This is a genomic window from Vibrio sp. dhg (assembly GCF_003443775.1).
In the GTDB taxonomy this organism is placed as follows: Bacteria; Pseudomonadota; Gammaproteobacteria; order Enterobacterales; family Vibrionaceae; genus Vibrio; species Vibrio natriegens.
Genome location: NZ_CP028943.1, coordinates 1,499,205 through 1,960,577 on the forward strand (window position 1 = coordinate 1,499,205; position 461,373 = coordinate 1,960,577).

Annotated in this window: 408 protein-coding genes, 2 pseudogenes and 1 riboswitch (2 of these 411 running past the window's edge); of the genes and pseudogenes, 201 read left to right on the top strand and 209 right to left on the bottom strand. The window is 44.6% G+C overall.

The window, feature by feature from the left end; all coding sequences use genetic code 11:
• From DBX26_RS06940 to DBX26_RS06980, 9 genes are all read left to right on the top strand, one after another.
• Positions 1-269 carry the final stretch of a chromate transporter gene (locus DBX26_RS06940; protein WP_118118442.1) on the top strand. 316 nt of this gene lie to the left of the window's left edge, so only the last 269 of its 585 coding nucleotides appear in the window; its start codon lies off the left edge, out of view; its stop codon occupies positions 267-269.
• 2 nt (positions 270-271) lie between these two features.
• Positions 272-799, top strand: coding sequence for a chromate transporter (locus tag DBX26_RS06945; RefSeq protein WP_014231723.1), 528 nt, complete (start codon positions 272-274; stop codon positions 797-799).
• Positions 800-1,372: 573 nt separating this feature from the next.
• The gene (locus tag DBX26_RS06950) at positions 1,373-3,058 is read left to right on the top strand and encodes a bifunctional 3-(3-hydroxy-phenyl)propionate/3-hydroxycinnamic acid hydroxylase (RefSeq protein ID WP_216826653.1); all 1,686 of its coding nucleotides are present in this window, start codon (positions 1,373-1,375) and stop codon (positions 3,056-3,058) included.
• Position 3,059: 1 nt separating this feature from the next.
• On the top strand, positions 3,060-4,049 hold the full coding sequence (locus DBX26_RS06955; protein WP_118118445.1) for a 3-carboxyethylcatechol 2,3-dioxygenase: 990 nt from the start codon (positions 3,060-3,062) through the stop codon (positions 4,047-4,049).
• Positions 4,042-4,905 carry an alpha/beta fold hydrolase gene (locus DBX26_RS06960; RefSeq protein ID WP_118118447.1) on the top strand — a complete coding sequence of 288 codons (864 nt, stop codon included), beginning with the start codon at positions 4,042-4,044 and terminating at the stop codon, positions 4,903-4,905. Before DBX26_RS06955 ends, DBX26_RS06960 begins: the two co-directional genes overlap by 8 nt.
• 10 nt (positions 4,906-4,915) lie before the next feature.
• The gene (gene mhpD / locus DBX26_RS06965; protein WP_118118449.1) at positions 4,916-5,716 is read left to right on the top strand and encodes a 2-keto-4-pentenoate hydratase; all 801 of its coding nucleotides are present in this window, start codon (positions 4,916-4,918) and stop codon (positions 5,714-5,716) included.
• Positions 5,713-6,648, top strand: coding sequence for an acetaldehyde dehydrogenase (acetylating) (locus DBX26_RS06970; RefSeq protein ID WP_020333215.1), 936 nt, complete (start codon positions 5,713-5,715; stop codon positions 6,646-6,648). Before mhpD ends, DBX26_RS06970 begins: the two co-directional genes overlap by 4 nt.
• A gap of 11 nt (positions 6,649-6,659) precedes the next feature.
• The gene (gene dmpG, locus DBX26_RS06975) at positions 6,660-7,673 is read left to right on the top strand and encodes a 4-hydroxy-2-oxovalerate aldolase (RefSeq protein WP_118118451.1); all 1,014 of its coding nucleotides are present in this window, start codon (positions 6,660-6,662) and stop codon (positions 7,671-7,673) included.
• Positions 7,674-7,765: 92 nt separating this feature from the next.
• Positions 7,766-9,124 carry an MFS transporter gene (locus DBX26_RS06980; RefSeq protein ID WP_118118453.1) on the top strand — a complete coding sequence of 453 codons (1,359 nt, stop codon included), beginning with the start codon at positions 7,766-7,768 and terminating at the stop codon, positions 9,122-9,124.
• A 216-nt stretch (positions 9,125-9,340) separates the two neighbouring features.
• Here DBX26_RS06980 and DBX26_RS06985 read toward each other — a convergent pair whose 3' ends face one another.
• On the bottom strand, positions 9,341-10,159 hold the full coding sequence (locus DBX26_RS06985) for a DNA-binding transcriptional regulator (RefSeq protein WP_020333219.1): 819 nt from the start codon (positions 10,157-10,159) through the stop codon (positions 9,341-9,343).
• Positions 10,160-10,254: 95 nt separating this feature from the next.
• Positions 10,255-10,503 (bottom strand): protein phosphatase, encoded by a 249-nt coding sequence (locus DBX26_RS06990; RefSeq protein ID WP_254063517.1) that lies wholly within the window; start codon positions 10,501-10,503, stop codon positions 10,255-10,257.
• A gap of 190 nt (positions 10,504-10,693) precedes the next feature.
• Between DBX26_RS06990 and DBX26_RS06995 the strand changes: the two genes are divergently transcribed.
• Complete coding sequence (locus DBX26_RS06995) at positions 10,694-11,302, top strand: alpha/beta hydrolase (RefSeq protein ID WP_118118455.1); 609 nt, start codon at positions 10,694-10,696, stop codon at positions 11,300-11,302.
• Positions 11,303-11,378: 76 nt separating this feature from the next.
• Here the strand turns inward: DBX26_RS06995 and DBX26_RS07000 are convergent, their stop codons facing one another.
• Positions 11,379-12,281: a response regulator gene (locus DBX26_RS07000; RefSeq protein WP_118118457.1), complete on the bottom strand. Its 903-nt coding sequence runs from the start codon at positions 12,279-12,281 to the stop codon at positions 11,379-11,381.
• The gene (locus DBX26_RS07005; RefSeq protein WP_118118459.1) at positions 12,259-15,570 is read right to left on the bottom strand and encodes an ATP-binding protein; all 3,312 of its coding nucleotides are present in this window, start codon (positions 15,568-15,570) and stop codon (positions 12,259-12,261) included. Before DBX26_RS07005 ends, DBX26_RS07000 begins: the two co-directional genes overlap by 23 nt.
• A gap of 381 nt (positions 15,571-15,951) precedes the next feature.
• Here DBX26_RS07005 and urtA point away from each other — a divergent pair, with 381 nt between their 5' ends.
• The 16 genes from urtA (at position 15,952) to DBX26_RS07085 (ending at position 30,966) form a co-directional block, all read left to right on the top strand.
• Positions 15,952-17,226: an urea ABC transporter substrate-binding protein gene (urtA, locus tag DBX26_RS07010; RefSeq protein ID WP_014231736.1), complete on the top strand. Its 1,275-nt coding sequence runs from the start codon at positions 15,952-15,954 to the stop codon at positions 17,224-17,226.
• A gap of 152 nt (positions 17,227-17,378) precedes the next feature.
• Positions 17,379-19,043 (top strand): urea ABC transporter permease subunit UrtB, encoded by a 1,665-nt coding sequence (gene urtB / locus DBX26_RS07015; RefSeq protein WP_118118461.1) that lies wholly within the window; start codon positions 17,379-17,381, stop codon positions 19,041-19,043.
• A 41-nt stretch (positions 19,044-19,084) separates the two neighbouring features.
• Positions 19,085-20,131 carry an urea ABC transporter permease subunit UrtC gene (gene urtC / locus DBX26_RS07020; RefSeq protein ID WP_301951777.1) on the top strand — a complete coding sequence of 349 codons (1,047 nt, stop codon included), beginning with the start codon at positions 19,085-19,087 and terminating at the stop codon, positions 20,129-20,131.
• Positions 20,128-20,964 (top strand): urea ABC transporter ATP-binding protein UrtD, encoded by an 837-nt coding sequence (gene urtD / locus DBX26_RS07025; RefSeq protein WP_014231739.1) that lies wholly within the window; start codon positions 20,128-20,130, stop codon positions 20,962-20,964. The genes urtC and urtD overlap by 4 nt, the downstream gene beginning before the upstream one ends.
• Entirely contained in the window at positions 20,961-21,656 is a 696-nt protein-coding gene (gene urtE / locus DBX26_RS07030) for an urea ABC transporter ATP-binding subunit UrtE (protein ID WP_118118463.1), read from the top strand. The genes urtD and urtE overlap by 4 nt, the downstream gene beginning before the upstream one ends.
• 4 nt (positions 21,657-21,660) lie before the next feature.
• Positions 21,661-22,518 (top strand): urease accessory protein UreD, encoded by an 858-nt coding sequence (locus tag DBX26_RS07035; protein ID WP_118118465.1) that lies wholly within the window; start codon positions 21,661-21,663, stop codon positions 22,516-22,518.
• 104 nt (positions 22,519-22,622) lie between these two features.
• Positions 22,623-22,925, top strand: a complete 303-nt coding sequence (gene ureA, locus DBX26_RS07040; protein WP_014231742.1) for an urease subunit gamma — start codon at positions 22,623-22,625, stop codon at positions 22,923-22,925.
• Positions 22,926-22,933: 8 nt separating this feature from the next.
• A complete protein-coding gene (locus DBX26_RS07045) occupies positions 22,934-23,239 on the top strand; it encodes an urease subunit beta (RefSeq protein ID WP_065296798.1) in 306 nt (101 codons plus the stop codon).
• 59 nt (positions 23,240-23,298) lie between these two features.
• Positions 23,299-25,005: an urease subunit alpha gene (gene ureC, locus DBX26_RS07050; protein WP_065302536.1), complete on the top strand. Its 1,707-nt coding sequence runs from the start codon at positions 23,299-23,301 to the stop codon at positions 25,003-25,005.
• A gap of 28 nt (positions 25,006-25,033) precedes the next feature.
• On the top strand, positions 25,034-25,522 hold the full coding sequence (gene ureE, locus DBX26_RS07055) for an urease accessory protein UreE (protein ID WP_065302535.1): 489 nt from the start codon (positions 25,034-25,036) through the stop codon (positions 25,520-25,522).
• Positions 25,522-26,184: an urease accessory protein UreF gene (locus DBX26_RS07060; RefSeq protein WP_118118467.1), complete on the top strand. Its 663-nt coding sequence runs from the start codon at positions 25,522-25,524 to the stop codon at positions 26,182-26,184. Before ureE ends, DBX26_RS07060 begins: the two co-directional genes overlap by 1 nt.
• A gap of 2 nt (positions 26,185-26,186) precedes the next feature.
• Positions 26,187-26,828, top strand: a complete 642-nt coding sequence (gene ureG / locus DBX26_RS07065; RefSeq protein WP_014231747.1) for an urease accessory protein UreG — start codon at positions 26,187-26,189, stop codon at positions 26,826-26,828.
• Positions 26,829-26,839: 11 nt separating this feature from the next.
• Complete coding sequence (locus tag DBX26_RS07070) at positions 26,840-27,370, top strand: HupE/UreJ family protein (RefSeq protein WP_118118469.1); 531 nt, start codon at positions 26,840-26,842, stop codon at positions 27,368-27,370.
• A 376-nt stretch (positions 27,371-27,746) separates the two neighbouring features.
• Positions 27,747-29,165, top strand: a complete 1,419-nt coding sequence (locus tag DBX26_RS07075) for a DASS family sodium-coupled anion symporter (RefSeq protein WP_014231749.1) — start codon at positions 27,747-27,749, stop codon at positions 29,163-29,165.
• A 3-nt stretch (positions 29,166-29,168) separates the two neighbouring features.
• Positions 29,169-30,506, top strand: a complete 1,338-nt coding sequence (locus tag DBX26_RS07080; protein ID WP_118118471.1) for an ATP-binding protein — start codon at positions 29,169-29,171, stop codon at positions 30,504-30,506.
• On the top strand, positions 30,493-30,966 hold the full coding sequence (locus DBX26_RS07085; protein ID WP_118118473.1) for a response regulator: 474 nt from the start codon (positions 30,493-30,495) through the stop codon (positions 30,964-30,966). Before DBX26_RS07080 ends, DBX26_RS07085 begins: the two co-directional genes overlap by 14 nt.
• Before the next feature lie 729 nt (positions 30,967-31,695).
• Here the strand turns inward: DBX26_RS07085 and DBX26_RS07090 are convergent.
• Positions 31,696-32,634, bottom strand: a complete 939-nt coding sequence (locus tag DBX26_RS07090) for a LysR family transcriptional regulator (protein ID WP_118118475.1) — start codon at positions 32,632-32,634, stop codon at positions 31,696-31,698.
• A gap of 357 nt (positions 32,635-32,991) precedes the next feature.
• Between DBX26_RS07090 and DBX26_RS07095 the strand changes: the two genes are divergently transcribed.
• The 4 genes from DBX26_RS07095 (at position 32,992) to DBX26_RS07110 (ending at position 36,869) form a co-directional block, all read left to right on the top strand.
• Complete coding sequence (locus DBX26_RS07095; protein ID WP_118118477.1) at positions 32,992-33,594, top strand: 2OG-Fe(II) oxygenase; 603 nt, start codon at positions 32,992-32,994, stop codon at positions 33,592-33,594.
• 387 nt (positions 33,595-33,981) lie between these two features.
• Positions 33,982-35,187, top strand: a complete 1,206-nt coding sequence (locus DBX26_RS07100; RefSeq protein ID WP_118118479.1) for an aromatic amino acid transport family protein — start codon at positions 33,982-33,984, stop codon at positions 35,185-35,187.
• A gap of 245 nt (positions 35,188-35,432) precedes the next feature.
• The gene (locus DBX26_RS07105) at positions 35,433-36,548 is read left to right on the top strand and encodes an HD-GYP domain-containing protein (RefSeq protein WP_118118481.1); all 1,116 of its coding nucleotides are present in this window, start codon (positions 35,433-35,435) and stop codon (positions 36,546-36,548) included.
• Between the two features lie 102 nt (positions 36,549-36,650).
• The gene (locus tag DBX26_RS07110; protein ID WP_014231756.1) at positions 36,651-36,869 is read left to right on the top strand and encodes a hypothetical protein; all 219 of its coding nucleotides are present in this window, start codon (positions 36,651-36,653) and stop codon (positions 36,867-36,869) included.
• Between the two features lie 74 nt (positions 36,870-36,943).
• Here the strand turns inward: DBX26_RS07110 and DBX26_RS07115 are convergent, their stop codons facing one another.
• The 4 genes from DBX26_RS07115 to DBX26_RS07130 all read right to left on the bottom strand — a co-directional run bounded on the left by DBX26_RS07115 (position 36,944) and on the right by DBX26_RS07130 (position 42,356).
• A complete protein-coding gene (locus DBX26_RS07115; RefSeq protein WP_014231757.1) occupies positions 36,944-37,492 on the bottom strand; it encodes a hypothetical protein in 549 nt (182 codons plus the stop codon).
• Positions 37,493-37,765: 273 nt separating this feature from the next.
• Positions 37,766-39,544 (bottom strand): ABC transporter transmembrane domain-containing protein, encoded by a 1,779-nt coding sequence (locus DBX26_RS07120; RefSeq protein ID WP_118118483.1) that lies wholly within the window; start codon positions 39,542-39,544, stop codon positions 37,766-37,768.
• Positions 39,545-41,287, bottom strand: coding sequence for an ABC transporter transmembrane domain-containing protein (locus DBX26_RS07125; protein ID WP_118118485.1), 1,743 nt, complete (start codon positions 41,285-41,287; stop codon positions 39,545-39,547).
• Positions 41,288-41,669: 382 nt separating this feature from the next.
• The gene (locus tag DBX26_RS07130; RefSeq protein ID WP_162889676.1) at positions 41,670-42,356 is read right to left on the bottom strand and encodes a DNA-3-methyladenine glycosylase I; all 687 of its coding nucleotides are present in this window, start codon (positions 42,354-42,356) and stop codon (positions 41,670-41,672) included.
• A gap of 86 nt (positions 42,357-42,442) precedes the next feature.
• Between DBX26_RS07130 and DBX26_RS07135 the strand changes: the two genes are divergently transcribed.
• On the top strand, positions 42,443-42,637 hold the full coding sequence (locus DBX26_RS07135; RefSeq protein WP_014231767.1) for a hypothetical protein: 195 nt from the start codon (positions 42,443-42,445) through the stop codon (positions 42,635-42,637).
• Between the two features lie 87 nt (positions 42,638-42,724).
• Here the strand turns inward: DBX26_RS07135 and DBX26_RS07140 are convergent, their stop codons facing one another.
• The 3 genes from DBX26_RS07140 to DBX26_RS07150 are packed head-to-tail and all read right to left on the bottom strand — an operon-like array spanning position 42,725 to position 48,199.
• The gene (locus DBX26_RS07140; protein ID WP_118118490.1) at positions 42,725-45,547 is read right to left on the bottom strand and encodes an Hsp70 family protein; all 2,823 of its coding nucleotides are present in this window, start codon (positions 45,545-45,547) and stop codon (positions 42,725-42,727) included.
• A 55-nt stretch (positions 45,548-45,602) separates the two neighbouring features.
• Positions 45,603-47,567: an Hsp70 family protein gene (locus DBX26_RS07145; RefSeq protein WP_162889677.1), complete on the bottom strand. Its 1,965-nt coding sequence runs from the start codon at positions 47,565-47,567 to the stop codon at positions 45,603-45,605.
• Entirely contained in the window at positions 47,567-48,199 is a 633-nt protein-coding gene (locus DBX26_RS07150) for a DUF2760 domain-containing protein (protein ID WP_065302524.1), read from the bottom strand. The genes DBX26_RS07145 and DBX26_RS07150 overlap by 1 nt, the downstream gene beginning before the upstream one ends.
• A gap of 437 nt (positions 48,200-48,636) precedes the next feature.
• On the opposite strand from DBX26_RS07150, the gene DBX26_RS07155 reads away from it, so the two are divergent.
• A complete protein-coding gene (locus tag DBX26_RS07155; protein ID WP_118118492.1) occupies positions 48,637-49,167 on the top strand; it encodes a 3'-5' exonuclease in 531 nt (176 codons plus the stop codon).
• A gap of 184 nt (positions 49,168-49,351) precedes the next feature.
• Here DBX26_RS07155 and DBX26_RS07160 read toward each other — a convergent pair whose 3' ends face one another.
• The 3 genes from DBX26_RS07160 to DBX26_RS07170 form a co-directional block, all read right to left on the bottom strand.
• On the bottom strand, positions 49,352-49,792 hold the full coding sequence (locus DBX26_RS07160; protein WP_020333242.1) for a TerB family tellurite resistance protein: 441 nt from the start codon (positions 49,790-49,792) through the stop codon (positions 49,352-49,354).
• A 121-nt stretch (positions 49,793-49,913) separates the two neighbouring features.
• Complete coding sequence (locus DBX26_RS07165; protein ID WP_118118494.1) at positions 49,914-51,854, bottom strand: alkaline phosphatase D family protein; 1,941 nt, start codon at positions 51,852-51,854, stop codon at positions 49,914-49,916.
• Between the two features lie 9 nt (positions 51,855-51,863).
• Positions 51,864-52,208 carry a hypothetical protein gene (locus DBX26_RS07170; RefSeq protein WP_118118495.1) on the bottom strand — a complete coding sequence of 115 codons (345 nt, stop codon included), beginning with the start codon at positions 52,206-52,208 and terminating at the stop codon, positions 51,864-51,866.
• A 448-nt stretch (positions 52,209-52,656) separates the two neighbouring features.
• Here DBX26_RS07170 and DBX26_RS07175 point away from each other — a divergent pair, with 448 nt between their 5' ends.
• Positions 52,657-52,962 (top strand): hypothetical protein, encoded by a 306-nt coding sequence (locus tag DBX26_RS07175; RefSeq protein WP_231113050.1) that lies wholly within the window; start codon positions 52,657-52,659, stop codon positions 52,960-52,962.
• 118 nt (positions 52,963-53,080) lie between these two features.
• On the opposite strand, the gene DBX26_RS07180 is transcribed toward DBX26_RS07175, so the two are convergent.
• On the bottom strand, positions 53,081-53,665 hold the full coding sequence (locus tag DBX26_RS07180; protein WP_118118499.1) for an FMN-dependent NADH-azoreductase: 585 nt from the start codon (positions 53,663-53,665) through the stop codon (positions 53,081-53,083).
• Positions 53,666-53,851: 186 nt separating this feature from the next.
• Between DBX26_RS07180 and hrpA the strand changes: the two genes are divergently transcribed.
• The 6 genes from hrpA to DBX26_RS07210 all read left to right on the top strand — a co-directional run bounded on the left by hrpA (position 53,852) and on the right by DBX26_RS07210 (position 62,675).
• Positions 53,852-57,823 (top strand): ATP-dependent RNA helicase HrpA, encoded by a 3,972-nt coding sequence (hrpA, locus tag DBX26_RS07185; protein ID WP_174234188.1) that lies wholly within the window; start codon positions 53,852-53,854, stop codon positions 57,821-57,823.
• A gap of 183 nt (positions 57,824-58,006) precedes the next feature.
• A complete protein-coding gene (locus tag DBX26_RS07190; protein WP_014231778.1) occupies positions 58,007-58,486 on the top strand; it encodes a porin family protein in 480 nt (159 codons plus the stop codon).
• 229 nt (positions 58,487-58,715) lie between these two features.
• The gene (locus tag DBX26_RS07195; RefSeq protein ID WP_014231779.1) at positions 58,716-59,231 is read left to right on the top strand and encodes a porin family protein; all 516 of its coding nucleotides are present in this window, start codon (positions 58,716-58,718) and stop codon (positions 59,229-59,231) included.
• Positions 59,232-59,580: 349 nt separating this feature from the next.
• Positions 59,581-61,164: a BCCT family transporter gene (locus DBX26_RS07200; RefSeq protein WP_065296814.1), complete on the top strand. Its 1,584-nt coding sequence runs from the start codon at positions 59,581-59,583 to the stop codon at positions 61,162-61,164.
• Between the two features lie 120 nt (positions 61,165-61,284).
• Positions 61,285-61,674, top strand: a complete 390-nt coding sequence (locus DBX26_RS07205; protein ID WP_065302518.1) for an ATP-binding protein — start codon at positions 61,285-61,287, stop codon at positions 61,672-61,674.
• Positions 61,675-61,832: 158 nt separating this feature from the next.
• Positions 61,833-62,675: a DNA ligase gene (locus tag DBX26_RS07210; protein WP_014231782.1), complete on the top strand. Its 843-nt coding sequence runs from the start codon at positions 61,833-61,835 to the stop codon at positions 62,673-62,675.
• 13 nt (positions 62,676-62,688) lie between these two features.
• Here DBX26_RS07210 and DBX26_RS07215 read toward each other — a convergent pair whose 3' ends face one another.
• Both DBX26_RS07215 and DBX26_RS07220 read right to left on the bottom strand, forming a co-directional pair.
• Positions 62,689-63,696 carry a DUF3080 domain-containing protein gene (locus DBX26_RS07215; RefSeq protein WP_118118503.1) on the bottom strand — a complete coding sequence of 336 codons (1,008 nt, stop codon included), beginning with the start codon at positions 63,694-63,696 and terminating at the stop codon, positions 62,689-62,691.
• 101 nt (positions 63,697-63,797) lie between these two features.
• Positions 63,798-65,168, bottom strand: coding sequence for an MATE family efflux transporter (locus tag DBX26_RS07220; protein ID WP_118118506.1), 1,371 nt, complete (start codon positions 65,166-65,168; stop codon positions 63,798-63,800).
• Between the two features lie 289 nt (positions 65,169-65,457).
• On the opposite strand from DBX26_RS07220, the gene DBX26_RS07225 reads away from it, so the two are divergent.
• The gene (locus DBX26_RS07225) at positions 65,458-66,069 is read left to right on the top strand and encodes a riboflavin synthase subunit alpha (protein ID WP_118118508.1); all 612 of its coding nucleotides are present in this window, start codon (positions 65,458-65,460) and stop codon (positions 66,067-66,069) included.
• 62 nt (positions 66,070-66,131) lie between these two features.
• Here the strand turns inward: DBX26_RS07225 and DBX26_RS07230 are convergent, their stop codons facing one another.
• Together DBX26_RS07230 and DBX26_RS07235 are read right to left on the bottom strand one after the other, a co-directional pair.
• Positions 66,132-66,326: a CPXCG motif-containing cysteine-rich protein gene (locus tag DBX26_RS07230; protein ID WP_014231786.1), complete on the bottom strand. Its 195-nt coding sequence runs from the start codon at positions 66,324-66,326 to the stop codon at positions 66,132-66,134.
• Positions 66,327-66,557: 231 nt separating this feature from the next.
• A complete protein-coding gene (locus DBX26_RS07235) occupies positions 66,558-67,424 on the bottom strand; it encodes a fructosamine kinase family protein (protein WP_118118510.1) in 867 nt (288 codons plus the stop codon).
• A gap of 224 nt (positions 67,425-67,648) precedes the next feature.
• Here DBX26_RS07235 and DBX26_RS07240 point away from each other — a divergent pair, with 224 nt between their 5' ends.
• The 3 genes from DBX26_RS07240 to DBX26_RS07250 all read left to right on the top strand — a co-directional run bounded on the left by DBX26_RS07240 (position 67,649) and on the right by DBX26_RS07250 (position 70,087).
• On the top strand, positions 67,649-68,623 hold the full coding sequence (locus DBX26_RS07240) for a response regulator (RefSeq protein ID WP_024372671.1): 975 nt from the start codon (positions 67,649-67,651) through the stop codon (positions 68,621-68,623).
• Positions 68,623-69,585: a GGDEF domain-containing protein gene (locus DBX26_RS07245; protein WP_014231789.1), complete on the top strand. Its 963-nt coding sequence runs from the start codon at positions 68,623-68,625 to the stop codon at positions 69,583-69,585. The genes DBX26_RS07240 and DBX26_RS07245 overlap by 1 nt, the downstream gene beginning before the upstream one ends.
• Positions 69,586-69,742: 157 nt before the next feature.
• Positions 69,743-70,087: a DUF3802 family protein gene (locus tag DBX26_RS07250; RefSeq protein WP_014231790.1), complete on the top strand. Its 345-nt coding sequence runs from the start codon at positions 69,743-69,745 to the stop codon at positions 70,085-70,087.
• Positions 70,088-70,139: 52 nt separating this feature from the next.
• Here DBX26_RS07250 and DBX26_RS07255 read toward each other — a convergent pair whose 3' ends face one another.
• Positions 70,140-70,631, bottom strand: coding sequence for an NlpC/P60 family protein (locus DBX26_RS07255; RefSeq protein ID WP_014231791.1), 492 nt, complete (start codon positions 70,629-70,631; stop codon positions 70,140-70,142).
• A gap of 140 nt (positions 70,632-70,771) precedes the next feature.
• Here DBX26_RS07255 and DBX26_RS07260 point away from each other — a divergent pair, with 140 nt between their 5' ends.
• Positions 70,772-72,778 (top strand): methyl-accepting chemotaxis protein, encoded by a 2,007-nt coding sequence (locus DBX26_RS07260; RefSeq protein ID WP_118118512.1) that lies wholly within the window; start codon positions 70,772-70,774, stop codon positions 72,776-72,778.
• A gap of 311 nt (positions 72,779-73,089) precedes the next feature.
• On the top strand, positions 73,090-73,470 hold the full coding sequence (locus tag DBX26_RS07265) for a hypothetical protein (RefSeq protein ID WP_118118514.1): 381 nt from the start codon (positions 73,090-73,092) through the stop codon (positions 73,468-73,470).
• 46 nt (positions 73,471-73,516) lie between these two features.
• On the opposite strand, the gene DBX26_RS07270 is transcribed toward DBX26_RS07265, so the two are convergent.
• Positions 73,517-74,350 (bottom strand): sterol desaturase family protein, encoded by an 834-nt coding sequence (locus tag DBX26_RS07270; protein ID WP_118118516.1) that lies wholly within the window; start codon positions 74,348-74,350, stop codon positions 73,517-73,519.
• A 139-nt stretch (positions 74,351-74,489) separates the two neighbouring features.
• On the opposite strand from DBX26_RS07270, the gene DBX26_RS07275 reads away from it, so the two are divergent.
• The 3 genes from DBX26_RS07275 (at position 74,490) to DBX26_RS07285 (ending at position 76,996) form a co-directional block, all read left to right on the top strand.
• Entirely contained in the window at positions 74,490-75,239 is a 750-nt protein-coding gene (locus DBX26_RS07275; protein WP_065297656.1) for a tRNA-uridine aminocarboxypropyltransferase, read from the top strand.
• Between the two features lie 175 nt (positions 75,240-75,414).
• Entirely contained in the window at positions 75,415-76,323 is a 909-nt protein-coding gene (gene nagK, locus DBX26_RS07280; protein WP_118118518.1) for an N-acetylglucosamine kinase, read from the top strand.
• Positions 76,324-76,510: 187 nt separating this feature from the next.
• Positions 76,511-76,996, top strand: coding sequence for a DUF6515 family protein (locus tag DBX26_RS07285; protein WP_118118520.1), 486 nt, complete (start codon positions 76,511-76,513; stop codon positions 76,994-76,996).
• Between the two features lie 70 nt (positions 76,997-77,066).
• On the opposite strand, the gene DBX26_RS07290 is transcribed toward DBX26_RS07285, so the two are convergent.
• The 6 genes from DBX26_RS07290 to DBX26_RS07315 all read right to left on the bottom strand — a co-directional run bounded on the left by DBX26_RS07290 (position 77,067) and on the right by DBX26_RS07315 (position 82,123).
• Positions 77,067-77,333, bottom strand: coding sequence for a DUF2960 domain-containing protein (locus tag DBX26_RS07290; RefSeq protein ID WP_014231798.1), 267 nt, complete (start codon positions 77,331-77,333; stop codon positions 77,067-77,069).
• 163 nt (positions 77,334-77,496) lie between these two features.
• Entirely contained in the window at positions 77,497-79,275 is a 1,779-nt protein-coding gene (locus tag DBX26_RS07295) for a bifunctional molybdopterin-guanine dinucleotide biosynthesis adaptor protein MobB/molybdopterin molybdotransferase MoeA (RefSeq protein WP_118118522.1), read from the bottom strand.
• Positions 79,272-79,859, bottom strand: a complete 588-nt coding sequence (gene mobA, locus DBX26_RS07300; protein WP_020333260.1) for a molybdenum cofactor guanylyltransferase MobA — start codon at positions 79,857-79,859, stop codon at positions 79,272-79,274. Before mobA ends, DBX26_RS07295 begins: the two co-directional genes overlap by 4 nt.
• The gene (locus DBX26_RS07305) at positions 79,837-80,556 is read right to left on the bottom strand and encodes an energy-coupling factor ABC transporter ATP-binding protein (protein WP_020333261.1); all 720 of its coding nucleotides are present in this window, start codon (positions 80,554-80,556) and stop codon (positions 79,837-79,839) included. The genes mobA and DBX26_RS07305 overlap by 23 nt, the downstream gene beginning before the upstream one ends.
• Positions 80,557-80,599: 43 nt before the next feature.
• A complete protein-coding gene (locus tag DBX26_RS07310) occupies positions 80,600-81,298 on the bottom strand; it encodes an ABC transporter permease (RefSeq protein ID WP_014231802.1) in 699 nt (232 codons plus the stop codon).
• A 6-nt stretch (positions 81,299-81,304) separates the two neighbouring features.
• Positions 81,305-82,123 (bottom strand): substrate-binding domain-containing protein, encoded by an 819-nt coding sequence (locus DBX26_RS07315; protein ID WP_014231803.1) that lies wholly within the window; start codon positions 82,121-82,123, stop codon positions 81,305-81,307.
• Between the two features lie 320 nt (positions 82,124-82,443).
• On the opposite strand from DBX26_RS07315, the gene DBX26_RS07320 reads away from it, so the two are divergent.
• The 3 genes from DBX26_RS07320 (at position 82,444) to DBX26_RS07335 (ending at position 87,661) form a co-directional block, all read left to right on the top strand.
• Entirely contained in the window at positions 82,444-83,895 is a 1,452-nt protein-coding gene (locus tag DBX26_RS07320; RefSeq protein ID WP_014231804.1) for a sigma-54 dependent transcriptional regulator, read from the top strand.
• Positions 83,885-85,927, top strand: a complete 2,043-nt coding sequence (locus DBX26_RS07325; RefSeq protein ID WP_014231805.1) for a cache domain-containing protein — start codon at positions 83,885-83,887, stop codon at positions 85,925-85,927. The genes DBX26_RS07320 and DBX26_RS07325 overlap by 11 nt, the downstream gene beginning before the upstream one ends.
• A 141-nt stretch (positions 85,928-86,068) precedes the next feature.
• A complete protein-coding gene (locus DBX26_RS07335; protein ID WP_014231806.1) occupies positions 86,069-87,661 on the top strand; it encodes an ABC-F family ATPase in 1,593 nt (530 codons plus the stop codon).
• 317 nt (positions 87,662-87,978) lie between these two features.
• Here the strand turns inward: DBX26_RS07335 and DBX26_RS07340 are convergent, their stop codons facing one another.
• A complete protein-coding gene (locus DBX26_RS07340) occupies positions 87,979-88,809 on the bottom strand; it encodes a formate dehydrogenase accessory sulfurtransferase FdhD (protein ID WP_118118525.1) in 831 nt (276 codons plus the stop codon).
• Positions 88,810-89,136: 327 nt separating this feature from the next.
• Between DBX26_RS07340 and DBX26_RS07345 the strand changes: the two genes are divergently transcribed.
• From DBX26_RS07345 to DBX26_RS07390, 10 genes are all read left to right on the top strand, one after another.
• Positions 89,137-89,604, top strand: coding sequence for a DUF3305 domain-containing protein (locus tag DBX26_RS07345; protein ID WP_014231809.1), 468 nt, complete (start codon positions 89,137-89,139; stop codon positions 89,602-89,604).
• Positions 89,594-90,208, top strand: a complete 615-nt coding sequence (locus DBX26_RS07350) for a DUF3306 domain-containing protein (protein WP_118118527.1) — start codon at positions 89,594-89,596, stop codon at positions 90,206-90,208. The genes DBX26_RS07345 and DBX26_RS07350 overlap by 11 nt, the downstream gene beginning before the upstream one ends.
• Before the next feature lie 304 nt (positions 90,209-90,512).
• Positions 90,513-92,174: a 4Fe-4S dicluster domain-containing protein gene (locus tag DBX26_RS07355; RefSeq protein ID WP_014231811.1), complete on the top strand. Its 1,662-nt coding sequence runs from the start codon at positions 90,513-90,515 to the stop codon at positions 92,172-92,174.
• 9 nt (positions 92,175-92,183) lie between these two features.
• Positions 92,184-92,810, top strand: coding sequence for a molecular chaperone (locus DBX26_RS07360; protein ID WP_118118529.1), 627 nt, complete (start codon positions 92,184-92,186; stop codon positions 92,808-92,810).
• Positions 92,811-92,883: 73 nt separating this feature from the next.
• Positions 92,884-93,084 (top strand): transcriptional initiation protein Tat, encoded by a 201-nt coding sequence (locus DBX26_RS07365; protein WP_020333268.1) that lies wholly within the window; start codon positions 92,884-92,886, stop codon positions 93,082-93,084.
• Positions 93,085-93,094: 10 nt separating this feature from the next.
• Positions 93,095-95,950 (top strand): formate dehydrogenase subunit alpha, encoded by a 2,856-nt coding sequence (locus DBX26_RS07370; RefSeq protein ID WP_014231814.1) that lies wholly within the window; start codon positions 93,095-93,097, stop codon positions 95,948-95,950.
• Between the two features lie 11 nt (positions 95,951-95,961).
• Positions 95,962-96,570 carry a formate dehydrogenase FDH3 subunit beta gene (gene fdh3B / locus DBX26_RS07375; protein ID WP_118118531.1) on the top strand — a complete coding sequence of 203 codons (609 nt, stop codon included), beginning with the start codon at positions 95,962-95,964 and terminating at the stop codon, positions 96,568-96,570.
• 14 nt (positions 96,571-96,584) lie between these two features.
• On the top strand, positions 96,585-97,637 hold the full coding sequence (locus tag DBX26_RS07380; protein ID WP_014231816.1) for a formate dehydrogenase subunit gamma: 1,053 nt from the start codon (positions 96,585-96,587) through the stop codon (positions 97,635-97,637).
• Positions 97,621-98,037 (top strand): hypothetical protein, encoded by a 417-nt coding sequence (locus DBX26_RS07385; RefSeq protein ID WP_014231817.1) that lies wholly within the window; start codon positions 97,621-97,623, stop codon positions 98,035-98,037. Before DBX26_RS07380 ends, DBX26_RS07385 begins: the two co-directional genes overlap by 17 nt.
• A 295-nt stretch (positions 98,038-98,332) precedes the next feature.
• Positions 98,333-98,947 (top strand): sugar O-acetyltransferase, encoded by a 615-nt coding sequence (locus tag DBX26_RS07390; protein WP_118118533.1) that lies wholly within the window; start codon positions 98,333-98,335, stop codon positions 98,945-98,947.
• Here DBX26_RS07390 and DBX26_RS07395 read toward each other — a convergent pair.
• Entirely contained in the window at positions 98,908-99,789 is an 882-nt protein-coding gene (locus tag DBX26_RS07395; protein ID WP_162889679.1) for an AraC family transcriptional regulator, read from the bottom strand. The two genes, DBX26_RS07390 and DBX26_RS07395, sit on opposite strands and share 40 nt — an antisense overlap.
• Positions 99,790-99,922: 133 nt before the next feature.
• On the opposite strand from DBX26_RS07395, the gene DBX26_RS07400 reads away from it, so the two are divergent.
• The gene (locus tag DBX26_RS07400; protein WP_118118538.1) at positions 99,923-101,341 is read left to right on the top strand and encodes an MATE family efflux transporter; all 1,419 of its coding nucleotides are present in this window, start codon (positions 99,923-99,925) and stop codon (positions 101,339-101,341) included.
• A 314-nt stretch (positions 101,342-101,655) separates the two neighbouring features.
• Positions 101,656-102,876, top strand: coding sequence for an ammonium transporter (locus tag DBX26_RS07405; RefSeq protein ID WP_118118540.1), 1,221 nt, complete (start codon positions 101,656-101,658; stop codon positions 102,874-102,876).
• A 79-nt stretch (positions 102,877-102,955) separates the two neighbouring features.
• Here DBX26_RS07405 and DBX26_RS25435 read toward each other — a convergent pair whose 3' ends face one another.
• On the bottom strand, positions 102,956-103,132 hold the full coding sequence (locus DBX26_RS25435) for a hypothetical protein (RefSeq protein ID WP_014231823.1): 177 nt from the start codon (positions 103,130-103,132) through the stop codon (positions 102,956-102,958).
• Between the two features lie 120 nt (positions 103,133-103,252).
• Between DBX26_RS25435 and cobB the strand changes: the two genes are divergently transcribed.
• On the top strand, positions 103,253-103,975 hold the full coding sequence (gene cobB, locus DBX26_RS07410; RefSeq protein WP_118118542.1) for a Sir2 family NAD+-dependent deacetylase: 723 nt from the start codon (positions 103,253-103,255) through the stop codon (positions 103,973-103,975).
• A gap of 66 nt (positions 103,976-104,041) precedes the next feature.
• On the opposite strand, the gene DBX26_RS07415 is transcribed toward cobB, so the two are convergent.
• The 5 genes from DBX26_RS07415 to potA all read right to left on the bottom strand — a co-directional run bounded on the left by DBX26_RS07415 (position 104,042) and on the right by potA (position 109,240).
• On the bottom strand, positions 104,042-105,079 hold the full coding sequence (locus DBX26_RS07415; protein WP_065296835.1) for an extracellular solute-binding protein: 1,038 nt from the start codon (positions 105,077-105,079) through the stop codon (positions 104,042-104,044).
• A gap of 236 nt (positions 105,080-105,315) precedes the next feature.
• Positions 105,316-106,347, bottom strand: coding sequence for an extracellular solute-binding protein (locus DBX26_RS07420; protein WP_118118544.1), 1,032 nt, complete (start codon positions 106,345-106,347; stop codon positions 105,316-105,318).
• Positions 106,348-106,453: 106 nt separating this feature from the next.
• The gene (gene potC / locus DBX26_RS07425) at positions 106,454-107,224 is read right to left on the bottom strand and encodes a spermidine/putrescine ABC transporter permease PotC (protein WP_065302498.1); all 771 of its coding nucleotides are present in this window, start codon (positions 107,222-107,224) and stop codon (positions 106,454-106,456) included.
• Positions 107,224-108,084: a spermidine/putrescine ABC transporter permease PotB gene (potB, locus tag DBX26_RS07430; protein WP_118118546.1), complete on the bottom strand. Its 861-nt coding sequence runs from the start codon at positions 108,082-108,084 to the stop codon at positions 107,224-107,226. Before potB ends, potC begins: the two co-directional genes overlap by 1 nt.
• Positions 108,065-109,240 (bottom strand): spermidine/putrescine ABC transporter ATP-binding protein PotA, encoded by a 1,176-nt coding sequence (gene potA, locus DBX26_RS07435; protein WP_162470574.1) that lies wholly within the window; start codon positions 109,238-109,240, stop codon positions 108,065-108,067. The genes potB and potA overlap by 20 nt, the downstream gene beginning before the upstream one ends.
• 340 nt (positions 109,241-109,580) lie before the next feature.
• Here potA and DBX26_RS07440 point away from each other — a divergent pair, with 340 nt between their 5' ends.
• The 3 genes from DBX26_RS07440 to ttcA all read left to right on the top strand — a co-directional run bounded on the left by DBX26_RS07440 (position 109,581) and on the right by ttcA (position 112,384).
• The gene (locus tag DBX26_RS07440; protein WP_065296836.1) at positions 109,581-110,381 is read left to right on the top strand and encodes a hypothetical protein; all 801 of its coding nucleotides are present in this window, start codon (positions 109,581-109,583) and stop codon (positions 110,379-110,381) included.
• Positions 110,382-110,638: 257 nt separating this feature from the next.
• Positions 110,639-111,298: a DUF2987 domain-containing protein gene (locus DBX26_RS07445; RefSeq protein ID WP_118118548.1), complete on the top strand. Its 660-nt coding sequence runs from the start codon at positions 110,639-110,641 to the stop codon at positions 111,296-111,298.
• A 192-nt stretch (positions 111,299-111,490) separates the two neighbouring features.
• Positions 111,491-112,384, top strand: coding sequence for a tRNA 2-thiocytidine(32) synthetase TtcA (ttcA, locus tag DBX26_RS07450; RefSeq protein WP_020333282.1), 894 nt, complete (start codon positions 111,491-111,493; stop codon positions 112,382-112,384).
• Between the two features lie 112 nt (positions 112,385-112,496).
• Here ttcA and uspE read toward each other — a convergent pair whose 3' ends face one another.
• The 10 genes from uspE to ccoN all read right to left on the bottom strand — a co-directional run bounded on the left by uspE (position 112,497) and on the right by ccoN (position 121,496).
• A complete protein-coding gene (gene uspE / locus DBX26_RS07455) occupies positions 112,497-113,444 on the bottom strand; it encodes a universal stress protein UspE (RefSeq protein ID WP_014231833.1) in 948 nt (315 codons plus the stop codon).
• Between the two features lie 180 nt (positions 113,445-113,624).
• Positions 113,625-114,371, bottom strand: a complete 747-nt coding sequence (locus tag DBX26_RS07460; protein WP_014231834.1) for an FNR family transcription factor — start codon at positions 114,369-114,371, stop codon at positions 113,625-113,627.
• A 90-nt stretch (positions 114,372-114,461) separates the two neighbouring features.
• On the bottom strand, positions 114,462-115,139 hold the full coding sequence (locus DBX26_RS07465) for a sulfite exporter TauE/SafE family protein (RefSeq protein ID WP_065296839.1): 678 nt from the start codon (positions 115,137-115,139) through the stop codon (positions 114,462-114,464).
• 8 nt (positions 115,140-115,147) lie between these two features.
• Positions 115,148-115,312: a cbb3-type cytochrome oxidase assembly protein CcoS gene (gene ccoS / locus DBX26_RS07470; protein ID WP_014231836.1), complete on the bottom strand. Its 165-nt coding sequence runs from the start codon at positions 115,310-115,312 to the stop codon at positions 115,148-115,150.
• Positions 115,313-115,327: 15 nt separating this feature from the next.
• The gene (locus DBX26_RS07475) at positions 115,328-117,691 is read right to left on the bottom strand and encodes a heavy metal translocating P-type ATPase metal-binding domain-containing protein (RefSeq protein WP_118118550.1); all 2,364 of its coding nucleotides are present in this window, start codon (positions 117,689-117,691) and stop codon (positions 115,328-115,330) included.
• Positions 117,692-117,695: 4 nt separating this feature from the next.
• Entirely contained in the window at positions 117,696-118,172 is a 477-nt protein-coding gene (locus tag DBX26_RS07480; protein ID WP_014231838.1) for a FixH family protein, read from the bottom strand.
• A gap of 105 nt (positions 118,173-118,277) precedes the next feature.
• A complete protein-coding gene (ccoP, locus tag DBX26_RS07485; RefSeq protein WP_014231839.1) occupies positions 118,278-119,252 on the bottom strand; it encodes a cytochrome-c oxidase, cbb3-type subunit III in 975 nt (324 codons plus the stop codon).
• Entirely contained in the window at positions 119,252-119,425 is a 174-nt protein-coding gene (locus DBX26_RS07490; RefSeq protein WP_014231840.1) for a CcoQ/FixQ family Cbb3-type cytochrome c oxidase assembly chaperone, read from the bottom strand. The genes ccoP and DBX26_RS07490 overlap by 1 nt, the downstream gene beginning before the upstream one ends.
• Before the next feature lie 9 nt (positions 119,426-119,434).
• A complete protein-coding gene (ccoO, locus tag DBX26_RS07495; RefSeq protein WP_020333286.1) occupies positions 119,435-120,055 on the bottom strand; it encodes a cytochrome-c oxidase, cbb3-type subunit II in 621 nt (206 codons plus the stop codon).
• Between the two features lie 13 nt (positions 120,056-120,068).
• Positions 120,069-121,496 carry a cytochrome-c oxidase, cbb3-type subunit I gene (gene ccoN, locus DBX26_RS07500; protein ID WP_020333287.1) on the bottom strand — a complete coding sequence of 476 codons (1,428 nt, stop codon included), beginning with the start codon at positions 121,494-121,496 and terminating at the stop codon, positions 120,069-120,071.
• A gap of 258 nt (positions 121,497-121,754) precedes the next feature.
• Between ccoN and DBX26_RS07505 the strand changes: the two genes are divergently transcribed.
• The 3 genes from DBX26_RS07505 to DBX26_RS07515 all read left to right on the top strand — a co-directional run bounded on the left by DBX26_RS07505 (position 121,755) and on the right by DBX26_RS07515 (position 125,126).
• Positions 121,755-122,111 carry a hypothetical protein gene (locus tag DBX26_RS07505; protein WP_014231843.1) on the top strand — a complete coding sequence of 119 codons (357 nt, stop codon included), beginning with the start codon at positions 121,755-121,757 and terminating at the stop codon, positions 122,109-122,111.
• A 113-nt stretch (positions 122,112-122,224) separates the two neighbouring features.
• A complete protein-coding gene (locus DBX26_RS07510; protein ID WP_118118552.1) occupies positions 122,225-123,406 on the top strand; it encodes an FIST signal transduction protein in 1,182 nt (393 codons plus the stop codon).
• On the top strand, positions 123,396-125,126 hold the full coding sequence (locus DBX26_RS07515; protein ID WP_118118554.1) for an ATP-binding protein: 1,731 nt from the start codon (positions 123,396-123,398) through the stop codon (positions 125,124-125,126). Before DBX26_RS07510 ends, DBX26_RS07515 begins: the two co-directional genes overlap by 11 nt.
• 167 nt (positions 125,127-125,293) lie before the next feature.
• Here DBX26_RS07515 and DBX26_RS07520 read toward each other — a convergent pair whose 3' ends face one another.
• On the bottom strand, positions 125,294-125,650 hold the full coding sequence (locus DBX26_RS07520) for a DUF3693 domain-containing protein (protein WP_118118556.1): 357 nt from the start codon (positions 125,648-125,650) through the stop codon (positions 125,294-125,296).
• A gap of 134 nt (positions 125,651-125,784) precedes the next feature.
• On the opposite strand from DBX26_RS07520, the gene DBX26_RS07525 reads away from it, so the two are divergent.
• The 9 genes from DBX26_RS07525 to DBX26_RS25440 all read left to right on the top strand — a co-directional run bounded on the left by DBX26_RS07525 (position 125,785) and on the right by DBX26_RS25440 (position 131,647).
• The gene (locus DBX26_RS07525) at positions 125,785-126,009 is read left to right on the top strand and encodes a hypothetical protein (protein ID WP_118118558.1); all 225 of its coding nucleotides are present in this window, start codon (positions 125,785-125,787) and stop codon (positions 126,007-126,009) included.
• Positions 126,002-127,258 carry a replication initiation factor domain-containing protein gene (locus DBX26_RS07530; RefSeq protein WP_118118560.1) on the top strand — a complete coding sequence of 419 codons (1,257 nt, stop codon included), beginning with the start codon at positions 126,002-126,004 and terminating at the stop codon, positions 127,256-127,258. Before DBX26_RS07525 ends, DBX26_RS07530 begins: the two co-directional genes overlap by 8 nt.
• 5 nt (positions 127,259-127,263) lie before the next feature.
• Complete coding sequence (locus tag DBX26_RS07535) at positions 127,264-127,590, top strand: hypothetical protein (RefSeq protein ID WP_029803952.1); 327 nt, start codon at positions 127,264-127,266, stop codon at positions 127,588-127,590.
• Entirely contained in the window at positions 127,587-127,832 is a 246-nt protein-coding gene (locus DBX26_RS07540; protein ID WP_118118562.1) for a hypothetical protein, read from the top strand. Before DBX26_RS07535 ends, DBX26_RS07540 begins: the two co-directional genes overlap by 4 nt.
• 29 nt (positions 127,833-127,861) lie before the next feature.
• On the top strand, positions 127,862-128,053 hold the full coding sequence (locus tag DBX26_RS07545; protein ID WP_031812170.1) for a hypothetical protein: 192 nt from the start codon (positions 127,862-127,864) through the stop codon (positions 128,051-128,053).
• Between the two features lie 133 nt (positions 128,054-128,186).
• On the top strand, positions 128,187-129,707 hold the full coding sequence (locus tag DBX26_RS07550) for a chemotaxis protein (protein ID WP_118118564.1): 1,521 nt from the start codon (positions 128,187-128,189) through the stop codon (positions 129,705-129,707).
• Positions 129,707-130,039 carry a DUF2523 domain-containing protein gene (locus DBX26_RS07555; RefSeq protein ID WP_118118566.1) on the top strand — a complete coding sequence of 111 codons (333 nt, stop codon included), beginning with the start codon at positions 129,707-129,709 and terminating at the stop codon, positions 130,037-130,039. The genes DBX26_RS07550 and DBX26_RS07555 overlap by 1 nt, the downstream gene beginning before the upstream one ends.
• A 5-nt stretch (positions 130,040-130,044) precedes the next feature.
• Entirely contained in the window at positions 130,045-131,478 is a 1,434-nt protein-coding gene (locus DBX26_RS07560; protein WP_118118569.1) for a zonular occludens toxin domain-containing protein, read from the top strand.
• Positions 131,479-131,488: 10 nt separating this feature from the next.
• On the top strand, positions 131,489-131,647 hold the full coding sequence (locus DBX26_RS25440; protein ID WP_162889680.1) for a hypothetical protein: 159 nt from the start codon (positions 131,489-131,491) through the stop codon (positions 131,645-131,647).
• A gap of 342 nt (positions 131,648-131,989) precedes the next feature.
• Here the strand turns inward: DBX26_RS25440 and DBX26_RS07570 are convergent, their stop codons facing one another.
• Complete coding sequence (locus DBX26_RS07570) at positions 131,990-132,367, bottom strand: phage protein (protein WP_118118572.1); 378 nt, start codon at positions 132,365-132,367, stop codon at positions 131,990-131,992.
• 1,279 nt (positions 132,368-133,646) lie between these two features.
• Between DBX26_RS07570 and DBX26_RS07585 the strand changes: the two are divergent.
• Positions 133,647-133,777 (top strand): annotated as a pseudogene (locus DBX26_RS07585) (DUF3653 domain-containing protein); the annotation flags it as partial.
• Between the two features lie 38 nt (positions 133,778-133,815).
• On the opposite strand, the gene DBX26_RS25635 reads toward DBX26_RS07585, so the two are convergent.
• From DBX26_RS25635 to matP, 7 genes are all read right to left on the bottom strand, one after another.
• Positions 133,816-135,303 (bottom strand): FKBP-type peptidyl-prolyl cis-trans isomerase, encoded by a 1,488-nt coding sequence (locus DBX26_RS25635; protein WP_254063521.1) that lies wholly within the window; start codon positions 135,301-135,303, stop codon positions 133,816-133,818.
• A 345-nt stretch (positions 135,304-135,648) separates the two neighbouring features.
• Positions 135,649-136,026, bottom strand: a complete 378-nt coding sequence (locus tag DBX26_RS07595; RefSeq protein ID WP_014231871.1) for a PH domain-containing protein — start codon at positions 136,024-136,026, stop codon at positions 135,649-135,651.
• 9 nt (positions 136,027-136,035) lie between these two features.
• Positions 136,036-136,506: an N-acetyltransferase gene (locus tag DBX26_RS07600; protein ID WP_118118574.1), complete on the bottom strand. Its 471-nt coding sequence runs from the start codon at positions 136,504-136,506 to the stop codon at positions 136,036-136,038.
• Between the two features lie 76 nt (positions 136,507-136,582).
• Positions 136,583-137,059, bottom strand: a complete 477-nt coding sequence (locus DBX26_RS07605; protein WP_065299677.1) for a GNAT family N-acetyltransferase — start codon at positions 137,057-137,059, stop codon at positions 136,583-136,585.
• A gap of 421 nt (positions 137,060-137,480) precedes the next feature.
• Positions 137,481-137,801, bottom strand: coding sequence for a hypothetical protein (locus DBX26_RS07615; protein WP_065296847.1), 321 nt, complete (start codon positions 137,799-137,801; stop codon positions 137,481-137,483).
• A 120-nt stretch (positions 137,802-137,921) separates the two neighbouring features.
• On the bottom strand, positions 137,922-138,233 hold the full coding sequence (locus tag DBX26_RS07620) for a DUF3634 family protein (protein ID WP_014231877.1): 312 nt from the start codon (positions 138,231-138,233) through the stop codon (positions 137,922-137,924).
• 10 nt (positions 138,234-138,243) lie between these two features.
• Entirely contained in the window at positions 138,244-138,693 is a 450-nt protein-coding gene (gene matP / locus DBX26_RS07625) for a macrodomain Ter protein MatP (RefSeq protein ID WP_014231878.1), read from the bottom strand.
• Between the two features lie 211 nt (positions 138,694-138,904).
• Here matP and DBX26_RS07630 point away from each other — a divergent pair, with 211 nt between their 5' ends.
• Both DBX26_RS07630 and fabA read left to right on the top strand, forming a co-directional pair.
• Entirely contained in the window at positions 138,905-140,545 is a 1,641-nt protein-coding gene (locus tag DBX26_RS07630) for a Lon protease family protein (protein ID WP_118118576.1), read from the top strand.
• Positions 140,546-140,615: 70 nt separating this feature from the next.
• Entirely contained in the window at positions 140,616-141,134 is a 519-nt protein-coding gene (gene fabA / locus DBX26_RS07635; RefSeq protein WP_014231880.1) for a bifunctional 3-hydroxydecanoyl-ACP dehydratase/trans-2-decenoyl-ACP isomerase, read from the top strand.
• A 169-nt stretch (positions 141,135-141,303) separates the two neighbouring features.
• On the opposite strand, the gene rmf is transcribed toward fabA, so the two are convergent.
• From rmf to DBX26_RS07705, 14 genes are all read right to left on the bottom strand, one after another.
• Positions 141,304-141,477, bottom strand: a complete 174-nt coding sequence (gene rmf, locus DBX26_RS07640; protein WP_014231881.1) for a ribosome modulation factor — start codon at positions 141,475-141,477, stop codon at positions 141,304-141,306.
• 171 nt (positions 141,478-141,648) lie between these two features.
• A complete protein-coding gene (locus DBX26_RS07645) occupies positions 141,649-143,370 on the bottom strand; it encodes a DUF3466 family protein (RefSeq protein WP_118118578.1) in 1,722 nt (573 codons plus the stop codon).
• Between the two features lie 7 nt (positions 143,371-143,377).
• Positions 143,378-145,297: an ABC transporter ATP-binding protein gene (locus DBX26_RS07650; RefSeq protein ID WP_014231883.1), complete on the bottom strand. Its 1,920-nt coding sequence runs from the start codon at positions 145,295-145,297 to the stop codon at positions 143,378-143,380.
• Positions 145,275-145,517 carry a glutaredoxin family protein gene (locus DBX26_RS07655; RefSeq protein ID WP_014231884.1) on the bottom strand — a complete coding sequence of 81 codons (243 nt, stop codon included), beginning with the start codon at positions 145,515-145,517 and terminating at the stop codon, positions 145,275-145,277. The genes DBX26_RS07650 and DBX26_RS07655 overlap by 23 nt, the downstream gene beginning before the upstream one ends.
• A 14-nt stretch (positions 145,518-145,531) precedes the next feature.
• Positions 145,532-147,655 carry a bifunctional 23S rRNA (guanine(2069)-N(7))-methyltransferase RlmK/23S rRNA (guanine(2445)-N(2))-methyltransferase RlmL gene (rlmKL, locus tag DBX26_RS07660; RefSeq protein WP_014231885.1) on the bottom strand — a complete coding sequence of 708 codons (2,124 nt, stop codon included), beginning with the start codon at positions 147,653-147,655 and terminating at the stop codon, positions 145,532-145,534.
• Positions 147,656-148,151: 496 nt separating this feature from the next.
• Positions 148,152-148,694 (bottom strand): cell division protein ZapC, encoded by a 543-nt coding sequence (locus tag DBX26_RS07665; protein WP_014231886.1) that lies wholly within the window; start codon positions 148,692-148,694, stop codon positions 148,152-148,154.
• Between the two features lie 166 nt (positions 148,695-148,860).
• The gene (gene pyrD / locus DBX26_RS07670) at positions 148,861-149,871 is read right to left on the bottom strand and encodes a quinone-dependent dihydroorotate dehydrogenase (protein WP_014231887.1); all 1,011 of its coding nucleotides are present in this window, start codon (positions 149,869-149,871) and stop codon (positions 148,861-148,863) included.
• Between the two features lie 309 nt (positions 149,872-150,180).
• Positions 150,181-155,022, bottom strand: a complete 4,842-nt coding sequence (locus tag DBX26_RS07675; RefSeq protein ID WP_118118580.1) for an NAD-glutamate dehydrogenase — start codon at positions 155,020-155,022, stop codon at positions 150,181-150,183.
• 201 nt (positions 155,023-155,223) lie between these two features.
• Positions 155,224-155,442: a DUF2835 domain-containing protein gene (locus DBX26_RS07680; protein ID WP_014231889.1), complete on the bottom strand. Its 219-nt coding sequence runs from the start codon at positions 155,440-155,442 to the stop codon at positions 155,224-155,226.
• A gap of 58 nt (positions 155,443-155,500) precedes the next feature.
• Positions 155,501-158,107, bottom strand: a complete 2,607-nt coding sequence (gene pepN / locus DBX26_RS07685) for an aminopeptidase N (protein ID WP_118118582.1) — start codon at positions 158,105-158,107, stop codon at positions 155,501-155,503.
• A gap of 229 nt (positions 158,108-158,336) precedes the next feature.
• Positions 158,337-159,002 carry a hypothetical protein gene (locus DBX26_RS07690; protein ID WP_014231891.1) on the bottom strand — a complete coding sequence of 222 codons (666 nt, stop codon included), beginning with the start codon at positions 159,000-159,002 and terminating at the stop codon, positions 158,337-158,339.
• A gap of 195 nt (positions 159,003-159,197) precedes the next feature.
• On the bottom strand, positions 159,198-161,204 hold the full coding sequence (prc, locus tag DBX26_RS07695) for a carboxy terminal-processing peptidase (protein ID WP_014231892.1): 2,007 nt from the start codon (positions 161,202-161,204) through the stop codon (positions 159,198-159,200).
• 17 nt (positions 161,205-161,221) lie between these two features.
• Complete coding sequence (gene proQ, locus DBX26_RS07700; protein WP_014231893.1) at positions 161,222-161,848, bottom strand: RNA chaperone ProQ; 627 nt, start codon at positions 161,846-161,848, stop codon at positions 161,222-161,224.
• Between the two features lie 98 nt (positions 161,849-161,946).
• Entirely contained in the window at positions 161,947-162,420 is a 474-nt protein-coding gene (locus DBX26_RS07705; protein ID WP_014231894.1) for a GAF domain-containing protein, read from the bottom strand.
• A 92-nt stretch (positions 162,421-162,512) separates the two neighbouring features.
• Between DBX26_RS07705 and DBX26_RS07710 the strand changes: the two genes are divergently transcribed.
• The 4 genes from DBX26_RS07710 to rsmF all read left to right on the top strand — a co-directional run bounded on the left by DBX26_RS07710 (position 162,513) and on the right by rsmF (position 169,803).
• Positions 162,513-164,309, top strand: coding sequence for an ABC transporter ATP-binding protein (locus DBX26_RS07710; RefSeq protein WP_118118584.1), 1,797 nt, complete (start codon positions 162,513-162,515; stop codon positions 164,307-164,309).
• A gap of 27 nt (positions 164,310-164,336) precedes the next feature.
• Entirely contained in the window at positions 164,337-165,584 is a 1,248-nt protein-coding gene (locus tag DBX26_RS07715) for a paraquat-inducible protein A (protein WP_020333306.1), read from the top strand.
• Positions 165,577-168,225: an MlaD family protein gene (locus tag DBX26_RS07720; RefSeq protein ID WP_020333307.1), complete on the top strand. Its 2,649-nt coding sequence runs from the start codon at positions 165,577-165,579 to the stop codon at positions 168,223-168,225. Before DBX26_RS07715 ends, DBX26_RS07720 begins: the two co-directional genes overlap by 8 nt.
• A 141-nt stretch (positions 168,226-168,366) precedes the next feature.
• Positions 168,367-169,803, top strand: coding sequence for a 16S rRNA (cytosine(1407)-C(5))-methyltransferase RsmF (gene rsmF / locus DBX26_RS07725; RefSeq protein ID WP_118118586.1), 1,437 nt, complete (start codon positions 168,367-168,369; stop codon positions 169,801-169,803).
• A gap of 318 nt (positions 169,804-170,121) precedes the next feature.
• Here the strand turns inward: rsmF and DBX26_RS07730 are convergent, their stop codons facing one another.
• Complete coding sequence (locus DBX26_RS07730; RefSeq protein WP_014231899.1) at positions 170,122-170,955, bottom strand: S1 RNA-binding domain-containing protein; 834 nt, start codon at positions 170,953-170,955, stop codon at positions 170,122-170,124.
• 184 nt (positions 170,956-171,139) lie between these two features.
• Here DBX26_RS07730 and DBX26_RS07735 point away from each other — a divergent pair, with 184 nt between their 5' ends.
• Positions 171,140-172,492, top strand: coding sequence for a hypothetical protein (locus DBX26_RS07735; protein ID WP_118118588.1), 1,353 nt, complete (start codon positions 171,140-171,142; stop codon positions 172,490-172,492).
• 16 nt (positions 172,493-172,508) lie between these two features.
• On the opposite strand, the gene DBX26_RS07740 is transcribed toward DBX26_RS07735, so the two are convergent.
• Positions 172,509-173,006 (bottom strand): PaaI family thioesterase, encoded by a 498-nt coding sequence (locus DBX26_RS07740; protein ID WP_014231901.1) that lies wholly within the window; start codon positions 173,004-173,006, stop codon positions 172,509-172,511.
• Positions 173,007-173,428: 422 nt separating this feature from the next.
• Here DBX26_RS07740 and DBX26_RS07745 point away from each other — a divergent pair, with 422 nt between their 5' ends.
• Complete coding sequence (locus DBX26_RS07745; RefSeq protein WP_020333311.1) at positions 173,429-174,481, top strand: 3-deoxy-7-phosphoheptulonate synthase; 1,053 nt, start codon at positions 173,429-173,431, stop codon at positions 174,479-174,481.
• A gap of 28 nt (positions 174,482-174,509) precedes the next feature.
• The gene (locus tag DBX26_RS07750) at positions 174,510-174,992 is read left to right on the top strand and encodes a YajQ family cyclic di-GMP-binding protein (RefSeq protein WP_118118590.1); all 483 of its coding nucleotides are present in this window, start codon (positions 174,510-174,512) and stop codon (positions 174,990-174,992) included.
• Positions 174,993-175,061: 69 nt separating this feature from the next.
• Here DBX26_RS07750 and DBX26_RS07755 read toward each other — a convergent pair whose 3' ends face one another.
• The gene (locus tag DBX26_RS07755; protein ID WP_118118592.1) at positions 175,062-175,982 is read right to left on the bottom strand and encodes a bifunctional precorrin-2 dehydrogenase/sirohydrochlorin ferrochelatase; all 921 of its coding nucleotides are present in this window, start codon (positions 175,980-175,982) and stop codon (positions 175,062-175,064) included.
• Positions 175,983-176,443: 461 nt separating this feature from the next.
• On the opposite strand from DBX26_RS07755, the gene DBX26_RS07765 reads away from it, so the two are divergent.
• On the top strand, positions 176,444-177,472 hold the full coding sequence (locus DBX26_RS07765; protein ID WP_014231906.1) for an amino acid ABC transporter substrate-binding protein: 1,029 nt from the start codon (positions 176,444-176,446) through the stop codon (positions 177,470-177,472).
• A gap of 44 nt (positions 177,473-177,516) precedes the next feature.
• Here DBX26_RS07765 and DBX26_RS25730 read toward each other — a convergent pair whose 3' ends face one another.
• Positions 177,517-177,645: a hypothetical protein gene (locus tag DBX26_RS25730; RefSeq protein WP_257739719.1), complete on the bottom strand. Its 129-nt coding sequence runs from the start codon at positions 177,643-177,645 to the stop codon at positions 177,517-177,519.
• A 53-nt stretch (positions 177,646-177,698) separates the two neighbouring features.
• Here DBX26_RS25730 and DBX26_RS07770 point away from each other — a divergent pair, with 53 nt between their 5' ends.
• The 4 genes from DBX26_RS07770 (at position 177,699) to DBX26_RS07785 (ending at position 181,692) form a co-directional block, all read left to right on the top strand.
• Entirely contained in the window at positions 177,699-178,904 is a 1,206-nt protein-coding gene (locus DBX26_RS07770) for an amino acid ABC transporter permease (protein ID WP_014231907.1), read from the top strand.
• Between the two features lies 1 nt (position 178,905).
• Entirely contained in the window at positions 178,906-180,003 is a 1,098-nt protein-coding gene (locus tag DBX26_RS07775; RefSeq protein ID WP_020333315.1) for an amino acid ABC transporter permease, read from the top strand.
• A 23-nt stretch (positions 180,004-180,026) separates the two neighbouring features.
• Positions 180,027-180,776 (top strand): amino acid ABC transporter ATP-binding protein, encoded by a 750-nt coding sequence (locus DBX26_RS07780; RefSeq protein ID WP_020333316.1) that lies wholly within the window; start codon positions 180,027-180,029, stop codon positions 180,774-180,776.
• 253 nt (positions 180,777-181,029) lie between these two features.
• Positions 181,030-181,692 (top strand): Bax inhibitor-1/YccA family protein, encoded by a 663-nt coding sequence (locus DBX26_RS07785; RefSeq protein ID WP_118118594.1) that lies wholly within the window; start codon positions 181,030-181,032, stop codon positions 181,690-181,692.
• Positions 181,693-181,766: 74 nt separating this feature from the next.
• Here the strand turns inward: DBX26_RS07785 and DBX26_RS07790 are convergent, their stop codons facing one another.
• Entirely contained in the window at positions 181,767-182,141 is a 375-nt protein-coding gene (locus DBX26_RS07790; protein WP_020333317.1) for a hypothetical protein, read from the bottom strand.
• A 369-nt stretch (positions 182,142-182,510) separates the two neighbouring features.
• Here DBX26_RS07790 and DBX26_RS07795 point away from each other — a divergent pair, with 369 nt between their 5' ends.
• The gene (locus DBX26_RS07795) at positions 182,511-182,840 is read left to right on the top strand and encodes a TusE/DsrC/DsvC family sulfur relay protein (RefSeq protein ID WP_014231912.1); all 330 of its coding nucleotides are present in this window, start codon (positions 182,511-182,513) and stop codon (positions 182,838-182,840) included.
• On the opposite strand, the gene yccX is transcribed toward DBX26_RS07795, so the two are convergent.
• The gene (gene yccX, locus DBX26_RS07800; RefSeq protein ID WP_014231913.1) at positions 182,841-183,113 is read right to left on the bottom strand and encodes an acylphosphatase; all 273 of its coding nucleotides are present in this window, start codon (positions 183,111-183,113) and stop codon (positions 182,841-182,843) included.
• 277 nt (positions 183,114-183,390) lie between these two features.
• Here yccX and DBX26_RS07805 point away from each other — a divergent pair, with 277 nt between their 5' ends.
• Entirely contained in the window at positions 183,391-184,584 is a 1,194-nt protein-coding gene (locus DBX26_RS07805; protein WP_014231914.1) for a class I SAM-dependent methyltransferase, read from the top strand.
• A 63-nt stretch (positions 184,585-184,647) separates the two neighbouring features.
• Here DBX26_RS07805 and DBX26_RS07810 read toward each other — a convergent pair whose 3' ends face one another.
• Positions 184,648-193,674, bottom strand: a complete 9,027-nt coding sequence (locus DBX26_RS07810; RefSeq protein ID WP_118118596.1) for a Calx-beta domain-containing protein — start codon at positions 193,672-193,674, stop codon at positions 184,648-184,650.
• 401 nt (positions 193,675-194,075) lie between these two features.
• Between DBX26_RS07810 and DBX26_RS07815 the strand changes: the two genes are divergently transcribed.
• The 4 genes from DBX26_RS07815 (at position 194,076) to DBX26_RS07830 (ending at position 198,655) form a co-directional block, all read left to right on the top strand.
• Complete coding sequence (locus DBX26_RS07815) at positions 194,076-195,392, top strand: TolC family outer membrane protein (RefSeq protein ID WP_024372964.1); 1,317 nt, start codon at positions 194,076-194,078, stop codon at positions 195,390-195,392.
• A 2-nt stretch (positions 195,393-195,394) separates the two neighbouring features.
• Positions 195,395-196,015, top strand: a complete 621-nt coding sequence (locus tag DBX26_RS07820) for an OmpA family protein (RefSeq protein ID WP_065296866.1) — start codon at positions 195,395-195,397, stop codon at positions 196,013-196,015.
• Between the two features lie 137 nt (positions 196,016-196,152).
• A complete protein-coding gene (locus DBX26_RS07825) occupies positions 196,153-196,506 on the top strand; it encodes a DUF2750 domain-containing protein (RefSeq protein WP_014231917.1) in 354 nt (117 codons plus the stop codon).
• 187 nt (positions 196,507-196,693) lie between these two features.
• On the top strand, positions 196,694-198,655 hold the full coding sequence (locus DBX26_RS07830; protein WP_118118600.1) for a tetratricopeptide repeat-containing diguanylate cyclase: 1,962 nt from the start codon (positions 196,694-196,696) through the stop codon (positions 198,653-198,655).
• 31 nt (positions 198,656-198,686) lie between these two features.
• On the opposite strand, the gene queC is transcribed toward DBX26_RS07830, so the two are convergent.
• On the bottom strand, positions 198,687-199,382 hold the full coding sequence (gene queC, locus DBX26_RS07835) for a 7-cyano-7-deazaguanine synthase QueC (RefSeq protein ID WP_014231919.1): 696 nt from the start codon (positions 199,380-199,382) through the stop codon (positions 198,687-198,689).
• Positions 199,383-199,396: 14 nt separating this feature from the next.
• The gene (gene queE, locus DBX26_RS07840) at positions 199,397-200,047 is read right to left on the bottom strand and encodes a 7-carboxy-7-deazaguanine synthase QueE (RefSeq protein WP_162889681.1); all 651 of its coding nucleotides are present in this window, start codon (positions 200,045-200,047) and stop codon (positions 199,397-199,399) included.
• 213 nt (positions 200,048-200,260) lie between these two features.
• Between queE and DBX26_RS07845 the strand changes: the two genes are divergently transcribed.
• Positions 200,261-201,070 (top strand): Cof-type HAD-IIB family hydrolase, encoded by an 810-nt coding sequence (locus DBX26_RS07845; protein WP_118118604.1) that lies wholly within the window; start codon positions 200,261-200,263, stop codon positions 201,068-201,070.
• Between the two features lie 119 nt (positions 201,071-201,189).
• On the opposite strand, the gene DBX26_RS07850 is transcribed toward DBX26_RS07845, so the two are convergent.
• Positions 201,190-201,672, bottom strand: coding sequence for a c-type cytochrome (locus DBX26_RS07850; RefSeq protein ID WP_118118606.1), 483 nt, complete (start codon positions 201,670-201,672; stop codon positions 201,190-201,192).
• A 238-nt stretch (positions 201,673-201,910) separates the two neighbouring features.
• Here DBX26_RS07850 and DBX26_RS07855 point away from each other — a divergent pair, with 238 nt between their 5' ends.
• Complete coding sequence (locus DBX26_RS07855; RefSeq protein ID WP_118118608.1) at positions 201,911-202,471, top strand: sugar O-acetyltransferase; 561 nt, start codon at positions 201,911-201,913, stop codon at positions 202,469-202,471.
• 136 nt (positions 202,472-202,607) lie between these two features.
• On the opposite strand, the gene DBX26_RS07860 is transcribed toward DBX26_RS07855, so the two are convergent.
• The 5 genes from DBX26_RS07860 to DBX26_RS07885 all read right to left on the bottom strand — a co-directional run bounded on the left by DBX26_RS07860 (position 202,608) and on the right by DBX26_RS07885 (position 208,065).
• Positions 202,608-203,084: a GNAT family N-acetyltransferase gene (locus DBX26_RS07860; protein ID WP_118118610.1), complete on the bottom strand. Its 477-nt coding sequence runs from the start codon at positions 203,082-203,084 to the stop codon at positions 202,608-202,610.
• Positions 203,085-203,099: 15 nt separating this feature from the next.
• The gene (locus DBX26_RS07865) at positions 203,100-203,585 is read right to left on the bottom strand and encodes a GNAT family N-acetyltransferase (protein WP_118118612.1); all 486 of its coding nucleotides are present in this window, start codon (positions 203,583-203,585) and stop codon (positions 203,100-203,102) included.
• Positions 203,586-204,126: 541 nt separating this feature from the next.
• On the bottom strand, positions 204,127-204,483 hold the full coding sequence (locus tag DBX26_RS07875; protein ID WP_118118615.1) for a DUF6404 family protein: 357 nt from the start codon (positions 204,481-204,483) through the stop codon (positions 204,127-204,129).
• A gap of 216 nt (positions 204,484-204,699) precedes the next feature.
• Positions 204,700-206,637, bottom strand: coding sequence for a bifunctional diguanylate cyclase/phosphodiesterase (locus DBX26_RS07880; protein WP_118118617.1), 1,938 nt, complete (start codon positions 206,635-206,637; stop codon positions 204,700-204,702).
• 297 nt (positions 206,638-206,934) lie between these two features.
• A complete protein-coding gene (locus DBX26_RS07885) occupies positions 206,935-208,065 on the bottom strand; it encodes an amidohydrolase (RefSeq protein ID WP_118118619.1) in 1,131 nt (376 codons plus the stop codon).
• 276 nt (positions 208,066-208,341) lie between these two features.
• Here DBX26_RS07885 and DBX26_RS07890 point away from each other — a divergent pair, with 276 nt between their 5' ends.
• Both DBX26_RS07890 and DBX26_RS07895 read left to right on the top strand, forming a co-directional pair.
• Positions 208,342-209,298 (top strand): FCD domain-containing protein, encoded by a 957-nt coding sequence (locus DBX26_RS07890; protein ID WP_118119770.1) that lies wholly within the window; start codon positions 208,342-208,344, stop codon positions 209,296-209,298.
• A gap of 462 nt (positions 209,299-209,760) precedes the next feature.
• A complete protein-coding gene (locus DBX26_RS07895; RefSeq protein ID WP_118118621.1) occupies positions 209,761-211,917 on the top strand; it encodes a TonB-dependent receptor in 2,157 nt (718 codons plus the stop codon).
• Between the two features lie 89 nt (positions 211,918-212,006).
• Here DBX26_RS07895 and DBX26_RS07900 read toward each other — a convergent pair whose 3' ends face one another.
• The 9 genes from DBX26_RS07900 to DBX26_RS07940 all read right to left on the bottom strand — a co-directional run bounded on the left by DBX26_RS07900 (position 212,007) and on the right by DBX26_RS07940 (position 224,001).
• Entirely contained in the window at positions 212,007-213,458 is a 1,452-nt protein-coding gene (locus DBX26_RS07900) for a bifunctional NUDIX hydrolase/phosphatase PAP2 family protein (protein ID WP_162889682.1), read from the bottom strand.
• Positions 213,459-213,861: 403 nt separating this feature from the next.
• The gene (locus DBX26_RS07905) at positions 213,862-214,338 is read right to left on the bottom strand and encodes a GNAT family N-acetyltransferase (RefSeq protein WP_020336336.1); all 477 of its coding nucleotides are present in this window, start codon (positions 214,336-214,338) and stop codon (positions 213,862-213,864) included.
• Between the two features lie 192 nt (positions 214,339-214,530).
• The gene (locus tag DBX26_RS07910; RefSeq protein WP_162889683.1) at positions 214,531-216,408 is read right to left on the bottom strand and encodes a propionyl-CoA synthetase; all 1,878 of its coding nucleotides are present in this window, start codon (positions 216,406-216,408) and stop codon (positions 214,531-214,533) included.
• Between the two features lie 34 nt (positions 216,409-216,442).
• Positions 216,443-217,639: a 2-methylaconitate cis-trans isomerase PrpF gene (gene prpF, locus DBX26_RS07915; protein ID WP_118118625.1), complete on the bottom strand. Its 1,197-nt coding sequence runs from the start codon at positions 217,637-217,639 to the stop codon at positions 216,443-216,445.
• 9 nt (positions 217,640-217,648) lie between these two features.
• The gene (acnD, locus tag DBX26_RS07920) at positions 217,649-220,240 is read right to left on the bottom strand and encodes a Fe/S-dependent 2-methylisocitrate dehydratase AcnD (protein ID WP_020336339.1); all 2,592 of its coding nucleotides are present in this window, start codon (positions 220,238-220,240) and stop codon (positions 217,649-217,651) included.
• Positions 220,241-220,431: 191 nt separating this feature from the next.
• A complete protein-coding gene (gene prpC / locus DBX26_RS07925) occupies positions 220,432-221,574 on the bottom strand; it encodes a 2-methylcitrate synthase (protein ID WP_020336340.1) in 1,143 nt (380 codons plus the stop codon).
• Positions 221,575-221,706: 132 nt separating this feature from the next.
• The gene (gene prpB / locus DBX26_RS07930; protein WP_014231937.1) at positions 221,707-222,603 is read right to left on the bottom strand and encodes a methylisocitrate lyase; all 897 of its coding nucleotides are present in this window, start codon (positions 222,601-222,603) and stop codon (positions 221,707-221,709) included.
• Positions 222,604-222,615: 12 nt separating this feature from the next.
• Positions 222,616-223,335, bottom strand: coding sequence for a GntR family transcriptional regulator (locus DBX26_RS07935; protein WP_014231938.1), 720 nt, complete (start codon positions 223,333-223,335; stop codon positions 222,616-222,618).
• Positions 223,336-223,602: 267 nt separating this feature from the next.
• A complete protein-coding gene (locus tag DBX26_RS07940) occupies positions 223,603-224,001 on the bottom strand; it encodes a GFA family protein (protein ID WP_020336342.1) in 399 nt (132 codons plus the stop codon).
• 235 nt (positions 224,002-224,236) lie between these two features.
• Here DBX26_RS07940 and DBX26_RS07945 point away from each other — a divergent pair, with 235 nt between their 5' ends.
• From DBX26_RS07945 to DBX26_RS07960, 4 genes are all read left to right on the top strand, one after another.
• Positions 224,237-225,208 (top strand): tripartite tricarboxylate transporter substrate binding protein, encoded by a 972-nt coding sequence (locus tag DBX26_RS07945; protein ID WP_014231940.1) that lies wholly within the window; start codon positions 224,237-224,239, stop codon positions 225,206-225,208.
• A 247-nt stretch (positions 225,209-225,455) separates the two neighbouring features.
• Positions 225,456-225,950, top strand: a complete 495-nt coding sequence (locus DBX26_RS07950; protein ID WP_020336343.1) for a tripartite tricarboxylate transporter TctB family protein — start codon at positions 225,456-225,458, stop codon at positions 225,948-225,950.
• A gap of 19 nt (positions 225,951-225,969) precedes the next feature.
• Positions 225,970-227,496 (top strand): tripartite tricarboxylate transporter permease, encoded by a 1,527-nt coding sequence (locus DBX26_RS07955; RefSeq protein WP_014231942.1) that lies wholly within the window; start codon positions 225,970-225,972, stop codon positions 227,494-227,496.
• 142 nt (positions 227,497-227,638) lie between these two features.
• Positions 227,639-228,409, top strand: a complete 771-nt coding sequence (locus tag DBX26_RS07960) for a sulfite exporter TauE/SafE family protein (RefSeq protein ID WP_118118629.1) — start codon at positions 227,639-227,641, stop codon at positions 228,407-228,409.
• A 70-nt stretch (positions 228,410-228,479) separates the two neighbouring features.
• Here the strand turns inward: DBX26_RS07960 and DBX26_RS07965 are convergent, their stop codons facing one another.
• Together DBX26_RS07965 and DBX26_RS07970 are read right to left on the bottom strand one after the other, a co-directional pair.
• Positions 228,480-229,451, bottom strand: a complete 972-nt coding sequence (locus tag DBX26_RS07965; RefSeq protein WP_014231944.1) for a TAXI family TRAP transporter solute-binding subunit — start codon at positions 229,449-229,451, stop codon at positions 228,480-228,482.
• A gap of 211 nt (positions 229,452-229,662) precedes the next feature.
• On the bottom strand, positions 229,663-231,183 hold the full coding sequence (locus DBX26_RS07970) for an aldehyde dehydrogenase family protein (protein ID WP_014231945.1): 1,521 nt from the start codon (positions 231,181-231,183) through the stop codon (positions 229,663-229,665).
• A gap of 257 nt (positions 231,184-231,440) precedes the next feature.
• Between DBX26_RS07970 and DBX26_RS07975 the strand changes: the two genes are divergently transcribed.
• Positions 231,441-233,198, top strand: coding sequence for a sigma-54-dependent Fis family transcriptional regulator (locus tag DBX26_RS07975; RefSeq protein ID WP_118118631.1), 1,758 nt, complete (start codon positions 231,441-231,443; stop codon positions 233,196-233,198).
• Between the two features lie 68 nt (positions 233,199-233,266).
• Here the strand turns inward: DBX26_RS07975 and DBX26_RS25445 are convergent, their stop codons facing one another.
• Positions 233,267-233,404 (bottom strand): hypothetical protein, encoded by a 138-nt coding sequence (locus DBX26_RS25445; RefSeq protein WP_014231947.1) that lies wholly within the window; start codon positions 233,402-233,404, stop codon positions 233,267-233,269.
• 491 nt (positions 233,405-233,895) lie between these two features.
• Between DBX26_RS25445 and DBX26_RS07980 the strand changes: the two genes are divergently transcribed.
• Positions 233,896-234,099 (top strand): hypothetical protein, encoded by a 204-nt coding sequence (locus tag DBX26_RS07980; RefSeq protein WP_118118633.1) that lies wholly within the window; start codon positions 233,896-233,898, stop codon positions 234,097-234,099.
• Between the two features lie 81 nt (positions 234,100-234,180).
• Here DBX26_RS07980 and gnd read toward each other — a convergent pair whose 3' ends face one another.
• From gnd to zwf, 3 genes are read right to left on the bottom strand one after another with little or no spacing between them, the layout of a single operon-like run.
• Complete coding sequence (gene gnd, locus DBX26_RS07985) at positions 234,181-235,629, bottom strand: decarboxylating NADP(+)-dependent phosphogluconate dehydrogenase (RefSeq protein ID WP_014231949.1); 1,449 nt, start codon at positions 235,627-235,629, stop codon at positions 234,181-234,183.
• A gap of 35 nt (positions 235,630-235,664) precedes the next feature.
• Entirely contained in the window at positions 235,665-236,384 is a 720-nt protein-coding gene (pgl, locus tag DBX26_RS07990; RefSeq protein ID WP_014231950.1) for a 6-phosphogluconolactonase, read from the bottom strand.
• Positions 236,381-237,883 carry a glucose-6-phosphate dehydrogenase gene (gene zwf, locus DBX26_RS07995; RefSeq protein ID WP_014231951.1) on the bottom strand — a complete coding sequence of 501 codons (1,503 nt, stop codon included), beginning with the start codon at positions 237,881-237,883 and terminating at the stop codon, positions 236,381-236,383. Before zwf ends, pgl begins: the two co-directional genes overlap by 4 nt.
• Before the next feature lie 504 nt (positions 237,884-238,387).
• Here zwf and DBX26_RS08000 point away from each other — a divergent pair.
• Complete coding sequence (locus tag DBX26_RS08000) at positions 238,388-239,332, top strand: AraC family transcriptional regulator (protein WP_014231952.1); 945 nt, start codon at positions 238,388-238,390, stop codon at positions 239,330-239,332.
• A gap of 120 nt (positions 239,333-239,452) precedes the next feature.
• Entirely contained in the window at positions 239,453-241,588 is a 2,136-nt protein-coding gene (locus DBX26_RS08005; RefSeq protein WP_118118635.1) for a TonB-dependent siderophore receptor, read from the top strand.
• An 83-nt stretch (positions 241,589-241,671) separates the two neighbouring features.
• Here the strand turns inward: DBX26_RS08005 and DBX26_RS08010 are convergent, their stop codons facing one another.
• Positions 241,672-242,358: a response regulator gene (locus DBX26_RS08010; RefSeq protein WP_014231954.1), complete on the bottom strand. Its 687-nt coding sequence runs from the start codon at positions 242,356-242,358 to the stop codon at positions 241,672-241,674.
• Entirely contained in the window at positions 242,355-243,974 is a 1,620-nt protein-coding gene (locus tag DBX26_RS08015) for a sensor histidine kinase (protein WP_065296889.1), read from the bottom strand. The genes DBX26_RS08010 and DBX26_RS08015 overlap by 4 nt, the downstream gene beginning before the upstream one ends.
• A 480-nt stretch (positions 243,975-244,454) precedes the next feature.
• Between DBX26_RS08015 and DBX26_RS08020 the strand changes: the two genes are divergently transcribed.
• The 5 genes from DBX26_RS08020 to DBX26_RS08040 all read left to right on the top strand — a co-directional run bounded on the left by DBX26_RS08020 (position 244,455) and on the right by DBX26_RS08040 (position 249,550).
• Entirely contained in the window at positions 244,455-244,682 is a 228-nt protein-coding gene (locus DBX26_RS08020; protein WP_118118637.1) for a hypothetical protein, read from the top strand.
• A 132-nt stretch (positions 244,683-244,814) separates the two neighbouring features.
• On the top strand, positions 244,815-246,230 hold the full coding sequence (locus DBX26_RS08025) for a TolC family protein (RefSeq protein WP_118118639.1): 1,416 nt from the start codon (positions 244,815-244,817) through the stop codon (positions 246,228-246,230).
• Between the two features lie 3 nt (positions 246,231-246,233).
• On the top strand, positions 246,234-247,214 hold the full coding sequence (locus DBX26_RS08030; protein WP_118118641.1) for an HlyD family secretion protein: 981 nt from the start codon (positions 246,234-246,236) through the stop codon (positions 247,212-247,214).
• A gap of 21 nt (positions 247,215-247,235) precedes the next feature.
• Positions 247,236-248,402, top strand: coding sequence for an ABC transporter permease (locus tag DBX26_RS08035; RefSeq protein ID WP_118118642.1), 1,167 nt, complete (start codon positions 247,236-247,238; stop codon positions 248,400-248,402).
• Positions 248,399-249,550, top strand: coding sequence for an ABC transporter permease (locus tag DBX26_RS08040; protein WP_118118644.1), 1,152 nt, complete (start codon positions 248,399-248,401; stop codon positions 249,548-249,550). The genes DBX26_RS08035 and DBX26_RS08040 overlap by 4 nt, the downstream gene beginning before the upstream one ends.
• 151 nt (positions 249,551-249,701) lie before the next feature.
• Here the strand turns inward: DBX26_RS08040 and DBX26_RS08045 are convergent, their stop codons facing one another.
• The 4 genes from DBX26_RS08045 to ectA all read right to left on the bottom strand — a co-directional run bounded on the left by DBX26_RS08045 (position 249,702) and on the right by ectA (position 253,453).
• Positions 249,702-251,126, bottom strand: coding sequence for an aspartate kinase (locus DBX26_RS08045; RefSeq protein WP_014231961.1), 1,425 nt, complete (start codon positions 251,124-251,126; stop codon positions 249,702-249,704).
• A 90-nt stretch (positions 251,127-251,216) separates the two neighbouring features.
• A complete protein-coding gene (locus DBX26_RS08050; protein WP_014231962.1) occupies positions 251,217-251,603 on the bottom strand; it encodes an ectoine synthase in 387 nt (128 codons plus the stop codon).
• A 15-nt stretch (positions 251,604-251,618) separates the two neighbouring features.
• The gene (gene ectB / locus DBX26_RS08055) at positions 251,619-252,884 is read right to left on the bottom strand and encodes a diaminobutyrate--2-oxoglutarate transaminase (RefSeq protein WP_065296895.1); all 1,266 of its coding nucleotides are present in this window, start codon (positions 252,882-252,884) and stop codon (positions 251,619-251,621) included.
• 35 nt (positions 252,885-252,919) lie between these two features.
• Positions 252,920-253,453: a diaminobutyrate acetyltransferase gene (gene ectA / locus DBX26_RS08060; protein WP_162889684.1), complete on the bottom strand. Its 534-nt coding sequence runs from the start codon at positions 253,451-253,453 to the stop codon at positions 252,920-252,922.
• Between the two features lie 716 nt (positions 253,454-254,169).
• On the opposite strand from ectA, the gene proV reads away from it, so the two are divergent.
• The 12 genes from proV (at position 254,170) to DBX26_RS08120 (ending at position 266,838) form a co-directional block, all read left to right on the top strand.
• Entirely contained in the window at positions 254,170-255,357 is a 1,188-nt protein-coding gene (proV, locus tag DBX26_RS08065; protein WP_014231965.1) for a glycine betaine/L-proline ABC transporter ATP-binding protein ProV, read from the top strand.
• Between the two features lie 4 nt (positions 255,358-255,361).
• The gene (gene proW, locus DBX26_RS08070; protein ID WP_118118648.1) at positions 255,362-256,441 is read left to right on the top strand and encodes a glycine betaine/L-proline ABC transporter permease ProW; all 1,080 of its coding nucleotides are present in this window, start codon (positions 255,362-255,364) and stop codon (positions 256,439-256,441) included.
• Positions 256,434-257,441 carry a glycine betaine/L-proline ABC transporter substrate-binding protein ProX gene (gene proX, locus DBX26_RS08075; RefSeq protein WP_014231967.1) on the top strand — a complete coding sequence of 336 codons (1,008 nt, stop codon included), beginning with the start codon at positions 256,434-256,436 and terminating at the stop codon, positions 257,439-257,441. The genes proW and proX overlap by 8 nt, the downstream gene beginning before the upstream one ends.
• Positions 257,442-257,683: 242 nt before the next feature.
• Positions 257,684-258,295, top strand: coding sequence for a thermostable hemolysin (locus tag DBX26_RS08080; protein ID WP_014231968.1), 612 nt, complete (start codon positions 257,684-257,686; stop codon positions 258,293-258,295).
• A 7-nt stretch (positions 258,296-258,302) separates the two neighbouring features.
• On the top strand, positions 258,303-259,838 hold the full coding sequence (locus DBX26_RS08085) for an AMP-binding protein (RefSeq protein ID WP_118118650.1): 1,536 nt from the start codon (positions 258,303-258,305) through the stop codon (positions 259,836-259,838).
• A 10-nt stretch (positions 259,839-259,848) separates the two neighbouring features.
• A complete protein-coding gene (locus DBX26_RS08090) occupies positions 259,849-260,532 on the top strand; it encodes a TenA family transcriptional regulator (RefSeq protein WP_065299724.1) in 684 nt (227 codons plus the stop codon).
• An 8-nt stretch (positions 260,533-260,540) separates the two neighbouring features.
• A complete protein-coding gene (locus tag DBX26_RS08095; protein WP_118118652.1) occupies positions 260,541-261,335 on the top strand; it encodes an SDR family oxidoreductase in 795 nt (264 codons plus the stop codon).
• A gap of 14 nt (positions 261,336-261,349) precedes the next feature.
• Entirely contained in the window at positions 261,350-261,985 is a 636-nt protein-coding gene (locus DBX26_RS08100; protein WP_065296901.1) for a tetratricopeptide repeat protein, read from the top strand.
• Positions 261,986-261,988: 3 nt separating this feature from the next.
• Positions 261,989-262,645: a response regulator gene (locus DBX26_RS08105; RefSeq protein WP_014231973.1), complete on the top strand. Its 657-nt coding sequence runs from the start codon at positions 261,989-261,991 to the stop codon at positions 262,643-262,645.
• Positions 262,635-264,047, top strand: coding sequence for a HAMP domain-containing sensor histidine kinase (locus DBX26_RS08110; RefSeq protein WP_162889685.1), 1,413 nt, complete (start codon positions 262,635-262,637; stop codon positions 264,045-264,047). Before DBX26_RS08105 ends, DBX26_RS08110 begins: the two co-directional genes overlap by 11 nt.
• A gap of 199 nt (positions 264,048-264,246) precedes the next feature.
• Positions 264,247-266,187 carry an LTA synthase family protein gene (locus DBX26_RS08115; protein ID WP_118118656.1) on the top strand — a complete coding sequence of 647 codons (1,941 nt, stop codon included), beginning with the start codon at positions 264,247-264,249 and terminating at the stop codon, positions 266,185-266,187.
• A gap of 267 nt (positions 266,188-266,454) precedes the next feature.
• Positions 266,455-266,838 carry a hypothetical protein gene (locus DBX26_RS08120; protein ID WP_118118658.1) on the top strand — a complete coding sequence of 128 codons (384 nt, stop codon included), beginning with the start codon at positions 266,455-266,457 and terminating at the stop codon, positions 266,836-266,838.
• Positions 266,839-266,925: 87 nt separating this feature from the next.
• Here DBX26_RS08120 and DBX26_RS08125 read toward each other — a convergent pair whose 3' ends face one another.
• From DBX26_RS08125 to DBX26_RS08135, 3 genes are all read right to left on the bottom strand, one after another.
• Positions 266,926-267,660: a hypothetical protein gene (locus DBX26_RS08125; RefSeq protein WP_014231977.1), complete on the bottom strand. Its 735-nt coding sequence runs from the start codon at positions 267,658-267,660 to the stop codon at positions 266,926-266,928.
• Between the two features lie 32 nt (positions 267,661-267,692).
• A complete protein-coding gene (locus tag DBX26_RS08130) occupies positions 267,693-267,851 on the bottom strand; it encodes a hypothetical protein (protein ID WP_014231978.1) in 159 nt (52 codons plus the stop codon).
• A 478-nt stretch (positions 267,852-268,329) separates the two neighbouring features.
• Positions 268,330-270,975: a S8 family serine peptidase gene (locus DBX26_RS08135; protein ID WP_118118660.1), complete on the bottom strand. Its 2,646-nt coding sequence runs from the start codon at positions 270,973-270,975 to the stop codon at positions 268,330-268,332.
• A 551-nt stretch (positions 270,976-271,526) separates the two neighbouring features.
• On the opposite strand from DBX26_RS08135, the gene DBX26_RS08145 reads away from it, so the two are divergent.
• Positions 271,527-272,498 carry a LysR family transcriptional regulator gene (locus tag DBX26_RS08145; protein ID WP_118118664.1) on the top strand — a complete coding sequence of 324 codons (972 nt, stop codon included), beginning with the start codon at positions 271,527-271,529 and terminating at the stop codon, positions 272,496-272,498.
• Between the two features lie 36 nt (positions 272,499-272,534).
• Here DBX26_RS08145 and DBX26_RS08150 read toward each other — a convergent pair whose 3' ends face one another.
• Positions 272,535-273,194, bottom strand: coding sequence for a nitroreductase family protein (locus DBX26_RS08150; RefSeq protein ID WP_118118666.1), 660 nt, complete (start codon positions 273,192-273,194; stop codon positions 272,535-272,537).
• Positions 273,195-273,790: 596 nt separating this feature from the next.
• Positions 273,791-273,891, top strand: a riboswitch (glycine riboswitch).
• A gap of 115 nt (positions 273,892-274,006) precedes the next feature.
• Between DBX26_RS08150 and DBX26_RS08155 the strand changes: the two genes are divergently transcribed.
• The 4 genes from DBX26_RS08155 to DBX26_RS08170 all read left to right on the top strand — a co-directional run bounded on the left by DBX26_RS08155 (position 274,007) and on the right by DBX26_RS08170 (position 278,587).
• Positions 274,007-275,380, top strand: a complete 1,374-nt coding sequence (locus DBX26_RS08155; protein ID WP_118118668.1) for a sodium:alanine symporter family protein — start codon at positions 274,007-274,009, stop codon at positions 275,378-275,380.
• Positions 275,381-275,677: 297 nt separating this feature from the next.
• A complete protein-coding gene (locus tag DBX26_RS08160) occupies positions 275,678-276,691 on the top strand; it encodes a DUF2817 domain-containing protein (RefSeq protein ID WP_118118670.1) in 1,014 nt (337 codons plus the stop codon).
• The gene (locus tag DBX26_RS08165; protein ID WP_118118672.1) at positions 276,679-277,440 is read left to right on the top strand and encodes an alpha/beta fold hydrolase; all 762 of its coding nucleotides are present in this window, start codon (positions 276,679-276,681) and stop codon (positions 277,438-277,440) included. Before DBX26_RS08160 ends, DBX26_RS08165 begins: the two co-directional genes overlap by 13 nt.
• A 145-nt stretch (positions 277,441-277,585) precedes the next feature.
• On the top strand, positions 277,586-278,587 hold the full coding sequence (locus DBX26_RS08170) for an LLM class flavin-dependent oxidoreductase (protein ID WP_118118674.1): 1,002 nt from the start codon (positions 277,586-277,588) through the stop codon (positions 278,585-278,587).
• A 54-nt stretch (positions 278,588-278,641) separates the two neighbouring features.
• On the opposite strand, the gene DBX26_RS08175 is transcribed toward DBX26_RS08170, so the two are convergent.
• Complete coding sequence (locus DBX26_RS08175; protein ID WP_024373076.1) at positions 278,642-279,277, bottom strand: LysE family translocator; 636 nt, start codon at positions 279,275-279,277, stop codon at positions 278,642-278,644.
• A 209-nt stretch (positions 279,278-279,486) separates the two neighbouring features.
• Between DBX26_RS08175 and DBX26_RS08180 the strand changes: the two genes are divergently transcribed.
• Complete coding sequence (locus tag DBX26_RS08180) at positions 279,487-280,968, top strand: carboxypeptidase M32 (RefSeq protein WP_118118676.1); 1,482 nt, start codon at positions 279,487-279,489, stop codon at positions 280,966-280,968.
• A 190-nt stretch (positions 280,969-281,158) separates the two neighbouring features.
• A complete protein-coding gene (locus DBX26_RS08185; RefSeq protein WP_118118678.1) occupies positions 281,159-282,121 on the top strand; it encodes a ketopantoate reductase family protein in 963 nt (320 codons plus the stop codon).
• Between the two features lie 156 nt (positions 282,122-282,277).
• On the opposite strand, the gene DBX26_RS08190 is transcribed toward DBX26_RS08185, so the two are convergent.
• The 5 genes from DBX26_RS08190 to DBX26_RS08210 all read right to left on the bottom strand — a co-directional run bounded on the left by DBX26_RS08190 (position 282,278) and on the right by DBX26_RS08210 (position 287,363).
• Positions 282,278-284,329 carry an FUSC family protein gene (locus DBX26_RS08190; protein ID WP_118118680.1) on the bottom strand — a complete coding sequence of 684 codons (2,052 nt, stop codon included), beginning with the start codon at positions 284,327-284,329 and terminating at the stop codon, positions 282,278-282,280.
• A 2-nt stretch (positions 284,330-284,331) separates the two neighbouring features.
• A complete protein-coding gene (locus DBX26_RS08195) occupies positions 284,332-285,198 on the bottom strand; it encodes an HlyD family secretion protein (protein WP_014232004.1) in 867 nt (288 codons plus the stop codon).
• 6 nt (positions 285,199-285,204) lie between these two features.
• Positions 285,205-285,405: a DUF1656 domain-containing protein gene (locus tag DBX26_RS08200; RefSeq protein ID WP_014232005.1), complete on the bottom strand. Its 201-nt coding sequence runs from the start codon at positions 285,403-285,405 to the stop codon at positions 285,205-285,207.
• A gap of 274 nt (positions 285,406-285,679) precedes the next feature.
• Entirely contained in the window at positions 285,680-286,630 is a 951-nt protein-coding gene (locus tag DBX26_RS08205; protein ID WP_118118682.1) for an LpxL/LpxP family Kdo(2)-lipid IV(A) lauroyl/palmitoleoyl acyltransferase, read from the bottom strand.
• A 376-nt stretch (positions 286,631-287,006) separates the two neighbouring features.
• On the bottom strand, positions 287,007-287,363 hold the full coding sequence (locus DBX26_RS08210) for a hypothetical protein (protein ID WP_014232007.1): 357 nt from the start codon (positions 287,361-287,363) through the stop codon (positions 287,007-287,009).
• A gap of 363 nt (positions 287,364-287,726) precedes the next feature.
• Here DBX26_RS08210 and metA point away from each other — a divergent pair, with 363 nt between their 5' ends.
• The 5 genes from metA to DBX26_RS08235 all read left to right on the top strand — a co-directional run bounded on the left by metA (position 287,727) and on the right by DBX26_RS08235 (position 294,452).
• Complete coding sequence (gene metA, locus DBX26_RS08215; protein WP_118118684.1) at positions 287,727-288,668, top strand: homoserine O-succinyltransferase; 942 nt, start codon at positions 287,727-287,729, stop codon at positions 288,666-288,668.
• Between the two features lie 149 nt (positions 288,669-288,817).
• The gene (gene pilW, locus DBX26_RS08220) at positions 288,818-289,540 is read left to right on the top strand and encodes a type IV pilus biogenesis/stability protein PilW (RefSeq protein ID WP_065296917.1); all 723 of its coding nucleotides are present in this window, start codon (positions 288,818-288,820) and stop codon (positions 289,538-289,540) included.
• A 166-nt stretch (positions 289,541-289,706) separates the two neighbouring features.
• Positions 289,707-292,871 (top strand): response regulator, encoded by a 3,165-nt coding sequence (locus tag DBX26_RS08225; RefSeq protein WP_118118686.1) that lies wholly within the window; start codon positions 289,707-289,709, stop codon positions 292,869-292,871.
• Between the two features lie 11 nt (positions 292,872-292,882).
• The gene (locus DBX26_RS08230) at positions 292,883-293,359 is read left to right on the top strand and encodes a hypothetical protein (RefSeq protein WP_118118688.1); all 477 of its coding nucleotides are present in this window, start codon (positions 292,883-292,885) and stop codon (positions 293,357-293,359) included.
• Between the two features lies 1 nt (position 293,360).
• Positions 293,361-294,452, top strand: coding sequence for a sulfate ABC transporter permease (locus DBX26_RS08235; RefSeq protein WP_118118690.1), 1,092 nt, complete (start codon positions 293,361-293,363; stop codon positions 294,450-294,452).
• Here the strand turns inward: DBX26_RS08235 and DBX26_RS08240 are convergent.
• The 4 genes from DBX26_RS08240 to DBX26_RS08255 form a co-directional block, all read right to left on the bottom strand.
• Positions 294,449-294,775: a hypothetical protein gene (locus DBX26_RS08240; protein WP_020336389.1), complete on the bottom strand. Its 327-nt coding sequence runs from the start codon at positions 294,773-294,775 to the stop codon at positions 294,449-294,451. The two genes, DBX26_RS08235 and DBX26_RS08240, sit on opposite strands and share 4 nt — an antisense overlap.
• A gap of 225 nt (positions 294,776-295,000) precedes the next feature.
• Positions 295,001-295,435: a DUF962 domain-containing protein gene (locus DBX26_RS08245; protein WP_020336390.1), complete on the bottom strand. Its 435-nt coding sequence runs from the start codon at positions 295,433-295,435 to the stop codon at positions 295,001-295,003.
• 160 nt (positions 295,436-295,595) lie between these two features.
• Positions 295,596-295,952, bottom strand: a complete 357-nt coding sequence (locus DBX26_RS08250; RefSeq protein ID WP_118118692.1) for an MmcQ/YjbR family DNA-binding protein — start codon at positions 295,950-295,952, stop codon at positions 295,596-295,598.
• Between the two features lie 20 nt (positions 295,953-295,972).
• Positions 295,973-296,455 (bottom strand): MarR family winged helix-turn-helix transcriptional regulator, encoded by a 483-nt coding sequence (locus DBX26_RS08255; RefSeq protein WP_118118694.1) that lies wholly within the window; start codon positions 296,453-296,455, stop codon positions 295,973-295,975.
• Between the two features lie 119 nt (positions 296,456-296,574).
• On the opposite strand from DBX26_RS08255, the gene DBX26_RS08260 reads away from it, so the two are divergent.
• Entirely contained in the window at positions 296,575-297,441 is an 867-nt protein-coding gene (locus DBX26_RS08260; protein ID WP_118118696.1) for a DMT family transporter, read from the top strand.
• A gap of 96 nt (positions 297,442-297,537) precedes the next feature.
• On the opposite strand, the gene gabT is transcribed toward DBX26_RS08260, so the two are convergent.
• The 8 genes and pseudogenes from gabT to DBX26_RS08300 form a co-directional block, all read right to left on the bottom strand.
• Positions 297,538-298,809, bottom strand: coding sequence for a 4-aminobutyrate--2-oxoglutarate transaminase (gene gabT, locus DBX26_RS08265; RefSeq protein ID WP_065296923.1), 1,272 nt, complete (start codon positions 298,807-298,809; stop codon positions 297,538-297,540).
• An 11-nt stretch (positions 298,810-298,820) separates the two neighbouring features.
• A complete protein-coding gene (locus tag DBX26_RS08270; protein ID WP_118118698.1) occupies positions 298,821-300,248 on the bottom strand; it encodes an NAD-dependent succinate-semialdehyde dehydrogenase in 1,428 nt (475 codons plus the stop codon).
• Between the two features lie 71 nt (positions 300,249-300,319).
• Positions 300,320-301,402, bottom strand: a complete 1,083-nt coding sequence (gene aguA / locus DBX26_RS08275) for an agmatine deiminase (protein WP_014232020.1) — start codon at positions 301,400-301,402, stop codon at positions 300,320-300,322.
• A 12-nt stretch (positions 301,403-301,414) separates the two neighbouring features.
• On the bottom strand, positions 301,415-302,281 hold the full coding sequence (gene aguB / locus DBX26_RS08280; RefSeq protein ID WP_118118700.1) for an N-carbamoylputrescine amidase: 867 nt from the start codon (positions 302,279-302,281) through the stop codon (positions 301,415-301,417).
• A 17-nt stretch (positions 302,282-302,298) separates the two neighbouring features.
• The gene (locus DBX26_RS08285) at positions 302,299-303,576 is read right to left on the bottom strand and encodes an FAD-binding oxidoreductase (RefSeq protein WP_014232022.1); all 1,278 of its coding nucleotides are present in this window, start codon (positions 303,574-303,576) and stop codon (positions 302,299-302,301) included.
• A 48-nt stretch (positions 303,577-303,624) separates the two neighbouring features.
• Positions 303,625-305,109 (bottom strand): aldehyde dehydrogenase, encoded by a 1,485-nt coding sequence (locus DBX26_RS08290; protein ID WP_065296926.1) that lies wholly within the window; start codon positions 305,107-305,109, stop codon positions 303,625-303,627.
• A 35-nt stretch (positions 305,110-305,144) separates the two neighbouring features.
• On the bottom strand, positions 305,145-305,702 hold the full coding sequence (gene puuR, locus DBX26_RS08295; protein WP_014232024.1) for an HTH-type transcriptional regulator PuuR: 558 nt from the start codon (positions 305,700-305,702) through the stop codon (positions 305,145-305,147).
• Positions 305,680-306,466: pseudogene (locus DBX26_RS08300) on the bottom strand (gamma-glutamyl-gamma-aminobutyrate hydrolase family protein). The gene puuR and the pseudogene DBX26_RS08300 overlap by 23 nt, the downstream one beginning before the upstream one ends.
• 339 nt (positions 306,467-306,805) lie before the next feature.
• On the opposite strand from DBX26_RS08300, the gene DBX26_RS08305 reads away from it, so the two are divergent.
• The 4 genes from DBX26_RS08305 (at position 306,806) to DBX26_RS08320 (ending at position 311,154) form a co-directional block, all read left to right on the top strand.
• Positions 306,806-308,149 carry a glutamine synthetase family protein gene (locus DBX26_RS08305; protein ID WP_118118701.1) on the top strand — a complete coding sequence of 448 codons (1,344 nt, stop codon included), beginning with the start codon at positions 306,806-306,808 and terminating at the stop codon, positions 308,147-308,149.
• A gap of 18 nt (positions 308,150-308,167) precedes the next feature.
• Entirely contained in the window at positions 308,168-309,643 is a 1,476-nt protein-coding gene (locus tag DBX26_RS08310; protein WP_118118703.1) for a Na+/H+ antiporter NhaC family protein, read from the top strand.
• Between the two features lie 389 nt (positions 309,644-310,032).
• Complete coding sequence (locus DBX26_RS08315) at positions 310,033-310,587, top strand: DUF3750 domain-containing protein (protein WP_014232028.1); 555 nt, start codon at positions 310,033-310,035, stop codon at positions 310,585-310,587.
• A gap of 366 nt (positions 310,588-310,953) precedes the next feature.
• Complete coding sequence (locus DBX26_RS08320) at positions 310,954-311,154, top strand: hypothetical protein (RefSeq protein WP_014232029.1); 201 nt, start codon at positions 310,954-310,956, stop codon at positions 311,152-311,154.
• Positions 311,155-311,248: 94 nt separating this feature from the next.
• Here the strand turns inward: DBX26_RS08320 and DBX26_RS08325 are convergent, their stop codons facing one another.
• The 18 genes from DBX26_RS08325 to DBX26_RS08410 form a co-directional block, all read right to left on the bottom strand.
• Positions 311,249-311,644 (bottom strand): ACT domain-containing protein, encoded by a 396-nt coding sequence (locus DBX26_RS08325; RefSeq protein ID WP_118118705.1) that lies wholly within the window; start codon positions 311,642-311,644, stop codon positions 311,249-311,251.
• Between the two features lie 37 nt (positions 311,645-311,681).
• Positions 311,682-312,011 (bottom strand): zinc ribbon domain-containing protein YjdM, encoded by a 330-nt coding sequence (locus DBX26_RS08330; RefSeq protein ID WP_020336411.1) that lies wholly within the window; start codon positions 312,009-312,011, stop codon positions 311,682-311,684.
• 67 nt (positions 312,012-312,078) lie between these two features.
• A complete protein-coding gene (locus DBX26_RS08335) occupies positions 312,079-312,729 on the bottom strand; it encodes an alanyl-tRNA editing protein (protein ID WP_118118707.1) in 651 nt (216 codons plus the stop codon).
• A gap of 79 nt (positions 312,730-312,808) precedes the next feature.
• Entirely contained in the window at positions 312,809-313,525 is a 717-nt protein-coding gene (locus tag DBX26_RS08340; protein WP_065300455.1) for a TSUP family transporter, read from the bottom strand.
• A gap of 30 nt (positions 313,526-313,555) precedes the next feature.
• Positions 313,556-313,975 carry a GFA family protein gene (locus tag DBX26_RS08345; RefSeq protein WP_118118709.1) on the bottom strand — a complete coding sequence of 140 codons (420 nt, stop codon included), beginning with the start codon at positions 313,973-313,975 and terminating at the stop codon, positions 313,556-313,558.
• 16 nt (positions 313,976-313,991) lie between these two features.
• On the bottom strand, positions 313,992-314,306 hold the full coding sequence (locus tag DBX26_RS08350; protein ID WP_118118711.1) for a hypothetical protein: 315 nt from the start codon (positions 314,304-314,306) through the stop codon (positions 313,992-313,994).
• Between the two features lie 132 nt (positions 314,307-314,438).
• On the bottom strand, positions 314,439-314,864 hold the full coding sequence (locus DBX26_RS08355; RefSeq protein ID WP_118118713.1) for an N-acetyltransferase: 426 nt from the start codon (positions 314,862-314,864) through the stop codon (positions 314,439-314,441).
• 24 nt (positions 314,865-314,888) lie between these two features.
• Complete coding sequence (locus DBX26_RS08360; protein WP_065296933.1) at positions 314,889-315,251, bottom strand: VOC family protein; 363 nt, start codon at positions 315,249-315,251, stop codon at positions 314,889-314,891.
• Positions 315,252-315,318: 67 nt separating this feature from the next.
• Positions 315,319-315,936 (bottom strand): HAD family phosphatase, encoded by a 618-nt coding sequence (locus tag DBX26_RS08365; RefSeq protein ID WP_118118715.1) that lies wholly within the window; start codon positions 315,934-315,936, stop codon positions 315,319-315,321.
• Between the two features lie 131 nt (positions 315,937-316,067).
• Positions 316,068-316,484 carry a VOC family protein gene (locus DBX26_RS08370; RefSeq protein ID WP_065299810.1) on the bottom strand — a complete coding sequence of 139 codons (417 nt, stop codon included), beginning with the start codon at positions 316,482-316,484 and terminating at the stop codon, positions 316,068-316,070.
• Between the two features lie 148 nt (positions 316,485-316,632).
• Positions 316,633-316,983, bottom strand: coding sequence for a hypothetical protein (locus DBX26_RS08375; RefSeq protein WP_118118717.1), 351 nt, complete (start codon positions 316,981-316,983; stop codon positions 316,633-316,635).
• Positions 316,984-317,090: 107 nt separating this feature from the next.
• Positions 317,091-317,630, bottom strand: coding sequence for a GNAT family N-acetyltransferase (locus DBX26_RS08380; RefSeq protein WP_014232040.1), 540 nt, complete (start codon positions 317,628-317,630; stop codon positions 317,091-317,093).
• 54 nt (positions 317,631-317,684) lie between these two features.
• Positions 317,685-318,203: a GNAT family N-acetyltransferase gene (locus tag DBX26_RS08385; protein ID WP_014232041.1), complete on the bottom strand. Its 519-nt coding sequence runs from the start codon at positions 318,201-318,203 to the stop codon at positions 317,685-317,687.
• Between the two features lie 83 nt (positions 318,204-318,286).
• Positions 318,287-318,724, bottom strand: a complete 438-nt coding sequence (locus tag DBX26_RS08390) for a GNAT family N-acetyltransferase (protein ID WP_118118718.1) — start codon at positions 318,722-318,724, stop codon at positions 318,287-318,289.
• An 89-nt stretch (positions 318,725-318,813) separates the two neighbouring features.
• Positions 318,814-319,275: a hypothetical protein gene (locus tag DBX26_RS08395; RefSeq protein WP_014232043.1), complete on the bottom strand. Its 462-nt coding sequence runs from the start codon at positions 319,273-319,275 to the stop codon at positions 318,814-318,816.
• 16 nt (positions 319,276-319,291) lie between these two features.
• On the bottom strand, positions 319,292-319,987 hold the full coding sequence (locus DBX26_RS08400) for an aspartate/glutamate racemase family protein (RefSeq protein WP_118118720.1): 696 nt from the start codon (positions 319,985-319,987) through the stop codon (positions 319,292-319,294).
• A 34-nt stretch (positions 319,988-320,021) separates the two neighbouring features.
• Complete coding sequence (locus DBX26_RS08405) at positions 320,022-320,600, bottom strand: DJ-1/PfpI family protein (RefSeq protein WP_118118722.1); 579 nt, start codon at positions 320,598-320,600, stop codon at positions 320,022-320,024.
• A 34-nt stretch (positions 320,601-320,634) separates the two neighbouring features.
• Positions 320,635-321,087, bottom strand: a complete 453-nt coding sequence (locus DBX26_RS08410; RefSeq protein WP_020336427.1) for an HPP family protein — start codon at positions 321,085-321,087, stop codon at positions 320,635-320,637.
• A 95-nt stretch (positions 321,088-321,182) separates the two neighbouring features.
• Here DBX26_RS08410 and DBX26_RS08415 point away from each other — a divergent pair, with 95 nt between their 5' ends.
• Positions 321,183-321,737: a TetR/AcrR family transcriptional regulator gene (locus DBX26_RS08415; protein WP_118118724.1), complete on the top strand. Its 555-nt coding sequence runs from the start codon at positions 321,183-321,185 to the stop codon at positions 321,735-321,737.
• 102 nt (positions 321,738-321,839) lie between these two features.
• On the opposite strand, the gene DBX26_RS08420 is transcribed toward DBX26_RS08415, so the two are convergent.
• Positions 321,840-322,130 carry a YkgJ family cysteine cluster protein gene (locus tag DBX26_RS08420; protein ID WP_014232048.1) on the bottom strand — a complete coding sequence of 97 codons (291 nt, stop codon included), beginning with the start codon at positions 322,128-322,130 and terminating at the stop codon, positions 321,840-321,842.
• Between the two features lie 232 nt (positions 322,131-322,362).
• Between DBX26_RS08420 and DBX26_RS08425 the strand changes: the two genes are divergently transcribed.
• The gene (locus tag DBX26_RS08425; protein WP_065299817.1) at positions 322,363-322,602 is read left to right on the top strand and encodes an RNA-binding protein; all 240 of its coding nucleotides are present in this window, start codon (positions 322,363-322,365) and stop codon (positions 322,600-322,602) included.
• Between the two features lie 174 nt (positions 322,603-322,776).
• Here DBX26_RS08425 and DBX26_RS08430 read toward each other — a convergent pair whose 3' ends face one another.
• Both DBX26_RS08430 and DBX26_RS08440 read right to left on the bottom strand, forming a co-directional pair.
• On the bottom strand, positions 322,777-323,157 hold the full coding sequence (locus tag DBX26_RS08430) for a VOC family protein (RefSeq protein ID WP_014232050.1): 381 nt from the start codon (positions 323,155-323,157) through the stop codon (positions 322,777-322,779).
• A gap of 380 nt (positions 323,158-323,537) precedes the next feature.
• Positions 323,538-324,044, bottom strand: coding sequence for a CPBP family intramembrane glutamic endopeptidase (locus DBX26_RS08440; RefSeq protein ID WP_254063468.1), 507 nt, complete (start codon positions 324,042-324,044; stop codon positions 323,538-323,540).
• Positions 324,045-324,960: 916 nt separating this feature from the next.
• On the opposite strand from DBX26_RS08440, the gene DBX26_RS08450 reads away from it, so the two are divergent.
• From DBX26_RS08450 to DBX26_RS08460, 3 genes are all read left to right on the top strand, one after another.
• On the top strand, positions 324,961-327,627 hold the full coding sequence (locus DBX26_RS08450) for a beta-N-acetylhexosaminidase (RefSeq protein WP_118118728.1): 2,667 nt from the start codon (positions 324,961-324,963) through the stop codon (positions 327,625-327,627).
• Positions 327,628-327,716: 89 nt separating this feature from the next.
• Positions 327,717-328,379 carry a response regulator transcription factor gene (locus tag DBX26_RS08455; RefSeq protein WP_065299822.1) on the top strand — a complete coding sequence of 221 codons (663 nt, stop codon included), beginning with the start codon at positions 327,717-327,719 and terminating at the stop codon, positions 328,377-328,379.
• Complete coding sequence (locus DBX26_RS08460) at positions 328,366-329,559, top strand: HAMP domain-containing sensor histidine kinase (RefSeq protein ID WP_014232075.1); 1,194 nt, start codon at positions 328,366-328,368, stop codon at positions 329,557-329,559. The genes DBX26_RS08455 and DBX26_RS08460 overlap by 14 nt, the downstream gene beginning before the upstream one ends.
• Positions 329,560-329,651: 92 nt before the next feature.
• Here DBX26_RS08460 and DBX26_RS08465 read toward each other — a convergent pair whose 3' ends face one another.
• The 6 genes from DBX26_RS08465 to DBX26_RS08485 all read right to left on the bottom strand — a co-directional run bounded on the left by DBX26_RS08465 (position 329,652) and on the right by DBX26_RS08485 (position 335,633).
• Entirely contained in the window at positions 329,652-330,131 is a 480-nt protein-coding gene (locus DBX26_RS08465; protein ID WP_118118730.1) for a GNAT family N-acetyltransferase, read from the bottom strand.
• Positions 330,132-330,994: 863 nt separating this feature from the next.
• Positions 330,995-332,509 carry a CoA-acylating methylmalonate-semialdehyde dehydrogenase gene (locus tag DBX26_RS08475; RefSeq protein ID WP_014232078.1) on the bottom strand — a complete coding sequence of 505 codons (1,515 nt, stop codon included), beginning with the start codon at positions 332,507-332,509 and terminating at the stop codon, positions 330,995-330,997.
• An 840-nt stretch (positions 332,510-333,349) separates the two neighbouring features.
• Entirely contained in the window at positions 333,350-333,568 is a 219-nt protein-coding gene (locus DBX26_RS08480; RefSeq protein ID WP_065296962.1) for a hypothetical protein, read from the bottom strand.
• Between the two features lie 10 nt (positions 333,569-333,578).
• Positions 333,579-333,743 carry a hypothetical protein gene (locus tag DBX26_RS25450; RefSeq protein ID WP_020336440.1) on the bottom strand — a complete coding sequence of 55 codons (165 nt, stop codon included), beginning with the start codon at positions 333,741-333,743 and terminating at the stop codon, positions 333,579-333,581.
• 11 nt (positions 333,744-333,754) lie between these two features.
• Positions 333,755-333,919 (bottom strand): hypothetical protein, encoded by a 165-nt coding sequence (locus tag DBX26_RS25455; RefSeq protein WP_162889686.1) that lies wholly within the window; start codon positions 333,917-333,919, stop codon positions 333,755-333,757.
• Positions 333,920-334,463: 544 nt separating this feature from the next.
• A complete protein-coding gene (locus tag DBX26_RS08485) occupies positions 334,464-335,633 on the bottom strand; it encodes an iron-containing alcohol dehydrogenase (protein WP_014232080.1) in 1,170 nt (389 codons plus the stop codon).
• Between the two features lie 280 nt (positions 335,634-335,913).
• Here DBX26_RS08485 and DBX26_RS08490 point away from each other — a divergent pair, with 280 nt between their 5' ends.
• Positions 335,914-337,293, top strand: coding sequence for a GntP family permease (locus tag DBX26_RS08490; protein WP_014232081.1), 1,380 nt, complete (start codon positions 335,914-335,916; stop codon positions 337,291-337,293).
• 139 nt (positions 337,294-337,432) lie between these two features.
• On the opposite strand, the gene DBX26_RS08495 is transcribed toward DBX26_RS08490, so the two are convergent.
• Both DBX26_RS08495 and iolB read right to left on the bottom strand, forming a co-directional pair.
• A complete protein-coding gene (locus DBX26_RS08495; protein WP_014232082.1) occupies positions 337,433-337,888 on the bottom strand; it encodes a methylglyoxal synthase in 456 nt (151 codons plus the stop codon).
• 178 nt (positions 337,889-338,066) lie between these two features.
• Positions 338,067-338,891 (bottom strand): 5-deoxy-glucuronate isomerase, encoded by an 825-nt coding sequence (gene iolB / locus DBX26_RS08500; protein ID WP_118118733.1) that lies wholly within the window; start codon positions 338,889-338,891, stop codon positions 338,067-338,069.
• Positions 338,892-339,707: 816 nt separating this feature from the next.
• On the opposite strand from iolB, the gene DBX26_RS08505 reads away from it, so the two are divergent.
• The 3 genes from DBX26_RS08505 to DBX26_RS08515 all read left to right on the top strand — a co-directional run bounded on the left by DBX26_RS08505 (position 339,708) and on the right by DBX26_RS08515 (position 343,418).
• Complete coding sequence (locus DBX26_RS08505; protein ID WP_118118735.1) at positions 339,708-340,730, top strand: Gfo/Idh/MocA family protein; 1,023 nt, start codon at positions 339,708-339,710, stop codon at positions 340,728-340,730.
• Positions 340,731-340,887: 157 nt separating this feature from the next.
• A complete protein-coding gene (locus DBX26_RS08510) occupies positions 340,888-342,363 on the top strand; it encodes a sugar porter family MFS transporter (protein ID WP_020336445.1) in 1,476 nt (491 codons plus the stop codon).
• A 149-nt stretch (positions 342,364-342,512) separates the two neighbouring features.
• Positions 342,513-343,418, top strand: coding sequence for a sugar phosphate isomerase/epimerase (locus DBX26_RS08515; RefSeq protein WP_020336446.1), 906 nt, complete (start codon positions 342,513-342,515; stop codon positions 343,416-343,418).
• A gap of 66 nt (positions 343,419-343,484) precedes the next feature.
• Here DBX26_RS08515 and DBX26_RS08520 read toward each other — a convergent pair whose 3' ends face one another.
• The gene (locus DBX26_RS08520) at positions 343,485-344,501 is read right to left on the bottom strand and encodes a LacI family DNA-binding transcriptional regulator (protein ID WP_118118738.1); all 1,017 of its coding nucleotides are present in this window, start codon (positions 344,499-344,501) and stop codon (positions 343,485-343,487) included.
• Positions 344,502-344,746: 245 nt separating this feature from the next.
• Between DBX26_RS08520 and DBX26_RS08525 the strand changes: the two genes are divergently transcribed.
• From DBX26_RS08525 to grxB, 8 genes are all read left to right on the top strand, one after another.
• Positions 344,747-345,685 carry a sugar phosphate isomerase/epimerase gene (locus DBX26_RS08525; RefSeq protein ID WP_118118740.1) on the top strand — a complete coding sequence of 313 codons (939 nt, stop codon included), beginning with the start codon at positions 344,747-344,749 and terminating at the stop codon, positions 345,683-345,685.
• Positions 345,686-346,024: 339 nt separating this feature from the next.
• Positions 346,025-347,932, top strand: a complete 1,908-nt coding sequence (gene iolC / locus DBX26_RS08530; RefSeq protein ID WP_118118742.1) for a 5-dehydro-2-deoxygluconokinase — start codon at positions 346,025-346,027, stop codon at positions 347,930-347,932.
• Positions 347,933-348,381: 449 nt separating this feature from the next.
• Complete coding sequence (gene adhE, locus DBX26_RS08535) at positions 348,382-351,078, top strand: bifunctional acetaldehyde-CoA/alcohol dehydrogenase (RefSeq protein ID WP_118118744.1); 2,697 nt, start codon at positions 348,382-348,384, stop codon at positions 351,076-351,078.
• 568 nt (positions 351,079-351,646) lie between these two features.
• A complete protein-coding gene (iolD, locus tag DBX26_RS08540) occupies positions 351,647-353,578 on the top strand; it encodes a 3D-(3,5/4)-trihydroxycyclohexane-1,2-dione acylhydrolase (decyclizing) (RefSeq protein ID WP_118118746.1) in 1,932 nt (643 codons plus the stop codon).
• Positions 353,579-354,004: 426 nt separating this feature from the next.
• Complete coding sequence (iolC, locus tag DBX26_RS08545) at positions 354,005-355,912, top strand: 5-dehydro-2-deoxygluconokinase (RefSeq protein WP_118118748.1); 1,908 nt, start codon at positions 354,005-354,007, stop codon at positions 355,910-355,912.
• Positions 355,913-356,023: 111 nt separating this feature from the next.
• Complete coding sequence (locus DBX26_RS08550; protein WP_118118750.1) at positions 356,024-356,764, top strand: sulfite exporter TauE/SafE family protein; 741 nt, start codon at positions 356,024-356,026, stop codon at positions 356,762-356,764.
• A 346-nt stretch (positions 356,765-357,110) separates the two neighbouring features.
• The gene (locus tag DBX26_RS08555; protein WP_014232094.1) at positions 357,111-357,953 is read left to right on the top strand and encodes a MurR/RpiR family transcriptional regulator; all 843 of its coding nucleotides are present in this window, start codon (positions 357,111-357,113) and stop codon (positions 357,951-357,953) included.
• A 188-nt stretch (positions 357,954-358,141) separates the two neighbouring features.
• Positions 358,142-358,792 (top strand): glutaredoxin 2, encoded by a 651-nt coding sequence (gene grxB / locus DBX26_RS08560; RefSeq protein WP_118118752.1) that lies wholly within the window; start codon positions 358,142-358,144, stop codon positions 358,790-358,792.
• A gap of 53 nt (positions 358,793-358,845) precedes the next feature.
• On the opposite strand, the gene DBX26_RS08565 is transcribed toward grxB, so the two are convergent.
• Together DBX26_RS08565 and DBX26_RS08570 are read right to left on the bottom strand one after the other, a co-directional pair.
• The gene (locus DBX26_RS08565; protein WP_065296968.1) at positions 358,846-359,733 is read right to left on the bottom strand and encodes a DMT family transporter; all 888 of its coding nucleotides are present in this window, start codon (positions 359,731-359,733) and stop codon (positions 358,846-358,848) included.
• A 38-nt stretch (positions 359,734-359,771) separates the two neighbouring features.
• Positions 359,772-360,623 (bottom strand): MurR/RpiR family transcriptional regulator, encoded by an 852-nt coding sequence (locus tag DBX26_RS08570; protein ID WP_065296969.1) that lies wholly within the window; start codon positions 360,621-360,623, stop codon positions 359,772-359,774.
• A gap of 539 nt (positions 360,624-361,162) precedes the next feature.
• On the opposite strand from DBX26_RS08570, the gene DBX26_RS08575 reads away from it, so the two are divergent.
• Positions 361,163-361,984 carry a sugar phosphate isomerase/epimerase gene (locus DBX26_RS08575; RefSeq protein ID WP_118118754.1) on the top strand — a complete coding sequence of 274 codons (822 nt, stop codon included), beginning with the start codon at positions 361,163-361,165 and terminating at the stop codon, positions 361,982-361,984.
• A gap of 92 nt (positions 361,985-362,076) precedes the next feature.
• Here DBX26_RS08575 and DBX26_RS08580 read toward each other — a convergent pair whose 3' ends face one another.
• The 5 genes from DBX26_RS08580 to DBX26_RS08600 all read right to left on the bottom strand — a co-directional run bounded on the left by DBX26_RS08580 (position 362,077) and on the right by DBX26_RS08600 (position 368,712).
• Positions 362,077-363,117 (bottom strand): LacI family DNA-binding transcriptional regulator, encoded by a 1,041-nt coding sequence (locus DBX26_RS08580; protein WP_118118756.1) that lies wholly within the window; start codon positions 363,115-363,117, stop codon positions 362,077-362,079.
• Between the two features lie 225 nt (positions 363,118-363,342).
• Positions 363,343-364,797, bottom strand: a complete 1,455-nt coding sequence (locus DBX26_RS08585; RefSeq protein WP_065299835.1) for a sugar porter family MFS transporter — start codon at positions 364,795-364,797, stop codon at positions 363,343-363,345.
• A 955-nt stretch (positions 364,798-365,752) separates the two neighbouring features.
• Entirely contained in the window at positions 365,753-366,763 is a 1,011-nt protein-coding gene (locus DBX26_RS08590; protein WP_014232101.1) for a Gfo/Idh/MocA family protein, read from the bottom strand.
• 201 nt (positions 366,764-366,964) lie between these two features.
• Positions 366,965-367,861: a myo-inosose-2 dehydratase gene (gene iolE, locus DBX26_RS08595; RefSeq protein ID WP_118118758.1), complete on the bottom strand. Its 897-nt coding sequence runs from the start codon at positions 367,859-367,861 to the stop codon at positions 366,965-366,967.
• Positions 367,862-367,908: 47 nt separating this feature from the next.
• Positions 367,909-368,712: a TIM barrel protein gene (locus DBX26_RS08600; RefSeq protein ID WP_014232103.1), complete on the bottom strand. Its 804-nt coding sequence runs from the start codon at positions 368,710-368,712 to the stop codon at positions 367,909-367,911.
• A gap of 426 nt (positions 368,713-369,138) precedes the next feature.
• Between DBX26_RS08600 and DBX26_RS08605 the strand changes: the two genes are divergently transcribed.
• The 19 genes from DBX26_RS08605 (at position 369,139) to DBX26_RS08695 (ending at position 391,772) form a co-directional block, all read left to right on the top strand.
• A complete protein-coding gene (locus DBX26_RS08605) occupies positions 369,139-370,149 on the top strand; it encodes a LacI family DNA-binding transcriptional regulator (RefSeq protein ID WP_118118760.1) in 1,011 nt (336 codons plus the stop codon).
• A gap of 235 nt (positions 370,150-370,384) precedes the next feature.
• Complete coding sequence (locus tag DBX26_RS08610; RefSeq protein WP_014232105.1) at positions 370,385-370,705, top strand: STAS domain-containing protein; 321 nt, start codon at positions 370,385-370,387, stop codon at positions 370,703-370,705.
• Between the two features lie 28 nt (positions 370,706-370,733).
• Positions 370,734-371,564, top strand: a complete 831-nt coding sequence (locus tag DBX26_RS08615; RefSeq protein WP_118118762.1) for an OmpA family protein — start codon at positions 370,734-370,736, stop codon at positions 371,562-371,564.
• On the top strand, positions 371,561-373,654 hold the full coding sequence (locus DBX26_RS08620; RefSeq protein ID WP_118118764.1) for an SLBB domain-containing protein: 2,094 nt from the start codon (positions 371,561-371,563) through the stop codon (positions 373,652-373,654). The genes DBX26_RS08615 and DBX26_RS08620 overlap by 4 nt, the downstream gene beginning before the upstream one ends.
• Positions 373,654-374,349 (top strand): chromosome partitioning protein ParA, encoded by a 696-nt coding sequence (locus DBX26_RS08625; protein WP_118118766.1) that lies wholly within the window; start codon positions 373,654-373,656, stop codon positions 374,347-374,349. Before DBX26_RS08620 ends, DBX26_RS08625 begins: the two co-directional genes overlap by 1 nt.
• Positions 374,350-374,357: 8 nt before the next feature.
• Positions 374,358-375,158, top strand: a complete 801-nt coding sequence (locus tag DBX26_RS08630; protein ID WP_065296978.1) for a phosphate/phosphite/phosphonate ABC transporter substrate-binding protein — start codon at positions 374,358-374,360, stop codon at positions 375,156-375,158.
• A 12-nt stretch (positions 375,159-375,170) separates the two neighbouring features.
• Complete coding sequence (locus DBX26_RS08635; protein WP_118118768.1) at positions 375,171-377,483, top strand: response regulator; 2,313 nt, start codon at positions 375,171-375,173, stop codon at positions 377,481-377,483.
• A gap of 23 nt (positions 377,484-377,506) precedes the next feature.
• Entirely contained in the window at positions 377,507-378,967 is a 1,461-nt protein-coding gene (locus DBX26_RS08640) for a sigma-54 dependent transcriptional regulator (protein WP_118118770.1), read from the top strand.
• Complete coding sequence (locus DBX26_RS08645; protein ID WP_118118772.1) at positions 378,948-380,003, top strand: glycosyltransferase family 4 protein; 1,056 nt, start codon at positions 378,948-378,950, stop codon at positions 380,001-380,003. Before DBX26_RS08640 ends, DBX26_RS08645 begins: the two co-directional genes overlap by 20 nt.
• 137 nt (positions 380,004-380,140) lie before the next feature.
• Positions 380,141-381,346, top strand: coding sequence for a glycosyltransferase family 4 protein (locus DBX26_RS08650; RefSeq protein WP_118118774.1), 1,206 nt, complete (start codon positions 380,141-380,143; stop codon positions 381,344-381,346).
• Positions 381,339-382,520 carry a glycosyltransferase family 4 protein gene (locus tag DBX26_RS08655; RefSeq protein WP_118118776.1) on the top strand — a complete coding sequence of 394 codons (1,182 nt, stop codon included), beginning with the start codon at positions 381,339-381,341 and terminating at the stop codon, positions 382,518-382,520. The genes DBX26_RS08650 and DBX26_RS08655 overlap by 8 nt, the downstream gene beginning before the upstream one ends.
• 25 nt (positions 382,521-382,545) lie before the next feature.
• Positions 382,546-383,973, top strand: coding sequence for a lipopolysaccharide biosynthesis protein (locus DBX26_RS08660; RefSeq protein ID WP_118118778.1), 1,428 nt, complete (start codon positions 382,546-382,548; stop codon positions 383,971-383,973).
• 32 nt (positions 383,974-384,005) lie between these two features.
• Positions 384,006-385,355 carry an O-antigen ligase family protein gene (locus tag DBX26_RS08665; RefSeq protein WP_174234197.1) on the top strand — a complete coding sequence of 450 codons (1,350 nt, stop codon included), beginning with the start codon at positions 384,006-384,008 and terminating at the stop codon, positions 385,353-385,355.
• 87 nt (positions 385,356-385,442) lie between these two features.
• The gene (locus DBX26_RS08670; RefSeq protein WP_118118782.1) at positions 385,443-386,156 is read left to right on the top strand and encodes an acyltransferase; all 714 of its coding nucleotides are present in this window, start codon (positions 385,443-385,445) and stop codon (positions 386,154-386,156) included.
• 10 nt (positions 386,157-386,166) lie between these two features.
• Positions 386,167-387,282 (top strand): glycosyltransferase, encoded by a 1,116-nt coding sequence (locus DBX26_RS08675; RefSeq protein WP_118118784.1) that lies wholly within the window; start codon positions 386,167-386,169, stop codon positions 387,280-387,282.
• Positions 387,279-388,709: a chain-length determining protein gene (locus tag DBX26_RS08680; RefSeq protein WP_118118786.1), complete on the top strand. Its 1,431-nt coding sequence runs from the start codon at positions 387,279-387,281 to the stop codon at positions 388,707-388,709. The genes DBX26_RS08675 and DBX26_RS08680 overlap by 4 nt, the downstream gene beginning before the upstream one ends.
• Positions 388,710-388,846: 137 nt before the next feature.
• A complete protein-coding gene (locus DBX26_RS08685; RefSeq protein ID WP_118118788.1) occupies positions 388,847-389,938 on the top strand; it encodes a glycosyltransferase in 1,092 nt (363 codons plus the stop codon).
• Positions 389,935-391,137: a glycosyltransferase family 2 protein gene (locus DBX26_RS08690; protein ID WP_118118790.1), complete on the top strand. Its 1,203-nt coding sequence runs from the start codon at positions 389,935-389,937 to the stop codon at positions 391,135-391,137. The genes DBX26_RS08685 and DBX26_RS08690 overlap by 4 nt, the downstream gene beginning before the upstream one ends.
• Positions 391,134-391,772 carry a sugar transferase gene (locus DBX26_RS08695; RefSeq protein ID WP_014232122.1) on the top strand — a complete coding sequence of 213 codons (639 nt, stop codon included), beginning with the start codon at positions 391,134-391,136 and terminating at the stop codon, positions 391,770-391,772. The genes DBX26_RS08690 and DBX26_RS08695 overlap by 4 nt, the downstream gene beginning before the upstream one ends.
• Positions 391,773-392,004: 232 nt before the next feature.
• Here the strand turns inward: DBX26_RS08695 and DBX26_RS08700 are convergent, their stop codons facing one another.
• The 12 genes from DBX26_RS08700 to DBX26_RS08775 form a co-directional block, all read right to left on the bottom strand.
• Complete coding sequence (locus DBX26_RS08700; protein ID WP_118118792.1) at positions 392,005-392,301, bottom strand: antibiotic biosynthesis monooxygenase; 297 nt, start codon at positions 392,299-392,301, stop codon at positions 392,005-392,007.
• A 113-nt stretch (positions 392,302-392,414) separates the two neighbouring features.
• A complete protein-coding gene (locus DBX26_RS08705; protein ID WP_118118794.1) occupies positions 392,415-392,936 on the bottom strand; it encodes a GNAT family N-acetyltransferase in 522 nt (173 codons plus the stop codon).
• 285 nt (positions 392,937-393,221) lie between these two features.
• Positions 393,222-396,194, bottom strand: coding sequence for a polysaccharide lyase family 8 super-sandwich domain-containing protein (locus tag DBX26_RS08710; protein WP_254063470.1), 2,973 nt, complete (start codon positions 396,192-396,194; stop codon positions 393,222-393,224).
• Positions 396,195-396,679: 485 nt separating this feature from the next.
• Positions 396,680-397,015 carry a 5-carboxymethyl-2-hydroxymuconate Delta-isomerase gene (locus tag DBX26_RS08725; protein ID WP_020334675.1) on the bottom strand — a complete coding sequence of 112 codons (336 nt, stop codon included), beginning with the start codon at positions 397,013-397,015 and terminating at the stop codon, positions 396,680-396,682.
• Between the two features lie 134 nt (positions 397,016-397,149).
• On the bottom strand, positions 397,150-397,557 hold the full coding sequence (locus DBX26_RS08730; protein WP_118118798.1) for an OsmC family protein: 408 nt from the start codon (positions 397,555-397,557) through the stop codon (positions 397,150-397,152).
• 163 nt (positions 397,558-397,720) lie between these two features.
• Positions 397,721-398,188 carry an ASCH domain-containing protein gene (locus tag DBX26_RS08735; RefSeq protein WP_118118800.1) on the bottom strand — a complete coding sequence of 156 codons (468 nt, stop codon included), beginning with the start codon at positions 398,186-398,188 and terminating at the stop codon, positions 397,721-397,723.
• 686 nt (positions 398,189-398,874) lie between these two features.
• On the bottom strand, positions 398,875-399,291 hold the full coding sequence (locus tag DBX26_RS08750; RefSeq protein WP_118118804.1) for a hypothetical protein: 417 nt from the start codon (positions 399,289-399,291) through the stop codon (positions 398,875-398,877).
• A gap of 556 nt (positions 399,292-399,847) precedes the next feature.
• Positions 399,848-399,994 carry a DUF3265 domain-containing protein gene (locus DBX26_RS08755; RefSeq protein ID WP_118118806.1) on the bottom strand — a complete coding sequence of 49 codons (147 nt, stop codon included), beginning with the start codon at positions 399,992-399,994 and terminating at the stop codon, positions 399,848-399,850.
• Positions 399,985-400,524 (bottom strand): histidine phosphatase family protein, encoded by a 540-nt coding sequence (locus DBX26_RS08760; protein WP_118118808.1) that lies wholly within the window; start codon positions 400,522-400,524, stop codon positions 399,985-399,987. The genes DBX26_RS08755 and DBX26_RS08760 overlap by 10 nt, the downstream gene beginning before the upstream one ends.
• A 156-nt stretch (positions 400,525-400,680) precedes the next feature.
• Positions 400,681-401,160 carry a hypothetical protein gene (locus tag DBX26_RS08765; protein ID WP_025613315.1) on the bottom strand — a complete coding sequence of 160 codons (480 nt, stop codon included), beginning with the start codon at positions 401,158-401,160 and terminating at the stop codon, positions 400,681-400,683.
• A 142-nt stretch (positions 401,161-401,302) separates the two neighbouring features.
• Positions 401,303-401,740 (bottom strand): hypothetical protein, encoded by a 438-nt coding sequence (locus DBX26_RS08770; protein ID WP_118118809.1) that lies wholly within the window; start codon positions 401,738-401,740, stop codon positions 401,303-401,305.
• A 119-nt stretch (positions 401,741-401,859) separates the two neighbouring features.
• The gene (locus tag DBX26_RS08775; RefSeq protein ID WP_118118811.1) at positions 401,860-402,336 is read right to left on the bottom strand and encodes a hypothetical protein; all 477 of its coding nucleotides are present in this window, start codon (positions 402,334-402,336) and stop codon (positions 401,860-401,862) included.
• A gap of 236 nt (positions 402,337-402,572) precedes the next feature.
• Between DBX26_RS08775 and DBX26_RS08780 the strand changes: the two genes are divergently transcribed.
• Positions 402,573-403,535: an integron integrase gene (locus tag DBX26_RS08780; RefSeq protein ID WP_118118813.1), complete on the top strand. Its 963-nt coding sequence runs from the start codon at positions 402,573-402,575 to the stop codon at positions 403,533-403,535.
• A gap of 51 nt (positions 403,536-403,586) precedes the next feature.
• On the opposite strand, the gene DBX26_RS08785 is transcribed toward DBX26_RS08780, so the two are convergent.
• The 8 genes from DBX26_RS08785 to DBX26_RS08820 all read right to left on the bottom strand — a co-directional run bounded on the left by DBX26_RS08785 (position 403,587) and on the right by DBX26_RS08820 (position 411,399).
• A complete protein-coding gene (locus tag DBX26_RS08785) occupies positions 403,587-404,060 on the bottom strand; it encodes a DUF2947 domain-containing protein (RefSeq protein ID WP_065299863.1) in 474 nt (157 codons plus the stop codon).
• A 13-nt stretch (positions 404,061-404,073) separates the two neighbouring features.
• The gene (locus tag DBX26_RS08790) at positions 404,074-404,661 is read right to left on the bottom strand and encodes an HD domain-containing protein (RefSeq protein ID WP_118118815.1); all 588 of its coding nucleotides are present in this window, start codon (positions 404,659-404,661) and stop codon (positions 404,074-404,076) included.
• Position 404,662: 1 nt separating this feature from the next.
• Positions 404,663-405,247: a ribosomal protein S5-alanine N-acetyltransferase gene (gene rimJ / locus DBX26_RS08795; protein ID WP_118118817.1), complete on the bottom strand. Its 585-nt coding sequence runs from the start codon at positions 405,245-405,247 to the stop codon at positions 404,663-404,665.
• Between the two features lie 36 nt (positions 405,248-405,283).
• The gene (tyrR, locus tag DBX26_RS08800; protein WP_118118819.1) at positions 405,284-406,828 is read right to left on the bottom strand and encodes a transcriptional regulator TyrR; all 1,545 of its coding nucleotides are present in this window, start codon (positions 406,826-406,828) and stop codon (positions 405,284-405,286) included.
• Between the two features lie 100 nt (positions 406,829-406,928).
• Positions 406,929-407,969: a YcjF family protein gene (locus DBX26_RS08805; protein WP_118118821.1), complete on the bottom strand. Its 1,041-nt coding sequence runs from the start codon at positions 407,967-407,969 to the stop codon at positions 406,929-406,931.
• Complete coding sequence (locus DBX26_RS08810; protein ID WP_118118823.1) at positions 407,966-409,342, bottom strand: YcjX family protein; 1,377 nt, start codon at positions 409,340-409,342, stop codon at positions 407,966-407,968. The genes DBX26_RS08805 and DBX26_RS08810 overlap by 4 nt, the downstream gene beginning before the upstream one ends.
• 178 nt (positions 409,343-409,520) lie before the next feature.
• The gene (locus DBX26_RS08815) at positions 409,521-409,706 is read right to left on the bottom strand and encodes a hypothetical protein (protein ID WP_014232347.1); all 186 of its coding nucleotides are present in this window, start codon (positions 409,704-409,706) and stop codon (positions 409,521-409,523) included.
• A 175-nt stretch (positions 409,707-409,881) separates the two neighbouring features.
• Positions 409,882-411,399: a fumarate hydratase gene (locus DBX26_RS08820; RefSeq protein ID WP_014232348.1), complete on the bottom strand. Its 1,518-nt coding sequence runs from the start codon at positions 411,397-411,399 to the stop codon at positions 409,882-409,884.
• A gap of 288 nt (positions 411,400-411,687) precedes the next feature.
• Between DBX26_RS08820 and pabB the strand changes: the two genes are divergently transcribed.
• The 4 genes from pabB to DBX26_RS08845 all read left to right on the top strand — a co-directional run bounded on the left by pabB (position 411,688) and on the right by DBX26_RS08845 (position 416,924).
• Positions 411,688-413,049, top strand: coding sequence for an aminodeoxychorismate synthase component I (gene pabB, locus DBX26_RS08830; RefSeq protein WP_118118827.1), 1,362 nt, complete (start codon positions 411,688-411,690; stop codon positions 413,047-413,049).
• Positions 413,050-413,245: 196 nt separating this feature from the next.
• The gene (locus tag DBX26_RS08835; RefSeq protein WP_020335522.1) at positions 413,246-413,845 is read left to right on the top strand and encodes a CoA pyrophosphatase; all 600 of its coding nucleotides are present in this window, start codon (positions 413,246-413,248) and stop codon (positions 413,843-413,845) included.
• A 365-nt stretch (positions 413,846-414,210) separates the two neighbouring features.
• A complete protein-coding gene (locus DBX26_RS08840; RefSeq protein ID WP_014232351.1) occupies positions 414,211-415,464 on the top strand; it encodes an aromatic amino acid transport family protein in 1,254 nt (417 codons plus the stop codon).
• Positions 415,465-415,562: 98 nt separating this feature from the next.
• Positions 415,563-416,924 (top strand): L-serine ammonia-lyase, encoded by a 1,362-nt coding sequence (locus tag DBX26_RS08845; RefSeq protein ID WP_014232352.1) that lies wholly within the window; start codon positions 415,563-415,565, stop codon positions 416,922-416,924.
• A gap of 134 nt (positions 416,925-417,058) precedes the next feature.
• Here DBX26_RS08845 and queD read toward each other — a convergent pair whose 3' ends face one another.
• Positions 417,059-417,421 carry a 6-carboxytetrahydropterin synthase QueD gene (gene queD / locus DBX26_RS08850; protein ID WP_014232353.1) on the bottom strand — a complete coding sequence of 121 codons (363 nt, stop codon included), beginning with the start codon at positions 417,419-417,421 and terminating at the stop codon, positions 417,059-417,061.
• Positions 417,422-417,934: 513 nt separating this feature from the next.
• Between queD and asnS the strand changes: the two genes are divergently transcribed.
• A complete protein-coding gene (gene asnS / locus DBX26_RS08855) occupies positions 417,935-419,335 on the top strand; it encodes an asparagine--tRNA ligase (RefSeq protein ID WP_014232354.1) in 1,401 nt (466 codons plus the stop codon).
• Positions 419,336-419,407: 72 nt separating this feature from the next.
• On the opposite strand, the gene DBX26_RS08860 is transcribed toward asnS, so the two are convergent.
• Both DBX26_RS08860 and DBX26_RS08865 read right to left on the bottom strand, forming a co-directional pair.
• Positions 419,408-419,626, bottom strand: a complete 219-nt coding sequence (locus tag DBX26_RS08860) for a hypothetical protein (protein WP_020335524.1) — start codon at positions 419,624-419,626, stop codon at positions 419,408-419,410.
• Between the two features lie 86 nt (positions 419,627-419,712).
• Entirely contained in the window at positions 419,713-421,110 is a 1,398-nt protein-coding gene (locus tag DBX26_RS08865) for a PLP-dependent aminotransferase family protein (RefSeq protein ID WP_118119776.1), read from the bottom strand.
• A 172-nt stretch (positions 421,111-421,282) separates the two neighbouring features.
• Here DBX26_RS08865 and DBX26_RS08870 point away from each other — a divergent pair, with 172 nt between their 5' ends.
• Both DBX26_RS08870 and DBX26_RS08880 read left to right on the top strand, forming a co-directional pair.
• Complete coding sequence (locus DBX26_RS08870) at positions 421,283-421,540, top strand: hypothetical protein (protein WP_174234189.1); 258 nt, start codon at positions 421,283-421,285, stop codon at positions 421,538-421,540.
• 692 nt (positions 421,541-422,232) lie between these two features.
• Positions 422,233-423,423 (top strand): amino acid aminotransferase, encoded by a 1,191-nt coding sequence (locus tag DBX26_RS08880; RefSeq protein WP_014232358.1) that lies wholly within the window; start codon positions 422,233-422,235, stop codon positions 423,421-423,423.
• Between the two features lie 68 nt (positions 423,424-423,491).
• Here DBX26_RS08880 and DBX26_RS08885 read toward each other — a convergent pair whose 3' ends face one another.
• Positions 423,492-424,133, bottom strand: a complete 642-nt coding sequence (locus DBX26_RS08885) for an outer membrane beta-barrel protein (RefSeq protein ID WP_014232359.1) — start codon at positions 424,131-424,133, stop codon at positions 423,492-423,494.
• A 206-nt stretch (positions 424,134-424,339) separates the two neighbouring features.
• Between DBX26_RS08885 and DBX26_RS08890 the strand changes: the two genes are divergently transcribed.
• On the top strand, positions 424,340-426,229 hold the full coding sequence (locus tag DBX26_RS08890; protein ID WP_020335529.1) for a DUF294 nucleotidyltransferase-like domain-containing protein: 1,890 nt from the start codon (positions 424,340-424,342) through the stop codon (positions 426,227-426,229).
• A gap of 8 nt (positions 426,230-426,237) precedes the next feature.
• Positions 426,238-426,957 carry a 3'-5' exonuclease gene (locus DBX26_RS08895; RefSeq protein WP_014232361.1) on the top strand — a complete coding sequence of 240 codons (720 nt, stop codon included), beginning with the start codon at positions 426,238-426,240 and terminating at the stop codon, positions 426,955-426,957.
• 70 nt (positions 426,958-427,027) lie between these two features.
• On the opposite strand, the gene DBX26_RS08900 is transcribed toward DBX26_RS08895, so the two are convergent.
• On the bottom strand, positions 427,028-428,911 hold the full coding sequence (locus DBX26_RS08900; protein ID WP_065299870.1) for a methyl-accepting chemotaxis protein: 1,884 nt from the start codon (positions 428,909-428,911) through the stop codon (positions 427,028-427,030).
• 208 nt (positions 428,912-429,119) lie between these two features.
• Positions 429,120-430,691, bottom strand: coding sequence for a BCCT family transporter (locus DBX26_RS08905; RefSeq protein ID WP_020335534.1), 1,572 nt, complete (start codon positions 430,689-430,691; stop codon positions 429,120-429,122).
• Between the two features lie 392 nt (positions 430,692-431,083).
• Between DBX26_RS08905 and cosR the strand changes: the two genes are divergently transcribed.
• Positions 431,084-431,572, top strand: coding sequence for a MarR family transcriptional regulator CosR (cosR, locus tag DBX26_RS08910; protein WP_014232364.1), 489 nt, complete (start codon positions 431,084-431,086; stop codon positions 431,570-431,572).
• A 37-nt stretch (positions 431,573-431,609) separates the two neighbouring features.
• Here cosR and DBX26_RS08915 read toward each other — a convergent pair whose 3' ends face one another.
• From DBX26_RS08915 to DBX26_RS08940, 6 genes are all read right to left on the bottom strand, one after another.
• Complete coding sequence (locus DBX26_RS08915) at positions 431,610-432,248, bottom strand: response regulator transcription factor (RefSeq protein ID WP_020335536.1); 639 nt, start codon at positions 432,246-432,248, stop codon at positions 431,610-431,612.
• Positions 432,241-433,596, bottom strand: coding sequence for a cache domain-containing protein (locus DBX26_RS08920; protein WP_118118833.1), 1,356 nt, complete (start codon positions 433,594-433,596; stop codon positions 432,241-432,243). The genes DBX26_RS08915 and DBX26_RS08920 overlap by 8 nt, the downstream gene beginning before the upstream one ends.
• Before the next feature lie 97 nt (positions 433,597-433,693).
• The gene (locus DBX26_RS08925; RefSeq protein WP_014232367.1) at positions 433,694-434,980 is read right to left on the bottom strand and encodes a TRAP transporter large permease subunit; all 1,287 of its coding nucleotides are present in this window, start codon (positions 434,978-434,980) and stop codon (positions 433,694-433,696) included.
• A 12-nt stretch (positions 434,981-434,992) separates the two neighbouring features.
• A complete protein-coding gene (locus tag DBX26_RS08930; RefSeq protein ID WP_014232368.1) occupies positions 434,993-435,532 on the bottom strand; it encodes a TRAP transporter small permease subunit in 540 nt (179 codons plus the stop codon).
• Positions 435,533-435,651: 119 nt separating this feature from the next.
• Positions 435,652-436,740 carry a TRAP transporter substrate-binding protein gene (locus DBX26_RS08935; protein WP_020335537.1) on the bottom strand — a complete coding sequence of 363 codons (1,089 nt, stop codon included), beginning with the start codon at positions 436,738-436,740 and terminating at the stop codon, positions 435,652-435,654.
• Positions 436,741-437,270: 530 nt separating this feature from the next.
• On the bottom strand, positions 437,271-437,672 hold the full coding sequence (locus tag DBX26_RS08940) for a hypothetical protein (protein ID WP_014232370.1): 402 nt from the start codon (positions 437,670-437,672) through the stop codon (positions 437,271-437,273).
• 335 nt (positions 437,673-438,007) lie between these two features.
• Here DBX26_RS08940 and DBX26_RS08945 point away from each other — a divergent pair, with 335 nt between their 5' ends.
• Positions 438,008-438,688: a DUF2982 domain-containing protein gene (locus tag DBX26_RS08945; RefSeq protein WP_014232371.1), complete on the top strand. Its 681-nt coding sequence runs from the start codon at positions 438,008-438,010 to the stop codon at positions 438,686-438,688.
• A gap of 57 nt (positions 438,689-438,745) precedes the next feature.
• Here DBX26_RS08945 and DBX26_RS08950 read toward each other — a convergent pair whose 3' ends face one another.
• The 10 genes from DBX26_RS08950 to gyrA form a co-directional block, all read right to left on the bottom strand.
• Positions 438,746-439,402 (bottom strand): MBL fold metallo-hydrolase, encoded by a 657-nt coding sequence (locus DBX26_RS08950; protein ID WP_118118835.1) that lies wholly within the window; start codon positions 439,400-439,402, stop codon positions 438,746-438,748.
• A gap of 122 nt (positions 439,403-439,524) precedes the next feature.
• Positions 439,525-440,073, bottom strand: coding sequence for a DUF882 domain-containing protein (locus DBX26_RS08955; RefSeq protein WP_014232373.1), 549 nt, complete (start codon positions 440,071-440,073; stop codon positions 439,525-439,527).
• A 172-nt stretch (positions 440,074-440,245) separates the two neighbouring features.
• Complete coding sequence (locus DBX26_RS08960) at positions 440,246-441,787, bottom strand: murein L,D-transpeptidase (RefSeq protein WP_118118837.1); 1,542 nt, start codon at positions 441,785-441,787, stop codon at positions 440,246-440,248.
• A 152-nt stretch (positions 441,788-441,939) separates the two neighbouring features.
• Complete coding sequence (locus DBX26_RS08965; RefSeq protein WP_118118839.1) at positions 441,940-443,022, bottom strand: DUF1513 domain-containing protein; 1,083 nt, start codon at positions 443,020-443,022, stop codon at positions 441,940-441,942.
• Entirely contained in the window at positions 443,003-444,040 is a 1,038-nt protein-coding gene (locus DBX26_RS08970) for an imelysin family protein (protein ID WP_118118841.1), read from the bottom strand. The genes DBX26_RS08965 and DBX26_RS08970 overlap by 20 nt, the downstream gene beginning before the upstream one ends.
• A gap of 10 nt (positions 444,041-444,050) precedes the next feature.
• Entirely contained in the window at positions 444,051-445,451 is a 1,401-nt protein-coding gene (locus tag DBX26_RS08975) for a di-heme oxidoredictase family protein (RefSeq protein WP_162889688.1), read from the bottom strand.
• A 93-nt stretch (positions 445,452-445,544) separates the two neighbouring features.
• Positions 445,545-446,807, bottom strand: a complete 1,263-nt coding sequence (locus DBX26_RS08980; RefSeq protein ID WP_118118845.1) for an imelysin family protein — start codon at positions 446,805-446,807, stop codon at positions 445,545-445,547.
• Positions 446,808-446,983: 176 nt separating this feature from the next.
• Positions 446,984-447,631, bottom strand: a complete 648-nt coding sequence (ribA, locus tag DBX26_RS08985) for a GTP cyclohydrolase II (protein ID WP_014232379.1) — start codon at positions 447,629-447,631, stop codon at positions 446,984-446,986.
• Between the two features lie 217 nt (positions 447,632-447,848).
• The gene (locus tag DBX26_RS08990) at positions 447,849-448,025 is read right to left on the bottom strand and encodes a hypothetical protein (RefSeq protein WP_024372911.1); all 177 of its coding nucleotides are present in this window, start codon (positions 448,023-448,025) and stop codon (positions 447,849-447,851) included.
• Positions 448,026-448,721: 696 nt separating this feature from the next.
• Entirely contained in the window at positions 448,722-451,355 is a 2,634-nt protein-coding gene (gyrA, locus tag DBX26_RS08995) for a DNA topoisomerase (ATP-hydrolyzing) subunit A (RefSeq protein ID WP_014232380.1), read from the bottom strand.
• A 310-nt stretch (positions 451,356-451,665) separates the two neighbouring features.
• Here gyrA and ubiG point away from each other — a divergent pair, with 310 nt between their 5' ends.
• The 4 genes from ubiG (at position 451,666) to DBX26_RS09015 (ending at position 456,652) form a co-directional block, all read left to right on the top strand.
• Positions 451,666-452,373, top strand: a complete 708-nt coding sequence (ubiG, locus tag DBX26_RS09000; RefSeq protein WP_014232381.1) for a bifunctional 2-polyprenyl-6-hydroxyphenol methylase/3-demethylubiquinol 3-O-methyltransferase UbiG — start codon at positions 451,666-451,668, stop codon at positions 452,371-452,373.
• Between the two features lie 489 nt (positions 452,374-452,862).
• Positions 452,863-455,145 carry a class 1a ribonucleoside-diphosphate reductase subunit alpha gene (gene nrdA, locus DBX26_RS09005; protein ID WP_065297023.1) on the top strand — a complete coding sequence of 761 codons (2,283 nt, stop codon included), beginning with the start codon at positions 452,863-452,865 and terminating at the stop codon, positions 455,143-455,145.
• Positions 455,146-455,237: 92 nt separating this feature from the next.
• The gene (gene nrdB / locus DBX26_RS09010; RefSeq protein WP_014232383.1) at positions 455,238-456,371 is read left to right on the top strand and encodes a class Ia ribonucleoside-diphosphate reductase subunit beta; all 1,134 of its coding nucleotides are present in this window, start codon (positions 455,238-455,240) and stop codon (positions 456,369-456,371) included.
• On the top strand, positions 456,371-456,652 hold the full coding sequence (locus DBX26_RS09015; protein ID WP_014232384.1) for a 2Fe-2S iron-sulfur cluster-binding protein: 282 nt from the start codon (positions 456,371-456,373) through the stop codon (positions 456,650-456,652). The genes nrdB and DBX26_RS09015 overlap by 1 nt, the downstream gene beginning before the upstream one ends.
• Before the next feature lie 109 nt (positions 456,653-456,761).
• On the opposite strand, the gene DBX26_RS09020 is transcribed toward DBX26_RS09015, so the two are convergent.
• The gene (locus DBX26_RS09020) at positions 456,762-457,754 is read right to left on the bottom strand and encodes an NAD-dependent epimerase/dehydratase family protein (protein WP_118118848.1); all 993 of its coding nucleotides are present in this window, start codon (positions 457,752-457,754) and stop codon (positions 456,762-456,764) included.
• Positions 457,755-457,788: 34 nt separating this feature from the next.
• Positions 457,789-458,853: an MBL fold metallo-hydrolase gene (locus tag DBX26_RS09025; protein ID WP_174234190.1), complete on the bottom strand. Its 1,065-nt coding sequence runs from the start codon at positions 458,851-458,853 to the stop codon at positions 457,789-457,791.
• Positions 458,854-458,958: 105 nt separating this feature from the next.
• Here DBX26_RS09025 and DBX26_RS09030 point away from each other — a divergent pair, with 105 nt between their 5' ends.
• Complete coding sequence (locus DBX26_RS09030) at positions 458,959-459,585, top strand: TetR/AcrR family transcriptional regulator (RefSeq protein ID WP_162889689.1); 627 nt, start codon at positions 458,959-458,961, stop codon at positions 459,583-459,585.
• A 60-nt stretch (positions 459,586-459,645) separates the two neighbouring features.
• Here the strand turns inward: DBX26_RS09030 and DBX26_RS09035 are convergent, their stop codons facing one another.
• The gene (locus tag DBX26_RS09035) at positions 459,646-460,878 is read right to left on the bottom strand and encodes a CinA family nicotinamide mononucleotide deamidase-related protein (protein ID WP_118118850.1); all 1,233 of its coding nucleotides are present in this window, start codon (positions 460,876-460,878) and stop codon (positions 459,646-459,648) included.
• Between the two features lie 369 nt (positions 460,879-461,247).
• Between DBX26_RS09035 and DBX26_RS09040 the strand changes: the two genes are divergently transcribed.
• Positions 461,248-461,373 carry the 5' end (the start) of a DUF3943 domain-containing protein gene (locus DBX26_RS09040; RefSeq protein WP_024372913.1) on the top strand. It continues 777 nt past the right edge of the window, so 126 of the gene's 903 nt are visible here — the first part of the coding sequence; it begins with the start codon at positions 461,248-461,250; its stop codon lies off the right edge, out of view.

Here is a 461,373-nt window from a genome sequence, read left to right on the forward strand (position 1 = left end):
CTTGGGTTGCCGGTATGGCTCAAGGGGTATTGCCAGTAGTTTCCTGGATGATGGCCAAGCTTACCTATGACTTCTTACTGAAGGGCTACAAATCACTTGGCGCAATTGCGACGGGTATTGGTATTGCGCTTTCTATTTTGTTTATCGTGGTATTGGGTGTACACCCGGGTCTGGTTGTCGCAGCAGTACTTCTTGCCGTATTGGTGAAACCTGACCCAAAGCCTAGTACGGCTGAGCAAAGTCTAAAACCAGAAAATAAAAAGGGATAAGCATGCAACTTTATATCGATATCTTCTTAGCATTTTTTATTCCTAACATCGTCGGTTATGGCGGTGGTCCTGCAATCATTCCTCTAATCGAGGCACAAGTTGTTGGCCAGTATGGTTGGATGAATGCCAGCCAGTTCGCCGAAGTACTAGCATTAGGCAACGCGCTACCAAGTCCGATTGCGACGAAAATGGCGGGTTACATCGGTTATGAAGTCGGTGGAACGCTTGGTGCGTTTATCGCCGTGTTCGCGACGGTTGCGCCTACCATCATCATCATGGTGCTTGCGATGAGTGTGCTGTACAAATACCGTAACTCGCCAAAAGTAAAAGCGTTAGGCGCGTGGGTTCTACCAATCATTTTCACGTTGATGCTATTGCTGAGCTACAAACTGATCATGTCTGGTGGCGAAGCGGGTTGGGGACATTTTGCCTTCCTATTTGTCGTCGCGGGTCTGTGTCTGGAAAAATTCAAAGTGCACCCAACTTATGTAATTTGCGCAAGTTTAGCCTACGGCGCATTCTTGCTGTAGTTTCCACTTTTTTAAACAGACGGTGTAAGTCTTTAACTGGGCCGATACAAAATGTATCGGCCTCGTTTTTTAAGCTTTAGCCCTGGAGTTTTTCGCGTTGTTATTATTTTTAACGCATCCTTAATTCTTATCTTCATAACTCACTTCATCAGCAATCAGACCAGCTTTTTCACGACTTCTACTCCTTTCTAACAAAATCGATACCTCCCTTTGCTTTACAACTTTTCACAACTATCTGTCGCCTCACTGTTACAGAGGTGTAACTTTGCCGTTTAAAAAATCGAGATTTGCATCACTAAATATTGGCGAAATCTGCTCAATTTAGCTGTGCTCACAGCCCAATTTATCGAGGTGTAATTATATAAAAACAAGTTAAAACAACTATGTGCACTATGTGCACCTAAAGTTGAGTTGCGGTTGTGGATATAACCGCTCTGGATGTACGTTTCAGTAACAAAATAAAAACATTTATACAGCCTGACTCCTTCAGAACGCGAATGAGTAGGCCTTTCCCTAGCGATCTACGTGATCAAATAGGGTTCCCATAACTTGAACGTACCTGGAGAATTCAAAGTGACAGTATCCACTTCCCCGAAAACGGTCTCGACTGCCCATTATGATTCAGAAGTCATGATTATTGGGGCTGGTCCAGTCGGTTTAATGATTGCAAACTATCTCGGCGCCCAAGGCATTAACGTCACTGTGATTGAACAACTGCCGACGCTAATCGATTACCCTCGCGCTATTGGTATTGATGACGAGAGTTTAAGAACGTTTCAGGCTGTAGGGTTAGCTTCAGAAGTTGTGCCTTACACAACGCCATATCATGCCATGCGCTTCCTAACCCCTAAAGGCCGTTGTTTCGCAGATATTCAACCGAATACTAACGAGTTTGGTTGGTCGAGAAGAAACGCTTTTATTCAGCCAAAGGCCGATCGAGCGCTTTATGATGGATTAGACCGCTTCTCGAATGTCAAAGTGCTGTTCTCACGTGAACTGGTTAACTTTGGCCAAGATAACGAACAAACCTGGGCTAACTTCACTAACGAGAAGGGTGAAGAAGAGCGAATTTTAGCAAAATACATGATTGCGTGTGATGGCGGTAATAGCTTTGTCCGTCGTAATTTGAACATCTCGTTTGATGGTGAAACCGCACCAAACCAATGGATCGTAATGGATCTGGAAAACGATCCAATTGGTACCCCTAACATCTACTTATGTTGCGACGCTGAACGCCCATATGTATCAGCGGCTCTACCACAAGGTATTCGTCGATTTGAGTTTATGGTCATGCCGGGTGAAACCGAAGAGGAACTCAGCAAGCCAGAAAATATGGATCGTCTGTTGAGCAAAGTGCTGCCATCAACGGAAAACATCAAATTTATCCGTCAGCGTGTTTATACCCACAATGCCCGTCTTGCTGGTAAGTTCCGCGAAGGTCGAATCCTGCTAGCAGGCGATGCGGCGCACATTATGCCAGTTTGGCAAGGACAGGGTTACAACTCCGGTATGCGCGATGCAAATAACCTAGCGTGGAAACTCTCTCTGGTGGTTAAAGGGCTGGCGGATCCAAGCCTGTTAGACACGTATCAACAAGAACGTCGTGACCATGCGAAAGCGATGATCGATCTGTCAGTTTTAGCCGGTAAGGTACTGGCACCACCTAAAAAATGGCAGGCAACGTTGCGTGACGGCGTATCTTGGCTGTTGAACTATGTTCCGCCTGTTAAGCGTTACTTTGTTGAAATGCGCTTTAAACCAATGCCTAAGTATCATCAAGGCGTTCTTGTTGAACCTAAACCTGCACTCAAAGACTCTCCAGTGGGCAAACTGTTTATTCAGCCTATGGTGCGAGTGGGTAATGAGATCAGCAAGCTTGATGATGTCATCGGGCAAAACTTCGCAATCATCGCATGGGGCACCGACCCAATGCAGGGGTTGAGTGAAGCTGAAATCCAGTATTGGCAGCAACTCGGTACCAAGTTTATTCAAGTGGTTCCGTCAGTACAGCTCAAGTCACAGATTCAGACGCATCCAGATGTGCTGTGTGTTGGTGATGAAACCCACGCACTAAAAGATTGGTTTGGTCGTTACCCAGCATCAGTAGCCATTATCCGACCTGACCGATTCGTTGCAAGTATCGCTATTCCACAGTCGATCAACACCATTTGCCAACAAGTACGTAAGGCACTGAGCGCCACAACTAAGCACAGCGACGCGGCTCCTAAACTTGATACCAATGACAAGAAGGTAGCTTGATATGAGTAAAGCCTATTTGCACTGCTTGTCGCATACACCATTAGTTGGTCATTTTGATCCCCCTCAGGAGGTTATCAATGAAGTTAACAGCGTTATCGCTGACGCCAAAAAGCGCATTGATGAATTTGACCCAGAGTTGGTGATCCTGTTTTCACCTGATCATTACAACGGATTTTTCTACGATGTTATGCCGTCGTTTTGTATCGGAATGGCCGCTCATGCGATTGGTGATTTTGGCACTTTAGCTGGCCCGTTAAACGTCCCTCAAGATCTTGCTGAAGAGTGCGCACAATACGTGCTGGCTAAAGGGGTGGACGCAGCGGTTTCTTACAACATGCAAGTAGACCACGGTTTTGCTCAACCTCTCGAGTTTCTGTTAGGCAGTCTGGATCGCGTTCCGGTTATCCCGGTGTTTATCAACGGTGTTGCGCCCCCAATGCCCGGTTTTCAGCGAGCCCGCTTACTGGGTGAAGCCATCGGTGAATACGCCAAGAGCTTAAACAAGCGCGTGTTATTTCTGGCTTCCGGCGGTTTATCACACCAGCCGCCAGTACCTGAGCTAGCCACTGCCAACGAGCATATCGCAGACCGATTAAAAGGCAGCGGTCGATGTCTTCCTGAGGATGAACGTATCGCTCGCACCCAAAGAGTGATCAACGCTGCGGTTGAATTTACCTATGACCAAAACACGTTACATCCACTAAATCCGGAATGGGATCGCGCCTTTATGCACGATCTGGCCAACGGGCAAATAAGCAAGCTGGATGCAATGAACAATCAGGACCTGTCAGATATTGCCGGAAAGTCCACTCATGAAGTGAAAACCTGGGTGGCGGCATGCGCGGCGCTATCTGCTTACGGACCTTACAAAACTGAAGGTTGCTATTACCGCGAGATACCAGAGTGGATCGCCGGATTTGGATCTATGAGTGCAACCAAGACAAAGAACACAAAAACTAAAGCTGTAAACGAGGAGTATAGGAATGTCTAAACTAATTTTTACTGAACAAGAGACAAGCAAATTTGTTCAAATTGAGGAAGGAGACCTCAACCTCAAACTGCATTACAACGATTGCGGTGAAGGGAGTGAAGTCGTAGTGATGCTACACGGTTCAGTACCGGGTGCTACGGGCTGGGCTAACTTTAACCGTAATATTGAGCCTTTAGTCAATGCTGGTTATCGCGTCATCCTTCTTGACTGTCCGGGTTGGGGAAAGAGTGACTCAATAGTCTCTACTCAATCTCGTTCCGACCTAAACGCAACCGCATTAAAAGGTGTGTTAGACGCGTTGGATATTGAGCGAGCGCATTTAATCGGCAACTCCATGGGTGGGCACTCGGCTGTCGCATTCACTCTTTCCTACCCAGAACGCGTAGGTAAATTGATTCTGATGGGTGGCGGCACTGGCGGTGCGAGCTTGTTCACACCAATGCCGGCAGAAGGTATTAAGCGCCTAAATCAACTTTACCGCGAGCCAACTATCGAAAACCTAAAAGCGATGATGGATATCTTCGTCTTCGATACCAGCGATCTTACCGAAGAGTTGTTCCAGACTCGTTTGAATAACATTCTTGCTCGTCAGGATCACCTCGACAATTTTGTGAAAAGTCTGGAAGCCAATCCAAAACAATTCCCGGATTTCTCTGCGCGATTAGGCGAGATCAAAGCCGATACATTGGTCATTTGGGGTCGCCAAGACCGCTTTGTTCCGTTTGATACCAGCTTACGTTTGATGGCAGGCATTCCACAGGCGCAACTGCACGTTTTCAACCAGTGCGGTCACTGGGTGCAGTGGGAACATGCTGACACATTCAACCGTTTGGTTGTCGACTTCATTCAGCATTAAGGAGAGAACCATGTCTGACAAGATAGAACAACTGGCACAGAGACTGCGTGAAGCGGAACTGCATAATCTGCCAATCTCACCACTGCGTGACGAGATCGAAGGCGCTGGTGTACAGCAAGCCTACGCTATCCAACGTATGAATGTATCCGTAGCGGTCGACCAAGGTCGTCGTATCGTCGGGCGCAAAATCGGTCTGACTAACCCTAAAGTTCAGGCGCAGTTAGGGGTTGATCAACCTGACTTCGGCACGCTCTTCGCTGATATGTGTGTCGGTGACAATGAAGTAGTGCCATATGAAGCGGTCATGCAGCCGAAAATTGAAGCGGAAATCGCACTGATTTTGGCGAAAGACTTACCGCAAAGTGACCCGACTATAGGCGAAGTAATGGATGCGATTGGTTGGGTAGTACCCGCTTTAGAAATTGTTGGTAGCCGTATTCGTGACTGGGATATTAAGTTCGTTGATACCGTCGCAGACAACGCTTCGAGTGGTTTGTATGTACTAGGCGGGCCAGCTCGAACTGTTGACGGCTTAGATTTTCGCGGCGCAACCATGACGATGTCACGCAACAACGAAGTCGTATCTCAAGGAGATGGTTCGGAATGTCTTGGTAACCCATTAAATGCAGCAGTTTGGCTGGCTCGTACCATGAACGCATTTGGAGAGCCATTACGTGCTGGTGATGTGGTATTAACAGGCGCGTTAGGTCCGATGGCAGCGGTGCAGCCGGGTGACCGTTTCGATGCCGAAATTACAGGAGTTGGTCGTGTGTCAGTCTCCTTTACAGAACAAGAGGAGAGTGAAAAATGAAAACCATGAAGGTAGCGATTATTGGCTCAGGCAATATCGGCACTGACTTAATGATAAAAGTGCTGCGCAATAGCCAACATTTGACCATGAGTGTCATGGTTGGGATTGACCCAGAATCGGATGGCCTGGCCAGAGCACGTCGAATGGGGGTTACCACCACTCATGAAGGTGTGGAAGGTTTGATTAAATTGCCAGAGTTTAATGACATCGATATCGTTTTTGATGCGACGTCGGCTAACGCGCACATCAGTAATGATGCCCTTCTGCGTGAGGCAAAACCAGGCATTAAGCTGATTGACTTAACACCGGCAGCGATTGGTCCTTATTGCGTTCCAGTCGTGAATCTGGAGCAAAACCTTGCGAAGAATAACGTCAATATGGTCACTTGTGGCGGTCAGGCAACCATTCCTGTTGTTGCGGCTGTAGCGCAAGTCGCCACCGTGCATTATGCAGAGATTATTGCGTCGATCAGCAGTAAATCGGCAGGACCAGGTACGCGCGCGAATATCGACGAGTTTACCGAAACCACTTCTAAAGCCATTGAAACGGTAGGCGGCGCGAAGAAAGGTAAGGCGATCATCATTCTGAATCCGGCAGAGCCACCTCTGATGATGCGTGACACTGTCCACGTACTATGCGACAGCAAAGATGAAGACAAAGTCCGCGCATCAATCGAAGAAATGGTCAGCGCGGTTCAAAGCTACGTGCCGGGTTATCGTTTAAAACAAGCGGTGCAGTTTGAATCGATTGGCGAAGACAAGCCAGTTACGCTTCCGGGTTACGGTGAGTTCAGTGGGCTCAAAGTGTCTGCTTTTATTGAGGTCGAAGGGGCTGCCCATTATCTCCCTGCTTATGCTGGCAACCTCGATATTATGACTTGTGCGGCTATGGCGACCGCAGAACGTATCGCTCAATCTTGTCTGAACCAATAAGGAAGACCCTCATGAATGAACAAAAACTGTATATCTCAGATGTGACATTGCGTGATGGTTGCCATGCGGTTCGTCACCAGTACTCCATTGAGCAAGTTAAGTCGATAGCGCGTGCGCTTGATCATGCCAAAGTTGACTCAATCGAAGTTGCTCACGGTGACGGCTTACAAGGCTCTAGTTTCAACTATGGCTTTGGCGCTCACACCGATCTCGAGTGGATTGAGGCGGTTGCTGAAGAACTGAGTCACGCTAAAGTCGCGACATTATTACTGCCGGGAATTGGTAGTGTTCACGATCTCGATAACGCCTATAACGCAGGTGCGCGAATCGTACGTGTTGCGACTCACTGTACCGAAGCCGATGTATCTCGTCAGCACATTGAGCATGCCCGCAAGCTAGGTATGGATACGGTTGGCTTTTTAATGATGAGCCACATGACCTCGCCACAGAACTTAGCACTGGAAGCGAAAAAAATGGAAAGCTACGGCGCTACCTGTATTTACGTGGTGGACTCAGGCGGTGCGATGACCATGCAGGATATTCGTGATCGCTTCCGCGCACTGAAAGAGGTGCTGGACCCGCAAACTGAAACGGGTATTCATGCTCACCACAATTTGAGCTTGGGTGTTGCCAACAGTTTGGTGGCGGTTGAAGAAGGCTGTAACCGTATCGATGCGAGTTTATCAGGTATGGGCGCGGGGGCAGGAAATGCGCCACTAGAAGCCTTTATCGCTGCAGCAGACAAACTTGGCTGGAATCATGGCACCGATTTATACGCATTGATGGACGCTGCAGATGACATTGTTCGACCACTGCAAGAGCGCCCGGTTCGTGTAGACCGTGAAACGCTTGCACTTGGCTATGCCGGTGTTTACTCGAGTTTCTTACGTCATGCTGAGCGTGCAGCAGAACGTTACGGTTTAAATACCGTAGATATTCTGGTTGAGCTTGGTAAGCGACGCATGGTCGGTGGTCAAGAGGATATGATCGTCGATGTTGCGCTTGATTTGCTGAAAAACCGATAGTCGTTCTCTCTGTAAAAACACTCATTAAATAATAAATATTAAGAGCCGGTATCCCACGCCGATACTGGCCATCCCTACATGGAGTGAGGAATATGTCTAATCCAATACGTGAAGCAGAGTTGAAACAGAAAAAGCGTGAGAGCCGCCGAGCGGTCATTTCAAGTTATCTTGGCTCAACCGTCGAATACTATGACTTTCTGTTATACGGAAGTGCAGCAAGTCTGGTGTTTCCTGCATTGTTCTTTAGCGACTTAGACCCAGGTCTGGGAATCATTCTGTCGTTTCTTACCTTAGCAACCGGTTATATTGCGAGGCCAATAGGCGGCCTGCTTTTTGGTCACTTCGGCGACAAATATGGCCGTAAACAGATCTTATTTATTACCCTGATGGTAATGGGAATCGTGTCGATATTGATCGGTTTGCTACCGACTTACCAAACTATTGGTATCGCAGCGCCCATCGCGCTTCTTGCATTAAGAATTTTGCAGGGTCTTGCAGTCGGTGGGGAATGGGCTGGCGCAACCCTGATGGCGATGGAGCATTCGGGTAAAAAGTCCAAAGGTTTGGGCGCAAGTATCGCAGTGTCAGGTGGGCCTTCAGGCGCTGTACTTGCGACTCTGGTTTTGGGTGGATTCTCGTTAATGCCAGAAGAGCAATTTATGAGTTGGGGCTGGCGTATACCTTTCCTATTGTCGGCATTGCTGGTAGTGATTGGCTTGTATCTACGTCACAGGGTAACGGAGTCGCCTGACTTTGAACAGGCAAAAGCCAAAGAAGCACAACAATCTGAATCCGCCAGCGTGCCAATTGTTGAGCTGTTTCGTAGTTCATCAAAAGAGATTGGTTTAGGTACTTTATCTGGTATTGCGCCACTTTTTATTCAATCTCTGTTAGCGACCTTTGCTCTTACTTACGCGGTGTCCATTGGCCACAGTCGCAGCGATGCCTTATTAATGCTGACAATTGCTAATACGCTGCACATATTCACCATTCCTTTGATGGCCGCTATTTCCGACCGCTATGGCCGTCGTCCAGTTATGCTTACTGGTGTTGTACTGGGTATGATTTTGATTTGGCCAATGTTCGAATTAATCAGTCACGAAAATCCGTGGATGATGTTATTGGGCTTTATCATCGGTAACCCGATCATCCAGGCAGTCATGTATGGACCAATGGGCGCTTTTATCAGTGAGAAGTTTACTACTCGTACTCGTTACACCGGGTTGTCGCTAACGTATCAATTAACTTCACTCATTGGTGCTGGCTTTACGCCAATTATCGCACAGGCCTTACTTGAGCAAGCCGATGGTGGGACGAATACACACTACATTGCGATGTTGTTTTGTGTGTTGTGTGCAGTAACGGGTATTGGTGTTTACTTGTCCAAAGAAACCGCTGCCGTTAAACAAGAGACAGTATCGCTTCACGCAAAGGCGAAACAAGCGATATAAACCATCGCTGAGTAATTTGAGTACTTAAAAACCAGTCTTGCGACTGGTTTTTATACCAATCACAGTAAGTAAGTGTTCAGAAATAGCGTAGGGAAAATGCTTGAGAACAAGGCGAAATTTTTTGATAAGTAGTTATTCTACAATCAAAAATTTTAACGCCGTTATCGAGTGTTTTAACAAGCTAGAATGATCAGTTATTTACTACGATTGGTATTATTACTGTACAGGATACCCAAAGCGGATAGTATTTTCTGAAACACCTGATTCAATTTGCTTAGCAACATCTTGTAAATCAGCCAAATAGTTTTCTGCGGCTTTATCTAAAGACATAGCTTTAGCAATGTAAACCAGGTTCAGACAGCCAAGTAAGCGGTCCTCGTCATGGATTGGAACGGCGATAGCCGCGATTTTATTCTCTTGCTGCCAGCTCTGGTTATTCTCGCCATAACCTTTTTCTCTGATGTGTTGCAGTATCTTGTCTAATTCTTGTGGTTCTCTGGCCAGCTGATACTCGGGTTCATCTCGCTCAGCGAGAATGGTCAGGATATTGCTACGTTCGTTTTGCGGACAAAAGGCGAGATAGGTCAGTCCACATGCAGTTTGTAAGATAGGTAAGCGGCGTCCTACCATCGCACGGTGAAATGATAACCGGCTGTAACGGTGGGTCGTTTCGCGGACTACCATCGCATCGACATCCAAAGTTGTGATGTCGGTAGGCCAGACCACTTTTTCTAACAAACCTCCAAGTAACGGAGCGGCTACCGCAGAGATCCATTGTTCATCTCGAAACCCTTCACTTAACTCTCGTACTTTCATGGTCAAGCGAAAGCTATTGTCAGAATCACTGTAACGTACATAACCCTCACTTTTGAGGGTTTCAAGTATACGTTTGACCGTTGTCCGGTGAATACCACTTAACTCTGATAACTGACGCACACTCGCACCACCATCAAGGCGATTAAGTATATTGAGTAAATACAGCCCGCGGGTTAAACCCTGTACAGTTTTGTAATTCGATGATTGATCTTGGCTCATGGAAGAACGCAGCTTGTTTGACGTTGCGGAATAGAATAAACGATTTCACTGGATAATACGTTGCGCTACGTGGTGTTAATTCCTCTACGCGTTACTTATTCTCCAAACTTGAGCATTTTAAGCTCAAACATTTCGGAAGACCCCAGCAAGGTAACAACGGTATGGGCTTCCCAGAGTTTAATGGTATCTAAATCAACATCGAGGTTTCTTTCCCATATACTTGCGATGGCTATTCGATCGTGTTTACCTCTGCAGAATGTAATACCAATTCGACCATAACTTGAATGGGTTTTGACTTCAGCTATTTGTAAAGGATGAGTGTGACTTGTGAGTACGGTTGTCATGCAGGATTCCCTGAAAGAGTCACTCAACGATACCTGACACCAGCGTAAAGTAATAAATCAGGATGTCATTGGCGGATATCAAGTTTAAGAAATACGAATTGTGTTGTTAACCATGGTGTTAAACACAATTTAATTATTGCATTGGCTCAGGTTAGTATGGGCTCTAAAACTGTATAAAGGATTAATCGTTATGTCGAAACAAGTGGTGATTTTGCTTCATGGTGTTGGAAGCAATGGTAAAGATTTAAGTGCGCTGGGTGATTTCTGGAAGCCTGCACTGCCGGATACGGTATTTTTGTCTCCTGACGCGCCGTTTCATTTTGATCAGGGTGGCGAAGGGTTTCAATGGTTTAGTCTGATTGGAGTGACGAATGAAAATCGCCCGCAACGAATTTATCAAGCCAGAGAAAGTTTTGATGAGACGATTAGTCAGATTTTCTCAGAGCAAGGCATTGATCCGGACAGAGACAAGATTGTGTTTGTTGGCTTTTCGCAGGGTTCGATTATGTCTTTAGATGCGTTAGTGCGTAGTCGCTATCCGCTGGTGGGAGTTGTCGCGTTCTCAGGGCGTCTATCTTCTCCTCAACCTTATGAAAAAAATTGCGAGACACCCGTGTTTCTTGTGCATGGAAAAAGTGATCCTGTTATTCCATGGTCAGAAAGTGAAAAAGCGAAGGAGCAATTGACGGACTTAGGTTTTACCGTGGAAGCTCGTTATGAAGATCACACACAACATACAATTTCCCCAGAGGGGGCGATGGCTGCAGCGGAATTTATTAAGAAGTGTTTTAGCGAATAACCCGTCAATTCCCAGACAACGTAAGCACTTTTACTGCTTTAGTAAAAGTGCTTAAGGGTAGGATAGTCAGACTGACTTATGCCCGCTCTAATAATCTGATTGATACGCTTGCTGCTGAGGTACGGTTATCGACGTCGAGCTTCTTATAAACCTGTTCGAGATGCTTGTTCACTGTTCGAGGGCTCATCTCTAAAATTTGGGCAATCTCCCAGTTTGTCTTTCCAAATGAAAGCCAGTAGAGCACTTGTGATTCTCTTCTGGTTAAACCCAGATGGGTTTGAAGATCTTTCTCTGAACCGTTTTGCTTGGGCGTCGAAATACGCACTAGCGAGTGAATACGGTTGTAATCGCCCGCGTAACTGGCTTCTAGCGGAGGAGAAAACTGTTTTAAGGTTAGTGGGGTATCTGCCGGGGACTGCATCAACCAAATGGCGATATCTTGTTGGATTTTTTGCCATGTTTCAGAAAAGTCGTCACCCAGTGAAGAAAGTAACTCTTGAGCATGAGGCGTCGCCCATTCCAGATTACCGTTACTGGAGACACAAAAAATATATTGCCCCGCGTAATCTAAAGCCGCTTGTGCCGATTTTGCCAGACGGGCAGATTGACTATGGACTTTGATTCGGGCGAGTACTTCATCAGGAACGACGGGTTTGGTGATGTAATCGGTGCCGCCGGATTCAAAACCACGCATAACATGTTTCGAGTCATTTAAGCCAGTCATAAAGATAATGGGTGTTGAAGGCAAAAGCTCTTTCAGTCGAACACAGGTATCAAACCCGTCCATCTCAGGCATGATGGCATCAAGCAAGATCACGTCGGGCTGCACTTTCTCTACAATAGTGAGAGCCTGAACGCCATTGAGCGCGACGAGTACCGTAAGCCCAGCCTGATTCAACGTGGCGTTTAACATGCTGAGAGATTCAGGTGAGTCATCCACGACCAACACTGTGATGTTATTGCTTGTTATAATGCTCATTAATCATTCCATTTATTTGCAAGATAATATTGTTGAAGTTACATTCCTGCAGGTGTTGTTTCAGCTTCTCAACCCAATCGCCACTTCCAGCTAAACCCTGTTCGATTTTCTCTAGTTCGCCGCTCACCCCAGACAAAAAACCAATTTCTGCGTATTCACGTAGCTTCACCAATTGCTCATAAGCCGGGATCGTTTGGCGCGGAACGTGAACGGTCTCGGTTTTGAGGTCTGATGCTTGATTACTGGTTTCATCATAAAGCCAATCAATGTCGAGTAAGCGATTGAGCTTGGCAAGCAACATAGGCACAGAAACGGGCTTGGTTAAATAGTCATTATGGTAGCGTTGGAGTTGGTTATTGGTTTCCAGTTCTTGAATGTTAGCGGATAACATCAGGATTGGTTGGCGGAAGTCTTCCTTGCGCAATTGGATCGCCAGTTGCCAGCCATTTACTTGTGGCATAAAAATATCCAGCATAAACAGATCGACATGATGCTGTTTTACTAGCTTGAGAGCTTGTGGCGCATTCTCTGCCAACAAAACATTAAAGCCCAGAGGCGTCAGTATTCGAGACATCAATTGACGTTGATCTTCGATATCGTCAACGATCATGATCGTTTTTCGGTCCCCGTTGTACCCAATCACGGCATCGCTTAATAGCTCCGGTTCAGGTCGTCCATCTTTTACTTCAGGGAGCATCAGCTTTAATACGAATGCACTGCCGTAGTCGACTTTACTGGTGCAGGAAATTTCGCCGCCCATGATCTCCGCTAAAGCATTCGAAATGGTTAACCCCAGCCCGGAGCCATGAATCGCTTCGGTCTTTTGGTTTTTAATCCGTTCGAATGGTTTAAATATCAGCCCCAAATCTTGTTCGGATAAACCAATGCCTGTGTCTTGCACCGTAAAATGCACCACCTGATTGCGATAGCTCACTTTAAAAATGATGGTGCCTGTTTCGGTATATTTGATCGCGTTGCCCAGCAGATTGATGAGTATCTGGCGTAAGCGTTGTTTGTCTGTTGCAACGAACGTCGGTAAGTAACCGGAGGTTTCAAATTCAAACTCCAGCCCTTTACGTTTTGCTTGCATGGAAAACATATCGACGAGCTGTTCCAGCAGTGCGGTGAGGCTAAATTCATCTCGGTGAAGTTCTAAGCGTCCCGCTTCAATTTTTGAAATCTCTAACAAGCCTTCGATCATGTCCGACAGGTGTTTGCCATTACGCTTTAAAACCTCAGCATACTGTCTCGTTTGTTTGTCCAGCTTGTTGTCTGAACTCAATAATTGCGCATACCCAAGCAGAATGTTTAACGGAGTTCGCAGCTCGTGACTTAGGCTCGCGAGGTATCGGCTTTTGGCGTTATTCGCCGTTTCTGCTGAACGCTTCGCTTGCTGCAATGCCTGAGAGGTTTTGTGGTGCGCGTTCACCTCTTTAGTCAGCAGCGCGGTATGCGATTTTAACTCTTTGACTGCCGTTCGGTTACTCGTACGAGCTAGAACGAACAACCAACTGATGATGCCAATAGGGATAAGAAGAAGAGCAAACGCATTAATTAATCCATTTGAAATGGAATCCATGTGCACTTGTTCTAGTTGGGGGATTTGAGAATATGCCAGTGCCAGAATACTTCCCATCGCTAAGCTTACTGTCAGCATCACAATGACGAAGTGCGCAATTGTGGATGAAAGCCGATTAACCCAGGTTGAGGAAAAGTAGGGCGACAGTATCTGTTTTAATTGTGCGCTAAAGGTTGCATCAGGACGGCAGTTATCATGACAGCGCACATCCAACGAGCAACATAGTGAACAGATATGACCCCCATACGCTGGGCATAGTGCCATATCTTCATGCTCAAAGGTGTGTTCACAGACTGAGCATTGGTGCTCCTCATCTCCGCTGGTTACGATGACATCATTGCGGACCAAGTAATAACGGCTTTTGGTAAGCAATGCGATGATGGGTACGGTCAGAAACGGCAACGCAAAAGCGATGTATGAGGCAAAGGCTCTGGCTACTTCTCCGTAAAAATCCAGATGTGCTGTAATGCCAATAGCGGAGGCTATCAGCATGGAACCCACACCGACTGGATTAATGTCGTAGAGTTTAGAACGCTTGAATTCGATGGTTTTTGGACTCAACCCCAAAGGTTTGTTAATGACCAAATCTGCGACAATGGACCCTATCCAGGCCAGTACCAGCACGGAGTAGACTTGTAAGGTCTGTTCGATAAGCTGATACACGCCAAGCTCCATCAGAAGTAGGGCGATCAATACGTTGAACACCATCCAAACCACCCGGCCGGGATGGTGGTGAGTTAGGCGTGAAAAGAAGTTTGACCAGGCGAGCGAGCCAGCGTAGGCATTTGCCACATTGATTTTTAACTGGGAAATGATCACAAACAGGCCCGCAGCCAGTAAAGCCAGTTGCGTGTTGTCCGAGGTATAACTGAACACAGTAAAATACATGTGTGCAGGATCGCCGGCAAGATTCGGCAGCACGCCGTGACTGATGGCTAACCAGGCTAAAAAGCTGCCTAACACGAGCTTCATTGATCCAAAAATCATCCAACCGGGGCCGCCTAACAGCATGGCGCTCCACCATTTTAATTTACCGCAACGCTCTTTAGCGGGAAGGAAGCGTAGAAAATCGACTTGCTCGCCGATTTGAGCCACAACCGCAAGCAATACTGCTGAAGCAGAGCCAAAAAGTAGCCAGTTGAAGTCAGGACCAACATCGTTTACGCCTGTGTAACTTAGCCATTCATCAATCTTGGCGTCTTCATGAGTAAAAACGTAGATCAACGGTATGATTTGCAGCATCAGCCAAATAGGTTGAGACCACATTTGAAAGCGCCCGATATTGGTAATCCCAAGTACGACAAGGGGAATAACGAGGACGGAGCTGATCACGTAAGCGATAGCCAAAGGTATATCAAACAACAGTTCGATAGCCATCGACATGATCGCCGCTTCCAGAGCAAAGAAGATGAACGTGAATGAGGCGTAAATGAGCGAGGCGATGGTAGAGCCGATATAGCCGAAACCCGCCCCTCGGCTAAGTAGATCAATATCGACTCCGTGCTTCGCGGCGTAATAACAGATGGGTATACCAGAAAAAATGACGACCAAAGCAACGGCGAGAATCGCCCACAGTGAATTGGTGACACCGTAATTGAGTGTGATCGTTCCACCAAGTGCTTCGAGCACCAAAAACGAAACGATACCGAGTGCCGTATTCGCGATCCAACTGGCCGACCATTTTCGTGCACGCTTAGCAGTAAAGCGCAACGCGAAATCTTCGAGTAGCTCGTTACCGACTAATTTATTGTATTTGCGTCGGGTTACGGTGACTTTTTGTATAGAGATAACTCTTCATCCTTGAGAATTAACAGTGTCGTTTGAGTACAAGTACTTTTCAATTTGGTGGCTCAAACTATCAAATGCACGTCCTGTGCACCTTGTACGCGCGCAATTATAGCTCGCATTTATTTTTCCACCTATGCGTAATTATACGTAGTTTTTATGCACGAACCGCGCATATTCAAACTTTCCATTCTGGTCAATACTCAAACTCGTTCATTTAGTCAGCAGGATTTATCCATTGGATAAGTAACATCGCGACGTGAATTAGTATTTGTTATCAACAAATTATTGAAAGGAAGAAGACAAATGAAACGGAATTTCTTGGCGACTTCGGTATTAGCGGCATCATTACTGAGTGGGTACGCAATGGCAGAAGACACCATCAAGGTCGGTGTACTTCACTCTTTATCCGGCACCATGGCAATCAGTGAAACAACACTCAAAGACACGATGTTGATGCTGATTGATGAACAAAATAAAAAAGGTGGCTTACTAGGTAAAAAGCTTGAAGCGGTGGTTGTGGACCCAGCTTCTGACTGGCCACTGTTCGCTGAAAAAGCGCGTGAGCTCATTTCAAAAGACAAAGTCGACGCAGTATTTGGCTGCTGGACATCTGTGTCTCGTAAGTCTGTCCTTCCTGTTTTTGAAGAGCTCGATAGTCTATTGTTCTACCCAGTTCAGTATGAGGGTGAAGAGTCCTCGAAAAACGTATTCTACACGGGTGCCGCGCCAAACCAGCAAGCCATTCCAGCGGTTGACTACCTACTTGATCAAGGCGTAGAGCGTTGGGTTTTAGCTGGAACAGATTACGTTTACCCGCGCACTACCAACAAAATTCTTGAAGCATACTTAAAAGAAAAAGGCGTGGCTGAAGCGGATATTATGATCAACTACACGCCGTTTGGTCATTCTGATTGGCAGTCAATCGTTTCAGATATTAAAAAATTCGGTTCTACAGGTAAGAAAACAGCAGTGGTTTCTACCATCAACGGTGACGCTAACGTACCGTTCTATAAAGAGCTAGGTAACCAGGGTATCTCAGCAGATGACATTCCAGTAGTGGCATTCTCTGTGGGTGAAGAAGAGTTGTCCGGTATGGATACCTCTGCTTTGGTTGGCCATTTGGCGGCATGGAACTACTTCATGAGCGTTGAATCTGACGTGAATGACGAGTTCATCGAAAAATGGCACAAGTTCATCAAGAACGATGAGCGCGTAACCAACGACCCAATGGAAGCGCATTACATTGGCTTCAACATGTGGGTTGAGGCGGTTAAGAAAGCAGGCACAACCGATCCAGCGGTTGTTGGTGATGCGCTTGTCGGCGTGACCGTTCCTAACTTGACTGGTGGTTACTCCGCAATGATGCCTAACCATCACATCACCAAACCCGTTCTTATCGGCGAAATCCAAGACGATGGCCAGTTTGAAACCGTATGGAAAACGTCGGGATTAGTGGCTGGTGATGCATGGTCAGATTTCCTACCGGGTTCAAAAGACCTTATCTCGGATTGGCGTCAACCGTTATCTTGCGGTAACTACAACACCAAAACTGGCAAATGTTCTGGTCAAAACTTCTAAGTTGACCATCACGCTCTCATAGCAGAGTTCAATCGTTAAACGTTAGTGACAGTGCCTTTAATTCATACGTGGCACTGTCACTTATTCGAGTCTTTTGTTTATTTTTCCGTTCACTCGAGAAGAATATTCGTTTAACCAGAGGTTTGCCTACGATGTTTTACGCATCCATTTTTCAGCGACTAACTCAATGTTGCCATGGGATATTTTCCTCGGCTTCGCATGTTACCGTTGTTCTTTTTAGCCTATTTATATCTGCTCAAACTCTAGCCTCAACAACAGGGTTAGAGAGCGAGCTACAACGCCTAGCGACACGCGACTATGATCAAATCAGCCAGGCTGTTATCAACATTGGAGAGAGTGGCGACGAGCGTTCAATTCAAGTTCTCGAGCTCTTATTCAGCGGTGATATCTATCTTGATAAAGAGTCCAAGCAACTGGTCAAAATTGTCGAGAAAAAGGGCAGTCAGTATTTAGTCACCCCTCTTTTTGCCGAAGCGTCGGCAGAGCCACAGCTCGTCAAACGCCGTTCCGTTAAAAAAATCGGGATTAACAACCAGATTCGCGGCGAAATTAAAGCGCAACTTGCCGCGCTTAATATCCGTCATCCAGATTCAGGCACCCGTATCAACGCGGTGACGCAGCTTATGGGTGACCTGAACGAACAAACGTATACCTTGCTAGAAAAAGCGAGACTTAGTGAAGAAGACTCGGATGTCCAACAAGTTTTAGATACAGCACTAGCGATATATCAACTAGAACATTCGAGCGACCAAGTGGCACAAGAACAAGCGATAGCAACTCTGGGGAATAGCTATCAGCCAACCGCGCGCAATGCACTTACCCAATTTTTAGCGACAGAACCAAATGAGGAACTGACCAATGCGACAAACAAAGCGCTCGGTTTGATTGAGCAGCGCGTCAGTCTGGCACATTTTGGTGAAACTCTATTTTTTGGTCTGAGCTTAGGTTCCGTTCTGGTGCTTGCCGCAATTGGTCTGGCGATTACGTTTGGTGTTATGGGCGTGATTAACATGGCGCATGGTGAACTTATCATGCTTGGCGCTTACACCACGTACGTGATTCAAACGTTGATGCCGAATCATATTGGCTGGTCAATCATAGTTTCGATACCTGTGGCATTTTTGGTTTCTGGTGCAGTAGGCATATTGATCGAACGAGGTGTAATTCGTTTCTTATACGGACGACCGTTAGAAACTTTGTTGGCGACGTTTGGTATCAGCCTGGTTTTGCAACAGACCGTACGCACGATTTTCTCTCCACTGAACCGTTCGGTATCAACACCGGACTGGATGCAAGGTGTGATTGAAATTAACCCGCTGCTAAGTCTGACCCTGAACCGTTTCTACATCATCATCTTCTGTTTGATCGTCTTTGCTCTGTTGTTTGCAGTATTACGTTACACCCGTTTAGGCATTGAAGTTCGCGCCGTTTCGCAAAATCGCAGTATGGCGAGAGCAATGGGCGTGAAATCGGAATGGGTTGACGCAATGACCTTTGGGCTTGGTTCTGGTATTGCAGGTATTGCTGGTGTCGCGCTCAGCCAACTTACCAACGTCGGGCCAAACCTAGGTCAGGCGTACATTATCGACTCATTTATGGTCGTGGTGTTTGGTGGTGTCGGTAACTTGTGGGGAACTCTCGTTGCTGGTATGTCGCTTGGTATCGCAAACAAAGTGATGGAGCCATGGGCTGGTGCCGTTCTGGCTAAAATCTTGGTGCTGGTATTTATCATTCTATTTATTCAGAAGAAACCCCGAGGCTTGTTCCCTCAGAAGGGTCGCTCGGCAGAGGGTTAATCATGGATCATCAATCAAAATTGTTCGATCGTTCTACACTGATGTTTTTGATTGTATTGGGTGCGGCGCTTTGCTTAATTCCAGCGCTGAACCTGTTCTTTGCAGAAGGATCTGCACTTCATATTTCTACTTACACCGTTACATTAATGGGTAAGTATCTGACCTATGCGCTACTGGCAGTCGCAGTGGATTTGGTTTGGGGTTATTTGGGTATTCTGAGCTTAGGTCACGCCGCCTTTTTTGCGCTGGGTGGCTATGCGATGGGTATGTATCTGATGCGTCAGATTGGTGATCGCGGCGTGTATGGCAACCCAGAACTGCCGGACTTTATGGTTTTCCTTAACTGGCAGGAGTTACCTTGGTTCTGGCATGGTTTTGACCAGTTCTGGTTTGCGATGTTGATGGTGGTGTTAGCGCCTGGAATACTCGCCTTCGTGTTTGGCTGGTTTGCTTTTCGCTCGCGTGTAACGGGTGTTTATCTATCCATTATCACTCAGGCGTTGACGTATGCATTGTTGCTGGCTTTCTTCCGCAATGAAATGGGCTTTGGCGGTAACAATGGCTTAACTGACTTTAAAGATATCCTAGGCTTTGACCTGCAATCGGATTCGACACGTCTGACACTATTTGCGTTATCAGGCATCGCTCTTGGATTAGGGTACATGGCTTGTCGATTCATTGTGGTTAGCCGCTTAGGTCGAGTTGCCATGGCCGTTCGTGATGCTGAAGCTCGGACTCGTTTCACCGGCTACAAAGTGGAATACGTCAAGTTAGCTATCTTCACTTTTTCTGCGGTACTCGCTGGCATTGCAGGTGCGTTGTATGTCCCTCAGGTGGGCATCATCAACCCTTCAGAATTTTCTCCGCTTAACTCAATTGAACTTGTTGTGTGGGTGGCACTTGGCGGACGTGCAACACTTTACGGTGCCGTTGTTGGTGCGTTGGCCGTCAATTACGCCAAAACCTATTTAACCGCAGCGCTGCCAGAAGTGTGGCTGTTTAGCCTGGGCGCAATGTTCGTGCTGGTCACGCTATTCCTGCCTAAGGGAGTAACAGGCTTAATCAAACGTAAAGAGGTGCATTCATGAGCATTCTAAGCCTTGCCAAAGAACTCACTGACCGCGAACACGTTTATGAGTTTATGAAGCCACAAGTTAACCCGATGCTTAAAGTCGGTCATGGTTGCTTGTTGTATCTCGAAGGGATCAGCGTGTCGTTTGATGGTTTTAAAGCAATCAACGACCTCAATCTCTACATTAAAGAAGGAGAATTGCGCTGCATCATTGGCCCTAATGGCGCAGGCAAGACCACCATGATGGACATCATTACGGGTAAAACCCGTCCAGATACCGGTACCGCGTGGTTTGGTCAAAACATTAACTTATTGCAAATGAGTGAGCCTGAAATTGCACAAGCGGGCATCGGCCGTAAATTCCAGAAGCCGACGGTGTTTGAATCTCAATCGGTATTTCACAACTTAGAGCTGGCGATGGCTGGGGCAAAAACGGTGTTTTCAACGCTGTTTGCCACACTAACGCCAAGCCAGGTTGATCATATCGATCACGTACTCAAGCAAATAGGTCTGTACGAGCAGCGTGCTTTATTGGCTGGTGCATTATCTCATGGTCAGAAACAGTGGCTGGAAATCGGCATGCTGCTGATGCAAAACCCGAAACTGTTGCTAGTTGATGAGCCTGTTGCGGGGATGACCCACCAAGAGATGGACAGAACGGGCGAATTACTAACGTCATTAGCGGGTGAGCGTACGATTGTGCTGGTTGAACACGATATGGATTTTGTCCGCTCAATAGCGCGTGATGTAACGGTTTTACACCAAGGAAGCGTATTGGCTGAAGGCACGATGGACCAAGTTCAAAGCAACCGTAAGGTCGTGGAAGTCTACCTTGGAGAAGAAGCATGATTGAGATTAAAGGATTAAACCAGTTCTATGGACAGAGCCACACGTTGTGGGATCTCGACATGCAAATACCAGAGGGCAAATGTACCGTTCTGATGGGGCGCAATGGTGTAGGTAAAACAACGTTGCTGCAATGCATCATGGGGTTGCTACCAACTAAGAGTGGTGAGATTAACTTCTTGGGACAAAACATCACCAAAATGGCCGCAGAGAAACGCGCGCCAATCGGGATAGGTTATGTCCCCCAGGGACGTCAGATCTTTCCGTTGCTGACGGTAGAAGAGAATTTACGTATCGGTCTGCCGATGCGCAAAGATGGAGCGAGACAAGTTCCGGAATTCATCTATGAGCTTTTCCCTGTATTAAAAGAGATGTTGTATCGCCGGGGCGGTGATTTATCTGGCGGACAACAGCAACAGCTTGCGATCGGTCGCGCTTTGGTTATTGACCCTAAGCTCCTTATTTTGGATGAACCTACCGAAGGCATTCAGCCCAATGTCGTGGCTGAAATTGGCGACATTATCCGCCGTCTGAATAAAGAGATTGGCCTGACGGTGTTACTCGTCGAACAGAAACTGCCGTTTGCGCGTAAAGTCGCTGACAACTTCTGCATTATTGACCGTGGTCGTCAGGTGGCGATGGGAGAAATGGAAGCGCTCGATGATACGTTAGTTAAGAAATACCTGACGGTGTAAGCGTATGAACAGTGTATTTAACATGTCGACCCAAACGCAGCGCCATTGGCCAGCTTATCTGTCCCTCGGCTTTAGTAAGTCCGATGACAAAACGCAGATGAAGCGTATGGAGTTTCAAGGACCTTTGCGCGTGCAGCGACCGTTTTACCCTGAATTGGATGTCTGCCACGTTTATCTGCTTCATCCGCCGGGTGGGTTGGTGTCGGGTGACGATTTGAGTATTCAGATTCATTGCCAAAACGATAGTCATGCGCTGATTACCACACCGTCTGCTGGCAAGATTTATAAGGCTGACAGTAAAAATATCGAGCAAAAACAGCATGTCGATATTGAAGTTGATAACGCCGCGTGTGAATGGCTACCAATGGAAACCATCGTCTTCAACGGGGCACACGGTAAGTTGACCACCCACGTCAATCTCTACGGTGACGCGAAGTTTATCGGTATCGATGTCTTCTGTTTAGGTCGCCCGAAAAGCCACCTTCCTTTTGTACAAGGAAGTGTTGAGCAGCGTTTATCCATCTATCAAGACGGCACGCCTCTGTTACTTGAACGCCAATATCTAGCCGCAGACGATCCGCTTTTGACTGCTATCAGTGGTTTCAACAGCAATTTAGTCTCTGGCACTTTAACGGTTGTTGGATTGAATGACGCTCAAACTATGGTTGAAACGCTGCGAGAACACTTTTCCGCAGATACACATGGCACGTTGAGTATCACTTATAGACTCAATGTTTTATTAGTTCGTTACCTTGGTGATTGCAGTGAAGAGGCTCAGCAGCAACTGCGAGCGTGCTGGCAACTTATTCGTCCAGAACTGCTTAGGCGCCCGGCATGCCCACCGAGAATTTGGAATACGTAGGTTATTTTAAGTCCAGTAACTAAACGAAGCCCGCTAAGTACAGCGGCATTAAAAGTCACAATGTAACGTTTAGGGACGTAACGCAAAGGTTAGAGGGTTTACAAATGGAATTATCTCCAAGAGACAAGGACAAGTTATTGCTGTTTACCGCAGCGTTAGTGGCAGAGCGTCGACTCGCTCGCGGCGTAAAACTCAATTATCCAGAAGCGTCTGCTTATATTTCCGCAGCAATCATGGAGGGCGCTCGTGACGGCAAAACGGTCGCCCAACTTATGAGTGATGGACGCACACTGCTCACCAAAGATGACGTGATGGAAGGTATTCCAGAGCTGTTAGAGGAAGTGCAGGTAGAAGCGACGTTCCCGGATGGCACGAAGCTGGTCACTGTTCATAACCCGATTCAATAGGAGCAACCATGAAGCCTGGTGAATACATTTTAAGTGACGTGCCAATCGAGCTGAATAAAGGACGTCGTACTGAGCAATTGGCAGTAATTAATCATGGTGATCGCCCGATCCAAGTTGGCAGTCATTACCACTTTTTTGAGACCAATCCGGCATTAGATTTTGACCGCGAGAAAGCCAGAGGAATGCGACTCAACATTGCGGCTGGTACCGCAGTACGATTCGAGCCGGGGCAGACTCGCAACATTGAGTTGGTCGAGATTGACGGAACGAAAACCATCTATGGCTTCCGGGGCGAAGTCATGGGAAAGGTCTAATACAGATTTAGCCAGCTTTAGTGAGATGCTAAGTATTGAAGGTTAAGGAGAACTAAACAATGGCAGAAATTTCTCGTCGCGCCTACGCCGATATGTATGGCCCGACAGTAGGCGACAAAGTCCGTCTGGCCGACACTGAGCTATTTATTCAAGTTGAGCAGGATTACACCGTATACGGTGATGAAGTGAAATTTGGTGGCGGTAAAGTCATTCGTGATGGCATGGGGCAAGGCCAGTTATGTCGTGATCAAGTAATGGACTGCGTGATCACCAATGCGTTAATTCTTGATCACTGGGGCATTGTTAAAGCGGATATTGGCATTAAAGATGGCAACATTGCCGCGATCGGAAAAGCAGGTAACAAAGACATTCAGCCTGATGTCACGATTAACATCGGCGCAAGTACCGAAGTGATTGCCGGCGAAGGTCATATCGTCACGGCAGGTGCTATCGACGCGCACATCCATTTTATCTGCCCTCAGCAAATCGAAGAAGCGTTAATGGCAGGTACCACGACGATGATTGGTGGTGGTACTGGCCCAGCGACGGGCACGAATGCAACCACGTGTACACCAGGCGCTTGGAACATGGCGCAAATGCTGCGCAGCACGGACCAAATGCCGATGAACTTTGGCTTTTTGGGCAAAGGTAACGCAAGTTTGCCGGAGCCGTTGGCAGAGCAAATTGAAGCTGGCGCTTGCGGATTAAAACTGCACGAAGACTGGGGCACAACACCAGCATCGATCGACAATTGTTTGACCGTTGCTGAAAAATACGATGTGCAAGTCGCCATTCATACGGACACGCTGAATGAATCTGGTTTTGTCGAAGACACACTTGCAGCGTTTAAAGGACGTACGATTCATACTTACCACACCGAAGGTGCGGGTGGCGGTCACGCTCCTGACATTATTGTTGCCTGTGGTCAGCCAAACGTACTGCCATCGTCAACCAACCCAACACGTCCTTACACGGTGAATACCGTCGATGAACATTTGGATATGTTGATGGTGTGCCATCACCTTGATCCAAACATTCCGGAAGATGTCGCGTTTGCCGATTCTCGTATTCGCAAAGAAACCATTGCTGCGGAAGATATTCTCCATGATTTAGGAGCGTTCTCCATGATTGCCTCCGATTCACAGGCGATGGGGCGAGTGGGTGAAGTGATTACCCGTACCTGGCAAACCGCGCACAAGATGAAAGTGCAACGCGGCTACCTTGAACCAGACAAAGAGATACAGGCGGATAATTTTCGCGCGAAACGCTACATCGCAAAATACACCATAAACCCTGCAATCGCGCATGGTGTTGATCATACGGTCGGCTCTCTTGAAGTCGGTAAGCTAGCGGATATCGTTCTTTGGAAACCAGCGTTCTTTGGTATTAAGCCAGCGTTAATCATTAAAGGTGGCTTTATTGCTGCAGCACCAATGGGCGATGCGAATGCGTCAATCCCGACGCCTCAACCTGTTCACTATCGCCGTATGTTTGGTGGTTTTGGTAGCGCAGCTTCTGCAACGTCCGTCACCTTCACCAGCAAAGTCGCCAGTGAGAATGGGTTGAAAGACAAACTGGGCTTACAGCGAGAGTTGATAGCCTGCAAGAATTGCCGAACTGTCACCAAGAACGACATGATTCTAAACGACTATATGCCAACGGTTACGGTAGACCCACAAACTTATGAAGTTCGAGCAGATGGCGAGCTATTAACGTGCGACCCAGCGACAGAGTTGCCTCTTGCGCAGCGTTACACCCTGTTCTAATCGCTCAGTTTAAAGAAGGAATTTTATTATGTACCGAGTAATTAGTCGCTCCGACCATCACCATGGTGAAATCGATGATTCGATTGTATTGGCTTATGAAGTGCGTCAACGCGGACGTTTTCGAGCATCAAGCAAAACGGGTATGGACGTGGGCGTTTTTCTACCAAGAGGTGATGTTCTTCAAGATGGTGACTGTCTTTTCACTGAATGCGGAAAGGTATTTCTGGTTGAAGCTCAGGAGGAAGAGATCGTCACGGCTTCAGCAAAAGACTGGCTAACTTTTTCCAAAGCCTGCTACCACATGGGAAATCGCCATGTACCAATGGAAATCGGTGAACTTTGGCTGCGTTTTCAACCTGACCACGTATTGGAGGAGATGGTCGAACTATTTGGGCTGGAGTGCAACCATCATCAAGCGATGTTTAATCCTGAGTCTGGTGCGTATCACGGCAGTGGGCATAGTCACGGTCATTCCCATGGTGAACACAATCACAGCCATGGGGAGCATAGCCATTAATGAACGTTCAGTCATTACTCTCTCTGTTGCACCTTAGCAGTCCGAGTCTGCCTATTGGTGCATTCGCTTACAGCCAAGGTTTGGAAACGGCAGTGGATCTGGAGTGGGTGAGCGATGAGGCGACACTACAAACCTGGCTTGAACCGATTCTTAATCATGCTCAGGCCAATTTGGAAGTACCACTTTTAGTTCGCTGTTATCAAGCGTGGCAAGCAAACGACATGGCAGCTCTGGAACATTGGCAGGCGGTGTTACTGGCAAACCGGGAAACCGCGGAGCTGGTGATGGAAGAGCAAAAACTTGGGCAAACCTTTTATCGTTTATTAACGAGCTTAGAAGTGGAATTACCGCCACAGGCAAAAACAATGACTTATCTGCCGTTATTTGCCAAAGCTTGCCAGTACTTTGGTGTATCACTGGAGCAAGCTGCGACGGGGTGGCTTTGGTCGTGGCTGGAGAATCAAATTACCGTGGCATGTAAAACGGTGCCGTTGGGGCAGACGTCAGCCCAACGCGTTCTCATCGCATTAATGCCACAAATTGAAGAAGCAATTACCACAGGGTTTGCGGTAGAAGACGAAGCAATAGGGCTGACTTTACCGAACTTTGCGATGGCCTGTGCATGGCATGAAACCCAATATTCAAGATTATTTAGGAGTTAAGGATGAGTACACAATGTTTACGAGTTGGCGTGGGCGGCCCGGTTGGCTCAGGAAAAACGGCGCTGCTGCGTCAGTTATGTTTAGCAATGCGCCAACATTACGATTTAGCCGTTGTCACTAACGACATTTACACCAAAGAAGACGCGGAATTTTTACTGCGTAATGAAGCGTTAGAATCCGACCGTATTCTAGGCGTGGAGACAGGCGGTTGTCCACATACGGCTATTCGCGAAGACGCGTCTATGAATTTGGCAGCGATCGATGAGCTACAAGATCGTCATCCCGGCTTAGAGTTCGTGTTAGTCGAAAGTGGCGGAGATAACCTGAGTGCGACCTTCAGCCCTGAGTTATCTGATTTAACCCTTTATGTTATTGACGTGTGCGCGGGAGATAAAATCCCTCGTAAAGGCGGACCGGGTATCACTAAGTCTGACTTATTAATCATCAATAAGACAGACCTCGCACCGATGGTTAATGCATCGTTAGACGTTATGGACCGTGACGCGAAGAAGATGCGTGGCGAAAAGCCATTTGTATTTACCAACCTGATTCGTGGGGATGGCTTACAGGAGGTGATCAATTTTATTGTTGAGCGCGGCATGCTGGAGAAGCGTGACGTAAAAGTTGAAGTAACGGAAGCATAAGGAACAGTGATATGAAAGGACTAACAAAAGGATTTGCAGCAAGTTTGGCTTTAGTCAGTGCAAGCAGTTTTGCCCATACGGGCCACGCTATGCAGGCCAGTTTCTCTGAGGGCTTTTTACACCCATTGACTGGCTGGGATCATTTATCTGCACTGGCATTGATCGGATTGTTTCTTTCAAGCTTTGCACTAGGCAGAGCGAGCCAAATTTCAGCATTGATAATGGCAGCAATTATTGGTGGGTATGCGATTGGTCTTGAGTGGGCTGTGGCTAATTCAGTAGAAGCTTTAGTCGCTAGTTCATTAATCGGTTTACCGCTTGCGCTTATCGCTCTTAAAAAGGGTGGAGCGAAGAGTGTGATAGCTGCCGCTGCGATACTTCTTTTCAGTTTATCTCATGGATTGGTGCAAGGCGCTGAGGCTCAGGGCTCATTTACTCAATTTGGTTTGGGTGTAATGCTGGCGAGCGCACTGGTAATTGGTGCTACTTATACTGTCTCTAGACAAGTCGTGGCGATAAAGGCGCGTTTTGCCCGTCAATAAAAGATTTTGTTGTAGCGGTTGTCACATCGCCTTTCCAAACCAAAGCGAAAACATGCTGGCGAATGTCGGCATGTTTATTTTCAGAGACCAAGGGCATGAGGTTGTAGTGACTTATAACGAAAATTATTATTTATGACACGTATTTAGTGAGGTCGAACACATCTCAAAGATGTTTTCGAATGTGAATACAAGTTCATTGATCTAACACCAAATCTTTTTCCCTTAACAGTGCGCATAATTCCAAATCGGAGTCGTGATTAGCTGCGTTTGTTTCGGATAAGCATCATCAACAAAGCCAGTATTCGAAACAGCAAAACGTCCGTTTATTAGTGAAACTCCTACATCTTTACACCATCTCAGGAAGAGAAGTAGCACTATGCGTCCTTATCTTAAATACATCATCCCAACGATAATTCCGTTAATCATCTGGCTGATGCCTTTGTCTGCGTTTCCATTTGATGGCATCACCATTATTCAACAGCGCGTCATCGCGATTTTCTTACTGGCGGCGTTGTGTTGGGTTTTCGAGCCTATCCCAATTTACGCAACTTCGGTGGTGATTATTGTTCTGGAACTACTGCTGATTTCCAATAAGGGAATCGTGTTGTTTAGGGCACAAGAAGGGCAGGCGCATTTTGGCGAGTTGTTGCAATACAACGAGATCATGGCGACCTTTGCCAGCCCAATTATTATGCTGTTCTTGGGCGGTTTCTTTCTAGCGATGGCGGCGACCAAGTACCGTTTGGACGTGAACTTAGCGCGTGTACTTTTGAAGCCGTTTGGACAAAATCCCAAGTACGTTATGTTGGGGTTGATGCTGATTACCGCCATTTTCTCCATGTTTATGTCTAACACGGCAACTACCGCGATGATGTTATCTATCCTGACTCCTGTCATTGCTGTATTCGGGCCGAAAGACCCAGGCAGAATCGCATTTGCTTTGTGTATTCCAGTTGCGGCAAACATCGGTGGCATCGGGACACCTATCGGGACGCCACCTAACGCGATTGCACTTAAATATTTAGTCGGGGAGAACCTGATTACTTTTGGTGAATGGATGGTATTTGGTGTGCCGTTTGTCGTGATTATGATGGCTCTAGCTTGGGTACTTATCGGGGCAATGTATAAAGCCGAACAAACCACAATCGACTTGAATATTAAGAGCAAATTCCTGAAGACGCCGAAAGCGATGATTGTGTACATTACATTTGCGGGTACGATTATTCTTTGGTTAATGGGTTCAGCACACGGCATGAACTCATATACAGTCGCTTTGATTCCTGTCGCGGTCTTTTCCTTAACTGGCATCATCAACAAAGAAGATTTAAAGAAAATCTCTTGGGACGTACTTTGGTTGGTTTCCGGTGGTATTGCCCTAGGGTTAGCCCTTGATAAAACCGGCTTGGCTAAATTAGTCGTGAACAGCATTCCATTCGACCAATATTCACCTTATGTGGTGTTGTTTGGTGCCGCTTTCCTTTGTTTAGCGATGGCCAACTTTATGTCGCATACGGCAACCGCTAACTTGTTGATGCCAATTATGGCCGCTCTAGGTACATCGATGGCATCACTAACGCCATTAGGTGGTGAAGTAACGTTGATTCTGGTAGTGACGTTTGCTGCTTCCTTGGGTATGTCTCTGCCAATCAGTACGCCACCAAATGCGCTTGCTCATGCTACCGGGCATGTACAAAGTAACCAAATGGCTCGGATTGGCGTGGTACTTGGTGTTGTGGGTGTACTGCTAAGCTTTGTTATGGTTTGGATACTGCATTCTGTAGGGCATATCGGTTAAGTCATGTATGAAAGCAAATTAGATGCGTTGGTAGAACGCTACTTCGATAATAACGACCGACGAATTAATGTGTCGGCAGGGTCGGTATTGATTGAACAAGCTGGCTATAACGATCGTCTATATTTCGTGATTTCGGGTGAATTGGCGGGCTACTACTCAGAAGATGACAAAAAGCCCATTAAAGTTTTTTCCGCCTCCGAGGGGACATTTATCGGGGTGCATAGCTTTTTTTCTGGTACGTGGACGGCGTCGTCAACCGTGGTTGCCCAAACAGCCGCAGAGCTAGCTTGGATAGAGCGAAGTACGCCAGCGGTGCAAGAATCACAATTCGGTCCTCTGACAACGCAATTTATGCCGGTAATGGTCAACGAGTTATCTCGCCGTCAGCACCGCGCAATGGAAGAGGCACTTGCAAAAGAAAAGGCCCTGCAAAAGCTTCATACTGCAGAGCAGATGACAACGCTGGGGCAATTGGCTGCGGGTATTGCGCATGAGCTTAACAACGCCATTGGGGTAGTAAGCAGTAAGTCCGAACGTTTACAAACTGTGATTATGGAGCTGTTAGAGGAAGTGCATCCGGAGGCGAGTCAGTTTTTTGATTTTGGCTTGCTTCAGGGGCAAAAAGTCTCCTCTAGTGAGGCACGCAAACGAGGAAAGCATTTTGAAAAGTATTATGGCCTCCCGAGGGACTTAGCGAGGGATTTGGCTCGTGCGGTACCAGAAGGTTACCTCTCAGAGCATTGGTTGAAGCGTCCCGAGGAAGCCATCAGGTACTGGCAGATGGGGAGAGATCTTCATGACTTGCGTCTGGCTTCCAAGCATACGGTGGGCATTGTTCGCTCTGTTAAGCAATTGGGTCGAACCGATATCGATCTGGATGAGGCTTTGAATATCAATGATTCGATTAACCGAGCGGTTGCATTACTACAAAGTGATTTAAGACGAGTACAGGTTCGTTTTAGTCCTGCGGAACTCCCTTTGTTTGTTGGCTCACAGACTGAACTCGTCCAGATTTGGGTGAATATCTTAAAAAATGCTTGTGACGCGCTCATTAGCGTAGATTCGCCAGTCATCGAGATTCAAACTCGAGCCAGCAAAGGAAAAATTCTTGTCACTATCACTAATAACGGCCCTGCGATAGATGAAGCGACGCGTAGAAAGATATTTAGGCCGAACTTCACTACCAAGAAAGGGGGGCTGTCATTTGGACTGGGCTTGGGCTTGTCGATAGTTAAACGCATCGTAGCAGGCTATGGCGGTTCGATTGTTGTAAAGAGTAACAGTGACAAAACTATTTTTAGAATCAAATTACCGGTAGAGGGTGAACATGGAGAAGCTTAATTTAATTTGCGTTGATGACCAACGAGAGGTGTTAAGCGCAGTTTTACTTGATCTAGAACCATTATCTCAGTGGATAAACATAGAAGATTGTGAGTCCGCAGATGAAGTTCTGGAACTGATGGATGAACTTGATGCAGAGGGTGAAATGATTGCTTTGATCATCTCTGATCACGTGATGCCAGGAAAAACTGGCGTTGAGCTTTTGGCTGAAATTTCAAAAGACAGTCGTTTTACTCATACTAGAAAAGTCCTTTTAACCGGGCAGGCAACGCACACAGATACCATTAATGCGATTAATACCGCAGGCATTGACCGTTACTTCGAGAAGCCGTGGCAGGCCGGCCAGTTGGTAGAGTGTGTGAGGAATCTGGTGACCACATACATCTTTGATATGGGGCTGGATTATACTCAATACCATGAACACCTTGATCAAAGCGTTGTCTTTGAAAGACTTAGATAACGAATATCTCTGTCATTTTTTTATGGCTACGAGTTCAAAATCGTAGCCGTTTTATTCCCCACGCCTCGAAATAGAAATCTATCATCTCTAAGTCTTTTAATTTCTGTTATGGAAATATGTCATACTGTTCCTACGCTAAAAGCATAGCGAATACAACTCTCAGATATAATCAGCAATTTTAATTAGTTGCCTTACGGCTTGACGATGTCACACAAGGCTTCTTTGTTGCTTATGGTGAGAAAGGGGCATGTTTTCCTATTCTTTAACAAGTTATCACTCTTTCTGGGTGCAACTTAATTAACTTGATGAAATAACTGCTGATTTTTACAAGGTCGTTGTTTAGAAGAAACTAATCAAGATTGGCGGTTTGATTTGTATAATTAAATGCTAATTTAGATTTGCCTTATTTCTTTTTTGGAAACAGTGCGTGCGGGTTTTTTCATTAGTTGCAAATCGTTGGCTAGAGTAAACTCTGTGTGTGGTTCGACAGAATAACAAAACAACAACGTTGTTTGGCTTAAAAAGGAGTGAACCCACTGCGTTTACCGTAGTAGAGATAGACCAGTACAATCTAAATTAAAAATGGCTGGCTACTCTATAAAAGCGGTGGGCGATTTGATGATGTTAAGACGTTTACCTGCGTAGTGACGACATCCGGTGGGGAATCTTCCTCGACTCTCAAGACAACAATCCCATCTTTACACCTTCTGCTTCCTAGCAAGATTTATTTCAATACTCACAAGCGCTAAGCACTTTACATGCATCAAGTAGTTGCTGTTGCAACCAGCGTAAGGCGGGATCATTTAAACTCGCTTTGTTCCAGACCAAACTATACGACACTTGCCCAAAATCAAACGGCAGAGGCTGATCTACCAAGCCTTTGGTTTGCAGTGCGATTCTTGCCCAACGTTTAGAGCAGGTGAATAAGTAATCTGTATGATGGCACATTACCGCTGCGGATCCGAAATCAGCGACGCGCATGGCAAGGTTTCGTTTCTGGTGCCTTTGTTGCAAGTTTTGCTCAAAGTATGGCCGAGAAAGGTCTTTATCATGAATACCTATGTGCCGAGCGGACAGATACCCTTCAATCGTCAGTGGTTGCTTGGCCAGCGGATTAGATTTGCCCATCAAACAGATCAGTTCATCTTTTAATATGGTTTGCCAAACGAGATCTTTGTTATGAGTCGGTGGCTGACTAAGATCATGAGGCAGCAACAAGAAGTCAATCTGACCTCTGATCAACGCATCAAAACTCATCTCGTCTTTAGAATGGACGTTTAAATAAGCATGGTTGCCAAGCTGTTGTGACAAGTGAACCAAGACTGGAGCAAACAGCTCCATTGAGCTTTCACGCATCGCAATGGAAAAATCGCCCTGATAGTACGCTGGACTGAATGAGCCCTGGTGCAACAAGCCGTTCATGCTAGACAAGATACCGTGAATAGAAGGACCGATATTTATTGCAAATGGCGTAGGAACTAAACGGGTACCATCACGATAGAAAAGTTCATCTTTTAGAGTTTCACGAAGCTGGCTTAGTGTTTTACTGACACTCGAAGGTGTAACACAAAGTCGCTCTGCAGCTTGAGTGACACTGTGTGTTGTCAGCAACATGTGTAACACGGTGAGGTGTTTCAAACTAATTCTAGAAAGAGTGATATAGTCCATAAGTGAGCTTCGGTCTTTGTTTTATTCGAGAATAACAGTAATTTTGTAATTTATCATGTTATGAAAATAAACTTACCTGGTATTTATCACTATAGTCATTTGATTGTGATGAGGATTGTTCGTCCCATCTCGTCCAGTTTGAGCGTTGTTACCGATAAAATGTGGGCGGTTTGCGGACAATCTTATTATTAAAGCAGAGGGTTTCTGTTTTCGTAAGGTTTAATAGGGAACACAGAGCGGAAATGAGAAGGACGACCTATAAAACTAAATAGTTGTCGTATCGACAAAATATCACATTTGTCGTTGTTGGTTGAATTACATATAAGACGCATCCAACCACACGATTGAATAGATTAAATGAACGAACTGATCGATGCTATTGCGACTCATGGATATTATATTTGGGACGATTTTCTTTCAGAAGAAGAGGTTGCTCAATTAAGAGCGTGTATCCCTGACAATTGGAAAAAGGCGCGCATTGGTCGTAATGAAGATGTTACACGCATAGAATCCATTCGCAGTGACAAAATTCAATGGCTAAAACCTGATATGGGCGAGCCGATAGCATCTTACCTAAATAAGATGGAAGACATTCGCGAAGAGGTTAATCGTCATCTATATCTCGGTCTGTTTGAATATGAATCTCACTTTGCGAAATACGAGCAAGGCGATTTTTATAAAAAACATCTCGATAGTTTCAAAGGAAATGAAAATCGTCGTTTGACCACCGTGTTTTACATGAATGAAGCCTGGAGTGAAGAAGACGCTGGCGAGCTGGTCGTTTATGACCTTAAAGACAACGTAATCGCTAAGATACCACCGCGTGGAGGGCGTCTTCTTGTTTTCTTGTCAGAACAATTTCCACATGAAGTGTTACCGACTAATGCAGAGCGATTTAGTATCGCAGGTTGGTTCCGTATCAATGGCGTCAGAGATAATTTGTTAGATATCGCTAGCTAACTGACACGATTTAATCCCTTTTTCTTAAAGTCAGGTGAGGCGTAATCTTTACGTCTCGCCATCATCCTATAACAGAACATTTTCAACCATGTTCTGAATCCTCTGTCTTCACTCCGAATCATCCATAACAAACCTACCAGAAATCATATAATTAAGTTTTGCCCTGATAGTCGTGATGAGTCTCCCCCGATCGTCATGAATTTTTTTGGCTGATTTCTGTGTGTAAATAAATATATACATTAATGGATTTTTATTCTTACACTTTGCTTGATCTTATCGTGAATATCCTACAATATCGGGATCATAACAAAATATGGTGTCATGTAGGGTCATTCTTACCCGATCTGGTGCTGCTAATATTCAATGTGATGTAAAGAATAATATACAATGAGTCGTTCTAAAGTGTTTGGTAGTACCCTAATTATTGCAGGGACTACAATTGGTGCCGGTATGCTGGCGCTTCCTCTTGCCTCTGCTGGTATCGGTTTTTCTACTTCCCTCGTTATTATGTTGGGTCTTTGGGCTTTAATGGCATTTACCGCCTTATTGATGCTCGAGCTTCATCAGTATGCTGAAAGCAGTGCAACGCTCCATACTCTGGCGAAACAAATACTGGGCCAGAAGGGTAAATGGGTTGCCAGCTTTGCAATGCTATTTTTGTTTTACTCTTTGTGTGCGGCATACATCGCTGGTGGCGGTGCACAATTTGGCGAACGCCTAACCCAATGGTTTGATCTTGATATTTCAGGCTCGACTTCAACCATCATTTTCACACTGATAGTGACGTTAGTTGTGACTGTCGGCACCGGTACCGTAGATAAAGTGAACCGTGTTTTGTTTGCCCTCAAACTTCTTACTATGGTTGCGGTACTGTCATTTTTAGCGCCAAATGTGACGCAATCTTACCTGCTAAGCATGCCAATAGGACAAGGTCTTATTGTGGCGGCAATTCCTGTGATTTTTACGTCTTTTGGTTTCCACGGCAGTATTCCGGCTATTGTGAACTATTTAGACGGAGACACTGCTTCATTGCGTAAAGCCGTGATCGTGGGCTCTACTATTCCTCTGGTGATTTACATCTTCTGGCAAGTCGTGACGTTAGGCGTGGTCAGTCAGGATACATTGATTGAAAATGGCGGATTAAGTGCTCTTATTGGGCAGTTATCACTGACGGTTCACCAATCAAATCTGGGTAACATTGTTGGCGTGTTTGCAGATTTGGCTCTATTAACCTCTTTCCTTGGCGTGAGTCTTGGCTTGTTCGAGTTCTTGGGCGATACGATCAAAGGAAGCAGTGAGAAGCCAAACCGTTTGATTGCTGCGTTAATCACGTTTACTCCACCATTAGGCTTTGCGCTGTTTTATCCGCAAGGTTTCATCATGGCATTAGGCTATGCGGCTATCGCTCTGGCTATTCTAGCGATATTTTTACCGCTGGTGATGGTTATTAAAGTCCGTCGCTCTGACGATTTTGCCGGAGAATACCGCGTAGCTGGCGGGCAGGGTGCGTTAGTGATCACAGGTATCGCAGGTACGGGAATCGTGGCTGCACAGATATTGATTACGCTTGGAGTGTTGCCAGCTTTAGGTTGATTATTCTGTCTAAAATTAAACATTTTTAAAGCCAATGGGTATGACTCATTGGCTTTTTTAATCTGGATCAGGTGAGTTGGATATATCCACTAAAAAAGTTGGCGGATGTTCGGTTTTGTTTTGTACACTTACATTGTGGTATATCAAAAATTTGAGTTGAAAAAATTTGCTCTGATAATTTACGCAATAAACTGATAAAAAGGGCTTTTTCGCTCAATACCTAGTTTGACTGGGAGAGTGGAAGTATGACACACCGTAGTTTTTATCCGTTTGCAAAACCGCTTAATGAGCAATTGCAAGCGTTGAAAAATAGGATGCAGGCACATATGCCATGCATTGACAGGGTGTCGTTCGCAAAATATCACCCCAGACAAGATATGCTCATATCTTTCGCTGACACTGAGTTTGATAACTGGGACTTAGCGCATTATGAAGCGCCACTTCGTAAACTTCCCAATTTGTATGCCGCGGCTCAAAACGGAACACCTCGTATCGTTGATGATCTCAACGACATTAATCACAGCGATCGCGTTAAAGTCCTGCTTAACTACGGGTATCGATCTTCTGCCGCAATTCCTTGCTACGAAAACAAAGTATTTACCGGCTTTGTCTTTTTGAATTCCGTTAAACCCAATTCATTTAAGTTAGAAACGCTGGATGTGCTCAAACCTTATTTTGATATGGTCGAATTTGCCGTGGAGTCGGAAGATCATGTTGTGAATGAGATCGAAAGGCTGTCTGAGCGTAAGCTATGTTCGATGCCTGGCTATTGTCCAGAGTGCTATGCCCACACTAAGAGAATGCGCCTTTACGCTCACTTGCTTGGTGTTCACCTTGCGGAACGACATAAGTTGACGGATGAAATGGTTGAACAGATTGGTATTTTCGCACAGTTCCATGCTGTGAGTGATATTCAATTGCCAATTGATATTGCTTGTCATCGTAGTCATTTTAGCAAAGAGCAAGAGTCCATCATCATCCAGCATATTGATCAATGTATCGAGTCGGCAGATGACACCGTTGCCCGCATTGGTAACCCCGTTCATCCGAGTGTTGTGCTATTCATGCAGATGGTGACTTATCAGTATGAAAATTTAAACGGGTCAGGCTACCCGCATGGATTGGAAGAAAAGGATATTCCAATCGCCGCTCAAATTGTTGCAGTTGCGAACTCCTTTGACGTACTGACCACGCACCACCCAAATCGTCAGGCATGGTCTATTCCGTATGCGTTAATTGAGTTAGAGAAATGGGTAAGTGACGGTTTATTGTCAGGTGAGTGTGTCAACGTCTTGCGGGATAACCAAGTTTATCTAAAACAAATTATCCATAAATATCCAGAACACTGCTCTGTCGAATAGTGGTAAACAATGAAGGAGATGAAAATTTGACTAGGAGGATTTTATAAACAATACTGTATGTATATACAGTGTTGTGGTTTAGATTAAGTTTGGAGGTGAAGTATGTTGTGGGAAACCCTAGAAAGAGTAAACCGCTTACGCCAACAAGCACTTGCGAATTCTGAGTTTGTTCAGTCGGCCAAAGAGCATGAACAGGCTTTGCATGAGCAAGAGTATCATTACCAACCAAAAAACGCGCGTTCAGCCAAAGACAGACAAGGTAAAAAATCGCTGGCTGATATATACAAAGAAGTAGAGTTTAGCGCGGATTCTCGTCATTAATCCTTTTCATCGCTGCTGCGGCTTACACATAATAAACGCCGCAGCGCAATTGCTTTTGCATTAACTGGATGCGCTTAGAAATCCGCTTTGCGTACATAGTGCGGGTTTTTGTATTTCTTTGCTGGACCAAATGCAGAAACCACCAGTTTGTTCCACAGTGCTTTATCAAACTCACCTTTAGGGATAGAAGGGTAGAGGGTCTCTTCTTCTTCTCGGGAAAAGTTCATGTACTGCTTTTTCTTAATCTGGTTGTACTTCTTCGCTATCTGATTGTGCTTTCTTACCCACTCTAACTTGTAGTCACGAAGCACTTGTTCACCTTTGTCTTCGCTCATACGAGAAAGGAAAAGCCTTTTATAAGAAACTTTTCTGTCCAGCATGGTTCTCATGACAGTCTGAATATATTTGCCATGATGCGTTACGGTGATGTCATTTTCGTCAATAGGAGTAATACACCAGCCTTTTGGGAGAAAGTCTGGTTTCTTAAATTGTTTGTTACGTTCCATTAAAGCTTGGTGCAAAACCAAATCTGAGGTTCCGCGGAACGTTTTTTGCCATTTACCAATGCGAATTTGAATCGAGCCTGGTAAACGATAGATATTAGTAAACTTATCTTTATCCATGGACTTCAGTCATGAGATTAATATGCAATATTGAAATGTGATAACCAGCCGATCGAGAAATAGAAAATAGACTGGCTGAATTTAATTGCGATTTTACAACGACATCGCGTTAATTAGCGAGGGGTTATGTCAATTATCGGTGAGGAAATAGAAAATTATTGTCGTTTGTTGCGAAATGTAACGCTAAATTACGTCAAAATGCAGAAGTTGAATATTAAGGTGTGATTACTGCACCAAAATAGTACGCCCGTAAACTGGCTACGGGCGCATACTCTAAACCGCTTCTTCCAATTGATTTGCTTCCTCTTCCTCAATTTCTTGTAAATGTCTGCTAGCTTGTTGCAATTGATACATTTGCGCATAGCGGCCATCTTGTGCAAGAAGTGATTTGTGCGTACCTTTTTCAACTAAATCACCATGATGAAGAACCACAATCTGATCGGCATCCAAGATCGTAGACAAACGGTGGGCGATTACAATCAAAGTCATATTCTGACGTAATACCGCCAAACTCTTTTGAATCAGAGCTTCAGTGCCTGAGTCAATGTTTGCCGTTGCTTCATCCAGAATGAGAATTTTTGGTTTCGCCACTAATACCCTTGCTAAAGCGAGCAGTTGCTTCTGACCTGCGGAAAGGTTAGTTTCACCCTGACCTAGCTGAGTATCCAGCCCGTTAGGATAACGACGGATCTGCTCCGATAAACCTACCTTATCTAATGCATCCCATATTTCAGTGTCTTCAACGGGGCGACCCAAAGAAACGTTCTCCCTAACTGAGTCGGGAAGAATGTGCGGGTCTTGCTGAACCATTGCCACGTCTTTACGCAGCACATGCTTGGCTAGCGTATTGAGCGGACGACCATCAATTAGCAATTCGCCAACTTCTGTTGGATAAAATCCCATTAGCAGCGAGGCTAGGGTACTTTTTCCGCTTCCTGTATGACCAACTAAGGCAATGAAATCTTGATGATCGGCTTTAATAGAGATGTCTTTTAATACGTCTTGCTTTCCATCGTAGCTAAACGTCAGGTTTTTAATCTCGATAGATCCCGTTTTGAGAACGGCCTTATCATCGCCATACGTCTGTTCTTTTGCATCTATAAGCTCAAACACTCGCTCACTCGATACTAGTGCCTGTTGCAATAGAGCCAGTTGTTGAGTCATTTCAATCAACGGCTCAGTAACGCGGCCCAGGTAACTGATGAACGCGTAAAGTACACCGACACCAATTACCTCGACGCCATTGAAACCAAAGATAGCAACCAGGCTCATCAGAGCAAGACCGGCTAACAGATCCATTAATGGACGTAATAGATAGCCGTTTAAACGAATAACCCGTTTAGAAGCGACTAGGTGCTCTTCCGTTAACTCGTTAAACTGTTTATTAAAACGCTCTTCTTGTTGCATTAACTGAACAACGCTCATCCCTTGGATTGACTCACTTAAGTTGGCGTTAATGTCAGTGAGCAAGTCACGCATTCTGCGATAGCTTTCTGTACTGAGTTGCTTAAACAGATACATAAAACCAATTACGATTGGAAGTAGCACCAAAACAACCAGTGTGAGCTGCCAGCTCATAAAGAACATAACCCCCAGCATTACGAGGATCATCACTGCATTTTTTACCACCGTCGCAATCAAGAGCTCATAGAACTGCTGGAGAGATTCGGTATCGTTAGTAATTCGCGAGACCAACTTTCCTGCGGGTGTGTAATCGAAGGCAGAAAGCGGCTGTTTGATCACGCCAGCGAACACTTGCTTACGAATCGTTTTAATGGTGTTGGTTGCGACCATACTGAACTGCAATGACTGCAAGTATTGAAAAGTCGCTGAAATCACCTGAAGAGCAATGTAGCCTGCAGCTAACGTGATCAAGACACCTTGCGAGTAATCCCCTTTGGCAATGTGTTCATCAATAAAATATTGAATCAACCAAGGCCCACCTGCGCTGGCTAATGCGGCGATAAACAGCAGACCTAGACCTTTGAGCATCGGTTTTGGCTGGGACAATGGGTAAGACAACAACCGCCTAAATGTACTCGTCTGTTTCATCTATTCCTCCTCCATTGCCTGTTCTAGTTTCTGGTACTGAAGCATTTCCGCGTACCATCCTTGGTTTTGCTCTAATAGATGATGACGACCACGCTCGGTAATATGACCGTGATTGAGGACGATAATCTCATCAGCCGATTTGAGTGCTGTTAAACGATGAGCAATCACGATTAAGGCTTGATCACGATAATGTGTTTCAAGGTTCTTCAGGATTTGGTGCTCAGTACGTCCATCGACAGCAGACAATGCATCATCCAGAACAAGAACCTGAGCATTGAGTAACATGGCTCGTGCAATCGCAATACGTTGTTTTTGGCCACCAGAAAGCGTGATGCCTTTTTCGCCCACTTCGGTGTTGTATCCGTCTGGAAACTTCTCAATGTCATCGTGAATACAGGCCAGTTTTGCTGCTCGGTACACTTCTTCTTTAGACGCATTTGGATTACCCAATGCGATATTGTCAAAGATCGATTTTGAGAACAGGAAAGGGCTTTGATTAACCACAGCAAAGCGGTTTCGCCATTGCGGAAGTTGAGCGTCTTTAATTGATACACCACCGAATTTAATCGTGCCGTTTTCCAAATCATGCTGACGGAAAAGTAGCGTCAATAATGTTGATTTGCCGCTTCCAACCGGGCCTGCAATACCTAACATTTTTCCTGGCTCTAACGTCACATTGATATCCGCCAGGGCAGGCGGTAAATCCGTTGACCAATAAAACGTATCGATATTGATTTGCAAGGGCAGAGGCTTATCTTGCAGCGGAGTGTCGCCACTGACAATTTCAGGTTGCTCATCAAAGATCTCTTGCAGACGATTCCATGCCGCCGAGCCACGTTCCAAAATGTTGAATAGGAAAGCAAACGCCAACATTGGCCAAATCATAAGGCCTAGATACATAGTGAAAGCGGTTAAGTCACCAAGAGAGATCTCACCCTTATCGACGAGGTACGCACCAGCAGCGACGCTAAGTAAAAAGGAGAGGCCAATAGTCAGTTGGATAGCTGGGTCAAAACGCGCATCCACACGCGCAACTGCGATATTCTTCGCGCCTGTGTCGTCCACTACATCTTCGAAACGTTGTTGCTCTTGCTTCTCTAAGCCGAACGCACGCAGCATACGAACACCGTTCAATGACTCTTGAGTCATATCTGACATTGTAGAAAAAGCTTCTTGTGCTATGCGGAAGCGTTGGTGAAGGATACGCACAATATAGAAAATGACGATGGCAAGAAACGGCATAGGCAAAAGCGCCATAACCGTTAATTTCCAGCTCACTTGAGTCACCATCACGATAAGAACGGCAATGCCTGTAATTAACGAATCTGCGGCGGTAAGCACACCTTCGCCAGCGGTCATGACAATGTTTCTGACATCATTGGTACCGCGAGCCATTAAGTCGCCAGTTTTGTAACGCTCAAAAAAGCGCGGTGGTTGAGTTGAAAGGTGTCGGTAAAGCTTGTTACGAAGGATGGTTCCTAACTCCCAACTCGCGCCAAACAGCCATATACGCCATAGTATTCTGCATACGTAGATCGTAACGAATATTGCCGTAAGACCTAACAACCACATAATTAACGTGCTTGTTTCTAAAGTGTTATCGACGACACCATCAACAATCACGCCTACCGCTTTTGGCGGTATCAGTTGGAGGACAGAGATCAGTGCCAATAGTAAAATAGAGCCAACGTAGTGTTTCCATTTCTGTTTGAAATACCAACGTAGCTGCCAGAAAATTCTCATTCCGCCTCCCAACTTAACTGATTGAAATTATTATGGAACCATTATTGGGCGAAATGAAAAGTTTACAAGCACAAATATTGAGCAAACATAAATACGATATTTTGTATTGATTTTGAATATATGCTCTATCGAATTTCTTACTTTATTACTGCAACCCGCCAATGTAACAAAATTATGTGAAATTCATGTTAATATGGTGGTTTTGGTGGTTCAGAGTGAATTGGTAACTTAAAGCGTTAAAACATAACTTTAACTGAGTTTAATCAACGCTTTAAGCCGGAATAAACTTGTGTTTTGCGAGAAAATCTCGGCGTTAACCTAAGCTCAGGATAAGCTAGTAGACCAAGCTTAGATTAAAAAAGATAAGCACAGTCGTTACCAATTAGATGCGATTATCACCCGTGCTAAATGCGATGATTTGGCTGATTTCTGTGAGGCTTCGGTCACTCTCTTTTTGCCACTGAATAAAGGCTTTATTGGCTGCGTCTAGGGATTTCTTGGTGTCTTTTCCACCTTCAATGATCTTGCAGTTGCGCAGGTAAGCCTCTACATCGTTCGAGATGATAAATGTGTCTGCACCCATCTGGCGTAAGGTATATGGCCCGGTATTTCCGCCCAAGCGTTTGCCGTGTTTTTTTAAATAAGCCCAAAGTTCGGTGATGTTCTCTTGAGGCCAATCCGCCACCATTTTACCGAATGAGCCGTATTCAATGCTCGCTTCATGAATCATGCGAGCGTTAGCGGGAATTGACATCACTTTTGTCAGGTGGCGAATGATACGTTCGTCTGTCGCTTTTGTTTCCCACTGTTCGTCAGAAAGCATAAGTAATGGCTCGATTTTGAAACCAAAAAAGACCTCTTCAAAGTTTGGCCATTTTTTTCGTACCACACTCCATGAAATGCCACTTTGAAATACTTTCATTGAAAATGCAGCTAACCAACGGTCATCAGGAATAGCGGCTAACTCTGTTTTACTTAACGGGTGAGTAAGCAGGGCTTCAAGTTGGTCTTTACCGCCTTTACGTTCGGCGGCGCGTTGGTAAATCGCGTCAAATTTTTCAATGGTCATAAAAGAAGTTAGCCTTAGTAGATGTCGATGTTTGCCAAACATACTACGCTTAAGTTGCTGAATCGTAAATTGATGGAGTGTCACAAATGAAGAAGGTCACATTAACGTTTGTTGGAGAAGGTTCGGAGCGCATCGCAGAGAAATTTTATACTTGGTTAGCTGATGGCGGATTAGAAGACAGCTTGATTGAGACACTTTCGGATCGCGAAGTCTCAGTGGTCGGCATCAGTGACATGGATAACGAAACGCGCGATGTGGTGATTACTACAGAGTTGAATTAACCCGTTGTTTGTAGAGACATCAGATAAAACAAAGCCCTTCAACGAAGGGCTTTGTGCATTTTTTTAGCATTTCTATGGAGAAAAAGCTTAGTGATGAACCAGCGTTAAACCACTTGGGAGTGCATCACCGAAGACACGCTTCGATTCACTATCAGAAAGTTCTTTCACTTCTTCAACCAAAGAGACCCAAGACTCCGGCACTTTACTTTGTTTCAGCTTCGCCAGAACCTGCTCGCGATAGTCATCTGAGATGTCGAACAGACGGTCTCCTGTTTTACGACAAATCATGACAGCCGCAAACGCGATCATTGGTTCTTTTTGCCAGTTTTGATCTAACAGTTTTGGAAGCCACTGTTCTGCTTGCTCACGGGGAATAACACTGTGCTGGCTACCGTATAGCGGAGTACGAGATGCAAGTCGGCCCATTGCCCACCAGTGTGCTTGTTGGAATTGATTTTGGTTAATGGCTTTACTTAGGAACCACGTTGCCAAAAGCACTTTATCTTCGACTTCCAGATTTTCCAACGATGCTGACAGTCGAACCATTGACTCGTAGCCCATGTCTTGCGCAGCCTTGGCGGATTGTGGATTCTTCATTGCGCCTGGGTGCAGATATTTCGCAATGTCAGCCAAAATCGTTTCTTGCTGTTCCTGGTTTAAGCCACCAGCAATACGACGCCAGAATACCCACCAGTCTGTCCATCCTTGATGGTTTTTAAACTGAATGTTTTGTTGGTAAAGTCCCCAAATCTGTTCGATACGCCAAGAATCGGTTGGATCACCAAACCCCGGGCGCAATGCAAAGCCCGCAAGTCGAAGCCAGTTCTTTTCATGTTGCTCTGAACGACGGCGGCGTTTTCTGCCTTGAGCAAATGCATCGAATAACTGACGAAGCGTTGTGAAGTCCCATTCATCACGCTTACCCAGTTTCTTCTCAAGATCTTTCGCTAACGTTTTGATCTCTTTGCTGTCGGCACTTTTCTTATTACCACTGTAAAGACGAGCCACAAGCTCCTTACACTCATTCAACTTTGGATGAAGTTGTACGTCTTCGTTGTCGTCTGCTTGTTTGTTACGTACTTCAAATTCTAGCGCCCAACGTTTAGTGTCGTCTTCTGCGCTGACACATTCCATTTTGAGTGTGCCCACTTCCGTTAACTGGCAAGCGAGTTGTACCTCGACACGCTCTTTTTGGTTTGCGTGCAGCTCAGCACCTTCGCCTTCTAATGTGGTGATGTACGGCGGAAGTGGAACAAATAAGTCAGGATCAACGTCAACCATCACACCATTTTGAATCGCGGTGTTGTTGGTTAGCGTATCGTGGGTTGAGGTAAGAAGATTAAATCGAACCGGCTCGCCAAGTGTAAGCGAGAATCGACGACCACTTAAGCGAATCTCATGACCTTCTTCCGTCCCTTTTGCTAGCAAACAAAGGGCTTTGCCCATTTTGTTTTTCTCTTGCAGGTGCAGGAAGTAAGAACGAGCAGCACCGCCACCGATTTTTAGCTGGGCTCCACGTCGTGCTTTACCAAAGGCAACGGCGCCAAGAGCAACGGACCAATCAGGATGTGGGTTATCCAAAACCGTGACAGGAGCACCGCGCCAGTCTGAGAGTAGGGTAGTGACACGCTCTGTGACAAGGTCGCTGTTAAACACACCACCATTGAGTAGTAAGCCGACCGGAATCGCGTTTTGTTTTTCGTCTTCTATGCCAAGAGCAGATCGCGACACTTGCTGATGCTGAGTTAGGAAATCGGCTACGTGTTTACTTACTGCAGGATCTGCGACGTAAGGCAACCCAAACTCGACAACGGCACTGCGTCGTTTGTCAGGTACTTCATTAAATTCAGAAAGCGGGAAGAAGCCATCTAGGGCAATTTGGTGTACTTCTTGTTTACTCAGCGCAATGCTCTTGGTGCCACCAAGTAGTTTTGAGCCGCTACCCAGCATAGTGATTTTAACTTCTTCAGGGGCGTTTGAAGAAAGCAGGTTTTCTTTCGCTTTTCGGGTCTGCTGAATCAGCTTTGTTAGGCTTGCAGCTGTCAGCTTTTTGTTTTGATTGAAGCGGCTTTCTGCCAGGTGCGCTAGTGCCAAGTCGAGGTTGTCACCGCCCAGCATGAGGTGTTCACCAACGCCTATACGGTCAAGGGCCAGCTCACTCTCGCTGTCATTACTTTGTTTGAACTTAGCCTCAATCAAGCTTAAGTCGGTAGTACCACCACCCACGTCACAGACAAGGATTAGCGGCAGGTCTTTGAGTTCGTCGGCCGCCGTTTGTTGATGGCGTGCGTACCAGTCGTAACATACCGCTTGTGGCTCTTCGAGTAGGACAATCTTCTTCAATCCGGCTAGATCGGCTGCTTCAAGGGTGAGTTTACGTGCCGTTTCATCGAACGATGCAGGGACGGTAACCACGACGTCTTGGTCTTCCAGCTTGTTACTCGGATGACGATAGTTCCATGCCTGACGGATGTGATTTAGATAACTTGCGCTGGCAATTACGGGTGAGACTTTATCAACGTCTTGTGCGCCAGCCCAAGGAAGAATGTCTGAGCTACGGTCGACCGCTTGATGGGAGAGCCAACTTTTTGCGCTCGATACCTGACGTCCTTCAACTTTCGCGCCTAGTTCACGTGCCCATTCACCGACGATGACATTTTTAATGTCGCCAGAAACAGGCTGATTCTCCCAAGGCAAGGTTAAATCAGACGGGGAAATTTGTCCCTGAGCCGGGTGGTAACGGAAAGAGGGTAGCAGCGGTTTACGAACCACTTCACCAGGACCAATTAATTGGTCGATATCAAATAGGGATACTTCGGATTGTTCAAGGTTGTCGGTGATTTCACAATAGGCGACCACAGTATTTGTCGTGCCAAGGTCAATACCAACTAGAAAACGAGGAGATGCCATACAAACCTTCGTGTATTTAAAAACGGCACCCGATTGGATGCCGTTTGATTTCTATTTATTCTTCTTCGTTTGAGTCATTTTTTGCGTCTTCACGCACATCGAACTCAACGTGCCATTTTTGACCGTTATCGGCGGCAATTGCTTCCAGGTAAAGCGTACCAAGTTCTGTCACGCGAGATGCCAGAGTGACAGGAACCACTTCGCCTTCACGACGACCTTCGGATACTGGTAGCGTTACTTGAATTTCTGGTAACTCTTCAAGCTCTTCTGGTGCCCAGTGATCAAGATGAGTACCTGCTAGGTCATCACGACGTACTGTCGAACCAAAGAACTGGAAGTTTACTGGTTGGCCGATAACCAAACCAAACTCTTGGCTTGGTACGTCAACACTTGAGCCTTCTTCCATACCAAATGGTGCCACACATAGGGCTTCCATTGGAGGTACCATACCCGGAATCGCTGGCATTGCGCTTTCGATACCTACGTAGTAAGCCGAAGCGATACCACCGCGAATACGAACGCCCTGACCACGACGAACTGAGCCGTAGTAAGCCGCACCACTTGCTACCGCAAGATCGAGATCAACGCCAGTCAGACGTTTCGCCATTTCTGCATCTGCTTCAAGCAACCATTCGTTAATGGTGTCTTCTAAGCGAGAGGCCAATAGCGTTGATTTCAGTACACCACCGTTAAACAGAATCGCGGTTGGTTTGATGAAATCTGCTGATTGAGCAGCTTCAGCGCCTGGCATACCCGGCATGTTCGCAAATGGGTTGTAGTCTTGAGCTGGTGCAGACTCACCACCACCTTGAGCGTTTGCTTGCTTAGACAAGAAGGCAGCAATGTGACGCGTGATACCTGCATCCTGAGCATAAGGCAGACCCATCTGCGTCAGTGCACCACGGTTACGCTGAACAGGGTGATCAGTAATCGCAACTTGTGGGAAGAAACCATCAACCAGCGTTTGCTGTACTTCTTCCTGCGTCAGTTCGGTCTTTAGCGTTGCGCCAAGCAGTTTAGAGCCACGGCTAGGAACAACGATTGGCACAAATTGCAGCTCGCTGTCGTTCAGAAGCGCTTCTTTGGCATCGCGGCAAGCGTGTGTCATTGCCTGTACTTGCCACGGTTGTAGATCTTTACCTTCTTGCGCAAGCTTCATTTTCAAGCGGTACGCAAGGGCAAGGTCCATGTTGTCACCGCCAAGTAGGATATGTTCACCTACTGCGATACGGCTAAGACTCAGGTTACCGTCGTCTTCAGTTACTTCCACCAAAGATAGGTCGGTTGTACCACCACCGATATCAACCACCAGAACGATGTCGCCAACTTCAACTTCGTCACGCCATTTGTCGTTACTGTTGTCGATCCAGTTGTAAAGCGCAGCCTGAGGCTCTTCTAGTAGTGTCAGATGAACAAAACCAACGTTGCGCGCAGCTTCTGCCGTTAGGTCACGTGCCGCTGGGTCGAACGATGCAGGAACGGTAATTGTCACATCTTGCTCAGCAAGATTGTGATTAGGATGAGTGTGGTTCCAGGCGTCTTTTAGATGTTCAAGGTACAACTCGGTTGCACGAAGAGGGGATACTTTTTCGACTTCTTCAGGGCTACCAGCTGGCAGGAACGCATCACGACGGTTTACGCCGCCATGACAAAGCCACGATTTAGCACTGGCAATCAAGCGAATTGGCGTTTTTGAACCCAGGTTACGCGCAATCGCACCAACCAGTGCTTTAGGCTCACTAGACCACGGCAGTACGCGTGATTGAGGATTCATTTCGTGTTCGTGAGGTTGGTACAGGAACGAGCCAAGTTGGCTGCGAGTTTCTACTGTGCCAGGTGCCGTCAATTGTGGAATCGGCATAACTTCTACACGAGCATCTTCATCGTGAGTATCGACAAAAGACATCACACAGTGTGTCGTACCTAAGTCGATACCAACGCTAAATTTAGGAGACTGCTGCTCTGCCGTCTCTTGGATGTTTTCTTCTTGAGAAATGTTTTCTTGGTTCATGTGTTCCATTACAGCTCAACCTCGGCTGGAGCGATGACTGATGCATCGTAATTTTCAGCCAGTTTAGGCAAGTTCATTGATGTAGCCTTCCAGCCCTTGTGAACCAGTGTTCCGTGGAATGGTGCACTGCCTGTAACATTGCCAGTTAGGCGAATTTCTTGTGGGTTAAAGTTTTCTTCAACCGTAATGCGGGTTTCTTCTTCTTCGTTACGTACGTGTGCAAGCGTTACGTAATCGCTTAATACTTTTTTACCACCAGTGTGGATAACGCGAGCGGCCGCGCCAACTTCTTCATCTGAGAATGACGTTAAGTCTTCTTGTAGGAAGTCAATTAGGCGAGCTTCTTGCTGCATAATAGAAAGCAGTTGCATTGCAGAGTCAGTAGAAGCAGTTGCCAGTTTTGATTCAACTTCAACAACCTTTTCAACCACTTTTTCTACTTCAACGACTTTTTCAACTTCTACGATCTTCTCGACAGGTTTTTCAACCTCGACGATTTTCTCAACCGGCTTTTCTACTACTTTCTCAATCACTTTCGATTTACGTGATACAGCAACCAGCAAAAGCAATACGCTCGAAGCAGCAAGACCAGCGTGAAGCATATCGAACGTTTGAGGAATTAGGTTCAAATCAATGTTCATGACGTTTTTCTCTTTCTATTGATTCATTGGTGCATAGGCTCAATGTGTTTATTAAATTGATCGTCTTTGCGATCTTGCACCAAGTTTAGACACTAAAATGATGTCGGATGTTAGCATATTCAAGGCTTAACGCTGTAATAATTCGTAAATTTACCGCACGATTAGCGCGAAAAACCAACGATTGGAACACGCTTTAAAGGCCATGGTATGCCAGAAGTACGATATTTCCGCAATTAATGACAACTTGCCTCGGTTTTCACCGACGTTATACATCGTGTTCATACAGCAGTATAAGAACCTAAATTTGTCGAATCACTTTATAAAATAGCGTTAACCCAGTGCAATCGGTGATTAAATCGGCAAGCGCATTCGAGTTTTACCTGCCATTGAGGTAGAATCTCTCGCTTTAAAATCTATGTTAGGAATCAAGACAAACTATGAACCATAACCGTATCGTCTGCTTCGATTTAGAAATGTGTTGCTGGAACGAGAATGGCGTTGGCCGTACTGGCGAGATCATCGAAGTCGGGTTGGCTGAAATAGATTTGTCCAAAGGTGAGATCGTTAAACGTGCTCAGTACTATGTTAAGCCTGAACACGATGAAGTCTCGTTGTTCTGCGCCGAGCTAACGGGGATTACACCACGTAAAATCGAGAAACAAGGTCGACCACTTGAAGAAGTGTTGAAGTCTATGGTTAAGAACTTCGGCGGCCGCAACAAAATTTACGCCTCATGGGGGCGAGATGACACGATTTTACTTGATGAGTGCAAACAAAAGGGCATCGAAGCGCCATTTACTGAGTTCATTAACCTAGCGACACTTTACCGTATTCAAAACCGTCTCAAAGAAAAGCGCATTGGTCATCGCGCTGCCCAAGAAGCGAAAGGGATTGAATGGGAAGGCCGCCAACATTCTGGTTATGTTGATGCGTATAACCTAGCCAAACTCGCACTGACTATGCTTTAGTTGTGGGTTTGTAATGAATCTTTAATCCAACTTGTGTTTTTCTGTCATGGAGTTTGTCTAATCTCGACCTTGTCAAACAAATTCAAATCTTGACCAGTCTTAATAACAACACGTTGGCTTCTATAAAATAAAAACGCGCTGAACTTCAGCGCGTTTTTTATTGGGTGACGAGTAGGTGGTGACACTACTGCGATTGCAGTTTGGCGCGAATAAAGTCTTTGTGGTCAACATAGAGCAATTCTGCCGTCTTACGGATGACTGCATCTTCAAGCGGGTCAATTTGCCCGTCAGAATACGCCACTTCCCACATACTCTTGATCAGGTTGTAACGTGTTTCTTGAGTTAACTCTCTTAATTGAGAAGTGAAGTCATACAATGACGCGGACTCTTTTGTTGTTTGTGCCGCTTTTTCCAGTAATTGTGTCGCCTCTGCAGCGCTCAGCGAAAGCAACTTCATTAAAAGAGAATGTTTTGTTTCTAGCTCTTTTTCATCCACTTGGTGGTCGGCGCCGGACACTTCACAAAGTAAGCATGCAATCGCCATGTTGGGAGACACGGTATGAGTCTGTGCCAGATCCTCGCCATCGAGAAGCTGTTTAAATAGAGATGTGAGAGAATTGAACATAGTAAACACCAAACTGATAACTATCTTTTAAACATGGTTATATGTGACTTAAATCTCAAGGGGTGAAACCTGAAATTACGAATTCTTTACATTTAGAATACGACGCTATCAATCAAGGTGATCAATTTTCTATTCTCGTCGGTGGAAAATGAACTTCTTGGTTATCTGCGGTAAGTATACTGATTTGACTAGGCTTACCGTCATCATCGAGATGTAATTCTCCGATCGCACTGTGGTTAACCAAACGATAAAAGTTATGACTACTTGGCGCACGCTTATAAATTTTGAGTCGCTTACGCTTGGTGAACCAGTTTAGTGGCGAGCGGGGGCTGTAAAGCATTCTATCCAGCGCATCACAAATAGTGAGTAGTCTTGTCGGAAATTGATTCTTAATACCGCTACAGGTGATTTGATAGATGTTCGGGCTGCTTTTTCGAAAGCGTAATTTGATGTCGTAAGCAAAAGAGTAATGGACATCCCCCGACAAAATCACAAAGTTAGTCGGTGTTTTAGTATGAGTGAAAATACTGACGAGCGTGTTCGCACTGCCGGGATGCGCCATCCAGTTTTCGGCATCCACCAATAATGGCTTACCAAACATGGTAAACACGCGTTGTAGCGATTCTATAAATTTCACACCGAACATCGGCGCTGCAGATACGATGATCACTTTATCTTCGTGAACCAGTTCTTGATGAAACTCAATTAACGCTTCCCAGTCCATCAAGCCAGACGGCTTATTCATTTTAGATTCTGACCGCCAGCGACGAGTTCGGGTATCCAAAACCACGACTTTGGGGGAGGTCGGAATCGTGTAATGCCAGTTCTCGAAGCGATAGAGGTACTGAATCAGGTCATCTTGAGCTTTGGCAGTGCGTTGCTCAAGAAAATCTTTTATGTGAACCATAAACGCGTCATCGAATTTTTCCGGTGCGTTGCCCCAGCCCTGACAACACCAATAGGCGATCAGGCTATTTCCGATTATTCGTTTTGCAAAAAGGTTGGTGTATGCCGCTTGTTCCCAGCCAATGGTCAAGTTCCAGTCGTCCGTCACATCGTGATCATCAAAAATCATGTAAGTCGGAAGGTGCGCAAGAAGGCGCTGTACGCGATCTAAACCGCTGACAAACTTATCTATTTGCGTTTTTTCCTCACGCCATTTTTGTTGCCAGTTGGGCGCGAGCGTGTTGCCTCCGACAAGGAATTGATTCTCCAGCAATCGGTCACGCTTGATGAGATGCCAAAGCGTCGGCGACCAAACCAAGAGGTACATGGCAAAACATTCGGCAAAACTGATCAGGTGATTTTCACACTCTTTAGAGCTGAAAATAGGGGTGCCACGGTGAGGAAAAAACTGACTGAGCAGGCTGCCGTCATCGACGTAATGCGGTAGCAACTGGTCGCGGCCATAAAAACACGCAGCGTGTTGATAAAGCGCTTTGGTGTCGGTGATTGGTGCTTGTTGAAATTGCTCATCCGGCAATCCCAGTAACTCGATTACTTGCTCAATCGCATCCAAGGTTGGCCCAGCTACATGATCAACATAAACCTGATCACCGCTCATGATTAGCATGTCTGGGCGAGATTCTACGCTTTGTTGAGCCACTTTTACATCGGCTGCAACTAAAGCATCGTCACTAAAATGTTGTGGGTTGCGGCAAGAACCATGAAGGACATAATCGGCTTTTTCACTGATTAAAAATTCAATGCCCTTATGCATATTGTTATCGTGCTCATAACACAAGTGAGGCAGTAGCTCTGTTAGCAGACCGTCTTGCGTGTGGAGCTGATATCGAAGTGACTGATGAGTAGGGAAGTCAGCTTTTAATGACAGTAAACAAACCCAAGCTTGCTCACCAACCTGAAGTTGAGTGAGCTTTTCAAAGTCCTCAGTGTGATACGAAGTCGCAGAGTTTGCATCGTTGATTTCGATGAACCCTTCTAATGGCTTGGTCGTGACCAGCCAAATATTCACTTCTGATGCGGTCACTTTGCGGAGAATAGGGCCCGCAATGATAAGAGGAAGATGAGGATGTTGGGTTTTGTCTAATGATGCAGCCAAACTGGTTCCTTATTTGTCTGATTCTTCTAATATTTCTACTACTTGAGCGCTACTCAATTCGTGACCCGCAAGAAACAACCCTAGCATCGCTTCTGTCTTCGAATCGTTATCGCTGTCTTCGTCCAGAACCTGTCGTAATCGAGTACGAATTAAATCAATTTCATGGTCAACGAAACCCCGACCTTCTTCTGCCTGACATTCTTCTGGTGCATTGTCGAAGCTCAAAAATAACAGATTGCCGTCGAGTTTTGTTTCCACCAATCTTTCCGGCAGCCACTCTTCTCCCATAACAATATCTGGGTCAGTGTTGGTCGGCAAATTATTAAGGATGGAAATGAGTTCTGATACTTTCACTTTTTATTCGTTATCGTTAGGGCTAGAGACATAACTGGCACAACTTGTTAGGTAATTCATTCTATTTCAACGAAATTCAATGCCAATTTATCAAAGCATAAGATTTATTCTGTCACGTATATGACAACATTTCACATTGTAACGGCCCATTTAGAAAGAACATAAGCGTAAAGTTTCAATTAACGAATGATTGCTTTTTTATCGACCAATTTTATAGAAAATACGTGAAATGGCTCCGGCATGCCTCACTGCTGGCATTTATGGTTGGGGCTTGAATGTCTTTCCATTTTACAACGAGATCAAAAGGTCGGATTTGTCACCGCGAAAAATATCACCCATTCTCAGTGAGATGAAAACTAATACACTATTACCCCAACTGAAATTTGTTTATCGCGCAAAGGTTAAAGCCATTTGCAATGCATCCGATAAATTTGATGGCATTAGCACGATGAGCATTGATTCTTCATATAACATTCAGATTGAGGGAACAAACTGCACTAATGACGAGTTCGCCAAGCGATTCTTTGTGGTTAACGGAGAAGGGCATATGGAAGGCGACGGATGGTTAGTGCTTTACGTTGACTCAATAGAAGTGCGTGTGGGTGAGGAAATAGAGATACCCAGCGATGTTGCGTTTGATGCAATGGTCGAGCGTATGGTTCAGGAGGCTGAAGAAGTATTAGAGCAACTCTATAAGAACGCGCTAGAAAACATAGAGAAGACCGCAGACGAAAATAAAACCGAAGGTTCATAACCCAACACCCTAGAGCATGCTGGTAAAGGACTTATTATTAGCTAAAGATGAAGTGGTCAATGAAAAAGGGATGGCTATTTTGACCATCCCTTTTGTATTCATACTAGTTGAATCAAGCTTACGCTAGCGTCGCTAGTTGGCTCTGAGCTTCAGTGATACCTTTTGCTGCCGCATCTTCACCCATGTTTAGGGCTTCAGCGTAAACAAATTCCACATCAGCGATACCAACAAAACCAAGTACCGTGCGTAGGTAAGGCGTGATGTTGTCTGTCGGAGCATTTTTGTGAATACCGCCACGAGTCGTTACAACAATCGCTTTTTTGTTTTCAAACAGACCTTGAACGCCATTTTCTGTGTATTTAAATGTCACACCTGCACGAGCAATCAAGTCAATCCAGTTTTTAAGCTGAGTTGGAATCGTGAAGTTATACATTGGCGCTGCAATGACTAGCGTATCCGCAGCTTTCATTTCTTCGATAAGTGAATCTGACAACTCAACAACTTGTTGTTGTTCCTGAGAAAGGTCACCTGTCGAGCGTAGTGCTGTCGCTACGGTAAGATCAAGCACCGGCAGTGGGTTCGCCGCTAAATCACGAACCGTTAGTTTGTCTTGAGCTACGTTTTTGATGAACTCTTCAACCAACTTGTTTGATTGTGAGTTGTCGCCAAGGATGCTTGATTTTAGAGCTAGTACACGAGACATAATGGTTATTCCTTAAATAAGTGCTTTCGACTATGTGATGCATTATAAGCAATGGGCTGAGGTTCTAAACCCGACTTGTTTGCTTAAGTTGTTCGAAAAAATTGAATAAGCTTTCAGTTGTCTTGTCTTGGCCCTGTTGTGATACAATTCGCGCAGTTTTATGTAATGAAAAGAATAGGAAACGCTTTGACTTCGTCACAGCCTACAAAGAAAACCTCCGCTGAAGCGCAATCTGCGCCAGAAAATGGAGCAAAGAAAGTTCAAGCGCCTCATGCTCAAGTGAACAATGCCGCCTCGCTACGCAAAGCACTTAATCAGTGCATGATGCGCGACCGTTTTCGCTTAAGTAAACGTATTTCTGGCGCAAGTAAAATTAAGAAAGATGCATCGCGTAATGTCGTGTTTGATGAAATCGCTTTAGACATTGCTAAGTCGATGATGGAAGTCGAACAACGTGGCAGTTATCAGCCAAAAATCGAATATCCTGCGATCCTGCCTGTTAGTCAAAAGAAAGACGACATTGCAAAGGCGATTGATGAAAACCAAGTGGTTATTATCGCTGGTGAAACGGGTTCGGGTAAAACCACGCAGATACCAAAAATTTGTGCAGAGCTTGGCCGTGGTAAATTTGGCCTGATTGGTCATACTCAGCCTCGTCGTCTTGCTGCGCGTTCCGTAGCAAATCGCATCGCGGAAGAGATGGAAACTAAGCTCGGTGAATTTGTTGGTTATAAAGTTCGATTTAACGATCAAATCTCAGAGAACACTCAGATTAAATTGATGACAGACGGTATTTTGCTGGCAGAAATCCAGCACGACCGTTTTTTGAATCAATATGACACTATCATTATCGATGAAGCGCACGAGCGTAGCCTGAACATCGATTTTATTTTGGGCTACTTAAAAGAACTTCTGCCACGTCGTCCAGATTTAAAAGTCATCATTACGTCGGCAACCATCGATCCGGAACGTTTTTCCAAGCACTTCAACGATGCCCCAATTATTGAGGTGTCTGGTCGTACTTACCCAGTAGAAACACGTTACCGTCCGTTAAGCGGCGATGAGGATAACGATCGTGACCAGTTAGAAGGTATCTTCGAAGCCGTCGATGAGCTGTGTGACGAAGGTTTGGGCGATATTCTGATCTTCATGAACGGTGAACGTGAAATCCGTGATACGGCAGATGCGCTTTCTAAACGTAATCTTAAGAGTACAGAGATTGTACCTTTGTATGCGCGTTTGTCGGCTGGTGAGCAGAACAAGATATTCCAACCACACGCTGGGCGCCGTATTGTATTGGCAACCAACGTAGCGGAAACGTCGTTAACCGTTCCGGGCATCAAATATGTGATTGACCCAGGTACCGCGCGTATCAGTCGATACAGTTACCGAACTAAAGTACAGCGTCTTCCAATTGAGCCTGTTTCTCAGGCAAGTGCGAACCAGCGTAAAGGTCGTTGTGGTCGTGTGGAAGAGGGTATCTGTATTCGCCTCTACTCAGAGGAAGATTTCGAGTCACGCCCAGAGTTTACCGATCCAGAAATTCTGCGTACCAACCTAGCGTCGGTAATCCTGCAAATGACGGCTCTTGGTTTAGGCGATATTCAAGCGTTCCCATTTGTTGAAGCGCCAGACAAACGCAACATTCAAGATGGTGTACGCCTGCTAGAAGAGTTGGGTGCGATTAATTCAGATGCAAAAGATCCGAAAAAGCGCCTTACCCCAACGGGTCGCCAGCTGGCACGATTACCAATCGACCCGCGTTTAGCGCGCATGGTGTTAGAGGCACCAAAGTACGGTGCGTTAAAAGAATTGATGGTGATTGCAGCCGCGTTGTCGATCCAAGACCCACGTGAGCGCCCATCGGACAAACAACAATCTTCAGACGATAAGCACCGTCGCTTTTTCCATGAAGAGTCTGACTTCCTGACGTTAGTAAATCTTTGGGATTACATTCAGAAGCAGCAAAAAGCGCTGACGGGTAATCAGTTCCGTAAACAGTGTAAGCAAGATTACTTGAACTACTTGCGTGTTCGCGAGTGGCAAGACGTTTATTTCCAAATTCACCAATCCATGCGTGAAATGGAATTTAAGCTCAATGACGAGCCTGCGTCATATCATGGTGTGCACAGCGCAATTCTGGTTGGCCTGTTATCTCACATCGGTATGAAAGATCAGGAGAAGAATGAGTATCAGGGTGCGCGTAACGCCCGTTTCCATATCTTCCCTGCGTCTGGCTTGTTTAAGAAACAGCCTAAATGGATCATGTCAGCGGAGTTGGTAGAAACCTCAAAACTTTGGGGTCGAATTATTGCAAAAATTCAGCCTGAATGGATTGAGCCATTAGCCAAGCACTTAATCAAACGCAGCTATAGCGAACCGCACTGGTCGAAGAAACGCGCTGCGGTTATGGCGTACGAAAAAGTTATGCTGTATGGAGTGCCAATCGTCCCTAAACGTCTGGTGAATTACGGTAACATTGATTCATCTATCAGTCGTGAAATCTTCATTCGCAGTGCGTTAGTTGAAGGCGAGTGGGAAACCAAACACGCGTTCTTCAAGCAAAACCGCAAACTATTGCAAGAAGTCGAAGAGCTGGAGCATAAATCTCGTCGTCGCGATATTTTGGTCGATGACGATGAGCTATTTGATTTCTACGACCAACGCGTCGGTACCGAAGTGGTTTCTGGTAAACACTTTGATTCATGGTGGAAAAAAGCGTCGAAAGAAAACAAGGAACTGCTTAACTTTGAAAAAGAGATGCTTTTCAAGGGCGATGCCAGCCATGTTACTGACTTAGATTACCCGAACTTCTGGCACCAAAATGGTTTAAAACTCAAGCTTAGCTACCAGTTTGAACCGGGCGATGATAGTGACGGCGTAACGGTCCATCTGCCGCTACCAATCCTTAACCAGGTGGAACAAGCCGGCTTTGACTGGCAGATCCCAGGTCTGCGACATGAACTTGTGGTGAGCCTGATTAAGTCGTTGCCAAAAACTATTCGTAAGAACTTTGTGCCAGCGCCAAATTACGCAGATGCTTTCTTAGCTCGTTCTACGCCAATGGAAGCGCCACTTCTTGACTCACTTGAGAAAGAGTTACGACGCATGACGGGTGTAGAAGTACTGCGTGAAGACTGGAAGCTGGATCAGGTACCGGAACACTTGAAAGTGACATTCCGCGCCGTTGATCATCGCAATCGTAAGCTAAAGGAAAACAAAGACCTTCATGAGCTGAAAGAAAGCCTGAAAGAGAAAGTTCAGGAAACGCTTTCAAAAGTGGCTGACGATGATATCGAGCAGCAGGGCTTGCATACGTGGAGCTTTGGCGAACTGCCAAAAGTGTATCAACAAAAACGCGGCGGTTATGATGTGAAAGCGTACCCAGCTCTTGTTGACACCAAAGATAGCGTTGAAATCAAACTATACGAGACAGAATACGAGCAAATCTCGGCGATGCGTGCTGGTCAGCGTCGTTTAATTTTGTTGAATGTACCGTCGCCTATTAAATACTTGCACGCCAATTTGCCGAACAAATCGAAACTGGGCTTGTACTTTAACCCGTATGGAAAAGTACTGGATCTGATTGATGACTGTATTGCTTGTGGCGTCGATAAACTTATCGAAGAGCAGGGCGGATTAGTTTGGGAACCAGAGCAATTTGAAAAGTTGAAAGAACACGTTCGAGCTGAACTCGGCGATACCGTGGTTGAAATTGCTAAGCAAGTAGAAACCATTTTGACGACCGCCTTTAACATCAATAAGAAGTTGAAAGGTAAGATCGACTTTACCATGGCGTTTGCACTGTCCGACATCAAAGCTCAAATCGAGGGTTTGATCTTCAAAGGCTTTGCTACTGAGTGTGGCTGGAAACGTCTACCAGACATTCTCCGTTACATGCGTGCAATTGAACGCCGTATGGAGAAGTTGCCAATCGATCCGAATAAAGATCGCCTGCATATGTTGAAAATCGAGTCAGTAACCAAGGACTACAAAGAGTTATTGAATAAGATTCCAAAAGGAATGGCTATTCCAGAAAACGTAAAAGAAGTGCGTTGGATGCTAGAAGAATTGCGCGTCAGTTATTTTGCTCAGCAATTAGGCACTCCGTATCCGGTGTCTGACAAACGAGTCAAAAACGCGATTGATGCTTGTTAGCGTAAAGTACAATCGTGACAGTTATTTATATCAACTCTCGTGCGGTTACTGGTATAGTAATTGCTAGTATTTGATAAATGTGTTGTTTTTAGTTCTAGGGAGGCAATAGTTTGCCTCCCTTGTATTTGCAGTGTCTACGTCAGATTGATAAGACGTAGGAATGAAAAGAGTAAAAGGTAAATGATGAAAAAAACTCTATTAGCAGTGGCACTACTTAGCGCATCTTCTGCAGCAATGGCAGATTCTTGGATTTACGGTGGCGCATCTGTAGGTCAGTCTGATTACAAAGGCGAGACGGATACATCATACTCAGTACATGTAGGTACAGGTATTCTTCCAATCATCGGTATTGAAGCTGGTGTGACTCAACACGGTGAATTTAACGTTGACGGTCGCGATACAAAACTTACCTCTTACTACGCAGCACTAAAGCCAAGCATCGACTTCGGCCCGCTGCACATTTACGCAAAAGGTGGTATCCACCAATGGGATAAAGAAGTGAAAGGCGGTAGCGACGATGACGACTTCGATCTAATGTACGGTGTTGGTGCTGAATACTTCATCTTTGGCCCACTTTCTGTGGGCGCAAGCTACATGAACTACACAGCAGATAAAGACGATATCGGTACGTTCTCTGTGAATGCATCTTTGCACTTCCTATAATTTTCGACATATCCGAGAGTTATAAAACACCGGCTTTAAGCCGGTGTTTTTGTTTCTGATAGTGACTTCGACTTGCTTCTCTGTCTGAATTGATATCACACTACAACGAATTGAATATAAATTATTCATTCTTTGATCTTAATTTCTCTATACCTTCCAATATATAGTGCTCATTAAACTATGACCTAGGAGCGTGAAATCACGCAGACTTACAAAGGATGGTATGACTATGAAAACAAAACTCTCGATATTGGCTTTGGCGTTGTGTTCAACGTCTGCGTTCGCGGATTCGTGGCTATATGCTGGCGGACAAATCGGTCAATCTGATATTGAAGGCGAAAGTGATACAACCTACGGCTTACACGTTGGTACGGGGATTTTGCCGCTAATCGGTATCGAAGCGGGTTACTTTAACCACGGCAAAGTTGGACTGAATGTGGATGGAACCAAAGGCGATGGGGATTTCTCTTCACTCTATTTAGCGGTTAAGCCAAGCATCGATTTTGGCCCGTTCCATATTTATGCCAAGGGTGGCATCAATGCTTTTAACGTTGACTATAAAGGTTCATTAAGTGCTATCGATAAAGATGATGGCGTCTCTTATATGTATGGTGTCGGTGCAGAGTACTTTTTGCTAGATAACATCTCAGTTGGAGCAAGTTACCAGGCTTTTGGTGTTGATATCGATGGCGACAGCGATTCAGTTAGTAGCTTTACCGGCAACGTTACGTTCCATTTCTTATAAACATCTCGCCCAGGCAAATTCATTTCTTAGTTTTTGCGACAGCCATAAAACAGCCATAAAGTGGTCACTTGCGATTCAGCGAGGGCCACTTTTTTGTTTAGCGCCCACCCACAATATGAGAGCAATGGTTATTAAAGCCAGAGATGATCATTAGACATCATAGTGTTTATTTTGCTGTCATTGAAAATAATCTGTCTTTTAAATGCAATAAAAGCATCACTTTTGCATATTTTTGTGACTAATGTTAATATTCGTCGCGATTAAAAACTTTAGAGCTCAAATTATTGGAGGGCGTATTGGAGTTCTTCTCATTTGAGGAGCGTTTCAAATTAACGTTAAATTTGTATTTATGGATAAAGCTTCATTTAAAAAATATAGTATCGAGACAACAGATTATCAGGTAGGGCAGGATAACGTACAAAAGTGGGGATTTGACGTTCACAACCCTGTTTTCGGAATCAGTGCCGGTCTTATTGTTTTATGTCTTATTTCATTGCTTTTAGTTGACCCTAATACCGCTCGAGATGCTTTGAACGGTGTTAAAAACGGAATCATTGAGCAATTTGATGCGTTTTTCATGTGGTCAGCGAACTTCTTCGTATTATTCGCCGTTGTTTTACTGTTATCGCCGCTGGGAAAAATTCGCTTAGGTGGCAAAGACGCAACACCTGATCATTCAAGAGTATCTTGGTTATCCATGCTATTTGCTGCAGGTATGGGTATTGGTCTTCTGTTCTGGAGTGTTGCAGAGCCAACCGCGTACTTCACTGATTGGTGGGGAATGCCATTAAATGCGGAACCATACTCTGAAGAAGCAAAATCGTTGGCAATGGCTGCGACCATGTTTCACTGGGGTGTTCATGGTTGGGGTATCTACGCCCTAGTTGCACTAGCTCTTGCCTTCTTTGCATTTAACAAGGGCTTACCACTGTCACTACGTTCTGCTTTTTACCCAATTTTTGGTGACCGTGCATGGGGTTGGTTAGGTCATGTCATCGATATCCTGGCGGTGCTTTCGACGCTGTTTGGTCTGGCGACTTCATTGGGTTTGGGTGCTCAGCAAGCGACAAGTGGTATCAACCATGTATTTGGTCTTGATGGTGGTATCGGCACTCAAATGATCGTGATCGCCTTTGTGACCTTCATTGCGGTACTTTCGGTCGTTCGTGGTATCGATGGTGGTGTTAAGGTGCTTAGTAATGTCAACATGGTGGTCGCTTTTGCGTTGCTTATTTTCATTACCTTCATCAGCTTCGACACCGCCTTTACGTCAATTTTTGATACAACCAAAGCGTATATCGAGTACATCATTCCGCTGAGTAATCCTCACGGTCGAGAAGATGAAACTTGGATGCAAGGTTGGACTGTATTCTACTGGGCATGGTGGGTTTCTTGGTCGCCATTCGTCGGTATGTTTATCGCACGAGTATCGAAAGGTCGTACAGTACGAGAATTCATCTGTGCAGTTATTATCATTCCAACAGTGGTTACACTTATCTGGATGGCTATTTTTGGTGGCATTGCACTTGATCAGGTCGTGAATAAAGTGGGTGAGCTGGGGACAAACGGCCTAACGGACATTTCTCTGACTCTGTTCCATGTGTATGACCAACTGCCATACAGCTCGGTAATTTCGATTCTTTCTATCGGCCTGATTTTGGTGTTCTTTGTAACATCGTCGGATTCCGGTTCTTTGGTAATCGATAGTATTACAGCTGGCGGTAAAATTGATGCACCAGTACCTCAGCGAATTTTCTGGGCATGTATTGAAGGGGCAATCGCGGCGGTTATGCTTTGGATCGGCGGTAAAGAAGCCTTGCAGGCACTACAGTCTGGTGTTGTCGCAACAGGCTTGCCGTTTACGTTAGTTTTGTTGGTAATGTGTGTCAGCTTGGTTAAGGGTTTAAGAACCGAACTACCTGCATACAAATAGTCTATCTGAAACACACGTCTTCAATGCCGAGCTTTGTAAGCTCGGCATTTTTATTTGTTCTTTCCTTTTTAATAAATTCATTTAGAGTTTGTGCGTCGCCAACTTCAAAATTGTCAAATCATGTCTATCAATAAGCTCATTCTAATTCGTGGTCTTCCGGGATCTGGAAAAACAACTCTGGCTAAACAGCTGATACCAATGCTCGATGCGAAACATTTTGAAGCGGACATGTACTTTGAAAAAGAAAGTGGGGAGTACCACTTCAATCCACAGCAACTTCCTCAAGCTCATGAGTGGTGTTTCCGTCAAGCTCGAAGATGGTTAAACCAAGGTAAAACCGTCATAGTGAGCAATACTTTTGTTCGCCTCTGGGAAATGAAGCGGTATCTGGATTACTGTAAAAAGAAGGGTATCGAGGTCGAGATAAAAGTGTGTGATGGTGAATATCAGAGCATTCACGATGTCCCAACGGCAACGATCGAGAAGATGCGACACCAGTGGCAGGATTAAGCGCAAGCAACAATCAAACCTTGTCTAAAGATCAGTCTTAAATTTGCAGAGTCTTACTGACAATCATTGTTGTGAGTCGAAGAATAATTACTGACAAATAGGTTATCGAAGAAAGTTGCGCTTCAATATGGGAGATTTTTTGAACAAGGTTCCTCCCTATGCCCATAAAAATGACATTGATCGCACTCGCCATTATGGCATCCACGCACGTTCAAGCCCATCCAACTGTCGCGCCTTTAGTCTCGCTAGCAGAAACCTATCAAGATGGGATTGATGTGTCGCAATACTGGTACAGTGAAAAACTGGATGGTATTCGTGCTTACTGGACGGGGCAACACCTTGTAACACGTAATGGAAACCGGATACACGCTCCTAAGTGGTTTACAGCACCATTGCCAGATTACCCTCTGGATGGTGAACTTTGGGCCGGGCGAGGTAATTTTCATTTGGTCCAGCAAACGGTTTTGGACAAAACACCGGTCGACAGCGCGTGGAAGAAAGTAGATTTTATGTTGTTTGATATGCCTTACTCTGCGGGCGATTATCGGAAGCGCTATTACAATATCCAAAACTTGGTGTATGAGCTGGATGAGCCACACATTAAGTACGTCGAGCATATGACTATTCAAGATGAAGAGCACTTATTTAGCCAATTAGACAAAATCGCGTTAGCTGATGGTGAAGGTGTCATGTTACGCAAGGTGTCTAGTCGTTACCAAGCGGGCCGGGGCAGTGATTTACTTAAGTTAAAACGTTTTGCCGATACAGAAGCACAAGTGATCGGACATAAGCCTGGAACTGGTCGCTTGTTGGGAATGATGGGCGCGATTCTGGTTCGTATGCCTGATGGTACAGAGTTTTATATTGGTAGTGGATTTACAGACGAGTTGCGTCGAAACCCACCACAATTGGGTTCGATTATCACATTTAGGTACAACGGGTTTACTCATAACGGAAAACCGAAATTTGCCCGATTTTTGCGCGAGCGTTCTAAAGAGTAGCCTTGCTCGATTCTTACTTATCGACGTTCCCCACTGTCACACCACAACGCTTAAAAAGACCCTGCCAGAACTGTATGTGCTCCAGGGTTCTTTTTCTGAACGTGTTGTGAGCATCCATCAGTCCGTATGACTCGCCATGAAGGTCTATTCTTTTTTCGATTAAGTTAACGCTATTGTCCAAGCGTTGGTATGTACTGTCCAAATAGGCCAGATATGGTTGTACTTCTTTCACGTAAATGGATTGAAAAACGTTATTTAAGTAACGAAACGTTGTGATATCTCGATTCTTGCCGCAAATAATCTTACTTTGATTTGTGTTGAGCAATTGGGTGGTTTCATTTAGCCAATGGGAAGCGTTTACGAGAGAGTAGTAAAGTCGACCCATAAGGCGAGACTTCTCCAGCACTTCCTGGTATTGCACGATATGAATATCCGGTAATCGAGAGATAGTCTTGTTAGGCGTTTCATACATATTACCTAAGAGGTTAAAAGCTTCGCTCACCATCGCAATTTGGTTTTTGTTATCGACAGATAGCCAATCAGAGGCTGTGAGTTGTTTTTGCATCGTCTCACTGGAAAATAACAGGTTATCAAGGTGAGTATGCAGGTGACTCCATTTCTGACCGTACAATAGAGTTAGAGTCTGTCGTTCATCATCGCTAATTGGAAAGTCATTCAGGCATGAATTCAAAGTCCTGAGTAACGATGTCTGATAATCTAAATCGTGAAAAGCATCCTGTACTTTACCTAGTTGTGAATTTTTGTCTGCCAAAAGATTAAATAAGCCACACTGACGAAGTTGGTAGCTTTCCAACAGCCCGAGTGTCAGTCTGGGTAATGGCTGAAAAAGCTCTCGTCGAGGAGGAATGGTGATGGCGGGCAGAGAAGTTATCTCAACGCTTGAAACGTCCAATACATTCGCCAAGCGTTGATGGTATTTATCCAGCAGCGCTTGTTCCGGGTTGAATAAGTCGGTACAACCTGAGAGCAATGTTATTGAGAACAATAGGGTTAGACGCACACTGTTCCTTTCTAATCACTGAGTTGGCTTGGTATAAAAGTATACCTGACTAAGGTTCGGTTCGATCAAAAAAGCCAGCGATTGCTGGCTTTTACAGGAGATTATTGTACCGAAAAGTTCAATTGAACCTCTGGCTTTTGGTGGTGCATCCAACGTAACCTGACGCCAAGCAACAGAGCGGCAGACGACAGGCCAACAATAAAGCCGATCCAGAAACCTTGCGCGCCCATTGGCTCAACGATCCAGTTGGTACGGCCAAGGATGTAACCCATTGGTAAACCACAAATCCAATAAGCAACGAAAGTTCGATTAAAGATAGCTCGCATGTCTTTATACCCACGCAATGCACCTGCGGCGATCACTTGTACGGCATCGGTAAACTGATATATTGCAGCGAGTAACAATAGTTCCATCCCCAGTTTGATAACTTCTTGGTTGCTGGTATATAACTCTGCGACAAATTCACGGAATACTACCGTTAGAAATGCCGTCACAACTGTCATCGCGGTACCAACCATGATACCAACACGCGATGCCACTCGGGCGCCTGCTACACTTTCTTCTCCAAGTTTATGCCCGACTCGAATACTAACAGCGGCACCAATACTCATTGGCAGCATGAACACAAGAGTCGAAAAGTTAATCGCGACCTGGTGAGCTGCAACAATAATTGGACCAAGAGGAGACACCAGAAGTGCAACGACAGCAAACAGCGTTACCTCAAAAAATAGCGCGGCAGCAACAGGAAAGCCGAGCTTAAACAGACGAATTTGTGCTTTCAGTTGTGGTGGGTGGAATTCAGCAAAGATATTGATGTTCTTTAGTCGTTCCGACGTAACCACATAAAATAAGAGCAGCGCAAACATAATCCAGTAAACGATAGTTGTTGCGACGCCACAACCAACGCCACCAAGCTCTGGCGCACCAAACTTGCCGTAAACGAAAATCCAGTTCAATGGAATGTTGAGCAATAAACCAATAAAACCGATCACCATTGCTGGTTTAGTGAGTGACATCCCATCGGTAAAACTTCTCAAAGCCTGAAACAGGAGAAAAGCCGGCACCGCTAAAATGACAGCGTGAATATAGCCTATGGTTTTTTCAGCCATCAGCGCTTCTATATCCATAAACCCGAGGATAAGTTGAGTTTGCAATAGCACCACAATAATAGGAATGCTAACGAATAGCGCCATGGCGATGCCTTGCTGAATCTCGAAAGGTATTTTTACCCGACGACCAGAGCCGTTAAGTTGTGCAACAACAGGTACCAACGCCATTAACAAGCCAATGCCAAATAAAATCGATGGAAGCCAAATACTTGAAGCAACAGACACAGCTGCCATGTCAGTAGCACTTACGCCACCTGCCATTACCGTGTCCACAAACCCCATGCCTGTCTGAGCGACGGAAGCTATCAATACAGGGGTAGCCAATTTTATAAGACTCGACGCTTCTTCTTTATAGTGCTGCACGAAATACTCCAGGGCGCAAAGAGAGATTGAAATTGAAAGAATGAGAGAGCTCGAGAACAAAAGATGTGATGGACTGACCTAGTGGTTGATCTTAACCATGATAAGGTGGAAAAATGTCTCAGAGAGCCTCCGCGCAAATGATAAACAATTGTATCTTTATATGCCATACCTTTAACTGCATATTAACTTGAAAACAGTTTATAGTAGTCCGATAGAAGAAAGGTAAACGCGTAGAAATAAACATCTCTCGAGCGTTGTTTAGTAGAGATCAGATAAGTAGGTATAAACAATGTTTACTGGAATAGTACAGGGCACGGCAAAGGTCGTGAAAATCGAAAAGAAAGAGCGTTTTCAAACTCATGTGATCGAGTTAGATGGCTCCCTTCTTGACGGGTTAGAGATTGGGGCATCCGTCGCACATAATGGTTGCTGTCTGACCGTCACTCAAATCGACGGGAAGCACATTAGTTTTGATTTGATGCAGGCGACACTAGCATTAACCAATCTGGGTTTTCTCAGTGAGGGTGATAACGTCAATATCGAACGAGCGGCTAAATTTGGTGATGAAATTGGTGGTCACAATATGTCTGGTCATATTAGTTTGATGGCCACCATCGTTGACGTCATTGACACGCCAAATAACCGAACCATCTGGTTCGAGTTGTCTCAAGATTCAATGAAATACGTATTGGCCAAAGGGTATATTGGTATCGATGGCTGTTCGTTAACAATTGGCGAGGTAGAAGACAATCGCTTCTCTGTACATCTGATTCCTGAGACGTTGCAGAGAACTCTGTTTGGCGGTAGGAAAGTGACTGAACGTGTCAATATTGAGTTCGATCCACAAACTCAGGCTATTGTCGACACGGTCGAGCGTGTGCTGGCAGCGAAACAAATTTAAATATCAGTGATATTTGCCGTGATCGAAAAAAGGAGCGTTATTGCTCCTTTTTACGTTTTAGTTTATTCGTAGTTATCGTCAATAAACAGCTCTACTTTGTCGTTCAGTTCATCCACATGCATGTTGAGATGAATTGCATGACAACAGGCAGGGCAGTCATCATAAAACTCTTGGTCACCATTACTGGCGTCTAAAGTGATTCCTATTGAGTGCCCACAATGCGGACACTTTACGTGTCTTTCAGTATAGTTTTTCATACAACAACTCCTCGTATTGCAGGGCTTTTAAAACAATTTATTGTGGAAGCTCAGCCCTATCACTTACTTTGTCCCAACATCGAGAGATACTTAAATATTAAGTGTAGTTGTTGCTATTTGAATCGAAATAAGTACAAAACTTGACCCCAAACTCAACACTGAATCTGGGGTCAATTTTCAGAGTGATATCACTCGTAAATTTACATTATGCAACGTTTTAAGTATTTCAAATCAGACAGAAATAATTTTGTTAATGGTTAGCTGAGCTTGCTCTAAATAATGCCCGCCAAACAGGTTACAATGGTTAAGAACATGGTAGAGATTATAAATCTCTTTACGTTCCTGGTATCCAGGTAATAATGGCATAACTGATTCATATCCTTGATAAAATTCAGGCCTGAATCCACCAAAAAGTTCAGTCATCGCAATGTCGCACTCTCTGTCGCCCCAGTAGCATGCAGGGTCATAGCAAATAGGTCCGACAGGTGTCACGGCAGCATTACCATTCCATAAGTCACCATGCAGTAACGATGGCTCAGGTGTGTGATTAGACAAAAGCTGTTTCACGACGTTAACAAAGTCCTCAATATCGACCAAAGTTACGCCTTTTTCTTTCAGTAATTGTAATTGCCATCCTATGCGCTGCTCTGCAAAGAACATGCACCACTTCTTGTGCCACTGGTTAGGTTGTAGGGTTGAGCCCAAATAGTTGTCGGTATCAAATCCAAACTCTTTTTGTTCTCCCCATTGGTGTAATTGAGCAAGCTGTTGGCCAAACAAGAAGCTGTTTTGCGTATCTTCTAACGGTTTAGTTGGGAGGTAGTTAAGAATTAAGAAAGAGTTATTTTTTGTTTTGCCGACCAGTACGACCTCTGGAACAAATACGGTTGAAGTTTCACGTAACAGATGCAGGCTTTCGGCCTCTACTTGGAACTTAGACAAAAAATCACGATCGTTTATTTTAACGAAATAGCGTTGCTCGCCATCATTGATCATATAGCTTTCATTGATATCTCCACCAGAAAGGCGAACTTTTTCGTTGATTTGATATTCAAATAACAGCGTATCAGAAAGCTGTTGCGATATTGCTTGCCACATACAAAACCTCGCGAATCTGTTTGACCACCAATAGTTTAGGATAAACGACGAGAAATTGGCGCGTTGCTGCGCATACTTGAACAATAAATTTATGAATCTGCTGACGAAATTTGTATAAGTGTGAATCATATCGCTCATAAGTTTATGATTTATCGTCCTAGCAGATGGTTATATACCCACACAACATGTATTATAATTTTTTTGACTTTGGTTCCATTGATAGCATGAAAGTACTGATATGTGATGACTCAGCAATCGCAAGAAAACTGATTATAAGAACAATCGTGCAAAGTTCATCAATGCAGCTGATCGAAGCCCAAGATGGGTATGAAGCACTGAAGATTCTGGCGGAACAAAATATTGACATTATGTTCCTCGATCTCACTATGCCGATTATGGATGGTTTCGAAGTTCTAAAATCCTTACCAGTAAGCCGCTACAACACCCAGATAGTGATCATCTCTGGCGATGTCCAACAAGAAGCCCAACAGCGCTGCATCGAATTAGGTGCAAAAGCATTTATTGCAAAACCATTGTCTGAAGAGCAAGTGGCCCCGCTGTATGAGCAACTGGGAATGCAATACGCATTTAAGCCTACGGTAGAGCTCAGTCCTAAACAGCAAGTATTTGATGATCTCTCCTCGCTTGCGAAGTTTCGAGAAGTCGCGAATGTCGCCCTAGGAAAAGGGGCCGCCATCATGGCCGATCATTTGCGTGAGTTTATTCAGTTGCCTGTACCTCACGTTGGGCCACTAACATATGGAGAGCTCCATATGACGCTGGTTGATGTCATTCGCCGTGACGGTTCGATTGCGGTAGCACAACGGTTTGTTGGTGGTGGTATTCATGGTGAAGCATTAGTTTGTCTCAGAGGTAAACACATCGACCAGATAGGAGAGCGGCTAGGCTTTCAACTGGAGTTCACCAGCTATAACGAGATCATTCTTAATATCTCTAACTTGTTAGTGTCTTCGTTCTTAACGTCGTTAGGGTGCCAGTTAGACAAGCAGTTCTCGCTTCGCCAGCCGAGTATCATCGAAACCTTACCGACTTATAGTGAGCAGCAAGGTCAAAAAGGGGAGCTTTTTACGATTGAATATACATACATGGCGGAATCACTGGACTTTGAATGTGAAGTGCTCTTTCTGATAGACAAACCATCTGTAGAAATCATTTATGAAATCATGGAGTTAATCTGATGTCCGAAATCACGCTGGACATGGCTGACTTTCACTGGGTCACGCAAATCTTAGACACAATGGACTCTGGCCTTATTGTGCTGGATCGCCAGTATAAGGTCTGCGTGTGGAACAGCTTTATGCAATCCTACAGCGGTGTATTGTCGCAAGAAATTCTCGGTGAGAGTCTATTCGACCACTTTGAAGACCTGCCTAGAGCTTGGCTCGAGACAAAATTAAATACATCAGCCGACTTGGAAACTCGTTCATTTTCTAGTTGGGAAAATCGTCCGTACCTTTTTAAGTTTACTAACTTTTCACCGGTATCGAACAGCAGCACATTTATGTATCAGGATATCGTGATCACGCCGCTGCGCTCTCTTTCCGGAGAGATAAGCCATATCGCTATCCAAATAAACGATGTGTCTGAAACGGCACGAAGCCGTATTTATCTTAAAGAAACCAATCAACACCTTTCAGAAATCAGTCGTAAAGACGGTCTTACCGGTTTGTTTAATCGCGCTTATTGGGAACAATCACTCAAAGAAGAATTTACCCAAATAAAAGTCGTTGATGGGTCCTGTTCCCTGGTTATTTTCGATATTGACCACTTTAAACAAGTTAATGATAACTATGGTCACCCTGTTGGGGATGAAGTAATTCGTCGAACGTCAGCTCTGTTAAGAAAAACAGCCCGAAGCAGCGACATTTGTGGTCGTTTTGGCGGGGAAGAGTTCACAGTGTTGTTAAAAAATACCAATCAGGAACAGGCTAGTTATTTTGCAGAGCGGCTACGTAAACGCGTAGAACAAGAGACCGTGAAAGTTGAAGATTCTCTGATTAACTACACCGTCAGTATCGGCGTATGCGAATATAAGCCGCATTTTGAAAGCCATATACAATGGTTAAAAAGTGCAGACTCCGCTTTGTATCGTGCAAAAGAAAGCGGACGAAACCAAAGTTGTGTATTTGGTGACGACTAAATCGAGACGAGTTTCTATGTTGTTGGTTACTAGCTGTCCATTTGGCTCGTAAATACGCATTTCTATGACATAAGTTAGTGAAATTTCTTAGTAATGTCTTACTATTGATACAATTGTGCACCCAGCATTCTAGTCTTGACGTTAATGGAGAAATACAGTGGTTGTTGAAACGGATGGTTACCTTGCTCTTATCGAACACTTGTCGCTAAACCTTGATATCTTTACCACCGAGCGTGGTGATACAGGTTCAGAAAGTATCGAAGATGTGGTTACCGATATGGTGGCATCAAATATCATGATGATTTTTGAGCAAAACCCTGAACTTCATTCCAGTGTGCGTTTTAAGTTGTTAAAAGAAGCGGATGCCGTAGTAGAAGACTTGGGTGAAGTCCTCGCTGGAGTCTGGGGTAAGAAGGCGACCAATGAACAGATTACTTTTCTGGAAGAGTACGTCGCATTGGTGAAAAATCTTTTTGATAACGCAGTGGCGATTTACGACTAGAGGCTTAAGTTGTTTGAATCGTGAATTCTTATCGTTCAAAACGCTCGTGGCGTTACAATGTCACCCTTCTGATTTGCCAAAATTTTGATGCCCAGTAGGGGTTGTCAATCCGAGAAATAATGACGCCTTTCGATGTGGACGCGTGCATAAACTGCTTGTTACCCAAATAGATACCAACATGATATGTTGTTCTTCTGGTCTTAAAAAAGACAAGGTCCCCTTGTTTGGCTTCATTCCATCCTAATTCTACGCCTTGTTTAGATTGCTGCCTTGTCGTCCTTGGTAAAGCAAGTTGATACGCTTCCACAAAGGCCTTTTGCACAAAGGCAGAACAATCAATACCTGACTTTTGTGTCCCACCCAAGCGGTACGGAGTGCCGTGCCACTCGTTATAAAACTGCAGTAACTCCGGTTTGCTAGCCAAAGTTTTCGCAGGGGGAACTGTCACAGCCACGGCGTGCTCTGCTGGCTCAGGGCCCGACGAACAAGCTGTCATAAGTGTGCTGATTATCAAAGAGAAATAAATACGACGCAAATCATCCACCTACCATTCAAGTGATTAATACATGAAATATTATTGTCACAATCAATCCATACTATTGAACGCTTATCACGGTTTTATCAACTTTATGTGATGGACACGCAGTAAAACCGTTCAAACCTAAGAAAGAATAAAAATTGATTATGGCAACGCGCAAACGCTCACGCTTTTCACTCTCACTGATTCAGACGATCAGTGCAACATTTTTAACTATCATTGCACTTGTTATAGCTCTTTCTGCTTCAAGTTTCAAAGGAATGGGACAGATCGGAGAACAATTTGAAGATCTGTCTCAAAAAGCATTACCTATGGCAATGGCCAACGCCAAGTTAACCAGAAATGTTCTCGAGATCGTTAAATTGCTAAACCATGGAATGCAAGTTACCGAACCTAAAGAACTCCCTATAATTGAATCACAAATAGAAGCGTTAGCTATTCAATCTGAGGGCTTAACGGAAAAAACCTCTGGCGTTGCGGTTTCGCTTTCAAATGAATTAAAAACCAAAGTCGAAAACTTGCACAACATCACTCAAGCGATATTGCTAAAGCAGAAGGCAGTGATCCAGATTCAAACGGACATAAATTCTGCGGTTGGTGGGTTCCGCTACGGTCTAAGCTCTATCGGCCCGGAAATGAACCGCATCAGCTCTTTTTTGAGTGCAGACAATCCTCAATCAAGTGACGCTGCCAATCGGTTTATTGCTTCAGCAAGTTCGATGGAAAGTACCTTTTTAATGATGCTTACGCATACTGACCTAGAAAAAGCGGAAAAAGAATACCGTGAAATGCGAAACCGAATCGCAGGGATTAACCTCGCATACTCCGATTTCCAAGCACTGCACCCTGAAGTCAGTGACTATGCCAGTCTAACCGCGCCTTATGAAATGGTAAAAGCAGGCTTTACTGACAAAGGTATTCTGCATTTGATTCTTGCTAAACTGGAACAAAGCGAACAACAAAGAGCGGAATTTAAACAAGCTTCCCAGCTCGCTGACGAGACGATGCTGTTACTTGATCAGGTTTCACTCGCAGCTTCTGATTTGATTAATGAGAGAGAAAACGTCGTAAATACGACGATAAAAACCGTTAGCTTAATGGTCATTATCGCCGCTGTGGTCATCTCAATCATTATTTTCGCAACTTTGGTTGGTTTGAGAAGCTGGACGAATCGAGGACTAAAGTCGGTCCTTAGCCGATTATCCGCACTGACCGAACACGATTTCCGGGAGAAAGCCGATGAGGTGGGACCTGAAGAACTGAAAGAGGTGGCGCGTAAACTGAATCTGGTCATTGATTCCACCTATGATTCCATCTCTACGGTGACTCGAAATTGTGAGACACTTTATCAAACGGCGGAAATCAGCCATACCGCCGCAGAGCAAACTAACGAAGGACTCAGTAAACAAAATGAAGCCTTGGTGAGTATGGTCACTACCATTACACAGTTGGAAGCCTCGATACGAGAAATAGCCATGGTGACGAACGCTTCAGCCGAAGATGCTCTTGTGGCGACAACGCAAACCGAAAAAGGGGTTGAAGTTGTTGAACTAAATCGCGCTAGACTGGAGGCACTAGAGACGTCATTTACTATGAATGAACAGTCCATACTGGAGCTCGATGAGCGCGTGAAACAGATTCGCGAAATGGTCGATATGATCAGTGGTATTGCTGATAACACTAACTTGTTGGCCTTGAATGCTGCGATTGAAGCGGCGCGTGCAGGTGAGCAAGGGCGTGGTTTTGCGGTGGTAGCAGATGAAGTGCGTAAACTCGCCAGCGATACGTCGCAACAAACCACCAATATTCGGGCAATGATGAATGAGTTGACGACGGCGGCAGAGCGTTCTCGACGAGCCGTGAGCGATTCCCGGGAAGAAATGACGCATGCACTAGAATCGAGTCATGAAGTTAAATTGGTATTTTCCGACATCAATAACGCCGTTAAACTTATTCAAGAACGTGTTGAACAGATCTCTGTCGCGACAGAAGAGCAGGAGCGGGCAACCGCTGATGTGTCACAATCAATCGCACAAATATCGGAACAAGGCGAGCAAACAAAGCTACGACTAGAATCTATGGTTGAAAGCTCGGAACAAGTGGCAGAAATTGCTGGCCATCAACAAGCTATGCTTCATAAGTATGACTTGTAAATCATAAGTAAACCGACGACAAGCCAAGGCCGGGTCTATCGACGTCCTTGGCCTTTTTGTTCCCGTTTCGTATCCCAAGCATACTTACTAAGTCTTCCATGCCAAAGTTATTTGGAGATACATGCGCTCGCAGCGTGCGAATTTGATAACATGTAACTATCCTTGCAGTAGCAGCATGTTCGTAACCGAATACATTTCCAATTACTGGTCACGCATTAGGGCATGGTCGGTCCCAAAAATTGCCACAAAATTATAAATTGTTCGATTAGTTCTATATGCTCTTCGCTATTCACTAAAATAAGGAAACGATGATGGATAAATTCGTAGTGTTTCTCTTATGCCTTTTTTTGACGATTGGCGGTGCTGTACATATTTACGACAACATTGCCGATGGTTTATTACCTTATGATTTTGCACCGCGTTGGTTAAATATCTACTGGAGTATATTGGGCATTTTTGACCTGTTGGCAGTTTACCTTTTGATTCGATACCGCAGGGCTGGTCTGGTATTGATGTTGGTAATCTTGTTCACCAATGTGATTTTTAACTCTCACGCACATTACTCGTTGGAAATATTAGATAACAACACGGCTTTACAGATGAAGACGCTATTTTTAGGTTTTGCTATGGGCGTATCTATATGGCTTTGGAACGATCGTAAGAATCGACAGTCGCGCCAGATTTTCCGGTAATATTGTCATAATCAGTTTGTAAGGGAATGACCAAGAAAAACCAGCGTCATTCCAGTTCAATGTTATTTTTTGTCTTAACACGATAGCGGAATGGTTGGGTAAGAAGCTTATCCAGCCTCTGCTCCTGTTTGTCTCTGATGTCAGGTAAACCAATGACAACATGCTCATGCCCAAGCTCTGGTTGAGCGCGGTACGTCGAAAACATTCGATCCCACACAGACAAAAAGAATCCAAAGTTAGAATGCGTTTCTCTCGGAATGACGGAGTGATGGACTCGATGCATATCCGGAGTAACAATCGCTTTCCTTAGCCATGCATCTACAGGTAACGCAAGCTTCGCATTACTGTGATTAAACATAGCACTCGCGTTGAGAATAATTTCAAACATGACAATGGCGATTGGAGAGACGCCGAGCATAAACACCGCACCAATTTTAATCACCATGGAAATCAAAATCTCAATTGGGTGGAAGCGGGCACCCGTCGTTACATCAATATCCAAATCAGCATGGTGCATCCGATGAAGTTTCCACAATACAGGGACACGGTGGAAGATAACGTGCTGCACATAAATAATAAAATCGAGCAGGATGATTGAGAGCAAAACGTTTAACCAATCAGGCAACGACAGTAATTGGAATAGTCCCCACTGATGCTCGCTAGCAATAACGGCAGCCTGGAATGCCGCGATAGGCATGACTAACGCGATAACAACACTGTTGAGTGCGACGAGTGAGAGGTTGTTTACCCAACGAAAAGCGCGAGACACCGTCAATACTTTTCTGGGTAATACGTTTTCCCATAACGTGCAAAGCAGCAATACACCGACAAAGCAACCGAGCCTTATCCAAGCGGGGTCGTTAAATGCTGTTTCTGTCACAGAAGTTCCTCTCAGTTATCTATTCTGTCTGAACAGACCAAATTCAGTGCCAATTTCTTTCGGTATCTATACCTTACCTTGAGGCTAAGCGGTTATGCCAGTAGAATCGCGCTCTACTTTTTATTTGGCATTGCTACTCATGAGAATTCACGCTTTTCACCGTTTATATCAGCACCGTCAGTCTATCTCGACAAAGACTTTTAACGCGCGAGGCTGCAAAGTTATTCGCTGCCAATATTGTCAGGTCTCACAAGAGCACTGCCTGTGTGAACTACAGCCAAATATCAAATCCAATCTCGCTTGTATGTTGATTGTATCGGAAAACGAAGTGTTTAAGCCGAGCAATACGGGTCGCCTGATTGCCGATACCATTGAGGAAACCTACGTATATCAATGGAACCGGACGGAACCTTCCAATGAGATGCTCGCGCTATTAAAAAGTGATGACTATCAGCCGGTGATCATATTCCCGGAGGATTATGTCGATGACACTTCACGATTGATGGACAGCCTGAGCCCTGAGCTCTTAAGAACACCTGAAAGCAGCAACAAGAAATGGCTGTTGATTTTTATTGATGGCAGCTGGCGTGAAGCGAGAAAAATTTTCCGCCGTTCTGACTATCTACAATCGTTACCGGTATTATCGATACAACCAGAAACACTCTCTGAATACATCATGCGACGTTCTGAGAACGAGCAGCATCTCTCAACGGCTGAAGTTGCCACTTTAGTGCTTAAACAGGCAGGTGAACACCAAGCTTCAGAGTGTCTCCAATTGTGGTTCGAAGCTTTTAGAGAAACCTACATGTTGACCAAAACACGGGTCAAAACGGATCCCAGCCGTCCGCATCTACATCGTTTCAAAGCGTGGGCAAAAACTGAGAACTGACTCTAAGGAATGAGTTTTTGTTGATCGCTTGTTGTTCAACTGGCTTAAGTGAGAGGATAAATCTGGATTTGGTCACGGTTTGTAGGCGTATAGATATGGATAATGCCAGAAGTTTATCTTTTTGACTCCACTAAATTTTTGGGAGTCCTGTTCGCACTTTTTAGGAGAGAATTGCATGTATTATGGCTTTGATGTCGGTGGCACAAAGATTGAGTTTGGTGCATTTAACGAAAAGCTTGAGCGTGTAGCAACTGAGCGTGTACCAACACCAACTGATAACTATGAACTATTGGTTGACACTATCGCTGACCTTATTAGTAAGTACGACGCTGAATTTAGCTGCGAAGGTACCATTGGCCTGGGTCTTCCGGGAATGGAAGATGCTGATGATGCAACCGTATTGACAGTAAATGTACCCGCAGCGAAAGGCAAACCACTACGTGCAGATCTAGAAACGAAAATCGGTCGCTCTGTGAAGATCGAAAACGACGCAAACTGTTTCGCACTTTCAGAAGCTTGGGATGAAGATCTACAAGGTGAGCCATCTGTACTGGGTTTAATCTTGGGTACCGGTTTTGGTGGCGGCTTTATTTATGAAGGCAAAGTTTTCTCAGGTCGTAACCACGTAGCGGGAGAGGTTGGCCATATGCGTCTTCCTATCGATGCATGGTTCCACCTAGGTGACAATGCGCCATTACTTGGTTGTGGATGTGGCAAGAAAGGTTGTCTTGATAGCTACCTATCCGGCCGCGGATTTGAGCTGATTTATGCGCATTACTTCGGCGAGCAGAAAAAAGCGATCGATATCATCAAAGCGTATGGTGAAGGTGATGCTTCAGCAGTTGAACACGTTGAGCGCTTTATGGAACTTCTGGCGATTTGTTTGGGTAACATCTTTACCGCAACAGATCCAAATGTTGTAGTACTGGGCGGTGGTCTTTCTAACTTCGATCTTATTTACGAAGAGATGCCAAAGCGTATTCCAAAACACCTGCTTTCTGTAGCGAAATGTCCAAAAATCATCAAAGCAAAACACGGTGATTCAGGTGGCGTTCGCGGCGCAGCATTCTTAAACATCAAGTAAATAGTTAGCTTGGTTTAACATTTAGAATTGAATAAAAGCCCTGTTGCTAATTGCGCAACAGGGCTTTTTTTTGCGTAGACTTTGTCAGGAAACCGTCTTTACCGAGCTTTACACTTCATTTACGTCACTTGAACTAGCCTCTGGTAAGATTTCTTTAAATCTTAGAGATTAATTAACGGGGATGACTATGTTTAACGTTTCAATATTTCGTAACGGTGCCATTGCGTTGGTACTGATGAGTATGGTGGCCCCATCTTTTGCGAAGCAAGCGCCGGGACATGGGCATGACCATCAAGCCCCGAGCAAAGTTGTTGTAGTAAAGCCAGACCATAGACCGAGCTATAAGGCTCCGTCACATCGTTCGTATCATCATAGCGGATTGCCTTCTACGGCCGCAATTTTAGCGATTGCGGGAATTACGTATGCGATTATCGATAACGCTTATTACAAGCAAAGTGGCGACCAGTACATTTATGTTGAGCAGCCACCTGTATCCTCGTCTCAGCAAGTCAATTCCGTAAGCAGCAGTCTATCGGGTCAGGTTGTAAATTCACTCCCAAGTGGTGTAGTGAGAGTAACGGTGGATGGTGCTACCTATTATGTCCGAGGCAATGACTGGTATGCGCCAATTGCAGGGACGAGTAAGTTTGTGGTTGTTGCGCCTCAGCTCTAAACTCGAAAAAAATCCAAGCGGATACAAAAAAGCTCGCGTTAAATCGCGAGCTTTTGCTATTTGGTAAAAGCTATTTATTCTTTTTACCAACACCCAAGTTTTCCTTTTGGGCCAGAGTGATTTTAGTAAAACCAAGTTTTTTAAAGTGGTTATCACGATAGTTTCGAACGGCTTTGGTATCAGAAATCGCTTCGATTTGCTGTTCCATTTTTAGGAACTCAGAAATATCAATACCTTCTGCTTCAGCAACGGCTTCATGAATATTGCGATGTTGCTGGTAAGAGAACGTCAGTTCTTTGTCTTCGTTCTTGTATGTGTAAAGAATGGTGCGAGCCATAATAATCTCTCGAATAGTGTGTTAATGCTTTCAGTGAAATTGAGCCATACCTACCGTAAGCAGTGATGGATATTTGATATGGAGTACCAACCTCAAACTCCACTAAAAACGAAAGGCCAGCACAGCTGACCTTTGTAAAATCGTTGCTAGTAACCTATTGGGGCTAGATTCTGCCTTGAAGAGGGATGATTGTCACGTTTTCTCCCACTTTAACTGTATCGATAGCAGTGGATATTTCGATTAGACAATTCGCTTCACTCATCGAACGCAAAATACCGGAGCCTTGCTTACCCGTCGTGCGAACAGTGAGGCGACCGGTTTCGTCTAGCTGATAGAATCCGCGGCTAAACTCAGTTCTGCCTTGGCGAGAGCGTAAGTTTTCCGTTGCAACCGCGTTGACTTTTAATGGTTGCCAGCCTTGTTCTCCCTGCATTTTACGGATTGCAGGCTCAACGAAGTTGATGAACGATACCATTACGGCAACAGGGTTACCCGGTAAACCAAAAAACGGCTTACTGTTAATTTGGCCAAACGCAAGTGGGCGACCAGGGCGCATGTTAATACGCCAAAAGTCAATTTGTCCCAACTTTTCCAGAGCTAACTTAATGTAGTCCGCGTCACCAACAGACACGCCACCAGATGTCATTACCATGTCTGCTTGCTGGGATGCTTGCTCCAATGCTTCGATCATCTGTTGTTCATTGTCTTCCAGAATACCAAAATCCAAAATTTCACACCCGAGCTGTTCGAGCATACCCATAATGGTAAATCGGTTTGAGTCGAAGATTGAATTAGGCTTCTGCTCAGTGCCTGGCGCTTGCACTTCGTCACCCGTTGAGAAGATTGCGACTTTGAGTTTACGAAAGACACTTGCTTGCCCGAAACCAAGAGAGGCGATCATCCCCATTTCCGGAGAGGCGAGGCGAGTACCAGAGGTAAAGACGTTACTGCCAATTTCAAGATCTTCACCAGCTTGACGAACGTTCTGACCCGCTTTTATGCCTGAAGTATTAAACGTTACCTTGTCACCAGTTTGTATGGCTTGTTCGCGCATCACCACCGTGTCACCATTAACCGGAGTTGGTGCTCCCGTCATGATTTTAACCGCTTGCCCCATTTGCAACGGTTTATCGTAAGCATGCCCAGCAAGAACTTCTGCCATCACTTGGTAACTCTCTCGCTCAAGGTCGTCACTGCGAATAGCATAACCATCCATTGCCGAGTTTGTGTATTGAGGCACGTTAACCGGAGAAACGATGTCATCAGCCAATACTCGACCGTAACTACGTTCAACATCGCATAGTTCAATGTCAGTCAAGGAAGGCACTAAAGAGAGAATTTTCTCTCGGCCTTGCTCCACAGATAGGAAAGCAGGGGATAAGGTATCACAGCACGCGGCTTCTTTGTCTTTCGATTTTGGTTGTTTCGCTGCGTTGACATACTGAAGTACAAACTCCGCGATAGCATCCAAATCGTTGATGTTCATCTGCGGTAATTCGGATTCCAGCTCACCACTGTCGGAGGCAATCGCAATGATGTTTTCATCAGAAGGGTAAAGCCAAGGTTTGCCGACTTCTTCTCGGTGAAGTTCGATTTTTGGAAAGGCGATGTTTTTACAACCTTCAACCAGAACAACATCTAACTTGTCTTCATCAAAACGAGTCAACAGGTATTCGAACTCTGCCTCAGCATCCGGAGTTTCTGTCATCAAAGCAAAACGGTTACGGGATGCGATCAACATTTGTGAAGCGCCAGCCTTGCGTAATCGATAGCTGTCTTTACCTGGCTTATCGACGTCAAAGTTGTGGTGCGCGTGTTTCAACATGCCAATACGTAAACCAGCTTCGGTCAGTTTTGGTAACAGTGCTTCTAGCAACGTAGTTTTACCAGTACCTGAGTATGCGGCAAAACCAAGAATAGGGATATTTAGCGTGTGTTTCATGATTCTAATTGTCCAAATTGCGCCAGTTCTTCCGGAGTGTTTAAGTTGACGAAACAGTTTGGTGAGTCACTGAAATCAACGTAGCTGGTGTGACATTCTTTATAAAGCAAAATGATTTTTCGATCGCCACGCTCTAAAAATGCCGTCAGTTTTGGCAGTACGCGCTTATGGTACATAGTGAAAACTGGTTGCTGGTGATCACCATCGTGCGCGACCAATATGTCGGTGTCATCTTTGACCGCCTGACAAAAGCGTTCGACTAAATCGGTATTAATTTGTGGACTGTCACATGGAACAAATCCGACCCAATCCGTTTGCGCGTGCATTAATCCGGCATGAATGCCACCCATCGGCCCCGGATAATCTTTGAACTGGTCACTGAAGACGAAACCAAACTGACGGTAAGCGTCTTGGTTTCGATTGGCATTGATTAAAATGCTTGGTGTTTGTGGTGATAGACGTTCTATGACGTGTTTGATGAGTGGTTTGTGATTTAGCTCTATCAGGCCTTTATCTTTTCCACCCATGCGGCTGGCTTGACCGCCAGCTAAGATGACCCAACTAGTTTGTGTTGGTTGAAGCATATGCATTCTCTTGGGAGTTTTCTTTTGGTATGACATATAACAGAGGTGACTCTACCAAAGTCTTGTTTTTAATCCACCACTGTTTTTTACATAAATCGGTTAGCGCGTTGGTTTGATGGCTCGTGATCACGATACTAGAGCCACGATCTAAAAGATCTTTGGCCATTACGACTAATCGCTCGATCGATTCGGCGTCTAGTGAAGCACTTGGCTCATCCATCAATAAAATCGACGGTTTTAAGATCCATGCTCTCGCCATGGCAACACGCTGCTTTTCGCCACCTGACAATACAGAGATATGTTCATCGGCTAAGGTTTCCAAACCTACCATGCGTAGCGCGTTGATAACTTGCGCTCGCTTATCTTTTGCGTTGTCCTGCTGATATTTCACGCCATAAACAACGTTTTCGTAAACGCTGCCGTCAAATAGGTAAGGAGATTGATGGAGGTAAATAACATCGACACGACCATTTCGGCGGGTCAGTTTTTTCAGCCAGGTATCTTTAGGTGCGGCTACAGTGCCGGTTGATGCTTTCAAAAGACCGGCTAGAATTTTCAGCAGTGTTGTTTTTCCGACACCGTTATCGCCTTTAAGATAAATCGCATCGTTTGGTCCAATCGTTAACTCGGGAATGTGAAAGAGCACGCGCTCTTTAAAGCGCATGGACAATTGTTCGGCGGTAATTTTTATAGTCATAGTACGCCTCTACAGAGAATAGAAAACGAGTCGATCATTAGCGTCATGTTCTAAGATAGCCTTTGCCTCTCATACTCGACAGGAAGAAGTTTAATGCTAATGCTAAGGATAGTAATACAATTCCTAATGCAACACCTTGCGCAAAAGCACCTTTACTACTTTCCATTGCGATCGCTGTTGGTATATTGCGTGTCACGCCCATAATGTTGCCACCAACCATCATCGAACAGCCGACTTCTGTAACGATTCGCGAAAAGCCTGCAATGACTGCTGCGAGTAACGGGAATCGCGTTTCCCAAATCATTGTCGATGCAACACGAGGAAGGGATACACCTAAGGTAAGCGATGTCTCTATCATACGACGGTCGCTCGATTGCAATGCACCGTGCATCATCGAAACTAACACGGGAAAGCAAATCAACATTTGACCGAATATCATCGCCTTCTGCGTAAACAGCATTTCCCACCCGCCCCAAGGGCCAGCTCTCGACAACAGCATGTAGAGCAAGAGGCCGATAACAACCGTTGGTACCGCTTGAAGCGTATTGATGATAGACAGCAAAAACCACTTTCCACGAAAATCGGTGTAAGCGAGCACAAAAGACATCAAAATTGCCGGCAATACCACTAACGATATTGCCGTAATAGAAACGCTAAAGGAGACCGCAACGATCTCCCAAAGCTCTGCATCGAAATTCACCAGTAGCTGGAGTGCTTCTAGTGTTGTTTCAGCAAGATTCATAGTGCGCTATTTACTGTCCGCGTTCGCTACAAACAGCTGTTTACCGTTAAGGCGGAAGCTGTTAATTAGTTCCTGACCGTGTTGGTTAACCAACCAATCACTGAATACTTGCGCGCCTTTGTGATTAATAGTTGGGTAACGTTCAGGGTTAACTAAGATCACCTGATAAGGGTTAAATAGCATTTCATCCCCCTGGAACAGAATTTCCAGATCCAGTTTGTTTTCATATGCCAGCCAAGTACCGCGGTCTGTCATCGTGTAGCCTTGCATCTCTGACGCCATGTTCAGAGTAGGGCCCATACCTTGGCCTACACTGCGGTAGCCACCAAAGTTTGGTTCTATTTTTGTTTGTGCCCAAAAGCCCATTTCTTTCTTGTGTGTGCCTGAATCGTCACCACGAGAAATAAAGGTTGCGTCTTTGCTTGCGATTTCTTTAAACACATCAAGAACGCTTTCATCATCTTTGATTTCAGCTGGATCGGCTTTAGGACCAACAACCACAAAATCGTTGTACATTAGCTTACGCGGTTGAACGCCGTACCCTTTTTCTACGAATAGGCCTTCTGCTTTAGGCGCGTGTGTCATTACCAAATCCACATCGCCATTTTCACCCATTTTAAGCGCTTTGCCGGTACCTGCAGCGATGATGTCGACTTTATAGCCTGTCTCTTTTTCGAATTCTGGTAGTAGGTAATCCAGCAGTCCTGAATGGTACGTGCTGGTTGTGGTTGCTAAGCGAATGTGTTCGCCATCTTGAGCGGAAAAAGCAGAGTAACTTACTAGTGTGATTGACGTTGCTGCCAAGGTTAGCGCAATTTTTTTCATTTTTATTTGTTTCCCTTCCAATGATGTTTCGGTTTCTTTTACGTTTAACGTGTGAGAAGTTCCTGAACGATCTTGATTGCTCAAATCACAAGCCTTCCTTGAGTGGCAGACTCTAAGAGCCCAACATATTGGCGACTTGGATACCCCTTATAGCAAACAAGATGCCAACAATATTCAACCTAAAATTGTTCTATTTATGCGCCATTTCATAGACTTGTTTGCATAAATTCTCCCATTGGTACAAAATGTCTCAGTTATTGAGGAGGGTACCCCTGTCGTGTTGGTACACTCTGTCCCACCTGAAACCATCTGGGGTAAATATGTCTGCGCAATCCCATATTAGTACAAAGCAACAATTCAACGCGTTTTCTGTTCTGGTCGTTGATGACGAGCCAGGCATGCAAGCCATTTTGAAAAAAGCCTTGGGTAAACTCTTTTCCCAGGTTGATACGGCTGGCTGCATTGAAGAAGCAGAGCAACTGAGAAGCTCTCGTCATTACGATCTGATTTTACTCGACATTAATTTGCCCGGCCGCTCAGGAATTGAGTGGGAAGAAGCCTTTACCGATGATGAAAAAAGAGCAGATGTGATATTCATGACCGGTTATGCCGACCTTGAAACCGCGATTCGAGCTCTTCAGCTTGGGGCTTCAGATTTTATTCTCAAACCTTTTAATCTCGATCAAATGCTTAAATCGGTGACCCGCTGTATGGAGCGTCGATTGAATGAGCGTATGCAATATGCGATGAAACGGGATTATCAACGCTACAACAGCTCAGAAATCATAGGTGGTTCAGAGAAAACCCGTCAACTTAAGTTATTGATAACTCAGTTTGCACCATCACGTGCGTCAGTATTAATTGAAGGCGAGTCCGGTACGGGGAAAGAACTGGTTGCTCGCGGTATTCACCAGGCTAGTGATAGAAGTGGTCCATTTGTTCCGGTCAACTGCGCCGCGATCGCGCCAGAGCTATTAGAAAGTGAGCTTTTTGGCCACACTTCCGGCGCATTCACCGGTGCGAAAAAATCACGTGAAGGTTTATTTCGAGTGGCTAATGGCGGAACCCTTTTCCTTGATGAAATCGGTGAAATGCCATTATCGATGCAAGCATCACTTTTACGAGTGTTAGAGCAACGAACAATCCGACCGGTTGGTTCAGAAAAAGAAATTAGCATCGATGTCCGTGTCGTGGCTGCGACTAACCGAAATTTGCAGGAGGAAGTGAATCAGGGCAACTTCCGTAGCGATTTGTATTACCGCCTTAACGTTCTGAAGATTGAAGTGTGTCCACTTCGTGAACGTAAAGGTGATCTCTTTGAACTCATTCCTTTCTTCAGCAACATGCTAACTCGCGAGCTAGGAATGCCTGCGCCAAAGTGGGCGCATGAAGATATGGAAGCAATGAGCGAGTACGATTGGCCAGGTAACATTCGTGAGTTAAAAAACTTGATTGAGCGTTGCATCTTATTAGGTAAGCCGCCTGCTCATCATTGGCGAGAAGTAAACGGCTCTCACGCCTTGCCAAATGTTTCTATGACCGTTTCACATACCGCCGAGCTTCCAACGCTCAAGGAAAGTAATGAGTTTTTAGGCGACGGTTATCCCAATAGCTGGACTCTTAAAGAAGTAGAAAAAGCGCATATTCAACAGGTTGTTACCCTGCACGATGGTAACAAATCGGCGGCAGCGCGTGATTTAGGCGTGGCACGCAAAACGTTAGAGCGTAAGTACAAAGAGTGGGACGCAGAGGATGAGGAATATGCCAACTAAGTGGCAGCAGCACAAAGGATTGTCTAAGTGGACGCACCGATTCAAAAGTATGGTGCGTTACCGCCTGTTAATTCTGACATCAGCTCCTATCTTCGTGACGCTGCTCGCGTTGATTGCCATCACCATTTATTGGTCTATTCAATACACGTGGCAGAATACGTTGCTTGATGTTTCTGAGCGCTTGGGGGTTGCAGAAAATAGTGTCGAGCTGTTGCAACAAAAGCAAGCCAACTACGTTAGGGCGTTCGCAGATTCTTATGACTTTCACAACCGTATCAATCAAAATACGCCACCGGAAGAACTGCAGGCCTGGGTCTCCACCCAGAAGCATCGTTACGGGTTAGATTTTCTCTCTTTCCAACACGTGAACTCCGTTGAAAACAAATTCCGCTTTATGGATTTGACTAAGCGGGAGTCATTCTTCGATATATTGAATAAACAAGAGCTTGAACAACTTGATCCCGATCTGGCTAAACGGGCAGAGGTTCCGATTGTTAGCCAAGGCAGTGGAACAGAAACCCGAGGTTTAGTAAGCCGCACAGTCATCCCTGTTTATAGTCGCGCGAACGATTTAATTGGCTTCTTGGACGGAGGATTACTCCTCAACAACAGTACCGTGCTGGTAGACCAGATTCGCGACCTTATTTATCCCAACGTAAATGACCGATTACGACCAGTTGGCACCCTGACCCTGTTTTTGTCTGACCTGCGCGTAAGCACCAACGTCCCGCTGGACAGTGATCATCGCCTTGGCAGGGCCATTGGTACGAAAGTGAGCAACGAAGTTTCAGAGCAAGTACTGTCCCGGGGTGAAATGTGGGTCGGTCGGGCTTTCGTTTACGATGCTTGGTATATCACCGCTTATCAGCCCATTAAAGACCAGTATGATAATGTGATTGGCATGCTATATACCGGGTATTTAATGTGGCCGTTTGTCAAAGCGTATGTGACAAACATTGCGGAAGTCAGCCTGATGACCTTGATGTTACTGCTTGTGTCTGGCGTGATGGTGTATCGAGGTTCGCGTGATTTATTCCGTCCGATAGAACGTATTCACAAGGTGGTAAAACTGGTTCAACTGGGCAAAGAAAAGCGCATTGGTCCTTTGGGGCTGAATGACGACCATGAACTGGCTCAACTGGCTAAGCAATTCGATAACATGTTGGACGCACTGCAAGAGCGCAAGATAGAACTGAAGAATTCCGCAGCGCAGTTAGAGTGTAAAGTTCAAGAACGTACAGCGAGTTTACGAGAGAAAACCCAAGAGCTGGAACTGCACATTCAGTTGCTCAATCAAACGCGAGATAAGCTGGTCGTGCATGAAAAGCTTTCTGCGCTTGGAGAGCTTACCGCGGGTATCGCCCATGAAATTAATAACCCAACGGCGGTGATCCTCGGTAATATCGAACTCATTCATTTTGAACTTGGCGACGACGCGAATCGAGTTCAAGAAGAAATTGACGCCATTCACGCTCAAATCGATCGCATCAGAAACATTACCCGCAGTTTGTTGCAATACAGTCGGCAGGGCGGAGTTCAGGATGAGATCACCTGGCAGCATGTTAATCCGATCATCGACGAAAGTATCACGTTGGTTAAAACAGGGAGCAAAAAGCGCGACATTGAATTTGTTGCTGATTTGCAGGCTCATACCCCGGTTGAAATTAATCGCCATCACCTGTTGCAGATATTGGTTAACTTACAGATGAACGCCATCCACGCCATGAACGGTCAAGGTAAATTGATCGTCACGAGTGAAGACTGGCTGGAAAATGGCTTAGTAAAAGGTACCGTTATCCATGTTGCCGACGAAGGCTGTGGAATCAAGCCAGAAAACGTGAGTCGTATTTTCTCGCCGTTCTACACCACCAAACGAGATGGCACCGGATTGGGGCTTTCAGTATCCCAAAGTATTCTTAGCCAAACGGGCGGGGAGCTAAAAGTTGAGTCCGAGTGGGGCAAAGGCAGCGTGTTCAGTATTTATCTGCCGAAAAAAGCTGAGTTAATGCTAGAGGTTACCAATATCGCTTAATCTGGCTTGGATATTTAATGTGATATCCATCAAATAAAGGTTTTCTGAATAATTAATAAAAACAAAACTTGCAGTGTGTAGCCTTAACAAGTACCGTTGCCCGGTTTTTATAAATACACTCAAATTGCTAAGGTAAAGGTTTTGATCTCCACAGCGAATATTACTCAACAATTCGGCGCTAAGCCGCTATTCGAAAACATCTCAGTTAAGTTCGGCGAAGGTAACCGCTACGGCTTAATTGGCGCTAACGGTTGTGGTAAATCAACCTTTATGAAAATCCTCAGCGGCGAGCTTGAGCAAACCAGTGGTAACGTAAGCTACGACCCGAACGAGCGTGTTGCAAAGCTAAACCAGGACCAATTTGCGTACGAAGAGTTCACGGTTATCGATACGGTAATTATGGGCCACAAAGAGCTATGGGAAGTTAAGAAAGAACGTGACCGCATTTACTCTCTTGCAGAGATGAGTGAAGAAGACGGCATGAAAGTAGCTGACCTTGAAGTTCAGTTCGCAGAAATGGATGGCTACATGGCAGAAGCGAAAGCTGGTGAGCTTCTTCTTGCTGTAGGTATTCCAATGGAGCAACACTTTGGTCTGATGAGCGAAGTTGCACCTGGCTGGAAACTGCGTGTGCTTCTTGCTCAGGTTCTGTTTGCAGACCCAGATATCATGCTACTTGACGAACCAACCAACAACTTGGATATGGACACTATCCGTTGGTTGGAAGACACGCTAAACGCGCGTAACTGTACAATGATCATCATCTCGCACGACCGTCACTTCCTAAACTCAGTTTGTACCCACATGGCTGACCTGGATTACGGTGAGCTACGTGTTTATCCAGGTAACTACGACGAGTACATGACCGCAGCTTCGCAAGCTCGTGAACGTCTACTCAATGACAACGCGAAGAAGAAAGCGCAAATCGCTGAACTTCAAACCTTCGTTGCGCGTTTCTCTGCAAACGCATCGAAAGCAAAACAGGCAACATCACGCGCGAAGCAGATTGATAAGATCAAACTGGATGAAGTTAAAGCGTCTAGCCGTCAAAACCCATTCATTCGTTTTGAACAGTCTAAAGAGCTATTCCGTAACGCTCTGATTGTTGAAAACCTAAGCCAAGGTTTTGAAGATGACCTGTTCGCAAACTTCGATGCAATCTTTGAAGTGGGTGAGCGCGTTGCCATTATTGGTGAGAACGGTGTCGGTAAAACTACGCTGTTGAATACTTTGGCTGGCGTTCTGGAACCACGTACGGGTACGTACAAATGGTCTGAGAACTCAAACATTGGTTACTACGCGCAAGACCACGCACATGATTTTGCAGAAGACTTAAACTTGACAGACTGGATGGGTCAATGGCGTCAGGAAGGCGATGACGAGCAAGTCGTACGCAGCTTCTTGGGTCGTATGCTATTTGGCCAGGACGACATCAAGAAGTCGGTAAAAGTGCTATCAGGTGGTGAGCAAGGTCGTATGTTGCTTGGTAAGCTAATGATGCACAAACCAAACATGCTGCTAATGGATGAACCAACCAACCACATGGATATGGAATCCATTGAATCACTTAACACGGCACTTGAGCAGTACAAAGGTACTTTGTTCTTCGTATCTCACGACCGTGTATTCGTTGACTCGTTGGCTACCCGTATTCTTGAAATTCGTGACGGCAAAATCACAGACTTCAAAGGCACTTACTCTGAGTTCCTTAAATCACGTGGTATCGACGGTTAATACAACGTCTAAAGCGAATCTTTAAAAACTAAAAAGACCTCACATTGAGGTCTTTTTCTCGTTTGGATGTCTAATCCTTAAATTGACCGGTTAGGTAAGCATAAATCCCAACAACACCGAATGTAATTATCATCGAAACCATGATGCCACTTGGCGTGAGCAAAAAGTTCCAAAGCTGGTCATTGTCCATAGTTCACATCCTTTGTGAATAAACGGTATTAGCGATACTAATCGCAGTAAAATAGGAGTCATCAAAATAGCCAACCCCATATTGGCTGCGATTAATTTAAGTTTACACCAAACTTTGCTTTTGCAAATTATTCCTTTTGGGTACCTTTTACATCAAACTCAATTTTTTCCGCGCCAGTAAATACCTGAAAACGCAACCCTTTAGCACGCGCGATCGTAGTAATACCGTATTGTCTGGCGAGATCTAACCCCATCTGGGTTACACCGGAACGAGAAAGAAGAACAGGGATGCCCATTTGAGCGACTTTAATCACCATCTCAGATGTAAGACGTCCGGTTGTATAAAAAATTTTGTCATCGCCAGTTTCTTGATTTAACCACATCTCTCCGGCAAGCGTATCCACGGCATTGTGACGGCCTACATCTTCCACAAACGACAACACTTGGTTTCCTTTACAAATTGCGCATCCATGAACCGCACCTGCTTTTCGGTATGTATCGTTGTAATGAGTCAGTGCTTCAAGCGTGGCATAGATTTCTGACTGCTTAAGCGGTACTTGCGGAACCTGATAGTTCTCCAATTGCTTCATCACATTGCCGTACATGGTGCCTTGACCACAACCCGAGGTAACGGTTTTCTTTTTCAACGCACCTTCTAAATTCTCGATGTTTTCTTTGGTTATCACTGCGGCAGAATGGGTTTCCCAATCGATGATGACAGACTCTATCGCTTCTGGATCAGATAAGAAGCTTTGATTCTTTAAATAGCCTAAAACTAGCGCATCTGGACGGGAGCCAATCGTCATCAACGTTACGATTTCTTTCCAGTTCAACATGACGGTAAGAGGTCGCTCGCAGGCAATCTGTTTCGTCAGCTTTTCACCGTATTCATCGTACACATCGACTTCGATAGTCTGCAGGGGATTTTCACTGGTTTTAATAATATTTGGTTTTACCACAGTCTTGTCCTGTTCAGTGAAGGAGCTACTTGCTCACAAGGATTTTCTTTTTAATACGAGGTTGTATAGCAAATCTCATTCCAACATAGTGGTTGAGGAAAAAAATGCGAGCGATTCACGCTACTTAATATAAAAACTGAGAGTTCGCAGGAATGACACATACAACCCATTGAGTTTCGACTAATTTGGTATTTATATCTGTATCTTGTCTAGTATTACAGTGGTTGATTTGGCGCGTTTATTGCTACGTATACCTAACGTGGTTTGAGAGCGTGGGCAGAATGTCCTTTTCGCCAATCAAACCAAATGAAGCAAGTTGGGTGAGTTATGTCGGACATTAACAAAGATTTAGAAAATATATATGAGAAAACCGAAGATTCATGGCCTATCGGCGTAGAACTGGTTGAACATGAAATTATTACAGGTGCCTGGGTAACAACCCAATGGCAACTAACACAGTTTGTACTGACGCCTGATAAAGACACCACTGATGTTTGTCTTCTCCAATTACACCGAGATGAACGCACGGATTACCGATTTAACCTAAGCTCGCAAAACCCAAAACTCTTTCTCGTAATGGATAACCTCGACTCTAATGAGAAGCCAGCGATACAGCTTCTCACCGCCTCTCAAGCCGTCGCGGCTCGATATATGGATGGGGACAATTTAGTGTTATCAAACAACATGCCATTACCTGTGCAAGCCTGGATGGAGGCCTTTATCGGACGCCATGGAGAGATGCTAGAGTTGAAAGGTAAGAAGCGCAAAGGAGCGGGTAGAGCAAATGGCAACTAGTCATGATTTTTTAAGCCGTTGGTCAAAACGCAAGTTAGAAGAATCTCAAAACACGCATGAAGATGCCGAACAAAGTGACGTGACAAATACGGAGGCAGACGCAAATCCTTCCGCTGATCGCATTGCTGATAAGCCTCTACCTGAAGAGAACGCGTCGTCTGAAGTAAGTGAAACGGCTGCCAACGTTGACGAGCAAAAGCCGGAAGAGATGTCGATTGCAAACCTATTGGTTTCAGAAGCATCAGAAAGCGTGAAAAAAGCCGCGTTACGTAAGTTGTTTCTATCAGAAGAGTTCAATGTCCGTGACGGGTTAGACGATTACGATGACGACTACAGCAATTTGAAGTCACTTTCGGAAGGTGTAGCAGAAACACTGCGAGACTGGGTGAAAGATAAAACTGAAGACGACGCAACCATTGAAAATAATGAGCTGGCTGTGGTTCAAACAGAGGCTTCAGATGCTGATGAAAATGAGCAAGAAATCGTCGAACCTGCTCAAAATGAATCTGAACTGGATAAATATACAGTAGTGGATAAAAATGGCACTTTAGAGTCAGAATCGCTATCAGAACAAGTAGGACAAAATATACCACACTCAAAATAGGTACATTTTGACTAAACACTCAACTGGCCGGGTGGGACATATTGTCTCATCCGGCTTTTTTATTAGATAAAACCAGCTCGATACCAAGTAAATTATTGAAAATATTGAATATTAAAATTGGCATGACGCTTGCTAATTGAGTGGTATTACCAATCTTCTTGTAACGCTATCGGCTTTCTGAATTTTGCTATGGGCTCTGATGCTCCATACAAAACAGCTTAATTATAAGTTAATCAGCAGAATCTACCGCGCTAACTACAATGAAAGATGGAAGATTATCCATGTTGATAAATGGAAACGAGCAATGTTGAAACAACTATTAGAACAAACGACTTCCAGTAACGGTAAAGCAAGGCTATATGCTTTTGAAAATACCATCGAGTTGACAAACCTGATCCCACCGACGGTGAGCTACGAAAGTGGCGGTAACACTTTAATTGTCGGCCCGACGGCGATCATTGAAAGTGCCGCAGCTCAATTATCACAAATGAACAGCCTTACGTTGCTGTCTACTGACGGAGAAAAGGGAACTCATAGTGCGTTGTATTATGCGAACTCTGTTCAGGTATCTGGCTTCCTGGGTACATTTGAAGTAATTATTGAAAACAATGGTTCGACAAACAATCTCGCTAAAGTAGCGATTAATACAGATTGTTTCGACGTTGTTCTCGATCTTTGCCTTAACAGCTGTATGTCTGAGGAAGTACCAGCTCCGGGTTATTATCCAGTCGGTCGCGGCTATCCGAAACTCGCAGAAGCGCTGGAAGAAATCCCGACGTTAATGGGGACGTTTGATAAACCGAAGTTTTTCCGTTTAGATACCGACTTGTGTGCGCACAGTTCTCGAGGCGTAAAAGGTTGTGAGCGTTGTGTTGATGCCTGTCCGGCAGGCGCACTATCCAGTGAGGGTAGTCCTAAAACAGGACATCGTATCGAGATTAACCCATACCTGTGTCAGGGTGTCGGGACTTGTGCAACCGCATGTCCTACAGAAGCGATTCATTACGCACTCCCAAATCCAGAAGATACCCAAAAGTTCATTGAACGTACCTTAGCTAACTATGAAAAAGCAGGTGGTGTTGATCCTATCGTACTGATTTGTAGTTCACGCCATGAAACCTACAACGTCATGGCTTTAAAAGCGCTTCCAGATAATGTCATTCCTATTGTGGTTGAAGAGTTGCCATCTGTTGGTATCGATACTTGGTTTGCTGCGCTTGTGAACGGAGCAACTCAGGTTCTGTTTGCTGCTTCACGTTTTATGCCGCCAACCATTTTGCGCGTACTTAATAGTGAAGTCGGTATAGCACATGAATTGCTTGATCAACTTGGCATTGCAAAAGAAACCATCGATATCTTGTATTTGGAATCTCTGCGTGAAGGCGCACCGACATTGTGTACAGATTCCTTCGATTTAGCGGTAGGAGAGCTACAAGGCAATAAACGTCAGCGCCTGTTTACCGCGCTAGATGCGTTATCTGCCTCGCGTATTCCTGTCGATAATACCGTTGAATTACCGGGCAATGCACCTTATGGCTCGGTTTCTTGTGAAAGTAAAGATTGTACCTTATGCATGAGCTGTGTCGCTGTGTGTCCGACTCGCGCACTGCATACCGATGGTCAGTCTCCGTCTCTTAAATTTGTTGAACAAGATTGTGTTCAATGTGGCTTATGTGAAAAAGCGTGTCCGGAAAATGTACTTACGCTAACGCCTCGCATGAACTGGGTGAAAGAAGAACGTCAGAAAGCAGTCGTCATTCACCAAGAGAAAGCGGCTGAGTGTCTTCGTTGCCACAAACCTTTCGCACCTCAATCCATGATCGACATGTTGCAAAACAAGCTACGTGGACATTCTCATTTTACTGATGAAGCCGCAATTAACCGTATCGCCATGTGTGAAGACTGCCGCGTGGTCGATATGTTTGAGTCGATGGCCTCTGATCCAATGAAACAACTCAAGTATTAGGAGCTCACAGTGGAAAAACAGCAAGAACAAACACTGAGAACAGAAATATACCTGATTTTATCGGCGCTTTTTCGCAGTGCGCCAACAGAAGAGATGCTTGAGTTTCTTAAGTCTCTGGAAGTGGAACCTTCGGCAAGTGCAATGCAGCAAGCATGGATTGCGCTTCAGCTAGCGGCTGAAAAAGCGGAACGAGAAACGCTTGAAGATGAATATCAAGATCTCTTTATCGGAATTGGTCGTGGTGAAGTCGTTCCATTTGGATCATGGCACCGCACAGGCTCAATGATGGAAAAGCCGCTAGCGGATATTCGTCACGATTTAGATTTACTGGGCATAGAGCGCGCTGAAAACGTGAAAGAACCCGAAGATCACATTTCAGCACTTTGTGAAGTCATGGCCATGCTGACTGACGAAGAAGAGGGCTTGCAACAAGCAGTGTTTAACAAACATCTCGCCCCTTGGTTTAGCGCATTCAATCGCCAGTTAGAAAATGCAGAAAGTGCAAACTTCTATAAACCAGCCGCTCAGCTTTGTAACGCGTTTCTAACGCTTGAACAGGTTCGATTTAGCGAGAATACAAAGAGCAGTAAAGCCAAATTAAAAATTGATGTGAAAAACGTCACTGATTATGAGTAATCAAGCAGTACAAAGTCATATCGATAGAGAGGCATGATCCTCCAAAGATCTACCGGAAGGTAAGGAAGCAATGATGAAAGATAATAAAGAAATAAACTCAAGCCGCAGGGAGCTATTGAAAGGCTTCACAACCGCTGCCGTTGCTGGTGCCGTCGTCGCAGGAACCACGAAAGTGGCAAACGCGTCGGAAACCGTTGAGTCTTCTGAAAAAGACGTGAAGAAGAAAGGGTACCGTGAAACTCAACACATTCGTGATTACTACGACACACTTTAGGAGGTAAGAGATGAAACTTGTCAAACGCTCCGACAGTGTGAGCAAAGAAACCAACCAACTTGGCATTTCGCGCCGTGCATTTATGAAAAACACCTCATTTGCTGCTGGTGGCGCTGTTGTCGGTGCAAGTCTGTTTGCTCCGGGCATGATGAAAAAAGCGGAAGCGAAAACTGTCGACCCAGAAGCGAAAACAGAAGTGAAACGCACCATCTGTTCTCACTGTTCGGTAGGCTGTGGTATTTACGCTGAAGTTCAAAATGGAGTTTGGACCGGTCAGGAACCAGCTTTTGATCACCCATTTAACGCTGGTGGACACTGTGCGAAAGGGGCTGCGCTGCGTGAACATGGCCATGGTGAACGTCGCCTAAAATACCCAATGAAGCTTGAAAACGGTAAGTGGAAAAAGCTGTCTTGGGACGAAGCAATTGAAGAAATCGGCACCAAGGTATTGGATATCCGTAAAGAATCCGGCCCTGACTCTGTTTATTTCTTAGGCAGTGCGAAACACAGCAACGAACAAGCGTACCTATTCCGTAAAATGGCATCGCTTTGGGGAACCAATAACGTTGACCACCAAGCGCGTATTTGTCACTCAACCACGGTAGCAGGGGTAGCAAACACCTGGGGCTACGGTGCAATGACGAACTCTTTCAATGACATGCATAACTGTAAGTCTATGCTGTTCATTGGCTCTAACCCTGCAGAAGCGCACCCAGTTGCGATGCAACACATTCTGATCGCCAAAGAGAAAAACAACTGTAAGATTGTAGTGGCGGATCCTCGTCGTACTCGTACTGCTGCAAAATCCGATCACTATGTATCTCTTCGCCCAGGTTCAGACGTCGCTTTCATTTGGGGTGTATTGTGGCACGTGTTTGAAAACCAATGGGAAGATAAAGAATTTATCCGTCAGCGTGTATTTGGTATGGATGAAATCCGTGCTGAAGTCGCAAAATGGACACCAGCAGAAGTTGAACGCGTTTCAGGCGTAAGCGAAGAAGACGTTTACCAGACTGCAAAACTACTATCTGAAAACCGTCCGGGCTGTGTTGTATGGTGTATGGGTGGTACTCAGCACACTACAGGTAACAACAACACTCGCGCTTACTGTGTACTAGAGCTTGCGCTTGGTAACATTGGTAAATCAGGCGGCGGTGCCAACATTTTCCGTGGTCACGATAACGTTCAGGGCGCAACAGACCTTGGTGTCCTAGCCGATACACTACCAGGCTATTATGGCCTTTCTGAAGGTTCTTGGCGTCACTGGTCAAAAGTTTGGGACATCGACTACGAGTGGATCAAAGCCCGTTTTGATGACAACGAGTATGGCGGTCAAAAACCAATGCACAGTGCTGGTATTCCGGTATCGCGTTGGATCGATGGTGTGTTAGAAGACAAAGACAACATTCGTCAGCGAGAAAACATTCGCGCCATGTTCTACTGGGGACACGCTGTAAACTCTCAAACACGTGGTGTTGAGATGAAGAAGGCGATGCAGAAACTGGATATGATGGTCATCGTTGACCCATACCCAACCGTAGCGGCGGTAATGAACGATCGCACTGATGGTGTTTACCTGCTTCCTGCGACTACCCAATTCGAAACTTACGGCAGTGTTACGGCTTCTAACCGCTCTTTGCAGTGGCGCGATCAGGTTGTCGAGCCTTTGTTTGAGTCAAAGCCTGACCACGAAATCATGTACCTGTTGTCGAAAAAACTTGGCTTCGACGATCTGCTTTTCAAAAACATTCGTGTAGAAAATAACCAGCCTCTGATTGAAGACCTGACTCGTGAATTCAACAAAGGTATGTGGACGATCGGTTACACAGGTCAAAGCCCAGAGCGTCTCAAAGCGCACCAACAAAACTGGCACACATTCCATAAAACCACGCTTGAAGCAGAGGGCGGACCAATTAATGGTGAAACCTACGGTCTACCTTGGCCATGTTGGGGTACGCCAGAGATGGGACATCCGGGCACTCATATCCTTTACGATACTTCTAAAACTGTTGCTGAAGGTGGTGGTAACTTCCGTACACGTTTTGGTGTGGAATTTGAAGGTAAAAACCTGCTAGCTGAAGACAGCTACTCGAAAGGCAGTGAGATCAAAGATGGTTATCCGGAATTTACCGACAAGTTGCTAAAACAACTAGGATGGTGGGACGACCTTACAGCCGAAGAGAAAGTCGCAGCAGAAGGTAAAAACTGGAAAACCGACCTGTCTGGCGGTATTCAGCGTGTTGCTATCGCGCATGGTTGTATCCCATTTGGTAACGCAAAAGCACGTGCGATTGTTTGGACATTCCCAGACCGCGTACCGTTGCACCGTGAACCGCTCTACACACCTAGACGTGACCTTGTAACGGATTATCCAACCTGGGAAGACAAAGACGCGATTTTCCGTGTTCCAACGTTATACAAATCGATTCAGGACCAAGACAAATCTGGCGAATACCCGATTGTTCTGACTTCTGGTCGCTTGGTTGAATACGAAGGCGGCGGTGATGAAACTCGTTCAAACCCTTGGTTGGCGGAGCTTCAGCAAGAAATGTTCGTAGAAGTAAACCCGAAAGACGCTAACGATCTTGGCTTTAAAGATGGTGATGATGTTTGGGTTGAAGGTGCGGAGAAAGGCCGAATCAAGGTGAAAGCGATGGTGACTCGTCGTGTGAAACCTGGACTGGCATTTATTCCGTTCCACTTTGGTGGTGAGTTTGAAGGTGAAGATCTTCGCCCTAAATACCCTGAAGGTACTCAACCGTATGTAAGCGGTGAGTCTGCCAACACAGCAACCACCTACGGTTACGATCCGGTTACCCTGATGCAGGAAACCAAAGTAACCCTATGTAACATTCGTAAAGCGTAAGGAGTCCGACAATGGCACGAATGAAATTCCTATGTGACACCAAACGCTGTATCGAGTGTAACGGCTGTGTTACTGCATGTAAGAACGAAAATGACGATGCGCTCGAGTGGGGTATTCAGCGCCGCCGCGTCGTAACACTTAATGACGGCGAGGCCGGTGAAAACTCGATTTCTGTCGCTTGTATGCACTGTACCGACGCGCCTTGTATGGCGGTGTGTCCTGCAGACTGCTTTGAGCACACAGAAGATGGCATCGTACTTCACAACAAAGATCTGTGTATCGGTTGTGGTTACTGTCTGTTTGCGTGTCCATTTGGTGCGCCTCAGTTCCCTAAACAAGAAGCGTTTGGTGAGCGTGGCAAAATGGACAAATGTACCTTCTGTGCTGGCGGCCCTGAGACGGAACCTGGTTCGGTTGAAGAACGTCAGAAATATGGTGCGAACCGTATTGCAGAAGGCAAACTGCCTATGTGTGCGTCATTATGTTCAACGAAAGCATTGTTGGCCGGTGATGCAGATAAAGTATCTGATATTTTCCGTCAGCGTGTTGTAGAGCGCGGCGCTAAGAATGCAGGTTGGACAGACGGAAATGATCTTTCTTACGACGCAACAAAAAGCTAAGTAAGGAGAGGCACATGTTAAACACTCTAAAACGTGCGTCTCTGGTAATGCTGTCAGCCATGACAGCATTACTGCTGACTTTTGCTATGCCAGCGTCCGCAGAAGAGCAATCTTCCAAAGTCGTGCAGCAGGAAATGACACAACTCGCAGGGGCGGATTATTGGCGTCAGATCAGGCAGGGTGAGTCAGGTTACACCACGTCTCAATCACCTGAGCATGGCGTGCTAATCAGTAAGCCGGGCGAAACCTGGTACATCCTGAAAGAAAAGTGGATGTCACCAGCCGGTGCTATCGCTATTTTCGGTAGTATCGCGATGGTTGTATTGGCTTATGTCTTTGTCGGGCCTCTGATGCTAAGTAAGCCTCGCACAGGCAAAAAGATTAAGCGCTGGTCTCGACTCGATCGTGCACTGCACTGGAGCATGGCGTTTACCTTTTTAACCCTGGCGTTCAGTGGGTTGATGCTTGTTTACGGTAAACACTTCCTGAAGCCATACGTGCCTAGTGAGTTCTGGGGTTTCATCGTTATGCTGGCGAAGCAATACCACAACTACATGGGGCCGCTGTTCTTTATCTTGCTGATGTTAATTCTGCTGAAATGGTGGCGTAAATCGATCCCGAACATGACAGACGTACGTTGGTTCATGAAAATGGGCGGGATGGTTGGTAAACACAAAGGCACTCATCCATCGGCAGGTTTCTCAAACGGTGGTGAGAAAGCGGTTTACTGGCTGCTCATTTTTGTCGGTGCAATCGCTGCAGCAAGTGGTCTGGTTTTGGATTTCCCTATCTTTGATCAAACCCGCCGTGATATGGAGTTGTCTAACCTGATTCACGCAGTCTCAGCACTCATTCTTATCTGTGGCTTTGTTTTCCACATCTATATCGGCTTGTTCGGTATGGAAGGAGCACTGGAAGGAATGGTAACGGGTGAGGTTGACGAAACATGGGCGAAAGAGCACCACGATCTCTGGTACGAAGAAGTCAAATCTCAAGAGGCAATGGGAGAATCAGACGAGGTTAAAGCAACAGATAAAGGAGCGAAAGCGAATGAACAAACATCATAACGGGATTTGGGTTGCGTACATCCTGAGTTGTTTTACCCCGTTTACGTTTTTGATCTCAGGCGTTGTCGCTATTATTTATGCTGGTTATCGTTTGGACAAAGGCGAAGACAGTGATGTGGTTATCTCGCATTACTACGGGCTAATTCGTACTTTCTTCCTGTACCTCACGTTCTTTGTTGTCTTAATCGTGACCGTTGCCACCACAAATGGTGTGTTAAAAGGGGTCAGTGACTATTGGGTGCGTAGCACAATGTTAGATAACATCGCGTATGTTATTCCATACATTGGCAGTGTGTTCGCCGTTGTAGCGATAGGCGTTTGGCTATGGCGGATGCTTCAAGGCATGCATCAATTACGTAATAACAAGCCGCACAGACCTTCTACAGGTCCTAACTTGTAGGTCTCCATAGCGTCATTCTTATTAAGAGTAGGAATGACGCTAATATTATAAATCAGTGTGAAGATTTTCATTTCATTCTAAACCTTATCCCACTCCCAGCAGTACGATGAAAATATCACTACGGTTAACTCAAACTGTTGCCAACCAACATTCACGTTAAACTTCTTTTTAACGCTAGAATGATAGTTTCCTGCAAAGTCATGCGAGTTTATCCAACAGTCAGTCCGTTTGATTCTACTTATAATAAAAACGTTGGCTAGTTGAGCTAGTTCTTGTCGTATCAAGGGAGGTTGTTATGCACACAACAGTGGATGATTTCAGTACGTTAGAACCATATAACGCATCATTTCAGGCGAGAGTTGATAAAGCACAGGATCTACTGTGGCAGATTAATCACACTCATCCCAGGGAAAAAGAAAAACGCCATCAACTATTCGGTCAGTTGCTGGGCAGTTATCACAACAATGAAATTGTGCCACCATTCCACTGTGATTTAGGTGAAAAAATCTTTTTCGGTCAAGGTGGATTTGTTAACTATGGCTTAGTGGTAACCGATATTGCCGAGGTGCATATTGGTGACAATGTGCTGATAGGACCAAGAGTCCAGTTATGTGCCGCTGGCCATCCTATATTGGCTGAAAACCGGGTTGCTCCTATCTCTTGCGGCGAGCCGATTCATATTGGTAACCGAGTTTGGATTGGTGCTGGTGCCATTGTGTTGGCTGGGGTAACCATAGGTGATAACACGGTGATTGGTGCGGGTAGTGTGGTAAACAAAGATATTCCGGCTAACGTAGTAGCGGTAGGCTCTCCATGCAAGGTGATAAAGCAACTATCTGCCCCTGAATTCAAGAGCAACAACCTTAGCAATCAGGCCTCAGAACCTATTGCAGAGGCTGACTCGCTGTAATTTGCATTCCGCTGCACGGCACCTGGTGCCACGCCAAAATGTTTTTTAAACCGATTGGAAAAATAACTGACATCAAAATAACCAAGGCTATGTGCTACTTGCTTAATACTAAGGTGCTGACCCTGTAGCAGTTGACGAGCTCGGGTCATTCTTAGCGCAAGTAGATACTGCTTTGGGCTCTGCTCAAAATATTTCAGACATATTCTGTGAAAGTGTGGTGGCGAATAGTGCACTCGCGCTGCCAGCTCCTCGATAGACCAAGGATAATGCAGCTGATTTTCAACCTCACTAAACAGTTGTCTAAGTTTTACTTCTATTGGATCTACGACGGCTCTTTGCTGCAAGGACCTACGGATCAAATCCACCAAAAGTTGGCCACAACTTCCTACGCTACCATCATTTACGTGAATGGCTTTGAGTTCATGATGCAACAAATGCATCAAGTGATAAACAGACAAAGCTTGTTCACAGTGCATCACTTCGGGAGCACTTCCAGAAAGTGTTTGCCATTGCCTGGTATTATCGACACTTAGCCAAGCACATTCCCATTCATCACCCACCAGTTCATATCCACATATGCTATCAGCGGGCACCAGACTTAACGTATTAGCTTCTATGGAAAGTGTGTGATTGGGAGTAAACAAGCGCGCTTGCCCATGAATAGTATAAAGAAAAACATGAAAACCAGGCCGTGTACGGCAGACACGATAGTGCTGCTTAGCCTTCATAACGCCACATAAGTGCACGTCATTTTTGGCCAACGGCAATACATTCTCAGGGCTTATAAATCGCTCTTCGGTAGCGTCGTCTACTTCTAAACAGTCTCGCCATGGTGTTGTCATACCTTGATTTTCCCTTCCCCTGATAGTTTTTCCCATCCTGATGCGAGTTTATCCTATTTCCTGATAGTGGCGTACTTCTTATAGTGGGATTCTCTATTTTGATTAGCCCGTTCTCAGGGCCGCAGGCAATGATATGAGATCAAAATCACTTAACGATAGCACCTTTTTTCCCAGACTTTTTTCCATTGCTTTACCATTTGCGTTACAGCTGTTGCTGTACGCGGTATTAGGCCTGGTCGATATCATGATGGTCGGTCAACTCGGGGAGACTGAAGTGGCTGCGGTAGGACTCAGCAACCGGATTTTCTATTTTAATCTGGTATTGATCCTTGGAATCACAGGTGGCGTGAATGTACTGGCAGCACAGTATTATGGTAGTGGAGACGAGGCAGGGATCCGTCGTTGTGTTGTACAAGCCGTTATGGCTGCAACACTGATATCGTTGCCATTTATTGCGCTCTATAGCATCCATCCCAGACTGTTTTTGCACTTGGCGAGTGAAGACGCCCCGTTGGTATTGTTGAGCGCGGAATACATGCAGATAACTGGGGTATCATTGTTCTTCACGTGTTTGGTCGTGCCGATTGAAGCAGCGCTTCGCGCAACAGGAGATAGTAAAACACCCACCATAATTAGCCTAATCTCAGTAGCTCTGAATATTGCACTAAATTGGTTGTTAATTTTTGGCAACCTAGGGTTCCCAGAGCTTGGTGTTGCAGGCAGTGCTTGGGGAACAACCATCGCGCGATTGCTGCAAACTGTGTGTATTGTGGGGCTCATCTGGAGGAAAAAACAATGGCTGATGCCAACACAGAACGATGTTGAAAATGCGCTTAGTCGCAAGAACATTAGGCTATTTGCAGCCATCGCTATTCCCGTGATGTTACATGATGGAGGCTGGGCTTTAGGTACTTTAGTTTATGCTTTTATCTACGGCCAAATGGGCGTTGAAGCTTTGGCGATAATGAGCCTCTTGAGCCCACTCGAAAATTGCCTATACGCATTTTTCCTTGGCTTTGCTTTAGCGTGTTCGACCATGCTCGGACATGAGTTGGGCGCAAACCGATATCATCAGGCATGGTCACAATCAAAAGTGTTTTTATGGCTGGGCACTGGCGTTGCTGTGTTGGTCGGTATTGTCCTTTATTTACTAAGAGAGGAAATTGTGCCGCTGTTTGGTAAGCTGAACGAACAAACCCTAACAAATGCAATTTATGTGTTAGCCGTTCTCGCATCAGCACTGTGTATTAAAGTGTTTAATACAGTGGCAGTCATTGGTGTATTACGCAGTGGTGGTGATATCAAGTTTGCAGCGTTATTTAACCTTTTCTGTATGTGGTGTATCGGTATTCCATTGGTGTACCTTAGTGCATTGCAATGGCTATGGCCTCTGTATTTGGTTTATCTGATCTCTATGACGGAAGAAGTGGTAAAAGCCGGGCTAGCCATCTATCGAGTGTTACAACGTAAATGGTTAAATAATCTAATATCTGAGGATAGAAAGGAGCTTTCTGAGCCGGAACCCAGTAAACAAACCGTAACCTCCAACTAAATCCCTTATTGATTAATTATTGTTCCATTTAATGGTGCGCACCAAATCGGTACATTTGTACTAATTTGGTGCGATTTTTTCGTTTATGCATTGACCAAACCTTACACTTAAAACTCACTAAAATTTATAAATATCAATAATATTCATAGGCTTAATGTTTGACCGCATAACAATGCAAGCTAGTTTAAACAGTCTGGAACACATTTTGCCTAAGCAGTGTACAAACATAATAAATTCACCATTTTTGTGAATTGATAATTTTTAAGCACCTGCTTGGTGCGATTATTTATATTGCTGCATGGAGTGTAACGAGAATGACTCAAACTGTAAGTCAGGTATACGGAGCTGTACAAACCCTGACCCAAAGTTCCGACACCTTATTTTTATTGCTTGGCGCCATCATGGTATTTCTGATGCATTCAGGTTTTGCTTTTCTTGAGGTAGGGACCGTACGTCAAAAGAACCAAGTTAATGCGTTGGTTAAAATTTTGGCCGATTTTGGTGTTTCCGCCATAGCTTACTTCTTTATTGGCTATTGGGTTGCATACGGCGGTACTTTCTTTGCCGATGCGCAGACACTGTCTCAAGGTAATGGATATGAGCTTGTTAAATTCTTTTTCTTGCTAACGTTTGCTGCCGCTATACCAGCGATTGTCTCTGGAGGAATTGCCGAACGTGCACGTTTTTATCCTATCCTCATTGCGACATTTTTCACGGTAGGTATCGTTTATCCGCTGTTTGAAGGCATCATTTGGAACGGTAATTTTGGTGTCCAAGATTGGTTTGAAGCGAGTTTTGGCTTTGGCTTTCATGACTTCGCAGGTTCGGTCGTTGTCCACGGAGTGGGTGGCTGGATTGCTCTCGTTGCCGTCATTTTCTTAGGTATGCGTAAAGGGCGTATTCGCGCAGGCAAACATACCAACTTTGCACCATCAAACATTCCATTCTTAGCGCTTGGTGCCTGGATTCTATGTGTGGGCTGGTTCGGCTTTAACGTAATGTCGGCTCAATCTATTTCTGGAATCAGCGGTCTGGTCGCTATGAACTCATTGATGGCCATGGTTGGTGGCATTATTGCATCACTTATCGCGGGCAAAAATGACCCGGGCTTTATCCACAACGGCCCTCTGGCTGGATTAGTTGCCGTGTGTGCGGGCTCTGACCTTATGCACCCAATCGGTGCACTGGTGACAGGTGCGATTGCGGGCGTGCTCTTTGTCTACCTGTTTACACATCTACAAAACAAAACCAAGATTGACGATGTGTTGGGTGTTTGGCCTCTTCACGGCATTTGTGGCGCATGGGGTGGCATTGCTGCGGGCATCTTTGGACAAACAGCGTTAGGCGGGTTAGGCGGTGTTAGCCTTGTTGTTCAGCTTATGGGAACCGTATTAGGTATTTCTATTGCTGTATTAGGTGCGTTGGCTGTCTATGGCGCAATTAACGCAGTTACGGGCATTAGATTGTCTGAAGAAGATGAATTTAATGGTGCCGACTTAGCTATCCACAAAATCTCTTCAACTAACGAAGATTAACAAAATGCAAAAGAGCGGCATTACGCCGCTCTTTTTATAGAGGTATTGTCCTTCTCGGTGACAAGCGTTTCAATACGTTCTAGCAATTTCCTTTTTTTGCCTGACCCGGAGGGCAGAATTTACCATGACCATCGTGTCTGTCATGATCATTGGTACCAACGCTCACTCTCACATCATCAATTTCACCTTCAACATTGGTCAATTGACAGCCCGCTAGAGTCGTAAGTAAGACAAGAGCCAGAGATACGTGTCTCATTGCTTTTCCTCTCAAAATATCATTTTATTATTGTTCATTACTACCATTGTCTAATCCATATTACTACAGCTGATATTGTTTCAGTGTTAAGCTAATGAAAAAGAACAACAAGGATCAGTTATGAATTTCCCGTATAGAAACATTGTAGTACTTACTGGGGCAGGTATCTCAGCAGAGTCCGGCATTCAAACATTTCGAGCTCAAGATGGCCTTTGGGAGAACCACCGTATTGAAGACGTGGCAACCCCTGAAGGATTTGAGCGAGATCCCGATCTTGTTCAGGCATTTTATAATCAACGTCGTAAAAAGCTACAGGACGAGGCGATACAGCCAAACGCAGCGCATCTCGCTTTAGGGCGACTTGAGGCAGAGCTGGATGGCAAAGTGACCGTCATTACGCAGAATATCGATAATTTGCATGAAAGAGGCGGAAGCCACAATGTCATCCACATGCATGGCGAACTGCTCAAAGCCCGCTGTAGCGAATCGCATCAGGTGATAGAACACACTGAGGATATCGAAACCGGTGAGCTTTGCCACTGTTGTCAAATTCCGTCCCAAATGCGCCCTCACATTGTTTGGTTTGGCGAAATGCCTCTGCGCATGGGTGATATTTACGAAGCACTAGAACAAGCGGACTTGTTTGTTTCTATTGGTACATCTGGTGTGGTGTATCCTGCGGCTGGGTTTGTCCACGATGCAAAAATGCACGGCGCACATACCATCGAGATTAATCTGGAGCCAAGTGCAATAGAAAGTGAGTTCGAAGAGAAACGCTACGGCAAGGCAAGTATCGAAGTACCAAAGTTGGTGAATGAAATTTTATCTTTGGAAGACAAATAAAGCCTTCAAAAATAATAAAAGCGGCCAATTTAGTTGGCCGCTTTTTTCTTTATACTTTGACTGGTATTAGTTGTTTACTTTTAGCTTTTGGAAGTACTCATCGTACATCACACTCGCTTCACCAACTTCATCTTGCCAAGTGCCGCTGTCCATCACTTCTTGCGGAGGGAAGATGCTTTGGTCGTTAACAAATTCTTTTGGAAGTAGGTCAAACGCCGTCTTAACTGGAGTAGGGTAACCAATCTCCAGTGCAATCTTAGCCGCATTCTCTGGACGCAGCAGGAAGTCGATCATCTTATGTGCGGCTTCCACGTTTTTAGCACCCGCAGGAATCGCAAGACTGTCCATCCAGAAGATTGTGCCTTTTTCTGGCCAGATGATATCAATGTTCGCGCCTTCCTCACGTGCCATGTAAGCAGAACCATTCCACAGCATGCCAAGAGAAACTTCACCCGCTAGGTATGGGTTAGCAGGGAAATCAGAGTTAAACACCAACACATTTGGCATCAACTTTTGCAGCTCTTCGTAAGCAGCTTTGATTTCATCAGGGTTTGTCGTATTTGGTGAGTAACCAAGTTTTGTCAATGCGATATGGAAAACTTCGCGAGAATCGTCCATCAGCATTAATTGACCTTCCCACTTGCTATCCCAGAAGTCGTCCCATTTAGTGACTGATGACTTATCCAGCATATCCGCATTGATACCAATGCCTGTCGCACCCCAGATATAAGGGATAGAGTAGTTGTTATTTGGATCAAAAGGTTTGTTTAAGAAGTTAGGATCGATGTCGGCAAAATGGGATAACTTCTCTTTGTTGATCTCTTGAAGCATGCCTTCTTTGCGCATTTTAGATACGAAATAGGTAGACGGTACTACCAAGTCGTAACCAGAACCTTGTGTTTTTAACTTCGCGTACATGCTTTCGTTAGACTCGTAAGTCGAGTAAAGCACCTTGATTCCTGTTTCTTTTGTAAAGTCTTCAAGAACTTCGTTTGGAATGTATTCAGACCAGTTGTAGAAGTAGAGTTCTTGATCAGCCGCTATTGCTGGAGTAGCGAACAGAGTCGCTGCACATAGAGCGCTTGCGTAGAATTTACTTTTCATTTGTTTTCCGTTTTGTTTAGCGATTGGACAAATCAATACTAGCGGTAATGATTAAGTTGAACCAAATTGCATTAAGTACAATTCTGTCTATGAAATTCGATGCCTCTCACTCCATTGAGATGAAACGAGTCGAACCAAATAGACGTAGCAAGGTATAATTATATCAGTCAATTACAAAAATAGGCAGCCATTGCTGCCTATTTTCATTTTGGTCAATTTGCCTGCGGCAAATTCGATTACTGACCTGCTTTTAGCTTAAGGAAGTAACCTTCGTATTTCACTGTCAGATCGCCCACAGAGTCTTGCCATTCAACACGGTCAAGGTCTTCTTGTGAAGGGAACAGAGGAGCAACGTCTTTAAACTTCTCGTTCGACGCTTTCACTGCGGTCAGGTAACCTGTGTCACGAGAAATCTGCTCTGCGATTTCAGGACGCAATAGGAAGTCGATCATCTTGTGCGCCGCTTCTACGTTTTTCGCACCAGAAGAGATAGCGAAGTTGTCAACCCAACCAATACCGCCTTCTTTCGGGAATACCAGTTTAAGGTTAAGACCTTCGTTTTGAGCTGCTGCTGCGCTGCCGTTCCAAAGCATGCCAACACCAACTTCACCAGACATGTATGGTGCACCTGGGTTGTCAGAGTTAAATAGAAGCACGTTAGGCATCAGCTTTTGTAGCTCTGCATACGCTTCGTCGATCTGTTTTGGATCCGTTGAGTTACCTGAATAACCTAGTTTACGCAGTGCAATGTGGAATACTTCACGCGTGTCGTCCATTAGCATCACTTGACCTTCAAGCTCTGGCTTCCATAGGTCAGCCCAGCTTTGGAAGTCGTTTGGATCGTACATGTCGGTATTGACAGCTAGACCAGTAATTGCAACAACGTGAGGAATAGAGTAGTCATTCTTAGGATCGAATGGCTTGTCCAGGTAGTTCTGGTCAAGGTTGCCGAAGTTTTTCAACTTAGATTTATCGATCTTTTGTAGCATACCTTCATCGCGCATTTTCGCTACGAAGTAAGTAGAAGGTACCACTAAGTCATAACCTTCGTTATGAGTTTTTAGCTTTGCATACAAAGTTTCGTTCGACTCATAAGTTGAGTAGATCACTTTGATACCAGTTTCTTTGGTAAATTGTTCCAGGAGATTACTGTTAATGTAAGGACCCCAGTTCATAAATACCAATTCATTATCGTCCGCTACCACTGAACCTGAGAACAGAGAAAGCGCACATGCACTACCAGCTAATAAAGTAGCCCATTTTTTCATTGACGTTAGCTCCAAACCAAACGTTGCCCAAACTATTTTGGACGATAGATAGAAAAACAGAATGGCATGTAACCATTCTGTTTCGTGATGTTAACGGGTATTGATTTTACTTTACTTTTTCTCTTGCAAGCAACTGAGAAATCACCACAAGTACCAAAGAAACAATCAACATAACCGTTGCCAGGGCATTCACTTCCGGTGAAATACCCACTTTCACCATTGAGTAAATTTTCAATGGTAAGATTTCGTAGGTTGGGCCTGTCACAAACGAACTGATGATCACATCGTCCAAAGACAGGGTAAAGCTTAATAACCAACCTGCAGCAACCGCTGGTTTTGCCAGGGGAAGGATGATCTTCTTCAAGATAACCCATTCACTTGCACCTAGGTCTTTTGCTGCTTCCAACATTTTCACATCAAAGCCGTTCAAGCGGCTATAAACCGTTACCACAACAAATGGTAAACAGAAGGTGATGTGCGCAATCAACAGTGTAAAGAAACCAAGCTGTGCACCCAGTACTAAAAACAGCGCCAACAATGAAATTGCCATCACGATGTCTGGTGACATCATTACAACAAACAGCATGCCGTTTACTGCGCCTTTCCCTTTAAAGGAATAGCGGAATAGGGCAACTGCCGTCAAACTACCAATAATAGTAGCAGCTGTTGCAGAAAATACGGCAACATTTAACGAGTGCCACGCCGCCTGCATCAGGCTGTCGTTGTTAATTAAGGTTTCGTACCACTTAGTGGTAAATCCACCCCATTTCATGCCAAATTTATTCGCATTAAATGAGTTCACAATAAGCACGATGATTGGCAAATACAAAAATGCGTAAACCAGTGCCATAAAGCTAAATCTAACTGTGCGTCCCATTAGTCTAGCTCCACTTTCTTATTCAATAACTTACCTGCTCTATAGTAGGCGTATAGCATAATCGCCATGGCAATGGTGAGCGCAATACTGGTCGCAGCACCAAATGGCCAATCACGTGCATTCAGCACCTGGCTCTTGATTACGTTACCTATCAGCAGGTTCTTCGCGCCGCCCAGAAGGTCAGAGATATAGAACATGCCAAGCGCAGGAAGTAGAACCAACAAACAGCCACCGATGATGCCAGGCATCGTCAAAGGCAGGATAACTTTGGTAATCGTCTGAAACTTGTTCGCGCCCAAATCTTTCGCAGCTTCGATGTAGGTGTTGTCCAGCTTCTCAATTGCCGAGTAAAGCGGCAGAATCATAAATGGAAGCAAGATGTACACGAGACCAATCATTACCGCCGTTTCGGTATACATAAGTCGCAGAGGCTTATCGATGATTTCCATCGCCATCAGCGACTTATTCAAAATGCCTTGAGTACCCAAAACAATCTTTAAGCCGTATGTACGGATCAACGAGTTCGTCCAGAAGGGTACAATCACCAAAAACAGCATAAACGGACGCCATTTCTCTGGCATTTTCGCGACGATATACGCAAATGGGTAACCAATCACTAAACACAACAACGTCGCAATGATCGCCATGTAGAAAGAGTGCATGAGCACTTTCGCATACAGCGGATCTAACAGACGAACGTAGTTGTCCAAGGTAAAGGTGAGTTCGATTAGGTTCGCTTCGTCACGCGTTAAGAAACTCGTACCGATAATCATCAAGTTTGGCATCAACACAAACAGTGTCAGCCAACCAACAATTAGGGTAATGATTGCGTTCTGAAGATTAATCTTCTTGGTTATCATTGAGGACAACCTCCCAGCTCTCAACCCAAGTAATAGCGACTTTCTGGCCGAGTGAGTGGTCCACATCAGGATCATCTTCGTTAAAGAATTCGCTTACCATTACACGCATGCCTGAATCGAGTTCGATAACAGAATCTAGCGTCATACCTTTATAGGTACGTTCCGTCACGTGACCAACAATGCCTTTTTCTTCCGACTCTTTGATCTCTTCGATACGTAAGTCTTCAGGGCGGAGTAGAACTTGGAGTTTATCGCCAGCTTGTGCTTCGTCGTCGTAATAAACCACTGACTCAACACCTTCAATGTCAGCGCGAATACGTTTTTCATCGATACGCTCTAACATGGTTGCATTGAATACGTTGATCTCGCCGATAAAGCGCGCAACAAACAGGTTTTTAGGCTCTTCGTAAATTTCACGTGGAGAACCATCTTGCTCAATGACACCGTCACGCATTACGATGATGCGGTCCGACATTGATAGCGCTTCTTCCTGATCGTGCGTCACAAAGATAAAGGTGATACCTAGTTGGCGCTGCAATTGTTTCAGCTCAATCTGCATTTGCTTACGCAATTTGTAATCCAGTGCAGAAAGTGATTCATCAAGCAGCAATACTTTTGGCTTGTTCACTACCGCACGAGCGATAGCAATACGCTGTTGCTGGCCACCTGAAAGCTGATGCGGTTTACGCTGAGCCATTTTTTCAAGACGCACCATACGTAACGCTTCCATGACTCGCGGTTCAATCTCTGCTGCAGGCGTTTTCTGCATACGAAGACCAAACGCAACGTTTTCATAAACAGTCATATGTGGAAATAGTGCGTAACTTTGGAATACGGTGTTGACGTGTCGTTGTTCAGCAGGAACCTGAGTAACATCTTGGTTATCCAAAATAATTTGACCGTTATCTACCGCCTCAAAGCCCGCGACCATGCGCAAAACGGTTGTTTTACCACAACCTGATGGACCAAGAATCGTTAGAAACTCACCATGATTAACATCCAGATTTAAATTGCTGATGATTTCCTTACCATCAAAACTCTTACTAATGCCAGATAAACGAATAACTGGATTTCCTGCTTGCTGTTTAGCGTTCAACGTCTGTATTTCTCCCACGTTCAAATTTGGGTTTACGCCAATTGATGTGACTTTAGCCATTCACTTTTGAGGCGCGCATCATAATCACCAAAATTGTGAAATCAAAGCATTTTTTAGTCTCGAATCAGAAAAAATTTTACGGGCAAAAGTCATCATTCCTTACCATACTGTTTTTAAAAGATTCGTCCGAATTTCAACAGCGTTTATAAGGGTTACAACTCTGCAACAATTGTTTTCAATTTCATGGCCTTGTAGTGGCCAATTATCAACCAAATAATGGATATTGCAAGAATTGAGCGCGAGTTATGATTTTAGACGTGGCTAGAATTCTTTATAATGTCGGACACACTAATTGACTGGTATCCCAGTAAAAATTTCACAAGTGAATCTTGGATAATATATGAACAACGACTTTGAGAACGATTTCAACCTTGGAGGAAGTGTAGAGCGAGCTTTGTCTGGCAACTACGAGCTGAAAGCCGGAGCGGTTTTTAGCGAAGCATGGCGCGCCACCATTCAACACTTTTTGTCATTTTCTCCTGCGATTATCGTCTTGCTTTTGGTTCAGGTAGGCATTTTCTATATCGCATTGCAGCTACAACTGGGTGACCCAAGTGTCATTTTGGATGCAATACAAAACCCAGATTCTTTTTCAACCGACATTGTGTCTGCTGTTTATATCGCAAACTTTAGCTATGAAGTGATCAGCGCTCCGATATACGCAGGCATCAGTTTAATGGCAATGAGTCACGTAGCAGGGCTAAAAACAAAACTTCGTCACGTGGGTAAAGGGTTACAATTCACAGTTCCGGTTATTCTGGCAACGTTAATGAGTCTGACTCTTCAAGGGCTCGTGGGAATGCTTCTAGCTCCGTTATCGTTATACCTTTCTCTGGCGTTCAGTCATTCTATCTTACTTATTTGTGAGAAACGCGTGCCGCCAATGCAATCGTTATTACTCTCACTACGAGCAGTAAACAAAAAGATTTTCGTCGTCGCCATCCTGTACCTTGGCGTGATGTTCATGTTTATTATCGCAGCCATGTTCTACGGCATCGGGCTTATTTTGGTGCTGCCATTCTTCTTCCACATGAAGGGCATACTTTACCGTGAGATGTTTGGTATCAAGCTTAAGATAGTCGCGAAAGAGAAAAACAATGATAATGATCACGACGGCAAATCTCAGGTCTTCGACGCGTAAAGTATCATTTCAATGACAATCAATGGCGGCTTACAAATAGTCGCCATTTTTATATCAACACCAAACCCATGTGAAATGGCCTATCAGAAGCACAAGCTACGATTCAACTTGAATAAGAATCTGCGTGGGGAACCTCTCGTTTTGTTACTAATCACGTAACTTAACGCAGTAAAGGTGTTATAAGGATGCTCAGCATTGCTCAAACCAATATTGAGCACGAACACAATGACACAAACTAAAATAAATCAACGGTTCAAATGAAAAAGTTAAGCCTAAGTCTACTGGGTACAGCGGCGCTAATGTTAGCGGCCCCTGCAACACAAGCTCAAGAATACATGTTTACCTATTCGAAGCTTTACACTCAGTTAAAGAATAACAACAAGGAAGGCCATGACGATGTAAAAGTCGGCGTATTTTTCGTTAACGCAGATACTAAGCAGCTGTGTAACATTGAAAAAGCCTGGATGGAAAAAGAAGAGCACTACGAAGAATTCGTTATTCCAGCCTCCAAAGAACTTCCGCTTCCAATCGATAAAAACCTTAAATCGGCGAATCCTTTAGTCTTCGTTCAGACTCCTATAGACACTCGCTGCGATTACTCATTGGTTGTTATGACGAAAGAACCATTACAGGGTAACGTATCCTATGAACAGTTAGCGCCATTAATGCCTCAGATGCAAAGCATGTTAGAAGACTTAGGCGGCATGTTTGCTGGCTGGTTTACACCTGATGTGCAAGGCGTGACGATGGAATTCAGCAATGGCCTGGATAGCACGATTTTATTCTCTAACGGAACAGAAAAGCCAATTTTAAATGGCAAAGTACAAGTTGCTTTGAGCGAGATCGGTGAGGGTGGGACGATGACGCTGCCAGAGCCAACCATGCGAGTTCTGCCTTATCTACCGAAGGCAAAATAAGCCGCATCCATCTTATTGAAGAGCCGCAACAGCGGCTTTTTTCATTTTAGGGTAAACAAAACATTGGATTTATCCGTTCTCAATTAAGACAAATATTTAATCCTAAGTAAAAAGACCGTATAATCCACGCCCCATAGAAAACCACCTTAGGAAGTCCTACCGTCGATTTTATCGGCGATGTGAGAGCTCGCAATGAACCAGAAAGATACAAGAAAAGAAACCCTTGAATTCAACAAGCTTCAGAAACGCCTGAGAAGAAATGTTGGAAATGCCATTACCGAATACAACATGATTGAAGAAGGTGATGTTGTCATGGCATGTATAAGTGGTGGTAAAGATTCATTTGCGATGCTGGATATCCTGCTGAATCTTCAAAAAGCTGCTCCAATTAAGTTTGAAGTAGTTGCAGTAAACCTCGATCAGAAACAGCCAGGCTTCCCAGAACATATTCTTCCAGAGTATTTCGAAACGCTTGATATCCCTTACTACATCGTAGACAAGGATACTTACTCGGTTGTAAAAGAAAAAGTGCCAGAAGGTAAGACGACGTGTGGCCTGTGTTCACGTCTGCGTCGCGGTACACTTTATTCGTTTGCTGAGAAGATTGGTGCGACTAAGCTTGCTTTAGGTCACCACATGGATGACATCGTTGAAACCATGTTCCTAAACATGTTTCATGGTTCGCGTCTAAAGGCGATGCCTCCAAAGCTGCGTTCGGATGATGGTCGAAATGTGGTTATCCGTCCACTGACGTACTGCCGTGAAAAAGATTTAATCAAATACGCAGAGCACAAAGATTTCCCAATCATTCCTTGTAACTTGTGTGGTTCTCAAGAGAACTTGCAACGCCAATCGATCAAAGCAATGTTGATTGAATGGGATAAGAAGACTCCTGGACGCGTCGAAGCGATTTTCAAATCAATTCAGAACGTAAGCCCAAGCCAATTGGCTGATAAAGAGTTGTTTGACTTTGTTAACCTTCCACTCGATCGCGAAGGTAACCGTGAAGAGTACGAGTTCAATGAAGCGGTCGTCTCTTCAACGAACATTGATGAGTCTATGTTCATTGATGTGACAAACATCTGATTGAAATAAATTAAGAAAAGGAAGGCCGCAGTGCCTTCCTTTTTTAGTTTTGTACCCGATGAATAAAAATCCCCCTAAATGGGGGATTTTTGATAGCTATTGAATGGCTAGATTAAGTCGCCTCATTTGGATCCAGTGGGCTGATGTAACCTTTTGGTTTCAATGCCAGAACATCACAGTTGATCTTATCAATCACATGCTCAGCCGTATTACCAATAAAGACGGCTGAAAGTCCTGTACGGCCAGTCGTACCCAAAATAACCATCGCCGCATTTAAACGCTCTGCAGCTGCAGGGATAACATCTTCAGGCAATCCTTGCTCAACGATGGTTTGCTCTTCATTCAGCCCATGTTTTTGGCGCAGGGCTTTCATCGCGGTTAGGTGATGGCCACGAACGGCATCTGTGTACGTTGTTGGATCAAATTCTGGTAGCTCGATGGTGATATTCGCTGGCGTCACCGGATACGCGTTAACAAGGAACGGTTCGGCATTCAAACGGCCGGACATCTCTTTCAAACGTTCTACCATCGAGTCATTTAAGTCAATGTGCGTTTCGTTTTCAGAGCCAATGTGAACAGAAGCCAGAATATTAGCGTGCTCCGGCCAGTCCGCATTTTTGATAAGCAGTACCGGGATAGGGCACTTACGCAACAAATGCCAGTCTGTAGGTGTGAAAATCACAGACTCTAAGACATCATGTTTTCGAGTGCCCTTGATCAACAGATCGTGACTGCCTGCAAACACTTCACCTATGATGGCTTCGTAAGGGCGATTGTGCCAAACCACACACACGTCAAAGTCAAAGCTGTCGTCTAAATATGGCTGAGCAATTTTACGCATCCACTGCTCACGCTGATGGATAACGCCCCGGCGCATCGCATCTCGTTCATCCACCGATAACATTGAAGTCATGTCATACGAAAAATCATAGATGGATAAAAAGAAAGTAATTCGGCTTCTTGATACGCTTTTTTGAGCTAATTGAACTGCTCTTGCGAGTGCCGGCTGATCATCACTATTGATGTTAGCAACAACTAGAATCTTACTGTATATACTCATATCTAAGCCCACTTTTATTGCAAGACCAATTACTGAATATAAAGTAAATCAGTATATTGGAGTACTCACTGTATATTTTTAATGTAGCTCAGTTTGAAGAAGATTTTGAGGACTTTTGAAGGGATTTTGCGAGAAACATGATGTGGCTCAGCTAAAAGCCACATCAAGTAATAGGAGAGGTTACTCTGTTGTGACGCCTGCAAGTTCCATTAGCGCATCGTGATCTAAGATAGTGATATATTTACCTTTTACACTTAAGATCTCAGATTTTTGGAAACGTCCCAACAGACGGCTGATCGTTTCAACGGTCAGACCAAGGTAGTTACCAATATCACCACGAGTCATCGTTAGGCGGAACTCTCTAGGACTAAAGCCACGTTGAGAAAAGCGTGTTGATAGGTTGTACAGGAATGCAGCCAGACGCTCTTCAGCGTTCTTCTTAGAAAGCAGCAGGATCATTTCCTGATCGCCTTTGATTTCGTTACTCATCAAACGCATAATTTGCTGACGTAGTTTAGGCATCTTACCTGACAAGTCATCTAGAATTTCGTATGGAATTTCACAAACCATCGACGTTTCTAACGCTTGGGCAAAACTTGGGTGGCAGTCACCAGTAATCGCGTCAAAGCCCACGAGGTCACCAGCTAAGTGAAACGCCGTGATTTGCTCGTCGCCTTGTTCAGTAATTGTATAGCTCTTGATTGTGCCAGAACGGATAGCGTACAAAGACTTAAGCTCATCGCCCGCTTTGAATAGCTCTTGGCCTTTTTGAATCGGCTTTTTACGCTCAATGATTTGGTCAAGCTGATCAAGTTCAGATTCATTCAGAGTGAATGGGATACACAACTGACTGATGCTACAATCTTGGCAGTGAATTGCACAACCACCTGATTGGACACGCTTTGTTGCAGGTTTTTCAGAAATCATAACAACCTTTCACTATTTGATATACATCAATATTTTAGCACTGCTTAATCCTAAAGGATAGCAAAAATATTGTGGGTATAGACTTTCAAGTTATATGAAACCAAGCATTTGCATGGCACCCGCAGCAGTATACGTTCCATAACTAATAAGAATTAATGCAGAGATGTTTCTAAATATTAATGATTTTTGTAGTTTCTGAAAGTAGCTTGCCCCGTAACTCACAGCAAGCATCGAAGGAAGGGTCCCCACGCCAAAGGCGAGCATGATCAAACCACCGTTTACCGCACTTCCGGAAACAGCCGACCACGTCAATGCCGAATAAACCAAGCCACATGGTAGCCATCCCCAAACAAAACCGAACGGCAGTGCATGAATTGCGCTTTTTAACGGAAGCAGACTCTTACCAGCAGGCGATATAAACTTCCAAAGGCTCTGACCGAGTTTTTCTACAACTAGTAGACCTTGCCACCATTTAGCCACATAAAGAGCGACTAAAATCATAAATATTGCTGCGACCAAACGAAGCCACGCGAGAGAGTGCGCCAATCCGCTTAATTCACTCAATCCAGAAATAGCGCCACCGATAAGTGCGCCAAACAAGGCGTAGCTGGATAATCGACCCATGTTGTAGAACAGTGGAATGAGGGGGGAACTTTTGTCTTGTGACGAGCCCAGTGAGAGGAGAGATGCAATGCCACCACACATGCCCATACAGTGACCGGACCCAACGAGTCCGATCATTAATGCTCCAATAAAATCAGGATTCATAGAGAAAGTTACGATTTCTTATTGTCTGATTTGTCTTCTTCATCAAGAAGAATGTTGTGACCTTGACGCTCGAGATCTTCAAACTGATCACTGCGGACAGCCCAAAGGAAAATAGCGACAGCAACGCATACCAGAACAATGGCAATGGGAATTAAGATATATATGCTTTCCATGTTAGCTTTCTCTATTTATTTCTCTTTTAGAAGTCGCAACGAGTTGGATACCACGATAATTGAGCTTGCAGACATCCCGACAACGGCAACATACGGTGCAACTAATCCCGCAACCGCCAGCGGCAAAATTAACAGGTTGTAGCCCAAAGACCAAGCCAAGTTTTCTCGGATGATTTTTCTTGTACGAAGCGCAAGCAAACGAGCTTCTAATAATTTCTCCAGATTATCACCCAGTAGCGTCATATCAGCGGATGCTTTTGCTACGTCTGTACCACCGCCCATCGCTACCGACAGGTGAGCGCCAGCCAGTGTCGGCGCATCGTTGATACCATCACCAACCATCATAGTAATGTCATCACTATCCAGGCTCTTAAGATACGCGAGTTTGTCTTCTGGTTTTGCAGATGCGATCACATGGTCGATACCGATTTCATCCGCAACAGGCTGAGCATTTTGTATTGAATCGCCAGTAAGTAATGTGGTCTTGATACCTGCTTCGGCAAAACGCTGGATAAAGGCCTGACTTTCTTTACGGATTGGGTCGCGATAATAAAACGTCGCGGCATGTTTTCCATTGACCGACAAATACACTGCGTTACTTTCATCACAGCCTTCATTGACGACAAACGCGGCGCTGCCGATTTTCACGTCTTTACCGTTCCATAAGCCTTCGATACCAGAGCCAATAACGTTTTTCACCTCTGACACAACCACATCTTCATTCGCGTACTGCGCAAATGAACGAGCAATAGGGTGGTTAGCATGAGCTTCCAGTGCAGCGGCTAGTGCGAGACTTTCAGACTCGGAAATTTCACCAAAAACGCTCGTACGGCTGATTTCGATATCACCTTTTGTCAGGGTTCCAGTTTTATCGACAACAAGGTGATTCACTTTGCACAATGTTTCAAAAACGTGTCCCTTACGCAGTAAAATACCGAAGTTACCCATTCTTGACGTCGCACAAGTCAACGCTGTTGGTGTTGCCAAAGACAGTGCACAAGGGCAGGTCGCTACCAACACTGACAGCATGATCCAGAACGCATCATCAGGTTTAGTTTGGTGCCAATACAACCAAGTACCTGCCGAAATAATCAGTATCGCACCAACAAAGTAACGGGCTACCACATCTGCGATTTCTGCAATTTTTGGTTTTGAATGCTGAGCTTCATCTTGCAGACGTACAATGTTTGAAATGACGGAGTCCGCTTTAGAGCTCGTCACTTCAAGTTCAAACGATTCATCGCCGTTAAGTGTTCCCGCAAAAACAGCATCACCTTCTTTCTTAACCACATGAACTGACTCACCGGTTAGCATGGATTCATCGATATGAATACGACCAGAAATAACTTTACCGTCCGCAGGAATGTGCTCACCTGGCAGAACGCGAATGCGATCACCAATTTTCAGTGTCTTTACTGGGATTTGTTCGCCATCTAATGTCGTCGCAATAGCTGGAATCAACTTAAGCAGGTTACCACTTGCCGCTGCTGCTTTACGACGAGCACGCATCTCGAGGAAACGTCCGACAAGAAGGAAGAAAGTAAACATCGAAATCGATTCGAAGAAGACTTCTCCTTGCTCGGTAAACGTGGCGACCAGGCTGGCGACATAGGCAAAAATGAGGGCGATAGAGACGGGCACATCCATACCCAATGTGCGTCCTTTGATGCTTCGCCAGGCATTTAGATAGAAAGGAAGTGCAGAGTAGAGAAGCACAGGCGTGGCGAATATCAGGCTGACCCAGCGAAAGTAGTTTTTAAACTCTGGTTCCAGGTCACCAAAAACTTCCAGATACAACGCCACTGCGAGCATCATGACCTGCATGGTTGCAAGGCCTGCAATACCTAAACGGTAAAGGTATTGCTTCATCATTTGATGATAAGAGGCTTCTTGAACGTCCGCTTCAAATGGTGCGGCCTTGTAGCCCAACTTATGAATCGCGGCAAGCAACTCACTCAAACGAACTTGTGTTTTGTCCCAAGCAAGTAACGCTCGGTTTGTCGTTGTATTAACGCGAATAGAAACCAAACCTTTGGTGTTGGAGACTTGTTTTTCGATCAACCATGCACAAGCTGCGCAAGAGACACCATCTAGGGAGAGTGTCACTTCAGAAACATTGTCGTGATGACGTACAAACTCAGACTGGACATCTTCATTATCGTAGTGAATCAGCGCTTGAAGTTGCTCTGGTACGAGATCTGCTTTTTCAGCTGGCGCTGTGCGGTACTGGTAGTAGGAGACGAGACCACTATCAATGATCGTTTGTGCCACCGTCTGACAACCAGGGCAGCACATATCACGGACTTCACCAAGTATTTCTACCTTAAAATCCGTGTTGGCTGGTACATCTTCACCGCAGTGATAACAGGATTTACACATAGGATTACTTCATCAAAACAGTGTCAGCGGCAGGAAACTCAACTTTACCTTGAATCATCCATTGCTTGTCGTGTGGTTGTAGCTCAATGAACCAAGGACCAAGGATATCTTCGTCTGGCGTTAATCGGTAATTACCAGAAGCGTCCGCAGTAATTAACTTCGAAAAGTCGCGATCAGGAAGTGTGCGATGAGTAAACGTGGCGGTTAAAGCTGGGTAGTGCGCCAACTCGCCTTTATCAAAGTGAATAACAACCGTGTTGCTATTAGACGAAATATGCGCGTTAAGATTCAGGTCACGAGCGACATTCATTTTACTGATGTCGATGTTAATTCCTTTACCTTTTTTATAGTAATCCTCGGCAACTAAAGAAACAGAGTTATTTGAGAAGATAACCACTGTCACGATTGTCCAGCCAATAACAATAAGAGGAAGGATAATCAGGAACCACGGCCAAAATTGTTTATACCAAGGCTTTACCATAAAAAAGTTCTCAACAGCTAAATGAAAAAATAGGAGGCTTTAAATTTAAAGGAAAGACAGCCCCTATGAAAGGGGCTGTTATTGCAATGTTACTGAATATCTTGGTTATTTACTCTCGGAGTTGCTTAAGCTCCAGACATATGATGCAACCAACTGGATCTTGTCTTCACCTAGGATATCTTTCCAGGCAGGCATGACACCAGAACGGCCATTCATAACAGTTTCAGTAACTGCTGCACGTGAATCACCAAACAACCAGTCTTGGTCAGTCAGGTCAGGCGCACCCACTGCTGGGTTACCTTTACCATCTGTACCGTGACACGCCGCACATACAACAAAGCGTGCTTTACCTGCTGCTGCTTCACGAGCATTCACTTTACGACCAGAAAGGCTAAGCGCGTAGCTAACCACTTCTTGAACGCCTTCTTCACCAAGCGCATCTTTCCATGCTGGCATTTGGCCAACACGACCATGCATGATGGTTGTTACGATTGCTTGCGGTTCACCGCCATACAGCCATGCGTTATCAGTCAGGTTAGGGAAACCTTGCTGACCACGTGCATCTGAGCCGTGACATTGTGAACAGTTTTGCAAGAACAAACGTTGACCAACTTTAAGTGCTTCAGGATCGTTAGCAATTTCCGGAACAGGGCGTAAGCCGTTTTCGTTGTGTGCTAGCTTACGGAAAGCTTCACCAAAGTAAGCATCCGCGTCATCAAGCTCTTTAGCGTATTGGTTAAGTTGTTTGTTCTCTTGTGCCGCAGCGATGGCTTGTTTTGATTCCTCAAGTGAACGTACTTCTTGAGCCGAGCTCTCCCAGTTCAAAAAGCCTTTAAAGCTTCCTAAACCCGGGAACAGAGCAAGATACACCGCAGAAAACACGAAAGTACTCACAAAAAGGTAAGTCCACCACTTAGGCAGCGGGTTGTTTAGCTCGCGAATACCATCGTACTCGTGGCCCATGTCAGCCCCTTCCTCGACGCCCATTTTATCTTTGGCGCACCAAGTCAGGAGGATTGCACAGCCTACTAGCGTACCGATAGTAATCACGATAATCCAGAGACTCCAGAATGTAGTCATTACTTCTTCACTCCTTGGTTATGTGGGGTCGCTTGTTCTTCGTCAGCAAAGACCAGGTAAGCATCTTCTTCGAAACGCGATTTACGTTTCTTGCTAAATGCCCACCATACAATGCCGATAAAACTGGCGAAGAGCACAACGGTATAAACACTATGAATCGTACCGAAATCCATAAGTCCCCCTTACTTCATTGCATGACCAAGAGACTGAAGGTAAGCGATGATTGCATCCATCTCTGTTTTACCTTCTACTTCTTTAGCCGCATTCGCGATCTGTTCATCAGTGTATGGAACACCGAACTGATCACGGAACAACTCAAGTTTCTTCTGTGTCAAACTGCCGTCTAAGACGTTTTCAGCTAACCATGGGAAACCAGGCATGTTTGATTCTGGAACAAGTTCACGTGGATCAATTAGGTGAACACGGTGCCACTCGTCAGAATAACGACCACCTACACGAGCCAGATCTGGACCAGTACGCTTAGAACCCCAAAGGAAAGGGTGTTCCCAAACGCTTTCACCAGCGACAGAGTAGTGACCGTAACGCTCAGTTTCTGAACGGAAAGGACGTACCATCTGGCTGTGACAAACGCTACAACCTTCACGGATGTATAGATCACGGCCTTCCATTTCAAGAGGCGTATAAGCGCGTAGGTTTTCTACAGGCTCAGTAGTTTGTTTTTGGAAAATCAGAGGCGTGATTTCAACAAGCGCGCCCCAACTGATAGCAAAAACGATAAAAATAGCCAACAAACCGACATTACGTTCTAGGAATTCATGGCGATTATTAGAATTATTACTCATTCTTTAAATCTCCTTATGCCGGATGTGGGATAGCCTTAAGGCTCTCTTTAGGTGCAGTCACTGTTTTGTACGTGTTGTATGCCATTAGAATCATACCTGATAGGAAGATTAAACCACCTAGGAAACGTACAAAATAGAATGGGTATGACGCTTGTACCGACTCAACAAAGCTGTAAGTCAGAGTACCGTCAGAGTTAACTGCGCGCCACATTAGGCCTTGCATAACACCAGAGATCCACATCGCTACGATGTATAGAACCGTACCGATTGTTGCTAACCAGAAATGCACGTTAACCAAACCAACTGAGTACATACGCTCTTGGCCGAACAGGCGAGGTACCAAGTGGTAAACCGAACCGATAGACACCATAGCAACCCAACCCAAAGCACCAGAGTGAACGTGACCAATGGTCCAGTCGGTGTAGTGAGAAAGTGCGTTTACTGTCTTGATTGCCATCATTGGGCCTTCGAAGGTAGACATACCGTAGAAAGACAACGACACAATTAGGAAACGTAGGATAGGGTCATAACGAAGTTTATGCCAAGCACCAGACAGCGTCATGATACCGTTGATCATACCACCCCAAGATGGAGCGAATAGAACCAATGACATCACCATACCCAAAGACTGAGTCCAGTCAGGTAGAGCAGTATAGTGAAGGTGGTGAGGACCAGCCCAAATGTATAGAGAGATCAATGCCCAGAAGTGAACGATAGATAAACGGTAAGAATAAACAGGACGTTCAGCTTGTTTAGGGACGAAGTAGTACATCATACCTAGGAAACCAGCGGTCAGTAGGAAACCTACCGCATTGTGTCCATACCACCATTGAACCATCGCATCCACTGCTCCAGAATAAATCGAGTACGATTTAGTCAAGGAAACAGGAACTGCCATGCTGTTCACGATGTGAAGTACTGCTACGGTGATGATAAACGCGCCGAAGAACCAGTTCGCCACATAAATGTGGGAGGTCTTACGTTTTACCAATGTTCCGAAGAACACCACTGCGTACGAAACCCATACAATCGCGATTGCGATATCAATAGGCCATTCTAGCTCAGCGTACTCTTTAGAGGTGGTCATCCCCTGTGGTAGAGTAATTGCTGCGGCTAAGATGATTAATTGCCAACCCCAAAAGGTGAAGGCAACGAGTGGGCCACCAAAAAGACGTGTTTGACAAGTACGCTGAACAACATAATAAGATGTTGCGAACAGAGCACTGGTACCAAACGCAAAAATTACCGCATTAGTATGCAGCGGACGTAAACGACTGTACGTCAACCACGGCGTATCAAAGTTTAGCTGTGGCCAAACTAATTGAGCGGCAATCAAAACACCAACAGCCATACCAACTATGCCCCATAAAATGGTCACAAGGGTAAATTGGCGAACGACTGTATAGTTGTAGTTTTGTTCAAGCTGCTTTACTTGGCTCATTATGCATGCTTCCAATTTCTAATTAACTACACTTTTACTTCCAACACGACTTGCGTCGTAACACCACCCAAGTAAACTCTAGAATTCAAGTGTTATCATCACTTTATTTCCATTGCTGACTTTAATAAAAAGTGGCATTTTCAGCTCGACACTATACTTGAATTAACAATTCAATGACAGGGTAGTAACCTTAATGAAGCTCGGGAACACATTTTTTATTTAAAAAGTTTGAAGTTTGTAACAAGGATATTGGTATTTATGCCGGCACAAAAGTTAACAAAGGCGAGACTCGCACAAATCTTAATCATGCTCAGTGTTTTAGTTGGCGCATTTTTATGGCGAACCTTTACCCACGAGACACCCAAAAGCATCGACTGCTCACAAAAAGAGCGATGTGAATTAACAATATCGGGGGAAAGAATCACAATTAATCGTGACTCAAAGGGAATTTCAATCGAAACGCTAGAAAGTAGCACTCTGAAAATTGATCTAGATCAATCAGGTGAATTTATTAATGTAAAGGACATTAATCAAAATATTGAATGGAAGTCTATTTCACCAAGCAAAGTTATTAAGCTCAGCGTAAATCAAAATATTGTCTTAGTGCATTTATAAATTGGAGATCAGCCGCGATAATTGGAATTTGTTTAAGAAAATTAAACCTTCTTACTTAGTGAAAATCGGTAGGAGTGGTATAACAACAAAGTCATGAACAATATTAAAAGCGTATGCAGTGCCAATCAGTTTTTACTCATATCACAGATGAACATTCAGCCGTTAAAACGCTGCGTTCTGAGTTGACTCAAAAGAACCCAGCATACGTCATCTGTTATTACACAGAAGAGTATGACTCTGAGCTAATACGTACAGCTCTACTCAAGAATTTTCCTGATACGCCTTTTCATGGAGCCAGTTCTTGCCAAGCCGTAATGACAGACCAAGGTTTTCATTCCGGGCCAGTTATCGCGGCATTGGCTATTTACGATCACGGCCCACATGCATACGGTACTGGCATTTCTCACTGCACTCAAAACGAAGGCGTCATGCACGCGTTGGATATGGCACTTGAAGATGCCGATCGAGTAGGGGAAATACCTGACTTAATCCTTCTCCACGCGACGCCTGGCAGAGAAGAATCAATAATCGAATCTATCGATCAAAGGTTTGGCACACTAGTACCGATTATTGGTGGTTCGGCAGCCGATAATAATATTAAAGGAAACTGGTCCATTATTACCGCGCAAGGCCAACAACAATCAGGCGTGAGCCTCACTCTATTCTATTCCTCACAACATGTAGATATCGCTTTTAGTGCTGGACACACCTCGACCAACATCAAAGGTATTGCCACTAAAACCGAAGGACGTTGTTTGTTAGAAATTGACGGTGAGCCTGCACTAGAGCGCTATAGACAATGGACCAATCACCAGCAAAATCAAACAGGTAAAGACAACCTGCTATTCACTAACTCCAGCGCATACCCAATCGGAAGAGTCGCAGGTCATTTGTACGATCGGCCTTACTACAAACTATCTCACCCAATAAGAGAAACCGCCGATGGAGGCATCGAACTCTTTACCGATATTGACGAAGGAGAAGAGATCACTTTAATGAAAGGGAGTCGGGAACACTTGCTTGCCAGAGCGGCAAAAGTTGTGAATATCGCCTTCAACCAAAAACTAGAAGAGTCTCGTAAAATTGGCGTCATCAACATCTTTTGCGCAGGGCCCATGTTGCACTTGAAGCAAGACATGAACAGCGTTTGTGAACAAATCAACCAAGAACTGGAACACCTGCCATTTATATGCCCATTTACCTTTGGCGAACAAGGAAGATTTATTGGTGGCGAAAATGGACATGGGAACCTAATGATCTCATCAGCGATATTCCATAAGCCTTATGAAAGATAAATATTTAGAGACCTACCAGCAAGAAGCTTTGCAGGAAGCATTGGTTGAGTTACAACAAGCCAAGCATAGAGAAAAATTGCTCGCTGACGAGAACAAAGCCATTCTTTCGGCAATATCAGCCATGAGCGAAGCCAAAAACCGCAATGAAATCTTCTCTGGCTTAAATACGGTCTTAAAAAAATACATTAACTTTGAAGACTTTATCGTTATTACTCGTGACGATAACAGGCAATCTTTCAAAACGTTAATATCAACGAACAGCGTATTCGATACGGTTAATTGGTTACACGGTAACACCATGGAGCGAGCGCTAAATGGTGAATGTGTATTACTGTTCGAACCATTAAGGTTGGGCGAGTTCTCTAACTTAAATATATTCGTCAAGAACCACGTGAACTCTGTCATTCTGACTGGCATTCGCTCTGAAGTAACTCAAAATATAATCCTATTAATTGGAGCACAAAAAGGGCACTTCAGTATTGAAAACAAAGAAACACTTCGACGCTTTCGCCCTCTAATAGAGCGAGCGGTAATAGACATCGAGACCAAAGAGAAGTTACAACGTATCGTTGATGTACGTACAACAGAGCTAGCTAAAGCACGCGAAGAAGCTGAACTCGCAAACCAATCTAAGTCCGAGTTTCTGGCCATGATGAGCCATGAAATCCGAACGCCGCTTAATTCCGTTCTGGGTATGCTCGATATACTAAGGCAATCAACATTATCCAACGAGCAGTTCGAAGCGCTGTGTCAAATGGAGAGCTCTGCGGAACTGCTTCTCGCCATCATAAGTGACATCCTGGATCTCTCTAAAATCGAGTCGGGTAGCTTTCAGTTACATGAGCAGTGGACCAATTTAAGTGACGCTGTGACGTTTGTTATTTCCCAGCAAAAACAAATAGCTATTAGTAAAAACCTCAACTTCAATCTTGATTGCCGCATACCGCCAGACAAACAGTATTGGATTGATTCGACCAGGTTATCTCAGGTCTTATTTAATCTTATCGGTAACGCGATTAAATTCACCGACAGCGGTACAGTGAGCGTTTCGGTTTTGGAACAGAAAGACGAGCTAATAATTTCCGTCTCTGACACGGGCATTGGTATATCAAAAGCCAAACAAGCTCGTTTATTCACGGCTTTTCATCAAGGCGACAGATCGATAACCAGACGTTTCGGAGGAACAGGATTAGGCCTGGCCATCACCAAACATTTAGTGGAGATGATGCGCGGAACCATCATAGTTGATAGTAAAGAACACGTGGGCTCGTCATTCACTATAAAGATTCCGGTATTGACTAGGCTTCATCAGAATCGTCCTGTAAAAATTGAAGCAAACAGCCCAGTCAAAGCATTAAATTTACTTGTGGTTGAAGATACGCATTCAAACCAGCTCGTGATTAAATTAATTCTCAACAAGTTAGGACATAACGTTCACATCTCAAGCCATGGTGAAGAAGCACTGGCATTTCTGGAAGATAACAGCGACTCAATCGACATTATACTTATGGATGTATCGATGCCAGTCATGGACGGCATTACCGCAACGCGCTTGATCCGAGAGAAAGGCATCACGATTCCAATCATCGCATTAACAGCACACGCTTTAGAAAGTGACCGTGACAAATGCTTAGAAGCCGGTATGGACAGCTTCATTTCCAAACCAGTCCGTAGACAAGACATCTATGAAGCCATTCAAGTGTTTGTAGAAAATGATTAGCCTTAATATAGATCTTAACAATCGATAGATTATTAAGATCTATATTAAGTATTTTATGGTAAATAGCCATTATGTTTAATGAAAGCCTCAAAACCCTGGATGAAATTGAAATAAGAGAGGGATAGGAGGTTAAATCAGTCTAGATTTGGCGTAGCGTTATGCTTTATTTAACATAATATACATAATGCGTAGTGAGCCAGTTCTAGTTTAGCCATAAGGAAAGCCACGCAACTCATTGAAATACTTGATAAACCTAGCCCGTTAAACTTTTTTCCGATGCTGTGCCATAGCGTCTGCGCCTCGTACGTTTTGGCTTTATCCATCGCCAAACCGACTAACGCCTTTTCTTTATCTTCGCCAATTGCCTCAGCAAGCATAAGTATCTGATGTTCCTTAAGAAAGTTTCTTCCTTTTCTTATATCTGTCAGCATTTGAGGGCTTATCCCTAAATCATGTGCAATCTGCTTGTATTGCACATATTTCATTTGTGCTTTGTAGGCTTCTAGCAGTTGGTTTGTATACATTTTTAAAACTCCATCTTTCGATACTTGGATCAATCATAGCGCATTAGCACGTAAATTGACGTATTTACAATATGTGAATTTACATATTTACTATATGTGAATTTACGTACTCAACACCCCTAAGAGACTTAACAATGGCTTTTGAACTTAATAGACCTCAAAAACGTCCGGTTTACTTCGAGCATCATTCAGACGGCTTTTGGTGCTCTATTGATGGTCAGCCTGAGTACTTCAAGTCTAAACAGGAAATGTATCTGTTTGCGTGTGGTGAGTGTCGTGAACTGATTCAAATCACGGATGAAAATGAACGCGAGCTTCGTGAGTCTGGCGCGTTTGATGCGGATTACTGCGATGAATAGAACTCTTATCGACTTTGTGAGCTTCTCTGGCTCTCCTGAGTTATTAGAACGCTGTAAAAATATGGCTAAGGAACGTTTTGCGATCACTCAAATCAATGAGTTTGAATCACAAAACGCCGTGGCTATCGCACATCGTGAGAAAACGAAAATCGCCTACTTTATGGAAAATTTGGCGGAGGTACTTGGCTGTGATGAGCGTAGTGAATTCGCCAATAGTGATCTCTATTTTGCGGCGGCGGACAAAGAACTAAAGAACGCCAATTTAGAAATCGCCACGGATAAGACGTTTAAAGAGTGTTACGACAGTCTGATTTCCAACATTGGTATCGATATGTTGGACGTGCTTTGTCACGGTGAGGTGGAATCGTTTCTTGAGGTACTTCAGAACGAAATCAGCTATGAGGGTAATCATTGGGAAATCCAACGTAAAGGCGGCGGATTTTCTGGTTATCGTCATTCGGCTAAGTTGCTTTGTAACGGTACGCAAGCGGGTTTAGTGGCATGGGGCGCGACTAACTTTGGCTTTTATGTATCGTTCTCTGGTAAGGGCTGCGAGGCGGTTGATATGGCAAAACTTCAACATGCGCTTAAGCAGATTCCTAATACCAAGTTGACCCGTGTTGATATTGCGTTGGATGACATGCAAGGCAATGTGACGATTGATGAAATTAAGGAACGTTATTGCAACGGTGAGTTCATTACTCGCGGTACGCCTCCCTCATGGGGTGAGTTTTGGGGCGGTCGCGGTATGAGTAAAGAAGACCGTAGAAAATGCGGTTTGGTTCCTGATGCGGGTCATACGTTTTACGTGGGTGCACGTGAGAACGGCAAGATATTCCGCGCCTACCATAAGGGTGCACAACTTAAGTGTAAGGACTTCCCAAACTGGAACCGTTTCGAGGTGCAAATTGGTAATCGCTTCCGTGTGATTCCTTTGGATGTACTGACTAACAGTGACCAGTATTTTTCGGGTGCGTACCCTGCTCTATCGTCTTTGATTCCTAGTGTTGCCCCTGTTGCGATTCCAACGGTTAAGGTGCAATTCAAAACAACATTAGAGAACGCTATCAAGCATGCGAAAACGCAATACGGCAAGTTGATTAACTTAATGTCACAGCTTTACGCCGATGAAAAGAATTCGCATGAAAAAATCATTAAGCGTCTTACTGACGGCTTAGATATTACGGATATCCCCGACCGGATTAACTTTCCAGTCGGTCGGGCTTTAAACGCAATCAATCTGGAGTAAATGAAATGAGTAACACAATTACTGTTGTTGTCGCTGGCTGTGAGCATTCGGTGGGTTTGTCCAAAAAGGACGATACACCATATAACTTTGCTCAACTTAATATTCTCACACCTAACCAAGGTTGGAAGTCAGCAAAGGGTCAGTGTAAGGCGTATGGCCTGACACAAAAACAAATGTCGATGTCGGCTAACCCTGCTCTGCTTGCTGAGTTTGACAAGATTCAAAACCAGTTCCCTGTTAAGTGTGTTCTGACTCTTGAGCCAGACCCTGAGAACCCTCAGCGTAACTTAGTTACTGATTTCAAAATTGCGGAATTAGAAGACGAATTATGACTCTTTCAGTCTGCGCCGAAATCCTCACTGATGGAACGATTAAGGCTTTCCCCTACGAGCCCTTAGCCAATTGCACGTTCGTTATGGTGAGCAATGACGACTATCAGTTGATGAGTACCAGCGCAAGCTTGGAGTTTGATATTGATGCAGCATTTTACGCGGAAATAACGGGTTATTTGCTGCTCTCTTTCGTGTCCGGCCATGTGCTAGGACGAATCGTTAAAGGGCTTGGTAAAGCCTAACTTTGTAAAAACCTTTTGGAGATATTCCTATGAAAAAACTATCTGTACTTCTAGCAACTGCGGTTGCATCTGGCTCTACGTTCGCAGCTGACCACTCTGCGGCTATCGGTACGGCGGTAACTGAAGGTCAAGCAAACTACACATTAGTAGTGGTTGGTTTGATTGGTCTAGCGGCTATCGGTTTCGGCCTTCGCATGATGATTGGCGCGATGCGTTCGTAATCACTATGCAGGATTTATATACCACCACTATCACCTTGCTTTTCGCTCTCTCGATGTTTGGTGGATTTGTCGGGGGTTTTAAGTCTGGTATCAACGCCTCCTAGTGGGGCGTTTTTTAATTCTAGGAGTTTCAATGAGTATTAAACAAAGCATTGCGACACTGTTGGTATTACTGAGTTTTTCGTTTAGTGCTTATTCTCAAGACATATTTGAGTGGAAATTTCATTCATCTAATTCATATTGTGGTTACGACGTCGTATATGCAGATGCTTCTTTTGCTTCGTCATTTTCTTGTTCTCATCCTACTATTGGTGAATATTATGATTGTAGAATTGAGGGGTATTCATCACAAAGGAATTTTGTTTGTAGTCTAGACGATCGAGGTAAAACACATGCCGTTTCTCTGGCATATCTTTATGTATTGGATATTTGCCCCGATGGTACGGAATTAGTTGATGGTGAGTGTGTTGAGCCTCCACCTCCTCCGTTTTGTTCTGAGCCTTCGACAATACAGCAAATGAGGGATTTTGAATCCAGTTGCTTTGATGACGGCGGTTCTCCCACCATTATTTGTAATGATCAAGTTGACCCGCCAGATTTCCGTATGTCTTGCGATATAGAGCCGCCTCCACCAACTGGCTGTGAGCCTGGTTCCCCTTCGTTTCCTGCTTGTTTGGATGATGAAAACAAATGCGACGAAAATCATCCTGATTGGGATCCAAGATACGGTATGTGTTGTTCACCAGAAAATAACTACTGTGACGTGCCGCCTCCTGAGTCTTGTACTATTTTTTCCGCTAACTATCCGGCCTGTATGGGTGACAATGATATAACACCGCCTGACAGTGGTGATTTGGGCGACCCTTCTTTTCCAGATGGTGGCGGTTCTGGTGGTAACGGCTCTGGTTCTACGGATTCAAACAAACCTCAACCGGATGTCGATAATACCAGTGATGAGTTATCCGCTATTAAGTCAATGAATGATGATTTGAACTCTCAGCTCAATGCTATCAATAACGACATGAATAAAAACCAAGCGGAAACGAAATCCGCTCTCGATGCACTTAAGGCTTCTACAGATTTAAACACCCAATCGGTAATTGATGGGGCGAATCACGTAGCGGGGGCTCTTGATGGCCAATCAGAAATGCTTTCTGGAATTGGTAACAAAACCAATCAATATTTGAAGTCAATTAATACTCTGTTAAACAATGGCTTTGGTGAACTTGCTAATGGGCTTAATGGTGTTGGTTCGGGTCTGGATGGTTTATCCGCTACTAATCAACAAGGTTTCGGTGATGTTATTTCTGCTATTGAGGGTTTAGGCGAACCAATGGTTAACGGTGGCAACGGCTCACCAGTGATGGAATTATATTCCGGTTCAGCTTATACAGCGCTTCAAGGTGAGGTCGATATATTAAAAGCTGAATATGAAGATATGCTGAATCAATACAGAAGCTATTTTTCATTCAGTCAAGCTGTAGATGGTGGTTCCTTTAATTCACATGATATTGATTTAAATTGGCATGGTACGGCAATAAATAAATCTAATCAGGTCATGGCGTCGATGCGCGATAATGCGGGAATCATTTCAGCGGTGGTTTTATTTATATTTGGCATGATGGGAATTAGAGCGATTTCGGGGGCTTTCTAATGATTGAGTTTTTTCAATATTTCGCGGATTGGGGCGACACGGTATTAAATTATTTTACAAATATAAACGGATATTTCGATGCGTTTTTTATTTGGCTCCAAACGTGGTGGATAAAAATGAAATTCACGGTAACGATTGAGTTTCTGAGAATCTCTTATCTTGTCGCCACAACCTTATTAGAAGAAATCGGATTCAGTTCTTTATTTAGTGATTTATTTAATGTGCTCCCTGCTGAGCTTCGCTATTGGGGAATATTGTTTAAGGTTCCCGAAGGTATGGCGCTCTATGCCAACTGTGCGGCAACTGCAATGGTAATGAGAATGTCAAGGTAATCATTATGGCTATCACTATTCGAACGGGCGGTAATGGCTCGTATAAGTCAGCGTATGCGGCTTGGTTTGTTATCCTCCCTGCTCTTAAAGCTGGTCGGGTTGTTGTGACCAACTTTGAGGGAATGGAACCTTTAGAAGTTATTGAGGAACGTTTAAACATCAAGTTCCCATCCTCTACAAAGCTTATCCGTATTTTCTCGCGTTCGGAGGTTGGGATAGACTTGTGGCAACACTTCTTTTGTTGGTGTCCTCTCAATGCATTAATTGTTATTGATGAGTGTCAGGATATATTTTCAAAGAATGTGGGCTTTGATGGTAAGAAAATAAAATACCGTCCTTTGGATGAGTTTTTGCCAAACCTGCCGCCTTGGTATAAAGAATTTTTCGATTCGCGTCATATCCCTATTGATGTTAATTCCCTTAAGCCGTCTGAAATCGACGATTTAGGTCAGGCCGAATATGATAAGGATGGTCGGATAATATATCCCCTAACTTACAACGAGGGCTTTATGCGCCATCGTAAATACAACTGGGATATTGAATTGCTTTCCCCTGACTGGTTGCAAATAGATAGCTCTATTAAAGCCTGTGCGGAGCAAGCATTCTTTCATAAAAACAGGGATGGTTTTTTCTTCGCTAAACGTAAACCGTGGATATACAAACATCCTACCAACGTTACTAAACCAGTTATTCCCCAAAAAAAAGACGCTAACTTATTTACTAAGAAAGTCCCCTTAGAAGCGCATTTGCTTTATAAATCTACGGGGACGGGTGTTGCTACAAAATCGGGTGGCTTAAATACATTATTTCGTTCACCGAAATTCTTTTTAGCCTTATTTCTAATGATTGCTTGTCCGGTATATTTTATTTATGGCGCTATGGATTTATATCTTGAAGATGAAAGTGAGGTTTCACCAGATGAACCTCAGACGCAGATTGACGGCCAAATTGTGGAACCTTCTCCGGTTGGGCGGACTTCGCAAGGTTCTCAAGGTAATACTGTTTTATCTGGCGGTGGGAATCCTAATCCGAATAGCCAGCAAGGGGTTAATAACAGCTCTCCTTATGTTCCAGTAAACCAAGTGCTCTACTTTGAGGGTTTGCAATCGGCCTACCTGTCCGGCTTTCATAAGCGTACTAACGTAAGGGTGAAAAATGGAACACAGATGCGATCATCTAACTTCGATATCGTTATCAATGCCTATACCGATGATGGGCTTTATTCCCTTAACAAGCGTTATCTCGATACCGTCGACGTTACCTTTGAATTGATTGATGAATGTTTGATGGTGCTTAAGCAAGGTCAGTTAAAGAGTTTGATTACTTGTGAGCCGTCGAATCCGGTTCAGAGTCGGGAACGCGAACCAATAGAAAGTGATGTGGCAAGTATTGGCTCTTTGCGCAGTCAGGCCATGAGCGACAACTCTTTTATTATGTGAGGTATTTTTGATGGATGAATATGTAACACATCAACAGTTGATAGAAGTAATTGAGGCAATGTCCTCGATGTCACTTTTCGATATGTTTCTTGGTGGTCTTTTCGGTGGTTTTATAGGTGCGATACTTACCAACTGGTATTTGCTTAAAAACTTCGACCCGAAGGGATAAGGAGTTGCGGAGCGACGACGAGGCACCAAGCCGCCCACTTTACTCAAATATCCTCTAAACCTAATCGGCGCGGTTAGCTTACTAAATCCAATTTATAAGCTGCCGCCCCCCTTCCTGCTAGACCTTTACTTAAGTTACAGGGCACTGCCAGTGTCAGGTTCAATCATATCTATTCCATAGTGCTCTAAATCAATCGAGTGTCGAGATTGATTTCTCTCGATAGCGGCTAGGACAAATGACGACGACGAAGACTGAGGAGGAGGAATGCGGACGTGCTGCGACCGCCCCGTATAGTAATACGGGGTGAAAGTCTCCCCCCCCGTATCTTAAACTTTTAACCTACTATTTCTTATATTTTATCTTGTGCAGTGCCCTGACGTATTTCATTAACTTCGACACGATCATTGCGTCCGGTTCTGCTCCAAGTTCTAACAGCGCAATCCCTGTGAGAATTTGTTGCGCTGTCACTAGCTGCCCGTTTGGAAGCTCTAGGGCATTTTTGTGCATTTTGAAGTTTTCCCAATCTTCGGAGGTGGCTAGTTCCCTCCCTTTGGTCATCCTCATTAGGCGTTTGCATTCGGGTGGTATGGGTTTTCCGCTATCCCAATTTTTGACCACCCTCACAGTTTTAAAACATAGTTTTGCGGTTTCTTCTACGCTTAAACCACATTCAAATTCACGAAAAACGTAATTCTTGCTCATTTTTCGAAAGTTCGTCATACAAACCCTTATAATCAAAGGGTTGTATATGTAATCGATATGAGATTCTATGTAATTGTTTTTCTTCAGTATTCAACATAAACCGACATAATGCGTAGTAAGGAGTTAAAAGATTAACAGTGCTGATGTCAGCTTAATTACACCGTATTTGGCTTTTGCTTCTTTAAAGGTTTTATCCGCTTTCTTGCCTGGACCATGAATTCAACTTCACCACGACGTCCAATTTTTTAAAAACCAGTCATCAGCTTTAAACGCCGATTAAGTTCTTACACTGATTCTTTTGTTACGTTCGACACCATGCACGTAGGCTCTGCATCTTGCTTATTCATCTTGTTCATTCAAGTAACCGAACAGCTGGATTGATTTTATATTGCTTGCCTACAACATTCTGAGCTAACAAGATCCTTGAACCAAAGTTCGCTCGGTTTATCAGTTCAAGTTGGCGTTCTTAAAGTTCTGATACTAATTCGCCTGAATATTCCAATTAAGCCATCTTTGAGATTGAACTTCTTACGCTCTGATTTTATAGCGTTCTCATTGTGTAGATACGCTCTCAACATTTCTGACTTGCCGAATTGCTGGCGATCAGTGAAATGTTGTCTGCTGCTTCTTATGAACTGAAAGCGCTTTGACTTTAATCCGGAGTTATTGACGGCGTCACTTGCACCAAGTTCCTGCTGCGTATGGCTCTTGGTGTTTCTCAAATGTCGCCTTCATTTCTATTGTGAGCTTACCAGCAGGATGTGCGTGCGCGATTTGTTTGTAGAAAGTTCCCGTTCCTAACTAGTGTGACATGTGGCACTCGTTGCAACACCAATAACAACCATTTGACTGGTCGTATTTTTTCTTCGCTTCAATGACTGCTTCAGCACAATTATCAAATAAGCCTAAATAAGTCTTGGATTGGATTCTATCAAAATGAGGACAACCCGAGTTATGGACCTCATAGTCACCACTATTATGGACCTCGTGGTCGCTATTATCTTGAGCTATATCGCTTACGTAATATGCTAGTTTCATTGTCTAGCCCATCTTGTTAAATGTGATATTCAAGATAAATATAGCTGAAAAAACCAGACTGAGAATACTCGCCATATGCAGATCCCACCTCTTCCTAGAGCTTGCGAGAATCTCGATAACATTAAGTTACGCGGTCACTAATGCTTATAATTGTCAGGATATTAATTGATGTTCTTTGGAGTTAAATGTCTGACTTCCCTGCTCTTTTTTTTGCTTCAGAGCTAAGTCGTTTTGGTTTGTTCTTCCCATTGGCCGTCGCCCGAAGGAACTGGAAAGATTTGTGTACTGGCGTGACGAACATCGTCAGTTCGTGGAAATGTACGGACACATAGGACAACCCAAGGTCTATCCCGCAAAAGAAAACGTCTTACCGTTTCGTGGCGCCGTTGAATGAAAGCCGTCGTGTGGGTTCCAAGTACAGATATGCGTTAAGCGACTCTTTGAACCTTTATGATTTTTGTTACAAACGTAGCGGCTTTCCCTTTTAAGTTCTCGGCGTGATAAGACTCCGGAAAAACTAAGTCTAAATTAATGGAGTCTCCTGTTTTTGCGCCAATCAAGCCGCTTTCAAAGCCATCTATCATTCTATTAGAACCAATTTCGATTGGAAAATTCTCTGCCTTTCCTCCCTCGAATGGTTTGTTATCGATAAAGCCTTCGAAGTTTATTATTACTTTGTCCCCAAAGCGAATTGGGTCGTATACTTCTACTCGCTTCTCGGGTGCAAGTTTTGTGGGATGCTTTTGCTGTTCGGTATCAGGAGTCGCGTTCAGTCTTCTGAACGCCAAGGCTTTTCCAAACATTCTAAACGAAACATCTGTAGACTTCGTTTTGCGAATGAATTTGCACTTTTCAGAGATTGGAGTCAACCAAATAGGCTCATAGGTTTCATATTCAGGTTCGGGCATCTCAACACTACATAGATTTCGAGATGAATCCAAAATTAAGTAACCAAGGAATTCACCAGTAAGATCGAAAGTAACTATGGATTCTTTTTGTTTTTCAATAATACCAACAACATCATATTGTCGGTTCAATATTAAGTTGCCAATCAACCAGCCCAAATGAGCGCCAGTAACGTCGATAAAGTTAGAGCCACTTCTAGCGATGTTGTAAGCAAATTCTATTTTTTTTACCGTGCCTAATGTCAGCTTTCGGGAGGACGGAATTCCACCAAATACAAATCCTCCACCGCAATTGCTAATAGTAGATTGGCTCAATGAAACTTCCGAACCACCTTGCTTAAATAACATTGTTTTGTCGTTAAGTATTTGAAATGAAACACCCTTATCGGACATTTCCAACCGCTCTATTGATAACGGCTTGTCAGCTTCAATGTTTAAAATTAAAGAAAGCTCTCTTGGCTTTGGTCTGAATTCAATAGTGGTCCCCTCAGATTTAATATCAACCTCTCCAACTGCGGCTGTAAACTGGTTTCGGTTTATAAAAGCGACTTTTTTCCCATCTTTATCGGAGAATATGGCATTTACTAATACCGGTTCATCTTGTTCAGCTGGGTACTCAAACCATAAGATTGGTTTACCACATATTTCAACAGCTACTTGAGTAAATTCTATTGTATTACTTCCCAAGCGGATAACGTCATCCTCGCAAAGCTCCAAACGCTCTCTCACATAACCATGTGTTAAGGCAAAAGGTTTCGCTTTTGCTTTCCAAACTGTTTTTTTGGATTTTCTTTTTCCAGTTACATGATGGTGACAACCGCCACACAACAAAGTCATATGTTCAGGGTTGTGCTCATGTGCATTATTAAATTCTGGTTCAATATGCTCGTAATCACAAAACATAGAGCCACATATTACACACCCGTAACCTGCGTCTTTTCTTATTTTCTGTCTAATGTCCTGTGGAATATAGCGCTTTAAGCCATGTTTGTTTTCTTTTTGTTTGCTCATATATTTATTAGGTAGCTTGGTTGACTCGTTCCATAATAATTTACATTCATATGAGTGCATAGGTGATAAAGCAAAAAAAGCCGAACCCCATCGCTAATAAGGTTCGGCCTTTTTGCTTCATTTCTGAACAAGAGAAACATCATATGTGTGTGAAGCCAGTCGAGGTTAATCAACTTTACCAAAGTAGCGGCTCCCTGCTCGCTTATTCATTAGCGAAGCTTCAAGTACCCTACTTTTCTTAGATTTGTAGCTATATAGCAAGGCACCTTGAGCGCCACCAGCTACCATAAAGTTGAGTGTAACGCTTCAAAATGCCGTGCGTAGTGAATCTATAAAGCAGTCTTGTTAGCCCATCACACATTGGCTGATGTGTTTATTAAAAGTGACCAGATCAAAAGATCCTTTAATCTCAAACAGCACCTTACCAACCTCGCTCAGGTAAAGCTCGATCTCACAATCCAGATCCAATGTGCCGGACGTTTCAACAGAGAACGCGTTTACCTTGCTATACGGCAACGATGTATAGTCCACTTTTGAGCCAGTAATCCCCTGAACGTTCGCAGCAATAACTCGTTTGTTGGTGAAAACCACTTGATCGCGGATACTTTTGAAAGCGGCAATGATTTCTTCGCCATCAATCAGAAACTTGTAGAAATCTTCTCTCACCTTCGATTCTTCAATCGGTTTTAGCTTAAACACCGATGAGTTTTCAAAATCGATCATGACTATCTCCTATTCAGGTATGCGTTTTTGAGCCAGTTGCCCTCGTGTATCCATCTCACCAACGTCTTTCCAGCCATGTTTACGATAGAACGCAACACCTTGGCTATTGGCTGGTAAATACCTTAACTGGACATACTGGCATTTGGCAGATTTTAATTGTGAAAATATGAAGTCTTGCAACTCGCTACCCAAACCTTGTCCACGAAACTCCGGTTTTAAGTAAAAAAGGTTTATGTAGCCATATTTTACGCCTTCATCATCCATCAAGTCTTTCCTAAACTCGATTTGACCAATGGTTTCATCGTTTTTGATTACATGATAAAAACCAGCGTCCGGCAAAGACGCTAATCTCCCAAACCACGCTGTCGTATCTTCAGTATTAAAGCCATCAAGGCTGCCATAACTGACTGCATAAGCATCTTTACGAAAGGCTAAACATAAATCTAATTGCTGTTCGATGTTTACGGGAACAAATTCCATTTCTCGCTCCGTGATTGGTCAGGCTCTGACGTTAAGGTAGATAGTGAAAAGATGAGTGCGTGACAGCCGAAAGACACTAAAATTGCTTTTCCATACGTAGCAGCTTCCACGACTTGCCGTTAAAGTATCTGGTACCGGATTCAACCGTTAACGTCTTAAAACCAAGAGATTCATAACACTTCCTAGCCGCCGTATTATGTTCAAAGACCGCTAAACTCAGTATTTCGGCAGACAGATCATTTCTTGCCTTATCAATCACTAGCGTCATCATCTTCTTTGCGAGCCCTTGGCCACGAAACTCTTCGCTTATAAAAACTCGACAGATCCGATAATGATCTTCTGTTACTTTGTACAGTTCGATAAACCCTACATTGTTGCTATTCATGGTGACAAGATAAGGGTGCACTTCAGCTTGAGCACAGTGTCGTTTGATTTGTGTTTGAGTCAATGGAAAAGTGTATGCTGGTCCGCCCCATAAGTAATTCAACTCATCGGTCTTAATCCATTCCACCAGCTGTTTAAAATGGGATTGCTTAAACTCGGTTAACTTCATACTTCCCCAGAAGATCCAAAGCGTTATCGTCAATCAACAGGTGGAATAATACAGCTTGCTAGCATTCGTCACAAACTTCTCGTTTATAAACCGTTTGAGACTCATCAAGACAGTCACGCATTTCATTTGGTGCTTTTTGATAATCAGACTCAAAACTAAAAGCCGAACCCCATCGCTAAGGTTCGGCTTTAGTGTTGGCTTCATATTTGAGTAGTCAATACGACTCAAATGTGTAAGCCAGTCGAGGCCAATCGACTTAACTATGTTATGAGTAGCTGGCACCTTGTGTAAACCGTCATTTTTAGGGTTACGAAGTATGTCGCAAGGTTTCTTATCCGCTTTCATTATTGCTGTTAAGCTTTAGATCCAACACAAAATGATTCCGATGACAGTGTCACTAACATTTCATTCAAATCACTGGCTAGTTCGTCGTAATGTGGAGTCGGATATACTTCTCAGGAACCTTATACCTAAAGCGCTGACCGATTTTTAAATTGGATTTCACGTATCGACACACAACCTGGTCACCTGTCCCTGATACTCGTTTAATGGATGCTTTACTTCCCTTGTGTTCCATTTCTATCATGACATCGCAATAGCCCTGATACTCATCGAACTGTTTAGTGACTTTTCGCTGAAGCTTATTTTTAATCTTTTTCGCTACCGGATTGGTTTGTGAATCATCCGCAAACGTCGGAGAGCTAAAAAGTACAAAGGCTAATAACGTGACAACGTATCGCATACAGAACCCCATATAAACAATTGATAGATTTGGGGTTATGTTAGTTTTCTACGTTTTAAATACAAAAATGGGACGCTATTTTGCGCCCCATTTAACGTGAAGAAGTAATTGATATGTAGACTAAGCGCGCTTTTTGCCTTTGGCTGTTTTAAAGCCTTGATGAGGGAAAACATTTCGAATTCGTTGTTGGGTTTTCTTCGGGACCGCTTTAGAAAAGACCAATCGCATACCGGTACGCTGATTATAAACTTTCATCTCTCCAGTAAACGGATTATGTTCGCTAATGTCTTCTAAGTTGTGTTTAAAAGACGGCGGCATGTGGCCTTTTACTTTCGTGATATGGCCATCGTCAAACGACACCTTAAGCACTGGTCGGTCAACAGCAATCAGCCAAAAGATAACAACAGCAGCAATCAATATTACGTATAACATTTAATACTCCTTAACTGGATAGCAGCTTACTTAAGTCTTCTTTAATTGACGTTACCTTCTGGCTTGCTTTTTCACTTCTTGACGCTTCGGAAAGCAGGTATTCAATCGCATCAGAGAGTGTACAGCCTAGTTCGTTCGCTCGGCTGGACAGCTTTTCCCAAACCCGGTAATCCAAATCGATGGACTTCTTCTTAGTATGAACTTGTTCAGCATTGAAATGGCGTTTGCGTTTTGCACGAATTGCTTGCTTAAGCTTATTCTCAAGCTCTTCTGACATGTGGTTATCTATCCATGCCAGTACTTGTGTAGGTTCGTGCTCAAGACGTCGTAGCTCAGCGACTGCGGCATCTGCTTCACTGGAGTCAATGTGACGCGTTATCGCCTCTCCATCCTTCCACTTCTTGATCAGATAGTTCCACTTCCACCCACATTCCAAATTTTCAAGTTGCTGATATTTCATCCTTTCCGACCCATATTTCTCACCTAGTGACAGCGTAACCCAGTTATTTAAGATCAGCAAACAAATCTCTATGAAGTATCGATGCTGATCACTCATTTGTCTAAGTCTTGAGCAAGCTAACCCGTACCGAATTGTTATTGTAGAAATTGGGACTAGGGAGTTATTGGCGGTTTCGCTATAATGGCGCCAAATTAAATGATGATGAATTTTAATGAACCAACTTAACTGGCAAGACGTTACGCCTTCGTTCGATGAATACGAAGCATTATTGAAGTCCGCTTCGACATTACCAAAGAAGACATTTGTTGATCTACAACCTCGAATGTCCGCCACAATCTCTCGCTTCACAAACATTGGTGGCCTTACCCGTATCCTACTGATTAATTGCGTTGATAATTCAATATACCGTGGATTTATCAGTAAGGCGGTCGAACAAAGTGCTTCTTCGCCAGTGGTGACAACCGAATCGCTCGACGCGAAACATTTGTTTGATCGTTACAGTATCGCTGAGAATGGCGAAGTGACGTTAGAACAGGGACTCATTGCTCAAGCGGATGGCGGTTACCTCATGGTTCCTGCCAATTTGATTCTGGCAAACCCTGGTTACTGGCCAAGTATTAAAGCGGCCATTCAAAAGCAACCATTTGCTGCAATGAACATGAGCCCTACGCGCGTTGCTGTGCCTGCCGTTACATCAAACACATACGACGTAAAACTCATTGTAACGGGTGACAGAAGCCAGTTAGCAGAACTTGAATATGTCGATGAGGATTTCTCATCAGGCCTTTGTATGTATACCGAGGTTGAGGAAGACATCCACTTATCTCAGGACAATTTATCTTCCTACCTGGGTTATGTGAATTGGGTGTGTGCGGAGTACAACCTGCCAAGTTTGGATAAAGACGCTTATCGAAGACTTATGCTCGCTGGTATGCGTGAAATGGAAGACCAGCATTATCTTCCCCTTGGCGTAATGTGGCATTGTCAGCTTTTAACCCTTGCCAGCCAACACTGTGATTCAGAAGTAATCGACTTCAAGGCGATAGACAATGCGATTGACGACAAATACTACCGTGAATCTTACCTGCCACAACGCGCTGTGTACGACATACTTGATGGTCAGGTGATCATTGAAACAACCGGTGAGCAAGTTGGTCAGATTAATGGCTTAACGGTTATTGATATGGCGGGTCACCCGGTGTCTTATGGCGAGCCTGCGCGTATTTCCTGTGTGATTCACTTTGGTGACGGTGATGTCTCGGACGTTGAGCGCAAAGCTGAACTCGGCGGCAACTTACACGCCAAAGGTATGATGATCATGCAGGCGTTTTTGAGTTCTGCGCTAAACTTTGATGAACCATTACCCTACGCCGCTTCTATTGTGTTTGAACAGTCTTATAGTGAAGTTGATGGTGATAGCGCCTCGCTTGCTGAACTATGCTGTTTAGTAAGTGCACTGTCTGAATGTGCGGTGGACCAACAGATCGCCGTCACGGGTGCTGTGGACCAATTTGGTCGGGTGCAAGCCGTTGGTGGTCTGAATGAAAAAATCGAAGGCTTCTATCAGGTTTGTAAGCATCAAGGCTTTACCGGGCGCCAGGGTGTGATTCTACCTGAGACAAATCTTAAGCACTTAGCCTTACATAAAAGCGTCATAGAAAGCATTCAGAATGGAGAGTTCAACATTTGGTCAGTATCTACTGTCGATGAAGCCATTCCTATCTTGATGGGTAAACCATTCCGTGGTGAAGACGACAGCATTATTGGAAAAATTGCTGAACGTATTGAAAACTTTGAAAGACATGAACACACGGAAGGATTTGTGCAGCGTATCAAAAACTGGTTTGTTTAGTACTGATCGGAGTTGTTTAGCGTACACGTGTTCACTAAGATGCATCTGTCAAAAATTGGAGTGATTGATAATGCAAAACAAACGTGATTCTTATAATCGTGATGATCTTCTAGCTTCGAGCCAAGGTGAGCTATTCGGCCCAGGTCGCCCACAACTACCTGCGCCAAACATGCTTATGATGGATCGTATTACCAAAATGTCAGAAACGGAAGGCGACTTTGGTAAAGGCTTAATTCTAGCGGAATTGGATATTACTCCAGATCTTTGGTTCTTTGATTGCCACTTCCCTGGTGACCCGGTAATGCCAGGTTGTCTTGGCCTAGATGCTATGTGGCAGCTTGTTGGCTTCTACCTAGGCTGGATTGGCGGTGAAGGTAAAGGCCGTGCTCTGGGTGTAGGTGAAGTGAAATTCACAGGTCAGATCCTGCCAACAGCGAAAAAAGTAACCTACGAAATCCACATGAAGCGCGTCGTAAACCGTAAGCTTGTTATGGGTCTAGCGGATGGCCGTGTATTAGTAGACGGTAAAGAAATCTACGTAGCGAAAGATCTTAAAGTTGGTTTGTTCCAGGACACTTCTAGCTTCTAAGCTAAGATTTTCTGCTATTTCTTAAAGGGCTCCGGTTGGAGCCTTTTTTGTATCTCATGCTTTTTGTTGCACTTCGCGATACCCATCCCTGTCAATTTTCTTTTGCTCAGAATGCAGAAAAGGCTCTTTTAAGAGCCCTTTCAAATCCTTCTATTGTATGTGGGAGTTATTATTTATAGAGACCAGAGTTTTTTTCATCTCTGGCATCACGCCAACCACCTAACCAATACGACCGAGCATCAACTTGTTGATATGGGCAAGCCTCTTGGGACCTTCCATTCAACCCAGCTTTATAGCCTTGAGATTGAGCTCGTTCTAGGCGATCACGCTTTTGTCTCTTCATAGGTAATTCCTCATACAGATCCATTTGAAAAATTGCTTCTGTTTTTGTGAAACTTTAATGGAGTTTTTATGACTCCAACTACAAGAATCGATCAACTTTGGAATTTTCTCAAGGCATAAAAAAAGCACAGACTCAAATCTGTGAGTCTGTGCTTGTATTAAAATTTTTTAACTATTTTCTACGGAACCCAAACAAGCCAAGTATGGTCAAAGCTAACCAACCAAGTCCGGCACCTTCGCGTGTCGCACTTTCTTCTTCCACGTTTCGAGAAACGATGTCGTCCTGTGTTTGATCAGGAATAGGCATTAGTTTAACCGCAACGACTTCTTCGGTAACATCACAAGAAGCATTGTGCGCTGCAGAGTTATAGCCGCCAGAACACTTCAATGCAGTAGCTGATATCACACCTGCATCGTTGATGTCTGTTGCATCGATGATACGGAACTGGTTGTTCGCGTCAGAGTAGTCACCACCGTTAGTCAGTGAATCTAGAAGCCATGCCTTACCACCGAATAGTGATTCAGCACGTTCGCTTGCTGCACCATCTGCGCTATATGGGTAAATGAATCCGCGCTTACGACGTGGTTTACCGTCATCTTCACGCGTAGAGTCAGCGTCTATCTGACCGACAATTTCGTTGTAAGCGTTAATGCCACCCATTTTACCGCCCGCACCATTAAAGAAGATGCCAGAAGTTGGGTACACTGCGCTTAGAGAGTCAGAACGAACATCAGGTACGATAAACAAACGATTAGGATATGCACCCGCTGTCGGGATACTGCGTTTTGCCTCACCGATACCAACAAAGTTTGAGTTAACGGCTGTCAGACGTGAGTTCGAGTGAATGGTATCACCGTCTTCTCTCTGACGTGCGCCAGTTACCACTTTGTTCGACCAAGTAACGTTTTCGATCGATGTTTCAGACGCAAGCGTGCCCACAAACACGGTCGCGTTCATGTAGTTGTTGTCAGAATACGTGTTGTAACCAACGCCGTAGACTGTCGTACCATCAACGATGAAATCACGCATGCTACCTTGAGCCAGACGATTGTTGTCGCTTGACGTATTACTTGGCCACGATAGCTCTGAAACATCACCGTTCTGGTCCCAGATAGCAGCTTTAGAGGTATGGTGAGTACCGTTATTGTTGCTTGCTGTACGCGAAACACTACCCGATGTGAAAGTACCATCAGTTTTCCACGCATGGCTTTCAACAACAGCCGCTTGATCTTCTTCGGTAACGATATTTGGAGTAAACGGAGCAACCACTGTGTTACGCGTTTCCAGCGTAGATGAATCATCTGCACTGATTACGCTTTGGTTACCAACTGCTTCACCGGTTGACGTTAAGCTATTGATAACGTTGTTGTACTCATTTGTGTACGCCGCGCTATTACCTTCGACAAATGCCAAAGCATTTGAGGTAAAGTCTTTGTAGCGTTCGTTCTCCCAAGGCACAATGTTTACCGCAGACCATGTCTCACAGGTGTTGTAGCCAAGGTTGTAATAACAGTAACTTTCAAAATCATCACGATCGTCTACGTAAGAAAATCGAGAGTCCATTCCAAATGGTACTTCTTCACGGTAGCTAATACCGTCGACTGCCTGACCTGCCGATAATGGCGTTGTACGGCTCTCTACGGCCAGCTTAAATTGATCATCTGTACAGTTTGCTGTTGAATCAAAACACCCTAGAGCAAATGGAGAGCCTGTAGAGGCATCCTCAACATCACCCTGCTGAATCGCGACACCATAAGCCGATTCAAAATCGACAACGTCACCGTTTACCTCAGGTGAAACTTCGATAACTTGATACAATGCAGCGTTTGCACTCATTGATGAACCTACCATCATCGCGATGGCGGTTAGTTTGAATTTGTGACTACAATTCATTGAATTCTTAACTATCCTGTTGCATTGCTTCGAGTTCTTCCCATCTCTCGAATGCGATTTCCAACTCCTGCTCAAGAGCAGCAAGCTGTTCCAATACCGGTTGAGTTTGTTCTACAGATTTAGCGAAAAATTCCGGATCATTCACTTGTTCTTGCAACGTCTCAATATCCGACTCTAATTGTTCTAGTTTAGCTGGAAGAGCTTCTAGTTCTCTTTGCAGCTTATATGATAATTTCTTCGAGTTGTTCTTAGGCTGAGGTGTTTTGGGAGTTTCCTCAACCACTTTTTCTTTACTCGCTGCTTTTTCAGCCGACTGACGAGCGGCCAGTACCTGCTCACGTTGCTGTCTTGCATCGTGATAACCACCAACAAATTCTTCGATGACTCCATTTCCTTCGAAGATCCAACTTGTTGTCACCGTATTATCAACAAACTCACGGTCGTGGCTTACTAACAGTAACGTACCCTGATAGTTGGCAAGCATTTCTTCTAAAAGTTCCAACGTTTCGATATCCAAATCGTTGGTTGGTTCGTCAAGAATAAGTAAGTTGTTTGGTTTCAGCAAGATACGCGCTAATAATAGACGGTTTTTTTCACCGCCAGAAAGCGCTTTAACTGGTGTTCTTGCTCGTTTTGGTGCAAATAAGAAATCTTGCAGGTAACTCAGAGCATGGCGCTGACGACCGCCAACCATGACTTCTTGCTTACCATCAGCCAAGTTATCAATCACAGATTTCTCTGGGTCTAATACCTCACGGTACTGGTCAAAGTATGCAACTTCAAGCTTAGTACCACAATGCAGACGTCCTGACTGTGCTTCTAACTGGCCTAAAAGTAACTTAAGTACCGTGCTCTTACCGCAGCCGTTTGGACCAATTAGTGCGATTCGATCGCCACGCATAATATTGAAGCTGAAGTTATCAACGATTTTTTTGCCTTCATAAGCAAAGGATACGTTTTCAGCTTCAAAGACAATTTTACCGGAACGAGAGGCATCATCGATATTCAGGTTAACTTTACCCTGCACATCGCGGCGGTCACGGCGCTCTTCACGGAGTTTCTTCAGTGCGCGCACACGGCCTTCATTACGAGTGCGACGTGCTTTAATGCCCTGACGAATCCATACCTCTTCTTGAGCAAGTTTCTTGTCGAATTCTGCATTCTGCATATCTTCAACACGAAGCATCTCTTCTTTTTCTGTCAGGTAGCCTTCGTAATCACCCGGAAATGAAGCAAGTTGACCACGATCGAGATCCACGATACGTGTTGCCATCGACTTAATGAAAGCACGGTCGTGAGAAATAAAGATGATCGAACCTTTAAAGTCTTTCAGGAAGTTCTCTAACCATTCGATAGTTGTTACATCAAGGTGGTTAGTTGGCTCGTCCAGAAGCAGTACATCAGGATCACACACAAGCGCTCGCGCCAATGCGGCTTTACGTTGCCAACCACCAGATAAATCCGTCAGCTTTGTTTCCGGGCTCAGTTTCAGCGCACTTAAAACATTGTTAACGCGATCATCAAAGCGCCATGCATTGGAATGATCAAGTTGCTCCTGAACCTTAGATAAGCGATTAATGTGCTTTTCACTTGGGTCCTGAGCGACAAGATCCAGAAGATCGTGATAGATCTTCAGCTGTTCACCGACTTCGGCTAAGCCACCCGATACGTATTCGTAAACGGTGCCTTCCTGGTTACGTGGTGGATCTTGCTCTAAACGAGAGACGACGACGTCCTGAGTGATCTGGATTTTTCCGTCATCCAGTACAATGTCGCCAGCAAGCACTTTCATCAACGTGGACTTACCGGCACCATTTCGCCCTACTAAACACACTCGTTCATTTTCTTGTAAGGCAAATTCTGCATGGTCGAGTAACGGATGATCGCCAAATGCCAACTGCGCATTATGAATGGTAAGTAATGCCATTATTTTCCAACCAATTTGTAAGTTGCTCTGAGTCAAACGGCCAGTTCAGCTCAGAATCTTGATATTTGAGTACGGGTATCGTGACGCCGTAACGAGAAAATAGTTCATCATCGAACGCTATGTCGACGATATCAGTCTGTTCCGCCAGACCGACCTCAGTTATTAGAGAGAATGCCATCTCACAAAGATGGCAGCCCTCTGTGCTATACAATGTCAGCACTTCAAAATCCTTTTTTACTCTGCGTGTGTAACCAACCAGCAGTTATGAATGTGTTTGTTACGAGCAAAATCCAGCGGTAGCGTTTGAGAAGAAATGTTTTGAGCCTTCAGACCCAATTCAGCCAACGCTTCTTCATCCATCTTGAAATGACGCTTGTTGTTTGAGAACACGATAGTGCCTTCACTTCTCAGCAGACGCTTCAAGTTTTTCATTAATTTAATGTGGTCACGCTGAACATCGAACGACGTTTCCATACGCTTAGAATTCGAGAATGTCGGTGGATCAATAAAGATAAGATCGTACTCGCCTTTTGCATTTTCTAACCACTGCAGACAATCCGCTTGCTCATAGCGATGCTGGCGCCCTACACAACCGTTAAGCTGCATATTGTCTTTCGCCCAGTTCAGGTAGGTGTTAGACATATCAACCGTCGTGGTTGAACGAGCACCACCAACGGCTGCGTGAACCGTAGCGCTACCTGTATAAGCAAACAGGTTTAAGAAATCTTTCCCTTTTGCCATTTCACCGATGCGACGACGAGTGATTTTATGATCAAGGAAAAGACCCGTATCAAGGTAGTCGTGAAGATTTACGATCAGCTTCACACCATACTCATGAACTTCCAACGTTTCAGAGACTTGTCCCAGTTTCTGGTACTGATTACGGCCTTTTTGTTTCTCACGAACTTTAAGTACGACTTTGTTCGCTTCCACACCCGTTACCTGAATAGTTGCACGGATGATGTCGGTTAAACGACGTTTGGCTTTTTCTTCTGGGATGTTCTTAGGTGCAGCGTACTCTTGAATAACGATTTGATCGCCATATACATCAATTGCAACGTTGTATTCAGGAAGATCGGCATCGTAGATTCGGTAGCAGTCTAGCTCTTCTTTACGAGCCCACTTACCAATCTTACCCATGTTCTTCTTCAGGCGGTTAGAGAAGTCAGGTGCGATTTGTACATTGGTATCCGCGCCTTTCACTTCATCAACACTGCGTTCTGCAATACTGTAATTCTTCTGGTGACACTGTAACGCACCATTGTTTAACTTGAACTGTTTATCCGCACGCATGCGAAGGCAGCTAAGCAATTCATCAGAGCTAGAGAAAATCGACGCTTTGCAGCCACCGAACTCAGATTTAAGCTGCCCACCAAATGCGGTGTATAGCGCAATCAAGCCAGGCTCTGTACCTAAACGCTCACCATATGGAGGGTTAGAAACAATAACGCCATGCTCAAACCCTGCTGGACGAGTGATGGTTGCCGCGTCACCTTGTGCAAATTCGATCAGCTCTTCAACACCTGCTCTGCGAGCGTTATCTTGAGCGACTTTCAATACCTTAGGGTCGTTATCAAAGCCGAAAAACTTTGCGTCAACTTTTTTGACACCACGACGTGCCTGAACATTGGCCTCAGATTTAATCTCTGCCCACAGCTCAGGTTCGAAGTCTTCTAGCGATTCAAAGCCCCATTGCTTACGCTTAACACCAGGCGCCATATTGGCTGCCATCATCGCGGCTTCGATAAGTAACGTGCCTGAACCACACATTGGGTCGAGTAAAGGCTGATGACCATCCCAACCACAACGCATGATGATCGCAGAAGCTAATGTTTCACGAAGAGGTGCACGGCCTGATTCCGGACGGTAGCCACGCTGATGAAGTCCACTACCCACCATATCCACACCAAGCAGTGCTTTGTCTTTGTGCAAACGAACATGAACACGGATATCCGGACGCTCTTTGCTGATATTTGGACGTGGTAATCCTTTCTTTTCAAAGCAATCGACGATGCCATCTTTTACTTTCATCGCACCGTATTGGCTATTGCGGATTTCACGGTTTGTGCCGTTAAAGTCAACAACGAAACGCTTTGAACTATGGAATTGGTTCACCCAGTTAATGGCCATTGTAGAAAGGTACAAGTCCATATCATCGTTACAGGTGAATTCAGATAAAACACGTACAAATCGAGACGCCAAACGGCTCCACAAACAACAGCGATAAACTTGTTCGTTTGTCGCTTTAAATTTTACGCCTGCCTGTACTGGTTTCGCATTTTCGATGCCTAGTTTAGTCAGTTCTTCAACAAGCAAATTTTCCATGCCATTTGAAGTTACCGCGAGATATTGATTCATAGTGTTCTTTCGCTGATAAAAAATGGCTTCAATTATACCTGACTTTACGATCAATGCCTCGTTTTTAAAGGTATTTTCCCTTCCGTTAGCACAAACACTCACCAGTTAAGTGATCTGAAAGTTCCTACATTTTGCATTTTAATCAACTTTCACCTCGTCCTCCTTTTAACCAAGATGCTATTCACACAGCGATAGTGAATACTTATTTACATCCATTTTGGTCTATACCAACAATCAGATATGGTTGTTATTTAATTACATTTTTCTGATATAGGGGAATAAACAGGTGAATGTTAAGCGCCGAGTTGCCTAACATTAAGAGAAACTAAGTTAAAGAAAGTGGAATAAAAGTGACCTACCTCATGATTAAGTGCACGAAAAATGTACAGTTGCAGAGGTATTTATGTGAAAAGAGTGAAGTGTTCGGATAAAAAAAATCGACCTGAAGCGGTCGATTAAGGCAAACAAAGGAACGAAATAAAGAAATTAAATCAGGTTATCCAACCATGGCCATGGGTGCCATCACAAACAGGTGGCTTGCACACGCCATACGGTCGTGCATCACTTTAATCGGTTGGCCAAATGGTAGAGACTTGCTTCCATCAAGCACAAACTCTTCTTGTCCCACGTAAAGGCACAAGCTAGAGGTTTCTCCAGGCTCAAGTACAATGAAGACACCTTCAGAGTATTGGTTCGTCAGGAAGACCATATCCCCCTCTTCTGGCTCATATCCAGAAGACTGAGCATCGAAAAACCAACTTTTAGGTTGTACTGGCTTATGGAAGCGTTTAGCAGCTACGCAGTATAGGGTTAGCTCTGCTTGACGGTATTCACTGATATCGAGACAGCGAATACGTTCATTAAAGGTCTGAAACGCACTAGCATCATCGACAGTAAATTCGTTGTTTGAGAAGGCGCAGTTGACTAACAGCTTTCGGGATAGATTGGTTTGGAAAATCATTTCCTCCCCTAAATCCAGCATTAAACAAGCTTTATGCTCGTCATAATACCAATTCCATTTGTCGCTGGGTTTAAGCATTGTTCCGTTCTCTCTTGACTAGTTAAATCAGTGGTAAAGAGGTAAGACGCTTAATTACCTACTCATGATTTTTAAATTCTACAAATGAACGGACAAAAAAAAAGAGGAAACAAGATCCTCTTTTTTTGTAATAACTAATGTAAACTCAGCGAGTTGTTAAATTATTTTAAAGATTTTTAACAATATCGCGTACTAAACCTGGACCGTGGTAAATAAAACCTGTATAGACTTGGACCAACTGTGCTCCGGCCATCATCTTCTCTTTTGCCGCAACATAAGAATCGATACCACCCACACCAATGATCGGAAGTTTGTCGCCAAGCGCTTCGTGAAGTTTACGAACCACCTCAGTAGAACGGGACTGTACCGGACGGCCACTTAAGCCACCCGCTTCATTCGCGTGTTTCATACCTTCAACAACGGTTCTATCCAATGTTGTGTTCGTCGCAATCACACCATCGATGTTGTTTTTAATTAGTGATTCGCAAATCTGAACGATTTCGTCATCACTCAAGTCTGGTGCGATCTTCAGTGCCAACGGTACGTATTTATCGTGCTTTTCTGCTAGCTCAGATTGCTTTGCTTTCAACTCAGCAAGCAACTCATCCAATGCCTCGCCGTATTGAAGCGAACGTAATCCTGGCGTGTTTGGAGAAGAGATATTCACCGCAATGTAACCTGCGTATTCGTATACTTTTTCCATACAAATCAGGTAGTCTTCTGCCCCTTTCTCAATCGGCGTATCTTTGTTTTTGCCGATATTGATACCAAGTACACAATCGAACTTCGCTTTCTTCACATTCTCAACCAAGTGATCAACACCTAGGTTGTTAAAGCCCATACGGTTGATGATGCCCTCTGCTTCCACTAGACGGAACAGACGTGGTTTATCATTACCAGGTTGCGGACGTGGTGTTACGGTACCGACTTCAACGAAACCAAAACCCATCGCATCAAACGCTTCGATACATTCGCCGTTTTTGTCTAAACCAGCAGCGAGACCGACAGGGTTACGGAACGTTAGCCCCATACACTCTACTGGACGATTTGGTAATTGTTGACGATAGAAAAGATCGAGAGGTGTGCCGTTAAAGCGTTGGAAATTCTTAATTGCAAGATCATGTGCCTTTTCGGCATCAAGTTGGAAAAAGCCAGTTCTGGCTAGACGGTAAAGCATTGTGCCTCCGAAAGAAAAAAGCCCCGTGTAAACGGGTCAATATTATTTACTGTTTTTAATCGTAATTCAATGAAAATGAACGAATTAAGTAAAATCATATTTCTCAAAATTAATTATCATTTAAAAACAGTAATTTAAAATCATTATTTGAGTGCAAAAATCATAATTATTTATGAAAAAGCAATCGATTTCAGTACATATAAAGTTAAATTCATGGTGACAGCGTAACTTAAATTTCGCTAAGACCTGGTATTTAGGTACAAAAAAGCCCCGTATCTCTACGAGGCTTTGTCTAAAACGCTAACTCTCCTACTCGCTTGGTGAGCAGTTTAAGTTAAGCAATACCAACTCACGCAGTGCAACCGAGAATTTCGCAAACTCATGGACAGAGCCAACTTTAAACTCGTTTAGGATACTTTCCCAACGTTGCAGTGAAGGTTCATTAGATTCCATCCAGTTATCAAGTGCTTCTATCACATCAAACTCTTCTGATGCGCAGTTGCAATTTAGTACCTGAGCGGTTAGCTGACGTTGCTGCCAATCTAAGTCTTCACGGAACGCTGCTCGAGCCAACGCTTGCCAGTTGTTGTCTACAGCTTGGTTGTTGATTTGCTTCAAGAACCAGTGCAGAGACAGACGATCCCCTAAGTTGAAGTACAACTTAGACGCTTGCTCAACCGTTTTGCCTGTTTCACTTGCCACTGCAGAAATATCCAGTGCAGATTGCAGACTTGATAAGCGAGCAACTTGATGGGCCAGTTTCTCTTCAACCCCTCTGTCCATCCAAACTTGTGCGAGTTCGTTGTGTTCTTCAACTTCTGACTCAACAAGCATGCTATCTAGCGTTTCGCTGATAACGTTCACATCTTGTTTGTAAAGATTGATCAATTCGCCCACGGTGTATTTGCCGCTACGATTACGCAGTAGCCAACGAGCAATTCGGCGTAGAGCACGACGAACATAGAACATGATTTCGTACTGTGCTTGCGCTGTCGCTACGTTATCCAGCTCACGAGTCTGTTTTAGAATCGATTCTAGCTCGAAGATTTCACGTGCTGCACTGTATGCATTGGCGATATCAACAACACTTGCACCCGTCTCTTCTTGCAAGCGAGTGACGAAGTTACAGCCCATCTCATTAACCATTTGGTTCGCCAGCGCTGTCGCGATAATTTCTGCACGTAGCGGGTGGTTGACCATCTGATCTTTATAGTTACGGCGTAACTCACTTGGGAAGTACGCAACTAGCTGCTTCGCATGGAACTCGTCATTTGCGATTTCGTCCGTAACAAGCTGCTGCTTCAATACCATTTTACCGTAAGCAACCAGAACAGAAAGCTCTGGACGTGTCAGACCCAAACCCTGCTTTTCACGCTCTATAAGCGTTTCGTCATCAGGGATGTATTCCAGCGCACGATCCAGGAACCCTGCTTTCTCCATAGTATGGATGAAGCGAATCTGTTCTTTAACGATACCAACACCCTGCTGCTCAGTAACAGAAATTGACTCTGATTGGCAGTAAGCATCATCAAGAACGATTTCACCGACTTCATCTTCCATCGACTCTAGGATTTGGTTACGTTGTTTAACAGTCAGATCACCGTTTGAAACCAAACCATTCAGGAAGATCTTGATGTTGACTTCGTTATCCGAACAGTCAACGCCACCTACGTTATCAACGAAGTCGGTGTTCACGCGGCCGCCGTTAAGTGCGTATTCGATACGACCTTGTTGAGTCATACCCAAGTTACCGCCTTCACCTACAACCTTCGCTCTCAGATCACGACCGTCGATACGTAGCATGTCGTTTGCACGGTCGCCAACGTCAGTATGCGTCTCGTTAGAAGCTTTAACGTACGTACCGATACCACCATTCCATAGAAGATCCACTTTCATTTTCAGGATCATCTTAATCAGATCGTTTGGTGCCATAGAAGCTTTCTTAGTACCCAACATTTTCTGAATTTCAGGTGTTAACTGGATCGATTTCGCACGGCGAGAGAAGATGCCACCACCTTCAGAGATCAACTCTTTATTGTAATCTTCCCAGCTTGATCTTGGCAGATTAAACAAGCGGTTACGCTCTTCCCAGCTTGACGCTGAATCTGGATTTGGATCAATGAAGATGTGCATGTGGTTAAACGCAGCTTGTAAACGAATGTGCTTAGATAGCAGCATACCGTTACCAAACACGTCCCCTGCCATGTCACCAACACCGATAGCAGTAAAGTCAGTGGTTTGACAATCAATGCCCATTTCACGGAAGTGACGTTTTACTGACTCCCAACCACCTTTTGCTGTGATACCCATTGCTTTGTGGTCGTAACCGTTAGAACCACCAGAAGCAAATGCATCACCCAGCCAGAAGTTGTATTCGTCAGAGACTGAGTTCGCTAAGTCTGAGAATGTTGCAGTGCCTTTATCTGCAGCAACAACCAAATATGGGTCGTCTTCATCGTGACGTACAACATTTTGCGGATGCGCTACTTCGCCTTCAATGATGTTGTCTGATACATCAAGCAATGCGCGAATAAAGCGTTTGTAACAACGTTGACCTTCCGCGAAGATCTCATCACGTGTAGTCAGAGATGGTTGACGTTTACAAACGAAACCACCTTTCGCACCAACAGGAACGATAACAGTGTTCTTAACTTGTTGAGCTTTAACCAGACCAAGAATCTCTGTACGGAAATCTTCTTGGCGATCTGACCAGCGCAAGCCACCACGTGCTACTTTACCACCACGCAAGTGAACACCTTCGATGTCCGGTGCGTAAACGAAGATCTCAAATGCCGGTACCGGTTGTGGAATCTCTGGGATTTCACTCGGTTTCATCTTTAATGACAACCAAGGCTTAGGCAGTTTGTTCTCGTCAGTTTGGTAGTAGTTGGTGCGTAGCGTCGCCATGATCATTTCCATGTAACGACGGATGATACGATCGTCATCCAAGCTTTCTACACGATCCAATTGCTCAGTCAGTTTCTTGATAAGATCATTCTGACCTTTCTCGCTACCTTTGTGCTTAGGATCGAAACGCTTGGTAAACAGGTTAACTAGACCTGTTGCTAAATCTGGGTAGTGGCTTAGCGTATCTTCAATGTATTGCTGACTGAATGGAAAGCCAACTTGACGCATGTAGCGCGCGTAAGCACGAAGAATTGAGATTTCACGGCCAGTCAGTGAAGCACCTAGTACCAATCGGTTAAAGCCATCACTCTCTAGGTTACCAGACCAAATCGCTGCAAATGCTTGTTGGAATCGATCACGCGCTTCGCGAAGATCTACCGTTTTCTCGCTCTTATGCAACATTGAGAAATCAAGGATCCAGAATGTCTGACCGTTGGTTTTCTCGATCTCATATGGAGATTCACCGATCACGCGTAGACCCAAGTTTTCTAACATTGGCATTACGTCAGAAAGGTGGATCGGCTCGTCTCGGTGGTAGAGTTTCAAACGTACCGCTTTTGAATCTGCCGCTTCTTCTTGAGGACGGTAGAACAACATGCCCAGTTTGTTGTCGTCGCTTAATGCTTCCAAACGTTCAATATCTGCAACTGCAGAGCTAGGCATCATATCTTCTTTGTATGAACGCGGGAATGAACTCATGTACTCTTTTGAAAGTGGAAGACCTTTGCTTTCACCAAAGTTAGCGATGATGGATTCTTTAAGTCTGTCGTCCCAAGAGGTGGAAACTTCCATTAGGTTTTGCTCGATCTTTTTCACGTCTACGTCAATGTTGTTATTGTCTACACGAACAATGTAATGCGTTCTGGCCAAAGGACTTTCTGAGAAGTAAGTTGTGAATTCAACTTCTTGCTCGCAGCCAAAGTATTGTTTGAAAATACGTTGAGTCTGGCGACGCAATTCTGTGTTGTAACGGTCTTTTGTTACGTAGACCATGCAGCTAAAGAAACGGCCAAACGGGTCTTTACGTACAAACAGACGAATCAAGTCGCGATCTTGCATTTGCACCACGCCCATGCCGACTTCCAGCAACTCTTCTTCGTTTGCTTGAAGCAGCTCATCACGTGGGTAGTTTTCTAAAATATTGTGCAGTGCTTTGTATGAGTATGATCCGTGACGGTAACCACTTGCAGTTAGGATACGATCCACTTTTTCACGAATCAGAGGAATGCTTTGAACCGCTTGGTTGTATACGGCCGACGTGTAAAGGCCAGTGAAGCGGTGCTCACCAATCACTTTGCCATTTTCATCAAACTTCTTGATGCCAATATAGTCAGTGTAAGCAGGACGGTGAATACGACATGGTCGGTTGCCTTTTGTCATGATCAGCGCGTATGGCTTTTTCGCTTCTAGTCTTGCTGAATCAGACAGTTCGGACAGTTTCACGCTGCGAACTCGCTTGTCGTCCGCAAACAGACCCAAACCTTTCTCTTTCACAGGGTTTAGTTCTGTATCACCATTGTTTTCAACAAGGTCATATTCTTTGTAACCCATGAAGGTGAAGTTGTGCTCACCTAGCCAACGCAAAAATGCAATGGTCTCATCCATACGATCCTTTTGGATCGTTACGCGTTCTTTATTCTGCTCAAGTTGATCAGTAACGACTTTCAGCTTGTCGACCATCTTTTTCCAGTCGCTTACCACAAGGCGCGTATCAGAAAGGATATCTAATAGCTCAGCTTTCAGTGCCTGCATCTCTTCTTTACTGGTAAGACGGTCAACTTCGATATGGAACAAAGACTGAAGGACACCACCTTCACCGTTTACATCGATAATGTGGCCCTTCTCATCTCGTTGAAGTTGAGTTGGATTGTTCAACATAAGATGAGACACCAAATCTAGACGAGCTAAGGCCATCTTGATTGAGTCCACTAAGAACGGGCTATCTGGAACAACAACTTCTACGATTGTGTGAGTCGATTGCCAACCTTGACGGCTGACGGTCGGGTTGAAGACTTGTACAGAAACATCTTCAGGTTTTTTTTCGTTGATATGATGCCAAAGGCTAATTACGGCACCATAGAGGTCGGATTCATTTCGCTGGACCAGGTCGTCATCGGAAATATTACTAAATAAGTGTTGAGCAAGTTTTGTTACAAGCGTCTGGTGAGAAAGCTCGAGTTTGTCTTGAATCAGTTGGTAAACTTTTTCAAGCAGAACCGGCACTACATTTTCACGCGCGGTCATATTCACACTCCACAGAATAATTGTTGTTTTGTAGGGGGACTTAGCAAAGGGATAACTTCCCTGAAACTAAGCATTGGTAATGCATACGACCCATTGTAAAAGGATAATTACAAATGTTTAACAACTATTAGTAGTGGTATGAGGTGAAATGTCTGATTCTGTGACTAAGATACCTATTTAAACATCTAGAAATATCTTACCTCACAGAGTTTCCAACTTAATAAACTTGTTATTTTGGTCAGTTGTTAGCCTAAACTGCCCTCTAATGCCCAATTGAGTAAGAAATGGTCTGAATTTAGCCGCTGATAACTGAAGTCTTAAACCGTTGTGAGTCACAACTTGGATCGTGTTTGAAACACCAGAATAATGTGAACGAAATGTCTGATATGGAATGTTGAGTGAGAAATAGTAGTACTTCATTAGGTAAAACGTTAATAAAAAAAGGGTGGTCACTCAGACCACCCTATTCGTTTGATGACTATTCGTCTAGTGCCTTGGTGACTTTTTCAAACAAGTCTTTGGCAAGATTATCCATCGCTTTCAGTTTTTCAAGTTCTGCACGAATCAGCGCCTGGCGACTTTCATCGTATTTACGGAACTTAAGTAGCGGATCAATCAGACGAGATGCCACTTGCGGGTTGGTGTCATTCAACTGACGCAGAATCTCACCCGCAAACAGATAGCCTGAACCTGACTTATCATGGAAATGCACTGGGTTTGCACTCAAGAACGAACCGATCAAGCTACGAATACGGTTCGGGTTTTTCAAACTGAATGCTTCGTGTGACATGGTTGCTTTTACTTTTTCAAGTGCATCTTCAGCTGGGTTGCTGCCTTGCAGTACAAACCACTTGTCCATAACCAAACCATCGTGTTTCCACTTATCGCTGTAATCCGCCATCAACGTTTCACGACATTCAAGCTGTGCATTATTGGCAGCCGTCATCGCAGCAATCGTATCTGTCATGTTGTTTGCAGATGCATATTGCTCCTGAACAAGTTGGTTGCCATTTTCAGTATGCGCAAGGAATTGAAGGCACTGATTGCGCAACGCACGCTTACCAATAGCATCATGCTCGATAGAGTAATCCGCCTGCTTCAACGTATGGTAGGTTGCACTTAGTTCATCTTCTAACTCTTTAGAAAGTGACAGTGTAATGCTATTGAGTACGGTATCAACCGCATCGATATCAATCTGTTGGTACCAACCGGTAATTTCATTGATAGAAGGCAATGATAACACCTGTGCGATGAACGCTGGTTCCAGGTTGGCATCAAGCAATACGCCACGGAACGCATCAATCAACTCTTCAGAAAGTTTGACTTCCTCGCCCGCTTGAACGTTCACGACGTTTTGACGGATGTATTTCGCCAGCAACATTTGGCTTGCATCCCAGCGTGCAAAATCGTTTGTGGCATGTTTCATCAGGAAGATCAGTTCTTCATCGCTGTAACCGTATTCCAGTTTTACTGGTGCGGAGAACTCGCGTAGCAATGATGGTACTGGTTTAACATCGACATTTTCAAACACGAAAGTCTGTTTGTCTTGTTTGATGTCTAGAACATTGTGAACAGACTCACCATTGATAATCAATGGAATCACGTGACCTTTGTCGTCGTACAATTCAATATCAAATGGAATATGCAGCGCTTGTTTTTCCGCTTGATCATGCGTTGCCTCGGTAAACTGCTCAACGGTTAGCGCGTAAGTTTTAGCTTCAGCATTGTACTCGCTGTTCACGCGCAATGTTGGTGTGCCCGACTGGCTGTACCATAAGCGGAATTGTTGTAGGTCAACGCCTGTTGCATCTTCCATCGCCGATACAAAATCTTCACATGTTGCAGCTGTGCCATCATGACGCTCAAAGTAAAGCTTCATGCCTTTTTGGAAACCTTCCTCGCCTAGCAATGTGTGATACATGCGAATGACTTCACTGCCTTTCTCATAAACAGTGAGCGTGTAAAAGTTATTCATTTCGATAACTTTATCTGGACGAATTGGGTGCGACATCGGGCTCGAATCTTCAGCAAACTGAGGACCACGGATAATACGAACATTATCGATACGGTTAACAGCGCGAGAGCCAAGATCTGACGAAAATTCCTGATCACGGAAAACTGTTAAGCCTTCTTTTAGACTTAACTGGAACCAATCGCGACAAGTCACGCGGTTACCCGTCCAGTTATGGAAGTACTCATGACCAATTACGGCTTCAATTCCCAGATAATCGCGGTCAGTCGCCGTTTGGTCGTTGGCTAGAACGAACTTCGAGTTAAAGATGTTCAGACCTTTATTTTCCATCGCGCCCATATTGAAGAAATCTACAGCCACGATCATGTAAATGTCTAGGTCATACTCCAGGCCAAAGCGCTCTTCGTCCCACTTCATTGAATTGATCAGTGACGTCATGGCGTGCGGCGCACGATCCAAGTTACCTTTATCAACAAAGATCTCTAGCTCGACATTGCGACCAGACATAGTGGTGTAGTTGTCGCGCAGTACATCAAAATCACCAGCAACCAGTGCAAATAAGTACGCTGGTTTCGGGTGTGGGTCTTGCCATTGTACCCAGTGGCGGCCATTCTCTGCGTCGCCTTCTGCAATACGGTTACCGTTGCTCAGCAAGTAAGGGTATGTCCCTTTATCGGCAATCACTTTCGTCGTGTATTTTGCCAATACGTCTGGGCGATCCAGGTAATACGTGATGCGACGGAAACCTTCGGCTTCACACTGAGTACAGAAAGCACCACCAGACTTGTATAAACCTTCAAGTGCCGTATTCGCTTCAGGATCAATCTTAGTAATGATCTCAAGTTCAAATTCAGCTGGTAGATCAGAAAGAACCAGAGAGGCTTCTTTCACTTCATGATGAGCCCAGTCTTCTCCATTCACTTTGACAGAACGAAGCTCCAGCCCTTCGCCATCTAACTCCAATGTTGTGAGTTCACCCTTTTGTATGACTTTCGATACCGCAGTAACGATAGTGTCGTTATCGAATAGATCAAACGTGAGATCAATGTCGGTAATAGTATGAGATGGCGCTTGATAATCTTTACGATATTTAGCTTGAGGAGCTTGGGACATGTCCATAAATCCTTGTCTGTCGAAGAATAAAAAACCACTTCTTTAATGACTAAAACATCGAAGTGGTATCACTATATAAGCTATTAGTAGTGCCTGTGGTATCAAAATACAAGCCTTTACACCAAAAAATAGAGCTAATAGTGTACTAGCTCTACTTTGTGGTTAACATTTATACAACATTACTTGCATTCACTAGGGTTACATCACGGTGAAGAATTATAGATAGTTGTTATTGTGTAACTCTATTTAAAACCGCGTACATATCACCATTTGAGTCTTCTATCGTCAATTCGTTTTTGTTAAGTTTATAAGTGGTTCCATGCTCGCCGTTTTCATACAAAAGAACTAAGTACTCATCCTCGGTATAAAAGACACCCTGTTTCACTGATTCTTTCCCGGCCTCATTCGAAACGCGGAATAGAAAAACGAAATCGGGTTGGAGAATCAAGTCCATGTGGCTGATCTTACTTGCGGCAAGGCCATCTCCAGAGACGTGAGAGCTAGACCAAATGCCTGCCAGCGCGTTCGATAGACCCTTGGTGAAGGTGACACCATTAAGATCAAGCGTGTTGTGGTTATTCCGGTACGCATAGATTTGGGGCTCATCGGTATTCAGGCCAAGAACAATCGTATCTTCGTTGACATTGTACATCCCTTCCCAATGGTCAACGGAATAGTCCTTTTTCTGGATATCAATAGAGAACATATAGTCAGAACCCAAAGACAGTTTGATGGCGCGAAAGTTTTCCGCAGACTCTCCTGAGTTCTGATTCAGCAAATACCAATCCCCGATTAAAAACGGGGTGTCAAAGTGACTTAATTCTTCTTCACGAGCGTTGTCTGCGCTGTACGCGCTAAAGCAAAAAAAACTAAGTAAAATAAAGAACCATTTCATATCGGCATCCTTATCGTTTTCTTTTAGCTTAGTCTTTAGTCATCTGTTTCGCGAAATATTTGAGATTCATCACGTAAATTGTTAGTACAAAAAAAGCGCATATTTATCTCAATATGGCTGGGAAATGAAGATAAAAAGATAGAAAAAAAGAGCGAGTCATAAGGACTCGCTCTTGTAGTATTGAATGTTTAGTCGTTATGACTGATCAGTTGGTTTCAACATATCAATCATAATTGAGACAGATTCATCGAGATAAACGTCTGGGGCTTCGTAGTCTTTAGGCACATCATCTAACGACTTAAATGCCTTTTTGCCTAGTAATGCCTGACGTTCATTGATGCGCTCCAGACGAAGCTTGTCTTCAGAATCTTGCTCCGCTTTGCGCACTTTTTCATTGAGCGACAAAAAGTTGTTGTCTTTATCTTGACGATATTTCTCAATGTCTTCGTTGATGAATCGGAATTCCATTTCATCCGCGATGCGCTTGTTATGCAGCTTTGTTAAACTCGCTACCAACGTATCGTTGTCCGGATACATTGTGTAACTCGCTTTATCGATGCTATCCCAAGGTAGCGCGTTCTCTTCGACACTTTCACCGGTTTCAGAAGCTTCGATTGGCGTTGGATAAGCAATATCCGGCGCTACCCCACGATTCTGAGTACTACCACCATCAATACGGTAGAACTTCTGAATTGTGTATTGAACATACCCTAGCTCTTTATCAAAAAGGTCATAGATATGGTTCAACGAGCGGTGCTGCTGGACAGTACCCTTACCAAACGAGTTCTCACCAAGAATGATAGCGCGGTTATAATCTTGCATCGCTGCGGCAAAGATTTCCGAAGCAGACGCACTATAACGGTTAATCAGCACCGTTAAAGGACCATCGTAACTGATTTGTCCATCCGTATCCGCATTGACCTTGATTCGACCATAGCTATCGCGAACTTGTACGACCGGACCTTCTTTGATGAATAGTCCCGTCAGCGCCGTTGCTTCTGTTAAAGCACCGCCACCGTTGTTACGCAAGTCGACAATCACGCCGTCCACATTCTTGGTTTTAAATTCCGCCAGCAATTTGTCCGTATCGTTAGACAAACCGACGTAAAAACTCGGTACTTCCAAAACGCCAATTTTCTTGCCGTTCTTCTCGATCACTTCTGACTTAACAGCTCGGTCTTCCAAACGTACTTTGTCACGAACAATTGTGACAATGTAACTCTTGGCTCCAGCGCCTTCTGGCAATATCTGAAGGTTAACCTTGGTGCCTTTTGGCCCTTTGATTAACTGAACCACATCGTCTAAACGCCAGCCAATAATGTCGACAATCTCTTCGCCATCTTGACCAACACCAATAATGCGGTCACCTTCACCAAGCTGTTTGCTCTTCGAAGCTGGGCCGCCAACCACGAGTGAACGAATAACAGTGTAATCATCCGTCATTTGCAAAACGGCACCAATACCTTCCAGTGAAAGGTTCATTTCTGACTGGAACTGTTCTGCGTTGCGTGGAGAAAGGTAGCTAGTATGAGGATCGACTTGTCTTGCGAAGGCATTCATGTAGAGCTGGAATGCGTCTTCGTTATTGGTTTGAGTGATTCGCTTCATCGCGTTGTTATAACGCTTCTCTAAAACTTCTTTTATCTCTGGCCACTCTTTGCCAGTCAGTTTCAGATTGAGCGCGTCATACTTAACACGTTTTCGCCATAACTCATTAATTTCCGACTCATTTTTTGGCCATGCTGCTTCTGAACGATCAAGTTCGATCTGATCATCGTTATCAAATTTGATTTCGTTGTCGAGCAAGGTCAACGCATAAGCAAAACGCTCGAAACGTTTTTGCATAGACAGATTATAGACATCGAATGCGATCTGGTTATTGCCAGCTTTAAGCTGATCATCCAGCTCTACAGACCAATCTTTGAAGGCGTCTATATCGGCTTGAGTGAAAATATTTCGATTATAATCAAGCATTTCTACATAGCGTTCAAAAATCGCTTTAGAGAAATCGTCATCGAGACTGAAATGCTTGTAATGAGAGCGGGTGAATCGAGAGGTGACTCTCTTGCTGGCCGTTTCGTGCTGAACTTCAGGAGTGAGCACCGGCAAGTCATCTTTGTGTAGTTTGGCTTCTAGAGCCTGAGCTGATGCTGCTAGCAATAAGCTAGCAGCGATCAGGGTCACTTTTGAACGGCAATTCATGCGTAGGAGTATCTCCCTTATGCGCGCAAGTGCTCCGCTTTTACAACCATTTGTAGGCCGTTAGCAAGTTGAACACGTACATCATCCTTATTGATTTCAACAATGGTCGCTGCCATGTTACCTTTGCCCATGTTCACATTTACTGCGTTGCCTACGGTGATTTCGTCAGCGTTTAGCGCGCGTGTTTCTACAGGCTGAGTTGGTTTCTGTGCTTTAGGTTTATTAGTACGACGAGGCTGTTGAGGCTTTTTAGCCGCAGGTTTTGCTTTCGCCTTACCCTCTTCACGAGCTTTCTGTGCTTGTTCTTTACGACGAGCTTGAACTTTCGCTTTGCTTTCTGCAAGTGTTGCTTTAGCGTGTTCTACGTGTTCTTCTTCTAGCTCACCACATGGGTTGCCGTCTAAATCTACACGTACCGCACCTGGTTTTACACCATGTAGGTAACGCCATGATGAAGTGTACTGTCTTAACGCTGCACGAAGCTGAGTTTTGCTTACTTTTTCGTCTTCATTTAGACGTTCCGCAAGATCTTGAAAAATACCAATTTTCAGAGGTTTTGCTTCACCTTCTAAAGTAAAGCACTTAGGGAAACATTCAGCAATATATGCGATAACTTCTTTGCTGTTTTTTAACTTTTCAGTCATGAGGGTTCCTGGTTTGAGCGGCTTTCCGCAGAGCATTAAGAAAAAATATTCTCGTATTATAGTGAGATGCCAACGAAAAACCACACTCGTGGACGAATTTATGCGTTGTTCGCGTGTGAATTAAGCAGCTTTTCTACTTCAGACATAAAATGAGTAAGCCCTGCTTCATCCGTTTCATTGAATCGGCCAATACTTGGGCTATCGATATCTAACACTCCGGCTACTTTTCCGTTAATCGTAAACGGAATCACAATTTCAGAATTACTTGCCGCATCACAAGCAATATGGCCTTCAAACGCATGTACGTCGTATACTCTTTGTATGGTGTTAGTTTTTGCTGCGGTACCACAGACTCCACGCCCCATCGGGATGCGAACACAAGCTGGCTTACCTTGGAACGGACCTAGAACCAGTTCGTCCCCTTTAGTAAGGTAAAAGCCTGCCCAGTTGAGATCTTCTAGTTCCATAAATAGAAGTGAGCTCAGGTTTGCCAAGTTGGCAATAAAATCTGGCTCTGACTCAATGAGTGCTGCGGCTTGCTTGGTTAGTCTTTGATACTGTTCTATGTTCATATTAACTTCCTACTAATTTATAACGCTTCCATTCTTATGGGTTAACGCTAAAATGCTGACCTACTTTATAATAGGACTTATTCTCAATTACAATGATTAAGAAAGATGACACTATTAGCCGTTCTTGGTTGATAACACAAGTAAAAAAGCACAAGTCCAAGCTAATTCTAGCGAACTTGATTGCTGTTTTGGCAACTTTGATTAGTGTTCCAATCCCTCTTCTTATGCCACTGATGGTGGATGAAGTCTTATTGGATCAACCCGCCAATGGCATAGCTGCTATGAATGCTGTTCTTCCAGCAGCGTGGCATACGCCTACTGGCTATATTTTCTTTACGCTGTTTTTGGTCGTGCTTATGCGCGCAGCCAGTCAAGCGCTCAACATCGTTCAAAGCCGTCAATTCACGCTGGTATCGAAGACGATTACCTTCGAAATGCGCAGCAAGATGATCGACAAGCTAGGCCGAATCAGTATTCGCCAGTACGAGACGAAAGGCAGTGGCGGTATCAACGCTCACTTGATCACTGATATTGAAACCATTGACCAGTTCATCGGCTCTACTCTGGCGAAGTTTGTCGTTAGTTTACTGACCGTTATAGGAACTGCAATCGTTCTTCTTTGGCTAGACTGGCGATTAGGTTTATTTATCTTGCTGGTTAACCCTGTCGTTATCTATTTCTCTCGTAAACTCGGTAGCATGGTCAAGCACCTGAAGCGTAAAGAAAACCACTCGTTTGAGCTGTTTCAAACGCGCCTGGTCGAAACGTTAGATGGTATTTATCAGCTTCGTGCCGCCAATAAAGAGAGAGAATTTCTTCAGCAACTGAAAAACAGTGCCGATCAAGTTCGTGTCGATGCAGACAAATACGCGTGGCAATCTGAAGCGGCAGGTCGTGTATCTTTCTTACTGTTCTTAATTGGGTTTGAGTTATTCCGCGCAGTGGCCATGTTGATGGTGCTGTTTAGTGACCTGACCATTGGCCAAATTTTTGCGGTGTTTGGCTATTTGTGGTTTATGTTGTCCCCTGTTCAGGAGCTGCTTGGTATCCAGTTCTCCTGGTACAGTGCCAAAGCAGCATTAAAACGCATTAACGATCTGCTTATGCTGGAAGAAGAACATCGACCGCCTTCAAAAGTGAACCCTTTCACCGATGATCGCGAAGTGGATGTGAAAGTAGAGAACGTCAATTTCTCTTACAACAGTGAGCACAATGTGCTGGACAACCTCTCTTTGCATATTCCCGCAGGTAAGAAAGTGGCTTTGGTCGGCGCAAGTGGCGGTGGTAAGTCTACATTGATTCAGCTACTGATTGGCGTATATCAGCAAAATTCCGGACACATTAGTTACAATGATGAGCTCACGCAGGATATAGGCTTTGACGTGATTCGTGATAAAATTGCCGTGGTATTACAGCAACCTATATTATTTAACGATACCTTAAGGCATAATCTGACTCTCGGTGGTAACTTCGATGAGATGTCATTATGGCGTGCGTTAGATGTCGCTCAGCTACAAGATGTCATTTCTCAGTTAAACCACGGGTTAGATACACAAATTGGCCGCAATGGTATTCGATTATCAGGCGGACAACGTCAGCGCCTCGCGATAGCCAGAATGGTATTGAGTAACCCTCAATTTGTTATTTTGGATGAAGCAACGTCTGCGTTAGATACAGCGACAGAAGCTGCTCTGCACAAGGCGTTAACAGAATTCTTGCGGGGCCGGACAACCTTAATTGTTGCGCATCGTCTGTCTGCTGTGAAACAAGCCGATTTGATCTATGTGCTTGAAGATGGAAAAGTAACACAAACCGGCACCCATGGAGAGTTAGTTGAGCAGGAAGGCTTATATCAAACCTTATATGGTGGCATTCAGTCCCACGCTTAAAACATTCTGTTCAGAGAGGTCGTTGTGATGGCCTCTCTGTCTAAGCACGCCATGAAACCTAACCGAGTCCGCTTGTGTCAGGGTTGCGAACTTCCTGTCGATATTGTCGAGTTACCTCAAGGTAGACATGCCTACTGCCCTCGTTGCGGTACACAATTGTATCGTGGTGGACAGCACAGTTTATCTGGCAATTTAGCCATCGCTGTGACGTGCATTCTGTTATTTATTCCGTCCCACTTTTTTAATTTCATCAGTATCAGACTGTTTGGCGTTATGATTCCGGCAACTTTACCGTCGGGAATGATTACCTTGATGGAAGAAGGCTTCGTGCTCCTCTCTCTGCTGATCCTGTTCTGTAGCTCTATCGCGCCACTTACCGTTTGTGTTTCTGTCGTCACGGCCCATATTTCAATCCATAAGCGTTGGTTTAATGGGCTGCGTGTTTCTCTTTGGCTGATCCAGCACCTCAAACATTGGGTAATGCTGGATGTATTTTTGGTCAGTATCGCCGTAGCCTGCTTCAAACTGCAGGACTATTCGGACATTTTTGTTGGTCCGGGTTTAATTGGCCTTGGCTTATTGCAGATATTTACTGTACTTCTGGTTTCCCGAATCAGCGTGCGTCGCTACTGGGAAGTGTGGCAACCAGAGGCCACTTACCAGTTTGAACACAAAGATGTGCACTGCCATGAATGTCACTTGTCGCAACCTGAGAATGACTCATGTCACCGCTGCCAGCACGAGCTTTACCATCGTAAGCCGCATTCAATTCAAAAAACATGGGCTTACCTGATTGCCGCAACCGTAGCGATTTTCCCGGCTAACCTGATCCCTATTTCAATTTTGATAACCAATGGCCAGCGCCTTGAAGACACAATTTTTTCCGGCGTTGCGTCATTGATAAACAGCGGTATGTACGGCATTGCGGCAATTATTTTTGTCGCCAGTATTGTTGTGCCCGTGGTCAAAATTCTCAGCCTTGCCTACATCATGCTGTGCATCAAATTCAGACGTACCGTATTCAGGCGGCAAAGAATGATGATTTACTTCGCAGTAAAATGGATCGGTAAGTGGTCTGTCATGGATTTGTTTGTTATTTCTATCATGATGACCTTGATCGATCGTGGTCAGATACTCGACTTCACACCGGGGCTTGGCGCAGTAGCCTTCGGTTTAGTCGTGGTGTTTACTATGCTAGCAGCAGACAGTATCGACCCAAGGTTAATCTGGGACCAGCCCCAAAAACAATCAGAAAAAGAGTCAATGAATGAGTGATCAGAACAGTTCTCAAACGTCATACGTGCCAGACATTAAGAGGAGTAAAGGCATATCTCCCCTGTGGCTGCTGCCGATTTTGACAATGGTTTTAGCCGGCTGGCTGGTGGTGAAATCGATACACGATGCCGGTCAGCGCATTCAAATCTACTTTTCCGATGCAGCAGGCTTAGTGGCTGGAAGAACCACCATCCGTTATCAAGGTATGGAAATCGGTATGGTTCGCGACATTAACCTGACCGAAGATTTGGGCAGCATCTACGTTGATGCCGACATCTACCCTGAAGCCATCAAACTGCTGAATGAGAACACCCGTTTTTGGCTTGTGAAACCAACCGCCAGCCTCAGTGGTATCTCCGGCTTGGACGCGCTCGTTTCTGGTAACTACATTTCTATTCAACCAGGCGACAGTGACGAGTTAGAAACCGTTTTTCATGCCCTCGACACTGTCCCGACGGACCTACGTGTGACTCAAGGTTTGAACATCAAACTGACAAGCCGAGATTTGGGTGGCGTCTCGATTGGGTCTCAAATCGTTTATAAGAAGATCCCTATTGGCGCGGTATACAGCTATCAGTTGGATGATGATGCTAAATCCATCACCATTCAGGCAAACATTCAGGAACAATATCGTCATATCATTAACGATCGCAGTCGTTTCTGGAACGTAAGTGGCATTGGAGCAAACATTGGCTTTGGTGGTGTCGACGTTCGCTTAGAGAGTATGAGTGCCCTTATTGGTGGCGCTATCGCCGTGGATTCGCCTGATGACGGTGAACCTGTCGGTGAAAATACTCAGTTCCGTTTATATAAAGATTTGAAAACCGCGGGACGAGGCATTGCCGTTAAAATTGTACTACCCGATGACAATAAAGTGAGTGCTGAAGGTGCTCCTATCATGTATCGCGGACTCGAAATTGGTCAGGTGACGGACTTAAACCTTTCTGAAGGCCGTGAAGTCATCATCGCCTCGGCGGCTGTACAGCCTGCATTCAGTGACATGCTGACAACCGGAACTCGATTTGTTTTGGAAGAGGCGAAGGTTTCCCTTTCCGGCGTCGAAAATATCGCCAACCTGGTGCGCGGTAACTACCTAACGATTGTTCCCGGTGAAGGCGAACGCTCTCGTCAGTTCACCGCTATCCGTAAAAATGTATTCAATCAGCAACAAGAAAAATCGATAGCGATTAGGCTAACTTCTGATAATTCATTTGGCTTGGACAGTGGCGCAAATGTGCTCTACAAAGGCATTGTAGTTGGCTCAATTATTAAAGTTGGGTTAGTCGAGGAAGGCCAGCAAGCGCAACATGAAGTCTATATGGATGTACTCATTGACCATGAATACAAGCACTTGCTCAAATCGAACAACCGATTCTACGTCACAGGCAGTGCTTCGGCTGAGCTGACCGAGTCTGGGCTAAGCGTTACCGTACCACCTGCCAAACAACTACTGACAGGCTCTATCAGTTTTGTCAGCGCAGGCGCAGCGAGTATTCAGAACGAATATCAACTGTTCCAAAGTGAATCGTTAGCAGAACTGGCGCAAAACAACCGCCGCGGCTCTCAAGTTCTTACCCTATTTGCGCCTGAATTACCTTCGGTTTCAAAAGGCAGTCCTCTACTCTACCGCAATCTACCGGTGGGTAGCGTCTCGGATTTTCATTTGGTTGATGGCGGCGTGGTTATACAGGTGAGCATTGAAAACCGCTTTGCTCACCTTTTGACCTCTCAAACGGTTTTCTGGAACCGTTCAGGTATTGAGATTGATGCATCCCTAGCAGGCGTGAGTGTTAAAGCTCATCCTTTAAAATCGCTCATCCAAGGTGGCATCGCCTTTGATTCTGTTCCCGGCGTTGAAAACAAAATCGGTGACCGCTGGAAGCTCTATGAGGATCAAAAAACCGCACGCAAATTCGGTCGTGTTATATCTCTGACAACCGACGGCACTCAAGAAGTGGTGAAAGGCATGCCTATCACTTACCAAGGTGTGACTGTGGGTGAAGTGACCCTTGTTGTGCCAGACTTCAGACGCAATTTGGTCGAAGTAACGGCGCGTATTTTACCTGAGTACGTATCTGACATTGCCGTCGAAGGTTCTCGCTTTTGGCTTACTGAGCCAGAAATTGGCCTTGGCGGGGTGAAAAACCTCGGCGCGTTGGTTTCGAAATCCATCAGTGTGAAACCTGGTAAAGGTAACGGTGCTTTTAGTTTCAAATTAGAGAAACAATTTGATCAAGTCCATGGTGTGATGTTCACGCTTCAAAGTGAACAACGCGGTTCAGTACAAGCTGGGACGCCAATTTTGTATCGTCAAATGGAAGTTGGTCAGGTGACCGATGTGCGCTTGGGCGAATTCGCCGATCGCATTGTGACAACAATCAAACTAAAACCGGAGTATGCCTACCTTGTGCGCCAGAACAGTGTGTTCTGGAACGTATCAGGCGTCGATGTCTCGATAGGTCTTACTGGCGCCAATATCAAAGCGGGAACCATTGATAGTATTGTGCGTGGCGGAATCGCCTTTTCGACACCGGAACAATCGCAAATTCTGCCGGCTGCTAAAAATGGCCAAACCTTCTTCCTCTACCCTCAGGCAGAAGAGAGTTGGCTGCAATGGCGCACAGCAATTCCTAAGCCATAGCTAACATTCCTATGCTACAGTTTTAAGGCAACAAAAGAGCAGCACTGGCTGCTCTTTTTAATCTCCCACGTTCGGTGGCTATTCGTTTCTGCGCGACTTTCATATATTATTTGCGGCAAATTCTGCAAACGAGATTCCACATTGCATCCTAATGTATACATCCCAGACGCGTTTCTGGAAAAAATCCAAACCATCCTGCCTGCTGGCCTTAACATGGAAGACTTTGTTTCTTCCTGTCAAAAGCCATTACGTAAAAGTATTCGCGTCAACACACTAAAGATAAGTGTCGAAGCGTTTATCCAACGAGCAGAAGAAAAAGGCTGGAAACTTTCACCTGTACCTTGGTGCGAGAGTGGTTTTTGGATTGATGCAGATGAGTCACAAGTACCGTTAGGAAATACTGCAGAGCACATGTCTGGATTATTCTACATTCAGGAAGCAAGCTCGATGATGCCAGTGTCTGCCCTATTCATGAACAATGAGGCTTATCATGCTGTTCTTGATACCGCAGCGGCTCCGGGATCAAAAACGACACAGATCGCAGCGCTAATGAACAATGAAGGCGTCCTCGTTGCGAATGAGTACGCTGCAAGCCGTGTAAAAGTTCTGCATGCCAACATTGAACGTTGCGGTGTCCGTAACGCTGCGCTCAGTAACTTTGATGGTCGAGTATTCGGTGGCTGGCTACCTGAACAATTCGATGCGGTTTTACTGGATGCACCGTGCTCTGGCGAAGGTACTGTTCGTAAAGACGAAGACGCAATGAAAAACTGGTCACAAGAATCGGTTTTAGACATTGCGGATACACAGAAAGATCTCATTGAAAGTGCCTTTCACGCGTTGAAACCTGGTGGTGTCCTGGTTTATTCCACCTGCACTTTAAGCACAGAAGAAAACCAGCAAGTCTGTCATCATTTAAAAAACACGTTTGGTGACGCTGTTGAGTTTGAAAGTCTGGAAAATTTGTTTGAAGATGCGAAAGCCGCTCTTACTGAAGATGGCTTTTTACATATTTTCCCTCAGGTTTACGACTGTGAAGGCTTCTTCGTCGCCCGCATTCGTAAGCACGCTTCGGTGGAAGCGCCAAAGGTGAAAAAGCGCATGGGTAAATTCCCATTTACCAAAGCATCGAAAAAAGAGTCTGCTGAGATTGCTAATCAGCTTCACAAAGCATTGGACGTTGAGCTTCCAGATGACGGTGCGGTTTGGCTACGCGATAAAGACGTTTGGTTATTCCCTAATGCTCTAGAGCCAATGATTGGTGAGCTGCGTTTCTCGCGGATGGGGATAAAAATCGCTGAAGCACACAAAAACGGTTACCGTTGGCAGCATCAGGTTGCGACCGCTCTGGCCACAGGTAAAGAAACCAATGCTATCGAGCTGACAATAGATGAAGCTCGCGAGTGGTATATGGGACGTGACGTGCGCCCACAAACTGTTCCTGAGGGTGCAAAGACTGGCAAAGGCGAAGTGTTTGTCAAATATCAGGGAGCCATTATTGGCTTAGGTAAATGGGTCAGTAATCGTATTAAAAACGGCCTACCCAGAGAATTAGTACGAGATAAAAACTTATTTTAATATTTTTTATCTCGTCACAACTAAACGAAAAATAAAAGAAAAGCCATCGTAAACACGATGGCTTTTTTTATTAAGAGTATTAATGCACTGCCACGCTCTAGCGTTCCGAGTGGCCTGTACTAAACTAAATATATTAACTCAGAGCATTATTACTGCATCTTATATAGCTGCACAAACAAACACTCAAAAATAAGCGATTAAAAAGGTTTTAGCGTAGGCTCCTCGGAGCCATTTCCCCTAGGCCCAAAAAATGGAAGCGTTTGGGCCGCTTTTTTTCTCTCATTTCTAAACGTTATATTTAAGTACCCTGCCGTCTCGCTATGCCAGGCGAATACCGTCTTTTTCGATAACGATTTTACCTTGCTTGTACAGACCACCAATGGTTTTTTTGTACGTGCCTTTACTGGTGCGAAATGCTTCAAAAATCGCTTCTGGAGAAGATTTATCGTTAAGAGGAAGAAAACCGCCCTTTTTCTCTAACTGCTCAATGATCTTGCAAGAAAGGTCATCCATCTTAGCGACACCCACTTTTTGTAACGCCAGATCAATTTTGCCGTCTTCACGGATTTGCTTAATAAAACCTTTCAGCTTTTTGCCAATATACAGTTTGCCGAAAACATCTGAAGGGAAAATCATACCCCAGTGTTTACCGTTTACGATCGCTTTGTAACCAAGCTGACTGCGCTCAGCAATGATCAAATCGACTTGCTCGTTTATTTCGTAGTTAGCGGGTGTTTTATCCAACCATTTGTTGAACTTCGTCGTACCAACAATTCGACCCGACGCTTTATCGGTGTACACGTAAACTAAGATCGTTTGACCAGCAGAAAAACGCGTGCGCTGCTCGCTAAATGGAATGAGCAAATCTTTATCTTTGATACCCCAATTAACAAAAGCACCTGTCTTGTTGACACCTTCGATCTTCATCAGGCCCCATTCGCCCACTTGAGCGACTGGTGTTTCAATGGTCGCAGCCAGTTGGCTTTCTGAATCAAAGTATAAAAATACGTCGATTTTATCACCAATTTCTGTGCCCTCTGGGACATGTTTGTTTGGCAGCAAAACAGAACCGTAATCATCACCATCCAGAAATACGCCAAAATCCGCCTTTTTAATGACTTCTAGGCTGTTAATTTGACCAATTTTAATCATTGATTTTGTCTCTTTTTAAATTTACGTGGAATTATACCTAAACTAACAAGAAAATCAGAGAGAAAAGCATATCGCTCTGTTATGCTGTTATTGTCTACCCCAATCATTCTCTTAGCAATCTGGTACTTATATGAACCGCACAATTTTCGGGGTAAGAATGCTTTAGCAAAGTCAGGAGCTTTTTTTGGTCACCGTTGATAAACAAGATTCAATCACATTAAAAATCAGCCATGAGCTAGCAAAAAGTAAAAGTGTCGACCTTGATATTTACTTCTTTGTCCCTGGTGAGCTTGGCTTAAGTGCCGATATCATCAGTGAATCAGAATTCTATTACACCTCTATCACACAACAGCGCTCCTACTACAGTAAGGAGATTCTACTTCCTTTGGTTCACAGCCGACTGGCTAAGCGAGGACGCCTCTCGAATCAACAGTACCGTGTCAGTTTGAGTTTGTTCGCTTATCAATACGTCATCGCCTTAGACAAAGCCGTTGCCAGTTTGAATAAGCTAGAAAGTAACTCCGTCACGGAAGATGAAGTTGATGAAGTTATCGAATTGGCTATCGCGATTTTAAAACGCCTTCGTCGTGGTATTCCTTTTGAAGAGAACCTCAAACGTTATTACGTTAACATCGACAACTATTTGTCGTGGTACACAGAGCAAAAATTCTTGTCACTCGTCGCTCATTTGCCGCGAGAAGGCGATTACAGCACGATCAAGAAGCGTTTGATTACCCTGTGTGAAAAAGAGCAAGCGCATCGTAAGTTAAATAAATATAACTCACCCAAAGTCACCGATGAAGTGACGCGACTCTCCAATAAAATGCGCCTGTTGAGACGTCTTATCGAGCACCCTGTTGTCCTGCGTGAACAAACGGTTTCAATGGGGAAAAACGTTAAACGGGCGATAAAAGGCATCGCAACCGGTTTGGTGATGGTTGTCGTAACATCAACTGTGATACTCGCGCGTGATTATCTGGGCGAAATTTCTGCATCCTTCATTATCGCGATGTCGTTCATCTATGCCCTACGCGAAATTTTTAAAGATGATCTTCGCGATGCCATGTGGCGCTGGATACGTAAAGGAAAGCCCAAATGGCGTAAGAAGTACATTGACCCGACCACTAAGAAAGTCGTTGGTAAAAAGTTAGAGTGGCTTGACTATAGAACGCTTTCTAGCCTGCCGGACAAAATTCAACAGATACGTAAAAAACGCGTCGTTCAGCGAGAAGAGCAGATTCTTCACTACCAGGAAAAGACGGAAATGGCGACATCGATGTTTTTAAGTGGCTATGAGCAAACGCGACAAACCCTAAACATTAGCTTAAGACCCATTATTCGATTAATGGACAAAGGGTCAAACCGCGTGTACCACCTAAATGAAGGGCAAGTCACCAAAGAATCGGTTGAGAAACGTCACCTCATCAATGTGATCGTCAAAGAAGACAACCACACTGATGAACCCGTGTACTACCGTTGGAAAGTGGTATTGAACCGGTCGAAGATAGTATCGATTGAGAAAATCGAATTGAGCTAACGAAAATAGTTAACGATTAAGCAGCCTTCTTTTTTTGTTGTGCTGCTTTTTTAATGGAAAGCGTCAGGTAAAACTCTGCCATTGGCTCATCGCCATGAAGAGACGGACAAAGTGCCGTAATTTTTACATCACGATTAATACGCTCACCAGTCTCCAGCGTGTAGTCCAGCATTTCGTCGATTAAAGGACCATCATCACAGATAAAATGAACATCAGCTTCTGGTCGTTTTAAAAACTCCGCCTTCACGCCTTTAAAGGCCAAAGAAATCGGCTCACCTTTCTCCTGAGCTTTACTCATCGCCAAAAAAGCCCCCGCCACATCCGCGCCAACCGCTAACGCACCGAAATACATGCTGTTAAGGTGGTTTTTGGTTCTTTTACGCAGAGGAATTTTCACTTCAACATGCTTATCGTCGATATCTATGATTTTTGGACGACAAAGCCAGATTAATGGAACTTTAGTGAAACCGAATACTTTCAAGTAAAGGTTTGCGCGACGTACTGCAGATAACATTTTGGTCTCCTTACCAACCTAACTCAGTCAGTTAATCAAACGCTCGTTTTAATGTCAAAAAGTTGTTAACAAAACTTGATCTACCTACTAAATTATTCGTCATAAACACATTAAAAAGTGACAGCGTCACCCAGACAGACTATCGTTTCTACACAGGCTAATTTCACCTGACTTTATCGAGAATTAAAGTATTGAGAGCGCTTGATGTTTTTGCCACTGTGTTCAACACCGCCGTGGCTGGTGGTGAATCGTTACGTAACTATCTCGTGATAGTATGCTTTCAGGTTGTTATAAAAGAGTAACAACCTTATAAGCGTTTCACGCTATTTGGGATTTAGAGGCGAAGAATCCCGTGAAACAGTTTATTCCTGCCAGTAATTCCGTTATCTTTACCCCTTCGCAACAGAGAATAAAGCTATAAGATGCCTATAAAAACAGATGAATTGAGAACCCAACCTTTGGGTCCAATGCCTACCCCAGCGGAGCTAGGTAGTGAATATCCTATTACGGATGACGTTGCAGACCGTATTGCTCAATCTCGACGTCAGATTGAAAAAATCTTAACGGGTGAAGATAAGCGTCTTCTTGCGATCGTTGGCCCTTGCTCTGTCCACGACACAGAAGCCGCGATCGACTACGCTACGCGTCTGAGCGCAATCCAGGATAAGTACAAAGACGAGCTATTTATTGTCATGCGTACTTACTTTGAAAAACCGCGTACAGTTGTGGGTTGGAAAGGCTTAATTACCGATCCAAACCTTGACGGTTCTTATGCGTTAGAAGCTGGCCTTCATAAAGCGCGTAAACTGCTACTGGATATCAACAAGCTTGGTCTTGCCACCGCTACTGAGTTTCTTGATATGATTACCGGTCAATACATTGCGGATCTGATCACTTGGGGCGCTATCGGCGCACGTACCACTGAGTCTCAAATTCACCGAGAAATGGCATCTGCACTCTCGTGCCCGGTCGGCTTTAAAAATGGTACCAACGGTAATGTGAAAATCGCGATTGATGCGATTCGTGCTTCTAAAGCATCACACTACTTCTACTCTCCAGATAAGCATGGTCGTATGACGGTTTATCGCACAAGTGGTAACCCATTCGGTCATATTATTTTACGTGGCGGCGAAAAAGGTCCAAACTTTGACGAAGCTTCAGTTAAACAAGCTTGTGACGCGCTGGCCGAGTTTGACTTACCGCAACGCCTAATCGTAGATTTCAGCCATGCTAACTGCCAAAAGCAACACAGAAAGCAGCTTGATGTCGCGAAAGATATCTGCCAACAGATTAAGTCTGGCAGCACACGCGTTGCAGGTATTATGGCAGAGAGCTTCATCATTGAAGGCAATCAGCCAATGACAGACATCAATAACCTGACATACGGTCAATCAATTACCGACCCTTGTCTGAGTTGGGAAGATACAGTGACAATGCTAGATATGCTGGCTGACGCTGTAAAATCCACTAAGTAATTAATAACAAGATAATCAAGGAATCTTCATGCCATCGTTTGATATTATTTCAGAAATCGATACGGTTGAACTACGTAACGCCGTTGATAACGCTAACCGTGAACTATCTACTCGTTTCGATTTCCGCAATGTTCATGCGAGCTTTGAGCTAGTAGAAGAAAATGTAAAAATGTCTGCTGAAGGCGAATTTCAGCTGAAACAAATGCGCGACATTTTACGTGGTCACCTAGCAAAACGTAATGTCGATGCAAATGCTATGGACTCTCAAACACCAGAAGTGACTGGCAAAAACTGGCATCAGAACATCGTATTCCGCCAGGGTATTGATACGCCGACGGCTAAAAAGGTGGTTAAGCTAATTAAAGATGCGAAGCTGAAAGTACAAGCTTCAATCCAAGGCGATAAAGTGCGCGTCACGGGTAAAAAGCGTGATGACCTACAAGCGACCATGGCAGCTATTCGTGAAGCAGAACTAGGACTACCTTTCCAGTTCAATAACTTCCGCGATTAATCATTAGCGCAACAAACGAAAAACGCCGACGAATCATCGTCGGCGTTTTTGTATATTCTAGGTCGAGTTCTAGATCACGAGATCTTGTCCCTGCAGCAACATGAATTCACTGGTTCCTTCAGGAATAAATACACAGACGCGTAAGTTGTCTTGTTTTGCCTTCGCAAGCATGTCAGATAACTGTGCGGCGTTTGAAAACGACTCTCTCTCGGCGTCTCTTCTCACCAGCTCCATCGCGTCTGATTGACATTTTGTCGAGTACAACGCCAGTTCAGCTTGCTGCATGTAACGAACCGCTTTAATTGGCAACATTTCAACGTCTTTACCCACATGAATCCAAGTGCAATTGCCCTTTTCATCAAGAGGCGATGCCATAGTCGCTTTGTAGATGGTTTCTAAATCTCTATTGTCACGCGCATTTTCAACGTCAGGATTCGAAAAGAATTGCTCCCAAAATTTACGACGCAAATCGACACTTGGTAACGCCTCTTTAATCGAGTTGCGCTTTGAGTTTGCAAAGTCAGCCATCAGACCCATGTTCTGTGGAAGAATCATTTCTAACTTTTCACGAATATTACGAATCAAAACGGGTGACGCCCCACCACTCGAAATGGCTATCTGAATACGCCCACGATTGATCATCGAAGGGGTAATGAAGTCGCAGTATGGTTTGTCATCGACCACATTCACTAAAATGCCCAGTGCTTTAGCATCTTTGTAAACCTGATGATTCAAATCTGGATTGTCCGTTGTCGCCCAAACCTGAATAAAGCCTTTTGTGACAAGGTCACTTGAATAGAAACGCTGAATCCAATGTAGTTGATTCTCCTTCGCCAACTTAGCGAGATAGTCAACTAAGGTAGGCGAAACCACTGTGACATCCGCCCCTGCCTTTATTAAGGCCTCAACTTTTCGGCTCGCGACTTCACCGCCGCCAACAACGAGAACTGGTTTACTGATTAAGTCTAAGAACAGAGGAAAATATCGCATCTCAACCTTTGATTACACTAATTAACTATTAAAAACCATGCTACCAAAAATGGGGCATGGTCATCACCTTGTTTCGTTGACACAAATAATTTTTGTTCGAATTTTAACTGAACATCGCTGAGGTCAGCTAATGACAGTTTTAATAACGACGTTTTATTCTCTATTTGCGCCCGCTTGTTCGTTGAATGTTCTGATGCACCATCTTGAATACCAGTTGCACTATTTACAAACAATTAACATTTCGTCATTCTAAAACCTGAGGAATTTTGTAGGTTCTCTTAAAATTCCATTTAAATTATATATTTGAGAATTCACAGATCCTTTTCTACGCTTATATTTGATTGGTTGCTCGAATACCGTTTCTTCGAAAATCAATCACGTAGGACATAACACAACACAAAATTGGACACGCTAATTTTAAGTCACATTGATTTAACATGGATCATACAGGAAGGACACAAATGGCAAATAAACTAACAATTCTTGCTTCCGTCGTAGCGGCTTCTACTGCAATGATGGCAACATCAGCACAAGCTGCAGACTCTACTTTGGACAAAGTAACAAAACAAGGTTTTCTTACTTGTGGTGTAAGTACTGGTCTTCCGGGCTTCTCAAACCCTAACTCAAAAGGTGAATGGGAAGGTATCGACGTAGAATATTGCCAAGCACTGGCTGCTGCCGTTCTTGGGGACAAAACGAAAGTGAAGTACGTTCCTCTAACTGCAAAAGAGCGTTTCACTGCACTCCAATCTGGTGAAATCGATGTTCTTTCGCGTAACACCACCTGGACACTACACCGTGATACAGCTCTTGGCCTGAACTTCGTTGGCGTAAACTACTACGATGGTCAAGGTTTCATGGTGAAGAAAGATCTTGGCCTGTCAAGTGCTAAGGAGCTTGATGGCGCATCTGTTTGTGTTCAATCAGGTACGACGACCGAGCTAAACCTTGCGGATTACTTCCGTAATAACGGCATGAGCTACAAGCCTGTGGTATTTGATACAGCAGCTCAAACGTCGAAAGGTTTCGATTCTGGTCGATGTGACGTGTTAACAACGGACCAATCTGGTCTATACGCGCTGCGTTTAAACCTTCAAGACCCTTCATCAGCAGCAGTTCTTCCTGAAATCATTTCAAAAGAGCCTCTAGGTCCTGTTGTACGTCAGGGTGATGACCAGTGGTTTAATATTGCCAAGTGGACCCTATCTGCGATGATTAACGCGGAAGAGTACGGCATCACTTCTAAGAATGCGGATGAGATGTTGAAATCTGAAGATCCAAACGTCAAGCGTATCCTTGGTGTAGACGGTCCTCAGGGTAAAGGTCTGGGTATCCGTGACGACTGGGGCTACCAAATCGTTAAGCAAGTAGGTAACTATGGTGAGAGCTTCGAGCGCACTGTTGGTAAAGGTTCACCTCTTGATATTTCTCGTGGTGTGAACGCACTATGGAACGACGGTGGCTTCATGTACGCATCACCTATCCGATAGAAACGATTATTTAGGGCGGTTAATCCGCCCTTTTTCGTTGTCTATTAATCTGGATGAGTAAGGAAACTCACCTCTGGTGATAGCTGAGCCCAGTAATAAATAGGATTGATAGCGTTCAACCAACGCTTATGGTCTGTCATTGCCGGTGCACCAGATTTAACGGCCAGTAACAAGCCCTTACTCCTGCAGAGTGATATCTATAACTAAGGTTTGAGGTTAACGCTGTATGGAACCGACTAAAGATGCATCGCTAAGTACGATGTCCAAACCAAGTGGAAATAAAAGCCTATTTTATAATCCCGCTTTTCGTTCCGCTCTTTTTCAGATCATTGCTGTAGCTGCATTGGTATTTTTCTTTTATACCATCATCAACAACGCGCTAAATAACTTAGATGCTCGAGGCATTGCTACGGGTTTTGATTTTCTTAATCAGGAAGCAGGCTTCGGTATTGGGCTTACGCTGATTGAATATAACGAAACCTATTCTTATGGCAGAACTTTTGTCATTGGTTTACTAAACACCGCGCTGGTTTCAGTGTTGGGTATTATCCTGGCAACTGTGATTGGTTTTACCATGGGTATTGCTCGTCTTTCTTCTAACTGGTTAGTTAGCCGCTTAGCAGCGGTATATATTGAGACATTTCGAAATATCCCTCTTCTTCTACAAATCTTCTTTTGGTATTTCGCCGTTTTGCAGGCATTGCCTTCAGCAAGACAAAGTATCAGCCTTGGCGAAGCTATCTTCTTAAACGTTCGAGGGCTCTACCTCCCTGCTCCAATATTGGAAAACGGCAGTAGTGTTGTTATCGCCGCGTTTATTATCGGGCTGGTTGCGACTATCTCCATCTCTATTTGGGCGAAGAACAAACAGCGCCTGACTGGCCAGCAAACTCCGATGGGACGAATTGCTTTAGGATTAGTCGTTGGCTTACCTTTGGTCGTTTATTTCCTTGTTGGTATGCCTATCTCTCTGGAATACCCAGCCCTAAAAGGCTTTAACTTCCAAGGCGGCATCAGCATTATTCCTGAGCTTGCGGCTCTGTTGGTCGCGCTGAGTGTTTATACCGCAACATTTATCGCAGAAATCGTGCGTTCTGGTATTAACGCTGTGAGCCATGGTCAAACTGAAGCGGCGATGTCTCTTGGTCTACCGCGTACCAAAACGCTAAAACTTGTGGTCATTCCTCAAGCTCTGCGAATCATTATTCCTCCATTAACCAGTCAATATTTGAACTTAACCAAAAACTCGTCATTGGCAATGGCTATCGGCTATCCGGATCTTGTCTCTGTGTTTGCGGGCACGACCCTAAACCAGACAGGCCAAGCCATTGAGATCATCGCGATGACAATGGGCGTTTACTTAGCGTTAAGTTTGATTACTTCCGCGTTAATGAACCTGTACAACCGTAAAGTAGCACTGGTGGAGAGATAATATGAGTACACATCAATTTCAGCCTGATCTCCCACCGCCATCAAACACTGTAGGTGCGGTAGGTTGGATGCGTAAAAACCTGTTTAATGGACCAGTAAACTCTATTGTTACCATTATTCTCGCCTACTTAGCATTTACTGCTTTGTGGAACATCGTCGATTGGGCCTTCATCAACGCGGATTGGGTAGGAACAACACGTGATGCATGTAGCCGAGAAGGCGCGTGCTGGGTATTCATCAGCGTACGCTGGGATCAGTTCATGTACGGCTTCTACCCTGAAGCTGAACTGTGGCGCCCTCGCCTGTTTTATATCTCGCTAGCTATCCTGACTGCGCTTGTTGCTTATGAGAAAACACCAAAGCGCATGTGGATTTGGCTATTTTTAGTCAATGTTTATCCATTCCTGGTTGCCGGTCTACTGTACGGCGGTGTGTTTGGACTGGAGGTGGTCGACACTCATAAATGGGGTGGATTACTTGTTACCTTAATCATCGCGCTTGTGGGTATCGTTGTCTCGTTACCGATTGGTATTGTCTTAGCTCTGGGCCGTCGCTCTGATATGCCAATTATTCGCAGCATGTGTACTGTCTACATCGAAGTATGGCGTGGTGTGCCGCTAATCACTGTCTTGTTCATGGCGTCGGTAATGTTGCCACTGTTTATGTCGGAAGGTTCAGAGACAGATAAACTCATCCGTGCACTTATCGGTGTGGTGATGTTTGCCGCAGCCTATATGGCAGAGGTGATTCGAGGTGGTTTACAAGCGATTCCAAAAGGGCAATACGAAGCAGCAGATGCGCTTGGTTTAAGCTACTGGAAGAAAACAGGGTTAATTATTTTACCTCAGGCTCTGAAGATCACGATTCCTTCTATCGTGAATACCTTCATCGGTCTGTTTAAAGATACCAGTCTGGTACTGATCATCGGTATGTTTGACGTACTGGGCATTGGGCAAGCAGCAAACACCGACCCTGAGTGGCTCGGCTTTGCGACGGAAAGTTATGTATTTGTCGCGTTAGTGTTTTGGGTATTTTGTTTCGGCATGTCTCGTTATTCGATATGGCTCGAAAACAAACTTCACACCGGTCACAAACGATAACTCATTAAGATCAAGGACGTATTATGACGCAACAACAAAACTATATGATCCAGTTGAAGGACATGAACAAGTGGTACGGTGAGTTTCACGTACTGAAAAACATCAACTTAAACGTGAAAAAAGGTGAAAAGATCGTTATCTGTGGGCCTTCGGGTTCAGGAAAATCGACCATGATTCGCTGTATTAACCGATTGGAAGAGCATCAGGCAGGTGAAATCTTTGTTTCGGGAACCGAACTGACGGAAGACTTGAAAAACATCGAAGCGGTTCGTCGTGAAGTTGGCATGTGTTTTCAGCACTTCAACCTCTTCCCTCACCTGACCGTGTTGGAAAACTGCACGCTTGCGCCTATTTGGGTTAAGAAAATGCCGAAAGACGAAGCAGAAGCCATTGCGATGAAGTATCTTCAGCGCGTTAAGATCCCTGACCAAGCGGATAAATACCCGGGTCAGCTCTCTGGTGGCCAACAACAACGTGTGGCAATCGCTCGTTCTTTGTGCATGAATCCAAAAGTGATGTTGTTTGACGAACCAACATCCGCACTCGACCCAGAAATGGTGCGTGAGGTGCTGGATGTTATGGTTGAGTTGGCAGAAGAAGGCATGACCATGTTGTGTGTAACGCACGAGATGGGTTTTGCGAAAGAAGTGGCTGACCGAGTGATCTTTATGGATGCCGGTGAAATCATCGAAGAAAATAATCCGAAAGATTTCTTCGAGAACCCGCAATCGGATCGTACTCAAAACTTCCTATCGCAAATTTTACACCATTAATATTTTGCGCTAGAGACACTCTAAAAAGGCACTGATTTCAATAGGAACAGTGCCTTTTTCAATACGTCGTCAGTTATGGTAACGTTATCTACGTTCGCTATATCTGGCAGTAATATTGTGTTACAAGTTATCACATACATAACGTCTTATTTCTATTATTATTTTGTCATAGCGATACATGGTTAGGGCTTGATTTTTTGAACTTTCAACCCCATAAATGTACTTATAAGAAAGTCTCTTATCGAGGAAGAATATGAACAGTCCAATGTTTACCCGCACTTCAACACAAGAAAGTGCTCTACAAACGAACAAAGTATTGCGTAATACTTACGCCCTACTGTCGATGACGCTTCTATGGTCAGCTGTGGTTGCTGGCGTATCAATGGCGTTTAACCTACCACGTCCGGGCATCATCCTTATGTTGGTTGGTTTCTATGGTCTGCTTTTCCTAACAGAAAAGAACCGTAACAACAGCCTTGGATTGGTTTTCACCTTCCTGTTCACAGGTTTCTTGGGTTACACGATTGGTCCAATCCTAAACATGTACATCGGTGCAGGTATGGGTGACGTTGTACTGACTGCTCTCGGTGGTACGGCGCTATCGTTTATGGCTGCGTCAGCATACGCACTAACAACTAAGCGTGACCTATCTATGATGGGCGGCCTGATGTTGTCTCTGTTTGTGGTACTTGTGGTTGGTATGATTGCAAGCATCTTCATTCAGTCAACGATTCTACACTTGGCAATGAGCAGCTTGTTCATCGTGTTCTCAACCATGGCGATTCTGATGACGACTCAAGGCATCATCCGTGGCGGTGAGACGAACTACATCTCTGCGACAGTGACGCTATACGTATCAATCTACAACATCTTCATCAGCCTACTAAGCATTCTAGGCATCATGAACGACGACTAATCAGTCAGATTGAATAGAATTAAAAAAGCCCGAGGGTACACACCTCGGGCTTTTTGTTTGTTCATATATTGCTTTTACACTTGCTCTAGTTCGAGATCGACGACTTCATCCGCTTCAGGGTTCTGCCTAAAGCGCCTTACTTGAATAGTCTGCTCACCCATCATGATCTTTTTAGCGATTCGGTGCATACCATCAAACACTCTATAATCGCTGGTCAATATGACTGGATACGACAAATCCGCTTCGTTTATGCGCTTACAATGCAAGGCAATTTCACGACACGTTGGTAGTGGACCGTTAACATTAAACCATGTCACTTCATCTGGACCATTGATTTGGTCGATTGGAATCTCTTCTATTGGCAATGATTCTGCTAGCTGCCAAATTCTTTCTATAAACCAAGTTGATTTCACGCTGTCATTAATTTCAACGTACCTTTGTTTCGACATGACTGACTCCCTGTCACCATTATTCAATCAAGCTCATCAAAGATAATACTCAATCAGAGTCAGTACAACGCTATAACTCACTCAATTTCAAAAGAAATCGCTAGTATCCTCTTATTCACAAATGTAAGAGTAGCTGTAAAAACGATTAATTAACGCATGTTTATGCAAAGTCAGCTTTATTTACCCCGAAGATTTTCTAACACAGTGAATGAATAGCTAAATTTTTGAATAAACAAATAAAAAGCAACCTACGCCATAATTTGGTTGCTTTTACTGCGCTTGAACGCATGGTGTGATTATTTAGTTGAGAAGTTCCATGCCTGTACGCTAATCTATAAACATCAAAGATTACTTAACGGATAGAACGTTATGTTCGTTTACAACGGCAAAGAAATTGAAACCGATGCTCAGGGCTACTTGTTGGACCATACTCAATGGGAAGAAGGTATGATTGAGTTATTGGCGGAAGAAGAAGGCATTGAGCTAACCGAAGCGCACTTAGAAGTTGTCCACTTTGTTCGCGACTTTTATGAAGAGTTCAACACCTCCCCAGCAGTAAGAATGTTGGTTAAGGCGATGGAAAAAGCGCACGGACCAGAAAAAGGCAACAGCAAATACCTGTTTAAGCTTTTCAAAAAAGGCCCTGCAAAGCAGGCAACCAAACTGGCTGGACTCCCGAAACCAGCGAAATGCCTTTAATCATAAAATTTTGAAGCCGCGGTATGGTTTATATGAAGCGTTTTCATGCGATACGCTTTCGACAGTTGCCGTCCGTGGCCCCTCTTTCAACCACTCAGTAAACTCATCAATTTGTGTTTCAGTGCCGCAGGCAACCACTTCCACATCGCCATTATTTAGGTTTTTAGCGTAGCCAGTCAGACCCAGCTTCAACCCCTGATGTGAAGTTTGATACCGAAACCCCACTCCTTGAACAAGACCTTTTACTACATACTTTTCACACTTCAGATTCATCGTTATTTCGCTTCTTATAATGGTTATTGCAGACCCATCAAGCCTTTCAATAAGCGTAGCGGGTTTTTAAATCAATTATGGAAGAAAATCCGACTGGCGGGATTGATAAGTCTCTCATTCACCTAAATTTCAAATAAAGTGGGCTTGATTTTAAGCAACAACCCCAAGAGTGACACCGTAACTCTCAATAAAACCAACTGATTCCCAATGGTTATTGCTTTTACCAGCAACATCCCGGACAATACGCCCCTTTCAAAATTCAACAAGAGCTAAAGAAATGACAGCTGCTATCTATTTGGTTAAAGGTCGTGAGAAATCGGTTAAGCGTAAGCACCCATGGATCTTCTCTCGAGGCATCAATAAAGTTGAGGGCGAACCCGCGCTTGGCGAAACAGTTGATGTATTCACTCACGACGGTAAATGGTTAGCAAAAGCGGCATATTCACCGGAATCTCAAATCCGTGCTCGTATTTGGAGCTTTGAAAAAGAGGACATTAACAAAGCGTTTTTCGTCAAACGTTTTAAAGATGCGCAGCTTCTACGTGAAGACGTTATCGAGCGTGATGGGCTAACTGGCTACCGCTTAGTTGCGGCTGAGTCTGACGGCTTACCAGGCGTGACTATCGACCGTTACCAGAACTTCTTCGTCTGTCAGTTATTAAGTGCTGGCGCAGAGTACAACAAACAGGCAATCGTAGACGCGCTTGTTGAGTGCTTCCCAGACTGTAACGTTTACGAACGTTCTGATGTGGCGGTACGTAAAAAAGAAGGCTTGAAAGAAACCACTGGCGTTTTACATGGTGAAGAGCCACCAAAATCTGTGGTAATCGAAGAGAACGGCGTCAAAATCAGTGTCGATATCGTTGGTGGCCATAAAACCGGTTTCTACCTGGACCAGCGTGACAGTCGTCAACAAGCGATGAAATACATGAAGGATAAAGAAGTCCTAAATTGCTTCTCTTATACCGGCGGCTTTGGTCTTTATGCACTTAAAGGCGGAGCAAAACGTGTTATCAACGCGGACGTTTCTCAACCAGCTCTGGATACGGCAAAATTTAACGCCGAACTGAACGAGTTCGACATTTCTAAGAAGCGCGCTGTTTTCCTAAACGCAGACGTGTTTAAGTTGCTGCGCGAGTACCGCGATCAAGGTACTCAATTTGATGTGGTGATTATGGACCCACCAAAGTTTGCCGAGAGCAAAGCGCAGCTGAATGGTGCATGTCGCGGTTATAAAGACATCAACATGCTAGCGATGCAAATCCTAAAGCCTGGTGGCACTCTGCTTACTTACTCGTGCTCTGGCTTAATGGACCAAGTCCTGTTCCAAAAAATCATCGCGGATGCAGCGGTAGATGCGAATCGCCAAGTTAAGTTTGTTGAGCGTTTTGAACAAGCGGCAGACCACCCAACTGACACGGCCTACCCTGAAGGTTTCTATCTGAAAGGCTTTGCTTGTAAAGTGCTTTAGACCTCATTCAAGTATCAAATAAAAAACGGAGCTTTCGCTCCGTTTTTTCTTACTTAAAAACATCTATTCTCGTAAATGTTCCAGATTACTAATTAAGCTATTCGCGATATCTGCCGCAGAAGCACCGTCAAAATTAACCTCTAAATCCATACCACCTTTATGAATCATCAAGGTTGAATTAGGGCCTCTTTCCGTCACGGTGATACTAATATCGTCAACTTGTCCGCTGTAATCGCCAGAACCTAAGTCATCAAGCAATAGCGAGATGTCACTCTGACTAACATCTTCAAACAAATCAGCAAAATCAAGCTGATCACCAGTTTCGAAGTCAGTAACGGTGTCTGTAGCAGACTTCATTTCTGTCCATTTGAAAACGTCGTCACCTTCACCGCCCGTCAAGATATCATCGCCTAAACCACCGATTAAAATATCATTACCGCTGGTGCCGATTAACTCATTGTCTTGCTCGTCACCCATAATGACGTTGGACTCGGCATCTGCCGCCGCGGTCAATGTGAGCGATTGAGTATTGTAGTCAGCCGTTGCGACAGACTCAGCAGTGACGTTATTGAAGTCAACAGATACGGTTGCTTCGTTACTTAGCGCACCATCAGTATCGATTGCCTGATAAGTAAAGTCATCGTTCACATCAGTAAAGCTGGTAATTTCAGTCCCAACTAAGGTGAAGCCCGCTTTATCACTTGAACTGTTGGTTTCTGGAGTAAGTCGAATTTCATCAAAGCTACCATTCGCCATATCAACTGTGATAAAACCTTCATGATTACTTGTATAAGTAATATCAGTTGAGTAAAACTGCTGCACATCAACAAGAGCACCATTTAGGAAGATGTACGCCGTTAACCATGCAGCACCACTATTGAAACGGTCATTCAGACTCGCTAAATTCAGTTTCGCTTCGTTTGCTGATAAATCCTCATCCAGCTCTAGCGTAATATACTCACCAGTACTGATTTCATCACCCTGACCCGTTTCACTAGGAGAAATAACAACTAACCCGACCTGTTGATTTGCAAAATCGACTGAGATCTGAGCGTCGGAATCAAAGATGATGCTGTTACCAATGGTGATTATCTGACCTCCAGTGAACGTTAAGTTCGAGTTAGGTGGTGTATAAGAACCAACCAAGATATCTTTCCCTTGATCTTCAAGAAGATCAGCCGAATCAAAGCTCTGCTCATCGAAGAAGTCATCAGTCAGACGGTACTTAATATCTGTATTTTCATACAACTTGTTATTCGGATCATTTAAAAAGTCCTGATCAATGATGACTTCTACACCATTGTCCAGATAATAAAGCTCTCCGTGTTCAGGTAATGAAGTTATAACAATTTCAAGATCGGCATCATTTGCACCATTGGCATCATCTTCGAGGTCTTCAACTCGCTGTTCATTGGCGCTTGTTAGTCCATCAAACTCCACATCCTGAACAGGGAACATACCTTCTTCAACATTGAGAGAGATGATGAAATCACGAGCTGTTGGCGGTGAGTTGTCCACGATAGTCGCTAGACCTGTGTCACTGCCTTGTACTGGGCCTAAGCCAGTTACGGTTACGCTGAAATCTTCCGGACCTTCGTATACACCGTCATCGATAGACTCGATACGTAGGTCAAATTCAGTCATGCCCGCTGGCACCGTCACGACACCACCGACAGGCACGGCAACCCAACCTGAACCGGTATTGTATTCTAGCGTGCCAAGGTCACCTGCTACTGTTTCATCCGGGTTTAGTGTCAACTGAACCTGCACCGCCGCTTCTGAAGCATTACTCAATGACACGGTAAATGTAGCGAAATTACCTTCATCAATGGTACCTGCATCCGAGATAGACACAGTTGGACGATCGTCGTCCGTTTTAGTGCCATCATCCACGATGGTCGCCAGACCAGTATCGGTGCCCTGCACTGCGCCCAAACCATTCACGGTAACACTGAAGTCTTCTGGTCCTTCGTATACTTCATCATCGATGGTCGCAATACGCACATCAAATTCCGTCATCCCCGCCGGTACGGTCACGATGCCATCCCCAGGTACTTCCTCCCAGATCGAACCGGTGTAGTATTCAAGCGTGCCAAGGTCACCCACTTCTGTTTCGTCTAGGTTTAATACCAACTGCACTTGAACTGCACCTTCCGAAGGATTGCTCAATGACACAGTAAAGGTCGCGGTGGCCCCCTCATCTATGGTACCAGCATCTGAGATAGAGACGCTTGGACGATCATCGTCAGGGTTAGGACCAGGGCCGTTACCACCGTCGTAAATAATGCCCAGTGCAGTGTCGGTACCAAGTACTCCTGTAGCACCTTGGACTGCAACCGTGAAGGTTTCATCACCTTCATACACATCGTCGTCCGTGGTTGGTACAAACAATTTGAGATCGGTTTGACCCGCTGGAATGGTGTACGTACCATCACTGTTGGCGGTCACTACTGTTCCATCCAACAATGTAACCTTAATAGCGCCGATGTCACCAGGTTCAGCAGTATTAGCTCCTCCTGTTGACGTGTTCAATCTTACCGTCACGTCAATGTCTGCCGCTGCCGATAACCTGACCGTATAAACAGCGTCAGTGCCTTCATTTACACCCACGCTATTTTCTACGATATAAACACTTGGACGGTCGTCATCCGGGTTAGGACCAGGACCGTTCCCACCGTCGTAAATAATGCCCAACGCACTGTCACTGCCGACAACGCCTGTGTCGCCTTGTACCTCCACGGTGAAGGTTTCATCCCCTTCGTAGACGTCATCGTCTGTGGTTGGTACCGTCACTTTCAGCTCGGTTTCACCGGCTGGAATGGTGTATGTGCCGTCAGGATTCGCGGCGACGACCGTCACACCATCAGCCAGAGTCACCACAAAGCTACCAATGTCGTCCGCTTCCGCCGTGTTGCTGCCGTCGGTTGAGGTGTTCAAGCTGACGGTCACATCGATATCAGCCGCCGCGGATAACTTAACGGTATACACCGCGTCTGTGCCTTCGTTCACACCCACGCTGTCTTCAACGATAGACACACTTGGACGGTCATCATCCGGATCGGGATCCGGGCCGTTACCACCGTCGTAAATAATGCCCAGTGCAGTGTCGGTACCAAGTACTCCTGTAGCACCTTGGACTGCAACTGTGAAGGTTTCATCCCCTTCGTAAACATCATCGTCTGTGGTTGGTACGGTCACTTTCAGCTCGGTTTGACCCGCTGGAATGGTGTACGTGCCGTCACTGTTGGCACTCACCACGGTCACGCCATCGGCTAGGGTCACCACAAAGCTACCAATGTCGTCCGCTTCCGCCGTGTTGCTGCCGTCGGTTGAGGTGTTCAACCTGACGGTCACATCGATATCGGCCGCCGCGGATAACTTAACGGTATAAACCGCATCGGTGCCTTCGTTCACACCCACGCTGTCTTCAACGATAGAGACACTTGGACGGTCATCATCCGGATCGGGATCCGGGCCGTTACCACCGTCGTAAATAATGCCCAACGCGCTGTCACTGCCGAGCACGCCCGTGTCACCTTGTACCGCCACGGTGAAGGTTTCATCCCCTTCGTAGACATCATCGTCTGTGGTTGGTACGGTCACTTTCAGCTCGGTTTGACCCGCTGGGATGGTGTACGTGCCGTCACTGTTGGCACTCACCACGGTCACGCCATCGGCCAGGGTCACCACAAAGCTACCAATGTCGTCTGCTTCCGCCGTGTTGCTGCCGTCGGTTGAGGTGTTCAACCTGACGGTCACATCGATATCGGCCGCCGCGGATAACTTCACGGTATACACCGCATCGGTACCTTCGTTCACACCCACGCTGTCTTCAACGATAGAGACACTTGGACGGTCATCATCCGGATCGGGATCCGGGCCGTTACCACCGTCGTAAATAATGCCCAACGCGCTGTCACTGCCGACAACGCCCGTGTCGCCTTGTACCACCACGGTGAAGGTTTCATCCCCTTCGTAAACATCATCGTCTGTGGTTGGCACCGTCACTTTCAGCTCGGTTTGACCCGCAGGAATGGTGTAGGTACCGTCACTGTTGGCATTCACCACGGTCACGCCATCGGCCAGAGTCACCACAAAGCTACCAATGTCGTCCGCTTCCGCCGTGTTGCTGCCATCGGTTGACGTGTTCAACCTGACGGTCACATCGATATCAGCCGCTGCGGATAACTTAACGGTATACACCGCGTCAGTGCCTTCGTTCACACCCACGCTGTCTTCAACGATAGACACACTTGGACGGTCATCATCCGGATCGGGATCCGGGCCGTTACCACCGTCGTAAATAATGCCCAGCGCACTTTCACTGCCAAGAACGCCCGTGTCGCCTTGTACCGCCACGGTGAAGGTTTCATCCCCTTCGTAAACATCATCGTCTGTGGTTGGTACCGTCACTTTCAGCTCGGTTTGACCCGCTGGAATGGTGTACGTGCCGTCAGGATTCGCGGCTACGACCGTCACGCCATCGGCCAGCGTCACCACAAAGCCACCAATGTCGTCCGCTTCCGCCGTGTTGCTACCGTCGGTTGAGGTGTTCAACCTGACGGTCACATCGATATCGGCCGCCGCGGATAACTTAACGGTATACACCGCGTCGGTACCTTCATTCACACCCACGCTGTCTTCAACGATAGAGACACTTGGACGGTCATCATCCGGATCGGGATCCGGGCCGTTACCACCGTCGTAAATAATGCCCAGCGCACTGTCACTGCCAAGAACGCCCGTGTCGCCTTGTACCGCCACGGTGAAGGTTTCATCCCCTTCGTAAACATCATCATCTGTGGTTGGCACGGTCACTTTCAGCTCGGTTTGACCCGCTGGAATGGTGTACGTGCCGTCAGGGTTCACGGCTACGACCGTCACGCCATCGGCCAGAGTCACTACAAAGCTACCGATGTCGTCCGCTTCCGCCGTGTTGCTGTCATCGGTTGAGGTGTTCAACCTGACGGTCACATCGATATCGGCCGCCGCGGATAACTTCACGGTATACACCGCATCGGTGCCTTCGTTCACACCCACGCTGTCTTCAACGATAGACACACTTGGACGGTCATCATCCGGATCGGGATCCGGGCCGTTACCACCGTCGTAAATAATGCCCAACGCGCTGTCACTGCCGAGCACGCCCGTGTCACCTTGTACCGCCACAGTGAAGGTTTCATCCCCTTCGTAAACATCATCGTCTGTGGTTGGCACGGTCACTTTCAGCTCGGTTTCACCCGCTGGAATGGTGTACGTACCGTCAGGATTCACGGCTACGACCGTCACGCCATCAGCCAGAGTCACCACAAAGCTACCAATGTCGTCCGCTTCCGCCGTGTTGCTGCCGTCGGTTGAGGTATTCAACCTGACCGTCACATCGATATCGGCCGCCGCGGATAACTTCACGGTATACACCGCATCGGTACCTTCATTCACACCCACGCTGTCTTCAACGATAGACACACTTGGACGGTCATCATCCGGTTCGGGATCCGGGCCGTTACCACCGTCGTAAATAATGCCCAACGCGCTGTCACTGCCGAGCACGCCCGTGTCACCTTGTACCGCCACGGTGAAGGTTTCATCCCCTTCGTAGACATCATCGTCTGTGGTTGGTACCGCCACTTTCAGTTCGGTTTGACCCACTGGAATGGTGTAGGTACCGTCACTGTTGGCATTCACCACGGTCACGCCATCGGCCAGAGTCACCACAAAGCTACCGATGTCGTCCGCTTCCGCTGTGTTGCTGCCGTCGGTTGAGGTGTTCAACCTGACGGTCACATCGATATCGGCCGCCGCGGATAACTTAACGGTATACACCGCGTCGGTGCCTTCGTTCACACCCACGCTGTCTTCAACGATAGAGACACTTGGACGGTCATCATCCGGATCGGGATCCGGGCCGTTACCACCGTCGTAAATAATGCCCAACGCACTGTCACTGCCGACAACGCCTGTGTCGCCTTGTACCGCCACGGTGAAGGTTTCATCCCCTTCGTAGACATCATCGTCTGTGGTTGGCACCGTCACTTTCAGTTCGGTTTGACCCGCTGGAATGGTGTACGTGCCATCACTGTTGGCATTCACCACGGTCACGCCATCGGCCAGAGTCACCACAAAGCTACCAATGTCGTCCGCTTCCGCCGTATCGCTGCCGTCGGTTGAGGTGTTCAGCCTGACGGTCACATCGATATCAGCCGCTGCGGATAACTTAACGGTATACACCGCGTCAGTGCCTTCGTTCACACCCACGCTGTCTTCAACGATAGAGACACTTGGACGGTCATCATCGATTAAGGTGCCATCGTCTACAATGGTCGCGGTTCCTGTGTCTTGCCCCTGAACGACGCCTATGCCAGACACGGTCACACTGAAGTCTTCAGGTCCCTCATACACATCATCTGACGTAGTGCCAATGCGCACATCAAATTCCGTCATGCCCGCCGGTACGGTGACTAGGCCACCTACTGGCACTTCTACCCATCCTGAACCAGTGTTGTATTCCAGGATACCCAAATCGCCGACTTCGGTCTCATCTGGGTTTAATGCCAACTGAACCTGGACCGCATCTTCAGACGCATTGCTTAACGTCACGGTAAAGGTCGCAGTGCTACCTTCGTCAATCGTACCAGCATCGGAGATCGATACGCTTGGACGGTCATCGTCTGGATCCGGCTCAGGACCACTGCCATCATCGACGATGGTTGCCAGGCCAGTGTCGCTGCCCTGAACGGCACCAATGCCGGTTACGGTAACGCTGAAGTCTTCCGCGCCTTCGTAAACCTCATCCTGAACGGAGGCAACACGCACATCAAACTCGGTCATGCCGGCTGGTACGGTCACCATGCCATCGACAGGCACACTCACCCAGCCGGAGCCGGTATTGTATTCTAAAGTACCCAAATCGCCCGCTTCGGTTTCCTCTGGATTTAGAGTGAGTTGAACCTGTACCGCGTCTTCCGAGGCATTACTCAAGGACACCGTAAAGGAAGCGATATCGCCTTCATCGACAATACCCGCATCTGAAATCGACACGCTTGGACGGTCATCGTCTGGATCCGGCTCAGGGCCACTGCCATCATCGACGATGGTCGCAAGACCAGTGTCGCTGCCCTGAACGGCACCAATGCCGGTTACGGTAACGCTGAAGTCTTCCGCGCCCTCGTAAACCTCATCCTGAACGGAGGCAACACGCACATCAAACTCGGTCATGCCGGCTGGTACGGTCACCATGCCATCGACAGGCACACTCACCCAGCCAGAGCCGGTATTGTATTCTAAGGTACCCAAATCGCCCGCTTCGGTTTCCCCTGGATTTAGAGTGAGTTGAACCTGTACCGCGGCTTCCGACGCATTACTCAAGGACACCGTAAAGGAAGCGATATCGCCTTCATCGACAATACCCGCATCTGAAATCGATACGCTTGGACGGTCATCGTCTGGATCCGGCTCAGGACCACTGCCATCATCGACGATGGTTGCCAGGCCAGTGTCGCTGCCCTGAACGGCACCAATGCCGGTTACGGTAACGCTGAAGTCTTCCGCGCCCTCGTAAACCTCATCCTGAACGGAGGCAACACGCACATCAAACTCGGTCATGCCGGCTGGTACGGTCACCATGCCATCGACAGGTACACTCACCCAGCCAGAGCCGGTATTGTATTCGAAAGTACCCAAGTCGCCTGCTTCGGTTTCCCCTGGATTTAGAGTGAGTTGAACCTGTACTGCGGCTTCCGACGCATTACTCAAGGACACCGTAAAGGTTGCAATGTCACCCTCATCGACAATCCCTGCATCTGAAATCGATACGCTTGGACGATCATCATCAGGGTCCGGCTCAGGACCACTGCCATCATCGACAATGGTCGCAAGCCCAGTGTCGCTGCCCTGAACGACATCAATGCCAGTCACGGTCACACTGAAGTCTTCCGCGCCTTCATAAACCTCATCTTGAGTTGAAGCAACACGTACATCAAACTCGGTCATGCCTGCTGGTACGGACACCACGCCATCGACGGGCACAGTCACCCAGCCAGAGCCGGTATTGTATTCGAAAGTACCCAAGTCGCCCGCTTCGGTTTCCCCTGGATTTAGAGTGAGTTGAACCTGTACCGCGTCTTCCGAAGCATTACTCAAGGACACTGTGAAGGAAGCGAAATCGCCTTCATCGACAATACCCGCATCTGAAATCGACACGCTTGGACGGTCATCGTCTGGATCCGTTCCTGGACCGGTTCCGTCATCTAAAACAGTTGCAGTACCAGAAACAGGCGTCGTTTGGTCTACGGTTGTGCCAGTCAAGGTAAAGGTTTCTGGACCTTCATAAATATCGTCATCAACCGTATCTAAACTGACCGTGAAAGACTGCTCTCCAATTGGGAGAGAAACTGTGAACGTCCCGTCTTCATTCACTTGGATTTCTTGAGTCGTACCATCTGATAATGTGACGATAACGGTGGTATTTACGTAGTCAGTTCCCTCTTCGCCAGCAGAGCCGCCGACTGCTGAGCCATCACCCAAAGTCATTTCAATATCCGTTATGACTTCGGTTGCCTGATCTAAAGTGACGTCAAAAACGACTTGGTCACCTTCATTGACTGTTGGGCTGGATATTTCTTGAACGACGACCTCTGCAGGCAGTGGTGTGACTTGAGGAGCAGGTGGTTGAGGCTGGAAAATGTCCAGCAGAGTCTGAACTTGAGTACTAGAGAATCCTGTTCCATTTATGCCAACCGTCTCAAAATTAGTACTAGCTAGTACTTCAGTACCAGTTCGGTTAATCGCACCAGTATTTTGAGGGCTTGAGCCGTTAACCCCACCAGCAGCGGTATCAAACTCTTCTCCAAGCTGTGTTGGGTCCTGTCCCTGACCGATGGCTTCAATCAGCGCGGTAATGTCATCCGTCACATTGATCGAGCTGCCTTGCGGTGTAACTTGCTCAACAACTAGCTCCGAAGTATCTGAAACCTCTTCGATTATTAATTCACCAGGCTTTGGAGACTCTCCTTTTGCAAGGGTTCTTATATTCCCATCAAGCCCGATCACGACTATGTTGCCCATTAAAGAGCTCAAAGTTACTCGATCCATACCTACCTCGCCCCAATTCAAACTAATCCAAAAGTTTGTCACCTTTTTATTTACGACTATAGTTTAGACAAAATCATCATATTTTTCGTTGTATGTTTGGTGCTTACGAAGCTTTTCAACTCAAGGGGCGGGGTTTTCTAAAAGCGGGTAAATGCACTGTCTTCGGACCGTTATGATGTTCAAAATTCAAGCTTTTTTCCTGTTTTGGCCTATTGGTTGGTTAAGCAACTATTGACCTATGCGCCACGGTTTATACAGGTGAATACGTGGGTTTTCTAATCAAAAGCCTTGGTTTAACAGTAGGTTGATCTATTCCTAACTCAAACACTGTTAATTGTGGTGTTCTGTCTCACTAATGAGATAAAACAACAAAAAGAATCACGATTTTTAGGAGAATTACCGTGAAATGGAACCGACTCAAATACGCCTGTTGTTGCAGCTTAATGGTGTCTATACCCGTTTTCGGTCAAACGTTAGAGCAAGCAGTGACATTGACGTTACAAAACAACCCAGATATTAAAAGTGCATTCAACGAATTTACGAGTAAGCGGTACGTAAATGATGCTTCTACAGGTGCTTATCTACCATCTATTGATTTGGATGCGGGGATTGGTTACGAAGGTCTGGACCCGTCAGACGAGGTAGCTCGCGGCGACACAGACTACACCAGAAAAGAAGCGTCGGTCACGTTGACCCAATTGATTTGGGACGGCAGTGCGACGCTGAATGACATTGACCGAACAGCTGCCGATGCAGAATCGGTAAGGTTCCAACTCTTAGCTGATGCGTCAGACAAGGCACTTGAGGTCGCAAAAGTTTACTTAGATGCCGTAAAAGCCTATGAAGTATTAAAACTATCAGAAGACAACCTTGCGGTTCACAAAGATATCTATTCAGACATTTCAAAGCGCGTCACGTCTGGCATTGGGTCAACCGCTGATTTAACCCAAGTGGAAGCTCGTATCGCTAAAGCACACGGTAACCTTGCCGCAGCACAAAATAACCTGTACGACACCCATACGATGTTTACACGCTTAGTCGGACAATCACCTCAAGGATTAATCTTTCCTAGAGCTGATGAAAACTTCCTCCCTTACACAGTGGATGAGGCGGTAAGTACGGCATACGAACTCCATCCTGTGATTCAAGTAGCTCTTGCAGATGTCGACTCAGCGAAGTTCCAGTACAAACAATCAAAAGGTGTGTACTACCCAACAATTTCGATAGAAGCATCGCAAACATGGCGAGATGATGCGGATGGTCTTAAAGGCCGAAGTGATGAAACCTTAGCTATGCTTCGACTTCGTTATAACTTGTTTAACGGCGGCAGTGATGTCGCTAACGCAGACAGTTTCGCTTACCAACTTAACAAAGCGAAAGATTTACGAGAAAGCGCGTACCGAAATGTGGAGGAAGGATTAAAACTTTCTTGGACAGCGCTAGATTTAACACTCCAACAAAAAGAATTTTTGTCGGATCACGTAGATTCTGCTTCTGAAACGGTGATTGCCTACGAAAAGCAATACAAGATAGGTCAACGAACCCTTCTTGATGTTTTGAACACACAGAATGAACTGTTTGAAGCGCGTAAAGACTACCTTGACGCAAAATATGCAGAGCAGTTTGCAAAATATCGAGTAATGAACGCAACAGGTCAGCTTCTCAGTGCATTGAGAGTCGAAGTTCCACAAGAATGGCTAGATAAGGTGGAGTACTAATTATGAAATACATAACTATTATTGCACTATCATTCGCAGTGGCTGCGTGTAGTTCTTCACCAGATGACAACGGTGACGAATATGAATACATGGATACACCTATTGCTGAGCAGAGTGCCGATCACCTTGATGATGATAGTGACGGTGTGATCAACGAAAGGGATTTGTGTCCGGGGACACCAGAAGGTTCTGACATAGACAACGATGGTTGTGGTGAATATGAAAACTCATCAGAGAAAATGCAGCTCCGAGTTCTGTTTGCCAATGATTCAGATGTCATCAACCCTGTGTTTTCGCAGCAGATATACGAGTTGTCTAATTTTTTGAAAGAGTATCCTGAGACCTCTATTGAAATTCAGGGTTACGCTAGCCGTACAGGTACGCCAGAACACAACCTGGACCTTTCTAAACGACGCGCAAATAACGTTAGAAACAAGCTGCTGAGTAACGGAATAAGCCCGGAAAGAGTGACTATCGTCGGGTACGGAGATACTGTTCTAGCAACATCAGGAACCGATGAAGTAAGTCATGCTCAAAACCGACGAGTGACGGCAACCGTGATCGGGTATAAAGGCGAAGTAAAAAAAGAGTGGACAGTCTTTACGACGCTACCAAAGAATTAACCTGAATACTGCCACCATTAAATTAAACAAAGGAGCTTCGGCTCCTTTCCTTTTAGCAACGATGCAAACCGTATTATGCTTTAGGAATCCGCCCTTTAATGTTAACCTAGCTACGTCATAACAATGAGAGTTTTGAAATGAGCAAACTTACATCAGATATCCAAGAAAACCTTGACCTTTTCGTGTCCGAAACTAAAGAAAACCAGTTAGTTTGGGGTCTGCGTAACGAAGAAGGTTGGCTATCCTGCGATTCGACTGAATTCGAAAATAGTGAAGTTATGCCTTTCTGGTCATCGAAAGAAGATGCAGAAGCACATAACGTTGAAGAGTGGGCTGATTTCGATGTCCTGGAAATTCCTTTGGATATTTTTGTAGAAGATTGGCTTCTTACTCTTGCTGAAGATGGTGTTCTTGTTGGCACTAACTGGAACGCGCAGTTAGAAGGCAAAGAAATGGAACCACAAGATCTAGCAAAACTTTATGTAGACTAATTGATGAGACCTCAGCCCACAAAGCTGGGGTCTTTTAATTTGGTATTTTTATAACTTTCACTCCAAATATCGACAAAGCGCATAGTTTTTGTCACTCTTTTCGCCTTTACATACTTCACTGATTCATACAACTCAGTAGATAATGAGTAATCTATCCATACAAAAGTAATATCGATAACATCATAATATGCGCACGCTGTATCTCCTGCTCTGCCTCTTGCTTTTTTGTAGTCCGGCCTATAGTCACCCTCACTACAGCCAACAAAATCAGAACGTTACTCAGTGGCATTCTGTTTATCAGGCCACATTAAAAACCAATGCCAAGTCAGCACTCAGCCTGCTTCAAAGCCGCTATCACACCGCAAAATATGACAGTGAGAAGCTGTATGTAAGTGGTTTGATTTATGAGTACATGTCTAACATGAAACAGCCCTATTATGGTAATAGCCAAGGGCGAAACAATGCGTTTGCCACGCTCGAAGCCGAATACATTCTCGCTTTAAATGAGCGAAGACAAGGCAGCTATGATGCCTCAGTAAAGAGCTTTATCTCGCTAAGAAATAAGATGAAGCAAAGTGCTAGCATCGAGGGTGAAGCCCTGATGAATTACCAACTTTGTTATACCTTGAATCAACAAGGGCGTTACCACAAAGCGCATTTTTTCTGCTCATCGTTAGAAAGCCACTTTGATAATAAGCATCAGGAAAACTTCCCGAAAGATCTCTCGCTTCGCGTCATCGCCAATAACTACAATTTTCGTGGCGATTATGAAAAATCGATAAGCGTATACCGCCGACTTCTTGTAAATATGCCCTATCAGAGCGACCCGTCTGGAGTCTATAACGATGTTGGTAATTTGTTGGCAGAGCTCGGGCAGTTTGAGCAGTCTGAACAATATCTAATACAGGCGCTACTTGCTCGTCAACAAGAGGGAACACCAGTCGAAGTAGCACAGGTCGAGCACAGCCTTGCTGCCATGTATGCCAAAGCCAAAGACTTTGATAAAGCCATTACACACTATAAAAACTCACTCACTATCTTAGAGCATTTTGAGTATCCATACGGTCAAGGTTTAGTTTATCTTGGCCTTTCTTCAGCTGAAGCCGAATCTGGCAATGTGGAAGAGGCGCTCAAGTATGTTAATCAAGCCTTGGGGCTTGGTGAACGATACGAAAACAACCATCTTCAAACCGAAGCGCACTTAGCCGCAGGTTTTGCATACCTGAAAAGTTTGGATGCCAAGACTGCGATTGAGCACGCTAATTCCGCGCTAAGATTATCGACGGACAATTCACGGCCATTACTGCAAGCTAAGGCGCAACTGCTGCTTTCTAAGGCTTATCAGGCCCTTAATAACTTTCAAGCCGCTTTGTCACATTACGAAGCGTATTCAACATTAGAGTTAGCAAATCGTGATTCAAAAAACATGAAAGCGATGGAAGCTCTGGACCTCACCAAAAATGAGTATGAGTACGATCTTAATCTTGCTCGCTTAAACATTGAGCGCAATCTAAAACAAACTGAATTTGAGAAACTTACAGAACAAAAAACCATCTATAACTTTATTGTTTTCTGTTTGGTGGTTTTACTCATACTGACACTTGTCGTGCAGCGACAGGCTAGGAAAAAGGCGCGTTTAGATAGTTTGACCAGCGCTTTGAATCGTTCCACCAGTATTGAAACGATAAAGAGACAGGCAACAAAAACAGACGGAGAATTACGCTATGTCCTCGCGTTGGTCGATTTAGATAACTTTAAGTCAATTAACGATGCTTACGGACATCCGGCAGGAGACTTGGTACTCAAACAGGTTTGTCAGAAAATCAGCACGAAGTTGAACAAAGATGACTTTATTGGGCGCTTAAGTGGTGAAGAGTTTGTTCTGCTACTTAAGAATGTTGATGAAATCGATGTCCCATTCCGAATTCAGAGTCTACACAAAACGATTTCAGAACTAAGCATCAAAACAGAAAAAAATGAAGAAGTCATTGTGACAGCAAGCTTGGCCTATCTCGCAACATCAAATCCATTAACTCATTTTGATGAACTTTATTCGATTTTAGACCAAGCGCTATCTCAGGCAAAAAGCAGCGGCAGCAATGTGTTCGTCGATGCTTACGACCAGCCTGTTAACCTGAGTAAGGGATAATACCAGTCTCACTGGAGTTATCCCTTATGTATCAAGCTTCGGAATTTTGTTTTTCAACCAGTGACTGCATAACCGCGTCTTTGTTATTCAGGTAGTCCTCTAAACCTGCTTTACGCAGATCACAGGATGGACAATCACCACAACCATCGCCGATGATGCCGTTGTAACAAGTAAGCGTATTTTCGCGAACCAGTTGCAGCGCATCATACTGGTCAGCTAGCGCCCAGGTTTCCGCTTTGTTCAGCCACATCAACGGAGTTTTAATCGTCAACTCACGATCCATACCTTTTACCAAAGCGGCATTCATTGCTTTAACGAAGTCGTCACGACAGTCAGGGTAGCCACTAAAGTCGGTTTCACAAACGCCAGTGATAACTGTCTCTGCACCAATCTGATAGGCATAAATGCCCGCTAGTGTTAAAAACAGAATGTTGCGCCCAGGAACGAACGAGTTCGGCAGGCCATTTTCTTGCAGTTCATGCGAGACAGGAATGTCATCACGAGTCAAAGAGCTAATAGCCAGTTCGTTTAACAAGCCCACATCCATCACTTTATGTGCTGCAACACCCAAGTCTTTCGCTACCTGTTGAGCTACCTCGATCTCGAGTTTGTGACGCTGACCATAGTCAAAAGTGATCGCGTGTACTTCATCAAATTCTTTCAGTGCCTGAACAAGACAGGTAGTTGAATCCTGCCCTCCACTAAAAACAACGACGGCTTTTTTCATGTTACTCTCCGAGCTTAAGCAATACTTAGGTATTTATGAGTTTGAATCGACAAACGCCAATTACGAGCAACACAGGTATCAATACACAATTGAGTCGCGCGAGGCTTCTGGCTTATCGGCTGCAGAGCAATGATCGTCTGCGGTGTAATCTCAGCAGACGCTAATAGCTCATCAAGATGGTCGATATCTTTCTGAGTCCCTACCGGATGCTTGATTTCATTCGCTCTTTCCAATGCACTTTTCAGCACGGGCAATTTGCCTTTCATTGCCACTTTTGGTGACACTGTCACCCAGGTTTTATCTGTCGTAACGACTTCTGACGTCCCGCTGGTCTCAATCTGGCACTGGCAACCCATGTCTTCAAACGCTTGTGCTAACGGGCGTAAATCGTAAATACACGGCTCACCACCAGTAATAACGATATGCTTTGCGTTGAAACCTTGCTTCTTATATTGCTCTACGATGTCTTCTGCCGTTGCAACACACCACGTCGGATAATCTTCCGTCTTAATCAGAATATCACCAATCGAACGTTGGTCCTCTTCTGCCGCCTCCCAGGTCTGTTTCGTGTCACACCATGAACACCCAACCGGGCATTCTTGAAGACGAACAAAAACAGCAGGAACGCCAGTAAAGACCCCTTCTCCTTGGATGGTTTCAAACATCTCATTTAGCTTATACAACGTAGAACTCACTCACTCATAATACTTCGAGGCGAAGACCTTAATGGAGAGCTGTGTCTAGGTCAATTCAAACCAAAAATTAATTGTTAAAATAGACCATTTTGTAGTTTCATAGGCAGGACGCGTTTTTAGTGGTTGTTAATAAAAGGTTGTTAATAAAATCACGCCGCAATTTTGAATTTTAAGGTAAGTAACATGTATAAACTGATCGCCCTAGACATGGACGGCACGTTGTTAAACAGCGAAAAAGTAATTTCAGATGAGAACAAACAAGCGATCGCCAAAGCTCGAGAGGCAGGCGTAACCGTTGTTTTGGCCTCTGGTCGTCCAATCGATGGTATGCAAGATAAGTTAGATGAGCTGGACATTCGTTCAGACAAAGATTTCGTTCTCTACTACAACGGCTCAATGGTCAAAAACATTGGAACAAATGAAATCATCCACCAGCAAATCATCGACGGTAAAGCAGCGAAATTGGTCGCTCAAAAAGCAAAAGAACTCGGCGCTTATGTGCATGCGTTTAGTCAGGTTCACGGATTGATCACTAACGAAAACAACCCTTACACCGATATTGAAGCAAAAATTAACGGCCTTAATGTCACCGAAATGTGCTTTGAATCTCTGGAAGATGACCACCCAATTATCAAAGCGATGATGGTTGCAGAGCCAAGTAAGCTAACCGAAGTCATTACTGCATTGCCTTCGGAAATGCGTGACAAATTTACCGTCGTTCAAAGCGCGGCATACTTCCTGGAATTTCTTAACCCATTAAGCAATAAAGGCATTGGTATTGCTGCGATTGCTGAGCACTTATCTATTAAACCGGAAGAAGTGATTTGTATGGGTGACGCAGAAAACGATCATCATATGTTGGAATTTGCGGGCTTAGGCATCGCGATGGAAAACGCCATGGAAGAAACCAAAAAGATCGCCGACTACATTACGGCAAGTAACGATGACCATGGTGTGGCAAGAGCTATCGAAAAGTTTGTTCTGAACGCTTAATAAACTCAGCTTTAACATTTCAGTCCAAATAACAAACGGCACTCAATCTAAGGGTGCCGTTTTTTAATCTTGTTATACCGAGCGTCGGATAACTGTACGTGATAATTTATCGAGCGGCTTTACTCTGGTGGCTGTGGCCAATGAATATATGGTGGATTCGGTTCCTCTTCAGGAGGCACAAACGATGGAACCGTATTTTTTACACTGCCTAAACTCTTAACGTATTGGTAGACAGCGCGTAGGTCATCTTCTGTCATGGTATTTAAAATCCACCAAGGCATCGGAGGCCTGGTTTTGAGCTCTTTTGCTGTGGCTACCCATTCTGATTCACTCAGATTACCAATGTACTCTCGCAAGTTTATAGGGTAAGTGGTTCCCCATGGCCCTCGAAAACCGAGCTGTTCGCCAAGTAGCCATTGAGACTCGGGTATGGCTCCACCACTCGGTGCATAACCAGCGGTATGGCAATCGTTACAACCACCTATTGTTACCAAGTACTTTCCTTTCGCCTTGTTGTCATCCCCCATATCACTTGACGTAGCCACAGGAGAGATATTGATAGTCATCAATAGAATTACGGAATGTATCCTTCGAATTGCCATAATAGCCATACCTATACTGTTTTATACAGGCTAATTATAGTTCTATCGATAAGAAGCGCGATTATTAACTGTTGAACACGCTAATTATTCTCTTTCTGAAATAAACTTACTCGCCTCTTCTTGATTATTACCCCTTTTAAATGAGCGAAATGCTACATATTTACAGCCATTTAGTTCATGTCTGAGTTCTAAAGCCTTCTCTATACTGTCTTAAATAATTTATCACGAGGCTATGTGAATGACGGACTACGAAAAAATGGTGGCTGGGGAGCCGTACTTAATTAACGACCCTGAACTAGTAGAAATACGCTATCAAACCAGAGATAAAACGGATCACTTCAACCAGCTAAGTTCTCGTCAGACGGAAGAAAAAACACAGGTTATCAAAAGTATTTTTAAGCACGTGGGAGAAAACGTGCATATAGAGAAAGGCGTAAGAATTGACTACGGCATCAACACAACGCTTGGGAACAACGTTTTTATTAACTATAACTTTGTGCTGTTAGATTGTTGTCCAACGACGATTGGTGACAACGTTTTTATTGCGCCCAATGTGCAAATTTATACGGCCATTCACCCACTAGACCCTCGCGAACGTAAAAAACATATTGGACAAGCGAAACCCATAACCATAGAAGATGACGTTTGGATTGGTGGAGGCTGCATTATTCTGCCTGGAGTCACAATAGGAAAAGGCAGCACAATTGGTGCTGGAAGCGTTGTAAACAAGTCTATCCCAGCCAACAGTGTGGCCGTAGGTAATCCGTGTAAAGTGGTTCGCTCGCTCGAATTTGTATAATCAGGCTAACTGGTTTAAACAATGATATAGGAAGCCTCGGATTTGCCATACGAGGCTTTGCTTCATCTATACGCTCATCAGCCTTGCGACTCTTTTAAATTCCTTCAGCCGCTTTCAGGTCTGCCTGAACGCTGACTTAAATGGTGAGTTGAAACTGGCCATTTTGATTATTGAAACCCAGCTTCTTAAACAACGCCTGAGAACGAAAGTTACCATCATCTATATCTGCATATAACTTTGTAATTCCCAGCGATTTGGCGTGTAAAAACAATACACTGAGTGCTTCAGACATATAGCCTTGCCGCCAGTAATCCGAATTAAGTAAACAACCTACCTCACATGCTTTACCACAATCACTAAAAGTGTGTAAGCCGCAAGTACCAATTACTTTATTGGTTCTTTTATCGGCAATTGCCCATTCTAACGATTCACCTGACTTCTCTAACCGGGCGACGCTCTCCAACATTTGCTGAATCATGTCTTGCGATGTAAAAACAGCATCGGAAGCAAACTCCATTGTTTGAGAATCACCATAGATTTCAAAAAGATCGTCTGCATCGTGCGCTGTGATCGTCCTTAATGTCACCCTACTTCCCAATAACTCAGGATTCATGTTTAGCCCTGATTGTTATGGTCTGAGCCATTTGTACATAACTAAACTGTCCACATACCCCAAACGACCATGTCTGTAGGCTTTAGGTATCGTACCAATTATACTGAAGCCAAGTTTTTGCCAGAGATTAACCGCGACTTCATTCGTCGAGACAACGCTATTGAATTGCATCGCTTCAAAACCAAGTTCTTCGGCTAGCTGTTGCGAATGCTCACACATCTTTCGAGCGATCCCTTTTCCTCTAGCCTCGTTTGCAACCATATAACCACAATTACAAATATGATTACTTGGACCCATTGCATTAGGCTTCAGGTAGTAGGAACCTAAAATCACGTCGTTTTCTACATAAACGTACGACTTCAACGGAACTTCACACCAGATGTGGTAAGCCTCTTCCATCGTCATTTCTGGATCAAACGCGTAGGTTTCCTGAGCGCGAATAACGGCTGAAAAGGTTGGCCAAAATAACTCAAAATCAGCCTTCGTTGTTTCCCTGAACATTCAAATTCCTCTCGAACACAATACTTTGCGAAGACGTGAGCAACGCAAACTCTAACCTTTGTATACCTTTTGGTAGAGTGAGTAACCAGCTAGCAATAAACATGGAGTATACCAAGACATTGAGGTTACACTATATTTATTCGCCAACCTGTAAATCATATTGATCACCAAAGTCACCTCACAGGTTATATAGGCAATAAAAAAGGTTTTTATCCATTCAGCACATTTGTAAGTGCCTGATTGCAGCCAGGTCATTTCGTCAAGAATAAACGTGCATGAAACAAGAAATGAAACCCACAAGCACGAGGTTCTAGCACTTTCCAGCTCAAACCAATCTATAGACAAATTCAATAAAAAACTACTAACGAGAATAATGTTGAGAACCGACATCCCTGATACCATGCAGATAAATTCTTCAACAATAACAGACCATTATTTCTAGAAGCATACTTTTGGTACTACTGTTTGCGAGCAAGCTAACACCACTTAGAATTGAAGATACCAAGCGTTAGAAATCATCTTAAACGCCTGGCATAGTGCGTTACTCGTAGTTTCGCTTACACCAGTTTTCCCAGTTGTTTTCACCCAAACTCTTTCTAGCCTTGATAATTCTAAATATGGTGATAAATCCCATTAAAATACCAAACAAGGCGAAGCCAATAAGATAGAGCCTCCAATGTTCAGGCTGTTTATGCCAAGAGAATGCCCACATGAACGCTCCCCATAATGGCCCCAAAAGTAAGCTATCCATTAAAAACACTTTTACTAGCGACTGGAATACTAGTGGCTTTTTCGAGAGGTCTTTGTATTTTGGCCAAACAAATATTGTTGGTTTAGTTAAGTCCACGGGAACACCTTTTTCAATCAAGTGCAACCGGATGAATTCTGCCTTTTCCATAAAAACCCCACTAACTATATGTTATTGAAATTTTAAGGCTATCAAGTCATTCGCCTGAAAGGATAAGCTAGATGTTGCGACTGATTTCAAAACTTAATTATTTAGTCGCTGGACCCAGAGCGAGCAACGCAAGGATAAAATGTGGGCTTTCCTGAACCACGGAGCCAATAACAGCAATTCTCTTCATGGTGCTCATCTAGTCTTCATCGTGACCTATCAACTCGTGTAAGGTGAACTCGTCCAAGAAAGGAAAGATTCGCTAGCTTGCTTTTGGGGGTCTTGGCAATACGAGAGCATTTCTTGATACGATACGGGCTTGCTGTACAGATAGCCTTGGTAAAAATCAATGTCGTTTTGTGCTATCGAATTTAGCTGTTCTTGTGATTCAATGCCCTCTGCGATCACCTTAGTACCGATCGTATGAGCCATCTTAGTCACCGCAGAGACTATGCTTTGTTCTTTTTCATGCAGACAAATGTTATCAATGTATGATTTGTCGATTTTTATATAATCTATTTTTAAATTTCTAAGCACGGATATAGAAGAGAAACCCGTTCCAAAGTCATCGACTGAAATCATCACACCGATCTCTTTTGCACTTAAAATACTTTGAGTTAGCTTCTCAATATTCGTAATCATTGCGGTTTCTGTGATTTCCAAATGAACATTGTTTGGGTTTACCGAATACTGAGAAATGAACAGTTTTAAACTATCCAAGAAGGTTTCATCTTCGAACTGAATAACCGAAACATTGATTGATATGGAAATGTACGGATGCATCTTGTTGACAGCAGCTAACGCTTCAATAGCCATTTTTAACACTAACCGTCCAAGATCTATTATCAATCCATACTCTTCAGCCACCTTTATAAATTCGTCAGGCGAGACGCGTTGCCCTTTTAAATCCCACCTAACTAATGCTTCAAAAGAGTGTATTTTATCATCTCTGACGCTTGCTATTGGCTGATATTGCATATAAAAACTATTGTCGTTAATCGCTTTTTTTATAGCTTCACATAGATACTCTTTTCGTTCATAACTCTCTTGTATATTCTTGCCAAAACAACTAACACGTAAGTTATTTCTTTTGCCATGACTAACAGCCAAATACGCATTTCTGATCGCAGTATTGATTGGGACGCTATCATCACAAATATAATAGCCAATATGATAGTCCGGTTTAACACGAATACTTCCTGACTGAAAATACACGGTTATCTGTTTCTTTAAATTACTAATAAATTGTTCTAGTTCTGCTTTTGAAAAAACGTAAGTATGGATAATAAATTCATCACTCCCATACCGGGCAGAAATTGAACCGTGAAGTTTATCATTATTTAATAATATCTCACCAACTTCCGAAATAATAAAGTCACCATACTCATGACCATAGTTATCGTTAATAAGATGCAGATTTTCTATATCAACATGTATAAAGCTATTGAGTAGTGCAGGATTGTTTTTATTAATGCGTTTTATAGCAATCGCTGGGGCGAAATTATTTCGGTTATATAAACCGGAAAGCATATCACGACGTTCTAATGTAAGTATTCTACTGGTCCTAGAGTCAACCTCATTTTCAAGGCTCGATACTAAGCTTTCAATTTTAGTTTGATTATCGATTGATGCGTAAACAAAATTGGCACTTCTTATGGCTGTCAAACATAGTGCAATTCCATAAACGATCCCCATTACCCCAAAGTTTCTTAGCGTAACATCGTTTCCAGTAAGTAATATAAAGCTGTATGGAAAGATGGTAATAGCTACGTACACCAGAGCGGAGCGCCGATCAACAGAGAGTAATGTGACGCTACCGCCCGACATCCCACAAAAAATGACTAACGTGAACATGACTTCTTCTAACGTCATTGTTTGATGAAATATATAAGGGTATGCAGCCCATGCAATTGCTGAGACAGTGACACCAATAAAATGAAAGTCTAATTTATATTGGTTGTCGTTAGAAATACCATAATGAACCCAATAACGTACGCCGGTAATTACATAGATCAATAGCAACCAATAAATTTTCTCATTAGTAGCATGAGGCCCATATACATTAGTCATTACTAAAATTGACGCAATGCAAACATTGATCGCCAGTAAGGTGACAATATTAGAGGAAAAGACTAATAAATGGCTGCGTTTGTTCATATAAAACACTAAGCAATTGGTTGCACTATTCTATTTAAATTAGCTTGTCTAACCAAATAAGTCTATATATTTACTCGATTTAATTGCACAAATAATATTTGTTAAGAAAATTACCATATTGAGAATGATACCTTTCTAAGTTTACAGTAATCTTAACACTATCAGGTAAAAGCTTGCCGACTCAAAAGACGGACAGAAGCGTGTCTGAGTTTCCTAACACGCTTAATTACCGACATTCACACTAGATGCATGGACAAAGTCACTTCGTTTGATCATCAACACGTTCGAGTGCAGTATCTAGAACCCATTAATCCTTTCTATCAGGCTGAAGAAAATCGCTCGTCCGACAGGGGTCAGCTCATCAGGAAAATCATAATCAGGGTTATGCAACTGCGGACTCTCTCGACCTGAACCTAATACAAACATGGCTCCTTGTTTCGCGACTTGGGTAAACTGACCGAAATCTTCTGACCAACGCATTGGCTCATCAAGCAAAGTATAAGCCGTCCCAGTATCGCGGCAAGCCTGCACGACGAGCTCACAACCCTGCTGCGAGTTGACGCTGGCCTGAAATACATCCTGCCATTCCAGTGACCAATTTAATCCATAGCTGTCTGCATTTTGCTCGGCCAATGCGCTTGCTGCTTCGACTAACGCTTGCATCGTCTGATTACTTTCACTGCGCAATGTCGCCATCACGACCGCTTCCCCAGGAGCCGTGCCAAACGCGACTTCCCCTAATTTTGCATGAATCACTGTTACCCAGCAGCGCTCGCTAAGAGATTCGGGCAGAGTATTCAGTTGCGAGATAATATTACACATCGCCATAGCCGGACTTACACCATTTTCCGGGTGTGCCGCGTGTGAAGTTTTGCCCTGCAAACGAATGATCATTCCCCGCGAGGCGCAGTTAAACGGGCCGGATTTTACGGCGACGTGTCCGAGAGGCAGACCGGGGTAGTTGTGCAGAGCAAACGCATAGTCGGGCATCATATCGGTAAACTTCGGGTCATTCACCATGTTGATCGCCCCTTCTCCCGTTTCTTCCGCAGGTTGAAAAGCAAGAATCACTCTCCCACTGGCAGGACGGTTTTGATTAAGTATCTCCCCCAACGAGGATACAATCGCCATATGCCCATCGTGTCCACATTTATGAGAAACACCGTGGTGAACAGAGCGATAATCGAAGGTATTCGTCTCATCAATCGGTAGCGCATCCAGTTCGCAACGAATCAGTGTCGTCGGTCCCGGTTTATTGCCTTGGTAAATAAACGCCAAACCACTTCCACCAAGGCCGGTGACGACTTTATCCGGTGCAAAATGGTGGAATTGTTCCATAATGCGCTGCGCGGTTTCGGTTTCCTGATTGGATAACTCCGGAAATTGATGAAGCGTGTGGCGAAACTGGGTCCAGCAAATATCAGCCATAAAACAATGTCCTCCGTGACCATGGCATAAGATTGAGTAAAACCAGAAAGTAGCGTAACTCAACCTACTATATCATTCCGCACGTTTCACCTGTCGTTACGTGTAACGTTGAGTATTCCTATGCCACAGGTCGGAATAACGATAATGTTCAGTTCACTATTCTCGTCGTCTCACTGCTTTGAAGCTTTGTATTTATGCTGCGAAAACACAATTTATAGCAATCAAATGCGTTTGTGTTTACCATGAAGACAAATGTACCAACCGCGTTTTCACTCTATGGGCACGACAGCAATCACACGACTCCAACAAGACTTATTATTCAAAGTTATCGCAAAACTAAAGGCAGACAACGCGCTGACTGGTTGTAGTTTGAATGAATCGTCTTTAGCGTTGCAGTTCGACGTATCAAGAACACCAATCCGCGCCGTGCTTAAATATATGGCCGATCAAGGCATCACCAAAGCGGTTCCTAACAAAGGTTTTGTGCTACTCATCGACGCTGAAAATATTGCGGAGATGGGGAAAAACACCAATCAGCAATCCCGTGAAGAGAAACTTTTTCTTCGAGTACTTATGGATCTGTTTTTTGGTGAGCTGGAATGCCCTATATCAGAAAAAGAGCTACAAGTGCGTTATGACGCCAACCGAGGTGAGATACAAAATGTTCTGCGACTGCTGGAAAGTGACGCGATCCTCCACCGAAGTCCAGGCTACAAGTGGCAACTTGACGGTGTGCTGAATACACTCGACAGGCATACAGAAAGCTATCGATGCCGCCTTATATTCGAACCCGCAGGTCTGCTCGAACCAAGCTGGAAGCTGGATCGTGACACACTTGAAACTCTACTGGACCGTCACCTAAAAGCCATTGCTGAACCACAAACCGTAACGGCAAGCCAGCTATTTAATTTAAGCGCTGAATTTCACGAAGTACTCGCCGCTTGCTCGGGTAATCGTTTTTTGTTGGGCATCATGCAGCAACACAACCGTCTGCGCAAAGCCACCGATCTGGTATCCATGCATATTCAATCCTCTGTGACGACCTCTTGCCAACGACGCGTCGAGATCATTGAACTATTGCTAAAAGGAAATAACGCTCAAGCCGCAACAAAGCTCGCTCAATTGCTGGAAAATGACATTCGCGTTATGAAACGAACCTATCAAGATGTGATGAATGTACCTCGTGCGCAGCGAGAGAGCCTATTAAACAACATTGCCCACAAACTCAATTAGCTGGACTCCGAGTTCAACACTTGGGCCCCACTCGCTCCAACCTTCCATTTTTCCACTAGCTCAACATTGCTTTGAGCCTGACGAACCAAGTACAGGCTCTTTTACTCATCCCATAGCTTTGCTTGTTCATTCCAATTTCTTACTTCTCTTCGGGCTGCAAACATTCATCCACAGTGACCAGAAACAAAAGTTGCACTTGCATATTGTATTTTTGCATCAAAAATACAATAATAATGATTCTTATTTAGAATAAAGGGTTGTCGCAGTGAAATTCCGCGGTTTGACGACGTTCAATGAACCGCTAACACCACATCGAATCTGCCCGACTTGTAGCAATCTAAGTTGCTTTGTCTTTCATTTACCAGTGACAGACGAAGGCTTATTTAATTAAAACAAAATCAAAGGTCAGCGACCCTATCAGAGGATTTAAGAGTCCTTTTGTTGATAAACATAGAGAAGAAAATGAACAATAAAAAAGGAAGTTTAAAGATTTCCACTGTTGCACTTGCCGTAGCCGCTGCAAGTACAGTGTTGGCAGCTCAAGCAGAAGAATACGTCACTGATGAAAAAGTGGTGATTGTTTCAAGCCGCACCCCTAAAGCGATCAGTGATATTCCGGGCACAGTTTGGTATATCGGCTCCGAACAGATCGAACAAGAATATCGTGGAGGGAAATCGCTTGGTGAGATCCTGGCGTCAACCATTCCATCGCTAGATGTAAGCAGCGGTGCAAGAACCAATTACGGCCAAAACCTGCGTGGACGTAAGATGCTCGTCATGATTGACGGTGTCTCTTTGCAATCATCCCGACAAATCAGTCGATATTTAGATTCCATTGATCCATTTAATATTGATCGCATTGAAGTTCTTTCGGGGGCAACCTCTTTGTATGGTGCTGGCGCTTCAGGTGGGGTGATTAACATCATAACGAAAAAAGCCCAGAGCGAAGATATTGAGTTTGAATCCTTCGTTGGTGGGTCTTCAGGCTTTAACTCCGGCGAAGATTTTGATTATAAAATAGGTCAAGCCATCTCTGGTGGCAGTGAAAAGGTTCAAGCTCGCGCTTCTGTTATGTACAGTGAAACGCAAGGCTACTTTGATGCTAATGGCGACATAGTGACTCCGGACATTTCGCAGGGCTCGTTACAGTTTAATAAAACCGTTGATTTTCTAACAACCGCTGGCGTTAATATTTCTGAGACAAAGAAACTGAATCTTTTGGCACAGTACTATGACAGCCAACAAGGTTCGCCTTATGGTCTGTACATTGTCGGTGGCGATTTTATTGATGTGCGAAAAGGCTTTGATTCAGACCGCGAACATGGAACCGAGCGTATGATGCTCAGTGCTTCTTACGTCGACGAGCAGTTTCTCGGACATCAGCTGATTGCAGAAGCTTCCTACCGTAAAGAAGACCAAACTTACACACCTTATTATCAATCTTCTGGTCAACAAATTACCGATGTCGTTTCATTAAAAGCGGCGCTGGCGAAAAGCTTTGACCGACTAAACATCGTTTATGGCATCGACGCTTATCAGGATAAACTCGACAGCAATCAAGCGCTCTACGATCCAACCATCGCTAATAATTCGGGCAATCTGATCAACAAAACTTACGCGAAAGTTGGCCGATATCCTGGTATCGAAGTCAGTTCCATTGCTGGATTTGTGCAAACTGATTATGCAATAACTGATGACTGGACCGTTGAAGGCGGTATTCGTTACCAATACATATCAAACGAGATTGACGATTTTATTGGCTACAGCCAACAGAAGAAAATAGCAGCAGGCAATGGTACTTCCGCTGATGCCGTTCCGGGCGGTGAAACCGACTACAGTGTTAGCCTATTTAACTTGGGTACGGTTTATCATTTAGATAGCGATTCGCAAATTTGGGCGAACTTCTCTCAAGGCTTCGACCTAGCAGACCCGGCTAAGTACTATGGACAAGGAGACTACACCCTTGTTGGCGATCACTGGCAGCTTAACGATAGCATCAACGTAAATAAATCGAAGATGTCGGGCATTAAAACCAACAGCTTTGAACTTGGTTACCGCCTGGATGCTGGTGATCTGAATGTACAAACCGCCGCTTATTACTCACAGTCTGATAAGTCAGTGACATATAACAAGACAACCATGCTCATCGATGAAATTGATGACAAGAAGCGTGTCTACGGCCTGGAAGCGATGGCGTCTTACTGGATGAATGACAATATTCAGCTCGGAGCATCGGGTCATTATGTCATCTCAGAAGTCAAAGGCGACGAGGGCTGGCAAGACTTTACCGCAGGTGAAGCGAGTACCTCAAAAGCGAACGCGTGGGCGGGTTGGGTTGACTCGGAGCTATCAGTAAAAGTCCAAAGCCAAACCATGTTTGACTACAAAGATGACGATAAAAATGAACTCAATGGCTACACCGTGTTTGATCTCGTCGGTAACTATCAACTTCCCGTTGGAAGCCTAGGCTTTGGTATTCAAAACCTGTTCGATAAAGATTACACCACCATCTGGGGTCAGCGCGCTCAAATTGTGTATTCGTCTCATTACGAGTCAGCAGCCTACGATTACAAAGGCCGTGGAAGAACGTTTGTTCTGAACTATCAAGTGAAGTACTAATCCGTACAACTTGAAAAACCATTCCAATAGAACAAAGAAAAAGCCTCACAAAGATGTGAGGCTTAATTGTATCTGGTTGCAAGTGGGTCCTATTCGACGTCCAATACTCTGCTTTTCAAACGCTTGCCTTGAGTCAATTTTCTTACCAGAAGCGTGAATAACAGCATCAACATTGGATATTGTAGCGTGATAAATACCAGAGACCAAAAGCCTCTGTACGATACGCTCGTTGCTGAATACAGGTACAACTGCTGTGCCAATATCAAAGCCAAAATAACAAAAACGGCCTGTCTGGTACTTAACTGCACTTGGGATTTATCAAACGTCAAAACGATCACAGAAGCCGCCATCAGAATAGCGAGCCAGTTGCCAAATACTGGTAACGGCCAAACAACACAAATCACCGCCGTAAATACCGTCATAGCCAACCACACTCCTTTCGAGGTGAGCAACTGATCAACATGTATCTCCGGGTTTACTTCCAAACGCAGAATATGCCAAGCGACCAAAATCCCCAACAACGCCCCCAGCAACATATCCAAGATAAAAGCCGTACCAAGGAAGAATTTAGCCAGCACAACAAGCAGCGTCATACCAATAATCAGCCCCGTTGAGCCATTAACGCCAAAGTTACCGTTTTTGTGGAATAGAAAAGTGAGCACACAGCACCACACTGCGATAGGCAAGCTTGGAAAACTGAAACCGAAGCTGTGTGTGAGCTCGACCACTGGCATATAAACATGCGGCCTTGGCAATGAAAATCCCTGCTGCGCGACAAGTATCATCACTGACGTTACTGAAATTGCGAAAAATAGTCGAAAAACAAACCGGCTACCAAATCGCATCATCACGAACGGGAACAGAAACAGTAAAATGGTTGGTGCCGTGAGCTCTAAAATCATTTCGGCAGTCTGAGAAGCCGTCTGAAAACTGGTTGCTGACAATGAGCCGACCCAGTTTTGTAACTCCATCATCCAATCCAGTTCGATCTGACGAAACGATGGAGCAGACTCGATCAAATGATTAATGTAATGCACTGGCTGATGCGTCGCATCGTTGAAATAACCAACGACCGTTTGCCACTGTGCGGGATAACGATAAGTAGAAACGGGAAGCTGTTCTGGTGTTAGCAACATTGCTGACGCAATTTCGACACCATAATGTGGCGCAAACCAAATTGGTAGCTCATTTCCCCCCATAGAATTGATCATTGAGTAAGAAATGATCTCCGAATCTGACACACAGTCAAAGAACACGGCCGTCTCAGTGCGGCCTAACTCGTTGCCCACCGTAACGACTAATCCGGTTTCTTCCCAAGTTTCCCTTTGAGCAGCGGCTCTTGGTTGTTCGCCTTCAATTATTGTGCCTCCGGGCAAAGAAATTCGATTGGTTAGGATCTCGTGAATCAATACCAATTTATCATCTGCTCGCACAACACATAGTGCGCCTTTTACTGACTCTGAAGACGACGACGCAGCAATAGCGGGCGAACTACCCAGTAATACGCAGTAAAGAGTGAGGAAAAATAACTGTCTCAACACAAAATGTAACCTTTAATAATAACCGACGTGTGAAGGCAGCAATACTGATAGATTTTGAAAAACTTAGTGATGCCTTATGCGTATGATACATAAGACCGGGGAAGTTAGAGATAAAAACTTAATCTAACGCTGACATTGCCCGGACATAATGCGTAATTGCGATGGCAATTCTGACAGTTATATGGGTTCATGTCAGGAAAATTTCTGCTCCATGTTTAATTTCTCAGTTCTGCAACTGAGATTAGGCGCATTTGTTTAAAATGAATAACTTCTAGCAATGTTTTGGAAATGCACCATCCTCCATGAAGTGCAACTAAATGCACTTAGATGTTATTCTCCGAAATAAGGCCGTTCGGATTCAATCAGAGTCACCGACCCTTATCAGGCATGATCAGCAGTATTCTTAAGCAATGGGTTTTCTTAAGCAATGAATGTGGTGACCAAATCCCTGCTTTTCATAGAGCGCTAACGCTTGTTGATTAAAGTTCCATACTTCGACAAACATCTGCTTCGCGCCATAATTAATAAAAGTGGATTCAATTCTATCAAGCAGTGCTTTTGCGACCCCTTGCTTTCTGAACTCAGGCAACACGTACAGTTCATCAACACTGCCCATCATCACAGGCTTACTGACGACAGAAATTAACTCACAGAAGTGCCCAGAAACAAACCCTATAATTTCATCGTCCTTTGCAGCGACATAAACCAGACATTCTGGGTTATCTATATAGCGTCCAATGCTTTTCTCTTCTTCAATTTCTTCTGCCGTTTTAAACAGTTCCGGTGATTGAACATGATGCTCATCATGCAAGTCGAACATAAGGTCATTGAGAATAGAGATGTCGTCAAAACACGCCGATTTAATTACAAATGCACTCATAAAAAAGCTTACTAAAATTTGAACCTTTGTAGTTTGTGACCAAAGTACAGGGATAGCAAGTCACTAGGATCAATAAAGTCGTTGTTTGGTTATTCTTACTGCGACCATATTGAAATTTACCACCCGCCGGAAAGAAAAAAGCCCCTGCAGGGATTGCAGGGGCAAAACATTAAACGTGGAATAGATTAAACGCTATCGACGAAGAACACGTTCGATTTCACTCAGACTGGTTGGATCGTCAATGGTTGATGGAACCGTGTACTTCTCACCATCAGCAATTTGGCGAATGGTTCGACGTAAGATTTTCCCTGAACGCGTTTTCGGTAAGCGATCAACGACCAGCGCATGCTTAAAGCAGGCAACCGCACCGATCTCACTACGTACTTTTCCGACCAACTCGCCTTCCAGATCCAGCTCATCAACTTTGACGCCGTCTTTCAGTACCACAAAACCAAGTGGAAGCTGCCCTTTCAGATCATCGTGAATGCCAACTACAGCACATTCTGCGATGGCCGGGTGACCACCAACGATTTCCTCCATCTCACCAGTAGAGAGACGGTGACCAGCGACGTTAATAACATCATCAATACGTCCCATGATGAATAGGTAGCCGTCTTCGTCGAGATAACCACCGTCACCCGACACATAGTAGCCAGGGAACTGGCTCAGATAACCTGTCTCAAAACGATCATGGTTACGCCATACGGTTGGTAAACAGCTTGGCGGTAACGGACGTTTTAGCGCAACAAAACCTTGCTGATTGGCTTTCACTGGCTCACCAAGTTCATCAAGAATTTCAACTTGATAACCAGGAATTGGCTTAGTCGAAGATCCGGCTTTAACTGGCATCATTTCAATACCTGTTGGGTTACCCGCGATAGCCCAACCCGTTTCCGTTTGCCACCAGTGATCGATAACCGGTTTGTCGGCCTTGCTTTGCACCCATTCAAGAGTTGGAGGGTCCAAACGCTCACCAGCCATAAAGATGGTTTTTAAGTTAGACAAATCGTAATGTTTTAGAAACTCACCTTCTGGGTCTTCTTTCTTAATCGCGCGGAATGCGGTAGGTGCAGAGAACAACGCATCAACTTTGTACTCATCACAAACTCGCCAGAATGCACCCGGATTAGGCGTTCTAACCGGTTTGCCTTCAAACAGTATCGTAGTACAGCCATGAATCAATGGTGCGTAAACAATGTATGAGTGCCCTACTACCCAGCCAACATCAGATGCAGCCCAGAACACGCCACCCTGTGGAATATTGTAAATGGCACTCATTGAGTACTTCAGCGCTACCGCATGGCCACCGTTGTCACGAACCACGCCTTTCGGTTTACCCGTCGTACCTGATGTGTAAAGGATGTAGAGCGGATCTGTCGCCAGTACTGGTACACAAGCGTGTGGAAGTGCTTGGCTGTACTCTTGCTGCCAATCCAGATCTCTCTCTTGGTTTAGCTCGGCTTCACATTCCGGACGCTGGAAAACAAACACTTTCTCTGGCTTCCAACGGCTATCCATGATGGCTTTATCCACCATTGGCTTGTATGGAATAATTTTGCTGATTTCGATACCGCACGATGCCGTCATGATGACTTTAGGCTCGGCATCTTCAATACGCACTGCCAGCTCATTAGGTGCAAAACCACCGAACACCACTGAGTGAATTGCACCCAATCGTGCACACGCAAGCATCGCCATCGCCGCTTCTGGGATCATCGGCATGTAAATAACAACTCGATCGCCTTTTTCAACACCTTGAGAAGACAACATACCGGCAACTTTCGCTACCTGATCGCGCAGCTCAGTGTAGGTATAGGTCTTTTTATTCCCTGTCACTGGTGAATCATAAATCAGAGCGGCGGTATCACCTCTACCTTGTTCACAATGGTAATCCAGTGCTAACCAAGACGTGTTCATCACGCCATCTGGGAACCAACGCTCAATACCGTTTTCATCAGTATTCAAGATGGTCTTTGGAGATTCGAACCAGTCGATATTCTCCGCTTGAGCGCGCCAAAAACTCTCCGGTTCGTTTTTCGCCCATAAATATTCTTTTTCGTATGAAGACATATTGCTTCCTCCAGTATGTCCTGACATTGCTTCTCTATTCAAAGACATTGGAGGGTACACGCACAAATCCCTCCATCAGTATTCTCGCACTTCGGCTCATGATGGCTTTTTGCACCACCCAGCCCTGTTCAGTTTGCTTCGCTTGTGCCCCAACTTTTAACGTTCCTGATGGGTGGCCAAAAGTCACTGACTCTTTTTCACCGCCACCAGCAGCCAGGTTAACTAATGTTCCCGGCACACACGCTGCAGACGCGATAGCAACGGCTGCTGTTCCCATCATCGCATGGTGAAGTTTGCCCATCGACAACGCGCGGACAAGCACATCGATATCCGAATCATTCACCGCTTTGCCGCTTGAAGACAGGTAGCTTTTCGGTTTGGATACAAAAGCGATTTTTGGTGTGTGCTGGCGTGTCTGAGCTTCTTCTAGTTCAGAAATCAGACCCATTTTTAACGCGCCATGAGCTCGGATCGATTCAAACATTGCCAATGCAGCGTCATCGTTATTGATATCATCTTGTAGCTCAGTACCCTGATAGCCAATCGATTCAGCATCAATGAAAATGGTCGGAATACCCGCGTTGATAAAGGTCGCGTTGAAGGTACCCACATCAGGCACCACCAAATCATCGACTAAGTTACCCGTTGGGAACATGCTGCCTTCGCCGTCTGCCGGGTCAACAAAGTCCACTTGAATTTCCGCCGCTGGGAAGGTCACGCCATCGAGTTCAAACTCGCCGGTTTCTTGCACGAAACCATTGACGATTGGCACGTGGATCAAAATGGTTTTACTGATGTTCACCTGCCAAACGCGCACCGTCACAATCCCATTTTCAGGAATGCGATCTTGTGGAATCAGGCCAGCATGAATGGCGAAGGGACCGACTGCCGCAGACAAATTTCCGCAGTTACCACTCCAGTCTACGAATGGCTTATCGATCGACACTTGGCCAAATAAGTAGTCAACGTCATGATCGGCTTGGCTACTGCGCGAAACAATTACCGTTTTACTGGTGCTTGAGGTTGCGCCACCCATACCGTCGATTTGCTTTGCATAAGGATCCGGGCTGCCGATAACACGTAACAACAGATTGTCACGTGCGGCTCCAGCCACTTGCGCTTCTTGAGGCAAATCTTCGAGGTTGAAAAAGACCCCTTTACTCGTGCCGCCACGCATATACGTCGCCGGCACTTTGATTTGGCTCATTTGATTCGGAGTATTGTTTTCCATAACCACTCCTTATTGCGCCAAGAAATCTTGCGCGAAACGCTGCAGTACGCCACCCGCGTTGTACACGTGAACTTCATCAGCGGTGTCTAGGCGACAGGTAACAGGAACGTCGACTTTTTCGCCATTGCTGCGTGTGATAACCAAGGCTAAATCAGCGCCCGGCTTAATCTCGCCAACTACGTCGTAAAGTTCCGTACCATCCAGTTCTAGCGTATTGCGGTTAACACCTGGTTTGAATTGCAGTGGCAGTACGCCCATACCAACCAAGTTAGTGCGGTGGATACGCTCAAAGCCTTCAGCAACGATTGCTTCTACCCCTGCCAATCGAACGCCTTTTGCGGCCCAGTCACGGGATGAACCCTGACCGTAATCTGCGCCAGCTACCACGATCAGTGGTTGCTTACGGTTCATGTAAGTTTCAATTGCTTCCCACATGCGAACAACCTGACCTTCTGGCTCAATTCGAGCTAGAGAACCCTGTACCACTTCGCCGTTTTCTTTCACCATTTCGTTGAACAGTTTCGGGTTAGCAAAGGTTGCACGTTGCGCCGTTAAGTGGTCGCCACGGTGGGTTGCGTAAGAGTTAAAGTCCTCTTCCGGAACGCCCATTTTCGCCAGGTATTCACCTGCCGCGCTGCTTGCCATGATCGCGTTCGACGGCGATAGGTGGTCAGTCGTGATGTTGTCACCCAGAACTGCTAAAGGACGCATACCAGACAGCGTTCTTTCACCCGCTAGTGCACCTTCCCAGTAAGGAGGACGACGAATGTAAGTGCTCATCGGACGCCAATCGTATAGCGGATTTGAGTTTTGCGCCGCGTCATCCAGTTTGAACATCTGGATGTAAACTTGGTTAAACTGCTCTGGTTTAACGTGTTTACCAACTACCGCATCGATCTCTTCGTCGCTTGGCCACAAATCATTTAAGTAAATTGGTTTGCCGTTTTGGTCAGTACCAAGCGCATCACGCTCAATATCAAAACGAATCGTACCCGCTAGCGCATAAGCGACAACCAATGGTGGTGAAGCCAAGAAAGCTTGCTTCGCGTAAGGATGGATTCGGCCATCAAAGTTACGGTTACCAGACAGTACCGCTGTCGCGTACAAATCGCGATCGATGATCTCTTGCTGAATTTTTGGATCCAACGCACCGCTCATACCGTTACAAGTCGTACATGCGTAACCGACGATACCAAAGCCAAGCTTCTCTAGTTCTGGCAGTAAGCCTGCTTCTTCCAGATAAAGACGCGCAACTTTAGAACCCGGAGCAAATGATGACTTCACCCAAGGTTTACGTACAAGGCCAAGCTCATTGGCTTTCTTCGCGACAAGGCCAGCAGCCACAACGTTTCGTGGGTTACTGGTGTTAGTACACGATGTGATCGCAGCGATGATCACCGCGCCATCTGGCAACTCGCCCTCTTTCTCTTCCCAAGCACCAGAAATGCCACGTTGTGCCAGCTCAGAAGTAGGCAAACGGCGGTGAGGGTTTGAAGGGCCAGCCATGTTACGGCTTACTGATGACAAATCAAACTCAAGTACACGCTCGTAAACCGCAGTATCAAGGTCGTCTGCCCAAAGACCAGTTTGTTTCGCGTATTTCTCAACTAAGTCGACTTGCTGTTCATCACGGCCAGTCAGTTTCAGGTAGTTGATGGTCTGCTCGTCAATGTAGAACATACCTGCTGTTGCGCCGTATTCTGGCGTCATGTTGGAGATGGTTGCGCGGTCACCGATAGTCAGGTCTCTTGCGCCTTCGCCAAAGAATTCAAGGTAAGAAGAAACAACGCGCTCATTACGTAGGAACTCAGTGATCGCCAAAACGATATCCGTTGCGGTAATGCCCGGTTGACGTTTACCCGTCAGTTTTACACCAACGATATCTGGCAGACGCATCATCGATGGTCGACCAAGCATTACAGTTTCTGCTTCCAGACCACCTACACCAATCGCGATAACACCAAGCGCATCGACGTGAGGCGTGTGACTGTCAGTACCTACACAGGTATCCGGGTAAGCAATGCCCTGCTTCGCCTGCACCACTGGAGACATTTTTTCCAGGTTGATTTGGTGCATGATGCCGTTACCAGCTGGGATTACGCTGACGTTTTCAAATGCGGTTTTACACCACTCAATAAAGTGGAATCGGTCTTCATTTCGGCGCTCTTCAATCGCGCGGTTTTTCTCAAATGCGTCTGGCTCAAACCCTGCGTGTTCTACCGCAAGTGAGTGGTCAACAATAAGCTGTGTTTCAACGACAGGGTTTACTTTTGCAGGGTCACCGCCCTGATCGGCAATCGCATCGCGAAGACCCGCCAAGTCAACCAGAGCCGTCTGGCCTAAGATGTCGTGACATACGACACGTGCAGGATACCAAGGGAAATCGAGATCACGCTTACGCTCAATAAGCTGTTTTAGGCTGTCGGTTAAAACGTTTGGATCGCAGCGTCGTACAAGCTGCTCGGCAAGAACGCGTGAGGTATAAGGGAGCGTTTCATAGGCTCCAGGAGAAATAGTATTTACGGCTTCGCGGGCATCAAAGTAATCAAGTTGAGTCCCCGGAAGCGACTTACGATATTGGGTATTAATATTTGTGCTCATGGTTTGCTTCCATTCAATCTGTACATCTTGGCCTTCTCCCCATCACTCTAGAAACGTTACTCTAGAAAAGTTGTTTGGAGACTTGATTGGAGAACTGTTTTTGAGATGTAGTAGTCGTTCTAGTCACCTTTGTGATGAGAAATACTCCTTCCCCCATGTGGAGAGAATCGCATAGAGGAAGGAGTAACGCGCTAGCGTTTTTCGATAGGCACCCATTCCTGATGGTCTGGACCTGTGTAATCTGCGCTTGGGCGAATAATGCGGTTGTTCGCGCGTTGCTCATACACGTGTGCAGCCCAACCCGTTAAACGGCTCATCACGAATATCGGAGTGAACAGTTTGGTTGGAATGTCCATAAAGTGGTAAGCCGATGCATGGAAGAAGTCCGCATTACAGAACAGACCTTTCTCACGCTTCATCACTGATTCAACACGCTCAGATACCGCATATAGGTGTGTGTCACCCACTTGCTTCGACAGCTCTTCTGACCAGCGCTTGATCAACGCGTTGCGAGGGTCGCTTTCGCGATAAATCGCATGACCAAAGCCCATGATCTTGTCTTTGTTAGCAAGCATTTGCATGATGTTCGCTTCAGCTTCATCTGGCGTCTGCCAATCTTCAATCATTTCCATCGCCGCTTCGTTTGCGCCACCGTGAAGTGGACCACGAAGCGTACCGATTGCCGCAGTAATACAAGAGTGGATGTCTGACAATGTTGATGCACAAACGCGTGCAGCAAATGTTGACGCATTAAACTCATGCTCTGCGTAAAGGATCAATGAGCAGTGCATAACCTGTTTGTGCAGTTCCGTTGGCTCTTTACCAGTCAACAGTTTCAGGAAGTAACCACCGATACTGTCTTGAGTCTGATCTTCAGTGTCGATACGTACACCGTCATGACTAAAGCGGTACCAGTAACAGATCATTGCAGGGAATAGCGCGAGCATACGCTCCGTTGATTGCAGCTGCTCTTCAAAGCTCATTTCCTGCTCTAAGTTACCCAACATTGAACAACCTGTACGCATTACGTCCATTGGGTGCGCAGTCGCAGGAATCAGTTCAAGAGCTTGTTTAAGCTCAGTTGGCAAACCACGAAGACTTAACAGGTGCGTCTTGTAAGCATCGAGTTCTTGTTGATTTGGTAAGTGACCACGTAACAGCAGGTGCGCCACTTCTTCAAATTGAGCATTATTGGCAAGGTCAGTAATATCGTAGCCGCGATAAGTAAGACCTGTTCCCGTTTTACCGACAGTACATAAAGCTGTGCTTCCAGCGCTTTGACCACGTAGGCCTGCGCCACCTAACTCTGCTTTCTTTGCTTCAGTTTGAGGCATTGTTTGAACTCCTTTTCTATCTGGCTTTGCTCTCTTTGGAGCGTTTTTATTCACCAGACAATTTTCACGTTATTGGATTTGATAAATTCCGATTATCTTTTCTTGGGCTTCCGTTTATTCTTTACTTCCCCGCTATTTCCCTTCTGAGAATAGCTGGTCAAGTTTGTCTTCGTATTCGTGGTAATTCAGGTGCTGGTATAGCTCTTTACGTGTCTGCATAGAATCAACCAGCGCTTCCTGATTGCCTACTTCTAGCAGGTGCTTGTAAACCGTTTCTGCAGCTTTGTTCATTGCACGGAACGCACTGAGTGGGTAAAGCACCATGTCCACTTTCGCTTTTGCCAACTCATCACATCCGTAAAGTGGCGTTGCACCGAACTCGGTAATGTTCGCCAGAATCGGAACATGTTTGCCCGTTGCTTGTTCAAGCGCATTTGAGAACTGTAGGTATTGATCCAGTTTGTTCATCGCTTCTGGGAAAATCATGTCCGCGCCCGCTTCCACGCAAGCAATCGCTCGTTCAATCGCGCTGTCCATACCTTCAACCGCAAGGGCATCGGTACGAGCCATAATCACGAAACTTTCGTCGTTACGCGCATCAACCGCCGCTTTAACACGGTCTACCATTTCTTGCTGGCTAACAATCGCTTTGTTTGGGCGGTGACCACAACGTTTCTGCGCTACCTGATCTTCCATGTGTACTGCAGCCGCGCCTGCTTTTTCCATTTGTTTGATCGTGCGAGCGATATTGAATGCACCACCAAAACCCGTGTCGATATCCACCAACAATGGCAAATCACAGGCGTTTGTAATGCGGTTAACGTCCACCAACACGTCATTGAGTGTGGTGATGCCTAGGTCTGGCAAACCGTATGAGGCATTTGCAATGCCGCCACCAGACAAGTAAATCGCTTGATGCCCCAGGTTTTTCGCCATCATGGCGCAGTATGGGTTAACGGTACCGACAATTTGTAGCGGATTGTTTTGTTCAATGGCGAGTCTGAACTTCGCCCCCGGTGTTAAGCTCATGACGAATTCCTTCTAGTCTTTATCTAAACTTTCAGTTTCTGTATGAATAATCTGCGATTGGATGAGTTTTCGACTCCCAGAGATGTGCCGTCTCATTAACATTTCTGCAAGTTCTTCATCGCGATTACGAATGGCTTCCAAAATATATTTGTGTTCGTTGAGTGCTTCGTTTGGACGAGATTGCGAACGTGGTGACTGATAACGATACATGCGCAGTAAGTGATACAACTCATCACACAACAAAGTAATCAACTTGCTATTTCGGCTTGCCTGAATAATGCGATAGTGGAAATCAAAGTCACCATGCTGGTGGAAGTAGGAAGAGCCTTCTACCTGATCGATATGCTTCGAATGTGTCGACAATAGCATTTCTAAGCTCAATAGCTCTTCTTGGGTAATATGGCGAGCCGCAAGCCTTGCAGCCATCCCTTCTAGCGCTTCTCGTACCGAGTAAAGCTCAATCAGCTTTTCTGGTGAAAAGGTTGTGACTCTCGCTCCAACATGCGGGATACGTTCAATCAGACCCAAACCTTCCAAACGCATCAGCGCTTCACGTAAAGGCCCTCGGCTGACTTGATATTTCCTGGCAAGCTCTGGCTCTGAGATTTTACTCCCCGGCGCAACATCACCGTTTACAATAACTTCTATCAAAGACTCCGTCAGTGTTTCAGACTTGGTGTGTTCTTTCTCAGAAGCTATCACTTTATAACGAGCTTTTAACTCAGAGTTCATATTCAGGCACTCACATCAATGACACCGAAATGTCTACAATTCCTTAACCTAAATATAAAATAAACGATCAAAGTGTCGACAATCAAGTAAATTGTCGACAATTTAGACTAAGGTCTTATTAAAAAATCGGATATAAACGAAATATAAGCGGGATGATAGGTAAAATTGTCATACGAAAATCTTAATTGTCGACAATTACTCCACTGTTATCTATTTGATTATTAATAACAATCATGCAGGTAGATAAACAGTTATTGAGTTACAGCGTCATTCTTTGGGCTCAAATTGCTCAAAGACTTGTTGTCCGGTCATCGTTTTGGAATCAGGATGGAGTTCGTAATACCCCGGTTTTTCGTCGGTAAAGATTTCCAAGGTCAGCTTAAAATTGGGGTTGTCGAACAATCCCGCAGATAAGATGTACTCATTGCTGGACAGCAAATGGTAGAACAGGTTCGAGCCACACTCGCCACAGAAACCTCTTACTGCCCACTCAGAAGACTGATAACGCTTAGGTTCCGAGCCTTTAAATGTGACGTCTGAGCCACAGTGCACCGCATGAAATGCACCGCTCGTCCATTTTCGGCACATGGAACAATGACATAAGCTGACTTCATTATTTGGTTCTGCAATAACTTCAATTGCACCACATAAACATGTCCCTCTCATCATTTCACTCCTTTGCTATTTTGGTGCGTTTATTATGGTTGGTTTCTGTTCACTTCGCGTGTTCTGGCGTGAACTTTATGAACAAAATCCCCACTATGCCCAATATTCTCTTTATCTACCTTTTGCAGACATGTCGTTAACACTTAATTAACCTTTCAACAAAGTTCAGATTCAATGCTGAAACAACAATAAGACTCATCAACAGAATAGAGTCACTCACATAAGGAACGTGAACATGTTAAAGGTAATCAAACCAACGCTCGCCGCATCTATCATCGCAGCTTCATTTTCATTTAACGCTTTTGCTGCCGATATAGAAAAAGTGCATTTCCTCATTCCTGGTGGTGCCGGTGGCGGCTGGGATATGACAGCACGCGGTACGGGTGATGTTTTAATCAAATCAGACATCGTTGAAACCGTATCATTCCAAAACCTATCTGGTGGTGGCGGCGGTAAAGCCATCGCTCACTTGATTGAAACGGCGGATCGCCAAGAAGACACGCTAATGGTGAACTCAACACCAATCGTAGTACGATCTCTTAGCGGTATTTTCCCACAATCCTTCCGTGACCTAACCCCTGTTGCTGCAACTGTTGCAGACTACGGTGCTATTGTTGCGTCTGCAGACTCGCCGTATAACTCATGGGAAGATGCAGTAAAAGCGTTTGAAGAAAACCCACGTAAAGTGAAGATCGCTGGCGGCTCAGCTCGTGGTTCAATGGACCACCTGGTTATTGCGGCCGCATTTAAAGGCGAAGGTTTTGACGCACGTAAAGTCCGTTACATCGGCTACGATGCGGGCGGCAAAGCGATGGCTGCGCTACTTTCTGGCGAAACTCAACTCCTTTCAACTGGCTTAGGCGAAGTACTTGAAATGTCTAAATCTGGACAAGTTAAAGTGCTGGCTATTACTGCTCCTAAGCGATTAGATGCAGCGCCAAACATTCCAACTCTGACTGAATACGGCAATGAAACTGTCTTTGCTAACTGGCGTGGTTTCTTCGCTGCACCAGGAACCAGCCAAGAGAAAATCGACGAATGGAATTCTGCATTCACCAAGATGTACAAAACGGATGAATGGCAAGTCGTTCGTGACCGTAATGGCTGGATCGACAACTATAAAGCGGATAAAGATTTCTTCGCGTTCCTTGAAGATCAAGAGAAGCAAATGGGTGATCTAATGCGCGAATTAGGTTTCCTTCAGTAGCAGTAAACGGGGCTATTTCTCCAATACCAAGCCAGTAATGAAAACTGATTTGGTATTAGCCCCACCTGTTTTTGCACTCTAAGTTTCACCGTATATGGGCATTGTCGACAATTATTTCGGCATACACACTCCTTTGTTTATTGATTGATAAGCGGATCGGCTAGCAGCGAAATGCTTAATTGTTAATGAATTACCTTGCTCATTAACGCCCATATACGGTCTTTTCTACCTTCGTTAGGAGTTGAAGATGTCTCGTTCAACCAATTTTTTTACCAAAGAAAACTTGCTCTGCCGCGATCGCGTCGGTGCGATGATCTTTTTACTTTTCTGTCTGGGCTACGGTTTCCAAACTTCTCAAATCGCATTGTTTCCTGGAGATGAATATGAACCGTTCACGGCTCGCACATTGCCGACAATTCTGACGTACATCGGTATCGGTTTAGCACTTTTACTGTTAGTCACCGGCCAGCCGGATAAGAAAAGTGGTGCTGTGTTGACGTTCAACTGGAAGCTGCTGATCTCATTTTTAGTGTTAATGGCACTATATGGCGTTGGCCTAACTTATCTGGGATTTGTGTTGGCAACCGGTTTCTTCCTTCTAGCAGGCTTTTACCTACTTGGTGAAAGACGTAAGCCGATTTTATTTGGCGCTTCTTTCCCGTTTGTTATCGCCTTTTATTTATTGCTGACTCAAGGTTTAGATATCTACCTTGAGCCTGGTTTGATTTTTACCATCTGGTAACCAAAGAAAGGAAAGAGTTATGTTAGATGGAATTTTACAAGGTTTATCCACTGCGGTAATGCCAATGAACATCATGATGGTGATTGTTGGCTGTTTCGTTGGTACGTTTATCGGGATGCTACCGGGTCTTGGGCCTATTTCAGCTATCGCGTTGATGATCCCAATCACTTACGGTCTCGAACCTTCTTCTGGTTTGATTTTGATGGCAGGCGTTTACTACGGCGCGGTATTTGGTGGCTCTACGTCTTCAATTCTGATTAACGCACCGGGCTGTTCTTCAACGGTGGTAACGGCTTTTGACGGTTACCCTATGGCGCAAAAAGGTCAGGCGGGTAAAGCGTTAGCACTTGCTGCTTACTCCTCTTTCACTGGCGGTACACTATCGGCGATCATGTTGTTGGTTGCGGCTCCTGCATTAGCAAGTGTGTCGCTAAGTTTCCAATCCTCAGACTACTTCGCCTTGATGCTTCTTGGCTTGTCTGCGGTAGCGGCATTCGCTGGTAAAGGTCAGGTAATTAAAGCCTGGATGATGACTATTCTTGGCTTGATGCTGTCTACAGTCGGTATCGATAAAGGCGTGGGCGTAGAACGCTTTACGTTCGGACTAACAGACTTGATGGATGGCTTTAGCTTCTTGTTACTTGCCATGGCGACCTTTGCGCTAGGCGAAACGTTGATGGGTATTCTAAAACCTTCTGCAGATACGAGTAACGAAGAGCAAGACAAACTAAGTAACATCGGCTCGATGAAAGTTACCAAAGAAGAAATTAAAGAAGTGGCACCTGTTTCTATTCGCTCTTCGATTCTAGGTTTCTTTACTGGCGTACTTCCGGGTGCAGGCGCAACGATTGCCGCATTCCTAAGCTACGGCTTGGAACGTAATCTGGCACCAAAAGACAAGAAGGAAGAGTTTGGTAAAGGCAGCATCCGTGGTCTGGTAGCACCAGAATCGGCGAACAACGCAGCATCAAGTGGCTCATTTGTACCACTGTTGACATTGGGTATTCCAGGCTCAGGTACCACCGCAATCATGCTAGGCGCTTTGATCGCCTACGGCATTCAGCCAGGTCCTCGCCTGTTTGTGGAACACCCGGATGTATTCTGGTCCGTGATTATCTCTATGTACTTTGGCAACATCGTACTGGTTATTCTGAACTTGCCACTGATTCCGTATATCTCGAAACTACTGGCGGTACCAAGAACAGTACTACTTCCGATGATTTTGTTCTTCTCAATCACGGGCGTGTATTTGGTCTCATTCAATACCATGGATGTGTTTGTGATGCTGCTTGTGGCGATGGCTGCTATCGCGCTCCGATTAGCAAACTTCCCTCTTGCTCCGTTACTGCTTGGTTTCATCCTTGGCGGTTTAATGGAAGAGAACTTACGCCGAGCATTGATGATATCGGATGGTGAGTTGAGTTTCTTGTGGGAGCGTCCTATTACTCTAACCTTTACGGTATTGGCAGTACTGGTACTAGGCAGCCCACTGTTTGTAAAACTGTTCCAGAAACTACGAGCTCAACCAGTAAAAGTTGAACAATAAATCTTCCCCCATGATTGACTTCTAAAAGCCACCAGCTCGGTGGCTTTTTTCTTTGACCTTTCGCTACTATCTTTCTTGCATCAAGTTCAGTAGGGTTAACGCCTTAAAAATAAAACATAAAAACAAAAATCAAGGAAGACTTATGCTGCTGGAACTGACGTTGTTATTCGCTGCCGGAGTGATTGGAGGGATCATGAATTCTATTGCCGGAGGTGGCAGTTTTGTCACTTTTCCTGCGCTGATGGCAGTTGGTGTTCCTCCCGTTATCGCAAATGCCACCAACACCTACGCCTCTTGTGCTGGCTACATCAGTGGTGCAATAGGCTTTAGAGAAGAGATCCTCAAGAATAAGCAAGAGTTGCTGTTTACCATCAGCTTAAGCCTTATAGGCGGTGGCATTGGTGCCTACCTGTTACTGAATATTCCTGAGTCCGTGTTTTTGGAAGCGATTCCCTGGCTGCTGTTGTTTGCCACCTTACTGTTTATCTTTGGCTCACGTTTAACTAGGGCAATAAAAGCCTTAACCAAAGATCATAAACACGCCGGTATTTTAGGTGCAATCGCATTAGGCATTCTTTTAGTTGGGGTCGCTGCGTACGGTGGATTTTTTAATGCGGGATTAGGTGTGATTGTACTGAGTTACCTGGTGATCGCAGGTCATCAGGACATCAATTTAATGAACGGATTGAAGCTGCTGGTATCGACCTCTGTTTCACTGGTCGCTATCGTTGTTTTTGTCGCGAATGGCTCTATCGACTGGAACAAAGGAAGTGTCGTCATGGCAGGTACGTTAGTGGGAGGCTACCTCGCAGCCCGCGTGTCACGTCAACTAAATCCGAATCACGTTCGCAATTTTGTGGCACTTTTTTCAACAGCCATCACCGTCTATTTTTTCGTAGATATCTACGCATAATCTACCCGTCCCCCTCAAACAAAAAAACGCCATCGAATCGATGGCGCTTTGTGTATTGTAAGTATGGACTTTATTTAATCAATCCAACTTCTTTGTAGTACTTCAATGCACCTGGGTGAAGTGGTGCTGAAAGACCATCTTTCACCATTTCTTCTTTCTTCAGGTTAGCGAATGCTGGGTGAAGACGGCGGAAGTCATCAAAGTTTTCAAACACCGCTTTCACAACGTTGTAGACCACATCTTCTGGTACTGCTGTTGAAGAGACAAACGTAGCACCCACACCAAATGTGTGAGCATCTTTTTCAGTTCCACGGTACATACCACCTGGAACCGTTGCGACACGATAGAAACTATTATCGGCAATCAGCTTAGCAACGTGTTCGCCTTCAATCTCTACGATATTGCTATCACATGAAGTGGTCGCCTCTTTTATCGCACCACTTGGGTGACCAACGGTATAAACCATCGCATCAATCTTGTTATCACAAAGTGCTTTAGACTGCTCAGAGGCTTTCAGCTCAGAAACCAGTTTGAAGTCATCATTTGTCCAGCCGTACTCTTTCATCAGAACTTCCATCGTACCGCGCTGTCCTGAACCAGGGTTACCAATATTCACACGTTTGCCTTTCAAATCATCAAACGAATTAATATTGGCATCTTTACGTGCAACGACAGTGAATGGTTCTGGGTGAACAGAGAATACCGCGCGTAGTTCTTTGAAAGGGCCTGCATCCGCAAATTGGCTGGTACCGTTGTAAGCATGATATTGCCAGTCTGACTGAGCGATACCCAAATCTAATTCACCGGAACGGATCGTATTAATGTTGTAAATAGAACCACCGGTACTTTCAACAGAACAACGAATTCCATGGTCAGCACGTGACTTGTTCACAAGACGACAGATTGCACCACCCGTTGGATAGTAAACCCCGGTCACCCCACCCGTACCAATCGTTACGAAGGTGTCTTCAGCAGCGACAGAGAAGCTCGCACTCAGTGCCGCAAGAGATGCGGTTATTGCAACTTGCTTAAACTTTAACATTGAACATCCTTTTTCCTTTTGTTTGTGACGGTTCAAGTATAGCAAGCGTTAATCGATTGATTATGCATGAGTTCACAGCATATAAAATTCGTTTACATGTTTGTATACAACAAATTTATTAATTGATAACAAAAAGCCCCGAATGTACGGGGCTTGAGTTAATACTGCTTTTTCTTAGTTACTGGAGCATTTTCTGATTAGAAGAGCCGAATTAAAAGAATCCTAGTGGATCAACGCTGTAACTGATTAGAAGGTTCTTGGTGTTTTGGTAATGACCCAACATCATCTTGTGCGTTTCACGTCCAATACCCGACTTCTTGTAACCGCCGAACGCTGCGTGAGCTGGGTACGCATGGTAACAGTTGATCCAAACGCGGCCCGCTTCAATGTTACGACCCATACGGTAAGCCAGGTTTTGATCACGCGTCCAAACACCTGCACCTAAGCCGTACTCAGTATCGTTAGCGATCGCAAGTGCTTCAGCTTCGTCTTTGAAAGTCGTAATCGCGATAACAGGTCCAAAAATCTCTTCCTGGAAAACGCGCATCTTGTTGTGACCTTCCAATAGCGTTGGTTGAATGTAGTAGCCTTGCTCCAGGTCACCTTCTTGTTTCGCAGCGTCACCGCCAAAGACAACTCGCGCGCCCTCTTGACGGCCAATTTCTAAGTAGCTCAGAATCTTATCGAACTGTTCTTGTGAAGCTTGTGCGCCAACCTGAGTCTCTGTATCTAACGGGTTGCCTTGCTTGATTAACTTCGCTCGTTCGGCCACTTTAGCGACAAACTTGTCATAGATCGACTCATGAACCAACACACGTGATGGACAGGTACATACTTCACCTTGGTTAAAGAAGCCCAATAGCGTCCCTTCGATACATTTGTCGACAAACTCATCTTCATGATCAAACACATCTGGGAAGTAGATGTTTGGCGATTTACCACCCAACTCAACGGTAGAAGGAATCAGGTTATCAGCTGCACATTTTAGAATGTGGTTACCGACTTGCGTTGAACCTGTAAATGCCAGTTTAGCGATGCGATTACTGGTTGCCAGTGCCTGACCCGCCTCTGAGCCATAACCATTTACCACGTTCACTACGCCTGGTGGAAGTAAATCAGCGATTTTTTCCATCAGAACCAAAATCGACGTTGGTGTTTGCTCTGCAGGTTTGAGTACCACACAGCATCCTGCTGCTAACGCTGGCGCAAGTTTCCATGCCGCCATCAAGATTGGGAAATTCCAAGGAATGATCTGACCTACCACACCGATCGGTTCTGGAAAGTGGTACGCTGCCGTTGTCTCATCAATTTCAGCGGCGCTGCCTTCCTGAGCTCGAATACAACCTGCAAAGTAACGGAAATGGTCGACAACAAGTGGGATGTCTGCTGCCAGTGTTTCACGGATCGGTTTACCGTTTTCCCATGTCTCGACCAACGCTAGCTCTTCAATGTGCTGTTCAAGACGATCTGCAATTTTTAAAAGAAGATTAGAGCGCTCTGCAGCGCTGGTTTTCGCCCACTTTTCTCTGATGTTGTGTGCCGCATCCAATGCTAAATTGATATCAGCTTCACCAGAACGAGCCACTTTACAATACGGCTTTCCGTTAATTGGAGAAATATTGTCGAAGTACTCTCCTCCGGTCGGTTTCACCCACTCTCCACCGATGAAGTTGTCGTAATGTGATTTGAAGTTCACGATGGCATTTTCACTACCTGGTTGTGCGTAAATCATAACTCTTCCTTTTGTTTCTCGTTCAGTTAGTGTTTGAAACACTTTGTTTTTCTGACAGTGTCATAGTCACTGTTAACGAAGAGTAATACGCAAGTCACAGGCCAAGTAAGACATACTTGTTGTTAATTAAATGTAACACTATGATTACCAAGCGATAACAAATTAAGTGAGTGTTGTTTGAATAGATGTATGGTGTGAACACCAGTGTTCAAGTGTTCCAAAATGGCACATGCTCACTGTGACAAAATGGTACAGTCATGGAAATTCAACCTATTACGGATAACAACTGGCTTTCGACTTCTTGGCTCAGAAGCGAACAAGCGGGTCTAAAACAGCGCCGACTCCCGGAAGATGTCCGTGTCAACTCGGCGACACTTAAGGACAGACGCCACCAATTGAATTTTCTGCTCGATGCAGTAAAGCAATTTGCGCTGCCTCTCTTTAACCAAATTTTCGCACACAGCAATAGTCGGCTGATTCTTACGGATGCAGATGGCGTGATCATTGGTAGTTGGGGAAAACCAAGATTTAGAGAGAAGCTGACCGAAATTGCCCTTAGCTCAGGAGCCTGTTGGCAGGAAAAGCTGAAAGGTACAAACGCCATCGGGACTGCTTTGGTTGAAGCTAAACCAGTCTCGGTAATTGGCGATCAACACTTTATTCAGCACCATCGTTTCATCAGTTGCTCTGCAAATCCTATTTTCGACCATCTAGGCAGGCTCCTTGGGGTCTTAGACATCACCAGCGAACAGGAAAAGCATGACCTATCCACTCAAGTGCTCGTGCAGAATATGGTTCAGCTGGTCGAAAACCAAATGTTAAATCAGATTCCAAGTGGTCATATTCGGGTCGATTTAGCCTGCGACCAAAATCTCTTAAACAGCGGCTGGCAAGGCATAATTATCGCCGACGAAGCAGGTGAAATTTTGGCACACAACCAAGTTGCCTCGCAGTTACTCGACCGCAGCACAGTGGTGGGTCAATCATTAGAAGAAATTTTAGCGCATCAGAACTCAGACCAACCTATCGTATTCAAAACGGCACCACTCTCAAAAACAAAAATCCAGTCCCGCTCCTTAAGTGCCTCCAATGATCTTCATTTTGGCGACTCGAAAGTTGAACACTGTTGGCAACAAGCAAACCGCGTTATCGATAAAGACATCAGTTTATTGATACTGGGTGAAACTGGCGTCGGTAAAAACGAGTTTGTGAAAGCGCTGCATAAAAATAGCCAGAGAAAAAACGGCCCTCTGGTAGCTGTCAACTGTGGTGCACTGCCTAAAGATCTGATTGAATCCGAGTTGTTTGGCTATGTTGCGGGAGCCTTTACCGGGGCAAACAGCAAAGGCTATCAGGGTAAGATCCGTCAAGCCCACAAAGGCACACTATTTCTCGATGAAATTGCTGACTTACCAATCGCTGCACAAAGCCGCCTTCTACATGTACTTCAGGACAAAACCGTACTTCCTGTTGGGTCCAATCAAAGCGTTCAGGTGGATACTCAGATTATTGCGGCAACACACAAAGATCTTGAAGCCTTGGTTGAACAGGGCGAGTTCCGACAAGATTTATATTATCGCCTGAATGGGTTGATCATCGAGTTGCCTAGATTGGAAGAGCGACAAGACAAGCAGAAGCTGATTGAAAGTCTTCACCGCCGACATGCGGAACCAAATCAACACTTATGCCCTCACCTATTAGCTCTGCTGCTCTCATATTCGTGGCCGGGTAACTTGCGAGAGCTCGATAGTCTGATAAAAGTTTCTGCACTAATGGCACAAGGTGAGGCGGTGTTAGAGCTTGCTCATGTCCCAACTCACTTATCTAAGAAACTTAGCCAGATACAACAACAGGCAAGCGCAGAACCGACTACGGATATACGTACTACAGTCGAAGACAAACTGGTAAAAACCTACCAGGCCAATCAAGGGAACATCAGTAAGACATCTCGTATGCTCGGTGTGAGCCGAAATACGATTTATCGGAAACTGAAGAGCATGGGAATGATTAAGTAGTCAATCATGGCTATGATGGCGTTTTGAAGAGCACCCTCAATGGGTGCTCTTTCTTTTTATTGTTGGCGTTAGAGTCCGCCAGCTTGTTGTGCCTGTTTAACCAATGCCTGACGTTGAGTTTCCTTTTCAGATACCACTTTATTGTTCTTTTGAGTGTCCTGCTCCAATTTGGCAGGGTTGAAAACAAAGTACTTGTTAAGAGTCATCTTGAGAACCTCAATGAGTTGTGATTGTTACCTTTAAGCCTTTAAAAAGAGAATCAGTGAAAACGGATTTCTCTGGTGGCTTGTGGCTGATGTTGAAGATAGTGTGTATTTAAAAGTGACACATCCTCCATTTACGAAGATATTCCGGGCGTAGTTCAAGGGCTTACCTAATACGACTGTCAGAGTAATAACACTAATAACAGATCGCGTGATAACGGTTCTTATTACTTATTTGGCAGCAACTTATTGTCTCAAAAAGAAAAAAACATGCCTCAACGCCCAGACGTAAAGGCTGAGTTTTTCTTTGGATTGAAAGTACACTTGCCCTGCATATCTCTTCATTTCAATGAAAATTTTGTCTACAGGTTCAACATTCAACCTTTTTTGAGAAATATTTAGCTGTTTTTTTAGGCGCTAAAGCAAAGAAATGGAGACAATCACCATGAAGTGAGAGCTCTCTTGACTCTACCCACTAAAATTTGGGAGGCGTTATGAAAAGTAACAAGCTAGGTCATGTGATGTCATTTAGCAGAATGTTTTCTTTTATTGCGTTTTTGACCGTCACACTCGCTTGGATTCTGAGCATGTATGCGTTATTTACGGTCTCCGCTGCAGCTCTGGTTATCAGCGTAATCCTGTACTTAAAAGATAAATTTCTCCACCCTAAACGTCACACTAAAGGAAAGAGTGCCTGAAGGCTCTCGCCTTGGTTTTTCCAACACAAAATGGATGCCACTTGGGCATCCATTTAGATAGTGTGGTGTACTTAAAACGTATTAAACGTCGTAAGTTGTAGACGCTGTGTCACCGCCTGTACCAGTCCAGTTAGTGTGGAAGAATTCGCCACGTTCACGGTCGATACGCTCGTAAGTGTGAGCACCGAAGTAGTCACGTTGAGCTTGAAGCAGGTTAGCAGGTAGACGAGCTGTTGTGTAACCGTCTAGGAAAGTTAGCGCAGAAGTCGTACATGGCATTGGGATGCCTGCTTCCAGAGACTTAGCTGCAACTTTACGCCACGCTACCAGGCTGTTTTGTAGGATGCCTTTGAAGTAATCATCAGAGCCTAGGAACGCTAGATCTGGGTTCGCTTCGTATGCATCACGGATGTTGCCTAGGAACGCAGAACGGATGATACAACCACCACGCCACATAAGAGCAACGTTACCGTAGTTTAGGTCCCAGCCGTTTTCGTTAGACGCTTCGCGCATTAGCATAAAGCCTTGAGCGTAAGAGATGATCTTAGACGCTAGAAGCGCTTGACGTAGTGCGTCAACCCACTCTTGCTTGTCGCCTTCAACTGGAGTGATTGTCTTGCCGAATAGTTTTTCAGCTTCAACACGTTGGTCTTTCAGTGCAGACAGGCAACGAGAGAATACAGACTCAGAGATAAGCGTTAGAGGAATACCTAAGTCTAGTGCGTTGATACCCGTCCATTTACCTGTACCTTTCTGGCCAGCCGTGTCCAGGATCTTCTCAACTAGCGCTTCACCGTCTTCATCTTTGTAGCCAAGGATGTCAGCTGTGATTTCTACCAGGTAGCTGTCTAGCTCAGTTTTGTTCCAGTCAGCAAATACAGCTTGCATCTCGTCTGCAGACATACCAAGACCGTCTTTCATGAACTGGTAAGCTTCAGTGATCAGCTGCATGTCGCCGTATTCGATGCCGTTGTGAACCATCTTAACGAAGTGACCTGCACCATCGTTACCAACCCAGTCACAGCAAGGCTCGCCAGCGTCAGTTTTCGCAGAGATACCTTGGAAGATAGGCTTAACCGCTTCCCAAGCTTCTGGTGCGCCACCAGGCATGATAGATGGACCAAAACGTGCGCCTTCTTCGCCACCAGATACACCAGTACCGATGAAGTGGATGCCTTTTTCACGTAGTGCTGCAACGCGACGGTTTGTATCTGGGTAGTTAGTGTTACCACCGTCGATGATGATGTCGCCTTTGTCTAGCAGAGGAACTAGCGCGTCGATGAACTTATCTACAACGTCACCTGCACGAACCATCAGCATTACTTTACGTGGTGCTTCTAGTTTTTCTACTAGCTCTTCAAGAGAGTATGCGCCAACGATGTTAGTGCCTTTTGCTGGGCCTTCCAGAAACTCGTCTACTTTAGCTGCAGTACGGTTGTGAGCCACAACTTTAAAGCCGTGGTCGTTCATGTTTAGGATAAGGTTCTGACCCATTACCGCAAGGCCAATTACACCGATATCACCTTTCATTGTTTCTCTCCAATTGTGTTCTATTGACGAGCAGCTTATTTAGCAATTTTTGCTGCTGCGTCTAAATCTAAATACCACTCAGTCAGGCCAGCTTTTGACTGGACCTTCGCTGCCGGATATGGCAATTCTTCTGCAGGTGAGTTATTAATCTCTTCAACGATATCCGCTTTACCTGCGCCAAGTACCAAGTAACTGATGCGTTTTGCTGCTTCCAGAACGCGCGCTGTTTTCGACACGCGAAGCTGACCAGATTCAGGATGCGATGCAATGACAGACAAGTTTGTGTCGTCATAGTTGGTTTGACCTGGGAACAGAGATGCCGTGTGACCGTCCGCACCAACGCCTAGCAAGATCCAATCAAATACTGGAGCACCGTGTAGAGACGGGATCGCATCCAGCATTTCTTTTGCAAATCGCTCTGCTTCAGCTTGTGGATCATCTTCACCACGGATGCGGTGGATGTTCTCAGCAGGCAGGTTTACCTGGCTAAAAAGAAGTGCGTTAGCTTCGCCATAGTTACTCTCTGCATCGTCAGGAGCAACACAACGCTCATCACCCCACCAGAAGTGTAGGTTTTGCCATTGAACTGACGTCGCGTAAGCATCCGATGCTAGAAGTTTAAACAGCATTTTTGGCGTGCTGCCACCTGAAAGCGAGATGTGAACAGGTCGGCCCATTTCGCTAAACGCTTTCATGTCGTTTGCTAGGCTTTCTACTACCTGTTCTGCTGTTTGATAGATCTTATGGTTGATCATAGTTCACAGTAGTCCGTATCTGTTAAGTTTTTACATGGGAAACGCCAAGCACGGTCATCGCGCTGTAGCAAGTCATCCGACTCTTTAGGGCCCCACGTACCACATGCGTATCCAAAGAGTGATTGCGGGTCTTGTTTGAAGTCCAGAATTGGCTGCACGTACTGCCAGCATGCTTCAACCGCATCGCTACGAGCAAACAATGTCGCGTCACCGTTTAGTGAGTCAAGCAGCAAACGCTCGTAAGCCGTCAGCATTTGCGTTTCTTCTAGAGAAGTGTAGTGGAAGTTCATCTTCACTTCTTTGGCCTTAAAGCCTGCACCTGGTTCTTTCAAACCGAAACTCATCTGGATGCCTTCGTCTGGCTGAATACGGATGATCAGTTTGTTTTCTGGTGCATTTTGGCCAAATACTGGGTGTGGCGTCGCTTTAAAGTGGATAACCACTTCTGTTACGCGCGTTGGCAGGCGTTTACCTGTGCGCACGTAGAAAGGAACACCGTTCCAGCGCCAGTTGTTGATGTGTGCTTTCAGGCCGATGTAAGTCTCGGTACGAGAGTCATCAGCGACGCCGTTTTCTTCACGGTAGCCCAGCAGGTGCTGACCACGAACATCAGATGCCGTGTACTGACCTAGAACAAGGTCATTACGAAGCGCTTCTTCATCCAGAGGTTTCAAACACTGAAGTACTTTTACGACTTCATCACGCATCGAATCAGCATTGATTTGTGCTGGCGGCTCCATACCAACCATCGCTAATACTTGTAGCAAGTGGTTTTGGAACATATCACGCACTGCGCCAGAGTTATCGTAGTAACCACCACGCTCTTCTACACCCAGGAATTCCGCACCTGTGATTTCGACGTAATCAATGAAGTTACGGTTCCACAGAGGCTCAAACATCGCATTTGAGAAACGGAAAACAAGCAGGTTTTGAACCGTTTCTTTACCTAAGTAATGGTCGATTCGGTAGATTTGATGCTCTTGGAAATGCTCGTGGATTTCTTTGTCCAGAATACGGGCTGATTCTAGATCGTAACCGAAAGGCTTTTCGATGATCAGACGTTTCCAGCCATCTTCTTCGCTGTTTAGACCATGTGCTGCAAGACTTGCCGGGATCACGCTGTATAAGCTTGGAGGGGTCGCTAGATAGAAAAGCGTATTACGCTGCTCTAGCTTGTATTCGATGGCTAGTTGATCTAAACGAGTCACCAACTTGCCGTAATCTTGGGTGTCAGAGGTATTGATTGCTTGGTAGTGCAGATGGTTAATAAATGCATTAAGCGTTTCTGGCTCTGTTTTTTCCATCTCCTGAAGCGATTTCTTCAGCTTTTCACGATAAGATTCATCACTGTATTCAGTTCGACTTACGCCCAGAATCGCAAAGTTATCTGGAAGCTGCTTATTCGCATAAAGGTGGTATAAAGCAGGAATTAACTTACGGTATGTAAGGTCGCCTGAAGCACCAAAAATAACGATGCTGCTGTTTTCTGGTATTACCATCATCTTTCCCTTAAAAACGAGGTACTTATTGTGTGCCAGGATATGGCTCAAGGATTTGCCTACCCTATCAATGGCACTTCAAAATAGAAAATTGCTCTTACCTATTACGTTGATAGGTAAGTCAAATTAGGCCCAAAGAACCTCAATAAGTGATGCTCGTTTACCACGTCAAAGCACGACTTGCTGAGGTCATTTAGGTCAAGGAGCCCTCCGTCACTTAGGTTAAGGAGAGTCCGACACGGTGCAGTATTGTCTACGACAATTTGATTTACATCAACACTTGCCAGTGCAAACGTTTAAATAAGTTGCAGAAAAACAGTTAACTTATTGTATTTTATATATAAAAAATCTCTAGCCAGAACCACCCGCAATTTGAGTAAAAACTCAAAAGCGGGTAAAAATTATTCTTTTAATAATCAAAGCAGTAGTTACTTTGATCATGACACTTATCATTTACCTTTAATCATTGTTGATAGTCATTCTCAATAATAGATAATATGGCGCATGTCTACCTACAACGATAACGCAATGAATGCTGGCGTAACCCGCACACACCCCATAAACCGTATTCAGAATGTGCTTGATTACATCCATAACAATTTAGAAATGCCTCTGAATGTTGATCACCTTTCGCAGCAAAGTTGTTGGTCCCGATGGCAATTACAACGAGTTTTTCAGCAACACACTGGAATGTCAGTAGCTCATTACGTTAGAGAACTAAAGTTAAGCTACGCCGCCGAGCGTCTGGTCAGTAGTTCTGAACGCTCACTGGATATCGCGATGGATCTCGGCTTTACTTCAGAAAATGCCTTTAGCCGCGCTTTCAAACAAATGTTCTCTGTAAGCCCCAGAGAGTATCGCCAAAAACAGCAGTTGTCTGGCCTTAGGCAGCCTCTGAGTTTGGTGTTTGCCCCCGAAGCTTCAAGACTAGATGCTCACTTTGCCGATGTAAGAATCGAAACAAAACCAGCGTTTTTCCTAAGAGGTGTTCACCAGTCCATCAATGGGCTGTTCTCCTCCGAGCCAGATTTTCAATGGATCGTGCCCAAACTATGGGACCGTCTTTTTTCAGTCAAAGAGCATCTCTATCAAGATGCTTGTCTTGGCGTCATTGACGTGACGAATGCCCATGCAAGTTGTTCTCAACTGGAATATTGGGCGGGGTACCCATTCGAAAATGATCAAGTATTCAACAGCAGTGATGAGACTTTTTCTCCGTTGGATTCTTTGTTTGTCCCGCAACAAAGCTACGCTGTTATCACTCACAATGGCAAAGCTTCCAAGTTAGCGCAGACCCTGGAATGGTTTATCCTTCACTGGCTGCCGAACTCAAACTACCGTGGTATCGACGGGTACGAACTGGAAATTTATCCCAGAGACTACCAACCTGAAAGTGAAGACGCTCAAATGCAGTACTGGCTCCCGGTAAAACCCTCAGATTCAAAGTAAGGATTTGCTGCAACACGCAGTGACAACGCTATCTTTGCACCAAATTGTTAACTTTTCTCTTTCCCCTTCCTATAGAATACAAATAACAATCATTATCAAATAAAAAGTAGTGGAATAGATATGAAATGCACAGCCCGATTTCAACGCTCAGCCCTCGCTGCCGTTGTTTCTGCACTTGTCTCTGGCTCTGTCATCGCCAATGAAGGCCAATCACAATACGAGACCATCACTGTACTTGGCGAAACTTACCGCAATACCGCAACAAAAACGGCACTAGCGCCAGAAGAAACGCCTCAGGCAATAACCATCCTTACCAAAGAAGAAATGGATGTACGTGGTGTCAGTACCATCAGTGAGGCGCTGCGTTACGCGTCCGGTGTCAATACTGAACTGCGCGGCGGGGCCGTTTCTCGCCTCGATCTGTTTAATATTCGTGGTTTCATCAACTACACCAATTTTTACGATGGTCTTCCCCTACTCTTTAATGGCTGGAACCTTCAGCCACAAATTGATGCCGTGGCATTGGAGCAGATTGAGGTTTTCAAAGGACCAACGTCGGTTCTGTACGGAAACATCCCGCCAGGTGGCATGGTGAATATCATTGCTAAAACGCCACAGTCTGAACCTGTAAATAGTCTATCCATAAGAACTGGTTCTAATTATCTAAAAGAGGTGAGTTTCGACACAACTGGACAATTAGGCGACTCTGGCGTGGATTATCGCTTGGTCGGCTTGGCAAAACAGCAAGACGGACAGGCTGAGACTTCAGAGGATGAGCGCTACGTTCTCGCTCCTTCATTCAACTGGCAAGCGACCGAGAACACGCTGGTGAATGTAAATGTCTACTATCAGAACGATCCTTCTGCGGGAATATATACCACAGTGCCAGCAGCGGGTTCAGCGTCGAATAACCCACTCGGCTCAATGTCTCCGAACACTTATTTAGGCGATGAAAACTGGAACACATACGAACGTGAAGTTCTTATGGTGGGATATAAAATTCAGCATGACTTCAACCATAGCTGGCAGTTTTTGCAAAATGCTCGCTACATGACAGCGGACGCGTATCAGGAAAACACCTATAACAGTGCCCTCGCGGCTGATAACCGAACCGTTGGACGTAACGCCTACCTCACCGATGAAGAATCCATGTCATTTGTTGTCGACAACCAGTTGTCAGGCTTTATCAAAACAGGCAACTGGGAACATAACCTGCTTTTTGGTTTGGACTATCAATACTTAGACTCGGATGTGAAGTACAAAGATACGCTCGATTACTCCCTGACACAGGACATTTTTAATCCTGACCACAATCAAATTGATAGGAATGCTCTGAATTTCCAGTATCAACAAAACCTTGATATTCAGACCAAGCAGATTGGTGTCTATTTCCAGAACCAAGCGCGTTACGACAAACTAGTAATGATTGCTGGTCTACGTTGGGATAAGTACGAGTCAGATACGGATACCACCAGTGATTACCTTGGTTCTATCTCCAACAGCAAAGAAAAGCTGGATGACACCAATGTTGCTTTCCGCGTAGGCGCACTGTACGAACTTGATTTCGGAATGTCACCTTACCTGACCTACTCCGAAAGTTTCGAACCGATTGCCGGAGCAGATGCGAATGGCAATGCATTTGAGCCTTCAACAGGGCATCAATGGGAGCTGGGCTTTAAATATGCACCATGGGGAAGTAACATTTCGGGCAACTTAGCGCTCTTTCATATCACCAAGAAAAATACCATCTTGAACGACCCGAACAACCCTTATGCACCAAATTATCAAGCGGGTGAAGTCGTCTCTCAAGGTGCCGAGTTAGAGGCAAAATGGCAGGCAACGCCACAAGCAGACGTAACGCTTAACTACACCTACATTGACATGGAGATCACCGAAGACAGTTATTACGGTCAAGAAGGTAAAACTCCTGTCTGGGTGCCAGAGCAAATGGCATCGCTGTGGGCAAATTACTACTTTGAAGGCGCGTTGTCCGGGTTGCAAACCAGCGCAGGCGTTCGATATGTTGGAGAGTCGCAAATGGACGCACAGAATAGTGAGCAAGTTGCGGATTATACGCTGGTAGATGTATCGGCAAGCTACGACTTCTCTTCTGTGTCTAAATCACTTGAAGGTGCCGCGGTTACGCTGTCTGCATCGAACCTGTTTGATAAAGAGTACTACTCTTGCTACGACAAAAGTAACTGCTGGTTTGGCGCAGAGCGCTCTGTTGAAGCCAAGTTAGAGTACAAGTTTTAGTTCTCTGGCAAGGTTTCAACTTTGAAATAAAAAACGGTGGCTTCAATACCACCGTTTTGGAAGATCTAACTGGCCAGAATAGGTTACCTTGTCACTTTCTTATAACAGCGCTCAGGACGCCCCACTGTGCCGTAATTTAAATCAGCCTCTAACTCACCAGAGCTAATTAAGTATTCCAGATATCGTCTTGCCGTCGTTCGACTGGCTCCGATTTTTTCTCCAGCCTCATCCGCAGTGAGCATTTCTTCACCCGGGAACAAGTCTCGGATTTTATCCAGCGTCACACTATCGATGCCTTTTGGCAGACGTTTTGCGCCTGTTTCAGAAATATTGTTCGACTGAAACATCTTATCAACCTGACTCTGATCCAGGCTGCCAGCGACATCAAAACGCTCACGCTGCGCAAGATATTTTTTCAGTGCTACCTCTAACCTCGGAAACATAATTGGCTTAAGCAGGTAGTCGACAACTCCACCACGCATGGCTGTTTGCAGCGTATCAACATCCCTTGCAGCGGTAATCAGAATGACGTCGCAAGTTTGATTTTTAGCACGTAACGTATTGAGGATCTCCAGCCCTGTCCCATCGGGTAGATACACATCCATCAGCAGTAAATCGGGGTTGAGTATCTCCAATTGCATTTCTGCTTCCATTCGCGTTGTGGCTATGCCCACCACCTCTAAGCCCGACAATTGGCTGAGGTATTTATGGTGGAGTTCTGCAATAGCGAGATCATCTTCGATGATCATGACACGCGTTGCCGTCTTCATATTTGTTCTTCCTTAGGCAAATATACGGTTATTCTCGTTCCATATTGCGTATTCGGCAGCATCTCAACATGACCGTGATAGCGTGTGGCGAGTTGATTGACCAAGTGCAATCCCACACCGCGATTATGGAGTGCTTTTGTTGAAATGCCCTTTTTGAAAAGTGTTTGTGGTTCAATGTTTTCTGGCAGCCCACAGCCCTGATCGCTGACTTCCATGATCACTTCGTTACCGTAGTCACTCAGCGATACCTCGATGTCACGTCGTTCAATCGCCACCGTCGACTCTTCACGAATCGTCGATAACGTCGCATCAAAAGCGTTGTCAATTAAGTTACCCAAAATGGTCACCAAATCCTCTGCGTTCAACCATTCAGGTAGCGGCTCTAAGCGGCTCCCTTCTTCCACAACCAGATTTAAACCAAGTTCACGAGCACGTTCTGTTTTTCCCAACAACATACCCGCAATCAGAGGATCTTTTATCGTGTCCCGCAAAAACTCGATCATCGCTTGATAATGTGCGGTTTCTTGGCCTATCAGTTTTTGCACCGCATCAAGCTCCCCCATTTGGACAAGCCCGCTAATGGTGTTGAGCTTGTTTCTGTGCTCATGCGTCTGCGAACGTAACAGTTCCGCGTATTCCTTTGTCTGAGATAACTGTTCTGTTAGCTCACTGATCTCGTCACGTAAGCGAAAACTGGATACCGCACCCACGACTTTTCCATCAACGTATATTGGGGAACGATTGGCAATTAAGCGTTTGTGATTGAGGTAAATTTCAATGTCGTGATCTTCTTGACCCGTTTCAAGCACGGTATATAAATCGCTATCACGTAATGTGTCTGTTAACGGTTTGTTAAGTGCCGTTTCTCTGTCTATTCCTAATATCTGACACGCGCTGCGGTTTATTGAACGAAGGACACCTTGAGAATCAATGCTTAAAATCCCTTCTTTAATGGTCCCCATCGTGACTTCGAGCTCACCATACAAACGGCCAATTTCTTCAGGTTCAAAGCCCAGGATGGCACGTTGAAACTTTCTTGAGGCATAGTTAGAAACCACCGCATTTGCGATAACCACGATAATTACCATCAGGATTAAGAAAGTTAAAAAAGGCTCGATGCGATCTTGTAACCGCTCGAGCAAATAACCTACCGACACGACCCCAATGACTTGGCCTTTATCGTCAAATATCGCGGCTTTGCCTCGAATGGAATAACCCAATGAGCCCTTCGCTGTCGATATATATGACTTGCCTTCATCGAGCGCTCGTTGGTTATCACCGCCTTTCATTGGCTTTCCTATCCGCTCATCGATAGGGTGAATCACGCGTACCCCATTTCGGTCGCCAATGACAATAAATGCCGCACCGATAGCTTGAGTCAGCTCGCGAAAACGTTCTTGATAACGTTGTGGATCATCACTCTCAATGATTTCACGCACGATCTCGGAGTTTGCTAAAAACTGAGCGACACCGAGCGCTTTCTCACCCATTTCTTGCTCTTGATTGACTTTCAGGTACGTAACCCCTGCAGCGACAAGGAGCAGCAACTCAATGAGACCAGAAAGTGTCATAATAATGAGCATTCGCTTACGAAAGCTAATGGTGCTCCAACTCATTATTTACTCCTCATCAACACCTTCCAAGCCACATAAGTTAACATTGAGTTAACAGTCAGGCTGTTATCAGATAGCAAATCTGTGAACAACACAAACAAACAGCAAAGTTTGTGCTCAAATAATAGACGGCACGAAAGCGTTAAAGACAATCATTCACCAAAAAATTGGGAATCACCTTATATTCAACAGTATACATAGCACTTACTCGAAAACATGAATTCGATCACGCCAATTTAGGCGATTTTTAAAGCGCCCTTAGGTTTTCAAGCGTATAATTTTTAGTCAGGGAGGCCGAACAGAGCCTCTCACTTATAAAGCAGTGAAACCGGAAGTCTATAAAGAGCTCAACATCATTGTCAGTAAATTCGAATAAAAAACTCATAAAAAGAAATACTGCGATATGACAAATAGTTAGACACCCTCTGAGTACTAAAAAACCATAAACAGAGGTGTATTTATAGTTAGAAGGAACACTTAAAAATGGAACGTGATAATTTTGGAATTTGTCTTAATAAGGCCATGTTGTCAGAAAATATGTATTCAACTTTCACGCATGTCCGTGCTTATGAGAAAAATGGAGGTAGCACGTCAGAACTTAAAGTGCTGCTGTCATTCCCTCAGATGAGTGGAAAGGATCTATTGAATACAATGTGTGGCTCTCGCCAGTTAGAGTGGAGAGCTGAGTTCCACTGCCCGTACCAAAAATAAAGTTATGCTAAGTTGGCGTCTGGTAAGCATTAACCGGACGCCGTTGTAGCCCGCTTTTCTCGCTTTAACCACTTAACATCGCACGATTATTCCTCTATATTAGAGCTAATACTCTACAACAAAGCAGCCACTATGAAACAAACTGGAAAGTTTTGGGTACTTACTCTCATTAGTAGCTCGATTTCTTTCGCCTGTCATTCCACTCCTATTACCCTAGATAGTGCATGGCAATTGCTATTAGAAAACAACTATTCTCTGAAAGCACAACGCTCAAATGTTGAAAATTATCAATATCAGGAGAAAGCAACCAGCAACCTTAATTTGCCGCAAGTTTCTCTTGGCGCAAACTACACTCGCTTGGATACCGACATCACCCTTTCTGGCAAGCAGATTTTCGACAGCACAGGTGCTGAGATCGCGGTTCCACCTGCCTTTCAAAACATTCTGGGTACGCTAGCGAACACCACGTCGACCATTACTGAGCGTGATATTTTCTCTTCTTCTATTCGCGCGATCTGGCCTATTTTTACTGGCGGTCGTATTTCTGCCGCGCAGACTGCCGCCGAAGGGAAAACCGATGAAGCAAAAAGCCAACTCGCGATGGAACAACAAGCGCGTTTTGAAGATCTGTCGAAGTACTATTTTTCAGTTGTGCTGGCAAAAGAAGTGCTGGCGACTCGTCAAGCCGTAGAAAAAGGGCTGAGAAAACACCGTGACTTCGCGATTAAACTGGAAGAGCAAGGACAAATTGCCCGAGTGGAACGCTTGCAAGCTGAAGCGTCATTAGATAAAGCCTCGGTTGAAACTCGTAAAGCCTTGAGTGATCTCACCATTGCTGAAGCCGCATTGGGAAAAATTCTCGCCCAAGAGCAATCTGTTGAGCCAGCAGAAACGTTATTTATCAACACGAGCCTTCCGCCCCTCAATGCCTTTATTGATCAGACATTACTCACCTACCCTGGTTTGGATCTTCTCGATGCTAAAGACAAACAAGCTCGAAGTTTAATCAAAGCGGAAAAAGGTAAGTACTATCCCGAAGTCTTTTTATACGGTGACTACACCTTATATGAAGACGACTCTCTCGCAAGCCAAATGAAACCCGATTGGTTGGTCGGCGTTGGCGTGAGTGTCCCATTGATAGAATCAACTGGCCGAAGTGAAAAGACCAAAGCGGCACAAAGTATGGTTTCGCAAGTCGACGCATTGAAATCTCAGGCGAAACAAGACTTATCACTATTGGTTCAGAAAACCTATCTGGAAGCTCAACAAGCCATTGATGAAGTGCAAGGGCTAGAATCCAGTATCGCACTTGCAAACGAAAATCTGCTTCTGCGTGAAAAAGCGTTTACCCAAGGCCTGTCTTCTTCGCTCGATGTTGTTGATGCACAGCTCTATGTCGCCAATATAGAAACGCAACGTTCGGCAGCGAGATTCCGCTACCTGATCTCTTTAACCAAGTTATTGGCATTAAGTAGTGAAATCGATAGTTTCCAACAATATAAAAACACCGCCTATACCCCAGCTTTACCGTCTAAAGAGGTGCGATAAACCATGGCAGCAAAATCATTAAAACCCATTTTATTATCACTTTGCGCTGTAGGTGTTACCGCTTGGGTTGGCTTTCAGTTTTATCAGGCTTATCAGCCAGATCCGGTTCGTCTGCAAGGCATGATTGAGGCACAGCAATACAGCATTTCCTCAAAGGTGCCGGGTCGTATTGATCAAGTCATGGTCCGTAAAGGAGATGACGTTGAAAAAGGCCAGCTAATTTTCACGCTTCACAGTCCAGAAATCGCAGCAAAATTAGAACAAGCTAAAGCGGGTGAGAAAGCCGCAGATGCCTTGGCACAAGAGGCAGAAAAAGGGGCTCGTGAACAGCAGATCCAAGCCGCTAAAGATCAATGGTTAAAAGCACAAGCCGCTGCTAATCTCATGGAAAAAACCTATAACCGAGTTAATAACCTGTACAGAGACGGTGTCGTTGCTGAACAGAAACGCGACGAGGCATTAACTCAATGGCAGGCAGCTAAATACACAGAAAGCGCGGCTTTCCAAATGTATGAGATGGCGAAAGAAGGCGCTCGCAGTGAAACCAAAGTCGCAGCGGCAGAAAAAGCACGCATGGCGTCTGGCGCGGTTGCTGAAGTAGAAGCTTACGCTAAAGACACCCAAATACATAGCTGGTTCAATGGCGAAGTGTCTCAGGTTCTACTGCAAAGTGGAGAACTTGCACCACAAGGTTTTCCTGTCGTTACGGTTATCGATACACAAGACGCGTGGGCAACGCTGAATGTACGTGAAGATCTTCTGAAGTATTTCAATGAAGGGGCAACCTTTCAGGCTTACTTACCCGCTTTGGATAAGAACGTAGAATTTAAAGTCACGCATGTTGCGGTAATGGGCGACTTCGCGACTTGGCGTGCAACGGATGCGGCTCAAGGATTTGATTTACGTACTTTTGAAGTCGAAGCGAGGCCAGTCCAGCAAGAGTCTGACTTGCGTATGGGCATGAGTGTTGTGGTTGAACTCTGAACACTGCCTTAGGTTAACGTTGTGACGATTCAGATTTCACAACGCCATATAGTACGACGCGATAAATGGTTGGCATCCTGCCTTACTTGGGTGCCCATTTTACTTGCTCTGACGATTTGGGGAGTCTTCTCTGCTGGTATCGCGCGCGATTTGCCCATCGGTATCGTGGACATGCAGCACTCACAGCTTTCACGTAAGCTGATCCAGTCCTTAGATGCTTCTTCGACTTTGTCCGTGGATTACCATTACGCCAGTACCACCGATGCGAAAAATGCCATGATCGAAGGTGACATTTACGCTTATGCCGTTATCCCGGCAAAGTTTGATCAGGACATACTTCAGCACCGTCAGCCTCAGCTGTCTGTTTTCTTCAACAGCCAATATATTCTGGTAGCGAAGTTAATAAACTCGGCCGTTGCACAAGCGCAAGGCTATTTTGATGCTCAGGTGCAAACCATGGGTAATTTCGCCAAAGGCAATACCACTTCGCTTGCTGCTATCGGGCAGGCCGTGCCTGTTTCGACACAAATTACTGCGCTTTTTAATCGCAATACCAACTACGCACAGTTTCTGGTTACGGCTATCGTGCCCGCTATCTGGCAGATTTGCATCGTAGTAAGTACGATTTTAATTCTTGCTGCTCATTTTCGTATTTATGGCGGTAAAAATAGGTTCGAGTTTCTTGGCGAAAAACCTTGCTTACGACTGGCGTCAATTCTAAGCCATTACATTCCTGTATTTATGATTCAAGGCGCCCTTTACCTCTACTGGTTTTATGGTCTCCTTAACTGGCCAATAGAAGGCAGCGTAGTAGTTATATTACTGGCACAGCTGGTGACGATTATCGCCTGTATTATTATGGGTGCCCTGTTTTTCTTTCTGTCTATGGATCCCGCTCGCGCGATGAGTTTCGCTGGTGCGTTTACTGCGCCAAGTTTTGCCTTTATGGGCATTACTTTTCCAGTCACAGACATGAGCACGCTTGCTACGGCTTGGCGCTCGCTATTGCCAATCAGCCATTACATTGAAGTTCAAGTAGGTCAGGCAAGCTACGGAGCGTCAGCAGCTCAATCACTGAGTTCACTTTGGACACTGATCGGTTACACCGTACCGTTGCTACTCACTGCTGCGTTAATCCACAAACACCGAAATGCCACAAGCCTTAATCATAATCAGGAGAGCGCATGACACTCTGGCAACTGATTAAAGCGGAAATTCGCTCAATTTTTACCAACCCTGTCGTCACGCTAACCGTCTTTGGTGGTGTGATATTTTATTCATTCCTATACCCACTGCCCTATACTCAGCAAACCCCTCGAGAGCAGCCGATAGCCGTCGTCAATTTAGATGGCAGCCAGACCAGCCGGAAATTGGAGCGTATGGTGGATGCGACACCTCAGGTAAAAATTGTATCCAGATTACATACCATTGAAGACGCCAAACAAGCCTTTTTGAACCGCGATATCACCGGTTTTTTAGTCATTCCTGAGCACTTCTATAAAGATTTGATGCTAGGTAAAAGCCCAACTCTTGCCTATGCTGCGGACGCTTCTTACTTTTTGGTGTATGGCACAGTCGTAGAAGGTTTGGCACAAGCTGGCGGGACGCTAGGTGCTCAGGTAAAAGTCAGTAAGCTGGTGATTGAAGGTGTGCCTTTGAGTATGGCCAGCCACAACTACTCGGCGATAAAGCTAAATATGAAACCGACCTTTAACCCCACCATGGGTTATATCGAATATGTGGTCCCAGCGGTGTTCGTCCTGATTCTACAACAAACGTTGATCATGGCGGTTGGGTTGCAAACGGGATCACAGCGACATGGTCGAGGTTACTGGTCACAAGTAACAACGCCTTCATTACTGCTGGTAAGGACGCTTATCTTTGTCGCGATTTATTTCCTGCTTAGTACGTATTATTTTGGTGCCAGCTTTGAAAGGTTAAGCGTTAATCACATCGCTCAGGCAACTGAACTGCTTTCCTTGCTGGTTCCGTTTCTGTTGAGCTGTTGTGGTTTGGGTTTTTGGCTCGGTTACCTTTTACCACGCAGAGAACTGGTCACCTTAGTCGTTTTGGTCAGCTCAATGCCACTTATCTTCCTTGCCGGATTCATTTGGCCAGTAGAATCCATTCCGGCTCCCCTGCTTTGGATTGCTGATTTAAGCCCGAGTACTTGGGCGATTAAGGGCTTTCTCGCCTTAAATCAAATGGGCGCAACATGGCAACAAGTGGCTAAACACTGGACTGCCCTTTGGCTGCTAACTGTGTTCTGGGGCGGTATCGCGTATTGGATAGCCAGACGCCACTCAAATCATGTCGTGACAGAAAGTGTAAGCTAAAGAACGGATAAGCATACGCATACAGCACAAAGCCCGTGTGTTATCGTCCAAATAAGCCGCTTTTCATTGCCGAAATAAACACAGTAAAGCCACAAACAACAAAGGAGCCTAAAAAGGCTCCCTTTGTATCACGTCTTGTTGTGAAATTGACTTACGCAACGTCTTCTATCGACTCAGCATTCTCAACAGGTTCAAAAAATTCATCGTGCAGTGCACAAATCGCTCGCTGATACTCTTTATCACCCACAACAAATTGTACGTTAACATTTCGTAATGATGAGTGAAGAGCCACTGGCGTCACACCACTATTCATCAGTGCCAATACACCTTTCGCCAAGGTTTTGTTGGTGTCAATCTGAGAACCAATCGCTGAGATCAACGCTACCATACGGCCTTTAATTGATGCTTTCGGGTAACATTTTTCCGCTTTATACAGAACTTTGTTTAAGCTGTCTGCATTACCGCCCAGGTAGTAAGTAATCGAGTTGGCGTTCATTTCTTTACCAACTAATGTCACGTGTGCATCTGAGATGATTTCCATCAGCTCGTAACTCACGTTATCTACTTTACCAACCATCGCTTGGTCAAACAGATGCAACGCAAACACTTTCTGCTTACCCGCGATGATCTCCACTTTGTCTTCCTCTGGACGGTAACCAGAAGAAATCAAAGTACCTTCATGTTCAGGTTCAAATGTGTTTTTAATCTGCAGTTCGATACCACTTTCGCGCAAACCCGCTGCTGCGTTAGGGTGAATAGCTTCCATTCCCAAGTTAGCCAGCTGGTCAGCCACATCGTAGTTCGTGCTGCCAATTGGCAATACTTTCTCAGGACCAACAACACGTGGGTCAGCAGAACTTAAGTGATATTCCTTGTGGATTATCGCTAAATTCGCTTTCGTGATCGAAGCAACTCGGCTGAAAGTCATCTCACTGTAGCCTCGGTCATACGTATGCATAAGACCTTCTTTACAATATGCATAACCCGTCACGATAGGCAGTTCTTTTGATACATCGATATCCGCAAAAGCTTCGCTGATTGATTCATCAAGACTCTTCGGCTCGGTTGTATCCCAACCTGACAAGTCGACAAACTTAGCGTTAATGCCCATGTTTTTCAGTTTCAACGCGGTGTTATAAGCACTGTGCGCTTCACCAATTGAAGAAAGAAACTCACGGATTTGAGGCAAGTAGTGACGCAGTGAAAACTGGCCGTACTGGCACGTTTCTAAAATATTAGCGATACAGTTTTTCGCTTCTGAAATGCGTGAACGAATAAACTTATCCGCTCGCATTCGATTCATTGGATCGGCGAAAATATTCTCGTTTGTCAGCAACATACGATTCTCTACGTATGCCAACGCTTCTTCCCACGAGTCATCACGCTTAGCAACCAGTTGGTATACGCCCGCTTTGCTGGTTTTTTTACATTCTAATAGCGCGTCAGTCATACCACCGTAAGCCGATACAACAAATACTCGGTTGTATGGTGTCTTGGGACGAAGAATAATATTGTCTAAAACAGCATCAAATGCTGTCATTGAAGTACCGCCGATTTTTTCTACGGTAAAAGTCATGTTAAGCCTTTTTTGATTGGTAACTTAAAAAATAAAGAAGAGAGAATTGAAATGTGAGGTGGAAACCCACCTCACAGTGACTATTTAGTTTTAGTCAACAAGAGGATACACGCCGTTCTCATCGTGTACTTCCGCACCTGTGATAGGAGGGTTGAATACGCACGCCATTACCATTTCTTTGTTTTTATATGCTCTTAGGTAGTGCTCGTCGTTCTTGTCCAGAATGTACAGTGTACCTGGTTTGATCGGGTAGGTTTCACCGCCTACCACTTCAATCTCGCCTTCACCACTCATACAGAAAACAGACTCTAAGTGGTTTTTGTAGTGGATGTGCGTTTCCGTATCTTCGTAGATAGTTGTGATATGGAAAGAGAAGCCCATCTTGTCGTCTTTCAACAACATACGGACACTTTCCCAAGTATCTGAAACTACACGTCGCTCACTGTTGCGACACTCTTCGAGTGTTCTAACGATCATTATTAATTTTCCTTATTAAGATGCTTGTTTGAAGTGTTTTGCAGCGATAGTTTCTACGGCATTTTCAAAAATGCTTAGTCCTTGATCGAGCTCTGATTCGCTGATAGTTAAAGGACAGAAGAATTTAACCACTTCGTCGTCTGGACCAGCAGTCTCGATGACCATGCCGCTGTCAAAACACGATTTAGCAATTTCTGATGCCAGGTCACCACTGTTACACTCGATACCAACCATCATGCCGCGACCTTTCTGCTTCACGAACATTTGTGGGAATCGACGTACACAACGCTCAATAACGCTGCTTACACGCTCTGAACACTGCTTGATGTGCGTTTCAAAGTCTTCGTTAGCCCAGTAGATTTCCAGCGCTTTAGCGGCAGTAATAAATGCGTGGTTGTTGCCACGGAATGTACCGTTGTGCTCACCTGGTTTCCATTGGTCAAGCTCTGGTTTCAGAAGCACAACCGCCATTGGTAAACCGTAACCACCAATAGATTTCGACAAGGTTACGATGTCTGGCTGAATGCCTGATGGCTCAAAACTAAAGAACGTACCCGTACGTCCACAACCAGCCTGAATATCATCGACAATCATAAGAATGTCGTTTGCTTTACAAATTTTGCTTAGACGTTGTAACCACTCGTTTGAAGCGACATTCAAGCCACCCTCACCCTGTACTGTTTCAAGAAGTACAGCGGCAGGCTTGTCCATACCAGCAGAGTTATCATTAAGCATGGTTTCAAACAGAGCCAAACCATCCACGCCTGCGTAACCTTCGAAAGGAATACGAGACACGTTGTGAAGGCTAGAACCATTACCCTGTCTATGATGCTGGTTACCAGTTGCCGCCAATGCGCCTGCTGTACAGCCGTGGAAACCATTGGTGAAAGCGACGATGCTGCTGCGGCCCGTTACTTTTTTAGCCAGCTTAAGTGCTGCCTCAACGGCGTTAGTACCAGTAGGCCCAGTGAACTGAACTTTGTAGTCCAGTTTTCTTGGCTTAAGAATATAGTTGTCTAGCGCTTCAAGAAACGTTGCTTTCGCTTCTGAGTGCATGTCTAGACCATGTGTAATACCGTCCATTTCAATGTACTCAAGTAACGCTTGCTTAAGTACAGGGTTGTTATGGCCGTAATTTAGAGATCCCGCTCCAGCAAGGAAGTCTAAATAGCGTTCGCCCTGTTCTGTTTCCAGCCAGCAGCCTTTCGCTTTACGAAATACGACTGGAAAGTTGTTTGAATATGAGCGTACGTTGGATTCCTGCTTTTTGAAAATATCCATGATGAGACCGTTTTTTAATTCCTATTGTTAGGGGATTATTTTAGGGGAATTCGATACAAGTACTCTGTATCGTGTTTGCCTTTAAAGTGAGCTTTTTCATCCAAAAATGTGCTTACTTGGCCTGAATTGCCGTTCATCGCATCTAACTTTTTGAATAAAGCCCAAGAAGCTTTGTTGTCTTCCGTGATAGTCGTTTCTACCATCTTCACGTTACTTAGACCTTCTCTGGTCAGAAGCTCTTTTAACATGCGAAACGCTAAACCATGTCCTCTGTAACGAGGTGACACTGCAACCTGCCAGACAAATAACACTTCTTGTTCGTCTGGTTTCTGATAACCCGATATGAAACCAGCGATATCGTTATTGCACTCAACCAGAATACTGGTCCTGCTGAAATGTGTTGACTGAAGGAAATTGCAATAAGAAGAATTCATATCCAACGGCGGACAGTCTGCAATTAAGCTGTAAATGTCGTCACCGTCAGAAATCTTAGGTTCACGAAAAATCCATTTGGTTCTTGTTTCCTCTTTAATTTCTGGATAGAGGACCCAAGGTGCTGATGTGATCATGTGAAAATTCATATCCTTTGAGGTCTAATTATATTCGCTATTATTATGGGCATCCCTCGCCACCAAAAATCAAATATTCGCGGATTATAACCTGATAAATGTGACAAAAATCACACTTTATAGTCATTTAACCATATATTAAAATATTTGAGTTCTAATCTTATTCAGAAGCTGTTAATAGCGCGGGGGATCGTAAATTAGAAAATAATATATCGCGTACACTCTACATTTCGGGATAACCTAAAGCCCATCAACGAATAGAGACGCACTGTTTTGCCACTTCCATGCATGAAAGCGCTCAAATGCCTTGCTGGCTAATTAGCTAGTCTAATTTCCAGACCATTTTCTCTACCATTTTCCTAACCAATCCGTCCCAAATCAAAACAACAAGCCAGCCATTTGTTATCTAAACATTTGACCTCTAATCTCTATTGGTTAAGCAAATCAGTCTCGGATTGATTGAAATACACACAACCCCTGTACACAAATATGTCTAATAAAGTTCAAGATTAATTTAGCGCCGTCTCTTAGTCCCAAAAAATCTAGACAAAATTAAACATAAGTAAATGTTATTAAACAATTTAATTGTTATTAAAAATATCAAAGAAAGCACCCAAAACCAGCTGGAACCAAGATCACACACAACCCTAGTTCGTTGATATTTTTTCAAAAATTAATTAGAGTACAAAACGTTGAACACAAAAAAGGACGATTACATGGACCCCATACTGGAAGTTAAGGGACTTTATAAAGTGTTTGGTGAGAACCCAGAGCGTGCTTTCTCACTTATCGACAAAGGTGTCGATAAAGACAACATCTTTGAGCAAACTGGGTTAACTGTCGGTGTAAACGATGTTTCTCTATCTATCAATGAAGGGGAAATCTTCGTCATTATGGGCCTATCAGGCTCAGGTAAATCCACTCTTGTCCGCCTCCTAAACAGATTGATTGAACCAACCAAAGGGAGTGTTTTCCTTAAAGGTAAAGACATTGCCCACATCTCTGAAGACGAACTAAGAGAAGTCCGTCGTAATAACATCTCAATGGTTTTCCAAAGCTTCGCACTGATGCCACATATGACGGTGATTGAAAACGCCGCCTTTGGTCTTGAGCTGTCCGGAGTTAATGTAGAGAAAAGACGAGCCAGCGCTCTGTCTGCTCTAGAGCGCGTAGGGTTAGATACTTACGCTGAGTCATTTCCGGATGAACTGTCAGGCGGTATGAAGCAACGTGTAGGCTTAGCAAGAGCACTTGCCTGTGACCCTGACATTCTTCTGATGGACGAAGCATTCTCAGCCCTCGACCCGCTTATTCGAACTGAAATGCAAGACGAGCTTATCCGTTTACAGAATGATGATAAGCGAACAATCGTGTTCATTTCTCACGATCTTGACGAAGCGATGCGAATCGGTGACCGAATTGCGATAATGCAAAATGGTGCAGTTGTTCAAGTTGGTACACCGGATGAAATCCTTCACAACCCGGCTAACGACTATGTAGAAGCCTTCTTCCGCGGCGTAAACATAGCCAGTGTTTTGACGGTTAAAGATATCGCTCGTAAAAAGCCAGCAGCCGTGTTTAAAAAATCGGATAACGACGGTCCGGGATCTGCAATGCAGATACTCATGGACCATGATCGTGAATACGGTATTGTCATCGACAAATCCAGCCGCTACTCCGGCATTGTTTCGCTCGAGTCATTACGCTCAGCGCACAAAGAAAATCGCTCCTTAGCCAGCGCACAGTTAGAGAACGATGTCACGCTCCAACCACACCAGTCGATTAACGATATTTTGGGCGTGGTTGCTGACGTTCCTTATGCAGTACCCGTTGTCGATGAACAAGGGACTTACTTTGGCGTTGTAACGAAATCACGTCTTCTTCAAACACTAGACAAGGAGTAAGGCAATGTCATCAGAAGAAACAAATAACGATCCGTGGGCTCAGCCTGCTCCTGCGCAAGATGATCCCTGGGGTCAAACTTCGGACGCAGCCACCAGCAATGACTGGCTCAGCTCAGAAACAGTTGAACATGCGCCCTTCGATATCATGCACCCATTTGAAGAACCAGTACTTCCCCTCGATGACTGGGTAGAGACCGGGTTAAACTGGTTAGTGGATCACGGTCGTCCGGTTTTTCAGGCGATTCGAGTTCCAATCGACTTTATTCTGACCTCATTTGAAACGACACTTGTGTCAACGCCAGCACCAATTATGGTACTGGTTCTGTTTCTACTCGCGTGGCAATTCTCAAACTTCAAACTGGGCGTCTCGACCGCTCTATCCCTCATATTCATTGGATTGATTGGCGCATGGTCTCAAGCGATGACCACACTGTCACTGGTCTTAACAGCCGTGTTTTTCTGTCTGTTGATCGGGCTACCTTTAGGGATATGGCTTGCAAGAAGTGACACCGCGGCAAAATTTGTCAGGCCGATCTTAGATGCCATGCAAACGACACCTGCGTTCGTTTATCTGGTACCTATCGTTATGCTGTTTGGTATCGGTAATGTTCCTGGTGTTGTGGTTACGATTATTTTCGCACTTCCGCCCGTTGTTCGTTTGACCATTCTGGGTATTCAACAAGTACCAGAAGAACTGATCGAAGCTGGTCATTCGTTCGGCGCAAGCAAAAAACAAATGCTTTATCGCATCCAATTACCTTTGGCACTCCCAACCATCATGGCGGGTGTAAACCAAACTCTGATGCTTTCGCTCTCTATGGTGGTTATCGCCTCCATGATCGCTGTCGGAGGCTTGGGCCAAATGGTACTACGTGGTATCGGGCGACTTGATATGGGCCTCGCAGCCGTTGGTGGTATCGGGATCGTAATCCTTGCGATTCTTTTGGACCGAATCACTCAGGTATTAGGCGTAAACGCAGGTAATACCAAACTGCGCTGGTATCACACGGGTCCTGTTTCATACCTGTTAAAACTGAAAACGAACCAAGACGACGAAAAACTTAGGAGAAAAACGAATGAATAGTTCATGGAAGACAACCCTTTCTATTGGGGCACTAAGTACCATTGCTTTTTCGACAAGTGGTATTGCAGCCGATCTACCAGGTGAAGGTGTGACTGTTCAACCAGTACAGTCAACCGTAGCAGAAGAGACGTTTCAAACATTAATCGTAAATCGTGCGTTGGAAGAACTTGGCTACGACGTTCAGCCAACCAAAGAAGTAGACTACAATGTTGGCTACACTTCCATTGCTAAAGGCGACGCGACGTTTCTAGCCGTTGGCTGGTTTCCTCTTCACGCCGACAAATACACCATGTCTGGTGGTGACGATAAGTTCTATCGCAAAGGCCAGTACGTTAGCGGCGCGGCCCAAGGCTACTTGATCGACAAGAAAACCGCAGAGAAATATGGCATTACCAATATTGGCCAATTGAAAGATCCAAAACTGGCGAAACTTTTTGATGCCAACGGTGACGGTAAAGCCGATTTAACTGGCTGTAACCCAGGTTGGGGTTGTGAAATGGTGGTTGAACACCAGATGGATGCTTTCAAACTTCGTGACACCGTCACGCACAACCAAGGTAACTATGCCGCGATCATCGCAGACACCATTTCTCGTTACAAGAAAGGCGACCCAATCCTTTACTACACGTGGACGCCATACTGGGTAAGTGGTGTTTTGGTTCCGGGTAAAGACGTCGTTTGGTTAGAAGTACCATTCTCTTCACTACCTGGTGAGCGTAACGATATCGACACGACCCTGCCAAACGGTAAGAACTACGGTTTCGAAATGAACTCTATGCGCATCGTTGCGAATAAAGAGTTTACTGAGAAAAACCCAGCGGCAGCTAAGCTGTTTGAAATCATGAAGCTCAACATTAATGACGTAAGTGCACAAAACATGATGATGAGCCAAGGTAAAAACAGTACCGCGGATATCGAGTCTCATGTTAACGGCTGGATTAAAGCGCACCAAAAAATGTTCGATGGCTGGGTAGCCGAAGCTAAGAAAGCGGCGATGTAAACCATCAGATAACGACTTTTAGAGTGCTATGTAAGAGCACAAATCACGATAATAAGAGCCATTGGTTGATCCAACTGGCTCTTATTTTTTGACCTTTCAAGCCTAAACATGCCACTCCCGACTTCTGCTAAGCTACTGAAACTGCATTTCTAAGATAAAATTCAGTTAAATTTCATTCCTTAAGAGTTTCTTAAGTTTCGCGTTTTATTTTGTTGGTGACTAAACAACAAATGGAAGCGCTAATGAAAAAACATGAACAGACTTCTATTCAGGGTTTTACTTTAGACATCGTAATCCCTACTCATCCTCTTTGGCATGATGTGATCGAGCATGTTTCTCTGCGTTATCAAGAAGCATTTTTTGCCGAACTTAAAGTTTTCATGCCTGCGTATTTAACGCTCATCGATAACGACAAAATTATTTCAGTTTGTGGGTTTCGTATTGCGGAGCAAGAGCCTCTGTTTCTCGAACAATATTTAGAGGACGAAGCGCAAAACCTTGTCTCAACCGTTTTTCAGTGTGACGTAAAACGCTCCAATCTGGTTGAGTTTGGACACCTTGCCTCATTTGCGAAAGGCATGTCTGCCCTGCACTTTTACCTGATTGCTCAAATGCTGGTCGATCTTGGCTTTGAGTGGTGCATTTTCACGGCAACAGATCCTCTTCACGCCATGATGGCTCGTCTTGGATTAGAACCACAAACCCTCGCTCAAGCCGATCCAAACAAGGTTCCGGATTCGCTATCGACTTGGGGGTCTTACTACGATCATCAACCGCGTGTGCTCGCTGGAAACCTGGTCAAAGGGTTAGAGCGTCTTCGTTTAGTTCACGAACGCAAAAGCAAACAAGCGTAGGTAAAATATGAATATTCTTTTCGATACTCTTAACCAGTGGGCTACTACAAAGCCCAATCATATTGCACTTGTTGGTACCGATGAACAGGGACAAAGCGTTCAATTTACGTATGCTGAACTACTGGAGAAAATAGAACAGACCGCCGAAGTGTTGAAGGCTCTGAATATAGAAGCACTAGCGCTACGCGCAGAAAACAGCGTGAACTGGGCAATTATCGATTTGGCGGCAATGGCAGCGAATATCGTCGTTGTCCCTATTCCTACTTTCTTTTCGAATGCACAAGTGGCGCACACGTTAAAAGAGTCTCGCGTCGACGCACTGATTGGCGACTGGCAAGATGTCTCACTGCCAGCATCTATAGAGCCTCAAGCGAACCAAAATACAAGCACCAAAGTCGCTGGCTTGAATGTCTCTCGCATAGCCGTTCAAGGTTCCACTTCTTATCTAGCAGGAACGGGGAAAATCACCTTCACCTCGGGCTCAACAGGTCAGCCAAAAGGTGTCTGTTTAAGTAATGAACATCTCTGTGAAGTGGCACAATCGCTAGCAAAAAGTGTTGACGGTTTAGCCAAATCACATTTGGTTTTACTTCCTTTATCGACATTGCTGGAAAACATCACCGGGATTTATGTACCACTTTTATTGGGCGCGACTTCCTATATTCTGCCCGGCGAAAAAACCGGTTTGTTGGGCTCCAGTCAGTTCGACGCGGGGTTATTTGCCAAAGTGTTAGCGGAAATTAAGCCAGACAGCTTAGTACTCACTCCTGCGCTGTTGCTCGCGCTTATCCATATTGTCAGACAGCAGCCAGCTCTTGCTGCTTCGCTGAAATTTGTCGCCGTTGGAGGCGCAAGAGTGTCGTCATCTCTGATTAACGCAGCTCACGCGCTGAACATTCCCGCATTTGAAGGCTACGGCTTATCGGAATGTGGCTCGGTCGTTTGTTTAAACACGCCTTTGTCTTTCAAAGCGGGGACGTGTGGAAAACCACTGCCGCACACACAAATCCGTATCGCAGACGATGGCGAACTGCATGTTAAAGGCAACATCGCACTGGGCTATTTGAATGAACCTTTTAGTCAAGAATGGCTAGCAACGGGCGACTTAGCGCAGCTCGATGAACAAGGGTTTGTCACCTTATCGGGTCGCAAGAAAAACCTTATTGTCACCGCTTATGGACGAAATGTGTCACCTGAGTGGATTGAGTCTGAAGCATTGGCATTTCTGCCTAATGTTCCGCTCATTGTCACTGGTGACGGACGGCTTGCGTTGTGCGCCATTGTCGCCACCAGCGAGAACCTGGTAGAAAAAATTTCCGCATTAAATAGCACACTGCCTGATTACGCGCGAATCCAGACTTTGCTGGTCATCAAAAATCCTCGAGCCATCGCAAGTTGGTACACCGAAAACGGCAAACTTAAACGCAGTGAAATCGAACACAGTGTTAATCAACTAATCACGAATACAAATCCAGAATTCATGCTGCAAGGTCAAAAGGTTCAAAAACTTGACCTGCCTTTACCGCAGCCCATCGCATCTTAAGGAGAAGGTTATGACCCTTTTTTTCGAACAACTAAAACAACAAACTTCAGCAGCTCAACAAGTTATGCTTAGCGCACCAGTAATTGGTGACGTGCAACAAGGTCAAATTTCTAAGCAGATGTATATCGCCTTTCTTACCCAGGCTTATCATCACGTTAAACACACCGTGCCACTGCTGATGGCTTGTGGAGGCCGACTTTCTTCTGAATATGAATGGGTTCGTGAAGCCATTGCTGAATATATTGAGGAAGAGAAAGGCCACCAGGAATGGATTCTCAATGATATCCAGGCCTGTGGCGGTAACGCTGACGCTGTGCGTAACAATCAGGACGAAGGCCGAGTCGGACAAGCAATCGAGTTGATGGTGTCTTACCTTTACCACAACATCGATCGAAATAACCCGTTAGCCCTCTTTGGCATGGTTTGGGTTCTTGAGGGTACAAGTGTTGGCATCGGCGGGCAAATGGCAGAAAAAATCCAGTCTGTGCTGGGCCTTCCTCCTTCTGCCATGACCTATCTCGTTTCTCATAGCGTGTTGGATCAGGATCACCTGCAGTTTTTCGAGTCACTGATGAACAAAATCACCAAAGAGGAAGATCAGCAAGTCATCATCGACTCAGCAAACATGGTGTTTTCTCTTTATGGCCAGATGCTTCGAGCATTGCCATCTTACTCGAATCAGCAAGCCGCGTGAGGTAAATAATGAACATCAAAGACAGCAAAATTCTACTCACTGGCGCAACAGGCGGGATTGGTCAGTCTATTGCCACCGAGTTAGCCAATCGCGGTGCGACATTGATTTTAGTTGGAAGAAATGAAGAAAAGCTGATCGCGCTTAAAGCTTCGCTAGTCAATCCAGAATCCCACGACGTGTTAGTCGCTGACATTACCACTACCGATGGACTGAATGCCGTACGTGAACTAGCCCGACAAAAACAAAAAGTGGACGCGTTAATCAATAACGCCGGATGTAACGACTTCTCTTTATTGAGTCAAAAACGTCCGACACAGATTGAAGCGGATATTCAACTCAACTTGGTCGCACCCATGCTGCTTTGTCAGTCTGCACTATCCTGGCTGAAGCAACCAGGCGTTATCCTAAACATTGGTTCCACATTCGGCTCCATTGGTTATCCGGGTTATACCTCCTATTGCGCGGCAAAAGCGGGCCTGCACCGTTTCACTGAGGCGCTGGATCGTGAATTGTTTGCGACTGGGATACGGGCTTTGTACCTAGCGCCTAGAGCCACCGAGACATCATTAAACAGCGACACCGTTAATGAACTGAACCAGAAATTAGGAAACAAAACCGATTCACCACAGGTGGTCGCCGAGCATGTCGTCACCATGCTGGAAAAAGAGATTTCAGCCAAATGGATCGGCTGGCCAGAAAAGCTTTTTGCACGCATTAATCAACTGCTGCCAAACATCGTGTCATCCGCGATTAGAAAACAGCAAGACACCATCCATCAATATGTAAACCGCGCCAGCCATTAAGAAGGACAGAAACGATGAATACTAAAAAACTACTATGCACTTTAACTGTATGTTCAGCGTTAGCTTCAACTGCGGCGTTGGCAGGAAACACCCCACTCCAAGACGTGCAAAAGAAATGGGCAGAATGTCAGTACAGCACACCTAGCGGTGATGAAAAGGAAAATTGCTTTAATCGCGCAATTGCAAAAACCAGCATTTACTTAGACAGAGAACCGGGCAACCCAGAGCTGACGGTTTGGCTGGCTATCAATAAAGCGTCTCTTGCGGGAGCTAAAGGTGGATTGGGTGCACTGTCTCTAGCGAAAGAAGCAAAGTCTTTGCTTGAACAAGTCATTAAAACTTCACCTCAAACTCTTGATGGATCAGCTTACACCAGCCTGGGTTCGCTGTATTATAAAGTTCCGGGGTGGCCAATTGGGTTTGGTGATGACGATAAAGCTGAACAAATGTTGAAAAAAGCTTTAGAGATCAACCCAAACGGCATCGATCCTAACTATTTTTATGGTGATTTCCTTGCTGAGGAAGGAAGAGATCAAGAAGCGAAAGTATATCTGACTCAAGCAATGCAAGCCTCTCCTCGCCCTGACCGTCCTTTAGCTGATAAAGGCAGAAGACAAGAAATCGAAGCAACGCTAGGGAGACTAAAATAATTTATGCGCTTATTGCTGGTAGAAGATGACAAACTACTCGGCCAATCCATGGTGACTTCACTTAGTCGCCATGGATACACCGTCGACTGGTTAGAAAAAGGGGCGGGTGTGACTAGCGCACTTAAAACTGAAGCGTTTACTGCCGTGATTTTAGACCTCACTTTACCCGATATTGATGGATTAGAGGTGCTACGTAACATTCGAAAAGGCGGATTTAAACTACCAGTCATGATACTCACGGCTCGAGATGATATCCGCGATCGTGTTCAGGGTCTGGATAGTGGCGCGGACGATTACCTCGGCAAACCATTTGCGCTGGAAGAACTACTTGCGCGGTTGCGCGTGGTCATTCGACGTCAATCAGGCAGCGCCGACGAGCTTATTCAAGTTGGATTGTTATCCCTATCATTATCTGAGCAGAACATTCGTTATGACGGCGTACCTCTCAAACTGACCCGCAATGAGTTTAAAATTCTAACGAGTTTGATCACCAACGCTGGTCGGGTACAAAGTAAAGAGCAGCTGCAACAATCTCTGCATGGCTGGGATGAAGGCGCAAGTGACAATGCGATAGAAGTACACATACACAACTTACGTAAAAAAGCGCCAAACGTAGCGATTAAAAACATTCGTGGTGTGGGGTACATTCTTGAAAAATAGCAAGCCCTACTCGTTAAAACGTAAGCTTACCGTCTCTGTTGGCTTGCTGGTCTCGACCTTACTCCTGATATCACTTTATTTCAGTTTTGAATCCGCCAAACATGAAGTGGAAGAGGTTTATGACGCAAGGCTTGGACAATCCGCGAAACTGATGTTTCTCACCCTTTCTGTATCGAAAGAAGAGAGCACACTTGCCAATCATAAAGAGTTGTTCCAGCAATGGATGCAAAATATCAAGCAGTTAGCAAAAGCCGATGGTGATGAAGCAACCAAGTTCGGCCACCCCTACGAACAAAACCTCGTGTTTCAGTTTTTCAGGGACGATGAACTCATTTGGAGTTCGTCCCCCAGCCTGCCTCCGCTTTCGTCTTCATCAAATAACAACGGCTACTTTGACATTAAAGTAAACAGCACAGCGTGGAGAACCTTCCAACTCTCCTTCCCTCATACCACCCATAACAATGAATATGTCGTGGTAGCTGAGAAACAAAAAATAAGACAAGAGATCATTCGTGAAATTGCTCTGTCGACATTGATTGAACAGATCTTGCTGATCCCAACATTATTGCTTTTGTTGATTTGGTTGATTCAACGCTACTTTCGCCCCATCAATGAGCTTCGTAGTGCCATCACGCAAAGAAATGTACATCGATTAGATCGAATTCATGTAACGGACCACACGGTAGAACTAGACCCTTTGGTAAATGCGCTAAACTCCCTGCTGTCCGAGCTGGAACAGGCATGGCAACGTGAAAAACGCTTTACTCGCGCCGCCGCTCACGAGCTGAAAACGCCGCTCACTATACTCCGCTTAAACGCTGAAAATGCGCTTCAGAGTAATGATCCGGAACAGCTGCGCGGTGATCTGGAAAACATCCTAAAAGGCATAGAACGAACCGACCGGCTTATTCATCAGCTTCTCACTTTAGCCAAAGTAGACAGTCTCTCGGAACGTGTATTTAACACTATTGAGCTTACTCCTCTGCTACAAACGGTGGTCGCCGATCTGGCTCCGCTGGCATTGAGACAAGATCAAGATATCAGCCTGTCCTCTCTAGATGTTCAGGTGTCGGGAGACCCGATGTTGCTTGGTGTCCTGTTCCGTAACCTGATAGATAACGCCATTCGATATTCCGGTGACAATAGCGAAATTCAGGTGCAAGTGACCCAGAATAAGAATGCCATCAAAGTGTCTGTGTCGGATACCGGACCAGAAATTCCACAAGAGACTCGTGAAAGAATTTTTGAGCAATTTTATCGTGGTCACTCAGAAACCGGCGATGGTGCTGGTCTCGGTATGTCAATTTGCAAAGACATTGCATTACTGCACAATGCCACGATTGAGATTACCCCTCGGGAAAACGGGATGAATACGTTTGTGGTCGCGTTCCCCAATACCTAACAATCGAACCCACCGCGCCAAGTTGCGTATAGCTTGCGCGGTTATTGACCTAACTATCAGTGAGACCCGTCGCATTCCCCAACAAAAGCCAAAATACTTCTCCCATAACCTATAGATAAGGATTATGTTTCACGTTTATTTCACGCCACGCGTGATAAAACGATATTGAACAATTATTAAATCTATCAAATAAGTAAATATGAGAAGTACTTTTAATAGACCCGTTTTTGGGCCACTACAGCCAATTGCTGTTTTTTCCTTGTTTTCACTCGCTTTCTTATCACTTTCACGAATTCTGTTACTCTTTTGGCAATCAGACCGAATCGAATCATTTCAAGATCGCATTTATATTCTTGGCCAAGGTGTTCGCGTAGATTTCGCTACATTGTGCTGGTTATTTATTCTCCCTGCTCTGCTGTCTGCACTACTGCCTTTGAAGGGAAAAATAGGCAATGGCTGGAAGTGGATACTGCGCCTGTGGATGGTCGCTGGCCTATGGATTTTGGTCTACATGGAATTGGCAACCGCTCCGTTTATTCAGGAGTATGACCTACGGCCTAACCGCCTGTTCATCGAGTACTTAATTTATCCTAAAGAAGTCATGAGCATGCTCTGGACAGGTTATAAGCTAGAACTGTTCATTGGTGCCGCTGGTACGGCTATTACTCTTATTTTAGGTTGGAAATGGAGTAAAAAACTGACTGATTCTGCACAGCAGATCCACTGGAAGTGGCGTCCTTTGTTGGCGATTTTGGTTGTACTGATTGGTGTCGCAGGCGCGCGCTCTTCTTTGGGTCACCGACCTCTTAACCCAGCGATGGTAGCCTTCTCTAGCGACCCTCTATTGAACGACCTGACCCTCAACTCTTCATACTCTCTGTTGTTTGCCGTCAATAACATGAAATCGGAAAAGAGTGCTGAGCAGTTTTACGGTAAGATGGATAGCCAAAAAATGTTGGAGATCGTTCGCGAATCGTCGAAGAAATCGGATTTTAACCCTGAACTCTTGCCAACAATGAATCACAACTCTGCGACTTACAAAGGAAAACCTAAAAATTTAGTTATCCTTTTGCAAGAAAGTTTAGGTACGCAGTTTGTGGGCTCTTTAGGTGGCCTGCCATTGACCCCAAATCTGGACAAATTAACAGAGGAAGGCTGGTTATTTACCCAAATGTACGCCACGGGGACACGATCAGTACGAGGCATTGAAGCGGTGACAACTGGTTTTCCACCATCCCCTTCACGTTCGGTTGTGAAACTGAGCAAAAGCCAAACCGGCTTCTTTACTATTGCTGATTTGTTGAAAAATCAAGGTTATCACACACAGTTTATCTATGGCGGTGAGGCAAACTTCGACAACATGAAGACCTTCTTCTTTGGGAATGGTTTTGAACAAATTGTTGAAGAAAAAGATTACCGAAACCCCGGCTTCGTTGGATCATGGGGTGTAAGTGACGAAGACCTTTATAACAAAGCGGATGAAGAGTTCGAACGGCTGTCTAAGGATGACAAACCATTTTTCAGCTTAGTGTTCACATCAAGTAACCACAGCCCGTACGAATACCCTCAAGGTAAAATTGAGCAGTATGATGAGAATTATATGACGCGTAACAATGCCGTGAAGTATTCAGATTACGCGCTTGGCACCTTCTTTGAAAAAGCAAAGAAATCTAGCTACTGGGATGACACCATATTTATCGTGATTGCCGACCATGATGCTCGTGTATCAGGTGCTAACTTAGTGCCGGTCAAACACTTCCACATCCCTGCATTGATCATCGGTAAAGGGATTGAGCCTCGCAAAGACGATCGGATTTCTAACAACATCGACATGCCACCAACACTGCTTTCGCTGATTGGCGTGGATGCCAAAAGCCCGATGATTGGACGCGATCTGACCAAGCCGTTAGCACGAGAAGACGAACGCGCTATGATGCAGTACGACAAAAACTTTGGTTACTTAACGCGTGATAACTTGGTCGTGTTCTCTCCTGGAGAAAAAGTGACCACTTTGTCATACGACTTTGAAAACAAAACAATGCAACCTTTGGATGTTGAAGAAGCCATTGTTGAAAGGGCGAAAGCCAATGCGCTATTTGCTTCAAAAGCATATAAACATGATTGGTACTCATCTCAATAAGAAGATTTGGGGCTAACACTGATTAAAAGAGGAGCCATTTGAGCTCCTCTTTCTACTTGTAAAAGACCCTTAGCTTTTCGACATCGAATGTAAAGTTCGTAGCGGAAAAACCACATTTTTAGTCCTCAACCCCAAAATGAATTATTATTCACCAAAAAAGACTAAAAATATCATTTTAATTTCTATTCAACCATTCCCATTGGGACTTCAATAAATTAGACTCAAGTGAAAACCAACAGCTGTGTAGAAGACAAAAAAGGAATGGCAATGAGCTCAAGTATGATCCTTAGCGAGTCCCTAATCGAAAGCGGACGAGATATCCCACTAACCGAACTCCTGTACGCAAAACGCGTGCTTGATAACTACATGGCAGTGGCAAAGGATAGTAGTCCTCTTGAACTACTGGCGGAAATGAAAGCAGCAGCACAACAAGTTGAATATTTCAAAACCGTTGATAACCCGTGTGAAGCTCGTAACGTCATCAGCGGTATGATCGATGAAATTTCCAAGGCGACAACGTTCGCTGAATTCAAAACATTCGCGGGTAAACCTTCCCTAGCGTTAAACGAATTAATCGAAGATCGTGCGCAATTGATTAAACGCGAAAGAGAGCTACTGCTGGCGTCTGGCTACGACGCGTCACGTATTTAGCTTTTAAAACAAACAACAGTACGAAAAAAGGAGCACGTATTGGTGCTCCTTTTTGTTTATGCTTATGTGAAGTGATAGTCAGACTAATTAGAGCCCCATGTCTTCACTCATTTCTTTGATCTGCTTTAAATCCATTTTGTGGACTTCAATCAGCTGATCAACCTGGCTTAAGCGTGATGTAGCTTCGTCATGTTTGTTGCACACATCAGATTTTACATCCCAAGACTTGCCTTCTAAGTACACATCGCACTCTTTCTTTAGCTTACTAATTTTCGGCAGTAAACTTTCACGCTCTTTTTCTAAAGATTCTAATTCTTGGGAGACTTTAAGCTCTTTCTGGAAAACTTCGCGCGAACGTTCCAGCATTGTCGCTTGTATACCACTCTGGCGAGTCAGTTTTTCGTTTTCTGATTTAGTGGTACTAATCTTGTCGTTCTGTTGCTTAACCTGAGATTCAAGAGACAAGTTTACCTTCTCGACTTCGGTAAGTTGTGACTGTAGCGCTTTCAGCTCTTTTTGATGCTCCGCTTCTTTTGCTGCAAGAAGAGCCGCGACTTTGTCCTCGACTTCTTTTTCTAAGCCCGCTTCGCGAACTTGCACTTGCGATACCAGCTGAGTTTTATCCTGAGCAAGTACCTGATATTTCTCTTCTAAACTTTGATACGCCGATTCCCATTTGTTCGCAGTTAAAATGGAGCCGACTAAGCCACCCAAGGCAATGCCCAAGACCGCTGCAATTGCGATATAAATTTGAGTACGTTTGTCACGCTGCTCTATCACAACCACGTCTTCATGTTCTTCAATGTTATTCTGAGAACTCACCGTATATTACTCCAAGGAATCTTTTTATTTTGCTAGCGAATCAGTTCCGCGACCATTATCGATGCGGTGTAAATCAGGAATGCGCCTATCAAAATAATGATGGTCGCTTTTTGGACTTTTTCATTGGTTCGATAACGAAATAGCACGAATGCAAACACGATCAAAACCACTATGGCTAACAATCTGGTCATACAGCCTCCTTGTCCGATTGTGACTTCGTCTAAATCCATAGACAGTTTCACAAAAGTTTATTGTAACCTATTTCTATATTCCTCAACGTCAACATAGCGTAGATTTTAAGGTGAGTGCGGGTGTTTTGATCAATTTTGTGCTCTTAATTGAACTACTTACCTAAAGTCACAGAATAACTATTACCTGACGATATGGAACATCCGGTCGACATTACGCTGCAAAATAGTGACGTTTATACGATGTATAACGCAAAACGATTAGCTAGCCATGATTACGCACGCTCTTTGCAAATAATTATCTGAAAAATAAATCCGCATTGGGTGTTCAAAGTCAGTCAAGATGCATGAAAAGGTTTTCGGAACATTTAACAAGCGTGAGTTCTATTGGTCGATCCACTTTTGAGCCACGACCCTTTTTCTTGGGCTCATTAATAAAAACGCCCGCTATTTCGCGGGCGTATACACGGCGTAAAGGAAATTACCTTGTCAATGTAATTGGATGTGATTCCCAAGTTTCGATGTCTGGTGACATGTCGTTTTCACCAAGTAACTTATGGAATTCTAGCTTGATGATGTATTCTCCCGCCGGAGCATCGGTGCCATCAGCGAGTTTACCATCCCAGAAACCGAATTCTAATCCAGTACCTGCACCACTAGTACGTACCATGTACTGAACATCTTCCATCGTCACGCCTTCAGGCATATTACGCCAACCCAGAGGAGCAATAACCTTGCCTTTGTTGTTTAGCACTTGTGCTTTAAATTTTCGCAACATAGGGAAGGCTTGTGATATCCCCATGAACACCGTATCGTCTTTTGCACTGTCGTTAGTAAAGTCTAAAGTTACAGGTACACCCGGACCATATGAAGGACCACAAGAACCTGCAATTTCGGTTTGGTTACAACATGGCGATTGCGTCCAAACAGGGCCACTACAGTTCGGTATTGCTTCTGGACGTGTAAAGAATGAGCTCATACTTGGGTTAATTTCAGTCAATGTCTCATTTTCTACAGGTAAGGCGTGATAGTCGCCTTTTAAACCTAAATAAGGAACACGAATGATTTGGCCCGTCTCAACTGCATCAAATACGATCCAACCTGAAATCACTGAACCCTCTGGCACGTCGGTAGGCTCTGTAATACTAAAATAGACTGTACCGTTACCACTTGCAGATACTTCAATTTGATCAACGTTAAACGTTACTTCAGCCGCTTCTTTCCTTGCAATCCAGCGCTGAGTCATAGGTGGCGCTGCGGTTAATGCAGCTTCATGACGAACATTGAACGTTAATGTTTGATCAGAGTCGTTATTTAGCTCAATTGACCCATCAAAACTATGACCGTTCAAATCACCGATAGCAAATTTAGCAGGTAACGCAGTAACTTCGGTGGTTAATGCTTGAATAGCGTTTACCATACCAGCGCCTTGCAATGCTGTTGATGCAGGTCCAACTTCGCCAGTCCAACCAATGACTTGTGGCTGTGCAGTATTCATAAGGATGTTGCGAATATCGCCAGGCTTAAGTTTAGAGTTTGCTGACTTCATTAACGCTGTAATACCAGCTACATGGGGTGAAGCCATTGATGTCCCAGTTAAAAAGCCGTAATGCGCATACTGGCTTGGCATCGCAGAATAAATTCTTTCTCCCGGAGCCATTACTTCCGGCTTGAAGTCTAACTCGTGTGTTGGACCCCAAGTAGATGTAATTGAAGGAGTATTTGCATACGGGTTATCTATAGATACATAGTCACCCCAAATCACTGTTGTTTCTCCGGCTTCAATTTTGGCCTCTAAGGCCGGAACATCAATTGGTCTGATCTTCGCTACAGGAATCGATAGGTTTTGTTTATATGGAATCATATTGCTGGCCCAACGATACAACCAAAAGTCTGTATCATACAGCGGTTCATCCCACCAAATAATTGCTCCTGCGCCTTCTCTTTCCAACAAAGCAGCCTGTTTAGAGGTACATGAATAAGGGATGGATCCTTTCGGCTTTTTAACTAATACTGTTTTGCCTTCAAAAGGGCCAACCGGTTCAACATCACAGTCAAATGCGCCATAGTTAATCACTTCACTGCTGCCACCTAGAGGGACAGAAGAATTATTCGCAATAACAAATGGTACTTTTAAATCATCTATTTTAAACGCTAACGCCGCATCATAGTAACTACCAATAGCAGAGGCTACCGCTGTTGACTTTTTAGCAATTGCGGGCGCTGCAGGAAGGAAAGGACCTGCAGACGCATTACCAATAGATACGACCGGCGCTATATCTTTTACCGCTAATTTATCAACCGCTTTAGGTAAAATAGACTTTTGAATCACCCCTCCACGGATTGAACCTAAACTCATGTTAACAACATCACAATCATCAGCAACGGCTTGCTCTAGCGCGTTCAAAATTGTTGATGTATAGCCACTGTTTTCACCACCAAATACTTTATAAATGCGTAATTTAGCATCAGGCGCTACACCCACCATATTTGGGCCATTACCAGCAAGAATACCTGCAACGTGGGTACCGTGGTAGCCGGAGTCTGAGTAGTCAGAATCACCCTCGGCAAAGTCATAACCACCTAAAATTTTACCAGCGAATGCCGGATGTTCGGCATCAATACCAGAATCAACCACACAGGCAGTAATACCTTTACCGGTAAAACCTGCAGCATGCGCCTCTGGAACACCCGTAAGGTTAGTTACTGTTATGGTTTCACGAGTAGCATCAGGTACTGCTTCTTCGATTTCTTCGCCTGAGAAGTAAACGTATTCAGGGTGAATAGCCTTTACCATTGAAAACTGTTCTATTGCTTTAATCGTTTCAGAATCTGCTTCAATCGAAACACCATTAACCAATCGGTTAAATTTGGAATGCTCTTTAAAATTAAGTTTCTTTTTCTTCGCTTGGCTACGAAAAGCGTTTTGTTCTTCCTGTATATCTTCTAGGTGAGAGCTTTCATTTGCATCGGTAACATCAGCAAGTGACTTACCTTTAAACTCAATGATATAGCGATCTTTTACACGACCATCACCGTCTATTTGATTCGCTAATGCTGTTGTTGAACAACAAGATAGCGCGACTATACAACTAGCTAACCTAGCTTTAAAACTAAGACTTTCCATTTACTTTCCTAATCCATTAGTTGTCGTAATTTTGAGACCTAGGCATAATTTTGATACCGAGGTCTATTTTTATGCTAAGGCGATATGCAAAACCATTCAATGCATTGGAAATAAATACGTAGTGTTATGATGTAACAAAATGAAGCGTTATCACAGAACTCGATAGTGGTTGCAAAATGTTACTTTAATGTAATGAATCCACATCGCTCTAACTTTTTCGTAACACATTACAACCAAGTGAAAGGATGCACGGAATGCAATATCGCCTGTCATGAGGAACTTGCTCCAGGGGCTATATCGTGACTTCATCAGATTGAATGAAGAGATAAATGGAATAACTCAGAGTCATATTGTGCAAATGATAAGGAAGGCATCGGCAGCGCTGCACATATTAGGTTTAAGCGGTAACATAACAAGACGCTACGGCAAGTTTGAGTCCAGTATCGAACTGGCTTCGGAAAGTGGCTAGCTCCACAAAATACGAGCTATGATCTGGTTCTAATGAACTGTTATTTTCTAGCTTTTACTCCCCCTGATTTGATAGGAACATCATGGTCAACTCCAACCAAATTCTGCTGTTTGTCGATGTCGTACAGCAAGGCTCGTTTTCCAAAGCGGCAGCGCTCAATGAGATGGATAACTCCTCGCTCTCTAAACAGATCAAGCGTCTTGAGAGCGATCTGGGCGTGCAGTTACTGAATCGCTCTACGCGCTCATTTTCGATGACCTCAGCCGGTGAGGAGATCTTCCGTTACGGACTAACTCTGCGCAACACCTTGCAAGAGATCCAACTCTCCGCAGATGCCTATCAGGAAAAACCCAAAGGGGTCCTGCGTATCACGTCGCCCAGTTATTTTGGTCATCAATATTTACGGCCAGTGATCACCGAGTTTATGCGCGCCCACCCCGATGTGCAGATCCACCATTCGTTGGACGACAGAAAATCTGACATTATCTCTGATCATTACGATCTCGCCTTTCGCTTTAGTAAGTTGTCCGACTCAAGCCTGATCGCCAAGACTATCGCCAAATCTCACTTTATCTTAGTGGCTGCAAACCGCTTTGTTAAAGAGTATGGTTTGCCAGCCTCGCCGAAAGAACTCAACGCTCTGCCTGCGGTGATCTACAGCAATAATGATGTCACTTTGGATACTTTTACTATCAGTGAAACTGCCAATGGCGAGGATTATCAAGAGTATAAGATGCAAGGACGCTATCGGGTTAATGATGTGCGCACCCTGATTGAAGCGGTCAGAGATGGCGTCGGTTATGCGCGTCTTGATGCCTCAAACCTGTCGCAACCACTCTCTGAGCTTGGATTGGTACAACTGCTTCCCAAGCACAACATTGTCACGCAGGATAAGGCTATTTACGCCCTCTATCCGCACCGTAAACAAACTCGGCTGGTTCAAGCGTTTATAAGCGCAGTAGAGGCATACATAGGCAACCCACCACGCTGGCTTGAGTATATCGAGGCCAAAACTCCGCTAAATGAAGATAAAAAAACCACCCAAGCTGAATGACTCGGGTGGCTTAGTGATTCTATCTTGTTTTATTAATTACAGGGTAACCAGAACATCTTCTGCTGCAAGGCGAGATTTAGGTAAACCGTAGTTGTAGTCTTCGCCTTCAAGATGGTACCCCATCGCCAGTGCAAACTCACATACGTAGCCATCAAGCTCTTTCTCGAAGATTTTGCCGATCATCTCAGGATCGACGCCCTCCATTGGTGTTGAAGCAATGCCAAGGCGTGCCAACACATGCAGAGTATTACCTAGGGCAATGTAGGTTTGCGCTTTAGTCCAGTGACCATTAAAGCCAAGTTCATTGGTTTGTGACTCTGCAAATCCGAATGCTCCATTGAGCATGTTGTCATACATCTCTGCTGGTAAGTGACCTGAAGAAACTTCCACATCGACGACTTTGCGATAATCATCTTTGGTAAACTTCGGGTTGTGTGCAAACAAAATGATGTGTGACGCTTCTTTCGCGTGCGGTTGATTAAACTGGTGCATGTTCGCGAAAGTATCGTGAAAACGTTGCTTCGCTTCATCGCTCTCAATCACGATGAACTTCCATGGTTGTGAGTTGATCGAAGACGCTGACAAACGGATCGCTTCTTTGATTACATCCATATCTTGTTGTGAAATACGCTTACTTGCGTCATATTTTTTCGCTGTGTAGCGACGATTCAAATCTTGGATGATTTGATGTGACATTTATAATTCCTTATTGCGTTACCGATGCGGTGCATATTACCTATCACGAGGTAACAGAAACAGAGCCATTTTGGCCAATCATTATGGATAAAATTGTCCATAATTTCTTTTGAGCAATCTATGTAATAGCGGGGTGGGATTCTTCAGTTGGCAATTTACCTGTTGTCGAAGCCTACCGCCCCCCCAACTTCAGGCGGTTTTCCTGCCTCTCTAGGGTTAATTATCAATTAATTAACGAAACCAAGTACGGTTTGTTGCTTGTTAAGGTGACTACTTAAAGCTTGCTGAGCCATGCTCTAACCAAGTTTAAATTGGCATACAAACTGGGGTACAAATTGTGTTTTTCACTCAAAAACAACTTGAAACCTACATCACACTTTTGATAGATTACCTGCGTTAGCGAAAGCTAACTATCTGATTATCTGAAACTTTTTAACAATTTAGTAACATTTGCTAAGTTTATGAATCATTTTAGGTAATTGTTCCGATGAAGACTGCAGGAGAGTGGTTATTAATCAAATTTTAATTTTTGACTAGCATAACCTGCCGAAGAATTAACTATTTCAGGTGCTACTTAGGTAGCGGGGACTGTAGTTGGAGGAACCTCTGGAGAGAACCGTTTAATCGGTCGCCGAAGGAGCAAGTCCTGTGTTATGCACAGGGTGAAACTCTCAGGCAAAAGGACAGAGGAGTGGAAAGTTGTAACCTAACTATTTGGCGTTCCCGTCTTTTAAATAGCTTTGTTCTATTAGAGATCTTGTATCTCGCCCTTTCCCTCTTCTCCTTATTAGTTGTTTTATTAAGGGGAAATCATGAACGACCTACAATCTTTACTTCAAACCATCGATAACTTTGTCTGGGGTCCACCACTACTGCTTTTGCTTGTGGGTACCGGTGTTTACTTCACTTTTAGCCTCGGCTTAATCCAGTTTAAACATCTACCGACCGCGTTAGTGATGGTATTTAGTAAAGATAAGTCATCTGATAAACAGGGTGACGTTTCTAGCTTTGCAGCATTATGTACTGCACTTTCAGCCACTATCGGTACTGGTAATATCGTTGGTGTTGCTACTGCAATTAAACTTGGTGGCCCGGGTGCCTTGTTCTGGATGTGGCTTGCTGCACTATTCGGAATGGCAACCAAATACGCTGAGTGTCTACTTGCAGTAAAATACCGCCAAGTTGATGATAAAGGCCAAATGATCGGTGGCCCGATGTACTACCTACAATATGGTGTAGGATCTAAAGCACTGGCGATCATGTTCGCTGTATTTGCTTTAGGTGTGGCTTGTTTTGGTATCGGTACTTTTCCTCAAGTGAACGCGATTTTGGATGCGACAGAAATTTCTTTCGGTGCTAACCGTGAGCTATCTGCTTTCATCCTGACTCTATTAGTCGCTTTTGTCACTTTAGGTGGTATCAAATCGATTGCTAAGGTCGCTGGTAAAGTTGTACCAACCATGGCTGTATTCTATGTATTGGCGTGTCTAAGCGTGATTATCATGAATGCAGACCAACTACTGAACGCTATTGAATTAGTGTTGGTATCAGCCTTCACTTCTACTGCAGCAACAGGTGGTCTCCTGGGCGCAAGCATCATGCTGGCTATTCAATCGGGTATCGCTCGAGGTGTATTCTCAAACGAATCTGGCTTGGGTAGTGCACCAATGGCGGCGGCGGCAGCGAAAACAGATTCTTGTGTCAAACAAGGTCTGATTTCCATGACAGGTACCTTCTTCGATACCATCATCATTTGTACTATGACCGGTCTTGCTCTTATCCTGACTGGCGCATGGCAAAGTGACTTCTCTGGCGCAGCAATGACGACCCACGCTTTTGCGGTTGGTTTAAATGCTGACACCTTTGGTCCAATGCTGGTATCAATTGGTCTGATGTTTTTCGCCTTTACAACCATTCTTGGTTGGAACTACTACGGTGAGCGTTGTGTCGTGTTCTTGTTCGGCACTAAAGCGGTACTGCCATACAAACTGATTTTTGTTGGTTTAGTCGCTTCAGGCGCGTTCCTGCATCTGGACATGATTTGGATTCTGGCTGACATCGTAAATGGACTGATGGCCATTCCGAACTTGATCGGTTTGATTGCGCTCCGCCAAGTCGTTGTAGAAGAAACCAAAAGATACTTTGCGCACGTCACATCGGCTATGGGCGATAAAGTGACGGCATAGTTCTTTACCAATTTAGAAACGTTAATAACATGATGCGAAGCCAACCAGCTTCGCATTTTTTATTCCTGGTTACTCAGACTGAAACAAATACTTCACCAAATCAACATTCAACCCGTTCTACACTTATGCCAGTCTGCACAATTAGATGATTTCGTTTTCGTTAAGGAAATCGATTAGTGCAGCGGATCGTTATTCGAACATCAAGTGCATTAAGCAGAGTGCGACGTTGTCAACTGGCGATAATGATCAAGTCTTTATTTTGAATGGTATCACTTCAAATCCTATCTGAGCATCGAGATGACTGGACACATTCCTCGTGAAATACAGCACATAGAGCAACTCGCGGAGCAATACCCTCAGCATATACGCTTACACCTTCTTGACGACGTCTATTATAAAGATAAATCGCTACCGATTTATGCGCTTGAATTAGGCTCAACGGACAGCTATGCGCCGTGTCTGATTTTTACTGGTGCGATTCATGGTGTTGAACGTATCGGTAGCCAGATAATTCTCGCCTTTCTGAAGAGTTTGCTAAGACGGCTGGAATGGGATCGACAACTGAAACAATCTCTCGATAACTTGCGTATCATCGCGGTGCCCGTGGTTAACCCCTGGGGAGTCGCTCTAAAAAAACGTGCAAATCACAATGGCGTGGATTTAATGCGCAATTCACCGATCAATAGTGATAACCCTGTTTATCAACTTTATGCCGGACAAAGTTTTAGCTCCTGTTTACCTTGGTATCGAGGAAATCCAAGCCAGATGGAGCAAGAGCTACTGGCGTTGTCACGCTACGTTCTAGATATTACAAAGCAGTCTCGTACCACCATTCTTTTGGATCTTCATAGCGGATTTGGTACTCGCGATCGACTGTGGTTTCCTTATGCCCATCACACAAATCCTCCGAGTAACCTAGCTCAGTATTATCTACTGTACAGGCTGTTTCGCAAAAGCTATCCACACTATGAACTCTATCAGTTTGAACCTCAGTGGCATCAATACACCACTCATGGTGATTTCTGGGACTGGATGCTGATCCAACATCAAGCGCAATCCGAGCATCATTTTTTGCCGCTGACCCTAGAGTTAGGATCATGGCTGTGGGTGAAGAAAAACCCAATTCAAATGCTGCGATTTAGTCAGCTTTTTCATCCAACCAAATCCCACCGTATTAAACGTGTTCAGCGCCGTCACAGCACTTTTTTAAGCTATTTAATTCAGGTGCTTAATAATGATTTGATACCAAACATGGATGCGAATGTAGAAAAGAAATATACAGATAAGGCAACAAAGCTATGGTACCGATAGTATTATTGAGAGGGTTGCTAAGAGAGAGTGGTCATTGGCAAAGTATGCTCAATGCACTGACAAAAATCTCACCAGAGTTGATTATCATCACACCTAACGTACCTGGGAATGGTGAAAAATATTGTGAACTCAGCCCGCTGAAGATTGAACAGATGCTCCCATCCATGCTCGAGCAACTCCCTGGCCAGTGTGAACGTTATCATCTGGTCGCCATTTCAATGGGGTCCATGCTGGCCAGCCACTGGGCACATACCCTACCCGATCAAGTTGCCAGCTTAACCCTGATCAATCCGAGCTTTTCTCGTTACAGCCCGTTTTGGCGCAGAATCAACATCTATGCGCTGTTCAGCATCGCAGTTTCTAGGTTAAAAGGAAGCGAAGCTTTCCAACAATCGATTCTCAAATGGACCAGCCCAGTCAGTGTCAATCAGCCAGACGCTCTCGCACACCATATCAAGCTCGCTCAACAACACCCAGTCAGTGTCAGAAATACCATTCGCCAGCTTTGTGCGGCAGCTCAGTTTAAAGGCCAAAGTCTACCACCCGCTTGCCCGAGCCAAGTTATCGTCAGCACAGCAGATAAACTGGTTGATAGCCGATGTGGGGAAGCCATTGCTAAAGCCTGGCAAAGCGAAATAGTACATTTTGATTGTGATGCGCACGACTTACCATTAGCACAGCCCCAAGCACTTACCAATTACCTGCTCCATTGGCTAGAGCGTGTTGAACTGGTGAAACATGATTCCTAGTCGGATTGGTTTGATTACCAAGCGGTTTTCTTCTAACCATATCCCTTAGTGATAACCTGATTGCGTTTCATTGACGAATTAGGGGTTTATTTCGAGCAACATAGGCTCCACTTTATATGAACGAAGAAAGAAACTCTGAGGTCATATGCCATTCCCACGAATCTCCATCTTAGATCTAGCGCCCGTTGCAGAAGGCTCCAACTATACGGAAACCTATAAAAAGTCGGTATCCCTAGCCCAACATGCAGAAAAACTGGGCTACCACCGTTTTTGGCTGGCAGAGCATCACAACATGCCAGACATAGCCAGTGCAGCGACTTCAGTGCTGATGAGTCATATTGGCGCTCAAACTGAAAGCATTCGTCTTGGTTCTGGTGGCGTCATGCTTCCAAATCACGCGCCTTTAGTCATTGCAGAGCAGTTTGGCACATTAGAAGCTCTGTATCCGGGGCGTATTGATCTCGGACTAGGACGAGCGCCGGGAACCGACTACCCGACCATGCATGCCCTGCGCCGAGACCCAGAAAGAATGGACCCGGACTTCGCTGAATTACTCGAAGAGTTACAGTTCTTTATGGGCCCAGTATCCAAAGGCCAACCTGTAAAAGCCTGCCCTGGCGCAAATTCATCGGTTCCAATTTGGTTATTGGGCTCAAGTACGTATAGCGCGCACCTTGCCGCCGTTAAAGGACTTCCCTTTGCCTTTGCTGCACACTTCGCACCAGATGCAATGCTACGCGCGTTGGACATTTATCGAACGAATTTCCAACCATCAGAGCAACTTGATAAACCTTACGTGATGATTGGCGTTAATGTGGTCGTTGCCGAGACCACTGAAGAGGCCAATTATTTAGCGACGACGGAATATCAGAAATTCTTGCAGTTGATCCGCGGTGGCCAAGGTAAAATTCCTGCCCCTGTTACCGACATGGATCAGCTCTGGCAACCACATGAAAAACATCAGGTCACTCATCAGCTAAGAGAGTCGATTCACGGTGACAAAGCCCTTGTATTGGAGAAACTCAACTCGCTGTTAGAACGTACTCAAGCGGACGAAATCATTGCCCACTCAATCATCTTTGATCACGAGAAAAAACTGCGTTCTTATGAGCTGCTCGCTGAGCTAAAAAGTGAACAAATGCAGTAACCAGAATAAAAAAGAGCGACTAACCAGTCGCTCTTTCACTTATCTGTATAAAGACTACTTGTCTTCTAACATCAACTTAATGCCAAGCCCCACCAGCACTACACCAGTCGTGCCTTCCATCCAGTTCATGAAACGTGCACTTTTAAGTAAGTTTTTCGCCGACGTTAACGCCCCTGCCAAACCACATTGCCAAACCATGGCGATAACAAAATGGATTGCCGCCATAAAGGTCGACTGTAAAAACGCCGAGCCTTCTGGATTGATGAACTGTGGTAAGAATGCGAGATAGAAAACCGCAGTTTTCGGGTTTAAAACATTAGACAAAAATCCCTCTCTCAATGAACGAGAGAAGCTGAATTCGTGACGGGTAATTCCCCTAGAAGCATCTTGCGGTGCTGCCGTGTTGTTCCATAACCCTTTCAGCGTCGTAAAGCCTAAGTAGATAAGATAAGCCGCACCGACCATTTTAACCATATGGAACAATTCTGCAGACTGGGCAAGGATCGCAGAAATACCGATCGCGGAAAATGTCGCGTGAACAAATAACCCAAGGCAAATACCAAGGCTAGTGACCGCTCCATCAGTAAATCCACCCCGCGACGAATTACGAATGACTAACGCGGTATCCAATCCCGGAGTGAGCGTCAGTATGGTTATAGCGATTAAAAACGCTTCAAAATTTTGTATCAAGCTTACATCCACCAAGCAAAGAGAGAAACTTCTCCTTTATTGTCATATTTACGCTGTCATTTCAATGAATTTTGATTGCTTACCCGTAAAATCCTTTCACAGATGTTGATAAAACAAATTGGAATAAATCCAACTTTCTGCGTGAATAACTTGGTAAGCCTTTGTAGGGTTGGTAAACTTTTGTTTTCTATAGTCATGGAAGGCGGCACATGAGCGCATTCGAAAAACTCAAAAAACACTCATTAAAACTCTCAAACTTTCAACACCTCGCGGCAATCTGCGGCTGGGACCAAGCGGCGGTTATGCCAAACGGTGGCAGTCAGGCTCGCTCAGAAGCCATGGCAGAGTTGTATGTTCATATGCATAACTTACAAACGCAGCCACAACTCGCAGACTGGTTTGCGCAGGCAGAGCAAGAGACGCTAAACGCTCAAGATAACGCGACGCTTCGCGAGCTAAAACGTAACTGGCAGCAAGCGAATGTTCTGCCAGAAGACCTGGTGCAAGCAAAATCGCTAGCGGGTTCTAAGTGTGAACATGCCTGGCGTACTCAACGTGGTGAAAATGATTGGCAAGGTTTTGAAAAGAACTGGGCAGAAGTCGTCAAACTGTCTCAGGAAGAAGCCCAAATCCGTGCTGAAGTTACTGGTCTTTCCGCTTATGATGCAATGCTTGATATTTATGAACCGGGTACAACCACTGCATCATTAGACGCTTTATTCAGCGACGTAAAAACTTGGCTTCCAGAAATGATTAACCAAGCGATCGAAAAGCAATCTGCTGAGAATTTCATTGAGCCTAAAGGTACCTTTTCGAGCGATACACAAAAAGCCCTGGGTTTGGATGTGATGAAGCTTCTGCAATTCGATTTCGAACATGGCCGACTCGACGAAAGTGTCCACCCATTTTGTGGTGGCGTTCCCACTGATGTTCGTATCACCACGCGCTATGATGAAAGCGAGTTTGTGCAATCTCTGATGGGTATTGTTCACGAGACAGGTCATGCTCGCTATGAGCAAGGTTTGCCGAAATCTCTGGCTGGCTTACCGTCTGGACAGGCTCGTTCTATGGGAATTCACGAATCTCAATCTTTGTTCTTTGAGATGCAGATTGGTCGTAGTAATGCGTTTATTGAGCACTTAGCACGTCTTGCTGGCGCTCACTTCACCGATCACGATCCTAAGTTATTCTCTCAAGACAATTTCCAAAAGCTGTACACGCGAGTAAAGAAAGACTTCATCCGTGTCGATGCCGATGAGATGACCTACCCTGCTCACGTTATCTTGCGTTACGAGATCGAACGTGACTTGATGAATGGTGTGATCAAGCATACCGACGTCCCTGAGTTGTGGGTTCAAAAGATGCAGGCCTACTTGGGCTTATCAACCAAAGACAACTACAAAAACGGCTGCATGCAGGATATACATTGGACCGATGGCGCATTCGGGTACTTCCCAAGTTACACATTAGGTGCGATGTATGCGGCTCAGTTCATGGCGGCGATGAAGAAAACGGTGGACGTTGACGGTGCTATCCAAAGTGGTGATTTAAGCCCTATCTTCACTTGGCTGTCAGATAATATCTGGAGCAAAGGCAGTCTCTTCACAACTGAAGAGTTAGTGCAACAAGCGACAGGTGAAACTCTGAATCCAACCCACTTCAAACATCACCTGGTCAATCGATATTTATAAGAGCCAGTAGTTAGGTGTCCGACTGGGCACCTAACTCAGAAATCACATTAGGCTTGAGCCAAATACTGACTCTCCACCCCAATAAATTGGCGTACGCCGAGCTTTCTGGCGGTCGATGAACTGGATGAAAATCGATTCAGAAAAAATACTGAAATTACAAATACAACAGCGTTAGTAAAAAGGAAATACCATGAAATTTGCGATGTTAGGTGCAGGAGGCATCGGTTGTTATTTTGCAGCCCGACTCATTGATGCTGGCCATGAATGTGTATTAGTTGCAAGGGGTGAGCACTTAGAAGCATTACAAACTAATGGACTGCATCTGGAGCACCCTGACTTTCAGTATCATTCTTCGGTTGAAAGCACTGACGTGACCGGATTATGTCAAGGCTATTCTTGTGACCATTTTGATTTGTTAATCCTTGGCGCAAAAAGTGGCGCAACAAGTTCAATGCTTGATGAAATGAAGCCTTGGTTAGCACATGGAAGCACGCCTATGTTGTCCATTCAAAACGGAGTAACCAATGAGGAACACATTGAGCTGCAAGTGGGACGAGAACGAACAATTGGTGGGTTAGGAAATTATATCAGTGGCCATATTGAAAGTCCGGGACATGTAAAAGTACAAGGAGCGGGACAAATCGAGTTTGGCGCGTGGCCGAATACAGAAAGTAATCCAACAATGGCTGAGCTTTGTCATACATTAGAAGCTGTTTTTAAGGGGGCTGGCATACAGACTCGTCTTTATGAAGATGTCCGTTATGCGCTATGGCGAAAACTCGTTTTGAATAATGGTGTCAATCCTCTGACCGCATTGACTGCTCAAAAAACAGGTTTTGTAACCACAGACCCTATTTTAAGTCGTACCGTTCGCAACATGATGGAAGAGACGGCTCGCGCTGCAAATGTGGCTGGCGTAAAAATATCCGCTGCTGATGTAGAAGAAATGTTTGACTTAATCAGCAATTTTGGCGACATCAAAACTTCCATGCAAGTTGATATGGAACGTGGTCGTAGTTTGGAAGTAAACGAAATCTGCGGGCCGGTGATCGAGTATTGTCGAAAAATCAGCCAACCTGCAGAAACGACTGAACTGATTTACAGGTTATTGGTAAACGCCGACGAGTTAAACATAAAACCCATACAATTCTGACGTAAACCTATCGGACTAGTTGACGGCAACAAAGCCTGAAACATCATCTGCGCCGATATCGCGTTCACAAAATCAGTCCTGTAGTAATTTGAGAGTAAAAGTCCTCCTGAGTAACAAAGGACATCCAATGATGTCCTTTGCCTTACACATCTCTAGTTAGGCTTTTTCTGCCGCGATGGCTTGTGCGCTCCGTTCAAGAGTCAGTTGAATGCGTTCACACATACCAGTCAGTATGTCTTTCTGCTCCTGCAAAAAACCAAATTCATCCAGTTTCGACAACAGTGACTCATTGGCAAGCTGAAACCTCGGGTCTTCTTTACCATGAAAAGCGCTAAGGTATGCATTCGCCAGCGCCTCCTGCCAGAATTTCAAAGATGAATCCAATTGATTATCTGCGACTCTTCGAATAATACGATGCAATCGCATGGAAACATGACCAAAATTTAATCCGGTTAACGCCAGGTCTGTAACGTTTCTCTCTGAACTGAGTGCTTTATCATAAGTCGAAATTCTTAATAACCGATCCCCCATTCGCGCATTGAACCACTGCTCTGGCGCGGTGTGCTTATCCATGTCAATAAGATCACGTTGAGTCGCTTTCATCAGACGAGACTGCATGAGTGGTAAACTTGGGCCTGTGACTAATTTAAAAATCCAGTAAAGCACCGTTACACCAACAAAAATGGCCATTCCATTACTGATCGTCGTGTTAATGGTTAGTGCCCGGGTCATATCTGTACTCGGCATAACGAAGGTAGTAAAAGGGATACAGATGCCAAGACCGTACGGTAAGGTTGCTCGATTCGCTAACGCCAGCAAGCCTAAGAAATATGGACCAGCCAGTATGAGCACTAACAGCTCAAAATCTTTACTGCTTGCCGCGACTAACGGCAGTGCATAAAAAACGGCCAATGGTAAGGCGATAACAATACCGACCAATAACCGCTTCAACACTGTGGTAAGAATAGCCATTGGTAAGCGAGCCATCATAATAGAAAATACCACAGGCAGTATCATAATCATCATGACCGAGGATGAGCCCGTCCCCACCCAGAGCCCGGCGCCAACCAGAAATAGCAACACACTGCGAAGCCCGGTAGTAATACCGACCAACGGATCACGATGGCTTTGGAAACTCGGTGCATTCAAATTGGTCGTCTCTTTGCTGGATAACTTTGCATAACCTTTCAGCAACATAATCAACTCAGCACTCAACTCAAGAGCAATCTTAAGTAACCGTTTTTGCAGCGGAGTTTTCTCACTAACCTGATTGGCATATTCCATCTGCTTACGGCGCAGTGACTGGACAATAGCGTAGCACTCATCATAATCTCTTGAGGCTGCCATTTGCGTAAAGCTCGTCCGCATCGAGTCCAGTACTGGCTCAAGAACCTCGCCGACAAGCTCCGGATGGCGACGTTGTAAACGCCCGAATATCTGCACCAGAGCCAATAGCGACAACACGCTATTACCAATCGAATTGGCAGCTCTGCTTTGACCTAAACCTTCCGGCCCTTCAAAGCTCACTGCACTAGAGTCATCACTCAGAGCCGTCACCGATTCGAGTATACTATCGATTGTCTGGTGACGTTCCTGGTGAGTACCATTTTTATCCAGCTCAATGACTAAATAGCCTAACGTCTGGTTAATCACGTTCCTCGCGTTGACTACCAGACCATCTTTCACTTTCACTGGCCAAATCAGTTTACTGACCAGAGTTGCGCAGATAACACCAATGACTATCTCACTAATTCGGGCCTGAGCAATGTCGAAAACGCGCTGGCTGCTCGCCATCTCTGGCTGAATCATAACAAGCAAACAGACTAAACACGCTGTCATGCCAGCCATCGCAAAGGCGTAGACTAAATTCTGGCGGCGCACCATTGCTGATAGTCCAGAGTTGATGCCCAACCAGAGCGCCAATAAGCCGAGTGCTATTTCAGGGTAAGGTGCGAACCATTGAAGAATTGTGATACCGACAAACCCGCCAACCAGTGTGCCGATAATCTGGTACATGCCCTTTTCAACAACCAAACCACCCTCAGGGCGAATTTGCAGAAATACCGCACCAATTAACGCCCAATACGGTCGGTCTAGATTCAGGAACATGGCGATGTACAGAGACAGCGCCATCGCAATCACGCCCTTGATAGCAAACTTTATCGCCTGTTTGTCAGGGAAAATTAGACTATTAAACAGTGCTTGCATGGTTACTGCATGTTCTCATCTAAATGAATAGAAACGGTCATCCCGGCACTAAGATTTAGATCATCAGGGTAATCATCCAATTGGATATCCACCGGGATTCGTTGCGCTAAACGGACCCAGTTAAAGGTCTGCTGAACCTGTGGTAACAATTGGCTGTTCGCAGTCGTGTTACTGTCAGCAATCGCGTCACCAATACTCGTAACCGTTCCGGTTAATGCTTTACCGCCACTCATTAGGGTGATCTTTGCCTTCTGGCCAAGCTTGATCAGTGGAATTTTTGTTTCTTCAAAATACCCCGTCACATAAAAAGAGTTCGCTTTGACCAATGAAAGTACGGATTTACCCTGACTGACATAATTACCAACGCGAAGAGTCAAATTGATGATACTGCCATCCGCTGGCGCTTTGATAACGGTACGATCTAGGTTGATTTGGGCACTGGCAAGTTGGGCCTGCGCCAGTTTGTAATTGGACTTGGCAAGTTCCGTAGTGATACGGGCGCTCTCCGCCGTTTCTTCACTAATCAATTGCTTATTGGTTAATGTCTCACGACGTGAGTACTGATGTTTTGCTAATTCCCATGCATATTTTTTATTTTCAACCTGCGCTTCCAGTTCGGCTATCGCCGCTTTATAGCGAGCATCGTCAACGGTGAAAATAACATCGCCTTTTTTGACATCCTGATTGTCACTGACCTCAACATCATTAACCCAACCAGAAACATCCGGAGCAATCGTTATCACGTGAGCCCTTATTCGTCCATCACGGGTCCAAGGCGAATACAGATAATGTTGCCAAATCCAATGGCCAAGAATAACGGCAATAACCAAAGTCGTAAGAGTGAGGGAGATGCGAACGAATTTTCCCATAGATGATTAGCTCCCAAATAGATAAATGACCAACGCGAGATAACAGACATACAAGCTGACTTCAAACCAAGGTGCCTTCCACAGTTTTGCGTATAAGCCTGATTTATGCAGCACAAAACGCGTACTCCATGACAGTAAAAAAGCAAGAGGCATAAAAACCACCAACGGACTAAACAGAAGCCCGGCAAAAGCTAACTCGTCAAACATAGGGCATAGTTCTCGATTCTTGGTGTTGGCTTGATAAAAACGGATTGTTAGAAAAGCTTAGTACATTCACTATACAACCCAATGAATGTAAAAAAAATAGCAGATTAAACAGGTTAGAAATGACAGGCCTCAGTGATCTAGCCTATCGAGAAAAAAGAGGCTCAATCCCCGTATCGTTTCACTTATCCAAATAAAAAGCCCCCAATAATCGTGAACGATTGGGGGCTTCAAAATGTTAAACCACTACTTAGCATTAACAGCTAAAAACGATTCACTAACTCATCGCAGGGATTAACTGAGGATTGTACAAACAATCTTCACCCTGCGGTCTGGTTTTAAATCGGCGGTGTAACCACATGTATTGACTAGGGCTCGCCATAATCGACTCTTCAACAATTTTATTGATAAAAATCGCCGCGTTTTTGGTATCACCTTTAGGAAATCCGTCAACTGGCTCCCTGATCGTTAATGTGTAATGGCCATCATCCCCTCTTACCATGGTAAACGGCACAATGGCACAGTCTGTTGCATCGACAAGTAAACTGGTGCCTGTTGTGGTACAGGCGTTTTTAACAGCAAACAAAGGCGCAAAGGTCGATCGTCTGGTTCCATAATCATGGTCAGGCGCATACCAAACACGATTGCCTGAATTCAAAGCGTCCAGCATTCCTCTAACATTTTTACGATCGATCAAAGTACGATTAGAACGCGAACGACCCTTGTACTGAAAATAGTCAAAACAAGGGTTGTTATTCGGTCGATAAACACCCATTCCAGATTTTTGAATGCCAAATGCACGTGCACCCAGCTCTAAGTTCATGGAATGAACGGCAAGCATCAACACCCCTTTGCCGTCTTTTTCTAACGCTTCAAGGTGTTCCATCCCATTTATCGTTACGTGTTTATTAACCCTGCGATCCGACCAGAACCAAGCCATCGCTGTCTCAAACAGTGCAATGCCAGAATTATCGATGTTGGCCTTCAGTATCGCTTCTCGTTTGCTCTCGTCCATCTTCGGGAAGCAGAGCTCTAAATTGCGACGAATGGTGACCTGACGCTTTTTCATTAATCGCATGGCCAAACGGCCAATATTGCGTCCCAGGAATAACTGAAATTTGAAAGGAAGAAGGCTAAGTAAATACATCACCCCGATGATGAGTAGAGTTCCCCAGTACCGAGGCATTAGAAACCGAGCCTCGAAAACAGGCTCTTTTTGTTTGTTCATGAAAGAATCGCCAGATGTGCCCATCTATAAATAATTAAAGTTAATGATAATTGCATAAACGTTTATCATTGTTTGCACTTCAAAAAAAGTTAAAGCGCGGGTATTTTATGGATCTTCGACACACTACACAGGGAACCCAAACTGACTTCGAATTAAATTGTAAAGGCGACAAAAGATTTGAGCACGTTAACATTGGTTAGAGTAAATTACCTACATACTTTCATGAACTTTTGAATAAATAGAATTTTCCTACCCGAAAATGCAGCGCATACGCTTTCGAAAGGACGATAAAGAAAGGTGTTAGAAAAATGTGTTGGAAAAACAAGCTAGAAAACTGTGCCACGCTTTTGAAAACAGTCGCGGCACAGTGAAAGCATTAATGTAGCGTATTAGCCGCTTTGTGATGCTCCTGAGAGATAACAAAATAGATATGCATATCAATAGGCTCGGGAGTATTGAGTAGCATCTTCCCAACCTCACGCTGAAAGTGTCTGTAGTCTCCAAGCTCATCGATTAAACCCAGCTGTCGATAACTCGATTCACTACTGAACATGCCATAAGCATATTGGTGATGGTGGATATCTTTCTGCTTATCGTAACCAAGTTGCAGCAAGGCAATATCAATTTCATCGGGCGCATAAGTGCTTTTATCGCCAAACATGCTGAGCAGTAAACTGGGAACTTCTTGAGCAATGCTCTGGATTTTCGTTTTTCGCTTAAAAATACCGAACATAGTGTCCTCCAATGACGATTCATCTCAAACTGCAAACCACAGTATTATTTTGAGATGGATAAGTTTTACATGACTCGAATTTTGCTTACTCAGTCAACAAAGCCATATTAGCGTGATCACATAATGACCTTCAAATACAGTTCACTGTGTTTCAATGATGTCTCATCAAAACTTCTGATTTAGTCACAATTAGCCAGCCATGAAGGTATACCAGACACGAAAAGCGCAGATGTATTTATTGTTCAGATCAATGCGCAGGCATTAAACTTGTTTTAAGTCACATTTCGTATCGACATCTATAACGATTTGAGTTAGCTTTAGATGTATAGACGTCTAGATGACTAGAATTAGGGAGAGAAAGTCGTGCCAATTAGAATTCCAGATCAATTACCAGCAACTGACATACTAAGGACAGAGAACATCTTCGTGATGAGTGAGACTCGAGCGGCTAGTCAGGAAATACGTCCGTTGCGAGTACTGATTCTGAATTTGATGCCTAAAAAAATTGAGACTGAAACGCAGTTTTTGCGTTTGCTTTCAAACAGTCCTTTGCAAGTCAATGTCGAATTATTGCGGATTGATGATCGCCCGAGTAAAAATACGCCTACCGAACATCTGGACAATTTTTATCGTCAATTTGAGATGGTTAAAAATAAGAACTTTGATGGCTTAATTATCACAGGCGCGCCACTTGGCCTAGTACAGTTTGAAGATGTGCTTTATTGGGACCATTTAAAAACAATCATGGAGTGGGCTAAAGATCATGTCACCTCTACCCTTTACGTATGTTGGGCAGCTCAAGCTGGGTTAAAGTTACTTTATGACCTGCCGAAAAAGACGCGTAAAGAGAAGCTTTCAGGTGTTTACCACCATCAAATTCATAACCAGTATCATCCAATATTACGCGGCTTTGATGATACGTTTTTGGCTCCGCATTCTCGCTATGCAGACTTTTCACCTCACTTCCTTGAGGAACATACGGACCTGGATATCTTAGCGACTTCTGATGTGGCTGGCGTTTACCTAGCAACAACCAAAGACAAACGAAACGTATTTGTGACGGGCCACCCTGAGTATGACTCTCATACTCTCCACAATGAGTACATTCGTGATTTGGGCGAAGGAATGGAGCCGGCAATTCCGGTGAATTACTACCCGAACAATAATCCAGACAGTGTTCCGAGTGCAAGCTGGAGAAGCCATGGTCACTTGCTGTTCGCAAACTGGCTAAACTACTGTGTTTACCAACAAACACCGTACGATCTTGACCATTTCAGTGAGTCTGCTTTCACTAAAGATGACTAATCCAATACGTTAACTTTGTGAACCGAGCCGCCATATGGCGGCTTTTTCATATCAGTTTGCAAACCCGCTCGCATAGTAATTTTTCGTCAATAGGTTTTTATCTCGCAATTCTTATCATGCTGTGAGATTTAGGGATACAGGGACGAGAAATGAAAACGATTAAGCTGGGCACACTTTTGCTGATGACTCAATTTTCACTGCTGGGATGCGTTACCGTAAAAGAAGACGGCTCTCCGATCGTTAAGCCCGACCCTATCGCTATGGCAGAGTCCCGTATCGCTCTCGGCTTGGGTTATCTGGAAGGTGGCAGCACTATCCGTGCTCATGACAATTTGCGACAAGCGCTTACTCACGCACCTAACTACTACCGTGCACAACTTTCTATGGCGCACTATTACGAGTCTGTCGGCGAAGAGTCAAAAGCCGAGGAAATGTATAAACGTTCACTCAACCAACATGCCAAAAACGGTAACGTGCTCAACAACTACGGCACGTTTTTGTGTAAACGTGGAGAATATAAAAAAGCAGATCTGATGTTTACACGAGCCATTGAGCAACCCTACTACTATTTGATCCCCGCGAGCTATGAAAACGCCGCGTTCTGCTCTCTTAAATCCAAAGACAACGATAAAGCAAGATATTACTTTACTCGCGCTATTGAGCACGATCCTCACAGACCAAAATCGATACTGCAACTCGCGAAGCTGGAAATTGAGTCGGGTGACTTTACCGATGCCAGAATTCGCTTAATGCGATTCAATCAAATGTATGGGGTAAAAAAGCCCTCATTACAACTTATGGTTGAGCTAGAACGTGTGGCTGGAAATGAGGCTCTGGAAAAAAGGTATAGAGCACAACTCGACCAAATGTAACAAATCAGATGAATCAGTCTGAAAGTCCCTGTTTTTAATAGGGAGTCTATTTGAAGTCTTGTCACACTTCTATTCTCTATTTCGTCAGAGTTCTGTTTACCAGACTAACTATTTAGTTAGATAAACTACACTTTTCATATCAACTTTATGAATATGGAAGTGTACTGTGAGCGGAATTTTTTCCTGGGATAACTTGTCTGTAAAGCAAAAACTATTTGGCTTAGTTCTTTTGCCAATTGTGCTATTGCTTATACTGGCAGGCCAGCACGTACACCGCCTTTCAACCCAAGCCCAAGAATTACACAGGGCGCAACGATTTACTGACTATATCGATATCGTCTCATACCTTTACGACTTACCTAATAATCCGCAAGTTAGCGATAAATCCGAGGAAGCGCAGCGACTCACTCTAGAGCTTAAAAAGTGGACGCCTGCGATTTTCGGATCAAATGCCGAAATTTCTAGTCTGTTGACGAGCTTTGAAGAAGCGAATGCCTCATTACTGTCTGCCAAAGAAAATGATGAACGACTGGACGCTATAGAATGGCGAACGGATCTTTATGAACAGATCCTTCTGAGCTTAGATCAAATCTACTTTAATAATATCAGCCATGAAACCAGTAACGATCTGTCTTCTATTCTCCAACTCGAATGGCTTATGTTTTGGTCGACCAAAGAGCATCAACTCAGTCATTTTCTCATCCAGTCAGTTGAAAAGGATCAGCACTACGACTCGGATATTCGTGACGAAATTAAGTCACTGGTTCAGAACCAGCAGCTATTGATAGAGCGCTTCGTGACACTGAACGCCAACCAAAAGCAGGTCAACTTGCTCATTGATACCTTTACCGACGATGTGTTTCGAATAAGCCAAGAGTTTCGAACCAGTTTACTTCAAGAACAAGAACTTCAGATGCTCAGCCCTCAACAAATTTCTGACGGGTTGGAAGCGCTCAACAAACGTCTCTCTCTCATCCACGATATCGACAACAAAATTGAGCAGCAGTTGCAAGCGAGTATCAGTCAGTCGATTACCAGAACAACTCAGCATCGTTTAGTCTTTATCGCTGCCATCTCGCTCGTTACTATCTTGGTGATTAGCCTGACGATCCGACTTATTCGTAAAGTGACCGGAAATTTAAATGTCGTCCTCGAATTCCTTGCTCGCGAGAGTTATAACTCAGATTCACCGTTATCCGAATTGATAAAAGGCAAAGATGAGCTCAGCAGGTTTGCCCGTGAAGTCGATAAGCTCAGCTTTGAGCGCGAGCAAACCAAACTGAAATTAACCCAAGCGAAAGAAGACGCAGAAAAAGCAAAAGATGAGGCGATCGAAGCGAGTAAAGCCAAAAGCAGTTTTCTGGCTAACATGTCACACGAAATACGAACGCCGTTAAATGGTGTCATTGGCATCTCCGAAGTCTTGTCAGATACGGCTCTGACCGCGGTACAACGCGACTACGTCGATACGATAGAAACCTCATCACAACTGTTGCTGGGCCTTATCAATGACGTACTGGATTTTTCTAAAATTGAATCCGGTATGCTTTTAATTAGTCCACATTCAACGTGCATTCGCGAGTCAATCTACGACATCGCCTCCATCATATGCCCTAAAGCGAAAGAGAAAGGCATTGATGTAAAAGTCAATATCAGCCGAAATACGCCCTACCATGTCATGGTTGACGATCACCGCTTGCGCCAAGTCATCATGAACTTTCTGTCCAACGCAGTAAAGTTTACGGAACAAGGTTATGTACGGCTTTCTGTTACCACTAAAGCGCTCACCGACTCTTGCGCCACCATTGAGTTTGCCGTTGAAGATTCTGGCATTGGGATTGATGAGCAACAGCAACAAATTATTTTTGCTCCCTTCGCTCAAGAAGATAACTCCACAACACGACAATTTGGAGGCACTGGCCTGGGACTCGCCATCAGTACTCAACTTGTGGATTTAATGGGAGGTACGATACAACTGGAATCAGCGAAGGGACGCGGAAGCCGCTTTTTCTTTGAAGTGACCGCCTCGGTGGCTCAGCAACATTTTACTCCTCACCATACGTTAAACCAAAGTCAGATTTGGCTTGTGTGTGATGACACCGAAATGGAAATGAAACTCCGCGATGAGTTGAGCGTCTATCAGATCGACATTCATCAGTCGGTCAATAAACTCAGCGCCTTACCAACCTGGATTAACGACAATGAAAATATCATCATTGTTTACGCTGAGGGCGCACCCAATGTGGCGATCACAACATCCGATTATATGCGCAGGCTTGAAAACCAAAACATTCGCATCTGTTTAATTAAACATTTGCATAGTGACCAATTTGATTTTGGCAAAGTGGTCAGCGTCATTATCACTCAGCCACTACTCGGTCAACGCCTTCTCGCAGCACTTGAAAGATGTGAAGCCAGTTTCTCAGAACCTAACTCACTTCATTCTGCTCCCCTTCACGTCCCCACATTGCCGAACGTCTTGATTGTGGACGATAACACCGTTAATCAAAAGATAGCAGGCCTGCACCTGACTAAAGCGGGGTTTAACTTTGATATTGCCGAGAATGGTGTGGAAGCCGTCGATATGTTCAGAAAGCACCAATACAGCTTGATACTGATGGATTGTATGATGCCAGTAATGGATGGTTTTGAAGCAACCGAACACATTCGTCAAATTGAAGCCAGTGAACAACGACCTTTTCGTATCCCGATCATCGCGCTCACCGCGAGCGTGGTCGATGATGATATTCAAAAATGCTTAGCTGTTGGAATGGACGACTACATTCCAAAACCCTTTAAAGCCGATATGTTAAAGGAGAAGTTGGATAAAGCATTTGGTCTTAGCTTTAAAAAACCTTTGAACGCCGAGAATATACCAGAAGTGAAAGACGTAACCGATGCCTCACCTTTGCCTACTCAACGTGTGGGTGAAGCAACGATTAATGCTTTGTCACTGAAAACAGATCGAGTTTTGCTGGTAGAAGACAACCGCGTCAATCAAAAAGTGGCGTCGTTACTGTTGGATAAGGCAGGCTATCAATATGAAATTGCAGAAAATGGCCAGGTAGCCGTGGAAAAATTCCAACAAGATTCCAATTTCTCCGTCATATTGATGGACTGCATGATGCCAGTGATGGACGGGTTCGAAGCGACAAGGCAAATTCGTGCTTTTGAAAAGGAAAACGGGCTTAAAAAAACGCCCATCATCGCGTTAACCGCCAGTGTCGTAGATGATGATATCCAGCGTTGCTTTGACTCAGGGATGGATGCCTATGTGCCAAAACCAGTTAGAAAAGAAAAGCTACTGCATCAAATCGAAACGATGATTTAGGTTAACGGCTTATGGTGAGTCTCGGTCCTCGTTATCACCCTTCCTCTTGGTCGCTTGCGACAAGCACGTTGATACTGGTTTATCTTCTGATCCTGAGTGCGCCCTTGTACGCCGCTGATAACTACGCCATTTTTTCATTTAATTCAAAGTTTGATGCGCTAACAATAAACAAGGCAAGAAAACTCTACAGAGGTAAAACAAGCCTGTTACAAGGAGAGCGAGTAGAGCTTTCTGACTGGCCAGAAACGTCAACCGAACGGACAGAGTTTTATCGCTACCTTCTTAATAAAAATCTTGCCCAAATGAACGCACATTGGGCGAGTTTGTCGTTCTCAGGTAAAGCCCGCCCGCCCAAAGTCATCGAACAGCCAAGTATCGATGCTCTATTGGCATGGATGCAAGAACAACCCAATCGAATTGGCTACGCACCTTTAAACAGTCTGCCATCTAACGTCCACATTCTATATGTTGTAAGCTCGGAGAATTGATATGAAAAAATATCTGACCACAATACTACTTACCAGCATCGCTTTTCCGAGCTTAGCAACCATTGAAATAACAGATAATCTCTCATTGAGTGGGTTTGGTTCAGCCTCCTGGGCGAGATCAGATAACGACACACCATTACTAATTAACCGATTCATCAAAGACGAAAGCTGCTTTGATTGTGATACAACCTTTGGTGTGCAGTTTGATTATTTCTCCGGTGCATTGCGGTCGTCAGTACAAGTGGTAAAAAGGCCACAAGATCACTGGAGTGACCCGCAGCTCGAATGGGCGTATCTTGCCTATACGTACAAAAACTACGATATTTACGCAGGCCGTTTAAGGCTGCCCTTATTTTTAGCGTCCGAGTATTATTACGTCGGGCATGCGCTCACGCCCGCTCGTGCTCCCACAGAAGTGTATGACAGTTTACTCGGTATCACGGCCTATAATGGATTTTCAGTTCGTTGGCTTTATGACCTCAATGACAAAGCGATGATTACTGCTATGCCATTTGTAGGCTTCAAAGACGATAGCAATATCACCATCAATGACAATACAAAACTTAAAGTGGATGTGAATGATGTCGTTGGCATCAATGTGACGCTAAGTGGTGACCGCTATCGCTGGAACTTTGTTTATTTAAACGGAGACTATGACCAAACCACCATTCTTTCGAACGCCGAACAAGACGTTCCAGGCCTTGGCACTATTGTGGTCGACCGTTTAACGCTTACAGAAAATGACTCAAAGATAGACCTGTATTCGTTGGGGGCTAAGTATGAAATAGATCGATTCACTCTAGCGGCAGAAGCCCAAACCAGTGATATCTCAACCACTTGGTACGCCACCGCCAGTTATAATAGGAACAAATTCACACCGTACACTGTCTACGGGCAAATCTTCGATGAACATGAAAATAAAACCGGAGATAGCTACCTGTTGGGATTAAGATATGACATTACATACAACGTATCTCTTAATGCAGAATGGCAATATTTTAAGGCGTTTGGTGATGGGTTAGGTACCTTCTCATCAATGCCGGAAGACGATAATGCCAACATGTATACGTTAATGCTCAACTTTGTTTTCTAGTTTTGCTTCTGTTGATTGGCACTTTTCTGCTTCATTTTGAGTTGCTTATCTTTTCGCCTTAACGCTCTAAAAAATTTCGACTCTTCGTGATACCAACCTAATACGCTAATAGGGAATCCCACCAGCATCATGATAAACAAATCCGCTGGCAACTGTTCAATGATATCCATAAAGGAGTGCAAGTCGCCAAAAATGAATAAACCAATTACTTTACCGACCAGCAACGCACAACAAATCATAAAAAACGACTTTAAGATGTAGTGCCATTTGCCTTTTTTACGTTCCTCTTTCCAGTAACTATATTTGTGCTCGCGGTTATACATCTCCCCTCCATACGTGACATTATCACTCAGCACATAACCACTTGGTTTCAGTGCGCCACATCACTTTAAGCATAGTGTGAATAACAAAGCATTGCTGTCCAAACCAGCCGATCAGCCTAAATATTTGGGACAGCGTTATGGAGAGCATGACGCGATGGAGGCTAGTGACAAAACAAGATAGAACCCAAGCCTTTGCTCATGCAGGGTTAACCAGATGCGTTGTGGTTATTGCTTTCTAAACACCCAGACAGGGCCAATAAGAAGAAATTGTAAGTCTTCGTAAAATGAAGGCTTGGTTCCTTCTATTTTGTGCCCGATGAATTGCAGCATCCAGAGAACACCAAAAATAAGTAAAGAGATATACAGAACCGGAAGTTGGAGCACTTCCAATGACCAGATTAAGCCAATACACGCCAATGTATAGCCCAGCATCATCATGAAGACACTGAGAGACAACCGGTAATAAAATATCCAAACGGGAATCACGGCTAACCATACCCAATTTATTTGATAACCGAGGATAGACAATTGAGGAATCGACCAAATTAACCCAACGACAGAAAGATAAATACCGGGCACGGCAATCGCGTGAATTTTTCGATTGATTGGGTTTTGATGACTTTCCCCATAGGCTTTAAGCCAGTCAGATAGTGCTCGCATAGCATTTCCCTCTTTGCCCTTATACTTTTTATATAGCCTGTACTTAATAAAGGCGCGAGTTTTTCTGAAACACGAGCGAATAATTCAATTCGGTCATGGTGATAAGAGCGAGATATCCGTCACTTTCTCCTGCCAATACTCTGATTTATCTGTGCTCTAACTACGCGAAACCTAACGAAGCACGCTGAGCTTTCGTCAACTTTGCAATGACAAGCTCGTATGAACGTTCACATAAATCCTGGATAAGTCCATCCTCGACATCTCCATTGAAATACACCGTGACCCAGTGTTTTTTATTCAAATGGTAACCGGGGGTGATATCAGTGAACTGAGAAGTCAGCACTTCACCATCCTCGGGTTTTACTTTTACACTGACGTAGTCTCGACCCTCTCTTTGGGCAAGTATTGCGAACATTTTCCCTTTGATCTTAAAGACTAAAGCTTCAGGTCCAAACGGAAAGTCGCTTTCCGCGCACATAAACGTATCAAGGTACGTTTCTAACGCTTTGATTTGCATCCCACACCCCGCAATTGATTTTATTCAAACTGTGGCAACAAGTTCTTTAACGCCTCATTAAGCTTTAACTTTTCTTCATTTGACAAGCCATGCATAAAGCCTCGTTGAACCTCAACATGTTCAACAATCAACTTATCGATAAGCATCAAACCCTTAGCCGTCAATTCAACCGTGACACTGCGTCTATCTTCCTTACTATGTTCTCTGACAATTAAACCTTTCGTTTCCAACTTATCTAAACGATTAGTCATCGCGCCGGAAGTAAGCATCATTGACTCGATCAAGGCTGATGGCGTCAAACAGTATGGCGCTCCTGCTCGACGCAACGTCGCCAGTACATCAAATTCACCCATTTTAAGGTCATACTGCTTATGAAGCTCTGCGACTCGAGTCTCCATGTGTTTGGCAATTCTCATTAATCGCCCCATGATGGCCATCGGCTGTGTGTCGAGCTCTGGCTTTTCTTTAAACCACTGCTCTACCAGTCTATCAATTGCGTCCATTTCTTACTTCTCTCCAAAGCAACGCGGCTTGTCTAATTACTTTAACATGAAGATACTTTACAAAAAGTAACCTAAGGCGTATCTTTGCACTTAATTATCTTAACGTAAAGATATTTGACATGAACATTTTACTCGCCATGATCCCGGCGTTTTTCTGGGGCACGACTTACGCGGTTACGCAGTATACGGTGCCAGATTGGCCTCCTATTCTACTGGGTGTCCTGCGCGCGCTGCCCGCGGGCTTACTGCTGCTCGCGATAAAGCCGACATTGCCGAAAAAGCACGAGTGGAGAGCCCTGCTTGTATTAGGCACGATCAACATTGCGCTGTTCTTCTGCCTTGTCTTTGTCATGGCACTCACACTGCCTGCGGCGATTTCAGGCGTGGGTATGGTTTCATTACCCGTATTTGCGATGCTGTACAGTTGGGTGGTCTATAAACGCCGACCTAACGCGTTACAGGTATGCCGAGGCCTTGCTTTGGTTGCCCTCGCGTGGCTGCTATTTAATCCGGCAACCATCACACTGAATCCGGTTGGTTTGATTGCTATGCTTTCCGCAATTATGTGTATTGTGATCGGCAGCAGCGTGACCAAATCGCTCGGTACAAGAATGCATTGGTGGACGGTCCTTACTTGGCAGTTGATCATTGGTGGCGTAATTCTGACAATTGTTTCCGCCGTGATGGCTAGCCTCGATCCTGAGCCATATCTCAGTGCGGTACGAAATACATCGCTTACTAACATCCTGGGGCTGCTCTGGGTGATCATTCTTAATACCGCATTAAGCTACACCATGTATGTCTGGCTTCTGCAAAGAATGTCTGTGGTTGACTTTACCTTTGGCAACATCATTAATCCGATTGCTGGTATTTTATCTGGCTTGTTACTGCTTGGAGAAAGCTTCACGCCTGTTCAATATAGCTTGATGTTGGGTATGATTCTGGTATCGCTACTACCACAACTGGTGATGAAATTTTTCAAGTAGGCATGACCAACCTTATTTAGGACGGTACAGATTGATCAAAAAGAGGAAGTCAGCTGACTTCCTCATTGAATTAAGGCTCGATTTGTTTACTGGGTACTACGCCAGCTCAAGAATGATTTTTTCCAGTTTGTCTAAACCTTCGTTCAGTACTTCTGACTCGATAGTTAGCGGTGGAAGCAGACGAATAACGTTCGCTTTTACCCCACAAGAAAGCAGAATGAGACCGTTCTCTTGCGCTTTAGCAATGACCGCTTTAGTCATATCTTGCAGAGGCTTACCCGTTTCTGGATCAGTAAATTCAATCGCCATCATGGCACCAGTGGTACGGATTTCACCAATCGCAGGTACTGATTTTTGCAGCTCAGTCATACGTGCATTAACTACTTCGCCAATGCCCATCGCTTTCGCACACAAGTCTTCTTCTTCGATGATTTTCAAGACTTCCAGACCAGCAACACAACCTAGTGGAGAGCCAGCATAAGTGCCGCCTAAGCCACCTGGAAGTGCAGAGTCCATGACATCTGCTTTACCAACCACAGCTGAGATAGGGAAGCCACCCGCAATGCCTTTCGCCATGGTCATTAGGTCTGGTTCAATACCCAGGTATTCGGTCGCAAACATCTTACCGGTACGGGCGAAGCCTGTCTGGATTTCATCGGCAATCAGCATAATACCGTGCTTGTCACACAACTCACGCAAGCCTTGTGCAAACGCTTCAGGTGCTTTGTAGAAACCACCCTCGCCTTGTACAGGTTCAAAAATGATCGCTGCAACGCGTGAAGGCTCGATATCACAAGCAAACAGATCATCGATAGCTTGTAGGCTTTGCTCAACACTGATGCCGTGGAACGCATTCGGGTATGGTGCGTGGTAGATTTCATTTGGGAAAGGACCAAAGCCTGCTTTGTATGGCGCGACTTTACCCGTTAGACCCATTGTCATGTTGGTACGACCATGGAAGCCACCTTTAAACGCAATCACGCCGCTACGGCCAGTGTGGGCACGTGCTACTTTCACGGCGTTTTCTACCGCTTCTGCGCCTGTTGTCAGGAAGATGGCTTTCTTCTTAGTCTCACCCGGAGCAAGTTCAGTTAATTTTTCCGCCAGTTCGACGAATGATGCGTAAGGCGTCACCATTGCACAAGTGTGTGAGAAGTTATCGAGCTGAGCTTTTACCGCTTCGCTGATGCGCTTGTGAGAATGACCGGTATTAGTCACCGCAATGCCCGCCGCGAAATCGATGTACTTGTTACCTTCAATATCCCAAACATGCGCGTTTTCTGCTTTCTCTACGTAAAGCGGGTATAACGCACCCATACCTTGAGCAATTACCTGGTTTCTTCTTTCGTGTAGTTGTTGGTTAGTCATTGTTTTTATCCTTAGTTACCGCCAAAGCAGAGATATTTCACGTCCATGTATTCATCGATACCTTGTTTTGCTCCTTCACGTCCGATGCCGGACTGTTTAACACCACCGAAAGGAGCCACTTCAGTAGAGATCATGCCTTCGTTAATACCCACCATGCCGTATTCAAGCGCTTCTGCGATCTTCCAAACACGGTGAATGTTCTGGCTATAGAAGTATGATGCTAAGCCGTAAATCGTATCGTTCGCCATTTCGATAAGCTGTTCATCAGTATCAAAGCGAATCACTGGCGCGACAGGGCCGAAGATTTCTTCAGAGACAATCTTCATGTCGTGAGTCACATCTTTTAGCACCACTGGCTGCATGAACAAGCCATCAAGCTCTTTAAGCTCAGTGACTGGCTTCGCACCTTGCTCGATAGCACCATCAATTAACGCTTGGATGCCCTGCTTCGCTGACTCGCTGATCACCGGGCCGATATTCACGCCCTCTTCCAGGCCATTGCCTACTTTAAGCTGCTGAACGGCGGCATCAAACTTAGTGACAAACTCGTCATACACTTTGCTGTGTACGTAGAAACGGTTCGCACAAACACACGTTTGGCCAGCATTGCGGAATTTAGACGCCATCGCACCAGTTACTGCGGCATCGATATCTGCATCATCAAATACGATGAATGGTGCATTGCCACCCAGCTCCATGGACGTGCGTTTTACGTCACCCGCACATTGCTGCATCAGCACACTGCCGACTTGAGTAGAACCGGTAAACGAAAGCTTGCGGATCAGTGGGTGTGACGTGAAAATCGCGCCAATCTGACGAGAGCTTTCACCAAGAACAACTTGAAGTACGTCTCTTGGAATACCCGCTTGATAAGCGAGTTCAGCCACTGCAAATGCAGAAAATGGTGTGGCTTCTGACGGTTTCACGATAAAAGTACAACCTGCCGCTAATGCCGGACCCGCTTTACGGGTGATCATTGCGATCGGGAAGTTCCACGGCGTGATGGCACACGCTACACCAATTGGCTGTTTAATGGTCACCAAACGCTTGTCTGCACTTGGTGCTGGAATGGTGTCACCGTAAGTACGTTTCGCTTCTTCTGCAAACCATTCGATAAAGCTTGCACCGTAAAGGACTTCGCCTTGAGCCTCTGCCAACGGCTTGCCTTGCTCTAGTGTCATCAGTCGGCCAAGATCTTCTTTATTTTCTAGCAGAAGTTGGTACCAACGCTTAAGTAAGCCAGAGCGAGTTTTCGCTGGCAGCGCCGCCCATTCTTTTTGTGCAACGCTAGCGCGTTCAATACCGTCCAGAATGTCGGTTTCAGTCGTCACTGGCGCGTAGCCAAGCACTTCGCCCGTGGCTGGGTTGGTTACCGCTGTACCTTGCACTTCACTCGCCACCATGAACGAAAGAAGGCTTTTGTTTTTAATCTGTTCCATGGTTATTCCTTTTAACCGCTTTTCAACAGCGCCACACTAACGAAGCAACTCGTGGCGATGTATTTCGCTTTTTAAGCTGGGATCTGCTGTGTAATGCAGTGAATATTTCCACCGCCAAGCAGCACTTCTCTTGACGGTATAGCAATGATTTGATGCTCTGGCATCGCGTTTTGCAAAATTTCGATTGCGATCGCATCCGTTTCTTCGTCGAGCATCGGCAAAAATACATGGTCGTTCACAATCAGGAAGTTCGCGTATGACGCACTGAGGCGCTCACCTGCTTGTCTGCTCATTCCTGCACTCGCATCAATGCCATTGGCTTCAGCTTCACTGTAGTGCAGTGGCCCTGGTATTGGTAGACGGACAATCTCGATATCGCGTCCCTTTGCGTCTTGCTGTGACTTCAGCGCTTTTTCAGCTTGTCTGGAAAGCTCGTACTGCGGATCGCTAGGATCGTCAGTCCAACTCAACACGACTTTACCCGGTGCAATCACATGCAGCAGGTTATCCACGTGACCATCAGTTTCGTCATTGAATAAACCATTTGGAACCCAAATGACTTTTTCGATGCCTAGATAAACTTTTAACTGCTCTTCAATTTCCGTTTTGCTCAAGTGAGGGTTACGACCCGGACTAAGCAGGCACTCTTCTGTCGTGTAAAGCGTCCCTTCTCCATCGGTATGAATCGAGCCGCCTTCAAGTACAAACGGGGCGCGGTAGTAATCAATACCGATGATGTCGCACACGGAACCTGCAACTAAATCATCTTGCTGCCAGTTTTCATACAAGCCATTGTATTCTCCGCCCCAAGCATTGAACTTCCAGCTAATACCACGGCGATCACCCGTTTGATTCACAACAACCGTTGGGCCAATATCTCGCATCCATGCATCGTTAAATGGAATTTCTACCAAACGAACGTCGGGATGAAGCAACTTTCGCGCACGGTCAAAGTTGTGAGAACAGACTGCAACACTGACTTTTGTCACGTCGACAATTGCGTTGGCGATTCTGGCAAACGTCTCCTGAGCAGGAACCGCACCGTCACGCCAGTTATCACGTCTTTCGGGCCAAGCTAGCCAGACTTCACTTACCGGCTGAAATTCAGCCGGAAAATAGAAGCCATCTTGTGCTGGTGTTGTAGATAACTTCATAGTAACGCCTCTTTAAACAGCCAACTTTCCAACGCTTGTGTATAGCTCAGGACGACGGTCGCGAAACAGACCCCAAGCGTGACGAGCTTTTGCTGTTGCTTCTAGATCGATCTCTGCGTAAATGATTGTCTCGCCTTCACGTGGCGCTTCCGCGATTTTTGCACCCGTGTGGTCAGTAATGAAAGAAGATCCGTAGAACGTCGTTTCAATGCCGTCATCCACTTCTGTACCGACTCGGTTTGAAGCGATTACCGGCACTAAGTTTGCCGCAGAGTGACCTTGCATCGTACGCTGCCAGTGGTCACGAGAATCCAGTGTTGGATCTTGTGGTTCAGAGCCGATTGCCGTTGGGTAGAAAATCGCTTCGGCACCATGCAAAGCCAGACTACGTGCTAGCTCTGGGAACCATTGATCCCAGCAAATACCTGCTCCGAACTTACCAAACTTGGTTTGCCATACTTTGAAGCCTGTGTCACCAGGGCTAAAGTAGTACTTTTCGCTGTAGCCAGGGCCGTCAGGGATGTGAGATTTACGGTAGTTTTCCAGTACCGTACCGTCAGCATCGATCATCACTAGCGAGTTAAAAAAGGTATTACCCGCTTTTTCAAAATAGCTAACAGGAATAACCACACCCAGCTCTTTTGCCAAAGCACTCATCTCTTTGATAAGACGACAATTCTCTGTTTCTTCCGCTAATTCAAAATATTTTGCTACTTGTTTTTTGCAGAAGTAAGGCGCTGCGAATAGTTCCTGAGGAAGAATCACATTCGCACCATTTTGTGCCGCTTCACGAATCGCCTTTTTTGCTTTTTCTAGGTTATCTTCCAGATCCCAGCTCTTAGTCAGTTGAAGAGCTGCAAATTTAACTACTTTGCTCATTGGATATTCCTTATCTCTTAAATCGCTAGTTTGTCACGTAAGTTGTAGTAAGCCGCGCCCATTGCTGTAAATGGAATTTGGAAGTGACGGCCACCCGGGAAGGAGTAGTGTTTTAGTGCTGCAAACGCATCAAAGCGTTCCGCGTGTCCGGTTAAAGCTTCAGCTAGAAGCTTACCTGCAAGGTGTGTACACGTAACGCCGTGGCCACTGTAGCCTTGTAGGTAGTAAATGTTGTCTGCAAATGAGCCGAACTGAGGCATACGTGAATAAGTCAGCAGGAAGTTTCCTGTCCACGCATAATCAATCTTAATGCCCTTCAACTGTGGGAAGACTTTTTCTAGTTTTGGACGAATCAACGACTCTACGTTTTCTGGGTCACGCGCACCGTAAACGACGCCGCCTCCGAAAAGCATTCGCTTGTCTGCCGTTAAGCGGAAGTAATCCAGCAGGTAGTTACAGTCTTCAACACAGTAGTCACTGGTTAATACTTGCTTTAGCTGCTCTTCATTCAGTGGTTCCGTAGCAATAACCTGTGTTCCACAAGGAATTGCTTTATTACTGATATTCGGTGCCAGACCACCTAGGTACGCGTTACCTGCCAGCACAACGTATTTGCTCTTAACGCTGCCTTGCGCCGTTTTCACTACTGGATTAATACCTTTATCAATCGATAGCACAGCAGACTGTTCAAAAATTTGGCCACCCAGAGAAACAAATGCCGCCGCTTCGCCTAACGCCAGTTTAAGCGGGTGAATATGGCCACCACGCATGTCCAGCAGACCGCCAGTATAAACTTTCGTACCTACGGCCTTTTCAACTTCACCTGCGTCCAGCAAAGTGAGCTGATCGTTGCCGTAGCGTTCCCAGTTTTTCTTATGCTCTTCAAGACCTTTAAGCTGCTTCTTATTCAGCGCCGTGAACAAGCCACCTTGTTTTAAATCACACTCAATATCGTATTTATCAACCAGACCACGGATGATGTCGCCACCTTCAAAGATCATGTCGCACAATGCTTTTGCCTGGCGTTGGTCGTAACGGCTTTCAATGACGTCAACATCTCGGCTGTAACTGTTGACGATCTGGCCACCGTTACGACCAGTTGCTCCAAAACCTACTTTTGCACTTTCCAGCACAACTACTTTGAAACCTTTTTCTGCTAGATGCAGTGCAGAAGAAAGACCAGAGAAGCCTGCGCCAACCACACACACATCACACTCGATGTTGTCTTGAAGTTGTGGGTAGTCCGGCATGTTTGGCACAGAGTGCGCGTAGAACGAATCCGTATGCTTGTTCATAGTGATATTCCTTTATTAATCGTCAGCTGGGTTAGAACGTGTGCCTTTTTAGGCGTGAAGGCGAATCCAAGTGGTCTTGGTTTCTGTGAATTTCTCAATGGCGTGCAGCGATTTATCTCGCCCATTTCCGCTCATTTTGAATCCACCGAATGGAACCGTCATGTCACCTTCGTTGTAGTTGTTCACCCATACCGAGCCGGCTTGTAGTCGTTTAGCGACTCGGTGAACACGGTTGATGTTGCTGCTCCAAAGTGCCGCGCCCAGGCCGTACTTAGAGTCGTTGGCAATTTCGATAGCTTGTGCTTCATCCTTGAATGGAATCACACAGAGTACTGGTCCGAAGATTTCCTCTTGAGCAACGCGGTATTGATTGTCCACGTTATCCAAAATAGTTGGCTCGACGAACGCACCTTGACCTTCAACATTGCCACCACAGCGCAAAACGGCGCCTTCAGACTGGCCTAATGTAATGTATTCCAACACTTTTGATTTGTGGTCTTGGTCAATAAGCGCACCCATAGAAGAACTAGGATCCATTGGATCTTTTGGTGCAAAAGCTTTAGCCGCTTCGATCACTTTTTCGATGAACTGCTCTTTAATGCTTTCATGAATCAGCAGACGCGTTGCTGCCACACACACTTCACCCTGGTTATAGAAGCAACCCGCTGCCGTTTCAGCCGCTGCGCGGTCTAAATCGTCACAATCTTCGAATACGATGTTGGCGTTCTTACCACCTGCTTCTGCAAAGACACGTTTCAGGTTGCTTTCGCCAGAACGAACCATCAGCTGGCCAGCGATGCGCGTAGAACCAGTGAAAGCGATACAATCCACATCTTGGTGTGTTGCCAGCGCGTCACCCGCTTCATGACCAAAACCTGTGATGACCTGGAACACTCCCTTTGGCAAACCAGCTTGTTCTGCAAGTTGACCTAAGAAGATAGCAGTGAGTGAGGACTTTTCTGACGGCTTCAGGATCACGCTGTTGCCTGCCGCAAGAGCTGGACCAAGCTTCCAGCAAGCTAGCCAAAGTGGGAAGTTCCATGGAACAACTGCCGCGACAACACCAATCGCCTGGTGAGAAATAAACGCGTGAACATCTTTTTCTGTTGGCGCGACTTCGCCATAGACTTTATCGATCGCTTCTGCGTACCAGCGTAATGATGAAGCTGCGCCAGGGATATCTGTAGAGAAGCTGTGAGAAATAGGTTTACCGGTATCCAGAGTTTCAAGCAGAGCCAACTCTTCACGGTTTTGGTCTATCAGATCAGCGAACTGTTTTAGAATCGCTTTACGATGTGCAGGGCTGCTTTCACTCCACTGACCTGATTGAAATGCTTTACGAGCGTATGACACCGCAAGATCGACATCTTCACTTTCACAACGAGCAATTTCGGTAAATATTTCGTCTGTTGCTGGATTCACGACAGGGATCGTTTTTCCACTTAATGCTGCGCTGTATTCACCGTTGATGTACGCCCTGTTTTCGATGTTTAGATTGTTTTTAAGTTCAATCCATTGTTCTTGAGTTTTCATACGCTCTCCTTGTTATCACACAAGGCAAGCACCACTTAGAATGTGGTTGGCGTATGCGCGCTTATCATTCGACAAGCCTTGTCTGTGTGATTCGTAAATCTGTGTGGCTGCGTCGTATCAATAACGTACGACTCGCCTTCTTTGATGACGAACGAACGGCCTTTGTATTCCAGAGTGATTTCACCCTCTAGTACCGTGCCAATTTCTTCGCCTTCGTGTTTTATTTCAGCTGAACCTGTTGTTCCGTGTGGTGCATATTCTTCGATCAGGAATCCAATTACCTGCTCTTTCGTGCCGTTAGTCACCAGTTTCATCGAAACGGTTTCACTGCCCATTTCGACCAGCTCTTCTGGCGTAACGACAACTTTCACTTCATCATTCTGAGTTTGTTCAAAAATGAAAAACTCCGACAGAGATAAAGAAAATACGTTCACTATTTTTTGCAACGAGCTAACCGAAGGGCTCACTTTGCCATTTTCAATCGATGAAATAGCACTGTGAGTAATGCCCGCTCGCTCGGCTAATTCTCGTTGTGACAATCCATGTTTTTTTCTTAACTGAACAATATTTCTACCAATCTCTTGATTGTCCATTCATGTGGCTCCAAAAATTAAAGAGAAGCCGCCATAATAAATTCTTTGAATAAAATTTGTGAGAAATGATTGGTTTTTGCTTTCCATTCTGGGTGCCACTGCACGCCAACGAAATATTTTTGCCCAGCCAGGCTAAAAGCTTCTATCAAACCATCGGGTGCTTTCGCTTCAACTTTGAGCTGCGGCGCCAGCTGATCAACACCTTGATTGTGCAGCGTATTGACTTCAAAGAAGGTCGTATTTTCCCAATGATTTTCAACTAACCATTGTTCAAATAAGCTCTCCTTTTGAACTAATACTGCATGAGCAGGCGCGTATTTCTGTTCGAAATCATCAACAGGTGCTTCGCGGTGATCATTAAAACCAGAATCGTGAACCGCAGGGTTAAGAGTGCCACCTAATGCAACGTTCATCTCCTGGAAACCGCGACAAATACCAAGACAAGGAATGTCTTTATCTACCGCGTGTCGAATCAGGTTCAGTGCCAATTCATCGCGCGCTTCGTCTTTCTTATTCTCAGTATGGCTAGCGTTATAGCGATGCGGCGCAACATTTGAGTGGCTGCCCGGGAACAAGAAACCGTCACAAAGCTCCAGGATTGAGTCGACTTCATCACTCGACATATCCGGCGCTAACATAACAGGTAGACCACCAAAGTCTTTCACTGCGCGTAGGTAAAAATCATTGACTGCCTGAATTTGGTAACCACCTAACTCCTTGGTGCAGCTAACAACGCCAATGATGGGTTTGCGTGTCGTTGTCATAACATATCCGTGTTCAATTTATTTAACATCAACACTACAAACCGTGTACAAAATTATCAACATCGACGTTCGATATTATCGCCACAATGTGACACAGAGCACTTTCTAGGCCATTAAATTGAATATTTATGCTCATTATATTGAACAAAACAAAAACGACTGTTACAAAATAGTTAACAACAAAGCACAAAAATAACCCATTAAAAAGTCAGAACACAAGATAAGTGGTTGTTTAAATTAAATATAACTGAATTAACACGCACATTAATTAACGCTTTGTAATTTAATTGTTAATTTAGCTATCTCTAATTTCTACTCATCTGGCTATTGGAGAAAAAAATGGAATCGTATCTACAGGAAGTTCAAAATTTTAAACAACAGTGGCCCAACATCGAGTTCGTCGACCTCATCTTTACCGACATCAATGCAACACCAAGAGGCAAACGTATCCCGGTAGAGGCTCTGGAAAAGCTTAACAAAGGTGTCGCATTACCTCTTTCAACCATTACGCTCGATACGAAAGGTAATGTGGTAGAAACGGCAGGACTAGGCGAAGACTTGGGCGAACCGGACAATCTTTGTTTCCCGATCAGCGGTACATTGATGCCAACCGCGAAAGAACAAGTTGGCCAATTGCTACTGAGCATGATGGATGATTCAGGAAAACGACCAAATCCTTTGTTCATTCGCAATATCCTCGCTTCGATGCTTGAGAAGTTAAAAGCTAAAGATCAGTACCCTTGTGTTGCTCTGGAACTGGAATTTTACTTAATTGATAAACAGCGCGGTGAGAATGGCACCCCTTTAACCGCCATCAACCCTACTAAGAAAACACGTGAGAAAGATACCGAGGTGTACGACTTAGACGGGCTTGATGACTATGCAGACTTCTTATCGGATCTCAACAAAATCGCATTGGAACAGGGCTTAAATACCTCAGGAGCTCTTTCCGAATCTGCTCCAGGCCAGTTTGAAATCAACTTTAACCATTCAAAAGATGTCCTTCGTGCGTGTGACGAAATCATCATCGCTAAGCGCCTGATCCGTCAGGTGGCACACCAGCACGGATTCGACGCAACCTTTATGGCTAAGCCTTTCGGCGAACAAGCTGGTAATGGTATGCACATCCACTTAAGTTTGATGGATAGCGCTGGCAACAACCACTTTAGCCAACAAGATGGCGAAGCGAGTCCCCTCTTTTATCAAACTATGGCGGCGATGCTGGAACAAACATCAGATGCCATGGGATTAATTTGTCCTAATGTTAACTCTTTCCGCCGCTTTGTTCCTGGAGCTTACGTTCCGACAAAAGCGGACTGGGGCGAAAACCATCGTGGTGTCGCATTACGTGTTCCTATCAGCGATAGTAAAAACCGTCGCATCGAACATCGTATCGCGGGAGCTGACGTTAACCCTTACATCCTCGCTGCAGTAGTACTTTCCGCGGTATTAGCGAGCGAAAACTATACCAAAGACCAATGTCCATCAACCTTAAGCGACGACGCGATTGACTTACCTGTGCGTATGTCAGAAGCTCTAGAGCAGTTGGAACACAGTGAGCTGGCTCAGTACATTTCAAGGGAATTTATCGATATGTATTTAGCTTGCAAACGCAGTGAACTCGCTGAATTTGAGCGCGCTATCACGCCACTGGAAATTGACTGGATGTTGCACTCGGCATAAACAAAGGAAATGTAATTTATGACTACGCAAACAAAGGCGATGGATGCGCCGTTAAAATTCAACATGCAACATATGATTATCTCGTTAATTTGTGTTGCGACATTCGTACTATTTACGACGATCGGATTAAATCACGAAGAGGGGCAAACCTACGGATGGATGAGCCTTCTTCCAACCGCATTGGTTTTAGTCTTCGCGTTAACGACGCACCGAACTGTAGAAGCGCTGTTTAGCGGCGCAATTGCCGGGGTTCTATTACTTAACCCAACTGAAGCGGTAGAACAAATCGTTGATATCTCAATGACGGTGATGATGGACGAAACCATTGCTTGGATCATCCTGGTATGTGGCTTGATGGGCGGCCTGATAGCTATCCTTGAGAAAGGCGGCAGTATCTTAAGCTTCTCAGATATGCTGGTAACAAAAGTTAAGAGCCGCAAACAATCAATGGTAATGACGTTTTTGCTTGGCATTGTTATCTTTATCGACGATTACTTAAACGCGATTGCTATCTCTTCATCAATGAAGAAGGTAACCGACGGCTACCAAATCTCTCGAGAAAAGCTATCGTACCTTGTTGACTCAACGGCGGCACCGATCTGTATTCTTGTACCAATCTCGACTTGGGCTATCTTCTTTAGCTCTCTTCTTGAGTCAAATGGCGTTGCTGAGACAGGTAAAGGTATTCAAACCTATATCGAAGCGATCCCATACATGGCTTATGGCTGGGTAACGTTAGCCATCGTTCTGTTGGTTGCGATGGAAAAGATTCCAGATCTAGGTGCGATGAAAGCAGCAGAACAACGAGCTAAGAATGGTCAAGTTCGTCCTGACGGCGCGACCGATGTAGATTTTGGCTCTGATATTGCGGCTCATACTAATCCAACAATGGGTCTGATTAACTTCCTACTGCCTATGGTTGTTCTGGTTGCAGCAAGCTGGTACTTCGGTATTGACCTATTGGCTGGTGTATTCGTAGCAATTATCTTCACGGTTTGCTTCTACGGTCTACAACGACTCATCTCGATGAACGACATGTTTGAAGCTGTTTATGATGGCATTAAAGTCATGTTACTACCGCTTGCGACAGTAATCGGCGGCTTTATGCTGAAAAATGTTAACGACTCGTTAGGTGTAACACAATACGTTATCGAGACAGTTAGCCCATACCTGAGCGCGTCTTACTTCCCTGCAATCATCTTCCTGATTACCGGTGGTCTGGTATTCGCGACAGCATCTTCTTGGGGCACATTCGCAGTAGCAATGCCTATCGTTCTGCCATTGGGTGAGCAACTAGGCGTACCACTACACATAACGGTTGCGGCTCTACTTTCTGCATCTGCTGCGGGTAGCCATTCATGTTTCTTCAGTGACTCAACCGTACTTTCTGCACAAGGTTCTGGCTGTACTTCAATGCAACACGCAACAACCCAGTTCCCTTATGCATTGATCGGTATTATCGCAACAGCAATTTTCTTCCTTGTTATTGGATAATCACTGACCTTTAATACCAAAAGCCCCGCTGAAAAATAGCGGGGCTTTGTTTTTTCTACCCACCCCACTAGCCCATCACACAACGGCTAAACAGTATTGAGTTCAGCCACCGCCCTTATGCTCCTGTCAGAGTTCTACCCACTTCAATTATTGGCAATTTGAGCACGAGTTCCTAACGCATAGACTAAAACTTGCATGCCTCTGCCTAACGTAGGAAGAGAATTTAGTTTTTGCGTAAGCAGTGACAAAATGGGTCAAATCGTTGTAGTTTTATGTTTAGGACGAATCGTATTAGTGTTACGAGTTGGTCAATAGCTCGCCGCAGGGTAAAAAGCGAAATCGAGATGTCTTACTAAATCAGTAGCACAGGGACGTAATAGGAGTGCATCATGCAATATAAACTTAAAGTGAGTTCTTTAATTAAACCTATTGTGTTAATTGCTTGCATGTTACTTAGCGCCTGCACTCAGGGTGACTGGCGAACTGCCAGCCGCGAGCCTGCAGGCATTGCTCCTAATCCTACTGATGTTAAACAAGCGGTGATCGAATTCTATGCTGCGGATGCTTTTGGATGGCGTGGCTGGTTTGCCGTACACACCTGGCTAGCGATTAAGCCAGAGAATGCAAATGAATATACCGTCTATGAAGTGGTTGGGTGGCGTGTCGGCCGCGGACAACCCGCACTTTATACCTATCAAACAGCTACACCTGATCGTTACTGGTATGGTGCTCGTCCCGAAAAAGTGCTCTCGATTCAAGGTGAAAAAGCCCGTAATCTCATTCCTAAAATTCAGCGCGTTGTAGAGCACTATCCTTACGCGAATGAATACACGCTATTTCCGGGTCCAAACAGTAATACTTTTCCTGCGTGGGTCGGTCAGCAAGTTCCCGAGCTTGATCTAGACATGCCGTTTCGTGCTATTGGTAGTGGCTACATTAACTGATTGTTCAGTAGTAAAAGCAGACACGACTGAAGTATGAAAAACATACAAAGAAGGTCAACTCGTCTACACTCAATAATGATTAGACCTAAAAGCTCAAAGAGCTAATTATCAAAACGGCGCAAGATACCTGCGCCGTTTTCTTTTATCACACCAAAAATACAGAATTCACCACGCATCACTGGATGACTAGTCAACGAAGAGTTGAGTGCTTTAAGCAACGTGAGTGAGGTCGCACCTCAAATCATGTTCTTAACTTACAAAAATGAATTTTAAATTAAAACCAAATCCAAACTTGATCAGATTAAAAAACCAAACTACGTTTTAATCATACCAAATGGTAATTTAATTACATTAAAGGGAATTATTATGTTGTCAGCTATCAAGGAAATGTTGGTTCATCCCAAAGATTACTCTGGTCACGATGTGGATACGGTGATCTCACAACTCGCCGCTCAAACAAGTACAGAGCCTTATATCTGGTCTTATATCGAAGAACAATCCGTTTACGAAAACACCTCAAATGGAATGCGCGTCTACCCGCACGAACTTCGACGATATATTTACTAAACTCTTACCAGCTCCACAACATGTGCCCTACGGTGTACTTCGGTTGTAGGGCACATTCTCTTTTTCACAAGGGCTGGCATTAAGAAATGAAGCGTTACGCAGATAACTCGCACAACGCTTCAATTGCAGCATCAGCTTTTGAAGATTGTACAAAGATATGATCGTGGTAATAGGCCGCAATGACATTAGCACTGATGCCTTTTGAAGCAAGTTTTGTGGCCACCGCAGCGGTTAGTCCGACGGCTTCGAGGCTTGAATGAACCGTCAGTGTAATTTGCTTAAACGAGCCTTCAAACGATAAACCAGCTTCTAGCGCAGCCGATTTTTCGATCACCAAAGTGAGCCCTTCAGCTTCGGTAAAGGTCGCAACAGGATTAAGTGACAAATAGTTTTTAAGCTCACCTGAAACGGTACAAAACACAAACTCAGAGTCGATGAGCTTAGGGCGTAGTGATTTAAGCAAATCATCTAATTCGGTTATCCCTGCCATTCAGATATTCTCCATAACGCTTAATAAATGATGAAACTCAAGCTTTCTTGACAAATTTCGCGGTGACCATCATTTCACCAGCGCCATCTACTTTGCAATCCAGTTGATGATCTTTACCTTCGACGATGCGTCTAATCACGGCTTTAGTGCCAATCTTTAAAACAAGAGAACTGCCTTTAACCTTGAGATCTTTCGCCAACGTGACTTTGTCCCCTTCTGCTAGCAATGTGCCATTCGCATCATTGACGCTAAAAGCTTCTTCAACTTCAGACGGATTCCATTCATAAGCACACTCAGGACAAATGAGATGGTTTTGGTCTTGGTAAACGTATTCGGATTGACAGTTTGGACAAGGAGGGAAAGCCATAGTTATCTCTTTTCTATTAAAAACTGGATGCTATGTTAATACGTCACGCTAAAAATGCACGCAATACCTAGGTGTCTTCCCTCACTAACGTTATCTCTACCCGCTCCTTTCCTTTGCCAACGTTTTTACGCTTTAAAGCGATTTTACCCACTTCCGACGTTCGTTTCAGATGCGTACCACCACAAGGAACTTGAGCGAAACCTTCTACCTTCCAATAACGCCTTTCTTTTGTTTGGTCAGAAAATTTACTTGTAATGATCGAGTCAGAATCAATTAAAGCTTGGGCTTTGGACAGAAGTGCGGGCAAAAGCGGAGCGATGTTTTCCGGCCATTCAAAATCGATGCGACTTTTGTCTTCTGAAATATGCGCGCCAATCTTAGTTATCGAGTTAAAGTTTTTCGTAAACAGCTCAAGCACAACCTCTGCCGCAAAATGTAACTTCATAAGCGCATAGCGTCGAGGCCAATCAATCTCAGTCACAACCTCATCGCCAACGGCAAAAGTTGGTCTGGTTTCAAGAGTATAAATAATACGCGAGCCTGATTTTTCAGCCTTAACCACACGAATACCAGCGATGGTTCCTTCATCGCTTTCCTGACCGCCCGACTCTGCGTAAAAAATGGTATGAGAGAGTTCAACGTTATTACCTGTAATTTGCGTAACGACGGAGATAATCTCGGTTTGATATGGATTGTTCCAAAACACCTTTTCTGTCATTTGCCTTCCTTTGCGTATTAAGTAAACTTATTCGCTAGCCATGCTAAACCAGCACTGATATTAGTCAGCGTAGCTAATCTTATAGGAAAACTGCTAGTAACATCCTAATCGCCAATAAGGTGAGTAACGTTTTGATTATCAGAATGACTTTCTTATTGCCCGCGCTAAATCTCGCCTTTGTACCAATAAACGAGCCGAGAATCGACCCTAGCACCATATAAACAATAACATTTAAGTTAGACACGAGATCACTTGTAACCGCAGCGTATACAGGGATCTTAGCCAAATGACTGATGGTTAAAAACATAGAGCTTGTTGCGATAACAGCGTCATTCGATTTCAACTGCTTGGTCAGTACGGCGAGTGACAAAGGGCCCACAGCACCAACAATAAGCCCCAATCCCGTTTGTAGAAAACCAATCAGATAGTAGCTTTCGTACCGACGTATAAAGTGCGCAAATCGCTTACTCCAAAGATTCAATAAGATATACGAACCGATTGCGACAGGGACATACTCGAAAGAGAGTTTCGATAGAAAAAAACCAAATACCAGCATACCGATTAAAGAGCCAGCCAAAAACTTAGGAAGTAACGACCACTTTACATGAGCGAGCGAGAAGAACATACGCGATGAGTTGCTGGCGAGCTGTGTCACCCCATGGATTGGTATGATTAAACTCGGGCTGAGAAAACTGGGTAGAACGGCGATCAATAGCATCCCTCCACCAAACCCAATAAACCCAGCAATCGCCGAGGTTACCATCGCAATGAACCCTAAAATAAACTCTACTGGCACCAAATTCCCCTAGCACTAACGCTTTAATATCTAGTTTTTATTTTGCTCTGGTAATTGCTCAAAACTCGGTACTTGAGACAGGTTTTTTGTCCAATTCGCACAGCTACCTACAAAAATTTTTGCCGTAGGTGATATTGGAACCGGGCCATCAAGACTACCGGCGGGGGTGACAATACATTGAATATTCTCCGCTACCGTTGGCAATGCTGAGCCACAGTTTTGACAAAAGCTCTTGCTATGTAACGTATGCGGATGTTGATAAGTCTTAACGTACGTTTCACCCTGAGTCCAAACTAACGTAGAGTCTTGAGCAAAGAGATTAGCCGCATGCGCTGAGCCTGTATCCTTCTGACAGCGAGTACAGTAGCACAAGAAGAATGACTGAAACTCACCTATGATCTCGAACTTTACACGGCCGCAAAGGCATGATCCTTTATGTACCTTTCCCACAAACCAACCCTCTCATTTACATATCAACACGTGTTGCTACAAATGCTTCTATCCACTGATTGGGCTCTGCAATAACAAACTCATAGGCACGTTGATCAGATAACGTAATGCGAATTGCTTCACTGGTAACGGGCATGATACCTGCCCCTTTTCCAATGCACTTTTCTACCGAAACAATTTCATCACGCTTTAAAATGTAGGGGCCAAATGCAAGTTTCTGACTATAGGGTTTAAAAATGACCTCTGTGTCTGTCAAAGACAACTTCCCATCTGCTCTTGCTACACCAACCTGTATCGTAGCAGTAGACGATTTAATAATTTCTCCAGCCATGATATCTCCTTATATTCTGACAGATTTAACTAATGCCTTGTTAAACACTCTCATCTTTGTGACTAATCTGATTAGTGGTTTAAAGACAATTTCGTCACCGAAATCATCATTAAACGCATTAACTATAGAGTATCAAGAGGTGGTCCGGGACATGTAGTAGAATCTGTCGTCTTCTTTTTCCACCTGATAACCGCTCCGCTGGTACAAGTGGTAAGCCGGACTAATTTTGAAAACTTTGAGCCGAACAAGAGCTCGTTTTGCCTCGTTCGCCAATCTTGCAGTTTCAGCCAATGCTGCCGCGCCAATTCCCTTGCTTTGAAATGAAGATTGGACTTGAAGGTCACGTAAGTAGCAGTGCCCATCATCATATTCCAGGCGGATTGCGCCAACGACCTCACCTTCAAACAAGATATCCCAACTTTCTAGTTTGGCGATGTGTTCCAATATCTGCTGTTGATCCCAGTCAACCGAATAATGCTCATAATAAGAACGCATATTATTAAAAGTGATCTCAGCTGACTCAGAAAAATCAGCCGTTGGCCGAAATGAAATGTTCATAATTCTCCTTTCTCCAGCTAAACACTAAAGGTAAACCACGGCTTCGACATTATTGCCATCAGGATCTAACAAAAAGGCGGCGTAATAGTTAGCCGCGTACTTTTTTCTCAACCCTGGCTTCCCATTACAACTTGCTCCATGAGTTAAGCCTGCTTGATGAAACTCGATAACTTGTTCTTTATTAAGAGCAGAAAAAGCGATGTGGCTTTTCGCGTTGTTATCACCCTTTTCAATTAGAAACCTGACGTTTGGTTCCGTGGTTAAGCCAAAACCTGCAGCAGAGTCATCTGCCCACTTTAACTCAATACCAAGTGGAGACAGTGCATGTTGGTAGAAGTCGCGGCAATTTTCAAAATCAACGACTTTTATTTCAAAATGATCGATCACTTTAATTCCTTGTGATGTGGTTTTTACATTTCCTTGTGAATTCTATTAGGCATTAACTCTCTGTAAATTAAAACTTTAGCCCAAGTGATTTCAAGTCTGCCTCACATTGCCCGGCGTTTTCAAACTGAATCGCCGCCATGCCAACCGTTTCAGCGCCTTCGACATTATATGGCATATCATCAATAAACACGGTTTCTGACGCCTTCAATGCGTACTGAGTTAACAAAGACTGATAAATTTCTGGTTGCGGTTTTAACAACCCTAGCTCAGCCGAGACTGTGGCCCCTTCAAAGAGATTCCAAAACGCATAAGTCTCTTTCAAGTACGAGACAATTTCATGCACATTATCCGTGAGTGCAAACACGCAATAGCCAGCCGCTTTAACTCGCCTGATCAGCTCGACCGAGCCATAAATTAGAATCTGGGTTTGCTTCACGTAATAAAACAATCGCTCGCAATCAAGTTCTGAGAAACCAAGAAGTTGTTGATATTGAAGTTTTGCTTCACTTTCAGAAATAATGCCTTTGTTCAGATCTAACCAAGTGTCTGACTGAAAGATACTTTTCACCTTTTCTTCTGCGGAGTCGATGTTTCCAAACGTTAATCTGACGATTTCTAGCGGCGCCCAGCGAACAACCACATTTCCGATGTCAAAAACGACATTTTTAATAGTGTTCGATTCCATTTTGTACTCCTCTCTTACTGTCTATTTCAGAAGCGGATACACGATGTAACGCTCTTCAAAACGAAATAAGCACCACCATAAAAAACGGAAGTGCCACGAGTGACGAATCTCCATCAATAATCTGGCAAAATTTATCTCTTGGCCATTGGATGGTCAGGGTTCAACTGAAGAAGATCCCAGAGGTTTCCGTACAAATCTTCAAATACGGCAACGGTGCCATAATCTTGTTCTTTAGGTTCACGGACAAAGTTGATTCCTATGGATTTCATTCGTTCGTAATCACGCCAAAAATCGTCAGTATTTAAGAAAAGGAATACTCGCCCACCCGCTTGATTGCCAATAAAATCGAGCTGTTCTGGTTTTGAAGCTCTTGCCAGTAGTAATGCCACGCCATGTGAATTAGGTGGAGCTACGACGACCCAGCGTTTATCTTCTTCCGGCTGGTATGTGTCTTCGAGAAGCTCGAATTGAAGCTTGTTTACGTAAAAATTTATGGCTTCGTCGTAGTCTTTCACTACTAACGCTATATGGACAATATTTTGCTTCATTTCGATTCCTAATGGTCTGATTCGTTACCACACCAAGTGATAGTTTATTGAATGCTTACCGTCTAGTTGCCGCATACCAAATGAACAAAAATGTATTCTTCATGTGAGCATCTAATAATTAGAGCAATGCGAGACGTACAACTCTTACTCAAAAAAACTGCAGCACCAAACAAGTCACAAGTGCTGGTAAGCCCGCGATAAACAACACTAGCCCTGTTTGATAGTTAAGTCGACGTTGTTCCTGCTGTTCTTTGTCAAAATCATGGCCTTTGACCATTTTGTAGACTTTATCAGTTCTGGGATTGGCGAGTCTGGATGCTTTACTGTCTACACCTGGCTCCCACATAATCTTCGCCAAGATCCAAATCACGATGACCACAAAAAATAAAAAATCGAGGAGCTGTGTTGCTGCAAAGAATGGCACAAACTTCGACAGAACAAACACAGTTAATGCGGCAACCATGTTAATGAGCAGTACCTTTTTAATTAAATCAAGCAACCCTTCCTCCTAGCGTTAAATCCGTTTTAAGTTACATTGAAAGCTCACGACTAATAACCGTTCCATTAAAATATTTAACGACACATCACTCACTGTTCGATTCCACATCAGGTATCTTTCGAGATTTTGTATAAGCAATGTCTTTCCAGTGGATGCCCTTTTTCAACCTTAGGATGATTGAAGTTTTGCTTTGTATCGACCATACCAATCTTCAGCATAACGCGCTGCGAAGGCTCATTTTGTAAAGCCGTAAACGCATAAACAGATGGCGCATCCAGTTCTTTAAAAGCAAATTCTAAAGCTTTATTAGCGGCTTCAGGCGCGTAGCCTTGTCCCCAAAACTCAGATGACAACCGCCAACCGATTTCAATGAACGGCGCATTGGGAAAACCACTGTTCTCATCTTGCTGATGCAGCCCAACAAAGCCTATAAACTGGCCTGTTGATTTGAGTTCAACCGCCCAAAATCCCCAGCCAATGTCAGCAATAAGGTTTTGAATTTTTTCCGCTTGTTCAAAGCTTTCCTGCTGGGAAAGTGTTGAGAGAAAATACCTCATCACATGGGGGTCTGAACATAGTTCAGCATAAGGCTGGAAATCTTCACTTTTCCACTGACGCAGAATCAATCTGCTGGTTTCCATCTTCATTTATTTTTCTCTTAATGGACTTTACGCTTCGATGCACCAAAGCTAGTGACACCGTCACTTACAAGCCACCCAATATCTGGCCAAAAGATTGGGAAACACCTTACCCATTACTACATTCTCAAGTTGACCACCGTTGGCTTCGATAACTTTTCGTGACGCGAAATTGTCGTCATCTGCAGTGATTAACGCTTGCTCAATGCCTAGCTCTTTGGCTTTACGCAAAGCCAGCCTTAGCATGTACTTTCCATGGCCTTGAGACCGATAGGAAGGCGCAATGTCGTAGCCAATATGGCCTGCTTCTAGTGTCAGAAAATCGTTGTTGATATTATGACGGACACGAATCGCACCAATAATGGCTTTGTCTGAATTGACGAGCCAAAAATGACTACAGGGTACGTATCCTTCTCTCAGGTTAACCCCATTCGCTTCATCAGTCAGTCGTTGAACGTAATGAACGAAATTGGATTTACCCTCTTGGTAGTACTCTGAGTTTTCAACATCATGTTGAGCAAAGTCATCGTAAAAATGCGCAAAGGAAGACTCAAATTCTACTGATGGTACAACTAACTCCATGAAAAAATCCTTTTAAATGAGAGCTCCTTAAACAGAAGCTCAGACACAAAACGCACCGCACGTAGCGATTCAACCTTCAATCGTTATGCATTCGTTTTGATGTGATACTGCATTTCGATGAGCTGATGTTCACCAACAATTTCAACTTCTCGAATAAACTCAAAACCAAATTTCTCATAGTAATTGCGTAAATAACCATGAGCGTGAATTTCGATAGAGCTTACCCCATCATTTCGAGCGTAATCCATTAGCGCTTGGACAACTTTAGACGCGATTCCCATTCCTCGATAAGGCTCTGTAACCGCAACTCTGGCCATAACGGAAGAGCCGTCATCTTTTATCGTTAATCGTGCCGTTGCAACTAGAACGTCCTTGTCCTCTACCAATGCATGAATGGAACCTTCATCTAATCCATCTAGGTCTAACTCTCTCGGTATCTGCTGCTCAACAGTAAACACCTGATAACGAATAGCTTGTGCTTTTTGAATGATCTCTGAGCTGTTCCCAGTAATGATTTCCATGCCAACTTCCTTTAAGCATATAACGAGGTATTTAGAGAAACAGGCTAACACGCTAACGGATTCTTAGCCCGCTTCTGGATGTTTACTTTTTACGCTTCAGGGACAGGTATCAAATTGAATGTAGCATCAAAGATTGCTTTATCCTCTTCAGATAGCAGCCCTTGAAACGCAAGCGCTCGTTCATAACATTCCAGCGCATTGGTTTGTTCATCTGCAATCTGAAATGCATGACTTAAGACGGCATTGGTAAACGCCTGAATCCAATCAGCACCTGTTCCATCAAAATAGTCAAAAGCAATTTTTGCGAACTGAAGGCTTAACTTCGATTCATTCACGCACAGTGCTCGCGCAACGGCTAAATGAGCGAGGTGTTTATTCTCATCGGTGCCTACTTCTGACCAATGATATAGTGATGAAAACGCAACAGTTAATAGTCTCTGTTTCTCTTCTGCATTTGCTGAACTCTCAGACAGAGACCAAAATTCATTGTTACTCTCAATGGCAAAGTATCGGTGTAAACGTGAGATATCTTCATTACTTGGTAGAGCCATAAATTGTCCTTATTTTTTAATTTCCTAATGCCCATTCAACGCCATGCGCTGCATGAATTTCCGTGGTGTCATACAAAGGAACCGTCGTGTCACTTTGCTTCACTAATAATGCAATTTCAGTACATCCCAGAATCACCGCTTGGGCGCCCTGAGCGTGTAAATTGGCAATGATTTTCAAGTAACGGTCTCGGGACTCGGTTTTTATTTCACCCAGGCAAAGCTCTTTATAAATAATATCGTGAACGACGGTTTGCTCATCGGCAGTAGGAACAACCACGTCTATGCCAAATTTCTCTGAGATTCTGCCCTTGTAGAAATCTTGCTCCATTGTAAAACGCGTTCCTAACAGACCAACTTTGGTGACACCGTCTTGAACCAAGCTCTCTGCGGTCGCATCAGCAATATGTAAAATTGGAATAGATATCTGCGACTCAATTTCTGGTACAACTTTATGCATTGTGTTCGTGCATATCATTAAAAAATCTGCGCCACCACGTTCTACTGACTTGGCTGCTTCGGCAAGGATCAAAGCGGTTTCTGACCATTTCCCTTGATGCTGTAGCTTTTCAATTTCGTCAAAGTCGACACTGTATAAGCAAATTTTTGCTGAGTGCAAGCCACCTAACCTTGACTTCACGCCTTCATTCAGTGCTTTGTAATAACTGGCGGTGGATTCCCAACTCATTCCACCTAACATGCCTACTGTCTTCATTTTTCTTCCCTTACTTGAACCATCAATCGCTCAATTATGATCGTTCCTGCCACGTATACTCCATTTGACGCGCGACCAAATCGGCCAGCTCACGACTATGTAGCTGTGAAACCAGATATAAGCTCATATCGATACCGGCAGAGATGCCTCCAGAAGTGGTGTATTTTCCTGATGTGACCCAGCGTTGATCGTCAATCACCATTAGGTCAGGAAAGCGACGCGATAAATCAGGTATGTCTTCCCAGTGGGTTGTGACCGTTAAGCCCGAGAGAGGTCCGGCACTGGCTAATAAAAATGCACCGGTACAAACCGATACCACCCGACTTGCACCTTGATCAACCGATTTGATCCAGTTCAATACCGGTAACTTCGTCATTTCCTCAGTGTGTACACCGCCCACAACAACCAACAAATCAATATCGGGATGATCATGAATAGAATAGTCAGGTAAGACGTTGAAGCCACCTCTTGCGACAACGGTGTTTTTAGTTTCTGCGACGAGAAACACATTCCAATCACTTGTCTCTAATCGCTTTGCGGTACTAAACACTTCGAAAGGCCCGGAGAAATCCAGCACCTCTGCCCCGTCATAGATGTATATTCCTATATTCATAGTGCCTCCATGCACATAAGCTATTGTTAGCACTTTAGCTTTTTACCCATTGCCTGAGCAACCCTTGCATACTCTTTCCGACTAACACAATAAGAACGGCTCCAAGTAAAACAGGAGTAATAAGGAAAGCCCATCCCTGCCCTGACAGCATAATCAACAACGGATTTGCCCCTGCTGGCGGATGCGTGGTTTTCGTCACTAGCATCAGACTCACTGCAATCCCAGTAGCCAGTGCCAGAGTCAGAGGTGAAACACCAATATATTGAGTAAAAAACACCCCTACAAATGCAGTAATTAAATGCCCAAAGATGACATTTTTAGGCTGCGCCAACGGACTCTCGGGTACGCCAAAAACCAGTACAGCCGTCGCTCCAAAAGGCGCCATGAGCAGCGCGACATCACTCATTGTGGAATCAAAAAATGACAGCAACCCTATTGCCAGAAATGCCCCAATGCCTGCGATAACAGATAAACCAAAATTCTTCATACTATTCTCCGAATAAAAGTAGACCAACCTGTCTACCAAACTAAAATAGACAAATCGGTCTACTTTTGTCAAACTACTTTTACGGGAGGAGCCTTATGAGTAAAAAACGTCAGTTATTAGTGGATACCGCGTTATCGCTTTTTTATGCCAATGGAATTAACACTATTGGCATCAATGAAATTTTGAGTGTCTCTGGCGTGGCTAAGCGCACACTTTACACTCACTTCTCAAGTAAAGAAGCGCTGGTGCTGGCCGCTTTGCAGCAAAGGCACGACACGTTTTCTAACTGGCTAGATCAAAAACTAGCAGGCTCGAAGACAGATAAAGAATTGATAAATAGATTGTTTTCAGCACTATCAAGCTGGTTCAACAATCAGGAACAAGATTTAGGGAATTTCAGAGGCTGCTTTTTTATCAACACTTCGGCAGAATTCAGTGATTTGAATAGTGAGATCGCACGTTTCTGTGGGCATCACAAAGAAGAAGTCCGACAAATCATCACCAGTCATCTAAAAAGTACGGAGAGTACGTTGCTAAATGCCATTTGCATTTTAAAAGAAGGCGCGATTGTCACTGCGCATGTAAGTGGAAATAACCAAGATGTTACCCATCAATGTATTCAAATTCTGAACCAAATGATAGACGGTTAACAGCAGTTGGAGAGAGTAAATAAAGTACGCGGGTTTATTGAGTTGTGACGGTTCGAACGATGCCCCATCGCAAAAACACGGCATCATCAAGGAGTAACTAAACTATAGAAACTTTACTCTCTCATCAATACACTCATAAGACCCCATTTCGAACTCGCGACATATCCAGGGCCGGTTTTCATATATTGAGCACATGTACGTTTCTCTGTCTAAAGCCGCGCACCAACCGTCATCCAGTCTCATCATGGTTTCACCACCATACTGGTCGCGGGAAATGAATTGCTCTGGAACACCTGTATCTGAAATGATCATAACTTCGAGGCGGCAGCAACACGCTTTGCAGTTTGAGCAAGACGGTGCTTCTGGAGAGGTATTTTTAATCGGTATATTCATGGGTAACTACAATTTCGTCAATTGTGCATGATACCTTAAATCTAATATGACTTTCGGAACTTTATAAGAAATATTTACGTTAGCATTGATTGATTAAGAATGGCTAATTTATAAATAAACTGCACAGCAAACACGCTTTTAGGCTCGCTCTACCTTAGTGACAACAATTCTTTACTTGGTTTGTCAGAACTTACCTGAGACAATGGTCACAACTTACTACAGGCGAAACAATATGAAACTTTTAGTCCGCAATCTTGCGCGAACCACGACCGAACATGAAATTCGTGTTCTTTTTTCAGCCTACGGCACCGTCACTGAGTGCAACCTAGTATTAGACCAAGAAACTGGGCAATCTAAAGGCTTCGCATTCGTTGAAATGCCAGATAAAGATGAAGCGAAAAATGCACTTGAAAACCTTCATCTCACTAGCGTAGCCAAGAGCAAAATCCGAGTTAAATTCGCTCAAAACTAAGCAGCCTTCGGAGCCTGGTTAACCACGCGTTATACAGGTTCCTTTGTTTAACTTCACCAGCGTTAACCCTTGTTCCCTGTCTGATATCTTCGCCAGACAAAAAAAACGCAACGTACACCTAAACGCTACACGTTGCGAATATCAATTTAAGTACTAACTTTTACGTGATATTACCTAAGCCATGATATGGGTAGCGCAAAGCTTATTACCCGCAGGATCACGTAGATAGGCAAGGTACATTTCGCGTGGACCAACCGCTCTTACACCTGGTGGATCTTCACAGTCAACACCACCACTCTCCAAGCCGGCTTTATGCCACAACTCGACTAATTCTGGGCTTTCCACTTTGAAGCCAATAGTCATACCATTTCCTGAAGTTGCAGCTTCACCATTGATTGGCGCGGTGATAGCAAAAGTCCCCTCAGGATGAAAATAGAAACAGCGTCCATGTGGATCTAAGACACCTTCTTGGTAGCCCAGAACGGCTAAGATGGCGTCATAAAATTGCTTGGATTTATCGATATCATTCGAGCCAACCATAACGTGACTAAACATTTATATGTCCTTTTTAGAGTGTTGTTGAACTTAACCTACTCTGCTATATCAACTTTCTTATGTCTATTGATGCTTTGTTAAGGTGTGAAGCACGTAATATGATATTTTATGTTTTGCTAATATAAGTAAAATTCAAAGGGTGAATGCGGAGCAAGCACCGAATCGGCTTCCTCCGATTGAGTGTCGTATTAACCACCGATGTGGCAGGCAAATCCCATGGATTCAACTTTGCGTTTTAATTGCTCGATTTTTTCATCAGGATTCGATGCCGTATTTTCCATTGGTTAGATACGCCCCATAAGCAATCACACTATGTTGGTATCTTAAGTTTACACTTCGTCTGACCATGTGAAGATAGTGTATTAATACATATTCACAACTTACATGCCTGAACCCATCAGTTTTTCTGGGTAAAATGAATAAGACAAAGATGCGTTCCAAAAAGCATGAAGTAAAATAGTAACCAATGTGGCCCAACAATGCCCATATTTAACTCGGAAGTATTCGTAAGTCACTGCAAACGCCACTCCCAGACCTAACGCATTTACCGCGTTTGCAATATTATTAGTCAGGTGAGTTAGAGAAAATAAAAAGCTCGCAATGAGTATAGATAAAAACAGACTACTTGTAATTTTACGAGAAATATTTTGAATAATGACTTGGAAAATAATTGTCTCAATAACAGGAGCTAATACAACCAATGAAAAATAATCAATGCCAGCCCACACTTCAGCGTATGAATAAATAGAACTTAAATCAATATCAAAATAATGGTCAATTGCAGTAGAAACAGATAGCAGCGTATTATGCGTCAAACTAGACCAAGTACACATTAGCGCGTATACAATAAAGATAAACTTAGCATTGGAGAAGTCATAAATTTTCATCAACTTCTCATCATAAAACAGAAAGTACTTCATAACTCCCCAGATAAAGTATCAATATACCAATTAAAAACATAAACTTGAGTTAACATCAACTACGACTCACTTTTTGTCTTTTTTCTTTTTCATATCGTGCCTCTTGAATGACCCATGAGCACCAAAATGAAAAGGGTAGAACTAAAAGAATGACTACCATCTCGAGTGATTGTTCGAAAATAAAGTCTATCATTGACACTTCATCGCTATTTATAGAATGCACGATAAAACGAATAGTGAAGACGACGAATAAAATAGATATGCTATTAAATAATACATATTGGATGAAACCTTTGGTCCGCGTTTTTGACCAATGCTCAAACTGTGATTTATTCATTTCTAACCATCTTTAGCAACCTGAAATCAAAGACATGCTAGTAAGTTGTTAGAAAATCACTACTACAAAATTCCAAATATTCGACCGGATTAAAAAAGTGATAGCTCCGAACAACAACAGATGATTTAAATCATAAAACCAAATGTTTATTTTTAATTACTTAATCACTTAGTAATTAGAAACATTTGAAGTCCGTCGCATTCCCCACAGCCTGAGATAAATCATCCATAAAGGACGGACTTTTTGACATTCCCACCACCTTGATCACCTTAGTCTTATTTGCCGGTGAGCACGTATGTGCTGATAACATCGACTGAACATTTGTTTGATCAGGCGATGGAATTTAAAAGGATGCGATCAGGTTATGGGTCGCTAAGAAACTATGCTCTTGTTTGTCCTTACTTTTTATATGACCATACAAGCATATTGTTTATCAATGTCTAAAGAATGGGGTTGAGCAAGCGGATGGTTTTTGAACGCGCGAATAGTGACTCCGATTTGGTGGTTTTTAAATAATAAGGTTATACGACGTTTAAGGTATTCCACATGAATGTAAATATTAGTGCCGTTGCGACTGCAATTTCACTGTCTCTTTTGGCAGGTAATGCTTATTCTTCTGAACAAAATCAACAAAAGACAGAAGTAATACAATCGGTAGTCGATACTGTCGCCTCTTCGCTTGAAGTTCACATCGCATCAATTGAACATCAGCCAGCTGATACCAAGGCGAAATGTCCCGGAGGATATTGCTATCGCGCTGAGATCACCCTGACAAATAAAGGCAAAAAAGAGATTGGTGGAGACTGGGAAATCTACTTCTCTAACCTTCGCCGTATTTTGGATACAAAATCAGATTTATTCGAAATTACGCACGTGAATGGAGATCTTCATCGAATCGTACCAACCAGCAAATTTAAAGGCCTGAAACCAGGTGATTCCGTCGCAATTCAGTTTGATGCCGAGCACTGGAAAATCGTCGATTCTGACTACATGCCTCGCTACTACGTGGCAGCACAAGGAGCTGAAGCTCGAGTTATTCCAAATACTATTCCGCAGGAAGGAGATGGCCTAGCCGACTTGTCCGGTTACCTGGATTTGATCAGTACCGCACCGGAAGACGCCAATATGTGGCAACGTTACCCAGAAGACAGCAGCATCATGGCAACCGCTGGAACACGATATGAAAGAAACCTTGCAGTAAAAGATCTCGGCTTATCATCTGTCTCTGCCAAAATCATCCCTTCCCCTATCGATATAAAGGTGCATAACAGCAGTGTTAACATCAGCGCCGGGCTAAATTTGAAAATAGAAGAAGATAGCCTGACGGCAGACCAGCTAGACGCGCTCGAACACCGCTTCAACCAGCTTGGCGTCACACCGAATAAAGGGATTCCCGTTGTAATTTCTGTCGACCCTAAACACAAGACATTTAAAGGAAAGACTAAGCAGGAAGCCTATACCCTGAAGGTGACACCAAAAGAAGTCCGGGTCGTTGGGGCTGATCCAGCAGGTGCATTTTATGGCGTTCAGTCATTAGCAGCGCTCGTCACAGTCGGCAGCCCGACTATTCCTGAAATCACTATTGATTACGATGCACCACGATTTGAACATCGAGGTATGCATTTGGACGTAGCTCGCAATTTCAAATCAAAGGCTGAGATCAAGAAAGTACTCGATCAAATGGCCGCATACAAAATGAATAAGTTTCACTTCCATCTCGCAGACGATGAAGGTTGGCGTTTGGAGATTCCCGGCTTGCCAGAGCTCACCGAGGTTGGCGCACAACGTTGTCATGATTTGAGCGAACGTCAGTGCCTGTTACCACAAGTTGGCTCAGGTCCGGATGACACCACATCTGGCTCTGGCTACTACAGTGTTGACGATTATGCGGAGATCTTAGCCTTCGCTTCAGCACGTAATATTCAGGTTATCCCGTCTATGGATATGCCCGGCCATGCACGAGCAGCCGTAAAATCAATGGAAGCGCGCTATCACAAATATGCGGAACTTGGAGATATGGCTGCTGCTGAAATGTACCTACTTACTGACAGGCATGACGGCTCGGAGTATTTCTCGGTTCAAAACTACACTGACAATACGATTAACCCTTGTATGGAATCGAGCTTTGTCTTCATGGACAAAGTCATTTCAGAGATTGCTAAACAACATAAAAACGCGGGGCAACCTCTGGTGGACTATCATATCGGCGCTGATGAAACCCACGGAGCTTGGGTTGATTCCCCGGTATGTCGAGCACTGTTTGTCGATCCGACCAATAATATCGATAACGTGGCCAACCTTGGTGGATATTTCATTGAACGAATCAGCCATATCCTGGAAGCCAAACAACTAAACCTCGCCGCATGGAATGACGGCTTAAAACATGGCAGTTATATGGACCCAACCAAGCTTGCTGGTGACGCTTCAGCCTATACCTGGTCAGCCCTATTCTGGGGTGGTGCGAATGAAGCCCACTCCCTCGCCAATGCAGGTTATAACGTTATCTTGTCATTGCCTGAGGTCACCTACTTTGACCACCCATACGAAGCCGATCCAAGAGAACCGGGGAACTATTGGGCAGGACGTTATACCGATACGCAAAAAGTCTTTAATTTTATGCCGGAGAACTTACCAGCCAATGCTGAGACCATGACGGACAGAGACAATAACCCATTCGAAATCCCTGCCAGCACAGTAGCCCTTCAGGATGGTAAGCGCTTTAAAGGCATGCAAGGCCACGTATGGACAGAAATGGTTCGTACTGATGAACAGTTGGATCACCGTGTTTTCCCTCGCATTTTAGGCATTGCAGAGCGAGCATGGTCAAAAGCGGACTGGGAACTAGAGTACGATGCTGAAAAAGCGTATCGAACCAATACCTCAGGATATAAAGGCACTGACCATATGGGTAAACGAATAGTAAATCGTGATGACGACTGGACCGAATTTGCCAATACTCTGGGTTATAAAGAGTTTGCGAAGTTGGATGCCGCAGGTGTGGCCTACCGCCTTCCAGTTCCCGGAGCGAAAATCGACAAAAGCGGAAAGCTGTCAATTAATAGTGCATTCCCTGGTGTTACCGTTCAATACTCAGTCAATGGTACAAGCTGGCAAAACTACGATCACTCGAACAAACCAACAGTGAAAGCTGGCGTGAAGATACGCTCGATAGCCAGCACAGGTCGTGCAGGTCGACAGATTGTCGTTAACTAACCTATAGTTGGCTAACTGTGGCTACCTGATGGTTAACCCCCTCAGGTAGCCTTTTACCATGCACATCATTTGATTTTCGGAGGAGATGGATGCGTGTATTGATCGTCGAAGACAGTATTCAAATCGCGGCGAATATTGGTGAATACCTTGAAATAATGGGTCACTCGGTAGATTTTTCTTACACAGGACAAGCAGCTCTCGAGTTATTATCCGAGAACCAATTCGACGTGATGATCTTGGATGTTATGATGCCTGGTTTAGATGGGTTATCTACGTGCAGGAAAATAAGGGAGCAAGGTCGTGAACACCTGCCTATTTTGTTTCTCACCGCTTGCGATACATTGGAAGATAAACTGGCTGGTTTCGCAGCAGGTGGCGATGATTACTTAGTCAAACCATTTGCTATGCAGGAGTTACTGGCAAGGCTCGAGGCGCTCACATTAAGAGCCAAAGGCGGCAGAAGTCACGAGATCACTTTTTCCGGTTTAACCCTTTCCACCGAAACAGAACAAGCTTTCTTTCAAAACAACCGATTAAAGCTGGACCCATTGTTGTTCAAGCTATTAAAAACCTTACTGCTGTCCGCTCCCCGTATCGTACATAAACAAGATCTTGAATACGAACTTTGGCATGGTGAGACCATCGATAGTAGTGTTCTGAGAACACATATTTATCGGCTGAGAAAGGTACTGCCTGAAGGATTGCTGGAAACCGTACGAGGAAAGGGCTATCGCCTCAATGAGATTAACTAGTCAATATTTTCAAAAACGGCTTTATAACCGAGTTTTCGCTTTGATTATGGGGCTGGTCTTATTATTAACCCTTAGCCTTTTACTAATGGCTTGGATTAACGCGCAACTGCACACAGACAGCCTGGTCAATCAAAAGTTGAATCAGCAAATGCGCTTCTTACTAGATGATTCCATCAAAAAAGGTCGCCTGGTCAAAGTTAATTCGCCGATGTTTTCCAGCTTTGTGGGGTCGGATAAAGGCTTACCGCTTTATTTGTCAGGCTTAACAGAACAAGGGGTATTCGAAATTGAACACCCGAAAGTGCACGTGCAAGTAGTCAGTTCTCCATTTTCCGATGGCTTGCTTTATCTGCTCTATTTCCCTGAGAAAGATCTAGAGAGAAGCCTTTATCAGAATAGGCTCAAATACTATGTTGTTATCGGTGTAATGGCGTTAATGGGCATAGGACTTATTGCCAGTCTTTACATCACCCGGATTATTGTTAAGCCCATCACCACTCTGCAGAAAAATATTGAATGTGCCAGCCCTGATTCACCTCCTGCCGTGTTGGACCGGCAAGATGAGCTAGGTCAGTTGAGTCGGAGTTTTACTAACGCATTTCAGCGAATACGAGCATTCGTCGAGCGAGAGCACAACTTTACCCGGTTTGCCAGCCATGAGCTCAGAACGCCAGTCACTATTATACAGGGGGCATTGGAAGTCATTGCCTACTCACCTGATCTTGCTAAAGCGCAGCCAGCGTTGAGTAGAATTGAAAGTGCAAATAAAGATATGCAGGCCTTAATTCACACTTTTCTTTCTATTAGCCGAGAGTCCAAAACAGAGCAGGTAGAATTGTTGTCGTTACAAGAAAGTCTGGACTACTGCTTACAACAGTTAAGAACAGACAAGGCTGACATACTGTCGGTTCAATACAGTCTCAATTCAAAATCGGTGAATAAAATACTGGCCCATGTCGTGATACAAAATGTGTTAAGAAATGCCTTTAGTTATAGCGCCAATAGTGTGGCAATAGAATTAAAGTACGATCGACTGGTGGTTTCGAATGACATCGACCCCGACTGCCACTCTGGCTATGGCCACGGCATCGATATTATCAATGCTATATGCGAAAAAGCCGATTGGTTGGCTTTCTATCGGTGTCATAACAATAGGTTTAGTTGGCTCATCTATTTTTGATAGTGGTGAAGTAGCATACCACCTAACCCATTAAACCGTAGATAGGAATGCTATGTTAAACCCATGCCTTGGGCGCCACTTTCACACGCGTGTTATATCCAAAGCGATTTGTTTAGCACCCATTTTTCGAGTTCTTCGTTATCATCATCAATCACCATGCCTGTAAACACGAAATTATTAGCATTGACAACACTCAGTGAAGCCAGGTTCGTTGACGAAATCAAAGCAACTACGTTTTCAACGATACCAGAGCCAAACGCTAAATTACAAAGTTGGTTAACGGCAGACTTTGCCAACCCACGACCTTGCTGTTCTGGCGCTACATTGTATCCAATTTCCACCTCACCAGCTTTAGGGGCATCTTTAAAGCCGCAAAAACCAACGACATGATCTTGGGATAACATCATGTAAGGTAATGACCATATATCAGCCATCGCGTTTTGAGTGTGTTGAACTGAACGATTGAGAACATGCTTTGGCGGGATAGAACCGTTACAAAACTCAATGTCTATACCCGATGTATCCGCGATCAATTGATGAAGTTGTTTTTTATTTATCTGCTGAAGTTCCATTATCTACTCTTGAGAAAATGCCTCTGATGTATCTAAAAATGAACGCTGCCAGAAACCACCTCAAATCGACGCTATTCATAGCGAGGAGAATAAATAAGCTCCCACACCGAGTGGAATAAGCGTAATTACGCACAAAGCAGCACTTCCAATTTTATCAAAAAGTGAAGTAAGACTCTGAACTTTAATCGCCTTACGCAGCCTGATTAAAGATATCACTGAACCACAAAACCATACTGCAGTGAACATTATGATGTGACGATCGCTACCTTGGAGCCATACATTCTTTAGCGCAATGAAAAACACACCATGCATCAGCAAGGTGATTACAATAACAATTCTTGCCACTTTCATATCCCCAGCCAAAGCTTAACCCCACATTAATAAAGGATTTGCAGCAGCAAAATATCCGCAAATCACGTTATTATAATCAATTGAATCTGGCACATCGGATAGAATAGACAACTGACACCCAGTGTGAACCCATCCTATGTCAAAGTATTGTTACTTTTAACATTAATAGCAGAACTTATCATGTATTGGGAAGCCCAAGCGGCCATATAAGCAAATAAAATCAAGCAGCGTCGATACCTTGCTGATTCCAAGGGCGGACAATAGAGTATGCGGTCATAGTGGGATGAGATACAAAATTGCTTAGTTCAACAACAGGCATAGGTTTGGGTTTGGGTTTAGGCAACGGGAGATTAACCAGCCTTTATAGTGAATCTACAAACCCTGGAAATATTCTTAATGGCATAAAAAAGCTGGCTATTCGCCAGCAAAAAGAAAAAAAGGTAGCGCGCGCTGCCACGCGCTAACCCATCCGGGCCCCTACCATGCCCTACCAAAACGGATAAAAGGTTTGATTAGCCTAATGTTGGCATATTAAATGAGCTTGAGTGTTGCTCTAGGCGAACATCACTTGCAGGCCAGCGGCTAGATACTGTTTTCATTCTTGTGTAGAAACGAACACCGTCATTACCGTGCACATTTAATGGACCGAAAACAGAACGTTTCCAACCACCAAAGCTGTGGAATGCCATTGGTACTGGGATTGGGATATTGATGCCTACCATACCAGCCTGCACATTTTCACTAAACTGACGAGCCGTTTCACCATCACGAGTGAAGATAGCCGTACCATTGCCGTATTCATGACGGTTAACCAGTTGGATAGCCGTTTCAAAGTCCGGAACACGAACAATCGCAAGCACAGGGCCAAAGATCTCTTCTTTATAGATAGTCATCTCTGGTGACACATTGTCGAACAATGTTGGACCCACAAAGTATCCATTTTCAAAACCATCAACACTCAAAGAGCGACCATCGATAAGCAGATCAGCCCCCTGCTCTACACCTGAGTCGATGTAACCAATGATTTTCTCTTTGTGAATTTGAGAAATCACTGGCCCCATATCATTTTCTTTACCTTCGACAATGCCAGGGCCAATGGTCATTTTGTCAACGCCGGTACGCAGTTTATCGATAAGGTGATCCGCTGTTTCGTCACCAACGACTACTGCCACTGAAAGAGCCATACAACGCTCGCCAGCCGCACCAAATGCTGCACCGATAATCGCGTTCGTTGCCATATCCAAATCTGCATCTGGCATTAAGATACAGTGGTTTTTAGCGCCGCCCAAAGCCTGACAACGTTTACCATGTGCTGATGCCGTTGAGTAAATGTACTCAGCAATTGGTGTTGAGCCAACAAAGCTAACCGCTTGAACACGTGGATCCGTTAGTAGTACATCTACAGACTCTTTATCGCCATTCACTACATTAAACACGCCGTCAGGAAGACCCGCTTCAGAAAGTAGCTCAGCCAAAATCAAAGAAGTTGTTGGATCCTTTTCTGACGGTTTTAGAACGAATGTGTTACCAGTCGCAAGTGCAATAGGGAACATCCACATTGAAACCATCGCAGGAAAGTTAAACGGAGTAATGCCCGCACAAACGCCTAGTGGTTGCATCAGTGAATGGCTATCAACACCAGTACCCACGTTAGCTGAATGCTCACCTTTTTGAAGATGAGGAATGCCGCAAGCAAACTCAACCACTTCCAGGCCTCGAGTTAGCTCGCCCATTGCATCTGAGTAAACCTTTCCGTGCTCAGTAGAAATCGTTTTGGCAAGCTTGTCCATATTAGCTTCCATTAACTCTTTGAACTTAAATAGGATTCGAGCACGTTTTAATGGCGACATTTTCGACCATGCAGGAAATGCCTTAGCAGCAGATTCAATTGCCAGTTCCGTTTCACTCTTTGAGCTAAGAACGACTTGGCGAATTTGTTCACCAGTAGCTGGGTTAAAAACTGGAGCAAATTTGCCGCTTTGGCTTTCCTGAATGCTTCCACCGATATAGTTATGAATAGTCTCCATGACCAACTCCTATTTTAGACTGACTGAGCGACTTGTTTCGCGTTGTACTTATGGCTATTTCTGTTTTAAAAAGCGGTTTATAACGTCAAATTGAGCTTCGTTTATTGATGTCAGGTTTGCTTTTCCTTATCGAACGAAACTATTCTATGAAATTAATTTTTCATTTTCAATATATATGAAAAATTTAATTTACACTTTTGAAACGCCAGATCACAAAAAGAAACATACGTCAGCTAGAAACAGAGTAAGTCCTTTACAACTAGGTTGGTTTCTCTAAGGGAGTGAAGGGTAATATTTAAGGACCACGAAAAGTATTTTGAAATAAGGACACTTTTTAGGTGTGGGTTCGCAAACGACTGAAACGCTGTACTCGTCGAATCTGTACACTGAAGTCAGAGCGTTTAATTCAATGTGAGTGGTTGGTGTTCGCTACAATGACTGACAGCAGGAACGTCCTTGATTAAATTGGAAATGAACAGACTCTGGCGAGTCGTGTTTTGGGAGAGATACGTTATGATTCTTCTCGAAGTACATCCAGTATTTCATAGTGGACTGTGCCACTATTCTGCCCTGCTGCTTCTATCTGGTGGTAATTTAAGTTCATCATCAACACTAACATTGGCGTTTTAGTTCACCTGACTGTTGTGCTGTCCTTTGGTCATAGTTCCACCAGCTTTGAGACTCGCCTTAACACCCTAGTCGGGTAGACTACTCAACTTTCCACTATTCCCGCGAAGTATTACTGCCTATTTATCTATTAAACTACTGACAGCATACGAGGTAAGCTTTTTATATACCTCTAAATTAAAAAATCATTTAATCAGCTGTTTTTATTAAATTTTATCCATGTAACACTGTAAATGATGTCACCAGAAGTAGCAGAAAATACAACTCACTACCGTTACTCTTAGTCAACATCGGCATGTTGTTTTGTACAAATTCATTAAAAAGAAACGCTAAAGGCTTTTGGTCCGCTTTCATCTTAATGCTATTGGTTTCTGGGTTTTCTTCCGCGTCTTTTACCATGTAGTACGCGTTGTAAGCGACTGCTCCGTACATATCATTCTCCTCATAAAATTTGGGTTGCTTGTGGTTCAGGTACTGCTTTTTTGAAAAAAGCCATAAATGAAAAACGCTTTTTCTCTGTCTTCACCGCTTCGACTTCTGAGACAGCTTGATTCTCGCGCGCGTCTTTAACCATGTAGTAAGTGTTGTATGCGATTGCTCCGTACATATCGTTATTCCTTATACAGTTTGAGTTGTTTGTGGTTCTAGTACTGCTTTGTTGAAAAGTGCTTTAAATGAAAAACGCTTTTTCTCTTTCTTCACGGCTTCGACTTCTGAAGCGACTTGATTCTCGCGAGCGTCTTTAACCATGTGGTAAGTGTTATATGCGATAGCTGCGTACATAATTTATTCTCCAAATGTTTGTAATTTTCCTACATCAACGGGAGTAAATATAGATCCAGCTCACACAAAATGCAATAGATATTTTAAATTTACAGTTAAATAAAATAAACATTTCCACACCAGAACATAATCAATTGAATTTATTGGACAATTCAATTTAAAGCCTGCCGAAGCTATGTTTCATGGCGTTCAGGACAACGAAAACAAAGCACTTTTTCAGCTAAAGAATGCCAGGCTGTGTAAGCGCAGAGCAAAAAATTAAGCCGGAATGCCTTCTTGTAAGAAAAATACATTACGTAATTGGGCGAGCTTGAAATGAAAAGTTTGTTTATAAGTGGGCAAAATTGCAGGAAAGCACCATCTCTCAACGAGTAAAGAGAAGTAATACTGAGTGGCAAAGCAGTGAGTGTAAGTTAGGCAAGAGTAAGCAGGCTTAGGGTGATAGACGCGCTCTTCAGCTGCTGGAAAGCAATTTGGAAGAGCGCGCTACATGATTTGAAATAGTATGGCTTAGTCGGCAATCGATTGTCGACTTCGGACTATTCTATTCGCCTTCATTCCAAACCGTTTTGTAAAGCTCGATGGTTTCTTCTAAAGAAGGAACGCGAGGGTTATTACCTGGTGAACCTGAATCCAGTGCTTGTTGCGCCATGGTGGACAGCAGCTCAAAGAAACGCTCTTTATCAATACCATATTGAGACGGCGTAGGAACGGATAGCTCTGTATTTAGTGCACGCAGTTCATTAACTAACTTCTTACATGCAATTGCATTGGTGTCAGACATCGAGGCAACACCAATAGCGCGAGCACACTCTGCGTAACGTTGCTCAGCGCTTGGGATGGAAAACTCGGTGATAGCAGGTAGCAACATTGCGTTTGATAAGCCGTGAGGAACATGAAAAAACGCACCAATCGGTCGGCTCATGCCATGCACTAATGCCACTGATGCATTAGAGAATGCCACTCCAGCCAACGTCGCACCAAACATCATATCAGAGCGCGCGGCTTCATCTTTTGGATTGTGATAAGCCTGACGAATACTCTTACCAATTTTTTCCATCGCGATCAGAGCTTGAGTATCTGAGAATTGGTTCGCTTTTTGACTAACATACGCTTCAATAGCATGAGTGAGCGCATCCAGGCCACAGTCAGCAGTGACGCGTGGAGGAAGTGACATAGTTAGTTCGTAGTCCACCAGCGCAGCGATAGGCATAAATCCAAGACCAGAACACAACATTTTTTCGTCATGCAGATCGTCTGTAATCACCGTGAAGCGAGTGACCTCAGAGCCGGTTCCAGCAGTGGTAGGAATGGCAATGATCGGAAGCCCGGCTTCGCTAACATCACGCGGGAATTTGTAATCGCGTACTTGTCCACCAAATTTACCAACTATCGAGATAGCTTTAGCACTGTCGATTGGGCTACCCCCACCGATAGCAATAATGGAGTCAAATCCTCCTTCACGCACCATTTGTACACCTGCCTCGATTGAGCTTACTGTCGGCTCTGGAATCGTATCAGAAAATACGGAAGCCTCGATGCCCTGGGCAATTAGCGCCTCTTGAACTTTTGCTACATAACCTAGTTGAACCATCATCTTATCGGTGACAATTAACGGTCGAGATGCACCTACGCTTGCCATTACATCCGCAGCCTGAAGTGATGCCCCTTTGCCTACATGCATAATCCTTGGTAATACGATTCTTGCGCTCATTCTATTTCCTTAATCATTACATTGGTCGTGAATTCTAAGAGTAGATGAAATACTTGCTCTTAAACGTACCATTCGAATCAAATTTATTGAAATGAATTTTTCATTTTATGTGAAGAATGAACAGTCCAAATACGCCTTATCTAGTGTTTTACTGTCTTTGATCAATATATCGGATGATTTACCTACATGAACTCAATCTTTCACTTTATTTAAAATAAAATGAATGTTTCAATTTATCCATATTTTGGAAATAACATTTGATTACATATTGGAGATTACCGTGGACGTTGGAATATTGGGCATATTGCTGTCGTTAGTTTTGTTGATGTACCTCGCGTACCGAGGCATGTCAGTCATTTGGTTAGCACCTATTTTGGCATTAGTTGCTGCTCTGTTTTCTGCCGGAACGTACATGATGGCCAGTTATACAGAAGTCTTCATGTTAAGCGCAGCAAACTATGTAAAACTCTATTTTCCGGCCTTCTTGCTTGGTGCGATTTTTGGCAAAGTGATGGATGACTCTGGCGCTGCAAAGTCAATCGCTAAAGTCATTGTGAATAAGGTTGGGAGTAATAATGCGATCTTAGCCGTGGTGCTCGCCGTATCGGTGTTGACCTACGGCGGTGTATCGATGTTTGTGGTGGTATTTGCAGTCTACCCTATTGCCGCTCAAATATTTAAAGACAGCAATGTGCCTAAACGTCTGATTCCAGGGACGATTGCGCTAGGCTCCTTCACTTTTACGATGACCGCTTTACCAGGGTCACCACAAATCCAAAATACCATCGCGATGCCTTTTTTCGGTACCACGGCATACGCTGCGCCAGCGCTTGGATTAGTTGGTGCCGGTGCCATGTTTGGCTTGGGCATGCTTTGGCTTAAACGCCGTGAAGCTATTGCTCGAACAAACGGAGAAGGTTATGGCATTCACGATGAGTCGGAGTGTGACGATAGCGAAGAGAATAACAACATTCCTTCTGCGACCATTGCCTTTATCCCGATCGTTATCGTGCTGGTTTTAAACTTTCTGATCGTGACTTTCTATTTCCCAAGTGTCGATACCAGTTACCTTGCCAACTACGATACTACGCTGCAAAAAGTAAATGGCATGTGGAGCCTTATCATCGCGCTAACCACCGCCATTATCGTCGCACTGTTATTGTTTAAGAAATACATGAAGGACATACGCTTTTCTCTTAACGAAGGCGGTGAAAGCTCCATCATGCCGATCATGAATACCGCCGCCGCTGTCGGGTTTGGTAACGTGATCAAATCGCTCTCCTCGTTTGAATTAGTCAAAGAAGGGATACTTTCGATACCAGGAACCCCACTTTTATCCTTTGCGATGTCGACCAGTTTACTTGCAGGTATCACAGGGTCAGCCTCAGGAGGCCTGAGTATAGCGTTGGATGCACTTGGCCAGGTTTATATTCAAAAAGCTCTGGAGTTAGGGATTAGTCTTGAGTCTTTACACCGTATTGCAGCGATAGCTTGCGGCGGATTAGATTCACTCCCTCATAATGGCGCGGTGATTACACTGCTTGGGATTTGTGGCATGACTCACCGCGATTCGTACAAAGATATTTTTGTCTGTACGCTGGCGATTCCTGTCGTTGCTACTGGTGTTGTTTTAATTTTCGCGTCCATGGGCGTGGTGTAAAACTACTCTCACTCTCAGTATCGATAGAATTCTTGAGTCCTTCATATACCTAAAAGCAGAGTATTCTTACTCTGCTTTTTTGTTTCCATTTCATTCATTTCCTATAACCGATGTTCTTATTTAGGGTCTGAGGAAAAGGCTAGGTCCGGTTACTCAAATATTTTTCATAATCAGGAATTTCGATTTCCACCTCTCCCGAAATACACTCAGATGCAAACAAAAAATCCGCCGTCGCTTGATTTGTGGCAACAGGAATATTCCACACACTGGCAATACGAAGTAACGCCTTAACATCAGGGTCATGTGGCACCGAGTTTAGCGGGTCCCAAAAGAAGATCAGCATATCCAGACTCCCTTGAGATATGAGGCTTCCAATTTGCTGATCGCCACCCATTGGACCGCTAATCATGCTAATAATGGTTAAGTCGGTATTCTTCTGGATCATATGCCCCGTAGTACCAGTGGCATAAAGTGTGTGAGGTTTCAGTTGCTCTTGTTTTGCGCCAACCCACTTCAGGAGTTGAGCCTTACAGTTATCATGCGCAACTAACGCGATATGTTTACTCGCAGGTATGATTCGAGTTGTCGTATCCATAACAGTCTTCTTCTAAAAGTAAAAGGGAGTACTGAGCAGGTGTTCACTCAGCCATCGTTGGTGGGTATTTTCATTATTGATAAGAGCAAAGAAGCCATGAAAATCATGGCTTCTGGAGCGAACTTATTCTGCGTGATTCAGTTGGAGCCGAGACAAAATCGCCCTGCTCTATCGCAGATTAATCATGTTTTGCCGCATACTCTGGGCCATTAACCCAGTTATGGTCTTCTTCCCAAGTAAATAACCACTTACGTGAAGGGCCGGCCATAACATTGAGGTAATAGCTATCGTATCCCGCAATCGTCGCAACAGGGTGATACCCTTTCGGAGCCTTCACAACATCTTTGTTATAAGCAGCCATACACTCGTCTAATGAGCGGTCATCGGTATAAACACGTTGTAGAACGAAGCCTTGCTCTGGGTTTAGTCGGTGGTAATACGTTTCTTCCAAGTACGTCTCATTAGGCTCATTTGCCGTGTCGTGTTTGTGGCTCGGGAAGGAACTTGTGCAGCCTTCATCAGTGTAAACTTCCACAACCAGCAATGTGTCGGCTTCGGCATAGTCAGGAAGAATGTTGTGAACATAGCGTTTGTTGTTACCAACGCCTCTCGCTTCAGCATCGATATTTTCTGGTGCAATCAAACGAGTAGGATAAGTGCCTTTACTTGGAGAGGTACATACTGCCAGTTCAATATCTGTCATTGCCTTCACTTCACAGTTATCACTTGGTGTCACATAAACTGCATAAGGTTTTTTGCGCTCAAATGGACACATGCGATCACCAATGTTCTCGTATGTTGCCGAGTCCGTCACCACAGTTGCCTTACCAGCAACCAATACCAGGCAAGTCTCTACTTCTGAAGCTGGCAGAGAAAGGCTTTCACCTGCTTTTAACTCATAAGCTTTAAATCCAACATATCCCCAATCAGCATTTTCTGGGGTAATGTTTTGAGTACAACCGTCAGATTGAGACGCTTGATATTTCGATAGTAGATTAGACATTCAACTGTTCCTTATGCGTATTAATGTGCACTTCCCAAATGGGCTTTACATTTCAATTTAACCCATAATATGAAATGAAGATTTCAAAAACAATGATAAAGATCGGCTAATACCCTTATGTAGAGTCTTCTTTAAGATTTTTCCCTTCACAACTGAACATAGATCACAAAATGATGCCCAGCCTCTATTAACACATTTTATGAAATGAAATTTTCACATCGAAAGATAACTTGAAGGCAACCAGGTGACTGATAACACTTAGCTTCTGGTCGTCGTCCGATCCATCGTACCTGTATAATGTAGGCCAACCATGGGTAGGTATAGATAAATAGCGTCCCATATACGCCGTATTTAGAATCAATAACAATATTCTCGCTGCTATCAATTCACTGTGAAAACCCGTCATGTCCAGAAAACAAGCCTTATTGCGCAACTGAGTGACTATTTGCGAGGCCACACAATCAGAATTTTCTTACCCTCCTTTCAGCTTAAGATCACATTTTGAACAAGCGGTTTATTGAAGAGAATACCCTTACCCCATTACTCTGTTTAAGTGCGGCAGACACCGTTATATCTAGCGATACGCTCCACTTTTAAGCCAGAGATTTTATGAAATAGAACATTCACTTTAAATAAAAAACAAAATAAATATTCCATTTTAAGTTCTACTTCACATTTGCTTGGCAACGCGAATGCTATATTAGCCTCCAGATTATCGGTAAATGAGTAAGTTACTTACTAATTCAATAATCAAAGTCTGAATGGTGAAACAAAAAAATCACTATCCGCACAAAAACATAATTAAGGATGAATATCATGTCTTTAAACATTACTGATCTAAAAGTAGGTGTAATTGGTGTTGGTGCTATCGGTAAAGAGCACATCAAACGTGTGAACTATCTCACTGGTGCTCATGTGACCGCGGTATTTGACGTGAATAATGACCAAGTACGCTCATGGCTGACTCAAGAAAATATTGAAGCGGAAGTTTTTGATAATGGTGTTGACCTAATCAATTCCGATATGGTCGATGCAATCGTTGTCGCATCTTGGGGCCCAACGCACGAAGAGTTCGTACTAGCAGCAATCGAAGCTGGTAAATACGTAATGTGTGAAAAGCCATTAGCAGTAACGGAAGAAGGCTGTCGCCGTATCATTGATGCTGAAATGGCTTGCGGTAAGCGCCTTGTTCAGGTTGGCTTCATGCGTCGTTACGACAAATCATACCGCCAGCTCAAATCCGTACTTGATCAAAAGATCATTGGTGAGCCATTAACGCTAAATGCCTGGCACCATGCACCAGAAGCACCAGGGTTTAGTGGTGACATGGCGATTACTGACTCATTCGTTCATGAAGCAGACGTTCTTCGCTGGCTATTGGATGAAGACTACGCGACAGCACAGGTTATTCTTCCTCGTAAAACTCAAATCTCTTCTGAGCCAGAGTTACAAGATCCACACATCATGATTCTAAGTACTAAATCTGGTGTTCATATCTCGGTTCAGAGCTTCGTATTCTGTCAGTATGGCTACGATATTCAATGTCAGATTACCGGTGAGAAAGGTGTTGCTGCCCTTCCTGATCCTGCGACAACTGTGATTCGTACCAACGCGACACTACAACAAGAAATTTTTGTAGATTGGAAAGACCGCTTCTTTGACGCCTTCGACGTTGAATTCCAAGAGTGGATTGATGGCTCTCGTGCTGGCCAATTAACAGGCCCAACGTCATGGGACGGCTACTGCGTATCAGTAACGATCGATGCTTGTGTGAAAGCAAAATACTCTGGTGGCATTGAGAAAATCGAACTTCCAGAAAAACCTGAATTCTACAACTAATCAATGATTTATAAATCATTAGGTTACAAATTCAAAATCTAAACAATTTATATCGAGTAATACCTACAGTGTATACGGGTGCAGGGATTTGCACCCGGTTGCAACAAAGCAGTTCTGTTGCCCTACACAGAAAAATAAAATTCATTTAGGAGGATTCATGTCCACTAATAATCAAACTGTAGATACAAGTTATAATTTACGTTATATCCTCGTCATCTGTGCTGTTGCAGCGCTTGGTGGCCTGCTACTAGGTTATGACACCGCAGTAATCTCAGGAGCAATTACCCCAATTGCGACCTACTTTGAACTAAGTTCTATCGGCGTCGGTTGGGCTGTATCAAACGTTGCCATTGGTTGTATTATCGGTGCGTTCTTATCCGGTAAGGTCGCTGATAAATACGGCCGTAAAAAGGCCCTCATTTTATCCGCCATTTTATTTACTATTTCAGCGATTGGTGCAGCCCTTGTTGACACGTTCTTCTGGTTTATCGTTTATCGCATGATTGGCGGATTAGCGGTTGGTATTGCCTCTTCGGTATCACCGATGTACATGTCAGAAGTCTCGCCGAAGAAAATCCGTGGTCGTGCGTTAAGTTCGCAAAACTTTGCCATCGTATTCGGTCAAGTGGTTATCTTCGTTGTTAACTTCTTAATTGCTCAAGGTATGACTCACGAATGGCTGGTTGATGTAGGCTGGCGTATCATGATTGGTTCTGAAGCTATCCCATGTGCGTTGTTTGTTCTTGCATCATTCTTCATCCCTGAGTCGCCTCGTTGGTTGGTGCTGGTAGGACGCGAAAAAGAAGCGCTTGAAGTCACTGGTAAAATCTTCAACCCTGCTTATGCGCCTACGGTTATTAACGCGATTCATAACTCTATCCACGAAGAAGCAGAAAACAAAGCGCAAGTTGAAAAGCTTCAAGTTCACAAACAACGCCGCTTTTGGGTTTTCGTTTTCATCGCAACCATGATTGTAATCTTCCAACAAGCAAGTGGTGTAAACGTAATGATGTACTTCGCACCAGTTGTACTTGAAAAAGTAACAGGTAACAGCCAGGTCGCGCTCTTCTTGACGATTTGGGTCGGTGTGATTCAGCTAGTGGGTACCTTAATCGGTTCTCTGCTCATGGACAAAGTTGGTCGCAAACCACTGCTAAAAATTGGTTCATTGGGTGCCACGTTCGGCCTTCTGTTGACGTCTTACTTCATTTACCAATCTGCAGGTTTGCAAGGTGAAGCCGCTATCCAAATGGGTTACTGGACACTGTTTGGCATGATGGTATTCATGATTTGCTTTGCGTTCTCATGGAGCTTAGGTGCATGGATTGTCGTATCTGAAATCTTCCCTAACCGCTACCGTGGTTTAGGTATGTCATTTGCTATCGGTGGCCTTTGGGTAACTAACTTCCTGATCGGTCTAATCTTCCCGGTAATGAATGACAGCCCGCTTCTCAATGAAATGTTCCGTGGCGCATTCCCTATGTGGGTATTTGCGTTCTTCATGATTGTTTCTTATTTCTTCGTAAATCGCTACCTACCAGAAACCAATGGTGTAGCACTAGAGAGAATGGAAGAGCATGTTATGACTAACTGGAACGGCCAACAGACCAAAAAAGTAGACGTACCTGCTTAATAGGTCCAATAAACCCACTGGCAATTTGTCGCTCATACTTAGGAATGTATCGATGAGAGACAAATTGCCAGACTAACTAATAACGACTTAATAATTACACGTGAAATCAATAATAGGTTGATTGATATACACTTTATTTGGAGGTTTTTATGAAAATCGCATTCGACGTTGATGTACTAGCAAAACAAATGAGTATCCCGGATATGGTGCACAAAGTTGCTGACTGGGGTTACAAGTATATCGAGCAATCGCCTCATCCACGTATCAACCCGTTCTACAAGCACCCGCTATTTTCTCGTGAGTGTGAAAGAGAATACAAAACTGCCCTACGTCAGGCTGGCGTTGAACTCTCTTCTTTTATAGTTGTTTATCGTTGGTCAGGCCCAACTGAAGAACAACGTAAACATGCAGTAGCAAACTGGAAAAAAATCGTAGAAATCGCCGTTAACATGGGTGTAGAAGTAATCAACACAGAACTTTCGGGCGATCCAAACCAACAAGAAATCTGTAACGGAATGTGGTTCCGCTCTATGGATGAATTACTACCTCTATTCGAAAGAGAAGGCATTCGTGTCGAAGTGCAATCGCATCCATGGGATTTCTGTGAACTGAATAATGAAACGTGTGACCTGGTTAAGTCCTACCGTTCGGACAATCTAAAGTACGTATACTCTGCGCCTCACGGTTTCTTCTATGATCAAGGCAAAGGTGACGTTCGCTCAATGTTAGAGTATGCAGGTGACGATCTTTCTCATGTATTGTTTGCGGATACCTTCAACCAAACATTGGATTGTCGTTATATCGCTAACCCACCTTGGTTGAACAATCAAGGTCGCAGTGATGTAGCTATCCACCAGCACTTAGCGATGGGTGAAGGCGATGTAGATTTCGATACTATGTTCTCAACACTAAGAGATATGGATTTTGCGAACAAGAAATTCGCAGTTGGTGGTGATTCAATTGCTTGTGTTTCTTATTTTGGATTCCCAGAAAAGATGGACGTGCAAGCACCAGCGGCAAGAGAGCGTTTAGAAAGAGAATTCTTACTTCGATAATATAATAGTTCTAACTATTATCCAGGTACGGGGCAATATTATCTGTCCCGTACCATTAAAACATTATTATTGTCGATTTATTAAATGTGATTGACGTGTAATTAACGTTCCAGGCATAAGTATTTTGTTATTACTATTAATATCAGAATTAAGTAGTTCAACAGATTTACTAACCAAAGGGATGAGCTCCTGCCTGAATGTTGTGAGTCTATATTTAGGAGATGACGCTAGATCTATATCGTCAAATCCTACAATAGCAATAGTGTTATCAATTTTGTGATGATGTAATGCATCCAAAGCACCTATGGCTAAAATATCATTTTCACAAAAAATAGCGTCAACTCTCTGATTAACATCGGTTGTTTTTATGTAGTCAGAAAGGCAATTAAATGCGAGATCTCTGGCATAGTGTTTGATATTAAATCTGTGCTCGAGTGTTATATCACACTCAGAAAGTCGACTGTTAAAACCTTGAAAGCGTAGCAGCCCTGTTGATTTTTGTTCTGGGCCTGACATGTAAGCCATTCTTTTATAACCTAATTGGATGAAAAGATTGGCAACTTGCTGACCCGCCGTTATGCCATCAGTACTGACAGAGTGAACGTTTGGCGTATCACAATGACGATACAGAGAAATGAGAGGAATATGCTCAATGTTTTTTTCAACGATTTCTTGAGGTAAGTCGGTGCCAAGAAATATGATGCCGTCGACTTGCAACTGACCAGCTAACGTAAGGGCATTCTTATAGTCTATTTTAGAATGAATATTGAGAACTATTGGAATTAACCCTTTATTTTGTAGTTTTGATGTAAGTTCATCAAAAACAGTCAATACAACTGGAGATCCTAACTCTGAAATAAGTATAGCGACCATGTTAGTTTTATTTTTTGCTAGGCTTCTTGCAAGTAAGTTAGGCTTATAGCCAAGTTCTTCAGCGGCTTTTAGCACTTTATTTAAACTAGACTCAGAAATTGAAGAACCCTGAGTAAATGCTCGGGAAACAGTCCATTTTGATACACCTGCAAGTTTTGCCACATCACGAGCAGTGATATTTTTTGTGACTTTGTCTTTATTTTCTTTCATTGGCTCAACAATTATATTGACAGTTTATTTTTATAGGATTTAAATTGATTTTAAAATAATCATGACTCTGTGACTATATAAAATCACGAAATAATACAAAGTGTCATTAATCGCACCGTTGATCAATCTTTTTGGTCAACAAATGCGAAACTAACCAACTTTGCACCCGGTTGCAAAAAGGTGCTAAGAGATTTATCCAGTTTTTGAATCAAAAGTAAACAATTTAGAATATCGAGGTTAATACTATGCAACTAGCAATTTGTACTGATGTATACGCAGATCTTTCATTCACAGACATGTTAGATAAAGTAAAGTCAATGGGTATTGACGCTGTAGAAATGACAGCCGGTGGCTGGGGTGCGCGTAAGCATGTGAACACTCAAGAGCTTCTGGGCGATGAAACCAAACTTCAGGAGTTCCAAGCTGAGCTAGAAAAACGTGGTATGCGTATTTCTGCTTTGAATACATCTTGTAACCCGCTTTGGCCATCAGAAACGGGCGAGCAATACGCGAAGAGCATGTACGAGTGTGCAACATTAGCTGGCAAACTTGGCGTGAAAAAAATTGTTGCTATGGCTGGTTTGCCTGCTGGTTCTCCTGAAGACAGAACACCAAACTGGATCACATCGACAGTATCTTGGCCTGATTTCATGGCACCAGCTTACGAGTACCAATGGGAAGTCACTATCAAGTTTTGGTCTGAATATGTCGATCACTGCAAGAAGTGCGGCGTAGAACAAATCGCGATCGAAGAGTTTCCTGGCACTATGGTTTGGAGTGCGTCAACGCTGCTTAAACTGCGTAACGCGGTTGACCCAATGATCGGTATCAACCTTGACCCATCTCACATGATCATTCTTGGTGCTGACCCGATTGCCGCAGCTCGCGCTCTAAAAGGCTGTATCTACCACGTGCACGGCAAAGATGCTCGTATCGAACGTGGTCTAGCTGACATTGATGGCCTGTTAGAGCCACGCCCAGTTGAAGACAGTGCAGACCGTACCTGGAACTACGTTGCAGTAGGTTGTGGTCAAGATCTTCAGTGGTGGAAAGAGTTTTTCTCTGTGTGTCATATGATGGGCTACAACGGTGATGTATCACTAGAGATGGAAGACCTGACCATGACAGTGGATGCTGGTGTTGAAACCTCTATCGACGCTTTGAAAGCAACAATCAGCCAGTAATCGCTATTCTTGTTTAGGTGCTAATCTATCTTTGAAGCCCAAGAAACAAGCTGAATGAAATTACATCGAATGGAGTAGCTCATACGAGTTGCTCCATTTTTGCGTAAGAGGGTTTCGAGCACTCATTTGGTCCCCTTCCCTAGCTGGCAGAAAGTAGTGAACCAATCTCTACTCCAACCTAATTTGTACGATATGGAATAAAAATTTCATCATATAATTTGTGAATTCAACACCCATCACACAATAGGAGTTTAATTTCACTTAAAATTAGTAATGAAATAAAAATTCCACAAATTTAAAGCAGTTCGCTTGTTAACGCGATACCGTGAGAGGCTCAAAGTGAAAACTGAAAAGAAATTAGACCTGATTTGTATGGGACGAATCGCTGTTGACCTTTACGGCCAACAAGTCGGCTCTCGCTTAGAAGATATGGGCACGTTCGCCAAGTATCTCGGTGGGTCTTCCGGTAACGTTGCTTATGGAACTGCCGTTCAAGGCCTTAAATCTTCAATGCTTGCCCGCGTTGGCGATGAACATATGGGACGTTTCTTACGTGAAGAACTGGAAAAAGTAGGTTGCGACACCAGCCACCTTATTACCGATAAAGAACGTCTTACTGGCCTAGTCATTTTAGGCATCAAAGACGAAGATACCTTTCCACTGATCTTTTACCGTGAAAACTGCGCTGACATGGCAATCAGCAAAGAGGACTTTACAGAAGAGTATATTGCATCAGCGCGCTGTCTCGCTATCACTGGTACGCACTTATCAAACCCAAAAACGCGCGACGCTGTTTTAACTGCACTTGAATATGCCCGCCGTAACGGAGTTAAAACTGCGCTTGATATTGACTACCGTCCGGTACTGTGGGGCCTAACTTCACTGGGTGACGGTGAAACCCGTTTTATCGCATCAGATAAAGTGACCGAAGAACTGCAAGACGTTTTGGGGTTATTCGATGTAATTGTCGGAACAGAAGAAGAGTTCCACATTTGTGGCGGCTCAACAGATACCGTTGAAGCACTCAAAGCCGTACGTAAGGTTTCTGGCGCAGAATTGGTTTGTAAACGCGGTGATCTTGGTTGTTCTGTCTACACGGATTCAATCCCAGAAACTCTGGATGAAGGCATTACTGTACACGGTGTGCGTGTGGATGTGTTGAACGTGCTTGGCGCTGGTGACGCATTCATGTCTGGTCTTCTTCGTGGCTACCTCAACGGTGAAGGATGGGAAAAAGCGTGCACTTATGCCAACGCTTGTGGTGCACTTGTTGTGTCCCGTCACGGCTGTGCTCCGGCAATGCCAACCAAAGTCGAGTTAGACAACTACTTAACTCGTGCTAACGATGTTAAGCGCCCTGATTTAGATCCTCAGCTTAACCACTTGCACAGAGTAACGACACGTAAAACAGGGGCATGGGACGAATTATGTATATTAGCGTTCGATCATCGCAGCCAATTGGTCGATATGGCGAAAGAAGTCGGTGCAGATGTTGGAAAAATTCCAGCGCTGAAAAAGCTCATTCTCGAAGCGAGTCGTCAGGTAAGTAGAGAAGCCGGTTTAAAAGGTCAGTCAGGACTCCTTTGTGATAGCACCTTCGGTCAGGATGTGCTTAATGACGTAACGGGTGACAATTGGTGGATCGGTCGTCCAATCGAAATGCCTGGCTCTCGTCCTCTAGAGTTCGAACACGGCAACATTGGATCGCAACTGATCGACTGGCCTTTAGAGCATGTGGTGAAATGCCTGGTGTTCTACAGCCCGGAAGACGATGAAAGCATGCGCACTCTGCAAGAGAATAAAATAGCGGAAGCGTACCACGCCTGTCTTAAGTCTGGGCATGAACTGCTACTCGAAGTCATTCTGCCTGAGGGTGTAGTGAAAGAAGATCGCTTATACATTGAAGCTGTAAGCCGCTTCTACTCTTTGGGCATTAAGCCAGATTGGTGGAAGTTACCAGCGCTTGAAAGCGATTCATGGAACACGATGAACAGCTTAATCATCGAACAAGATCCATATTGTCGTGGTGTTGTGATTCTCGGTCTGGATGCGCCTGTAGAAGAGCTTAAAAAAGGCTTTGACCAAACAACTGGCCACGACTTAGTTAAAGGTTTTATGGTTGGCCGAACTATATTTGGTGAACCATCTAAAGAATGGTTGTCTGGGAATATTAATGACCAAGCGTTTATAAACAAAATAAAATCAAATTACCTAGAAATAATCCACCTTTGGAAGAATAGAGGATAATATTCCTGAAGATGATGTGCCCTAATATTGCACATCATCTTATCCAAACAGCTAGAGCGAAAAAGAATTGAACAAGTAAATGGGAAAACAGGTGTGAAACTCAGACTACTCAGAACGAGGCGCGCCTGAACTTTTACAAGCTTAAGTCATTGTTATTATGATATTTAATGTGCAAACCCTACCCTTCAGCACATTTAAAGGATAAGGCGTCATAAGCTTAGTAAAATTGGACATTCGTTTTCCTGTAAACCGTGAATATTGATCACCCCATAACCTCTGTGAAAACAAGGCAAATTCCGTATGGGTAAAATAATTAAACAAATATAAACTATCTTATTTTAATTATTTAATTTTCTGAATTAAACAATGAATTAACGAGGTCTGAATGTTTAAGTTCGGGCTAGTAACATAATTTTTAGAAATGAAACCTTAAATTATTGGAGTAATCTATGCCAGTCACTAATATTAAAGAACTAGATGCCCTCGTCACTCGCGTTAAGAAAGCGCAAGAAGAGTTCTCTACTTACTCTCAAGAGCAAGTAGACAAAATCTTCCGTGCCGCTTCTCTTGCAGCTAACCAAGCTCGTATCCCTCTAGCGCAGCAAGCGGTTGAAGAATCTGGTATGGGTATTGTTGAAGATAAAGTAATCAAGAACCACTTCGCTTCTGAGTTTATCTACAACAAATACAAAGACGAACAGACTTGTGGCATCCTGGAAGAGGATGACAACCTGGGTACGATGACTATCGCTGAGCCTGTAGGCATCATCTGCGGTATCGTACCAACCACTAACCCAACTTCGACTGCGATCTTCAAATCTCTAATCTCTCTGAAGACTCGTAACGGTATCATCTTCTCGCCACACCCACGTGCGAAAAACTCTACTAACGATGCAGCGAAACTTGTTCTGGATGCAGCAGTAGCAGCGGGCGCACCAAAAGACATCATTGGCTGGATTGACCAGCCTTCAGTTGAGCTTTCAAACGCTCTTATGAAGCACGATGACATCGCACTTATCCTTGCAACTGGTGGTCCAGGCATGGTGAAAGCCGCTTACTCTTCTGGTAAGCCAGCAATCGGTGTAGGTGCAGGTAACGTTCCTGTTGTTATCGACGAAACGGCTGACATCAAACGTGCAGTGGCTTCTATCCTAATGTCTAAAACATTCGATAACGGCGTAGTGTGTGCTTCTGAGCAGGCTGCAATCGTGGTTGACGAAGTATACGACGAAGTGAAAGAGCGTTTCGCAACGCACAAAGCTTACGTACTAAGCAAAGCTGAAGCAGAGAAAGTTCGTAAAGTTCTTCTTATCGACGGCGCACTAAACGCGAAAATCGTTGGCCAACCAGCAGCGGCTATCGCTGAAATGGCAGGCGTTAAAGTGCCTGCAGACACGAAAGTTCTAGTAGGTGAAGGTCTAGGTAAAGTATCGTACGACGACGCATTCGCTCACGAGAAACTGTCTCCAACGCTAGGTCTATTCCGTGCTGACAACTTCGAAGACGCGGTTGCTCAAGCGGTAACAATGGTTGAAATCGGCGGTATCGGCCACACTTCTGGTCTGTACACTAACCAAGACGTTAACGCAGACCGTATCCGTTACTTCGGTGACAAGATGAAGACGGCTCGTATCCTAATCAACATCCCGACTACTCACGGTGGTATCGGTGATTTGTACAACTTCAACGTTGCTCCTTCTCTAACGCTAGGTTGTGGTTCATGGGGTGGTAACTCTATCTCTGAGAACGTAGGTCCTAAACACCTAATCAACAAGAAAACTGTTGCGAAGCGAGCTGAAAACATGTTGTGGCATAAACTACCTAAGTCAATCTACTTCCGTCGCGGTAGCCTTCCAATCGCGCTTGGCGACCTAGAAGGTAAGAAACGCGCATTCCTAGTTACTGACCGTTTCCTATTCAACAACGGTTACGCAGATGACGTAGTGAAACTACTGAAAGCACAAGGCATGGAAGTTCAAACGTTCTTCGACGTTGAAGCTGACCCAACGCTATCTGTAGTAGAGAAAGGTGCTGCTCAAATGGCGAGCTACCAACCAGACGTGATCCTAGCACTAGGTGGTGGTTCACCGATGGATGCAGCGAAAATCATGTGGGTAATGTACGAGCACCCAGAAACGCACTTCGAAGAACTAGCAATGCGCTTTATGGACATCCGTAAACGTATCTACAAGTTCCCTAAAATGGGTCAAAAAGCTGAGCTTGTTTGTATCACAACAACTTCAGGTACGGGTTCAGAAGTTACTCCATTCGCGGTTGTTACTGACGACAAGACTGGCGCTAAATACCCACTGGCTGATTACGAGCTAACTCCTAACATGGCTATCGTTGATGCGAACCTTGTTATGAACATGCCTAAGTCTCTAACTGCATTCGGTGGTTACGACGCGGTAACTCACGCACTAGAAGCTTACGTATCTGTTCTAGCGAACGAATACTCAGATGGCCAAGCTCTTCAAGCACTTAAGATGCTAAAAGAGTACCTACCATCTAGCTACGCGAACGGTGCAAACGACCCAATCGCTCGTGAGAAAGTACACAACGCAGCAACTATCGCTGGTGTGGCATTTGCGAACGCATTCCTAGGTGTATGTCACTCAATGGCGCACAAACTAGGTGCTGAGTTCCACGTTCCACACGGTTTGGCTAACGCACTGCTTATCTCTAACGTTGTACGTTACAACGCGAACGATAACCCAACTAAGCAAACTGCGTTCTCTCAATACGACCGTCCACAAGCACGTCGTCGTTACGCTGAAGTTGCTGACCACCTAGGCCTAAGCCAAGCTGGTGACCGCACTGCTCAGAAGATTGAACGTCTACTAGCATGGATGGATGAGCTAAAAGCTAACCTAGACATCCCAATGTCTATTCAAGCGGCTGGTGTTGCTGAAGCAGACTTCTTCGCGAAACTGGATGAGCTAGCGGTTGAAGCGTTCGATGACCAATGTACTGGTGCGAACCCTCGCTACCCACTCATTGGTGAGTTAAGAACAATTCTCAAAGACTCTTTCTACGGACGCGCTTATACCGAGTCAGAGACAGAAAACGGCGTGACCGATAAAGAGGCCGAAAAGAAACCCGCAAAACGTAACGTAAAAGCAGCCAGCAAAGCTGCGTTGGCATAACCACTAAAACGCGCCTCCTCTGCGTCTGAGGGGGCGTTAGCCTCCGGCTACATACTCCCCATCAAAGTGGTCTCTCTGATACGTCACAGCTCCACCGAACATTCCTATCGATATGCATCATCCCTTGCTTCTTAATGTCCACCACGCCTATACGCTACCTATCTCATTACAAGCCGATGTCTTGATACATGACGCTATTGTCGTCGCTTTTAATGTAACTTTTTAACGGCTTCAATCGACTTTATTAATGCCTTAGGAGATCGATTTTTCACAAGCTCTAACGTCAAGAAGTTGGCAAATGTAAATTTTCACTCTCTTTTATCTCATGAAATGAAAATTTCGCAATTTTGCAAAAAGTATCATCCATCACACCATTATTTTGTTTTTAGTGAATCAACACGCCACAATCTAATCAGGATCACAAAAGCTAACAACATTTCAGAAAAACATTGCAATGAAATAAATGTTCCATAATATCTAAATCATTAGATTTAATATGCTAGCAAGGCATCAGGTCACAAGTTTCGTCTCACCTGCTGTCGACTAAATTATCTGGAGTAAAGTGGTTATGAACACGATTAAAATGACAACCGCACAAGCGCTGGTTAAGTTTATGAATCAACAGTATGTTGAGTTCGATGGAATAGAACATAAGTTTATTCATGGCATCTTTACCATCTTTGGTCATGGCAATGTTGTCGGTCTGGGACAAGCACTAGAAGAAGACGCAGGCTCACTCGAGGTATACCAGGGCTGTAACGAACAAGGTATGGCTCATATCGCGATGGGTTACGCGAAACAAAACAAGCGCAAAAAGATCTATGCCGTCACCTCTTCTGTCGGCCCTGGCGCAGCAAACATGGTAACAGCAGCAGCGACAGCAACAGCGAACCGCATCCCAGTGCTTTTCTTACCGGGAGATACTTACGCGACTCGCCAGCCAGATCCTGTTCTACAGCAAGTTGAGCAGTATCACGATGCATCAATCAGCACCAACGACTGCTTCAAACCCGTTTCACGTTACTGGGATCGCATTACTCGACCAGAGCAACTGATGTCTGCAATGGTTAACGCGATGCGTGTATTGACGGATCCTGCCGACACTGGCGCAGTCACGATTTGTTTACCACAAGATGTACAGGGTGAAGCTTACGACTTCCCAGAGTATTTCTTCAAAAAACGCGTACACCGTATTGAACGTCGTCCAGCAACAAACCCAATGATTGATGACGCGGTTGCGCTAATTAAGAGCAAGAAGAAGCCGATGCTTATTTGTGGTGGTGGCGTACGTTATTCAGAAGCACACGATGCATTCCGTCAGTTTGCTGAGCGACACAATATTCCTTTCGGTGAAACTCAAGCGGGTAAGAGTGCGGTTGTCCACGACCACGAACTCAACTTGGGTGGCGTAGGTACCACAGGTTGTCTTGCTGCTAACCGAATTGCGCGTGATACAGACTTAGTAATTGGTGTGGGTACTCGCTTTACCGATTTCACCACATGTTCTAAATCACTATTCCAGAATCCAGATGTAGATTTCTTAACCCTCAACGTCTCTGAGTTTGATGCAAGCAAATTAGATGCAACTTCGGTTGTCGCTGACGCCCATATCGCTCTTGAAGCAATCGGTGAAAAGTTAGCTCAACTTGGCTACGTGAGTGGCTACAGCGACGAAATTAAAGCTGCTAAGCAAGCTTGGGACAAAGAACTAAACCGCTTATTCAATGTTCAAATAGGCGAAGGTTTCGTTCCGGAAATCGGTGGTCACTTTGATGATGAGTTGGCGGAATACCGTGAAGCACTTAATACCGACTTAGCCCAAACTCGCGTACTAGGCTTGCTAGATGAACATCTTGAACCTGATGCCATTATTGTCGGTGCAGCTGGTTCACTCCCTGGCGATCTGCAACGTGTTTGGCGACCAAAACGTCCGGACACTTACCACATGGAGTATGGCTATTCATGCATGGGTTACGAAGTGGCCGCGTCGATTGGTGCAAAAATTGCGAATCCAGAGCAACCTGTTTATACCATGGTCGGTGACGGTTCCTACATGATGCTTCATTCAGAGCTACAAACATCGATTCAGGAAGGCGTGAAAATCAACGTACTCTTGTTTGATAACGCGGCATTTGGCTGTATCAATAACTTGCAGATGAACCATAAAATGGGCAGCTTCGGCACCGAAAACCGTTTCAAAGACCCGAAAACAGGCAAAATGAGCGGTGGATTAGTGCCTGTTGATTTTGCAAAAAACGCAGAGAGTTACGGTTGTAAAGCCTACCGGGTGCATACTGAAGAAGAGCTCATCGCCGCATTGGCTGATGCTAAACAGCAAACTGTATCAACCCTGATTGATATAAAAGTGCTACCGAAAACCATGACAAACGACTACGAGTCATGGTGGCGCTGTGGTACGGCTCAAGTCGCTGCGAAACCAGAGATTGAAGCTAAAGCTCAGGAAAACGTAGAGAAATTGAAAAAAGCGCGTCAGTACTAAATGGTCCAGAGCTCGGGGTAAATAAAGTCTCACTCACTTCCTCACCCTGAGCTCAGGATAAATACTAACAATAAGTTTAATCGAGCGGTTTGCCCGTCCAGCGTGACTCCTGAGACGGGCTTTTTTATTTGTCGTAGTTCGAAATATCGTCTTGGCTAGAACGAACCACCAGCACTTAAACCCTATCTTTCAGCTGCACGAATCCATTTTTTCAACTTCCAATAACATTTGAAATTTATTTTCCGACTTGATCACAAAACGAATCAAATATCCCACTTTAAATTGAAAATGAAACAAATATTCCGTATAAAGGTTTTATTGAAACGTGAAACGCATATGGGCATTGCCTTAACGCAGACACAAAAACTTTAGCATTGGAACCATCCTAGTGATGACGGTAAGAGTTTAAGCTCTGAGGAGAAGAATGTGAGTATTGAGAAAAAGCTAGATGTCATTTGTATGGGCCGCATTGCGGTTGATCTTTACGGTCAACAGATCGGCGCTCGTTTAGAAGACATGGGATCTTTTAATAAGTACCTTGGTGGCTCATCAGGTAATGTGGCTTACGGCACAGCAGTACAAGGATTGAAATCATCAATGCTTGCACGCGTTGGTGACGAGCACATGGGCCGTTTCCTACGTGAAGAACTCGAGCGTGTTGGCTGTGATACTAGTCACTTGATCACTGACAAAGAGCGTTTGACAGGTCTGGTTATTCTGGGCATCAAAGACGAAGATACTTTCCCTCTGATCTTCTGCCGCGAAAACTGTGCTGACATGGCAATCAGCAAAGATGACTTTACTGAAGAGTACATCGCGTCTGCTCGCTGTCTGGCAATCACTGGTACTCACCTATCCAATCCAAAAACGCGCGAAGCCGTACTTACCGCATTGAAATACGCTCGTCGCAATGGTGTAAAAACGGCGCTAGACATCGACTACCGCCCAGTACTTTGGGGGCTGACTTCACTGGGTGATGGCGAAACTCGTTACATCGCTTCAGACAAAGTGACTCAAGAACTGCAAGAAGTACTCGGCCTGTTCGATGTTATTGTCGGCACAGAAGAAGAGTTCCATATTTGTGGTGGTACAGATAACACTATCGATGCACTAAAAGCCGTACGTAAAGTTTCTGATGCTGAGCTAGTGTGCAAACGAGGTGCTCTGGGCTGCTCTGTATACAGCGAAGAAGTGCCAAACGATCTTGATGACGGTCTGACAATTCACGGCGTTCGCGTTGACGTGCTTAACGTTCTTGGCGCTGGCGATGCATTCATGTCTGGTTTGCTACGCGGCTACCTAAACGATGAAGGTTGGGAAAAAGCATGTGCATACGCTAACGCTTGTGGTGCGTTGGTTGTTTCTCGTCACGGCTGTGCTCCGGCCATGCCAACTAAGTTAGAGCTTGATAATTACATCACTCGCGCTGCTGATGTAAAACGTCCTGACCTGGATGTAGAGCTCAACCACCTACACCGCGTTACGACACGTAAAGCTCCTCAGTGGGATGAGTTATGTGTGATGGCATTTGACCACCGAAGCCAACTTGAAGACATGGCTCGTGAAGCGGGTACAGACACGGCACGTATCAAAACGCTTAAAAAACTTATCTTTAAAGCAAGCCAACAAGTCGCACAAGAAGCGAACTTAGCGGGTAAAGCAGGCTTACTGTGTGATAGCACATTCGGCCAAGATGTACTGAATGAAGTGACAGGACAAGGTTGGTGGATTGGCCGTCCAATCGAGTTACCGGGTTCACGTCCACTGCGCTTAGAGCACGGTAACATCGGTTCACAATTAATCGACTGGCCTCTTGAGCACGTGGTGAAGTGCCTAGTGTTCTACAGCCCAGAAGACGAGCTAGTTATCCGTACAGAGCAAGAAGAACTGGTTCAAGAAGTCTACCAGGCATGTTGTAAATCTGGTCATGAGTTGCTACTGGAAGTCATCCTGCCGGCTGGCGTGAAGAAAGAAGACAGACTTTACATTCAGGCTCTGGAGCGTTTCTACGACCTGGGTATCAAGCCAGACTGGTGGAAACTGCCAGCTCTTGAAGCCGATAGCTGGGACACGGTCAGCGCAGTAGTCACAGAGCGCGATGCATTCTGCCGTGGCGTAGTCATCCTGGGCCTAGATGCACCTCAGGAAGAGCTACAAAAAGGCTTTGATGCAACTGCGGGTAAAGAGATCGTTAAAGGGTTCGCGGTTGGTCGTACGCTATTTGGTGAGCCATCACGTCAATGGCTGGCGAATAGCATTAACGATGAAACGCTGATCGAAAATATCAAGCAGAACTACCACAACCTGATTGCACTTTGGCGTCAGCGTGGTTAATTCCCAATAAAAACGCTAGATAGGTATGAGAGCTTTTTCTGTTGGGCTTAAGTACCTGTTCTTAGCAACCCCAAAGCGCCCGTCTGGGCGCTTTTTACATGGAGCGAAGAAATGATCATCACAGACCCATGGTTTTATATCGTATCCATACCCGCAGTCCTCATTTACGGAATAGGTAAAGGGGGACTCGGTGGCGCATTAGGTGTCATTTCAGTACCACTGATGGCATGGACCATCTCACCAACCCAAGCCGCTGCGATACTGCTGCCGATCTTATGTGTTATGGATTTCTTTGCCGTTAAACACCACCGCCATTTTGCAGATGTTCGGGTGATAAAACGCATGTTGCCAGCATCGGCCCTCGGAGTAGCTCTGGCAGCGTTGTATTTAGGAAGTATGACCGAGTCTAGCGTGAAGCTGATTGTTGGACTGTTGTCGGTACTGTTCTTCTTTATGCACCGGTTCCAGCGTAAACAACCAAAACCTGGAGGAACGTTTTCAGCCTGGTTCTGGAGTACGTTATGTGGCTTTTCCAGTACCGCCATTCATGCTGGAGGTGGCCCTGCCAGTCTTTACCTACTCCCGCTACGGCTCGAAAAAACCACATTAATCGCAACGATGGCCGTCCTGTTTGCCATCATCAATCTGTTTAAACTGGTGCCATTTACTTTACTTGGCACCTTCGATAGCACCAACTTACTGACTTCTTTGGTTCTCATGCCATTGGCACCAATAGGCGTAAAAATGGGGGTGTGGTTACTGGATAAAGTCCCTCAGGAAATTATCTACCAACTGTGTTACGGCTTCTTACTCTTATCCGGAACAAAATTGCTCCTTGAAGGGATAAGCTAAAACCATTCTTTCACCCGAAAATTCTTATTACAAAACGAAATGACGAAGGGAGCCAGTTGGCTCCCTTTTATAGTATCGGTGAAAAATAAAGACGATTAACTCACGCCCACTATCGAAAAACTTCGATAAGTCATCTGAAAGTAAATGAATGCCAACAAGGTTTGTGTCATCAAGAAACTTATCTAAAAACTATCAACGAGCACCACAGATGATTTGAATTGATTCATTAGAAGTAAATGAGAAATAGATCGAATTTGTCAGATATGACAGCTATATGAACGATTTCATTTTTAAGCTAAAATGAAACACTTAAAGCAAGTCACAGAATGAATCTATGGAGAACATAATGTCAGCACCAACCACACTAAGTGAATTGCAAGACCAAATCAGGAATCGCTACGGTGATTTAAGTAAACGTCTTCAACAAGTTGCAGCTTATGTACTTGATAATAAAAGCAGTGTCGCGTTTGAAACTGTTTCTGTTATTGCTGAACAAGCTGATGTTCCGCCATCGACATTGATTCGTTTTGCCAGCGCTTTCGGCTACAGTGGCTTTAACGAAATGAAACAACTATTTCGTACAAACTTACTTGAAGAGACATCTAGCTACACTGATCGAGTGAAACTTTCAAAAAGCATGGATGCCGACGAAGAGCCACCAGAGCGCCCTATTGATATTCTGCAAGCTTTTGCACGCGCCAATACCAGTGCAATACAACAACTGTCGACTCAAATCGACGAAGACAGCCTCAACAAAGCGGTAAAACTGCTCTCTGAAGCAGACAATATTTACGTCATCGGTCTTGGACGCTCATTCAGTATCTCTTCATACTTAACGTACGCATTCCGTCACCTGAACAAACGTGCGTTTCTTATTGATGGGCTTGGTGGCATGTTCAAAGAGCAAATCAACATGATTCGCGAAAACGACGTAGTCGTAGCGATCAGTTTCTATCCGTACGCGCAAGATACTACTGATGTGAGTGATGCGTTAGCAAACACAGGCACAAAGCAGATCATTCTTACCGACAGCCAGATCAGCCCACTTGCAGCCTTTAGTGATGTCTGCTTTGTCGTCAAAGAAGGCAAAGTAGATGCATTCCGTTCTCAGGTGGCGTCACTATGTCTCGCCCAGACGTTAGCGGTTTCACTGGCTTTTCAGGAAAGCGAAAACAATTCGGCAGCATAGTCCGATCAATAATTCTGGGTGTATTGAGATACGCCCAGCGTCCACCTCTCCTCCCTTTTTTCCTGTGTTGTTTCGCTCTTTGTTGTTGAGCTCCAACACAAACACATAAAACAAGTGAAAAAATAATTTCATTTTAATCTATAATTGAATATTAATTCCCTTAAATATTTTCAATAGGTAGGAGAAAGATGAAGTTATTTGTTTTTGAACATTGCCCGTTTTGTATCAAGGCGATGATGCTCGCGAATCTGAAAGACATGCCTGTCGAGTTTGTGTATTTACAAAACCACGATGTGGATGCCCGTATCGACAAAGTTGGCGCAAATATGGTTCCTATCCTTGAAAAAGAAGATGGTACCTACATGGCAGAAAGCCTTGATATTGTGAAATATTTAGATGAATGGGATGGCAACCCTGTATTATCAGAGGCTGTACATCAAACTGATATCGACCGTTACAATCAGGCAGTCAAAAGTGTTGAAGGTCCACTTGTACATCCACGCTGGATGGAAATCACTTTGCCCGAGTTTGGTAGTGCAGAGGCCAAAGCTTGGTTTACCACCAATAAATCGAAAATGATCGGAATGTCATTTGAACAGGCGATGGCGCAAAGTAATGAGTTTCTCATTCAACTGAACCACGCTCTGCGTAACCTGGAATGGCTTACGCTACCTTCAAGTCGCGATAATGTTCTCAGTTACGATGACATTAACGTCTACCCTACTCTGAGAAACCTTACCGTAATCAAAGGCGTGGAGTTCCCAACAAACGTTCGTCGCTATATCGATGAAGTGACGGCGTTAACCAACATTCCGCTTTATGACCACGTAGCGGTATAGCTAACTTAGCGCCCAACCACACGGGCGCTGATTGTTTTTAAAAAGTACATTGTTTAAAAAGCACGCAGCCTCTTCACCTTCACTCGTACTAAGTCCCAGCATCGATAAACCATCAATGCGGTTAAAATAAGTACAATACCCAGAATTTTATTGGTCGACATCACTTCATTTAACCAAACGACGCTGATCAATACGGTCCATAGAGGCTCTAATGTCATCAACAGAGCAGCATTGGTTGCATTTGTGCCGCTCTGGCCTTTGATTTGAATGAAGAAGCGCAGACATGTCGCCGGAATGACACTAGCGGCAAACCAACCCAACGTACTCATACTGATTGAAGTTGGCCAAGACTCTATACAGGCGGAAAAAAGAATTGCCAATAGGCCGCCAGTGAAAAACTGAACACAAGTGAGGTAAAGCACGGGAATAGTTTGAGAATGATGACTATTACAAATGAAATGTAACGCCACAAAAGCCGCCGAAATAAAAAAGAACAGTTCCCCTGTAGACATTGAGAAACTGCCCGAGAGGGATAGAAAATACAGTCCCGCGCTGACGAATGGAAGAGAAGCCCAAAAAGGGCGTGTTGGCCGCTGTTTAAACAGCATCCACCCCCAGATAGGTACAAATAGCATAGAAAGGCTCATGATAAATGCGCCCACACCCAGTTCATCACTGACCGAGACGGCATAAATCCACAAAGATAAAGACAAACCTTGCAGTAGCCCTATCCATCCCGCTGTGACAAACTGCTGGCGATCGCCACGAACCAGCTGCTTCATGCCGAATGGCGCGATAATCACAGCGGCGCAAACAAACCGAAATCCAATAAACGCCAGTGGTGGTAGCTCCGCAACAGCCTGCTTAGAAAACAACCACCCCAACCCCGCTAATATGGTGGCAGAAAACAGATACAGTTCCGCTTTTTTATTTGAAGTCATTACCGCCTCTACGTTTATGGAAAACCAGCTACACCCTATTAAATATCCAGAGCGTCGACCTGCGTCTCTTCATTTGTGTTGTAAATAAGTGCAACCACAAGTGACTGAATCAAACATTGGGTTGCGGATAAAGTCCGATACTTTTCTAACTGCGACTCTTTAATCACAAAACAGGCATCGCTATTGGTGGCGATAGGGCTTACCTGGCTGTCAGTAATCGCTATCTTCTTTACGCCTTTTTCTTCCACGACTTCACTAACCATTACCGATTCGTCAGAATAAGGTTCACTGCTGATGATGACGACCACATCACCTCTGTGTATCGTCTGCATTTGCTGCAGATAAATTGCCCCCAAACCATCAACAAGAAACACGCGGCGGTCAATACGTCTCAGTGCGTAAACAAGGTATGATGCCATGCCAAAGCTTTGCCCGAAGCCAACCACATATATATTATTCGCCTCATTAAGCAACGTAACCGCTACTTGGAGTGTGTCGTGCTCAATTTGCACGTTTAAGTCTTCAAGGGAGTTGATGTTCGCCTTAGCTAGCTGAGCAAGAATATTCGCTGGAGTCTCGATATTCTGATCATCATCTAAGCCCGCACCAATCCGAGCATAGCCGGTGTAACTCTCCGTCTGTTCAGCTAAATTAATACGAAACACTTTCTTGATGTCATTGAATCCACGATAGTGAAAAGCGTGCGCAAACCGAGTCAGCGTCGATGGCGGAACCTCCGCATTACGTGCTATTTCGGACACCGAATCGAACGCGATACTTTCCGGTTTTTCAACGACATACTTAGCAACTTGTTGTAAGCGTTGACTCAAATCTTCATACTTTGCGTATATGTCCCTTTGCAGTTCTTTCACGTTTGTTGCTGCAATCATATTCCCTCCTTGGAATAAGCTGTGCTCTATGAACAAGGCAATCATCAACCATCACAACAAATACAATCCCAGCCATAAAAACGTGTTGTCGAGAAGTTCGGGATTTACACAAAAGATGATCAGGCTATATCAATCCATAGTTGATATGGAAATTTTATTCCATTTTAAATCAAAAATGAAATTTTAGTCAATGTAAATGATTGTCTGTGTTGAAAGCGAGAAAGTGCCAAACAATGTCAGAGCAGAGCACTAAACATCCACACTCAGTCAGTAGTTGATTGTTCGATGGATTTATTAATCGGCCAAGAACCTGATTTTACTTATCAATTAAACTCAGCTAATTCATTAACTAAACGAAGGTTGGTACGAGTTTTCCCGTGGTACTTTGCTGTTCATTGCAAGGGAATTGGTCTTTTCACCCTTCTATCTTACTTCTAGCTCACACTATTTCATGAAATTTAATATTTAAAATCAATTAATTTGAAATTTAAATTCCAAAAAATATACTAATAGTATGACATCAATACAAGGACTCCCTTATGTTAAAAGCTCTACATGGTATTTCTACAAAAAGTAGTAACGTTATTACGGATGCTCGTATTGCACATGATATTGGTTATGATTGCTTAGAAATTCTGGGCGATAAGCTTATTAGCTACCAAGATAACGGTGGAACGAATAAAAAATTAAAGGAAGTTCTTGATGGCTATGGTTTAAGTGCTGGGTGTATCAATGCCCTTCTTTCTATAGAGCGTCATCAAGGCGAAGAACGTACACAAATGCTCGAAGAGGCAAGGAGGTTAACTCAAGCAGCAGCCGAACTTGATTGTCCAACGGTGCAAATTCTTGCCCTCAATGGTATCGATCACCTCCCGGACGATCAAATCATGGATATTATGACCGAGAATATTGGTTCCATCGCTGATATCGGTAAAGAATATGGAGTCCGATATCAAATAGAAGTTATTGCCTTTACTAAGTTTCGCTCGCTAGAACAGGGACTTGAAGTTATCCGTCGCTTAGGCCGTGACAACGTGGGTATGGTGGCCGACTTTTGGCATTTATGGGCAACGGGATCTAAACCAGAAGACATCGCGAAATTAGATAAGAACCTCATCTATGGTGTTCACTTTTGTGACGGCCGATTACCCTATGAAGGCGAAGATTGGGATCAACTCGTCCAACGTGGTTACATGCCAGGAGAAGGTGATATTGATATTCAAGCTTGGGTGGATGCAGTTAAAGCGACGGGTTATGACGGTATGTGGTCAGCAGAACTACTGAGTCCGAAGCACTGGGAATATGACTTATATGATATTGCACAACAATGCTTTGATAATATGAAAAAGTATATTGGTTAATATTTCATTTTAATCATAGATAAAACGTGCCGTTAAAAATAAGCGATTACAATCAACGGCACATATAGGGCATAAAATTCACTTTCGGTTTACTATATGTTTTCTCGACAGTAAGTATCTATAAGCACAGGTTCAAAACTTAATGGCGACTGGTTATTACCCTCTGACTGGTAAACTACTTTAAACAACTGCTCGATCAGCTGCTCTTTTCTCGTTGATAATACGGTGTGAACTAAGCCTTCATCCAAAGCGTCTCGTGTTACATCTGTTAGCTCATGACAAACAGTAAAAATTTCCTTTTTAGTACGATGATTTTTTAGCGCTTCAATAACACCTTCACTTCCACCTCCTGCACAATAAATAGCAGAAAGATTTGGATGACAAACGAGAAGCTCTTCTGCCGACTCTAAAGCAAGCGAATAATTTTCAAGGCTCATTGTCGATTCAATGACTTCAGTATCAGGAGCATGTTCCTCAAAATAGGAGTAAAACCCACTCATATACCCAGATTGGCAATGGAACCTTTTACTTCCGGATATAATACCCACTGCCCCATTATCATTAGCCATATGATGAATGTACCAGGCTGCAAGCCTCCCCATCACATTGGGATTAATACCTAGATGATGTATCTCTTCCGTTGTATTTAATTGGCTCAGTAACGATATGATGTTGACGCCATTGCTAGCTAGCTTGTCAACGGCTTCTATAATCTGGGGGTGTTCAGGAGAAACCAGTGCAATGGTGTCGTATGCGTCTGATATTCGATTGAGCAATGTGGTGTAAGTCAGGTGGTTTAAGTCGTCCAGATAAAATATCTTCAGCTTACAGTGTGGAAACTTATCGTAGACCTCATTTTGAATACTTTCTCCTAACAGCTTATAGAAATGCTGGTTTTGGGAAAGAAGAATTACTGCGAGGTTTTTTTCCAGATAGGTGTCATTTAAGGCAGTTTCGACCAGACGTGTTGCACGGAACCCAATCTCCTCGGCTGAAGCTAGTACTTTTTCTATAGTTTTACGTCTTACCGTCGAGCGTCGATTCAGTACCCTATCAACCGTTGCGGTACTAACACCCGCATGCATAGCAAGATCCGCTATTGTTACTCTTCTATTCTTTGCTTTATTCGTCATGAAATATCTTTTATTAAGAGTTGGTTACAAGGGTAGCCTTTCAATAGCCTTGAAACGATATTGAGTCAAGCGCCTACCTACGCTCAACTGGTCTGATCATGAGAATGGCGCACATTCCAAGTGACCTAACCGATATAAAAGATCACAGGCTTTGTATGTTCAAAAAACAAATAACGCTAAAGTTTAATAACCTTAGCGCTACGTATTCAAAAACGTTAATCCTTCTTATGCTTTACTGCCTAATATATGCTCTTCCATCTTTTCCAATGAAACGCCCTTAGTTTCTGGCAGGAAGCGAGCAATAAAGAAGTAAGACATCGCCATACACGAAGCAAAGACCCACATAGGGAATGCACCATTAAAATGCTCATTTAACCATGCGTTATCGTTCATAATTGGGAACAAAAGGCCGATAAAGAAGTTACTTACCCACATGCTTCCGATAGCAAATGACATACCCAACGAACGCATTCTATTTGGGAAGATTTCAGAAACGACAATCCACGCGCCCAAGCTCCATGAAAATGCGAAACAAATCATAAAGACCATCATCCCGAATAATGTCCAGTAGCCCATTTGAATGGCTTCTTCGCCCACTAGACCACTTGATTGATAGATGAAGTACGAGGTGAGTAATAAGCCAATAGTCGCGCCAATCGAACCCGCCTTGAGAAGCGGAGTGCGACCCACTTTATCCATTAATAAAGAACCAATTGATGTACCAATAAGTTGAATCACACCAACCCAGATGGTTAAGAATAAAGAAATTTCTGCATTTCCAGTTACTTTTTCTAAAACAACAGGGGCAAAGTACATCATGACGTTAACGCCACTGGCCTGTTGAAAAATTGCAATTGCTGATGCGATAAAGACAAAAAACCAAAAGTGTTTCTCACGTACTACTGTCTGCTTGCTAGCGACTTGCTTGCTCACGCTTTCATCAACAATTGATTCTTGAATAGTAACAAGCTTTTCTTTCGCTTTTTCTGGATTGAATATACGAGCAAGGATTTTCTCGGCTTTAGCCATCTCACCCTTCATCACTAACCAGCGCGGAGATTCAGGAATAATCAAGGAAGCCACCAGAAATAACACACAAGGAATCACTTCCGAACCGAGCATAACCCTCCAGCCAGTATCAACTAGCCATGTTTCAGCCATACCTTTCGCAATTAAGTAGTTGACGACAAATATCACCACTTGGCCACCAACAATGGCGAAGTTTTGCATGCTGAGCGCTCGACCACGAACTATCTTTGGCGACACTTCCGAGATATACATTGGCGAAATGGAAGAAGCTAGCCCGACAGCCAGTCCTCCGATCATACGAAATACAATGAACCAAAAGAAGGTGTCAGCAAGTGCCGAACCTACCGCAGAGACTGTGAATAGAATTGCCGCAAAAATTAGCGAACGTTTTCGACCATATTTAGCACCAATTCGACCCGATGCAAGCGCACCGATAATACAGCCAATCGCAACATTTGATACCGCCCACCCCACACCAAATGAGTCGAGTTGGAAATATTGTTTTATCGGTCCGATAGCACCGGAAATAACGGCAGTATCATAACCAAATAATAAGCCGCCCAGTGCAGCAATACTACAAATTAATAATACGTACCTAACGTTGTACTCTTGTGATATCACAGGCTTTGATATATCGCTTATTGCGGACATACATCCTCCTTGAAAGATCAAGCTCTTTATTTTTTAAAATTAGATTAGCGTCGTTCCACTCACTTTATTTCAAGGTTAAGTGCAACTCGTTCTTTATTGTATTCGGCTCAATTAACAATCTGAGAAGCCATTATCAATACATACAGATATCGACAGCGATCGCGTTTCTATCTGCTGATGACAATTACTTCTGACCAGATGTTTTTTTGCTAACACAACCTTCTTATCTTATGAAACTTAAATTTTACTTTTTAAACAAAGTGAAAATATTAGTTCACAAAAAGAAATCTAAACGATAAACAGTGATGAGACCGTGACAAGACTCTCATAACATTTCATTAACAAGCTTTGACATCAATTCCATCAATAATTCATATTCAAAAATGATGTAAACCATCATTTTTAAATAACTTATAATTATCATAAAGTTAAAACCAACCTTCCTTATAACAATGTCCAATAAAGACATTAAACATCATTCAACACAGGCTATATCTAGTGAGATTGTGGTAATAGTTACGCGCTCTACAAATAAACCATTGTGCTAAAACAAAAGACCAATCACACAAAAAACGGGGGACCCGTGTATCAAAAACACCCACAAGATGAAAATTTTCGAATAATTTATTTCATTTTTATGCAATTAAACCTTTGTGCAAAAGGCATTGTGTAAACTAGCTCTAAGGCTCTCGTTCCCCAATTACAGGTAACTTATCCGTGATTAAGCGTATAATTGATGCTCAAAACGCTGTCTCCTTACTCTGCGCGGCTAAGGCGCTACAAATCGAGAAAACTAGGGTAAACGGAAATCTTTGGCTTTTTTAAACAAAAATCCCTCAAAATTTATTGAGGGATTTCGACTAAATTAAGAGTCCAAGACTATCGGAAAATAACGATCAAATAGCAAAAGTAACCTACTGCCTAGCACTCTGTGCAGTAACTATTTTATTGAATACTATTTGTAGAACTCTGGCGTTTCCGGCATGTCGATATCAACAACCTTGCCTGAAACGCGTGCTTCAGCACATGCATCTGAAGTAACCGCTGCGAAGTAACCATCCCATGCATTAGGGCCATTTACTTCGCCTGCGTGAGTTGCATCAATCCAGTCTTGAAGCTCCACGTCATACGCTTCAAAGAAGCGGTCTTTCCAATCAGTCAGAATGTTCGTAGAAAGTTTCGCATCTTTACGAGTCAATAGGCTCATTGGCTCTGGCAGATTAGCAATCCCCTCTTCACCAACGACTTGGCATTGAATATCGTAACCGTATTTACAGTTAACAAAAATTTCAGCATCAATATGAATGCCACTCCGAGTTTCTACGATCACCATCAGTGGATCCTGTAGCTTCGCGTGGGTGTATTTCGTACGTTTTGGATTAATAACCTGAACAGATTTGTAGTCGTCACCCACTAACCAGCGCAATACATCGATTTCATGGATAAATGTATCCGAGAAAGGCATATCGCCATGGTAAGCTTCTGGAACTTCAGGGTTTCTGTGAGCACAGTGTACGAGCAAAGGCTCACCGAGCTCACCATTTGCAATTGCAGCTTTAAGCAATTTGTAGCCCGCATCGTAACGACGCATGAAACCAACCTGCACCAGTTTTTTACCTGCAGCCATTTCAGCTTCAACAATACGTTTGCAACCTGCAGCAGTGTCAGCGAGTGGTTTTTCACAGAACACAGGTTTTCCAGCTTTGATCGACTCAAGAACAAACTCTTCGTGCGTCGGTCCCCAAGACGTCACAACAACCGCATCGACGTCTGACGAGTTGATCAGATCCTTACCATTAGCGTAAACTTCAGCCGGAATATTCTCTTCGGTCAAAAATGCTTTTACTGCGTCAGGATCCACATCGGTAGCAGCAACCACTTTTGCACCTTGTAGAAGGTTATGAATCCTTTTTGCATGTTCTTTACCAATTGCACCTAAACCAATCACACCTACTTTTAAAGTCATGATATTCGTCCTTTAATTTTCATTTATTTTAGAGGTAATAAACCGCCGTCTGAATTGCAGAGTTTTATTTTTATATGAATAAAACCAATACAGATTCAAATTAAATGGGTTTATAATTTTTAATAAAATAAAAAGTTAATAGTTACATTTATAAAAATAATTAGTTCGGAATTAATTTATAACAAACGAATTATATTGATTTTAAATTCCTGCAACTTCTCGAATATATTTTCGCGCTTTTTGTGCGTACTCTAGTGGATCGGCAACGCTAGGATCCTGCTCTGCTTCTATAACCATCCATCCTTCGTATCCAGCTTTATCTAACGCGTCAAATATTGGTTTAAAGTCAATTACACCGTCGCCAGGAACAGTGAAAGCACCTAAACGAACGCCATCAAGAAAACAGCGATGCTCATCGATGACTTGTTGACGCTTTTCATTACGAATGTCTTTTAAGTGGACGTGTGGAATACGACCAACATATTTATCTAAAACTTCAAGGATCGCTGCTTGCGTACCTTCTGAGTAGTAGATATGCCCCGTATCTAGGAGTAAGCCAACATTATCGTTCGTCATCTCCATAAATCGGTCTATCTCTGATGGGGTTTGAACACCAGTACCCATATGATGATGCAGACAAACTTTCATGCCTTTTGCGGCTGCAAGCTCAGCAATTTTATTGTAGCCATCAGCAACACGTTGCCACTCTTCGTCAGTCCAGTGCGGTTTTTCTTCAAAGACAGCTTTTTCAGTGCCCTGAATACTGCCACTTTGCTCCGAGCAACCAATAACCTTTGCGCCCATTTCATGTAGGAATTCCATATGCGCAATAAATTCAGTAATGGATTGTTCTTCCTTACCATCTGCAAAGAAAGTGCTAAACCAAGCGTTACAAATCTGAATGCCACGAAGCGCCAATTTCTCTTTTAGTACCTTGGTATCTTTAGGGAACTTACAACCCACTTCACTACCAGTAAATCCAGCCAGGGCCATTTCACTAACACACTGTGCAAATGTATTTTCTGCCCCTAAACTTGGTAGATCATCGTTTGTCCATGCAATCGGCGCTGCACCAAGTTTTACTTTATTTTTGTCCATTAACGGCCTCCCAATATAGAGTCCACTATTAACGAGTTAATAATGGGTTAAATACGCTCAAGGATGAATTCAATACTTTCTTTCGCTGCTTCAACGTGATCTGGAAGTTCCCAAACAGGCGCAGAGAATGGTTCAAATGAGAAATAGCCTGTGTAACCAGCGTCAAGCAATTGTTTGATTTGACCAACATTATCCAAACGGTCTTGAGCATTAATCATCAGACGGTGGGCGTCTAACATTTCATCAAACGTGATGGATTCATCTTCAACACCTGAGATATGAACTAAACCCGTTTGCTGTGGGAAAAGTTCAGTTTCTGATGCACCCTTGTGGTGGAATGTGTCGTGAACGATCTTGAACGTATCTTCGAAACCGAGCTCTTTAATCGCTTCCACCGCTTCAGCTTTAGTGCGAAGGGATGAAATAGGAAAACCTAGGGGCTCAACATAGCCTTTGATGCCGTGTTTATCTAAGATAGTTTTGAGGTGAGTTAAAGACTCTTTCACTTGTTCCTTCGTACGTTGATTACCGTCATTCAAAGGGCAAAGAACCAGCGCCTCCGCACCACATGCTGCGGCTAAATCAGCCAACGTTTCTGCTTTCTCTTTTAATTCGTTATCCCATACATTGAACGGGTATACGGCATTAATAGTTAGAATTCGAACACCTGCGGATTTTGCTTTAGCACCAATAACTTTAGCTTGCTCAACAGAAACCAAGCTATTCTCGTTTACGTCATTACGTAATTCGATAGCATCCAGTCCCAGCTGCACTGCATAATCAATAAGAGCTTCTGCCGATACTTTTGGACAAAGCATGTGATTTAAAGCAAATTTAATTTGGGTGGTCATGTTCACTACCTCGTTATAATTTCACGTATTTATTAAATTAAAATATTAAATGTGGCTAACTAAGTAATAAACTTAGTAATCAGCGACCCAAAAATAGTAGCGATTACATATCGTTTTTGGTACTTATGTTTTGATGGGTTTTCATCAATGAAATGTGATCTAGTTTAAAATTAAGTAGCCATTGCTTTTTAATTTTTATTTGCGTACCCAACCAGCTTATTGTTCTGTTATTAATCAGCACGCTTTAGCTTCAGCTTGACGATTAAGATAAACGAGAATGAAGTAATTATTCTAATAAGAGAGATAAAGAGTTATCTCTAGAAATTTAACCATGCCTAGCGTATTGTCAGCGCTAGGGAAACCGAATATTCGTTAAGTGATACCCATTGATACACCAAACCACTGCCGTGTACGAACTATAGAGTTATGAAGAAATCTACTTTTGCTGTAATTGCAGAAAAAGCGCAGGTAGGCATTGCTACCGTAGACAGAGTTCTGAACGAGCGCGGAGGCGTCTCTCCAAAAACGGTTCAGAAAGTGATAAATGCAGCTCGAGAGTTGGGGATTAAACGTACACTGCCAGAAATATACCAAGCTCCCTGGAGGATAGAACTTATCCTCAGTCAGAACCCTTCACAATTTTTCAAATCTTTAACCCGAGGATTTAGCAAAGTTGCTCAAGGACACCAGTATCGTAATTTTCGCTTACGTTGCAGCTTAGTACCTGAGAGTCAGCCCGAAAAGCTTGCTAATCATCTAGAGAACAGCGCCGATAAGTATGACGGTATCATCGTATTTGCAAATGACAATGACACCATTTATCAAGCTCTTGAGAATTGCCATTCTAAGGGAACCCCTGTTATCACACTAGCTACCGATTTGCCTGATAGCAAAAGGTTATGCCATGTGGGAATCGATCAGTATCAGATAGGAAGAACGGCCGCTTCACTGATGTCTAAAATGCTGCCAGAGCAAGGAAAAATCCTTCTTATGAGCGGGCGATTCGACTATCAGGCCCATATACAAAGAATGAAGGGATTCCAAGATGCAATAAGAAAACGAGATAATATTACGTTGAGCGATGTTTTGTATGGTAATGACGATAAAGAAACCATTAAGCGTATTTTGAGTCAACAAAATAACAGTGACATCATCGGTATTTATAATTCTGGAGCAGGAAACAAAACCATCGGTAATTGGATATCAAGTAGAGGTAAGGCTGGTTCTTGTGCTTTTATCACTCATGAGCTTTACGATACTACCGAAGAGCTATTAAAAAATAATACGCTTTCTTTCTCGCTAGACCAAAATGCTCAGCGACATGCAGAACTGTCGCTGGATATTATGTTCAACCACTTATCAAACGGCTATTCTCCAGATACTTATACAGATGGGAAAGTACCATTTAGAATTATAACTGAAGAAAATATCATCTAGTTTAACGCGAAATAAAGAAGCATAAGCCATTAGCTTGCTGATTAGTTAATACTTACGTTATTACACAAAGATTGATGCCATAAATAAGCGTCGTTTTCTGATTGTCATTTTGAAACTTCCATTTTCTCATTTTGAGAACCCCTCCCAGTCATAACCTAACTCATTGATATTTAGATATATAAACTTTGGCACACTCCCTGCAATCCTGCTGTAAACACTAGCAGGAGATACGATTATGGAACTTCGTAAAATTGAAACAAACGACACTATCGTGACATGGGTGATCAACGGGAACCTTGACGCAGACGGTAGCCGCCAGGCACAGCCACACATTGATGAAATTTTGGCTGAGCCCTCAACTCGAGAAATAGAAATTGACTTCAGCCGAGTCCAGTTTCTTGATTCATCAGGCGTAGGTGCGATCGTGTACCTGTATAAACGGCTTATCGAGAACCAGAGAAGCATGCGTATTGAAAACGCTTCAGGCCAACCTCTCGAAATAATGAATCTACTGCGTATTAACCAAGCGATACCAGTTAACTCTCGAACTTACTAAATAACGATCACTGACAAAGGACGTTGGCATGAACTTTTCTTTCAAACACATAGCCCTAGCTGTATCTATGACTGCCGTGGTTGGATGCAGTAGTTACCCAGAGGCAGGCCGTGGTGGTCTTGGGGAAAACTACATCCAATCAAACTTTACACCCGTAATGCCAGATGAGCCCCTCGGTCCTGAGCACGGACTTCGGTTTGACTGGCAACTGACTAAGCTGCAATTAGACTCTTTGATCAGCGAAGGCGCGCGTTGGTGTTTCCCAGCTGCAGTTGTGCAAGCGTTGGAGAAACAAAACCGAATCGCTAGAGAGCTTGAAGGTGGTTTACTGCTTGATGCTGCCAACGACATTGTTATTCAGCGCAAGCGTCTTAATGAGCTAGAACTTCAACTGGACTATGCGACCTCACAGACCAAGTGTGTACCTCCTATGGATGAAAACGCATTTCAGAAGCGCTTAGCTATGATTGATCAACTTTATAGCTTGCTTAACGTCGATAATCAGTTTGCATTTAATTCCACAGAAGTAAATCCAAAGTACATGGGCCATCTAGCCCAATCCGCGAACATCTTAAATGAGCACCAAAGCTTAAACCTCAAAGTTACTGGTCACGCTGATTCTGTAGGTGATGGTCAGTACAACCAGGAACTTGCCATGGGACGTGCGAATCAAGTCAAGCGCTACCTGACCATTTTTGGTCTCAATCCAAAACGTATAGAAACACAATCGGTCGGCGACACGCTTCCTCTCTATGAAGGTGAATCGGAAGGTGTTCGTCTTACCAACCGCCGCGTAAGCATCGAAGTGGTGGATACTCAAGAACAAACCAAGCAGCGTTTGCAGGGAGGCTTACAATGAAATGGATTAACCTAATTGCCCTATTTCTTCTTACTTCAATTTTCTCTGTGGCGCACGCGAATGAAGAACGAGTACAAATTGGCGATCTCATTCAGGTCAACTTACCCGGTGAGTCATCGTTAAATAAAGGCTTTCAAGTCGACAAGCGTGGCCGCATCACTCTGCCTGAAGTTGGCGCGCTATACGTCGCGGGTTACAGTGAAGCTCAGCTTGAACAAGTCGTTAAAGAATCGCTGGAGAAAGTGTATCGAGACCTATCCTCTGCATCTGTCTATATCGCTGAGCAACAAATTTTAGTCTCGGTACAAGGGTATGTGACCTCTCCGGGCGAATACACTTTATCTAAGTCTTCTGATGTCCAAATGGCCATTCACGCAGCGGGCGGATTACGCTCCGGCGCGCAGCTCAACAGTCTGTTTATCAAACGTGGCAAAGATAAGATCACCTTTAACTACAAAACGTTTCTCGATACAGGTGATGAATCACTGCTACCTGAGCTGATCTCACTTGATACGATATTTGTTCCTGCGTCTCCACTGGTCGGTAATATCGAGCAAGAGTTCGATGCGAACAAACTCGCTAACGCAGGTGACAGCGCCGACGGCCGAACAGCAATTAAAGTGTTTGGAGAAGTAAACGCGCCGGGTTCATTCAGCTTTAAAGCCAATAGCGATCTGGTTGACATCATTATGCGAGCTGGAGGCGTTACTCGCTATGCCTCTGTCGAACAAATACGTGTCATTTCAGACAATACTCCTAAGCTGTTTAACCTTAAAACCTATCTCGATAGCGGTGATATCTCATTGCTACCGCCACTAACGCCGGGAACCACCATCTTCGTTCCTAAACAAGAAGAAGAGATCAAGGCAGGCGCGAACGTGGTTTACATTATGGGTGAAGTGGCAAGCCCAGGTGCCTATGAAGGCAAGAAGAATGCGTCGTTTATGGATATTCTGGCTAATGCAGGTGGTCCGACTCGTTATGCAGAATCACGCCAGATTCGAGTCATTAAATCCAACGGTCAGGTGATCAAATTTGATTTAACCGCGTTCACTGAAGGTCTGACCCGTAAAAGCCCGCCTAAAATTGGCCCGGGAGATGCGATCTTCGTTCCTGAGAAGACAGACATGAACGAAAAGTCTTGGCTGAAAATTGCGCCCAATCGCGCCGTCAGTGTAATTGGAGAAGTGGTTCGCCCCGGACGTGTTGAGTGGTCAGATGAAATGGATCTTATGGACTTGCTATCTCATGTTGGCGGCCCAACCCTTCGCGCGGACACCTCGAAAATTGAAGTAGTCGCCGCTGATAATCAGCTACACATATTCGATCTCGATGATTTCATTCTAAAAGGCGCGCCGAACAGCGAATTACCTAACATCAGTGCTGGTGCGATTGTGCGTGTACACGATCTACCTCAAGATCCTTCCGACAACAAATCGCAATGGGTTCGCCAAAGCTCAGGTGCATCCATTTATGTCTTTGGACAAGTCAATGCCCCTGGCCGCTACCGTTTCACTAAGGATATGCATTTCCTCGATATTTTGTCTGCGGCTGATGGCCCAACAAAAGACGCGGATATCCACAACATTCGTATCACACATCGCGACAAAAGCTATTCCAAAGTAAGTAAGCTTAACCTATCGTTATACTTTGAGACTGGGGATGAAAGCTTACTTCCAAATGTCACCATGGGCGACACCATTTACATCCCTGAAAAAGATAAGATTTGGTTGGATCGTTCTAAGGAGTCAACAGTACGCGTACTAGGAGCAGTCAATAATCCAGGTCGATATGTATTTGACGACAACATGACCTTGCTGGACTTACTTGCCGAAGCGGGCGGTCCGTCTGATCGAGCCTACTTAGAGAAGATCTCGATCGTCAATATGTCTTGTTGCCAAGGACAAGCAAGAACCTTTGACCTGGTAGACTTTAGTAAAACTGCCAACATTTACAAACTTCCGGTACTACGAGCTGGCGATACCATCTATGTGCCCGATCGAAACGAAAGTATCATCGAAAAAGCACGCGTGGGTCTTGAAGACATTCTGCGCCTAACGACAACCATCGTGTTAATAGGAGCTCTGTAATGATTATTCCTGCAACTCATACAGAAATAGAGCAAATCTATCTTGCAGCAGAAATGCGTGACAGTCGCTCACTATGCATTACCGCATGTCAATCTGGCGATGGCGTGACTTCCGTTGTTGCTGCACTGGCTGAGCGTTATCTGCTCGCGGGTCACCGGACTTTGGTGGTGGATCTTAATACCTTCCACCCAGCTTTCGAATGCATTGATATCACACCTGACATCGACAATCAGATTGGTTCTTTGGTCGCGCACGCTTCAACGCGACAAATGTTTACCGGGTTAACCGTGCCGAACAACCAATCAGCAGTTCTGGCGTACAAAGATCCCACACATCTGAGAGCCGCGGTCAAACAATGGCTTTGCCAATACGACCGCGTTATTTGCGACACGTCACCGCTGCTTCAAGTCAATAGAGGAAACATTCCTGCACAAGTCGTTGCGAGCGCTTGTGACCAGACAGCACTCGTGGTGATGGGTGGTAAAACCTCTTCCAGCCAACTTGAAAAAGCCATGCAATTGATTGATTCGCCTTCAATCACCTTGTTAGGCTCGATACTCAATTTAAAAGACCAGGCATCACTGGCTCAGGAGATGGTGCGCGAGCTGAATCGGCTCCGCTTTATCCCCAAAAGTTGGCGAGAAAAGTGGTCGCAGAAGATTCTTACCAACGAGTTCCTTGCTCAGTCTGCTTAGGAGTTGCCATGAGAAAAACCTTTATCGCCCTTTCGACTCTGTTACTTTCGGCAGTAACCGTTGCTGAAACCCTTACATTTGGCGTTGTGCCTCAGCAATCTGCCAGCCGACTTGCCGAGCAGTGGGAGCCTCTCGTTGCTGAAATAAGCAGAGAAACCGGTTACGACATTGCCTTTAGCACGGCTCCTAACATTCCGGAGTATGAAAAGCGTTTGTCGGCGGGCGAATACGATATCGCTTACATGAACCCATATCATTACACCGTCTACAGCAAACAGCCGGGCTATCGGGCCTTCGCCAAAGCCAAGGATAAAAAAATAAGCGGAATTCTGGTAGCAAGGAAAGCCAACAATATTGAGTCTTTACAAGCGCTGCAAGGACAAAGGCTCGCCTTCCCTTCTCCTGCTGCCTTTGCTGCAACGGTATTAACGCAAAGTGACTTGAGAGAGGCTAACGTCGAATTTGAGTCTGACTACGTTACATCACATGACTCGGTGTATTTGTCTGTGGCGAGAGGTTTTTACCCAGCAGGCGGCGGTGTGATGAGAACCTTTAACTCATTACCTGACGAGGTTAAATCTCAGCTAGAACCTATTTGGACAACAAAACCGTATACACCGCATGCCATAGCCCATCACCCGAGAATGACTCACGAACAAGTCAAATCGATCCAACAAGCGCTCAAGTCTATAGATCAAACACTCGAAGGGAAAACGTCCCTAAAATTATTAAATATCAACGGATTTGAATCAGCTATCGACACCGATTGGGACGATGTGAGAGCACTCAATATCAAAGTACTGGACTAACCGGAGGCTTTAATGACGTTGCGTTCTAAAACAATTCTTGGCATAGCTCTCATCGAAATTACGGCACTCATCATTCTCGTGGCTAATGCGATGAGTTTTCTCTCAGATTCCAACGAGAAGCAGTTACTCCAAAGAGCTCATTCAAGTGCAGTTATGTTTACTCATGCTGCGAAAGACGCGCTACTTTCTACTGATTTAGCGACGTTGGACGACTTAGCTCAAGAGTTCATCAAGTTAGAAGATGTCGCTTACGTTCGTGTGTTACGCGGTGGCAACCAAATGGCCACTGCAGGAGACCCAGCGCTACTTGCACGCTCAATGGTCAGTGATGAAACTCTAAAAGACGTGAAAGACGGTATCTTCGATCTACGTACCCCCATTGAAAGTAACGGTAATATCTATGGGTATGTAGATATGGGGTTTGAGACACACCCTATCAGCAATATGCTCTTTGACGCGCAGCAAGCAATTATCAGTATTGCAACCATCGAAGTCGTATTGGTGGCGTTTTTCTCCTTTATCCTTGGAACCTATCTGACTAAGAATCTCACCCGTTTAGCCTCTGCCGCCCAAACACTTCGGGAAAAAGGCCCGGGGTTTCAACTTAAACACTATTCCAAAGATGAGCTTGGTGAAGTCACCAAAGCATTCGATGAGATGTCGGCTAAGTTAGAACAAGACTATCAAAACCTCACTGCAGCACGGGAAGGTGCCGAACTGGCAAACGACTCTAAAAGCCGCTTTCTCGCCTCCATGTCTCATGAGATACGCACTCCGATGAATGGCGTATTGGGCATATTAAATATCCTTGAAGAAACCAAACTCACTAACGAGCAAAGAAAGCTGGTCGCAACCGCTACTGAATCGGGCAACTTCCTACTTTCCGTCATTAATGACATTCTTGATTTCACTCGTATGGAGTCCAATACGCTCATTCTGGAAGATAAACCTTTCGACTTCAGACAGTGTGTCGAAAGCGTGGTGAATTCATTTTTGCCCACAGCCAAGAGTCAAAACCTGATTTTACATTGCTACATTGAGGGCACAGTTCCAAGTAAAGTCAGCGGAGACAAAAACCGCGTAAAACAGATACTTCTTAACCTGCTTGGCAATGCCATCAAGTTTACTCATGAAGGCAGCGTCACGGTTAAAGTTGGGTCGGAGGCATTGGAACAAGGGCGAGTAAAAATCACCTGCCAAATTCAAGACACTGGGATTGGCATCAAAAATAGCTCGATTGATTACTTGTTTGATGAATTTACGATGGCAGACCAAACCTATTCACGCAGCAAAGAAGGTTCGGGGCTTGGCCTCGCTATCTGTCGCCGACTCTGTACCCTTATGGATGGTGACGTCACGGTCGAAAGCACACCCGGCGTAGGCAGTACATTCACATTTGACATCACGCTCTCGGTAGCCGATGAGTTGTTGACCTCTCCAAATATTGATTCACTCCGTCAGGAATTGATTCGTTCGAACGCTCGTATTCTTGTCGCAGAAGATAACAAAGCAAATCAGCTCGTCATACGAGAAATGTTCAAGCGGGTTGGTCTATCTATCGATATTGCCGAAAATGGCAAACAAGCGGTTTCCATGGTCCAGGAATATCAATATGACCTGATTTTTATGGATATCTCCATGCCTGAAATGGATGGCATGCAAGCCTGCAAAGCGATTCGGAGCCTTGATGACAGTAAGGCGTGTGATATCCCAATTATCGCCCTAACTGCACACTCACTGGCTGGTGATAAAGAAAAGTTTCTTGCGTCGGGCATGAACGACTACTTGTCAAAACCCCTAAGGCTGTCACAACTAATTGAAAAAATTAACCTATTCTTAAATGATGACCAAGAGGAAAACCAAGATCTAAAATCAGGCCCCTGTCATTTGATTAAGCATCAGAATTCATATACAAATACCAACGTAGGTCAATCGAACCAACGTGAGGAAGCAGTAAATTTGGATTTAGTAGACGAACAGATTTTGCAGCAAATGATCGCAGACACGAGTGCCGATGTCATTCCATTACTCATCGAGCATTATCTTGAAGAATCTCAGCAGCGTTTAGCAAAAATATATCTGGCTATGGAGTCTCAAGATAAAGAAACATTAGAGTTCGAAGCGCATACCCTAGGTAGTTCAGCTCTGGCACTCGGTAATAGAACTTTGTCCAATTTCGCGCGAAAAATCGAGCATCTTTGCTTAGACGGCAAACAAGAGCAGGCTTTCAGCTACAAACAAAAACTTGAAGTTGTTGCCTCAGAGTCACTAAAAGCATTAGAGGAAAGGAAACAGCAAGGGTTTATTGAACCAACACAACTATAAAGGCTTAAGAGAGGACAGCTCCAATGAAACCAAAAGTACTCCTAATCGAAGACTCAACTTCTCTTGCTATTTTGTACAAACAGTATGTACAGCACGAGCCCTATGACCTGTTTCATGTAGAGACAGGTAAAGAAGCCATCGCCTTTATTGAAAGAAATGTTCCCCAATTAGTTATTCTGGACTTTAGACTGCCCGACATGGATGGCGAGCAAATTCTGGATTGGATTAACGAGAACCAAGTCCCGACATCCGTCGTCATTGCCACCGCGCATGGCTCAGTAGATCTGGCGGTTAGCCTTGTGCAAAAAGGAGCGAAAGACTTTCTCGAAAAACCAATTAATGCTGATCGTCTAAAGACCTCCATCGCTCTGCACTTGCAACAAGTTAAACTGGAGAACCTTGTCGAAGACATAGAAAACAAATTCGATCGAAACCGATTCCACGGCTTCATCGGATCTAGCCTTCCAATGCAAGGTGTGTACAAGATCATCGATTCAGTGGCACCAACGACAGCAAGTGTTTTTATTGTCGGTGAAAGTGGTACGGGTAAGGAAGTGTGCGCCGAAGCCATCCACCGCGAGAGTAAGCGTAAAGATAAACCGTTTATCGCCATTAACTGTGGTGCGATTCCAAAAGATCTCATGGAGAGTGAAATCTTTGGTCACGTCAGGGGCGCATTTACAGGCGCTACTGCCGATCGCAAAGGTGCGGCCTCAATGGCCAACGGTGGTACGCTTTTTCTTGATGAGCTGTGTGAGATGGAACTTGAGATGCAAAAGAAATTACTCAGATTTTTGCAGACAGGTACCTTTACCCCACTAGGCGCAAATAAAGAAATGAAAGTCGATATTCGTATCATCTGCGCGACGAACCGAGATCCTCTTGTTGAAGTAGAAGAAGGCCGTTTCAGAGAAGATCTCTACTACCGCGTGCATGTAGTGCCTATTGATATGCCACCATTACGCGAGCGCGGCAACGATATTACGACGTTAGCGACTCACTTTCTTAAGCTGTACGCTAAAGAAGATGGCAAAAAGTTTAACGCAATCCACCGAGATGCAGAGCCAACGCTAAAACGCTATGCGTGGCCGGGTAACGTCCGTCAGCTTCAAAACATTATTCGCAATATCGTGGTCCTTAATGACGATAGTCATTTGCGCCTTGAGCATTTGCCATCTCAGGTCACATCAAGCCGTACGCCAAAGCAAAACAGCGTAGCTAAACCTGAGCCAATCATCACTCCGCAACCCGTCGTTATCAATGAGGCTCCTGAAAATAGTCACGACGCGGTTACTGAGCCGCAAATTGAAAGACCTGTAGCGATAAGGCCAATGTGGCAAATTGAACGTGAGGCAATACAACAAGCCATTGATTACTGTGACGGGAACGTACTGAACGCGGCGGTACTTTTAGAGCTTAGCCCTTCTACGGTATACCGTAAGAAGCAAGCCTGGGAAGCTGAAGATGAGCAACAACTCGTGTAACGAAGTCTGGCTAGTCATCGACAGCCTGACTTTCGGTGGCATTGAAACACATGTGCTTGAGCTCGCAAATGGGCTCAAGCATTTTGAAGTTCCTGTCAAAGTCATGTTTCTGCGCACTTATTCCAAACCCCAAGTGCTCAAAGACAAGCTGGAATCAAGTGGCATTGCTGTCCAGTTTCTGGGCTCTGCAGGCACGAATTACTTTGGCGACTTAATTAGCCAAGTACGAAAGCAAAAACCCGCTCTTCTCCACGCTCATGGCTATAAAGCAAGCTTAGTTTGCAAGCTAGCAAGAATAATGACCGGAGTTCGCCAAATATCTACGTATCACGCAGGAGAAACTCCAACGGGTAAGGTGTGGTTATATGACTGTGTCGACCGGTTCACCACGTTTGTGTCAAATCACTCAATCGCAGTGAGTGAAAGAATTGCCCAAAAGCTGATAACCAAATCGGAAAGTTTCAATAATTTTATTGATACCAAGATACCGGCTACCTCAACAGGAAACCAAATCGCGTTTGTTGGCAGGCTAAGCCATGAGAAAGGCCCCGATCGATTTATTGACTTGGCGCGCCAAAATCAAACATTGTGTTTTGATCTTTATGGCTCAGGGGCCATGCAATCGGAGCTAACACAGGGCGCTCCGGCAAACGTCAGGTTTCATGGTCACCAAACCAACATGGACGCCATTTGGCAACATATTGGCATTTTGATCATTTGCTCTCGTTATGAAGGCTTACCCATGACAGCGCTCGAAGCGATGGCGAGAGGTATCCCTGTTGTCTCACTTAATGTTGGAAATATGTCGAAGCTTATTAAACACGAAACCAACGGATACTTAGTAGACAACGTCAATCAATTGAATGAGGCTTTAAACATCTATCTGTCCCTCGCCCACCACCAGCAATTAGCGATAAAAAAGCAGGCGATTGATAGCGTTGAACAGCACTATTCTCAATCTGCCGTCATCCCAAAAATGATGAAACTCTACTTCCCCAATAGCTCTCAATCTGATTGTCAAATTGAGAAACAATAAAGCCCCACCTCAAGCCTCCTATAAAGCACCTTAAAAACAATCACATAGAACCACCGCCTTCTTGGCATCACATTTGCGTTAGTCCTATCGAAAAGTGCAATTAACGGTTTTATGCAAATGCGATGTGAGGGGTTGGCATGAAGAGAAAGATTCTATTTGTACATTACGGCGATGACTGGATCCGAGGCAGTGAGAAATGTTTGCTCGATCTTATTAAGTACATGGAACATCATCACTACGCTTGTTACGTTTGGACCAATAATTGCGAACTCTCAAAACAGTTAGAATTGATGAATGTTCCAACTCAGCTTAATCATTTTCCACTGCTGCTTGGCTGGAAACCACCTAAATACAACGTATCAGGTTGGCTTGGTCTGACTAAGCAAGGTTGCGAGATCATCGAACGCGAAAAAATAGACCTTGTACATATTAATAGTGGTGCGCCCTGCCAGTGGATGTTAGCCGCTGCACGAATGAAGAAAGTACCCGTCGTTACCCAGCTCCACTGCCCTTACCCAGCACGCGACCGCCTCACGCTTGGCCTGCACCTTTCTCCGCATATTATTTCAGTCAGTCAGTACGTCGCTGAATTCATGACTAAAGATGGTTACCCTAACGAAAAAATATCGGTCATTCACAACGGTATTGATACCGTCTCACTCTCCGCGCAGCAAAAAGTCGATGTTAGGCAAGCGTTATCCATTCCAGAGCAGGATTTTGTTTTTGCGACGGTTGGCTCTCTGATTCACCGTAAAGGTGTAGACCGGATCATAACCGCAATGCGTCACGTGGCTTTTGAGTATCCTAACGTCAGTCTCGTTGTCATTGGCGATGGCGATTTAATGGACAAGCTTGTTCAACAAGCCAGTCGCCTAAACCTAAGCAATCGTATTCACTTTGTTGGCGAACAATCCAATGTCGTTGGATGGCTCAAGGGATGTGATGCCTTTATCAGTGGTGCTCGCAGTGAAGCCTTTGGGCTGGCTGTTGCAGAAGCTGCCCTTGCGAAGATCCCGGTTATCGCGCCGCTTGAAGGTGGTATTCCTGAATTCATTACCGATGGCGAAACTGGAGTTCTGTATCCGAATAAGGGCATTGGCCCAATAGCAAAAGCGATGCGCGTGCTAATCAATAACCCTGAACTATGTGAACAGTATGGAATGAGCGGTTTTGATCACGTTACCCAAAATCATGATCTATCTGTCAGTTGCCGAAAAATAGAACTTCTTTATAGAGACTTATTGGAACAGCCATTTGTAGCCAATCGCTCTCTAATAAGCACTTTATCCCCCCTCAAAACCTATGTGGTAAACCGTTTGTCGTTTGGAGGCCAGCATGGCTAGTCAAAACAAGAAAACGCTTATTTTTGACCCTATCGCATTTAAAGGCGGATCTAAGATTGCAACCAGTGATGCGCTCAATGTATGCCGTGTTGAGTCCAATGATTTCATTGTCGCAACAGTAGACACGGCATTCTGGAAGCAAACAGAGTTCTACGCCAAACACAATGTTACTTTGATTTCCATTTCCCCAGTTCCTTGGTTAATGAGTCAGCACAATGGGATTCTCTACTGGCTAAACCAACTGTATCTTCTATTGGTATTGCTAAAGACTTTGATTGGGCATCGCGGCATTACTACGTTCATCGGCGCTTCAGGGCCGGGTATGGATATGCCAGTCTATTTGTTACAAATGGTTCTTAATATTGAAGTCGTTCAGTTTATACACGGCAACGTCGGGATCTCACGCTCTATTGGCTTCTGTCTTACCAGAGCGAACGCCGTGTTTTACTTACCTTCTACCCGTTGTAGCCTCAAAGCGGCACTAGAAACTTACCTTAAAACCGCGACCAAAATAAAAGACGCCTCGGCAATGGCTGAAAGTTACTTAAACTCATCTCAATATCAGTCATTTGTGAATGGCATTCCAGCATCACGTTGGCCAAAGGAATGTCAAAAGAAAACACCAGTTTACTTTTGGGCTGCATCGCTGCTGAAATGGAAAGGTCTGGAAACGTTAATAAAAGCATCCAAACGTGCCGCTATTAGTCAGTCTGTCGTACTCAATGTTTGCTACATTCGCCCCGTCGATACGTGTTTACCAATCTCCAACGCTCCGGTTTTACTCTCCCACACCATATGGTATGAAGACCCTGAAAACTTGGATGATATCCGGAGTCAATCCAACATCTTTGTTTCAACCAGCGGTAATGAGCCATTCGGTTTATCAATTCTAGAGGCTCTGGCTGCGGGTATGTGCGTTGTCATTCCTCGAGATGGCGCATATTGGGACAAGACACTGACCCACAATGAAAACTGTATTAAGTATCAGCCGGGAAACCCTGATTCTTTGTGTGATGCTCTGCTCTACGCCAGTAACGACCAACAAGCATTTCATCGTTGCAGCCAGCGTGCGTTAGAAATAGCGACCCGCTATAAAGCTGAACATTGCTACCAAAAGTTTGCACAACACATTAATGGTGACGTGGTTACATCAGCCCTTCACGCATGCAACTAATTCAGTTTGAATAGGAAATTTTGCAATGAATGTTAGCCATCTGAAAAACATCAGTTTATATGCAGTCAGCCTGTTCCTCATTAAAGGTGTGTCGCTATTTACTTTGCCTCTTATGGCCCAATACTTGTCACCGCAAGAAATCGGCCATCTCGAGTTGCTCGGTATCACAACGGTATTCTTTAGTCTGATTGTGGGCATTGCAATGCATGAAAATCTCTATCGATTTATAGGCACAATCAGTCGCTTCACGGTGCGAAAAAGAAAAGCTTCTCAACTGTACAGTGCATCGCTCGTTGTTTCTTTCAGTCTGAGTTTGTTTATCTTGTTCATTTATTACCTGGTCCCTTTTAAGCTTTCGACGTTCACCAGTGAGCAAATCCTATTTATGGCTTTGGTTTTGTGTTACGAAGCGCCCCTTGCTATCAGCCTTGCCTGGTTAAGATTGCATAATCAAGCAAGCTTGTTCTTTAAGATATGTGTCGTGACCGTATTAGCTCAGGTTTCTTTACTTGTTGTCGTCCTGACATACAAACCCGACGTGACACTCGTTTTTGCCCTCAATATCGTGTGTACCTTTATCCAGTTTTTGTTTTTGCACGTTTTCATCAACTTTCCATTTTCCCTACCTAACAAACAACGCTTTATTCGTTATATACGCTACTCTGCGCCACTAATGTTGTCCGGTGTGGTGGCATTTGGTTTAAGTGGTGCAGAAAGGTGGCTGATCGCGGGAGCAACCGATTTAGAAACCTTAGGCATGTATGCGATTGCGGCTAAATTCGCACTTGGCGTCGGTATTCTTATCCAACCTTTTCATATGTGGTGGATGCCAAAACGTTTCGAAACCATGAACAAAAATGGAGGTGAACATGTCGCTAGCGTGACGACTCAAGGGATACTGCTGTTGTGCGTTATTGCTGTCGCTGTGGCATGGCTTAGTCAGCTTTTTATTTCGTTCTCTTTACCGGACTCTTACCAGCCTGCCATCGCTTTGGTTGGAATGACCATAACAATGATGCTATTCAAAGAGCTGGTCGAGTTGACTAACTTTGGCATTCTCTACCAAAAGCACACCTCTCAGCTTTTGTACATTAACCTCGCCTCCACCGCATTGGCGATGGTGATTTGTATCCTTTCTGCTGACCTTGGCATTGAAGCAATGCTTTACGGATTGATCGCGGGGCAATTAAGTCGATTCATATTCACAATCTGGTTTAGCCAACGTGCGCATTATCTGGATTATCAAACCAGTCCTATCTGTGCGCTGATAGCGTTAACGGTGCTGTTTCTATTAACCAGTCGGTATCATCAAAGTATCGAGGTGTCCGCGTTAATGCTGCTGCTTCAGCCGTTAGGCGTTGTCGCTTTTGCCATTCGGTTCCAGTTGATTTCAGGTGCTTCACTCAAACGTCTTTCAAGTACGTTAACTCGCTACGTGGGTCGCTCACTATGAATAGTGTCAAACACGCCAGGCCAATAATGCTCATGACGCTGGTTACGTTTACGCTAGCCATGGTTTGGTATGTTATACCTCATCCAGCAATTGTCGTTGTGCTCTGCTTTTTACCGCTTGCGGCATTGTTTGTGCTCAATCAGACATTCTGGTTGGTGAGTCTATTTGTACTATTTTGCTTCTTTCGAATTCACGAAGCTTTACCCGCACTTTATTCATTAAAAATCCCTTTACTCCTCTCTTTAGGAGCGCTTGGCGCTTTGATTTGGCACACCTTGATCAGTCGCCAGCTACAAACTTTCTGGCACCCGAGTATGACGTGGCTCGTCCTATTTTGGGGGCTTGTTGTCATAGGCATTGTCTTGTCCTCTAACCCGGGCGTTGCGATAACCTATTTTAAAAATATCTATTGGAAAATCATCATCATGACTCTAGCCATCGCTTGGTTGGTGAATACGGAAGATGCAGTGCGAAAAATCGCAACCTTGATTATCTTAGCGGGTGGATTAATCGCCGTAGTTGCTTTGTATAACTCGGCTTCAGGGATTGGTTTAGTTGAGGGGACGAGAGTCACCATCGGTCGTCAGTTGGGCTCTGTGCTTGGTGATCCGAATGATTTGTCGCTGGTATTAATGTTTCCTCTGGCGTTTGCGATCAGCTTTGCCACCACAAAAGGTATAGGCTTCTCACGTATTCTTGGTGTTACCGGGCTAGTACTGGCAATGGCAGCCGTTATCGCGACACAAAGCCGTGGTGGGCTTTTGGGATCAGTTGCTGTATTTGGTATTTTCGGCCTGCGTCTGATTCGCTCAAAATCACTATTGATCTTCATCGCTGTGATTGGGTTGCTGGGACTGTTTGCCGTAGCCGGAATTTCCGACCGTCAGTCAGGCGGCGCAGCAGAAGACGGCATCGACGCATCAGCCATGGGACGCTTATATGCATGGGAAGCCGCGTTTAAGATGGCGGTGGTGAACCCGTTTAGTGGCGTGGGTTTAAACAATTTCTATTCGAATTACTACTATTACAGCTCACATTGGGACGGGCTCAACCACGCGGTTCACAGCACTTGGTTCGGCGTGTTGGCTGAGACCGGGTTTCTTGGTCTGGCTGTGTTTATTGGTATGATCATTTCGCTTATTAAAACGAGCCGACAAACGCTTTCTATCTTAAATCAGCGAAAAGGCTCGGTTTCCCCTTATCTCACAGCAACAGCGCTTGCGGTGTATGCGGGTGTAATTGGCACTGTGGTTTCCGGTACTTTCCTAACCCAAGGCTTCACGTGGCCGATTTATATCCTCGCAGCGCTTTGTATCGCTATCTCCCGAATTACTCAAATCCGTTCTCAAATTGAGAATACCAAAAAAACACTCAACAAATAATTTTTATATTACTGTTTTTAAACAATTTATTTTTTGGCACGCAACGTGAAATAGTCTCTTTATCACCTCAACATAAGGGACAGTATCATGTTGGCTCAGCAGTTAAATGACTTCAAAGTATGGTTACAACACCACGAAAACCCTTCATATCGCAAATTGTTTCTCATTTTGAAATCGATTCGTGCATGTGATCTTCCTACACCGATGTGGATGAACAAGACGGTTCGCACCGTTTATTCAGCGAGTACCTCCATTTGGAGCAACGTGGTTAGGGTATTTATCCATACCCCCGCCTTTAAAGGACGACTTTCTCAGTATGGCCGAGGACTTTATCTCTTTGGTGGTGTGCCTTTTGTTTCCGGGCCACTTTCCATCACTCTTGGAGACGATTGCCGTATCTCTGGTCAAACAACGTTTAGCGCCAGACCCCAATCCAGTGATCCACAACTGATTGTTGGCAGTAACGTCGATATCGGTTGGCAGAGTACTTTTGCGATTGGGAGACGAATTGAAATTGGTGACAATGTTCGAATTGCCGGTCGCGCCTTTCTGTTTGGGTATTCTGGCCACTCACTTGACGCTGATTTAAGAGCGAAAGGCTTTGGCGATCTCGAATGCGATGTTGGAGATATCGTACTTGCAAAGGACGTATGGCTAGGAACAAACGTCACGGTTTGCCCCAATGTCACGATTGGCGAAGGGACCATCGTGGGTGCTGGTAGTGTGGTCACTAAAGACCTGCCTGCTTTTGTAGTTGCTGCTGGTAATCCTGCCAGAGTGATACGTTCACTTAATCACTAAGGAGTTCACTATGCGAGATCTTATTGTTTTTGGTGAAGATTTTGGTGGCTTACCATCGAGTACACAACATCTGGTTACCCGGTTAGCAAAACAACGCAAGGTACTTTGGGTTAACTCGATAGGACTCCGTCAACCCAAGTTAAATATGCACGATGTTAAACGTGCTTGCGGTAAGCTTGTGGGTAAAAGTAAAGGTGGTTACACCGACCCGCGAGAGCATCACGTAAATATTACGGTGATCAACCTTAAAACGCTTCCCGCTCCTAAGTCAGCATTCGCGCGTTATGTCGCCAAAACCTTGATGCGTCTTCAACTGAAACCCGTTATCGAGAGGCTTCATCTGCACAAACCAATTTTATGGACTTCACTTCCGACTGCAGCCGATTTATGTGGAACTCTCGGTGAGTCATCGGTGGTTTACTATTGCGGAGACGATTTCTCATCGCTTGCCGGTGTCGATCATAAGGTGGTCAAACAGCACGAAGACAAACTCATGGAGCACGCGGACCTTATACTCGCAGCCAGTGCACCCTTGCTAGCAAAATTTCCCCAAACCAAAACTCACTACTTGCCTCATGGCGTAGATACCTCACTTTTTAGTCAGCCAAGCCAGCGAGCCACAGATTTACCCTCTCTAAATCACAAGATTGCCGGGTTTTATGGCAGCCTGTCTAACTGGTTAGATTACGAACTCATCGAGCAAGTTTGCCTCGCGAACCCTAACTGGCAATTTGTATTTATCGGCCCAATTGAACTTCCAAACTATCCGCTACCGAAACTGGCGAATGTGCACTACCTTGGCCCTAAGCCACATCGCGACTTACCCAGTTACAGTCAACATTGGGATGTGAGTTTACTTCCGTTTAAATCCAATGGACAAATTGCTTCATGCAGCCCTTTAAAATTACTGGAATACTTTGCAGCAGGCTGTCCCGTCATTACTACTCCTTTTCCCGCGTTATCGCCTTACAAAGCCTTGGTTTCAACCGTAACTGATTGCGAGCAATTCACAGAGGCATTAAATCAGTTAGATCGTCAATCAATCTCTGAGCGACAAAAGTCAGTTATCAACGAAAGTTGGGATGCACGTACGCTTAAATTGAACTGTATGTTGGAGTCACTATGAACGAGCTAAAACGGAGATTTATCATCATACTCAATTCAGCATGGCGACAACGGTATGTGATTGTCGTACCGATTCTTATCCTTCCATTCGTTGGATACTTTATTGGTAAAATTGCACCGACTAACTACGTGTCGCATACGTCAATGCTGATTCAGGAAACCGCGAAGATGAATCCGTTTCTGGAAGATATCGCGGTCTCAACCATGCTAAAAGAACGTCTAAATGCCTTGAGTACGCTACTGAAAAGTCGCCATGTACTCACTGCGGTGGCGAATGAGCATCAGCTGATTAACGACTCAATGCCACCAGCCAAGCGTGATTACATCATCAATCAGCTTTCAAACAGTTTAACGATCACTCAACCGGGCAAAGACTTTCTTAAAATCTCACTGACCGCTCCCCGCCCCGACGGTATGAAAGAGTTATTAGAGTCTATCAGTGAACATTTTATCGAGCAGCTTCTCGCACCAGAGCGTTCATCCATTCAGGACTCGTCAGAATTTCTCGCTATTCATATTGAGAAACGCAGACAGGAACTCGACATTGCGGAAAACGAACTGGCTGATTTTAAGAATCGCTTTGCATCGGTAACGCCAGAAATGCAAAGTCAGTCGCTAGGTCGCCTGGCCTCTCTGAAACAAAGCTACGCAGAGAAAAAAGCCGAACTCGCTGGGGTTGAAAAGAGCCTGGGTTCTCTCGATCAACAACTATCTAAAACCAACCCCGTGGTCGGAAAAATTGAAGATCAGATCATCGAGATTCGTAGCGAACTGACTCTTCTCAAAGCGAAATACACTGAGAGTCATAGTGCTGTTCAAGGCAAAGAACGCGAGTTACGCCGTTTAGAAAATGAACGCGCTTTATTATTGAAAATGGAGCAACCTAATATCAGTAGCGATCAGCTTTGGGATATTGCCAGCAGCAATAAATTAAAAGATCTTGGAGAGATTCAACCTTTACTCGTCACCCAGCTACAAAGCTTGCAACTCGTGCGAGGTCGTTATGAATCCCTCACAGAAGAAACAAAGAGTTTAAAAGAAATGATTTCCAGCCTGGAGCAAGAAGCCAATCGATTCGGTGACAACGCGAAAACCATGCATCGTTTAGTTCGCAACGCTGAAATTAAGCGTCAACTCTATGATGAATTAATTCAACGTTACGAAATGGCTCAGCTCACTGGTTCTTTAGGGGTTTTCGAGCAAAACAAACGCGTCAAAATTATTGACCTTCCCTATACCCCTAGTCGCCCGGCGAATCTTCCGGCGATTGTATTTGTCATTGCGGGATTGGTGGCGGGAATTGGTTTAGGTGCTGGTGTTGCGTTATTGATCGAGCTGTTTGATTCATCGATAAGACGCAAAGAAGAGATCGAAGCCATTACACATGCGCCTGTACTCACGCACATTCCAAGAATAAAGCCGTATTAATCATAACGATTTTCAAATTGACTTTCAGGTTGAGAAATACGACAAAAAGTTCGTAAACCATTGTATTGATTAAATAATAAATCTGGCACACATAATGCTAATACTAGTTCAGAGCTAAACATCCGTTAGGAGCGAGTATGAGCATAAAGTCCAAAACGATTATTCACGTGGTTCAGCACCTTTCCCCTGGTGGATTAGAGGCGCTCGCACTCAACATGCTGGCGTTTTCGTCCCCACACCAGAAAGTACTCATTGTTAGTTTGGAAGGTAAAAAACAAGAAGCAGTATTGAAATGGTCAAAACTGAAGTCGGTTGAAAACCAATTAATCTTTCTTAACAAGCCGTCAGGCTATAGCGTTAAGACGCTGATACAACTTGTTAAACTGTTTCTCACGTTAAAGCCAAGCGTTGTTCATACCCATCATATTGGTCCGATTCTATACGGCTCCGTTGCTGCTCGCTTGGCCGGGGTAAAAGCTCGAATTCATACCGAACATGATGCATGGCATCTATCAGACCAAAAGCACCGCGCTTTACAAAACCTGGCACTAAAAATCGCTAAACCCTGCGTTGTTGCCGATGCACTCCTGGTAAAACAACGAATTCATCAACATTTTGATTATCAGGATGTCAGGGTGATCAAAAACGGTATCGACTGCGAGAAATTCACCACTGGCTCCAAGCACCTTGCCCGTCAGCTTTTTGGACTGCCTGTGCAAAGCACCATTATTGGTACGGCAGGTCGATTAGAACAAGTCAAAGGTCACGACATTTTGATCAACGCGATGGCATTACTGCCGAACCATATACAGCTAGTTATCGCTGGGGATGGTAGCCAACGTATCAAATTAGAACAGCAAGTGCAGCAACTTGGGTTAAGAAGTCGAGTAACCTTTCTTGGTCTTGTTGATGACATGACGCGATTTTATCAAACGCTGGACTTATTCTGTTTGCCCTCACGTCGTGAAGGTTTCCCGCTCTCTACTTTAGAGGCCCAAGCATGTGACATTGTCACTTTAGCAAGCGACGTAGGTGCAACAAAAGAAACCCTTTGCCCAAGCACCGGAATGTTGTTTGAAAGTGAAAACTCACAGCAGTTGGCCGCCAGTGTAAAAACCGCCTTAAACAAACCAGTAAAAGCATCCCCAAGACAGTTTGTCTTAAAGCATAACGACATCAGGGACATGATGCGTGCATACGAAATATTAGCTGAGGAGAAAAGCGCATGATTGATTTACTACTTACCACACTGTTTATTATCAGTTGCGTGTTGGTTATCTATCACCACGTTGGCTACCCTGTTCTACTGTCTTGGTATTCTAAAAATCATCCTTACAAAGTGCGCAGCCATAGAACGCGTGGATATAGAAGTATCAAAAGCGATCGGGGATGTTCAACCATCACTATCTTGGTACCTGCCTACAACGAAGAGCAGTGGATAGCGGACAAAATTCGCAACCTATCTGCGCTTGATTATCCAAAAAATAAGTACAAAGTCATCATCGCATGTGATGGCTGTACCGATAAGACAGTGAGTATTGCAGAACAAACCATCCAAGAAGCAATTTGTTCCGATACACATTTTGAAATCCGGGCATTTAAAACCAATCGTGGCAAAGTTGCCCTGATAAATGAACAGATGAAAACCATCACCAGTGATATTACGGCCTTGAGCGACGTGTCCGCCCTTATTTCCATTGATGCGCTATGGATTGCAAATACACATTTTCAAGACAGTAAAGTCGGCGTCGTCAATGGTCACTATCAATTGTTTAAGCCGGGTAACGCTGGGGAAGCCAGCTACTGGAAATACCAAAGTCAGCTTAAGATGCGTGAAGCCTCACTTGGCTCAACGCTTGGAGCACATGGCGCATTTTACCTATTCCGCACGTACCTGTTTGAATCGATGAGTGCCAATACAATCAATGATGACTTTATAATTCCTATGTCGATCGTACGTCAGGGGTATATTGCTGAATATGAGCCTGAGATGGTTGCTCTGGAGATGGAAGCCACCAATGAGAAAGATGATTTTAGCCGAAGACTGCGTATCTCTGCCGGCAACATGCAGCAGGCAATCCTGCTTTGTGAGATGTTCTTACCGAAGTACAGAGGTGTCGCATTTGCATTCTTTTCCGGCAAAGGGCTACGTCTCATGACCCCTTACCTACTTCTATTTTGTTTTGTTAGTTCTATCGCCATGATGGACAACCCACTTTTCATGGCAGCACTGATCACTCAAATCGCGATCTATTCACTGGCGATTGTGATTTATCACCTACCACATATATTTTGTCACAAAGCCTGCAAGCTACTGCTTTACATCGTTGCTGGTCATTGCGCAAATTTCATCGGTGGTATGCGATACCTATTTGGTCTTGAATCAGGAAAGTGGTCTCGTGTAGGCCAAAAAGGAGATGTACTATGAGCAACGTATCCGCACATATTTCAATTTGGTTTGCAAAACGTCTCTTTGATTTGTTCGGCGCGCTATTTGGTTTACTGCTTCTGTCACCAGTAATGCCTTTTATCGCGATAGCAATCAAACTCTCCTCTTCGGGCCCTGTGTTTTATAAACAGCTTCGAGTCGGTAAATCTACACCAGAGAAAATGATGTTTTTTGAAATCATTAAGTTTCGCACCATGTACCAAGATGCAGAACAACACACAGGGGCAGTTTGGGCGACGGAAAATGACCCAAGAATCACGCCAGTTGGACGATTTTTACGTAAGACTCGTTTGGATGAAATCCCACAACTTTTTAACGTGGTTAAAGGTGACATGTCACTGATAGGTCCACGACCTGAACGCCCTAGTTTCTATAGCAAACTGGAGAGTGCGATCCCTTATTTCGCTGATAGAACCTATGGCGTGATGCCGGGTATTACCGGATTAGCTCAAGTCAATCAGGGTTACGATACCTGCATTGATGACGTGCGAAGAAAAGTCGGCTATGACCACAGTTACGCGCTTTCTCTATGCTCGATGAAGTCTTGGCTCAGTATGGATATGAGCATCATCACCAAAACCATTGTGGTGATGTTTGATGGTCGGGGGCAATAGCAGAAATAGGCACTGGATTTAATCATTGTGACGCACAGCGACTATCGAGTTGTTGGGCTTTGCTTAATAACGCAAGAGGCTCAAAGGTTACCCCTTTGCGCCTCTACTGTGCTTGAGGCAACCCATTGAAACGCCCTACCATGATTAGCTAGAGTTTCTTTAGCACACTTAATACATACGATTTATCTATCCATTGACTCCAGAGACGCCCCTGCGCGATTTGTCGCTGACACTATTTAGTTCTATCTTCAATTTCGTCGAATGCTTCAACCGAGATACGTTCAGCAATTTCACGCATCTTCTGCATTTTTTCTGGATTGCGATTTTCCCAGAACCGTTCCCAATTTTCGCGCGTTTGCCATTTGGCAATAGTGAGAACCTTTTCAGGCTTATCATAGGAACGGAGCATAAAGCTACCGAGCGCACCTTCTACCGAAGTGTGGATGGATTCGGTCGCCGAACGCCAGGCATCTTGAAACTCGTCCATTTTCTCGATTGGTACACGCCACTCATACACAACTCTAAACATAAAACTCCCTGTAAGATACGCAGTTTCTAAATCCCAAAGCATTTGGCACATAACGTCACGTTATGGGGTGAACCAAAGCAATACGGAAGGCGATACATCCATCTTAAACACAACTAGTACATATATCCTAACCAGTCCATGTGTCCAACTGCCCAAGTTTTTCCACTCATTGACTTTATATACAAATCATTCACCCGCTCCACTGCGACACCATAATTTCTGTGTTCAGATAGTCGCAACCATGAACTGAGCGTATCAACACGCTGATAACCATTTTGTGTATAAAAGCTATGCAGATCAGATATTAAGATTATGAAATCGACATCTTTAGTAGAAGCATAATCTGCAAGCTGAGATAACATTGAAGAGCCAATACCTTTACCTTGATGAGCGCTGTCGATACAAAAATCGATAACACCTAAGACTTTGTAGTTTTCTTCTCCCACGGCTATCACTCGATAGTCTAAGCCCATGTAACCAACAAGTTGATTACCTTTATATTTCAGGGCTCTCATGTGAGGAAGTTGCTTGTAATAAGAGCGTGCCACTTGATCTTCTGGAAACGACTGGTTTCGCAAAGACTGAATCTCAGAATGCTGATCTCTCGACAATTCTATTTCCGGGTAAATATCCATATTTGACCTTTAAAAGCTACCACTGTGTTAAAGCGCCGCATAGCTACATTATCAAAACTTAACCCACAAATGAGTAACCCTGAAACATCAACATCACAGCTGTGTCCATTCCTGTAGACTCTGCCATCAGCTCTGTTACGACTTAGCTGCTTGTAATATCAGCTGAGGTTTTTGACCGCAGGCCATCATACGAAGACCCTGGCGCATCAGCTGCATAAGACAGAGCATCAATTGTCAGACTGATGCTCTGTTCACTACACTCCTCGGCAGTTCCTCCTTAAGAACTTATTTCACCGGCTCTTCCAACTCACCTTGGATTAGCAGCTGAGGGGTATATTTACCTCCACTGTGCTCTTTGGTAGATAAACCGACATAACCGCCTTGACCTTTCTCGTCGATATTAACCAGCAGCAGATCCAGTGAACGCTTGCTGTCCAATTTGTTGACGATATCAGTTACATCCAGCTCAATCCATTTCTGGCTTTGACCATGGCTGGCTGTGGTAATGCCAGATGCTGTGGCACCGTCGGTGGAAGGTAAAGTATTCCAAGTGATGCTTTCTTTTTCAACCCAGTCGCCGGCGTCTGCAGCAAAAGCCTGCAAGCGGGTATCTTTATTACCGCCAGTTTTGTCTGGACGGGTGTCAACACCTCGGATATGCAACTTTAATTTGGCGGAAGTCGCTTTTAAGCCCATCAGGCCGTTTGTATCAAAGCGAAGAATACTTATATGATCCAGTGCCGGGTTGTTGTAGTGATTTTCTACCCCCATGAACCCCCAAGCAATACCGTCGAATTTGTCAGCCTGATTACCACCGCGCACATAAGCGTCTTGAGTCACTTTCAGCTCTAGCCCGCCAGCTGCCAGATCTTGCTTGGCCTTAGCTCTGGCTTCTGCATCAGCTTTTGCTTGGGCTTCAGATGCCTCTTTGGCTGCAGCTTCCGCTTTGGCAACAACTGCGGCTTGGGCTTCAGCTGCGACTCTTGCTTCTTCTTCTGCTTGCTTGATTTCATCCCTGAAAGCTTGGTTTATCTTCTCCGTACCTTGGTAGAACGGGAAGGTTACGCTGTTACCTTGTTCCGCAGTTTTGCCGTGTGTCATCACCATGCGAGTTACCGCTTCGCCCTTGGCTTTAGAGTCCAGCGTCAGCTTAACTTCAGCGTAAGACAAGCCTGGAGTGGATAAGGTTACGATCGGTTCAGCGCCACTTTCATCTACCAGCAATACACTCGGTTTATCTACAGAAACCGTAAGATCGTCGCTGATCACTACGCTGCCGGCCTGATGGAAAACGACACCAGTGATCTTAAGATCGGAATTACGTACGGCCTGTACGCTGGTGCTATTCTGCAGTACGGTCACTGGCATCATCTGCTGATAGGACGCCGTCTGCTCTGCGGTCAGCTCAGGCACAATAATGTACTGGTAGTCGGCGTCACTTGGCTTCACGCCGTGGCTGATATGCAGGGTGAAGACATCCTTAGAGACTTCATTGGCGGAAGATCCACTGCGGATCCGTTTCCAGTTACCTTTCTGCGTCTGGTTGGACAGGTGGCGTTCGCCGTTTTGCGGGAATATATAACCTACGCCATCATGGTGCACCCAGTTGGCAGAGCTGATCTCACGTACACCGTTTTCAACTTCCAGACCATCAACCGTCACCTTACCGTTGAGCAGGGTCTGGTTGAGAGTAGTGTTCACATTTTCAGCGGATGTTGAAGAGATGCCTGCGCCTAACGCAACTATCTCGTTTTTAAAGCTGAACCATGATTTCTTCGCTTTAGTGTTGAATGCATCACCTTTGGCTGGACTGGTATCCAGGTTCATATCCATGGTTGTTACGCCATAATTGCCGTTAGACACGCCACCCACGAAAGCAACTTCTGGCTGTTCAACCTTACCCCAGTCATCCGGCAAGCCTTCATATTCAGGCGCGGTTACGCCCGGCACCAACTTCCAGTTCCATACCGGGAAAATGTTGTGGTATTCGTCGCCGCGCTGTTCCAGGAATGTGCTGCCGAAGCCCAGCCAATAGCCCAACAGGTTTTCACCGTTACCACTTTCATTAGGGTAGGTTCGCTGGGAGTTCATGCGAATGCCGAAGAAGTGACCATCGGCCATTTTGGTGGAATAGTCACTGCGCCAGAAGTGTTTAAAGCCATTCAAACCGGAAGGTTCACCATGTCTGGCACCTGTAACGTGCGCTTTAAAGGCCATCGCTTCAGCCGCACGTTCAGGAGTTAATGCAGCCACCATATCCATCTGGGTGATATTATTGCTTGGTTTTAACGGCGGTAGCTCAGCCAGAGGAGTCAGTTCTGGTTTGCTGCGGCTGATACCGCGTCCCCAGGTGTTGTAGTCCAGACGGCTGCCGCGCTTCATCCAGCGCCAGCCATCCAGGAAGAAGTTGGTGAGAATATCCGCCTTCTCTTGGCTAAACCGCCATTCGGTATCGCGGACCATATAGGCGACTCGCAAGGTTGCGCCAAACCAGACTTCACCATAGCCTGCGCTGTACAGTTGAGCGCCGTGCTGGTGGAAAGAGTAATCCGCCTGAATGCCTTCGCCATTGGTGAGTTTGACGGTATTTTCCATGTCTTTTACTGCGGCGCCAACCAGAGATTTGCTAGGGATCAGCAGGCCTCGGTAGATTACGACCAGGTTGATGTCACTGCGGTTACCGCCAGTTGTCTCAGCATTATCACTCTTACGGACTCCAGGAGTATCTGACATGATCATCGCGGTTTGAAAGCGCTGCTCCATCGGCAGCAGGTCACCCAACATCAGAGCAACTTCACCGAGGAATTGAGGCTGACCAATGTCTGCCCACCACCAACCGGTTTTGAAATCTTGTTGATGCCAATAGGTCAAGCCACGAATAGCGGCATCCGCCAAATCGGCATTATTTGATTGCACGAAAGCGGCGCCGATCATACGCAGGCGTCTTAGGTGATCTCCGGCTTGCCAACCAGTTGGATCTTCGTCGGCATATTCAATATCTTCCCAACTGCCATTCGCGGCCATGCTGTCAGCATACTCTTGCGCTAGTTCCGACACTGATTTCTGTTGTTTAGCGGCTATGTCGGTTTGGCGCTCAACAAAACCACTCAGCATATTCTGGCGCACCAGCTCGAACTCATTGGCTGCCTGAGATTGAACTTCGGAAGCATGTTGACTTTCGACTTCTTTGATTATTCCATTACATCCAGTAATGGCTAGCACCGATGCGGTAATTACCGATAATTTGAACTTCTTCAACTTCAACTCCACATTTATTCTGACAAAAGAACAAAGGAAACCTGAAACAACGTTTCTCTTGTGGTGAAACAATAAATGTTTTATTGACTTGTATTAGTTCTGATGAAGATAACGCGAAGCAGATCAAATCATCCTAGCCATCTGCAGTGATTTTAATCACAAAAGGTGCCGTGTTGAGTAACAACCTCTTTTTTGAAATGTGCCATTTACGGATAAAATGGGCATCATACATTTCTGATCACCAATATATTCTGTGGTAAGTTGCATTGCCTCCGATTTGCACAAACTCACCCCTCCCAAAAGTAATGGACAAAAGCAAGGGACTGATCAGATTCGAGGCTTTTAGGATAACTTGTGAAATATAACGTTCTATTTAGGGGTGAACGACGCAATACCAAAACCGCCGCATTCCACCTAAAACACCAAACGCAACGCATAGTAAAAATGCCACGCGTTGCGAATCCCTCTTAAACAGTTTGTTATATTTAAACTATCTGCTTGGCATAACTGTTTCGGTCTATATCTACAACCTCTACTGTTAATGAAGCACTAACCAACTGGATTGATTTCAGCCTGGACATGACACTATTAGACAAAAGTAACTTGTCTTGTTCATTACGACCAGAAAGAATACGCAAAGTTACGTGAATAAAGTCTTCTTTAGCGGAGCCTGTTTGATAGTTTTCATATGCAATACTTCTAACCTTTATATCGCTACCATCTGGCTCAAACAAATTCGACTCTAAAGCACCCAAAAACACTTTCTGATTCAAGTCTACCGGTTCGATAGATGATGAATGCTCAATAATACAATGAGGCAAAACTTACTCCTTAAATATAACGCCACATTAAGGGGTGAACAACGCCACCACCTAGCCTAAATCATTGTGCCGTAAACACTAAAGCTTAATCAAACTGAAAATGCCAAGCGTTGAGAATCCCTCTTAAACGCTTGTTAAGTGCAATTTTTGCCCACTTCCGCTGAAAAAGTGATATCGACCGTGGGGCTCAGCATAAGACAAACATGACAATGCTTTTCCACCGCATCTTGAGCTGCTCGCAAAATGTCAGATTCCTTAAAACCACTGCCATTTACTGTAAAGTGTAAGTTTGCCGATTTATATAAACGAGGTTCTGATTCCGTTAGGGCGAAAGTAACCGTATTTTCTAGGCCTTTAACTTCAAAACCTTGATCTTGTAGTAACAAGACGACATCCGTAGCACTACATGAACCTAAAGCCGACAATAGAACTTCTGTTGGACAAGGGGCTTTCTCACTTGTAGCGTCAACATTAAACGTAAAGCCGCCTTCAGTTAACACTTTAAAACGACAATCACCATCCCACTTTATATTAATACTCATACTTCCCTACTTTTTGATGTGACTATTGTTGATTGCACTTAACGCCCAATTAAGGGATGAGCAACGCTACCACAAAATTCAATTATTACACCGTAAACACAAAAGCCAAATCAAACCAAAACCGCCTAGCGTTGCGAATCTGTCTTAAACGCTTTGTTAGAAATTACTTGTGCACTAACTCAAACGTTACAAGAACCAACTCTGTTGAGTCGTTGAATTCTATACCATAAGCTGATTTACAGTCTCTAGTGAAGAAGTCGTGATGTGCTTTATACCACCACTCATAGGTGCCATCTCCTTCCCCCTCAGATTCAGCGAATTCTCGACTAACCTGTCCAAAGGGACAAAAGTCCACATTGGTTATTTTTACTATGCAAACCGGGTTCTTTTCCCAGTCAAGCACGATTTGGTACTGCCCAACTTTAGGAAACTCCTCACCTTCAATACGGTACGCTTCTTTGAGGCTGCAAGTTGCACGTTTTTGACCAAGAGAGACAAGACGAGCGCACTCATTTGTATTGTATTCATCGTCACAAAAGTAAGTAGTTTCTAACTCTCCAATCTCAGCAAGTTGAGATTCAGACAGTGTACTTGCATAGGCTTGGAAATAATCCACATACCTTGCATCCATAATAAATTCTCCATGTAATTTCTAACGCTGCGTTAAGGTGTGGCAACGCAATACCAAAGCCGCCGCATACCGCCTTAATCACTAAAACTGACGCATAGTAAAAATGCCACGCGTTACGAATTCCTCTTGAATTGTTTGTTAGCACACTGCCCCTAAATCCTTTGGTAAACTCCAAGATATTGAAATATAGCATGAAACTTTTGGCTTAAAACACTGAAGCTAAAGGGAGAACTGCCAAACTAGAACCCAATCTCAAAACACAAGTTGGCTAGAAGAAAAACTTGCTTTACTGCCCTATTTTCGCCGTTTTCAAATTAAAAAAGGATACGGGCTTCAAAACCAAACGACTGCGCCAAAGAAACTCAGTGTTTGACGAAAATTTCCCAGCACCAAAGAAGCCACACCAGAGAAATAGCCCGAAAGTTAGAAACCGTAAACGGTGAAATCAACGCGAACACAACTCATATAGTGCCACCGGAAAGAACGTGAAAGGCACATTTGACCAGGTGTAAAGATAGGAAAAGAACCCGATAAACCCCGAAAAATTTACCGTGATGCCAATCCAGTACTAACGCCCTGTTAAGGGGTGAGCAACGCAATACAGATGCCGCCGCATACCGCCTTAAACACTAAAAACAACGCATAGTGAAAATGCCACGCGTTGCGAATCCCTCTTAAACAGTTTGTTATGCTCTTTCTTTTAGGGATTTCACAAGACTTACAAGAGCTAAAACTTCGGGGGTTTTAAAACGGTCAAGTTTTGGTAATACATAACTATCATTCACCGTTTTTAAAGTGATCTCTTTGATAACTGCGCCGTCCTTTAAGTAAGTTGTATCAAACGATTCAACATCACATACACTCAAGTGCCAAAGTGCACTGCTTCCCAGTCTAAGAGTAATACGCCCATCTAGAACCTCGATGCTATAAAGGCTATTTTTATCTGGAAATTTTTGCTGCAATAATAAGCTAATTACGGCTATCGCGCTCAAACCTAGCGCAACAAATAAGCTTCCTGATGCAATAGAAATACCGATAGTACCTATAGTGCCGATTAAAAATGCACCTTTATTTAAAGCTTTCTCTTTTTCCCTGAGATACAAAACTTCCTCCTAGAGCATAACGCCGCGTTAAGTGGTGAACAACGCCACCACCGAACTTAACTTATTGTGCCGTAAACACTAAAATTGATTCAAACTAGAAATGCCAAGCGTTGAGAATCCGTCTTAAACGCCTTGTTATGCTCCCGACGCTAAAACCAAAACAATAAAACAAGATTAACTTCTTGCATGAAACTTCAGGTCTTCTGATTAATTTATGTACTTCTTAAAACCTTTAGCATCTTTTGCTGGAAATGGGTTAAGGGCTAGTCCTTTCTTAGTGTTTAGACAACGTCAGTTACTGGTTAGAAAATATCACATTCTCTTTGCGACGAACTTATCATATGTTTTACTCCCTCATCATCTACCCACTCTGTTGTACTGATTTCCGTGACACAGTCACTGGCTATATTTACATAAGTGTAAACACATACAAACCCGACCAAAAAAATGATTAAGTAAACAATGTTTGTTTTTGAAAAATACACTCTAGTTAATCCTTTATGATCAATTCAAATTTTTGACACACGCTTTTTAGCCAACATGAGAAACCGTGATTCTATGAGGTTTCTGGAGCATAACGCTGCGTTAAGGGGTGAATGCCGCACAAACCAGCTTTCCGCAGACCACTTTCACCACTAAAACTCACTGCATACCAAAAATGCCACGCGGCATGAATCCCTCTTAAACGCTTTGTTAGCCCAATTTACCCAACGTTAGCGTACGATAGCTTCCGCAACCAATACTGTTGTCTTGGTTGCCAGCCAAACTTTCAAACACATTAAAATGCGAAACGACGATTACCTTAGAATAATGCGTGTATCGCGATAACACACCTTCTGTACGATTTCTAAGCGCTATCCAAGACTCATACGGAACATTATTGGGCTCCGCATTATTTTTTAGCGAAGCGCGATACTCATGCCAACGGCGATCTCGTTCTTGAAGATCTACATAACCACCATCCAAGTCCGCTCGCCACTCTCGTAGGTCATGTTCAACAAAGAGTTCTAAACCGAGTTTACGATTAATGATTTCGGCAGTTTGTAGTGCTCTTGTATACGGTGAAGAGATGATAACTTCTGCTTTCTCGAGTTGAATTTCTTGAGCAACAGCGTACAACTCATGGATGTGATCTCGGTGTAAAGGAGCGTAATCTTTTTCAAGCTGGCTCATTTTTCGCTCGTCAGATAACGAGTAGTCAGGCACTCCATGCCTTACAAATACAACTTCCATTCGTCACTAAATCTCCATTTTTACCGGATTGGGCTAACGCCCGCTTAAGTGGTGAGCAACGCTACCACGACACTCAATTATTGCACCGTAAACACAAAAGCCAAATCAGACTAAAACCGCCGAGCGTTGCGAATCCGTCTTAAAGCGTTTGTTAGTTTAAATAGTTTCCGCGTCAGGAATTAGTGCTTTCATTGCATCTGAGAACTCACCCTCGACGTATGACGATATTTTTGCAAACAACCCCCACAAAGCCAGCTCAAACGCGGTATCTCTGTCGGCGTTGCCCCAGTCGATAGGAACCATTTTAATAAAGGCTTCAACCTGGTGAGTAAGACCCTTATGCTCAACTTTGTGGGCAATGTTATTTCTAATATTGTTTAGCTTTCTAGCGGCGTTCCAACAATTTTTATCCGTATCTTCAGGCACAAGTGACTGGGCTAAGCAAATTGCTTGATCGCATGTGAGTCGTGCTTCCTTTAACACCTTAGGGTTTGGAAGCTTACTATCGATAACTAGCCTCACTTGTTCTTCTATCAACAAGTGTCCCTTCAATATTACAAGTTCAGGCTCTTTTCCATGAGGAAGAAGAGATATAAAACGTTCAAAAGCCTCAAACTGCCTTCCATTCGTGCTCATTGTGACTCCTTTAAACTAACGCCCGCTTAAGTGGTGAGCAACGCTACCACGAAACTCAACTATTGCACCGTAAACACAAAAGCCAAAGCAAACCAAAACTGCCAAGCGTTGCGAATCCGCCTTAAAGCGTTTGTTAAATGACTTACGCGACGGTTACTACTTTAATTAATTGCTTCTCTATGGATTGTGCTAATTCATCAGCATCTCTGGCATTATCCATTAACTCGATACGCTTTTTAGATGTAACTTTACCTCTATTACTATCTGATATGCGAAAGCAAATAGTGAAATATTTAGCTATTTCATCTGCAAGAGGTTTATCAAAGTAAAAAACAGCATTCTTTGACGGGTAATAGAACTTGCTTACACTTGAAGTTTCCGCACCATCCCATTTCTGAGTCATATGCATTTTCAACTCAAAAAATGCATCATAAATCGCTTTTTGATGCTGATGTAAACTGATCTGATTTGCTTTTTTAGCTTCAGACCAGGCCCAACGAGCATATAGAGCAGACAAAGCCGCTACCACCAATGAAACGACTGCCGTAGCATCTGATATATCCAAGATTCCTCCTGTCATTTAACGCCGCGTTAAGTAGTGAGCAACGCTACCACTAAACCTAAACCATTGTGCTGTAAACACTAAAGCCGATTAAAACCAAAAATGCCACGCGTTGCGAATCTGCCTTAAACGCTTTGTTATGTACGTTGGAACTTGATCTGAGGACTCGTTACTGCGTCAGTATTTGCGTCACGAAAAGAAAAATACCCATCAAGTTCGAACCCATTTCTAACCGATTTCAAATACATTGTCCCACCAGAGAAAATTTTTTTATCTTTACTTTTAGCATTTAAAGTCAGGAAGTTTTCCCAGTAATTTCCCATCAATTCGAAATCTACATGTTCTGTGATTTCACCAGCAGTGTTACTAAACTGCATAGATCCAGTTAAAGAATGTGCATTTTGGCGAATTACTAGCGACAACTTAGTAACTGAGTTTTGTTCATCGTTTTTATATTCAGCTATCCAAACTCCCGAAATATCGGCTCCTTGGTAACGCATTCTTTGCCAAAACGGTACAATAACATTCATCCAAAACTGTTTGCACATGAACAGTAATAAAGCCGTTAATACACCGACAAAAACGCCTATTACTATTGTCTCGATTTGTTCCATATTACCCTCTTAGTACATAACGCTTTCTATACGGCTTTTTGCAGCCTTTCAGGCGTAACAACGCCTTATTTCTCTTAAGCATATTTATGAATATTAGCACTTATATTTATGAAAGATATAGAAACGAGGTATGAATATGAGTGCTGATACGCGCAATTAGACGGCAAAAAGCTGGTTAGTCAACTGAGTGATGCTAAATTAACAAACCTGTATAAATAAACAGGTTACATATCGTTATGAAATCCCAATTTTTACTTAGTGTAAAAGAGCATATGCTAATGAGTCATTACTCAAATAAAACGATTGAAAGTTACCTATTTTGGATCAAGCGTTATATCGTTTTTCATCAGTTTGCACATCCATCTAAGTTGTCAGAAGAGCATGTAGTTCAGTTCCTTAGTCACATTGCTGTCAAAGATAAAGTAGCAGTAAAAACTCAAGCGTTAGCGCTTTGTTCAATTGCATTTCTCTACCGAGATTTCTTTCAGACACCGCTCTCACTCGAAATGCGATTTCAAAAGTCACTAACTGAGAGAAAACTTCCTGTCGTATTAACACGAGACGAGATTCGTCGATTTATTCAACATATCGATCCCAAATACAAGCTTCAAACACTTCTACTCTATGGTTCCGGGCTTCGCTTGATGGAGTGCCTAAGATTAAGAATTCAGGACATTGATTATGATTATGGTGCAATCCGTGTCTGGCAAGGTAAAGGCGGAAAGAACCGTACGGTGACATTAGCAAAAGAGCTACATTCTTCCCTAAAAGCACAAGTGGATCTCGCTCGAAGTTATTATCAAAAAGATTGTCACATGCCTGGCTACGCAGGTGTTTATATTTCAGAGGGTCTACAACGTAAATACCCAAACGCACAGTTGGACTTTAACTGGCACTTTCTATTTCCATCAGCAAAACTAAGTGTTGACCCAGAAATGGGAGAGTTAAGAAGACATCATATCAACGAGAGTGCTCTACAAAGAGCCGTCAAACGCTCTGCGAAAGACGCGGGAATCGAAAAATCGGTAACGTGCCATACGCTAAGACATAGCTTTGCCACGCATCTACTCGAGTCAGGTGCCGATATCAGAACAGTTCAGGAGCAGTTAGGGCACTCAGATGTAAAAACCACACAAATATACACTCACGTTATCGAAAGAGGAGCAAGTGGCGTGCTAAGCCCTCTATCAAACCTTTAAAAAGATAAAGCCACCAAATTGGTGGCTTAATATAATAATTTCAACAGATTACTAATGGCGTTCGCCCAGTTTAACATTGCCTTTTGAGTCAAACCAAAGAGCTTGAGCGCGACGGCGGCCAAGCAACATTGGGCCATCATCATAGAACAGGAAGTTCTTCCAATGCTTTTTGAAGATAGACCACTTGGTTTCGATGACGTTGTATTTCTCGTAACAGAAATAAACGGTCACATCGTCTTGCCAATCGATATGTGTTTCCACTTCGGTTGGCATTTCTGGCTCGTCAGATTCCCAAGCGGCCATCCAGTCGACAGTTTCTGACCAGTTGGACTCTTTCATCGGCCAATCTTGAGAGCTCAAACGGTCCATATCAGGGCTTTGCGCACTGATGTTCTCTTTCCAGAACTGAGCGGAGCGAGCCTGACTCATCGGCTTTATCTGCGCTAAGTCTTCTTCTGGTACCGGCATCGACTGGTGAGTAAAAATCCATTTTCTTTGGTATTCGTCCAAAGGCAAATAAGACATTCAGTCTCCTTTATTACGACTTCAGCCAACCTTTATCGGTGGCATCTTCAATTATTTCTTTCGCTTTGTCCCACAATGTGACAGAGCCAAGTTCAATTCTTTTGTTAATAGTAAGCGCTTGTTCACGCGTTACGCCATGTTCTTGCCAACTCTGACCGTCATTATGATAATTCAGAAGCATTGGTATTAAACGGTCGAGGGCTTTTGCATACTTTGCATCGTCAGTTTGTGCCGCTTCAAATTCATGCCACAATGCCAATAGCTCTTTGCCTTGCTCGCTTGGCAGTATTCCGAATAAACGTTCTGCGGCTTTGATTTCTTTTTCCGCCTGCTCTTTTGAAGCGGCCGTATCATAAACAAAGGTGTCGCCCGCGTCGATCTCTACGACATCGTGGATCAACAGCATTTTCATGACTCGGCAAATATCGACCGGGGCATTGGCATGTTCTTCCATCAAGACGGCCATTAGGGCTACGTGCCAACTGTGTTCTCCGCTGTTCTCCAATCTGCCTTCCGCGCTTTTAACACGGGTTCGACGAAGCACATTTTTCAACTGATCCAACTCTATTAGTAGCGTTAGCTGCTTCTCTAGTCTTTCCATATTATCGAGCCTTTGGTTGCCAGTCTGGTTTAGTCAGTGAGGTTAAGATATGATCTTGCCACTCGCCATCTATCAAAAGATAGTCCTTCGCATAGCCTTCTTTATTAAAGCCAACATGTTCCAGAACCGCTTCGCTGCGTTTATTGTGCGGCATGTACCCTGCTTGAATTCGATGCATATTTTGTACGTCGAACATGTAATCACAAGCCATTTTAAGACCACGACGCATGTATCCGTTACCCTGCGCCGTTTGGGCAAGAGAGTAACCAACGCTGCATGAGTGGAACGGGAAGCGAACCAGGCCGCTGAAGGAAATTGTTCCTAACATGCGTTGTTTTTGGGTATCAATAAGAAGGCAGTAATAGCCTAGCCCCTGACGGTGGAGTTCGCTTAGTTTAATGAGTTTTTGTAGCCAACCATTGACGGTAAAGAAGGCGTCCTCACGGGTTGGTTCATACGGCTTTAAATACTCGCGATTCACCTGAAAATATTCAGCGATCATATCTGCATCAGCGATTTCAGCAGTACGCAGAAGTAAGTCGCCGTCCAACTTATGAACGGTGACGGATGAACTTTTATCTTCCATTACAAATGACAACGTCCGTTTTCTCTTCGTTCAGGATTAATTCTTACGAATCCCATAGTCACGCAGTTTATTGGCAATTGACGTATGTGATACATTCAAACGCTTCGCCAGCTTGCGACTTGATGGGAATGACTGATACAAACGCTCAAGGATCTGAGATTCGTAATCACGCATGATCTCATCCAAAGAGCCATCTAAATTGAGTGTCGCACTGCCACCACCGACCGATTGAGGTTGTGGCAAATTAAAGTGTTCAACCTTCAATAAATGCCCATCCATCTCGGTTAACGCGCGCAGAACCATATTATCCAGCTGACGCATATTACCCGGCCATTGATAGTTTGCGAGTCCGTCGATCAAATCTTCGTCGAAATCAGGTTTATCAATACCCAATTGCTGCGCGTGCTTAGTCACAAACAGCTCTAATAGTGGAGCGACATCATTAGAGCGCTTGCGTAAAGGAGGAATCGTCAACGTAAGAACGTTCAGGCGATAGTATAAATCTTCACGGAACATGCCCGCTTCCGACAGCTCAGCAAGATTGTGCTTGGTAGAGGCGATAATGCGCACATCAACGTGCATTTCATCCTCTGCGCCAACTCGACGGAAATTACCATCCTGAAGAAAACGCAGTAGCTTGATTTGCAAGTGGGAGCTCATTTCACCAATTTCGTCCAAGAAGACGGTGCCGCCATTCGCTTGTTCAAAAATGCCTTTGTGCCCCTGCTCGTGGTTAAATGAGCCTGGCGCATGGCCGAACAGTTCAGTTTCAGCCACATCATCCGGCATAGACGCGCAGCTCAGTACGAGGAAAGGCTTACTCGCTCGGCTAGATCGGCTGTGACACGCTTTTGCCAGCATTTCTTTACCAGTGCCAGTTTCACCTTCAATCAATAACGGCTGATCAAGGACAGACAGCTTCTTGGCTTGATTCATCAATGCTTTATGGCGGTTAGATAATCCGACAAAGTGTTCAAAACCAAGCGGGTTATGCAGCGGCACGGCTTCTTCAATTCGCGAAACTTGCTGGCTGGAGCGAATCGTGATCAACGTACTCGCCAGTGTCGAGTTTTGCGCTTCATCTTTAATATAAACCGGCATTAACTCGAGAATGTAATCCAGACCATCAATCACCAGATTTTCACGAGTTCGGGCGTTCACCCCTTCTGACCAACGGGAGAAACGCATGCTTGGTAATAGCGTACCAATTTGCGTACCAATCACCTCTTGCTTGTGCAAACCTAGCAGAGACAACGCAGACATGTTGGCCATGTCTACCGAGCCTTTAAGGTCGATAGCAAAGACGGGATCTGGCAGATTATCCACCAGCGAAAGCAGCTCGGTATTATGGCGTTCCATGGGCATGAACTGGATTTTACGTACGTCTTTAACCCCCGAAATACGTCGGATTTCGGCCATTAATTCGCTAAAGGTATCAAAATCAATATCCGGGCAATTCAAATATATAATGCCGCTGATATCAATCTCGATACCACGCAAGTCGATACTTTTAGATGCTAAAATATCGAGCAGTTCTCGGGTAAGACCGAGTCTATCTTCACATAAGACTTCAAGACGCACTGAAAATATCCCAATTCACAACTGTCAGGAAAAGTTGACAGTAGTTTCTATCAAGCTTGGAATGGCGTCAAGCAATCCTATTCATCAATGGTGATATTGGTTACGGTTTCATCGTAATTGATGCAACTTTCGCCACTACCGCTTTGCGAATTGTACCCAGTTTAACCTGACGCTCAGGATACCAAGGTAATGGGCGCAACAGTGTCATCGCTTTTAAGCCCAAACGCGCAGTAAGAATACCGACACCAAGCCCCTGACCTGCGCGAGCTGATACTTTGCCCGCAAGATCCATCGACATTAAATCCATGCCAGCATCAATCGCTAGCTCACTCGCACCAGCGGCAGCCATATTCACGAAGACCGCTTTTAACAGTTTTATTCGCGACGCATAGCCCAGTTCTACGCCATAGACTTTGGATAAGTTGTCGATCATTTTGAAGTTACGCCAAGCTACCAAAAACATATCTGCTGCGGCGAGAGGGCTGACTGCAACTAACGCTGCGGATTCGGTGGCATGTTGAGACACGATCTTTGTAGCCAGTTTGTCTTGCTGACTGACCACCATTGAGTCGTACATATCGAGAATTTCAGCGTCGCTGTGTGCAGGGTTAACGCTGTTTTTCCAGCGGTCAAAGCCCGGATTTTCTGCCAATACCCCACTTGTTTCAGCCACTTTTTCACAAAACGCTTTGCCCTTGCCCACGCTATCACTGCCAACAAGCAATTCACTCTCTTCTTGGATACTGAAGTGGTTTCTCAGTTTACGCAGCTTCCACAACTCCTTGCCTAGCGCGCCAATACCAAATGAGGCGATGGTTGCAATAAAACCTGCCCATCCCAATGCAAGCCAGTCGGACGTTTGAACCGCCGTGACAACTGAATCGATCGCCTGCCACCCCACCAGACCAGAAAACGCGGTAAGTAACCCTGTCGCCAACCATTTTCGACCAGATTTAGGGCGAATCACATGCTCAAGCTGCAATTCCTGCTCCGTTTCTTGCGGCTCTTCTTGCACGGTAACAGGCACAAAGGTTTCTTTGTCACTAAAGGCCTGTTGAGCAGTTAAATCCTCTGGTACAGAATCCTGTTCTTTTTCTAGTACATTGTCGGAGAAGACCTGCTTTTGTTTGAATTCACTCATTTCAACTTATCTCCGATCAGGTAATCCAGTGCTTTGTCTAAACGTATATGTTTCATCGGTTCATCACTTGCTGACGGCATTGGACGGAACGAAGTGAAATCAAAACCACTGTTTTGCCAATATGCCGCATTCGGTAGTTTCCTTGGTACTTCACCAGGGAACATCGTCATTGGTTCGCCATCCAGTGTTATGCCTTGTAAAGCCGGAACAGCCTTATCGCCGGTGGAAATAAACCCCGGCGTCGTGGCCTGAATCGAAGCAATACTCATACAGCTCATTTCAATGTTCTCATACGCGGCAGTTTGCCAAGCGGGATGCACCATCTGCTGGAGCAAAGAGACTAAATTCGGATGCTGTTCTGGCGTAACATGGTCTGCTTTGGTTGCAGCAAAGAGAACTTTGTCGATCTTTGGTGAAAAAAGTCGACGAATAAAACTGCTGCGCCCGTAGCGGAAGCTATGCATGATTTGCTCCAGCGCCTGACGCATATCGTAAAACGCCTCATCTCCGGCATTTAAAGGTTGTAAGCAATCCACCAGCACGATTTGGCGGTCAAACGTCGCAAAGTGATGTTTATAGAACGCCTTCACCACTTTTTGCTGATATTCATGGAAACGCGCTTCTAGCATTGCTAGATTACTACCTTTAACAGGCTTGCTCTCTACCTCAACCCGACAAGGGAAAAATTGCAGAACCGGCGCTCCGGCCAATTCACCCGGCAGAACAAAACGCCCTGGTTGAACCCAATGCAACCCTGCGTCTTTACAACCATGTAGATATTGCGTGTAAGAATGCGCAATACTCTCGAGCTGCTTTTCATTGACACTCTCGTTAAGGTCCAGGTTTTCCAGTTCTTCTAACCACGTTTCTGCCAACTGACTGCGTTGACCTTTTAGCGCATTAAACTGCGTTTGCGACCAGGTGGCGAAATCCATATCCAGAAGCGGTAAATCAAGCAACCACTCTCCCGGGTAGTCAATGATATCCACGTTGAGCACCGCGGTTTTGCTCAATAACTTTTTGGTGGTTTTATTCGGCTTATATTTCAGCGCCAGACGAATTTCACTAACATCACGCGTGGGCACTGGCCACGCTGGAGGCGTGGCATGAATTTGAGCGATGGCTTCATCGTAAGCAAAACGCGGAACCATCATGTTCGATTGAGGCTCACGTTTAGCGCCTATCAATCGTTTGTCTCTGGCCGCGGCCAATAATGGCAAATTGTCGTGCGTCGCCGTATAAAGCAGCTGATCGACCAGGGAAGTAATAAACGCCGTTTTGCCCGCTCGGGATAAGCCTGTAACGGCGATTCGGACATTAGAGTCCATGCCACGGTTGATAAAGTCATTCACTTCTTTTGTTATTCTTTTCATGCTTTTTATTTATCTCATTAGTAAACGACGAAGGTATGAGTCCAATTTTACATACATTAATCAAAGATGAACAAACGACTCACAGCAAAAGGCATTGCCCAAAAACACAAAAGCCCCTGAGAATTCTCAGAGGCTTCGGTATTCTAACTATCGATCAAACGATTTAAGCGTAAACGTTCTAATCTTCTTCAATCAGTTTGTAGATAACGAATAGCGCCACCTCTAGCACTACCCACAATACACACGTAATCGTGACGTATTTTTCATCAAAGATACTGATACCGTGAAGAATCAAGTCATAGCCAACAAAGCCACCCACCACAACAGCAAGAATAATTTGTAGAATTTGAATAAAACGAGGCATGCCGTCTCCTAATTATTATTGTTCGCATAACGTCTGTTGCTATGCCCAAAGGTTAATATACCTAGTATATAGACAAAAAGTGCAGTTTTCGCTGCACTTTTGTCAATTGTTTGCTAGGTAAATCAGCACCTTGTCACATTCTCAAGACTGAGACGTCCTCAAAGTGCCATTTACATTAAGCTTCCATCTCTTGGATTTTTACTTTCCAAGTGTCCGGACCAATCTGGTGAGCGTTCACACCGTTTGAGTCTACCGCGACTGTTACTGGCATGTCTTCTACTTCAAATTCGTAGATCGCTTCCATACCCAGATCTTCAAACGCTACTACGCGCGCTTTCTTAATCGCCTTCGCAACCAGGTAAGCCGCACCGCCAACCGCCATCAAGTAAACCGCTTTGTGCTTCTTGATAGATTCAACGGTCGCAGGGCCACGCTCTGCTTTACCGATCATGCCCATAATGCCCGTTTCATCAAGCATCATGTCGGTGAATTTGTCCATACGAGTTGACGTAGTCGGGCCAGCAGGACCTACGGCTTCATCACCCACAGCGTCTACAGGGCCAACGTAGTAGATAAATTTACCTTTGAAATCGACACCTTCAGGTAGACCCTCGCCATTTTGCAACATAGTCTGGATGCGTTTGTGTGCCGCATCGCGACCAGTAAGAATCTTACCAGAAAGAAGAACTGTCTCGCCTGTCTTCCACTGCTCAACATCAGCTTGTGTCACTTCGTCTAAGTTAACGCGACGAGTATTCGCGCCCGCTTCCCAAGTGATATCTGGCCACTCTTCAAGCTTAGGCGGCGTTAAGTCTGCCGGGCCTGAGCCATCTAGCGTGAAGTGTACGTGACGAGTCGCAGCACAGTTCGGGATCAAACATACTGGTTTAGAGGCTGCGTGCGTTGGCGCGGTTTTGATCTTAACGTCAACTACGGTAGTCAGGCCGCCAAGACCTTGCGCACCGATACCAAGTTTGTTTACGCGATTGAAGATATCAAGACGAAGCTCTTCTTCTGCGTTTTGTGGACCACGGTCGATAAGCTCTTGAATATCGATGTGCTCCATTAGCGATTCTTTTGCCAGTACCGCTGCTTTTTCAGCCGTACCGCCGATACCAATGCCAAGCATGCCCGGAGGACACCAACCAGCGCCCATCGTTGGCAGTGTTTTTTCTACCCACTCGGCAATATCATCAGATGGGTTTAGCATCACCATCTTGGTTTTGTTTTCACTGCCGCCGCCCTTCGCCGCGATCTGAATTTCAACTTTATCGCCCGGTACCATATTGATGTGTACTACCGCTGGCGTGTTGTCTTTCGTGTTAATACGTTTACCAGCAGGATCCATCAAAACCGATGCACGCAATGGGTTATCTGGATTCGTGTAGGCCTGTCGAACGCCTTCATCTACCATTTGCTGAACCGTCATGTCCGTCGAGTCCCACTGAACGCCCATGCCGATGTTGACAAAACACGTCACGATACCGGTGTCCTGACAGATTGGGCGGTGGCCTTCTGCCGACATACGGGAGTTAATTAAGATCTGCGCAATCGCGTCTTTCGCGGCTTGGCTCTCTTCGCGGTGGTAGGCTTTTTCAAGGGCTTGAACAAAGTCTAGCGGGTGGTAGTAAGAAATGTACTGTAGCGCATCAGCAACACTGCTGATGACATCCTGCTTGCGAATTACCGTCATTACATGCCTCGTTATAGTTATGCTTCCATTACTGGCTTGGCTTCAATCGTGTTTGTTGAGCAAGTTGCTCTTTTGAGCTTCATTTTTATAAACACATTATATAAACAGTTGTCGGATGGCTGATCTCGACACACGAGTTACTGAAGTCGCCTTCTTGTATAGTAAAACCTCCTCAGAACCCTTTGTATAGAGGAAGTTTGGCTATACGGTGGAATATGATACTCTTGCTGCCCATGACATGCCATGCAGTGAACGATCTCTTTGTCACAAATTACACAAATGAACAACATGGATAATCAATTCATTGATTTTAAAGCGTTGGATTACGCACCAGACTTAGCACTTCACCTTTTTTCGCGTATTCAGCATCAGCCTTGGGCGATGTTGCTGCGTTCTGCGTCAGAAACTCACATCGACAGCCGTTTCGATGTGCTTGTTGCAAACCCGGTAGCAACGTTAGAAACCATTGCCGATAACACACGCATCAAGACACCATCTGACGATTATGTGTCGGGCGACGACCCCTTTTCTCTACTCGATCAATTGCAACAGCAATGGCTACCGAGTGTTGAGCTCGATTCAGAGTGGGATCTGCCTTTCGTAGGCGGTGCGCTCGGCTACTTCAGCTATGATTTAGGTCGCCGCGTAGAAGCCATGCCTGAGCTTGCGGAAAAGGATTTGCAAACAGCGGATATGGCGGTTGGACTTTATCAATGGGCGATCGTTGTCGATCATAAACTAAGCAAGGCCTGTATCGTTGGGCAAAATATTGCTCAAGCGTGGGATTGGCTCGATAAACAAACCGCCGTACAAGACGCTGAATTTAGTTTGACTGGCGCTTGGCAATCGAACATGACCGAGCAATCTTACTGTACTCGCTTCAATAACGTGCAAGAGTACCTGCTAAGCGGTGACTGTTATCAAATCAACTTAGCGCAACGCTTTAATGCGCCATACACTGGCAGTGAGTGGCAAGCTTACCTGAAGCTCGAATCCGCAAACCAAGCGCCTTTTTCTGCATTTATTCGTATGCCTGAGTCTTCGATTTTAAGCATCTCACCAGAACGTTTTCTGGAGCTAAAAGAGAGAGTCATCGAAACCAAACCGATCAAAGGGACACGCCCACGCAGTCTGGATGCAGAGCAAGACAAGGCGAACGCCCATGATTTGCAGACCGCAGAGAAAGATCAGGCTGAAAACTTAATGATTGTCGATCTGTTGCGAAACGATATTGGCCGTGTTGCCTCACCTGGCAGTGTTCATGTACCAAAATTATTCGATATCGAGAGCTTCCCGGCGGTTCACCATTTGGTCAGTACGATTCGTGCTGATTTGGATGAACAGTATTCGCCTGCGGATTTGTTGCGAGCTTGCTTCCCTGGCGGTTCAATCACTGGTGCACCCAAAGTGCGTGCGATGCAAATCATTGAAGAGCTAGAACCTCATCGACGCAGCGCTTACTGCGGCAGTATTGGTTACATATCTCGCCATGGTCGCATGGACACCAGCATTACCATCCGCACTTTGGTTGCAGAAAAAGGCAACTTGTATGCTTGGGCCGGCGGTGGCGTCGTGGCAGACAGTGAATGCGCGGCCGAGTATCAGGAGACACTGGATAAGCTGTCGAAAATTTTACCAGCATTGAAGTAACGCCAGCGATATTCTTCAAACCATATCTCAACGCCTCCTAAACTGGAGGCGTTTTTGTATTAGCGTTTTTACATTAGCTTTCTTACCCTAACGTCTGATTTACTCCGGTTCACCATCGTTATAATCTTGATAACACATTGAGAGAGGATGTTGCTCCTCTATAATTATCAATAGATAGTAGATAAAAGGACGCCATTTGGTCATCAACAAAACGAAGCTACTGCAAAACTTTCAACTGCAGTTGCCTACTGGGTATCACAAAGAATCACTCGCTCGATTAAGCTTTTTAAAAGACAAGCCACTGCGTGACGCTGCGGTATTGATTGGATTTGTCGAACGCCCGGAAGGATTGCAGGTCATTTTGACCAAACGAGCTGAACACTTACGCCATCATCCGGGACAAATCAGCTTTCCCGGCGGTAAATTTGAACCTGAAGACATTCACTTAGTGAATACCGCGCTTCGTGAGACAAAAGAAGAAATTGGTATCGCAAATAACGACATACATGTCTTTGGCCAATTACCCAAACTTCCTACCATTAGCCGCTTTAATGTCACTCCATTTTTAGCTTTTGTATCACCAAACTACAAAACGCACATTGACCCCAATGAAGTTGAGTATGTATTCGAAGTTCCTGCAAACCATATTTTGAATCCAAGCAAACTCTACAGCAGCAAATTTAACCTTAAGCAAACTAGCCACCGTGTATTTGCTATTCCTTACCGCCAGCACTTCATTTGGGGCATGACCGCTCAAATTATTGAGTCAATGCAAAGGCACATCATCGCTAAGTAACGGTGATTTACAAATATGTATAATTTCCGAGCAAGCATGAGGCTACTTAGGGGCACTTCCATCCAACATTTCACTTCAAAAAACCTATTCGCAACCTCTCATTTACATTAGTTTAATTTGTCGTTTTCACCGCAAGCGTTTGCGCTGATAAAAATATGTACAAATAAGACTATCAATTAGATTTTCTAATTCCACACATTAGCATTAATCACTAGTAGCACATCATTTTCGTGATAAAAAACAGGTTTTTGACATATTATTCAATAAGCCCGAGCAATACATGACTTAGATCTAATTTTCCCAATGCAAAATCTTGCAAAATTGCACCCGACTTATTTCCTGTTCCCAAAATGAGTAAACATAAAATGAATTCAATCAATTCTGCGGTTTCTACCGCACAATCGTCTAGTAAGTTTTCTTACAAAGACTTCACCTGGTGTCTGTCGCTGTTCGGTACAGCCGTAGGTGCAGGTGTATTATTCCTTCCGATTAAAGCGGGTGCTGGTGGTTTTTGGCCATTAGTAATCCTAGCCCTAATCGCAGCACCAATGACTTGGTTCGCACACAAATCTCTGGCTCGCTTTGTTCTTTCAGCTAAGAATCCAGAAGCAGACATCACTGACACAGTAGAAGAGCACTTCGGTAAAACTGGCGCAAACCTTATTACTTTCGCTTACTTCTTCGCTATTTACCCTATCGTACTTATCTACGGTGTCGGCATCACTAACACGGTTGACTCATTCCTGGTTAACCAAATGGGCATGGAATCTATTCCTCGCTGGCTACTGTCTGGTGCTCTGATCGCAGCAATGACTACAGGTGTGGTATTTGGTAAAGAGCTCATGCTGAAAGCAACATCAGCAATGGTTTACCCACTGGTATTCATTCTACTAGCGCTGTCTTTCTACCTGATTCCTGAGTGGAATACTTCAATGATGGAAGTTTCACCAAACTGGGGTGAAATGCCTTCAATCGTTTGGCTGGCAATTCCAATCATCGTGTTCTCATTCAACCACAGCCCTATCATTTCTCAGTTCTCTAAAGAGCAACGTCGTGTTTACGGTGAAAATGCAGTGAAGAAAACTGACGCTATCACTGGCGGTGCAGCAATGATGCTAATGGGCTTTGTTATGTTCTTCGTGTTCTCTGTGGTTCTTTCTCTGTCTCCAGAGCAGTTAGCTACAGCTCAAGCACAAAACATCTCTGTTCTTTCTTACTTAGCGAACGTTCATGAGTCTCCACTGATCTCTTACTTAGGTCCACTGGTTGCGTTTGCAGCAATCACTTCTAGCTACTTCGGTCACTTCCTGGGTGCTCACGAAGGTCTGGTTGGCCTAATCAAGTCTCGCTCTAACACTCAAGTAAGCAAGATTGAAAAAGCGTCTCTAATCTTCATCGTACTGACTACTTGGGTGGTTGCTATCGTTAACCCAAGCATCCTAGGTATGATTGAAACGATGGGTGCGCCAATGATTGCGGCAATCCTATTCCTGATGCCTGTTTTCGCTATGCACAAAGTTCCAGCAATGGCGAAGTACAAAACTTCAGCACCTGTGCAAATTTTCACAGCTATCTGTGGTCTTGCAGCGATTAGTTCTGTAATCTACGGCGCTCTTTAATCTCAGCTGAAATACCAGCGTGATTAATCGAAAAATATAACGATAAAAAATTAAGCCTCCCAAATCCCCTTGGGAGGCTTTCTTCTGAGGTAATCGATATGATTAGTGTATTTGATATCTATAAAATCGGTGTTGGACCTTCAAGCTCACACACTGTAGGCCCAATGAAAGCGGGTAAAGAGTTTATTGATGATCTTCGCGCAATGGGAAAATTACGCGACATCACTAAAATCACCGTTGACGTTTATGGATCGCTATCACTGACAGGGAAAGGTCACCACACAGATATTGCTATTATCATGGGTCTTGCAGGCAATTCCCCTGAGAAAGTAGATATCGATTCTATTCCGGGCTTTATTGCTCGCGTAGAAGAAACTGAACGTCTTCCTGTTGGCATGCACTGTCATACAGTATCGTTTCCGCGCGAAGGTGGAATGAACTTCCACAAAACGAATTTGGAACTTCACGAAAATGGTATGCAAATCCACGCTTGGATTGATGACGAAAAAGCATACTCAAAGACCTACTACTCTATCGGTGGTGGTTTTATCGTTGATGAAGAAAACTTCGGTAAAGAGGAAGAGAACCCGATTAAAGTTCCTTTCCCATTTACAACAGCAGAAGAACTGGTAAATCAGTGCCGTGAAAGTGGCCTTTCTATCAGTGCGCTAACCATGAAAAATGAACAAGCGCTTCATTCTGATGAAGAGACCCGTACCTACTTCGCGAACATCTGGCGTACCATGCGCGAATGTATGGATCGCGGTATGAACGAAGAAGGCATTCTGCCTGGTCCACTGCGTGTGCCTCGCCGTGCTGCAGCGCTTCGCCAACAACTGCTTACTTCTGAAAAGACAACCAACGATCCGATGTCTGTGGTTGACTGGGTAAACATGTTTGCGTTTGCTGTAAACGAAGAAAACGCAGCAGGTGGTCGTGTTGTAACAGCACCAACGAACGGTGCGTGTGGCATTATCCCTGCGGTACTGGCGTACTATGACAAGTTCATTCAAACCGTATCAGAGAAAGACTACATCCGTTACTTTGCGGCTTCTGGTGCAATCGGTGGTCTTTACAAGCGTAATGCATCTATCTCTGGCGCAGAAGTTGGCTGTCAGGGTGAAGTTGGCGTGGCGTGTTCAATGGCAGCAGCTGGCCTTGCAGAGCTGATGGGTGGTAGCCCAGAGCAGGTTTGTATGGCAGCAGAAATCGCAATGGAGCACAACCTGGGTCTGACATGTGACCCTGTCGCTGGTCAGGTACAGGTTCCATGTATCGAGCGTAATGGTATTGCGGCTGTAAAAGCGATCAACTCGACTCGTATGGCTTTACGTCGTTCTTCAGCTCCTACCGTATCTCTGGATAAGGTTATCGAAACCATGCTAGAGACAGGTAAAGACATGAACGCGAAATACCGCGAAACTTCTCAAGGTGGTCTGGCAATAAAAGTTATCTGCTAATCCTTCCTTCTGAACACGAAGCCCGAGCCATCTGCTCGGGCTTTTTTTGTATCTGCGTTTAGCGTAGTTTTCATCGTCCAGATACAACAAAGGCAAGCCGATAAGCTTGCCTTTGTAAATGACGCTTGTTGCGATTACTCGCCTTTGTAGATACAACCTGCTGTGCAAGTTTCTTTGATCTCTACTTTGCTTAGCAGCGGAAGGCTTGGTTTCAGTTGCTGCCAAATCCATTTCGCGAGCACTTCGCTGGTTGGGTTTTCCAGGCCTTCAATATCGTTTAAGTAGTAATGGTCTAAACGATCGTAAATTGGTTTGAAAGCGGCTTTGATTTCTGCAAAATCCACAACCCAACCCGTATGTGGGTCTACCTCACCTTCTACATAAAGACGAACAAGGAAAGAGTGTCCGTGCAAACGACCACACTTATGACCTTCGGGTACATGTGGCAAGTGGTGTGCCGCTTCGAACATGAACTCTTTGTACAATTCTGTTTTCATCTTGATTCTCAGGCTTTAAAAAAGACGCGATATACTAAGGAAATCACTGCCAAGAGACAAGCATTAGTCCATTATTGAGTCATAAATCAGTATTTTTATTTAAGTGAATGATACCCGAGCGTCGAGTTTTGCCATTCGCCAGTTATTTGATTACATAATAATCACGTTATGAATACACAAAGAAAACAGTGTGATTAACGCGGCATGTGTTTAAAAACGTAGTTAGGAACTCCCCATAAACGGAATATCAGTGTCTACTTGCATTTCTGCTTGAACGTTTTTCGCTATTCCTGCTTTCATCCGAGGTAAAACTAAGATCAAATCATCTTTTTCTGACCTTCAAAATGAATATAAAGGTTGAAGCTGACGAATTGACAGGTAATATGTCTCGTTGAATCTGTAAAATTCTACCCAACCCAGCACTCTGCTTGTTTTTTAAACAAAAAGATTATGAAACAAGGACTTTAAAGAGCGTTGCGTTGAATTTTTACCTCTATGGAGAATATTGAAAACATGACTTACGCGCCTGTATCAGACGTTTTGAAAGGTCAGCTAGCAGTAGACAGTGAAGTTACTGTTCGTGGCTGGATCCGTTCACGTCGTGATTCCAAAGCTGGAATCTCTTTCCTTGCCATTTATGACGGCTCTTGTTTCGACCCGATTCAGGCCGTGGTCCCTAATAATCTTAATAATTACGACGACGAAGTATTAAAGCTGACTACAGGCTGCTCTGTTGAAGTAACTGGTAAGATTGTTGAGTCTCCTGCGAAAGGTCAGGACTTCGAACTGGCAGCAACTGACGTTAAAGTTGTTGGTTGGGTTGAAGATGCTGAAACTTACCCAATGGCAAAAACTCGTCACTCGATCGAGTACCTACGTGAAGTAGCGCACCTTCGTCCACGCACAAACGTGATCGGCGCGGTAGCTCGTGTACGTAACTGCCTGTCTCAAGCTATTCACCGTTTCTACCACGAGCAAGGTTACTTCTGGGTATCTGCGCCACTAATCACCGCTTCTGACGCAGAAGGTGCGGGTGAAATGTTCCGCGTTTCTACGCTAGACATGGAAAACCTACCTCGCACAGACGCTGGCAAAGTAGATTACAACGAAGACTTCTTCGGTAAAGAGACGTTCCTGACAGTTTCTGGTCAGCTAAACGCGGAAGCTTACGCTTGTGCAATCAGCAAAGTTTATACTTTCGGCCCTACTTTCCGTGCTGAAAACTCAAACACAAGCCGCCACCTGGCAGAATTCTGGATGGTTGAGCCTGAAGTTGCGTTTGCAGAGCTAGACGACGTAGCAAAACTTGCTGAAGACATGCTTAAGTACGTATTTAAAGCAGTACTTGAAGAGCGTCGTGATGACCTTGAGTTCTTCGCTCAACGCATCGACAAAGAAGCGATCACTCGTCTGGAGCAATTTGTTTCTTCTGACTTCGCACAAGTAGACTACACAGACGCAATCCAAATCCTTCTGGATTCTGGTCGTGAGTTCGAATTCCCAGTTGAATGGGGTATCGACATGTCTTCTGAGCACGAGCGTTTCCTAGCGGAAGAGCACTTCAAAGCGCCAGTAATCGTGAAGAACTACCCGAAAGACATCAAAGCGTTCTACATGCGTATGAACGACGATGGCAAGACAGTAGCAGCGATGGACGTTCTAGCACCAGGCATCGGTGAAATCATCGGTGGTTCTCAACGTGAAGAGCGTCTGGACATTCTAGATTCACGTATGCGTGAAATGGGTATCGACCCAGAGCATATGAGCTGGTACCGCGACCTACGTCGTTACGGCACAGTGCCACACGCAGGCTTTGGTCTAGGCTTCGAGCGTCTGGTTTCTTACGTAACTGGCATGGGCAACGTTCGTGACGTGATCCCATTCCCACGTACACCACGTTCTGCGAACTTCTAATCACTTTTAGTGAAACAGAATTAAAAAGACCTCCCAAGTGGAGGTCTTTTGTTTTATCTGGCACTCACCAAATTAAGAATTACTTTCCTCTTGATCGGCTTTCACCGCATACCTCACACCGACAAAACACAAACCAAAGATAACGAACGGAATGACCGCAGCGGTGTATTCAACCCACGCATAATGTGCAAATGACTTGGCCAAAATAAGGTGTCCAAACACCAGTAAGAAAGCGCTAAATATCGCCACAATGATCAGTGTTAATTCATGTTTCACCAACTGCTTTTTCATCATCACTCCGAGGTAAGAAGTTGTTACTGCATTGATTAAACCACAATCCAAGTAAGATGAACTGGTACAGTTAACGTGATAAATGCCTAAACAGTTGTCAGTAACTCGCCTATTTTCTTGATGGCATTTTCTAATGCCCCATCGAGAGGCATGGAAGTATTTAGTCGCAGGTAGTTTTTAAACTTGGTATCGCTTGAAAACAACTTCCCATATGCCACAGTTATCTGTAGTTGCAACAAAGCTTGATAAATCGACTTGCTGTCCGTCTCATTTGGCAACTTAACCCATACAAAGTAACCACCTTCAGGTACGTTATAAGTCAGGTTTTGCGGCAAGTAGCGTTGTATAAGTTCAATGAACAAGCTTTGGCGCTGTTGCATGATTTTTCGCAGCTTTCTCAAGTGATTATCGTAGCTGTCATTTTGCAGATAATGGGCGATACCTTGCTGAATCGGTGCACTCCCCGACAAAGTAGAGATAAGTTGTAGCTTTTGAATCGGTTCGTTAAAGCGATGGTTCACCACCCATCCTAGCCGATACCCCGGACAAAGACTCTTAGAGAGTGAGGAACAGTGAAGCACTCGCCCTTGCTTGTCAAAAGTTTTAAGAGAAGTTGGTTTGCTCGCAGTGAAATACAACTCGGAATAGACATCATCTTCAATCAAGTAGACATCATGTTGTTCCGCCATCCGGACAATCCGTTCCTTTTGTTCATCTGACAGCAGTGCACCCGTCGGGTTGTGAAAATTAACCATCAGCCAACAAGCGCGAACAGCATGTTTTGCAAATATTGCTTCAAGCTGTTCAAGATCGTGCCCCTTTTGGCTGTCTACAGAAACCTCGATTGCCTTCAGCCCAAGACGTTCTATCGCTTGAAGCGCACCATAAAAAGCCGGTGACTCCACAACAACCGTATCTCCGGGCTGAGTAACCGCTTGCAAGCTCAGATTCAACGCCTCGAGCGCGCCAGAGGTTATCACAATATCTTCGTGCGTAATCGATATACCTTGCTGTATGTACCGTTGCGCGATCAAACGACGTAATGACTCACTCCCCGGAGGCATGTTATCAAGCAAGCTTTCTGGTCCCATTTTACGGCCAGAGCTGGCAAGGTTGCGGTTTAAAGCTTCTAAAGGAAATAACGTGGCGTCGGGAAACGCGGAGCCCAAACGCACTGCATCGGGTAATCCTTGATGTTTAAGATAATCGTACAGCTCATCATTGAAGCTAGAGCGATAAGCTGGCACGACTTCATTGCTTGCCTCAAAACGCTCTAATTCGGCCGTGACATAATAGCCGGATTGAGGTTTAGCACTTACCCAGCCCTGAGCTTCCAATAACTGATAAGCCTGTAATACCGTCCCCGCACTTACTGAATGATTACGGCTGGTCACACGCACAGATGGCAGCTTCTCCCCTGCTCTCCATGTATTCTGCTGAATCTGAGTTTTAAACAGCTCAGCTAATTGACGGTATCGATTCATCATTATCTCACTTTGACTTCGGGTGCACCTTAGCATACTTCGCGCCGACATTCTGATAGCTGACTTATCGTTCTTGCAAGGTAATTAATCAATCTTAGTAAGATGAATTCGCGATCCGAAGTGTAGAATTATGTTCCATACTTTCAAAGAAATGACGTTTTTGGAGGAAGTTATGAAAGTGTTTACCATGGATGATCTCTCATACCGAGGAGCGCATAAAGGTGTCCATAGCTGGGACCACCCTGGTGCGTCCGATCCTTATTATTGGCACCCAGACTGGTTACATATTGCTGAAGATGCAATGGGTGTACACAAAATGGCGGATCTCGTTGTGCCACCCGGTGAAACAGCAACGGAAGAACATGCTAAAGAGGCGATTGTAAAACACCTCAACGAGGAAAACGCTAGCAAAGAAGAACAAGACGACTAGACGCGCACATCGGTAAAATTCGGTGCATCATCATGGGCCGACTAGCGGGTCGGCTCACTGGCTATCAGTGCTAACTTAAATATGTTGGTTGTATTGAGTCATTGATGATGCACACCTCCGAGTCAGAACAACGAAAGTGTTTTCGTTAACCAGCTATGCTCTGTTAAGTTTGCCAATATTCCACCCAATGACCTCTATTTGACGTAATTTTGAATCAAAAAAAGATATCCTGACATAGAAAAAACAACGTCTAATCTGGTTTCTCGCCCAATCCAGTCAAACCCGACATTAACCTCAAAAAGCCATTAAAAAAGAAGAACAAGAAATTGAACCCAAAAACATCTCTATCTGATTCTCCGGTGTTAGTTTTGCGTTCTTGTTTTGTAACGAGTTTACCTAGGCTTTCTATGCCATCAGTTAAGCAGAACCATGTAACTTTTCCGTAACAATTTGGCACATAGACACTTTCGAAGTAAACGATTGCATTCGATGTACAAAACAGCATCAATTCTCGATAAAGCTTGCTTCTAACTCCCCTTCTTAGCACTGTTAGCATGCCAAAAGTCTGGTTTATCTTTGAATTCGATTTCTAATAGCATCTTTTTTAGGTTTTCTTATCAGAAGGTGTTGTAACAAGTAATGCTGAAAGGTATAAATACGGGCACACCCTTCGATTAACATGGATGAAGATTATGTTTGAAAAAGTAGTAGCCGCTCCGGCCGACCCTATTCTTGGTCTTACTGAAGAATTTAAAAAAGATACTCGCGCAGAAAAAATCAACCTTGGCGTAGGTATTTACAAAAACGAACAAGGTGAAACCCCTGTTCTTGCTACGGTAAAGAAAGCTGAAGCAGCTCTAATTGAGACTGAGAAAACTAAATCTTACCTAACCATCGAAGGGACTGCAGAATACGCTCTAGCAGTACAAAAACTGCTATTCGGCGAGAGCGCTGAAGTGGTTGCAGACAAACGTGCAAAAACAGCTCAAGCGCCAGGTGGTACAGGCGCACTGCGTGTTGCTGGTGAATTCATCAAACGTCAGCTAGGCGACGTTAAAATCTGGATCAGCAACCCTACTTGGGCAAACCACAATGGTGTGTTCACTGCGGCTGGCATCGAAACTGCTCAATACAGCTACTACAACGCAGAAACAAAAGACAAAGACTTCGATGCAATGCTTAACGATCTTCAAGCTGCTTCTGAAGGCGACATCGTTCTTCTACACGGCTGCTGCCACAACCCTACTGGTATCGATCCAACAGCAGAAGAGTGGGAAACATTAGCTAAGCTAGTTGCAGAGAAGAAATTGCTTCCTCTATTCGACTTCGCATACCAAGGTTTCGCGAAAGGTGTTGAGGAAGACGCAGCGGGTCTACGTACTTTTGCTAAGTACAACAAAGAAATCCTAGTTGCTAGCTCGTTCTCTAAAAACTTCGGTCTTTACAACGAGCGTGTAGGTGCCTTCACTCTTGTTGCTGAGTCAGAAGAAGTGGCAACAACAGCATTCTCACAAGTTAAAGCAATCATCCGTTCTATCTACTCTAACCCACCGGCTCACGGTAGCGCTGTTGTTACGCATATTCTAAACGATGCTGACCTTCGTGCAGAATGGGAAGCAGAAGTAGCAGAAATGCGTGATCGTATCCAAGAGATGCGTGAGTTGTTTGTAGCGACACTGAAAGAAGAAGGTGTAGATGCAGACTTTAGCTTTATCGAACGCCAAAACGGCATGTTCTCGTTCTCTGGTCTATCTAAAGAGCAAGTGAACCGTCTGAAAGAAGAATTCGCTATTTACATTGTCGGCTCTGGCCGAATCAGTGTGGCTGGTATGACTAAGTCAAACATGGGCCCACTATGTAAAGGCATTGCAGCAGTTCTTTAATCTGCAGCGATAAGATAAGAAAAGGTCAGCACTTGCTGACCTTTTTTGTATTCGATTAAGACGTTAATCTAGTAAACGAACCTGAGGCTTAAACCCACCTCATTGATGTAATCAGAGGGTGCTCCGGAGTAGTCCGTATCTCGGTATTGGTAGTAAAGACCGGTACCAATGACGTCATGCCACTGATAGTTAAAGCCTATTTTATATTTGTTTTCGTCAACAATATCACTGCGATTGGCTTCGATCTCAGCGTTAACAATCAGCGTTTCACTCAGCAAGTAGTTCGCGCCAAATACTGCCGCGTGTAGGAATTCTGATTCGGATACCAGTGTTTTATCCGTGTCGTCATCCGTTGCTTTCGCCTTAATTGCACCTAAACGATAAACACCGTAAAGGTCGAGTTGTTGGGTTATGCCATATCGGTAACCACCACCAACCGTTAAACGATCGATGCGCAGCGTGTAAGTGTCTGGATGAAAAAACTGTGCGGAATAGTCTGCATTAAACAGCCAGTTATCCGTGACTAAATAGTTACCACCCAAATCAATCGTCGTAACATTCGCATTTTCTAACCATTCTTCGTTGGTTGTCCCTGCACCAACGTTTAGATAAATATGTTCATAACCAAATTTGTCCGCTTGTTCCGCCTCTGAAGCACCGCTAAGTGCAGAAAAAACACAAAGTGGCACAAGTAATAAACTTCTCAACATTCGATTTCCTTTCATGAGAATCAATAGATGCTTTCGTAACCCGATTTTACTCATTCGACATCCACGATATTAGCCGAATGACATTACTATTGTCGTGTTACACGTCGGAATCTTATGATTAAGTGCTCAAAACGACGAACGAGTAAGACTCTGTTTTAAAACTAAGTTAAGATTACTTTATTACTTGAAAATCAAAAGGCAACCTTATGGATGCAGAACTTCTCGAGATTTATAACTTTCTCGCCAAGTATCCCCCTTTTAACGAACTCCCAGAAGAAGCGCTAAGCAAAGTCACCGAGAGTGTCGAAATTTCGTATTATCGAGAAGATACTCCAATTATCCATTTTGGAGATGAAGTTCAAGAGCTCTTCGTCGTGAGAAGTGGCGTCGTTGAAGTTTACCGACGTAAAGGTGAACTTTATAGCAGACTGGATGAAGGCGACCTTTTTGGTCAAATGGGCCTGCTTACCAATAATAAAGTTCGTTTTCCTGTAAAAGCGATCGATGATGCCCTGATCTACTGTATCCCTGGCGACGTTTTCCAGGAAATGTACGATAACTACGACTCATTTGCTGACTTTGTCGAAGTAGAAAACAGCGCGCGACTACGCATGGCTATCTCTGAAAATAAAGAAGCCAATGATCTCACGACTTCCAAAGTGAAAACGTTGCTAACGCGTGACACTCCGACGATCGAGCGTGGCCAGTCGATTCAGGAAGCAGCAAAAATTATGGCAGAAGATAACGTCTCGTCTCTGCTTATTATTGACCCGGACTTTGTGCGAGACGAAGACGACCCACAGTCTCCGGTATTAGGTATTGTCACCGACCGAGACTTGTGTGCGCGTGTACTGGCCGAGGGTTTATCCCCACATGAAGATGTTGCAACGGTAATGACTACCGAAGTTATCTCACTCGATCATAACGCTTACATCTATGAAGCCATGCTTAAAATGCTGCGTTATAACGTGCACCACCTCCCTGTTGTGAAAGATCAACAGCCAATCGGTATCATTGAAACGACGGATATTGTTCGTTACGAATCACAAAACTCATTGCTACTTGTAAGCAGTATTTTCCACCAGCACACCATCGAAGAGCTGGCCGCCGTCGCTGAAGAAGTCAAAAGCAGTTTTGTTCGTTTAGTGAACGAGGACGCCAATTCTCACATGGTCGGCAGTGCCATGTCCGTAATCGGCCGCAGTTTCAAACAGCGCTTACTGGAAATGGCCGAAGAAAAGTTAGGTCCACCACCTGTCCCTTACTGTTTTCTCGCGCTTGGCTCAATGGGGCGTGATGAGCAGCTTCTGGTTACCGATCAAGACAATGCCATCATTCTCGACGAGAGCTATCAGGAGTCGAAGCATGGTAAATATTTTGAGGAGTTAGCGCAGTTTGTCAGCGATGGCTTAGATGCCTGTGGCTACAAATATTGTACAGGCGATATCATGGCAACCAACCCAATGTGGAGAATGACACGTTCACAATGGGAAGAGTGTTTCGCAGACTGGATCGACGATCCAAACCCGAAAGCGTTGCTTAATGCATCCATCTTCTTTGATTTAGACGGCGTGTACGGACGACTAAAATGGGCAGAGCAGTTAACCAGCTTTATCGTCCGTCGTGCCCGTAAAAACAACCGATTCCTGGCTTGCCTTGCACGTAACGCGCTTAACCGAACGCCTCCACTCGGCTTCTTTAAGAGCTTTGTGGTGGAAAAAGATGGGCAGCATAAAAACTCCATCAACCTCAAGCGTCGTGGTACAGCCCCGCTTGTCGATTTGATCAGGGTTCACGCGTTGGCTGTTGGCTCTCGCACACAGAACTCATTTGAACGCCTGGATGACATTATTGACGCCGGTATTCTGCCAAAAGGTCGCGCTCAAGATTTAAAAGATGCGTTGGAGTTCATCTCCATGGTACGAATTCGCCACCAAGCGTACGATGTTGAAATGGGCATTGAGCCTGACAACAATATTGAACCGGAGAATCTGTCGGACTTTGAGCGCCGAAACCTTAAGGATGCCTTCCAAATTCTGAGTAATGGCCAAAACTTCCTTAAGTTTCGCTATCAAGCAAACAAGAGCTTTAAGTGAGGCTTAACATGTTAAAAAAGCTCTTTCAAAAGCCGACTATCCAATGGCACACGAAGTTTAAGCAAAAAGTCGAGATGGCGACGGATGAAAACTTGGTAGCCTTTTACGGCACTGAATTGCCATCGCCAGATACGCCAATTTCAGACGTTGAGTTTGTCGCACTGGATTTAGAAACCACGGGCTTAGATCCTGATAAGAACGACATCATTACGATTGGGCTGGTCCCTTTTAACCTGAAGCGTATCTTTTTGCGTAATGCTCGTCATTGGAAAGTAAGACCGAAACAAAAGCTGGATGAAGACTCTGTCATCATTCACGGTATTACCCATAGCGAGCTGATTGATGCACCTGATTTAGGGGATATTCTCAATGAACTGTTGCCCTGTTTAAGCGGTAAGATCGTGGTGGTGCATTATCGTCGCATAGAGCGTGAATTTCTCGATAAAGCACTGCGAGATCGCATCAATGAAGGCATTGAATTCCCGGTATTGGATACTTTCCAGATAGAGGAAGACATTCAGAAAAAGCGACCGGGAAGTCTATGGGAGTCGTTAAAAGGCAAGAAGCCAGAATCGTTGCGATTAGCTCAATCACGACGCCGTTATGGCTTGCCGGACTATACTCCTCATCACGCTCTGACTGATGCGATAGCTACTGCTGAACTACTTCAGGCACAAATCGCGCACCATTACGATGAGAGTCAACCAATCAGCGAATTCTGGCTTTAGCCTACAGCCAGAAAAACAAAAAGGAGCCAATGGCTCCTTTTTAATTTAACGCGCTCGAGATATTTCGAAATTACAGCTTAAAGCGTTTGATTTCCTGCTCAAGCTCATGTGATAGCTCAGACAAGTAAGCGGCTTGTTCCGCAGCTTGATGTGCTTCTGCTGAAAGCTCGTTAGAAACATCACGAATGCCTTCAGTGTTACGAGTAATCTCTGTCGTTACCGACGCTTGTTCTTCAGCAGCAGAAGCGATCTGTGTTGCCATGTCGTTGATTTGCTCAACTGCGCTATGAATTTGAGTCAGACTCGCTGCTGCTGAGTTCGCATCATCAACGCTGGTATCAGCCAGAAGACGGCTATCACCCATGATACCCACCGCTTTCTTGGTCGTACCTTGCAGCATCTCGATGGTTTCTTGAATTTCTTTTGTTGAAGCGTGTGTGCGTTGGCTCAATACACGAACTTCATCAGCAACCACGGCAAAGCCACGTCCTTGCTCACCTGCTCGTGCCGCTTCAATAGCCGCGTTAAGTGCCAGCAAGTTTGTTTGTTCTGCGATGTCTTGAATGGTCGATAGAATCGTATTGATGCTATTACCGTGCGCTTCCAAATCCTGAATAACATCGGTCGCAACCTGCACTTCTTTGGCCAGATTCTGGATTGAAGATTGCGTCTGTGAAACTTGGCTAGAACCGTGAGCGCAAGCGCCTACCGCCTCTTCTGAGTGGCTAGCCGTGCTTTCTGCGTTACCCGCAATTTCTTGCGTAGCGGCCGCCATTTCATTAACCGCAGTCGCCACCATGTTGATTTCATCTTGCTGATAAGAAATACGCTGACTACGTTCCTCTGCTTGCTGAGCCGTGGTACGAGCCTGTTCAGACAGTGATGAAGAGACATGGCTAAGTGTGGTCACCATGGTATGCATGTTGCCAACAAAGCGGTTAAAGTTTTCTGCCAGTTTACCAACTTCATCGTCACTACGTGGTTCCAGACGCTGAGTCAAATCACCTTCACCAGAAGCAATTTCTTCCAGTGCATGAGATACTCGGTTTAGGTCGCGGAACAAGAAGCCAACTAACCAAGAAACCGCAACAATCACCGCGATTGTGATCATCACAGCAGTGATCAGCAAGTCACGCAACAGTACTGCATTGCCCGCTTCTTCCGTCGCGCGGTCCATCTCAATGGCGAACATCCAATGCGTTCCCGCCACTTTGTGGAAGTAATAGAGTTTTTCTACGCCTCTGATGGTCGTGCTTTCAATTTTACCTTCGTCAGCAGCGCGCTCGATCGCCTGTCGCGAGAAGTCTGTCGATAAGCTACTGATTGGCTTTAAAGTCAAACTTTTATCCGGATGAGCAAGAAACGTCCCTTGGTTCATGTCAATCAACATCGCGTTGGCATTTTTACCAGCATCTAAGTTGATCACATCACTGATAAGCTGATCGATAAGAACATCGGCCCCGACTACCCCGATAAACTGACCATTTTTCATAACCGGCTCAGCGATAGTAACCAAAAGCGCATTGGTGATCGCGTCTTGATAAGCCTCAGTGATGATCTGCTTACCCGCGACATTGGCATCTTTATACCAAGGGCGAGTTCGCGGATCATAATCAGCACGGTTTCGCTCAGGATGAGAACGGTACATCTCTCCTTTTGGCGTACCAAGGAAGATATCGTCAAAGCCGCCAGCTTTGCGTGCTTGCTGTAAGAACGGCACAACGTCCTGTTCGGTCGAGTAATCATTAAATGCGGTGGCGATTTCTTTACGGATGGTAATCCAGTCAGAAATCCCTTCCGATGCAACGGCACTCAAGCTTTGTGCTCTTGAATAAACACCAGCAGAAGTCTGATCAAACAGTTGACCAGCCGACAACCAAGTCAGTGCAGCAGCCATAATAACCACGGCCGAAAGACTCGCGCCGATAAGTTTTTGTTTTAGTGAAAATTTCATATTTTTATATTATTTGGGAGGACAACCTAGGAGCGTGAATATTACACACTTTCTTGGCACTAATCACCAAGTTTCAAAACAATCAATTACATTGCTAACTTATTGTAAGATATAAACTTTAACAGTGTCATTCTTTTGTCTGTCGTCAGAAAAACAACACAAAAAAAGCCAGCTAAGCTGGCTTTTTAAACGTAGTATTTTATTCCGACTATTGACGCTCGGTTCTCATACCCATCAATAAGCTCACACACATCGCAAGCAAGATGATAGTGAATGGCAACGCCGTAGAGATGGCACCGGCTTGCAGAGCCTGAACGGCTTCCGAACCACCAATCCAAAGCAGTGCAACCGCAATGGCACCTTCCATCAATGCCCAGAAAATTCGCTGTGGCACTGGTGCGTCAACTTTACCACCCGCCGTGATGCTGTCGATAACCAATGAGCCTGAATCTGAAGAGGTAATAAAGAACACCAAAACCAGAACGATAGCAATAAACGACAGGATGTTACCAAATGGCAGTGAATCAAACATTTGGAACATAGCCAGTGACACGTCAGTCAGACCATTCGCCCCTAGATCGCCCACTTTATCAACCACCTGCTCGATAGCCAGACCACCAAATACAGACATCCAAACTACCGTTACTGCGGTTGGAACAAGCAGAACCGCGGTAATGAATTCTCGTACTGTACGGCCACGGGAAACACGTGCGATAAACATACCGACGAATGGTGACCAAGAAATCCACCAAGCCCAGTAGAATACAGTCCAGCCTTGGAACCACGCTTCGTCAGTACGGCCAAACGGGTTACTCAGTGGAATGATGTTTTCTACGTATGCCATCAATGTCGTTGGAATAGAGCCCAGGCTAGCCGCCCAGCCAATCAAACCAACAAGGATAAGCAGTAAGAAAGCAACAATCATGTTGATGTTACTGATGACTTTCACCCCGCCATCAATACCGCGAACAACCGATACCACTGCAAGTAATGTCACCACAGTGATGACAATCACCTGCAACCCGATACCAGCCTCGATACCAAACACATGGTGAATACCACTTGCGGCTTGTTGTGCTCCCAGACCCAGCGATGTTGCCAGACCAAATAGTGTTGCCAGTACCGCTAAAATATCAACAATGTGGCCAGCCCAGCCCCACGCACGGTCACCCAATAGTGGGTAAAAGATCGAGCGCATCGACAATGGAAGCCCTTTGTTGTAAGCGAAGAAAGCTAAGGAAAGCGCAACAACACCGTAAATGGCCCATGGGTGAAGACCCCAGTGGAACATCGTTGCACCCAATGCCAATCGCGCCGCTTCAGGGGTGTTTGCCTCCACTCCTAGCGGTGTTTCATACCACCCGGTAAAGTAAGCAACGGGTTCTGCCACACTCCAGAACATAAGACCAATACCCATACCTGCAGCAAACAACATAGCTAACCACGATAGGAACGAGTAATCGGAAACTGCGTCTTTACCGCCGAGGCGGATTTTCCCCATCGGGGACACTATCAGTACCAAGCAGAATATAACGAAAATGTTACCTGAAATAATGAATAGCCAATCAAATGAACCGATGATTTGCCATTTGATTCCATCAAGTACCGTCTTAGCAGTGTGTGCATCTAAAACCAATGCAGCCACAAGAAACAGTGCAATTAAACCCGCACTAATCCCAAAAACAGGGTTATGTACATCAAACCCCCATTTTTGAACGTTATCCTGACCTACCGTATAGTCGGTACTATCGATACTGTACTTATCTATACCCTTTGTCATCGTTCCTCTCTAATTCTTGTAATCTTTACGCACCAAACAATAAAATCATTCGAACACGATACGTTTTAAATTCCGTGAAGGGTCAAGATCCTAACATTTGAGGTGTTTTTGTCTAGATTTTCCATAAAAAATCCACATTTATTACCTTTCAATCAGAGATTTCTGACCAAATAAATGCAACACATTGCATCAATAATTAGACCACAAACAATTGTTGCTATAATAATTTTAGAGCGTATTGATTCACTTCCACCATGCTGTAAATGGAAATTGGAACCATCAAAGAAGTGCCGGAAGAGAAACGACGGAATTTTTTTACGCAGCTCTTTAAATAACAAAGCATTTGAGTTAGTGTCGCCTCGTTAAATGTTCCTACAGACTGGATGAATAAATTGGAAAAGTACGAAGAAGTATTGGTCTCGATTCGTCAGATCATCCGCGCTATTGATTTACACTCTAAAAAGCTGAGTAAAGAGTCTGGTCTGACTGCACCTCAGCTAATTTTAATGCGTGCTATCAACGAGTTAGATAATGTCACTATCAAACAATTGTCTAGCCATACCAATATGAGTCAAGCCACAGCGACCACCATTCTCGATCGATTAGAGCGTAATCAGTTTGTAGAACGTCGCCGTAGCGTTGAAGATAAGCGCAAAGTGCACGCTGTACTGACAGAACAGGGACAAGAAGTATTGAAGCAAGCACCGACGCCGCTACAAGAGCATTTCATTAATCGATTCCAGAAGCTGGAAGAATGGGAACAAACACTGCTACTTTCTTCAGTACAGCGTATTTCGACCATGATGAATGCAGAAGATATTGACGTTGCCCCAATGCTTGAAATTGGCAGCATTACTGGTACCGTTCCTAAAGCTGAGTAATCATTCCCGCCAGTGCTCGCCTGACGCGGGCACTGTGTTATTTGGTAAGTCCTGTCTCAAATGCATATTTGGCTAACTCGGCGGTCGAATGCAGATCTAGCTTGTGCTTAATATTATGACGATGTGTTTCAACTGTTCTATAACTGATACTCAGTAATGTAGCGATTTTTTTGCTGCTATTCCCCTGCGCAACTAATTTGAGCACCGCTTCTTCTCTGCGACTCAGTGGGTTAGGCCTTTGATTGATTGGGGTAACATCTTGCGTGAACAACGTCTGGGTGACGGACTCACAAAAATAGGTTGAACCCTGGTTAACTGTTTTGATCGCCTGAACCATTTTCTCTGCTGAAATCTCTTTCAACATGTAACCGACTGCCCCCGCTTGCATCACTTTCATGATGTACTCACGGTTGTCATGCATGGTTAACATCAGAATTCGGCTCTCAGGCACTTCCTCTTTAATGATTCCCGTTGCCTCAATGCCGTTCATTATGGGCATACTGATATCCATAAGGATCACGTCTGGATGAAGATGCTTGGCCACTTCTATTGCTTCCAAGCCGTTACTGGCGGTACCGATGACTTCAATATCCGGCTCCAGCTCCAACCGTGCCATAAAACCATCTAACACCACCTGATGATCATCGACAATCAACACACTAATCGGTTTATCCATAAACACCTTCATCCAAATTTAGCAGCACGGTTATTTCGGTCCCCAGACCAAGTTCACTCATTAGTTCAAATTCACCACCAATAAACTCAACACGCTCCTGCATGTTTCGCAACCCAATCCCTTGACGATGGACCGCTTGGTTGACGACAAATCCAATGCCGTCGTCACGTATCAGTAATTGCAGCATATTGCCCATTTTTTGCAAAATCACCGTCACTTTTTTCGCTTTCGCGTGCTTTTCGATGTTGTTCAATGATTCCTGAGCAACGCGATATAAGGTGGTGGCGACTTCCGACGTCAATTTTTGCTGCTGGGTATCAAAATGGCTATCAATATCAATCCCAGAGTGAGAGTGAAAATCCTGTAGTAAAGTGGTAAGTGCCGCTTCCAAACCAATATCATCCAGCGCACTTGGCCTCAACTGGTGGGAAATATGCCGGACTTCATTGATGGCGGTAACCAACGAACGTTGAGATTTATCCAAGTGCTGCTTGAGTTTTTCGTCTTCCAAACGATGACTCATCAGATCTAAATGGCATTTGCTAGAGACCAACAGCTGATTGATGCCATCATGAAGCTCGCGCGCCAAATGTTTTTTCTCATCTTCCTGAAACATCACGGTTTTATACGCCAGCTCTTTCAGGTTTTTATCTGCAAGGCGATGTTCGTGCAAGTTAATAGCAAGGGTTAATACGATGATCACGGCAACCGTAACGACCAGAATCACAACGACCGAAAAGAAGGTCGTTTCGATATTTTTATTCACTGCCGCGCGCATGCTGGCCACTTCCTGGCTGACATCCTCTATGTACAGCCCGGTACCGACCATCCACTCCCACTTCTCTAACCAACCCGCATAACTGAGCTTTGGAACAACCTCACCTGTCGACGGCTTTTGCCATAAGTATTGGTGAAAGCCACCACCCGTTTGCGCTTGATATAACAGCGCCTCAATGAGTCGATCGCCATTCTCATCTTGGAGGCCAAGTAGGTTCTCCCCGACTAAATCAGGTTGTGCTGGATGGACAAGGTTAGTGCCATGTTTATCGTAAGCAAAAAAGTACCCATCAGACCCATAGGTTAAGTGGTTTAAAATCGCTTTTACACGAGCTTTGGCAACGTCTTCTTCAATCGTTGTGTCGTTATAGATGTGAATGATGGCGTCAAAAGCAACATCGACGGTATCCTTTAGCGCCGCTTCTTTTGACTGAATGAGGTTTTGGTGGAAAAGCTCCACTTCTCGCTGACCAAGGGTCTTGGCTTGGTAGATAGAAATCCAACTGATACTGGCTGACACCAATACCACAGGTATCAGTGTCAGCAGAATTAACTTTGCTTTGAGAGGCATCCCTTCCCTCCATGAAACGCTGCTCCAAGCGTCAACGCATAAGCAGCTTAACAACTTGTTTCAAAAGGTGGAAACTCTCAGGTCACAAAATCTCCTTTTAGCCCATTCCGTAAAAGCCAGGGAAGAATAGAAGCGACGCAAGCACGGCTATCTGAATAGCGATAAATGGCATCACGCCCTTATAAATATCACGCGTTGTTACCCCTGCTGGCGCTACCCCTTTCAAGTAGAACAAACTGAAACCAAATGGTGGCGTTAGGAAAGAGGTTTGTAGGTTCATCGCTACCAGAATCGCAAACCACGTCATATTAATGCCTAGCATCTCTGCAACTGGGGCGAGGATTGGAACGATGATGAAACAGATTTCGACGAAGTCGATGAAGAAGCCCAGAATCAAAATGACAAGCATGGTGATGATGAGGAAGCCCCATTTTTCACCTGGAATACTCAACATCCACTCTTCGACTAAGTAATCACCACCAGTGTACGTAAATGCCATGGAGAATGCGGTCGCACCAAGCAATATCGCAAATACCATTGCGGTGACTTTTACCGTCTCTTTTGAAGCATCATAAACCATCGACCAGCTGAACTGCTTGTACAACACAGCAAGTACGATCGCACCAGCACCACCCAATGCCGCCGATTCTGTCGGCGTGGCAACACCTGCGAAAATAGAACCTAATACCACTATGATTAAGGCCAGTGGTGGCAGAACCGCTTTGAGCGCGCTAATGACTTCTTCTTTTCGGCTGACAGACTCATCACGCTCTATAGGCTGAGCGGCTTGTGGGTTCAACTTTGCGTACACCAGAATGTAGATCACGTACGCCACAACCAGTGTGATTCCCGGCCATACCGCTGCTTGGAAAAGATCACCAACAGGTACACCTAATACATCCCCTAGAAGGATCAAAACAATCGATGGAGGGATAATTTGCCCCAGCGTACCTGAGGCACAGATGGTGCCACACGCCAGTCCTTTGTCATAGTTGTACTTGAGCATCACAGGCAGGGAAATAAGCCCCATTGCCACAACAGAAGCGCCAACAACACCGGTAGATGCAGCAAGTAACGCCCCTACTAGTACAGTAGAAATCGCGATACCACCACGAACGCCACCGAACAGACGCCCCATTGACTCTAGTAGCTGCTCTGCAAGCTTGGTTTTCTGTAAAACCAGCCCCATGAACACAAATAACGGCACAGCCATTAGTACCGTGTTTTGCATAATCGATTGAATTCGATATGGCATAAAGGCAAACATTTCAATGCCTTCTGCCCAAACACCAAAAATCAGTGCGATACCACCGAAGGTAAACGCAACGGGGAAACCCAGAAGTAGCGCAAATAAGGCTACAAAAAACATGACTATACCGATCATAATAACTTCCTTTTACGACTTACCGTTATTACCGGCATAGATAAGATGAGGGTTAACAATTTTATTGATAGAGTGCAGCAACAAACCAATCCCACTCACTGCCATAAAAAAGAATGATAATGGGATCATTGCCTTAATGATCCAACGGTAAGGCAAACCACCTGGGTCTCCAGAAGTCTCCCCTAGTGCATAACTTTCTTTGGCAAAGTCGATACCGAACCAGGCGACCAATAAGCAAAAAGGAAGCAGGAAAAATAACGTGCCTATTATGTCGATAATGGATTGCGCTTTATAAGATAAACGCTCGTAGAAAATGTCGACTCGAACATGACCACCAGCTTTGATGGCGTATGGTACACCCAGCAAAAATACTGAGGCAAAAAGGTGCCATTCCATTTCCTGAAAGGCGATAGAAACATCGTTGAACACGTATCGCATAACAACGTCGTATACCACATTTAGTAGCAGTAAGATGAAGAGGATGCTGGACAACCACCCCAAAAAATCACTGAAGCGGTTAAACATCCGCTCAATATAAATAAGGCTTCTCATTCCTGACTCCGTGGAACGTATGGTTGAGCTCCGCTAAGTCGCGGAGCATTTTATTATGAGTTTTTTCTTGGGCTTCACTCGCTGCCCAACCCAATTGGCTTGGGCAGCATACTGACGTATTAGTCAGCTTGGCTGTTTAGATAAGCACGTTGTGAGATATCAGTCCATTGACGAACTTGCTCCATGTAAGCAGCTTGAGACTCTTGAATCTCTTTCGCCAAGGCATCTTCTTCCGCGTGTTTCTTCAGAAGGCGATCATTCGCTTCTTTCATTGCTGCCATTACTTCTGGCGGGAAGTCCTTCACTTCTACGTTCGGGTACTCTGACTTGATCGTCGCCCAGTTTTTACCACTTTCGTGTTTAGACTGCGTGTACATATCGTAAGCTGCAGTTTTCATTGCCACTTTTAAGATCGCTTTAAGATCATCAGGCAGTTTTTCCCAAGTACGCTTGTTGACCAGGAACTGAAGCTCTGTCGCTGGCTCATGCCAACCTGTGTAGTAGTAAGGCGCAATTTTGTGGAAGCCCATGCGAAGGTCTAGCGAAGGACCAACCCACTCAAGTGCATCAATGGTGCGACGCTCAAGAGACGTGTACAGTTCACCCGGTGCGATATTGGTTGGCTTAGCACCCAGTTCAGCCAAAATTTCTCCAGCAAAACCAGGGATACGCATTTTCAGACCTTGAAGATCATCCAGTGTTTTAATTTCTTTTTGAAACCAACCACCCATTTGAGTATCTGTGTTACCACCAGGGAACGACATCAGGTTATGAGGAGCGTACACTTTGTCCATCAACTCCATGCCACCGCCATAGTAGAACCAAGCGTACTGCTCTGTAGGTAACATACCGAAAGGCATAGAAGAAAAGTAAAGTGTGTTTGGCACTTTCCCTTTCCAGTAGTAAGACGCCGAATGGCCCATGTCGTATTGACCTGATTTCACCATGTCAAACACGCCAAAAGGTGCTTTGTGCTTGTTTGCTGAGTCAATACGAATTTGCAGACGGCCATTTGACATTTCTTCTGCCATTTTAGCCATATTTTTCGTGGTATCGCCGAAGATAGGAAAGTTAGGTCCCCATGTTTCTGCAAGTTTCAGGCGGTAGACTTTTTCCGCAGCATTAGCAGAAGTTGCAGCGAAGGCCATCGCGGCAACCACAGCAGTAGTTTTCAGCACTCTTTTAAGAGATTTTTGGATCAAACTCATCGTTCACGTCCTTTGTCACCAAGGTTATTGTTATCATCCATTTCACAAGGATTTGTATTACACCAAGTAACGAACAATGTGCTTGTCTAAAGTTGACTCTTAAAATAGCGCAGCATCATTTGAGTTACAGGGCGTAACTTGATGCTAAAGATGTATCAATAACGTTGATTCTGAAATGCGCAGGAACACGCAATTTTTACTGCCTACTACTCATACATTAGCCATTGGTAGTACGTATTTATACGTAGGAGATTAACCCAATTAAAATTTCATACCTTAATAAAACAGTTAGTTAAGGAGAAATTAAAAATATCGAAAATAGAAAACCACGTAAGTAGTAACTTTCCAAAAAATTTACAAAGTATTTAAAGAATTGTGACATTTGCCATTTTGACGTCGCTAGACTTGCCAAAGAAGGAGCAGAAACGGAGTGATGGGACGGACAGGATGTTAGGTCGCTCGAAAAAAATACCCCGACAATAGTCGAGGCATTAGAGAGCTGTATCTTAATAAGATTGAGGATTTAAAAACTAAATCGCTTTGTAGATAACTTTGTTACCTGCCAATTGCTCTTTTTGAACCAGGTTTTCTTCAAGAAGCTTCTTCAGAGCGCCAGTTGCCCATGATGCCGCTTTAGTGTCTTCTTGACCTGCAGCAAGGCCGATGCCTTTAGGGTTAATACCGTCCGCATTTGCGACAACAATATCTAGCACTTGTTGCTGTTTTGGAGTTAGCGCAACTTCTACTGTTTTCGCTACAGCTACTTTCTTCTCAGCTACTACTTTCTCGGCAACAGCTTTCTCAGTAACAGAAGGTGCTGCTTTCTCAGCAACAGGCTTCGCTGCTTTTTGTACTGCAGCAATGTTTGCTACTGTCGCTTTAATGCGCTTTTGCAATTTCATTTGCACTTTACGCTTATGAGCAAGTCTCATTGAATATGTCTCCAGTTCACTGCATATCAGCAGGGATGAAAATTTGAAGCGCGTTTTATACCAAAATTCACAAGCAATTTGTAGGTTTTAGCGCCGAAACGCGATGAAAAATGCGTTCAAAACGCAGAGCGTCTAGAATTTATACAGGTAATTTGTGAACTGTTTTATTGAATACTGGGTATAAAAACAGAGGTTTTTTATCCACCAAATGCATTTTGTTTCACACCGGACAAATGAAGTAATCGCACCGCAAATAGCCTAGAAGCACAGTTAAATTAGATCGTGATTAACGGGAAAGCATTTGGGTATTTTGTTGACTCTATGAGGTTAAATGCATGGAAACGCTACATCTCACAAATTCACATTTTAAACCTGGTTCTATTCTTACCCGAATAACCTTGTTGGTTGTCGCTTTAATAACTTTGTTTCTTGTGTTGATATCACCTGGATGGAAGCAAGCGATATTGTCTGTGGTATTAATGGCGGTTATTGTCGGCTTTGCAGTTATGATGATTAAAAAAAGCCAAGTCTCATTTACGCTAACCGCAACCCACTTTCAACAACACCTTTTTAAGGGTGGTTGGGTTGTTCGCTGGTGCAATATTGAATCGATAGGTATTTGTAGCTATCAACAAGACGGATGGTACCAACCACTGCCCTGGATTGGCGTACGGTTAAAGCACTACTCTCCTTACTTGGATGCGATTTGCCCTCGCATCGCGACAGAAATCCTCCTGAGCCAGCGTGCGCTTCTGTATTTAGGGGCACGACAAAATCAATGTGAAGAAAAGTTCGAAGATATGGTGCTCGATCCAAGGCCATACCTGAGCAGTCAGGGAAAGCAATACGATGGCTTGCTTGCGATGCTTGCAAACAGAATGAAATATCAGCGAGATTTTTATGGCTACGACGTGTTTATCTCAGCCAGTGATTTGGATAGAGAAGCCGAAGATTTTGTCGGGTTAACTCGGCGGTATTTAGCTGCCGCCGAGCCAGACTTACTCGAGACAAAATAACTTTGTTCTGCCCGAGTCAGTCATTCAATTACCCGTTATTTTCCGAGTCATACTTCGCTAGTAAAGCGGCATCTCATCGGCAACAAATGGGTTGGTTTTACGTTCATGACCAAAAGTAGATTGTGGGCCGTGGCCTGGAATGAAGGTCACATCGTTACCCAGTGGCCAAAGCTTCTCTTTGATCGACGTGATTAAGGTATTGAAATCACCTTGAGGGAAGTCTGTACGACCGATACTGCCGTTAAACAGGACATCACCCACAAATGCTACGCGAGCTTCTTCACTGTAAAGCACAACGTGACCTGGTGTATGACCCGGAGTGTGGATCACCTTCAGCACTTGGTTACCAAATGTGACAGTGTCACCCTCATCAAGCCATTGATCAGGTTCAAATGCTTCAGTTAGCGGGAAGCCAAACATTTTGCTCTGCCCTTCTAAGCCTTGTAACCAGAAATTGTCCGCTTTATGAGGCCCAACAATTTCCTTTCCACCAAGCAAAACCGCTAATGGCTGAGTGCCACCAACGTGATCCAAATGTCCATGCGTCAATACCAATTGAACAACATCAACGCCTAACTCTTTGATTAACACAGCAAGCTGCTTCTCATCACCGCCCGGGTCAACCACGATGCCTTTCATCGTTTCATCACACCAGACAATAGAACAGTTTTGAGAAAAAGCTGTCACCGGGACAATTTGGTATTTAAGAGCCATGAATAACCTATCACCACATAAATTTTATTAAGACTTCCGCAACTATGACACTAAGCCTAAATGACTTCAAGACTTGCGAAAACCTTGCGCGTCAAGACTTTCAGGGTGACTTGCAACCTCACCTACCAGGAGCGAACCGCACCAGTATCAATATGAACGAAGTTACTGCCCGGGTAGTAGCCAACACCACCAGCTTTCAGACTTAAAGCGGCGTCACGTACAGTAGACAACTTTACGCCGTCTAAACGAAAGTCGATGGCTTTACCTTCCATGTGAAGGCTTTTCTTTGCCACACCAGAAGAGTTGTTACGCAATGAAGAGTTCGTCTTTGGTGAACGATACCCAGAGATCACAATGACTTCTGACTCCGTACCAATAAGCTTTTGGATTTGGCTGATCTGATCAAACAAACGTCGATCCATAGGGAAGGTTTCATTACGTCTGTGATCGCGACAGAACTCATCTAACCTTTCAAGCTCACTTTTTACGTAGCCACTTCCATCAAAGTAGCACGTTTCTAATTGCTCACCAGTATTCAGGTTATTCATCGCTAGTACGCGAGGTTCATCAGGCAATGAAGCCCATGAGAGAGTTGGCATTGCAGACGCCAATACAACACCACCAGCGGTCATTTTAAGAAAATCACGACGGGAAAAATTACGACTTACCATATAGAAATACTGCTCAAAAACTACACGAAAGGCGGACATTAACCAAACTGGTGCATTTCGTCAAACGCACAAATCAGTCTGGAATGTCCTAATCGACTATTTTGGATGGATTACTGGTTGAACGACAAGTAAATTTTCTGCAATGTAAATTTACTTAAAGTTTTGTGTGCCGCTAGCCTTGATTATCGTAAGAATAAATATCATCACGGTAATACAACGTACCTTCTTCTAACCACGCAGTTTGGTAGATGATGTGGACCGCAATACGCTCGCCTAAAGGAACCGACGTATTAGAACGACGGGCACTTTCACGTTTTTTCGCGAAACGCTCTTCCAGCCCCTGCGTTTTGAAAAGCAGTTCAGCTAATTGATCGGCATTTTCCACGCGAACACAACCAGAACTGAATGCGCGACGATCTTGCTCAAACAAGTTTTTACTTGGCGTATCGTGTAAATAAATGGCCTGCGGGTTTGGCATGTTGAACTTATACAAGCCCAACGCATTTTGCGAACCCGATGCCTGACGCATTCGGTATGGGAAAGTTCGAGGATTAACCGTCGCCCAATTGATAGTGGTAGGATCGATGATCTCTCGTGAAGTCCAAGATCGAATGATTTGAATGTTATTGTGAATCAAATACATTGGGTTGCTTTTTACTTTAGGAATGATGTCTTTGACCATGATCTTCCATGGCACATTCCATGTTGGATTCAAAATAACCGAATCCATATTGACCGTCATTATCGGCGTCTTTCTTGAACTCTTACCAACCACGACTTTCGACTCAAACAATGGCTGTCCATCATGCCAGTATGTAACTTGATACCCTGGCACATTGACGAATACGACATTATCTCTCTCTTTCGCCCATATTCTTGAGCGCTCAGCATTTAAAGCAAGCAAATGCAGCCTCTGCTTAGGAGAAAAGTTAATCCAACGTATCGTATTTGGCCCGATAACGCCGTCCTGCTTCAAACCATGAATACGCTGAAATTCTTTGACAGCCAGTTCAAGGTTCTCATCATATCGCGCCGAATTTGGGTCAACATAGCTGACATCCACGCCCACTATCGCAAGGCGCTCTGCCAAAGCGGCTTTATTGGTTATTGGATCGCCAAGACGAAGCAAGCCTTGTTGCTCGTATAAAGGGTATTGGTATTGCGCGTGCTCAGATAAGGCTGAAAACGCCGAGTTGAAATCTCGATCCATTTGCAGCGGAGAACGTAAACTGGACAAAAACTGATCCAGCTTACCAACAGTCAGCTCATTGCTAAGAACCGATAATGTATCGATACTCGGCGGAGGAAGATCAACTTGCGTTTTATTGGCAAATAGCCAGTTAACCCCTTCGTGAGGCAACTGCTCCAGGTAACTTAAATACATCAGCAATGAATCTGTCATCACCAAATCAAAGTCGAGGTTGTCACCTTGCCATTTGATCTGGTTGATTCTATGCAGCTGGTTATCAAACTCTTTAGTGACGTCTGCAAGCGCGACAACATTCAGCTGAAAGATGAACTGTTCAACGTCACTTTCATTCTGCCAGTTCAAACGGTAGTTTGTGCTCTGGTACAATTGCTCCACCACAGATGGATAGTGGATCATTTTTTCAATTGAGAGCTGCTTAACCGCTCCCTCTTGCTCCACTTGTGAAGTATCGTCAAGAGAAACTGCGGTAGAAAAGCTGCAAAACGGCACTAAAAGTGCCGTCATTATTAGAACCCTAGCAAACACTGATACAACCCTTACCTACTTGCCTTATTAGAAAGTATGGCAAATATCTCACAGGTTGCTGCTTTAAAAATAAGAACGGGACAATATTTTTTCCGATAAGTTTCACATAAAACTATCAATAAGGTTGTTTTTCACACAATCCTAGACCAATGATTGTCCCACTGTATACCTGTTGAAAATGTATTCTTAAATTCTATTGGCTGTTGCTCCACAACTTTGCCTGCACCAGAGCTAATGCGGAACTCATCCCCATAGATCACAACACCCGATGCATCGGGTAACGCGTTCAACTCAACCAACTTGCCCGTCGCTTTGGACCAAATGCCATAGCAGCTTCCCGGAGGAGAAGTGGCTAATATCCACTCATCAGTCGCCGCAATGCTGGCAACGTAATGATTGAAACGCGCCCATTCTTCAGGTTCAGCCTCAAGCTCCAGCATTTTTTCACCTCGAGTGTGCATCGCGATAAGAGCCGGGTATTCATCTGGCTCACCCCGATATTGCTGGCCGCATAGCACTGTCTCTGAGCCATCATGCGCAAGATGACGAATGCTCAGCTTGTGATCGGGCAGAGAAACTTGATCGAGCAACTCACCATCTTGAGACAGGTAGCTCAAACTTGGGGTCATGGAATCGAGGTTTAGAGGCTCTCTTCCATTAGTATGCACACCGCCAACACCGATCGCTAATGCACCATCGGGCATCATGATGACTTCATGTGGTCCGATACCAAAGCCTGACAGCTCATCCATCTTTTGATACTGCTTACGCACATCGTAAACGCCAATAATACCTCGGCTTGTGCCCCTTTCACCTTCTGTCGCAAACAGGTAGTTCCCATCGTGGGAATACACGCCGTGACCATAGAAGTGACGATTTGCTTTTGCTATGTGCAGCTTTATCACTTGCCCATTCCGATAGTCAAACACCATGAAGAAGGTACCCGGCCGACGACCAAACACCGTCGCATGACCGTGTTGGTTGATAGCAACACCATGACCACGTTCTGGGATTGGCAATTTGGAAATCGGCATCCCATGTTCATCGGCAACAACTGCTGCATATTTGTCACGGCCAATGATTGAACATCCAATTAACGCTGGCGTTCGCGGAGTCGTACTAGCACAACCAAAGGGCAGCAATGGGGCTGCCGCTCCAAATAGAGCGGCTTTAAGCAATGTGCGTCTTGTTTGATCAGTCACCATCGGTAGCATTAAATCCTATAACCACGCCGAGTTCGATTGCTACCTCTTCGTGAATGAGGTACTTCAATTGCTCTAACTTGTTGTATTGCGCCAACACCGTGCGGTAGCCATCTACTGTTTGTAGTGCCTCAAATAGGCTCTTCTCTTCAGGCCAGGTTTCAAGTGTCATGTCAAACTGACGCGAAACTCGATCGGCGAGTTCCAACTTGCCCTGTTCGCGCAAAAGAGCATCTAAGCCATCGCCATTGGCCAAGTATAAAGCTTGCATGCTTTGCACATTTGCTTTCAAATTCGCGAGTGAAGTGCCTGAACGCCAAGACTCAGAAAAGTAAGGTCTCGGATGACCAATTTTCGCCATCGGGCGACTCAACTTTTTCATGTTGTATTCAAGCTGGTTGGACAGTAGCGAAATATATTCCGACTCCCACTCCGTCTTTTTCATTGCTTTCCACGGGTTCTCTGCCCAAGCGTTCGCAATCAAGCCGGCTTTAGCATTGAGGTTTTGAGAAATTGATACCGCTGTGGAACAGGTATTGCTGTTTGTTTCCAGTGTCGAACCACTATCGTAAAGTAACCACTCAAGTGCCCCCAAGCCCTGTACCGTCACGCTCTGCGTTGAGATCTGTTGTGCACTCCAGACTTGATCCGATTTGGTTAGTGCCGACATTTTTCGTCCGGTGGTATTCTTTTTATCTGGCCAGAATTGCACATTCCAGCTTTGCTCCAACGCACTCGCAGGCCCGCGCTCCTGACCTTGCAGAGCCATCCAGGCGCGCATGGTTTCATGCCATTGTTGTTTTACTGAAGATGGGTCTTTATCCCCTGATGCACAAAAATCATTAAAAGCACGTTCTAATGATGCGCTCTGTTCTAAAAAGGTATGAGCAGATTGATACTCGATTTCATACACACTTTGCGAAATATGGCTCGTTTTCTCTGCCTGATCATCGGCTGAACTCAATGTCGATTGGCAACCCGTCAGACTCAGCGCAGTAACAACGGCACACACTAATAGTTTTTTATTCACATTCGATTCCTTATAACGAGTCCAGGAAAGCCACCAGCGCTTCACGCTCGCTCTTGCTTAACGCCAATACGCTCTGTTTTGAATTTTCTGCTTCGCCACCGTGCCAAAGTACTGCTTCCATAACGTTACGTGCACGACCATCGTGCAAATAGTAGGTATGACCATTAACTTCTTCGGTGTAGCCAAGCCCCCAAAGCGGAGGGGTGCGCCATTCGCGACCATTCGCCAGATATTCAGGTCGGTGGTCTGCCAAACCTTCGCCCATATCGTGTAACAGTAGATCGGTATATGGGTGTATTTCTTGTTCTGAAAGCGCAGGTAAACCAGCTCGTTTAGCGGTTTTAACGTTAGTTTTATGGCAGCTTTCACAACCTGATGAAGCAAAAATTTTCTGACCTAGTTGCACTTGCGGATCTTCGACATTACGACGAATTGGTACGGCCAGGTGCTGACTGTAAAACTCCACGAAGTCGAGAATATTCTGGCTAACTTCTGGATCACCACCATTTGGCAGCTCATTACATATTGTCTGCTTTGAGGTACAGTTTTCATTTGGGAACAAATGACTTGTGAGGCCAACATCACCATTAAAGGCGGCTGCATTCTGCTGCATCAATGTTGGTTGACCCGCTTTCCAGCCGAAACGACCGAGCGCGAAGTCACCTTTTTCGATGTCCCAAACTTTGTTTACCTTCCCAGAAATACCATCTTTGTTAGTGTCGTTTTCGTCCGCCCAAGCGAGTAGAGTGTCGTCAGGAATGCTTTCCAGCAGCCCCAAACCTATCATTGGTGGCGCAACACGCGCAGAAAATTGGGTATCCGGGTGCATGTCTCCATAACCCAGATCAGTAATCTTTAGCGTTGGTTTTCTTAACGTTACCATTGTGCCATCGTTGAATTGCACCGGAACATCGCTATAAGTAATCGAAATTTTACCTTCGGGAGTTTGGTTCTGTAGGGCAAAATCTTGTAACTGGCCACCATAGGTTGGCTCTGGAATACCACCATCAATGATGAACGCTTTTTTTTGCTCTGGCGTTTCAGCAGGAATGCTCAAACGTACTAACATAGAAACGGCGTGGATATCCCCTTCTTCAGGTGGATGACCTCGGCCATCTTTGATATGGCAGTTTTGACAACCATTGGTATTGAATAGTGGTCCGAGTCCATCTCGCGCTTCAGTAGTCGCTGGCGCTTGTACCCAAGGGTTTCTAAAAAAGCTATTCCCGACACTAAAGTCCAGTCGTTTACTCATCGGTAAATTTGCCGCAGGAAGGGAATAAGCATTCGCACCGTCTTTTTTAACACTGGTTTTTCCGCCAGAACGCACTTCATAGGCAGTTACAGACGTAGAAAATGCAGCAGTAAAAAGTAGCGCTAAATGGGAGTAATTTAGGGATGATGGCTTCATATCATTGCTCTTAAATGAATTGATAACAGCGAGCGCAAACAGCAAAGGGCTCAGTCCGTAAAATGAGCCCTTGATTGGTTATTATATTTTTTATTAGAACTCGTGGTCTGCTGTATCTGGGCTTAAGCTTTCAATGCCAATGATATTTGCAGCACGTTCAATTGCACCCGTTTGAGCCACCAGCGACATGATGGTTTCGTTCACTAGCGCATTACCTTGAACGTTATCAGCAGCAATCAGTTGGTCGAAGTGTTGGTTTTTCTTCTCGGCAGAAGTCACCAACTCACCTACTTGACTACGAGTGTCATCAAACTGCTTTTGAATCTCTTTCGCCGCTTGCTCATCTTGTTGGGCAACCAGGTCAGCAATACTTGGACCAGTTAGTAGCGTACCGTCTTGTCGCTTATAAAGCCCCATGTACACGTTGTAGATACCCTGCTCGTTGTAGTAATGAGAGTTGTGCGTGTTATCAGAGAAACAATCGTGCTCATCTTCTGTTGAGTTCGCTTCTAACGCCACTTTCATGCGCTCACCGGCCAGTTCACCAAGAGACAGCGAGCCCATACCAAACATCATTTTGCGCAGGCCATTCTCTGCTGAATCTGCCAGTAGTTCCTGACGGTAATTGTCTTTCACATCCGCAGACCACTGTTTCTCCATCCATTCAAGATCCTGAACCAATAGATCAGCTGCCGCTTTCAGGTATTCACCACGACGGTCACAGTTGCCATTGGTACAAGCAGAGCCGACAACAAAGTCCGTGTAAGCTCGTTGACCCGCGCCAGCATTTGTTCCGTTAAGGTCCTGTCCCCAAAGTAGGAATTCAATCGCGTGATAGCCAGAAGCAACATTCGCCTCAGAACCACCAACTTCATTCAGATCAGCAATCAGTTCAGGTGTGATTTTTGATACGTCTAGTGTCGTTGCACCAATAGTCAGACTTTTGTTAGCCACGATGTTTGCCGCAGCGCCTTCGTTACCAAGTTCATATTGGTAATCCGTAGCGACGTAGTCGATTAAGCCTTCATCCAACGGCCAAGCGTTAAGTTGACCTTCCCAATCATCGACGATCGCGTTACCAAAGCGGAATACTTCAGACTGTTGATATGGTACGCGAGAATTAAGCCACGCTTGTTTAACCTCTTCTAGCTTTTTCGCTGAAGGGGCTTTGAGGAATTCATCAATTTTCACGTCTAGCGCTTTAGCCGTGTTTAATGAATCTGCGAATACAGCATGTGCGACGTCTGCATAATGTTCGACAACGCCTTGTTTGGTTACTTGAGCAGCAACCGCAGTACCACTGGAAATAAGAAGTGAAGCAGCAATAGCTTGAACTAATACTGTTTTTGCATTCATTAGAAGCATCCTTGTTGAGCAAATTGTTTTTTGTATTCGAAGTGCTAATTATTCTTATTTGCACTTTTAGTCACGAGATAATACAAATTTACAATTTTTTTGCAACTTAAGATAAAAAAAAAGCCTCATCAATGTGAGGCTTTTAACATGACTTGTTAACAGTTCTGTTTTTGAGGCTAAACCTTGAGATTGTGTTTGCCGTGAGAGACTTTTGCTTTGAGGTAATTCTCGTTACCATCTTTGACGTGAGCAGAAGTGTTTACAACTTCAACAATTTCGACCCCGTACTCGGCGAGCTCGCGGATTTTTTTCGGGTTATTAGTCACAAGGCGGATTTTGCTCACACCTAAAGCTTGCAACATTTGAGCTGCTTCAGTGAAGTCACGCAGATCATCGTCAAACCCTAAGTGGTTATTCGCCTCGTAGGTGTTCATACCCTGACTTTGTAGTCGGTAAGCATCAATCTTGTTGTACAGGCCAATACCTCGACCTTCCTGACGTAAGTACAGAATAATACCGCCCGATTCTCCCATACGTTGAATCGTTTCTTCTAATTGCTCACCACAGTCACAACGAGAGGAGTGAAAAACATCGCCGGTCAGACACTCAGAATGCATACGCACCAGTGGCGTTTCTTGAACTTGGTCTGCTTGTTTAAAGATAACTGCTACATGCTCTTTATCCGTCTTCAAACCACGGAAAGACAGGATTTCAGCATCAATATTACTCTTAGCCCCGACTTTAAAATCTACTCTGGCACGTACTTCAGCCATATCTACACTCACTCGATTTATTTCTTGATGCACTTTCGTTATTACATTCATGGGATGAACTCATGCTCTTCAACTATGGGGATTGATACCACATTTTTCAATGCATAGATCACTATATCTTAGATCTTTTCCTCTCAACGATACATGACGATGGATGACCTCCGTCACGTTGACGAAGTGTTATAATATAACATTTCCGTCAAACTACAATAAAAAACCCCAGACAAATTTTGCCCGGGGTTGATAGATGCGAGTGTAAAAAAGAGGATTAATGTGTTTGACGACGCTTCCAGACAGCAAACTCTACCCATACGGTTTCGAGTTCTTGAATTTCTTCGTCGGTCAAAACGGCGAGAGTTGAAGTAACTTGTGGCAATCTTAGTGCCTGCATAGCGCGAATATGCGCATGAAAGTCCTTTCTTAACTGCGATATAACTGAATCCACTCGTTTACCTATTGAGATCTTTTATTACGTACCCAGCTTAACGTTTTCATTTTATATATGCTGGAGCCTTCGAAATCTTAAGAAAGAATAACACTCTGCTTGTTATTTTCACAGATTGTTTCAAATTATGGAATTACAGTCACACAACTAACACTAATTTGACTTGTCTTTATTCTAGCCAATGATTAAAAGCTGAAATCAATCACCGACATATTATGTTGTTCGACGTAGGCTAATTCCCCTCTAACTCATCCACTCCCATATATATGAAGCTTCCAATTGCCTTAATGGGGCCTTACCACACCTGAGGATCGGTTCATTCTCACCGAACCAAACACTTAGAAGTTATTTGGCTATAAAGACGACCATGCAATATGCAATATGCAATATGCAATAACTTTAACACTATATACACCGACTCTATACAAACGCCGTTATACATGAGACGAGCTCCGAGTTAATCGGTTTCGAATACGCACGAGGATTTATATTAAAACCTCAGATAATGAGAAACATATAAGTAGCAACAGAATATAAGCAGTAACTATATCTCTCATTTATTAAAGTCAAAGACACTCGTTATATTCGTGTGTGTTAATACCAACAAGAACAATATATTTGGTGGATTTTAGGGTCGGCACTAAAAAGCCGAGTAAAATACTCGGCTTTTAGTTAGAAGAGGTGCAGAATTAAAGATTAATCTTCGCTATCTTCCGCAGCAGGAGACTCAGGAGCTTCAGGAGCTTGTTGCTCTGCACTTGGTTCCGTTGACTCGCCTTCTTCACCTTCTGGTAAATCAGCGTCTTCAATTTCGTCAATGCGTTGCAGGCCTACTACTGTTTCATCTTCAGCGGTTCTGATCAGTGTGACACCTTGAGTGTTACGACCAACCTGGCTAACTTCTGCTACACGAGTACGAACTAGAGTACCAGCGTCGGTGATCATCATCATCTCGTCGCCTTCTTCTACTTGTACCGCACCAACCACAGGTCCGTTACGTTCAGAAACTTTGATAGATACTACACCTTGCGTTGCACGACCCTTAGTTGGGTACTCGGCAAGCTCGGTACGTTTACCATAGCCATTTTCGGTCACAGTCAGGATGTCACCTTCGTTTGAAGGAACAATTAGAGACACAACTTGGTCATCTTCACCCAACTTCATACCGCGAACACCAGCAGCAGTACGACCCATAGCACGTACTTTATCTTCGCTGAAGCGAACAACTTTACCTGCTTTAGAGAACAGCATGATATCGCTGTCACCATTGGTGATATCAACACCGATCAGCGAATCATCATCACGCAGGTTAACGGCGATAAGGCCGTTTGAACGAACGTTGGCAAATTGGTTTAGTGGCGTCTTCTTAACTGTACCGTCACCCGTCGCCATGAAGATGAACTTATCTTCAGAGAACTCATCTACACGCAGGATAGCCGTGATACGCTCACCATCTTCCAGAGGAAGAATGTTAACGATAGGCTTACCACGAGCAGTGCGGCTCGCAAGCGGTAATTGGTAAACTTTCAAGCGGTAAGTTTTACCACGCGTAGAGAAACACAAGATGTTGTCGTGGGTATTCGCCACTAGAAGACGCTCAATATGGTCTTCGTCTTTCATCTTAGTTGCGCTCTTACCTTTACCACCACGGCGCTGTGACTCGTAGTCGCTCAGTACTTGGTACTTAACGTAACCGCCGTGAGACAGAGTGACTACTACGTCTTCACGTGCAATCAGCTCTTCCATGTCAATGTCATGGCTCGCTGCAGTAATTTCAGTGCGACGTTCATCAGCAAAACCGTCACGAACGGCTTCTAGCTCTTCACGAATCACTTCCATCAAACGCTCAGTGCTTGCAAGAATGTGCATTAACTCAGCGATTTCATCGAGAAGCTCTTTGTATTCCGCCAGAATCTTTTCGTGTTCCAGACCAGTCAATTTGTGTAGACGTAGATCTAGAATTGCTTGCGCTTGTTGCTCAGTCAGGAAGTACTGACCGTCACGGATACCGTATTGAGGCTCTAGCCACTCAGGACGCGCAGCATCAGTACCAGCACGCTCTAGCATTGCTGCTACGTTGCCAAGATCCCAACCACGTGCGATAAGGCCTGCTTTCGCTTCTGCTGGCGTTGGTGCTTTACGAATTAGGTCGATGATTTCATCGATATTTGCTAGTGCAAGCGCCAAACCTTCTAGGATGTGGGCACGTTCACGAGCTTTACGCAATTCGAAAATAGTACGGCGAGTTACCACTTCACGACGGTGATCCACGAAGCACTTCAACATGTCTTTTAGGTTGAATAGCTGTGGCTGACCGTTGTTCAGCGCTACCATGTTGATACCGAAAGTCGTTTGCAGCTGAGTTTGAGCGTAAAGGTTGTTCAGAACCACTTCGCCTACTGCATCACGCTTACATTCAATAACGATACGCATACCATCTTTGTCAGATTCGTCACGTAGCGCACTGATGCCTTCTACTTTCTTATCTTTAACCAGTTCAGCAATCTTCTCGATCAAACGAGCTTTGTTCACTTGGTAAGGAATTTCGGTAACGATGATGGTTTCTTTACCGTTTTTCTCTGTTTCGATGTCCGCTTTTGAACGCATGTAGATCTTACCGCGACCTGTTTTGTACGCGTCTACAATGCCTTTACGACCACTGATAAGTGCTGCCGTCGGGAAATCTGGACCAGGGATGTAATCCATTAGTTCATCAATAGTGATGGCTTCATTATTGATGTATGCAAGGCAGCCATCGATCACTTCGCCAAGGTTATGTGGCGGGATGTTGGTCGCCATACCTACTGCGATACCAGAGGCACCGTTTACCAATAGGTTTGGAATTTTTGTTGGAAGAACCGCTGGAATCTGCTCGGTACCATCGTAGTTAGGTACGTAGTCTACGGTTTCTTTATCTAGGTCAGCCAGAAGCTCGTGGGCAATTTTTGCCATACGTACTTCGGTATAACGCATTGCCGCAGCAGAATCGCCATCGATTGAGCCAAAGTTACCTTGACCATCGACCAGCATATAACGAAGTGAGAACGGCTGAGCCATACGTACGATTGTGTCGTACACAGCACTATCACCGTGAGGGTGATATTTACCGATTACGTCGCCGACAACACGGGCTGATTTTTTATATGGTTTGTTCCAATCGTTGCCTAGTACGTTCATCGCGAATAAAACGCGACGGTGCACTGGTTTTAGACCATCACGCACATCTGGAAGAGCACGACCCACGATTACTGACATCGCGTAGTCTAGATATGAACCTCTAAGCTCGTCTTCAATGTTTACGGGCGTGATCTCTTTAGCTAAATCGCTCATGGAGCCATTATCCCTCTATTATCTGATCGTAATTACGATACGTGTAAGGCGAAAAATATAACACACATTTCATCACTTCGGCATCCCTTTCCCTCTCCTTTTATCAGGTTGTGAGCTTTGTTGAGATTCAAATGTCGAGAATTTGCACACTCATCCGATATCCTTATGAAAAGTGACTATATTTCGTTCAATATTAAGCAAAAATAGAATTCTGGTGAACAAAACGGGGATTAATCAGTTTAATACTGATAAAACGTTAGAGTATACTGACGCCCTCTAAAGGACTCAGATTGAATGCAGTACAACCATTATGACTAAAGCACAAAACGTCGACCCTAGTGAAATTAAGAAATTCGAGGACATGGCTTCTCGTTGGTGGGATTTAGAGGGTGAATTCAAACCACTTCACCAAATTAACCCACTTCGTTTGAACTATGTACTCGAAAAAGCAGATGGTTTGTTTGGCAAACGCGCACTCGATGTTGGTTGTGGTGGTGGCATTCTCGCAGAGAGCATGGCAAAAGAAGGCGCCATCGTAACCGGGCTAGATATGGGTAAAGAGCCACTAGAAGTCGCGCGCCTGCATGCTCTGGAAACGGGCACAAAGCTAACTTATATCCAAAGCACCATCGAAGACCATGCAGCAGAAAATGCCGCGACTTACGATGTCGTCACGTGTATGGAAATGCTGGAACACGTACCGGACCCTCTTTCTGTTATCCGCTCTTGCGCGGCACTGGTGAAACCTGGTGGTCACGTGTTCTTTTCAACCTTGAACCGCAACGTTAAATCTTACTTGTTTGCCATCGTTGGCGCAGAGAAGTTACTCAAGATTGTTCCGGAAGGCACTCACGACCATGAGAAGTTCATCAAACCAGCAGAAATGCTGAAGATGATTGACCAAACCGATCTGACTGATTTAGGTATCACCGGTTTGCATTACAACCCACTTAACGACAGTTATAAACTTGGTCGTAATGTGGATGTAAACTACATCGTTCATACTAAAAAATACTGAACGCCGTAACGTTAAAAAACCTTGTTCTAGTTGACCATTCAGTTAAGAAAATCGTCAGAAGCGGTAGCACAAAGTTACCGCTTTTGTGTATAAGATTTGTGCTGTAGATAGCATTTTAACCAACCTATTTTTCGCAAATAAAAATGTCCAAAGATCAAGGAAAATATTTTTCCGAGCGGTTATTTCTAAACCGATCTCAAAACTGTGATTTTACCTATTCAAGTCTGCCCTTTTCTCATCGGTTAGTGTTCACTTACTGTTTTTTTTCATTTGGGTAGTTATCCACAAGTCATCCCAAACATGTACCTTGATCAATCTGAGCAATAGCACTATCTTGTAACCCGCAAACAAATTAACCCCTATATATTGTGTTTAAGCTACAATATATAGATAGACTTTGATCACAAAGCCACCGCAAGACTAGAAAGCTTTGCATATAAATAGACAAAAACACGGCTTTTATCAGTTTTCTTAGGGAAATAAAGCAGAATGAACCAACAACTTACCGTCACCAAGCGTGATGGCCGTAAAGAAATTATCGATCTGGATAAAATCCACCGCGTTATTACTTGGGCTGCAGAAGGTCTGCACAACGTTTCTGTCTCTCAAGTAGAGTTACGAGCTCACATCCAGTTTTATGATGGTATTACAACGTCAGACATACACGAGACTATCATTAAATCTGCGGCCGACCTTATCTCAGAAGAGACACCGGATTACCAGTACTTGGCAGCTCGTCTAGCTGTATTCCATCTACGTAAAAAAGCGTATGGCCAATATGAGCCACCTAAGCTTTACGATCACGTAGCTAGACTCGTTGATATGGGTAAGTACGACGGACATCTGCTAGAAGATTACACAAAAGCAGAGCTAGACGTACTGGATTCGTACATTGACCACAAGCGCGATCTGAACTTCTCTTATGCTGCAGTAAAACAGCTTGAAGGTAAGTACTTTGTACAGAACCGTGTATCGGGCCAAATCTACGAAAGTGCTCAGTTCTTGTACATTCTTGTGGCTGCATGTCTGTTTGCTAAGTATCCGAAAGAAACACGTCTTGATTACATCAAACGTTTCTACGATGCGACGTCAACATTCAAGATCTCTCTGCCTACACCGATTATGTCAGGTGTGCGCACGCCTACCCGTCAGTTCAGCTCTTGTGTGCTAATTGAGTGTGGTGATAGCCTGGATTCTATCAACGCAACAGCAAGCTCTATTGTTCGTTACGTTTCTCAACGTGCTGGTATCGGTATCAACGCAGGTCGTATCCGTGCTCTAGGTTCAGAGATCCGTGGTGGTGAAGCATTCCACACTGGTTGTATTCCTTTCTACAAGTACTTCCAAACCGCTGTGAAATGTTGTTCACAGGGCGGTGTACGTGGCGGTGCTGCAACTGTTTTCTACCCAATGTGGCATGGCGAAGCACGTTCACTATTGGTGCTTAAGAACAACCGTGGTGTTGAAGAAAACCGTGTTCGTCATATGGACTACGGCGTACAGCTAAACAAGCTGATGTACCAGCGTCTGGTTGAAGGTGGTAACATCACGCTATTCTCACCTTCAGACGTACCAGGTCTATACGACGCATTCTTCGAAAACCAAGAAGAGTTCGAGCGTCTGTACGTTAAGTACGAGAACGATCCTTCAGTTAAGAAGGAAACCGTAAAAGCGATTGAGATGTTCACTTTGCTAATGCAAGAGCGCGCATCTACAGGTCGTATCTACATTCAGAACGTGGACCACTGTAACACTCACAGCCCATTTGATTCTGAAGTAGCGCCTGTTCGTCAGTCTAACCTGTGTTTGGAAATCGCACTTCCAACCAAACCACTGACTAACGTAGAAGATGATTCTGGTGAGATCGCACTATGTACGCTGTCTGCGTTCAACTTAGGTGCTATCAAGTCTCTGGATGATTTTGAAGAGCTATCTGATCTGGTTGTTCGTGCCCTTGATGCACTGTTGGACTACCAAGATTACCCACTACCAGCAGCATACAAGTCGACAATGAACCGTCGTACTCTGGGTGTTGGTGTGATCAACTTTGCTTACTACCTAGCGAAGAACGGTGTGAAATACTCTGACGGCAGTGCAAACGGCCTGACTCACCGTACATTTGAAGCGATGCAGTACTACTTATTGAAAGCTTCAGTAGCGCTGGCAAAAGAGCAAGGTAAGTGTCCTTCGTTCAACGAGACAAACTACGCGAAAGGCTTGCTGCCAATCGATACTTACAAGAAAGATATCGACCTGATTTGTAACGAAGAGCTTCACTACGATTGGGATAGCCTACGTGCAGAAATCATGGAACACGGTCTACGTAACTCAACGCTGACTGCGCTGATGCCTTCTGAGACCTCTTCTCAGATTTCGAACGCAACAAACGGCATTGAGCCACCTCGTGGTTTTGTGTCAGTAAAAGCGTCGAAAGACGGTATCCTGAAGCAAGTTGTGCCAGAATTTACGGAGCTAAAAGACAATTACGAGCTGCTTTGGAACATCGGTTCTAACGATGGTTACTTGCACCTTGTCGGTATCATGCAGAAATTCGTTGACCAGGCGATCTCTGCAAATACCAACTACGACCCATCACGCTACGAGACGGGTAAGGTTCCAATGAAGAAACTTCTTCAAGACCTGCTGACTGCGTACAAGTTTGGTGTGAAGACGCTTTACTACCATAACACTCGTGATGGCGCTAAGGATGAACAGAAAGACGCAGTTCAACCTGAAGAAGAAGATTGTGCAGGTGGCGGTTGTAAGATTTAATCTACACGACCCTAGCAATCCGCAGTAACTGAATAGTAACAGAATATCGAAAACCTCCCCTACGCGGGAGGTTTAAAAGGAATTGAGGCATTATGGCTTACAGTACTTTTAACCAGAAAAAAAATGACCAACTAAAAGAACCAATGTTCTTGGGTCAATCAGTAAACGTTGCTCGCTATGACCAACAAAAATTCGAAATTTTCGAAAAGCTGATCGAAAAGCAACTTTCTTTCTTCTGGCGTCCAGAAGAAGTTGACGTATCTAGCGACCGTATCGACTACAACAAGTTGCCAGATCACGAGAAGCACATCTTCATTTCTAACCTGAAGTACCAAACGCTTCTCGATTCAATCCAAGGCCGTAGCCCGAACGTTGCGCTACTTCCTCTTGTTTCTCTGCCTGAACTAGAAACATGGATTGAGACTTGGTCTTTCTCTGAAACGATTCACTCTCGTTCGTACACGCACATCATTCGTAACATCGTGAACGACCCTGCTGTGGTATTTGATGACATCGTTGAGAATGAACACATTCTAAAGCGTGCGAAAGACATCGCGCACTACTACGACGATTTGATTCAAGCGACGAATGACTACCATCGCTACGGTGAAGGTGAGCATGTCCTTAACGGTGAAACAGTTAAGGTAAGCCTGTACGACCTTAAGAAGAAACTGTACATCTGTCTGATGTCTGTGAACGCTCTAGAAGCGATTCGTTTCTACGTAAGTTTCGCATGTTCTTTCGCTTTCGCAGAGCGCGAACTGATGGAAGGTAACGCGAAAATCATCAAGCTGATCGCACGTGATGAAGCGCTTCACCTAAACGGTACTCAGCACATGATCAACCTGCTACGTAACGGTCAGGATGATTTCACGTTCATGCAAATCGCAGAAGAAGCAAAACAAGAATGTTTTGATCTCTTCAAAGAAGCGGCAGAGCAAGAGAAAGAGTGGGCAGAATACCTGTTTAAAGATGGTTCAATGATCGGCCTGAACAAAGACATTCTTAGCCAGTACGTTGAGTACATCACCAATATTCGTATGCAAGCGGTAGGTCTACCAGCAGCGTACCCTGAAGCGACAAGCAACCCTATTCCATGGATTAATGCTTGGTTGTCTTCTGATAACGTTCAAGTTGCGCCTCAAGAAGCAGAGATTTCATCTTACCTTGTTGGTCAAATTGACAACGAAGTAAGCGCGGACGACTTTGAAGGATTTGAGCTGTAATGCCGACAATCAAAATCAACAAACTTATCAGCATTGAATCTAACCCTTCCAATACTATTTTGGAGACAATGGAACAGTCTGGCCTATTACCAGAATATAACTGCCGTGACGGCCACTGTGGTGCATGTCGCTGTACGTTAGAGTCTGGTGAAGTTGAGTATGTTGGTTTTGCTATGGCTTACACTCAAGGCGAAGAAATTTTGCCTTGTATCTGTAAAGCGAAATCCAATGTTTCACTCAGTGGCGTTAACTACACGATGAAAGAAAAGCAGCGTGCCTGACGTCAACTGAGTAGCATCGAACGTAACAAGACAAAGTAAACACCTTTGTTTGTATTCAGAACCCCACCTCATACAGGTGGGGTTCGTTTTTTGTGAGACTACAAATTGATCAGCGGAGATACAATGATTGCATGGTCTCTCTAACAACCGTCTCTGCCGCTTTAGGTGAATGGCCGAGATGCATCAATGAGTTGTGCAAATCAAACACAAACTTATGTTTGAGGGTACGTGCCACATTGCTGCGAATGATCTTAGGCCGAGTATTCGTTTTAAGCGCTTCCGCTTCAGCTTGATCAACAAGTGCGTAAATCTCATTTTCATCCAGTATCTTCGGAGCAACGAGAGACGGGTTGATCTCGCGGGCAATATCAATGATTTGTTTAGTGGAAATGGTGGAAGTGTTAGCTAAAACATAGCGATGCCCACGAACACCTGTTTTTGCTGCGCTAATCATTCCTTTAACGACATCATCAACATCAATAGGGCTTAAGTATAACTCGTATAAGAATGGCATTTTACCATTCACGATTGCAGAGAAAGCGTCGAGCGATTCAGTATTCGGTTTGTATTCCCCGCCTAGAATAGTGGAAGGTAGTACCGTCACCATATCCAAATCTAACTCTTCCGAAACTTTCCATGCCTCTTGTTCTGCAAGGGTTTTCGCGCGGCAGTATGGGTTGACCTGGTCAGAAACATTGTATCCTTCAACAATAATTTCGCCGTTTTCGTTGCGATGTGTTTGTTCTAAAGAAGCGATGGAGCTTACATAAACGACTCGTTTTACCCCTGCTTCTTTTGCGGCTTCCAGTATGTTTCTCGTTCCGATCAAGTTGGGGTTTACGATTTCAGCCTCCTCATCTTCTGCCCAATGTTTGAAGACTGCTGCAACCTGATAGAGGGTATCAATGCCATTAAGCGCTTCTCGCAGTGACGCTTTATCTAATAAATCGCAGTAAACAACATCACAATCGATTCCCTGCAATGAATCAGACTTCTTCAAGTTACGGATGCCTGCACGCACGTAGTCTCCTTGTCGAGAGAGAGCCCTGACAAGGTTATTACCAACGTGACCACTTGCGCCTGTGACTAAACATCTATTCATAATCTTCTCCTTAAAGTTTTCATCGACTATTGGTTCAAAACTGAGCGATTTCGAGGTTGCTGTTTGCTGATTGCTCCAGCCACCAACGATTCTTAAGTGATGGCGCATCAAGTACGACTTGTTCACCGAAAGCAGGAGTGACGAGTTGAACGCCACGATTCGCAGTTATTGCGGATATACGTTCAAGAGGCTCGTACCATGGGTGCATGGATAAATCGAATGTACCGTTATGGATTGGGATCATAAATTTCCCTTGCAGGTCGATATGTGCCTGCACGCTTTCTTCCGGCATCATGTGAATATCGCTCCAAAGCGAGTTGTAAGCCCCCGCTTCCATTAGAGTGAAATCAAATGGGCCATAACGCTCGCCGATAGATTTGAAACCAGAGAAGTACCCGCTGTCCCCACTAAAGAAAATACGATGTTTGCTGCCTAGAATAACCCAGCTCGACCAGAGGGTTTGATTACGATCCAACAAGCCACGACCTGAAAAGTGCTGAGAAGGCGTTGAAACGACTTCAATGTTGTTCAGCGACACCGGTTGCCACCAATCTAGCTGGATGATCTTTTCTCTCGAGATGCCCCAATTTTGCAATCGGTCACCCACTTTAAGAGGCGTAACAAATACACCAACTTTTTCATCGATCGCTTTTATCGTCGCTTTATCCATGTGGTCATAGTGATCGTGACTGATAATCACAATGTCGATGTAGGGCAACGAACTTGCTGTGATTGGAGCCGGATGAAAGCGCTTCGGTCCAGCCCACTGTATTGGAGAAGCACGTTCACTGAATACAGGATCCGTAAGAATCCAAGTGCTATCGATGTGCATTAACACGCTTGAATGGCCGAGACGATATAAGAAGTCGCTCTTCGGCTGACGAAGATCGTTAGGATTTATTTCATAATTGAGAAGCGGTGTTTTTGGGACGGCATCAACACGTTTTGCTGTTAAGAATGCATGAACGATCTTCACCGTGTCGCCCAGAGTCGATGAATATCGCATTTCGCTGTTGTAAAACTTTTGTTTATTAGAAGCTAAGCTCGCTAGCATACCGACCACCAATATTCCTAAGAAGATAAAAGTAACTGACTTCATTCTTTGTCACCAAAAGTAAACTATACGGTGTAGTTTACTTAACTAGATTGAAAAGTAAACTATGCAGTGTAAAATTGGATCAAAGAATTACGAGCAATGATCTTTATGATGGAAAAAAAGCTGACTCGAAGTGAGTTAAAACGGGAAGCGATAGTTGAGGCAGCCATTGAAGCTTTTCGTGAAGAAGGCGTGAAAGCGACGAGCATGGATAAATTAGCCGCGTTAGCCAATGTGTCAAAGCGCACGATCTACAATCACTTTGAAAGTAAGGAAGCGCTGGTTCTGCATTTGCTTTCTGAACTATGGCAAAGAGCGATAATACAAAGCAACGTCACATACAGTGGCAAGCAGCCATTGAGTACTCAACTTGCGTCACTACTGACCGAAGAGTTGGAATTTCTATCTTCGCCACAATATCAAGACTTGGCTCGAGTAGCATTTGACTACCTGTTCAGCAACCCGGATATGTTGCAGGAAGAATTGAAGAAGCTGGCAGAAAAAGAAACCGCAGTTTATCGCTGGATCCTTGCTGCGAGTGATGACGGCAAACTGATCGATCTTGATGCCGAGTTTGCTAAAGAACAGCTGCATAGTTTGATCAAAGGAAGCGCGCTGTGGCCTCAGCTGATGCGTATCAAAGCACCACTAACGGAAAAAGAGAAGCAACGTCTGGTCGAAGAAACGACACGACTTTTCCTTGCTCGTTATCAAAAATCCCAACGTGAAGAATAGGCATATTTAAAAAGCCAACAGAGTTGGCTTTTTTATCCAAAAGTCGTGTAAAAACTGGCACTAAATTACACTGGATGGAATGTGCATCTCTTTCACTTTTTCTAAAAATGCATAGTGGGCAAACATCGGCTTACCTTCCAGATAACGGCGCAGTAGATCGAGAGCGGCTGTACTGATGACTTTTACTTGATCATCGCGCTGATATTTTCTGGACAGCTTGTAGACAGCTCCCCATTCCCCTTTAGGCGTCGATAGCGCGACAGAAAACAGACCATCATCAAGTTCGCCTGTAACTAACGACAAATCAGTTCGGCATTTTTCACGAGTCGCACCGGACAGTGCAAACGTTGCAGCTAATGGGTCACCTTCGTCTTTGATAGCTTGATTACTGCCTGATAAAACCCAGCTGTGGCCAAGTTGCTTTTCGGCGTTTTCATCACCGTTGAGCCAATAGGTCAAATACCCTGCACTGCTCTTTTCAGAAACTGATAGCGTTAACGCTTTCTCTACTAACAACTGGCCGACATGCTCGATCATAGGCTGGTCGATGCTGACTGTGTTAGCCTCCAGGTGTTGATTAATTATCTGCAATAACTTTAAACGCTGATCAAACTGATCGTTAGGGCCAAACAGTTTCACTTCAATGAAAGGTAAGTAAGAGCGATAACCAAGCTCATACCCCTCAGGTAACTTTATCGGGTCCAACTTATCTGAGATGCCCGACTCTGAGAGTCCAAATGTATAAATGCGGCTACATGAAGAGCCTTGAACATCAGGGAAAGTGCGCTTCAAATCAGGCAAAATCTGCGTTTCTGCCATCAGTTTAAATTCGCTGGGTACGCCTGGCGTAAAATAGAAAACCGCATCGTTAATCAACATTTTAAAACCACAGGCAGTACCGATTGGGTTATCGAGTATTTGAGCAGTTTCAGGGAGCATGGCTTGTTTTAAATTACTATCTGGCATAGGTTTGCCACGTCGCGCATACATGCTCTCTAGCTGCTCAAGCCATTCCTTAAACAGCACCAACTTACAATCAGCCGCTTTTGCTGCTGCCGCGGCACTCAAGTCGTCAGTCGTTGGCCCTAAACCACCATTAACGATAACAACGTCATTATTAAAACTCAGCATTAAAAACTCTTCAATCAAGCTCGATTGCTTATCACCGACTGTTGAGCGTTTAGTTAAGCCAAATCCTTGCTGATAAAACAGACTAGACATCCAGGCCGCATTTGTATCAACAATATCCCCGTGAAGAACTTCTTCACCGGTACTAAGCATTGCAATTTTCACAACTGACTCCTCACCATGAGCACATTTCTAATTTTGTATGCTGTACTCATATCATGTTCTATTTATTGAATTAGTTTTACCTGCACTGGTGTTAACTATACACAAATCCGCTCGAATTGCATGGTTCAAACTGGGTAACCGGAACAAAAGAAGCCACCACGACAGCGCTTGAGGGTGATGAAAAAGGACACGTGCCGACGCTCTAATCACGTTGATAATGTGAGCCGATCACCTCAAGGTGCAAGCTAGTGTAATGAAATCATTTTGATATAAATTAACATCAAGTATTTAAATGGTTTTTTATTTAAGGGATAATTTGAGTTAGATCATCAAATCAATTACTCGGAGACCTTTGTGTCAAAATCATCCATATTCAAGAAGACTCTAGCAGGACTCGGCTTTGTAACAACAACCGTTGCAAATGCAAGCCAATACGATATGGCCAGACATTCGGAGTTTTCGTACGCCCCTGATTGCCTGTCCGGCTACTGCGCA

Bases quoted from the DNA above. Each gene is read 5' to 3' on its own strand.
- DBX26_RS08305 (WP_118118701.1), top strand. From the start codon at position 306,806: ATGGAATCGTATCTACAGGAAGTTCAAAATTTTAAACAACAGTGGCCC.
- DBX26_RS08040 (WP_118118644.1), top strand. From the start codon at position 248,399: ATGACACTCTGGCAACTGATTAAAGCGGAAATTCGCTCAATTTTTACC.
- DBX26_RS08605 (WP_118118760.1), top strand. From the start codon at position 369,139: ATGAAGAAATCTACTTTTGCTGTAATTGCAGAAAAAGCGCAGGTAGGC.
- queD (WP_014232353.1), bottom strand. From the start codon at position 417,421: ATGAAAACAGAATTGTACAAAGAGTTCATGTTCGAAGCGGCACACCAC.
- DBX26_RS07320 (WP_014231804.1), top strand. From the start codon at position 82,444: ATGTCTGCGCAATCCCATATTAGTACAAAGCAACAATTCAACGCGTTT.
- DBX26_RS07140 (WP_118118490.1), bottom strand. From the start codon at position 45,547: ATGGCATCTCCTCGTTTTCTAGTTGGTATTGACCTTGGCACGACAAAT.
- DBX26_RS07820 (WP_065296866.1), top strand. From the start codon at position 195,395: ATGAAATACATAACTATTATTGCACTATCATTCGCAGTGGCTGCGTGT.
- DBX26_RS08465 (WP_118118730.1), bottom strand. From the start codon at position 330,131: ATGGAACTTCAGCAGATAAATAAAAAACAACTTCATCAATTGATCGCG.
- DBX26_RS08575 (WP_118118754.1), top strand. From the start codon at position 361,163: ATGTTAAAAGCTCTACATGGTATTTCTACAAAAAGTAGTAACGTTATT.
- nrdB (WP_014232383.1), top strand. From the start codon at position 455,238: ATGGCTTACAGTACTTTTAACCAGAAAAAAAATGACCAACTAAAAGAA.
- DBX26_RS07205 (WP_065302518.1), top strand. From the start codon at position 61,285: ATGTCTATCAATAAGCTCATTCTAATTCGTGGTCTTCCGGGATCTGGA.
- DBX26_RS07480 (WP_014231838.1), bottom strand. From the start codon at position 118,172: ATGGTAAAGCCTTGGTATAAACAATTTTGGCCGTGGTTCCTGATTATC.
- DBX26_RS07650 (WP_014231883.1), bottom strand. From the start codon at position 145,297: ATGGCATTACTTACCATTCATAATGCGCAGTTGGCATTTGGCGATCAT.
- gyrA (WP_014232380.1), bottom strand. From the start codon at position 451,355: ATGAGCGATTTAGCTAAAGAGATCACGCCCGTAAACATTGAAGACGAG.
- DBX26_RS07595 (WP_014231871.1), bottom strand. From the start codon at position 136,026: ATGATCGATTTTGAAAACTCATCGGTGTTTAAGCTAAAACCGATTGAA.
- DBX26_RS08285 (WP_014232022.1), bottom strand. From the start codon at position 303,576: ATGAACAAGCATACGGATTCGTTCTACGCGCACTCTGTGCCAAACATG.
- DBX26_RS07750 (WP_118118590.1), top strand. From the start codon at position 174,510: ATGCCATCGTTTGATATTATTTCAGAAATCGATACGGTTGAACTACGT.
- DBX26_RS06970 (WP_020333215.1), top strand. From the start codon at position 5,713: ATGAAAACCATGAAGGTAGCGATTATTGGCTCAGGCAATATCGGCACT.
- DBX26_RS07645 (WP_118118578.1), bottom strand. From the start codon at position 143,370: ATGAATTGTAGTCACAAATTCAAACTAACCGCCATCGCGATGATGGTA.
- DBX26_RS08095 (WP_118118652.1), top strand. From the start codon at position 260,541: ATGAACATCAAAGACAGCAAAATTCTACTCACTGGCGCAACAGGCGGG.
- DBX26_RS07730 (WP_014231899.1), bottom strand. From the start codon at position 170,955: ATGATTAAAATTGGTCAAATTAACAGCCTAGAAGTCATTAAAAAGGCG.
- DBX26_RS08730 (WP_118118798.1), bottom strand. From the start codon at position 397,557: ATGAGTATTAATATAAAGTGGGATGGTGATTGTCGTTTTAAAGTGTTA.
- DBX26_RS08440 (WP_254063468.1), bottom strand. From the start codon at position 324,044: ATGAAAATTTATGACTTCTCCAATGCTAAGTTTATCTTTATTGTATAC.
- DBX26_RS08185 (WP_118118678.1), top strand. From the start codon at position 281,159: ATGAAATTTGCGATGTTAGGTGCAGGAGGCATCGGTTGTTATTTTGCA.
- DBX26_RS08430 (WP_014232050.1), bottom strand. From the start codon at position 323,157: ATGTTTAGTCACGTTATGGTTGGCTCGAATGATATCGATAAATCCAAG.
- DBX26_RS07605 (WP_065299677.1), bottom strand. From the start codon at position 137,059: ATGAAGTTAACCGAGTTTAAGCAATCCCATTTTAAACAGCTGGTGGAA.
- DBX26_RS08025 (WP_118118639.1), top strand. From the start codon at position 244,815: ATGAAACAAACTGGAAAGTTTTGGGTACTTACTCTCATTAGTAGCTCG.
- DBX26_RS07980 (WP_118118633.1), top strand. From the start codon at position 233,896: ATGAAAAGTAACAAGCTAGGTCATGTGATGTCATTTAGCAGAATGTTT.
- DBX26_RS07705 (WP_014231894.1), bottom strand. From the start codon at position 162,420: ATGAACATAGAACAGTATCAAAGACTAACCAAGCAAGCCGCAGCACTC.
- ureC (WP_065302536.1), top strand. From the start codon at position 23,299: ATGGCAGAAATTTCTCGTCGCGCCTACGCCGATATGTATGGCCCGACA.
- DBX26_RS07305 (WP_020333261.1), bottom strand. From the start codon at position 80,556: ATGACTATAAAAATTACCGCCGAACAATTGTCCATGCGCTTTAAAGAG.
- urtB (WP_118118461.1), top strand. From the start codon at position 17,379: ATGTTTTACGCATCCATTTTTCAGCGACTAACTCAATGTTGCCATGGG.
- ribA (WP_014232379.1), bottom strand. From the start codon at position 447,631: ATGAATGTAATAACGAAAGTGCATCAAGAAATAAATCGAGTGAGTGTA.
- DBX26_RS07130 (WP_162889676.1), bottom strand. From the start codon at position 42,356: ATGACCATTGAAAAATTTGACGCGATTTACCAACGCGCCGCCGAACGT.
- DBX26_RS08865 (WP_118119776.1), bottom strand. From the start codon at position 421,110: ATGAATCGATACCGTCAATTAGCTGAGCTGTTTAAAACTCAGATTCAG.
- DBX26_RS09030 (WP_162889689.1), top strand. From the start codon at position 458,959: ATGATGGAAAAAAAGCTGACTCGAAGTGAGTTAAAACGGGAAGCGATA.
- DBX26_RS08815 (WP_014232347.1), bottom strand. From the start codon at position 409,706: ATGCCTCGTTTTATTCAAATTCTACAAATTATTCTTGCTGTTGTGGTG.
- DBX26_RS08495 (WP_014232082.1), bottom strand. From the start codon at position 337,888: ATGGATACGACAACTCGAATCATACCTGCGAGTAAACATATCGCGTTA.
- DBX26_RS07200 (WP_065296814.1), top strand. From the start codon at position 59,581: ATGGATAAAGCTTCATTTAAAAAATATAGTATCGAGACAACAGATTAT.
- DBX26_RS08270 (WP_118118698.1), bottom strand. From the start codon at position 300,248: ATGGAACAGATTAAAAACAAAAGCCTTCTTTCGTTCATGGTGGCGAGT.
- DBX26_RS08635 (WP_118118768.1), top strand. From the start codon at position 375,171: ATGACGTTGCGTTCTAAAACAATTCTTGGCATAGCTCTCATCGAAATT.
- DBX26_RS07115 (WP_014231757.1), bottom strand. From the start codon at position 37,492: ATGGATAAAGATAAGTTTACTAATATCTATCGTTTACCAGGCTCGATT.
- DBX26_RS08570 (WP_065296969.1), bottom strand. From the start codon at position 360,623: ATGATTGCAGCAACAAACGTGAAAGAACTGCAAAGGGACATATACGCA.
- asnS (WP_014232354.1), top strand. From the start codon at position 417,935: ATGACTTACGCGCCTGTATCAGACGTTTTGAAAGGTCAGCTAGCAGTA.
- DBX26_RS08165 (WP_118118672.1), top strand. From the start codon at position 276,679: ATGGTACCGATAGTATTATTGAGAGGGTTGCTAAGAGAGAGTGGTCAT.
- DBX26_RS07345 (WP_014231809.1), top strand. From the start codon at position 89,137: ATGTCGGACATTAACAAAGATTTAGAAAATATATATGAGAAAACCGAA.
- iolB (WP_118118733.1), bottom strand. From the start codon at position 338,891: ATGTCTAATCTACTATCGAAATATCAAGCGTCTCAATCTGACGGTTGT.
- DBX26_RS08760 (WP_118118808.1), bottom strand. From the start codon at position 400,524: ATGGAAGTTGTATTTGTAAGGCATGGAGTGCCTGACTACTCGTTATCT.
- DBX26_RS08455 (WP_065299822.1), top strand. From the start codon at position 327,717: ATGCGTGTATTGATCGTCGAAGACAGTATTCAAATCGCGGCGAATATT.
- DBX26_RS07310 (WP_014231802.1), bottom strand. From the start codon at position 81,298: ATGAATCTTGCTGAAACAACACTAGAAGCACTCCAGCTACTGGTGAAT.
- DBX26_RS07745 (WP_020333311.1), top strand. From the start codon at position 173,429: ATGCCTATAAAAACAGATGAATTGAGAACCCAACCTTTGGGTCCAATG.
- DBX26_RS08640 (WP_118118770.1), top strand. From the start codon at position 377,507: ATGAAACCAAAAGTACTCCTAATCGAAGACTCAACTTCTCTTGCTATT.
- DBX26_RS08230 (WP_118118688.1), top strand. From the start codon at position 292,883: ATGGTGAGTCTCGGTCCTCGTTATCACCCTTCCTCTTGGTCGCTTGCG.
- ccoP (WP_014231839.1), bottom strand. From the start codon at position 119,252: ATGACTACATTCTGGAGTCTCTGGATTATCGTGATTACTATCGGTACG.
- DBX26_RS08405 (WP_118118722.1), bottom strand. From the start codon at position 320,600: ATGAATATAGGAATATACATCTATGACGGGGCAGAGGTGCTGGATTTC.
- DBX26_RS08780 (WP_118118813.1), top strand. From the start codon at position 402,573: ATGAAATCCCAATTTTTACTTAGTGTAAAAGAGCATATGCTAATGAGT.
- DBX26_RS08550 (WP_118118750.1), top strand. From the start codon at position 356,024: ATGATCATCACAGACCCATGGTTTTATATCGTATCCATACCCGCAGTC.
- DBX26_RS07880 (WP_118118617.1), bottom strand. From the start codon at position 206,637: ATGAACAAACGCAGCCATTTATTAGTCTTTTCCTCTAATATTGTCACC.
- DBX26_RS07145 (WP_162889677.1), bottom strand. From the start codon at position 47,567: ATGGAACACATGAACCAAGAAAACATTTCTCAAGAAGAAAACATCCAA.
- ttcA (WP_020333282.1), top strand. From the start codon at position 111,491: ATGAACCAGAAAGATACAAGAAAAGAAACCCTTGAATTCAACAAGCTT.
- DBX26_RS08690 (WP_118118790.1), top strand. From the start codon at position 389,935: ATGATTGATTTACTACTTACCACACTGTTTATTATCAGTTGCGTGTTG.
- proQ (WP_014231893.1), bottom strand. From the start codon at position 161,848: ATGACTGAAAAGTTAAAAAACAGCAAAGAAGTTATCGCATATATTGCT.
- matP (WP_014231878.1), bottom strand. From the start codon at position 138,693: ATGAAATATCAGCAACTTGAAAATTTGGAATGTGGGTGGAAGTGGAAC.
- DBX26_RS07675 (WP_118118580.1), bottom strand. From the start codon at position 155,022: ATGACCGCGCGTGAAAATGTAGTGCCGGTTCTGCTTGAAAAAGTTTAC.
- DBX26_RS08190 (WP_118118680.1), bottom strand. From the start codon at position 284,329: ATGCAAGCACTGTTTAATAGTCTAATTTTCCCTGACAAACAGGCGATA.
- DBX26_RS07180 (WP_118118499.1), bottom strand. From the start codon at position 53,665: ATGTCTCGTGTACTAGCTCTAAAATCAAGCATCCTTGGCGACAACTCA.
- DBX26_RS07805 (WP_014231914.1), top strand. From the start codon at position 183,391: ATGACAGCTGCTATCTATTTGGTTAAAGGTCGTGAGAAATCGGTTAAG.
- DBX26_RS07535 (WP_029803952.1), top strand. From the start codon at position 127,264: ATGAGTAACACAATTACTGTTGTTGTCGCTGGCTGTGAGCATTCGGTG.
- DBX26_RS08845 (WP_014232352.1), top strand. From the start codon at position 415,563: ATGATTAGTGTATTTGATATCTATAAAATCGGTGTTGGACCTTCAAGC.
- gabT (WP_065296923.1), bottom strand. From the start codon at position 298,809: ATGACTAACCAACAACTACACGAAAGAAGAAACCAGGTAATTGCTCAA.
- proX (WP_014231967.1), top strand. From the start codon at position 256,434: ATGAATAGTTCATGGAAGACAACCCTTTCTATTGGGGCACTAAGTACC.
- nagK (WP_118118518.1), top strand. From the start codon at position 75,415: ATGTATTATGGCTTTGATGTCGGTGGCACAAAGATTGAGTTTGGTGCA.
- DBX26_RS07830 (WP_118118600.1), top strand. From the start codon at position 196,694: ATGCGCACGCTGTATCTCCTGCTCTGCCTCTTGCTTTTTTGTAGTCCG.
- DBX26_RS06955 (WP_118118445.1), top strand. From the start codon at position 3,060: ATGAGTAAAGCCTATTTGCACTGCTTGTCGCATACACCATTAGTTGGT.
- DBX26_RS08460 (WP_014232075.1), top strand. From the start codon at position 328,366: ATGAGATTAACTAGTCAATATTTTCAAAAACGGCTTTATAACCGAGTT.
- aguB (WP_118118700.1), bottom strand. From the start codon at position 302,281: ATGAGCAAAGTAGTTAAATTTGCAGCTCTTCAACTGACTAAGAGCTGG.
- DBX26_RS08450 (WP_118118728.1), top strand. From the start codon at position 324,961: ATGAATGTAAATATTAGTGCCGTTGCGACTGCAATTTCACTGTCTCTT.
- DBX26_RS08655 (WP_118118776.1), top strand. From the start codon at position 381,339: ATGGCTAGTCAAAACAAGAAAACGCTTATTTTTGACCCTATCGCATTT.
- prpF (WP_118118625.1), bottom strand. From the start codon at position 217,639: ATGGAAAACAATACTCCGAATCAAATGAGCCAAATCAAAGTGCCGGCG.
- DBX26_RS07000 (WP_118118457.1), bottom strand. From the start codon at position 12,281: ATGAGCATTATAACAAGCAATAACATCACAGTGTTGGTCGTGGATGAC.
- DBX26_RS08705 (WP_118118794.1), bottom strand. From the start codon at position 392,936: ATGGATATTTACCCGGAAATAGAATTGTCGAGAGATCAGCATTCTGAG.
- DBX26_RS07960 (WP_118118629.1), top strand. From the start codon at position 227,639: ATGCTGCTGGAACTGACGTTGTTATTCGCTGCCGGAGTGATTGGAGGG.
- DBX26_RS07060 (WP_118118467.1), top strand. From the start codon at position 25,522: ATGAACGTTCAGTCATTACTCTCTCTGTTGCACCTTAGCAGTCCGAGT.
- DBX26_RS07515 (WP_118118554.1), top strand. From the start codon at position 123,396: ATGAAAGATAAATATTTAGAGACCTACCAGCAAGAAGCTTTGCAGGAA.
- DBX26_RS08650 (WP_118118774.1), top strand. From the start codon at position 380,141: ATGAAGAGAAAGATTCTATTTGTACATTACGGCGATGACTGGATCCGA.
- DBX26_RS08515 (WP_020336446.1), top strand. From the start codon at position 342,513: ATGAAAATCGCATTCGACGTTGATGTACTAGCAAAACAAATGAGTATC.
- pyrD (WP_014231887.1), bottom strand. From the start codon at position 149,871: ATGCTTTACCGTCTAGCCAGAACTGGCTTTTTCCAACTTGATGCCGAA.
- DBX26_RS08645 (WP_118118772.1), top strand. From the start codon at position 378,948: ATGAGCAACAACTCGTGTAACGAAGTCTGGCTAGTCATCGACAGCCTG.
- DBX26_RS08290 (WP_065296926.1), bottom strand. From the start codon at position 305,109: ATGAAAACTCAAGAACAATGGATTGAACTTAAAAACAATCTAAACATC.
- DBX26_RS07940 (WP_020336342.1), bottom strand. From the start codon at position 224,001: ATGAGAGGGACATGTTTATGTGGTGCAATTGAAGTTATTGCAGAACCA.
- DBX26_RS07785 (WP_118118594.1), top strand. From the start codon at position 181,030: ATGAACAGTCCAATGTTTACCCGCACTTCAACACAAGAAAGTGCTCTA.
- DBX26_RS07765 (WP_014231906.1), top strand. From the start codon at position 176,444: ATGGCAAATAAACTAACAATTCTTGCTTCCGTCGTAGCGGCTTCTACT.
- DBX26_RS08600 (WP_014232103.1), bottom strand. From the start codon at position 368,712: ATGACCACCCAAATTAAATTTGCTTTAAATCACATGCTTTGTCCAAAA.
- DBX26_RS07755 (WP_118118592.1), bottom strand. From the start codon at position 175,982: ATGCGATATTTTCCTCTGTTCTTAGACTTAATCAGTAAACCAGTTCTC.
- DBX26_RS08475 (WP_014232078.1), bottom strand. From the start codon at position 332,509: ATGGAGACTATTCATAACTATATCGGTGGAAGCATTCAGGAAAGCCAA.
- DBX26_RS08390 (WP_118118718.1), bottom strand. From the start codon at position 318,724: ATGGAAATCATTACTGGGAACAGCTCAGAGATCATTCAAAAAGCACAA.
- DBX26_RS09015 (WP_014232384.1), top strand. From the start codon at position 456,371: ATGCCGACAATCAAAATCAACAAACTTATCAGCATTGAATCTAACCCT.
- DBX26_RS07630 (WP_118118576.1), top strand. From the start codon at position 138,905: ATGAACCAACTTAACTGGCAAGACGTTACGCCTTCGTTCGATGAATAC.
- DBX26_RS07885 (WP_118118619.1), bottom strand. From the start codon at position 208,065: ATGGCTGATATTTGCTGGACCCAGTTTCGCCACACGCTTCATCAATTT.
- DBX26_RS08810 (WP_118118823.1), bottom strand. From the start codon at position 409,342: ATGAAAAGAATAACAAAAGAAGTGAATGACTTTATCAACCGTGGCATG.
- rlmKL (WP_014231885.1), bottom strand. From the start codon at position 147,655: ATGAATCAATATCTCGCGGTAACTTCAAATGGCATGGAAAATTTGCTT.
- DBX26_RS08085 (WP_118118650.1), top strand. From the start codon at position 258,303: ATGAATATTCTTTTCGATACTCTTAACCAGTGGGCTACTACAAAGCCC.
- puuR (WP_014232024.1), bottom strand. From the start codon at position 305,702: ATGGACAATCAAGAGATTGGTAGAAATATTGTTCAGTTAAGAAAAAAA.
- DBX26_RS07620 (WP_014231877.1), bottom strand. From the start codon at position 138,233: ATGTTATACGTAATATTGATTGCTGCTGTTGTTATCTTTTGGCTGATT.
- DBX26_RS07155 (WP_118118492.1), top strand. From the start codon at position 48,637: ATGAACCATAACCGTATCGTCTGCTTCGATTTAGAAATGTGTTGCTGG.
- DBX26_RS08945 (WP_014232371.1), top strand. From the start codon at position 438,008: ATGGAAACGCTACATCTCACAAATTCACATTTTAAACCTGGTTCTATT.
- DBX26_RS07810 (WP_118118596.1), bottom strand. From the start codon at position 193,674: ATGGATCGAGTAACTTTGAGCTCTTTAATGGGCAACATAGTCGTGATC.
- DBX26_RS08020 (WP_118118637.1), top strand. From the start codon at position 244,455: ATGGAACGTGATAATTTTGGAATTTGTCTTAATAAGGCCATGTTGTCA.
- DBX26_RS07850 (WP_118118606.1), bottom strand. From the start codon at position 201,672: ATGGCAATTCGAAGGATACATTCCGTAATTCTATTGATGACTATCAAT.
- iolE (WP_118118758.1), bottom strand. From the start codon at position 367,861: ATGGACAAAAATAAAGTAAAACTTGGTGCAGCGCCGATTGCATGGACA.
- DBX26_RS08170 (WP_118118674.1), top strand. From the start codon at position 277,586: ATGCCATTCCCACGAATCTCCATCTTAGATCTAGCGCCCGTTGCAGAA.
- DBX26_RS08080 (WP_014231968.1), top strand. From the start codon at position 257,684: ATGAAAAAACATGAACAGACTTCTATTCAGGGTTTTACTTTAGACATC.
- DBX26_RS06990 (WP_254063517.1), bottom strand. From the start codon at position 10,503: ATGACAACCGTACTCACAAGTCACACTCATCCTTTACAAATAGCTGAA.
- DBX26_RS07865 (WP_118118612.1), bottom strand. From the start codon at position 203,585: ATGTTCAGGGAAACAACGAAGGCTGATTTTGAGTTATTTTGGCCAACC.
- DBX26_RS08695 (WP_014232122.1), top strand. From the start codon at position 391,134: ATGAGCAACGTATCCGCACATATTTCAATTTGGTTTGCAAAACGTCTC.
- DBX26_RS07070 (WP_118118469.1), top strand. From the start codon at position 26,840: ATGAAAGGACTAACAAAAGGATTTGCAGCAAGTTTGGCTTTAGTCAGT.
- DBX26_RS06995 (WP_118118455.1), top strand. From the start codon at position 10,694: ATGTCGAAACAAGTGGTGATTTTGCTTCATGGTGTTGGAAGCAATGGT.
- DBX26_RS08675 (WP_118118784.1), top strand. From the start codon at position 386,167: ATGCGAGATCTTATTGTTTTTGGTGAAGATTTTGGTGGCTTACCATCG.
- DBX26_RS08895 (WP_014232361.1), top strand. From the start codon at position 426,238: ATGTTAAAAAAGCTCTTTCAAAAGCCGACTATCCAATGGCACACGAAG.
- DBX26_RS07795 (WP_014231912.1), top strand. From the start codon at position 182,511: ATGTTCGTTTACAACGGCAAAGAAATTGAAACCGATGCTCAGGGCTAC.
- DBX26_RS07600 (WP_118118574.1), bottom strand. From the start codon at position 136,506: ATGGAATTTGTTCCCGTAAACATCGAACAGCAATTAGATTTATGTTTA.
- grxB (WP_118118752.1), top strand. From the start codon at position 358,142: ATGAAGTTATTTGTTTTTGAACATTGCCCGTTTTGTATCAAGGCGATG.
- DBX26_RS08580 (WP_118118756.1), bottom strand. From the start codon at position 363,117: ATGACGAATAAAGCAAAGAATAGAAGAGTAACAATAGCGGATCTTGCT.
- DBX26_RS09025 (WP_174234190.1), bottom strand. From the start codon at position 458,853: ATGAAGTCAGTTACTTTTATCTTCTTAGGAATATTGGTGGTCGGTATG.
- cobB (WP_118118542.1), top strand. From the start codon at position 103,253: ATGAATTTCCCGTATAGAAACATTGTAGTACTTACTGGGGCAGGTATC.
- DBX26_RS08385 (WP_014232041.1), bottom strand. From the start codon at position 318,203: ATGGAGTTAGTTGTACCATCAGTAGAATTTGAGTCTTCCTTTGCGCAT.
- aguA (WP_014232020.1), bottom strand. From the start codon at position 301,402: ATGAAGTTATCTACAACACCAGCACAAGATGGCTTCTATTTTCCGGCT.
- DBX26_RS07950 (WP_020336343.1), top strand. From the start codon at position 225,456: ATGTCTCGTTCAACCAATTTTTTTACCAAAGAAAACTTGCTCTGCCGC.
- pilW (WP_065296917.1), top strand. From the start codon at position 288,818: ATGAAAACGATTAAGCTGGGCACACTTTTGCTGATGACTCAATTTTCA.
- iolD (WP_118118746.1), top strand. From the start codon at position 351,647: ATGAACACGATTAAAATGACAACCGCACAAGCGCTGGTTAAGTTTATG.
- DBX26_RS08000 (WP_014231952.1), top strand. From the start codon at position 238,388: ATGTCTACCTACAACGATAACGCAATGAATGCTGGCGTAACCCGCACA.
- DBX26_RS08585 (WP_065299835.1), bottom strand. From the start codon at position 364,797: ATGTCCGCAATAAGCGATATATCAAAGCCTGTGATATCACAAGAGTAC.
- queE (WP_162889681.1), bottom strand. From the start codon at position 200,047: ATGTTTGAAACCATCCAAGGAGAAGGGGTCTTTACTGGCGTTCCTGCT.
- DBX26_RS07460 (WP_014231834.1), bottom strand. From the start codon at position 114,371: ATGATTTCTGAAAAACCTGCAACAAAGCGTGTCCAATCAGGTGGTTGT.
- DBX26_RS08955 (WP_014232373.1), bottom strand. From the start codon at position 440,073: ATGGTAAGTCGTAATTTTTCCCGTCGTGATTTTCTTAAAATGACCGCT.
- pgl (WP_014231950.1), bottom strand. From the start codon at position 236,384: ATGATCAACCATAAGATCTATCAAACAGCAGAACAGGTAGTAGAAAGC.
- DBX26_RS07845 (WP_118118604.1), top strand. From the start codon at position 200,261: ATGTATAAACTGATCGCCCTAGACATGGACGGCACGTTGTTAAACAGC.
- DBX26_RS07135 (WP_014231767.1), top strand. From the start codon at position 42,443: ATGAAGAAGGTCACATTAACGTTTGTTGGAGAAGGTTCGGAGCGCATC.
- DBX26_RS07975 (WP_118118631.1), top strand. From the start codon at position 231,441: ATGGAAATTCAACCTATTACGGATAACAACTGGCTTTCGACTTCTTGG.
- DBX26_RS08315 (WP_014232028.1), top strand. From the start codon at position 310,033: ATGCAATATAAACTTAAAGTGAGTTCTTTAATTAAACCTATTGTGTTA.
- DBX26_RS07540 (WP_118118562.1), top strand. From the start codon at position 127,587: ATGACTCTTTCAGTCTGCGCCGAAATCCTCACTGATGGAACGATTAAG.
- DBX26_RS08310 (WP_118118703.1), top strand. From the start codon at position 308,168: ATGACTACGCAAACAAAGGCGATGGATGCGCCGTTAAAATTCAACATG.
- DBX26_RS07510 (WP_118118552.1), top strand. From the start codon at position 122,225: ATGCAGTGCCAATCAGTTTTTACTCATATCACAGATGAACATTCAGCC.
- DBX26_RS07895 (WP_118118621.1), top strand. From the start codon at position 209,761: ATGAACAATAAAAAAGGAAGTTTAAAGATTTCCACTGTTGCACTTGCC.
- queC (WP_014231919.1), bottom strand. From the start codon at position 199,382: ATGAAAAAAGCCGTCGTTGTTTTTAGTGGAGGGCAGGATTCAACTACC.
- DBX26_RS07550 (WP_118118564.1), top strand. From the start codon at position 128,187: ATGAGTATTAAACAAAGCATTGCGACACTGTTGGTATTACTGAGTTTT.
- DBX26_RS06985 (WP_020333219.1), bottom strand. From the start codon at position 10,159: ATGAGCCAAGATCAATCATCGAATTACAAAACTGTACAGGGTTTAACC.
- DBX26_RS08260 (WP_118118696.1), top strand. From the start codon at position 296,575: ATGAACATTTTACTCGCCATGATCCCGGCGTTTTTCTGGGGCACGACT.
- DBX26_RS08120 (WP_118118658.1), top strand. From the start codon at position 266,455: ATGAGCTCAAGTATGATCCTTAGCGAGTCCCTAATCGAAAGCGGACGA.
- DBX26_RS08150 (WP_118118666.1), bottom strand. From the start codon at position 273,194: ATGTCACATCAAATCATCCAAGATTTGAATCGTCGCTACACAGCGAAA.
- DBX26_RS07910 (WP_162889683.1), bottom strand. From the start codon at position 216,408: ATGTCTTCATACGAAAAAGAATATTTATGGGCGAAAAACGAACCGGAG.
- DBX26_RS08685 (WP_118118788.1), top strand. From the start codon at position 388,847: ATGAGCATAAAGTCCAAAACGATTATTCACGTGGTTCAGCACCTTTCC.
- DBX26_RS07380 (WP_014231816.1), top strand. From the start codon at position 96,585: ATGTTAAACACTCTAAAACGTGCGTCTCTGGTAATGCTGTCAGCCATG.
- DBX26_RS08010 (WP_014231954.1), bottom strand. From the start codon at position 242,358: ATGAAGACGGCAACGCGTGTCATGATCATCGAAGATGATCTCGCTATT.
- DBX26_RS07555 (WP_118118566.1), top strand. From the start codon at position 129,707: ATGATTGAGTTTTTTCAATATTTCGCGGATTGGGGCGACACGGTATTA.
- DBX26_RS08485 (WP_014232080.1), bottom strand. From the start codon at position 335,633: ATGAGCGCAAGAATCGTATTACCAAGGATTATGCATGTAGGCAAAGGG.
- DBX26_RS07530 (WP_118118560.1), top strand. From the start codon at position 126,002: ATGAATAGAACTCTTATCGACTTTGTGAGCTTCTCTGGCTCTCCTGAG.
- DBX26_RS08155 (WP_118118668.1), top strand. From the start codon at position 274,007: ATGAACGACCTACAATCTTTACTTCAAACCATCGATAACTTTGTCTGG.
- DBX26_RS07125 (WP_118118485.1), bottom strand. From the start codon at position 41,287: ATGAGAATTTTCTGGCAGCTACGTTGGTATTTCAAACAGAAATGGAAA.
- DBX26_RS08250 (WP_118118692.1), bottom strand. From the start codon at position 295,952: ATGCAAATCAAAGCGTTAGAAACGTACCTTGATACGTTTATGTGCGCG.
- DBX26_RS08775 (WP_118118811.1), bottom strand. From the start codon at position 402,336: ATGGAACAAATCGAGACAATAGTAATAGGCGTTTTTGTCGGTGTATTA.
- DBX26_RS08395 (WP_014232043.1), bottom strand. From the start codon at position 319,275: ATGGCTCTACCAAGTAATGAAGATATCTCACGTTTACACCGATACTTT.
- DBX26_RS08905 (WP_020335534.1), bottom strand. From the start codon at position 430,691: ATGACAAAGGGTATAGATAAGTACAGTATCGATAGTACCGACTATACG.
- DBX26_RS08200 (WP_014232005.1), bottom strand. From the start codon at position 285,405: ATGTTTGACGAGTTAGCTTTTGCCGGGCTTCTGTTTAGTCCGTTGGTG.
- potA (WP_162470574.1), bottom strand. From the start codon at position 109,240: ATGGCTAAAGTCACATCAATTGGCGTAAACCCAAATTTGAACGTGGGA.
- DBX26_RS07260 (WP_118118512.1), top strand. From the start codon at position 70,772: ATGGCAACGCGCAAACGCTCACGCTTTTCACTCTCACTGATTCAGACG.
- DBX26_RS08195 (WP_014232004.1), bottom strand. From the start codon at position 285,198: ATGGGAAAATTCGTTCGCATCTCCCTCACTCTTACGACTTTGGTTATT.
- DBX26_RS08015 (WP_065296889.1), bottom strand. From the start codon at position 243,974: ATGAGTTGGAGCACCATTAGCTTTCGTAAGCGAATGCTCATTATTATG.
- DBX26_RS08505 (WP_118118735.1), top strand. From the start codon at position 339,708: ATGTCTTTAAACATTACTGATCTAAAAGTAGGTGTAATTGGTGTTGGT.
- DBX26_RS08325 (WP_118118705.1), bottom strand. From the start codon at position 311,644: ATGGCAGGGATAACCGAATTAGATGATTTGCTTAAATCACTACGCCCT.
- DBX26_RS08235 (WP_118118690.1), top strand. From the start codon at position 293,361: ATGAAAAAATATCTGACCACAATACTACTTACCAGCATCGCTTTTCCG.
- zwf (WP_014231951.1), bottom strand. From the start codon at position 237,883: ATGGTAATACCAGAAAACAGCAGCATCGTTATTTTTGGTGCTTCAGGC.
- DBX26_RS08610 (WP_014232105.1), top strand. From the start codon at position 370,385: ATGGAACTTCGTAAAATTGAAACAAACGACACTATCGTGACATGGGTG.
- DBX26_RS08590 (WP_014232101.1), bottom strand. From the start codon at position 366,763: ATGACTTTAAAAGTAGGTGTGATTGGTTTAGGTGCAATTGGTAAAGAA.
- ccoS (WP_014231836.1), bottom strand. From the start codon at position 115,312: ATGGAAAGCATATATATCTTAATTCCCATTGCCATTGTTCTGGTATGC.
- DBX26_RS07290 (WP_014231798.1), bottom strand. From the start codon at position 77,333: ATGGCTCGCACCATTCTTTACACATACAAGAACGAAGACAAAGAACTG.
- DBX26_RS07315 (WP_014231803.1), bottom strand. From the start codon at position 82,123: ATGAAAAAAATTGCGCTAACCTTGGCAGCAACGTCAATCACACTAGTA.
- DBX26_RS06960 (WP_118118447.1), top strand. From the start codon at position 4,042: ATGTCTAAACTAATTTTTACTGAACAAGAGACAAGCAAATTTGTTCAA.
- DBX26_RS07545 (WP_031812170.1), top strand. From the start codon at position 127,862: ATGAAAAAACTATCTGTACTTCTAGCAACTGCGGTTGCATCTGGCTCT.
- DBX26_RS07080 (WP_118118471.1), top strand. From the start codon at position 29,169: ATGTATGAAAGCAAATTAGATGCGTTGGTAGAACGCTACTTCGATAAT.
- urtA (WP_014231736.1), top strand. From the start codon at position 15,952: ATGAAACGGAATTTCTTGGCGACTTCGGTATTAGCGGCATCATTACTG.
- DBX26_RS08335 (WP_118118707.1), bottom strand. From the start codon at position 312,729: ATGACAGAAAAGGTGTTTTGGAACAATCCATATCAAACCGAGATTATC.
- ccoN (WP_020333287.1), bottom strand. From the start codon at position 121,496: ATGAGCCAAGTAAAGCAGCTTGAACAAAACTACAACTATACAGTCGTT.
- DBX26_RS07855 (WP_118118608.1), top strand. From the start codon at position 201,911: ATGACGGACTACGAAAAAATGGTGGCTGGGGAGCCGTACTTAATTAAC.
- DBX26_RS07245 (WP_014231789.1), top strand. From the start codon at position 68,623: ATGTCCGAAATCACGCTGGACATGGCTGACTTTCACTGGGTCACGCAA.
- DBX26_RS07935 (WP_014231938.1), bottom strand. From the start codon at position 223,335: ATGAACTCTGAGTTAAAAGCTCGTTATAAAGTGATAGCTTCTGAGAAA.
- DBX26_RS07740 (WP_014231901.1), bottom strand. From the start codon at position 173,006: ATGTTATCTGCAGTACGTCGCGCAAACCTTTACTTGAAAGTATTCGGT.
- DBX26_RS07710 (WP_118118584.1), top strand. From the start codon at position 162,513: ATGATTAAGAAAGATGACACTATTAGCCGTTCTTGGTTGATAACACAA.
- urtC (WP_301951777.1), top strand. From the start codon at position 19,085: ATGTTTTTGATTGTATTGGGTGCGGCGCTTTGCTTAATTCCAGCGCTG.
- DBX26_RS08925 (WP_014232367.1), bottom strand. From the start codon at position 434,980: ATGATCGGTATAGTCATGTTTTTTGTAGCCTTATTTGCGCTACTTCTG.
- DBX26_RS08030 (WP_118118641.1), top strand. From the start codon at position 246,234: ATGGCAGCAAAATCATTAAAACCCATTTTATTATCACTTTGCGCTGTA.
- DBX26_RS07210 (WP_014231782.1), top strand. From the start codon at position 61,833: ATGCCCATAAAAATGACATTGATCGCACTCGCCATTATGGCATCCACG.
- DBX26_RS08210 (WP_014232007.1), bottom strand. From the start codon at position 287,363: ATGTTCGGTATTTTTAAGCGAAAAACGAAAATCCAGAGCATTGCTCAA.
- DBX26_RS07405 (WP_118118540.1), top strand. From the start codon at position 101,656: ATGACTCAAACTGTAAGTCAGGTATACGGAGCTGTACAAACCCTGACC.
- DBX26_RS07110 (WP_014231756.1), top strand. From the start codon at position 36,651: ATGTTGTGGGAAACCCTAGAAAGAGTAAACCGCTTACGCCAACAAGCA.
- DBX26_RS08425 (WP_065299817.1), top strand. From the start codon at position 322,363: ATGAAACTTTTAGTCCGCAATCTTGCGCGAACCACGACCGAACATGAA.
- acnD (WP_020336339.1), bottom strand. From the start codon at position 220,240: ATGAGCACAAATATTAATACCCAATATCGTAAGTCGCTTCCGGGGACT.
- DBX26_RS07295 (WP_118118522.1), bottom strand. From the start codon at position 79,275: ATGAAACACACGCTAAATATCCCTATTCTTGGTTTTGCCGCATACTCA.
- gnd (WP_014231949.1), bottom strand. From the start codon at position 235,629: ATGAAAGGTGATATCGGTGTAATTGGCCTTGCGGTAATGGGTCAGAAC.
- proV (WP_014231965.1), top strand. From the start codon at position 254,170: ATGGACCCCATACTGGAAGTTAAGGGACTTTATAAAGTGTTTGGTGAG.
- DBX26_RS08320 (WP_014232029.1), top strand. From the start codon at position 310,954: ATGTTGTCAGCTATCAAGGAAATGTTGGTTCATCCCAAAGATTACTCT.
- DBX26_RS07275 (WP_065297656.1), top strand. From the start codon at position 74,490: ATGAGAATTCACGCTTTTCACCGTTTATATCAGCACCGTCAGTCTATC.
- DBX26_RS07100 (WP_118118479.1), top strand. From the start codon at position 33,982: ATGAGTCGTTCTAAAGTGTTTGGTAGTACCCTAATTATTGCAGGGACT.
- pepN (WP_118118582.1), bottom strand. From the start codon at position 158,107: ATGTCCCAAGCTCCTCAAGCTAAATATCGTAAAGATTATCAAGCGCCA.
- yccX (WP_014231913.1), bottom strand. From the start codon at position 183,113: ATGAATCTGAAGTGTGAAAAGTATGTAGTAAAAGGTCTTGTTCAAGGA.
- DBX26_RS08180 (WP_118118676.1), top strand. From the start codon at position 279,487: ATGAGCGCATTCGAAAAACTCAAAAAACACTCATTAAAACTCTCAAAC.
- DBX26_RS07465 (WP_065296839.1), bottom strand. From the start codon at position 115,139: ATGAATCCTGATTTTATTGGAGCATTAATGATCGGACTCGTTGGGTCC.
- pabB (WP_118118827.1), top strand. From the start codon at position 411,688: ATGGATAATCAATTCATTGATTTTAAAGCGTTGGATTACGCACCAGAC.
- DBX26_RS09020 (WP_118118848.1), bottom strand. From the start codon at position 457,754: ATGAATAGATGTTTAGTCACAGGCGCAAGTGGTCACGTTGGTAATAAC.
- DBX26_RS07045 (WP_065296798.1), top strand. From the start codon at position 22,934: ATGAAGCCTGGTGAATACATTTTAAGTGACGTGCCAATCGAGCTGAAT.
- DBX26_RS08135 (WP_118118660.1), bottom strand. From the start codon at position 270,975: ATGGAAAGTCTTAGTTTTAAAGCTAGGTTAGCTAGTTGTATAGTCGCG.
- DBX26_RS07665 (WP_014231886.1), bottom strand. From the start codon at position 148,694: ATGCTTAAACCCAGCGACAAATGGAATTGGTATTATGACGAGCATAAA.
- DBX26_RS08625 (WP_118118766.1), top strand. From the start codon at position 373,654: ATGATTATTCCTGCAACTCATACAGAAATAGAGCAAATCTATCTTGCA.
- DBX26_RS08820 (WP_014232348.1), bottom strand. From the start codon at position 411,399: ATGACGGTAATTCGCAAGCAGGATGTCATCAGCAGTGTTGCTGATGCG.
- DBX26_RS08765 (WP_025613315.1), bottom strand. From the start codon at position 401,160: ATGAGCACGAATGGAAGGCAGTTTGAGGCTTTTGAACGTTTTATATCT.
- DBX26_RS08960 (WP_118118837.1), bottom strand. From the start codon at position 441,787: ATGACGGCACTTTTAGTGCCGTTTTGCAGCTTTTCTACCGCAGTTTCT.
- DBX26_RS07400 (WP_118118538.1), top strand. From the start codon at position 99,923: ATGAGATCAAAATCACTTAACGATAGCACCTTTTTTCCCAGACTTTTT.
- urtD (WP_014231739.1), top strand. From the start codon at position 20,128: ATGAGCATTCTAAGCCTTGCCAAAGAACTCACTGACCGCGAACACGTT.
- DBX26_RS07175 (WP_231113050.1), top strand. From the start codon at position 52,657: ATGAGCATTGATTCTTCATATAACATTCAGATTGAGGGAACAAACTGC.
- DBX26_RS08005 (WP_118118635.1), top strand. From the start codon at position 239,453: ATGAAATGCACAGCCCGATTTCAACGCTCAGCCCTCGCTGCCGTTGTT.
- DBX26_RS25440 (WP_162889680.1), top strand. From the start codon at position 131,489: ATGGATGAATATGTAACACATCAACAGTTGATAGAAGTAATTGAGGCA.
- prc (WP_014231892.1), bottom strand. From the start codon at position 161,204: ATGAATTGCCGTTCAAAAGTGACCCTGATCGCTGCTAGCTTATTGCTA.
- DBX26_RS25455 (WP_162889686.1), bottom strand. From the start codon at position 333,919: ATGTACGCAGCTATCGCATATAACACTTACCACATGGTTAAAGACGCT.
- DBX26_RS07370 (WP_014231814.1), top strand. From the start codon at position 93,095: ATGAAACTTGTCAAACGCTCCGACAGTGTGAGCAAAGAAACCAACCAA.
- DBX26_RS08255 (WP_118118694.1), bottom strand. From the start codon at position 296,455: ATGGACGCAATTGATAGACTGGTAGAGCAGTGGTTTAAAGAAAAGCCA.
- DBX26_RS08680 (WP_118118786.1), top strand. From the start codon at position 387,279: ATGAACGAGCTAAAACGGAGATTTATCATCATACTCAATTCAGCATGG.
- DBX26_RS08350 (WP_118118711.1), bottom strand. From the start codon at position 314,306: ATGGCTGGAGAAATTATTAAATCGTCTACTGCTACGATACAGGTTGGT.
- DBX26_RS07775 (WP_020333315.1), top strand. From the start codon at position 178,906: ATGAGTACACATCAATTTCAGCCTGATCTCCCACCGCCATCAAACACT.
- DBX26_RS07680 (WP_014231889.1), bottom strand. From the start codon at position 155,442: ATGAAGTACTACTATTTCTCACTCAACATTCCATATCAGACATTTCGT.
- DBX26_RS07150 (WP_065302524.1), bottom strand. From the start codon at position 48,199: ATGAACATTGATTTGAACCTAATTCCTCAAACGTTCGATATGCTTCAC.
- DBX26_RS07615 (WP_065296847.1), bottom strand. From the start codon at position 137,801: ATGCGATACGTTGTCACGTTATTAGCCTTTGTACTTTTTAGCTCTCCG.
- DBX26_RS08840 (WP_014232351.1), top strand. From the start codon at position 414,211: ATGAATTCAATCAATTCTGCGGTTTCTACCGCACAATCGTCTAGTAAG.
- DBX26_RS08145 (WP_118118664.1), top strand. From the start codon at position 271,527: ATGGTCAACTCCAACCAAATTCTGCTGTTTGTCGATGTCGTACAGCAA.
- DBX26_RS07225 (WP_118118508.1), top strand. From the start codon at position 65,458: ATGTTTACTGGAATAGTACAGGGCACGGCAAAGGTCGTGAAAATCGAA.
- DBX26_RS07790 (WP_020333317.1), bottom strand. From the start codon at position 182,141: ATGTCGAAACAAAGGTACGTTGAAATTAATGACAGCGTGAAATCAACT.
- DBX26_RS08130 (WP_014231978.1), bottom strand. From the start codon at position 267,851: ATGACCAGATTGTTAGCCATAGTGGTTTTGATCGTGTTTGCATTCGTG.
- DBX26_RS08885 (WP_014232359.1), bottom strand. From the start codon at position 424,133: ATGTTGAGAAGTTTATTACTTGTGCCACTTTGTGTTTTTTCTGCACTT.
- DBX26_RS07560 (WP_118118569.1), top strand. From the start codon at position 130,045: ATGGCTATCACTATTCGAACGGGCGGTAATGGCTCGTATAAGTCAGCG.
- DBX26_RS07690 (WP_014231891.1), bottom strand. From the start codon at position 159,002: ATGAAATGGTTCTTTATTTTACTTAGTTTTTTTTGCTTTAGCGCGTAC.
- DBX26_RS08965 (WP_118118839.1), bottom strand. From the start codon at position 443,022: ATGCTACCGATGGTGACTGATCAAACAAGACGCACATTGCTTAAAGCC.
- DBX26_RS08770 (WP_118118809.1), bottom strand. From the start codon at position 401,740: ATGACAGGAGGAATCTTGGATATATCAGATGCTACGGCAGTCGTTTCA.
- DBX26_RS08870 (WP_174234189.1), top strand. From the start codon at position 421,283: ATGAAAGTGTTTACCATGGATGATCTCTCATACCGAGGAGCGCATAAA.
- DBX26_RS07390 (WP_118118533.1), top strand. From the start codon at position 98,333: ATGCACACAACAGTGGATGATTTCAGTACGTTAGAACCATATAACGCA.
- DBX26_RS07395 (WP_162889679.1), bottom strand. From the start codon at position 99,789: ATGACAACACCATGGCGAGACTGTTTAGAAGTAGACGACGCTACCGAA.
- DBX26_RS07265 (WP_118118514.1), top strand. From the start codon at position 73,090: ATGGATAAATTCGTAGTGTTTCTCTTATGCCTTTTTTTGACGATTGGC.
- DBX26_RS08100 (WP_065296901.1), top strand. From the start codon at position 261,350: ATGAATACTAAAAAACTACTATGCACTTTAACTGTATGTTCAGCGTTA.
- DBX26_RS08915 (WP_020335536.1), bottom strand. From the start codon at position 432,248: ATGGATAAACCGATTAGTGTGTTGATTGTCGATGATCATCAGGTGGTG.
- DBX26_RS08380 (WP_014232040.1), bottom strand. From the start codon at position 317,630: ATGAAGATGGAAACCAGCAGATTGATTCTGCGTCAGTGGAAAAGTGAA.
- DBX26_RS07285 (WP_118118520.1), top strand. From the start codon at position 76,511: ATGTTTAACGTTTCAATATTTCGTAACGGTGCCATTGCGTTGGTACTG.
- uspE (WP_014231833.1), bottom strand. From the start codon at position 113,444: ATGAGTATATACAGTAAGATTCTAGTTGTTGCTAACATCAATAGTGAT.
- ureA (WP_014231742.1), top strand. From the start codon at position 22,623: ATGGAATTATCTCCAAGAGACAAGGACAAGTTATTGCTGTTTACCGCA.
- DBX26_RS07190 (WP_014231778.1), top strand. From the start codon at position 58,007: ATGAAAAAAACTCTATTAGCAGTGGCACTACTTAGCGCATCTTCTGCA.
- DBX26_RS08900 (WP_065299870.1), bottom strand. From the start codon at position 428,911: ATGAAATTTTCACTAAAACAAAAACTTATCGGCGCGAGTCTTTCGGCC.
- DBX26_RS06945 (WP_014231723.1), top strand. From the start codon at position 272: ATGCAACTTTATATCGATATCTTCTTAGCATTTTTTATTCCTAACATC.
- DBX26_RS07970 (WP_014231945.1), bottom strand. From the start codon at position 231,183: ATGATTTACGCACAACCAGGTAGTGAAAATGCCATCGTGAACTTCAAA.
- DBX26_RS07235 (WP_118118510.1), bottom strand. From the start codon at position 67,424: ATGTGGCAAGCAATATCGCAACAGCTTTCTGATACGCTGTTATTTGAA.
- DBX26_RS07770 (WP_014231907.1), top strand. From the start codon at position 177,699: ATGGAACCGACTAAAGATGCATCGCTAAGTACGATGTCCAAACCAAGT.
- DBX26_RS08160 (WP_118118670.1), top strand. From the start codon at position 275,678: ATGACTGGACACATTCCTCGTGAAATACAGCACATAGAGCAACTCGCG.
- DBX26_RS07085 (WP_118118473.1), top strand. From the start codon at position 30,493: ATGGAGAAGCTTAATTTAATTTGCGTTGATGACCAACGAGAGGTGTTA.
- DBX26_RS08415 (WP_118118724.1), top strand. From the start codon at position 321,183: ATGAGTAAAAAACGTCAGTTATTAGTGGATACCGCGTTATCGCTTTTT.
- DBX26_RS07490 (WP_014231840.1), bottom strand. From the start codon at position 119,425: ATGGATTTCGGTACGATTCATAGTGTTTATACCGTTGTGCTCTTCGCC.
- DBX26_RS08520 (WP_118118738.1), bottom strand. From the start codon at position 344,501: ATGAAAGAAAATAAAGACAAAGTCACAAAAAATATCACTGCTCGTGAT.
- ureG (WP_014231747.1), top strand. From the start codon at position 26,187: ATGAGTACACAATGTTTACGAGTTGGCGTGGGCGGCCCGGTTGGCTCA.
- DBX26_RS08980 (WP_118118845.1), bottom strand. From the start codon at position 446,807: ATGAATGCAAAAACAGTATTAGTTCAAGCTATTGCTGCTTCACTTCTT.
- ccoO (WP_020333286.1), bottom strand. From the start codon at position 120,055: ATGAGTAATAATTCTAATAATCGCCATGAATTCCTAGAACGTAATGTC.
- DBX26_RS08660 (WP_118118778.1), top strand. From the start codon at position 382,546: ATGAATGTTAGCCATCTGAAAAACATCAGTTTATATGCAGTCAGCCTG.
- DBX26_RS08090 (WP_065299724.1), top strand. From the start codon at position 259,849: ATGACCCTTTTTTTCGAACAACTAAAACAACAAACTTCAGCAGCTCAA.
- DBX26_RS08665 (WP_174234197.1), top strand. From the start codon at position 384,006: ATGACGCTGGTTACGTTTACGCTAGCCATGGTTTGGTATGTTATACCT.
- DBX26_RS25450 (WP_020336440.1), bottom strand. From the start codon at position 333,743: ATGTACGGAGCAATCGCATACAACACTTACTACATGGTTAAAGACGCG.
- DBX26_RS07525 (WP_118118558.1), top strand. From the start codon at position 125,785: ATGGCTTTTGAACTTAATAGACCTCAAAAACGTCCGGTTTACTTCGAG.
- DBX26_RS07420 (WP_118118544.1), bottom strand. From the start codon at position 106,347: ATGAAAAAATGGGCTACTTTATTAGCTGGTAGTGCATGTGCGCTTTCT.
- DBX26_RS08045 (WP_014231961.1), bottom strand. From the start codon at position 251,126: ATGACTTTTACCGTAGAAAAAATCGGCGGTACTTCAATGACAGCATTT.
- DBX26_RS25445 (WP_014231947.1), bottom strand. From the start codon at position 233,404: ATGACTCTTAACAAGTACTTTGTTTTCAACCCTGCCAAATTGGAGCAG.
- nrdA (WP_065297023.1), top strand. From the start codon at position 452,863: ATGAACCAACAACTTACCGTCACCAAGCGTGATGGCCGTAAAGAAATT.
- DBX26_RS07520 (WP_118118556.1), bottom strand. From the start codon at position 125,650: ATGTATACAAACCAACTGCTAGAAGCCTACAAAGCACAAATGAAATAT.
- DBX26_RS07720 (WP_020333307.1), top strand. From the start codon at position 165,577: ATGAGTGATCAGAACAGTTCTCAAACGTCATACGTGCCAGACATTAAG.
- DBX26_RS07860 (WP_118118610.1), bottom strand. From the start codon at position 203,084: ATGAATCCTGAGTTATTGGGAAGTAGGGTGACATTAAGGACGATCACA.
- DBX26_RS08920 (WP_118118833.1), bottom strand. From the start codon at position 433,596: ATGCCTCTCAAAGCAAAGTTAATTCTGCTGACACTGATACCTGTGGTA.
- DBX26_RS08410 (WP_020336427.1), bottom strand. From the start codon at position 321,087: ATGAAGAATTTTGGTTTATCTGTTATCGCAGGCATTGGGGCATTTCTG.
- DBX26_RS07570 (WP_118118572.1), bottom strand. From the start codon at position 132,367: ATGACGAACTTTCGAAAAATGAGCAAGAATTACGTTTTTCGTGAATTT.
- ectA (WP_162889684.1), bottom strand. From the start codon at position 253,453: ATGATCACATCAGCACCTTGGGTCCTCTATCCAGAAATTAAAGAGGAA.
- DBX26_RS08860 (WP_020335524.1), bottom strand. From the start codon at position 419,626: ATGAAAAAGCAGTTGGTGAAACATGAATTAACACTGATCATTGTGGCG.
- DBX26_RS08115 (WP_118118656.1), top strand. From the start codon at position 264,247: ATGAGAAGTACTTTTAATAGACCCGTTTTTGGGCCACTACAGCCAATT.
- DBX26_RS07120 (WP_118118483.1), bottom strand. From the start codon at position 39,544: ATGAAACAGACGAGTACATTTAGGCGGTTGTTGTCTTACCCATTGTCC.
- DBX26_RS08880 (WP_014232358.1), top strand. From the start codon at position 422,233: ATGTTTGAAAAAGTAGTAGCCGCTCCGGCCGACCCTATTCTTGGTCTT.
- DBX26_RS08785 (WP_065299863.1), bottom strand. From the start codon at position 404,060: ATGTCTTATTTGCCTTTGGACGAATACCAAAGAAAATGGATTTTTACT.
- DBX26_RS08365 (WP_118118715.1), bottom strand. From the start codon at position 315,936: ATGGAATCGAACACTATTAAAAATGTCGTTTTTGACATCGGAAATGTG.
- DBX26_RS07475 (WP_118118550.1), bottom strand. From the start codon at position 117,691: ATGTGTAAATCCTGTTATCACTGCGGTGAAGATGTACCAGCCAACACG.
- DBX26_RS08400 (WP_118118720.1), bottom strand. From the start codon at position 319,987: ATGAAGACAGTAGGCATGTTAGGTGGAATGAGTTGGGAATCCACCGCC.
- proW (WP_118118648.1), top strand. From the start codon at position 255,362: ATGTCATCAGAAGAAACAAATAACGATCCGTGGGCTCAGCCTGCTCCT.
- ubiG (WP_014232381.1), top strand. From the start codon at position 451,666: ATGACTAAAGCACAAAACGTCGACCCTAGTGAAATTAAGAAATTCGAG.
- DBX26_RS07825 (WP_014231917.1), top strand. From the start codon at position 196,153: ATGAGCAAACTTACATCAGATATCCAAGAAAACCTTGACCTTTTCGTG.
- DBX26_RS08790 (WP_118118815.1), bottom strand. From the start codon at position 404,661: ATGGAAAGACTAGAGAAGCAGCTAACGCTACTAATAGAGTTGGATCAG.
- DBX26_RS08935 (WP_020335537.1), bottom strand. From the start codon at position 436,740: ATGAGTTTGATCCAAAAATCTCTTAAAAGAGTGCTGAAAACTACTGCT.
- DBX26_RS07075 (WP_014231749.1), top strand. From the start codon at position 27,747: ATGCGTCCTTATCTTAAATACATCATCCCAACGATAATTCCGTTAATC.
- DBX26_RS08615 (WP_118118762.1), top strand. From the start codon at position 370,734: ATGAACTTTTCTTTCAAACACATAGCCCTAGCTGTATCTATGACTGCC.
- fabA (WP_014231880.1), top strand. From the start codon at position 140,616: ATGCAAAACAAACGTGATTCTTATAATCGTGATGATCTTCTAGCTTCG.
- DBX26_RS08205 (WP_118118682.1), bottom strand. From the start codon at position 286,630: ATGAACAAACAAAAAGAGCCTGTTTTCGAGGCTCGGTTTCTAATGCCT.
- DBX26_RS08330 (WP_020336411.1), bottom strand. From the start codon at position 312,011: ATGGCTTTCCCTCCTTGTCCAAACTGTCAATCCGAATACGTTTACCAA.
- DBX26_RS08930 (WP_014232368.1), bottom strand. From the start codon at position 435,532: ATGAGAAGCCTTATTTATATTGAGCGGATGTTTAACCGCTTCAGTGAT.
- adhE (WP_118118744.1), top strand. From the start codon at position 348,382: ATGCCAGTCACTAATATTAAAGAACTAGATGCCCTCGTCACTCGCGTT.
- DBX26_RS08480 (WP_065296962.1), bottom strand. From the start codon at position 333,568: ATGTACGGAGCAGTCGCTTACAACGCGTACTACATGGTAAAAGACGCG.
- DBX26_RS08050 (WP_014231962.1), bottom strand. From the start codon at position 251,603: ATGATCGTTAGAACACTCGAAGAGTGTCGCAACAGTGAGCGACGTGTA.
- DBX26_RS08420 (WP_014232048.1), bottom strand. From the start codon at position 322,130: ATGAATATACCGATTAAAAATACCTCTCCAGAAGCACCGTCTTGCTCA.
- DBX26_RS08355 (WP_118118713.1), bottom strand. From the start codon at position 314,864: ATGAACATTTCATTTCGGCCAACGGCTGATTTTTCTGAGTCAGCTGAG.
- DBX26_RS07325 (WP_014231805.1), top strand. From the start codon at position 83,885: ATGCCAACTAAGTGGCAGCAGCACAAAGGATTGTCTAAGTGGACGCAC.
- DBX26_RS08510 (WP_020336445.1), top strand. From the start codon at position 340,888: ATGTCCACTAATAATCAAACTGTAGATACAAGTTATAATTTACGTTAT.
- DBX26_RS08245 (WP_020336390.1), bottom strand. From the start codon at position 295,435: ATGCGAGCACTATCTGACTGGCTTAAAGCCTATGGGGAAAGTCATCAA.
- DBX26_RS07355 (WP_014231811.1), top strand. From the start codon at position 90,513: ATGTTGAAACAACTATTAGAACAAACGACTTCCAGTAACGGTAAAGCA.
- DBX26_RS07875 (WP_118118615.1), bottom strand. From the start codon at position 204,483: ATGGAAAAGGCAGAATTCATCCGGTTGCACTTGATTGAAAAAGGTGTT.
- DBX26_RS08630 (WP_065296978.1), top strand. From the start codon at position 374,358: ATGAGAAAAACCTTTATCGCCCTTTCGACTCTGTTACTTTCGGCAGTA.
- DBX26_RS08370 (WP_065299810.1), bottom strand. From the start codon at position 316,484: ATGAAGCAAAATATTGTCCATATAGCGTTAGTAGTGAAAGACTACGAC.
- DBX26_RS08890 (WP_020335529.1), top strand. From the start codon at position 424,340: ATGGATGCAGAACTTCTCGAGATTTATAACTTTCTCGCCAAGTATCCC.
- dmpG (WP_118118451.1), top strand. From the start codon at position 6,660: ATGAATGAACAAAAACTGTATATCTCAGATGTGACATTGCGTGATGGT.
- potB (WP_118118546.1), bottom strand. From the start codon at position 108,084: ATGATAACCAAGAAGATTAATCTTCAGAACGCAATCATTACCCTAATT.
- DBX26_RS08670 (WP_118118782.1), top strand. From the start codon at position 385,443: ATGTTGGCTCAGCAGTTAAATGACTTCAAAGTATGGTTACAACACCAC.
- DBX26_RS08565 (WP_065296968.1), bottom strand. From the start codon at position 359,733: ATGACTTCAAATAAAAAAGCGGAACTGTATCTGTTTTCTGCCACCATA.
- DBX26_RS25635 (WP_254063521.1), bottom strand. From the start codon at position 135,303: ATGAGCAAACAAAAAGAAAACAAACATGGCTTAAAGCGCTATATTCCA.
- DBX26_RS07240 (WP_024372671.1), top strand. From the start codon at position 67,649: ATGAAAGTACTGATATGTGATGACTCAGCAATCGCAAGAAAACTGATT.
- DBX26_RS08525 (WP_118118740.1), top strand. From the start codon at position 344,747: ATGCAACTAGCAATTTGTACTGATGTATACGCAGATCTTTCATTCACA.
- DBX26_RS08950 (WP_118118835.1), bottom strand. From the start codon at position 439,402: ATGGCTCTTAAATACCAAATTGTCCCGGTGACAGCTTTTTCTCAAAAC.
- DBX26_RS08620 (WP_118118764.1), top strand. From the start codon at position 371,561: ATGAAATGGATTAACCTAATTGCCCTATTTCTTCTTACTTCAATTTTC.
- DBX26_RS08240 (WP_020336389.1), bottom strand. From the start codon at position 294,775: ATGTATAACCGCGAGCACAAATATAGTTACTGGAAAGAGGAACGTAAA.
- DBX26_RS07955 (WP_014231942.1), top strand. From the start codon at position 225,970: ATGTTAGATGGAATTTTACAAGGTTTATCCACTGCGGTAATGCCAATG.
- DBX26_RS07350 (WP_118118527.1), top strand. From the start codon at position 89,594: ATGGCAACTAGTCATGATTTTTTAAGCCGTTGGTCAAAACGCAAGTTA.
- fdh3B (WP_118118531.1), top strand. From the start codon at position 95,962: ATGGCACGAATGAAATTCCTATGTGACACCAAACGCTGTATCGAGTGT.
- DBX26_RS07385 (WP_014231817.1), top strand. From the start codon at position 97,621: ATGAACAAACATCATAACGGGATTTGGGTTGCGTACATCCTGAGTTGT.
- DBX26_RS08105 (WP_014231973.1), top strand. From the start codon at position 261,989: ATGCGCTTATTGCTGGTAGAAGATGACAAACTACTCGGCCAATCCATG.
- mobA (WP_020333260.1), bottom strand. From the start codon at position 79,859: ATGCTTCAACCAACACAAACTAGTTGGGTCATCTTAGCTGGCGGTCAA.
- DBX26_RS08975 (WP_162889688.1), bottom strand. From the start codon at position 445,451: ATGAAGCCATCATCCCTAAATTACTCCCATTTAGCGCTACTTTTTACT.
- DBX26_RS07230 (WP_014231786.1), bottom strand. From the start codon at position 66,326: ATGAAAAACTATACTGAAAGACACGTAAAGTGTCCGCATTGTGGGCAC.
- DBX26_RS08700 (WP_118118792.1), bottom strand. From the start codon at position 392,301: ATGTTTAGAGTTGTGTATGAGTGGCGTGTACCAATCGAGAAAATGGAC.
- DBX26_RS07160 (WP_020333242.1), bottom strand. From the start codon at position 49,792: ATGTTCAATTCTCTCACATCTCTATTTAAACAGCTTCTCGATGGCGAG.
- DBX26_RS08555 (WP_014232094.1), top strand. From the start codon at position 357,111: ATGTCAGCACCAACCACACTAAGTGAATTGCAAGACCAAATCAGGAAT.
- rimJ (WP_118118817.1), bottom strand. From the start codon at position 405,247: ATGGAAGATAAAAGTTCATCCGTCACCGTTCATAAGTTGGACGGCGAC.
- ureE (WP_065302535.1), top strand. From the start codon at position 25,034: ATGTACCGAGTAATTAGTCGCTCCGACCATCACCATGGTGAAATCGAT.
- prpC (WP_020336340.1), bottom strand. From the start codon at position 221,574: ATGCCTCAAACTGAAGCAAAGAAAGCAGAGTTAGGTGGCGCAGGCCTA.
- mhpD (WP_118118449.1), top strand. From the start codon at position 4,916: ATGTCTGACAAGATAGAACAACTGGCACAGAGACTGCGTGAAGCGGAA.
- DBX26_RS07035 (WP_118118465.1), top strand. From the start codon at position 21,661: ATGAACAGTGTATTTAACATGTCGACCCAAACGCAGCGCCATTGGCCA.
- DBX26_RS07195 (WP_014231779.1), top strand. From the start codon at position 58,716: ATGAAAACAAAACTCTCGATATTGGCTTTGGCGTTGTGTTCAACGTCT.
- DBX26_RS07965 (WP_014231944.1), bottom strand. From the start codon at position 229,451: ATGTTAAAGTTTAAGCAAGTTGCAATAACCGCATCTCTTGCGGCACTG.
- DBX26_RS08805 (WP_118118821.1), bottom strand. From the start codon at position 407,969: ATGAGTGAATTCAAACAAAAGCAGGTCTTCTCCGACAATGTACTAGAA.
- DBX26_RS08735 (WP_118118800.1), bottom strand. From the start codon at position 398,188: ATGGATGCAAGGTATGTGGATTATTTCCAAGCCTATGCAAGTACACTG.
- prpB (WP_014231937.1), bottom strand. From the start codon at position 222,603: ATGAGCTTAACACCGGGGGCGAAGTTCAGACTCGCCATTGAACAAAAC.
- potC (WP_065302498.1), bottom strand. From the start codon at position 107,224: ATGGGACGCACAGTTAGATTTAGCTTTATGGCACTGGTTTACGCATTT.
- DBX26_RS07105 (WP_118118481.1), top strand. From the start codon at position 35,433: ATGACACACCGTAGTTTTTATCCGTTTGCAAAACCGCTTAATGAGCAA.
- urtE (WP_118118463.1), top strand. From the start codon at position 20,961: ATGATTGAGATTAAAGGATTAAACCAGTTCTATGGACAGAGCCACACG.
- DBX26_RS25435 (WP_014231823.1), bottom strand. From the start codon at position 103,132: ATGAGACACGTATCTCTGGCTCTTGTCTTACTTACGACTCTAGCGGGC.
- DBX26_RS07780 (WP_020333316.1), top strand. From the start codon at position 180,027: ATGACGCAACAACAAAACTATATGATCCAGTTGAAGGACATGAACAAG.
- DBX26_RS08940 (WP_014232370.1), bottom strand. From the start codon at position 437,672: ATGAGACTTGCTCATAAGCGTAAAGTGCAAATGAAATTGCAAAAGCGC.
- DBX26_RS07090 (WP_118118475.1), bottom strand. From the start codon at position 32,634: ATGGACTATATCACTCTTTCTAGAATTAGTTTGAAACACCTCACCGTG.
- DBX26_RS07365 (WP_020333268.1), top strand. From the start codon at position 92,884: ATGAAAGATAATAAAGAAATAAACTCAAGCCGCAGGGAGCTATTGAAA.
- DBX26_RS07415 (WP_065296835.1), bottom strand. From the start codon at position 105,079: ATGAAAAGTAAATTCTACGCAAGCGCTCTATGTGCAGCGACTCTGTTC.
- DBX26_RS07445 (WP_118118548.1), top strand. From the start codon at position 110,639: ATGAAAAAGTTAAGCCTAAGTCTACTGGGTACAGCGGCGCTAATGTTA.
- DBX26_RS07440 (WP_065296836.1), top strand. From the start codon at position 109,581: ATGAACAACGACTTTGAGAACGATTTCAACCTTGGAGGAAGTGTAGAG.
- DBX26_RS07945 (WP_014231940.1), top strand. From the start codon at position 224,237: ATGTTAAAGGTAATCAAACCAACGCTCGCCGCATCTATCATCGCAGCT.
- DBX26_RS07890 (WP_118119770.1), top strand. From the start codon at position 208,342: ATGGGCACGACAGCAATCACACGACTCCAACAAGACTTATTATTCAAA.
- DBX26_RS07095 (WP_118118477.1), top strand. From the start codon at position 32,992: ATGAACGAACTGATCGATGCTATTGCGACTCATGGATATTATATTTGG.
- DBX26_RS07715 (WP_020333306.1), top strand. From the start codon at position 164,337: ATGGCCTCTCTGTCTAAGCACGCCATGAAACCTAACCGAGTCCGCTTG.
- ectB (WP_065296895.1), bottom strand. From the start codon at position 252,884: ATGGATATTTTCAAAAAGCAGGAATCCAACGTACGCTCATATTCAAAC.
- rmf (WP_014231881.1), bottom strand. From the start codon at position 141,477: ATGAAGAGACAAAAGCGTGATCGCCTAGAACGAGCTCAATCTCAAGGC.
- DBX26_RS06980 (WP_118118453.1), top strand. From the start codon at position 7,766: ATGTCTAATCCAATACGTGAAGCAGAGTTGAAACAGAAAAAGCGTGAG.
- DBX26_RS07905 (WP_020336336.1), bottom strand. From the start codon at position 214,338: ATGAGTGCATTTGTAATTAAATCGGCGTGTTTTGACGACATCTCTATT.
- DBX26_RS07505 (WP_014231843.1), top strand. From the start codon at position 121,755: ATGCCGGCACAAAAGTTAACAAAGGCGAGACTCGCACAAATCTTAATC.